At 64.4% G+C, this 451,814-nt stretch carries 426 protein-coding genes, 3 tRNA genes, 4 pseudogenes and 1 riboswitch (2 of these 434 cut by a window edge); of the genes and pseudogenes, 226 read left to right on the forward strand and 207 right to left on the reverse strand.

Annotated elements, in window-relative coordinates; all coding sequences use genetic code 11:
* A protein-coding gene (locus tag NLN62_RS25900) for a hypothetical protein (protein WP_254110683.1) crosses the window boundary here: on the forward strand, positions 1–16 show its end. It extends 575 nt beyond the left edge of the window; 16 of the gene's 591 nt are visible here — the last part of the coding sequence; its start codon lies off the left edge, out of view; its stop codon occupies positions 14–16.
* A 324-nt stretch (positions 17–340) separates the two neighbouring features.
* On the opposite strand, the gene NLN62_RS25905 is transcribed toward NLN62_RS25900, so the two are convergent.
* From NLN62_RS25905 to NLN62_RS25930, 6 genes are all read right to left on the reverse strand, one after another.
* The gene (locus tag NLN62_RS25905) at positions 341–1,429 is read right to left on the reverse strand and encodes a TRAP transporter substrate-binding protein (protein ID WP_027522176.1); all 1,089 of its coding nucleotides are present in this window, start codon (positions 1,427–1,429) and stop codon (positions 341–343) included.
* 183 nt (positions 1,430–1,612) lie between these two features.
* Positions 1,613–2,923, reverse strand: a complete 1,311-nt coding sequence (locus tag NLN62_RS25910) for an NAD(P)H-dependent oxidoreductase (protein WP_254110684.1) — start codon at positions 2,921–2,923, stop codon at positions 1,613–1,615.
* 156 nt (positions 2,924–3,079) lie between these two features.
* The gene (locus NLN62_RS25915; protein ID WP_254110685.1) at positions 3,080–3,880 is read right to left on the reverse strand and encodes a phytanoyl-CoA dioxygenase family protein; all 801 of its coding nucleotides are present in this window, start codon (positions 3,878–3,880) and stop codon (positions 3,080–3,082) included.
* 140 nt (positions 3,881–4,020) lie between these two features.
* On the reverse strand, positions 4,021–4,695 hold the full coding sequence (locus NLN62_RS25920; RefSeq protein WP_254110686.1) for a GntR family transcriptional regulator: 675 nt from the start codon (positions 4,693–4,695) through the stop codon (positions 4,021–4,023).
* Between the two features lie 158 nt (positions 4,696–4,853).
* The gene (locus NLN62_RS25925) at positions 4,854–6,107 is read right to left on the reverse strand and encodes a M20/M25/M40 family metallo-hydrolase (RefSeq protein WP_254110687.1); all 1,254 of its coding nucleotides are present in this window, start codon (positions 6,105–6,107) and stop codon (positions 4,854–4,856) included.
* Positions 6,108–6,201: 94 nt separating this feature from the next.
* Positions 6,202–7,059 (reverse strand): sigma-70 family RNA polymerase sigma factor, encoded by an 858-nt coding sequence (locus NLN62_RS25930; RefSeq protein WP_027522181.1) that lies wholly within the window; start codon positions 7,057–7,059, stop codon positions 6,202–6,204.
* A gap of 121 nt (positions 7,060–7,180) precedes the next feature.
* On the opposite strand from NLN62_RS25930, the gene NLN62_RS25935 reads away from it, so the two are divergent.
* Positions 7,181–7,636: a carboxymuconolactone decarboxylase family protein gene (locus NLN62_RS25935; RefSeq protein ID WP_035661913.1), complete on the forward strand. Its 456-nt coding sequence runs from the start codon at positions 7,181–7,183 to the stop codon at positions 7,634–7,636.
* A 184-nt stretch (positions 7,637–7,820) separates the two neighbouring features.
* Here the strand turns inward: NLN62_RS25935 and NLN62_RS25940 are convergent, their stop codons facing one another.
* Together NLN62_RS25940 and NLN62_RS25945 are read right to left on the reverse strand one after the other, a co-directional pair.
* Entirely contained in the window at positions 7,821–8,633 is an 813-nt protein-coding gene (locus tag NLN62_RS25940) for an alpha/beta fold hydrolase (protein ID WP_254110688.1), read from the reverse strand.
* Positions 8,634–8,635: 2 nt separating this feature from the next.
* Positions 8,636–9,454, reverse strand: coding sequence for an alpha/beta fold hydrolase (locus NLN62_RS25945; protein ID WP_027522184.1), 819 nt, complete (start codon positions 9,452–9,454; stop codon positions 8,636–8,638).
* Positions 9,455–9,592: 138 nt separating this feature from the next.
* Between NLN62_RS25945 and NLN62_RS25950 the strand changes: the two genes are divergently transcribed.
* Positions 9,593–10,135 (forward strand): methylated-DNA--[protein]-cysteine S-methyltransferase, encoded by a 543-nt coding sequence (locus NLN62_RS25950; RefSeq protein ID WP_254110689.1) that lies wholly within the window; start codon positions 9,593–9,595, stop codon positions 10,133–10,135.
* 144 nt (positions 10,136–10,279) lie between these two features.
* Here the strand turns inward: NLN62_RS25950 and NLN62_RS25955 are convergent, their stop codons facing one another.
* The 5 genes from NLN62_RS25955 to NLN62_RS25975 form a co-directional block, all read right to left on the reverse strand.
* Positions 10,280–11,149 carry an MBL fold metallo-hydrolase gene (locus tag NLN62_RS25955; protein WP_254110690.1) on the reverse strand — a complete coding sequence of 290 codons (870 nt, stop codon included), beginning with the start codon at positions 11,147–11,149 and terminating at the stop codon, positions 10,280–10,282.
* Between the two features lie 17 nt (positions 11,150–11,166).
* A complete protein-coding gene (locus tag NLN62_RS25960; protein ID WP_027522187.1) occupies positions 11,167–12,360 on the reverse strand; it encodes a serine hydrolase in 1,194 nt (397 codons plus the stop codon).
* Between the two features lie 23 nt (positions 12,361–12,383).
* A complete protein-coding gene (locus tag NLN62_RS25965) occupies positions 12,384–12,995 on the reverse strand; it encodes a glutathione S-transferase family protein (RefSeq protein ID WP_254110691.1) in 612 nt (203 codons plus the stop codon).
* A gap of 141 nt (positions 12,996–13,136) precedes the next feature.
* On the reverse strand, positions 13,137–13,979 hold the full coding sequence (locus NLN62_RS25970; RefSeq protein WP_027522189.1) for a fumarylacetoacetate hydrolase family protein: 843 nt from the start codon (positions 13,977–13,979) through the stop codon (positions 13,137–13,139).
* A 224-nt stretch (positions 13,980–14,203) separates the two neighbouring features.
* On the reverse strand, positions 14,204–15,055 hold the full coding sequence (locus tag NLN62_RS25975; RefSeq protein ID WP_254110692.1) for an MBL fold metallo-hydrolase: 852 nt from the start codon (positions 15,053–15,055) through the stop codon (positions 14,204–14,206).
* Between the two features lie 110 nt (positions 15,056–15,165).
* Between NLN62_RS25975 and NLN62_RS25980 the strand changes: the two genes are divergently transcribed.
* Positions 15,166–15,642, forward strand: a complete 477-nt coding sequence (locus tag NLN62_RS25980; protein WP_027522191.1) for a DUF3775 domain-containing protein — start codon at positions 15,166–15,168, stop codon at positions 15,640–15,642.
* Positions 15,643–15,803: 161 nt separating this feature from the next.
* On the opposite strand, the gene NLN62_RS25985 is transcribed toward NLN62_RS25980, so the two are convergent.
* Positions 15,804–16,586, reverse strand: a complete 783-nt coding sequence (locus NLN62_RS25985; protein ID WP_254110693.1) for an SDR family oxidoreductase — start codon at positions 16,584–16,586, stop codon at positions 15,804–15,806.
* 122 nt (positions 16,587–16,708) lie between these two features.
* Entirely contained in the window at positions 16,709–17,221 is a 513-nt protein-coding gene (locus tag NLN62_RS25990) for a CvpA family protein (protein ID WP_254110694.1), read from the reverse strand.
* Between the two features lie 109 nt (positions 17,222–17,330).
* On the opposite strand from NLN62_RS25990, the gene NLN62_RS25995 reads away from it, so the two are divergent.
* Positions 17,331–18,092 carry an SDR family oxidoreductase gene (locus NLN62_RS25995; protein WP_254110695.1) on the forward strand — a complete coding sequence of 254 codons (762 nt, stop codon included), beginning with the start codon at positions 17,331–17,333 and terminating at the stop codon, positions 18,090–18,092.
* Positions 18,093–18,265: 173 nt separating this feature from the next.
* On the opposite strand, the gene NLN62_RS26000 is transcribed toward NLN62_RS25995, so the two are convergent.
* The gene (locus tag NLN62_RS26000; protein WP_254110697.1) at positions 18,266–19,864 is read right to left on the reverse strand and encodes a GMC family oxidoreductase; all 1,599 of its coding nucleotides are present in this window, start codon (positions 19,862–19,864) and stop codon (positions 18,266–18,268) included.
* A gap of 543 nt (positions 19,865–20,407) precedes the next feature.
* Between NLN62_RS26000 and NLN62_RS26005 the strand changes: the two genes are divergently transcribed.
* Positions 20,408–20,484 (forward strand) — tRNA-Met (locus tag NLN62_RS26005).
* A gap of 95 nt (positions 20,485–20,579) precedes the next feature.
* Here NLN62_RS26005 and NLN62_RS26010 read toward each other — a convergent pair.
* Positions 20,580–21,686 carry an NAD(P)/FAD-dependent oxidoreductase gene (locus NLN62_RS26010; protein ID WP_254110698.1) on the reverse strand — a complete coding sequence of 369 codons (1,107 nt, stop codon included), beginning with the start codon at positions 21,684–21,686 and terminating at the stop codon, positions 20,580–20,582.
* Positions 21,687–21,692: 6 nt separating this feature from the next.
* Positions 21,693–23,657 (reverse strand): CTQ-dependent glycine oxidase GoxA, encoded by a 1,965-nt coding sequence (goxA, locus tag NLN62_RS26015; RefSeq protein ID WP_254110700.1) that lies wholly within the window; start codon positions 23,655–23,657, stop codon positions 21,693–21,695.
* 390 nt (positions 23,658–24,047) lie between these two features.
* Between goxA and NLN62_RS26020 the strand changes: the two genes are divergently transcribed.
* From NLN62_RS26020 to NLN62_RS26065, 10 genes are all read left to right on the forward strand, one after another.
* Positions 24,048–24,413, forward strand: coding sequence for a hypothetical protein (locus NLN62_RS26020; protein WP_245287986.1), 366 nt, complete (start codon positions 24,048–24,050; stop codon positions 24,411–24,413).
* A gap of 325 nt (positions 24,414–24,738) precedes the next feature.
* Positions 24,739–26,817 carry a glycosyl hydrolase 108 family protein gene (locus NLN62_RS26025; RefSeq protein ID WP_254110702.1) on the forward strand — a complete coding sequence of 693 codons (2,079 nt, stop codon included), beginning with the start codon at positions 24,739–24,741 and terminating at the stop codon, positions 26,815–26,817.
* Positions 26,818–26,889: 72 nt separating this feature from the next.
* On the forward strand, positions 26,890–28,437 hold the full coding sequence (locus NLN62_RS26030) for a glycoside hydrolase domain-containing protein (RefSeq protein ID WP_254110704.1): 1,548 nt from the start codon (positions 26,890–26,892) through the stop codon (positions 28,435–28,437).
* A gap of 143 nt (positions 28,438–28,580) precedes the next feature.
* On the forward strand, positions 28,581–29,549 hold the full coding sequence (locus tag NLN62_RS26035) for an AraC family transcriptional regulator (protein WP_027522199.1): 969 nt from the start codon (positions 28,581–28,583) through the stop codon (positions 29,547–29,549).
* A gap of 187 nt (positions 29,550–29,736) precedes the next feature.
* Complete coding sequence (locus tag NLN62_RS26040) at positions 29,737–32,268, forward strand: autotransporter domain-containing protein (RefSeq protein WP_254110706.1); 2,532 nt, start codon at positions 29,737–29,739, stop codon at positions 32,266–32,268.
* A gap of 258 nt (positions 32,269–32,526) precedes the next feature.
* Positions 32,527–33,279 (forward strand): hypothetical protein, encoded by a 753-nt coding sequence (locus tag NLN62_RS26045; RefSeq protein ID WP_254110708.1) that lies wholly within the window; start codon positions 32,527–32,529, stop codon positions 33,277–33,279.
* Positions 33,194–34,882, forward strand: a complete 1,689-nt coding sequence (locus tag NLN62_RS26050; protein ID WP_254110710.1) for an autotransporter outer membrane beta-barrel domain-containing protein — start codon at positions 33,194–33,196, stop codon at positions 34,880–34,882. The genes NLN62_RS26045 and NLN62_RS26050 overlap by 86 nt, the downstream gene beginning before the upstream one ends.
* Before the next feature lie 43 nt (positions 34,883–34,925).
* Entirely contained in the window at positions 34,926–35,240 is a 315-nt protein-coding gene (locus NLN62_RS26055; protein ID WP_254110712.1) for an autotransporter domain-containing protein, read from the forward strand.
* 101 nt (positions 35,241–35,341) lie between these two features.
* Entirely contained in the window at positions 35,342–37,834 is a 2,493-nt protein-coding gene (locus NLN62_RS26060; RefSeq protein ID WP_254110714.1) for an autotransporter domain-containing protein, read from the forward strand.
* 113 nt (positions 37,835–37,947) lie between these two features.
* Entirely contained in the window at positions 37,948–38,175 is a 228-nt protein-coding gene (locus NLN62_RS26065; protein WP_027522204.1) for a hypothetical protein, read from the forward strand.
* A 42-nt stretch (positions 38,176–38,217) separates the two neighbouring features.
* Here NLN62_RS26065 and NLN62_RS26070 read toward each other — a convergent pair whose 3' ends face one another.
* On the reverse strand, positions 38,218–39,201 hold the full coding sequence (locus tag NLN62_RS26070) for an AraC family transcriptional regulator (RefSeq protein ID WP_254110716.1): 984 nt from the start codon (positions 39,199–39,201) through the stop codon (positions 38,218–38,220).
* 339 nt (positions 39,202–39,540) lie between these two features.
* Here NLN62_RS26070 and NLN62_RS26075 point away from each other — a divergent pair, with 339 nt between their 5' ends.
* A complete protein-coding gene (locus NLN62_RS26075; RefSeq protein WP_254110718.1) occupies positions 39,541–40,524 on the forward strand; it encodes an AraC family transcriptional regulator in 984 nt (327 codons plus the stop codon).
* A gap of 150 nt (positions 40,525–40,674) precedes the next feature.
* Here the strand turns inward: NLN62_RS26075 and NLN62_RS26080 are convergent, their stop codons facing one another.
* Entirely contained in the window at positions 40,675–41,907 is a 1,233-nt protein-coding gene (locus NLN62_RS26080; protein ID WP_156944192.1) for a lytic murein transglycosylase, read from the reverse strand.
* A gap of 8 nt (positions 41,908–41,915) precedes the next feature.
* Positions 41,916–42,302, reverse strand: a complete 387-nt coding sequence (locus NLN62_RS26085; protein WP_027522207.1) for an MAPEG family protein — start codon at positions 42,300–42,302, stop codon at positions 41,916–41,918.
* A 251-nt stretch (positions 42,303–42,553) separates the two neighbouring features.
* Here NLN62_RS26085 and NLN62_RS26090 point away from each other — a divergent pair, with 251 nt between their 5' ends.
* From NLN62_RS26090 to NLN62_RS26100, 3 genes are all read left to right on the forward strand, one after another.
* Positions 42,554–43,777: an OpgC domain-containing protein gene (locus tag NLN62_RS26090; protein ID WP_254110720.1), complete on the forward strand. Its 1,224-nt coding sequence runs from the start codon at positions 42,554–42,556 to the stop codon at positions 43,775–43,777.
* Positions 43,778–43,834: 57 nt separating this feature from the next.
* On the forward strand, positions 43,835–44,323 hold the full coding sequence (locus NLN62_RS26095; protein ID WP_254110722.1) for a DUF2059 domain-containing protein: 489 nt from the start codon (positions 43,835–43,837) through the stop codon (positions 44,321–44,323).
* 164 nt (positions 44,324–44,487) lie between these two features.
* The gene (locus tag NLN62_RS26100; RefSeq protein WP_254110724.1) at positions 44,488–46,101 is read left to right on the forward strand and encodes an acyl-CoA synthetase; all 1,614 of its coding nucleotides are present in this window, start codon (positions 44,488–44,490) and stop codon (positions 46,099–46,101) included.
* Positions 46,102–46,145: 44 nt separating this feature from the next.
* On the opposite strand, the gene NLN62_RS26105 is transcribed toward NLN62_RS26100, so the two are convergent.
* On the reverse strand, positions 46,146–47,348 hold the full coding sequence (locus NLN62_RS26105; RefSeq protein WP_254110726.1) for an MFS transporter: 1,203 nt from the start codon (positions 47,346–47,348) through the stop codon (positions 46,146–46,148).
* 173 nt (positions 47,349–47,521) lie between these two features.
* On the opposite strand from NLN62_RS26105, the gene NLN62_RS26110 reads away from it, so the two are divergent.
* Entirely contained in the window at positions 47,522–48,322 is an 801-nt protein-coding gene (locus tag NLN62_RS26110) for an MBL fold metallo-hydrolase (RefSeq protein ID WP_254110728.1), read from the forward strand.
* A 10-nt stretch (positions 48,323–48,332) separates the two neighbouring features.
* On the opposite strand, the gene NLN62_RS26115 is transcribed toward NLN62_RS26110, so the two are convergent.
* Positions 48,333–49,472, reverse strand: coding sequence for an OpgC domain-containing protein (locus NLN62_RS26115; RefSeq protein ID WP_254110730.1), 1,140 nt, complete (start codon positions 49,470–49,472; stop codon positions 48,333–48,335).
* Between the two features lie 267 nt (positions 49,473–49,739).
* Here NLN62_RS26115 and htpG point away from each other — a divergent pair, with 267 nt between their 5' ends.
* Complete coding sequence (gene htpG, locus NLN62_RS26120) at positions 49,740–51,608, forward strand: molecular chaperone HtpG (protein ID WP_254110732.1); 1,869 nt, start codon at positions 49,740–49,742, stop codon at positions 51,606–51,608.
* Positions 51,609–51,743: 135 nt separating this feature from the next.
* Here htpG and NLN62_RS26125 read toward each other — a convergent pair whose 3' ends face one another.
* Positions 51,744–54,884, reverse strand: coding sequence for a multidrug efflux RND transporter permease subunit (locus tag NLN62_RS26125; protein WP_254110733.1), 3,141 nt, complete (start codon positions 54,882–54,884; stop codon positions 51,744–51,746).
* 392 nt (positions 54,885–55,276) lie between these two features.
* On the opposite strand from NLN62_RS26125, the gene NLN62_RS26130 reads away from it, so the two are divergent.
* A complete protein-coding gene (locus NLN62_RS26130) occupies positions 55,277–55,549 on the forward strand; it encodes a DUF3551 domain-containing protein (protein ID WP_254110735.1) in 273 nt (90 codons plus the stop codon).
* A gap of 47 nt (positions 55,550–55,596) precedes the next feature.
* Here NLN62_RS26130 and NLN62_RS26135 read toward each other — a convergent pair whose 3' ends face one another.
* Both NLN62_RS26135 and NLN62_RS26140 read right to left on the reverse strand, forming a co-directional pair.
* Positions 55,597–56,010, reverse strand: a complete 414-nt coding sequence (locus tag NLN62_RS26135) for a hypothetical protein (RefSeq protein WP_254110737.1) — start codon at positions 56,008–56,010, stop codon at positions 55,597–55,599.
* A 102-nt stretch (positions 56,011–56,112) separates the two neighbouring features.
* Positions 56,113–57,093: a tripartite tricarboxylate transporter substrate binding protein gene (locus NLN62_RS26140; RefSeq protein WP_254110739.1), complete on the reverse strand. Its 981-nt coding sequence runs from the start codon at positions 57,091–57,093 to the stop codon at positions 56,113–56,115.
* Between the two features lie 227 nt (positions 57,094–57,320).
* Between NLN62_RS26140 and NLN62_RS26145 the strand changes: the two genes are divergently transcribed.
* The 5 genes from NLN62_RS26145 (at position 57,321) to NLN62_RS26165 (ending at position 62,256) form a co-directional block, all read left to right on the forward strand.
* Positions 57,321–59,132 carry a long-chain-acyl-CoA synthetase gene (locus tag NLN62_RS26145; protein ID WP_254113708.1) on the forward strand — a complete coding sequence of 604 codons (1,812 nt, stop codon included), beginning with the start codon at positions 57,321–57,323 and terminating at the stop codon, positions 59,130–59,132.
* Between the two features lie 412 nt (positions 59,133–59,544).
* Positions 59,545–59,790 carry an acyl carrier protein gene (locus NLN62_RS26150; protein WP_027522219.1) on the forward strand — a complete coding sequence of 82 codons (246 nt, stop codon included), beginning with the start codon at positions 59,545–59,547 and terminating at the stop codon, positions 59,788–59,790.
* Positions 59,777–61,162, forward strand: a complete 1,386-nt coding sequence (locus NLN62_RS26155; protein WP_254110740.1) for a class I adenylate-forming enzyme family protein — start codon at positions 59,777–59,779, stop codon at positions 61,160–61,162. The genes NLN62_RS26150 and NLN62_RS26155 overlap by 14 nt, the downstream gene beginning before the upstream one ends.
* On the forward strand, positions 61,155–61,877 hold the full coding sequence (locus NLN62_RS26160) for an SDR family NAD(P)-dependent oxidoreductase (RefSeq protein ID WP_027522221.1): 723 nt from the start codon (positions 61,155–61,157) through the stop codon (positions 61,875–61,877). Before NLN62_RS26155 ends, NLN62_RS26160 begins: the two co-directional genes overlap by 8 nt.
* Before the next feature lie 184 nt (positions 61,878–62,061).
* A complete protein-coding gene (locus tag NLN62_RS26165) occupies positions 62,062–62,256 on the forward strand; it encodes a hypothetical protein (RefSeq protein WP_027522222.1) in 195 nt (64 codons plus the stop codon).
* A gap of 18 nt (positions 62,257–62,274) precedes the next feature.
* Here NLN62_RS26165 and NLN62_RS26170 read toward each other — a convergent pair whose 3' ends face one another.
* Positions 62,275–62,652 (reverse strand): hypothetical protein, encoded by a 378-nt coding sequence (locus NLN62_RS26170; RefSeq protein ID WP_027522223.1) that lies wholly within the window; start codon positions 62,650–62,652, stop codon positions 62,275–62,277.
* A 225-nt stretch (positions 62,653–62,877) separates the two neighbouring features.
* On the opposite strand from NLN62_RS26170, the gene NLN62_RS26175 reads away from it, so the two are divergent.
* On the forward strand, positions 62,878–64,020 hold the full coding sequence (locus tag NLN62_RS26175; RefSeq protein WP_254110742.1) for a DUF3095 domain-containing protein: 1,143 nt from the start codon (positions 62,878–62,880) through the stop codon (positions 64,018–64,020).
* Positions 64,021–64,186: 166 nt separating this feature from the next.
* Here the strand turns inward: NLN62_RS26175 and NLN62_RS26180 are convergent, their stop codons facing one another.
* The 3 genes from NLN62_RS26180 to NLN62_RS26190 form a co-directional block, all read right to left on the reverse strand.
* Complete coding sequence (locus tag NLN62_RS26180; protein ID WP_027522225.1) at positions 64,187–64,627, reverse strand: DUF2147 domain-containing protein; 441 nt, start codon at positions 64,625–64,627, stop codon at positions 64,187–64,189.
* 79 nt (positions 64,628–64,706) lie between these two features.
* Positions 64,707–66,092 (reverse strand): MATE family efflux transporter, encoded by a 1,386-nt coding sequence (locus NLN62_RS26185; protein WP_027522226.1) that lies wholly within the window; start codon positions 66,090–66,092, stop codon positions 64,707–64,709.
* Positions 66,093–66,173: 81 nt separating this feature from the next.
* On the reverse strand, positions 66,174–66,701 hold the full coding sequence (locus tag NLN62_RS26190; RefSeq protein WP_027522227.1) for a GNAT family N-acetyltransferase: 528 nt from the start codon (positions 66,699–66,701) through the stop codon (positions 66,174–66,176).
* Positions 66,702–66,948: 247 nt separating this feature from the next.
* Here NLN62_RS26190 and NLN62_RS26195 point away from each other — a divergent pair, with 247 nt between their 5' ends.
* The 11 genes from NLN62_RS26195 (at position 66,949) to NLN62_RS26245 (ending at position 75,291) form a co-directional block, all read left to right on the forward strand.
* A complete protein-coding gene (locus tag NLN62_RS26195) occupies positions 66,949–67,545 on the forward strand; it encodes a superoxide dismutase (protein ID WP_027522228.1) in 597 nt (198 codons plus the stop codon).
* Between the two features lie 264 nt (positions 67,546–67,809).
* The gene (locus tag NLN62_RS26200) at positions 67,810–68,421 is read left to right on the forward strand and encodes a permease (protein WP_027522229.1); all 612 of its coding nucleotides are present in this window, start codon (positions 67,810–67,812) and stop codon (positions 68,419–68,421) included.
* The gene (locus NLN62_RS26205) at positions 68,418–68,918 is read left to right on the forward strand and encodes a hypothetical protein (protein WP_027522230.1); all 501 of its coding nucleotides are present in this window, start codon (positions 68,418–68,420) and stop codon (positions 68,916–68,918) included. Before NLN62_RS26200 ends, NLN62_RS26205 begins: the two co-directional genes overlap by 4 nt.
* 150 nt (positions 68,919–69,068) lie before the next feature.
* Positions 69,069–69,293, forward strand: a complete 225-nt coding sequence (locus NLN62_RS26210) for a hypothetical protein (protein WP_027522231.1) — start codon at positions 69,069–69,071, stop codon at positions 69,291–69,293.
* Positions 69,294–69,295: 2 nt separating this feature from the next.
* Complete coding sequence (locus NLN62_RS26215) at positions 69,296–70,051, forward strand: metal ABC transporter ATP-binding protein (protein ID WP_027522232.1); 756 nt, start codon at positions 69,296–69,298, stop codon at positions 70,049–70,051.
* A 6-nt stretch (positions 70,052–70,057) separates the two neighbouring features.
* Positions 70,058–70,924 (forward strand): metal ABC transporter permease, encoded by an 867-nt coding sequence (locus NLN62_RS26220; RefSeq protein ID WP_027522233.1) that lies wholly within the window; start codon positions 70,058–70,060, stop codon positions 70,922–70,924.
* Positions 70,924–71,793: a metal ABC transporter substrate-binding protein gene (locus NLN62_RS26225; protein WP_027522234.1), complete on the forward strand. Its 870-nt coding sequence runs from the start codon at positions 70,924–70,926 to the stop codon at positions 71,791–71,793. Before NLN62_RS26220 ends, NLN62_RS26225 begins: the two co-directional genes overlap by 1 nt.
* 54 nt (positions 71,794–71,847) lie before the next feature.
* The gene (locus NLN62_RS26230) at positions 71,848–72,900 is read left to right on the forward strand and encodes a GTP-binding protein (RefSeq protein WP_027522235.1); all 1,053 of its coding nucleotides are present in this window, start codon (positions 71,848–71,850) and stop codon (positions 72,898–72,900) included.
* A complete protein-coding gene (locus NLN62_RS26235) occupies positions 72,900–73,919 on the forward strand; it encodes a WD40 repeat domain-containing protein (RefSeq protein WP_027522236.1) in 1,020 nt (339 codons plus the stop codon). Before NLN62_RS26230 ends, NLN62_RS26235 begins: the two co-directional genes overlap by 1 nt.
* Before the next feature lie 213 nt (positions 73,920–74,132).
* Entirely contained in the window at positions 74,133–74,849 is a 717-nt protein-coding gene (locus tag NLN62_RS26240; protein ID WP_027522237.1) for an MgtC/SapB family protein, read from the forward strand.
* A gap of 94 nt (positions 74,850–74,943) precedes the next feature.
* Positions 74,944–75,291 carry a hypothetical protein gene (locus NLN62_RS26245; RefSeq protein ID WP_254110744.1) on the forward strand — a complete coding sequence of 116 codons (348 nt, stop codon included), beginning with the start codon at positions 74,944–74,946 and terminating at the stop codon, positions 75,289–75,291.
* 234 nt (positions 75,292–75,525) lie between these two features.
* On the opposite strand, the gene NLN62_RS26250 is transcribed toward NLN62_RS26245, so the two are convergent.
* The 5 genes from NLN62_RS26250 to NLN62_RS26270 all read right to left on the reverse strand — a co-directional run bounded on the left by NLN62_RS26250 (position 75,526) and on the right by NLN62_RS26270 (position 80,456).
* Positions 75,526–76,968 carry a homospermidine synthase gene (locus NLN62_RS26250; protein ID WP_027522239.1) on the reverse strand — a complete coding sequence of 481 codons (1,443 nt, stop codon included), beginning with the start codon at positions 76,966–76,968 and terminating at the stop codon, positions 75,526–75,528.
* Positions 76,969–77,015: 47 nt separating this feature from the next.
* Complete coding sequence (locus tag NLN62_RS26255) at positions 77,016–77,405, reverse strand: RidA family protein (protein ID WP_027522240.1); 390 nt, start codon at positions 77,403–77,405, stop codon at positions 77,016–77,018.
* 278 nt (positions 77,406–77,683) lie between these two features.
* Complete coding sequence (locus tag NLN62_RS26260; RefSeq protein WP_254110746.1) at positions 77,684–78,268, reverse strand: GNAT family N-acetyltransferase; 585 nt, start codon at positions 78,266–78,268, stop codon at positions 77,684–77,686.
* A gap of 130 nt (positions 78,269–78,398) precedes the next feature.
* Positions 78,399–79,541, reverse strand: coding sequence for a type III PLP-dependent enzyme (locus tag NLN62_RS26265; protein ID WP_027522242.1), 1,143 nt, complete (start codon positions 79,539–79,541; stop codon positions 78,399–78,401).
* A gap of 660 nt (positions 79,542–80,201) precedes the next feature.
* The gene (locus NLN62_RS26270) at positions 80,202–80,456 is read right to left on the reverse strand and encodes a hypothetical protein (protein WP_027522243.1); all 255 of its coding nucleotides are present in this window, start codon (positions 80,454–80,456) and stop codon (positions 80,202–80,204) included.
* A gap of 138 nt (positions 80,457–80,594) precedes the next feature.
* On the opposite strand from NLN62_RS26270, the gene NLN62_RS26275 reads away from it, so the two are divergent.
* Genes NLN62_RS26275 through NLN62_RS26285 form a run of 3 tightly spaced genes read left to right on the forward strand, consistent with a single transcriptional unit; the run spans position 80,595 to position 84,435 of the window.
* Complete coding sequence (locus NLN62_RS26275) at positions 80,595–82,685, forward strand: M3 family metallopeptidase (protein WP_254110748.1); 2,091 nt, start codon at positions 80,595–80,597, stop codon at positions 82,683–82,685.
* Complete coding sequence (locus NLN62_RS26280) at positions 82,685–83,323, forward strand: DUF1007 family protein (RefSeq protein ID WP_027522245.1); 639 nt, start codon at positions 82,685–82,687, stop codon at positions 83,321–83,323. The genes NLN62_RS26275 and NLN62_RS26280 overlap by 1 nt, the downstream gene beginning before the upstream one ends.
* Positions 83,314–84,435, forward strand: coding sequence for a nickel/cobalt transporter (locus NLN62_RS26285; protein WP_254110750.1), 1,122 nt, complete (start codon positions 83,314–83,316; stop codon positions 84,433–84,435). The genes NLN62_RS26280 and NLN62_RS26285 overlap by 10 nt, the downstream gene beginning before the upstream one ends.
* 184 nt (positions 84,436–84,619) lie before the next feature.
* On the opposite strand, the gene NLN62_RS26290 is transcribed toward NLN62_RS26285, so the two are convergent.
* Complete coding sequence (locus tag NLN62_RS26290; protein ID WP_027522247.1) at positions 84,620–85,018, reverse strand: MAPEG family protein; 399 nt, start codon at positions 85,016–85,018, stop codon at positions 84,620–84,622.
* Positions 85,019–85,103: 85 nt separating this feature from the next.
* Here NLN62_RS26290 and hemH point away from each other — a divergent pair, with 85 nt between their 5' ends.
* The 4 genes from hemH (at position 85,104) to NLN62_RS26310 (ending at position 88,790) form a co-directional block, all read left to right on the forward strand.
* Positions 85,104–86,141, forward strand: a complete 1,038-nt coding sequence (hemH, locus tag NLN62_RS26295; protein ID WP_254110751.1) for a ferrochelatase — start codon at positions 85,104–85,106, stop codon at positions 86,139–86,141.
* Between the two features lie 10 nt (positions 86,142–86,151).
* The gene (locus NLN62_RS26300) at positions 86,152–87,132 is read left to right on the forward strand and encodes an ABC transporter substrate-binding protein (RefSeq protein WP_254110752.1); all 981 of its coding nucleotides are present in this window, start codon (positions 86,152–86,154) and stop codon (positions 87,130–87,132) included.
* A gap of 195 nt (positions 87,133–87,327) precedes the next feature.
* Positions 87,328–88,326 (forward strand): SPFH domain-containing protein, encoded by a 999-nt coding sequence (locus NLN62_RS26305; RefSeq protein ID WP_027522250.1) that lies wholly within the window; start codon positions 87,328–87,330, stop codon positions 88,324–88,326.
* Between the two features lie 20 nt (positions 88,327–88,346).
* The gene (locus NLN62_RS26310; protein WP_027522251.1) at positions 88,347–88,790 is read left to right on the forward strand and encodes an NfeD family protein; all 444 of its coding nucleotides are present in this window, start codon (positions 88,347–88,349) and stop codon (positions 88,788–88,790) included.
* A gap of 185 nt (positions 88,791–88,975) precedes the next feature.
* Here NLN62_RS26310 and NLN62_RS26315 read toward each other — a convergent pair whose 3' ends face one another.
* Positions 88,976–89,296 (reverse strand): helix-turn-helix domain-containing protein, encoded by a 321-nt coding sequence (locus NLN62_RS26315; RefSeq protein ID WP_254110753.1) that lies wholly within the window; start codon positions 89,294–89,296, stop codon positions 88,976–88,978.
* 70 nt (positions 89,297–89,366) lie between these two features.
* Between NLN62_RS26315 and NLN62_RS26320 the strand changes: the two genes are divergently transcribed.
* Positions 89,367–89,921, forward strand: a complete 555-nt coding sequence (locus tag NLN62_RS26320) for a carboxymuconolactone decarboxylase family protein (protein WP_254110755.1) — start codon at positions 89,367–89,369, stop codon at positions 89,919–89,921.
* Between the two features lie 210 nt (positions 89,922–90,131).
* On the opposite strand, the gene NLN62_RS26325 is transcribed toward NLN62_RS26320, so the two are convergent.
* Positions 90,132–91,139 carry an SIS domain-containing protein gene (locus tag NLN62_RS26325; protein WP_254110757.1) on the reverse strand — a complete coding sequence of 336 codons (1,008 nt, stop codon included), beginning with the start codon at positions 91,137–91,139 and terminating at the stop codon, positions 90,132–90,134.
* A 200-nt stretch (positions 91,140–91,339) separates the two neighbouring features.
* On the opposite strand from NLN62_RS26325, the gene NLN62_RS26330 reads away from it, so the two are divergent.
* Positions 91,340–93,088, forward strand: a complete 1,749-nt coding sequence (locus tag NLN62_RS26330) for an outer membrane beta-barrel protein (protein ID WP_027522255.1) — start codon at positions 91,340–91,342, stop codon at positions 93,086–93,088.
* A 204-nt stretch (positions 93,089–93,292) separates the two neighbouring features.
* On the opposite strand, the gene NLN62_RS26335 is transcribed toward NLN62_RS26330, so the two are convergent.
* Both NLN62_RS26335 and gltB read right to left on the reverse strand, forming a co-directional pair.
* Positions 93,293–94,744 (reverse strand): glutamate synthase subunit beta, encoded by a 1,452-nt coding sequence (locus NLN62_RS26335; protein ID WP_027522256.1) that lies wholly within the window; start codon positions 94,742–94,744, stop codon positions 93,293–93,295.
* A 150-nt stretch (positions 94,745–94,894) separates the two neighbouring features.
* The gene (gltB, locus tag NLN62_RS26340; RefSeq protein ID WP_027522257.1) at positions 94,895–99,631 is read right to left on the reverse strand and encodes a glutamate synthase large subunit; all 4,737 of its coding nucleotides are present in this window, start codon (positions 99,629–99,631) and stop codon (positions 94,895–94,897) included.
* Between the two features lie 492 nt (positions 99,632–100,123).
* On the opposite strand from gltB, the gene NLN62_RS26345 reads away from it, so the two are divergent.
* On the forward strand, positions 100,124–100,906 hold the full coding sequence (locus NLN62_RS26345; protein ID WP_254110759.1) for a hypothetical protein: 783 nt from the start codon (positions 100,124–100,126) through the stop codon (positions 100,904–100,906).
* 161 nt (positions 100,907–101,067) lie between these two features.
* Here NLN62_RS26345 and NLN62_RS26350 read toward each other — a convergent pair whose 3' ends face one another.
* Both NLN62_RS26350 and NLN62_RS26355 read right to left on the reverse strand, forming a co-directional pair.
* Positions 101,068–101,838 (reverse strand): alpha/beta fold hydrolase, encoded by a 771-nt coding sequence (locus NLN62_RS26350; RefSeq protein ID WP_254110761.1) that lies wholly within the window; start codon positions 101,836–101,838, stop codon positions 101,068–101,070.
* 163 nt (positions 101,839–102,001) lie between these two features.
* Entirely contained in the window at positions 102,002–102,466 is a 465-nt protein-coding gene (locus tag NLN62_RS26355) for an Hsp20 family protein (protein WP_254110763.1), read from the reverse strand.
* Positions 102,467–102,673: 207 nt separating this feature from the next.
* Between NLN62_RS26355 and NLN62_RS26360 the strand changes: the two genes are divergently transcribed.
* Entirely contained in the window at positions 102,674–103,621 is a 948-nt protein-coding gene (locus tag NLN62_RS26360) for an alpha/beta fold hydrolase (protein ID WP_027522261.1), read from the forward strand.
* A gap of 54 nt (positions 103,622–103,675) precedes the next feature.
* Here NLN62_RS26360 and NLN62_RS26365 read toward each other — a convergent pair whose 3' ends face one another.
* Both NLN62_RS26365 and NLN62_RS26370 read right to left on the reverse strand, forming a co-directional pair.
* The gene (locus tag NLN62_RS26365; RefSeq protein ID WP_254110765.1) at positions 103,676–106,483 is read right to left on the reverse strand and encodes a cytochrome c; all 2,808 of its coding nucleotides are present in this window, start codon (positions 106,481–106,483) and stop codon (positions 103,676–103,678) included.
* Between the two features lie 188 nt (positions 106,484–106,671).
* On the reverse strand, positions 106,672–108,468 hold the full coding sequence (locus NLN62_RS26370) for a tetratricopeptide repeat protein (RefSeq protein ID WP_027522263.1): 1,797 nt from the start codon (positions 108,466–108,468) through the stop codon (positions 106,672–106,674).
* Between the two features lie 220 nt (positions 108,469–108,688).
* On the opposite strand from NLN62_RS26370, the gene NLN62_RS26375 reads away from it, so the two are divergent.
* A complete protein-coding gene (locus NLN62_RS26375; protein WP_027522264.1) occupies positions 108,689–109,324 on the forward strand; it encodes a LysE family translocator in 636 nt (211 codons plus the stop codon).
* Here NLN62_RS26375 and NLN62_RS26380 read toward each other — a convergent pair.
* Positions 109,321–110,073 carry a sulfite exporter TauE/SafE family protein gene (locus NLN62_RS26380; protein WP_027522265.1) on the reverse strand — a complete coding sequence of 251 codons (753 nt, stop codon included), beginning with the start codon at positions 110,071–110,073 and terminating at the stop codon, positions 109,321–109,323. The two genes, NLN62_RS26375 and NLN62_RS26380, sit on opposite strands and share 4 nt — an antisense overlap.
* Positions 110,074–110,166: 93 nt before the next feature.
* Here NLN62_RS26380 and NLN62_RS26385 point away from each other — a divergent pair, with 93 nt between their 5' ends.
* Entirely contained in the window at positions 110,167–111,060 is an 894-nt protein-coding gene (locus NLN62_RS26385) for a LysR substrate-binding domain-containing protein (protein WP_254110767.1), read from the forward strand.
* Between the two features lie 6 nt (positions 111,061–111,066).
* Positions 111,067–111,714 carry a glutathione S-transferase family protein gene (locus NLN62_RS26390; protein WP_254110768.1) on the forward strand — a complete coding sequence of 216 codons (648 nt, stop codon included), beginning with the start codon at positions 111,067–111,069 and terminating at the stop codon, positions 111,712–111,714.
* 122 nt (positions 111,715–111,836) lie between these two features.
* Here the strand turns inward: NLN62_RS26390 and NLN62_RS26395 are convergent, their stop codons facing one another.
* The 3 genes from NLN62_RS26395 to NLN62_RS26405 all read right to left on the reverse strand — a co-directional run bounded on the left by NLN62_RS26395 (position 111,837) and on the right by NLN62_RS26405 (position 115,060).
* Positions 111,837–112,814: a tripartite tricarboxylate transporter substrate binding protein gene (locus tag NLN62_RS26395; protein ID WP_254110770.1), complete on the reverse strand. Its 978-nt coding sequence runs from the start codon at positions 112,812–112,814 to the stop codon at positions 111,837–111,839.
* A gap of 20 nt (positions 112,815–112,834) precedes the next feature.
* Entirely contained in the window at positions 112,835–113,617 is a 783-nt protein-coding gene (hisN, locus tag NLN62_RS26400) for a histidinol-phosphatase (RefSeq protein ID WP_254110772.1), read from the reverse strand.
* A 552-nt stretch (positions 113,618–114,169) separates the two neighbouring features.
* Positions 114,170–115,060 (reverse strand): N-formylglutamate amidohydrolase, encoded by an 891-nt coding sequence (locus NLN62_RS26405; protein ID WP_027522270.1) that lies wholly within the window; start codon positions 115,058–115,060, stop codon positions 114,170–114,172.
* Positions 115,061–115,374: 314 nt separating this feature from the next.
* On the opposite strand from NLN62_RS26405, the gene cpdR reads away from it, so the two are divergent.
* From cpdR to NLN62_RS26425, 4 genes are all read left to right on the forward strand, one after another.
* A complete protein-coding gene (cpdR, locus tag NLN62_RS26410) occupies positions 115,375–115,734 on the forward strand; it encodes a cell cycle two-component system response regulator CpdR (RefSeq protein ID WP_027522271.1) in 360 nt (119 codons plus the stop codon).
* A 73-nt stretch (positions 115,735–115,807) separates the two neighbouring features.
* Positions 115,808–115,882 (forward strand) — tRNA-Val (locus tag NLN62_RS26415).
* A 147-nt stretch (positions 115,883–116,029) separates the two neighbouring features.
* Entirely contained in the window at positions 116,030–116,245 is a 216-nt protein-coding gene (locus NLN62_RS26420) for a DUF2945 domain-containing protein (protein WP_254110774.1), read from the forward strand.
* A gap of 129 nt (positions 116,246–116,374) precedes the next feature.
* Entirely contained in the window at positions 116,375–116,845 is a 471-nt protein-coding gene (locus NLN62_RS26425; protein WP_027524954.1) for an L-2-amino-thiazoline-4-carboxylic acid hydrolase, read from the forward strand.
* Here NLN62_RS26425 and NLN62_RS26430 read toward each other — a convergent pair whose 3' ends face one another.
* Positions 116,846–117,022, reverse strand: a complete 177-nt coding sequence (locus NLN62_RS26430; RefSeq protein ID WP_198031827.1) for a hypothetical protein — start codon at positions 117,020–117,022, stop codon at positions 116,846–116,848. It lies immediately after the preceding gene.
* A 192-nt stretch (positions 117,023–117,214) separates the two neighbouring features.
* On the opposite strand from NLN62_RS26430, the gene NLN62_RS26435 reads away from it, so the two are divergent.
* Positions 117,215–117,457 carry a hypothetical protein gene (locus NLN62_RS26435; protein WP_254110776.1) on the forward strand — a complete coding sequence of 81 codons (243 nt, stop codon included), beginning with the start codon at positions 117,215–117,217 and terminating at the stop codon, positions 117,455–117,457.
* 36 nt (positions 117,458–117,493) lie between these two features.
* Here the strand turns inward: NLN62_RS26435 and NLN62_RS26440 are convergent, their stop codons facing one another.
* The 4 genes from NLN62_RS26440 to NLN62_RS26455 form a co-directional block, all read right to left on the reverse strand.
* The gene (locus NLN62_RS26440) at positions 117,494–118,159 is read right to left on the reverse strand and encodes an HAD hydrolase-like protein (RefSeq protein ID WP_254110777.1); all 666 of its coding nucleotides are present in this window, start codon (positions 118,157–118,159) and stop codon (positions 117,494–117,496) included.
* A 34-nt stretch (positions 118,160–118,193) separates the two neighbouring features.
* Positions 118,194–118,787, reverse strand: coding sequence for a DUF1349 domain-containing protein (locus NLN62_RS26445; protein WP_254110779.1), 594 nt, complete (start codon positions 118,785–118,787; stop codon positions 118,194–118,196).
* Positions 118,788–118,953: 166 nt separating this feature from the next.
* The gene (locus NLN62_RS26450; protein WP_254110781.1) at positions 118,954–121,488 is read right to left on the reverse strand and encodes an MASE1 domain-containing protein; all 2,535 of its coding nucleotides are present in this window, start codon (positions 121,486–121,488) and stop codon (positions 118,954–118,956) included.
* A 319-nt stretch (positions 121,489–121,807) separates the two neighbouring features.
* Positions 121,808–122,899 (reverse strand): enolase C-terminal domain-like protein, encoded by a 1,092-nt coding sequence (locus tag NLN62_RS26455; protein WP_254110783.1) that lies wholly within the window; start codon positions 122,897–122,899, stop codon positions 121,808–121,810.
* A 191-nt stretch (positions 122,900–123,090) separates the two neighbouring features.
* Here NLN62_RS26455 and NLN62_RS26460 point away from each other — a divergent pair, with 191 nt between their 5' ends.
* Positions 123,091–124,653: an adenylate/guanylate cyclase domain-containing protein gene (locus NLN62_RS26460; RefSeq protein ID WP_254110785.1), complete on the forward strand. Its 1,563-nt coding sequence runs from the start codon at positions 123,091–123,093 to the stop codon at positions 124,651–124,653.
* Positions 124,654–124,659: 6 nt separating this feature from the next.
* On the opposite strand, the gene NLN62_RS26465 is transcribed toward NLN62_RS26460, so the two are convergent.
* The 4 genes from NLN62_RS26465 to NLN62_RS26480 all read right to left on the reverse strand — a co-directional run bounded on the left by NLN62_RS26465 (position 124,660) and on the right by NLN62_RS26480 (position 127,960).
* Positions 124,660–125,880, reverse strand: a complete 1,221-nt coding sequence (locus tag NLN62_RS26465; protein WP_254110787.1) for an ABC transporter substrate-binding protein — start codon at positions 125,878–125,880, stop codon at positions 124,660–124,662.
* A gap of 147 nt (positions 125,881–126,027) precedes the next feature.
* Positions 126,028–126,957, reverse strand: coding sequence for an alpha/beta hydrolase (locus NLN62_RS26470; protein ID WP_254110789.1), 930 nt, complete (start codon positions 126,955–126,957; stop codon positions 126,028–126,030).
* A 102-nt stretch (positions 126,958–127,059) separates the two neighbouring features.
* On the reverse strand, positions 127,060–127,548 hold the full coding sequence (locus NLN62_RS26475; RefSeq protein WP_254110791.1) for a hypothetical protein: 489 nt from the start codon (positions 127,546–127,548) through the stop codon (positions 127,060–127,062).
* A 1-nt stretch (position 127,549) separates the two neighbouring features.
* Positions 127,550–127,960, reverse strand: a complete 411-nt coding sequence (locus tag NLN62_RS26480) for a DUF3606 domain-containing protein (RefSeq protein ID WP_027524964.1) — start codon at positions 127,958–127,960, stop codon at positions 127,550–127,552.
* Positions 127,961–128,132: 172 nt separating this feature from the next.
* Between NLN62_RS26480 and NLN62_RS26485 the strand changes: the two genes are divergently transcribed.
* The gene (locus NLN62_RS26485; protein WP_198031828.1) at positions 128,133–128,279 is read left to right on the forward strand and encodes a hypothetical protein; all 147 of its coding nucleotides are present in this window, start codon (positions 128,133–128,135) and stop codon (positions 128,277–128,279) included.
* A 6-nt stretch (positions 128,280–128,285) separates the two neighbouring features.
* Here NLN62_RS26485 and NLN62_RS26490 read toward each other — a convergent pair whose 3' ends face one another.
* From NLN62_RS26490 to NLN62_RS26500, 3 genes are read right to left on the reverse strand one after another with little or no spacing between them, the layout of a single operon-like run.
* Positions 128,286–129,872 (reverse strand): ATP-binding protein, encoded by a 1,587-nt coding sequence (locus NLN62_RS26490; protein WP_254110793.1) that lies wholly within the window; start codon positions 129,870–129,872, stop codon positions 128,286–128,288.
* The gene (locus tag NLN62_RS26495; RefSeq protein WP_027524966.1) at positions 129,869–130,573 is read right to left on the reverse strand and encodes a response regulator transcription factor; all 705 of its coding nucleotides are present in this window, start codon (positions 130,571–130,573) and stop codon (positions 129,869–129,871) included. Before NLN62_RS26495 ends, NLN62_RS26490 begins: the two co-directional genes overlap by 4 nt.
* A gap of 16 nt (positions 130,574–130,589) precedes the next feature.
* A complete protein-coding gene (locus NLN62_RS26500) occupies positions 130,590–132,089 on the reverse strand; it encodes a DUF4173 domain-containing protein (RefSeq protein ID WP_254110795.1) in 1,500 nt (499 codons plus the stop codon).
* 187 nt (positions 132,090–132,276) lie between these two features.
* Here NLN62_RS26500 and NLN62_RS26505 point away from each other — a divergent pair, with 187 nt between their 5' ends.
* Positions 132,277–133,575, forward strand: a complete 1,299-nt coding sequence (locus NLN62_RS26505) for a glycoside hydrolase family 3 N-terminal domain-containing protein (protein WP_254110796.1) — start codon at positions 132,277–132,279, stop codon at positions 133,573–133,575.
* Positions 133,576–133,686: 111 nt separating this feature from the next.
* On the opposite strand, the gene hydA is transcribed toward NLN62_RS26505, so the two are convergent.
* Entirely contained in the window at positions 133,687–135,141 is a 1,455-nt protein-coding gene (gene hydA, locus NLN62_RS26510; RefSeq protein WP_027524968.1) for a dihydropyrimidinase, read from the reverse strand.
* Between the two features lie 327 nt (positions 135,142–135,468).
* Between hydA and NLN62_RS26515 the strand changes: the two genes are divergently transcribed.
* The gene (locus tag NLN62_RS26515; protein WP_027524969.1) at positions 135,469–135,675 is read left to right on the forward strand and encodes a hypothetical protein; all 207 of its coding nucleotides are present in this window, start codon (positions 135,469–135,471) and stop codon (positions 135,673–135,675) included.
* Between the two features lie 10 nt (positions 135,676–135,685).
* Here NLN62_RS26515 and NLN62_RS26520 read toward each other — a convergent pair whose 3' ends face one another.
* Entirely contained in the window at positions 135,686–136,537 is an 852-nt protein-coding gene (locus tag NLN62_RS26520; RefSeq protein WP_254110797.1) for an SDR family oxidoreductase, read from the reverse strand.
* A gap of 197 nt (positions 136,538–136,734) precedes the next feature.
* On the opposite strand from NLN62_RS26520, the gene NLN62_RS26525 reads away from it, so the two are divergent.
* Positions 136,735–138,231, forward strand: a complete 1,497-nt coding sequence (locus NLN62_RS26525) for an aldehyde dehydrogenase family protein (protein WP_027524970.1) — start codon at positions 136,735–136,737, stop codon at positions 138,229–138,231.
* Positions 138,232–138,351: 120 nt separating this feature from the next.
* Here the strand turns inward: NLN62_RS26525 and NLN62_RS26530 are convergent.
* A pseudogene (locus NLN62_RS26530) lies at positions 138,352–139,671 on the reverse strand (IS1182 family transposase); the annotation flags it as partial.
* Between the two features lie 132 nt (positions 139,672–139,803).
* On the opposite strand from NLN62_RS26530, the gene NLN62_RS26535 reads away from it, so the two are divergent.
* Together NLN62_RS26535 and NLN62_RS26540 are read left to right on the forward strand one after the other, a co-directional pair.
* On the forward strand, positions 139,804–140,931 hold the full coding sequence (locus NLN62_RS26535; RefSeq protein WP_254110798.1) for an alkene reductase: 1,128 nt from the start codon (positions 139,804–139,806) through the stop codon (positions 140,929–140,931).
* A gap of 223 nt (positions 140,932–141,154) precedes the next feature.
* Positions 141,155–141,661, forward strand: a complete 507-nt coding sequence (locus NLN62_RS26540) for a GFA family protein (protein ID WP_254110800.1) — start codon at positions 141,155–141,157, stop codon at positions 141,659–141,661.
* Here the strand turns inward: NLN62_RS26540 and NLN62_RS26545 are convergent.
* Positions 141,615–142,055, reverse strand: a complete 441-nt coding sequence (locus NLN62_RS26545) for a TfoX/Sxy family protein (protein ID WP_254110802.1) — start codon at positions 142,053–142,055, stop codon at positions 141,615–141,617. The two genes, NLN62_RS26540 and NLN62_RS26545, sit on opposite strands and share 47 nt — an antisense overlap.
* Positions 142,056–142,206: 151 nt before the next feature.
* Here NLN62_RS26545 and NLN62_RS26550 point away from each other — a divergent pair, with 151 nt between their 5' ends.
* Positions 142,207–143,868 carry a thiamine pyrophosphate-binding protein gene (locus tag NLN62_RS26550; RefSeq protein ID WP_254110804.1) on the forward strand — a complete coding sequence of 554 codons (1,662 nt, stop codon included), beginning with the start codon at positions 142,207–142,209 and terminating at the stop codon, positions 143,866–143,868.
* Positions 143,869–144,060: 192 nt separating this feature from the next.
* Here NLN62_RS26550 and NLN62_RS26555 read toward each other — a convergent pair whose 3' ends face one another.
* Entirely contained in the window at positions 144,061–145,440 is a 1,380-nt protein-coding gene (locus NLN62_RS26555) for an LLM class flavin-dependent oxidoreductase (RefSeq protein WP_254110806.1), read from the reverse strand.
* Positions 145,441–145,663: 223 nt separating this feature from the next.
* On the opposite strand from NLN62_RS26555, the gene NLN62_RS26560 reads away from it, so the two are divergent.
* The 6 genes from NLN62_RS26560 (at position 145,664) to NLN62_RS26585 (ending at position 151,368) form a co-directional block, all read left to right on the forward strand.
* Positions 145,664–147,049, forward strand: coding sequence for a M20 family metallopeptidase (locus NLN62_RS26560; RefSeq protein WP_254110808.1), 1,386 nt, complete (start codon positions 145,664–145,666; stop codon positions 147,047–147,049).
* 81 nt (positions 147,050–147,130) lie between these two features.
* A complete protein-coding gene (locus NLN62_RS26565; RefSeq protein ID WP_254110816.1) occupies positions 147,131–148,042 on the forward strand; it encodes an amino acid ABC transporter substrate-binding protein in 912 nt (303 codons plus the stop codon).
* A gap of 113 nt (positions 148,043–148,155) precedes the next feature.
* Complete coding sequence (locus tag NLN62_RS26570) at positions 148,156–148,887, forward strand: amino acid ABC transporter permease (RefSeq protein ID WP_027524978.1); 732 nt, start codon at positions 148,156–148,158, stop codon at positions 148,885–148,887.
* Positions 148,888–148,889: 2 nt separating this feature from the next.
* Positions 148,890–149,582, forward strand: coding sequence for an amino acid ABC transporter permease (locus NLN62_RS26575; protein WP_027524979.1), 693 nt, complete (start codon positions 148,890–148,892; stop codon positions 149,580–149,582).
* A gap of 8 nt (positions 149,583–149,590) precedes the next feature.
* Positions 149,591–150,322 carry an amino acid ABC transporter ATP-binding protein gene (locus NLN62_RS26580; protein ID WP_027524980.1) on the forward strand — a complete coding sequence of 244 codons (732 nt, stop codon included), beginning with the start codon at positions 149,591–149,593 and terminating at the stop codon, positions 150,320–150,322.
* Positions 150,323–150,507: 185 nt separating this feature from the next.
* Positions 150,508–151,368, forward strand: coding sequence for a D-amino-acid transaminase (locus NLN62_RS26585; protein ID WP_027524981.1), 861 nt, complete (start codon positions 150,508–150,510; stop codon positions 151,366–151,368).
* 211 nt (positions 151,369–151,579) lie between these two features.
* Here NLN62_RS26585 and NLN62_RS26590 read toward each other — a convergent pair whose 3' ends face one another.
* From NLN62_RS26590 to NLN62_RS26600, 3 genes are all read right to left on the reverse strand, one after another.
* Positions 151,580–152,041 (reverse strand): carboxymuconolactone decarboxylase family protein, encoded by a 462-nt coding sequence (locus tag NLN62_RS26590; RefSeq protein WP_027524982.1) that lies wholly within the window; start codon positions 152,039–152,041, stop codon positions 151,580–151,582.
* 34 nt (positions 152,042–152,075) lie between these two features.
* Positions 152,076–153,692, reverse strand: coding sequence for an MDR family MFS transporter (locus NLN62_RS26595; protein WP_027524983.1), 1,617 nt, complete (start codon positions 153,690–153,692; stop codon positions 152,076–152,078).
* Between the two features lie 108 nt (positions 153,693–153,800).
* A complete protein-coding gene (locus NLN62_RS26600) occupies positions 153,801–154,952 on the reverse strand; it encodes an HlyD family secretion protein (RefSeq protein WP_254110819.1) in 1,152 nt (383 codons plus the stop codon).
* Positions 154,953–155,094: 142 nt separating this feature from the next.
* Here NLN62_RS26600 and NLN62_RS26605 point away from each other — a divergent pair, with 142 nt between their 5' ends.
* Positions 155,095–156,003, forward strand: a complete 909-nt coding sequence (locus NLN62_RS26605; protein WP_027524985.1) for a LysR family transcriptional regulator — start codon at positions 155,095–155,097, stop codon at positions 156,001–156,003.
* 50 nt (positions 156,004–156,053) lie between these two features.
* On the opposite strand, the gene NLN62_RS26610 is transcribed toward NLN62_RS26605, so the two are convergent.
* Entirely contained in the window at positions 156,054–159,503 is a 3,450-nt protein-coding gene (locus NLN62_RS26610) for an indolepyruvate ferredoxin oxidoreductase family protein (protein ID WP_254110821.1), read from the reverse strand.
* A gap of 154 nt (positions 159,504–159,657) precedes the next feature.
* On the opposite strand from NLN62_RS26610, the gene NLN62_RS26615 reads away from it, so the two are divergent.
* The gene (locus tag NLN62_RS26615) at positions 159,658–160,113 is read left to right on the forward strand and encodes an Lrp/AsnC family transcriptional regulator (RefSeq protein ID WP_027524987.1); all 456 of its coding nucleotides are present in this window, start codon (positions 159,658–159,660) and stop codon (positions 160,111–160,113) included.
* A 103-nt stretch (positions 160,114–160,216) separates the two neighbouring features.
* On the opposite strand, the gene NLN62_RS26620 is transcribed toward NLN62_RS26615, so the two are convergent.
* Positions 160,217–161,584, reverse strand: coding sequence for an LLM class flavin-dependent oxidoreductase (locus NLN62_RS26620; protein ID WP_254110823.1), 1,368 nt, complete (start codon positions 161,582–161,584; stop codon positions 160,217–160,219).
* A gap of 21 nt (positions 161,585–161,605) precedes the next feature.
* Positions 161,606–162,652 carry an Ldh family oxidoreductase gene (locus NLN62_RS26625; RefSeq protein ID WP_254110825.1) on the reverse strand — a complete coding sequence of 349 codons (1,047 nt, stop codon included), beginning with the start codon at positions 162,650–162,652 and terminating at the stop codon, positions 161,606–161,608.
* Between the two features lie 305 nt (positions 162,653–162,957).
* Here NLN62_RS26625 and NLN62_RS26630 point away from each other — a divergent pair, with 305 nt between their 5' ends.
* Positions 162,958–167,061, forward strand: a complete 4,104-nt coding sequence (locus NLN62_RS26630; protein ID WP_254110827.1) for a GAF domain-containing protein — start codon at positions 162,958–162,960, stop codon at positions 167,059–167,061.
* Here the strand turns inward: NLN62_RS26630 and NLN62_RS26635 are convergent.
* The 4 genes from NLN62_RS26635 to NLN62_RS26650 form a co-directional block, all read right to left on the reverse strand.
* The gene (locus tag NLN62_RS26635) at positions 167,035–167,376 is read right to left on the reverse strand and encodes a hypothetical protein (protein WP_027524991.1); all 342 of its coding nucleotides are present in this window, start codon (positions 167,374–167,376) and stop codon (positions 167,035–167,037) included. The genes NLN62_RS26630 and NLN62_RS26635 overlap by 27 nt on opposite strands.
* Positions 167,377–167,649: 273 nt before the next feature.
* The gene (locus NLN62_RS26640; RefSeq protein WP_027524992.1) at positions 167,650–168,456 is read right to left on the reverse strand and encodes a WecB/TagA/CpsF family glycosyltransferase; all 807 of its coding nucleotides are present in this window, start codon (positions 168,454–168,456) and stop codon (positions 167,650–167,652) included.
* Positions 168,449–170,734, reverse strand: a complete 2,286-nt coding sequence (locus tag NLN62_RS26645; RefSeq protein WP_254110828.1) for an exopolysaccharide transport family protein — start codon at positions 170,732–170,734, stop codon at positions 168,449–168,451. The genes NLN62_RS26640 and NLN62_RS26645 overlap by 8 nt, the downstream gene beginning before the upstream one ends.
* A 321-nt stretch (positions 170,735–171,055) precedes the next feature.
* Positions 171,056–171,862 (reverse strand): bifunctional 2-polyprenyl-6-hydroxyphenol methylase/3-demethylubiquinol 3-O-methyltransferase UbiG, encoded by an 807-nt coding sequence (locus NLN62_RS26650; RefSeq protein ID WP_254110829.1) that lies wholly within the window; start codon positions 171,860–171,862, stop codon positions 171,056–171,058.
* Between the two features lie 423 nt (positions 171,863–172,285).
* On the opposite strand from NLN62_RS26650, the gene NLN62_RS26655 reads away from it, so the two are divergent.
* The gene (locus tag NLN62_RS26655) at positions 172,286–173,314 is read left to right on the forward strand and encodes a glycosyltransferase family 2 protein (protein WP_254110831.1); all 1,029 of its coding nucleotides are present in this window, start codon (positions 172,286–172,288) and stop codon (positions 173,312–173,314) included.
* A 3-nt stretch (positions 173,315–173,317) separates the two neighbouring features.
* On the opposite strand, the gene NLN62_RS26660 is transcribed toward NLN62_RS26655, so the two are convergent.
* Positions 173,318–174,307 carry a glycosyltransferase gene (locus NLN62_RS26660; protein ID WP_371933026.1) on the reverse strand — a complete coding sequence of 330 codons (990 nt, stop codon included), beginning with the start codon at positions 174,305–174,307 and terminating at the stop codon, positions 173,318–173,320.
* Positions 174,308–174,551: 244 nt separating this feature from the next.
* Between NLN62_RS26660 and NLN62_RS26665 the strand changes: the two genes are divergently transcribed.
* Together NLN62_RS26665 and NLN62_RS26670 are read left to right on the forward strand one after the other, a co-directional pair.
* The gene (locus tag NLN62_RS26665; protein WP_027524997.1) at positions 174,552–175,898 is read left to right on the forward strand and encodes an O-antigen ligase; all 1,347 of its coding nucleotides are present in this window, start codon (positions 174,552–174,554) and stop codon (positions 175,896–175,898) included.
* Positions 175,899–176,073: 175 nt separating this feature from the next.
* On the forward strand, positions 176,074–177,219 hold the full coding sequence (locus tag NLN62_RS26670) for a GNAT family N-acetyltransferase (RefSeq protein ID WP_254110832.1): 1,146 nt from the start codon (positions 176,074–176,076) through the stop codon (positions 177,217–177,219).
* 11 nt (positions 177,220–177,230) lie between these two features.
* On the opposite strand, the gene NLN62_RS53015 is transcribed toward NLN62_RS26670, so the two are convergent.
* From NLN62_RS53015 to NLN62_RS26685, 4 genes and pseudogenes are all read right to left on the reverse strand, one after another.
* Positions 177,231–177,365 carry a hypothetical protein gene (locus NLN62_RS53015; protein WP_256575965.1) on the reverse strand — a complete coding sequence of 45 codons (135 nt, stop codon included), beginning with the start codon at positions 177,363–177,365 and terminating at the stop codon, positions 177,231–177,233.
* Positions 177,366–177,427: 62 nt separating this feature from the next.
* Positions 177,428–178,027, reverse strand: coding sequence for an NAD(P)H:quinone oxidoreductase (wrbA, locus tag NLN62_RS26675; RefSeq protein WP_254110834.1), 600 nt, complete (start codon positions 178,025–178,027; stop codon positions 177,428–177,430).
* A 204-nt stretch (positions 178,028–178,231) separates the two neighbouring features.
* Positions 178,232–178,930 carry a pirin family protein gene (locus NLN62_RS26680; protein ID WP_254110836.1) on the reverse strand — a complete coding sequence of 233 codons (699 nt, stop codon included), beginning with the start codon at positions 178,928–178,930 and terminating at the stop codon, positions 178,232–178,234.
* Between the two features lie 37 nt (positions 178,931–178,967).
* A pseudogene (locus NLN62_RS26685) lies at positions 178,968–179,719 on the reverse strand (SDR family NAD(P)-dependent oxidoreductase).
* Between the two features lie 119 nt (positions 179,720–179,838).
* Between NLN62_RS26685 and NLN62_RS26690 the strand changes: the two are divergent.
* Positions 179,839–180,774 (forward strand): LysR family transcriptional regulator, encoded by a 936-nt coding sequence (locus NLN62_RS26690; RefSeq protein ID WP_027525002.1) that lies wholly within the window; start codon positions 179,839–179,841, stop codon positions 180,772–180,774.
* Positions 180,775–180,904: 130 nt separating this feature from the next.
* Here the strand turns inward: NLN62_RS26690 and NLN62_RS26695 are convergent, their stop codons facing one another.
* Positions 180,905–181,162 carry a hypothetical protein gene (locus NLN62_RS26695; RefSeq protein ID WP_254113714.1) on the reverse strand — a complete coding sequence of 86 codons (258 nt, stop codon included), beginning with the start codon at positions 181,160–181,162 and terminating at the stop codon, positions 180,905–180,907.
* Between the two features lie 191 nt (positions 181,163–181,353).
* On the opposite strand from NLN62_RS26695, the gene NLN62_RS26700 reads away from it, so the two are divergent.
* Positions 181,354–182,340 (forward strand): tripartite tricarboxylate transporter substrate binding protein, encoded by a 987-nt coding sequence (locus NLN62_RS26700; RefSeq protein ID WP_254110838.1) that lies wholly within the window; start codon positions 181,354–181,356, stop codon positions 182,338–182,340.
* A gap of 96 nt (positions 182,341–182,436) precedes the next feature.
* On the forward strand, positions 182,437–182,787 hold the full coding sequence (locus NLN62_RS26705) for a hypothetical protein (protein ID WP_254110840.1): 351 nt from the start codon (positions 182,437–182,439) through the stop codon (positions 182,785–182,787).
* A gap of 22 nt (positions 182,788–182,809) precedes the next feature.
* Here the strand turns inward: NLN62_RS26705 and NLN62_RS26710 are convergent, their stop codons facing one another.
* From NLN62_RS26710 to NLN62_RS26720, 3 genes are read right to left on the reverse strand one after another with little or no spacing between them, the layout of a single operon-like run.
* Positions 182,810–183,277 (reverse strand): YbaK/EbsC family protein, encoded by a 468-nt coding sequence (locus NLN62_RS26710; RefSeq protein WP_254110842.1) that lies wholly within the window; start codon positions 183,275–183,277, stop codon positions 182,810–182,812.
* On the reverse strand, positions 183,274–184,014 hold the full coding sequence (locus NLN62_RS26715; protein WP_027525007.1) for a haloacid dehalogenase type II: 741 nt from the start codon (positions 184,012–184,014) through the stop codon (positions 183,274–183,276). Before NLN62_RS26715 ends, NLN62_RS26710 begins: the two co-directional genes overlap by 4 nt.
* Before the next feature lie 13 nt (positions 184,015–184,027).
* On the reverse strand, positions 184,028–184,912 hold the full coding sequence (locus NLN62_RS26720; protein WP_027525008.1) for an amidohydrolase family protein: 885 nt from the start codon (positions 184,910–184,912) through the stop codon (positions 184,028–184,030).
* Positions 184,913–185,229: 317 nt separating this feature from the next.
* Between NLN62_RS26720 and ykgO the strand changes: the two genes are divergently transcribed.
* The 3 genes from ykgO (at position 185,230) to NLN62_RS26735 (ending at position 186,495) form a co-directional block, all read left to right on the forward strand.
* Positions 185,230–185,355: a type B 50S ribosomal protein L36 gene (ykgO, locus tag NLN62_RS26725; protein ID WP_006611362.1), complete on the forward strand. Its 126-nt coding sequence runs from the start codon at positions 185,230–185,232 to the stop codon at positions 185,353–185,355.
* 104 nt (positions 185,356–185,459) lie between these two features.
* The gene (locus tag NLN62_RS26730) at positions 185,460–186,101 is read left to right on the forward strand and encodes a tetratricopeptide repeat protein (protein ID WP_254110844.1); all 642 of its coding nucleotides are present in this window, start codon (positions 185,460–185,462) and stop codon (positions 186,099–186,101) included.
* Between the two features lie 133 nt (positions 186,102–186,234).
* A complete protein-coding gene (locus tag NLN62_RS26735) occupies positions 186,235–186,495 on the forward strand; it encodes a hypothetical protein (protein WP_027525010.1) in 261 nt (86 codons plus the stop codon).
* Positions 186,496–186,628: 133 nt separating this feature from the next.
* Here NLN62_RS26735 and NLN62_RS26740 read toward each other — a convergent pair whose 3' ends face one another.
* On the reverse strand, positions 186,629–186,811 hold the full coding sequence (locus NLN62_RS26740; RefSeq protein WP_027525011.1) for a hypothetical protein: 183 nt from the start codon (positions 186,809–186,811) through the stop codon (positions 186,629–186,631).
* 329 nt (positions 186,812–187,140) lie between these two features.
* Between NLN62_RS26740 and NLN62_RS26745 the strand changes: the two genes are divergently transcribed.
* Positions 187,141–188,097, forward strand: a complete 957-nt coding sequence (locus tag NLN62_RS26745; protein ID WP_027525012.1) for an alpha/beta fold hydrolase — start codon at positions 187,141–187,143, stop codon at positions 188,095–188,097.
* A gap of 36 nt (positions 188,098–188,133) precedes the next feature.
* Here NLN62_RS26745 and cycA read toward each other — a convergent pair whose 3' ends face one another.
* A complete protein-coding gene (cycA, locus tag NLN62_RS26750) occupies positions 188,134–188,544 on the reverse strand; it encodes a cytochrome c-550 CycA (protein ID WP_027525013.1) in 411 nt (136 codons plus the stop codon).
* 229 nt (positions 188,545–188,773) lie between these two features.
* Here cycA and NLN62_RS26755 point away from each other — a divergent pair, with 229 nt between their 5' ends.
* Complete coding sequence (locus NLN62_RS26755; RefSeq protein ID WP_027525014.1) at positions 188,774–190,267, forward strand: FAD-linked oxidase C-terminal domain-containing protein; 1,494 nt, start codon at positions 188,774–188,776, stop codon at positions 190,265–190,267.
* A gap of 28 nt (positions 190,268–190,295) precedes the next feature.
* A complete protein-coding gene (locus NLN62_RS26760) occupies positions 190,296–191,459 on the forward strand; it encodes an acyltransferase (protein ID WP_254110846.1) in 1,164 nt (387 codons plus the stop codon).
* Here the strand turns inward: NLN62_RS26760 and NLN62_RS26765 are convergent.
* Positions 191,452–191,763: a hypothetical protein gene (locus NLN62_RS26765; protein ID WP_254110848.1), complete on the reverse strand. Its 312-nt coding sequence runs from the start codon at positions 191,761–191,763 to the stop codon at positions 191,452–191,454. The two genes, NLN62_RS26760 and NLN62_RS26765, sit on opposite strands and share 8 nt — an antisense overlap.
* 106 nt (positions 191,764–191,869) lie before the next feature.
* Here NLN62_RS26765 and NLN62_RS26770 point away from each other — a divergent pair, with 106 nt between their 5' ends.
* Positions 191,870–193,150, forward strand: coding sequence for an HlyD family efflux transporter periplasmic adaptor subunit (locus tag NLN62_RS26770; protein WP_245288101.1), 1,281 nt, complete (start codon positions 191,870–191,872; stop codon positions 193,148–193,150).
* Between the two features lie 13 nt (positions 193,151–193,163).
* Complete coding sequence (locus tag NLN62_RS26775) at positions 193,164–195,353, forward strand: glycosyltransferase family 2 protein (RefSeq protein WP_254110850.1); 2,190 nt, start codon at positions 193,164–193,166, stop codon at positions 195,351–195,353.
* A 269-nt stretch (positions 195,354–195,622) separates the two neighbouring features.
* Here the strand turns inward: NLN62_RS26775 and NLN62_RS26780 are convergent, their stop codons facing one another.
* Entirely contained in the window at positions 195,623–195,961 is a 339-nt protein-coding gene (locus NLN62_RS26780) for a putative quinol monooxygenase (RefSeq protein WP_254110851.1), read from the reverse strand.
* 270 nt (positions 195,962–196,231) lie between these two features.
* On the opposite strand from NLN62_RS26780, the gene NLN62_RS26785 reads away from it, so the two are divergent.
* The 4 genes from NLN62_RS26785 (at position 196,232) to NLN62_RS26800 (ending at position 200,626) form a co-directional block, all read left to right on the forward strand.
* A complete protein-coding gene (locus tag NLN62_RS26785) occupies positions 196,232–197,467 on the forward strand; it encodes an FAD-binding protein (RefSeq protein ID WP_027525019.1) in 1,236 nt (411 codons plus the stop codon).
* Positions 197,464–198,777: a glycolate oxidase subunit GlcF gene (gene glcF, locus NLN62_RS26790; RefSeq protein ID WP_027525020.1), complete on the forward strand. Its 1,314-nt coding sequence runs from the start codon at positions 197,464–197,466 to the stop codon at positions 198,775–198,777. The genes NLN62_RS26785 and glcF overlap by 4 nt, the downstream gene beginning before the upstream one ends.
* Positions 198,778–198,867: 90 nt before the next feature.
* Complete coding sequence (locus NLN62_RS26795) at positions 198,868–199,233, forward strand: hypothetical protein (protein WP_035663387.1); 366 nt, start codon at positions 198,868–198,870, stop codon at positions 199,231–199,233.
* Positions 199,234–199,615: 382 nt separating this feature from the next.
* Positions 199,616–200,626, forward strand: a complete 1,011-nt coding sequence (locus tag NLN62_RS26800; protein WP_027525021.1) for a TorF family putative porin — start codon at positions 199,616–199,618, stop codon at positions 200,624–200,626.
* A 319-nt stretch (positions 200,627–200,945) separates the two neighbouring features.
* Here the strand turns inward: NLN62_RS26800 and NLN62_RS26805 are convergent, their stop codons facing one another.
* Positions 200,946–202,709 carry an ABC transporter ATP-binding protein/permease gene (locus NLN62_RS26805; protein ID WP_027525022.1) on the reverse strand — a complete coding sequence of 588 codons (1,764 nt, stop codon included), beginning with the start codon at positions 202,707–202,709 and terminating at the stop codon, positions 200,946–200,948.
* A 296-nt stretch (positions 202,710–203,005) separates the two neighbouring features.
* Between NLN62_RS26805 and NLN62_RS26810 the strand changes: the two genes are divergently transcribed.
* Both NLN62_RS26810 and NLN62_RS26815 read left to right on the forward strand, forming a co-directional pair.
* Positions 203,006–204,670, forward strand: coding sequence for an L-lactate permease (locus tag NLN62_RS26810; protein WP_254110852.1), 1,665 nt, complete (start codon positions 203,006–203,008; stop codon positions 204,668–204,670).
* Between the two features lie 133 nt (positions 204,671–204,803).
* Positions 204,804–205,202 carry an META domain-containing protein gene (locus NLN62_RS26815; protein ID WP_027525024.1) on the forward strand — a complete coding sequence of 133 codons (399 nt, stop codon included), beginning with the start codon at positions 204,804–204,806 and terminating at the stop codon, positions 205,200–205,202.
* 131 nt (positions 205,203–205,333) lie between these two features.
* On the opposite strand, the gene NLN62_RS26820 is transcribed toward NLN62_RS26815, so the two are convergent.
* The 3 genes from NLN62_RS26820 to groES form a co-directional block, all read right to left on the reverse strand.
* Positions 205,334–206,545: a hypothetical protein gene (locus NLN62_RS26820; RefSeq protein WP_254110854.1), complete on the reverse strand. Its 1,212-nt coding sequence runs from the start codon at positions 206,543–206,545 to the stop codon at positions 205,334–205,336.
* A gap of 241 nt (positions 206,546–206,786) precedes the next feature.
* The gene (gene groL, locus NLN62_RS26825) at positions 206,787–208,418 is read right to left on the reverse strand and encodes a chaperonin GroEL (protein ID WP_254110856.1); all 1,632 of its coding nucleotides are present in this window, start codon (positions 208,416–208,418) and stop codon (positions 206,787–206,789) included.
* Positions 208,419–208,606: 188 nt separating this feature from the next.
* Positions 208,607–208,903 (reverse strand): co-chaperone GroES, encoded by a 297-nt coding sequence (gene groES / locus NLN62_RS26830; RefSeq protein ID WP_027525027.1) that lies wholly within the window; start codon positions 208,901–208,903, stop codon positions 208,607–208,609.
* Between the two features lie 341 nt (positions 208,904–209,244).
* Between groES and NLN62_RS26835 the strand changes: the two genes are divergently transcribed.
* Positions 209,245–209,766, forward strand: coding sequence for a hypothetical protein (locus tag NLN62_RS26835; protein ID WP_027525028.1), 522 nt, complete (start codon positions 209,245–209,247; stop codon positions 209,764–209,766).
* Positions 209,767–209,927: 161 nt separating this feature from the next.
* On the opposite strand, the gene NLN62_RS26840 is transcribed toward NLN62_RS26835, so the two are convergent.
* On the reverse strand, positions 209,928–210,701 hold the full coding sequence (locus NLN62_RS26840; RefSeq protein WP_027525029.1) for a protein phosphatase CheZ: 774 nt from the start codon (positions 210,699–210,701) through the stop codon (positions 209,928–209,930).
* Between the two features lie 312 nt (positions 210,702–211,013).
* On the opposite strand from NLN62_RS26840, the gene NLN62_RS26845 reads away from it, so the two are divergent.
* Positions 211,014–211,814: a L,D-transpeptidase gene (locus NLN62_RS26845; RefSeq protein ID WP_027525030.1), complete on the forward strand. Its 801-nt coding sequence runs from the start codon at positions 211,014–211,016 to the stop codon at positions 211,812–211,814.
* 71 nt (positions 211,815–211,885) lie between these two features.
* On the opposite strand, the gene NLN62_RS26850 is transcribed toward NLN62_RS26845, so the two are convergent.
* The 6 genes from NLN62_RS26850 to NLN62_RS26875 all read right to left on the reverse strand — a co-directional run bounded on the left by NLN62_RS26850 (position 211,886) and on the right by NLN62_RS26875 (position 217,827).
* Positions 211,886–212,692: a DUF2076 domain-containing protein gene (locus tag NLN62_RS26850; protein ID WP_027525031.1), complete on the reverse strand. Its 807-nt coding sequence runs from the start codon at positions 212,690–212,692 to the stop codon at positions 211,886–211,888.
* A gap of 124 nt (positions 212,693–212,816) precedes the next feature.
* Positions 212,817–213,665, reverse strand: a complete 849-nt coding sequence (locus NLN62_RS26855) for a ChbG/HpnK family deacetylase (RefSeq protein WP_254110858.1) — start codon at positions 213,663–213,665, stop codon at positions 212,817–212,819.
* Positions 213,662–214,708, reverse strand: coding sequence for a glycosyltransferase family 2 protein (locus NLN62_RS26860; RefSeq protein WP_027525033.1), 1,047 nt, complete (start codon positions 214,706–214,708; stop codon positions 213,662–213,664). Before NLN62_RS26860 ends, NLN62_RS26855 begins: the two co-directional genes overlap by 4 nt.
* A 120-nt stretch (positions 214,709–214,828) precedes the next feature.
* On the reverse strand, positions 214,829–215,806 hold the full coding sequence (hisG, locus tag NLN62_RS26865) for an ATP phosphoribosyltransferase (protein WP_254110860.1): 978 nt from the start codon (positions 215,804–215,806) through the stop codon (positions 214,829–214,831).
* On the reverse strand, positions 215,803–216,957 hold the full coding sequence (locus tag NLN62_RS26870) for an ATP phosphoribosyltransferase regulatory subunit (RefSeq protein WP_254110862.1): 1,155 nt from the start codon (positions 216,955–216,957) through the stop codon (positions 215,803–215,805). Before NLN62_RS26870 ends, hisG begins: the two co-directional genes overlap by 4 nt.
* A gap of 114 nt (positions 216,958–217,071) precedes the next feature.
* Positions 217,072–217,827, reverse strand: a complete 756-nt coding sequence (locus tag NLN62_RS26875) for a 16S rRNA (uracil(1498)-N(3))-methyltransferase (protein WP_254110863.1) — start codon at positions 217,825–217,827, stop codon at positions 217,072–217,074.
* A 211-nt stretch (positions 217,828–218,038) separates the two neighbouring features.
* On the opposite strand from NLN62_RS26875, the gene NLN62_RS26880 reads away from it, so the two are divergent.
* The 3 genes from NLN62_RS26880 to NLN62_RS26890 all read left to right on the forward strand — a co-directional run bounded on the left by NLN62_RS26880 (position 218,039) and on the right by NLN62_RS26890 (position 222,146).
* Entirely contained in the window at positions 218,039–218,704 is a 666-nt protein-coding gene (locus tag NLN62_RS26880; protein ID WP_254113716.1) for a hypothetical protein, read from the forward strand.
* On the forward strand, positions 218,701–219,630 hold the full coding sequence (gene ubiA, locus NLN62_RS26885; RefSeq protein WP_254110865.1) for a 4-hydroxybenzoate octaprenyltransferase: 930 nt from the start codon (positions 218,701–218,703) through the stop codon (positions 219,628–219,630). Before NLN62_RS26880 ends, ubiA begins: the two co-directional genes overlap by 4 nt.
* A gap of 308 nt (positions 219,631–219,938) precedes the next feature.
* Entirely contained in the window at positions 219,939–222,146 is a 2,208-nt protein-coding gene (locus NLN62_RS26890) for an outer membrane protein (RefSeq protein ID WP_254110867.1), read from the forward strand.
* 78 nt (positions 222,147–222,224) lie between these two features.
* Here the strand turns inward: NLN62_RS26890 and NLN62_RS26895 are convergent, their stop codons facing one another.
* A complete protein-coding gene (locus tag NLN62_RS26895; RefSeq protein ID WP_254110869.1) occupies positions 222,225–222,743 on the reverse strand; it encodes a DUF6101 family protein in 519 nt (172 codons plus the stop codon).
* Positions 222,744–223,021: 278 nt separating this feature from the next.
* Between NLN62_RS26895 and NLN62_RS26900 the strand changes: the two genes are divergently transcribed.
* The 7 genes from NLN62_RS26900 (at position 223,022) to NLN62_RS26930 (ending at position 229,027) form a co-directional block, all read left to right on the forward strand.
* Positions 223,022–224,419 (forward strand): TldD/PmbA family protein, encoded by a 1,398-nt coding sequence (locus NLN62_RS26900; protein ID WP_254110871.1) that lies wholly within the window; start codon positions 223,022–223,024, stop codon positions 224,417–224,419.
* Positions 224,406–225,224, forward strand: coding sequence for a 3'(2'),5'-bisphosphate nucleotidase CysQ (locus NLN62_RS26905; RefSeq protein ID WP_027525043.1), 819 nt, complete (start codon positions 224,406–224,408; stop codon positions 225,222–225,224). The genes NLN62_RS26900 and NLN62_RS26905 overlap by 14 nt, the downstream gene beginning before the upstream one ends.
* 59 nt (positions 225,225–225,283) lie before the next feature.
* Complete coding sequence (locus NLN62_RS26910; protein ID WP_027525044.1) at positions 225,284–225,532, forward strand: DUF4170 domain-containing protein; 249 nt, start codon at positions 225,284–225,286, stop codon at positions 225,530–225,532.
* On the forward strand, positions 225,529–226,242 hold the full coding sequence (locus tag NLN62_RS26915; protein WP_254110873.1) for a lysophospholipid acyltransferase family protein: 714 nt from the start codon (positions 225,529–225,531) through the stop codon (positions 226,240–226,242). The genes NLN62_RS26910 and NLN62_RS26915 overlap by 4 nt, the downstream gene beginning before the upstream one ends.
* The gene (locus tag NLN62_RS26920; protein WP_254110875.1) at positions 226,205–227,539 is read left to right on the forward strand and encodes a 3-deoxy-D-manno-octulosonic acid transferase; all 1,335 of its coding nucleotides are present in this window, start codon (positions 226,205–226,207) and stop codon (positions 227,537–227,539) included. Before NLN62_RS26915 ends, NLN62_RS26920 begins: the two co-directional genes overlap by 38 nt.
* A complete protein-coding gene (gene lpxK / locus NLN62_RS26925) occupies positions 227,532–228,548 on the forward strand; it encodes a tetraacyldisaccharide 4'-kinase (protein WP_027525047.1) in 1,017 nt (338 codons plus the stop codon). Before NLN62_RS26920 ends, lpxK begins: the two co-directional genes overlap by 8 nt.
* Positions 228,549–228,709: 161 nt before the next feature.
* A complete protein-coding gene (locus NLN62_RS26930; protein ID WP_254110877.1) occupies positions 228,710–229,027 on the forward strand; it encodes a hypothetical protein in 318 nt (105 codons plus the stop codon).
* 16 nt (positions 229,028–229,043) lie between these two features.
* Here NLN62_RS26930 and NLN62_RS26935 read toward each other — a convergent pair whose 3' ends face one another.
* Positions 229,044–229,271, reverse strand: a complete 228-nt coding sequence (locus NLN62_RS26935) for a DUF2093 domain-containing protein (RefSeq protein WP_027525049.1) — start codon at positions 229,269–229,271, stop codon at positions 229,044–229,046.
* Between the two features lie 184 nt (positions 229,272–229,455).
* Between NLN62_RS26935 and NLN62_RS26940 the strand changes: the two genes are divergently transcribed.
* Complete coding sequence (locus tag NLN62_RS26940) at positions 229,456–230,286, forward strand: dienelactone hydrolase family protein (protein WP_254110879.1); 831 nt, start codon at positions 229,456–229,458, stop codon at positions 230,284–230,286.
* Between the two features lie 218 nt (positions 230,287–230,504).
* Positions 230,505–230,654 (forward strand): hypothetical protein, encoded by a 150-nt coding sequence (locus NLN62_RS26945; protein WP_156944520.1) that lies wholly within the window; start codon positions 230,505–230,507, stop codon positions 230,652–230,654.
* 229 nt (positions 230,655–230,883) lie between these two features.
* Here the strand turns inward: NLN62_RS26945 and xseA are convergent, their stop codons facing one another.
* Positions 230,884–232,497 carry an exodeoxyribonuclease VII large subunit gene (xseA, locus tag NLN62_RS26950; protein ID WP_254113719.1) on the reverse strand — a complete coding sequence of 538 codons (1,614 nt, stop codon included), beginning with the start codon at positions 232,495–232,497 and terminating at the stop codon, positions 230,884–230,886.
* A 139-nt stretch (positions 232,498–232,636) separates the two neighbouring features.
* Here xseA and NLN62_RS26955 point away from each other — a divergent pair, with 139 nt between their 5' ends.
* The 5 genes from NLN62_RS26955 to NLN62_RS26975 all read left to right on the forward strand — a co-directional run bounded on the left by NLN62_RS26955 (position 232,637) and on the right by NLN62_RS26975 (position 236,962).
* Positions 232,637–233,647, forward strand: coding sequence for an alpha/beta hydrolase (locus NLN62_RS26955; protein WP_254110881.1), 1,011 nt, complete (start codon positions 232,637–232,639; stop codon positions 233,645–233,647).
* Positions 233,644–234,195, forward strand: coding sequence for a hypothetical protein (locus NLN62_RS26960; RefSeq protein WP_254110884.1), 552 nt, complete (start codon positions 233,644–233,646; stop codon positions 234,193–234,195). Before NLN62_RS26955 ends, NLN62_RS26960 begins: the two co-directional genes overlap by 4 nt.
* A gap of 4 nt (positions 234,196–234,199) precedes the next feature.
* On the forward strand, positions 234,200–234,499 hold the full coding sequence (locus tag NLN62_RS26965) for a transcriptional regulator (RefSeq protein ID WP_027523040.1): 300 nt from the start codon (positions 234,200–234,202) through the stop codon (positions 234,497–234,499).
* 125 nt (positions 234,500–234,624) lie between these two features.
* Positions 234,625–235,908, forward strand: coding sequence for a phosphoribosylamine--glycine ligase (gene purD / locus NLN62_RS26970; protein ID WP_254110886.1), 1,284 nt, complete (start codon positions 234,625–234,627; stop codon positions 235,906–235,908).
* Between the two features lie 151 nt (positions 235,909–236,059).
* Positions 236,060–236,962: an alpha/beta fold hydrolase gene (locus tag NLN62_RS26975; RefSeq protein WP_254110887.1), complete on the forward strand. Its 903-nt coding sequence runs from the start codon at positions 236,060–236,062 to the stop codon at positions 236,960–236,962.
* A gap of 126 nt (positions 236,963–237,088) precedes the next feature.
* On the opposite strand, the gene NLN62_RS26980 is transcribed toward NLN62_RS26975, so the two are convergent.
* Positions 237,089–237,547: a nucleoside deaminase gene (locus tag NLN62_RS26980; RefSeq protein ID WP_035662390.1), complete on the reverse strand. Its 459-nt coding sequence runs from the start codon at positions 237,545–237,547 to the stop codon at positions 237,089–237,091.
* Positions 237,548–237,666: 119 nt separating this feature from the next.
* On the opposite strand from NLN62_RS26980, the gene NLN62_RS26985 reads away from it, so the two are divergent.
* On the forward strand, positions 237,667–239,586 hold the full coding sequence (locus tag NLN62_RS26985; protein ID WP_027523044.1) for a pseudouridine synthase: 1,920 nt from the start codon (positions 237,667–237,669) through the stop codon (positions 239,584–239,586).
* Positions 239,587–240,141, forward strand: a complete 555-nt coding sequence (rsmD, locus tag NLN62_RS26990) for a 16S rRNA (guanine(966)-N(2))-methyltransferase RsmD (RefSeq protein WP_027523045.1) — start codon at positions 239,587–239,589, stop codon at positions 240,139–240,141.
* A gap of 35 nt (positions 240,142–240,176) precedes the next feature.
* On the opposite strand, the gene mutL is transcribed toward rsmD, so the two are convergent.
* The gene (gene mutL, locus NLN62_RS26995; protein ID WP_027523046.1) at positions 240,177–241,988 is read right to left on the reverse strand and encodes a DNA mismatch repair endonuclease MutL; all 1,812 of its coding nucleotides are present in this window, start codon (positions 241,986–241,988) and stop codon (positions 240,177–240,179) included.
* Positions 241,989–242,307: 319 nt separating this feature from the next.
* Here mutL and NLN62_RS27000 point away from each other — a divergent pair, with 319 nt between their 5' ends.
* The gene (locus NLN62_RS27000; protein ID WP_027523047.1) at positions 242,308–242,616 is read left to right on the forward strand and encodes a hypothetical protein; all 309 of its coding nucleotides are present in this window, start codon (positions 242,308–242,310) and stop codon (positions 242,614–242,616) included.
* A gap of 209 nt (positions 242,617–242,825) precedes the next feature.
* On the opposite strand, the gene arfB is transcribed toward NLN62_RS27000, so the two are convergent.
* From arfB to NLN62_RS27035, 7 genes are all read right to left on the reverse strand, one after another.
* On the reverse strand, positions 242,826–243,242 hold the full coding sequence (arfB, locus tag NLN62_RS27005; protein WP_027523048.1) for an alternative ribosome rescue aminoacyl-tRNA hydrolase ArfB: 417 nt from the start codon (positions 243,240–243,242) through the stop codon (positions 242,826–242,828).
* Between the two features lie 116 nt (positions 243,243–243,358).
* Positions 243,359–244,732, reverse strand: coding sequence for a M16 family metallopeptidase (locus tag NLN62_RS27010; protein ID WP_371933027.1), 1,374 nt, complete (start codon positions 244,730–244,732; stop codon positions 243,359–243,361).
* Entirely contained in the window at positions 244,729–246,120 is a 1,392-nt protein-coding gene (locus tag NLN62_RS27015; protein WP_254110888.1) for a pitrilysin family protein, read from the reverse strand. The genes NLN62_RS27010 and NLN62_RS27015 overlap by 4 nt, the downstream gene beginning before the upstream one ends.
* A 196-nt stretch (positions 246,121–246,316) precedes the next feature.
* Positions 246,317–247,054 (reverse strand): hypothetical protein, encoded by a 738-nt coding sequence (locus NLN62_RS27020; RefSeq protein WP_027523051.1) that lies wholly within the window; start codon positions 247,052–247,054, stop codon positions 246,317–246,319.
* A gap of 96 nt (positions 247,055–247,150) precedes the next feature.
* The gene (gene lspA, locus NLN62_RS27025; protein ID WP_254110890.1) at positions 247,151–247,645 is read right to left on the reverse strand and encodes a signal peptidase II; all 495 of its coding nucleotides are present in this window, start codon (positions 247,643–247,645) and stop codon (positions 247,151–247,153) included.
* Between the two features lie 120 nt (positions 247,646–247,765).
* Complete coding sequence (gene ileS / locus NLN62_RS27030) at positions 247,766–250,801, reverse strand: isoleucine--tRNA ligase (RefSeq protein WP_254110893.1); 3,036 nt, start codon at positions 250,799–250,801, stop codon at positions 247,766–247,768.
* A gap of 200 nt (positions 250,802–251,001) precedes the next feature.
* Entirely contained in the window at positions 251,002–251,973 is a 972-nt protein-coding gene (locus tag NLN62_RS27035) for a bifunctional riboflavin kinase/FAD synthetase (RefSeq protein WP_254110895.1), read from the reverse strand.
* A gap of 227 nt (positions 251,974–252,200) precedes the next feature.
* Here NLN62_RS27035 and NLN62_RS27040 point away from each other — a divergent pair, with 227 nt between their 5' ends.
* A complete protein-coding gene (locus NLN62_RS27040) occupies positions 252,201–252,596 on the forward strand; it encodes a response regulator (RefSeq protein WP_027523055.1) in 396 nt (131 codons plus the stop codon).
* Between the two features lie 154 nt (positions 252,597–252,750).
* Here NLN62_RS27040 and NLN62_RS27045 read toward each other — a convergent pair whose 3' ends face one another.
* The 3 genes from NLN62_RS27045 to NLN62_RS27055 form a co-directional block, all read right to left on the reverse strand.
* On the reverse strand, positions 252,751–253,605 hold the full coding sequence (locus tag NLN62_RS27045) for a TIGR01459 family HAD-type hydrolase (protein ID WP_254110897.1): 855 nt from the start codon (positions 253,603–253,605) through the stop codon (positions 252,751–252,753).
* A 15-nt stretch (positions 253,606–253,620) separates the two neighbouring features.
* Positions 253,621–255,051 (reverse strand): EAL domain-containing protein, encoded by a 1,431-nt coding sequence (locus NLN62_RS27050; RefSeq protein WP_027523057.1) that lies wholly within the window; start codon positions 255,049–255,051, stop codon positions 253,621–253,623.
* A 141-nt stretch (positions 255,052–255,192) separates the two neighbouring features.
* A complete protein-coding gene (locus NLN62_RS27055; RefSeq protein ID WP_027523058.1) occupies positions 255,193–256,749 on the reverse strand; it encodes a winged helix-turn-helix domain-containing protein in 1,557 nt (518 codons plus the stop codon).
* 114 nt (positions 256,750–256,863) lie between these two features.
* On the opposite strand from NLN62_RS27055, the gene NLN62_RS27060 reads away from it, so the two are divergent.
* The gene (locus tag NLN62_RS27060) at positions 256,864–257,706 is read left to right on the forward strand and encodes a class I SAM-dependent methyltransferase (RefSeq protein ID WP_027523059.1); all 843 of its coding nucleotides are present in this window, start codon (positions 256,864–256,866) and stop codon (positions 257,704–257,706) included.
* Positions 257,707–257,862: 156 nt separating this feature from the next.
* On the opposite strand, the gene NLN62_RS27065 is transcribed toward NLN62_RS27060, so the two are convergent.
* The 7 genes from NLN62_RS27065 to uvrC all read right to left on the reverse strand — a co-directional run bounded on the left by NLN62_RS27065 (position 257,863) and on the right by uvrC (position 264,121).
* Complete coding sequence (locus tag NLN62_RS27065; RefSeq protein WP_254110899.1) at positions 257,863–258,993, reverse strand: YihY/virulence factor BrkB family protein; 1,131 nt, start codon at positions 258,991–258,993, stop codon at positions 257,863–257,865.
* Entirely contained in the window at positions 258,990–259,577 is a 588-nt protein-coding gene (locus tag NLN62_RS27070; protein ID WP_027523061.1) for a phage holin family protein, read from the reverse strand. The genes NLN62_RS27065 and NLN62_RS27070 overlap by 4 nt, the downstream gene beginning before the upstream one ends.
* Positions 259,578–259,660: 83 nt before the next feature.
* Positions 259,661–260,620, reverse strand: a complete 960-nt coding sequence (gene prmB, locus NLN62_RS27075; RefSeq protein WP_027523062.1) for a 50S ribosomal protein L3 N(5)-glutamine methyltransferase — start codon at positions 260,618–260,620, stop codon at positions 259,661–259,663.
* Entirely contained in the window at positions 260,620–261,087 is a 468-nt protein-coding gene (locus NLN62_RS27080) for a molybdenum cofactor biosynthesis protein MoaE (protein ID WP_027523063.1), read from the reverse strand. Before NLN62_RS27080 ends, prmB begins: the two co-directional genes overlap by 1 nt.
* A gap of 10 nt (positions 261,088–261,097) precedes the next feature.
* Positions 261,098–261,349 carry a molybdopterin converting factor subunit 1 gene (gene moaD, locus NLN62_RS27085; protein ID WP_027523064.1) on the reverse strand — a complete coding sequence of 84 codons (252 nt, stop codon included), beginning with the start codon at positions 261,347–261,349 and terminating at the stop codon, positions 261,098–261,100.
* Positions 261,346–261,963 carry a CDP-diacylglycerol--glycerol-3-phosphate 3-phosphatidyltransferase gene (pgsA, locus tag NLN62_RS27090; RefSeq protein ID WP_027523065.1) on the reverse strand — a complete coding sequence of 206 codons (618 nt, stop codon included), beginning with the start codon at positions 261,961–261,963 and terminating at the stop codon, positions 261,346–261,348. The genes moaD and pgsA overlap by 4 nt, the downstream gene beginning before the upstream one ends.
* Before the next feature lie 97 nt (positions 261,964–262,060).
* Positions 262,061–264,121: an excinuclease ABC subunit UvrC gene (gene uvrC / locus NLN62_RS27095; RefSeq protein WP_027523066.1), complete on the reverse strand. Its 2,061-nt coding sequence runs from the start codon at positions 264,119–264,121 to the stop codon at positions 262,061–262,063.
* A gap of 253 nt (positions 264,122–264,374) precedes the next feature.
* On the opposite strand from uvrC, the gene NLN62_RS27100 reads away from it, so the two are divergent.
* Entirely contained in the window at positions 264,375–264,998 is a 624-nt protein-coding gene (locus tag NLN62_RS27100) for an outer membrane protein (protein WP_027523067.1), read from the forward strand.
* Between the two features lie 72 nt (positions 264,999–265,070).
* On the opposite strand, the gene NLN62_RS27105 is transcribed toward NLN62_RS27100, so the two are convergent.
* The 4 genes from NLN62_RS27105 to NLN62_RS27120 all read right to left on the reverse strand — a co-directional run bounded on the left by NLN62_RS27105 (position 265,071) and on the right by NLN62_RS27120 (position 267,846).
* Positions 265,071–265,286: a cold-shock protein gene (locus NLN62_RS27105; RefSeq protein ID WP_027523068.1), complete on the reverse strand. Its 216-nt coding sequence runs from the start codon at positions 265,284–265,286 to the stop codon at positions 265,071–265,073.
* A 250-nt stretch (positions 265,287–265,536) separates the two neighbouring features.
* A complete protein-coding gene (locus NLN62_RS27110; protein WP_027523069.1) occupies positions 265,537–266,397 on the reverse strand; it encodes a 23S rRNA (adenine(2030)-N(6))-methyltransferase RlmJ in 861 nt (286 codons plus the stop codon).
* A gap of 184 nt (positions 266,398–266,581) precedes the next feature.
* Positions 266,582–267,274 (reverse strand): ribonuclease T2, encoded by a 693-nt coding sequence (locus tag NLN62_RS27115; protein ID WP_027523070.1) that lies wholly within the window; start codon positions 267,272–267,274, stop codon positions 266,582–266,584.
* Positions 267,275–267,378: 104 nt separating this feature from the next.
* Positions 267,379–267,846, reverse strand: coding sequence for a hypothetical protein (locus NLN62_RS27120; RefSeq protein WP_027523071.1), 468 nt, complete (start codon positions 267,844–267,846; stop codon positions 267,379–267,381).
* 181 nt (positions 267,847–268,027) lie between these two features.
* Between NLN62_RS27120 and NLN62_RS27125 the strand changes: the two genes are divergently transcribed.
* On the forward strand, positions 268,028–268,333 hold the full coding sequence (locus NLN62_RS27125) for a hypothetical protein (RefSeq protein ID WP_027523072.1): 306 nt from the start codon (positions 268,028–268,030) through the stop codon (positions 268,331–268,333).
* A 39-nt stretch (positions 268,334–268,372) separates the two neighbouring features.
* Positions 268,373–268,909, forward strand: coding sequence for a DUF3617 family protein (locus NLN62_RS27130; protein WP_254110901.1), 537 nt, complete (start codon positions 268,373–268,375; stop codon positions 268,907–268,909).
* 60 nt (positions 268,910–268,969) lie between these two features.
* On the opposite strand, the gene NLN62_RS27135 is transcribed toward NLN62_RS27130, so the two are convergent.
* The 3 genes from NLN62_RS27135 to NLN62_RS27145 are packed head-to-tail and all read right to left on the reverse strand — an operon-like array spanning position 268,970 to position 271,645.
* Positions 268,970–270,358 (reverse strand): ATP-binding protein, encoded by a 1,389-nt coding sequence (locus tag NLN62_RS27135; protein WP_027523074.1) that lies wholly within the window; start codon positions 270,356–270,358, stop codon positions 268,970–268,972.
* A 19-nt stretch (positions 270,359–270,377) separates the two neighbouring features.
* A complete protein-coding gene (locus tag NLN62_RS27140) occupies positions 270,378–271,106 on the reverse strand; it encodes a response regulator (RefSeq protein ID WP_254110903.1) in 729 nt (242 codons plus the stop codon).
* Positions 271,103–271,645 (reverse strand): MarR family winged helix-turn-helix transcriptional regulator, encoded by a 543-nt coding sequence (locus tag NLN62_RS27145; RefSeq protein WP_027523076.1) that lies wholly within the window; start codon positions 271,643–271,645, stop codon positions 271,103–271,105. The genes NLN62_RS27140 and NLN62_RS27145 overlap by 4 nt, the downstream gene beginning before the upstream one ends.
* Positions 271,646–271,989: 344 nt before the next feature.
* Here NLN62_RS27145 and NLN62_RS27150 point away from each other — a divergent pair, with 344 nt between their 5' ends.
* The 6 genes from NLN62_RS27150 (at position 271,990) to NLN62_RS27175 (ending at position 277,371) form a co-directional block, all read left to right on the forward strand.
* Entirely contained in the window at positions 271,990–273,072 is a 1,083-nt protein-coding gene (locus NLN62_RS27150) for a branched-chain amino acid aminotransferase (protein WP_254110905.1), read from the forward strand.
* Between the two features lie 124 nt (positions 273,073–273,196).
* The gene (locus tag NLN62_RS27155) at positions 273,197–274,087 is read left to right on the forward strand and encodes a branched-chain amino acid aminotransferase (RefSeq protein ID WP_371933028.1); all 891 of its coding nucleotides are present in this window, start codon (positions 273,197–273,199) and stop codon (positions 274,085–274,087) included.
* A 208-nt stretch (positions 274,088–274,295) separates the two neighbouring features.
* Complete coding sequence (locus NLN62_RS27160) at positions 274,296–274,823, forward strand: YegJ family protein (protein WP_254110907.1); 528 nt, start codon at positions 274,296–274,298, stop codon at positions 274,821–274,823.
* Between the two features lie 317 nt (positions 274,824–275,140).
* Positions 275,141–276,520 (forward strand): histidine--tRNA ligase, encoded by a 1,380-nt coding sequence (gene hisS / locus NLN62_RS27165; protein ID WP_371933139.1) that lies wholly within the window; start codon positions 275,141–275,143, stop codon positions 276,518–276,520.
* Between the two features lie 67 nt (positions 276,521–276,587).
* Complete coding sequence (locus NLN62_RS27170; RefSeq protein ID WP_084801445.1) at positions 276,588–276,842, forward strand: tautomerase family protein; 255 nt, start codon at positions 276,588–276,590, stop codon at positions 276,840–276,842.
* A gap of 133 nt (positions 276,843–276,975) precedes the next feature.
* Complete coding sequence (locus NLN62_RS27175) at positions 276,976–277,371, forward strand: thioesterase family protein (RefSeq protein WP_254110911.1); 396 nt, start codon at positions 276,976–276,978, stop codon at positions 277,369–277,371.
* Between the two features lie 125 nt (positions 277,372–277,496).
* Here NLN62_RS27175 and proC read toward each other — a convergent pair whose 3' ends face one another.
* Entirely contained in the window at positions 277,497–278,333 is an 837-nt protein-coding gene (gene proC / locus NLN62_RS27180; protein WP_371933029.1) for a pyrroline-5-carboxylate reductase, read from the reverse strand.
* Between the two features lie 205 nt (positions 278,334–278,538).
* The gene (locus tag NLN62_RS27185) at positions 278,539–279,039 is read right to left on the reverse strand and encodes a YbjN domain-containing protein (RefSeq protein ID WP_027523082.1); all 501 of its coding nucleotides are present in this window, start codon (positions 279,037–279,039) and stop codon (positions 278,539–278,541) included.
* Between the two features lie 401 nt (positions 279,040–279,440).
* Positions 279,441–279,591, forward strand: a riboswitch (FMN riboswitch).
* Between the two features lie 77 nt (positions 279,592–279,668).
* On the opposite strand from NLN62_RS27185, the gene NLN62_RS27190 reads away from it, so the two are divergent.
* The 9 genes from NLN62_RS27190 to NLN62_RS27230 all read left to right on the forward strand — a co-directional run bounded on the left by NLN62_RS27190 (position 279,669) and on the right by NLN62_RS27230 (position 289,150).
* Entirely contained in the window at positions 279,669–280,247 is a 579-nt protein-coding gene (locus NLN62_RS27190) for a 6,7-dimethyl-8-ribityllumazine synthase (RefSeq protein ID WP_254110913.1), read from the forward strand.
* A gap of 101 nt (positions 280,248–280,348) precedes the next feature.
* Positions 280,349–281,551: an MHYT domain-containing protein gene (locus NLN62_RS27195; RefSeq protein ID WP_254110914.1), complete on the forward strand. Its 1,203-nt coding sequence runs from the start codon at positions 280,349–280,351 to the stop codon at positions 281,549–281,551.
* A gap of 320 nt (positions 281,552–281,871) precedes the next feature.
* Positions 281,872–282,735, forward strand: coding sequence for a xanthine dehydrogenase family protein subunit M (locus tag NLN62_RS27200; RefSeq protein ID WP_254113731.1), 864 nt, complete (start codon positions 281,872–281,874; stop codon positions 282,733–282,735).
* Positions 282,736–282,746: 11 nt separating this feature from the next.
* The gene (locus NLN62_RS27205; RefSeq protein WP_027523086.1) at positions 282,747–283,247 is read left to right on the forward strand and encodes a (2Fe-2S)-binding protein; all 501 of its coding nucleotides are present in this window, start codon (positions 282,747–282,749) and stop codon (positions 283,245–283,247) included.
* Complete coding sequence (locus NLN62_RS27210) at positions 283,244–285,664, forward strand: aerobic carbon-monoxide dehydrogenase large subunit (RefSeq protein WP_027523087.1); 2,421 nt, start codon at positions 283,244–283,246, stop codon at positions 285,662–285,664. The genes NLN62_RS27205 and NLN62_RS27210 overlap by 4 nt, the downstream gene beginning before the upstream one ends.
* Before the next feature lie 100 nt (positions 285,665–285,764).
* Positions 285,765–286,631, forward strand: coding sequence for a MoxR family ATPase (locus NLN62_RS27215; protein ID WP_027523088.1), 867 nt, complete (start codon positions 285,765–285,767; stop codon positions 286,629–286,631).
* Positions 286,628–287,830 (forward strand): VWA domain-containing protein, encoded by a 1,203-nt coding sequence (locus tag NLN62_RS27220; protein WP_027523089.1) that lies wholly within the window; start codon positions 286,628–286,630, stop codon positions 287,828–287,830. The genes NLN62_RS27215 and NLN62_RS27220 overlap by 4 nt, the downstream gene beginning before the upstream one ends.
* Positions 287,831–287,841: 11 nt before the next feature.
* Positions 287,842–288,729, forward strand: a complete 888-nt coding sequence (locus NLN62_RS27225) for an XdhC family protein (protein ID WP_254110915.1) — start codon at positions 287,842–287,844, stop codon at positions 288,727–288,729.
* Entirely contained in the window at positions 288,689–289,150 is a 462-nt protein-coding gene (locus tag NLN62_RS27230; RefSeq protein WP_027523090.1) for a carbon monoxide dehydrogenase subunit G, read from the forward strand. The genes NLN62_RS27225 and NLN62_RS27230 overlap by 41 nt, the downstream gene beginning before the upstream one ends.
* Before the next feature lies 1 nt (position 289,151).
* Here NLN62_RS27230 and NLN62_RS27235 read toward each other — a convergent pair whose 3' ends face one another.
* The gene (locus NLN62_RS27235; protein WP_027523091.1) at positions 289,152–289,724 is read right to left on the reverse strand and encodes a DUF1700 domain-containing protein; all 573 of its coding nucleotides are present in this window, start codon (positions 289,722–289,724) and stop codon (positions 289,152–289,154) included.
* Positions 289,721–290,050: a PadR family transcriptional regulator gene (locus NLN62_RS27240; RefSeq protein WP_027523092.1), complete on the reverse strand. Its 330-nt coding sequence runs from the start codon at positions 290,048–290,050 to the stop codon at positions 289,721–289,723. Before NLN62_RS27240 ends, NLN62_RS27235 begins: the two co-directional genes overlap by 4 nt.
* 113 nt (positions 290,051–290,163) lie before the next feature.
* Between NLN62_RS27240 and NLN62_RS27245 the strand changes: the two genes are divergently transcribed.
* Positions 290,164–291,258, forward strand: coding sequence for a serine hydrolase (locus tag NLN62_RS27245; RefSeq protein WP_051389748.1), 1,095 nt, complete (start codon positions 290,164–290,166; stop codon positions 291,256–291,258).
* Positions 291,259–291,317: 59 nt separating this feature from the next.
* Positions 291,318–292,292 carry a dienelactone hydrolase family protein gene (locus NLN62_RS27250; RefSeq protein ID WP_027523094.1) on the forward strand — a complete coding sequence of 325 codons (975 nt, stop codon included), beginning with the start codon at positions 291,318–291,320 and terminating at the stop codon, positions 292,290–292,292.
* Positions 292,293–292,347: 55 nt separating this feature from the next.
* Here the strand turns inward: NLN62_RS27250 and NLN62_RS27255 are convergent, their stop codons facing one another.
* The 8 genes from NLN62_RS27255 to NLN62_RS27290 form a co-directional block, all read right to left on the reverse strand.
* On the reverse strand, positions 292,348–293,382 hold the full coding sequence (locus NLN62_RS27255) for an ATP-grasp domain-containing protein (protein ID WP_027523095.1): 1,035 nt from the start codon (positions 293,380–293,382) through the stop codon (positions 292,348–292,350).
* Positions 293,379–294,407, reverse strand: a complete 1,029-nt coding sequence (locus NLN62_RS27260; protein WP_027523096.1) for a putative zinc-binding metallopeptidase — start codon at positions 294,405–294,407, stop codon at positions 293,379–293,381. The genes NLN62_RS27255 and NLN62_RS27260 overlap by 4 nt, the downstream gene beginning before the upstream one ends.
* Before the next feature lie 215 nt (positions 294,408–294,622).
* Positions 294,623–295,576 carry a ribose-phosphate pyrophosphokinase gene (locus NLN62_RS27265; RefSeq protein ID WP_027523097.1) on the reverse strand — a complete coding sequence of 318 codons (954 nt, stop codon included), beginning with the start codon at positions 295,574–295,576 and terminating at the stop codon, positions 294,623–294,625.
* 191 nt (positions 295,577–295,767) lie between these two features.
* The gene (locus tag NLN62_RS27270; RefSeq protein ID WP_027523098.1) at positions 295,768–296,382 is read right to left on the reverse strand and encodes a hypothetical protein; all 615 of its coding nucleotides are present in this window, start codon (positions 296,380–296,382) and stop codon (positions 295,768–295,770) included.
* A gap of 184 nt (positions 296,383–296,566) precedes the next feature.
* Entirely contained in the window at positions 296,567–297,334 is a 768-nt protein-coding gene (pgeF, locus tag NLN62_RS27275) for a peptidoglycan editing factor PgeF (RefSeq protein WP_027523099.1), read from the reverse strand.
* On the reverse strand, positions 297,331–298,452 hold the full coding sequence (locus NLN62_RS27280) for a class I SAM-dependent methyltransferase (RefSeq protein WP_027523100.1): 1,122 nt from the start codon (positions 298,450–298,452) through the stop codon (positions 297,331–297,333). The genes pgeF and NLN62_RS27280 overlap by 4 nt, the downstream gene beginning before the upstream one ends.
* A 21-nt stretch (positions 298,453–298,473) precedes the next feature.
* Positions 298,474–299,316: a prolipoprotein diacylglyceryl transferase gene (lgt, locus tag NLN62_RS27285; RefSeq protein ID WP_027523101.1), complete on the reverse strand. Its 843-nt coding sequence runs from the start codon at positions 299,314–299,316 to the stop codon at positions 298,474–298,476.
* 12 nt (positions 299,317–299,328) lie between these two features.
* Positions 299,329–300,060: a dienelactone hydrolase family protein gene (locus tag NLN62_RS27290; RefSeq protein ID WP_027523102.1), complete on the reverse strand. Its 732-nt coding sequence runs from the start codon at positions 300,058–300,060 to the stop codon at positions 299,329–299,331.
* A 173-nt stretch (positions 300,061–300,233) separates the two neighbouring features.
* Between NLN62_RS27290 and NLN62_RS27295 the strand changes: the two genes are divergently transcribed.
* The 4 genes from NLN62_RS27295 (at position 300,234) to ychF (ending at position 303,324) form a co-directional block, all read left to right on the forward strand.
* The gene (locus NLN62_RS27295; RefSeq protein ID WP_027523103.1) at positions 300,234–300,500 is read left to right on the forward strand and encodes an accessory factor UbiK family protein; all 267 of its coding nucleotides are present in this window, start codon (positions 300,234–300,236) and stop codon (positions 300,498–300,500) included.
* Between the two features lie 213 nt (positions 300,501–300,713).
* Positions 300,714–301,439, forward strand: coding sequence for a 50S ribosomal protein L25/general stress protein Ctc (locus NLN62_RS27300; RefSeq protein WP_027523104.1), 726 nt, complete (start codon positions 300,714–300,716; stop codon positions 301,437–301,439).
* Between the two features lie 60 nt (positions 301,440–301,499).
* Positions 301,500–302,105, forward strand: a complete 606-nt coding sequence (gene pth / locus NLN62_RS27305; RefSeq protein ID WP_027523105.1) for an aminoacyl-tRNA hydrolase — start codon at positions 301,500–301,502, stop codon at positions 302,103–302,105.
* Between the two features lie 121 nt (positions 302,106–302,226).
* Complete coding sequence (gene ychF / locus NLN62_RS27310) at positions 302,227–303,324, forward strand: redox-regulated ATPase YchF (protein WP_027523106.1); 1,098 nt, start codon at positions 302,227–302,229, stop codon at positions 303,322–303,324.
* A 114-nt stretch (positions 303,325–303,438) separates the two neighbouring features.
* On the opposite strand, the gene NLN62_RS27315 is transcribed toward ychF, so the two are convergent.
* Entirely contained in the window at positions 303,439–303,732 is a 294-nt protein-coding gene (locus NLN62_RS27315; protein WP_027523107.1) for a DUF4282 domain-containing protein, read from the reverse strand.
* Positions 303,733–303,887: 155 nt separating this feature from the next.
* Here NLN62_RS27315 and NLN62_RS27320 point away from each other — a divergent pair, with 155 nt between their 5' ends.
* The 3 genes from NLN62_RS27320 to NLN62_RS27330 all read left to right on the forward strand — a co-directional run bounded on the left by NLN62_RS27320 (position 303,888) and on the right by NLN62_RS27330 (position 305,163).
* Entirely contained in the window at positions 303,888–304,340 is a 453-nt protein-coding gene (locus tag NLN62_RS27320; protein WP_027523108.1) for a MaoC family dehydratase, read from the forward strand.
* A complete protein-coding gene (locus NLN62_RS27325; protein WP_027523109.1) occupies positions 304,340–304,822 on the forward strand; it encodes a MaoC family dehydratase in 483 nt (160 codons plus the stop codon). Before NLN62_RS27320 ends, NLN62_RS27325 begins: the two co-directional genes overlap by 1 nt.
* A 194-nt stretch (positions 304,823–305,016) precedes the next feature.
* Positions 305,017–305,163, forward strand: coding sequence for a hypothetical protein (locus NLN62_RS27330; RefSeq protein WP_027523110.1), 147 nt, complete (start codon positions 305,017–305,019; stop codon positions 305,161–305,163).
* A gap of 42 nt (positions 305,164–305,205) precedes the next feature.
* Here NLN62_RS27330 and NLN62_RS27335 read toward each other — a convergent pair whose 3' ends face one another.
* The 6 genes from NLN62_RS27335 to NLN62_RS27360 all read right to left on the reverse strand — a co-directional run bounded on the left by NLN62_RS27335 (position 305,206) and on the right by NLN62_RS27360 (position 309,116).
* On the reverse strand, positions 305,206–305,343 hold the full coding sequence (locus tag NLN62_RS27335; RefSeq protein WP_198031757.1) for a hypothetical protein: 138 nt from the start codon (positions 305,341–305,343) through the stop codon (positions 305,206–305,208).
* 320 nt (positions 305,344–305,663) lie between these two features.
* Complete coding sequence (locus NLN62_RS27340; RefSeq protein ID WP_027523111.1) at positions 305,664–306,080, reverse strand: hypothetical protein; 417 nt, start codon at positions 306,078–306,080, stop codon at positions 305,664–305,666.
* 279 nt (positions 306,081–306,359) lie between these two features.
* On the reverse strand, positions 306,360–307,268 hold the full coding sequence (locus NLN62_RS27345; RefSeq protein WP_254110917.1) for a hypothetical protein: 909 nt from the start codon (positions 307,266–307,268) through the stop codon (positions 306,360–306,362).
* 270 nt (positions 307,269–307,538) lie between these two features.
* On the reverse strand, positions 307,539–307,970 hold the full coding sequence (locus NLN62_RS27350; protein ID WP_254110919.1) for a nuclear transport factor 2 family protein: 432 nt from the start codon (positions 307,968–307,970) through the stop codon (positions 307,539–307,541).
* Between the two features lie 181 nt (positions 307,971–308,151).
* The gene (locus NLN62_RS27355; RefSeq protein ID WP_027523114.1) at positions 308,152–308,418 is read right to left on the reverse strand and encodes a hypothetical protein; all 267 of its coding nucleotides are present in this window, start codon (positions 308,416–308,418) and stop codon (positions 308,152–308,154) included.
* A gap of 248 nt (positions 308,419–308,666) precedes the next feature.
* Complete coding sequence (locus tag NLN62_RS27360) at positions 308,667–309,116, reverse strand: nuclear transport factor 2 family protein (protein ID WP_254110921.1); 450 nt, start codon at positions 309,114–309,116, stop codon at positions 308,667–308,669.
* A gap of 299 nt (positions 309,117–309,415) precedes the next feature.
* On the opposite strand from NLN62_RS27360, the gene NLN62_RS27365 reads away from it, so the two are divergent.
* The gene (locus NLN62_RS27365; protein WP_254110923.1) at positions 309,416–309,802 is read left to right on the forward strand and encodes a hypothetical protein; all 387 of its coding nucleotides are present in this window, start codon (positions 309,416–309,418) and stop codon (positions 309,800–309,802) included.
* Positions 309,803–309,986: 184 nt separating this feature from the next.
* Here the strand turns inward: NLN62_RS27365 and NLN62_RS27370 are convergent, their stop codons facing one another.
* From NLN62_RS27370 to NLN62_RS27390, 5 genes are all read right to left on the reverse strand, one after another.
* The gene (locus NLN62_RS27370) at positions 309,987–310,688 is read right to left on the reverse strand and encodes a hypothetical protein (protein ID WP_254110925.1); all 702 of its coding nucleotides are present in this window, start codon (positions 310,686–310,688) and stop codon (positions 309,987–309,989) included.
* A gap of 284 nt (positions 310,689–310,972) precedes the next feature.
* On the reverse strand, positions 310,973–313,870 hold the full coding sequence (gene uvrB, locus NLN62_RS27375) for an excinuclease ABC subunit UvrB (protein WP_254110926.1): 2,898 nt from the start codon (positions 313,868–313,870) through the stop codon (positions 310,973–310,975).
* Between the two features lie 87 nt (positions 313,871–313,957).
* Complete coding sequence (locus tag NLN62_RS27380; protein WP_254110928.1) at positions 313,958–314,188, reverse strand: hypothetical protein; 231 nt, start codon at positions 314,186–314,188, stop codon at positions 313,958–313,960.
* Positions 314,189–314,235: 47 nt separating this feature from the next.
* Entirely contained in the window at positions 314,236–314,466 is a 231-nt protein-coding gene (locus tag NLN62_RS27385; protein WP_027523120.1) for a hypothetical protein, read from the reverse strand.
* A 92-nt stretch (positions 314,467–314,558) separates the two neighbouring features.
* Positions 314,559–315,473 (reverse strand): LysR substrate-binding domain-containing protein, encoded by a 915-nt coding sequence (locus NLN62_RS27390; RefSeq protein WP_254110930.1) that lies wholly within the window; start codon positions 315,471–315,473, stop codon positions 314,559–314,561.
* A 297-nt stretch (positions 315,474–315,770) separates the two neighbouring features.
* On the opposite strand from NLN62_RS27390, the gene NLN62_RS27395 reads away from it, so the two are divergent.
* The 4 genes from NLN62_RS27395 to NLN62_RS27410 all read left to right on the forward strand — a co-directional run bounded on the left by NLN62_RS27395 (position 315,771) and on the right by NLN62_RS27410 (position 318,608).
* The gene (locus tag NLN62_RS27395) at positions 315,771–316,550 is read left to right on the forward strand and encodes a sulfite exporter TauE/SafE family protein (RefSeq protein WP_254110932.1); all 780 of its coding nucleotides are present in this window, start codon (positions 315,771–315,773) and stop codon (positions 316,548–316,550) included.
* Complete coding sequence (locus NLN62_RS27400) at positions 316,547–316,777, forward strand: hypothetical protein (RefSeq protein WP_027523123.1); 231 nt, start codon at positions 316,547–316,549, stop codon at positions 316,775–316,777. The genes NLN62_RS27395 and NLN62_RS27400 overlap by 4 nt, the downstream gene beginning before the upstream one ends.
* A 45-nt stretch (positions 316,778–316,822) precedes the next feature.
* Positions 316,823–317,803 carry a hypothetical protein gene (locus tag NLN62_RS27405; protein ID WP_027523124.1) on the forward strand — a complete coding sequence of 327 codons (981 nt, stop codon included), beginning with the start codon at positions 316,823–316,825 and terminating at the stop codon, positions 317,801–317,803.
* A 109-nt stretch (positions 317,804–317,912) separates the two neighbouring features.
* The gene (locus NLN62_RS27410) at positions 317,913–318,608 is read left to right on the forward strand and encodes a glutathione S-transferase family protein (protein ID WP_254110934.1); all 696 of its coding nucleotides are present in this window, start codon (positions 317,913–317,915) and stop codon (positions 318,606–318,608) included.
* Between the two features lie 12 nt (positions 318,609–318,620).
* Here the strand turns inward: NLN62_RS27410 and NLN62_RS27415 are convergent, their stop codons facing one another.
* The 3 genes from NLN62_RS27415 to NLN62_RS27425 are packed head-to-tail and all read right to left on the reverse strand — an operon-like array spanning position 318,621 to position 319,697.
* Positions 318,621–319,103, reverse strand: coding sequence for a hypothetical protein (locus NLN62_RS27415; RefSeq protein WP_254110936.1), 483 nt, complete (start codon positions 319,101–319,103; stop codon positions 318,621–318,623).
* Positions 319,100–319,336 carry a hypothetical protein gene (locus tag NLN62_RS27420; protein ID WP_254110938.1) on the reverse strand — a complete coding sequence of 79 codons (237 nt, stop codon included), beginning with the start codon at positions 319,334–319,336 and terminating at the stop codon, positions 319,100–319,102. Before NLN62_RS27420 ends, NLN62_RS27415 begins: the two co-directional genes overlap by 4 nt.
* The gene (locus NLN62_RS27425) at positions 319,320–319,697 is read right to left on the reverse strand and encodes a hypothetical protein (protein ID WP_254110939.1); all 378 of its coding nucleotides are present in this window, start codon (positions 319,695–319,697) and stop codon (positions 319,320–319,322) included. The genes NLN62_RS27420 and NLN62_RS27425 overlap by 17 nt, the downstream gene beginning before the upstream one ends.
* Positions 319,698–320,131: 434 nt before the next feature.
* Here NLN62_RS27425 and NLN62_RS27435 point away from each other — a divergent pair, with 434 nt between their 5' ends.
* The 4 genes from NLN62_RS27435 (at position 320,132) to NLN62_RS27450 (ending at position 323,775) form a co-directional block, all read left to right on the forward strand.
* Positions 320,132–321,742, forward strand: coding sequence for a DUF1800 domain-containing protein (locus NLN62_RS27435; RefSeq protein ID WP_254110942.1), 1,611 nt, complete (start codon positions 320,132–320,134; stop codon positions 321,740–321,742).
* Positions 321,739–322,959, forward strand: a complete 1,221-nt coding sequence (locus NLN62_RS27440; protein WP_254110944.1) for a DUF1501 domain-containing protein — start codon at positions 321,739–321,741, stop codon at positions 322,957–322,959. The genes NLN62_RS27435 and NLN62_RS27440 overlap by 4 nt, the downstream gene beginning before the upstream one ends.
* 64 nt (positions 322,960–323,023) lie before the next feature.
* Positions 323,024–323,395, forward strand: a complete 372-nt coding sequence (locus tag NLN62_RS27445; RefSeq protein ID WP_254110946.1) for an endonuclease domain-containing protein — start codon at positions 323,024–323,026, stop codon at positions 323,393–323,395.
* Between the two features lie 56 nt (positions 323,396–323,451).
* Entirely contained in the window at positions 323,452–323,775 is a 324-nt protein-coding gene (locus tag NLN62_RS27450; RefSeq protein WP_027523131.1) for an antibiotic biosynthesis monooxygenase, read from the forward strand.
* A gap of 147 nt (positions 323,776–323,922) precedes the next feature.
* On the opposite strand, the gene NLN62_RS27455 is transcribed toward NLN62_RS27450, so the two are convergent.
* From NLN62_RS27455 to NLN62_RS27480, 6 genes are all read right to left on the reverse strand, one after another.
* Entirely contained in the window at positions 323,923–324,864 is a 942-nt protein-coding gene (locus NLN62_RS27455; RefSeq protein ID WP_254110948.1) for an aldo/keto reductase, read from the reverse strand.
* Between the two features lie 253 nt (positions 324,865–325,117).
* A complete protein-coding gene (locus NLN62_RS27460) occupies positions 325,118–325,573 on the reverse strand; it encodes a GNAT family N-acetyltransferase (protein WP_027523133.1) in 456 nt (151 codons plus the stop codon).
* Positions 325,574–325,657: 84 nt separating this feature from the next.
* Complete coding sequence (locus NLN62_RS27465; RefSeq protein WP_254110950.1) at positions 325,658–326,470, reverse strand: PAS-domain containing protein; 813 nt, start codon at positions 326,468–326,470, stop codon at positions 325,658–325,660.
* Between the two features lie 178 nt (positions 326,471–326,648).
* Complete coding sequence (locus NLN62_RS27470; protein ID WP_198031758.1) at positions 326,649–326,795, reverse strand: hypothetical protein; 147 nt, start codon at positions 326,793–326,795, stop codon at positions 326,649–326,651.
* 76 nt (positions 326,796–326,871) lie between these two features.
* Positions 326,872–327,048: a hypothetical protein gene (locus NLN62_RS27475; RefSeq protein WP_254110952.1), complete on the reverse strand. Its 177-nt coding sequence runs from the start codon at positions 327,046–327,048 to the stop codon at positions 326,872–326,874.
* Between the two features lie 146 nt (positions 327,049–327,194).
* A complete protein-coding gene (locus NLN62_RS27480; RefSeq protein WP_027523135.1) occupies positions 327,195–327,845 on the reverse strand; it encodes a glutathione S-transferase family protein in 651 nt (216 codons plus the stop codon).
* Between the two features lie 547 nt (positions 327,846–328,392).
* On the opposite strand from NLN62_RS27480, the gene NLN62_RS27485 reads away from it, so the two are divergent.
* From NLN62_RS27485 to NLN62_RS27515, 7 genes are all read left to right on the forward strand, one after another.
* Positions 328,393–329,595, forward strand: coding sequence for a pyridoxal phosphate-dependent aminotransferase (locus NLN62_RS27485; RefSeq protein WP_027523137.1), 1,203 nt, complete (start codon positions 328,393–328,395; stop codon positions 329,593–329,595).
* Between the two features lie 413 nt (positions 329,596–330,008).
* Positions 330,009–330,488: a DUF992 domain-containing protein gene (locus tag NLN62_RS27490; RefSeq protein WP_027523138.1), complete on the forward strand. Its 480-nt coding sequence runs from the start codon at positions 330,009–330,011 to the stop codon at positions 330,486–330,488.
* Positions 330,489–330,616: 128 nt separating this feature from the next.
* Entirely contained in the window at positions 330,617–332,665 is a 2,049-nt protein-coding gene (locus tag NLN62_RS27495) for an elongation factor G (RefSeq protein ID WP_027523139.1), read from the forward strand.
* Positions 332,666–332,889: 224 nt separating this feature from the next.
* Complete coding sequence (locus NLN62_RS27500) at positions 332,890–333,723, forward strand: shikimate dehydrogenase (protein WP_027523140.1); 834 nt, start codon at positions 332,890–332,892, stop codon at positions 333,721–333,723.
* A gap of 56 nt (positions 333,724–333,779) precedes the next feature.
* Complete coding sequence (locus tag NLN62_RS27505) at positions 333,780–334,406, forward strand: hypothetical protein (protein ID WP_027523141.1); 627 nt, start codon at positions 333,780–333,782, stop codon at positions 334,404–334,406.
* A gap of 119 nt (positions 334,407–334,525) precedes the next feature.
* Positions 334,526–335,185 carry a hypothetical protein gene (locus tag NLN62_RS27510; RefSeq protein ID WP_156944304.1) on the forward strand — a complete coding sequence of 220 codons (660 nt, stop codon included), beginning with the start codon at positions 334,526–334,528 and terminating at the stop codon, positions 335,183–335,185.
* Between the two features lie 316 nt (positions 335,186–335,501).
* Positions 335,502–337,046: a L,D-transpeptidase gene (locus tag NLN62_RS27515; RefSeq protein ID WP_027523143.1), complete on the forward strand. Its 1,545-nt coding sequence runs from the start codon at positions 335,502–335,504 to the stop codon at positions 337,044–337,046.
* A 27-nt stretch (positions 337,047–337,073) separates the two neighbouring features.
* Here NLN62_RS27515 and NLN62_RS27520 read toward each other — a convergent pair whose 3' ends face one another.
* On the reverse strand, positions 337,074–338,210 hold the full coding sequence (locus NLN62_RS27520; protein ID WP_027523144.1) for an alpha-hydroxy acid oxidase: 1,137 nt from the start codon (positions 338,208–338,210) through the stop codon (positions 337,074–337,076).
* Positions 338,211–338,300: 90 nt separating this feature from the next.
* Between NLN62_RS27520 and NLN62_RS27525 the strand changes: the two genes are divergently transcribed.
* The 12 genes from NLN62_RS27525 to NLN62_RS27580 all read left to right on the forward strand — a co-directional run bounded on the left by NLN62_RS27525 (position 338,301) and on the right by NLN62_RS27580 (position 349,441).
* A complete protein-coding gene (locus tag NLN62_RS27525; protein WP_198031760.1) occupies positions 338,301–338,468 on the forward strand; it encodes a hypothetical protein in 168 nt (55 codons plus the stop codon).
* Positions 338,469–338,694: 226 nt separating this feature from the next.
* A complete protein-coding gene (gene glmM / locus NLN62_RS27530) occupies positions 338,695–340,038 on the forward strand; it encodes a phosphoglucosamine mutase (protein WP_027523145.1) in 1,344 nt (447 codons plus the stop codon).
* A gap of 151 nt (positions 340,039–340,189) precedes the next feature.
* A complete protein-coding gene (locus NLN62_RS27535; RefSeq protein WP_027523146.1) occupies positions 340,190–341,443 on the forward strand; it encodes an MFS transporter in 1,254 nt (417 codons plus the stop codon).
* Positions 341,444–341,669: 226 nt separating this feature from the next.
* Entirely contained in the window at positions 341,670–342,497 is an 828-nt protein-coding gene (locus tag NLN62_RS27540) for an outer membrane protein (RefSeq protein ID WP_254110954.1), read from the forward strand.
* Positions 342,498–342,667: 170 nt separating this feature from the next.
* The gene (locus NLN62_RS27545; RefSeq protein ID WP_254110956.1) at positions 342,668–343,492 is read left to right on the forward strand and encodes an outer membrane protein; all 825 of its coding nucleotides are present in this window, start codon (positions 342,668–342,670) and stop codon (positions 343,490–343,492) included.
* Between the two features lie 73 nt (positions 343,493–343,565).
* Positions 343,566–344,156, forward strand: coding sequence for a glutathione S-transferase family protein (locus NLN62_RS27550; RefSeq protein WP_254110958.1), 591 nt, complete (start codon positions 343,566–343,568; stop codon positions 344,154–344,156).
* Positions 344,157–344,170: 14 nt separating this feature from the next.
* Positions 344,171–344,638 carry a GNAT family N-acetyltransferase gene (locus NLN62_RS27555; protein ID WP_027523150.1) on the forward strand — a complete coding sequence of 156 codons (468 nt, stop codon included), beginning with the start codon at positions 344,171–344,173 and terminating at the stop codon, positions 344,636–344,638.
* 90 nt (positions 344,639–344,728) lie between these two features.
* On the forward strand, positions 344,729–344,995 hold the full coding sequence (locus tag NLN62_RS27560) for a hypothetical protein (RefSeq protein WP_254110960.1): 267 nt from the start codon (positions 344,729–344,731) through the stop codon (positions 344,993–344,995).
* Positions 344,996–345,074: 79 nt separating this feature from the next.
* On the forward strand, positions 345,075–346,247 hold the full coding sequence (locus tag NLN62_RS27565; protein ID WP_027523152.1) for a phosphoserine transaminase: 1,173 nt from the start codon (positions 345,075–345,077) through the stop codon (positions 346,245–346,247).
* 221 nt (positions 346,248–346,468) lie between these two features.
* Positions 346,469–348,058, forward strand: coding sequence for a phosphoglycerate dehydrogenase (serA, locus tag NLN62_RS27570; protein ID WP_027523153.1), 1,590 nt, complete (start codon positions 346,469–346,471; stop codon positions 348,056–348,058).
* Complete coding sequence (locus NLN62_RS27575; protein WP_254110962.1) at positions 348,058–348,279, forward strand: hypothetical protein; 222 nt, start codon at positions 348,058–348,060, stop codon at positions 348,277–348,279. The genes serA and NLN62_RS27575 overlap by 1 nt, the downstream gene beginning before the upstream one ends.
* Positions 348,272–349,441 carry an acetyl-CoA C-acyltransferase gene (locus NLN62_RS27580; protein WP_027523154.1) on the forward strand — a complete coding sequence of 390 codons (1,170 nt, stop codon included), beginning with the start codon at positions 348,272–348,274 and terminating at the stop codon, positions 349,439–349,441. Before NLN62_RS27575 ends, NLN62_RS27580 begins: the two co-directional genes overlap by 8 nt.
* Here NLN62_RS27580 and NLN62_RS27585 read toward each other — a convergent pair whose 3' ends face one another.
* A complete protein-coding gene (locus NLN62_RS27585) occupies positions 349,442–350,512 on the reverse strand; it encodes an AraC family transcriptional regulator (protein WP_254110964.1) in 1,071 nt (356 codons plus the stop codon).
* Between the two features lie 203 nt (positions 350,513–350,715).
* On the opposite strand from NLN62_RS27585, the gene NLN62_RS27590 reads away from it, so the two are divergent.
* Positions 350,716–351,345 (forward strand): response regulator transcription factor, encoded by a 630-nt coding sequence (locus tag NLN62_RS27590; protein WP_027523156.1) that lies wholly within the window; start codon positions 350,716–350,718, stop codon positions 351,343–351,345.
* A 170-nt stretch (positions 351,346–351,515) separates the two neighbouring features.
* Positions 351,516–353,204 (forward strand): mucoidy inhibitor MuiA family protein, encoded by a 1,689-nt coding sequence (locus NLN62_RS27595; protein WP_254110966.1) that lies wholly within the window; start codon positions 351,516–351,518, stop codon positions 353,202–353,204.
* Positions 353,205–353,364: 160 nt separating this feature from the next.
* Here NLN62_RS27595 and NLN62_RS27600 read toward each other — a convergent pair whose 3' ends face one another.
* Complete coding sequence (locus tag NLN62_RS27600) at positions 353,365–354,720, reverse strand: esterase-like activity of phytase family protein (RefSeq protein ID WP_254110968.1); 1,356 nt, start codon at positions 354,718–354,720, stop codon at positions 353,365–353,367.
* A gap of 146 nt (positions 354,721–354,866) precedes the next feature.
* Positions 354,867–355,910, reverse strand: coding sequence for a C-terminal binding protein (locus NLN62_RS27605; RefSeq protein ID WP_254110969.1), 1,044 nt, complete (start codon positions 355,908–355,910; stop codon positions 354,867–354,869).
* 260 nt (positions 355,911–356,170) lie between these two features.
* Between NLN62_RS27605 and NLN62_RS27610 the strand changes: the two genes are divergently transcribed.
* On the forward strand, positions 356,171–357,856 hold the full coding sequence (locus NLN62_RS27610; protein WP_027523162.1) for a methyl-accepting chemotaxis protein: 1,686 nt from the start codon (positions 356,171–356,173) through the stop codon (positions 357,854–357,856).
* Between the two features lie 149 nt (positions 357,857–358,005).
* On the opposite strand, the gene NLN62_RS27615 is transcribed toward NLN62_RS27610, so the two are convergent.
* The 3 genes and pseudogenes from NLN62_RS27615 to NLN62_RS27625 all read right to left on the reverse strand — a co-directional run.
* Positions 358,006–358,941: a DMT family transporter gene (locus NLN62_RS27615; RefSeq protein ID WP_254110971.1), complete on the reverse strand. Its 936-nt coding sequence runs from the start codon at positions 358,939–358,941 to the stop codon at positions 358,006–358,008.
* 348 nt (positions 358,942–359,289) lie between these two features.
* Positions 359,290–360,222 carry a DMT family transporter gene (locus NLN62_RS27620; protein ID WP_254110973.1) on the reverse strand — a complete coding sequence of 311 codons (933 nt, stop codon included), beginning with the start codon at positions 360,220–360,222 and terminating at the stop codon, positions 359,290–359,292.
* Positions 360,223–360,589: 367 nt separating this feature from the next.
* Positions 360,590–361,542 (reverse strand): annotated as a pseudogene (locus NLN62_RS27625) (cation-transporting P-type ATPase); the annotation flags it as partial.
* Between the two features lie 316 nt (positions 361,543–361,858).
* Here NLN62_RS27625 and NLN62_RS27630 point away from each other — a divergent pair.
* The gene (locus NLN62_RS27630; RefSeq protein ID WP_027523167.1) at positions 361,859–363,151 is read left to right on the forward strand and encodes an adenylosuccinate synthase; all 1,293 of its coding nucleotides are present in this window, start codon (positions 361,859–361,861) and stop codon (positions 363,149–363,151) included.
* A gap of 37 nt (positions 363,152–363,188) precedes the next feature.
* A complete protein-coding gene (locus NLN62_RS27635; RefSeq protein ID WP_254110975.1) occupies positions 363,189–364,802 on the forward strand; it encodes a hypothetical protein in 1,614 nt (537 codons plus the stop codon).
* Positions 364,803–364,868: 66 nt separating this feature from the next.
* Here the strand turns inward: NLN62_RS27635 and NLN62_RS27640 are convergent, their stop codons facing one another.
* The 4 genes from NLN62_RS27640 to NLN62_RS27655 all read right to left on the reverse strand — a co-directional run bounded on the left by NLN62_RS27640 (position 364,869) and on the right by NLN62_RS27655 (position 367,283).
* Positions 364,869–366,149 carry a hypothetical protein gene (locus NLN62_RS27640; protein WP_254110977.1) on the reverse strand — a complete coding sequence of 427 codons (1,281 nt, stop codon included), beginning with the start codon at positions 366,147–366,149 and terminating at the stop codon, positions 364,869–364,871.
* 86 nt (positions 366,150–366,235) lie between these two features.
* Positions 366,236–366,508, reverse strand: a complete 273-nt coding sequence (locus NLN62_RS27645; RefSeq protein ID WP_035662401.1) for a hypothetical protein — start codon at positions 366,506–366,508, stop codon at positions 366,236–366,238.
* Between the two features lie 253 nt (positions 366,509–366,761).
* Positions 366,762–366,968: a hypothetical protein gene (locus NLN62_RS27650; RefSeq protein WP_027523171.1), complete on the reverse strand. Its 207-nt coding sequence runs from the start codon at positions 366,966–366,968 to the stop codon at positions 366,762–366,764.
* Positions 366,969–367,040: 72 nt separating this feature from the next.
* The gene (locus NLN62_RS27655) at positions 367,041–367,283 is read right to left on the reverse strand and encodes a hypothetical protein (RefSeq protein ID WP_035662404.1); all 243 of its coding nucleotides are present in this window, start codon (positions 367,281–367,283) and stop codon (positions 367,041–367,043) included.
* Positions 367,284–367,433: 150 nt separating this feature from the next.
* Here NLN62_RS27655 and NLN62_RS27660 point away from each other — a divergent pair, with 150 nt between their 5' ends.
* Entirely contained in the window at positions 367,434–367,859 is a 426-nt protein-coding gene (locus tag NLN62_RS27660; RefSeq protein ID WP_254110979.1) for a DUF5413 family protein, read from the forward strand.
* A 78-nt stretch (positions 367,860–367,937) separates the two neighbouring features.
* The gene (locus tag NLN62_RS27665; RefSeq protein ID WP_027523174.1) at positions 367,938–368,489 is read left to right on the forward strand and encodes a DUF4112 domain-containing protein; all 552 of its coding nucleotides are present in this window, start codon (positions 367,938–367,940) and stop codon (positions 368,487–368,489) included.
* A 211-nt stretch (positions 368,490–368,700) separates the two neighbouring features.
* Here NLN62_RS27665 and NLN62_RS27670 read toward each other — a convergent pair whose 3' ends face one another.
* From NLN62_RS27670 to msrA, 4 genes are all read right to left on the reverse strand, one after another.
* Entirely contained in the window at positions 368,701–368,988 is a 288-nt protein-coding gene (locus NLN62_RS27670; RefSeq protein WP_027523175.1) for a hypothetical protein, read from the reverse strand.
* A 204-nt stretch (positions 368,989–369,192) separates the two neighbouring features.
* Entirely contained in the window at positions 369,193–369,357 is a 165-nt protein-coding gene (locus NLN62_RS27675; protein WP_080586674.1) for a DUF3309 family protein, read from the reverse strand.
* A 104-nt stretch (positions 369,358–369,461) separates the two neighbouring features.
* Positions 369,462–369,881, reverse strand: a complete 420-nt coding sequence (msrB, locus tag NLN62_RS27680) for a peptide-methionine (R)-S-oxide reductase MsrB (RefSeq protein WP_027523176.1) — start codon at positions 369,879–369,881, stop codon at positions 369,462–369,464.
* Positions 369,882–369,895: 14 nt separating this feature from the next.
* Positions 369,896–370,606, reverse strand: coding sequence for a peptide-methionine (S)-S-oxide reductase MsrA (gene msrA, locus NLN62_RS27685; RefSeq protein ID WP_254110981.1), 711 nt, complete (start codon positions 370,604–370,606; stop codon positions 369,896–369,898).
* 246 nt (positions 370,607–370,852) lie between these two features.
* On the opposite strand from msrA, the gene NLN62_RS27690 reads away from it, so the two are divergent.
* The gene (locus NLN62_RS27690) at positions 370,853–372,538 is read left to right on the forward strand and encodes a caspase family protein (RefSeq protein ID WP_254110983.1); all 1,686 of its coding nucleotides are present in this window, start codon (positions 370,853–370,855) and stop codon (positions 372,536–372,538) included.
* Between the two features lie 102 nt (positions 372,539–372,640).
* Here NLN62_RS27690 and NLN62_RS27695 read toward each other — a convergent pair.
* The 8 genes and pseudogenes from NLN62_RS27695 to napE all read right to left on the reverse strand — a co-directional run.
* Positions 372,641–372,850: pseudogene (locus NLN62_RS27695) on the reverse strand (ATP-binding domain-containing protein); the annotation flags it as partial.
* Between the two features lie 73 nt (positions 372,851–372,923).
* Positions 372,924–373,907, reverse strand: a complete 984-nt coding sequence (locus NLN62_RS27700) for an ABC transporter substrate-binding protein (protein ID WP_254110985.1) — start codon at positions 373,905–373,907, stop codon at positions 372,924–372,926.
* A gap of 162 nt (positions 373,908–374,069) precedes the next feature.
* Positions 374,070–375,185 carry an ATP-dependent RecD-like DNA helicase gene (locus NLN62_RS27705; protein WP_254110986.1) on the reverse strand — a complete coding sequence of 372 codons (1,116 nt, stop codon included), beginning with the start codon at positions 375,183–375,185 and terminating at the stop codon, positions 374,070–374,072.
* Between the two features lie 165 nt (positions 375,186–375,350).
* Positions 375,351–376,016: a NapC/NirT family cytochrome c gene (locus NLN62_RS27710; RefSeq protein WP_027523180.1), complete on the reverse strand. Its 666-nt coding sequence runs from the start codon at positions 376,014–376,016 to the stop codon at positions 375,351–375,353.
* Positions 376,013–376,483: a nitrate reductase cytochrome c-type subunit gene (locus tag NLN62_RS27715; RefSeq protein WP_027523181.1), complete on the reverse strand. Its 471-nt coding sequence runs from the start codon at positions 376,481–376,483 to the stop codon at positions 376,013–376,015. The genes NLN62_RS27710 and NLN62_RS27715 overlap by 4 nt, the downstream gene beginning before the upstream one ends.
* Positions 376,484–376,485: 2 nt before the next feature.
* The gene (gene napA / locus NLN62_RS27720) at positions 376,486–378,990 is read right to left on the reverse strand and encodes a nitrate reductase catalytic subunit NapA (RefSeq protein ID WP_254110988.1); all 2,505 of its coding nucleotides are present in this window, start codon (positions 378,988–378,990) and stop codon (positions 376,486–376,488) included.
* Between the two features lie 30 nt (positions 378,991–379,020).
* A complete protein-coding gene (locus tag NLN62_RS27725) occupies positions 379,021–379,335 on the reverse strand; it encodes a chaperone NapD (protein WP_027523183.1) in 315 nt (104 codons plus the stop codon).
* 25 nt (positions 379,336–379,360) lie between these two features.
* Positions 379,361–379,543: a periplasmic nitrate reductase, NapE protein gene (gene napE, locus NLN62_RS27730; RefSeq protein WP_027523184.1), complete on the reverse strand. Its 183-nt coding sequence runs from the start codon at positions 379,541–379,543 to the stop codon at positions 379,361–379,363.
* A gap of 322 nt (positions 379,544–379,865) precedes the next feature.
* Between napE and NLN62_RS27735 the strand changes: the two genes are divergently transcribed.
* From NLN62_RS27735 to NLN62_RS27780, 11 genes are all read left to right on the forward strand, one after another.
* On the forward strand, positions 379,866–381,071 hold the full coding sequence (locus NLN62_RS27735; RefSeq protein WP_027523185.1) for an LLM class flavin-dependent oxidoreductase: 1,206 nt from the start codon (positions 379,866–379,868) through the stop codon (positions 381,069–381,071).
* Positions 381,072–381,312: 241 nt separating this feature from the next.
* Positions 381,313–382,104 carry a helix-turn-helix transcriptional regulator gene (locus NLN62_RS27740; protein ID WP_027523186.1) on the forward strand — a complete coding sequence of 264 codons (792 nt, stop codon included), beginning with the start codon at positions 381,313–381,315 and terminating at the stop codon, positions 382,102–382,104.
* 87 nt (positions 382,105–382,191) lie between these two features.
* Positions 382,192–383,361 carry a cytochrome P450 gene (locus NLN62_RS27745; protein WP_027523187.1) on the forward strand — a complete coding sequence of 390 codons (1,170 nt, stop codon included), beginning with the start codon at positions 382,192–382,194 and terminating at the stop codon, positions 383,359–383,361.
* Between the two features lie 9 nt (positions 383,362–383,370).
* Entirely contained in the window at positions 383,371–383,865 is a 495-nt protein-coding gene (locus NLN62_RS27750) for a hypothetical protein (RefSeq protein ID WP_051389751.1), read from the forward strand.
* 221 nt (positions 383,866–384,086) lie between these two features.
* Positions 384,087–385,037, forward strand: coding sequence for a sulfonate ABC transporter substrate-binding protein (locus NLN62_RS27755; protein ID WP_254110990.1), 951 nt, complete (start codon positions 384,087–384,089; stop codon positions 385,035–385,037).
* Between the two features lie 2 nt (positions 385,038–385,039).
* Positions 385,040–385,162: a hypothetical protein gene (locus NLN62_RS53020; RefSeq protein ID WP_256575968.1), complete on the forward strand. Its 123-nt coding sequence runs from the start codon at positions 385,040–385,042 to the stop codon at positions 385,160–385,162.
* Positions 385,163–385,184: 22 nt separating this feature from the next.
* Complete coding sequence (gene ssuD, locus NLN62_RS27760) at positions 385,185–386,360, forward strand: FMNH2-dependent alkanesulfonate monooxygenase (protein ID WP_254110992.1); 1,176 nt, start codon at positions 385,185–385,187, stop codon at positions 386,358–386,360.
* A complete protein-coding gene (gene ssuC, locus NLN62_RS27765; protein WP_254110994.1) occupies positions 386,357–387,163 on the forward strand; it encodes an aliphatic sulfonate ABC transporter permease SsuC in 807 nt (268 codons plus the stop codon). The genes ssuD and ssuC overlap by 4 nt, the downstream gene beginning before the upstream one ends.
* Positions 387,164–387,170: 7 nt before the next feature.
* A complete protein-coding gene (locus NLN62_RS27770; RefSeq protein ID WP_027523192.1) occupies positions 387,171–387,995 on the forward strand; it encodes an ATP-binding cassette domain-containing protein in 825 nt (274 codons plus the stop codon).
* Between the two features lie 32 nt (positions 387,996–388,027).
* Positions 388,028–388,609 (forward strand): flavin reductase family protein, encoded by a 582-nt coding sequence (locus tag NLN62_RS27775; RefSeq protein WP_027523193.1) that lies wholly within the window; start codon positions 388,028–388,030, stop codon positions 388,607–388,609.
* Between the two features lie 88 nt (positions 388,610–388,697).
* Entirely contained in the window at positions 388,698–388,853 is a 156-nt protein-coding gene (locus NLN62_RS27780) for a hypothetical protein (protein WP_027523194.1), read from the forward strand.
* A 103-nt stretch (positions 388,854–388,956) separates the two neighbouring features.
* Here the strand turns inward: NLN62_RS27780 and NLN62_RS27785 are convergent, their stop codons facing one another.
* From NLN62_RS27785 to NLN62_RS27835, 11 genes are all read right to left on the reverse strand, one after another.
* Positions 388,957–390,105: a M20 family metallopeptidase gene (locus NLN62_RS27785; protein ID WP_027523195.1), complete on the reverse strand. Its 1,149-nt coding sequence runs from the start codon at positions 390,103–390,105 to the stop codon at positions 388,957–388,959.
* Between the two features lie 116 nt (positions 390,106–390,221).
* Complete coding sequence (locus NLN62_RS27790) at positions 390,222–391,310, reverse strand: hypothetical protein (RefSeq protein ID WP_051389753.1); 1,089 nt, start codon at positions 391,308–391,310, stop codon at positions 390,222–390,224.
* A gap of 2 nt (positions 391,311–391,312) precedes the next feature.
* Positions 391,313–392,005 carry a hypothetical protein gene (locus NLN62_RS27795; RefSeq protein ID WP_027523196.1) on the reverse strand — a complete coding sequence of 231 codons (693 nt, stop codon included), beginning with the start codon at positions 392,003–392,005 and terminating at the stop codon, positions 391,313–391,315.
* A gap of 352 nt (positions 392,006–392,357) precedes the next feature.
* The gene (locus NLN62_RS27800) at positions 392,358–393,743 is read right to left on the reverse strand and encodes a sigma-54-dependent Fis family transcriptional regulator (protein ID WP_027523197.1); all 1,386 of its coding nucleotides are present in this window, start codon (positions 393,741–393,743) and stop codon (positions 392,358–392,360) included.
* A 108-nt stretch (positions 393,744–393,851) separates the two neighbouring features.
* Entirely contained in the window at positions 393,852–394,202 is a 351-nt protein-coding gene (gene fliN, locus NLN62_RS27805; protein WP_027523198.1) for a flagellar motor switch protein FliN, read from the reverse strand.
* A 3-nt stretch (positions 394,203–394,205) separates the two neighbouring features.
* A complete protein-coding gene (locus NLN62_RS27810) occupies positions 394,206–394,826 on the reverse strand; it encodes a FliH/SctL family protein (protein WP_027523199.1) in 621 nt (206 codons plus the stop codon).
* Positions 394,826–395,920, reverse strand: a complete 1,095-nt coding sequence (gene fliG / locus NLN62_RS27815) for a flagellar motor switch protein FliG (protein ID WP_027523200.1) — start codon at positions 395,918–395,920, stop codon at positions 394,826–394,828. Before fliG ends, NLN62_RS27810 begins: the two co-directional genes overlap by 1 nt.
* 17 nt (positions 395,921–395,937) lie before the next feature.
* Positions 395,938–397,563, reverse strand: a complete 1,626-nt coding sequence (gene fliF, locus NLN62_RS27820) for a flagellar basal-body MS-ring/collar protein FliF (RefSeq protein ID WP_027523201.1) — start codon at positions 397,561–397,563, stop codon at positions 395,938–395,940.
* A 179-nt stretch (positions 397,564–397,742) separates the two neighbouring features.
* On the reverse strand, positions 397,743–398,018 hold the full coding sequence (locus tag NLN62_RS27825; protein ID WP_002714638.1) for a DUF1153 domain-containing protein: 276 nt from the start codon (positions 398,016–398,018) through the stop codon (positions 397,743–397,745).
* 374 nt (positions 398,019–398,392) lie between these two features.
* Entirely contained in the window at positions 398,393–399,103 is a 711-nt protein-coding gene (locus NLN62_RS27830) for a flagellar hook assembly protein FlgD (protein WP_027523202.1), read from the reverse strand.
* 12 nt (positions 399,104–399,115) lie between these two features.
* On the reverse strand, positions 399,116–400,723 hold the full coding sequence (locus tag NLN62_RS27835) for a flagellar hook-length control protein FliK (RefSeq protein ID WP_371933030.1): 1,608 nt from the start codon (positions 400,721–400,723) through the stop codon (positions 399,116–399,118).
* Between the two features lie 373 nt (positions 400,724–401,096).
* On the opposite strand from NLN62_RS27835, the gene mnmA reads away from it, so the two are divergent.
* The 3 genes from mnmA to NLN62_RS27850 all read left to right on the forward strand — a co-directional run bounded on the left by mnmA (position 401,097) and on the right by NLN62_RS27850 (position 403,434).
* Entirely contained in the window at positions 401,097–402,278 is a 1,182-nt protein-coding gene (mnmA, locus tag NLN62_RS27840; RefSeq protein WP_027523204.1) for a tRNA 2-thiouridine(34) synthase MnmA, read from the forward strand.
* Positions 402,279–402,384: 106 nt separating this feature from the next.
* Complete coding sequence (locus tag NLN62_RS27845; protein WP_027523205.1) at positions 402,385–403,023, forward strand: class I SAM-dependent methyltransferase; 639 nt, start codon at positions 402,385–402,387, stop codon at positions 403,021–403,023.
* Between the two features lie 45 nt (positions 403,024–403,068).
* Positions 403,069–403,434: a hypothetical protein gene (locus tag NLN62_RS27850; protein WP_027523206.1), complete on the forward strand. Its 366-nt coding sequence runs from the start codon at positions 403,069–403,071 to the stop codon at positions 403,432–403,434.
* 167 nt (positions 403,435–403,601) lie between these two features.
* Here the strand turns inward: NLN62_RS27850 and NLN62_RS27855 are convergent.
* Both NLN62_RS27855 and NLN62_RS27860 read right to left on the reverse strand, forming a co-directional pair.
* Positions 403,602–403,678, reverse strand: a tRNA-Met gene (locus NLN62_RS27855).
* A 488-nt stretch (positions 403,679–404,166) separates the two neighbouring features.
* The gene (locus NLN62_RS27860) at positions 404,167–405,057 is read right to left on the reverse strand and encodes a LysR substrate-binding domain-containing protein (RefSeq protein ID WP_027523207.1); all 891 of its coding nucleotides are present in this window, start codon (positions 405,055–405,057) and stop codon (positions 404,167–404,169) included.
* A 111-nt stretch (positions 405,058–405,168) separates the two neighbouring features.
* On the opposite strand from NLN62_RS27860, the gene NLN62_RS27865 reads away from it, so the two are divergent.
* The 9 genes from NLN62_RS27865 (at position 405,169) to NLN62_RS53600 (ending at position 414,573) form a co-directional block, all read left to right on the forward strand.
* On the forward strand, positions 405,169–405,918 hold the full coding sequence (locus tag NLN62_RS27865) for an SDR family NAD(P)-dependent oxidoreductase (protein ID WP_027523208.1): 750 nt from the start codon (positions 405,169–405,171) through the stop codon (positions 405,916–405,918).
* A 17-nt stretch (positions 405,919–405,935) separates the two neighbouring features.
* The gene (locus NLN62_RS27870; RefSeq protein ID WP_027523209.1) at positions 405,936–406,784 is read left to right on the forward strand and encodes a transketolase; all 849 of its coding nucleotides are present in this window, start codon (positions 405,936–405,938) and stop codon (positions 406,782–406,784) included.
* A 59-nt stretch (positions 406,785–406,843) separates the two neighbouring features.
* Positions 406,844–407,797: a transketolase family protein gene (locus NLN62_RS27875; protein ID WP_254113734.1), complete on the forward strand. Its 954-nt coding sequence runs from the start codon at positions 406,844–406,846 to the stop codon at positions 407,795–407,797.
* 51 nt (positions 407,798–407,848) lie between these two features.
* On the forward strand, positions 407,849–408,874 hold the full coding sequence (locus NLN62_RS27880) for a TRAP transporter substrate-binding protein (protein ID WP_027523211.1): 1,026 nt from the start codon (positions 407,849–407,851) through the stop codon (positions 408,872–408,874).
* On the forward strand, positions 408,871–410,739 hold the full coding sequence (locus NLN62_RS27885; protein ID WP_027523212.1) for a TRAP transporter large permease subunit: 1,869 nt from the start codon (positions 408,871–408,873) through the stop codon (positions 410,737–410,739). Before NLN62_RS27880 ends, NLN62_RS27885 begins: the two co-directional genes overlap by 4 nt.
* A gap of 132 nt (positions 410,740–410,871) precedes the next feature.
* On the forward strand, positions 410,872–412,827 hold the full coding sequence (gene tkt / locus NLN62_RS27890) for a transketolase (RefSeq protein ID WP_254110998.1): 1,956 nt from the start codon (positions 410,872–410,874) through the stop codon (positions 412,825–412,827).
* A gap of 74 nt (positions 412,828–412,901) precedes the next feature.
* Positions 412,902–413,888 (forward strand): D-2-hydroxyacid dehydrogenase, encoded by a 987-nt coding sequence (locus tag NLN62_RS27895; protein ID WP_254111000.1) that lies wholly within the window; start codon positions 412,902–412,904, stop codon positions 413,886–413,888.
* 178 nt (positions 413,889–414,066) lie between these two features.
* The gene (locus NLN62_RS53595) at positions 414,067–414,354 is read left to right on the forward strand and encodes a hypothetical protein (protein ID WP_371933031.1); all 288 of its coding nucleotides are present in this window, start codon (positions 414,067–414,069) and stop codon (positions 414,352–414,354) included.
* Positions 414,355–414,381: 27 nt separating this feature from the next.
* On the forward strand, positions 414,382–414,573 hold the full coding sequence (locus NLN62_RS53600) for a hypothetical protein (protein WP_371933032.1): 192 nt from the start codon (positions 414,382–414,384) through the stop codon (positions 414,571–414,573).
* Between the two features lie 5 nt (positions 414,574–414,578).
* On the opposite strand, the gene NLN62_RS27905 is transcribed toward NLN62_RS53600, so the two are convergent.
* Positions 414,579–415,991: a sensor histidine kinase gene (locus NLN62_RS27905; RefSeq protein WP_254111001.1), complete on the reverse strand. Its 1,413-nt coding sequence runs from the start codon at positions 415,989–415,991 to the stop codon at positions 414,579–414,581.
* On the reverse strand, positions 415,988–416,653 hold the full coding sequence (locus NLN62_RS27910) for a response regulator transcription factor (protein WP_027523216.1): 666 nt from the start codon (positions 416,651–416,653) through the stop codon (positions 415,988–415,990). The genes NLN62_RS27905 and NLN62_RS27910 overlap by 4 nt, the downstream gene beginning before the upstream one ends.
* An 88-nt stretch (positions 416,654–416,741) precedes the next feature.
* On the opposite strand from NLN62_RS27910, the gene NLN62_RS27915 reads away from it, so the two are divergent.
* The 16 genes from NLN62_RS27915 (at position 416,742) to NLN62_RS27990 (ending at position 437,686) form a co-directional block, all read left to right on the forward strand.
* Entirely contained in the window at positions 416,742–417,836 is a 1,095-nt protein-coding gene (locus NLN62_RS27915; protein ID WP_027523217.1) for an ABC transporter substrate-binding protein, read from the forward strand.
* Between the two features lie 161 nt (positions 417,837–417,997).
* Positions 417,998–419,401 carry a 2-hydroxycarboxylate transporter family protein gene (locus NLN62_RS27920; protein ID WP_254111003.1) on the forward strand — a complete coding sequence of 468 codons (1,404 nt, stop codon included), beginning with the start codon at positions 417,998–418,000 and terminating at the stop codon, positions 419,399–419,401.
* A 61-nt stretch (positions 419,402–419,462) separates the two neighbouring features.
* Positions 419,463–422,159: an aconitate hydratase AcnA gene (gene acnA, locus NLN62_RS27925; protein ID WP_254111005.1), complete on the forward strand. Its 2,697-nt coding sequence runs from the start codon at positions 419,463–419,465 to the stop codon at positions 422,157–422,159.
* A gap of 43 nt (positions 422,160–422,202) precedes the next feature.
* Entirely contained in the window at positions 422,203–423,228 is a 1,026-nt protein-coding gene (locus tag NLN62_RS27930) for an isocitrate/isopropylmalate dehydrogenase family protein (protein ID WP_027523220.1), read from the forward strand.
* A gap of 323 nt (positions 423,229–423,551) precedes the next feature.
* Positions 423,552–425,204 (forward strand): acetolactate synthase large subunit, encoded by a 1,653-nt coding sequence (locus NLN62_RS27935; RefSeq protein WP_027523221.1) that lies wholly within the window; start codon positions 423,552–423,554, stop codon positions 425,202–425,204.
* A gap of 10 nt (positions 425,205–425,214) precedes the next feature.
* Entirely contained in the window at positions 425,215–426,600 is a 1,386-nt protein-coding gene (locus NLN62_RS27940; protein WP_027523222.1) for an aldehyde dehydrogenase family protein, read from the forward strand.
* A gap of 38 nt (positions 426,601–426,638) precedes the next feature.
* The gene (locus NLN62_RS27945) at positions 426,639–427,829 is read left to right on the forward strand and encodes an iron-containing alcohol dehydrogenase (protein ID WP_156944312.1); all 1,191 of its coding nucleotides are present in this window, start codon (positions 426,639–426,641) and stop codon (positions 427,827–427,829) included.
* A complete protein-coding gene (locus NLN62_RS27950) occupies positions 427,822–428,484 on the forward strand; it encodes a poly(R)-hydroxyalkanoic acid synthase subunit PhaE (protein WP_027523224.1) in 663 nt (220 codons plus the stop codon). The genes NLN62_RS27945 and NLN62_RS27950 overlap by 8 nt, the downstream gene beginning before the upstream one ends.
* Positions 428,481–429,572, forward strand: coding sequence for a class III poly(R)-hydroxyalkanoic acid synthase subunit PhaC (gene phaC, locus NLN62_RS27955; protein WP_254111007.1), 1,092 nt, complete (start codon positions 428,481–428,483; stop codon positions 429,570–429,572). The genes NLN62_RS27950 and phaC overlap by 4 nt, the downstream gene beginning before the upstream one ends.
* 4 nt (positions 429,573–429,576) lie before the next feature.
* Positions 429,577–431,532, forward strand: a complete 1,956-nt coding sequence (locus NLN62_RS27960; protein WP_254111009.1) for an acyl CoA:acetate/3-ketoacid CoA transferase — start codon at positions 429,577–429,579, stop codon at positions 431,530–431,532.
* 19 nt (positions 431,533–431,551) lie between these two features.
* The gene (phaP, locus tag NLN62_RS27965) at positions 431,552–431,965 is read left to right on the forward strand and encodes a TIGR01841 family phasin (RefSeq protein ID WP_027523227.1); all 414 of its coding nucleotides are present in this window, start codon (positions 431,552–431,554) and stop codon (positions 431,963–431,965) included.
* A 92-nt stretch (positions 431,966–432,057) separates the two neighbouring features.
* Positions 432,058–433,008: an alpha/beta fold hydrolase gene (locus NLN62_RS27970; protein ID WP_254111010.1), complete on the forward strand. Its 951-nt coding sequence runs from the start codon at positions 432,058–432,060 to the stop codon at positions 433,006–433,008.
* Positions 433,001–434,974 carry an acetate--CoA ligase gene (acs, locus tag NLN62_RS27975; RefSeq protein WP_254111012.1) on the forward strand — a complete coding sequence of 658 codons (1,974 nt, stop codon included), beginning with the start codon at positions 433,001–433,003 and terminating at the stop codon, positions 434,972–434,974. Before NLN62_RS27970 ends, acs begins: the two co-directional genes overlap by 8 nt.
* A gap of 27 nt (positions 434,975–435,001) precedes the next feature.
* Positions 435,002–435,634, forward strand: coding sequence for an adenylate kinase (locus NLN62_RS27980; RefSeq protein WP_254111020.1), 633 nt, complete (start codon positions 435,002–435,004; stop codon positions 435,632–435,634).
* Between the two features lie 649 nt (positions 435,635–436,283).
* Positions 436,284–437,216, forward strand: a complete 933-nt coding sequence (locus tag NLN62_RS27985) for a dihydrodipicolinate synthase family protein (RefSeq protein WP_027527164.1) — start codon at positions 436,284–436,286, stop codon at positions 437,214–437,216.
* Positions 437,217–437,368: 152 nt separating this feature from the next.
* Positions 437,369–437,686 carry a beta-propeller fold lactonase family protein gene (locus NLN62_RS27990; RefSeq protein WP_198031912.1) on the forward strand — a complete coding sequence of 106 codons (318 nt, stop codon included), beginning with the start codon at positions 437,369–437,371 and terminating at the stop codon, positions 437,684–437,686.
* Between the two features lie 81 nt (positions 437,687–437,767).
* Here NLN62_RS27990 and NLN62_RS27995 read toward each other — a convergent pair whose 3' ends face one another.
* Positions 437,768–438,937: a hypothetical protein gene (locus tag NLN62_RS27995; RefSeq protein ID WP_254111021.1), complete on the reverse strand. Its 1,170-nt coding sequence runs from the start codon at positions 438,935–438,937 to the stop codon at positions 437,768–437,770.
* 150 nt (positions 438,938–439,087) lie between these two features.
* The gene (locus tag NLN62_RS28000) at positions 439,088–439,432 is read right to left on the reverse strand and encodes a RidA family protein (RefSeq protein ID WP_027527167.1); all 345 of its coding nucleotides are present in this window, start codon (positions 439,430–439,432) and stop codon (positions 439,088–439,090) included.
* A gap of 92 nt (positions 439,433–439,524) precedes the next feature.
* On the opposite strand from NLN62_RS28000, the gene NLN62_RS28005 reads away from it, so the two are divergent.
* Entirely contained in the window at positions 439,525–440,487 is a 963-nt protein-coding gene (locus NLN62_RS28005) for an amidohydrolase (protein WP_254111023.1), read from the forward strand.
* Here the strand turns inward: NLN62_RS28005 and NLN62_RS28010 are convergent.
* Genes NLN62_RS28010 through NLN62_RS28025 form a run of 4 tightly spaced genes read right to left on the reverse strand, consistent with a single transcriptional unit; the run spans position 440,434 to position 444,944 of the window.
* Positions 440,434–441,408, reverse strand: a complete 975-nt coding sequence (locus NLN62_RS28010; RefSeq protein WP_254111025.1) for an ABC transporter permease — start codon at positions 441,406–441,408, stop codon at positions 440,434–440,436. The genes NLN62_RS28005 and NLN62_RS28010 overlap by 54 nt on opposite strands.
* Positions 441,405–442,367, reverse strand: a complete 963-nt coding sequence (locus NLN62_RS28015; protein WP_254111027.1) for an ABC transporter permease — start codon at positions 442,365–442,367, stop codon at positions 441,405–441,407. Before NLN62_RS28015 ends, NLN62_RS28010 begins: the two co-directional genes overlap by 4 nt.
* Complete coding sequence (locus NLN62_RS28020; RefSeq protein WP_254111029.1) at positions 442,364–443,869, reverse strand: sugar ABC transporter ATP-binding protein; 1,506 nt, start codon at positions 443,867–443,869, stop codon at positions 442,364–442,366. Before NLN62_RS28020 ends, NLN62_RS28015 begins: the two co-directional genes overlap by 4 nt.
* A gap of 25 nt (positions 443,870–443,894) precedes the next feature.
* A complete protein-coding gene (locus NLN62_RS28025; protein ID WP_156944772.1) occupies positions 443,895–444,944 on the reverse strand; it encodes an ABC transporter substrate-binding protein in 1,050 nt (349 codons plus the stop codon).
* A 513-nt stretch (positions 444,945–445,457) separates the two neighbouring features.
* On the opposite strand from NLN62_RS28025, the gene NLN62_RS28030 reads away from it, so the two are divergent.
* A complete protein-coding gene (locus tag NLN62_RS28030) occupies positions 445,458–445,604 on the forward strand; it encodes a hypothetical protein (RefSeq protein WP_156944773.1) in 147 nt (48 codons plus the stop codon).
* A gap of 157 nt (positions 445,605–445,761) precedes the next feature.
* Complete coding sequence (locus NLN62_RS28035; protein ID WP_027527173.1) at positions 445,762–446,649, forward strand: LysR family transcriptional regulator; 888 nt, start codon at positions 445,762–445,764, stop codon at positions 446,647–446,649.
* 18 nt (positions 446,650–446,667) lie between these two features.
* Here the strand turns inward: NLN62_RS28035 and NLN62_RS28040 are convergent, their stop codons facing one another.
* Positions 446,668–448,458: a peptide ABC transporter substrate-binding protein gene (locus NLN62_RS28040; RefSeq protein WP_027527174.1), complete on the reverse strand. Its 1,791-nt coding sequence runs from the start codon at positions 448,456–448,458 to the stop codon at positions 446,668–446,670.
* A 333-nt stretch (positions 448,459–448,791) separates the two neighbouring features.
* Between NLN62_RS28040 and NLN62_RS28045 the strand changes: the two genes are divergently transcribed.
* On the forward strand, positions 448,792–451,113 hold the full coding sequence (locus NLN62_RS28045) for a molybdopterin guanine dinucleotide-containing S/N-oxide reductase (RefSeq protein ID WP_027527175.1): 2,322 nt from the start codon (positions 448,792–448,794) through the stop codon (positions 451,111–451,113).
* 111 nt (positions 451,114–451,224) lie between these two features.
* On the opposite strand, the gene NLN62_RS28050 is transcribed toward NLN62_RS28045, so the two are convergent.
* Positions 451,225–451,814, reverse strand: the 3' end of a protein-coding gene (locus tag NLN62_RS28050; protein ID WP_027527176.1) for an aminotransferase class V-fold PLP-dependent enzyme. Its footprint extends 730 nt past the window's final position; only the last 590 of its 1,320 coding nucleotides appear in the window; its start codon lies off the right edge, out of view — the gene reads right to left on this strand; it ends in the stop codon at positions 451,225–451,227.

Here is a 451,814-nt window from a genome sequence, read left to right on the forward strand (position 1 = left end):
CGACGATCAGAACTGAGTTGGGTGTCGAATAGCGTGCTATCGAGGCTCGCACGCCACCGACCACATTCTCCACCGTCATGCCCCGCCACCGGGTCTCGCCTTCGGCGAGCCCGATGACAGGCTCCGGCGGGGCATCCAGTACTCCGCGGCGGCGCGGTGAGAGCGAGCTCTCCAACGAAGGCCTCTGGAATACTGGATCGTCCGCTTTCGCGGGCGATGACGAGTACAGTATGGCTAGACCGGCCGCACCGCTTAGCGAATGGTTCCTTGCAGCACATACAAAAAGCCCCGGAGACATCTCCGGGGCTTTCGTCGTTTCAGAGCATGTGAATCACCGACGCTACGTCCGCGTCCGCATCCGCATCATGAAGCTGTCGAAGCTCAGCTCAGCGACCTGCATCCAGGCCAGCGATTCGTTGCGGTAGGCCGACAGGCTCGAATACATTTTGCCGAAATGCGGATTGCTCTTGGAGAGATCGGCGTAGATCTCGTTCGCAGCACCGTAGCATCCCTCCAGCACTTCCTGCGGGAACGGCTTCAGAATCGCGCCGGCCACGAGCAGGCGTTTCAGTGCCGGCGGGTTGACCGCGTCGTATTTGCCGGTGACCCAGGTGAAGGTGTCGCGCGAGGCGCTTTCGACCGCGGCCTGATAGTGCTTCGGCAGCGCGTTCCACTTGTCGAGGTTCATGACGTTGTGGCCCTGGCCGGTGCCTTCCCACCAGCCGGGATAGTAGTAGAATTTCGCGACCTTGACGAAGCCGAGCTTCTCGTCGTCATAGGGGCCGACCCATTCCGCAGCATCGATGGTGCCCTTCTCGAGCGCCGGATAGATGTCGCCGCCCGCGATCTGCTGCGGCACGCCGCCGACCTTGGCGATGATCGTGCCCGCGAAACCGCCGACGCGGAATTTCAACCCTTGCAGATCGGCCATCGACTTGATCTCCTTCCGGAACCAGCCGCCCATCTGGGCGCCGGTCGAGCCGGTCGGGATGCCGATCGCATTGTGCTCCTTCAGCAGATTGTTGAGCAGGTCCTGGCCGCCGCCCCACAACAGCCAGGAGATGTGCTGGCGCGTGTTGAGCCCGAACGGCAGCGAGGTGCCGAACGTGAACGCAGGGTTCTTGCCCCAGTAGTAGTAGAGCGCCGTGTTGCCGATCTCGACTGTGCCGTTCGACACGGCGTCGAGCACCTGGAGGCCCGGGACGATTTCGCCGGCGGCGAAGGGTTGGATCTGGAAGTGATTGTCGGTGATCTCGGCGACGCGCTTGCAGAAATATTCGCAGCCGCCATAGAGCGTATCGAGCGCCTTCGGCCAGCTTGCCGCCAGCCGCCACCTCACGTCCGGCATCGACTGTGCGATGGCCGGCGCAGCAATCGTGCTCGCGGCAAGGCCAAGACCGCCCGCCGTCAGAAACTTACGACGTTCCATGCGTTTCCCCTCTGTTGTAGTCGAATGCTCGACGAGGGATCGCGACCTTGTTGTCGCTTGTTGTTCGCCGGCAGCCGACGCTTCTTTTTGTCCGAACTCTGTCAGGCCCGGATCGCAGTCAGGATGACGAAAGGGAAACCGCAAATCAAGGCCGCCGCCCTCAGCCGTTCGACGTGTGGTTGATCAATGCTGCGCTGCGAACGCAGCCTCCATGGCCTTGCGGATCCTGACCGTCTCGTTATTGGCGTCGAATTCGACGTCGCTCCAGCGCACCACCTGGCCATGCGCGACGTCTTGTCTCAGCTTGACCCTGTGGGCAAGGCCGATCGGCAGCGCGCCGATCTTCAGGCTGCTTGCTGCCGGCATCAGCTTGCCCCACACGGCATAGCCGCCTTCCCCGTCAAGCATCTCGCCCCCGCGAAGATTGCGCTTGGCGACCGCCGCGACGTCGCCGCGGAAGCCTGTCGCTTGACCAGTGGGCTCGCCGCGCAGCGCCGCCGACAGGATCGAGATGTTCAGTTCCAGTCCGATCAGATGATAGGGCTTGTACATTGCGGCATAACGGCCGCTCGCGTCGGTCTTCAGGCCGTACTGCCTGAAGCAATCCGCGGCGTAATCGTTCGGCGCCTCCAGCACGACATAGACGCCCCAGCGCAAATCGCGAAACACCGGTCGGCCGTCACGCTCGAGCGATGACACAACTTCGACCACGCCTGATCGCTCCAATGCACCACCCTTGTCGCGCGGTCGCATGATGTGCGGGAGGTCGTCGACGCCGCATGGGGGAAACAGCAGCCCATCCGTCGGTACATCGAGCGTGCAGGCATTGGCGATCGCCGCCATCTCGATCGCCGACTTGGTGCCGTCGAGAAAGGAATTGAACATCTGCGGATTCATCCCGGCCGACTGCGCGTCGCCCGCAGTGAGGCCGTAATGCTGCCAGACGCCATCGGGCGTTACGTCGTGATAGGACGGCAGGTATTTGGTGCCCTTGCCGGCCGCGACCACACGAAAGCCGGTAGCGCGCGCCCAGTCGACCATCTCGGCCGTCAGCGCCGGCTGATCGCCATAGGCGAGCGAGTAGACGACACCCGCTTTTCGCGCTTCCTGTGCCAGCAGTGGGCCCGCCAGCACGTCGGCTTCGACATTGACCATCACGATGTGCTTGCCGGCCGCGATCGCCGCACGCGCGTGGCGGATGCCGACGGCGGGATTGCCGGTCGCCTCGACCACGACGTCGATCGGGCCATTCATCGCGCGCACGCCGTCATCGGTGAAGCTGGTCGCCGCGATGCGTTCGGCGTCCCAACCCACCGTCCGGCACGCCTCGCGCGCACGGTCGCGGTCGAGATCGACGATGACGGGCACCTCCAGCCCCGGCACATGCGGCACCTGCGACAGGAACATCGAGCCGAACTTGCCGGCGCCGATCAGCGCCACGCGCACCGGCTTGCCGGCGGCAGCGCGGACCTGGAGGAGGGAGAAGAGGTTCATGTTGCTATCCGATCAAGTATCGTGTCCCGGACGCGGTGCAGCGTGAAACGCTGCTCCGCAGAGCCGGGACCCAGAAAGAGAAGTGCGAGTGGCATGGGCCCCGGCTCAGCAGCGCACCGCTTGCGCGCTGCGCTGCGTCCGGGGCTCGAGACCTATCTATTCCGCCGCCTGCCGCGGCGCACGTGCGAGCCGCAGCAGCGCGTCGTCGTCGACCGTCCTGATCGGCGCAAAATCGCGGTGCGCGATGTACTCCGGCCGCGTCGGCTTGCGGATGTAGTTCGAGACCGCGTTCAGCGTCAGGTACACGATCTTGCGCGGGTAGGGCGTGATGTTGCCGCTCGAGCCGTGCACGAGATTGCCGTGGAACATCAGCATGCCTCCTGGCTTGCCGGTCGGCGCGACGATGCCGCCCTGCTTGACGAGGCGCGTCACGGTTTCCTCGTCCAGCGTCCACAGCGGATAGGAGGTGGTTGCAAGATCGTGCGAGGCCTCCAAGTCGCCGGCATTCTGGCTGCGCGGCACCAGCATCAGGGGACCGTTGATCGGCATCACCTCGTCGAGGAAGATCGCGATGTTCATCGCGCGCGGCTCGGGCATGCCGTCGTCGCGCTTCCAGGTGCCGTAGTCCTGGTGCCACTGCCAGACGTCGCCGGTGAAAGCCGACTTCGCGTTGATCTTGAACTGGTGCATGTAGACGGGCTCGCCGAACACCTGCTCGACCGGCTCGATCATGCGCGGATGCCTGCCAAGCACACCGAAAGCCTGGTTGTAGAGATGCGCGGCGAAGGCCGTGCGCGGCGCGCCGCTCTTCTCGCGCCAAACCTCGGGTCGGTCAGCGTCGTAGATGCCGACCGCCTCGCGCGCGAGGAAATCGACCTCCTCTTGGGCAAACAGCTCGGGGAGGAACAGCCAGCCCTCGCGATGGAAGAACTCCGATTGCTCCTGGCTCAGTTTCATGGGTGCATCCTCCGTTGATTATTATTGTTGTCATTCCGGGGCACGCGAAGCGTGAACCCGGAATCTCGAGATTCCCCGTTGCGCAATTGCGCATCTGAGGTCTGGTCCTTCGGACCATCCCGGAATGACGGCGCGAATTGCTACGCGGCTTCCTCCGTCGCTCTCAATCTCTCCTCGGTCATTCGTCCGGCCGTCTGCGCATGCGCAAGCGCGGCGCGCTCCGCCGCTTTGGCTTCACCGGCCAGAATGTGTCCGGCAATCGTCGCGTGCTCGGCCCAGGCGCTCTCGCGATAGTCGAGCTCGGACAGCACGATCGCCATCGAGCGGCGCATATGCGGCCATTGTGGCGCGATCGTCTCCTCGATCACGGGATTGCCGGCGAGGTGATAGATCGCGCGGTGAAACTCGACATCGAGCGCGGTCAGCTCGTTCAACGACGTCTTGCGGTTGATGGCGCGTCCGGCGCGCAACGCGGCCGCAAGTCGCTCGCGTCCCGCGGCATCGCGCGCGATCCGTTCAGCGGCGAGCCGCGCCGCCAGCGCATCAATGGCGCTGCGCACCTCGTAGAGCTGGCGAATGCGCGTGGGGTCGAGCTGAGTGACTTCGAATCCGCGCCGGCCGCTCTCGGCAACCAGTCCCTGCCGATGCAACAGATGCAGCGCATGCGACACCGGCTGGCGCGACACGCCGAGCTTGTCAGCCAGTTCGTTCTGTCGGATGCGTTGACCGGGCTGCAAGGTGCGATCCGTGATCGCCTCCAGGATGCGCGCATAGACCTGGTCGATCAGATTGGGCAGCGGGTCGAGCGGGATCACGCCGGCGGCTCCTTTCGGAATACGGAATTCCGTATGCGAAACTATCGCGGGAGGAGCGGGGGCGTCAAGCGGGCCGTAGATCATCATTTCTGGCGGGACTAATCTATTGAAGATACTTGACTTTTTATCCCTCCCACAGGCGGGGTGGGGTGAAGCCGCTATTTCTTCCCCTGCTCGATCAGCATGCGCGTCATCAGATAGAGCCGCGGCACGATCGAATTGGTGTCGATGTACTCGTCGCGGGCGTGATAGCCGAAGCCGGCAAGGCCAAAGCTTTCGACCACGACCGCCTTGCCACTGCGATTGGCATAGCCGGCGTCGGTCCCCCCACCCGTCATCTCGGCGATGTCGAGCTTGCGACCGAGCTCCGCGTAGATCGCCGGTCCCTCCTGTGCGAGCGCGCGGCCGCGCTCGCCGGCAACGAAGGGCGGACGTCCCGGCACGATCGACACCGTCGTCTCGGTGTCGGGCACAAGCTTGTTCTTGATCTTCTCGTCGAGCGCGGCCTGGAGCTTGGCAATGCCGTCGGAAACGGTGAGGCGGATGTCGGCGCCGGCCTCGGCATCTTCCGGAATCTGGTTGCGCACGGTGCCGGCCTTCGACGTCGTCCAGTTGAGCTGCGTGCCGGGGATGGATTTCGCGACATCCTGGGTTTGCAGCAGCTGGTGCGAAAGCTCGATCAGCGCGTTACGGCCGCGGTCCGGCGCCGCGCCGGCATGCGAGGCGCGTCCCTTCACCTTGATCGTTCCAGTCGCGGTGCCGCTGGCACCCAGCAGCAGTGAATCGTTCTGCGCCGGCGGCGAGGCGGCCGTCGGCTCGCACGACAGCACCACGTCATGCTGATCGGCGAGCTCTGAGATGAATTCGCCCGAGCCGATCGAGCCGACCTCCTCGTCCGGATTGAGGGAGACCGTGAGCGTGGCGTAGTCGCGCCAGCCTGTGTCTTTCAGGATCTTGAGCGTGTGCAGGATCACGGCGATGCCGCCCTTGTCATCGGCAATGCCGGGTCCGAAGATCTTGGTGCCATCGGCATGGTACGGCTCAGTCGCGAGAATGCCGCGCTGATACACCGTATCCATATGCCCGATCAGCATCAGCTTGCGCTTGCCGGTGCCCTCGAAGGTGCCGACGACGATATCGGCGCCGGCGCCTGCCGTGGTCTTCTGCCGCCGCGTCGTCGCGCCCAGCGCTTTCAACCGCGCTTCGGTGAAGTCCGCCATCTTCGCGAGCCCCTCGACATCGCTGCTGCCGCTCTCGATCATCACCATATCGTGCAGCGTCTCGATCAGCGGCGCCTTTTCCTGCTCGGCGGCGGCCTTCAGCTTCTCGTCGGCGGCCGCGAGCGCCGTGGCGTTGGCGCTCACAAGGACGAGCAGGGATACGGCGAGGAGGGGAACGAGGCGGAATGTCATCGAGCTGTCCTTCTGCGTCTCGCGCGCCGGCACTGCGCGCGATTGCCAATCAGCTTAGCATCGCCGCCGCATCGACTCCAAGACGCGTGGCGCCCTACTTCTCCAGCACCTCCACGTCCAATGCGCCGATCGCTTCTGGATTGGCGATCGCCTCGATCCCGGCGATCCTGTCGCCTTTGAAAGTGACGCGCAGCGCGATCCGCAAATGCCCACCGAGGATGACGGCAACACCCATTTTGCCATCGACGAGTGCGGGCCGTGCAGCCTGGGCGCGTCCCCTAAACGTCTCGGCGACAGCCGTGGCGCCGCGGATCTCCGGCAGCGAGCCGAGTCGCACCGCGGCCTCATCGGCGCGCACGACGACGTCGGGATCGAGCACGGCGAGCAGTCCCTCGAAATTACCCTCGCGCGAGGCGGCCAGAAACGCATCGACGATCGTCCGCTGCCGGGAAAAATCCGCATCCGGCACCGGCGCGCCCTGCACACGGCGCCTGGCGCGGCTCGCGAGCTGGCGCGATGCATCCACCGAGCGACCGACGATCGGCGCGATCTCCTCGAAGGGAACGGCGAACATGTCATGCAGCACGAAGGCGAGCCGCTCTGCCGGTTGCAGCGTCTCCAGCACCACGAGGAGCGCGGCGCCGACGGAATCGGCCATCTCGGCCTCGCGCTCACGCGCATCGTCGACCGGCTCCGGCACGTCCGGGCCGATCGGATCCTCGCGGCGCGATTTGCGTGCGCGGAGCATGTCGAGGCAGATGCGCGCAACCACGGTGGTCAGCCAGCCCCGCAAATTCGCGACATCCGAGGTGTCGCTGCGGCTGAGCCGCAGCCAGGTCTCCTGCACGGCGTCGTCGACCTCGCCGCGCGTGCCCAGCATCCGGTAAGCGACGCTGCGCAAATGGTCCCGATTGGCCTCGAATTGCCGGGCTAGAAAATTTTCTTCAGTCATCGGTCACATTCCCTGGTCGTGGTCCGTCATGCCCATGACGAGATAAATTCGGTCGATGTGACCGGATCCGTCGAAATTCCTCTCGCCGGAACTTCCGGCTTCGAAATGGAGACACGACATGATGCACGCACGTATGAATCATCCGGTCATGGTCCTGCCTGAGGCCATGAAGGCGATGCAGGCGCTGAACGAGGTGAACAAGCAGGGATTGCCGGAAAAACTCCTGGAACTCGTGCACCTGCGCGCCAGCCAGATCAATGGCTGCAGCGTCTGTGTCGATATGCATCCCAAGCTCGCCCGCAAGGCTGGCGAGACCGATGAGCGGCTGTTCGCGGTCTCGGCCTGGCGCGATACGCCCTATTTCACCGAAGCAGAGCGCGCCGCGCTGGCACTCACTGAGGCGGTCACGCGTCTTGCGGATCGGGCAGACCCCGTTCCGGACGCGATCTGGAACGAGGCTGCCAAGCATTTCGACGAGCGCGAGCTTGCGACCCTGATCCTCTCGATCGCCACGATCAATGTCTGGAACCGCCTGAACGCGACGATCAAGATGCCGGTCGGCGTGTGGAAGGTGTAGCGAGGCGAGCACTGGTCTTCCTTCTCCCCTTGCGGGAGAAGGTGGCGCGAAGCGCCGGATGAGGGGTTACATCCGCGAATTCACTTTAAGAGATGTATGCGCGGAGCGAGACCCCTCACCCGTCTCGCCGCCGCGTTCCGCGCCGTCGATCCACCCTCTCCCGCAAGGGGAGAGGGGAAGAGAACTACCCCTCCAAGAACTCGCTCACCACCTTGCCATACTCGTGCGGCGCCTGTTCGAACATCCAGTGGCCGGCATTCGCGATCACCGCCGTCTTCGCGCCGGCGATGTGCTCGGCCAGCACGCGCCAGATCACCGACAGGCTGCCGGTCGTCGCGCCGCCGCCGATCAGTAGCGTCGGCGTCGTGATCGCCTGCGCGTCGGCCAGCATGTAGGGCTTGCGCTGCTCGTTGAGCTGGCCGAGGAAGGTGACGACGTTGTCGCGCAGTTGCTGTTTCGCGGCCGCCGGCACGCGCCGCCAGGTGCCGTCGCCCTCGATGCCCTCATAGAAATTCCGGAGCGCGCCTTCGACGTCGCCGGCATGGATCATCTCGACCGAGAGCGCCGTGCGCGCGGCGAGCGGTGGATGGGCGGGCATGTCTGCCGGGACTGGCAGGCTTGCATCGAGATCGCCGCCGGGCTCGGCGAGCACCAGCTTGCGCAACAGGTCAGGCCGCGCCTGCGCCACGCGAAACGCGATGTGCCCGCCGCGCGAATGCCCCATCAGATCGCCCGACGCGTGCCCGATTCTTTCGATGAAGCCGATGACGTCGGCGACATGCTGGGCCATCTTGTAGTCCTCGCCGGCGCCGTTCCAGTGCTCGGGAAAGAAATGCCGCAGGCTGACCGCGATCACGCGATGCCTTTTCGAGAGCGGGCCGAGCACCGAATACCAGGTGCGGAAATCGCCGAGCGTGCCGTGCACGCAGACCAGCGGCAAGCCTTCTCCGACCTCGAGATAGGCCATGTCGTATCCGTTGACGTGAACAGTCTGCATGATCAGCCCGCCAGAAAATCCAGCACCACGTCCGAATATTTTTGTGGCGCCTGCTCGAACATCGGATGCGTCGTGTTCGCGATGATCGCCGTCCTGGAGTAGGGCACATGCGCTGCGAGCGCGTGCAGCACTTTCGGCAGCAGGCCTTTGGTCCGGGCACCGAGGATGAACAGCGTCGGCATCAGAATCGACTCCGCATCGGCCTTTGAAAATGGCGGGCGGTTATCCCTGACCTGGCCGATCAGAGTATACGCGTTGTCGCGCAGATTCTGCTTCACCATCGCCGGCAGCCGCGGCCAGGTGCCGGGTCCCTCCAGCGTATCCACGAACACGGCGAGGCCGCCATCGACGTCGCCGGCCGCGATCTTCTCCGCGGAGGCCGTGAAACGCGCCAGCAGCGGCGAGGGACCGCCGGTGTAATCCGGATCAAGGCTCGCATCGAGTTCGCCGCCGGGCTCGGCGAGAATCAGCCGGCGCAGCAGATCCGGCCGCGCCTGCGCGACACGAAAGCAGATGTGCCCACCGCGGGAATGGCCCATCAGGTCGACGGGACCGGTATCGAGCTTCTCGATGAAGGCGATGACGTCGTCGACATGCTGCGCAATGGAATAGGTGTCGCCGACACCGTCCCATTGCGCCGGGAAGAAGTGCCGCAGGCTGACGCAGATCAGCCGGTGCCGCTGCGACAGCGGTCCGAGCACGCTGCCCCAGACCCGGAAATCGTTGAGCGAACCGTGCACGCAGACTAGCGGCGGTCCCGCCCTGGCTTCGCCCACGTCGAGATAGGGCATATCATATCCGTTGACGTGAAGGCTCTGCATGAAGGCTCTCGAAAGGCGCGGGGAACTCCTGTGCAAGATTCCCGGAAACCGGGTGGATCGCAACTATTTCCAAGCCTACATTTCGCGGGAAGATCACAAGCGGGGGCCTGCGACGAGGAAGAGCCCAGGAACCTAGTCATGACTGACCAGCATTTCGTCCTGTTCGAGACCAAAATCGGCCTGTGTGCCATCGCCTGGGGCCCGCGCGGCATCAACGGCGTGCAACTGCCGATGGGCGGCGAGGACAAGATCCGCACCCGCATCCACCAGCGTCACGCTGATGCCAGCGAGGCCCAGCCGACGGCCGAGGTGAAGCAGGCGATCGACCGCATCGTCAAGCTGCTCGATGGCGAGCCGGATGATCTCACCGACATTCCGCTCGATCTCGATGGTGTTCCCGACTTCAACCGCGGCGTCTACGAGATCGCCCGCACCATCCCGCCCGGCAAGACCATGACCTATGGTGATATCGCCAAGCGACTCGGCGGTGTCGAATTGTCGCGCGAGGTCGGCCAGGCGCTCGGCCGCAACCCGTGCCCGATCGTCGTCCCCTGCCACCGCGTGCTCGCCGCCGGCAACAAGCCCGGCGGCTTCTCCGCCAATGGCGGCGTGGTGACGAAGCTGAAAATGCTCGAGATCGAAGGCGCGCGGGTCAACCACACGCCGAGCTTGTTTGATTGAGGTCTGCCGCTTGCGCAGAACTGGTAGGGTGGGTTAGCCCTGCGGCTGCGCGAAGCGCAGTCCGCTAGGCGTAACCCACCAATTTTGGCGCCGCGAGAGAAGAGGTGGGTTACGCTTCGCTAACCCACCCTACGGCATCGCGCCTCACACCGCCGCGCAGACGAACGCGTTGCCCTTGCGGCGGATCTTGCCGCTCGACGGCGAGGGAAAATGCGCCGTGCAGCACAGCGTATCGGTGTCGCAATAGCGCTCCAGGAAGCTGCGCCGGGTCTTCGCCGCCTGCGCCTGGTCGACGTCGAACTTGATCGACAGCTCCGGATAGAGCGTCTGCAGCGGCGAGTGCATGAGATCGCCGGAGAACACGGCGTCGTCCTTGCCGCGGCCGAATGTGAAGGCGACGTGGCCGGGCGTGTGGCCCGGCGTCGGCAGGATGCGAACATGATCGCCGATCTGATGGTCGTTGCTGACCAGCTCATGGCGTTTGGCTTCGACCACCGGCAGCACGCTGTCGACGAAAGGCGGCACGGGCGCCTTCGCGTTCTGCTCGGACCAGTAGTCGAACTCCTGCCTGGCGAACAGATAGCGCGCCTTGGGGAAGGTCGGCACCCAGCGGCCGTTCTCCAACCGCGTATTCCAGCCGACGTGATCGACATGCAGATGCGTGCACATCACGAAGTCGATGTCATCGACCGAGACACCGGCGTCGCCCAGCGCACGCAAATACGTATCGTCGGTCTTCATGTGCCAGGCCGGCCGCTGCGGGCGTGGCTTGTCGTTGCCGACGCAGCTATCGATCAGGATGGTGTGATGCGGCGTCTTCACCACATAGGACTGGAAGCACAGCATCAGCACATCGTTGTCGTCGAGCGCTTTCGCCTGCTTCATCCAGGCGCGGTTCTCGGCCAGCACCTCGGCCGTGAGTCCCGGCAGCATTTCCAGCGCAGGAACGAACGAGGTTTCCTGCTCGATAACGCGATGGATGGTGAGATCGCCGACCGAGAATGTGAGGCTCATGCTAGCTTCTCCTGGTATCAATGCGCGTCGCGCACGGATGGAATGACGATATTGGAAAGGATGTCGATCGCCGCCAGGCCTTCCTTCGGCTGACCGTACTGCGCAGCAGTGGTCATCATGACGAGATCAAGCTCGGGCACGATGAAAATGCGTTGCCCGCCCCAGCCAAACGCGCCGACCCACTTGATTTCCTTGTAGCCGGCGAGCGAGCGACCCATCCACCATTGATAGCCGTAGAACAGCGTACTGCCAAAATAGCCGATCGCCTGGAAGCGCGGCGCGATCGATTGCGCGATCCACTCTGCCGAGACGATCTGCTGGCCGTTCCACTGCCCGCGATTGAGCACGAGCTGGCCGACCTTCGCCGCATCGCGCGGCCGTAGGCGGAGGCCGGCGGCAGCTGCGACCTTGCCGTTCTTCGGATAGGCCTTCCACTCGAGGTCGGTGACGCCGAGCGGCTGAAACAGCGCCTCGCGCGCGAAAGCTTCCAGCGGCTTTCCCGAGACGCGCTCGATGATGTTGCCGAGTAGATCGGTCCCGCCACCATTGTAGGTCCACAGCGTATCCGGTGGCGCGGCGACAGGTCGTGACAGCACATAGCCGATCGGATCCGGCTCGAAGCCGAGATGCGGCTCGTCGTTCTTGGGATCGGTCCAGGCCCGCGCCTCGTCCCATTTGATGCCGGAGGACATCGTGAGCAGATGGCGTAGCGTGATGGTTTCCCACCCGGCCTGCTTCTCGGCCTGGTAGTCGGGGAAAAATTTCAGCACGGGCTCATCGGCGCTGGCGATCAGCTTGCGGTCGATAGCGATGCCAACCAGTAGCGACGTCACGCTCTTTGATGCTGAGCGCATGTCGTGCTTGGTGGTGGCCGTGAACTCGTGTTGGCCTTCCGGCTGTCCCCAGGGTTGGTCGTAGCCTGGAAAATATTGCTCGAAGACGAGCTTGCCGTGACGCGCGACGACGACCGAATGGACTGCGGTAGCCCGTTGCTCGAGCCGCGCGGCGATGCCGCAGAGCAGCGTGCCATCCATGCCGACGCTGTCGGGCGACGCGGTCACCCAGCCATCGTCGATCGACGATGGCGAACCGCAGGCAAGGTTTCTTTGTTCAGGCGCCATGCCGTCAGCTCGCACATGACTCGCTGAGACGATCAACGCGAGCGCGAGGCTCGCGCCGAGAATTGTGAGGCGGGGAGAACGGTCGCGCATCGTCATTCGCCCCGCATGTCTTGTTACGCCGGCGGCGGCACCGAGATCTTCACGGAGGGCCGCTCCAGCATCTTCTGATGGAAAGCGTCGAGCTTCGGATAGGCCTTGCGCCAGCCGCAGTCGGCGAAACGGAAGTCGGCATAGCCGAGCACGCAGACGAGGCCGATCTGCGAGATGTCGAACGGACCGTTCAGGACTTCGGGGCGGTTCTCGAACCGCGCCATGCCGGTCCAGGCCCGGTTCCAGTGGTCGTCCGACCATGCCTGCCATTGCAGGCCCTGCGGCCGCACCATCCTCTCGTAGCGGCACAGCAGCATGGAATCGAGCATGCCGTTGATCAGCGAATGATCGGTCTTGGCCGACCAGCGGCGCGGGCCGTAATCCGGGATCAGATTGCCGCCGGCGAGCTCGTTGAGATATTCGACGATGACGTAGGAATCGAGGATCACCTCGCCATTGTCGGTGATCAGCACTGGCAGCTTCTTCAGCGGCGTGATGCGCGAATAGTCCTCATTCGCCTGCCCCGGCGCGACGGTTGCGGGGACGAACTCGATCTTGTCGACGAGCCCAAGCTCGATCGCGGCGATGCGCACCTTGCGCGCGAAGGGCGAGGCCTGGGAGAAGGTGAGTTTCATTTCAATGTCCTAGGGCGGATGCGGCAGTTCAAGTTCGTCATTACGAGCGAAGCAATCCAGATTGTCTCCGCGGAAATAGTCTGGATTGCTTCGTCGCTTTGCTCCTCGCAATGACGGTGTGGCAGCGGTCGAGACCGTTGCCTACGCCGCGACGATCTCCTGGCGCTGCTCGCCGAGGCCTTCGATGCCGAGCGCGACGACGTCGCCGACATTGAGGTAGGTCGGCGGCTTCATGCCCATGCCGACGCCGGGCGGCGTGCCGGTCGTGATGATGTCGCCGGGCAGCAGCGTCATGAACTGCGAGACATAGGAGACGCACTTGGCCATGGTGAAGATCATGGTCGCGGTCGAGCCGGTCTGGCGGCGCTGGCCGTTGACGTCGAGCCACATCGACAGGTTCTGCACGTCCTTGATCTCGTCCTTGGTGGCGAGCCACGGTCCGAGCGGACCGAACGTGTCATGCGACTTGCCCTTGGTCCACTGACCCAGGCGCTCGGTCTGGAAGTGGCGCTCGGAGACGTCGTTGCAGACGCAATAGCCGGCGACGTAATTGAGCGCGTCGGCTTCAGAGACGTATTTGGCGCGGGTACCGATGATCGCGGCAATCTCGACCTCCCAGTCGAGCTTGGTCGAGCCGCGCGGCTTCTCGACCGGATCGTTCGGGCCGGAAAGCGCGGTGTTGGCCTTCATGAAGATGATCGGCTCAGTCGGGATCGCGGCGCCGGTCTCCTTGGCGTGGTCGCTGTAGTTGAGGCCGATCGCGACGAATTTCGAGATCCCGGTGACGGGGGCGCCGAACCGCGACTTGCCCGCGACGGCCGGCAGCGAGGCCGGATCGAGCGCTGCGAGCTTCTTCAGGGACTCCGGCGAATAGGCCTCGCCGGTCAGGTCCTTCACATGGGCCGAGAGGTCGCGCAGCTGGCCGGATTTGTCGATCAGCCCGGGCTTTTCTGCACCTTTTTCACCATAACGAACAAGCTTCATTCTCGTCTCTCCCTGGGATGGACTGGTCGGTTAAATAGCTTCATGGAACAGGGCGGCGGGAATTTCAACCGCCTATGGGCCCGTGCATTGCAGCCCTCTCAATTCGGATGATCGCAGGGTGGGTTAGCGAAGCGTGACCCACCTCTTTCGCTTTGCGCTGAGGCAGACAATGGTGGGTTACGGCTAGCGGACTGCGCTTCGCGCAGCCGCGGGGCTAACCCACCCTACGATTGTAACGCCACGAACTTGAACGCGTCTCCGTCGCGCTTGATGTGTCCGCCGGAGAAATGCCCGCCGATCACCAGCGTCGCGGTATCGGCGAAACGCGAGAACAAATCGCGCCGCGTCCTGGCTGATTGTTGCGGGTCGGAATCCACCGTCGAACACCAGTCGAGATGCGCCATCTGGCAGGGGTGGTGGGCGGCATCGCCGGCGAGCAACGCCTGCTCGCCGCCGGAGCGGATCAGGACGCTCATGTGGCCCGGGCTGTGGCCGGGAGTCGGGATCATGCTGATCTCCTCGCACAGCCGGTGGTCGCTCGGGATCAGCTCAGCAAGGCCGGCGTCCACGATGGGTTTCACGGAATCGGTGAACACGGCCGCCTTGTCCGGTTCGGTCGAGTGGTCGCGCCAATACTCGTATTCCGTTCTGCCGAAAACGTAGCCGGCGTTCGGGAAACTCGGCACCCATTGGCCGCCATCGAGCCTCGTGTTCCAGCCGACATGATCGACATGGAGATGCGTGCACAGCACCGTATCGATGCTATCTGGCGCAAAGCCCGCCGTCGTCATCATCTCCAGAAACGGCGTGTTGCGGTTGTTCCAGGTCGGGACGTTGCGGCCCTGCTTGTCGTTGCCGAGGCCGGTGTCGACGACGATGCGGCGCGACGGCGTCTCTACCACCAGCGAATGGATCGACATCTTCAGCCGGCCCTGCTCGGTGGCGAAATGCGGGATCAGCCAGGGCAGTTTTCGGATTTCCTCATTGCTTGCCAGCGGCAGGATGAAGCGCGTCGAGCCGACCGTCTCCATTTCCACGAATTTGGTGATCCTGACCTGGCCTACCGTCCACTGCATCCGGCGCGTCCTCTTGTTCTGGTTGGAGCGGACATTGCGGGTTTCCGCCAGCCGCCGCAATGGATCATCCGCTGTGATGCGGCGTTATCGGGGGAACCCAGGAGGGAGCCATGCCGGAGCTAGCGATTTCCGCCGAGAAAGTCGCCTTCTTGATCGAGAAGGCGCGCGAGTACGACGTCAAGGAGACCGACTCCGATCCGGACTCGGGGTCAAATCCAACGGATGACGATGCGATCGACGTGCTGCAGGACAACGGCTCCGATCCGGTCGGCCGCGAGATTACAAGCTTCATTGCCGCCCTGAACGAGGACGAGCAGATCGATCTCGTCGCGTTGATGTGGCTCGGGCGTGGCGATGGTGGACCGGACGATTGGGAGGATCTACGTGCCCGTGCCGTCGAGGCGCGCACCGAGTATCAAAATCCCCGGCGAGAAACCGCACACTATCTCTTGGGTGAGCCGATGCTGGGCGATCTGCTCGCCGATGGCCTCGACGCGTTCGGCGTCGACTGGACCGACGAGCGCTCGAGCGCGGATTCGTCAGGCTTCAGCGAGCGCGACGAGGACGAGCCGACGAAGCGGCGGTGATCGAAGTCCCTTCTCCCCTTGTGGGAGAAGGTGGCGCGAAGCGCCGGATGAGGGGTTGTCTCCGCGAACTCACATGATGCAGTCTGACTCGTGGAGAGAGACCCCTCACCCGCCTCGCTTCGCGAGGCACCCTCTCCCACAAGGGGAGAGGGCAAGAGAGCCTACATCGTCCCGGGGAACGCACCGCCGTCGAGCAAGATGTTCTGCCCGGTGATGAAGCCGGCCTTGGCGCCGCATAGGAAGGCGCAGGCGTAGCCGAACTCGCCGGGATCGCCGAAGCGGCCGGCGGGATTGAGCTTTGCGCGCTCGGCCAGAAGCTGCTCCGGCGTGATGCCGCGCTTGTCGGCTTCGGCCTTCGCCGTGCCGCGCAGGCGATCGGTCTCGAAGGGGCCCGGCAGCAGGGCGTTGATGGTGACGTTGTTGATCACCGTCTTGCGCGAGAGGCCGGCGACGAAGCCGGTAAGGCCGGCGCGTGCGCCGTTGGAGAGGCCCAGGATCTCGATCGGCGCCTTCACGGCGGCCGAAGTGATGTTGACGATGCGGCCGAACTTGCGCGCCATCATGCCGTCGACCGTCGCCTTGATCAGCTCGATCGGGGTCAGCATGTTGGCATCGATCGCCTTGATCCAGTCGTCGCGGGTCCAGTTGCGGAAATCGCCGGGCGGCGGGCCGCCGGCATTGTTGATCAGGATGTCCGGATCGGGGCAGGCCTTCAGCACGGCCTCGCGCCCGGCCGGCGTCGTGATGTCGCCGACGATCTCGGTGACGGTGACGGCCGGATTGGCCTTCCGGATCTCCTCGGCCGTTGCCTTCAGCGCGTCAGCGCCGCGCGCGGTCAGCGTGACATGCACGCCCTCGTTGGCGAGCGCCATGGCGCAGGCGCGCCCGAGGCCCTTGCTCGATGCGCAGACGATGGCGCGGCGACCTTTGATCCCAAGATCCACTGTTTCACTCCGTAATGTCAGGCAGGTTTGGAGGCGCCACTTTAGCCAACCTCACTCCCGTTGATAAGGTACGGGCTGTTGCCAAAATGCATGGCGCGCCCGCGGAAGAAGGTCTCGCCGCGTCAGATGGGCCGCTCCCTCTTGATGCGATCGATGGCGGCCGCGGCTTCAGGCGGCAGGGACTTGAATCCCATCTGTCCGGCAGCGGAGAACAGCGGGCGCAATTGCGAGCCGACGAGGAACGGCGGCTGCCGGTTGGCAGGCACTAATTGATCGAAGACCAGGACCAGCGTTGTCGCGACGAGGCCGACCCGCACGGCTCCGAGCGCTGCGCCGCCTATGCGGTCTCCGAGCCCGGCTTCGCCGACTGCATCGTCCAGCGCGGCGCGGCCGAGATGTCCAAGCGCCATGCCGGTTGCGACGAAAACGCCGAAGAACAACACCCAGCCCTGAAGCAGAGGCGAAGCGCTCTCACCGACCACGTGGGGTGCGATGAGCGACACCATCCAGATGGAGATCGGTGCAGCCAGGAGATAGGCCAGGATGGTCATCGCACTGCGCAGCAGACCGGTCCTGAAGCCGAATCCTATCGCCACAGCCAGCGCTGCATAGACTGCGAGATCGAAACTGTTCATGAACTGCGCCCTGCCTGCATGGAACGAGTGAACGGCAAACCCATCATTCCGGTTTCAGATCACTAAAATCGTCTGTATCTATGCGGGGGGCACACCCTGGAACCTTGCTATGTCAGACGTATTCGACGTCAGTAAAGAAACCATCCTTATTACCGGCGCGAGCCAGGGCCTGGGGCGCCAGTTTGCGCGCGTGCTCGCCGCGCACGGCGCCGCCGTCGTGCTCGCCGCGCGCCAGACGAACAAGCTCAAGGCGCTCGAAGCGGAGATTCGCGGCAAGGGCGGCCGCGCTGCGGCGATCGCGCTCGATGTCACCGATACGGGGTCGATCGCCAAATCGGTCGATGCCGCGGAGGCGGCGCTCGGTCCCATCACCGTGCTGATCAACAATGCGGGGATCGCGATCGAGAAGCTCGCGACCGAGCAGACGGAAGCGGACTGGGATGCCGTGGTCGGCGCCAATCTCAAGGGCGCCTATTTCCTTAGCATCGAGCTGGCGCGACGAATGATCGCACGCAAGCAGTCAGGCAATATCGTCAACATCGCCTCCGTGCTCGGCACCGGCGTGTTGAAAGCGGTCTCGCCTTACGCCATCTCCAAGGCCGGCTTGATCCAGGCGACGAGAGCGATGGCGCTGGAGCTTGCGGGGCAAAACATCCGCGTCAACGCGCTGGCGCCGGGCTATATCGACACCGAGATGAACCACGATTTCTGGTCGACGCCGGCAGGCGAGCGCCTGGCCAAGCGCATCCCCCAGCGCCGCGTCGGCGCCGAGTCCGATCTCGACGGAGCGATCCTGCTGCTGGCCTCAAAGGCCTCGCGCTACATGACGGGCAGCGTGGTGACGGTGGACGGCGGGTTTCTGCTGAGTTGATTCTTCTTCGCCTCCCTTCACCCGGATTGCATCGAAGATGCAATCCGGGTGAAGGGGAACCTCCGCGAGCCGTCTGTTGTTGTGATCGCGGAAGCAGCCCCTCACCCCAACCCTCCCAGCGCGAGCGAAGCTCGTCGCGCCCCCGTAAGAACGGGGAGAGGGAGAGCAGTTCGTCACCGCATCTCCGCCCTGATCATATCCGCGGCCTTCTCGCCGATCATGATGGTCGGTGCGTTGGTGTTGCCGCCGATCAGCGTCGGCATGATCGAGGCGTCGACGACGCGCAGGGCCTCGAGGCCATGCAGCCTGAGCTTTGGATCGACCACGGCGAGCGGATCGGTGCCCATCTTGCAGGTGCCGACGGGGTGATAAACTGTGTCCACGCGGGCGCGCAGAATGTTGCGGATGTCGTCGTCGGTGCGCACGTCGGCGGTGAAGACATCCTTCTGCTGGAGCGCGCGCAGCGCCGGCGCCTCCATCAGGCGCCGCGTGGTCTTGAAGCCCGCGACCATGCTCTCGAGATCTTCTTCCTCGCCGAGAAAATTCGGATCGATCAGCGGGGCCTGCTTCGCATCACTGCTTGCGAGCGACACGCTGCCGCGGCTCTTCGGCCTGAGCAGGCAGACATGGCAGGAGAAACCGGTGCCGCCGTGGCGCTTGCGGCCGTGGTCGTCGACCATGGCCATGCCGAAATGCAGCTGGATGTCGGGGATGTCGAGATCGGGCCGCGTCTTCAGGAAGCCGCCGCATTCGGCGAAGTTGGAGGTGAGGGGACCGCGCCGCTCCTTGCGATATTGCAGGATGGCGCGGATCAGCCGCGGCATGCCCTTCAGCGAGATGCCGGCAAAATTCGGGTTGTCGGACATGTAGCCGAAGATGAAGTCAGGATGGTCCTGAAGGTTCTGGCCGACGCCCGGTAAATGATGCACGTTCGCGATGCCGTGCTCACGAAGCGCGGCTGCATCGCCGACGCCTGACAGCATGAGCAGGTGAGGCGACTGGAACGCTCCGGCAGCCAAAATCACCTCGCGTCGCGCGCGCAGCTGCTTCAGCTCCTTGCCCTGCCGATATTCGACGCCGACAGCACGCTTGCCCTCGAACAGGATCCGCATCGCATGCGCCCCTGTCTCGACGCGCAAATTCGCGCGCCGGTTCATGTGGGGATGAACATAGGCACGCGCCGCGCTCCAGCGCTCGCCGTTCTTCTGCGTCACCTGGTAGATGCCGAGGCCTTCATGATCGTCGGCGTTGAAATCCTCGCGGATGCGGAATTGCGCTTCCCGCGCGGCCTGCAAGAAGGTCTGCTGAACCGGATTGCCGGAGCGCAAGCGATTGACCGCGAGCGGGCCGCCCTTGCCGTGATACTCGCCGCCGAAATCGGCGTTGTCTTCCGAGCGTTTGAAATAGGGCAGCACGTCGGCATAGGCCCAGCCGGTGTTGCCGAGCGAGGCCCAGTGGTTGTAGTCCCAGCGGTGGCCGCGGATATAGACCATGGCGTTGATCGCGGAGGAGCCGCCGAGCCCCTTGCCGCGCGGCTGATAGCCGATGCGGCCGTTCAGCCCCTTCTGCGGCACGGTGTTGAAGGCCCAGTTGTTGACGGTGCCTGCCACCATCAGCACCAGCGCGCCGGGCGTGGTGACGACCCAGTTGTCGCAACGGCCGCCGGCATCGAGCAGCGCGACCGAGGTCTGCCCGTCCTCTGAGAGCCGTCCCGCCACCGCGCAGCCGCCTGAGCCCGCGCCCACGACGACGAAATCGAATGTGTCAGTCATTGTTGTTCCCCCTGCAGTTTTCTTTTTCTTGTCATTCCGGGGCGATGCGAAGCATCGAGCTATGATGCGAAATTGCGCATCTGAGAATCCATTCATCCGCGTCACGTGTTGCGAAATGGATTCCGGGCGCGCGCTACGCGTGCCCCGGAATGACGATGCGGGCCTCAGCTTGCTGAAGGCCCTAAAGCCCGATTCGCCCGACTGGCGCCGCTGCCGGAGGCGCCGACGACGCCCATCGGCTGGTTGACATGGCGTTTCCCCGTTATCTTGTTGCCACAGGCTGGCCCTTTGCGGAACTTATGGCAAGTGCTGGCTTTTTCGGCCCGTTACGGGTGCATTTGGCCTGTCATAAAGTCGAAAAAAACGTCCCGCCGGGCCTTTCCAAAGCGGACGGCGGTTGATACATAGCCCTCGCACCCGACGGGCTTTGCCTCGGGGTTGCCTTCCAAGGAAGCCTTTGGGACGCGAAAGCAAGCCACGCCACGCGCGCTGGTCCGCATTCACCGTCTCAGGTCGTCTTCGGGGGGCGTTGCAAAAGTTTAACGCGGGGTGGAGCAGCCCGGTAGCTCGTCAGGCTCATAACCTGAAGGTCATAGGTTCAAATCCTATCCCCGCAACCAAGTTCGGACTTTGCCGGTTCCGATGTGAAAATGGCCCGCTTGGAAAGCGGGCCATTTTTGTTTTGACCGACAGGCGGCTTGGAGCGTGCCGTTAGTTACGCCTCGAGGTCAGACGAGATGGTCTCAAGCGAAATGTCGTTGCGTCGCTGCCAGAAGGGCGCGTCGGGAAAGCGACGTTCGGATGCATACATTGCGCGCTGCGTGGCCAGGTAGGATGCGATCCCCTCCAGAAACTGTCGCTCGTAGCGCCGGGATGCCGTTGTGTCCCCCGCCAGCGCACCGGCTACACTCTCGGCAGCCTGAATGCCGCTCCACAGCGCGATAGCAAGGCCATTCGCTCCCAGCGGATCGAGCGCAGTCGCGGCATCGCCCGCCCGGACAATGCGATGGTCGATCATCCCTGACATGGTGGTGGTGCTCGCCGGCGCGAACTTGAGCTGCGCGCACGCAGCCACGTCGATCCCCAGGCTCGTCACGCGTGCCGAGATCGCATGAGTGTGCGAAACCATGTCGGCCCACAAGGTCATGTCCTTGCGCAGGCCCGCCGGGAGCAAGTCCGAATCCGTAAAGAAGCAGAGCAGGATGCGGCCACCTGGCAGCATGGACATGTACCACCATCCCGCCGCCACAGCCTCGACAAGCGTCGCCGGCACGGCTTCGACATCTTGCTCGAGCTCGAAAATGCCATAGCAGGCCACGAGCTTGTCCAGACGGCGAAGCGGCGCTTCGCCCCCGGATGTGACCGAGGCGCGGCCGGAGCAATCGATCACGAACTCGGCTTCGATCGAGGAGCCATCGGCAAGATCGACAACGACGTGGTCCGGCGCCCGCGAGAGCCGTCGGGCCCCGGCGCATTGCCGCACGAGGCCGTCGGCGTCGAGTGTCCGGGCCATGCGGGTCTCTAACCGCTGCCGGTCGATATGCCAGCCCGACGCTCCCTCCTGGTGAAACGCATCCCGCCGCAACGTGGCGCTGCCCCACACCGAATAGCGCCCCTGAGAGGCGATCGCAGTCTCCGCGTCGAGCAAGCCAAGCCAGCCGAGACTCTCGAGATGGGGAGAGGCGCGAAATGAAAGCGTTTCGCCGCGATTGGCGACGTCATGACCGGGCGCAATGAGAAGCGGACGGCATCCCCGCCTGAGCAGGGTGCGGGCACAGGCCATCCCTGCCATTCCCGCGCCCAGGATCGCGACCTGGTGCATGCGCGCCTAGGTGCGGTCTTTGATCGCGGAAAGATCCAGTGTGCCGCGCTGCACTTCGACGAAGACGTCCTTGGGAATGCCCGGGACGTCCTTCGGTCCGGCGCGGCGCACGACGACACCCATTTGCGTCCATAGCGCGATCATTCGCCGCAATCCGTCGGTGTAGCTGGCCTCGACATGCAGGCCTGTGCCGGCCGCACCGCGCGACCAGGCAACCCGCGCGTGATAGAAGCGCAGCCGCTCTTCCGCCGAGAGGTCCGCGCGCATCATCTGCTTGTAGAAACCTTCCGGCAGGACGTCGACCGGAAGCAGCGCAGGCCACCACACCGGTGTCGGGAAACCGTCGGCCGTCAGCACGGACTGGCAGCTGAATGCATCGCCCTGCCAGGGAACGCCCATCCATCGCGTGAGATCGCCCGGCGCCTGCGGCCCCACCGGTGCGCCATCGTTCTTCCGATCGGGATGACCGGCGAAGACATTCTGCGGGTTGAGCTGCAATCCGACATCCTGCACGAGGCTCTTCCGCGTCGAGATCGCGATGCGGAAGGGGAGCGGAGTTTCCGTCGTGGACCGATACAGCGCGGCATGGCGGATCGGCCATGTGATCTCGACGCCCGGATGGAATGCACCACCCGAGCAGGCATCCAATGCCGCACGCGTGAGCGCCTCCGGCCGGAGCGACAATGGCATGTCGTCGAGCTTCTCGACCGCGTTGGCGGCCGCGTCGTTGAGGTCGTCGGTGAACTCGCCTTTGGCCCAGCGGATCAGGATCTGGTACTGGGTCGGCGTCAGCGTGAGCCAGCCGGTCGGGCTTCCCGGGAAGTTGACGCCATCCCCGAGCATCGGAGGCAGCGCGTCGGAGCGCCGGTCTTCGCCGCCGGGCTTGCGGAAGGCGGCCAGAACCTTTTCGCGCGCGGGACGCGCTTTCTCCGCGGGGTCCGCAAGCGACTGGACGACGGCGGGATCGGACAGGTCGTCGAGATCGGTCCAGGCCTTGCTGAGATAGGATGCCTGTACGATCCATTGCATCATGCCGGCGCGCCGCAGGATCGGAAGCACGTCCCGGCGGAACGACACCGCAGCGGACAGTGGCTTCAGGTGTCCGGACGCGATCATCGCTTCCCGTGCCGCGTCGTAGAGGCTGACGATCGGCTCGATCTGCGGCGCGAATTTCGGACCGCAGCAGACCACCCAGGCCGGCTCGCAGGCCATGTCCGTGCCGCCGAGGCGGACGCTGGCCTTCACCCAGCCGTCACACCAGTCGTCATGCCACCCGTCATTGTTGGTGAAGTCGCGCACCGGATTCTGCGGCAGGGCAGAATTGGAGATGCCGTCGGCAGGAAAAACCAAGAGCCGCCCGGCCTCGTCGGTGCGCAGATGACCGAGCGTCACCGGCATCGTCTTCCAGAACTTACCCGCCATGCGATAGGCCGCGTCACGGCCGTCGGCGTTCTTCGAAGCACCGTCGATCCGGACGGGACCGGCGTCGATCACCAGCATTTCTTCGCGGTGGGCCGGCTCGATGGCGGCATTGCGCAACGCGCCGGGAATGCCCGGCGCATTGTCGCCGCCGTCCATTGCGTTCGAATAGCCGTACCAGGCCGCCTTGCTGTTCGCCACATAAACGGTCCATCGCAGGCCGTCAGCCTCGCCGAGCTCGCGCACGACGCGTCCCTGATCGTCATAGCCGTACACGCGAAAGCGCTGGACCTGCTTCTTGATGCGGCTCGGTCCCTGCTTGAATCCGCCCGCAGGCTCGTTCATCAGGCCCGGCACTTCAGGCGCGAGGAACCATTCATCGCCATTGCCGACGCGCGAAAAGCCGATCGCCGGGAAAATCGCCGCGCGCACGATGGCTGTTCCGGCAGGCGCCTGCGCCTGCGCCAGCGCCGGCAACACGGCCGCCCTGAAAAGCGCAGGCGCTGCAAAACCGACGGCGGATGCGCTGATCAGGAAGTCACGGCGTTTCATGAGCGAATGTCTCCGGTTGATGACCCACGAAGATTCATGGAGCGATCACTAGGTAGAAATCTTTAACGCGTGGTTGTCTCGCGTTGCAGCTCTCCAAAGAAGCAACCTTGGGTGCCTTCCGTCGCGCACCAGAGCTTTCTTGTTGCCGAATGTTGCTGGCGGCCCCGCCCGCCAAGAGCAGTCACCTATCGGACATCTTTAGGACACTCATTTTTTGGAGTACCCAGCCGTATCGAAAACCAATGGCGCAGGGAGTACGGAGCGTTGGTACGAATTGGCTGTTACAGGCGGCAGATAGGAGCGGCGGTCCTTGGCTGTCTGCTGCTGGCATCGTCGCATGCGAGCGCAACAATCGATGGTCTTGCCGGGACCTGGTCCGGGAACGGTTCCATGAAGCTCTCGGAAGGGGGCCGCGAACGAATTCGCTGCAAGGCAAGCTACGTGGTCAAGAAGCCCGAAAAATCCATGAACTTCGAGCTGAAATGCGCGAGCGATGCCTACAAGATGCTGCTGTCCGCCCAGATTGAGCAGGACGGCTCCACGATTTCGGGCAACTGGTTTGAAAGCGAGTATCGCCAGGGCGGCAAGATCACCGGGAAGAGCTCGGATGGACTTGTCGAAGCAAGGATCGAAGGCAACACCGTCGCCGCTTTCGTGACCATTCGAACCAAGGCCAACCATCAGTCCTTCGCGCTGGAATCGCCGGGCGCCTGGGCCTCCGAAGTTTCCGTCGAGCTGGACCGGGTCAGCAACTGAACTGGGAGCCGTCGCGCGCCCGCTGCTCCCGGTGTTGATCGCGGGATGCCTTACCCCACCACCTGCGCCTCGCGTCCCCCTGTGCGGGGAACGTGCACGACCCCGCACGCCGTCGCCCCGGACGTTTTGCCGCAAGTGATCCAGTTCACACCTGCTGTGACGGTCCTTGCTGTACCCTAAGGTTGCATTTGTAGAACGCCCATTTCGAGCAAGGCCTTAAGTCGCACGGGCTGGATTGCCCACGCGGCGCGCAGTTTTTTAAACGAGCGCATCCCCTGTCTCGGGTCCGTGCCGTGGCTGACGAGCAGGCGATGGAGGGGGCAGCATGAGCGAATCGACCGCCCAGCAGCGCGTAAACTGGAAGACCTTCGAGTGCAACCAGCACGCGATGGTCCGCATCTCCTTCGGTCCCGACGAGATCCTCGTCGCGCCCCCGACGGCTGACGCCTGGCAGGCGCTGGCGATGGTGCTAGCGGCCAATGGCTACAACATCAGGACGACCGATACCGACAGCTACAATTGCCGCGCCATTACCGGCGGCAGCGAGAAAAGCCTGCACGCCTACGGCATTGCACTCGACGTCAACTGGACGACGAACCCGTACAAGGAGACCTCGGACCAGCGCAAGGTCCGCTTTTCCGACCAACCGACGCAGGATCTGCGCGCCCAGGACGTCAAGCGAAACCTTGCCGACACCGACATGACCCAGGCCATGATCGACGATGTGCTTGCGATCAGGACGGTCAACAAGAAGCGGGTGTTCGAGTGGGGCGGCAACTGGATCAACATCAAGGACACCATGCATTTCGAGATCGACGTGAAACCCGACGATCTCGCGACGGGCATCGACTGGAGCTCCGTGAAGGGGCTAGTCAATGGCCGGCCGGTGCCAGGACGGCTGATGGAAACGCGCGGCGGCGGGACGCCCCTGCAAGGCGACATCGCACTCGGAAACTTCGAGAAGGTGCACGCCCTGATCGAGAAATGGGAGGGCGGCTACACCAATCATCCGCGCGATCCCGGCGGGCCGACCAACATGGGCATTACGCAGAAGGACCTGTCGGCCTGGCGGCACGCGCCGGTCACCGCCGATGACGTGCGAAACCTCACGCGGGACGAAGCGCTGCAGATCTTCCGCGCCAACTACTGGACGCCGGTGCATGGCGACGAGATCCCGCTGCCGGCCGCCCAGGTCGTCTACAACACGGCCGTGCTGAGCGGGACGACGCGCGGCATCCGTTTGCTGCAGCAGACGCTGGCCCGTGGGCAGAATGGGCTCGCTCTGGACGGACACATGAATTCGCCCACCATAGATGCCTGCCTTGCCGCCGATCAGAAAATGCTCGTCGAGGACTATTGCTCGGCTTACGAATCCTATCTGCGCAGCCTTCCCATCTTCGACACGTTCGGCCGCGGCTGGCTCAACCGGCTCACTGAGATCCGGCAGACCGCGCTCGGATGGGCGGAAGCGCCAGAGGTCGGTCTGGACGTCGTGCCGCAGCGGGAGCTGCAGACGACGCCCGTCCTGGGAGCAACCGAACTCAGGTTCGGCGACAAGGGCGCGCTGGTCGAGGGCCTGCAGCGCAAGCTGACGGAGCTTGGCTATCCGCTGGGCGAGATCGACGGCCAGTTCGGCACGTTGACGCGCGAGGCGCTGCTGGCGTTCCAGGCCGACAACAACGTTTCTCCGACCGGCGTCCTCGATCCTGCCACCCAGGTCGCGTTCGCCCGGCCGCAGCCGCGACCGCTGTCGCGCGATCGCCTCTCAGCGACATCAGACGATCTGCGGACGAGCGGCTCGCAGACGATCAAGGCCGCTGATAACACCAAGATCGCCGCCTGGATCTCCTCGATCCTCGGCGCGCTCGGCATCGGCAACAGCGCCGCGGTCCAGGTGATCAACAACAACGTTGCGACGCCCCCGGCGCCTAATCTTTCCCAATTCCTGGCGGAAGTGCAGAAGCTGTTGACGTCACCGCAGCTGCGTGCCGATCCGGCGAACACCCAGCAGGTGCTCGATGCCGCCAAGCAGCTGCAGAATTTCAACGTCAAGCAGCTGCTGTCGCCTGAAAATATCCAGATCCTCGACAATCTCCGCGGGCTGATCCCCGCCAATGTTATCAGCTCAAATCCGGCACTCGCCAATTTCTTTCAGATCGTCGACGGCGCGCGCGGGTTCACCCAGTTCCATACCATCTTCGACGCCTTGCCCGGGATGTTCGCCAACGACTCGACGCTTCAGCTCCTGTCGAAGGGACTGTCGGCCGTGGCGGGCAGCGTGATCCCGGGCTTCGGCGGATCGCTGGCGACGCTCGCGATTGGCCTTGCCGCCAACTACTTCAGCAATCGCGTCATTGAGGCCCGCACGCGCGACCACGTCACGGGCGCCAACACGAACCGATGACCATGAACGACACTCACCCAGACCCTCATGTGTCGGCCGTAACGGCCAATCCGTCCAACTCGGGGGCGAGCCATGATCATTGACACCAACATGCGGACAACTCCGCGTCTGGCGAGCCTCAGGCAGAGCGGCGTCGATACCATCATCCGCTATTATTGCCGCAACACGCGGCAGGCCGAAAAACGGCTGACGCCCGACGAAGCCGCCGCCATCATTCGTGCGGGGCTGAGGCTTGCCGTCGTCTACCAGGGCGCCGGCGATTCCGCAGCATCGTTCTCGCAGGATGCGGGTGCCCAGGACGGCGCCTACGCGCGCGATTATGCGGCGAACGTCATAAGTCAACCCTCCGGTTCAGCGATTTACTTCGCCGTTGACTATGACGCCTCCGACGCGGACATCCGCACGCGCATCGTTCCGTATTTTCGTGCGGTTCGGCAGGCCCTGACGGGCGGGGCGGGCGGCGCCAGCTATCAGGTCGGGGTCTATGGCAGCGGCGCAGTGTGCCAGGCGTTGCTGCAGGCCGGACTGGTGTCGTTCACCTGGGTCGCCCAGTCGGGCGGTTTCAACGGCACCGCCGCCTCCCTGCGCTCCGGGCAATGGAATCTGCGTCAGCGCCTGCCTTCGACGCTATGCGGCCTGAGCGTCGACCAGAATGACTCCAATCCGCAAAGGCCGCAGTTCGGGGCGTTCGATCATCTCACGGCGGGCGCGCCAGCATTCGAAACCACCGGCGTGGCGGGCAATTACGCACCGCTGTCATCGATCAGCGCGACGTTCGTGCAGCAGCAACTGCAGCGTCTCAACTACCCACCGGGTGCGATCGACGGCGACTACGGGCCGCTGACGCGCGCGGCGCTGCTCGCGTTCCAGGCCGACAACAATCTGCCGCTGACAGGAGTGGCGGATGCTGCGACCGCCGCTGCATTCGAGACCGCGCGTCCGCGTGCGCTCGATCCCGCGCGCGTGCGGGCGACGGCCGACGATCTGCGCGAGATGGGCTCTCAGACCGTCAAGCAGGCGGACCATACCAAGACAGCAGGGTGGATCGCGTCGATCCTCGGTGTGCTCGGCATCGGCAACAGCGGCATCGTCGAGATGGCGAATTCGGCAGGCGCGCCGGTTACGCCCGCGCCAACCGGACAATTGCCGCAAGGCTTGTTCAAGTTTCTGGGCGACCTGCAGGTATTCCTGTCGTCGGGACAGCCGGCCGACAAGCTCGAGCCGATCAAGGAAGGCCTCCGCCAGCTACAAGCCGTCGACCTGAAGAACCTGATCACCCCGGAAAACGCCAATGTGCTGCAGCAGCTGAAGGTGCTGATTCCGCCGGACGTGCTCACGAAGAACCCTGACCTCACCAAGGTCCTCCAGCTGGCCGACGTCGCGCGCCAGGCCAGGCCGCAATTGCAGACGGTGTTCGACATGCTGCCCAGCTTCTTCACCGATGGCACCGCCTTGCAGGTCCTGGCGAAGGGCGCGGCCGTGGCTGCATCGTCGATGATTCCCGGTTTTGGCGGCAGCCTCGCCGCGCTCGGCATCGGCCTTGCCGCCAACTATTTCGGCAACAAGATCATCCAGGCTCGCGTCGCGGATCACCAGACCGGCGCCAACAGGAGGCTGTAGCGGTGGTCGCGGGACGCGACACCGCGACAACACGCTCTCCGGAGACGATTTTGTCTTGAGTCCGCACCGGAGTTCCGTCGAGTCCGAGCCGGGCCGTTCACTCGCTCTTATGATGCCGCGCATCGAGGGAGCGAGGAGAACGTTTGTCGCATCTTAAGTTTTCGACCGATGCCTTCGCCGACAACGACAAGATCGAGGCGTGGCGCGAGGTGTTCGGCCGCTCGGTCGTCAAGATGGAGATGGACCCGGCGCGGGGCGAGCCCTTCCGCAGCGAAGCGCAAATTCATGCCCTGCCCGGTGTCACCATGGCTTCGATCAGCAGCTCCGCCAATCGGGTGATGCGCACGCCGAGCCTGGTTGCGGACGGCAGCGACGATTTCGTCTTTGCCCTGATGACCCATGGCGAGGCGACGATCAGCCAGCGTGGGCGCGAGGTGGTTTTTCGCAAGGGCGAAGCGGTGCTCTGGTCCAATGCTTCGGTTGGAAGCTGCGACTACGCGATGCCGATCGATTTCGTGGCGCTCGTCGTTCCGCGCGTGCTGATCCCTGTTGCCGATGTCGACGACGCCTTGATGCGCCCGTTGCCGGCGGATCTGGCGCCGATGCGTCTTCTCCGTAACTATCTCGCGCTTCTACAGGAAGGGCACCTTGAGGCCTCGACACCGCACCTCAGGGCGGCGTGCGCTACTCATTTGCAGGATCTGGTTGGGTTGGCGGTAGGCGCGACGCGCGAAGCGGCAGATATCGCCAGCGGACGCGGCGTTCGCGCGGCGCGCCTCAAGGCGCTCAAAGCGGATATCACCGCGAATATCATGCAGCGCGACCTCTCCGCGGAAACGCTCGCTCTGCGGCATGGCATTTCGCCGGCCTACATCCGCAAGCTGTTCGACAATGACGGCACCAGCCTCAGCCATTTCGTTCTGATGCAACGGCTGAGCCGCGCCTATCGCATGCTGGTCGATCCCACCTTCGTCGATCGGCAGATCAGCGTCATCGCCTTCGAATGCGGCTTCGGCGACCTGTCCTATTTCAACCGATCCTTTCGCCGCTACTACGGCGCGACGCCGTCGGACATCCGAACGCGGCCGGCGCGCAACGGCTTCGTCCCTTGACGCCCCAGTCCGTGTGGTCGTTCCGCAACACACGCCGCGAACCCGGCGATGTGTAGCGCGCAAGCCTAGTCGTTGTTCGATCCGGTCCAAGCCCGCCTGCGTGTTGCCGACTATCGTTCTTGCGGAACACCAATTCGCCGGATTCGCCAAACGCTTCCACCAACAAGTTCGCCCGAGAGTCTGCATAATGATCAACTTCGCTTGCGCCAAATCCATTCGACCCGACGGCCTCCGTGGCGTGTTGCCGGCATTCGCCGCCACGGTACGACTCGGGCGCGTCCCGACGTTCGCCGCTCCGTTCCTGTTATCGGCGGCCGCAATGGTCGCGATCCCCGCAAGGCCGGCGTTCGCCGCCTGCGTGCAGTCGGGCAGCACCGTGAGCTGTGACGGCGCGAGCACCACCGGCTTCGGTACCGGCGTTGAAAACAACCTGACCGTGACGGTCCAGTCGAACGCCTCGATCACGATCGGCCCGGCGCAGCCCGCGATCAACGTCGCCGACGGCAACACCGTGCTCAACAGCGGGAGCATCACGATCGGCGACTTCAGCGCGGGCATGCAGGGCGTAAGCAACAACACCTTCACCAATGCCGGCACGATAACGATTGGCTCCACCTCGTGGGGGATGGTCGGGTTCACCGACAACAACGTCCTCACCAATACCGGCACGATCACCTCCACGGGGGTCAACACCATCGGCATCTACGCTGCAGGCACCGGCAACACGGTGAGCAATTCCGGCGCCATCACCCTGACCGGCGCTCTCTCGACCGGCATCTGGGCCAGCGATATCAATACCATCCTGAACTCCGGCACCATCACGGTCGGCGGCAGCAACGGCGCCCACAGTGCCGGTGTCATCCTGACGATGAACAACAATTTTACCAACACCGGCTCGATCACGGCCGCAGGGACGAGCAGCACAGGTGTCTTGGTTGCGGGTGACGGGAACAGCGTGACCAACAGCGGGACGATCGTCGCAACCGGCACCCACGGCTTCGGGGTCCGCATTGACGGCAACGGCAATACGCTCGTCAACACCGGCACCATCAAGGGGGGCTCGAATGGCCATTCGCTGTTCTCCCCCGGGACCACCGGCAACGTCATCACCAACAACGGCACACTCGACGGCGCCATGTTCTTCCTGGGCGCCGGCACCAGCAACAGCTTGACCAACAACGGGCTGATCACCATCACCGATGCGGCGATGGTGCTTGGGCAAGGCAACATCGCGTTCGGCGGCGCGTTCACGCAGACGGCGCAGGGCACGCTGGCGCTCCGCGTCGACAATGCGGGCAACAGCGATGGCCTGCTTGCCAATTCCGCCCAGCTCGGCGGCACCTTGCGTGCGGTGTTGCAGCCCGGCCTGTATGGCTCGTCGACCACCTATACGAACGTCGTGCAGAGCGGCACTTCGGTTGCTGGGCAATTTTCGAGCGTCATCTCGTCCTCGGCCTTCTTCACGGCGGCTGCGACCTACAGCACCAACTCCGTCGACCTGACCCTGACGCGTCAGGGGTTCGGCGCGGTTGCGGGTGAAACGGCCAACCAGCGTGCGGTCGGCAATGCGCTCGAGGCCGGCTATTCGCCGTCGCTCACGGGCGCCACCGCGACGTTCTATTCGCAGCTCCTCCAGGCCGGCTCGGTCCGCGTGCTCGACCAGCTTTCGGGCGAGGGCACCAGCGGCACCCAGAACACCGCCTTTGCCGCCGGCAGCATGTTCGGCCGGACCATGGACGACCAGATGGACGCGTGGCGCACCGGTCATCGCGGCGAGGCCGCAGGCAGCGGCGCGCTCGGCTACGCCTCGGAGCGGCCGGTCACCTCGGTCTTCAACGCGCTGAAGGCGCCGCCGCTGGTCGAGCCGCAATGGCACGCCTGGGCGTCGGGCTTCGGCGCCGGTCAGTCGCTGTCGGGCGATGCGGCGGTCGGCAGCGCAAGCTTCAGCGACCGCGTCGCGGGCGGCTCGATCGGCGTCGATCATCTCCTCAATCCGGACCTGCTGGTCGGCATCGCCGCCGGCGGCTCCAGTGCGACCTTCAGCGTCGACGATCGTGCCACCTCGGGCAGGCTCGATGGCGCCCATGTCGGCGGCTATGCGATGCAGCGGTTCGGCGCTGCTTACGTCTCGGCGCAACTCGCCTACAGCCACTTCAACAACTCCACCACGCGCACCATCACCGGCATCGGCGCGGACGAGATCGCCAAGGGATCGTTCGGCAGCGACCAACTCGGCGGGCGCCTGGAGATCGGCCGCACCTATGATTTCAGTCAGGTGTCAGTGACGCCGTTCGCGGCCGTGCAGGCCGCGCGGCTGTGGCAGGCGGCCTATACCGAAACCAGCACCGCCGGGACCGCGCCGGGCGTCCTCGGATTGAGCTACACCTCGCGCTTCGTCTCCTCGCTGCCGGTGTTCCTCGGCACCAAGTTCGACGGCCGCTTCAATGTCGGCAACGGCATGATGTGGATGCCGTTCGCCAACGTGGCCTGGGTGCACGAATTCTCGCCGACCCGCGACGTCACGGCATCGTTGATCACGTTGCAGGCCCCGGCGTTCACCGTCGAAGGCGCGCGCGCGGCGTCCGACGCCGGTCGGATCGAACTCGGCTCCCGCCTGGCCTTGAACCACTCGACGGAATTGTCGGGACGTTTCACCGGCGAGTTCTCCAGGGTCGGCCAGAGCTATGCCGGCATGGGCGCGCTCAAGGTGAGCTGGTGAGCATGGAGAGACGGGTACTCGGCGTCGCCTGTGGCGGCCAGTTCGCGAGAAGCGCGACCGACCAGAGCGTGAAGGGCACGTTTGCGGTGAGGTTCTGATGAGGATCGGTGAGGGCAACCACCGGCGATGCGGCCTCCACCAATCCAAACGACGAATTTGCTCCCGGGACGACTGTGCGCGCTCCGGCCAATTTTGCCATCCGACGGCTGCTTCGGCCGCAAGACTTGGGAATGACCGATGAGAACGAGAAACGACGCGATGCAGATCAAGACGGTGTACCTGACGAAGCCGAACTCCGGGCAGTGGGCTGGGCGATCTTTGACGCTAGCCGCTTCTTTTTCTCTCACGGTGGCCGCTGCGGTCACAATCTCGACCGGCCCAGTCGCAGCCGCCTGCGTGCAGTCCGGCAGCACCGTGAGCTGTGACGGCGCGAGCACCACCGGCTTCGGTACCGGCGTTGAAAACAACCTGACCGTGACGGTCCAGTCGAACGCCTCGATCACGGTCGGCCCGGCGCAGCCCGCGATCTACGTCGCCGACGGCAACACCGTGCTCAACAGCGGCAGCATCACGAGCGTGGGCTTCACGGGCATGGAGGGCCTCAACAACAACACCTTCACCAACGCCGGCACGATAGCGATAGGCTCCAACTCATGGGCGATGGCCGCGTTAGGCACCAACAACGTCTTCACCAATACCGGTACGATCACCTCCACGGGGGTCAGCGCCATCGGCATCGGACGGCATCAGGGCCACCAACACCGATACTATCGTGAACTCCGGCACTATCACGGTCGGAGGCAGCAACGGCGCCAACAGTATCGGGCTCTTCTTGGCGTCGAACAACAACCTTACCAACACCGGCTCGATCACGGCCGCCGGGATGAGCAGCATAGGTGTCCTAGTTGGGGCCAGCGGCAATACCGTGACCAACAGCGGCGCCATCAAGGGGGGCTCGAACGGCTATTCGCTGTTCTCCCCCGGGTCCATCGGCAACGTCGTCACCAATAACGGCACGCTCGACGGCGCCATTTTCTTCCTGGGCCCCGGCACCAGCAACAGCTTGACCAACAACGGGCTGATCACCATCACCGATGCGGCGACGGCGCTTGGGCAAGGCAACATCCTCTTCGGCGGCGCGTTCACGCAGACGGCGCAGGGCACGCTGGCGCTCCGCGTCGACAGTGCGGGCAACAGCGACGGTCTGCTTGCCAATTCCGCCCAGCTCGGCGGCACCTTGCGTGCGGTGGTGCAGGCGGGGCTCTACCAGACGACGACGACCTATGCCGGCGTCGTGCAGAGCTCAGGCCCCGTGACCGGGCAGTTCGCGAGCGTCACCGCATCGTCGGTCTTCTTCACCGCCGCCGCGACCTACAACGCCAGCTCCGTCGACCTGACCCTGACGCGTCAGGGATTCGGCGCGGTGGCCGGCGAAACCGCGAACCAGCGCGCGGTCGGCAACGCGCTCGAGGCCGGCTATTCGCTGTCGCTCACGGGCGCCGCCGCGACGCTCTATTCGCAGCTCCTCCCTGCCGGTTCGTTGGGCGTGCTCGACAAGCTCTCGGGTGAGGGCACCAGCGGCACCCAGAACACTGCCTTTGCCGCCGGCAGCATGTTCGGCCAGACCATGGACGTCCAGATGGACGCGTGGCGCACCGGCCACCGCGGCGACGTTACGGGCGCCGGTGCGCTCGGCTACGCCGCGGAATCGCCGACGACCTCGGCCTTCAACGCGCTGAAGGCGCCGCCGCTTGCTCAGCCGCAATGGAATGCCTGGGCGTCTGGCTTCGGCGCCGGCCAGTCGCTCTCGGGCAATGCGACGGTTGGCAGTGCAGGCTTCAGCGACCGCGTCGCGGGTGGCTCCATCGGGGTCGATCATCTCCTCAATCCCGACCTGCTGGTCGGCATCGCCGCCGGCGGCTCGAGTGCGACCTTCAGCGTCGATGATCGTGCCACCTCGGGCAGGCTCGACGGCGCCCATGTCGGCGCCTATGCGATGCAGCGCTTCGGCGCGACTTACGTCTCGGCGCAGCTCGCCTACAGCCACTTCAACAACGCCACCACGCGCACCATCACCGGCATCGGGGCTGATGAGACCGCCAAGGGCTCGTTCGGCAGTGATCAGCTCGGCGGGCGGCTCGAGATCGGGCGCACCTACGACTTCACGCCCGTCTCGGTGACGCCATATGCGGCGATTCAGGCCGCGCAACTTTGGCAGGCTGCCTACACCGAAACCAGCGTCACCGGCACCGGCCCCGGCGTGCTTGGCCTGAGCTACGCCTCGCGCACTGTCTCCTCGCTGCCGGTGTTCCTCGGCACCAAGTTCGACGGCCGCTTCAATGTCGGCAACGGCATGATGTGGATGCCATTCGCAAAGGTAGCCTGGGTGCACGAATTCTCTCCGACCCGCGACGTCACGGCATCGTTGATCACCTTGCAGGCCCCGGCGTTCACTGTCGAAGGCGCGCGCGCGGCATCCGATGCTGGCCGGGTCGAAGTCGGCTCGCGCCTCGCCCTCAACCACTGGTCGGAACTGTCCGCACGTTTCACCGGCGAGTTTTCGAGCGCAGGCCAGAGCTACGCCGGCATGGGCGCGCTCAAGGTGAGCTGGTGAGCATGGAGAGACGGGTACGCAACTGCAGCGATAGGGGGTGGTCGTGTTGTTTCCTACTGAACGAGAGCTCGAATTTCTCACCAGCCTGAAAAGGAGTTGGCGGAGTCTATATCGGGAGGAGTGCGCACGTATCACCGCGTGCGGGACGCTGGGCTGGCGCCACGCTACGCCGCTGTCGACCGTCGCCTTCCAAGGCGGCTCCGACTTCAACGTTGCCGGCGTGCCGATCGCGCGCGAAGCCGCGCTCGTCGAAGCCGGGCTCGATCTCGCCATCACCCCGACCGCGACGTTCGGGGGCGCCTTCGCGGGGAGAGCGACCGGCCAGAGCGTCAAGGGCACATTTGCGATCAGGTTCTGATTCGGATCGGTGAGGGCGTCAATCAGGACCGTTTGCTGGCGACGGCCGCTTCGGCGGCGAGTGGGGGGAAATTGATGAAATCGAGAAGTGACGCGGCGCGGATGAAGACTGAGCAACTGCCGGCATTCATCGCCAAAGCGCGATCTGAGCGCGTCCCAACGCTCGCCTCTTTGTTGTTGCTGTCAGCAGCCGTAACGGTCGCGATCCCCGCAAGGCAGGCGGTCGCCGCCTGTGTGCAGTCGGGCAGCACCGTCACCTGTGATGGCGCGAGCAGCACCGGATTCGGCACGGGCACCGAGAACAGTCTGGCGCTGACAGTCCAGCCGACCGCCTCGATCACGGTGGGCAACGGACAGACGGCGATCAATCTCGGCAGCGGCAACACCGCGATCAACAGTGGCACCATCGCCGTTGGCGACGGTAGTCTCGGCATGCAGGGTTTAGACAACAACAACTTTACCAACACCGGTACGATGACGGTGGGTGCCGGCTCTACCGCCATGTTCGCGCTCGGAAATAACAACGCTCTTTCCAATACGGGGATGATCAACGCGACGGCGCAAGGCGCCACCGGTATCGGGGACGCCGGGAGTGGCAATACGATCACCAATTCCGGCACCATCACGCTCGCCGGAGTAGGATCATACGGCATTGTCACGAACGGCGGTGACATCATCCAGAATTCGGGTGTCATCACGGTAGGCAGCAACACCGGCTCCAACGCGACGGGGATCGCCCTGCAGACCGACGACACGCTCATCAATACGGGCACCATCACCGCGCTCGGCAAGGATGGACTCGGCGTCACCGTCTGGAACGTTGGTACGACGGTGACGAACAATGGCACGATCTATGCGTCCGGCACGAACGGAACCGCGGTGGATATTGAGGGCATCAACGATATCATCACCAACAACGGTACGATCAGGGGCGGTCGGAACGGCTATTCGCTGCTCTCCCTCGGCACGACCGGCGCCACCATCACCAATAACGGCACGCTGGACGGACAGCTTTTTCTCCTGGGCGGTGGTGGCGTCAGCCTGACCAATTCCGGGTTGATCACGATCAGCGACCCGGGAACGCCGCTCATACCGGCCATCTTCTACGTCGGCGGCACGTTTACCCAGACCGCACAGGGCACGCTGACGCTGCGCGTCGACAATGCAGGCCTTCGTGACGGGCTCTTGACCGACGGCCAGGTCAAGCTCGACGGCACCTTGCGTGCGGTGCTCCAGCCGGGGCTCTATCAGTCGTCGACCACCTACACCGACGTGGTCCAGACCATCACCTCGGTCACCGGCCAGTTTGCCAGCGTCACCTCGTCGTCGGTCTTCTTCACCGCAGCCGCGACCTACAACGCCGCCTCCGTCGACCTGACCCTGACCCGCCAGGCCTTCGGCGCGGTCGCGGGCGAGACCGCCAACCAGCGTGCGGTGGGCAATGCGCTCGAAGCCGGCTATTCGCCAGCACTGACGGGCGCGGCCGCGACGCTCTATTCACAACTGCTCCCGGCCGGCTCGGTGAGGGTGCTCGACCAGCTCTCGGGCGAGGGCACCAGCGGCACCCAGAACACCGCCTTCGCCGCCGGCTCCCTGTTCGGCCAGACCATGGACGGCCAGATGGACGCGTGGCGCACCGGTCATCGCGGCGAGGCCGCAGGTAGCGGCGCGCTCGGCTACGCCGCGGAACGGCCGGTGACCTCGGCGTTCAACGCGCTGAAGGCGCCGCCGCTTGCGCAGCCACAATGGAATGTCTGGGCGTCGGGCTTCGGCGCCGGCCGGTCGCTCACCGGCGACGCAACGGCTGGTATCGCGGGCTTTCGCGATCGCGCCGCGGGCGGTGCGGCTGGCGTCGATCATCTGTTTGGTCCCGACCGCCTGGTCGGCATCGCCGTCGGTGGCTCCAGCGCGACGTTCAACGTCGACGATCGCGCCACCTCCGGCCGGGTCGATGGCGCCCATGTCGGCGGCTATGCGATGCAGAAATTCGGCGCGACTTACGTCTCGGCACAACTCGCCTACAGCCATTTCAACAACGCCACCACGCGGACCATCACCGGCATTGGTGCCGACGAGATCGCCAAGGGCTCGTTCGGCAGCGACCAGCTCGGCGGACGGCTCGAGATCGGCCGCACCTATGACTTCAGCCGCGTGTCGGTCACGCCATTCGCAGCCGTGCAGGCCGCGCGTCTCTGGCAGGCGGCCTATACCGAAACCAGCACCGCCGGGACCGGAACGGGCGTCCTCGGCTTGAGTTACGCGTCGCACAACGTCTCCTCGCTGCCGGTCTTCCTCGGCACCAAGTTCGACGGCCGCTTCAACGTCGGCAACGGCATGGTCTGGATGCCGTTCGCAAACGTGGCCTGGGTGCACGAGTTCTCGCCGACCCGCGACGTCACGGCGTCGCTGATCGCGGTGCCGACCCCGGCGTTCACCGTTGAAGGTGCGCGCGCGGCGTCCGACGCCGGCCGGGTCGAAGTCGGCTCGCGCCTTCCCCTCAGCCACTGGTCCGAACTGTCCGCCCGCTTCACCGGCGAATTTGCGAAGGGCAGCCAGAGCTACGCCGGCACGGGATCGCTGAAAGTGAGCTGGTAAGCGGCGTCCGCGTCCGGGCACTCGTGGAGAGACGATGGCGCCTCTAGCGAGCGCCAAGTCTATCGCAGTGGTTGTGATGCTGGAGGCCCCCTTTCACAAGGGCAGGGGCCACCGTGTTTAGAACCTTTCGGATTGCTGCCGCGGCGCTCGCTTTCGCGGCGGTCGTCGGCAGCAATATTCTTGCGGAACTCATGAACAACTATCTCGCGTGCAGCCTCGGCCTTGTCGCCTCATTCATCGTCTGGCGACGAGTCGAGCTCAGCTTCATGAACCGCGCCCATCGCGAGATGGCCCGCCTCCACGGTGCCGACTGGAACGACAAGGACAGTGAGCGACTTTAAGGCCGGCACGCGCAGATCATCGCCGGCGCGGAGGCAACACCCTCAGGAGGTCTCTCGGCTGCGCCGCGTCTCGCCCCGTATTTCCGACGGGGACGCGCCGTAAGCGCGGCGGAAGGTTCGGTTGAAGTAGGAGAGATCGTTGAAGCCGGTATCGCGGGCGATGCTGCTGACCGGGCGATCGATGAAGCGGCGATCGGTCAGCATCCGATACGCTGCAGTTAGCCGATGGGTGAGGACGAATTCAGTGAATGTCGTTCCCTCGGTCTCGAACAGCTTGCGAACATAGACGGTGGAGATGCCGGTGTCGGCAGCCACCGTGCTCAGCGTCAAATCGCGCCGGCCGATGTCAGCGACGATCCGCTGCTTGATGCTTCGCAGCCGCGCGGCCGCCACTCCACGCGTCTGCGCCACCTCCGCGCCTTCTGTTCCGGCGCCCAGCATGAGCGCGCTGAGATCGATCAGGTGGAGCCCGACTGAGCGGCGCGCCTCCGGAGATGCAAGCGCAATATCCTCCCTGAGGATCCCGGCGTAGCCGAGAAACAATCTCAGCTGGGGGCTTGCTCGATCGATCGGCTTGCCTACGGCGTCGTCGAGATTCGGAACCAACGGTGCGATCAGGGATCGGCTGATCCGCAGGTGGACGATACTGGTCGCGGTATGGCCGATCCCGGTCCCGGCGAACCCGTTCGACGTCAGTGCAGCTTCTCCCGCTCGCAGTGTGGCCTCGTGACCGTTCTGCCGATAGGTGGCGACGCCGCTTTGGACGAACACGAGCACCGGATCGTCGTTGTCGATCATGCTCGCGGTATGGCGGCAGGTCATCGCAGACATCTGCGACGTTGTGATCGAGAGCCCCGGTAAGGCGCGCAGATTCATCTCCACGTCGAACGGCACCTCCTTCAGCGGGTCCATCTCCAGCTTCAGGACGTTGCGACCAAACAGCTCGCAAAAGGCTTCGGTGCGTTCGCGGTCGGCAAATGAGCGACTGGATATGGTGATCTGGTCGAATTCGGCGGCGCTGGCCAAGACGGCCTCCAGGTTACGCGAATACTGGCGCACCCTTGTCGCACGAAAGCCGGAGCATGTTCAAATGCCATGGAGATCGATTCTACCATCGCGGCTGCTCGCTGCGCACGGGGGGCAGCGTAGCTCGAGAGGCTAGGACTTAACGATACTCGACTGGGACCAAACGCTATTCGCCGTCTGCTTCGCAGCGGCCGGCGCGAACAAACCTGCGCTGCGCGCTGATTTCAATGGCAATTTCGAACCGGCCGCAACATAGTCGCGACCAATCGCCGCGCAGAATAATCGGGGCGGACATCCGCTGCGAGCGGCATTCGGTATTCATTCAACATCGAAATCCACATGCAGAACTGCGACACCAACGATCTCTCGATCATGGACTTCTCGACCGACGCGTTCCCGGAGCGCGACCGACAGGAGGCCTTTTGCGAGAGCGTCGCCCGTTCGCTGCTCAAGCTGGACGTCAGTCCGCTCCACGATCTGCCGCTCGCCGCGACCATGTCATTCCGTGCGCTGCCGGGGCTCGGCCTCTCGACAGGTCGGCTGTCGCCGATCCACTGCCGTCATCTGTCCGCTCAAACGGACAACGACGATTTCGTGCTGGTGGTGAGCTGGACAGGTGGGTGCAGCGTGCTGCAGGGGAATCAGGAAACGGAGCTCCACAACGGGCAGGCGACGTTGACGGCCAACGGTGTGCGTGGTGAAGTTTGGAGCGCGAGCTCAACAGCGTCCGATTATCTGAATTTGCGGCTGTCGCGCAGTTTGCTCGAACCCCGGCTTTCCGATTTCAGCACGGCCCTGGCGCGGCCGATCGGCGCGGATACCCCGGCCTTGCGCTTGTTGCTCGGATACTGCCGCATCCTGAACGACGAGAAGGCGCGCTTCACGGCGGAACTCGGTAGCGCGGTCGCCACGCATATTCACGACCTCGTCGCGCTGGCAGTCGGCGCGAGCCGGGACGGCACGGAAATCGCCCGGCGCGGTGTCGCAGCCGCGAGGCTGCATGCCGTCAAGGCCGACATTCGCGCGCATCTCGCCGATCCTAAGCTGTCGGTTGCGGTCGTAGCCGCCCGTCACCGCGTGACGCCGCGTTACATCCACCGGCTGTTCGAACTCGACGGCACGACGTTTTCCGAGTTCGCCCTGACGCTGCGGCTGACGCACGCCGACGGGATGTTGCGCGACGCTCGCTTTCTGGATCGCACGATCAGCACGATCGCCTTCGACTGCGGATTTAGCGACCTGTCCTACTTCAATCGGACCTTCAAGCGCTTCTACAGCGCCACGCCGTCGGACATTCGCCGAACGGTGCGGTGGACAGAGTGACGCCGGCACTTCAATCGACTTCCACACATTCAATCATCGGCGATGATGCAATATTGCCCTTGATCTGCCCGACGCGTCAAGCGATTTCGTAAAATCCGTATCTCCTCACGCCGGCGGCCGTTCTACTTTGCATGGGGTTGTTTTCGACATTTAGTTTTGAGCCGGTCTTGCCCCGCGCAGGCTGGCGAGCAGGTCTTGCGACGGCCAGCAATCGACGGTCAGGCCCGCGCGCTGCTGGTACTGTCCGATCGCCCGCCTTGTGACCGTGCCCAGCCGGCCATCGATCGCATCGGAATAATAGCCGCCTCTAGCGAGCTGCGTCTGGATCGCTGCGACCTCGCTGTTGCGCAGGGGTTTGAGCTTGGCCCAGGGCTTTTCGAACGGGGCGCCGCCCGCGATGAGGTCGGCGAGATGCCCGACGAACAGTGCATAGACGTCGGACTGGTTGTAGCTGCGGATCGCCTGGAAGTTGGCGAAGGCGAGGAAGGCCGGACCGTAAACGCCGGCAGGCATGACCAGTTGCGCCTGGTCTTGCAGCATGCCGGTGGCGACGGCGGCATCGGTGGCCGGCGTGACGCCGAGCTTCAGCCAGGCTTGGAGCGGCCGCTTGATGTCGGGCGAACTCTCCACGCAGCTTACCGTCTCCGGCAGACGAACCTCGAAACCCCATCGCTTGCCGCGCTGCCAGCCATAGTCGCGAAGCTGCTTGGCACCCGAGGCGAGCGCGTCGGGGATCGAGCGCTCGAGATCGATCTTGCCGTCGCCGTCGCCGTCGGCCGCGAATTTGAGGAAATCCGACGGCTCGAACTGGGTGTGGCCCATCGCCCCCGTATAGGAGCCCTTCGCATCCATGCTGATGGTGCCCTGCTGGACGAGATCGAGCGCGATCAGGAGCTCGCTCCGGAACAGGTCCTTGCGACGGCCGAGATAGGCCTGCGTCACCAGCGCCTGGAACACGGGATGGCGCTGCACTTCAGTGCCGTAATCGGTCTCGCGGCCCCAGATCGCAATGACGACGTTGCCGGGGACGCCGTAGTCGGCCTCGATGCGCGCGAGCAGGCTGCGGTAGGTCTGGAAATGCCGCGCGCCTGTGCTGGCCAGCCCTGTGAGCTGTTGCCGGGGCAGGTAGTCCGCCGGCAGCTTCACGAATTCGGCCTGCTCCTTCACGGGGCGGCCGGGGATGACGAGATCCGGCAGATTAAGGTCGAGCTGGACATTGGTCGCGCGGTCGAACACCGCCTGCCTCACGCCGCGCGCCTTCGCCTCCTGCCAGAGCTGCGCGCGCCACGCGTCGAAGGCGGGGTCGGCGCGAGCCTCCAGCGCCTGCATCAGCACGACGAGCGCGATTGTCCCTGGGATCAATGTGCGCTGCAAAATGTCCACGAGGCCTCTCACGCGACCACCAGTCCCACCGCCAGCGCCAAGCCGCAGAGATAGGTAAACAATGCGCCGGCAAAGCGTGCCGGGTTGGGCCGGTTGAGCGACTTGCCCCACAACAGCCCGGCGGCAAGGGAAAAGCGCGCGATCGTCGCCACCACGATCGTCACGATGATCCAGCTAGGGGCCGGCCGCGTTGCGAACCAGAGAAACATCGCCGCGAAGAACGGCGCGTATTCGGCCGTGTTGGCATGCGCCCGCACCGCGCGGTGAATGGGGTCGGTGGGGCCGAGATCATGGCCGATGCTCCGCCTGAACCTGCCGCGCAGGATCGAGACATAAAACCCGAGGCCAAACAGCAGCAGCCCGAGCAAGGCGGTACAGATGATAGCGATGTTCATTGCGTGTATCCCCCAAAGAATTGAGCCGGAAGAAGATCAGATCACGGCGCCGCGGGAAAGCCCGGCCGGCCGATCCGATCGCCCCTCTCCCTGACAAACCTCCTTTTCCGCGGTGCCGATGTCCGCTACCCTTAGCTGCTAGCCACCGGGTTAGGTGGCGTAGCCGCGTCAATTTCAGCATTGATTGATTTGGGCGGCCTATCTGCCGCGAGACTGTGCTTAAGACTGTCCTTGGAAAACGGGGCGGAGCCATGATCAACCGGGATTCGGCAGCTCTCTTGTCTCCGATCGAGCGCGACCTGCGGCTCGATCTCTTCCGCGGCATCGGCCTGTGGATGATCTTCCTCGATCACATCCCGCACGACGTCGTGTCGTGGCTGACCTTGCGCAATTACGGCTTCAGCGACGCCGCCGAGTTCTTCGTCTTCATCTCCGGCTATCTCGTCGGCTGGATCTACGCGCCGATCGTGCGCGGCGGCTTCTTCCTTGCGGCACTCAAGCGTCTCTGGAAACGCACGGCCGAACTGTACGTCGCCCACATCATGCTGTTCCTGCTGTTCACCGCCCAGATCGCGCGCACCGCGCGGCGGTTCGACAACCCGATGTATGAGCACGAGTTCAATGTGTTCAATTTCCTGGCGCATCCGGACGAGCTGATCGGCCAGGCGATCCTGTTGAAGTACAAGCCGGTCAATCTCGACGTGCTGCCGCTCTACATCACGCTGGTGTTCGCCTCGCCCTTCATCGTGTGGTGCCTCGTGCGACGTCCGAACCTCACGCTGCTGGCATCCGTGGTGCTCTACGTGCTGTCGCGCTGGTTCGACTGGAACGTCGCGTCCTATCCGCCCGGTACGACCTGGTACTTCAATCCCTTCTGCTGGCAGCTGATGTTCGTGTTCGCGGCCTGGTGCGGTTCCGGCGAGGTGGACAAGATCGCGAAATGGGTGTGGTCGAAGTCCGTGATGGGTCTCGCGGCCGCCTGGATCGCGTTTGCGTTCCTGATCGTGATGACCTGGCACGTTCACACGCTCGAGGCGATGATCCCGAAGTGGATGATCAAGGCGATCTACCCGATCGACAAGACCGACCTCGACATGCTGCGCTTCACGCACTTCCTGGCGCTGGCGATCTGGGTCACGCAGCTCGTGCCGCGCCACTGGAAGGCGCTTCACACGAAATGGCTGCGCCCGGTCATCCTGTGCGGGCAGCACTCGCTGCCGATCTTCTGCCTCGGCGTGTTCCTGTCGTTCTCCGCGCACTGGATCCTGACCCAATATACCAAGGGCGTGTGGGAGCAGCTCGCCGTCTCCTTCGCCGGCATCGCTATCATGATCGGCGTTGGCTGGCTGTTCGACCGGGCGAAACAAATTCCGGACCTGTTCGTGGACGTGATCGAGGTCGAGGACGAGGAGCCCGAGCCGGTGCCCGATCTCGACAAGAAAGCCACCGTGGTTGCGGCCAGCGCCGGCAGTTGAGAGGCCATCACGGCGTGCCTTGCCGAATTCTCATGGCGACATCTCATGGAGAGGTTCATGTCGAGAGGCTGGTTGACGATCGCGGGCACCTTGCTGTTCCTCACTTGCACCGCAGCTGCGCAGGCGCCGTCGCCCGAGGCGATGACCGCGGCGCGCAAGCTCGTGACCACCATGAAGCTGGCGGAGCAATACCGCGCGCTCCTGCCGCAGCTCCTGCTCAAGCTGCGGCCCGTTCTGTCGCAGGACAGGCCGGAGATCGAGCGCGACTTCGACGCCGTGACGGCGACGAGCTCGGACATCTACGCGCCGTTCGTCGACCAGATGATCGATCAGATCGCCGCCGTCTATGCCACCACCTTCACGGTGGACGAGCTGCGCCAGATCGAGGCCTTCTACGCCCAGCCGGCGGGGCGGAAGCTCTTGGAGAAATCGGATGCACTTACGCAGGCGAGCGCGCTGATCGCCCAGGACGTCACCCGCAAGGCCGCCGACGAATTGAAGCAGCGCCTGACCGAGGCTCTGCGCCAGAAGGGGCACAAGCTCTGAGCCTGCCGTGGAGGCTCAATCGCGCGAAAACGACTTGCGTTAAGGCGTCAGGACGGCCCGCAATGCTCGATGCGCGCCCGTCTGCGCGAAATTGACCGGAAACGCCGTTGAAATTATAGCTTCCCCTCAAGACCGAACGAACAACAGAACGACGGGAGGCAAACGTGACCGACGACATCGCAGCGACAATCTCCAAAGCGCGCGAGCATTCCATCGCCGATCTCCTGCGTCGCTCCGCTGGCCGTGAACCGCACAAGCCCGCTCTTTCCTGCGGCAGCGTGACGTGGAGCTTTGCCGAGCTGGACGCGATCTGCAACCGCCTGGCGCGCGGGCTCGATGGCCTCGGCGTCAGGAAGGGCGATCGTCTGGCGGTGTTGTCGCGCAATTCCCACGCCTTTGCCGCGCTGCGCTTTGCGGTAGCGCGGATCGGCGCGGTGCTGGTGCCGATCAACTTCATGCTCAATCCGGACGAGATCAATTTCATTCTGAGGAATTCGGGCGCAAAGGTGCTTGCGACCGGCCCGGATTTCGTCGAGCCCGCGCGCGCCGCAAGTGCCAGGGATTGCGCGGTGGAGAAGCTGATCTGGCTGCCGGGCGAGGATCCGGCGTCACCGCCCGCGGGGCTCACCACGTTCGACGATCTCCTGGATTCCGACGGTTCCTTCTATGAGGCCTCCGTCGATGCCCGCGATCTTGCCCAGATCATCTACACCAGCGGCACGGAATCGCTGCCCAAGGGCGCGATGCTGACCCATGAAGCCGTGATGTGGCAGTATGTGAGCTGCATCATCGATGGTGGCATGAGCGCTCATGACAACGTGCTGCACGCGCTGCCGCTCTATCATTGCGCCCAGCTCGATGTCTTCCTGGGCCCGCAGATCTATCTCGGCGCCTCCGGCGTGATCACGGGCAAGCCGACCGCCGACAACATCCTGGCGCTGATCGCGGCTCACGGGATTACCGCCTTTTTCGCACCGCCGACGATCTGGATCGCGATGCTGCGCTCGCCCCATTTCGACAAGACCGATCTGTCCAGCTTGCAAAAGGGCTATTACGGCGCCTCGATCATGCCGGTGGAGGTGCTGCTCGAATTGCAGCGCCGCCTGCCGAACGTCAAATTCTGGAATTTCTACGGCCAGACCGAGATCGCGCCGCTCGCCACCGTGCTGCAGCCCGAAGATCAGCTGCGCAAGGCCGGCTCGGCCGGCAAGCCGACGATCAATGTCGAGACGCGCGTGGTCAACACGGCGATGGAAAATGTCGGGGTTGGTGAGGTCGGCGAGATCGTGCACCGCTCGCCGCATCTTCTGTCCGGCTATTACAACGACCCCGTGAAGACCGCAGCGGCATTTTCCGGCGGCTGGTTTCATTCCGGCGACCTCGCGACCGTCGATGCCGAGGGCTACATCACCGTCGTCGACCGCGTAAAGGACATGATCAAGACCGGCGGCGAGAACGTCGCGAGCCGCGAGGTCGAGGAGATGGTCTACCGCATTCCCGCGGTGTCGGAGGTCGCGGTGGTCGGGCTGCCCGATCCGCGCTGGATCGAGGCGGTCACCGCGATCATCGTGGTCAAGACCGGCGAGACGCTGGACGAAGAGACGGTCATCAAGCATTGCGCGGGCTCGATGGCGCATTTCAAGGTGCCCAAGCGCGTCGTGTTCGTCGACAGCCTGCCGAAGAATCCGAGCGGCAAGCTGCTCAAGCGCGAGCTGCGCCAGCGCTTCGTCGGCGGCAACACGCTCGACAAGGCTATCCAGAAGAATTTCGGGACGTAGTTCGTCGCGGCCCCGTAAGAACGGGGAGAGGGAAGAGAAAAAGCTCAATACTTCTTCATGGCCGCGCCGAACGCCAGCCACAGCGCCGTCGACGCCAGCCCGAAGCCGCCGAGCAGGAGGAAGGTCGGGCCGTAGCCGATCCATTCTGCGATCCAGCCGCCGAGCGCAGGGCTGAGGCTAGCGCCGACGCCCTGCACGGTGATGACGGCGCCCTGACCGAGATTGATGCGGCCGGTGCCGTTGAGCGAGCGCGCGACCACGCCGGGCACGGCGACGGTCTGCAATCCCGTGCCGATGCCGTCGAGCAACTGCACCGGCACCACGCCCCACCATCCCGTGAGGAAGAAGGCGAGCACGCCGCGGATGGGCAGGAACATGAAGGAGACCAGGACCACCGGCCAGTAGTTGCGCTTGCTCGCGACCTTCATGGCGATCAGCGACGTCGCGACCATCACGCCTTGCGCGATCACCACGGTGGTTGCGACGAAGCTCGGCCCGTTGGCCTGGTCTTCGGCGACGGCGGCAAGGCCATAGAGCGGCACGATCGCGGCATTGCCGAGATGGAAGATGGCGAGCGCCAGCGCCAGCACGAGCAGCGGTTTGTGCCTGAGTAGCATCGTCATCGCATCCGGCGGAGCCTTGGAGTCGTCCTCCTTGCTGCCGCGCGCGACACGGTCGTCGATCGATTTCGCCGGGATCATCAGCACGCAGGCGATCGCGATGGCGCCGAATGCCGCCGCCAGCACGAACACGGAGACATAGCCGTAGCTGTAGCCGAGCCAGCCCGACAGCGCCGCGCCGACCATGTTGCCGGCATGGTTGAACGCCTGGTTGCGGCCGTTCAGCGCATTGAAGCCCTTCTGCTTGGCGATGCCGAGCGTGATGCCGGTCACCGCCGGCACGATGGCGGCGCTCGCCAGCGACTGCGCGACTTGCGAGAACGTCACCGCCCAGAAATTCTGCGAGATCAGGATGATCGCGGAGGCGAGGACGACGCAGACGCCGGGGATCACCACCCAAAGGCGCTTGTTGCGGCTGGCGTCGATGAAGCCGCCGACCGGCGTCGTGATCAGCATGCCCGCGACGTTGCCGATGGTCATGGCGGTGCCGATCAGCCCGCTCGCCCAGCCGCGATCCTGGAGGAACACGCCGATGAACGGTCCGATGCCCGACTGCATGTCGGCCATGAAGAAGTTGAGCGCGAAGAGGGGCCAGAGACGGGGTGAGGAGGGGGACCGCGATGTCATCGATACGTCAAGCGTGGTCTCAGCCGAATTCGTGTTGGCGGGGTTGCCTTAATCTTGTGTGGACCAAAACGTAACGGATGGTGATCCCGTTGGTTCCAGCCGCTCTTGCGGAGGAGCGATCTGCACGTCACATCTTTAGTCGTTGCTGACGGATGTCTTTCCTGGAGTACGCCATGCCACTCTGGACCTGCGAAACCTGCGGCGCGCAATTTCCCTCGAGCGAAAAGCCGCCAACGTCATGTCCGATCTGCGAGGACGAGCGCCAGTTCGTGAACTGGAAAGGGCAAACCTTCCTATCCTGCGAGGCGCTGGCGCGGCGTTGCCGCGTGGTGTGGCGGGACGATCTCGGCCTGACCGGCCTGTCGCTCGAGCCGAGCTTTGCCATCGGTCAGCGGGCGCTGCTCGTTCCGGACGGCAGCGCCTTCGTGATGTGGGACTGCGTTCCGCTCGCAACCGCTGAAGCGATCGCGCATGTCAGATCGCTCGGCGGGCTGAAGGCGATCGCGATCTCGCATCCGCACTACTATGGCGCGCTCGCCGATTGGAGCGAAGCCTTCAGCGCGCCCGTTTATCTCCATGCCGACGACCGCCAATGGGTGACGCGGCCGCATCGCGCCATCGAACACTGGAGCGGCGATAGTCACCGGCTCTCGGATGGCATCACCCTGTTGCGCAGCGGCGGCCATTTCGCCGGCGCCACGATTCTGCACTGGACGCGTGTTGCCGACGGCAAGGGTGCGCTGCTCACCGGCGACATCGCGCAGGTGACGATGGACCGCCGCTTCGTCAGCTTCATGTATTCCTATCCGAACTACACGCCGCTGAACGCGGTTGCGGTGCGGCGGATTGCGGCCTCCGTGGCGCCGCTCGCCTTCGATCGCATCTACGGCGCCTGGTGGGGCCGCAATATCGCCGACGGCGCCAAGGCAGCATTCGATGCGTCGGTGGCGCGCTATCTCGCCGCCATCGCCTGACGAACGTCGCCTAGGCCCGCTGCCGCAGGGCTGCGGGCAGGTCCTGCCGCCTGGACCAGGAGATGTAGTAGGCCACAGCCGCGATTGCCGCGAGGCCCAACAGGCTGACCAGGACCTGCATTGCGACGAGATTGGGTCCCGTGATCAGGATGAGGTGCGCGGCAAAGGATAGGAACACGCTGACGCAGAATACCGCGAGCCATTCCTCGCCGCTCCGGATCACCGATTGCAGCGACTTCCATTGCAACGCCGGATGATCTGCCGGCACCAGATACGTCGCGAGGAAGGCCAGCGCTAGGAAATGCAGCACGCGATGCGGCGCGAGGTTTTCCTTGTCGGGCGCGAAGATGTCGAGCACGGCATCCGGCAGATAGGCGGAGAGCGCCGGCGAATGCCGCGCCAGCGTGACCGCCATCGCGAACACCAGATAAGCGCCTGCCAGCGCGCGCAGCCAGGACATGCCGTGCAGCGCGCGGGCAGGCGCGCCGGTCACCGCGAACCAGCCGCCCAGCACCATCAGCATCTGCCAGCAGAACGGATTGAAGGTCCATTCGCTGTCCGGAGAGATCCTGAACGTCCAGCCGAAATACCTCGCCGCGAAGTACACCGCGATCGATGCGAGCAGCGTCAGCTGCGGGCGGCGGAGCAGGCCCCACAGCGCCAGCGGAAAGAACGCCATGAGGGGGATCATCAATTGCAGCAGGTCGAGGTTGAGCGGCTCTTCCTGGAGCACTAGCCCGCGCACCAGGATGCGCAGGGGATGCTCGAGAATGCCCGAGATATTGTACTCGTGGATGATCTCCGGCGCGGTCGATTGCGAGGCGACGTAGGCGATGGCGTCGATATAGATCACGAACAGCACGACGTAGGCCGCATAGAGCCGCCAGACGCGACCGAAGATGCGGGTTGCCGCGACGACGAAGCCGCGCTCCAGCGCGATCTTGCCGTGGATGATCGTGACGCCATAGCCTACCACGAACACGAACAGGTCGGCGGCGCCGCTGAAGCCGAAATTGCGCAAGGTCAGCAGATTCGCAACATTGTTCGGAACGTGGTCGAGGAAGATCGACCAGTTGGCAATCCCGAGCGTGAGATAAAGCCTGGCATCGTGGGTATGTGCGGCGAGGGCCGCCTTGACGGACGGTTTCATTAAAAATTATCAGTTGGAATCAGGGGCGACGCTTGTAACGGCTAGCATTGCACGATCCGAGTAGCGTTTCCGTGAACGGAGATGGTCTTTACCCTCTTCCTTTGTGGGGGAGGGTGCCTCGCGAAGTGAGGTCATCCGCCTTGACTTCGGCAGGGCGCCTTTCCTCACAAGGGGAGAAGGAGGAAATGCCCCATCACAACCTCTTGATCTGCCGCGCCCGTGCGCTATATCCCGGTTTTCCTCATCCAGTTTCGATCGGGTAAACGCATGACGACGTCAGATACGGCTGTGCATTCGCAGCCCTTCCAGGCCGAGGTGTCCGAGCTCCTGCACCTGATGGTGCACTCCGTCTACTCAGAGACCGACATCTTCCTGCGCGAGCTCATTTCCAACGCGTCGGATGCCTGCGACAAGCTCCGCTATGAGGCGATCGAGACCCCGGCGCTGCTCGGCGAGGGCGATGCCCCCAAGATCCGCATCATCCCCAACAAGCAGGACGGCACGCTGACCATCGCCGACAACGGCATCGGCATGGAGCGGCAGGAACTGATCGACCATCTCGGCACAATCGCCCGTTCGGGCACCAAGGCTTTCGTGGCGAAGCTCAAGGAGGCCAAGGATGGGCTTGGCCTGATCGGCCAGTTCGGTGTCGGCTTCTATTCCGCCTTCATGGTTGCGGACAGGATCCTCGTCGTCAGCCGCAGGGCCGGCGAGAGCGACGTCTGGACCTGGAGCTCGTCGGGCGGCTCCGGTTTCGAGATCGCGCACGCGGGCGAGGAAGATGCCGCGCGCGTGACGCGTGGCACCGAGATTGTGCTGCACCTGAAGGAAGATGCGAAGAAATATCTGGAAGACTACGAGATCCAGCGCATCGTCTCCGCCTATTCCGACAACATCCTCTTTCCCATCGAGCTCGTGCCGGCAGAAGGCGAGCCGCGCCAGATCAATTCGGCGAGCGCGCTGTGGCAGCGGTCGAAATCGGAGCTTTCGGCTGACGACTACAAGAAGGCCTATCAGCAGATCGCCACCGCCTTCGATGATCCCGCGATGACGCTGCACTACCGCGCCGAGGGCCGCTATTCCTACGCCGTGCTCCTGTTCGCACCGTCGACGAAACCGTTCGACCTGTTCGAGCCGTCGCGCAAGGGCAGGGTCAAGCTTTATGTCCGGCGCGTCTTCATCACCGACGACGCCGATCTGTTGCCGGGGTACTTGCGCTTCATCCGCGGCGTCGTCGACAGCGAGGACCTGCCGCTCAACATTTCGCGCGAGATGCTGCAAAACAACCCGCAGCTCGCGCAGATCCGCAAGGCGGTCGCCACCCGCGTCGTCTCGGAGCTCGAAAGCCTCGCCGAGAAGGACGCGGAGAACTTTGCGAAGATCTGGGAGGCCTTCGGCGCGGTGCTGAAGGAAGGCATCTACGAGGACTTCGAGCGCCGCGAGAAGCTTTTGGCGCTGTCGCGCTTCACGACGACCTCGGGCGAGAAGCGCTCGCTGAAGGACGTCGTCGCCGACTTCAAGCCGAACCAGACCGAGATCTATTATCTCGTCGGCGACAGCATCGAGCGGCTGAAGTCCAGTCCGCGCCTGGAGGCGGCGGCTGCGCGCGGCCTCGAGGTGCTGCTGCTCACCGATCCAGTCGATGCCTTCTGGACCTCGATGCCGATGTCGTTCGACGGTAAGCCGCTGAAGTCGCTGGGCCAGGGCGATCTCAATCTCGACCTGATCCCGCGCGTCGACGAGGAGACGAAGGAGGAGCCGGCCGCTGATGAAGCCGCCACCATCGCGCTGATCAAGGGCTCCCTCAACGAGCGCGTGAGCGACGTGAAGGCCTCGACGCGTCTCACCAGCTCCGCATCCTGCCTCGTCGCCGACAGCCAAGGTCCGAGCCGCGAGCTCGAGCGCATCCTGGCGCAGCAGAACCGCGGCGAGCGCTCGAGGCCAATCCTCGAGGTCAATCTGCGCCATCCGCTGGTGACAGCAATCACCAGGGCGCCGGCCGGTTCGACGGTGATCGATGATCTCTGCCTGCTGTTGCTGGAGCAGGCCCAGATCCTCGACGGCGAATTGCCGGAAGACCCGTCAGCCTTCGCCGCAAGGCTGAACCGCCTGGTGCTAAAGGGGCTGGGTGGGTAGGCGAAGCAAGCTGCTCCCACAAGACACGTCATTGCGAGGAGCGAAGCGACGAAGCAATCCAGGCTGCCTCCGCGGAGGCGATCCTGGATTCCTTTGCTGCGCTCGCAATGACGAAGACTGTGGCGTCGTCCTCGCTCACTCCGCCGCGTCCTTCTGCTCGTCCCTCTCGGCGTCTGCCTGCGGCTTCGGCTTCTTCGCCATCCAGCGTGAGAGCAAATTGGAGAAGCGGTCGAGATAGAGATAGACGACCGGCGTCGTGAACAGCGTGAGTGCCTGGCTGACCAGGAGGCCGCCGACCATGGCATAGCCGAGCGGCTGGCGGATCTCCGCGCCGGTGCCGGTTCCGAGCATCAAGGGCACGCCGCCGAGCAGCGCCGCCATCGTCGTCATCATGATCGGGCGGAAGCGCAGCACCGCCGCCTGGCGGATCGACTGCTCCGGCGTCAGATGCTGCTCGCGCTCCGCGGCGATCGCGAAATCCACCATCATGATGCCGTTCTTCTTGACGATGCCGATCAGGAGGATGATTCCGATCAAGGCGATCAGGCTGAAGTCGAAGCCGAAGATCATCAGGATGGCGATTGCGCCGACGCCGGCCGAGGGCAGCGTGGAGAGAATGGTCAAGGGATGGATGTAGCTCTCGTAGAGCACGCCCAGGATCAGGTAGACCACGACGAGCGCGGCCAAGATCAGCAGCGGCACGGTGCCGAGCGATTGCTGGAACGCTTGCGCGGTGCCCTGGAAGCTCGTTGCCAGCGTCGGCGGCGCGCGCATCTCGCTGACGGTTTGCGAGACCGCGTCGGTCGCCTGCCCGAGCGCGACGTCCTCGGCGAGGTTGAAGCTGATCGTCACCGCCGGAAACTGGCCCTGATGGGCGATCGCGAGCGGCCGCACCGGCACATTGGTCCAGCTACAAAAGACTGAAAGCGGCACCTGCTCGCCCGTCAGCGGCGACCGGATGTAGAGCTTGTCGAGCGTATCCAGCTTGCCCTGCAGCTCCGGCGTGATCTCGAGGATCACGTGATAGCTGTTGGTCTGGGTGAAATATTGCGTGACCTGGCGCTGGCCGAATGCGTCATAGAGCGTGTCGTCGATCAGCTGCGGCTGGATCCCGTAGCGCGCGGCGGTATCGCGATTGATGGTGAGCTGAAGCGTCGTGCCTTCGGTTTGCTGGTCGGTCGCGACGTCGCGAAGCTGCGGCAGCGTTTTCATCGCGTCCAGGATCCTTGGGGCCCATGCGTTCAGCTCGGCGAGATTGGCGTCCTGGAGCGTGAACTCGAACTGGGTGCGCGTCGCACGGCCGCCGAGCCGCACGTCCTGCGAGGCCTGCATATAGAGGCGGGCGCCCTCGACCTCCGCAAGCTTCGGCCGCAGTCGCGCGATGATCTGCTGCGCGTTGACATCGCGCTCGTCCCGCGGCTTCAACGTGATGTACATGCGCCCGGAATTCAGCGCGGTGCCGCCGCCGCCGATGAACATCGCGATCGAATCGACGGCGGGATCGGCCTGCACGATCGCGTTGAGCTCCTCCTGCCGCCGCTTCATCTCCGTGAACGAGATGTCCTGCGGCATCTCGGAGACTGCGGTCAGGAAGCCGTTGTCCTGCTGCGGGAAGAATCCCTTCGGGATCAGGATGAAGAGGTAGACCGACAGTGCGACCGTCGCGAAGAAGATGCAGAGCGTGATGAAGCTGTGCTTGAGCGCGACGTCGAGCCCGCGCTCATAGGCGCCGAGCAGGCGCTCGAACATCCGCTCGCTCCACTGATAGACCCGGCCATGCCGCGCCTCGTGATCGGCGCGCAGGAAGCGCGAAGCCATCATTGGGGTGAGCGTCAGCGACACCATCAGCGAGACGAAGATCGCCATTGCCAGCGTCACGGCGAACTCGCGGAACAGCCGGCCGATGATGCCGCCCATGAGCAGCAGGGGGATCAGCACGGCGATGAGCGAGATGCTGATCGAGACGATGGTGAACCCGATCTCCGCCGCTCCCTTGTAGGCGGCAGCCAGCGGTCGCTCGCCCTGCTCGACGTAGCGGGTGATGTTCTCGAGCATCACGATCGCATCGTCCACCACGAATCCGACCGCGATCGTCAGCGCCATCAGGGAGAGATTGTCCAACGAATAGCCGAACACCCACATCAGCGAGCAGGCGCCCAGCAGTGCCAGCGGCACGGTCACGGCCGGGATGATCGTGGCCCAGAAGCTGCGCAGGAAGAGAAAGATCACCATCACCACCAGCGCAATGGTGATCAGGAGCGTGATCTGCACATCCTCGACCGCTGCGCGGATGGTGGTGGTACGATCGCTGATGATCTTGATGGCGATCGCCGGCGGGATCGCCGCCACCAGCCGCGGCAATTGCGCCTTGATGCGGTCGACGGTGTCGATGACATTGGCGCCGGGCTGCTTGAAGATGACGAGAAACACGCCGCGCTTGCCGTCGGCCCACGCCGCCGTCTTCATGTCCTCAGGACCGGCCACCGCCTCGCCGATGTCGCGGACCCGCAAGGGAGCGCCATTGCGATAGGCAATGATCACATCCTGCCAGGCCGCGGCTTCGAGCAGCTGGTCGTTGGCGTAGATGGTGTAGGCGCGCCGCGTGCCGTCAATGTTTCCCTTCGGACTGTCGGTGGTGGTGATCGCGATCTGGCCGCGCACGTCCTCCAGCGACAGGCCCTTGGCGACGAGTTTTGCCGGGTCGACCTGGATCCGCACCGACGGCTTCTGCTGTCCTCCGACGAAGACCTGCGCCACCCCGGAGATCTGGCTGATCTGCTGGGCAAGCTGGGCGTCGGTGCGGTCGCTGACGGTGGTCAGCGGCAGCGTGTCCGACGTCGCCGACAGGATCATGATCGGCGAATCCGCCGGGTTGACCTTGCGATAGGTCGGGGGCGAAGGCAGGTTCTTCGGCAATTGGCCGCTCGCCGCGTTGATCGCGGCCTGAACATCGTTGGCGGCGGCGTCGATCTGGCGGTTGAGATCGAACTGGATGGTGATCGAGGCCGAGCCTAGTGAACTCGTCGATGTCATCTGTGCGATGCCGGGGATCTGCGCGAGCTGGCGCTCGAGCGGCTGCGCCACCGAGGAGGCCATCGTCTCGGGGCTGCCGCCGGGGAGCGATGCGGAAAGCTGGATGGTCGGAAAGTCGACCTGCGGCAGCGGTGCAACCGGCAGCAGTGGATAAGCCACCAGGCCGACGAACAGGATACCCGCCATCAGCAGCGAGGTGCCGATCGGGTAACGAATGAACAGAGACGAGAAGCTCTCTTGCATGCCCTGAAACCATCGACTGGCCAGCGCATCTTCTCCTCGCGAAAAGCGGAGTCGCGCCCGAGAGCCCGAGCGCGAATGTGCGTTTCCTTCAGCCCATATGTTGATCGCCCCGAGCCATCGGCGGTTCGGGGGCCGGCGTTGTGAGAACAAGATTAGTCCCTTCGCGCCGGCTTGCGAATGGAATCCTGCGAGGGATCATGCGACCTTTGTCGAACAGGGGCGACCTGCAGATATGCGCTTTCTGCAGGTCAAGAGAGGTCAGCTTGTCTGCTCTTTCGAACGTGCGTCACAAGCGGGAGAGGTATGTTCCGGGACGGTCGCCTCCGCCGCCGCGTTGTGCCATATCGAACCGGCGCGACGCCCGTCGTCGTCGCCGATTCGAGGAATTTCCGATGCGCAAAGCACTCCTGACCGTCATCGCGATCGCCACTCTGCAGGCTGCGACGCCTGCCAGTGCCCAGCGCTACGACCCGCGCTATCCGGTGTGCATGCACGTCTACACGGGAGGCTTCCGCGGCGGCGGCAGCGACTGGTTCGACTGCTCGTTCACGTCGCTGGCGCAGTGCCGCGCCACGGCCTCGGGCCTTTCCGCGTCCTGCGACCTCAATCCCTACTACGCCTACGACCAGCCGCAGCCGCGCCGGCGCTATAGGCAGGCTTACTAGCGCCATCATCGGCGCGCCCGAGCGCCGCAATGTGTGCGGCGCAGCGTTCACCGCTCGCCCGGCCACCATTCCGAGCGCGGGTCGCGCACGGAGATCTTCGTGGTGCGTAGCGCCACGAGATGGCTGCGCTTGTAGGGAAATCCCGACAGTTCCGAGCATTGCCGGCAGCGCATGTAACGTTCGAGCTCGTGGATCGGTGTCGACTTCCGGCGCCTGATGATGTCGAGCGCCACGGTCTGGTGCGTCTCGCAGGCGAGGCACTTCACCTCGAGATAGCAATATCCGGCGTTCAGCGCGTCGCCCAGCGTCGGGGATGGCTGCGCCGGCCCCTGAAACGACAGCATCCGCTTGTTCCAGGCCTCGCAGGCGAGGCGGTCGGCCTCTTTCCGTGCCGCCGCCGCCCGCTCCGCCGCCGCGCGAACGGATGCGCCGTAGATTCGCTCGCGAGATTTGTTGCCCATGGCGCGAGACAATGCGCGCGCAGGAGAGGCAAGGGCAAGCCGCTAGGGATTGCGGGTGTGGATGCTGCGGACGCAAGCCGCTGTTGCGCGCGGCTGCCGCCGTTACTCCTTCTTCACCCCCGACAGCTGCACCACCTTGCGCCAGCGCGCGGTCTCCTCCGTCAGCATGTTGCCGAACTCGCCCGCATTGCCGTGCAGCACCATCGCGCCGAGCTCGGCGATGCGGCTCCTGATCTCGCTGTCGGACAGCGCCGCGTCGATCTCGCGGTTCAAGAGATCGATGATCTCGCGCGGCGTATCCTGCGGCGCGCCGACGCCGTAGAAGGACGACGTCTCGTAATCCGGCAGCGTATCCGCGATCGGCGGCACGTCGGGCAGGATGTCGGAGCGTTCGCGCGTCGTGACGCCGAGTGCGCGCAGCTTGCCGGCCCGCACCAGCTCGAAGGACGAGGTGACGTTGTCGAACATGCCGTGCACCTGGCCGCTCATCACGTCGGTCAATCCGGGCGCGGAGCCGCGATAAGGCACGTGGGTGAACTGCACGCGGGCAAGCGCCTTGAACAATTCGCCGGACAGATGCAGCGAGGTGCCGATGCCGGAGGAAGCGATCGAGAGCATGCCCGGATTTGCCCGAGCGTAGAGGATGAAGTCCGAAACGGTTCGCACCGGCAGATCGTTATTGACGACCAGCACCAGCGGAATACGCGCCACGCCCGCAACCGGTGCGATGGACTTGGCGAAATCATAGGGCAGTGCCGGATCGAAGGACGCGTTGATCGCGTTCGCGGTCGACGTCAGCAGCAGCGTGTAGCCATCAGGTGCCGAGGCAATCACCGCCTGCGTGCCGATATTGCTGCCTGCCCCGGGCTTGTTCTCGACCACGAAGGTCTGGCCGAGCCGCTCGGACAGGCGCTGGCAGAGCAGCCGCGACAGCACGTCGGTCGCGCCGCCGGGCGCGTAAGGAACCACCCATTTCACGCTGCGCGAGGGATAGGAGGGATTGCCGAGGGCAAATGCGCGAGGGGCGGCGAGGCTTGCAGCGGCACAGGCGGCCGCGCTGAGAAAGTTGCGTTTGGTGATCATTATTATTGCCTCAATGCGAGGAAACTACCGGTGCGAACCACAGCTCGCCCGCACGCCTGAAATCGATATCGCAAGAATTGCTCCTCGCCGCACGCCGTTCCCGCCGGCTTGGTAAAGGATGACTAGAGTTAATCGCGGACTAACCGCGTTTTACCTTGTCTCTTAACACCTGGTCAGGGGCTCGCGGTTTATAGCTACCTCGACGGACGAGCGACCAGCCGAAAGACATCAAAAACATGAACACCGGCGTCATCGAGCAGGCGAAACCTTCGCGCGCGCCTTCGGCCTCAAAGATCTGGCTGAAGGCGATCGAGCTCACCGCGCGCATCGAGACGCTGCCGGGCCGGCTGTTCGCCGATGTCGTCGAGGATTGGGCGAGGCGCCAGCCGGACCGCGCGGCGCTCGTCACGGACGACGAAACGATCAGCTACGATCAGCTCGCAAAACGCATCAACCGCTATGCGCGCTGGGCGCGCTCGGTCGGCCTCGCGAAGGGCGACACCGTCGGTATAATCATGCCGAATGGTGTCGACTATGTCGCCGCCTGGCTCGGCATCAGCCGGATCGCCGTCGTCGCCCTGATCAACACCAGGCTGATCGGGCAATCGCTCGCGCATTGCATCGATGTCGCAAAGCCGTCCCACCTCATCGTCGCGCACGATCTCACCGAGGCGCTTGCGGATGCCAGGCCGCACCTGAATTCGGCGGCAAAGATCTGGACCCATGGCGATGCGCGCAGCGAGCGCTCGATCGATGTGGCGCTGGCCGCGCTCGACGACGGCCCGCTCTCGCAGGACGAGCACGGCGACGTCACGATCAATGATCGCGCGCTGCTGATCTATACCTCGGGCACCACGGGCCTGCCGAAGGCCGCCAGCATCAGCCATCGCCGTATCCTCAACTGGGGTTTTTGGTTCGCAGGGTTGACCGGTGCGACGCCGCAGGACCGGCTCTATGACTGCCTGCCGCTGTTTCATTCCGTCGGCGGTATCGTCGCGCCCTGCAGCATGCTTGCCGCCGGCGGCTCGGTGGTGATCGCGGAGAAATTCTCGGCGACGAATTTCTGGCCCGACATCGTCCGCCACGACTGCACGCTGTTCCAGTATATCGGCGAGCTCTGCCGCTACCTCCTGAAGTCGCCGCCGTCGGAATACGAGAACCGGCACCGCCTGCGGCTCGTCTGCGGCAACGGCCTGCGCGGCGACATCTGGGAGGATTTCCAGGCGCGCTTCGCGCTCCCCCGTATCCTCGAATTCTACGCGGCGACCGAAGGTAATTTCTCGCTGTTCAACGTCGAGGGCAGGCCGGGTGCGATCGGCCGCATTCCGCCGCTGCTCGCGCATCGTTTCCCGGCGGCGATCGTCAAGCTCGATCCTGATGCCGGCGTACCCTTGCGCAATGCCGACGGCCTCTGTGTCGCCTGCGCACGCGGCGAGGCGGGCGAAGCCATCGGCCGCATCGGCTCCGCCGATGAAGGCGGAGGCCGTTTCGAGGGCTATACCGACGCCGGCGAGACAGAGAAGAAGATCTTGCGAAATGTCTTCGCTCACGGCGATGCCTGGTTCCGCACCGGCGACCTGATGCAGCTCGACGACAAGGGCTTCTTTCATTTCGTCGACCGCATCGGCGACACATTCCGCTGGAAGGGCGAAAACGTCGCGACGTCAGAGGTCAACGACGCCGTGCGTGATTGCACCGGCGTGGTCGACGCAACGACCTACGGCGTCAGCATTCCCGGCACTGACGGCCGTGCCGGCATGAGCGCGATTGTGGTCAACGAGGGCTTTGATCTCGCCGCACTCGCGGGCCATCTCGCCGCGCGTCTGCCTCCTTATGCCCGTCCCGTCTTCATCCGCATCTCGCACGAGCTCGATGCGACCGAGACCTTCAAGCAGAAAAAGAGCCAGCTCGCGCACGAAGGGTTTGATCCCGGCGCGATCGCCGATCCGCTTTACGTGATGGAACCGAAGTTGGGGGCCTACATTGCGCTGGAACAGCAGGTTCATGCGCAGATCGTCGACGGATCGATCAGGCTCTAACGTATGAATGAATATGCCTCCACGCTAATAGTGCGCTCCCTCCCCCCTTGCGGCCCCTTGCGGGGGAGGGTCAGGGAGAACGGTAGCCCCGGGGAGGATGCCAGACGCCTGCGGATCGCCGGCAATAGAGCGCTCGCGCGCCTACACCGAGGGAGCGTGCCGTGTGGCACCTCCCTCCCTGCCGCTCCACCGCAAGGGGGGAGGGAATGAGAGAAGGTGCTCACCTCATGTCGGTCACTGCAAAATTGACAGCGGACTTCGACGCTGGAATCTGCAAAAACAGAGATAGGTCCAATTTTATCTGAATTGTCCAAGAAGCCATTTACTTCTGTCCGGTAAACCACGGAGCAACGGGAGGCGGGCACTCCGCCGAAGACGACCAAACGACAACAAACACGAAGCGAGCGCAGCCATGTCGGTAAGGTTAAAGGTCACTGAAGCGATCAAGCAGATTGCCAGGGAGCAGCACGTCACGCTGCCGGAGCTGACGGACGACCTGTCGCTGCATGAGACGGGTTTCGACTCGCTCGCCTTCGCAATCCTGGTCGCGCGCCTCGAGGACGAGATCGGCGTCGATCCCTTCACGATTTCCGAGGACGCTGCCTTCCCCGCGACCGTCGGCGATTTCGTGCGGGCCTACGAAAATGTCCCCGCGTGAGATCCTTGCACTCCGCGACTATCTCGGCGCGGAGCTGAAGGGACGGACGCTGTCGGATGCGCATCATCTGGCGTCGCTGACCGACGTGCTGTCGCAGACGGTCCTGGGCGGTCGTCTCGGCGAGTTGTCCGGCCGGTCGGTGCTGCTGAAACTGTCGGACCAGCTCAAATCCGGCCTTGCCATGATCGAGATCGACGGCATCGCCCGTCGCATGCTCTTGTGCCCGCCGGATCTCAATCCCGCGTATCTCGATGCGCTGATTGCGGACGCGGAGATCGACGCTGTCGTGACCGACGAGCCGGAATTCTGGAAAGACAGCGCGATCCCGCTCGTCGTGATCGCGCAACTGCAGCTCACGCCGGCCGCGCCTGCGAAGACCGAGTGCGCAACCGAATGGCTGATGCTGACCTCGGGCACCTCTGGCGTGCCGAAGATCGCAGCGCATACGCTGGAAGCGCTGACCGGCGCGATCCGGGCCGAGGCGCCTGCGCGCGGTCCCGCGCCGGTCTGGGCTACTTTCTACGACATCCGCCGCTATGGCGGCCTCCAGATTTTCCTGCGCGGGATCCTTTCCGGCGGCTCGATGGTGCTGTCGGACGCACATGAGGTCCTCGCGGACCATGTCGCGCGGCTGAACGCGCGCGGTGTCTCGCACATTTCCGGCACGCCCTCGCATTGGCGCAAGCTCCTGATGAGCGGTTCGGTCGCGCAATTTGCGCCGCGCTATGTCCGCCTCTCCGGCGAGATCGCCGACCAGGCCGTGCTCGACGGCCTGAAGGCGGCATTCCCCGGCTCCTCGATCGGCCATGCCTATGCCTCGACGGAGGCCGGCGTCGGCTTTGCCGTCAATGACGGGCTCGAAGGTTTCCCCGCCGATTATATCGGCGTGAACCCAAACGGCGTCGAGATGAAGATCGTCGACGGCTCGCTGCGCATCAGGTCGAAGCGCACCGCGCACGCCTATATCGGCCGCAATGCCGGCAAGCTCGCCGAGGATGACGGCTTCGTCGACACCGGTGACATGATCGAGCTGCGCGGTGACCGCTATCATTTCGTCGGCCGCCGCGGCGGCATCATCAATATCGGCGGGCTGAAGGTTCATCCCGAGGAGATCGAGGCGGTCATCAACCGTCATCCGGACGTGCGGATGTCGCGCGCGAAATCGCGGAAGAGCCCGATCACCGGCGGCATCGTCGTGGCCGACGTGATCCTTGCCGACGGCACCGATCCGGCGCGGGCGAAGGAAATCCGCGAGCAGATCCTGGACCAGTGCCGGGCGCAGCTTGCCTCACACAAGGTGCCGGCGGTGATCCGCTTCGTCGAGACGCTCGACGTCACTCCGGCCGGAAAGCTGGCGCGCACCGATGCATAACGTCCTCATCACCGGCGGCAGCCGTGGCATTGGCCTTGCGATCGCGACGCGGCTCGTGGGCGCCGGTTACAACGTGATCGCGGTGGCGCGGCGCGAGACCGAGGAACTCGCGGCCGCGGTGCGCACGTCGGAGAAGCGTCTGCATTTCCGTGCCTGCGACCTCGCGGTGATCGACGCGATCCCGGCTTTCGCAAAGCTGGTGCGCGACGAGTTCGGTACGATCTATGGCCTCGTCAACAATGCCGGCCTCGGCACCGAGGGGCTACTCGCGACCATGCACAATTCCGAGATCGAGGCACTGGTGCAGCTCAACGTGCTGTCGCCGATCATCCTCACCAAATATATCGCGCGGCACATGATGGCGGATGGCGCAGGCCGCATCATCAACATCTCCTCGATCATCGCCTCCACGGGCTATAACGGCCTGTCGGTCTATGGCGCGACAAAGGCGGCGGCGACCGGTTTCACGAAATCGCTGGCGCGCGAGGTCGGCAAGCTCGGCATCACCGTGAATGCGATCGCGCCCGGCTTCATCGACACCGAGCTGACGCATAATCTCTCCGACGAAGGCCGCAAGCGCATCGCCGGGCGCAGCGCGCTGCGCCGCTTGCCGGAGACTGACGACGTCGCGCGGATGGTCGAGTATCTGCTCGGCGAGGGCGGACGCAACGTCACGGGAACGGTGTTCACGATCGATGCTGGAAATACCGCTTAGAGCATGATCCGGAAAAGTGTGCAGCGGTTTTCCGAAAGATCATGCTCAAACTAGAATAGGGAACTTTCAGCGCCACAATTGAGTTGATCGGGCTCAATTTCATTTCCGCGCATTTGGTTCTAAGATGCCCCGCAATCGGTTGTGTTACGTCAATCGATCTGCCCTAATCGACAGGGAGCAGTGCATGACCGCATCGAACCTTCCGCGGGTGTCAGCGCAGTCATCTCAAGCAAGAGAGAGCGTCAGTAACTGCAAGCCGATGTCGCATCAGAATTCCGGCGATCACGGCTACGAAATGTATCCGCAGCAATTTGTCCGGCTTGTCGGCTGCCATGATGTGCACGCGCCCTCGGCGGCGGAGAAGGAGAAGCTGCACTAGCGCTTTTGTGCGCTCGTCTCAGCCCTTGCGCTTCGGCAGATCGATCCGTTCATTTGAAAATTCCGGCGGGCCTTCGGTGAGGCGGCGAATGCGCCGTTCGCGCTCCTCTGCCGGCAATGCGGGGTCGAGCAATTGATCGAGCTGCCTCGCCGCGCGCTCCTCGATCTCGATGTGATCGCGCGTGATCGTGCCGTGGACGATGGGGACCGCGCCCGCAGCCTTCAGGCCGAGCATAACCAGCTGGCAGATCGCATCCGAGCGCGCGATCTGGTGGACCTCGGCCCAGGCATCGACTGCGGCGGTCAGGTCTTCCGACATTCGCACCGCGCTGACGGCATCGAGCCCCGTACGCCTGCGCACGGGAGCTGCGGAATCCTTCTTGCCGGTATCAGCCACCCTGATCGTCCCGTGAGCAAGCCTTCAGACGTTTTAATTGTAAGCGCTCCCGGCGGCAGCCGGTTTGATGCCGGTCAATGACAGCCTGCGGCATTGCAGCGCGGTCCCGGCTTGTTGTCCGGCCCCGTTTCAGCCAATGATCGCCAGGGCTCGTCATCGGCGAACCCGGATCAATTCTGCAACGTATCTCCTCTTCGAAGCTCACCAGCCATCCGGCCTCAGGCGATGACAGCAGGCGTCCCCTTCTACGGCAGCATCTCCGTCTTCCGCGGCTTTACCAGCCTGATGGATCCCTCCCTCTATTCACCGCTGCCGGATGACTGGACCATCGGGGTGGCCGACATCGTCGATTCCACCAAGGCGATTGCGGCGCAGCGCTACAAGGCGGTCAACATGGCCGGTGCTGCGGTGATCGCCGCCGTCACCAACGCGCTGGAGGGCAGGGAATTCCCCTTCGTGTTCGGAGGAGACGGCGCGAGCTTTGCGGTTGCGCCCGGCGACCTCGATCGTGCCCGCGACGCGCTGGCGGCAACGGCGACCTGGGTCAGGCAGGATCTCGATCTGAAGATGCGCGTCGCGCTGGTGCCGGTCAGCGCGATCCGCAGCGTAGGCCTGGACGTGCGCGTCGCGCGCTTCGGGCCGTCGGCCAACCTGTCCTATGCGATGTTCTCCGGCGGAGGTTTGGGGTGGGCCGAAGCCGCGATGAAGCGCGGCGAGTTCGCCGTTGCCGAGGCGCCCGACGGGACGCAGCCAGATCTGTCCGGCCTGTCCTGTCGGTTCGAGGAGATGCCGGCCTCGCGCGGGCTCATCCTGTCCGTGCTGGTGGTGCCGGCGCGCGGTGCCGATCCGTCTGCCTTCCGCAAGGTGATCGAGGACGTCCTCCATCTCGTCGAGCGCAGTCCAGATGCGGGGCGGCCGGTGCCGCCGCAGGGCCCGCCGCTGAAATGGCCGCCGCAGGGGCTCGACTATGAGGCGCGTGCGAGGCGCGGCGGCTCGCTGCTCAAGCGCCGCATCAGCGTGCTGGCCTATACACTGTTCGCCTATTTGATCGTGCGCTTCGACATCAAGGTCGGCGGCTTCGTGCCCAAAACCTATACGCGGCAGGTCGTCGAGAACTCGGACTTCCGCAAATATGACGACGGCCTGCGCATGATCCTCGACTGCACGCCGGAGCTCGAGCGCGACCTGAGCGATCGGCTTGCAGCGGCGGCGAAGAGCGGCATCGTGCGCTACGGCCTGCACCGGCAGGATGCGGCAATGATGACCTGCTTCACGCCCTCGGCGCTGCGGAGCGACCACGTCCACTTCATCGACGGCGCGCGCGGCGGCTATGCGTCGGCGGCAACGGCGTTGAAGGCGACGGCGTGACGCCATTCTCGTACCCCGGACGCAGCGCAGCACCGAAAGCGCGTTCACGCGCGTCTTCGACGCGCTATGGTGATGCGCTGCAGGGCCGGGGCCCATAAGCATGTGGGTCCCGGCTCTGCGCAGCGTCACTGCGTGCCGCAGTGCTTCCGGGACATGAGAGATCAGCTCAGCGGCCCACGCGCGTCCAGGTCTCGCCGCCGCACAAGGCACCGACACAGCCTTCGACGCGGAGCGTATCAGTGCCGGTGACGGAGATATTGCTCGCATACATGCTGCCGTCATCAGCGTTGTAGATCTGCCCCGACCATTTGTTGGGACCGGTGGCCTGCATGCCGTTGAATAGCGGCAAGCCGATCAGCGGGCGCCTGGCGAGCGCGGGATTTGGATTCTTGCTGTCGCTCGCGGGCTGGCCGGTTGCGGTGTCGTAGGGCTCCTTCAGCCAGACGATGACGCCGCAGATGCCGCCGCCACATTTGCTGACCTTGACGCGCGCGTCGCCCGCCTGCGTCAGCCAGGTCCCGCTCGCATCCGCGCTCTGCGCGCGTGCCGAGGGCGCACCGAACAGCGCAGCAGAGAGAACGATGAAAACAGCGAATCTGCAAATCATGAGAAGCCCCGAAAATGGAGGCGTCTCCATAGCAGCAAATCGCCATCATGCAACGCGCGGCTGCATCACATTCCTGCGTTCATTTGCCCCAGCGCGCAAGGGCAACGGACGTTGCGGTGGACAGTCCGAATACCGTCATGGCGCCGCCGATCAGGGCGAACAGCGTCCAGGCGGGCGCCTGGGCAGCCGTGAGCGCGACGCCGCCGACGGCAACGATCAGGAGTCGCGCGGTTGACGCAAGCACCGGGCCTCCGACACGCGCGGCACCTTGCGAGGAGAAATACAGCGAAACGCCGACGCCGAAGAACACGAAGGCCGGCCCCGCCCAGTGGAAATAGCTGTGCGCAGCGGCGGTGACGCCGGCATCGCGGGTGAAGAGCGAGACCCAGATCGCCGGATCGAGCGCGACGGTCACGCCGATCAGCCCGACTGTGAGGCCCGCGGCTGCGGCCGCCGTCCACGCGACGCGCCGCGCGCGCTGCAACTGTCCGGCGCCGATCGCCATGCCGACCATCGGCACCGAGGCAATGCCGAAGGCGAAGGTGATCGGGATCAGCAAGAATTCCAGTCGTGAGCCGATGCCATAGCCAGCGAGCATCTCGGTGCCGAAGCTTGCGAGAATTTTCGTGAAGATCAGGATTGTGAGCACAGTCTGCAGCGGCGACAGGCAGGCCACCGCGCCGACCTTGAGGATGTCGAGGAACATGCCGCGCTCGAACCGGAATGCGCCAAAATTCAGCGGCAGGCGGCTGAGACCCGCGAGCAGATACCAGACGAAGAAAATGGCCGCGAGCATGAAGGCGATGAGCTGGCCGGAGGCAACGCCGCGCATACCGAGTTGCGGCACGCCGAACAGGCCGAGCCCCAGCGTGCCGCCGACCACGACCTGCACCAGGCTGGTGCCGATCAGCGTCATCGAGGGCAGGCGCATGTCGCCGGTGCCGCGGATCACGGATGCGAGCGTGTTGACCAGCCAGATCGCGATCGCGCCGGAAAACAGCACCTGCGAATAATTGCAGGCTTCTTCGAGGACATTGCCGCCTCCGCCGAGCAGCGTGAAGAAGCTGCGGCCGAAGACCAGCATCATCACGGTGAAGAACAGCCCGCCGCAAATGCCGATGATGGCGGCGTGCACCGCCAGTATCGCGGCGCGATCCCGGTCGCCCGCGCCGAGCGCCCGGCTGATCGCAGACGACACGCCGCCACCCATCGCGCCCGCGCTCATCATCTGCGTCAGCATCGCGAAGGGAAACACCAGCGCGATCGCGGCGAGCGGAATCGTGCCGAGCCGGCCGATATAGGAGGTCTCGGCGATCGCAACCAGTGTGCTGCCGACCATCGCGATCATGTTGGGGATCGCCAGCCGCAACAGTGTCGGCAGGATCGGCGCGGTCAAAAGGCTGGCTATGGGCGACGTCATCGGGGCACGCGACGGTGCGGCGTCTATGGGGGCGTCGATCGTCATGCGTCACCGGACGAAATTAAATGATGGTCAACATACTACAAGGCAGGCATCGTCCGCGCCAGCCCTCCGTTCACGCAGGGCTCACCACGGCAGGCCGCATAGGTCGATGGTGCCCAGGCGCGGCGCGCGGACGATGTCGAAGACGAACGGCGCCGTGCAGTCGAAGCGGATCCGTCCCTCCGGCTGCTCGCAATAGACATCGCCGGTGAAAGGATGCCAGTTACGAGCCTGGTAGAACGCGAAATTATGTGGCTCGCAGAACAGGAGCGCGAAGCGGACTGCCTCGTTGGCGCGCATGGTGTGAATAGCGGCATCGATTGCGAGCGTCGCGTAGCCGCGTCCACGGCAGTCCTCGCGAGTCACGACGCCGCCGATGCCGCCAATATGGACCTTGCGGCCGTTCCAGGTGATGGTGCGGAAGTAGATGCCTACATGACAGGCAAGCCCACCCTCGGGCGCCTCGATCAACACGCGAAGCTCGGTATTGGCCCATTTGATGTGGCCCCAGGGCCGCTTCTCTACGGCATCGCGCGGCCAGACTGCCTTGAACAGCGGATCGGCGATCGGCCACGAGGCGTCGCCGTTCAAGATGTCGATCTCGATGCTCATGGGTCCGCCTTTGCTAACTCCGCGCGAGGATGCATTCGTTCTCTCTTAAACGCTTCAAAGGCAATGATATTTTACGCCCCGTCCACGAGCCTGGTTGCGGGCCTGATCTTGTGCGTGAGTTTGGGCAATGAGGCCATGCCGTCGCATCAGGCGTTTTCGCAAATTCTAAGGTATTTAACGGCGCAGGAACCTTCTATAAGGGGTGACCGTTAGAACACGTTCCCCACCCAGTTGCGGACAACAAGCCATGACCTTTACGCTCCCCCCTCTCCCTTACGCCTATGACGCCCTCGGCCAGTACATGTCGAAGGAAACGCTGGAATATCACCACGACAAGCATCATCAGGCCTATGTCACCAACGGCAACAACGCGCTCAAGGGGACCGAATGGGAAGGCAAGTCCCTTGAGGAGATCGTGAAGGGCTCCTTCGGGAAGAACCCGGCGGTCTTCAACAATGCCGGCCAGCACTACAACCACATCCACTTCTGGAGCTGGATGAAGCCCAATGGCGGCGGCACCAAGCTGCCCGGCAAGCTCGAGAAGAAGATCAATGAGGACCTCGGCGGCTTCGACAAGTTCAAGGCGGACTTCCAGGCCGCCGGCGTCGGCCAGTTCGGCTCCGGCTGGTGCTGGCTCCAGGTCAAGAACGGCAAGCTCGAGATCTCCAAGACGGCGAACGGCGAGAATCCGCTGGTGCATGGCGCCACGCCGATCCTCGGCTGCGACGTCTGGGAGCACTCCTACTACATCGACTACCGCAACCGCCGCCCCGACTATCTGAAGGCTTTCGTCGAGAACCTCGTGAACTGGGAATACGTGGAGTCGCTGTTCGACAAGGCGTGAGATAGCAACTCGTGTCATTCCGGGGCGATGCGCAGCATCGAACCCGGAATCTCGAGATTCCGGGTTCGCACTTCGTGCCCCCTGAATGACAGAAACAACGAAAGGGCGGTCGCGTCTTGCGACCGCCTTTTTGCTGCGCGGAATTTGCCTCCGCCTCGCATAGCCCTGCGCGGGGCGCGCATCGCCCCCGCCATCACTGTGTTTGCATCGCGTCAGTGGCGCCCTTAAGCAGAACGGGCATCCCCTCGATCCGACCCGAGCCCGTTGTCAGAACCTTTCCCGAACAATCCGGCGCCTGCCGAGGACGCAGAGTCCGAGCCGCGGCCGGGGCGCATCCGCAAGCCGATCGGCTGGTCGACCATCATCATCGCGGTGCTCGTGGCGGTGAGCGCGGCGCTGGTCTGGCGGCGTGACGGCACCGAAGGCGTCCTCGACATTCTCACTCACGATCTCTCGCTGTTTGGCGGCATCCTGCCGCGCGTGCTCGCCGGCTGCCTGCTCGGGGCCTTCATCTCGGAGATCCTGCCGCACGAGAAGGTGTCGCGCTCGCTCGGGCCGAACTCCGGCCTGATGGGCCTTTTGATGGGCACCGCCTTCGGCGCGATCCTGCCGGGCGGGCCGTTTACCGCCTATCCGGTGGCGAGCGCGCTGCTCGCGGTCGGTGCCGATTTCGGCGCCACCATCGCCATGGTCGTGAGCTGGACCCTAATCGGCTATGGCCGGGCGGTCGCCTGGGAAATCCCCATCATGGGCACGGATTTCACGCTGTGGCGGATCGTGATCTCGCTGCCGCTGCCGGTGCTCGCCGGCGCGCTCGGTCGCTTCGTCTATGTCCGGCTCTATCCGAAGCGTGATGCAGAGGACGACGAGACGTGAGCGCCGCACTCCTCATCGATATCCTGTTGTGGGGCTCGGTGCTCGGCGTCGGCCTGCTCGCCTTCCGCCGTGGCAAACCCGTGTTCAAGGCCTCGCTGCGCGAGGGGTCGATGGATTTCATCAACATCGTGCCGCGGATCGCGCTGGGCGTGATCGGCTCCGGCTACATCGCCGCGATCATCCCGCAGGAGGTGATTACCGGCTGGCTCGGCCCCGATAGCGGTTGGCTCGGGGTGGCCACCGCTGTGGTCGCCGGCGCTGCCACGCCCGGCGGCCCCGTGATCGGCTTCTCCATCGGCACAGTGGCGCTGAAGTCCGGCGGCGGCGTGCCGCAGGTGGTCGCCTATGTCGTCGCCTGGGCGCTGTTCGCCTTCCAGCGGGTGATCCTGTGGGAAATCCCCTTCATGCCGGCCCGTTTCGTCTGGTTCCGCTGCGCCGTCTCGGTGCCTTTCCCGTTCGTGGCGGCGGCCATCGCCATGGTGATCGGCAAGCCGTGAGAGGACTTGAACGTTTTGGGACGTCATTCCGGGGCGATGCGAAGCATCGAGCCCGGAATCTCGAGATTCCGGGTTCGGCTCTTTGAGCCGCCCCGGAATGACAGCATTCCGGGCGTGGACAGGGGTAATGTTATAATATAACGTTCCCGGATGGTCCCCGCCGCGTCCCACGCCCATCATCACGACCATTCCCATGACCACGCCCATGCCCATGGGCATGACCATACGCACGCCCACGTCCACGATCCCCTGGCGCCGCACCCGGCCCAGGCCGCGCCCTGGTCGATCCTGCGCATGACCATGGCGGGCCGCCTGGCAGCGGCGCTTGCCGTCTGCGCGGTGCTCTGGGGCATGGTCTTTCTGGCGATGAGGTGACCATGGCGGCGCTCGGTTTCCACAATGTCACCCTCGGCTATGACCGGCACCCGGCGGTCCATCACCTCAAGGGCGAGATCGTGCCTGGGGCGCTGGTCGCGGTGATCGGCCCGAACGGCGCCGGCAAGTCGACGCTGCTGCGCGGCATCGTTGGCATCCTGAAGCCCCTCGCAGGCAGCATTCATCTCGGCGGGATCGATCAGCGCGATATCGCCTATCTGCCGCAGACCGCCGACATCGACCGCAGCTTCCCGATCTCGGTGTTCGATTTCGTCGGCACGGGCCTGTGGCGTGGGATCGGCCTGTTCGGCGGCATCGGCAAAGCGGCGCGCGAGAGGATCCTGCGCGCGATCGCCGCCGTCGGGCTGAACGGTTTTGAGAATCGCCCGATCGGCACGCTCTCCGGCGGGCAGATGCAGCGCGTGCTGTTCGCGCGCGTGCTGCTCCAGGATGCTGCGCTCATCGTGCTCGATGAGCCCTTCAACGCGATCGACAGCAAGACCACGGCCGATCTGCTCGCCCTGGTGACGCGCTGGCATGGCGAGGGCCGCACCGTGCTCGCCGCGCTCCACGACATGGAGATGGTGCGGGCGCACTTCCCGCAAACGCTGTTGCTCGCGCGCGGTCCGGTGGCCTGGGGCGCGACCGCCGAGGTGCTGACGGCGGAGAACCTCATGGTCGCGATGCGGATGTGCGAAGCGTTCGACGACAGCGCGGCGGCCTGCGCCGACGATGACGAGCGCTCGCAGGCGGCATGACGCACGATGTATGACGCGCTGATCGGCCCCTTCACCGAATTCGAATTCATGCGGCGCGCGCTCGCTGCCGTGATCGCGCTTTCGCTTGCGGGCGCGCCGATCGGCGTATTCCTGATGCTGCGGCGGATGAGCCTCGTCGGCGATGCCATGGCGCATGCGATCCTCCCCGGTGCCGCGATCGGCTTCCTGCTCTCCGGCCTCAATCTGTTCGCGATGACTGCCGGCGGCCTGATCGCAGGCTTTGCGGTCGCCATCCTCGCCGGCGTCGTCGCGCGCTCGACGGGCCTGAAGGAGGACGCCTCGCTCGCGACCTTTTATCTGGCTTCGCTCGCGCTGGGCGTCACCATCGTCTCGATCAAGGGCACCAATATCGACCTCTTGCACGTGCTGTTCGGCAACATCCTCGCCATGGACGACCAGACGCTGCTGGTCGTCGCCTTCAATGCCACGGTCACGCTGCTCGTGCTCGCGGTGATCTACCGCCCGCTGGTGATCGAGAGCGTCGACCCGCTGTTCCTGCGCACCGTGAGCCGTGCCGGGGGACCAGCGCATCTCGCTTTCCTCGCCCTCGTCGTCATCAACCTCGTCAATGGCTTTCAGGCGCTCGGCACCCTGCTTGCGGTCGGCCTGATGATCATGCCCGCCGGCATCGCGCGGTTCTGGTCGCGCGATCTCACCGCGATGATCTCTATCGCCGTCATCGCAGCAGGGGTCTCGGGCTATGCCGGGCTCGTGCTGTCGTTCCAGACGCGGATACCCTCAGGGCCGGCGATCATCCTGGTGGCGACCGCGTTCTACGTCGTCTCCGTGCTGTTCGGCAGCGTCGGCGGCCTGGTCCGGCAGATGTTTCCCGGCCGGCATCTGGAGGCGTGATGCGCCGCTTCCTGCTCCTCGTCGTTGCATCCCTCTTGATCACCTCACCGCTTCAAGCGGCGGAGCGGCTCAATGTGGTCGCGAGCTTCTCGATCCTCGCCGATTTTGCCCGCAATATCGGCGGCGATCGCATCAACCTCACCACGCTGGTCGGCGCCGACAGCGACGTCCATGTCTACACGCCGGCGCCGGGGGATGCGAAGCGGATCGCGGACGCGAAACTCGTCATCGTCAACGGGCTTGGTCTCGAGGGCTGGCTGCCGCGGCTGGTGCAGTCCTCGGGCAGCAAGGCGACCGTCGTGACGGCGAGCGCCGGCATCGCGCCGCTCAAGCTCGGCTCGGATTCCGATCCGCATGCCTGGCAATCGATCCCCAACGCGAAAGCCTATGTGACCAACATCGCCGCCGCGCTGGCCGCGGCCGCGCCTGAGGATGCGGAAGTTTTCCGTAGGCAAGCCAAGGCCTATCTGGAAAAGCTCGAAACGCTCGACCGCGAGGTGCGCGAGGCCATCGCAAAAATTCCCCCCGAGCGGCGCAAGGTGATCTCGACCCACGATGCCTTCGGCTATTTCGCTGCCGAATACGGTATCCAGTTCATCGCTCCGCTCGGCGTCTCCACCGAAACCGAGCCCAGCGCCCGCGATATCGCCGGCATCATCGGGCAGATCCGGGCCCAAAAAATCCCGGCCGTGTTCCTCGAAAATATCAGCGACGACCGGCTGATCCGTCGGATCGCCGCGGAGACCGGCTCCAAGGTCGGCGGGACCCTGATTTCCGACGGTTTGACGGGCGAAAAGGGGTCCGCCCCCACTTACATTGACATGGTCAGGCACAATATAAAGGCCCTGACCAGCGCGCTTGACCACTAGGGCAGGGGCCACCCCGCCTCGCGTCGCGCGAAAAAGCCCGATGTCGGAGTAGTTATGTCTGAAGTGACCTCCCCCAAGATTCCCGTGACCGTGCTGACCGGCTATCTCGGGGCCGGCAAGACCACGCTTTTGAACCGCATTTTGTCGGAGAACCACGGCAAGAAATACGCCGTCATCGTCAACGAATTCGGCGAGATCGGCATCGACAACGACCTCATCATCGGCGCCGATGAGGAAGTGTTCGAGATGAACAATGGCTGCATCTGCTGCACCGTGCGCGGCGACCTCGTGCGCATCATGGACGGCCTGATGAAGCGCAAGGGCAAGTTCGACGCCATCATCGTCGAGACCACGGGTCTTGCGGACCCTGCGCCGGTCGCCCAGACCTTCTTCGTCGACGAGGACGTGCAGAAGAACGCGCGTCTCGATGCGGTCGTGACGGTGGCCGATGCCAAATGGCTGTCCGACCGGTTGAAGGACGCGCCCGAGGCCAAGAACCAGATCGCGTTTGCCGACGTCATCGTGTTGAACAAGACCGACCTCGTCTCCAAGGGTGAGCTCGCCGAGGTCGAGGCCCGCATCCGCGGCATCAACCCCTATGCGAAGCTGCACCGCACCGAGCGCTGCTCGGTAGCCTTGGCTGACGTGCTCGACCGCGGCGCCTTCGACCTCGACCGCATTCTCGATATCGAGCCGGACTTTCTGGAGGCCGATGATCATGACCACGACCATGATCATCACCACCATCACGGCCACGACCATCATCACCACCATGATCACGGCCATGGCCTGAAGCACTATCACGACGAGGAGATGCAGTCGCTTGCGCTCAAGACCGACAAGCCGCTCGATCCCAACGTGTTCATGCCCTGGCTGCAGAACCTCGTGCAGGTGGAGGGTCAGAAGATCCTGCGCTCCAAGGGCATCCTCGCCTTCCACAACGATGACGACCGCTACGTCTTCCAGGGCGTCCACATGATGCTGGAGGGCAACCACCAGCGGAAGTGGAAGGAGGGCGAGCCGCGCGAGAGTCGTCTCGTCTTCATCGGTCGCGAATTGCCGGAACAGGCGATCCGCGAGGGTTTCGAGAGCTGCATCGTCTCGTGATGAAAGAGTTTACGCCAGCTCCCGATTCACCCTCGATCGTCTCGGTCACCGACCGCGTCAAGCCGGTCGCGCTCGGGATGGCCGTGACGTCGGTGCATTTTCTTGGCCCGCGCGCCGCCTTCGTCGGCGGCGAGGAGAACGTCGCATTAGTCGACGCGAGCGGTGAAATCAATATGGTCGCCGTCCACGGCGGTGGCATTCTGTCCACGGCCAGCGATGGCAAGCGCCTCATTATGGGTGGCGACGACGGCAAGGTCGTCTCGCTCGACGGCAAGGGCGAGGTGACGCTGCTCGCGACCGATCCCAAGCGGCGCTGGATCGATGCGGTGGCGCTGCATCCCGACGGCGCCTTCGCCTGGTCGGCCGGCAAGTTCGCCTTCGTCAAGAGCGGCAAGCTAGAGGAGAAGTCGATCGAGGTGCCCTCGACCGTCGGCGGCCTTGCATTTGCGCCGAAGGGCCTGCGACTTGCCATCGCGCATTACAACGGCGCGACGCTGTGGTTTCCGAACATGGCGGGATCTGCCGAATTCCTGCCCTGGGCCGGCTCGCATCTCGCCGTCACCTTCAGCCCGGACAACAAGTTTCTGGTCACCGCGATGCACGAGCCTGCGCTGCATGGCTGGCGGCTCGCCGATAACAGGCATATGCGCATGACCGGCTATCCCGGCCGCGTCCGCTCGATGTCCTGGAGCGCCGGCGGCAAGGCACTGGCGACGTCGGGCGCCGATACCGTGATCCTGTGGCCGTTCGCGAGCAAGGACGGCCCGATGGGCAAGGAGCCCGCGATGCTCGCGCCCCTGCAGGCGCGCGTTTCGGTCGTCGCCTGTCATCCGAAGAACGACATCTTTGCCGCCGGCTACAGCGACGGCACCGTGCTGATGGTGCGGCTGGAGGACGGCGCGGAGATTCTGGTCCGCCGCAACGGCACCGCGCCGGTCGCGGCGCTCGCCTGGAACGCCAAAGGTACGCTGCTTGCATTCGCCGACGAGACCGGCGATGGAGGGCTGCTCGAGCTTTGAGTGGGATGGGTCTTGGCGAAATCGACGCCGCGGCTCGCTTCACCTCTCCCGCTTGCGGGAGAGGTCGCGCCGAAGGCGCGGGTGAGGGCTCTCTCCGCATCGGGGTTCTCGATTGCGGTGACACCCTCACCCCAACCCTCTCCCGCAAGCGGGAGAGGGAGCGCACCTGCTTCTTGGCGCGCAGCTAGACCACGTTTACCGCCGCGAGGGGCCATGCGGTTTCTGACGACCTTCCAGCTTGCTGACTTCCTCGACACGCTGATCAGCCTGTTCACGGCCTTCGTGCTGGGAACGCTGATCGGTGCCGAGCGGCAATATCGCCAGCGCACCGCGGGCCTGCGCACCAACGTGCTGGTTGCAGTCGGTGCCGCTGCGTTCGTCGACCTCGCCATGCACCTGACCGGCGCCGACGGCGCGGTCCGCGTGATCTCCTACGTCGTCTCCGGCATCGGCTTCCTCGGCGCCGGTGTCATCATGAAGCAGGGCATGGACGTGCGCGGGCTGAACACCGCGGCGACGCTCTGGGCCTCGGCCGCCGTCGGCTCCTGCGCCGGCGCCGACCTGGTCGCGCAGGCCGTCGCACTCACGGTGTTCATCATCGCGGGCAACACGCTGCTGCGCCCCCTGGTAAACGCGATCAACCGCATCCCGCTGAACGAGAAGGCACTGGAGGCGACCTACTACTTCAAGGTCGCGGTCACGACGGAAGCCTTGCCCGACATGCGCGACCGCATCGTCGACAAGCTCGAAGCTGCGAAATATCCCGTGGCGGATGTCGAGGTCGCCGAGATCGGCGACGACATCCTGGAAATCGTCGCAAAGCTGGTCGCGACCGCCGTCGATCCGAACGAGCTGAACGCCGTGGCGGTCGACATGCAGCGCCAGTCCGGCGTCCGGCACGCCACCTGGGAAGTCAGCACGACGGACTGAACGCGGTGCTTCCACAGGTTCCCTGCGGCGACATCGCGCGGAACTGCGGTCGGGCCATTTCGTTGATACTGCGAACGAATTCGCGGGTAGCGTTATGGCCGGCAAGCAAGACAAGCTCAGATTTCACCGGGATCTTTTGATCGCCTGTTTCCTGTTCGGGGCGGGCGTCCTGATCTCCGGCCTGTCGCTGGCGCAGATCCGGGCCGAGAGCCGGATGCAGACCGCCCAGGCCACGCCGCCGCTGCAGGGTACGCCGACGCCGGATGATCACAGCAGGACGCCTGCGCAATCAAAGCCGGGCGGCGAGCGCCCCACCACCCCGGCGCCCGAGCCCGCGCACCCGGATCCGCAGACTCAGGGTGCCGCCAAGCCGGTGTTGCCACAGGCGCCAGCCGAGAAGATCGCCCCGCCGATCAAGGAGCCGCCGCTCAAGGAGAAGTAGTAGGCGTTATCCACGTCCTCGGTGTCATCACCCGCGAAGGCGGGCATCCAGTATTCCAGAGACAGCAAGAGGATACGGAGAGGCCGCGGCGTACTGGATGCCCCGCCTTCGCGAGGGCATGACAGCGTGTTGGGGGCAGAACAGGCCCAGCCAGCCGTCACCGGCTACTTTGCATGGGGTTGTTTTCGACATTTTTGATGCCCCGCCTTGGCAGGGCATCACGCTGGCGCGCCGTCAGCGCACCAGAATATTCCGGAACTGCCAGGGATCGCTCGTATCGATGTCTTCCGGAAACAGTCCCGGACGATCCGTCAGCGGCGTCCAGTCGGTGTAGAAACCCTTCACCGGGCCGAGATACGGCATCTGGATTTCCAGCAGACGATCGAAATCCATCTCGTCGGCTTCGACGATGCCTTCGTTCGGGTTTTCCAGCGCCCACACCATGCCGCCGAGCACGGCGGAGGTCACTTGCAGGCCGGTGGCGTTCTGATACGGCGCGAGTTTGCGGGTCTCTTCGATGGAGAGCTGCGAGCCGTACCAGTAGGCATTGTTGTCATGGCCGAACAGCAGCACGCCGAGTTCGTCGATGCCATCGACGATTTCATTCTCGTCGAGGATGTGGTGCTTTTCCTGCATCTTCGCGGCGCGGCCGAACATTTCATGCAGCGACAGCACGGCATCGTCGGCCGGATGATAGGCATAGTGGCAGGTCGGCCGATAGATCGCCGTGCCCGATGCGTCACGCACCGTGAAGTAATCGGAGATCGAGATCGATTCGTTGTGGGTGACGAGGAAGCCATACTGCGCGCCGCGGGTCGGGCACCAGGTGCGCACGCGCGTGTTGGCGCCGGGCTGCATCAGATAGATGGCGGCGCCGCAGCCGGCTTCGTGGGTACGCGCATTCTCGGGCATCCATTTTTCGTGGGTGCCCCAACCGAGTTCGGACGGCTGCACGCCTTCCGACAGGAAGCCTTCCACCGACCAGGTGTTGACGAAGACATCAGGCTCTTTCGGCGACTTGGAGCGCTGGGTGTCGCGTTCGGCGATGTGGATGCCCTTGACGCCAGCCTGCCGCATCAAGTCCGCCCATTCGGCTTTGGTCTTCGGCTTGGGGGCATTGAGCTTCAGGTCGGCGGCGACATTGAGTAGCGCCTGCTTGACGAAAAACGAGACCATGCCGGGATTGGCGCCACAGCAGGAGATGGCCGTCGTCGAGCGCGCGGCGCGCGCCTTCTTGGCGGCCAGCGTCACTTCGCGAAGGGCGTAGTTGGAGCGCGCTTCGGGACCCTTCGAGGCATCGAAATAGAAGCCGAGCCAGGGCTCGTTGACGGTGTCGATATAGAGAGCGCCGAGTTCGTTGCAGAGCTCCATGATGTCGGTCGAGCCGGTATCGACCGAGAGATTGACGCAAAAGCCCTGGCCGCCGCCTTCAGTGAGCAGCGGGGTCAGCAAGTCGCGATAATTGTCCTTGGTCACGCCCTTCTGGATGAACCTGACATTGTGCTTCTCGCAATGTGCCTTGCGGCCCTCGTCCTTGGGATCGATCACGGTGATGCGCGACTTGTCGTAATCGAGGTGCCGCTCGATCATCGGCAACGTGCCTTTGCCGATGGAGCCGAAGCCGACCATGACGATGGGACCGGTAATCTTCGCGTAGATCTGCGAGGGGGGGCTCATGGGATGGTTTCTCCGGAACGTGCTGGCGGACAAAGGGTGAGGGTGGATCAGGCGCTGCGGCGCTTGGCGGTCACTTCGATCTCGACCTTCATCTCGGGCTTGTAGAGCGCCGAGACGGCGAGAAGCGTGGCGGCCGGGCGGATGTCGCCGAGGACTTCCCCGCAGACGGCGAAATGGGCATCGGCATCCTTGATGTCGGTGAGGTAGTAGGTCACGCGGACGATGTCGGCCATCTCGAATCCGCCCTCCTTTAGGGCGGCCTCGATGGTCTTGAAGCAGTTGCGTGACTGGCTCGTGACATCTGATGGCATCGTCATGGTCGTGTAGTCGTAGCCGGTGGTTCCGGCGACGAAGGCGAACTCGCCGTCGATCACGGCGCGGCTGTAGCCGGCGGTCTTCTCGAAAGGCGAGCCGGTGGAAATCAGGCGACGGGACATCTGTTCGACCTCGACTGAAGGGGTGTGTTTCGCGGGGTTAAAGGGCCTTTCGAGGCCCTGCGCAACCCCCGAGAAGGCGGTGAAGGGAGCTCAGCGGGACTGCTGCGTCGTAGCTTGCGACGGCGGCGGCGAGCCGCTCCACCGCCGCACCAGGATGTCCCTGGCGATCATGATCGCGATCAGGACGAACAGCACCGATGTGATCAGGCTGCGCAGGCGCGGGCGGGCATCGCCGCTGGATGCGGCCGGGGTCTCTTCGCCATGATGGACGTCCCCTTTTAGGCCGCGTGCGCGTGCAGACGCGCTGCCCGCCGTTTGGGCAGCGTTGCGCCGGTCGGAACGATCATCCCGGCCGCGTCGTCCAGTGCGCCCGCCTGGAATTCGAGGCCGAGCAGCCGCTCGCGCTCGAACGGGCCGGGCAGCGAGAGCGCGCCGGTCTCCTCGGCCGAGAAGCCGAAGCGGGCGTAATACGGGGCATCGCCGAGCAGGATCACGGCGGCATGCCCGCGCGCCCGGGCGGCGGCCAGCGCTTGATGCATCAGCGCGGCGCCGATCCCGAGCTCGCGGCAGGCAGGATCGACCGCGAGCGGTCCGAGGACCAGAGCGGGCCTGCCTCCGGCGCTGACGTGCCACAGCCGCACGGTTCCCACGAGCTTCCCCTCGCGCATCGCCGACAGGGCAAGGCCTGCGGCAGGTGCACGTCCGTCGCGCAGGCGCTGGCAGGTGCGGCCGTGGCGGTTCTCGCCAAAGCAGGCATCGAGCAGCGCTTCACGCATCGCAACGTCGGCAGCACGCTCCGCACGGATCGCGAACGGAGCGGCTTTCGAGGTGAGGGCGACCTGTGGCTTCCGAAGAGCAGTCATGACACGTCAGTCCTCGCTTGGAGCCGCGGACATGCGTCCACGAGCACAGCGTCGTCAGAAATCGCAATATCAGGGGAGGGAGCCGGCACAAGCCGGCCCCCGGTTCATCAGGCCTCGAAAACGAGGCGGATCAGATGTGATACGTCTTCAGCGGCGGGATGCCGTTGAACGCCACCGACGAGTAGGTCGACGTATAGGCCCCGGTCCCTTCGATCAGCACCTTGTCGCCGATCTCGAGCGTCACCGGGAGCGGATACGGGCTCTTCTCGTACAGCACGTCGGCGGAATCGCAGGTCGGGCCTGCGAGCACGCACGGCGTCATGTCCGCCCCGTCATGCGGAGTGCGGATGGCGTAGCGGATCGACTCGTCCATGGTCTCGGCGAGACCGCCGAACTTGCCAATGTCGAGATAGACCCAGCGCACCTCGTCCTCGTCGCTCTTCTTCGAGATGAGCACGACCTCGGATTCGATCACCCCGGCGTTGCCCACCATGCCGCGGCCCGGCTCGATGATGGTCTCGGGGATCTGGTTGCCGAAGTGCTTGCGCAGCGCGCGGAAGATCGACCGGCCGTAGGTCACCACCGGTGGCACGTCCTTCAGGTACTTGGTCGGGAAGCCCCCGCCCATGTTGACCATCGAGAGGTTGATGCCGCGCTCGGCGCAGTCGCGGAACACCTGCGAGGCCATCGCCAGCGCACGGTCCCACGCCTTCACCTTGCGCTGCTGCGAGCCGACATGGAAGGAGATGCCGCACGGCTCCAGGCCCAGACGCTTGGCGAGGTCGAGCACCTCGACCGCCATCTCCGGGTCGCAGCCGAACTTGCGCGACAGCGGCCACTCGGCGCCGGCGCAGTCATAGAGGATGCGGCAGAACACCTTCGCAGCTGGGGCGGCACGGGCGACCTTCTCCACCTCGGCAGCGCAATCGACCGCGAACAGCCGAATGCCGAGCGCGAAGGCGCGCGCGATGTCGCGCTCCTTCTTGATCGTGTTGCCGAAAGAGATGCGGTCGGGCGTCGCACCCGCGGCCAGCGCCATCTCGATCTCGGCGACGGTTGCGGTGTCGAAGCAGGAGCCCATGGACGCCAGCAGCGCCAGCACTTCCGGCGCGGGGTTCGCCTTGACGGCATAGAACACGCGGCTGTCGGGCAGCGCCTTGGCAAAGCTCTGGTAATTGTCGCGCACGACCTCGAGGTCGACGACGAGGCACGGCTCGGTGTCGAGGCCCTCGCTGCGGCGGTTGCGCAGGAAATCCCTGATGCGATCGGTCATAGCACCCTCCAAACGGCCCCAGCGACGGAGCCCGTTCAAAATGTTCTCGGACAGGGGTGCTTTGGCGCTGCCGCACGATGGAGACGCGACAGGGCCGAGAACCCGAGACCGAATTGTGCTGCCGTGGATTGGTTGGGAATTTTCCCGCCCGCTCACCTGGCAATGAAGGACAAGCCTTTTCAGTAGCCCGCGCCGGCGTTGGAATGCCGGTAGAGACCAAAAAAGCCCGATCCGTCGTTGCTTTAAGTCGCGTCCCCCGTTGAGAACGAGGTGCGCCGGTTCGCCTCCGGCTGCCAGTCACGGTTGCAAAGAGCAAAGTCACCTTCGACTAGGCATCTCTTTGAGAGAGATGCTGGACACTCCGGGTTTGCTTCAGTCTTCCGACTTCTGCACTTCCGAAGAGCCCCTCGGCTTCTTCACCCCTTGGCGGCTGTCCGGCCTCTTGTCCGGATACCTACCGACTGACACACGACCACAGGCACGTGCGAAATTGGGCAAGAACGCACATAAGCGTTTTGACTCTGCTTCGCAAGAAATTTTTTAGGCTGAGAGCAGAATTGCCTAACGACTGCTTGCGCTGTGATGCGCGAGCGACGCTGAAGATGAACGGCTGTTAAGTTTGCGCGCGCTGCGAAGCGTGTCGTGCTCGCGCGCGTCGCCTCACGCGCGCTTCGTGAACGGCTCGACGCGTTGAGCCGCGCGGATGAACGCGGTCATGACGAGCACGCCGAGTGCGAACAGCACGGCCTGCACGATGTGCGCGCCGGTGTCGTCGAGCCCGAACAGAATTGCGAGCGCCCAGCCGCCGGCAAACGCCGCGCCGAACACCTCGGCGCCGATCAGGATGGCGGCGCTGATGACAGTGATGACGCTCGGCCAGACGATCCGGCGGGAGGAGGAGGCAGGCGCGTTCATGAGCTTTAGATCCGTGGTCTTTGAGGGCCGCAATCTCCCCGAAAAGGGGCCCGGGAGCAAGGCCAAATGGCGCAAAAAAGCCCCATCGCGTGCTATAGCTGGCTGCAACAAACCCAGCTCAAAAAAACGGGACAAGTCATGTCAGAACCCAGCGAAAATACCGGCGCCGCGCCGGCCGAGACGAACCCGCTTCTGAAGGCCTGGGTGACGCCATTCGCAACCCCGCCGTTTGACGAGATCAGCCCGGAGCACTTCCTACCGGCCTTCGAGCAGGCCTTCGCCGATCACTCCGCGGAGATCGCGGCGATCGTCCATGATCCGGCAGCCCCCGACTTCGCCAACACCATCACGGCGCTCGAGCGCTCCGGCAAGCTGCTCAACAAGGTCTCGGCCGTGTTCTACGACCTCGTCTCCGCGCACTCCAATCCGGCGATCCTGGAGATCGACAAGGAGGTCTCCTTGCGGATGGCGCGGCACTGGAATCCGATCATGATGAACGCGGTGCTGTTCGGCCGCATCGCCCAGCTCCACGAGAATCGCACCAGCCTCAATCTGACGCCGGAGCAGCTTCGCTTGCTCGAGCGCACCTACACCCGCTTCCACCGCGCCGGCGCCGGCCTCTCCGAAGAGGCCAAGGCGCGCATGGCCGAGATCAACGAGAAGCTCGCCCAGCTCGGCACCAGCTTCAGCCATCATCTGCTCGGTGACGAGCAGGAGTGGTTCATGGAGCTCGGCGAGGACGACCGCCAGGGCCTGCCCGAGAGCTTCGTCGCGGCCGCCAAGGCTGCGGCAGAAGATCGCGGCATGGCCGGCAAGGCCATCGTCACCCTGTCGCGCTCCTCGGTCGAGCCATTCCTGAAGGGCTCGGCGCGGCGCGACCTGCGCGAGAAGGTCTACAAGGCCTTCACCGCGCGAGGCGACAATGGCAACGCCAACGACAACAACGAGACCATCGTCGAGATCCTGAAGCTGCGCGAGGAGAGCGCCAATCTCCTGGGCTATCCGACCTTCGCCGCCTACCGGCTCGAGGATTCGATGGCCAAGACGCCGGACGCGGTGCGGGGCCTGTTGGAGCGGGTCTGGAAGCCCGCGCGGGCGCGCGCGCTCGCCGATCGCGACGAGATGCAGGCGCTGATCACGACCGAGGGCGGTAATTTCCAGCTCGCGCCCTGGGACTGGCGGTACTACGCCGAAAAGCTGCGCCTCCAGCGCGCCAATTTCGACGACGCCGCGATCAAGCCATTCTTGACGCTCGATCACATGATCGCGGCGGCCTTCGACTGCGCCACGCGCCTGTTCGGCATCACCTTCGAGGAGCGCAAGGATGTCCCGGCCTGGCACCCGGACGTCCGCGTCTGGGAGGTGAAGGACCGGGACGGCAAGCACAAGGCGCTGTTCTATGGTGACTACTACGCCCGGCCATCAAAGCGCTCCGGTGCCTGGATGACGTCGCTGCGCGACCAGCAGAAGCTCGACGTCGAGACCGCGCCGCTCGTCATCAATGTCTGCAACTTCGCCAAGGGAGCCGGCGGGGAGCCCTCGCTGCTGTCGCCCGACGATGCGCGCACCCTGTTCCACGAATTCGGCCACGGCCTGCACGGCATGCTCTCCAACGTGACCTATCCGTCGCTGTCGGGCACCTCCGTGTTCACCGACTTCGTCGAGCTGCCCTCCCAGCTCTATGAGCACTGGCAGGAGCGGCCGGAGGTGCTGCAACAGTTCGCCCGCCACTATCAGACCGGCGAGCCGCTGCCCGACGACCTGCTCCAGCGCTTCCTCGCGGCGCGCAAGTTCAACCAGGGCTTTGCCACCGTCGAATTCGTCTCCTCGGCACTTCTCGACCTCGAATTCCACACCCAGCCGGCGGCGGCCGCGCAGGACGTGCGCGCCTTCGAGAGACAAGAGCTCGAGAAGATCGGCATGCCCGGGGAGATCGCGATGCGGCACCGGCCCACGCAATTTGGCCACATCTTCTCCGGCGACCACTATGCTGCCGGCTATTACAGTTACATGTGGTCGGAGGTGATGGACGCTGACGCCTTCGGCGCCTTCGAGGAGGCCGGCAACATCTTCGATCCGGCGGTGGCAAAGCGCCTGCACGACGACATCTACTCCACCGGTGGATCGGTCGATCCGGAAGCCGCCTACGAGGCCTTCCGTGGCCGGCCGCCCGAGCCGGATGCGCTGCTGCGCCGGCGCGGCCTGCTCGACGCCGCGCAGGCGGCCTGATGGGCATGCGCGCCCTGTTCGGATGGCTGCTCGCCGCTGGCCTCTCGCTTGCGGCGGGGGTGGCGCAGGCGCATCCGCACGTCTGGATCACCGCGACCAGCGAGTTGATCTACGCGCCCGACGGCTCGATCACCGGTGTCCGCCACGCCTGGACTTTCGACGACATGTTCTCGGCCTATGCGACCCAGGGGCTCGAGGGCAAGACCAAGGGCAGCTACACGCGCGAGGAGCTGGCTCCGCTTGCCCAGACCAATGTCGAGTCGCTGAAGGAATATGCCTACTTCACCTTCGCCAAGGCCGACGGCAAGAAGGAGCGCTTCAATGAGCCGGTCGACTATTTCCTCGACTACAGGGACACCGTGCTGACCCTGCACTTCACGCTGCCGCTGAAGACGCCGCTGAAGCCGAAACAGCTCGTGCTGGAGGTGTTCGACCGCTCCTTCTTCATCGACTTCCAGATGGCCAAGGACAACCCGGTCAGGCTGGTCGGCGCGCCCGCCGGCTGCCAGATGAAGCTGGAGCGGCCGAATGACGGCACCGCGAGCGCCCAGAAGCTCAACGAGCAGACCTTCATGAACGGCGAAAACTCGAACTTCGGCATGATGTTCGCCAACAAGATCACCGTGGATTGCCCGTGACCTCTTTCCTTCGTTCTCCGCTTGCGCGTGCACTCGGCACCGGCGCGGCCGTCCTTGTCGCGGTCTGGGCCGTCGATGCAGCGCTTCATGATCTCTTCGCGCAAAACCCCTTCGGCGGGCCGCGCCCCGCGCCCGAGCCGGAGGCCGGCGGTATCATCGGCTGGCTGCTGGCCAAGCAGTCGGAATTTTACCGCGAGATGTCTGCAACTATCCGCGCCGCGAAATCCGACGGCTCGGCGGTGTGGACGCTGCTCGCGATCTCCTTTGCCTACGGCATCTTCCATGCCGCCGGTCCCGGCCACGGCAAGGCGGTGATCTCGTCCTACCTCGTCGCCAACCAGGAAACGGCGCGGCGTGGCATCGTGTTGTCCTTTGCCTCGGCGCTGATGCAGTCGCTGGTCGCGGTCCTCATCGTCGGCATCGCGGCCTGGGCGCTGAACGCGACCGCCAAGACCATGTGCAGCGCCGAGAAGGTGATCGAGATTGCCAGCTACGCCCTGATCGCGGCGTTTGGGCTCCGCCTCGTCTGGGTCAAGGGCGGCGCCCTCATCCGCGCACTCCAGGCCTCTCAGCCGGTGCCCGCGATAGCCGGCGTGCCGCATCACCACGATCATCACGGCCACCATCACAATCATCATGACGAGCATGGTCATGGTCACGACCACCATGACCATCACCACCACGGCCACGCGCATGCCCATGCCCACGACCATGTCCATGACGAGCATTGCGGCCACTCCCATGGCCCCACGCCGGGCGAGCTTGCCGGCCCCGGCGGCTGGCGGCGTGGCCTCGCGGCAATCCTCACCGTCGGCATCCGCCCCTGCTCGGGCGCGATCCTGGTGCTGGTGTTCGCGCTCGCCCAGGGACTGTTCTGGGCCGGCATCGCCGCGACCTTCCTGATGGGGCTCGGCACCGCGATCACGGTTGCGACCATCGCGGTCATCGCCGTCTCCGCCAAGGACGTCGCCCGGCGCCTGAGCGCCGGCCGCGACGGCGGCGGCGCGCTCTTCATGCGCGGCATCGAATTCGCGGCTGCCGGCCTGGTGTTGCTGTTCGGCGCAGGCCTGCTGCTGGGCTACCTCGCGGCCGAACGCACGACGTGTTTTTGAGATGCGCTCTTTTTCCCTCTCCCCTTCTTGTGGGAGAGGGTGGCTCGGCGCTGCGAAGCAGCGGCGAGACGGGTGAGGGGTCTCTCTCCACGCATGAATCACTCAACCTGAACGCGCGGAGACAATCCCTCATCCGGCGCCTCGCGCCACCCTCTCCCGCAAGGGGAGAAGGGAAGAAAGAACCTCACACCGGCAGAAACCGCTTCAAGGCGGGCATGAAGAAGATCGCGACGTTGATCGCAAAACCGATGCTCCAGAGGATCGAGCGCAGCGTCGGGCGGTTGCCGAGATAGGTGAAGACGTAGGCGACCCGCACGATCAGGAAGAGCGCGGCGAGCTCATCGACCAGGCGCTGCGGGGAATCGCGGAATTCGGCGAGCAGCACGGCAATGGCGAAGAACGGGAAGGTCTCGATGCCGTTCTGGTGCGCGCCCAGCGCGCGCTGCGAAATGGCATCCTCATAGAAGGCCGGGTCGCGCGGTTTCGAATTGTCGAAGCGACCGAACCTGATCCATTTGATCGAGGCGATCGTCGCAAGATAGAGCAGCAGCGCTCCAAATATGCACCATTCCGCGAGCGTCATGGTTCCTTCCCCCTGCACCCCCGAAACCCTAGCGAAGTCGGCCCAATCTTGACAAGTTCGGCCCAACGCGCGAACCCGTTGGGCCATGACGCGCGTTCTCCCGATCGACACATCGAAGGCCACCGCAGCTCCGGCCGCTTCGCGTGTCGGCGTGCTGCTCGTCAATCTCGGAACGCCCGACACCGCGGATGCCCCGGGCGTGCGCGTCTACCTCAAGGAATTCCTGAGCGATCCCCGCGTCATCGAGGACCAGGGCCTGGTCTGGCAGTTCGTGCTGAACGGCATCATCCTGCGCAGCCGGCCGCGCAGCAAGGCGCTCGACTATCAGAAGATCTGGAACACCGAGAAGAACGAGTCGCCGCTCAAGACCATTACCCGCTCGCAGGCCGACAAGCTCGCCGCCGCACTCGCCGACCGCGCGCATGTCGTGGTGGACTGGGCGATGCGCTACGGCAACCCGTCGATCAAGTCCGGCATCGATGAGCTGGTCGCGCAAGGCTGCGACCGGATCCTGGCGGTGCCGCTCTATCCGCAATATTCGGCCTCGACCTCGGCCACCGTCTGCGACGAGGTGTTTCGCGTGCTCGCCCGTCTGCGCGCGCAGCCGACGCTGCGGGTGACGCCGCCTTACTACGAGGACGAGGCCTATATCGAGGCGCTCGCGACCTCGATCGAGGCGAGCCTGGCGAGCTTGCCGTTCAAGCCGGAGCTGATCGTCGCCTCCTTCCACGGCATGCCGAAATCCTATGTCGACAAGGGCGATCCCTACGAGAGCCACTGCATGGCCACGACCGAGGCGCTGCGCCGCCGGCTCGGCTTGGACGCCTCAAAGCTGCTGCTCACCTTCCAGTCGCGCTTCGGTAATGACGAGTGGCTTCAGCCCTATACGGACGCGACCATGAAGCGCCTGGCGCAGCAAGGCGTGCGCCGCATCGCGGTGGTGACGCCGGGCTTTGCCGCCGACTGCCTGGAGACGCTGGAGGAGATCGCGCAGGAGAATGCCGAGATCTTCAAGCACAGCGGCGGCGAGGCGTTTGCCGCGATCCCCTGCCTCAACGACAGCGAGCCCGGCATGGACGTGATCCGCACCCTGGTGCTGCGCGAGCTGCAGGGCTGGATTTGAGGAGCGCCCCATGAAGCGGCGCGAGGTTCTGGCATTTCTCGGCGGTGCCGCGCTGCTGCCGTTGCCTGCAGTCGCGCAGACGGCGCCGGCCGCGATGCGCCGGCTCGGCGTGCTCTCGGTGACGGCAGCCGATGACGCGATCGGGCAGATGCGCGCGACGATCCTGGTCGATGCGCTCGCAACGCTTGGCTGGAAGGATCAGGACAATCTGCGGATCGACTGGCGCAGTGGCGGCGGCGATCGGGCGCTGATCGCGCGGCAGGCCGGCGAGCTGCTTGCGCTCAATCCCGACATCCTGCTCGCCATCGGCACGCCGTCGGTCGAGGAGTTGCGCAAGCGTGCCGCGGCAACGCCGATCGTGTTCGCCGTCGTCACGGATCCCGTTGGCCAGGGTTTTGTCAAAGCCCTGTCGCATCCGGGCGGCAACATCACCGGCTTCACCGACTATGACGGGCCGATGGCCGGCAAATGGCTGGAGATGCTGACGCAGATCACGCCGAAAGTCTCCCGCATCGCCGTGGTCTACAATCCATCCACGGCGCCTTTCGCCGGCCTCATGCTGCCCGCGATCGAACAGGCGGCCCGCTCGCTCGGCGTGTCGGTCGACCCAGTGCCGGTCCATGATGCGGCCTCGATCGCGGCGCTCGCGGCCCGCAAGGGCGAAGGCCTGCTCGTCCTGCCCGATTTCTTCACGCTGGCGAATCGCGCGCGCCTCCAGGCGGCGGTCGCCGAGGCACGCATCCCTGCGGTCTACTGGAGCCGGACCTTCGTCGATGAGGGCGGCCTGATGTCCTACAGCACCGATAGCGCCGAGCAGGTGCGGCGCGCCGCCGCCTATATCGACCGCATATTGAAGGGCGCAAGACCTGCCGATCTTCCGGTGCAAAACCCCACCAAATTCGAGCTTGCGATCAACCTGCGGACCGCACGAACGCTCGGCGTCACCATCCCGCCTGCGATGCTTGCAATCGCCGACGAGGTCATCGAGTAGCAGGCGCATCCGCTAGGGTGGCCCGGCCGCCTTTCAAGAGCCTCGCCGCCAATACTTAATGGCCGTCGTTCCGGCTTCGTGCGTCTTGTGAAATGATCGCCGCAGGCCGACGTAAAGAGTGCCGCTGAACCGGTCGGGACGGGAATCCGACCAATGAACGGCGCGGGAAACGCCTTTTCCCGCCTTGGAGGACCTATGAGCGGTTTCGATATTTTTGCTATTGCACTGGTGTTTCTCGTCATCGTCACGCTGCTTGCCGGTGTGAAGACGGTGCCTCAGGGCTACGACTGGACCATCGAGCGGTTCGGCAAATACACCCAGACGCTGTCGCCCGGGCTCAACCTGATCGTGCCCTATTTCGATCGCGTCGGGCGCAAGATGAACATGATGGAGCAGGTGATCGACATTCCCGAGCAGGAGGTGATCACCAAGGACAACGCGACGGTGAGCGTGGACGGCGTTGCCTTCTACCAGGTGTTTGATGCTGCGAAGGCGAGCTACGAGGTCGCCAACCTCAACAACGCGATCACGGTCCTGACCATGACCAACATCCGCTCGGTGATGGGCTCGATGGATCTCGACCAGGTGCTGTCGCATCGCGACGAAATAAACGAGCGCCTGCTGCGTGTCGTCGACGCCGCGGTCTCGCCCTGGGGCGTCAAGGTCAACCGCATCGAGATCAAGGACATCGTGCCGCCGGCCGATCTCGTCGAGGCCATGGGCCGGCAGATGAAGGCCGAGCGCGTCAAGCGCGCCGACATTCTGGCCGCCGAAGGCCAGCGGCAGTCCGAGATCCTGCGCGCCGAGGGCGCCAAGCAGGGCCAGATCCTGCAGGCTGAAGGCCGCCGGGAGGCCGCATTCCGCGACGCCGAAGCGCGCGAGCGCCTCGCGGAGGCCGAGGCCAAGGCGACGCTGATGGTGTCGGAGGCGATCGCCAAGGGCGACGTCGCCTCATTGAACTATTTTATCGCCGACAAATATATCAAGGCGTTCGGGCAATTTGCGGAGGCCCCGAACCAGAAGATCATCATGCTGCCGATGGAAGCCGTGAGCCTGCTTGGCTCGCTGGCCGGCATCGGCGAGATCGCCAAGGCGACCTTCGGCGAGAGCGCGGCGTCCGCATCCGCCGCCGCCCGCCGCGGCTCGGTGCCGCCGGCGGGAAGCTCGCCGCCGGTAGTGCCGCCGCAGCAATAAGATAACCCAGAGGTCGTGTCATGACCGACATGTTCGTCACCCTCGGCACCTGGAACTGGCTGATCTTCGGCTTCATCCTGATGGCGCTGGAGGTATTCGCGCCGGGCGTGTTCCTGTTCTGGCTCGGGCTCGCTGCGCTGCTGGTCGGGCTGGTCTCGTTCGTCGCCCATCCCGCCTGGCAGGCGCAGCTCGTGATGTTCGCGCTGTTCGCCGCCGCCGCAGTCCCGCTATGGCGGCGCCTCGCGCGCGGCAGGATCGACACCAGCGCGAGCCCGCACCTCAACAAGCGCACCGAGGCGCTTCTGGGCCGCGAGTTCACGTTGGAGAAGCCGATCATCGATGGAAGCGGCACCGTGCGCATCGGCGACACCGTCTGGCGCGTCGCCGGCCCCGATACACCAGCCGGCACGCGGGTGAAGGTGGTGCAGGTCGACGGCGCGAACCTGACGGTGGCAGCGGCGTAGCTCCTCTTACCCTCCTCCCTTGCGGGGGAGGGTGGATCGCCGCGGAGCGGCGAGACGGGTGAGGGGTCTCTCTCCGCGTGTGCTTCTCGCGATCGAGTTTGTGGATGCAACCCCTCATCCGGCGCTTCGCGCGACCTTCTCCCACAAGGGGCGAAGGGAGGTTGAGGCGCGCGGCTGTTCGAATTCTACTTCCTCCACCTTTCCGCAAACCGGTGCAGCGGCATGAAGGTCTCGCACAATTCCCGCCCGAGCGGCGTCAGGCTGTAGCCGCCGGCATCTCCGAGCTCCACGAAGCCCGCCTCGCGCAACTCCGTGAGCCGGGCTTGTAGCACCGTGGGGGATGCCTCGTCACAGGCGCTGCGGAGCGCGCGGGAGGTGAGGGGGGCGCCGCGCAATTCCCAGAGGATCCGCAGACTCCAGCGTTTCCCCAAGAGGTCCAGCAGGGCCATGATCGGCCGGCCCGTGCGCGAGCCGCGTACGCTGCGTTGCCCTGCCTGTCTCGCCATGTCGCCCCCTTGCGCGTTGCTACGGATAGTGTAGCGTATCGCTACAATTATTGTAGCAGAGGGATCGGCCATGTCACAGACGATGTCGCGCATCGCGCCGCTGGATCCGCCTTATCCGCCCGAGATCGATGAGCAGTTCAACCGCATCATGCGCGGCGCGCCACCCCTGATGCTGTTCCGGGTGATGGCCGGATACAAGCGCGCCTGGGACAAGTTCCGCGCCGGCAGCCTCCTGGACCCGGGGCCGCTGTCGTTGCGCGAGCGCGAGATCGTCATCGACCGCACCTGCGCGCTGAACACATGCGAATATGAATGGGGCGTGCATGTCGCGATCTTCGCGGGAGCTGCGGGTCTCACGGATGAACAGGTCCGCGCCACCGCTCATGGCGAGGCGACTTCAGCCTGCTGGTCTACGGCCGAGCAGGCGCTGATCGCGGCCGTCGATGCCTTGCATCACCGCGCAACGCTTGATGACGTGGAGTTTGCCGCGCTCGCAGCGCATTACGACGACGCCCAGATTTTGGAGATCATGATGCTGTGCGGGGTCTATCGGACGGTGTCGTATCTGGCGAACGGGCTGAGATTGCCGCTGGAGGAGAAGGCGGCGCGATTTCCGGCGAACTAAGCGTCTCAGAATCTCTCCGCGGTGACAGTCTGGATTGCTTCGCTGCGCTCGCAATGACGGAGAGGAGGCAGGCAGTGCGCGCCCTACATCCTCCGTGTCATTTCGCGGCGCGCCTCTTGGCGCGAGCCCCGAATCCATTTCGCCACGGGTCACGCGGATGAATGGATCCGGCTCATCGCTGCGCGATGCCCCGGGATGACGAGAGTTGGCTTAAGCCACGCCGGCCCGCAACAGATCGTGCAGGTGCACGATGCCGACCGGCTTGCTCGCTTCGGCCACGATCAGCGTCGTGATCTTGCGCGTGTTCAGCACCTCAATCATCTCGGTCGCGAGCATGGAGGGCGGCACGGTCTTCGGCTGCTTCGTCATGATGTCGTCGACCGTCGCGGTCAGCAGATCCGGCCGCATGTGCCGGCGCAAATCGCCGTCGGTGATGATGCCGGCGATCTCGCCCGTACTGCTCACGATGCAGACGCACCCCAAACCCTTGGCCGACATCTCGACCACCGCCTCCGACATCTTTGTGCCGACCGGCTTCACGGGGATCTCCGCGCCGGTGCGCATGTAGTCGCGAACGAATTTCAGCATCGCGCCGAGCTTTCCGCCGGGGTGGAAATGCGCGAACTCCAGCGCCGTGAAGCCGCGGCCTTCGAGCAGCGCGATCGCGATGGCATCGCCGATCGCGGCCTGCATCAACGTCGAGGTGGTCGGCGCCAGATTGTGCGGGCAGGCTTCGCGCGCCTTGGGCAGCTCGATCACGATATCGGCGGCCTGTCCGAGCGCGGAGCCTGCGTTCGACGTCACCGCGATCATGGGAATCGCAAAGCGCGCCGAGTAATTCACGAGGTTCTTCATCTCCGGCTGCTCGCCGGACCAGGACAGCGCCATGATGACGTCGTCGGTGGTGATCATGCCGAGGTCGCCATGGCCGGCTTCGGCGGCGTGGACGAAGAAGGCGGGCGTGCCGGTCGAGGCGAGCGTCGCTGCGATCTTGCGCGCCATGTGCCCGGACTTGCCGAGCCCGGTGACGACGACGCGCCCCTTGGCGTTGCGGATCTTGTCGATCGCCGCTGTGAAGCTCGCCCCTAGCGGCCCCTTCAGCGCGGTTGCGAGCGCGCCGATGCCGCCGCTCTCCGTCTCCAGCGTGCGCAGCGCGGATTCGATGTCGGAGGAGGCGGGGCCGGATGATGGGGTCATCAGCGGTTTCGAGCTCGGCATGTTTTGATCCAGGGAAGAGGGGCAAACCCGGTTTGCGCGTGGCCGCTTGCTTAGCACGGCCGCGGCGGGGAGGCGACGTGAGGAGGTCCGCCCTCAACGGGTCATTAACCATAATTGTTTTAACTCCATTAACGATGGTTCCCGCGTCCCCCGCGGAAGCCGTCGCGGAAGTGTCGGAATTCGTTGGAGTTTTTTCCATCGTGGGGTCGCCTCCAGGCAGGAGCCGGAGCAAGCGCGCGCACGTCTTGCGCGCCGTCTTGCCATGCCTTGCGCTGACCATGCTGGAGCGCGCGCCCGCCGCCGCCCAGAGCCTCACACCGGACCTCTTCAATCCGAACCGCGGCGGCTTCGTCTCGCCGGACACGCTCCCCACGCGGCGCACGGCCACGACGACGTTCGCGCAGCCCCCGTCGGATGGCTTGCCGGCGCTGCCCGATCCCGGCGCCGATCCGCGCAAGAGCAAGGACACACCGGCGCCCTCGCGCGTCGGCCAGGTGCCGACCTATGGCCTGCCCGCCGCCAATGGCTCTGGCGCCTCGGGCTATGACTCGCTCAATCGCAAGCGGCAGCAGCCAAAGCTTTATCCGGGGCAGCCGAAGCCGAAACGCGCGCCCGGTCCCGGCACCCCGGCTCCGGCCGCGACGTCCGCACCAGGCATCGGCCTGCCGCGCATCGCGCCGCCGCCGTCGGAGACCGCCAACAAGACGCCGGTGCCGGCGGCGATGGCCGGCACCGTGCCCGGCCAGCCGCTGCGCCGGCGCCTCAAGCTCGACGATGATCCCTTCGGCCCCGTCGGCGATTATGCCGGCAGCTTCCTGATCAAGGGCGCGCTCGAGCTCTCCGGCGGCTATGACACCAATCCGGCGCGCCTCAACAAGCCGATCGGCTCGCCGCTCTATGTCGTGGCACACGAGCTCGTCGTGATGTCCGACTGGGAGCGCCACGCGCTGGTCGCGGACCTGCGCGGATCCTTCACCGGCTATGGCAACCAGTTGCCTGCGACGATCGACGGCGTCGCCTCGCCCGCGCCCGTCGAGATCAACCGCCCGGATTTCACCGGCCACATCGACGGCCGCATCGACGTCGACCGCGATCTCAGGCTGACTTCGGAGCTCCGCCTGCGGCTTGCCACCGACAATCCCGGTAGCCCGAACATCCAGGCGGGACTTCAGAGATATCCGATCTACGCCACCTACGGCACGACACTCGGCGTCGACCAGACCTTCAATCGTTTCGAGGTCGCCGCCGGTGCCACGGTCGACCGCACGGCGTACACCAACTCCAAGCTCACCGACGGCACGGTTTCCAGCAACGACGACCGCGACTTCAACCAGTATGGTGGTGTGGGGCGCTTCTCCTACGATCTCAAGCCGGGCCTGAAGCCATTCCTGGAGATCGAGGGCGACACCCGCGTGCACGACCAGGCTGCCGACCGCAATGGCTATTTGCGCGATTCAAACGGTGGCTACGCCAAGGTCGGCACGTCCTTCGAGTTCTCGCGCATCCTCACCGGCGAAATCTCGATCGGCTACGCCGCGCGCAACTATGTCGATCCAAGGCTCAGCCAGCTCAGCGGCTTCCTGACCACGGGCTCGCTGGTCTGGAACGCGAGCGGACTGACCACCGTGAGATTCAATTCCGACACTCAGATCCAGGAGACGACGCTTGTGGGCTCCCCGGGCATCCTGGTGCGCACTTACGCCGTTGAAGTCGATCACGACTTCCGTCGTTGGCTGACCGGCATCGGCAAGTTCACCTACGGCACGTATGACTACCAGGAGAATGTGCGTAAGGACAAAACGTACTCGATCGAAGGCGATCTCATCTACAAGCTCAACCGCAACCTCTGGGTCAAAGGTACCCTGCGCCACGACATCCTGAATTCGAACGTCCCGCTGTCGAGCTCGCAGGCGACCGTGGTGATGCTGGGGGTGAGGTTGCAGAATTGACGTGAAGGAAGAGTGATTGTATTGGCGGACACGTGCCCGCTACGCACTCCGCCGTCATGCCTCGCCAAGGCAGGGTATCCAGTACGCCGCGGCTGATCCGTATACGTTTGACGTCTCTGGAATACCGGATCGCCCGCTCCAGTGCGCAATTGCGCACAAGGCGGGCGATGACAGTCTCACATGTGGCAGCCAGCTCGCGAAAACTTATCGCGGCAAATCCGTCTTCCCCATCAGGAACGTGTCGATCGACCGCGCGCAGAGGCGTCCCTCGCGGATCGCCCACACCACCAGCGACTGGCCGCGGCGCATGTCGCCGGCGGAGAACACGTTGGGGCGCGAGGTCTGGTAGTCGAGCGTGTTCGCCTTGACGTTGCCGCGCGGGTCGAGGTCGACCGAGAGCAGCTTCAAGAGGCCCTCGTGCACGGGGTGCACGAAACCCATGGCGAGCAGCACGAGCTCGGCATCGAGCTCGAATTCGGTGCCGGCCATCGGCTTGAACTTGTCGTCGACGCGCACGCAGTGCAGCTTCTTGACCTTGCCGTTCTCGCCGGAAAACTTCTGCGTCAGCACGGCATATTCGCGGATTGCGCCTTCAGCTTGGCTCGAGGACGTCCGCATCTTGAGCGGCCAGTTCGGCCAGGTCAGGCCCTTGTTCTCGCGCTCGGGCGGCGCCGGCATGATCTCGAGCTGGGTCACGGACTTGGCGCCCTGGCGCAGCGAGGTGCCGATGCAGTCGCTGCCGGTATCGCCGCCGCCGATGACGACGACATGCTTGCCGCCGGCGAGGATGTCGGTGACGCCGTTCAAAGGCTCCTCGGAGTTGCGGCGGTTCTGCTGCGGCAGGAAGTCCATCGCGTATTGGATGCCGTCGAGGTCGCGGCCAGGGATCGGCAGGTCGCGCGGCGCTTCCGCACCGCCGGTCAGCGCGATGGCGTCGTACTCGTTGAGCATCTCGCGCGGATCGACGTTGCCGGCGGCACCGACATGGCTGTTGTAGTGGAAGGTGACGCCCTCCGCCTCCATCTGCGCGACGCGGCGGTCGATGATGTCCTTTTCCATCTTGAAGTCGGGAATGCCATAACGCAGAAGGCCGCCGGCCTTGGCGTACTTCTCGTAGAGATGCACGTCATGACCGGCGCGTGCCAACTGCTGTGCGCAGGCCATGCCGGCCGGACCCGAGCCGATCACCGCGACCTTCTTGCCGGTCTTCTCGGTGTTGATCTCCGGCTTCAGCCAGCCGTTCTCCCAGGCGCGGTCAACGATCGCGCACTCGATGGTCTTGATGGTGACCGGGTTGTCGTCGATGTTGAGCGTGCAGGAGGCTTCGCACGGCGCCGGGCAGATGCGGCCGGTGAACTCCGGGAAATTGTTGGTCGAATGCAGGTTGCGCGAAGCCTCTTCCCAGTTGCCCTGGTAGACGAGGTCGTTGAAGTCGGGGATCTGGTTGTTGACCGGACAGCCGGGCGTGCCCGGCGCGACCGAACCGGTGCCGTGGCAATAGGGAATGCCGCAATTCATGCAGCGCGCGGCCTGGTCGCGCGTTTCCTTCTCCGAGAGCGGAACGACGAATTCCTTGAAATGCTTCAAGCGCTCGGCGACCGGGGTGTACTTGCGATCATACCGTTCGATTTCGAGAAAGCCCGTGATCTTGCCCATTAAACCCGTAGTCCCTGCCGCTTCGTTTTTCATTTCGAACCCCATTCCTGAGGAACGCGGAATACGCGTCTCGAAGGATGACGGCCCGGATGGAGGCCTCATGGTTCGAGACGGCGCTTTCGCGCCGCCTCTGCCCACGAGGGGTTAGACTTACGCGCCGATCGCGATTTTCGGCTCGGCGTCCGCGTTGGCCTGCATTTCGCGCAGTGCACGCCGGTACTCGACCGGCATCACCTTGCGGAATTTGGGCAGCCATTCCTTCCAGTTCGCGAGGATCTCGATCGCGCGCCTGGAGCCGGTCGCCTTTTCATGGCGCGAGATCAGGACGTGCAAGCGCTCGACGTCGGAATCGAGCAGGTTCTCGAACACGTCGACCCGGCCATGCGCCTCGAGATCACCGGAGTGGTTGTAGGTGCCGGCGTTGATCAGTTCCTCCGACAGCACCGGCTCGAGCTCGACCATCGAGAGATTGCAGAGCTTGTCGAAATCGCCGGCCTCGTCGAGCACATAGGCGATGCCGCCGGACATGCCGGCCGCGAAGTTGCGCCCGGTCTTGCCGAGCACGACCACGATGCCGCCAGTCATGTATTCGCAGCAATGATCGCCCGCGCCCTCGACCACCGCCACGGCGCCCGAATTGCGCACGGCAAAACGTTCGCCGGCGATGCCGCGGAAGTAGCACTCGCCTTCGATCGCGCCGTACATCACGGTGTTGCCGACGATGATGCTCTCTTCCGGCACGATACCGCCGTTGCGCGGCGGCTTGACGATGATCTTGCCGCCCGACAGGCCCTTACCGACATAGTCGTTGCCTTCACCCTCGAGCTCGAAGGTGACGCCGTGGGCGAGCCACGCGCCAAAGGCCTGGCCGGCGGTGCCCTTGAGGCTGACATGGATCGTGTCGTGCGGCAGCCCCGCATGGCCATAGATCTTGGCCACCGCGCCCGACAGCATCGCGCCGGCGGAACGATCGGTGTTGTTGATCTCGGCCTCGATCTTCACGGGCGCGCCGCGGTCGAGCGCGGGCGTCGCGTTCTCGATCAGCTTGCGATCGAGCACGGCCTCCAGATGATGGTTCTGGCGCTCCGAGTGATAGATCTTCTGGCCCTTCTCTTCCTTCTGCTTGACGAACAGCTTCGAGAAGTCGAGGCCCTTGGCTTTCCAATGCGCGACCAGGCGGGTCTGGTCGAGCATCTGGGTCTGGCCGACCATCTCGTTGAAGTTGCGGAAGCCGAGGCTCGCCATGATCTCGCGAACCTCTTCGGCGACGAAGAAGAAGTAGTTGATCACGTGCTCGGGCTGGCCGGTGAAGCGCTTGCGCAGGACGGGGTCTTGCGTGGCGACCCCGACCGGGCAGGTGTTGAGATGGCACTTGCGCATCATGATGCAGCCGGCCGCAATCAGCGGCGCGGTCGCAAAGCCGAACTCGTCGGCGCCGAGTAGCGCACCGATCACGACGTCACGTCCGGTGCGGAAGCCGCCGTCGACCTGGACCGCGATGCGGCTGCGCAGCCGCTCGCGCACCAGCGTCTGGTGGGTTTCGGCGAGGCCGATCTCCCAGGGCGAGCCTGCATGCTTGATCGAGGTCAGCGGCGATGCACCAGTGCCGCCCTCGAAGCCCGCGATGGTGACATGGTCGGCGCGCGCCTTGGCAACGCCCGCGGCCACCGTGCCGACGCCGATCTCCGAGACGAGCTTGACCGAGACGTCGCCCGTCGGGTTAACGTTCTTGAGGTCGTAGATGAGCTGCGCCAGGTCCTCGATCGAGTAGATGTCATGGTGCGGCGGCGGCGAGATCAGGCCGACGCCCGGCGTCGAATGCCGGACTTTTGCGATCGTCGCGTCGACCTTGTGGCCGGGCAACTGGCCGCCTTCGCCGGGCTTGGCGCCCTGCGCCATCTTGATCTGCATCATGTCGGAGTTGACGAGATATTCCGTCGTCACGCCGAACCGGCCCGAGGCGACCTGCTTGATCGCCGAGCGCATGCTGTCGCCGTTCGGCAGCGGCTTGAAGCGGTCAGCTTCTTCGCCGCCTTCGCCGGTGTTCGACTTGCCGCCGATCCGGTTCATGGCGATCGCAAGCGTCGTATGCGCCTCACGCGAGATCGAGCCGAAGCTCATTGCACCCGTGGCGAAACGCCTGACAATGTCCTTGGCCGGCTCGACCTGGTCGAGCGGCACGGGCTTGCGCTTCTCTTCTTCCGCGCTCTTGATCCGGAACAGGCCGCGCAGCGTCAACAGGCGCTCCGACTGCTCGTTGAGGATCTTCGCGAAGGCGCGATAGCGCTCCTGCGAATTGCCGCGGGCGGCGTGCTGGAGCAGCGACACCGATTCGGCCGTCCACGCGTGGTCCTCGCCGCGGGTGCGGTAGGCATATTCGCCGCCGACATCGAGCGCGGTCTTGTAGACCAGCGCCTCGCCGAACGCGTCGGCATGGCGGCGCACGGCCTCTTCCGCGATCTCGGCCAGACCCACGCCCTCGATGCGGGTGTGGGTGCCGGCGAAGAACTTGGACACGAAGTCCGCCTTCAGACCGACCGCGTCAAAGATCTGCGCGCCGCAATAGGACTGGTAGGTCGAGATGCCCATCTTGGACATCACCTTCAGCAGGCCCTTGCCGATCGACTTGATGTAGCGCTTGACGATCTCGTAGTCGTCGAGCGGGCCGGGCAGGCGGTCCTTCATCGCGATGATGGTCTCGAACGCGAGGTAGGGATTGATCGCCTCCGCGCCGTAACCGGCAAGGCAGGCGAAGTGATGCACCTCGCGCGGCTCGCCGGATTCGACGACGAGGCCGACCGAGGTGCGCAGGCCGGTGCGGATCAGATGATGATGCACGGCGGCGCAGGCCAGCAGCGAGGGGATCGGCACGCGGTCCGTGCCGACCATGCGGTCGGACAGGATGATGATGTTGACGCCTTCGCGCACCGCGGCTTCCGCACGCGCGCAGAGTTCGTCGAGCACCTGGTCCATGCCGGCCGCGCCGAGGCCGGCATGGAAGGTGGTGTCGAGCGTGCGCGACTTGAAGTGGGTATCGCCGAGATCGGCAATCGAGCGGATCTTTTCGAGATCCGCGTCGGTCAGGATCGGCTGGCGCACTTCGAGGCGCTTGGTGGTGGCGAGGCCCTGCAGATCGAACAAGTTCGGCCGCGGTCCGATGATCGAGACCAGGCTCATCACCAGCTCCTCGCGGATCGGGTCGATCGGCGGGTTAGTGACCTGCGCAAAGTTCTGCTTGAAGTAGGTGAACAGCGGCTTGGGCTTGGCAGACAGCGCCGAGACCGGCGTGTCGTTGCCCATCGAGCCCGTGGCTTCCTCGCCGGTGGAGGCCATCGGCGTCATCAGGATCGTGATGTCTTCCTGGCTGTAGCCGAACGCCTGCTGCCGGTCGAGCAGCGACAGGTTCGAGCGCACGCCGGTGGTCGGCGCCTTCGGCAGCTCCTCCAGCACGATCTGGGTGCGGTCAAGCCACTCCTTGTAGGGATGGCTCTTGGCAAGCTCAGCCTTGATCTCGTCGTCGGGAATGAGGCGACCCTGGTCGAGGTCGACCAGCAGCATCTTGCCCGGCTGGAGCCGCCACTTGGTGACGATCTGGTCCTCCGGAATCTTCAAGACGCCCATTTCGGACGCCATCACGATGCGGTCGTCCTTGGTCACGAGATAGCGCGCGGGCCGCAGGCCGTTGCGGTCGAGCGTGGCGCCGATCTGGCGGCCGTCGGTGAAGGCGATCGCGGCCGGGCCGTCCCACGGCTCCATCAGGGCGGCGTGATATTCGTAGAAGGCGCGGCGCTTCTCATCCATCAGGGGATTGCCGGCCCACGCCTCCGGAATCATCATCATGACGGCATGCGGCAGCGAGTAACCGCCCTGCACCAGGAATTCGAGCGCGTTGTCGAAGCAGGCGGTGTCGCTCTGCCCTTCATAGGAGATCGGCCAGAGGCGGCTGATGTCCTTGCCGTAGAGCTCGGAGCTCACGGAAGCCTGACGCGCCGCCATCCAGTTGACGTTGCCGCGCAGCGTGTTGATCTCGCCGTTATGCGCGATCATCCGGTAGGGATGCGCCAGTGACCAGGTCGGGAAGGTGTTGGTCGAGAAGCGCTGGTGCACGAGCGCGAGCGCGCTCTCGAAATCTTTCTCGTGCAGGTCGGGATAGTACTTGCCGAGCTGGTCGGCGAGGAACATGCCCTTGTAGATCACGGTGCGGCAGGACATCGAGCAGGGGTAATAGCCCGCGAGGCCGCGGTCGCGGCGCTGGTAAATCGCCTGCGAGATCGACTTGCGCAGGATGTAGAGCCGGCGCTCGAACTCCTCGTCGGTCTTGGCGGCGCCGTTGCGGCCGATGAAGACCTGCATGTGGTTCGGCTCGGTCGGCTTCACGGTGACACCGAGCGAGGAGTTGTCGGTCGGCACGTCGCGCCAGCCGAGCAGCTTCAACCCTTCGGCCTTGATCTGATCGGTGATGATGCTCTTGATGACGTTGCGCCAGGCGCTGTCGCGCGGCATGAACAGCGCGCCGATGGCGTATTCACCCGGAGCGGGCAGCGAGAAGCCGAGCTCCTTGGCCTTGCGGGTGAAGAAGGCGTGCGGGATCTGCACGAGGATGCCGGCACCGTCGCCGAAGCGCGGATCGGCGCCGACCGCGCCGCGATGCTCGAGGTTGCAGAGGATGCTGAGCGCGTCCGAGACGATCTGGTGCGACTTCTTGCCCTTGATGTTGGCGATAAAGCCGACGCCGCAGGAATCCTTTTCCAGGGTCGGATCGTACAGGCCTTCGGCCGGCGGGCGGTACGTGTGCTTTTCAAGCGGACGATCAGTCGTTTTCGAGGCGACCGTCGCCGACAGCTCTTCTGCCACGATGTTTGCGCGCTCGAATTGCGACCCGTTCATTGTTCCGTCCTCTTCATGCGGCAAGCTGTCTCACCGCCATCTTCGGCGCACCTTGGGCGTACCGCGGCACCCGCTCTTTGGGCCACCGCTCGTCCGTTGCGAGCCGCATTTTCTTAAATTCAGGCCTGGGCGTTCCACGTCCCCGAGAACGGCTTTAGCCTGCAACTTCTTGGCGCTCGAGAGCGCCGCTTTGCGTTGCAATCCCTGTGCCGGGATCACAAGCGGAATTAAGACAGCTTTCCTGTCCTAACCATCACCTTGCCAAAATTTTGTCTAGCACACAAGCACGCAAAAGTCCCGATTCCCAAGGTGTCAATCACGCGCTTTCCCGCATCAGGTCCGCCCCGGATTTAAGGCAAACGCGCCGCGATCCGGCCCTGAGGGCGTCGGAATCCCGGGGGAAGCTTCGGATCAGCCCTTCGAAAGGCGCGCCATGGCTGAACAAGCGAAAGAGCGCATGCCGTCCGCGGGCCTGACAGGAGCGTTTCGACCATGAAGTTGTTCACAGGATGGGTGGCTGCCGCCGCGTGCGTGCTGGCGGTATCTGCTGCCGACGCGCAGGTGCTGGGGAACGGAGGGCTCCGCGGGCCCGCCACTACCGTCTCGGATTTCGACGGGCCCTATGGCCCGCCGGAGGCGCCGCCGCCGTCGCGTGCCTATGGTTACGGCTATGAGTACGAGCGCCCGCCCGTCCCGGCGCTGCTGCCGGCAACCGAGGTCTACGCCGTGCTGCGTGAAAACGGCTTCTCGCCGTTGGGCATCCCGCGCCTGCGTGGGCTGGTCTACACCATCGCCGTGATCGACCGCCGCGGCGACGACGGCCGGCTTGTGATCGACGCCCGTGACGGGCGGATTTTGCGCTTCATGCCGGCCTTCGGCCCCGGCTTCGGCATGGGGCCGGCCTATGACGAAGGTGCGGTAGCACCTTACGGGCCGCAGGGCGCGCTGCCGCCGCCGACTGTGATCCGCAGCGCCGCGCCGCGGCCACCGGCTCCGATCCCGCATGTCGCAAGCCGCACCGTTCCGATTCCGAAGGCCGCCCCGCTACGCGGCGAGACTCCGGTGGCCGCCGCCAAGCCGGCAGCATCCGAGCCCGCGTCGCAGCAGGTTCAGGCGCCCCGGGCTCGGGCCGAAGCCTCGCAGCAGGCCGCAGCCGTGCAGGCCAAGCCCAGCGAGGCCGCGCCGCAAGCAAGCGCGCCGACAGTCGGCCAGACCAAGCCCGTCCCGACCATCTTGCCGACCCAGGACATGCCGGCCGCGCAGGGATTGGAGTAGGCGACGAGGCGCGCAGTTGAACGGTCGCTTGATGCGAAAACTGCGCGCCACACTCACGGCTTCGTCCCGGACTTCGCCGGGACGACTTGGGGGGAGAACCGAGCGAGACGAAAGGCGCCAGGAAAATCCTGGCGCCTTTTGCGTTCAATCGCGTTGCGCACTCAGCTCTGCCCGTATCCGGCCGCTTGCAGGATCAGATTCGCCACCTCCTTCGGACGCGACACCAGCGACAGGTGGCCGGCGTCGAGTTCGACGGTGGTCGCGTGCATGCGCTTGGCGAGGAAACGTTGCAGGTCGGGGTTGATGGTGTCGTCGTTCTTCGACACCGCATACCAGCTCGGCTTCGCATGCCACGCGGCGTCCGTCGTGCGGCCGGCGAAGATCGAGGCCGCCGTCGGCCACTGCACGGCGTAGAGCTCCTTGGCCTTCTCCGGCGTAACGCCGTTGGCAAAATATTTCAGGAACGCGTCCCCGGAGAGTTTTGTGAAGCCGTCGCGCTCGACGATGCCGGCGCGCACCGGGCCGGTCGGGAATTGCTTCGACAGCGCCACGAAATCCTCGTTCGAATCCGGCGCTCGCGCGGCGATGTAGACGAGCCCGGTCACCTTTGGATCGGTGCCGACCTGGCTGATCACGGTGCCGCCCCAGGAATGCGCGACCAGAACCGTCGGGCCGTCCTGTTCGGCCAGCGCGCGCTCTGTGGCCTCGACGGATTCGGAGAGCGACGTAAGCGGGTTCTGCACGGCCGTGACATGCAATCCTGCCGCCTGCAAGATCGGGATGACCTCGGACCAGCTCGAACCATCAGCCCAGGCGCCATGCACCAGCACGACATTCTTCGCCTTCACCGGCGCCGTCGATTGCGCGTAGGCGAGGGTGATGGGCGCGGCCAGCAAGCTCGCTGCGACTAACAGGGTACGCCAAACTTTCATGGTCGATCTCCGTCTGTCTTGTTCGATGCCAGGAAGGACGGACTGCGCCGCAGCCTCGTTACGCCTCTTCACCGCTCTGTGATGCAGTGCAAACAGGACAAACAAAAACGCCCCGGGGCACCGGGGCGTTTTCGCAACTTGGAAGTCGAATGTGATGGACGCCTTAGGCGGCGGCCTTCTCGCCCTCGATCACCTGCGTGGCCTGCGCGCTGGTGTTGATCGCGATCTGGCGCGGCTTCTTGGCCTCGGGAATTTCGCGCACGAGGTCGACATGGAGCAGACCGTTCTCGAGCGAGGCGTCCTTCACCTGCACGAAATCGGCAAGCTGGAAGGCGCGCTCGAAGGCGCGTGCGGCGATACCGCGATAGAGCACTTCGGACTTGCTGTTCTCATTGGCGACTTTCTCGCCCTTGATCGTCAGCGTGTTTTCCTTCGCGACGATGGACAGCTCGTCCTTGGAGAAGCCGGAGACCGCAACCGTGATGCGGTAGGCGTTCTCGCCAGTGCGCTCGATGTTGTAGGGGGGATAGCCGGGGCTGCCGTCCGAGGTCGTCTGGTCGAGCAGGTTGAAGAGACGGTCGAAGCCGACGGTGGAGCGATAGAAGGGAGTCAGGTCGTAGGTACGCATGGTTAGTCCTCCATTGAGCGACTGATCTGGTAACCCGCCCGCCAATCGGGCCGGGCTTTAGTCTGTGTGCAGCCTGATGCTCGGGTTCCCGAAGCACTGGTAGCGGCCTGCACGAAAATGATATGGGTGGGGTGAAACAGCGTTCAAGAGGGCGATAGCAGCGCCTTTTCGGCGCTCCCGCCCCTTGATTCCTGGCATTTCCTGCCCATGACGCTGGTCTCGATTCCCGCCAATCCCGTTCCCGAAAACGTCGTCAGCGGCACCATCAAGACGCCCGACGGCGCCGAGCTGCGCTTTGCGCGCTGGGCGCCGCCTGCGGGGCGCAAGGGCACGGTCTGCGTCTTCACCGGCCGTAGCGAGCAGATCGAAAAATACTTCGAGACGGTGCGGGATCTGCGCGATCGCGGCTTTGCGGTGGCGATGATCGACTGGCGCGGGCAGGGCCATTCCTCCCGCCGCCTGCGCGATCCACGCAAGGGCTATGTACGGTCCTTCTCCGACTTCGAGATCGACGTCGAGACCTTCGTCCAGCAGGTGGTGCTGCCGGATTGTCCGCCACCCTTCTTCGCGCTCGCCCATTCCATGGGCGGCGCCGTGATGCTCAGGGTTGCACATTCGGGCAAGCGCTGGTTCGACCGCATGGTGCTGTCGGCGCCGATGATCGATCTGCCGGGCCGCGCCACCTCGTTTCCGTCGCGGGCCTTGCTCAGGACAATGCGGCTGCTCGGGCAGGGTGGCCGCTACATTCCCGGCGGCAACGACCGCATCACCGGCATGGATCCCTTCATCAACAATCCCCTGACCAGCGATCCCGTGCGCTACGCGCGCAATGCCGCCCTCCTCGAGGAGGATCCGACGCTCGGCCTTGCCTCGCCAACGGTCGCCTGGGCCGACACCGCGTGCCGTGCGATGCACACCTTTAAGGGCATGTCTTATCCGTCCGAGATCCGCCAGCCGATCCTGATGCTGGCGGCCTCCAACGACAGCATCGTTTCCACCGCCGCGATCGAGGAGTTCGCCTATCACTTGCGCGCCGGCTCTCACCTCGTGATCGCCGGTGCAAAGCACGAGATCCTCCAGGAGCAGGACCGTTACCGCTCCCAGTTCTGGGCGGCCTTCGATGCCTTCGTCCCCGGCACGCCGCTGTTCGGGTGAGGGGCGGGCGGTACGCTCCCACGTCCCGCTTGGGGGGCGAGGGAAGAAGGCGCGCTACAGCGTCTTCAGATACTCGATCAGGTCGTAGCGCTCTTGCTCTTTGAGCACGCGGCCGATGGTGCCGTCCTTGCCGGGACCCGGCGTGCCATCGAACGAGTGGCCGGCATTGCTGTTGCCGAACAGCTCGGTGCCGTCAGACGCTCGCGTCGAGAAGCGCGACTGCCCGGTCTTGCAGCTCTCGCCGTCGACGACCGCGAATCCGACCTGTTTCGGATCGTAGTCGCGACCACCACCCATGCAGAACGATTTGGGGCGCTCGGCCGCGGGGCTCAGCATCCAGTAGAGCGAGGGCACCGATCCGTTGTGCAGGTAAGGCGCGGTGGCCCAGACGCCGTTGAGTGGGCGCGCGCGATACCAGGGCGGCGGCTCCTTTTTATCGGGCGGCTGCGGACCGGGGTTCGGGCAGTTCTTGCGCGTACCCCACCAGGCCTCCTGAACCTTCGGGTCGATCTTCGCATCGTCCATCGCCTTGCGGCTGACGATGTCGACGAGCACCATCAGGCCGAGCGAGTACGGCATATCGGTCGAAGAGACATCCGGCAGGTTGCAGCTCCACCAGGCATTGAGTTTCTGCGTGGGATCGAGCTTGAGAAAGCCCGGCACCTGAACCGTTCGCGTCGCCAGCACACTGGCCTGAGCGGGATCGGTCCCCATGCCTTTGACGCCTTTCTGGACCTCGTTCAGGAATTTGTCGCTGCCGATGGTCTCCCAGCGCGTCGGGGTCCAAATGCTCTGGTCCGGAAATTCGGCGTCGAACACGGGATCGTTGACCGGCCCGAGATGGCACTCGGCGCAGATCTGCGCGTAGAGCTTACGGCCGTTCTTGACGCGGTCACCATCGATCTTCCAGGCATCATCGCCGAAGATGTCCGACGGCCATTTCGGTGATGTCAGTCCCGAGAGCTGCTTTTTCGGATAGGGCGCCGACCCCTTCAGCAGATCCTCGATCCAGTTTAGATTCCTGATGTCCATCGACGAGCGGAACAGCGTGTCCTTGGGTGTATTGTCGGACAGATTGAGCAGCGCGGTCACGCCGAGCGCCTCGCCGGCGTTGCGGATCAGCGGTTGTTCGATGGAAGCGTCATATTGCGCGAATTTGAGCCAGGGCACGGTCCAGATCGGCGGGAAGCTGACCGGCGCGTCCTTGGCATGGAGATTCTTCTCGAAGCCGCTGAGGCCGCTGAGCGCCATGTCCTGGGAGAAGACCTGGTTGCCGATGCGGTTGAGCGCGTCGAGACGGCCGTATCCTTCCTCCGTGTCCTGCTGCTGCTCTTCCCGCTTCGTCTTCTCGTTGAACCTCGTCTTGCCGTCGATGGTCTTCTTGTAGGTCTTCTCCCAGTCGATCAGGAACGTGCTGATCGCACGCAGCTTCTGCTTCAGCGCATCGCGATCCGCATCGCTGGCGGAGGGTCCGAGCACACGGTCGGCGAAGCGCGTAAAGCGGCCCGGCACGAGGAGCGTGTAGGCGATCGACAGGCCGGTCGTGATCTCGAGCTTCCTCAGGTCGGTCATCGCCGGGCCGCCGTCGAAGCGGATGTCGATGCCTTTGTAGTGGATCTGGCCAGTGTGGCAGGCGGCGCAGGTCAGGCCGATCCGGTCCTCACCGATTTGGCCGGTCGTGGGATCGGGCACACCGGTCATGCGCGCAAAGCCGACGGGCAGGCCGTCGACGTTTTCAGCCTGGGTGCCCCAGTCAACCGGGGGATCCCAAAGCCGCGCCGGCACCGGCTTCGTCTTGTCGTAGACGTTGGCATAGCCGAACCGGCGCAGCGTGGTGTCGTCGGTGTTGATCGTCTGTGGGCTGGGGATGAAGCCGAAGCGCTGCAGATGGTCGCTGTCATGCAGCATCCCGGGTTTTGCGAAAAAATGAAGCCGCGGCTGCTCCAGCGCCATGAACCAGCGATAGGGCACCGGGAAGGTCGCGGTGCCCTGGCTTGCGTGATGAAACCAGTGTCGGTCCTCGAGCGCCCAGTTTTGCTCGAGCCAGTACGCGGCCCGGGGTTCGACGTGCTCCGGCAATGGCGGCGCCACCAGGTCCCCGAGGATGCCGGGCAGCATCGGCTGGAATTGATCGGGAAAACGCAGCGCCACGACGCCAAAGACGAGGAGCGCGGCGACGAGTCCGCCGGCAACGCGGAATATGAGCGAGGGCGGCGTGACCGGCTGGCTGACGACCCGCTGGGTGATCCTGTCAGGAAATTTGCGCTCGTTGAACAATGTCCTCACCTCGGCCACGCTGAGATAGCGGTCGTCACCCTGACCCTTGCCCATGATCTTGAGCAGGATCGGCCATTCGAACTTCATCAGGATCGGGTAGTACCAGCGCGATTGATTGCCGGCGCGCTTGAGATTGTCGTCCATGAAGGTCTGGATTTGCGAGGCGTTGAGCCCAGTCTCGGTGCCGCCGTCGGGATCGGCGAAGGTGCTGCCGAAACTGGCGAGCCGCGCGATCTCGTCCTCGTTGACGCTCCCGTCGACGCCGAGGATGCGCGAGCCGGCACCGAGCTTGTCGAGCGGGCCGCCGCGCAGCCTATTGAGCTGCGCGCCCCAGAAGATGCTTTGCAGGATGTGGCAGGCGCCGTTGGCGATCAGTGCAACGCCTCGGACCTGGATGCGGGCCGAGGTCTTCTTCAGCCCGGTCTCGCCGCTCGCATTCGCGATCGTTTGCGATAGCGTGCGGAGCGGGACGGTCCCGCCATCGACAAAGCCTTCGCCAACGAGGCCGCGCAGGAACGGACAGGGATTGTTCGGCGAGACCTGGATCGAGGGGTCGAAGGGGGGCTTCGAAGCGGAGTCATGCATGGCCCAAAATCCTGAAAATAGCGAATCGTGAAAAGCAGACGCGCCGATAGAGCGCGGAAAATCCTAACAAAGATAAAGCGCTGGACCGGCAGCTTATGCTACTACAGCGTGCAACGAAGTGTGGCCGAATTCGCTGTCCTGTCAACAGAAGCGCGCGTGACGGCGCCGCCCTGTTGCGGTTTGCGCTCTTAGGAATCGGCGGCGCGTTTGACGTCGCTCTGGACGAGGCTGAGCTTGACGAGCGGGACGCCCGCCTTCAGGAGCCCTTCGCGGTAATGGGCGAGGTCCGAAGCCTGCTTCCAGTGAAAATTCCTCAGGTGCCGCTCGACCGTCAGGCTCGGGTAGTTGCTCATCAGCACCTCGGCCGCCTCAGTGGCTTCTTCGGCCCGTCCGAGCTGCGCCAGTGCCGCGGCGCGGATCGCGAGCGCCTGCATGTGGTTCGGATTGATGTAGAGCTGCTCCCGCGCCCACGACAACGTCGCGTCGTATTGGCCCAGCATATAATGGCTGAACGCGTTCAGCGCCGCCCATTGGTAGCGCGGATCGCTGTTGCCGCGCTGCGCCGCCATCGAGAACAGCTCGATCGCCTGGCGATGCTCGCCGATGACGAAGTGGCAGATGCCGAGCACGCCGCGCGCGCCCATGTCGTAGGGGTTGAGCGCGACCGCGCGCTTGGCGGCGTCCATCGCGGCCTCGTAATGCCCGTCCTGCGCATGAACCCAGGACAGGATCGAGAATGCGAAAGAGGAGCGCGGGTCGAGCCGGACACTGGTCTCGGCCAGATGCATCGCCGCGACCCACATCTCGCGCGAGCCCTTGACCCAGCCGAACTGGATGCTCTGGAGCTGGATCGTGGCGAGATAGGCATGCGCGATCGAAAGCTTGGGATCGAGCGAGATCGCTTCCTTGAACAGCGCGATGGCGGTGTCGAAGTCCTCCTTGGTCTGCCGGTAGTAGTGTGACAGCCCCTTCAGGAAGCGGTCCCAGGCGGTGACATCGTTGGTCTGGCGCGCCGGAGCGGAGGCTTCCGCACGGAAAATTTCGGTCGCGATCGCAGCCGACAGGTTGGTCGTGATCTCGTCCTGCATGGCGAAGAGGTCGCCGATGTCGCGGTCGTAGCGGCCGGTCCAGAGCTGCTCGCCGGTCTCCGGCGCGATCAGCTCGGCCGTGACGCGGATCTTGCTGCCGGCGCGCCGCACCGAACCCTGGATCAGGTAGGTCGCGTCGATCTCGCGCGCGATCAGCCGGGTCGAGAGGTTCCTGCCCTTGAAGGCGAAGGTCGAGTTGCGGCTGAGCACGCGATAGAAGGATTGCAGGGCCAGCGCGTGAATCAGATCCTCGGTGAGGCCGTCGGAGAAATATTCGTCGCCGGCGTCGCTCAAATTGGCAAAGGGCAGCACGCCCACGATAGCGGTGCGATATTGCTGCGGCAGCGCCGAGACCTCTTTGGTCTGCGCCACCTGAGCGGACGTGCCGTCCGGCGTCCAGGTGAAGACGCCGATCGGCTCCTTGATGTTCTTGAAGCGGTGCGTCCCGGCATTGGCCAGCGGCATGTTGAGGTGCTTGCCGGCCTCGCCAAAGGCCTTGGCCGAGATTGCGAACCCGCCGGGGCTCGCCACCGATTCGAGGCGGACGGCGATGTTGACGTCGTCGCCGAACACCTCGTCCTCGTCGGCGATGATGTCGCCCATGTGGATCCCGAGTCGGAATTGCATGGCGCGGTCGGCGGGCAGGTGGTCGTTGCGCTCCGCCATCAGGAGCTGCATCGCGATCGCGGCTTCGGTCGCGCCGACGATGCTGGGGAATTCCAGCAGGAAGCCGTCGCCGGTGTTCTTCACGACGCGGCCGCCATGATTGAGGATAATGGGATGGATCGCACTGCGATGGGCCTTGAAGGCGGCATGGGTGCCGGCCTCGTCAGTGCCCATCATGCGCGAATAGCCGGCGACGTCGGCGCAGACGATGGCGGCCAGGCGTCTCTCCATATTCTCGCGGGCTCCAAGGGATCGGGAACCGGCCACCGGCGTGACGGTCTTCCGCGAATCCGTGCATTTCCAGAACCTACCCCTTATAGAGCACGCGCAGGCAAGCGGAAGTATGATCCGCATTGCAATTTCGTTGCAAATCCTAGGCAAATCCGGTGGTGGACGCAGCTCGCCGAACCGACTAAGCCGGCCGCTTGGGTGGCCTTCAGGGACGCGAGACATGCTCGGCATTCACGAACTCTGGCTCTTCGTCCTGTCGGGCGTGGCCCTCAACATCACGCCGGGACCGGATACGGTCTATGTCATCGGCCGCAGCATGCAATTGGGCTGGCGCGGCGGCGCCGCGGCGGCGTTCGGCATCAGTTGCGGCTGCTTATTCCACGTCACGGGCGCGGCAATCGGTCTCTCCGCACTGCTGATGGCCTCGTCCACCGCGTTTTCGGTCGTGAAGCTGGTGGGTGCTGCCTATCTCGTGCTGACCGGTTTGCAGATGCTGTGGTCGCGGCCGGTGCTCGCGGGTTCCCTGACGGGCGAGGATGGGCGGACGCCGCTGCGGCGAGTCTTCCTCCAGGGCGTCTTCACCAACGCGCTCAATCCCAAGGTCGCGCTGTTCTTCCTGGCCTTCCTGCCGCAATTCGTCGCAGTCGATGCCCCGCACAAGCCGCTCGCCTTCCTGACGCTCGGCCTGATCTTCATCTGCACGGGCACTTTGTGGTCGCTGTTCCTGGCGGCGTTTGCCGCGAAGGCTGCGCTGCGGCTCCGGCGGTCCGACGGAATCATCGCCTGGATCAACCGCGCGCTCGGCGGGCTCTTCGTCTATCTCGGCTTCCGCGTTGCGATGCTGGAAGCGCGCTAAATAAACTCTTTCAGCAGCGCGCTGCCGGCGAGGTAGAGTCCGAGCAGGACCATCGCGATCAAAAACCAGCGGCGAAACGTCTCGGCCGGCATCTTCGAGCGCAGCGACTGGCCGATGAACATGCCGGCAAAGGCGCAGGCCATGGCGACGATGCCCGGCACGGCGTTGGCTGGTGTCAGTAGTCCGCCCGCGGTGAGGTTGAAGGCGAGCGCGAGCGTTGCGACCGTGAAGAACACGCCGAGCGCCTGCACCAACTCGTCCTTCTCCATGCCGATCGCCTGCATGAACGGCATCGATGGAATCACCTGCACGCCAGTCGAGGCCGAGATCACGCCGGTGACGACGCCGACGGCGCCGCCGACCCATTTCTCGTTCCTTGGCGCGACACGAAACTGGAACTTGTTCAGCCCGACGATCGCGTAGATCACCAGCAGCAGGCCGAGCACCACAGAGCCGTAGCGCGCATAGGGGCCGGTCAGCGCGCCGGCATTGAGCCAGCTCCCGATCACGGTGCCGAGCATCAGCGGCCACAGCCGGCGGAGGATGTCGAGCAAATGAGGGCCGACGAAAGTCTGCCAGATGTTGGTGATGATTGCCGGCACGATGACGATGGCGATCGCCCGGCCCGGCGCCATGGTCACTGCGAGCAGGCCCATCGACACGGTTGGCAGGCCGAGCCCGATCACGCCCTTGACGAATCCGGCAGTCAGGAAGACGGCGGCAATGAGAATGATGAGCGGGTCGATCATGCCGGCCACATTGACCGATCGGTGGAGAAGGCACAATCTGGAGGTTACGGAGACAGCCTTCGCCTAGGACGAAGGCTAAAGGAGATTTGTCCCGTGCGATTCGACCTTGTTGACCTCCAGCTCTTCATCGCGGTGGCGGACCAGCGCAGCATCACCCGCGGCGCCGAGCGCTCGCATCTGGCGCTGGCCTCCGCAAGCGCACGGATCAAGGGCCTGGAGGACGCGTTCGGCGTAGCGCTTCTGAAGCGCGGACGGCGCGGCGTGGAATTGACCGCCGCGGGCGAAAGCCTGCTCGATCATGCGCGGCTCGTCATCCACCAGGTCGAGGCAATGCGCGGCGATCTCGCGGGCTTTGCCAGCGGCGTGCGTGCGAGCGTGCTGTTGCTCGCCAACACGTCGGGGCTGTCGGAGCACCTGCCGCGGGCGCTCGCAACTTTCCTGCGCGAGCATCCCGACATCAACGTCGACGTGGAGGAGCGCGAGAGCGCCGATATCGCGACCGCGATCGCGAGCGGCGCTGCCGATCTCGGCTTCGCCGCCGAGCACGCTTTGCCCGACAGCATCGAGCGATTCCTGTTCAGCGAGGACCGGCTAACCCTCGTGGCCGCCCGGCGCAGCGAGCTCGGTAGTCGCCGCCAGATCGATTTCCAGGAAGTGGCGGATCGCGATTTCGTCGGCCTGACGGCATCGACCGCGTTGCAGGTTCATATCGCGCGGCATGCGGCGAAGCTCGGCGCGCGTCTGCGCGTCCGTGCCCGCTTGCGCGATTTCGATGCGATCTGCCAGATGGTCGCGGCCGATGTCGGGGTCGCCGTCGTTCCGGAGACTGCGGCGAAGCGCTGCGCGCGATCGATGCCGATCGTGGCGATCCGGATCCGCGACAGCTGGGCCAATCGGAGGTTGACGATCTGCGCCCGAAGCTTCAAGGCATTGCCTCGCCCGGCCAAGCAACTGGTCGAGTACCTTCGCGCCGCAGTTCAGAGGTGAGACCATATGTTGAAGGTGTGGGGACGACGCAGCTCGTTCAATGTGCAGAAAGTGATGTGGCTGATCGGCGAACTCGATCTCGCCCACGAGCACATCAATGCCGGCGGCTCCTTTGGCGGCCTCGATGCGCTGGAATTTCTGGCGATGAATCCGCACGGCCGTGTTCCGGTCATCGATGATGGCGGGACGATCGTCTGGGAATCGCATGCCATCCTTCGCTATCTCGCGGCGCGCCACGGGGCGGAACGCTTTTGGTCGGAGGATCCGGCTGTGCGGGCGCGCGTCGACGGCTGGATGGACTGGTCGCAGACTGCGCTACAGCCGGATTTTCTCAACGGCGTGTTCTGGGGTTTCTTCCGCACGCCCGAGGACCAGCGCAATTGGCCGGCAATCCGCGCAGCCCTTGCGCGCTGCGTGCAGCATTTCACCAAGCTGGAACGGCTCCTCGAACAGCGATCGTTCCTGCTCGGTGCGGAGTTGTCGCTTGCCGACATCACGGCCGGCACGTCGCTCTACCGCTATTTCGAACTGGAGATCGAGCGCTCCGCGCTGCCGGCGGTCGAGCGCTGGTACCGCACACTGCAGGAGCGGGCGGCGTTTCGCACGCATGTGATGATTCCGTTTGGGGAATTGCGCGGCCGTCTCGCCTATTAGAGCATGATCCGGAAAAGTGTGAAGCGGTTTTCCCTCGCGACAAACGCGGAACGCGTTTTGCGCGGAGATCATGCTAAAACAATAAGCTAAAGCGCGATGACTATTCACATCGCGCTTTAGCGTCACTTCGCCGTCTCGACGCCGGCGTCCTTGATCACCTTGGCCCATTTCGCGGTCTCGTCCGCGATGAATGTGCGGAAATGCTCGGGGCTATCGCCGATCAGCGTCGCGCCTTGGGCGGCGAGCTTCTCCTTCACCGCTGCATCAGTCATCGCTTGCGTTGCGAGGCGGTGCAGCTTGTCGACGATCTCTTTCGGCGTGCCCTTCGGCGCCACCATGCCGTACCAGTTCTCGATCCGCAGGTCCGGAAAACCCGCTTCTGCCGTGGTCGGCACCTCGGGCGCGGTGGGCGCGCGGTCGGGCGAGCCGACGGCGATGGGTTTCAAGGCGCCTGCCTTGATCTGCGGCAGCAGCACGGGGAGATCGAGGAAGGTCATTTGCACCTGCTGGCCCAGGAGATCGTTCACCGCGGGCGCCGCGCCGCGATAGGGCACGTGGACGATGTCCATTTTCGCCGTCAGCTTGAACAATTCGCCGGCAAGATGCGGCAGGCTGCCGGGCCCAGAGGAGGCGAAGTTGAGCTTGCCCGCTTGAGCCTTCGCGAGCGCGACCAGCTCACTCATGTTCTGCGCCGGCACGTTGGTGGCGACGACCAGCATCTCCGGCACGGTTGCGACCAGCGTGACCGGCGTCAGGTCGGCGAGCGTGTCATAGGCGACCTTCTCCATGCTCGGGCTGATCGCGAGCGCGCCCGCGCTGGAGATCGCGATGGTGTAGCCGTCGGGAGCGGCCTTTGCGGCGGCGTCGGTGCCGAGTACGCCGCCCTGGCCGCCGCGATTGTCGATCACGACCGGTTGGCCACAGATTTCAGACATGCGCTGGCCGATCACGCGGGCGATGATGTCGTTGGGGCCGCCGGCCGGGAACGGAACGATCAGCTTGATCGGCTTGGCGGGGAAATCCTCGGCCATCGCCAGCGACGGCAGGAGCAGCAGCAATCCCAATAGCAATTGAGAGAGAAGCCTGCGTGAGACGGTCATGCAAGCCTCCGCTCGCTTTGTTATTGGTTGAGGAGTTTTAGCGCTTCTTCGTGCACGCGGGGATCACCGGCGGCGATGATACGGCCGCCGCCTTGCGCCGGCTTGCCTTCCCAGGTGGTGACGATGCCGCCGGCACCGGTGACGATCGGGATCAGCGCAGCGATGTCGTAAGGCTTCAGTTCGGTCTCGACCACGAGGTCGACGTGGCCGGCGGCCAGCATGCAATAGGAGTAGCAGTCGCCGCCATAGCGCGACAGCCGCGCGCCCTTTTCGATGCGGCCGAAGGTGACGCGGTCGCGCTCGTTCATCAGAAGCGGGCTCGTGGTGTAGGTCGTAGCCTCTGCAAGCGAGGCGCAGCGGCGGACCTGCAGGCGGCGCTCGCCGGAGGGACCTTTATAATTGGCCGAGCCGTTGTCGCCGGAAAACCGCTCGCCGATGAAGGGCTGGTGCATCATGCCGAACACCGGCGCGCCCCTGTACAAGAGTGCGATCAGCGTGCCCCAGATCGGAAAGCCGCCGATGAAGGATTTCGTGCCGTCGATCGGGTCGAGCACCCAGACGTAGTCGGCGTCCTCACGCTCATTGCCGAATTCCTCGCCGACGATGCCGTGCTGGGGGAAATTGGCCTTGATCAGCCGCCGCATCACCGCCTCCGCGGCGCGGTCGGCCTCGGTGACGGGATCGAAATCCTTGGTCTTGCTCTTGTCGTCGATGGACAGGGAGGTGCGGAAGAACGGCAAAATGGTTTCGCCGGAGGCGGTGGCAAGCCGTCCGATGAAGGCTGAGAAATCGATCACCGTCACAGGCCTGTCCCTTGAACCCGAAAGCCAAACGAATGCTGGCTATTGCCTAGCTCAAATCGAGAGGCTCGGGCAGCGCTGTCTTGAATTGCACCCTGGTATTTTGGATGCAGTCGCCCGGTCGCCCTGTCGAGCCATCCGCTGGCCAAATATCGATCACGGGCTTGAGAGCTTAGTTCCGGGCCTGCCTCGTTGGTATGCAAACGATAATCAACCCATTGAAATTCCTTATCAAAGAAACTGAATCCGGGTTTCTGCGGAGACATTGGAGCCCTGTGTTTTTTGCATGGGAAACGGCTCAAAAGCCCTTGCACTTTGTGCAGCGCAGTCGCATATTGTTGCGGTGCGGTAGCGCCTCGCGTTACCGCTGCCCTCCTTGGGCGTTTCCTCCCTAGACTTGGGCCGCTTGCTCATAACAAGCGGCCCTTTTTTCTTGCCCGCATTCTGCGTCCATCACTTTCGTTTCGATGCGCGCATGAACGCGAAGCGAAAATCGGATCGCGTGTTGATGTGGCCGCCGTCGCGACCTGCGATAGGCGCGAAAAATATTGCCGCTTATTCGGCCGCAGCCTGGAACGGGCCGAGATCGCCGAACGGAATGGTCGTGGCGAGCACGTCCGACAGTATAGCGAAATCTGCCGCGACCTGGTCGAAGCGCGGGCCGCGCTCGCGCCGGCGCTCGTCCATATAGATCGCGCGGTTGAGCTCGAGCTGCACCGCATGCAGGCCGCTCGCCGGATTGCCGTAGTGCTCGGTGATGAAGCCGCCGGCATAGGGCTTGTTGCGGCCGACCGAATAGCCGAGCCCGCTCAATGTCTCCTCGACCCGGTCGGGAAGCAGCGGCGTGCAGCTCGTGCCGTAGCGGTCGCCGATCACGACGTCGGGCCGGCGCGGCTCGTCTCTGCTGACGCCGACCGAGGGCATGGAGTGGCAGTCGACCACCATCACGGTGCCGAACATCTGGTGCACCTTGTTGATCAGGCGCCTCAGCGCGCGGTGATACGGCTTGTAGAGCGTCTCGATTCGCGCCAGCGCGTCGTCGACCGCGATCCGCTCGCGATAGATCTCCTGGCCATCGCCGACGACGCGCGGGATGGTGCCGAGCCCGCCGGCAACGCGCATCGAGCGGGTATTGGCAAAGCTCGGCAGCCGGCCGGAGAACATCCGCGGGTCGAGCTCGTAGGGCTCTCTGTTCACGTCGACATAGGAGCGCGGGAAATTGACGCGCACGACCGGAAAGCCGCGCGCGCTCAAGTGCCCGATCAGCTCGTCCATGAAGGAATCTTCCGAGCGGCGGAGCGTCGGCAGGTCGATGCGCGAGGCCGCCAAAAAATCGTCCGGATAGATCGAGCCGGAATGGGGCGAGTTGAAGATGATCGGCGCCCGCCACTCGATGGGCTCGATAATCTCGAACGGTGGCGACGAGTCGCCGTCAAACCGGGTCATCTTGGTCAGTTTCGTCCCTCTATATCCGCGACAATCCGGATTGGACTCGAACAGGCCGGCAAAGCGAGGCTCTTATGTGCGGTCATTGTCAGGAATCGCAACCATTCTGCCAAGTGAAAAGTACGGGTGCCGCGCTGGAACGTGTCTTAACCGTGAAGCATCGCGTGTGCGGGGCCCGATTGATTCGTGCCCCATTCCGGTTCACAAAGAGCATGCCGTGTGCGGCCGAGGGACGCATTTTTCACCTGAAATTTACCCTCTGTCGGGCTTAGTGAAGTCCAGTGTGTACCCCCGGGGATTCGACGTTTCCTGCCATGACAAAAATCCTGCTCGCCGAAGACGACAACGACATGCGCCGCTTCCTGGTCAAGGCGCTGGAAAACGCCGGCTTTCAGGTCTCCTCCCACGACAACGGCATGTCGGCCTATCAACGGCTGCGGGAAGAGCCGTTCGAGATGCTGCTGACCGATATCGTGATGCCAGAGATGGACGGCATCGAACTCGCCCGCCGGGCCTCGGAACTCGACCCCGACATCAAGATCATGTTCATCACCGGTTTCGCCGCCGTGGCCCTGAACTCGGATTCGGAGGCCCCCAAGAACGCCAAGGTCCTGTCCAAACCGGTTCATTTGCGGGAATTGGTGAGCGAAGTGAACAAGATGCTGGCGGCCTAAATCGGTCGCCTTCCGTCCTTGCGCGCGCTCCCCTGAGCCGTTATAGGGACCCCACCCGACTTTTGGACATCTAGGGCACGTAGCTCAGCGGGAGAGCACTACCTTGACATGGTAGGGGTCACAGGTTCGATCCCTGTCGTGCCCACCACGCTTCGCCTTCGGCTTCGCGTGGCACAGCCAAAACTCATCCGCGAAGCGTGTCCGGCCTAGCTGGAGCGAAGCGAAAGCGGAAACGCACCTGTCGTTATTGGATGGGACCGCGGAACCGCCAGACAAGGCCCGGCATTGGTTCGCCATGCCGAAAACCTTCAAGACGGGCGATCACGTGAGCTGGAATTCCGAGGCCGGCCGGGTGCGCGGTCATATCCAGCGCGTGCACCGGAAGGATGTGATCTACAAGGGCTACGTCCATCACGCGAGCCCGGACGATCCGCAATACGAGATCAGGAGCGACAAGACCGATCACGTCGCTCTCCACAAGGGCCGGGCGCTGCGGCTGTTGCGGAGCTGATGGCGCGCATTCTTGCCTGTCGCCCGGAAGCGAAGTCCGGGGGCCTATCCTCCGGCACGTTTTCCCCGATTGCGCTGCGCTCCATCCTGGCTAGGCTCGCTATTCCTTCATCTCCGACGCGAGGCCGCCATGAGCGTTTCCGTCATTGAGCAGGCAAAAATCCAGGCGCAGGTCCTGATCCCCCTCGTCAAGGCGCTCCAGATGGAACTGGGCGAAGCGCGTGCGAACGCGCTGGTGCGCAACACGCTCGGCGATCTCTATCGCCGCTACGGCGAGGAATTCTGGCGGGCGAAGAACGAGCCGGATCTCGGCAAGGCCGTGTCGTCCGCTTTCAGGACCTACGCCCGCGACCACGCGCTCGAGCTCGAAATCATCGAGCAGTCACACGATGCGTTCGCCTTCGACGTGAGGCGATGCGCCTATGCGGAATTCTATCACGCGCTCGGCGAGCCCGAGTTGGGCTTCCTCCTCGTCTGCACCGCGGATTTTGCGACCGCGGAGGGTTTCGGCCCCGACATCAGCCTCACGCGCACGCAGACCATCATGCAGGGCGCCGGTCATTGCGACTTTCGCTACCGGCGAACGCGCGAGACAGACTAGCTAAGCCACCTCGTCCGTCCGGTGCCTGATGGGGATATTCTGCTCCACGGCCTTTGCGAGCACCGTGCCGGTCGTGCGGCCAAGCTCCTTTGCAATCATCGTCACAGGCATCGTGCCGGCGAGCGTTTTAAGTTTCTTGATGTCTTCCTCGTTCCACGACTTCTTCCAGCTCGGCATCGTCCCCAATCCCGCTCATCATTTGCTCCCCCGACTCGCCCGTGCACATTATGGTAGAAGCTGATATGGAATGCATCTGATGTGGCTGCCGCGGGGTGTTCGTCCGATGACACAGGGTGTTTCGTCAGTGCGCGACAGTCTGGCACAAACTGCACTTGTCATTTTTCCACGATGTGCGCCGGCGAGCGATCGATGAAGACGACATGTGTTGCGATGGCGATGCTGGCGCTGATCGCGTCGGGCGCTCAGGCGCGGATCATCGACTGGCAAGCCGAGCTCGAGCGCTGCCGCGCGTTGCGCGAGAACGTGGCACCGCTGCTGCTGGCCGGCGAGGGAACATCCGGCGTCGCGCGCTCAGGCCGGGCCGCCCGCCGCTGCATGTGGATCGAGCACAGGGCGGCGCGCAAGGGCATTATGGGGGCAGATACGCGGTAGCGCTTGGGCTGTTTCCGCCGTGCGGCCGAACGGAGGCTATCCGTTCAACATCGATAAGACCAGGCGCGCGAGATCGGAAGTCCGTTCCACCAACCGGCTGGCGCCGGCCGCTTCAAGCTCGTCTCGGCTGCCATATCCCCAAAGAACGCCAAGACAGCGCATGTTGACCGCGCGTGCCCCGACGATGTCATGCCGGCGATCGCCGACCATCAGGCCGTGCGAAGCATGGACATCCTGTTCAGACAAGATATGGGCGAGCAGCTCAGGCTTGTGATCCAGTTTGCCGCCGGGCACCGAGCCATAGATGCCGTCGAAATACGCGGCCAGTTTCAGGTTCTCCAGGATGCGCCGGGCAAACACTTCGCGCTTCGATGTCGCAAGGTACAGTCGCAATCCGGCTTGCCGCATGTCCTGGAGCGCGACGCCAATTCCGGGATAAGGCTCGCTTCCGAGCAGGCCGCTTTCGCCGTAGTGCTGACGATAGGCCGCCACGGCTTGATCGATCCGGTCGTCTCCGCGTGCCCCTAACAAAGCCTGCAGCATCTCTTCGAGCGGAGGCCCGATGGCGCCCTTGATGTCGAGCGCTTCGCCGGGCTCGTGTCCGAGCGCGCGAAGTGTGGCTATGCAGCTTGCGAAGATGCCCGGCTGCGAATCAACGAGCGTTCCGTCGAGATCCAGGAGTACGTAGCGGGCTGGGGTCATACTTTGAAATCCTGCTCCCACGATGGGCCGGCCCTCAGGTGAGATCGTGGAGATCCTTGCCGAGCGGTGGTGTCAGCTGGAAGGTCGAGAAAGCGACCTCCAACCCGGCCCGCTCGGGCGTGCAGGCCATCGGTCCCACCAGGTAGGAGTTCGCCCTTGGAAATGGCGCCAGACGCATCAGGGGCCAAAGCTTGCCATCGGCCGAAACCTGGAGGCGAACGACGCCGTTCGCGACGGTTGCGCGCAGGCGGAAGTCACGGGCATCCTGCTCATAGGGCGCGGTCGCCCAATCGGATCGCCCGTTGGTCAGCACGCTCGCAAGCATGGCGCGTCCGTCTGAAAACTCGATGCCGGCCTTGACCCAATGCTCCGCGTCGATGCGGACCATGATGCCCGCCTGGTCGTAGAGTGCCTCGAAGTCGGCCCGCACATGCAACTCGGCAGTGAACGCCTCGCCGGTGGGGAAGCCCAGGAAATGCCCGCTGTCGCGATTGAAGCCGTAGTGGGTTTCCCGCCAGAAATCGGTGGCGTTGTCAGTGACGAGCCGGAGGCTGTCGCCCTGCGCAGTCCATCGTTCCGGTTCATTCAGCCAGACACCATCGCTTCTGCGAAAGATTGGATCGCTCATGTTGAACCTCGATCGGTGGGTCCCGCCAGTCTTGTGCGATCTCCCGCGCGCACGAGTCACTGCACGGCATTTGTAAATTGCGGCGTGAAGAGGGCAGCCGAGCTGCTGAACTGCTTGCGCCATCGCTGCGCGGGCGTTACCGAGCATGCCTTCAACGGTGCGGCTGTCAACTTCTGCGCAAGGCGTCAGTTGTGCTTGACGCCAAAGACAAGCCGGATGATTTCATTGATCTCGGCGGCGCAATCTCCTGGATGAAATCTCTTAGTGCCTCGGTATCGAACGGCTTACGCAGTATTCTTAAATTTGGAGGAGCTGCCTTTGCCGCGTCGCTGTACCCGGTCGTAAGGGCTATTGGCAAGTTCGGATAACGCGACCGAATTTCTCTCGCGAGCCCGACGCCATCGATGGTGCCCGGCATGACGATATCGCTGAAGACGAGATCGATCGTTGTGCCGGCTTCGAGCAGTTCTAATGCCGATTCGGCCGAATCTCGGTAGATGGTCTCATAGCCCAGATGCTCGAACAGAGAGGACGTCACATCCGCCACATCAGCGCTGTCGTCGACAACGAGAACGGTCTGACGCTGCGAATGCCGTGATTTTTCTTTGGCCGCGGAGAGCTCCTTGTTGGTGATTTGCTCGTCTGCACGTGACGGCAAATAGACTGTAATCGTTGTTCCTCGTCCGACCTTGCTGTCTGCCGTCACCGTTCCGCCGGCCTGGTGTGCAAAACCATAAACTTGCGACAAACCGAGCCCGGTTCCTTTGCCGACCTCTTTGGTTGTGAAAAAGGGATCAAACATCTTGGACAAAAGATTGGGTGGAATACCAGTACCCGTATCGCTAAACGCTATCGCATAGAAGGCCTCTCCCGGTCCACTATCGCCAATCGTTCGATCTGCGGTCACGGCATTTACAGACAACGTGAACGTACCGCCATTTGGCATTGCGTCGCGCGCGTTGACGGCGATGTTAACAATCGCAAGTTCTAGTTCGGCGAGGTCCACCCTAACCGGCGAAACATCCTCGCCAATGTTTTCGTTGTAAACAATGTTCCCGCGCAATGAGCTCTCAATCATCGTGCGCATGTTCTTTATGGAAGCATTCAAATCAACGACCGTCGGGCTAAGATGCTGATGACGAGAGAATGTCAGCAATTGGCGCGTGAGACTCTCTCCGCGTTTGGCCGCGGTCTGTATGGCTTCGATTGCTTTTGGTAATTTTGGATCGAGCAGGCGAGCAAAGATCTGGGCACTGCCTCCAATGATCATCAATAGATTGTTGAAGTCGTGTGCAATCCCGCCGGTCAGTTTGCCGATTGCCTCCATTTTCTGCGACATCGCGAGCTGTTCGCGCGCTTGAAACAGTTTTTCCTCCGCGTCGCGTCGTTCGGTTGCATCCCGGAGTATATTGATAAACCCGATCAGATTTCCTGCTTCGTCAACGCTTGCGGACACCGAGCCGGTGACGAAAAACGGCGTGCCATTTTTCCTGATCCGCCAACCTTCAAGTTCGTGCTTGCCTTCCTGGATTGCCGACTCCAGCGCGCGGGTCGGCGAGCCGGCGCGGCGTTCATCCGGTCGATAAAATATCCCAAAATGCTTGCCGATAATTTCTTCTGGGGTATAGCCGATAATTTTTTGCGCGGTGCTGTTCCAACTTGTAACGTGCCCCTCCTTATCAAGGGCAAATATTGCGTAGTCGACGACGCCCTCGATAAGAATTTGGAAGTGGCGTCTAACGCTGTCGAGAGCCAAACTTTTCCGCTCAATCTGACGGCTCAGTTGGTCCTGAAGGGAAAGCAAATGGGCTTCAGTGCCCTGGCGCGTCGCAATTGCTGCGGCCAAAGCAAGGGGCGGCACTGATACGCAAATCGAAAGCACGAATAACGCCAAGAGCGATCCATCCAGATCCGTCTTCGGAAACGGATCGTTACCCGCCGAGAAGCCCCACACGGCCATTCCGAGGAAAATGAGTGCGGCCGTAGCCACGCCGTGTCGATTCCCGCGCAAGCCAGCCCACATCAGGGGCAGCAAAACCAGAAAGCCTAGAAGGCTCCGATACGGCAGAGGCACATTGAGGTCGCTGCTGACGAGGTTGCCGCCGATGAGCGGGCTGTAAGCAATGATCGCGATGATGCTAACGAGAGCAGAGACCGCGATCGATTCCAATAGATACCGCTTCGAAGAACTACGTAGACGCTCCATCCCCCAGAGCACGGCGACCGGCACAATCACCAAGGTCCCCGCCGCGTCTGCAAGCCACCAGGTTAACCAGGTGACGACAGAATCAGAGATAATCAATGTGTTGGCGAGAATGAATCCTGCGACAACGATGGTTGAGCTAATCACCGTGGTCGGCACAAAGGAAAAAATTGCAAATTTTGCGATACCAGAGGGAGTGCTGAACGTCTGGCGACCATTCGACCAGCGACTAATCAGCCATGTCCCGGCAAACGCAGCGAGGAGAGGGCCGATCCCGACGGAGCCAGACTCCAGGAGCGACCGGTCGGCGATGAGATAAGGAGTAACAGACCCCACCAAAATCGCGGGCCAAATCCGGTAGCCGCGCAGCAGGACCAGTGCGAGTGCAAACCCAGTAGGTGGCCACAATGGTGTCGCGACGGGGTTTATCGTGGGGAGTAGCAGCGCAGACTCGGCAAGACCAATGTAAATCGTGGCGACTACTAAAAGCTCGACCAAGTAAGACGCAGCACCCAGAGTGCTACCAAAAGCGAAAATCCCGGCTTTGCCAAACCTTGGCCTCTCCATCACAAGCCTTTTGCGGTGGGCGCCTCAAATTGCGGTGGCGGGACCTGGCCGTGGTCCAATGTCACCCAAAAGAGGCGGTCGCAGTTCCACTGCGTCGACGACCCTGCCAAGCACTCAATGCAGTTTTGACCAAAGCATGGCGGCACGATGGTTCAGGGGGCGCTTGGCAACTTTCGGAACTCGAGTTTTGGAACTCGAGGTCCTCGGGCAGCACCATTGACCTAATGACGGAGAGGCAAGCTAAACAAACTCAAGTGGCCAAGTATTTCCTCACTACTGCCTCATCCCACGCGATCCCGTTGCCGGGCTCCTCGCTCGGCAGCGCAAAGCCGTCCTTGATGATCAGCCGCGTCGCCAGCACGGCGTCGGCCCAGTCGACATATTCCAGCCAATGCGCCGTCGGCGTGACGCAGAGCAGCTGCGCGCTCACCTCCGAGAACAGGTGGGTCGACATCTCGATGCCGGCGGCCTGCGCAAGAGAGGCGGCGCGCAGCCAGCCGGTGACGCCGCCGATGCGCTGCACGTCGGGCATGACGAAGTCACAGGCCTCGGCGGAAAGCGCGGATTGCATCGCAAAGGCGCTGTCGAAATTCTCGCCGATCTGGACCGGGGTGCGGAGCGCGTCCGCAACGCGGGCGCAGCCGGCATAGTCGTCATGGCGGATCGGCTCCTCGATCCAGAGCAGGCCCTCGTCGTCGAGCATTTCGCCGCGGCGGATCGCTTCCGCCACGGTGAGCGCCTGGTTGTAGTCGCACATCAGCGTCACCTGGTCGCCGACCGCCTTGCGCACCGCGCGCACGACGTTGAGGTCGTCCCGCGCCTCGGGGCGGCCAACGCGGATCTTTGCAGCATGAAAGCCTTCGGCAAGCAGTTTTTGCGCCTCGTCCACGACCGCACCGGCCGGCATGATGCCGAGCCCCTTCGAGTTGTAGGCGCGCACCGGCTTCGGTGCGCCGCCGAGCAGGCGCGCGAGCGGCAGGCCCTTGGCGCGGGCGAGCGCGTCCCAGGCCGCCATGTCGATGCCGGATTGCGCCAGGCGTTGCAGTCCGGCGAGCCCAAGCAGCGTGAAACGCTGGGTCAGCTTGCGCTCGATCTCGAACGGCAAGAGCTCGTCGCCGGCGATCATCTCGGCCATCTCGCCGACCATCGCCGTCAGCGGCTTCAAGGCGGCCGGCGTGATCGAGAACAGATAGGCGTGGCCCCGCACCCCCTGGTCGGTCTCGCAGTCGATCAGCACCAGCGGCGCCCTGGCGACCGCGCCGGTCGAAGTCTGCAGTGGCAGGTTCATCGGCACGATCACCGGGCGCGCGACAAAGCGCCTGATACGGATGGTCTCGGTCATGGCCACTGGCTCCCGATCGATCAATGCAGGTTGATGCCGATCTTAAACATTCGTCATGAAACGAAAAGGCGCCTGCCGCGACCACCATAAAATGGGGTTGCGCTGGCCTGCGTTTACGGGCTCTGTGCCGCCCCATGTTGCGTCGCGGACGCCGGATATCGCGACAAGAATGCACAGAACGGAGCCACAGAGTGAAACAAGCGATCTCCGAAGAGCAGCGCAAGAACGGCATCTTGACCGGCGTGGTGATCGCCTTCCTCTTGCTCGCCCTGCCGCTCGCGGTGTGGCTCGACCTGACCGATCTCAGCAAGGCAGCCCTGCGCCGGCAGGCCGCCGACCTCAATTCGGTGATCACGAGCGTGCGCAGCTACTACGCCAGCAACGTGGTCGGGCGGATCCTCGCCAATCCCAACGGCACCACCAAGGTCGTGCACAATTACGAATCCGTGCCCGGAGCCATCCCGATCCCGGCGACGCTGTCGCTCGAGCTCGGGCGCGTGATCGGCGCCCAGCAGGAGAACATCACCTACCGCTTCGTCTCCGACTTCCCGTTCCAGAATCGCGCCCCGCACCAGCTCGACAAGTTCGAGAAGGATGCGCTGGAAGCCCTCCGCGCGGACCCCGAGAAGAAGATCGTCGAGACCGAGACCTCGCTATTCTCCGACAAGGTCCGGTTGGTGGCTCCCGTGACGATGGGCCCGGCCTGCGTGAGCTGCCACAACAGCCATCCCGAGAGCCCGAAGAAGGACTGGAAGGTCGGCGACATCAGGGGCATTCAGGAGGTGATCATCGCTCAGCCGATCGCGGCGAACATCTTTTCGTTCAAGTTCCTGCTCGCCTATCTCTTCATCGCGGCCGGCAGCGGGCTCTCCTTTCTCTCCATGCAGCGCCGCCAGGCCAACCACATCAAGTCGATGAACAAGGAGCTCGAATCCGCCAACGACTTCCTCGCCTCGCTCTCGATGAAGATCTCGCGCTACATCCCGCCGCAGGTCTACAAGAGCATCTTCAGCGGACAGAAGGACGTCACCATCCACACCGAGCGCAAGAAGCTCACCATCTTCTTCTCCGACATCCAGAACTTCACCGCGACCGCCGAGCGGCTCCAGCCGGAGCTCCTGACCCAGCTCCTCAACGAATATTTCACCGAGATGTCGGCGATCGCGCATGAACATGGCGGCACGATCGACAAGTTCATCGGCGATGCCATGCTGATCTTCTTCGGCGATCCCGAGACCAAGGGTGACCGCGCCGACGCGCAGGCTTGCCTGCGCATGGCCTGGCGCATGCAGCAGCGGCTTGCCGAGCTGAATGCCAAATGGCGCGCCTCCGGCATCGAACAGCCGTTCAAATCGCGCATGGGCATCAATTCCGGCTATTGCAACGTCGGAAATTTCGGCAGCAGCGACCGCATGGACTACACGATCATCGGCGCCGAGGCGAACCTCGCCGCGCGCCTGCAATCGATCGCCGAGCCCGGCGGCATCGTGCTGAGCTACGAGACCTTCGCGCTGGTCAGCGACGTTGTCACGGCGCACGCGCTGCCGGCCATCACCATGAAGGGCATCAGCCGCGAGGTCATTCCGTATTCGGTCGATGCGCTGAGTGATGGGGGAGCCGCAAAGAGCGGTGTCATTACCGAGCGCGTTCCGGGCCTGGAGCTCTATCTCGATCCAACGGTCGTGAAATCGGGCGATGCCGCGCGGGTGCGCTCGCTCCTGGAGAATGCGCTGGCCTCACTCAAGCCTGCGTGAGGCCGGTCAGCGCTTCAGCCCTTCCGTGAACGCGGTCTCGATCACGTCGCCGAACGACTGCCAGGTGCGGCCGTCGAACTGTTCGAGCCGCATCTGCTTGATCGGCACGTAATTGTCCGGCCGCGTGTTCATCCTGATGCCGGGCAGCGCGACCGAGGGCTGAAAGTCCCGGAGCGAGGCGGCCTGCTGCATCACGTGCTCGCGGGACAGATCGTCACCGCATTGCTTCAGCACCTGCGTGAGCGCTTCCGCCGCTGCATAGCCATAGAGCGCGGCGCTGTTGTTCTGGCTTTCCGGGGGGTTGTACTTGTCCATGAAGGTGAGCCAGTCCTTCATGCCAGGGTCGTCCTTCCAGGCAGGGTCGCTCGGGTCCTTGAGGAATGCCGCCGAGATCACGCCGGCCGAATTCTCTATTCCTGCCGGGATCAGCGCATTGGCGATCGAGGCCGCAGCATCATTCAGGATGAACACCGGATGCCAGTTGAAGCCGGCCGCCAACTTGATCACGCGGGCCGCGGTGCTCGGCACGCCGGCAAAGACGAACACCTCGGCGCCGGATTGCTTCAGCACCGAGAGGTGTGTGTCGAGATGCTCGTCGGCGATGTCGAAGGCGATATCGACGACGACGAAGCGATTGAGGTCGCCCAATCCTTCCTCGATACCCTTGAACAGGTCGCGCCCGAACTGGTCATTCTGCCAGAGCACGACGATCTTGCGCCGGGGATAATAGGCCTGGATGTAGTTGGCGTAGATGCGCCCTTCCGCCTTGTACGAAGGCTGCCAACCCATGGTCCAGGGAAACGCCCTGGGCCGGCTCAGCTCCTCGTCGCCGGACGCGACAAAGAGCTGCGGGATCTTCCGCTCGTTGAGATACCATCGCGTGGCAAGATTGCCGGGCGTGCCGAACGAACCGAACATCAACAGCACCTCGTCCTTCTCGACCAGCCCACGGGTCAGCTCCAGCGCGGTCGCAGGATCGGAATTGTCGTCGCGGGTGATGAAGCGGACCTTGCGGCCGTTGATCCCACCTTGCTCGTTGACCATGTCGAAATAGGCGGCTTCCGCCTTGCCGATCGCACCGAATTCCGAAAGCGGGCCCGAATAGGGCATGACGTTGCCGATGCGAATCTCGGAGACGGTCGCCGAGTCCTCTCGCTGCTGCGACATGGCGCCCAGCGAGGCGACGGCGAGCACCAACGCGAACAGCATCCTGCCGGTCACACGCATGTTCGACACCTCGACGTTGGACCCCTGCGTGGAGGTCGGCGCAATCGGCATCAAGAGCGGTTGATCTAGGTCAAGGGTTTGTCATTCCTGTGTCCCGAGCGCTGCCACCCAAGCGGCAGCGGTGCTGACACGTCGAAAGCCGGCCGGCTACGGCAATCCGCGCGCCTCGAGCTGGTGGACCAGCAGCAGCGTCGGCTCGGCGAGGCTGTCGGCGGAGCCGTCGAGCCCGAATACCGAGGCGATGCCATCGCGGGTGTGCAGGATGGTCGTGCGCGGGCAGTGGCCGGCGCCGCAGAGTGCCTGCCTCAAGGCTTCGCCCTGCGTCACCAGGCCTGCGGGATCGACCGCAGCCCAGGCCAGCACGATCGGTTCTTCGACCTTGAGGATGCCGGGGAAGGCGGAGCGCTCGTCATATTGGGCTGCATCAGAGCCGAAATAGGCCCTCTCGCTGGCACTCGCGTCCTTGCCCGCGCGATAAATGCCGGAGATCAGCACGACGCCGGCGACGTCGGTGTCGGTGCCCTGCAATTCCGGATGCGCGAGCAGGCTCGCGACGTGGAAGGCGCCGGCGGCGTAGCCGACCGCGACGATCTCGCGGGCATCGCCATTGAAGAGATCGACGTTCTGGTGGATCCAGGACAGGGCAGCCGCGACGTCGCGCGCGCCGGAAGGCCAGGACGCTGCCGGCGCAAGGCGGTAGTTCACGCGCACGCCGACCATGCCGTTGCGCGCGGCAAAGCACATCGCCTCATCCTGGAACTCGCGCGCCGTGTCGGGTGCGGCGCTGTCGCCGGTGAAGCTGTCGCCGGCCACGAACAGCAGGATCGGCTGCGGCGTTGTTGCCTTGGTCTCGCTGGTCGCGACGTCAAGGAAATTCTGCTCGCTGTCGCCATAGCGCAGGCTCCGCGAGAACGCGACCTGATCGCACAGCCGGGCCGTGCCTCCGGCGGACGTGTCGGTGTCGGTGAGGCCTGTGCGCACCAGATCGGACGGCGGTTGCAGCCGGGCGGGAAAAAGCCCGTGTGCGGAGGCGGTCGTGATAGTCAGCAAAAGGAAAAATGCGAGATAGTTCTTCATTGTTATGTGCCGTGCTGAGCGCTCAAGCGCCGGCTCGCGTTCCGGCCTGGCCCGTCAATCAGCCCCTTATTGATTGCCGTTGGGGCGATTTGACGGCGCGCACTAATTCCCGGGCTGGAACGTGCAGCTCGCGCCGCTGCCGTCCTTCTGGCGGATGGCGTTCGGATCGATCGTGCAGCTCAGTTTCGACAGGCTCTCGAAGTTCGATCCCGCCGCGCCGTCCGCCGGCACGCCGGCGAGCGCCTCGGTGGCATAGATTTCGTTGGCCGTGGATCCGTTCACGGTCTTGACCTTCTTGCCGAAAGTCACCTCGCAGTTGCGCACGGTGATGTCGACATTGCCGGTGCGGCAGACGATCCGGTCGGCGGTCACGGCGATCGGCTTCTTGTAGGGAATGTCACTGTTGGTCGCGAACAGCATCGCGATCGCCTTCTTCTCGCCGGAGGCCAGGATGGGTGATAGCGGCGCGATGACGCCTGCGAGCGCCAGCGCGGTCGAGCCCGAGATCGTCGAGGCGGTATCGGCGGCCTGCGCGACCGATGCGCCGCCCAACGCGAGCGACGCCGCAAGGATCAGCTTCCTGAACTTCATCTCAGGCCGCCTTCCTGCGCTTTGACGCCTTCTTCGCAGCTCTTCTTTTCTTGACCGCCTTCTTCTTCGCGGCTTTCTGGCCGGCGAGATAGGCCTCGACCTTCTTCGAGGAGTGGCCGGCTGCCGCCACTGCCGCCTTCAATTTGGCGGGCGTGATCTTGAACTTCTTGGACCAGTAGCGGACCTCGTAGGGCTCGCTGAGCGCGATCCGCATCTTGTCGCCGGCGCGGTGCTTCTGGAGCTTGATGTAGACTTCGACCTTCTTGGCGGAGTGGCCGACCTTCTTGACGGCGTATTTCAGCTTGGCTGGCGTGACCTTGAACTTCTTCGACCAGTAGGCGACCTCGTAGCGCTCGCCGAGTGCGATCAGGGCACGATCGGCCCCGCCCCGTTTGGACTTGTTGTCGGCCATGCGTCCCTCCTGCCGCGGAAATGCGCCCGCGCAGTCTAGCACGCTACCGGTGGTAGGAAAGCAGTCCTGCTACGCGCCGTGGGACGCGTGCGGCTCCTCGCATTTCCGTGATGGAACCAAATCACCCTTCGCGCGACTTAATAAGACAAGCACAAAAACGTGCGAGGCTGTCATGGCAGAGCATTGGAAGCACACCGCCGATCCGCGCGAGATCATGCGGGCGACCGGTCATCCCGAGCTGGAATATGCCGCGGGCTGGACTATTGCGGGCCTGGTCACGATCGGCACCATTGTCGCCGCCTGGGTGTTCGCAATCTGAGGCGGCCTAAGCCGCGGGAAACTGGAGCTCGAAAGCCGCGCCTTCGTCGGTCGGCTTCAGTTCGATCGAGCCGCCATGGCTCGCCATCACCGCGCGCGCAATCGCAAGCCCCATTCCGGTACCGCCCGACTCCCGTCGGGTGGTGAAGAAGGCATCAAAGATCCTGTCGCGGTTCGGCGCCGAGATCGGCTCACCGTCATTGCTCACCGTCAGCCGCACCGTCGTGCGCTCGTCGACCGCTTCCAGCCTGATATGTCTGGCGCGATGCCGCATCGCATTATCGGCGAGGTGCGACAGCACGATCATCGCCTTCTCGCCGGACATGCCGATTGACCGGTCGAGGCTGCCCGTCGCGGAGATGGTGCCGGCCGGAAAACGGCTTTTGAGGTCGCCGATGACGGGTCCCAGCTCGGTGCGCTCGTTCTGCGGCAGGCTTTCGGCTCGCGCCAGCTCACGCAGCCGCTGCGCCATCGCCTCCAGCCGCTCGGCATCGGAGAGGATATTGGCGACGAACGTCTTCTGCTCGGCCGGGGTCAGGCTGTCGGGCTTGCCTTGCAGCGAATCCTGCAACAGCTCGGCCGCGCCCTTAATCGAGGTCAGCGGCGATTTCAGCTCATGGGTCAGGTGCGCCGAGAACGTTGCGATGTAATCCGATCGCCGCGCAAGCTGCTCGGCCATGCCAAGGAAGCTGTGCGAGAGCTGGGCGAATTCGCGCGTGCCGTAGTGTTTCAGCGGCCGGAATGCCTCGCGGTCGCCGCGGCCGATCCGGGCCGCGCGGTCGATCAACTCGCGCATCGGCAGCGTGATGGTCCGGGAGAACACGAGGCCGATCGCGATCGTGCCGAGGATGACAGCGAGCCCCGCCAGGATGAACTTGCCGCGCTCCTGGTAGAGAAGGTCGAAGATGTTGCTCGGCGTGCGCGTTGCATAGACCACGCCGGCGACGCGGTTGTTGACGATGACGGGCATTGCCGAGAACACATGCACGCCGAGGCCGCGGCTGAAGGAATAGATCGGCGGCGGCGGCTTGTCCGGCACGCGGTTGCGCAGCGTGGCCCGGTATTGTCCGTGCAATGCCTCAGCGACTTCCTCGATATGGGCGAGCGACTGCCCCACCTCCTGGCGGCCCGCAATCACCACGCCGTTGGGATCGAGGATCCGAAAGCCGGCGAGCGTCACCTTCTGCGTGTCGCGGATGATCGGCGTCAGCCTGGCCCCGATCTCGGCATAGGCCTGATCCGCCGGCCGTGTCGCGGGCATCGCGTCAGGCCGCCGCCGCAACAGATCGTTTGCGGTCAGGTCGAGCGCGGGACGGATCGGCGTGAACTGGTCGCCGGGATCGGGCAGGACGCCGGGCGCCACCTCGGGGCCGAGCGCGATGCCGCCGTCGAGCCGTGCCAAAACCTCCTGCGCATAGATCGTCGCGATCACCCGGCTCTGCGCGATCAGCTCGGCCTGGGTCTGGCGGATGAGCTGGTTGTCGTAGAGGCGGAAGAAGAACAGTCCGACCAGCGGCAGCACGGCGACCGTCGCCAGCACCGCAAAGATCACGAGCCCGAGCGAGGGCCGCCACTTGTCGGGCGCGGAGCTCATGCCTCTTTCTCGCAGCGCCCGAGCTTGAAGCCGACACCGTGAATGGTCTCGATCACGCTGTCGCAGCTCTGCGCCGCAAGCTTGGCGCGGATGTTGCGGATGTGGCTGTCGATGGTGCGGTCGGAGACGTGGATGTTGAGCTGATAGGCTGCCCGCATCAATTGCTCGCGGCTATAGACCGAGGTCGGCCGCGTCAGGAACGCACGCAGGATGCCGAACTCGATCGCGGTCAGCTTAAGCGGGACGCCCGCAAAGGACGCGACATGCTGCTCGGGATCGACCAGGAGGCCGCCTTGCGAGAGCGCGACCGAGCCTGTCTTGGCGTCGCCGTTACGGGGGCTCAGTCGTCGCAGGATGACATTGACGCGCGCAACCAGCTCGCGCGGGCTGAACGGCTTCGTCACATAGTCATCGCCGCCGATCTCGAGGCCGAGCACACGGTCGATCTCCTCGTCGCGCGCGGACAAGAACAGGATCGGCACGTCGGAGGATTTACGCACTTCGCGGCAGACCTCGAGCCCGTCGAATTCGGGCATGCCGATGTCGAGCACGATCAGGTCGGGCTTGTCGGCGGCAAAGCGGCTGAGCGCCTCCTTGCCGTCGCGCGCCTCGATCACGTCCATGCCGGCCTTCTTCAGCGCCACGCGGATGACTTCGCGAATGTGGCCTTCGTCGTCGACGATGAGAATGCGATACGCCAAAGATGTCTCCGCGTCCTCAACCCGCCGCCTGGCTCTTCGCCCGCGCGTCCAGCCGGCGCTGCAGGCGCCAGCTCCGGAAGCTCCAGGCGCGCCAGGACCCGATGTCCTGGCGTTGCAGTTCTACAAGCCGGTCGCGGCGCGACACAAGGCAGGTCTCGTCGGCCCTGTTCCGGATTTGGATGACCTTGTCGATCGCAGGTAGCGCCTGCGGTCCGAGCGTGAGCAGGTAGTTGGTGTCGATCTGCACGCCCTTCCCCGACATTTCCTGGCTGTGGCTCAGATTGTAGTCGGCGATGATGGCATCGAAGTTCACGAGCGCGCAGGCATAGAGCACGATCGTTAACGCGGTCAGATTGACGCCGATCAGCCACTGGTTGGAGCGGTCGAGCACGATGCGGGCGAGGATCAGGACGAGCCCGAGCGCCACCAGTCCCATCCAGATGAAGGCCGCGATGCGCCAATAGGTCAGGAGATAGATGTCGACATAGAGGTCGAGCCGGAGAATGGAGGAGAGGACCAGAAGCACGTTCTGTCCGACCCAGAGATAGACCAGCGACCGGATCACCGTCGATTTCTCGGCCGGACCTCCCGGCCGCATCGCGGCGAGCACGAAACCGGCTGCGAGCAGCGCGGTGGCGATCAGCGGATAGGCTCCGCGATGGGCGTAGGCCGCGTAAGTAACGCCAGCTGGCAGCGCGGCATGGCCCCAGAGATAAATGGCATCGAGGATCGATTGCGCCGCGAACAGCAGATTGAACAGGATCAGCGCGCGCAGGATCGTGGGCGCGCCGAGCAGCTCGATACGGTCGGTGGGAGCGGCCGGCTCCTGTTCGGCCGGCTCGGCAGCCGCCGCCGCAGCGTGGCTCCTGCGCCGCCACTGCACATGGATGAACGGCCAGACCAGCGCGACGATCAGCGTCCAGAACAGGATCCGCCAGATGCTGAGATGGTCGAGGATGAGCTTTGGATTGAGCAGATCGACCCATTGCTCGATCAAGGGATTAGCGGCCGTGAACAGTGCGATGAAGACGATGCCGAGAACGGCGGGGACGAACCAGACCGCGATGCCGCGTGTAAAACCGGTGAGATCGAAGATCTGGAGCACGTCGCGGAAGATTCTGAACGGGCCGAACAGAAACAGATTGCGCAATGCGCGGGCGCGGTCGGCGAATGCGGTGGTATCCGGATTGGTCGCAAGCAGCAGGCCGATTGCAAATGCCATGACGAGGAGCAGGACCGAAAGCAGAGAGACCTCCTCGATGACGGGCACGAGGCCCACGATCACGATGATGCCGCCGAGCGCCGCGCGTCGGAGGTCCAGCGTCGCATGGTTGGCAAGCCAGGATGCGCAGGCGAGGCTGACAGCAAAGATGGCGAGCGAGATGCCGACCCGCTTGTCGTAGAACAGCCAGTCGGCGAGGGCAACGAGCGCCAGCGCCATCGCAAGCCTGGCCGGAACGGCTGATCTCTGGATCGGGCGGATGTCGGAGGTGGCGACTGATGCCGGGCTTGTCATCTCGAAGACCTTCTCATGGATAGTGACGGCATGAGCTTGAACGGGCGATGTGCAGATGTCGGGAATGCGCTCTGCACGTCTTCAGGTGTTTCGTGCAGTTTTCGTGCAGGCGCGGTTTCACCACTCGCGCTGCGCAAAGCGCTTTGATAGGTGCGGAGCATCCTTTGCTTCGCGGATGTCGTCTCCCATGCAATTCACGCGTCGTATCGGCCTGATCCTTCTCTGGCTGGCCCCGCTCGCTCTCGCCTTCGCTGCGGCGAACAAGAACGATCCCTATCTGGTCGTGCTGCGTGGCGCGGGAAACATTGCGCTCGTCGTTCTGAGCATCGCGATCGCCATCGTCCTCTTTCGCCGCGGGCATTGGCAGCGAGCTCCCGGCAGGCTGCTCGTCGTGCTCTGGTGCCTGCCGCCGCTCCTGATGTCAGCCGCGCATCTGAAGTTCGAGCTGCGCAGGCATGAGGTCCTGCACGCAAGCCGTGCGGCGGTACGCCAGCTCGGACCGCATTTCATCGTCGGTTATTCGTCGTTTCCCGAGGTCGCGCACCTGGCCGAGCAGGGCCTGATCGGCGGCATCTACATCACCCGGCACAACATCAGGCGCAGGACAGTTGATGAACTCCGGATCGAGATTGCGGCCCTCCAGGACAAGCGGCGCGCGGCGGGCCTGCCGCCGTTGATCGTGACGGCCGACCAGGAGGGCGGCATCGTCGGCCATCTCTCGCCGCCCCTGACGAAGGTGCCGGCGCTGGCAACGCTGGCCGAGCTTCCGCCCGAGGCGCGCAAGGCCAAGGCGGAGGAGTTCGGCCGCACGCATGGGCGCGAGCTGGCGGCGCTCGGCGTCAATCTCAACCTCGCGCCGGTGCTCGATCTGAAGCCTCCCGTCCGGCGCAACCGGCTCGATTTCCATACCCTGATCGGCCAGCGCGCCATCGCCAGCGATCCCGCCGTGGTCGGCGAGATTGCGGGCGCCTATGTGCAGGGTTTGGAGGCGTCAGGCGTCGGCGCGACGCTGAAGCACTTCCCGGGCATCGGCCGCGTGCGCACCGACACGCATCATTTCGCAGCCAATCTCGACACGCCGGTCGAGGAGCTGGAAGCCTCCGACTGGCGTCCCTTCAAGGAGGTACTCGCGCAGTCGCGCGCGGCGCTCATGGTCGGCCATGTCACGCTGACCGCAGTCGATCCTGATCGCGCCGCCTCGCATTCAAGGCGCGTTGTCCAGGGCATCCTCCGTGACAAATGGAATTACCAGGGTGTCGTCATGACCGATGACCTCGTGATGGGCGCGATCTACCAGCACGACGTCTGCAAGGCTGTGGTCGAGGCGATGAACGCCGGCGTCGATCTCCTGCTCGTCGCCTATGACGGCGCGCAGTTTTACCGGGTCTTTGATTGCGCGCTGGATGGGGCGCGACAGGGCAGGCTCGACGCAGCGATGCTGCGTGCCAGCGAAGGCCGGATCGGAAAAGCGTTTCCGGGAGATTAGGTCCGCGAACGCGGCATGATCAGTGCTGCATTTCCGCAACATGTCCCCACAAAACTCAACCTGAATCAGGTGTCACCCTGTCGCATCAACCGATTTCCTGCCAGAAAGCATTTACGGCGTGACTGCGCCCCGCGTCACCGCGCGCGGTGCGGTCAGCTCCTTCCAGGTCGAATTGGCGACATGCACCGGCGAGAACGCTGGCCGTTCGATATAGCGGCCGTCGCCTGCTTCGGCGCGCAGGTTGCCGTTCTTCCAGACGATCCGGCCGCGTGAGATCGTCGCGGCCGGTCCGCCCGTACATTCGAATCCCTCGAAGACGTTATAGTCGATGCGGCTCATCTGCCGCTTCGCGCTGATCGTCTTGGTTGCCTTGGGGTCCCACACGACGAGGTCGGCATCCGAGCCGACGGCGACAGCGCCCTTGCGCGGGTAGATGTTGAGGATGCGGGCGATATTGGCCGAGGTCACCGCGACGAACTCCTCCTTCGTCAACCGCCCGGTCGTAACACCCGCGGTCCACAGCAGGGCCAGGCGGTCTTCGAGTCCGCCGGTGCCGTTGGGGATCTTGCGGAAGTCCTCGAGTCCGAACCGTTTCTGCTCGGTCGTGAAGGCGCAGTGGTCGGTCGCGACCACCTGGAGCGAGCCGGATTGCAGGCCGGCCCACAGGCTGTCCTGGTGCGACTTGTCGCGGAACGGCGGCGACATCACGCGCTGCGCGGAATGATCCCAGTCCTTGCTGGCATATTCGCCGGCATCCAGCAGCAGATGCTGGATCAACGGCTCGCCATAGACGCGTTTTCCCGCCGCGCGCGCCCGTGCGATCGCCTCGTGCGCTTCGCGGCAACTGGTGTGGACGATGTAGACCGGCGTTCCCGTCATGTCGGCGATCATGATGGCGCGGTTGGTGGCTTCACCCTCCACCTCCGGCGGCCGCGAATAGGCATGGCCTTCGGGGCCGGTGATGCCGCGCGCAATCAACGCCTCCTGCATCAGCGCGACGACGTCGCCGTTCTCCGCGTGCACCACTGGCATGGCCCCGAGATGGGCGCAGCGCGCGAACGAGTTATAGAGCTCGTCGTCGTTCACCATCAGTGCGCCCTTGTAGGCCATGAAGTGCTTGAAGGTATTGATGCCGTAGGTTTTGACCACGGTCTCCATCTCGTCGAAAATCTGCTTCGACCATGACGTCACCGCCATGTGGAAGCCGTAGTCGCTTGCCGCCTTCTCGGATTTGTGCCGCCACTCCTGATAGGCCGCGAGCATCGACTGGCCGGGATCTGGCAGGCAGAAATCCACCACCATGGTGGTGCCGCCGGTCAGCGCCGCCTTCGTGCCGGACTCGAAATCATCGGCCGTGACCGTGCCCATGAACGGCATTTCGAGATGGGTGTGCGGATCGATGCCGCCCGGCATCACGAAGCAGCCCCCGGCGTCGATCATTTCAGTACCCGCCGGCGCATCGACCGATGCGCCAACCGCGACGATGGTGTCTCCGTCGACCAGCACGTCCGCACGGCGCGAATGATCATGATTGACGACGGTGCCACCGCGAATGAGGAGGGGCATAGGGGACTCCGGGGAAGAAGAAGGGTTGGATGCTGTGGGAAGGTAAGCCCAGGGAACGCAATGCAATAGACGAAATTTTAGTCAATCGCTGGAGCGTTCTTGAGCGTGGTGGTTCCTGGGGAACGCGTGTTGCGTGTGCGAAGGCACATCTCGGGCGTGGTCGCGGTGGAGCGCCGCGAGGAGCTACAGAAGGCGCGTAGGTCGCGGAAACCTTCCGGTGCATGCCGAAGACAGCTATGTGATAGTTGAGCTTTGAACCGGCTTTGCCGATTGTGATTTCGACGCGGGTGCGATAAGGCTCGCCCGCATTCATGGCGGAGATGAGCTTTGTCGAAACAATCCTTGCGCGAGGAGGCCGAGCGCCTGATCCGCGAGACGATGGAAAAGAAGAACATCGTCGTCAAGCAGGGCACGACCCGCATCGAGACGCTCTGCGGCAAGTGCGGCGCGCCGAACCGGGTCCAGGCCCCCAAGGGCCAGACCCGCGTCAAGTTCGCCTGCAAGCAATGCGGACACCAGCAAGAGACGCTGTAGGCGGCCTCGCCTAGTTGCCCTTCACGAACTGCGCAAACGCATCCGCATAGTCCGGATGCCAGCGCGACAGCGGCGGCCGGTTCTCGACGATGTCACCGGCGGCCCACAACATGCGCTTTTCATCGAGTTCGCGCGGCACGTCGTTGTCAGGGCAGAGGATGTAGAAGTCGCCGGCCTCGAGCCGCGCCATCATGAAATCGACCGTTTGTTCCGGCGTCCAGGCGCCGGCGGGCTTCTCGGTGCGGCCGCGCGCGGTGAGGCCGGTGAAGACGAAGCCGGGGATCAAGAGGTGCGCCGTGATGCGGCAATCCCTGGTGTTTCGCAGTTCGTGCTGGAGCGCCTCGGTGAACGCCTTCACGCCGGCCTTCGAGACGTTGTAGGCGGGATCGCCCGGCGGCGTGGTGATGCCCTGCTTCGACCCGGTGTTGATGATGAGGCCGGCCTTGCCGCGCGCGATCATGCTGGGTGCAAAGATGCGTGCACCGTTGATGATGCCCCACATGTTGACGTCGATGATGCGCTGCCAGGTGTCAGGCTCGCCGAACATCGTGCTGCCCGGCTGGATGCCGGCATTGTTCATCAGCACGTCCGTTCCGCCGAAGCGGTTCTGCACGGCGGCTTCCAGTTCCGTCAGGCTCTGCGGCCGGCTGGCATCGACAACGGCAGTCATCACATGATCGCTGCCGCCGGGCGCGATCGATGACAGTTTTGTTTCGGCCTGCGTCAGCCGTACGGAATCGACGTCGGCGATGCAGACCTTCATCCCGAGCCTTGCAAACTGTTCCGCGGCGGCGAGTCCGATGCCGGCTGCACCACCCGTTATCACGGCAACGTTATTGGCTGACAGGGCAGGGTGCGGCATGGGGATACTCCGGATCACGGCGCGCGGGGTGAGAAGGCTCGACCTATAGCACGGCAATCTTGCGACCATGCACAAGTCGGCATGGGAGGTCTTCGTTCCGCACCGGCTTTACGCCCATCCGACACCGCTGTATTTTCGCTGACCTAACGATCCCGCCCAGATCGAACCCAATCAAGTCAGTCAGAGGGAGTGCAGCCATGGCTGTGTCGCAAGCTATTCCGATCACGCGCCATCCGTTCGCCAACGGGTCCTACAAGCAGATGCTGATCGACGGCAGATGGGTCGATGCGGCCTCGGGCAAGCGCTTCGAGACCCGTAACCCCGCGACCGGCGAACTGCTCGCAACTGTCGCCGAGGGCGACAAGGAAGACATCGATCGCGCGGTTGCGGCCGCGCGCCGCGCTTTCGAGGGGGCGTGGAGCAAGGTCAAGCCGTTCGAGCGACAGAACCTGCTGCTCAAGCTCGCCGATCTCATCGAGAAGAATTTTGACGAATTGGCGCAGCTCGATACGCTCGACATGGGTGCGCCCGTCAGCCGCACCCGCTCCTACAAGCTGCGCGTGCTCGGCATGCTCCGCTACTATGCAGGGCAGACGACCGCGATCCATGGCGAGACCATCGAGAACTCGCTGCCCGGCGAGATCTTCTCCTACACGCTGAAGGAGCCGGTCGGCGTCGTCGGCGCCATCATCCCATGGAACGGCCCGTTCACCGCGACGATCTGGAAGATCGGACCTGCGATCGCGACCGGCTGCACCGTGGTGCTGAAGCCCGCGGAGGAAGCGCCGCTGACCTCGCTGCGCATCGCCGAACTCGCGCTGGAAGCCGGCGTGCCGCCCGGCGTCATCAACGTCGTGCCGGGCTATGGCGAGACCGCGGGAGCCGCGCTCGCCTCGCACCACGACGTCGACAAGGTCGCCTTCACCGGCTCGCACGTCACGGGTCAGTCGATCATTCGTGCTTCGGCCGGCAATCTGAAGCGCGTTTCGCTCGAGCTCGGCGGCAAGTCGCCGGACATCGTGTTTGCCGATGCTGATCTCGACGCTGCCGTGCCGGGCGCTGCGATGGCGGTGTTCGCCAATTCCGGACAGATTTGCAGCGCCGGCACGCGGCTGTTCGTCGAGCAGGCGATCTATGACGAGTTCGTCGGCCGCGTCGCGGAGTTCGGCAAGAAGCTGCAAGTCGGCAACGGCCTTGATCCCAACACTCAGATCGGCCCGCTCGTCTCCGAACAGCAGCTCGAGCGCGTCACCGGCTATCTCGATGTCGGCCAGAAGGAAGGCGCGAAGGCGCTCGCCGGCGGCGGCCGCGTGACCGAAGGCGCGCTCGCCAAGGGCTACTTCGTTTCGCCGACTGTGTTCGCGGGCGTCCAGGACAACATGCGCATCGCGCAGGAGGAGATCTTCGGTCCCGTGATCTCCGCGATCGCGTTCAAGGACATGGACGAGCTCGTCAAGCGTGCCAATGCGACGATGTTCGGCCTCGGCTCGGGCCTGTGGACCCGCGACGTCAGCAAGGCGCATCACGTAGCCAAGTCGCTGCGCGCCGGCTCGGTGTGGGTCAACTGCTACCAGGCGATGGACCCGGCGGTGCCCTTCGGCGGCTACAAGATGAGCGGCTATGGCCGCGAATCCGGCAAGCAGCACGTCGAGGAATATCTCAACGTGAAGGCCGTCTGGATCAAGACGGCGTAGCGATCACTGCTGTCCCGCATCTCGCGGGACGGAAAATTCTCTTTCTAGGAGCCCGTCCAGATAGCTTTCTGGTTGGCGCATTTTGACACGAAATCCCGCTGATGCGGGCCTTGCGAGGTTAGCGAGCTTCACGAGGTTGTGGGCGGTGCAGATCATCGCCCATTCGGCACGCACGTTTGCCAGGCCCCGCAACAGGAACTGGCGGAAGCCGCGTGCCTGCTTGATCTGTCCGAACACCGCCTCCACGATCTGCTTTCTTAGCCGGTAGGGGGTGTCGAAGCCGCCATCGGCAATCTTTTTTCTCATCGCCTGTGTCAGCGGTCCGCCGACCTTGCCGTTGTCGGCGGTGGGGCGCTTGGCGCGTCCGATGGCGATGTAGCCGTCGATCCCGCGCTGCTCGAGGCTCGCAAGATTGGCCTCGCTCAGATAGCCGCTGTCGGCGGAAGCTTGTTGTGGCTTGTGGCCGAGATTGGCTTGGATGCCATCGACCAGCGGCACCAGTTGGCCATGGTCGCTCGTGCTCGGCGTCAGCCCGTGTGCAACGATGATCTGCGCTTTGCCATCGACGGCCGCCTGCGCGTTATAACCCTGGATGAAGCCGTCCTTGGTTTTGAGAATGCGGCTTTCAGGATCGGTGAAGTTGCGCTGTGCCTTTGCGGCAGGCTCGTCGGATGGCGGCGCGGCGGGCTTGCCGGTCTTCTTGCGCCCCTCAGCTTCGCGGCTCTTCTGCTTCTCGGCCTCGATGCGACGCTGCTCGTCGGCCGCGGCCTTGGCCTCCGCCTCCAGTTCAGCCTTGGCCGCAACGATCCTGGCGATCCGCTTCTGCTTGTCGGCGACCCAGTCGGGCAGTTCGTCGCCACGTTTGGTGCCGTGCAGCTTGTCGTCTTCGGCATCCGCGGCCTCGGCGGCGGCCAGCCAGCGATCGACCTCGGCCTGCAGTTCGGCTTGGCGCTTCTTCATGTGCCCATAGCTCATCGCCTTGTGTTTGGACGCATTCGCCCTGATCTTGGTGCCATCGAGCGCGACATGCCCAAGCCGTACCAGCCCAGCCTTCTCGGCGAGCTTCAACACCTGCACGAATAACCCGGCCAGCTGGTTGAGGTGCCGCTTGCGGAACTCGCAGATGGTGCGGAAGTCCGGCGCATCGAGGGCTGCGATCATCATGAAGTCGGTGCGCTCGATGCACGCCTTGGCGATGCGCCGGGAGGAGTAGATGCCGCTCGCATAGCCGTTGAGCAGCAGCGACACCATCAGGCGCGGATCGAACGGCGGCTGGCCGAGTGCACTCGTGTAGCTGCTGCTAATCTCAGTGAGGTCGAGGCTCTCCCGCACCAGTTCCACGATGAACCGTGACAAGTGGTCCCTTGGTACGAAATCCTGCACGCTGGGCGGCAGAAGCTGCGGCTGATCAATCTTCCAGAGGCGAAAATACTTGCTCATCGCCGCCAATAGAATCAGACCCCCATCCAATTGAACAGGGACTACTCGGACAGGCTCCTAGGGGCGGCACCTTTTCCGGTTGCCGCCCCTCGCTATATGATCCGTATCCTTCCATAGCCATTTGGGGCCAGCATGAAATTCCCGGCGTTGTTTCAACCGTTGCAGGTCGGTCCGTACAAGCCTGCGCATCGTGTCGCGATGGCGCCGTTGACGCGCATGCGGGCCGAGCGCGAGAGCTTTGCGCCACGGTCGCTCAACGCTGAATATTACGGCCAGCGTGCGACGAAAGGCGGCCTCATCATCGCCGAGGCTTCGCCGGTGCTCTCGCACGGCCGCGGCAATCCCGCTACGCCCGGCATCTATTCGGACGCGCAGGTGGCGGGCTGGCGCGAGGTGGTCGATGCCGTGCATGCCAAGGGCGGCATCATCTTCCTTCAACTCTGGCATGTCGGTCGCGTCTCGCACTCGTCCTTCCATGGCGGCGAGCTGCCGGTTGCGCCCTCCGCGATTCCGATCAGGGCCGAGGGCATGAAGGCGATGACCGCCGATGGCAAGATCGCCGATTATGAGACGCCGCGCGCGCTCGAAACCGAAGATGTCAAGAGCATCGTCGAGGCGTTCCGGCAGGCTGCGAAGAACGCGCTCGCCGCGGGCTTCGACGGCGTCGAGATCCACGGCGCCAACGGCTATCTGCTCGAGCAGTTCTTGCAGTCGCGCAGCAATCAGCGCACCGACCAGTATGGCGGCTCGATCGAGAACCGCGCGCGCCTGCTGCTCGAGGTCACGCAGGCCGCTATCGACGTCTGGGGCGCGAACCGTGTCGGCGTGCGGCTGTCGCCCTACGGCATCGCCAATGATTCCGGTGAGCCGGATCCGATGCCGCTCTACACGCATGTCGTGAAGGCGTTCGACAAGCTTGGCCTCGCCTATCTTCATGTCATCGAGCCCCGTTCCAGCGGCGCCGGCCGCGCCGACGTCAACTGGCAGAACGTGCCGTCGGCCATGGTGCTGTTCCGACCGCTCTATAGCGGCGTCCTGATCGCTGCCGGCGGCTTCACCGGCGAAACGGCGAATGCCGCGATCGCCGACGGCAACGCCGACATCGTCGCATTCGGTCGCATCTTCATCTCCAACCCCGATCTGCCGCGCCGCCTCCAGCACGACTATCCGATCACACCCTACAACCGCGCGACGTTCTACGGCGGCGAAGAGAAGGGGTACACGGATTATCCCGCGTATGATGAGCTGACGCCGGCATGACGCCGCCTTAGCCCGGATGGAGCGCAGCGAAATCCGGGTCTTCACCCAGCGTATCGGGCCCCCCGGATTACGCTTCGCTCCATCCGGGGTACGGTCTACATTTGACTTTTCCGACGGAAACCCCAATCTCCCTCATTGCGAGCGCAGCGAAGCAATCCAGAGTCTTTCCGCGGCTGCATCCTGGATTGCTTCGCTGCGCTCGCAAGGACGATGAGGAAGCACCATGGCCAAAGCCGCAGTCGCCGCAGGAACTGCCACCGGGCAATGCCTGTGCGGCAAGGTCACCTTCGAGATCGACGTGCCGGCGCGCTGGGCATGGCATGATCACTCAGCATCCAGCCGCCGCGCGCATGGCGCGGCCTATGCGACCTACGTCGGAAGCTGGAAGAAGCGTTTTCGCATCACGTCGGGAAAGAGCACGATGACCCGCTATGAGGACAAGGCGACCAAGACCGCGCGCAGCTTCTGCTCCCAGTGCGGCACGCCGATCGCTTATGAGCGCCCGCGCGGCCCGCACATGGTCAACATCCCCCGCGCACTCTTCAACGAGCGCACCGGCCGCCAGCCACTCTATCACATCGCGATCGAAGAGCTGCAGGAATGGGCCTATACCGGCGAGCCGCTGGTGCCGCTGAAAGGTTTCCCGGGCGTGGTCTGGCAGCGCTCGAAAAAGAAGAACCGCGCTAGCGGCGAGGACCCTTTTGAGCTCGGCCGCGAGGAGGGGCTTTAGCCTTTGCGGCGCCCTTGGATTTGGCTGTAGCAGCCTTCCTTGGCGCCACTGTGCGTCCTGCGGTCTTTGCCGGCATCGCGGCGACGAACTCGAGCCCGCGCTTGATCCATTTCTTCAACTCGGCTTCGGTCTGGTAGCCCTCTGGCGCGACGCGCACGAAGCCGCTCATGATGCGCCCGCGCATTTCCATCGGGCTCGTGTACGGCTCCTGCAGCATGCGCGCATGCGCCTCCGGGCCGACGCGGATCAGCATCCCGCCGCGCCCGCTCACGGTGCAGCACATGGTGTTGTTCACCATGAAGCAGAGGCCGCCCATCATCTTCTTTTCCGCCAAGTAGCGCTGGCCCGCCAGCAATTTGCGCACGCGCGCGGCGGTGTTCTCGTCATAGGCCATCGTGTCCCCCTGTGCAGGTTTACGCCCGGGCATGCTCCCAGCTTACGCGCATCTGCGCAACGCAGCCATGACTGCGCTTCCTTGCGCCGTGCTCGCGACTTCGGCCATCATGCGCGCCCCTTCGGCAACGTCCGCGAGATCAGGAGGAAACATGAAGAACCGCATCACCGGCCGCTCCGCCTTTCTTGCGCTGCTGAGGGATGAAGGCATCACGCATCTGTTCGGCAATCCCGGCACCACCGAATTGCCGATCATGCATGCGCTGAAGGACCATCCCGATCTCACCTATGTGATGGCGATGCAGGAAAGCCTGGTGGTCGCGATCGCCGACGGCTTTAGCCGGTCCTCCGGACAACTCGTCGCCTGCAACGTCCATGTCGCGCCCGGGCTCGGCAATGCGATGGGCTCGCTCTACAACGCGCAGTTCACGGGCACGCCGATGATCTTGACCGCGGGCCAGCAGGAGCAGGGCCACGGCCTGATGGAGCCGGTGCTCTATGGTCCGCTGGTGCGGATGGCCGAGCCGCTCGTGAAATGGGCGGTGGAGGTGACGCGCCTCGAGGATCTGCCGCGCATCGTGCGCCGCGCCGCCAAGGTCGCGACCACGCCGCCTACGGGGCCGGTGTTTATTTCGTTGCCGGGCGATATCCTCAATAGCGAAGCCGGCATTGATCTTGGCCGCTCCACCCGCATCGATGCGCGCACAAGGCCGTCTGATGAGGCGTTGAAGGCATTCGCCGCACGGCTCCTCAAGGCCGAACATCCGGTCATCGTCACGATGGACGAGGTGGTCAAGAGCGACGCGCTGAAGGAAGCCGCCGAGCTCGCGGAGCTCTTGGGCGCTGCCGCCTATCAATCCTCCACGGCCTATGGCGCGCACTTCCTCTCGGAAAGCCCGAGCTTCATGGGCACGCTGGCGCGCGTACAGAAGGCCGCGCGCGATACGCTTGCGCCTTACGATCTGCTCATCGCGCTGGGCGGCGATCCGTTGCGGATGTCGGTCCATAGCGAGGTGGCCCCGCTGCCGGATGGACTTCCTATCGTGCAGGTTGGCCTGGTCGATTGGGAGATCGCCAAGAACTTTGGCGCGGAGATCGCGCTCAAGGCTGACGTGAAGGAAACGCTGCGCGCGCTGGTTCCGGCGCTCAAGGAAATGGGCGGCGCCGCGCTGGAGCGGCACGCCAGGGAACGTCTCGCCGAGCTCGCGCCGAAGAACTGGAACGCGCGCCGCGCGGCGCTGGTCGAGCAGATCACGAAGGCGAGGGACCGCACGCCGATCGACCCTGACTGGCTGACGCTGCAAATGGTCGAGGCGATGCCCGACAACGCCATTCTCGTCGACGAGGGCCTCACCTCCGGCCGCCAGATCGCGAGCCTGCGCCCACACCGCGACCGCTACGGCTATCACGGCCTCGCCTCAGGCGGCATCGGCTGGGGCCTGCCGGCCTCGGTCGGCGTCAGCCTGGCCAACCCCACGCGGCCGGTGGTCTGCTTCTCCGGCGATGGCAGCGCGATGTACTCGATCCAGTCGCTATGGACCGCTGCCCACCACAAGCTGCCGCTGACGATCGTCATCGCCAACAATGGCGGCTACCACATCATCAAGCAGCGCCTGCTCGCCTTCCACGGCGATGACAATTATGTCGGCATGGATTTCGTCGACCCGCCGGTGGATTTTGCCGGGATCGCGCGGTCACTGGGATGCGAGGCGATCAAGGTGAGTGATCCCACGGAATTGAAGGCAACCTTCGCATCCATCTTCAATCGCCCGGGCACAAAGCTCATCGAAGTGGTGGTGGACGGGAAGGTGTGAGGCAGTATGCCTATGCCTCCTCAACGTCGTCCTGGCGAAGGCCAGGACCCATACCGCGTGATCTCTGTAATGGGCACGATGCTAGTTGCCCTTGTCTTCGCCAAACTTCTCCCTGGGGTAATGGGTCCTGGCTTTCGCCAGGACGACATCGAGACCAAAATCTGAAAAACAACCCCATGCAAAGTAACCGGTCTAGTCCTTCCGCCCCACCCGATAGCCCGCCGCCGGGTGCGGCGCGGTGAGCCGGGCGCGGCCGGGGCCGAACAGCTTTTCCCGCAGCGTGCCCTTGGCATAGTCCGCCTTGTAGCGGCTGCGCCGGGTCAGCTCCGGCACCAACATGTCGGCGATATCCTCGAAATCGCCGGGCGAGATCGCAAACGCCACGTTCAGCCCGTCGACGTCGGTCGCCTCGAACCATTCCTCGATCCTGTCCGCGACCATCTCCGGCGTTCCCACCACGACCGGCCCGGCGCCGCCGACGCCGACATGCTCGATCACGTCGCGCACGGTCCAGACGCGGTCGGGATCGGCGCGGGTGACGTTGTCCATCGCGCTGCGGCCGGCATCGTTCTGCACGTGACGCACCTGCTGGTCGAGCTCGTAGCCGGAGAAATCGACGCCGGTCCAACCGGACATCAAGGCAAGTGCGCCTTCGGGGCTGATGTGGCGGCGGTAGTCGGCGTATTTCTCCTTCGCTTCGGCCTCGGTCCGCCCGAGGATCAGCGTCATCATCGAGAACATCAGGATCTCGGCCGGGTTGCGCCCAAGCTCGGCCGCTGCCTGACGGATGGCAGCAACGCGCGGCGCGATCACTCTTGCCGACGGCCCCGACATGAACACGCATTCGGCGTGCTGGGCCGCGAACTGCCGCCCGCGCGGCGAGGTGCCGGCCTGATACAGCACGGGCGTGCGTTGCGGCGACGGCTCGCTCAGATGGATGGTATTGTTGAGGCGGAAGTTCCTGCCCTCATGCGTGACGCGATGCACCTTTGCGGGGTCGGTGAAAATGCCGCGCGCGCGGTCACGCAGCACGGCCTCATCCTCCCAGCTTCCTTCCCAGAGCTTGTAGACCACCTCCATATATTCATCCGCGATGTCGTAGCGATCGTCATGCGCGGTCTGCTTGTCCTTGCCGGCGCCGCGCGCGGCGCTGTCGAGATAGCCGGTGACGACGTTCCAGCCAATCCGCCCTTCGGTCAGATGATCGAGCGTCGACATCCGCCGCGCGAAGGGATAGGGCGGCTCGAAGGAGAGGTTGGAGGTGACGCCAAAACCGAGATTCTGCGTCACCGCTGCCATTGCGGAGAGCAGCAGCAGCGGCTCGTTCGACGGCGTCTGCGCCGCGTTGCGCAATGCGGCATCGGGGCTGTTGCCATAGACGTCATAGACGCCGAGCACGTCGGCAAGGAACAATCCGTCGAAGCGGCCGCGCTCCAGCGTCTTCGCCAGATCGAGCCAATAGGGCAGGCGGTTGTATTCGGCGGTGCGGTCGCGCGGATGGGTCCACAGGCCCGGCGATTGATGCGCGACGCAATTCATCGCAAATGCGTTGAGCCGAATTTCTTTTGCCATGCTTGTCCCTCGGCGCCACTATCCTCGGGCACGTCTCGATGCTATCGGTGCCCGACAGTTGGCCAAGTTCTTGCATTCGGCCTGCCCTTGGCAAGGCCAAATTCAAGAAGCTCCCGGTCGTTGGCAAGAGTCAATTGAAGAGTCAATTGCCAACCCCCGCCACTTCCGAAAGACGGCGTATCCCGCTACGCTTGTTCCAAATCCAGGCTTGAAAAAGAACGAAATGACCAGAGCTGATGCCATCGCCCGCGCAGTTGAGGATTTTTCATCCGGCGCGTTCCTTGCAGAGCTCGACCGCCGCGTCGCCTATCGTACCGAGAGCCAGAGCGCCTCGCGCGGCACCGAGCTGCGTGCCTATCTGGAACAGGAGATGCGGCCCGCCTTTGCAGCGCTCGACTTCGAGAGCCGGCTGGTGGAATCGCCGAGCGGCAAGGCGCCGTTCCTGATTGCCGAGCATATCGAGAGCGCGTCCGCGCCGACCGTTCTGATCTATGGCCATGGCGACGTCGTCGACGGCATGGAGGGCGAGTGGCGCGACAATCGCGATCCCTGGCGCACGACGACATCGGGTAATCGCGTCTATGGCCGCGGCACCGCCGACAACAAGGGCCAGCACAGCATCAATCTCGCGGCTTTGCGCGCAGTGCGCGCGGCGCGCGGCGGCAAGCTCGGCTTCAATGCCAAGTTCATCGTCGAGATGGGCGAGGAGATCGGCTCGCCCGATCTCGGCAAGGTCTGCGATCTCAATCGCGAGGCGCTGAAGGCTGATCTGTTCATGGCCTCCGACGGGCCGCGCCTCTCGGCTGATCGCCCGACGCTGTTCCTCGGCTGCCGTGGCGGCATCCGCATCCATCTCGACGTCAATTTGCGCGATGGCGGACATCATTCCGGCAATTGGGGCGGCGTACTCGCCAACCCCGCAACGATCCTGGTGAATGCGATTTCCACGCTGGTCGACGGTCACGGCCGCCTTCAGCTCGATGCGCTGAAGCCGCCGCGCCTCACCAACCAGATCCGCAGCTTCCTTGCCGATGTCAAAGTCGAGCCGACCGAAGACGAGCCGGCGCTCGCGCAAGATTGGGGCGAGGACGGACTGTCGGCAGCGGAACGGCTCTTCGCCTGGAACACGCTCGAGGTGCTGGCGATGTCGTCGGGCAATATCGAGAAGCCCGCGAACGCGATCCCGGGCCATGCCAATGCGGTGCTGCAATTGCGCTTCGTTGTCGGCACCAGGATCGACGGCCTCATTGAGGCGATCCGCGCGCATCTCGTCGCAAAGGGATTTCCGATGGTCGAGGTGCGGGCGGCGCAAAGCTTTGTCGCCTCACGCACCGATTTCGACAGCCCCTGGATCAAATGGGCCGCGGACTCCGTGCAAACGACCACCGGCAAGGCGCCCGCGATCCTGCCGAATTTCGGCGGCTCGCTGCCGAACGACGTGTTCTCCGAGATTCTTGGCCTTCCGACGATCTGGGTGCCGCATTCCTATCCCGGCTGTTCCCAGCATGCGCCAAATGAGCACATCCTGCTGCCATTGACCGAGGAGGCGCTGACCGTCATGGCAGGCCTGTTCTGGGACCTCGGGGAGCTACCGCGTCCGCTCGGCTAGGTGAAGGGCTCCGAAAGTCACATTCTAATCCGGCCCGATTTATGCAAGCATCTGGCCGCCATTCCATAAGGGGAGAAAAAAGTGAAACATTTCCGTAACTTCGGCCTCGTGCTCGCCGCCAGCTTGGTCGCGAGCCAGGCCAGTGCCGAGGAGTTGACCGGCACGCTCAAGAACATCAAGGACACTGGCGCGATCACGCTCGGCTTCCGCGACTCCTCGATCCCGTTCTCCTATCTCGACGACAACCAGAAGCCCGTCGGGTTCGCGATGGACATCTGCTACAAGATCGTCGACGCCGTGAAGAAGGAGCTCAAGCTCGACAAGCTGGAGGTCAAGCTCAACCCGGTGACCTCGGCGACCCGTATCCCGCTGATGGCCAATGGCACCATCGACCTCGAATGCGGCTCGACCACCAACAATGCCGAGCGGCAGAAGCAGGTCGCCTTCACCAACACCCACTTCCTGACTGCCAGCCGCTACGTGTTCAAGAAGTCGAGCGGCCTCAAGTCGATCGATGACCTGAAGGGCAAGACGGTGGTCTCGACCGCCGGCACCACCAACATCAAGCAGCTCACCGAAGCCAACGTCGCGAAGGGCCTCGGCGCCAACATCATTCCGGCCAAGGACCATGCCGAGGCCTTCCTGATGGTGGAAACCGATCGCGCCGTCGCCTTCGTGATGGACGACATCCTGCTTGCGAGCCTCGTCGCCGGCTCGAAGAGCCCAGCCGACTATGTGATCTCCAAGGACGCGTTCTCCAAGCCCGAGCCCTATGGCATCATGCTGCGCAAGGACGACGCCGCCTTCAAGAAGGTGGTCGATGCGGCGACCGCCGCGGTCTACACCAGCGGCGAAGGCGAGAAGATCTACAACAAGTGGTTCACGGACAAGATCCCGCCGAAGGGCCTGAACCTCAACACGCCGATCTCGGCCGAATTGAAGAACGAGTTTGCCAAGCCGACCGACTCGCCGAACCCGGACGACTATAAGTAAGCTTCGATCCCTGGGATCAGGAGTATTGTCCGGCCATTCTGGAGAGGGGAATGGCCGGACATTTGCATAGACGATAGCAGTATCTGTGATTGTCGCGTTCGCGCGGGGGACTCGTGAACTACAATTGGAACTGGAAGATCTTCTTCGAGCCGAACCCGATGGGCACCGGCACCTATCTCGACATGCTGTTGTCGGGACTGCTGCTGACGCTCGAGACCGCGGCGCTGGCCTGGATCATCGCGCTGATCACCGGCTCGATCGTCGGCGTCATGCGCACGCTGCCGTCGAAAGGCGCCTACTGGTTCGGCTTTTGCTGGGTCGAGTTCTTCCGCAACATGCCGCTCTTGGTGCAGCTCTTCCTGTGGTTCTTCGTGCTGCCGGAATTGCTGCCGAGCGCTGCCGGCCTGTGGCTGAAGAAGTTGCCATACGCGCCGTTCTGGACCGCGGCGATCGGCGTCGGCCTGTTCATGTCGGCGCGCGTCGCCGTGCAATTGCAGGCCGGCATCGGCTCGCTGCCGCGCGGGCAGAAGATGGCGGCGACCGCGCTGGGGCTAACGACCGTGCAGGGCTATCGCTACGTGCTGTTGCCGATGGCGTTCCGCATCATCCTGCCGCCGCTGACCTCCGAGTTTCTCAACACCATCAAGAACACCGCGGTGGCCATCACCATCGGCCTGCTGGAACTGACCGGGCAGGCGCGCTCGATGCAGGAATTCTCGTTCCAGGTGTTCGAGGCCTTCACCGCCGCGACCATCCTCTATCTCCTCGTCAACGCCGTCGTCGTGACCGCAATGCGCTTCCTCGAGCGCTGGGTCGCGATCCCCGGCTACATCACGGGGAAATAGCGATGCTCGGCAATTTCGATTTCGACGTCATCCGCCGCGCGCTGCCCTATCTGTTCTATGAGGGCATGACGTTCACGCTGATGCTCACGGCGCTCGCCGCGCTCGGCGGCCTGATCTTCGGCACGGCGATCGCATTGATGCGGCTGTCCGGCTACAAGCTGCTCGGCCGCATCGCCGCTCTCTATGTCGACTTCATGCGCTCGCTGCCGCTGGTGCTCGTCATCTTCTGGTTCTACTTCCTGGTGCCCTATATCGGGCAGTGGCTGACCGGCGCGCCGCGGCCGATCAAGGTCGGCGCGTTCGCCTCCTCGCTCATCACCTTCATCATGTTCGAGGCGGCCTACTTCTCCGAGATCATGCGCGCCGGCATCCAGTCGATCTCGCGCGGGCAGCCGGCGGCGGCAAGTGCGCTCGGCCTGACCTACGCGCAGACCATGCGCTACGTCGTGCTGCCTCAGGCGTTCCGCAACATGCTGCCGGTGCTGATCACGCAAACCATCGTGCTGTTCCAGGACACCTCGCTGGTCTACGTGCTGTCCATCACGGATTTCCTCGGAGCGGCGAGCAAGGTCGCGCAGCGCGACGGGCGTCTCGTCGAGATGTACCTGTTCGCCGCCGTCGTCTACTTCACCATCTCCTGTATCGCGTCCTTTGGCGTTCGCCGCTTGCAGTCGCGCATCGCCATCATCCGCTAGAGCCCGTCATGATCGAGATAAGTCACGTCGACAAATGGTACAGCGCCTCGTTCCAGGTGCTGAAGGATTGCACCACCAACGTCGCCAAGGGCGAGGTGGTGGTCGTGTGCGGCCCTTCGGGCTCGGGCAAGTCCACCCTGATCAAATGCGTCAATGCGCTGGAGCCCTTCCAGAAGGGCGATATCACGGTCGACGGCACCAAGGTCAACGATCCAAAGACCGATCTGCCAAAGCTCCGCTCGCGCGTCGGAATGGTCTTCCAGCACTTCGAGCTGTTCCCGCATCTCAAGATCATCGACAATCTCTGCCTTGCGCAGGAGAAGGTGCTGGGGCGGGCTCACGACAAGTCGATGGCCAAGGGCATGCAGCTTCTTGAGCGCGTCGGGTTAAAGGAGCAGGCGCAGAAGTTTCCGGCGCAGCTCTCCGGCGGCCAGCAGCAGCGCGTCGCCATCGCGCGTGCGTTGGCGATGGATCCCATTGCCATGCTATTCGACGAGCCGACCTCCGCCCTCGACCCCGAGATGATCAGCGAGGTGCTGGACGTCATGGTTGACCTCGCCCGCGAAGGCATGACCATGATGGTCGTCACCCACGAAATGGGCTTTGCCCGCAAGGTCGCCAACCGCGTGATCTTCATGGACCGCGGCGAGATCGTCGAGGATGCCCCGAAAGACGACTTCTTCGGCAAGCCAAGAAGCGACCGCGCACAGAAGTTCTTGTCGAAGATATTGTCCCACTAACTCCCATCGTCATTCCGGGATGCGCCGAAGGCGCAGGCCCGGAATCCATAACCCCGAGCGGTGGTTATGGATTCCGGGCTCCTTCGCCGCGCGAATGCCCCGGAATGACGAGTTGAGGGTTTCGTGACATCAACAAATTTCGTATACGAGCAGGCAATTCCCGCATTCCCGACAGGAGACCTGCCTTGGACTCGATCGCTTACGTCAACGGCTCTTTCGTCCCGCTTTCGGACGCCAAAGTCTCGGTCCTCGATCGCGGCTTCCTGTTCGCCGACGGCATCTACGAGGTCTCGGCCGTGCTGGACGGCAAGCTGGTTGACAATGCCTCGCATCTGGCGCGCCTCGAACGCTCCGTCGGCGAGATCAAGCTGAAACTGCCGGAGACGGTCGAGCGCATCACCGAGCTGCAGAAGGAGCTCATCGCGCGCAACAAGCTTGCCAATGGTCTCGTCTATCTCCAGGTGACGCGCGGCGCCGACACGGCGCGCGACTTTCCTTTCCCCAAGGGCGAGGTCAAGCCGACGCTGGTCATGTTTACTTCCGAGAAGGACATCATCAACGCGGCCTCGGCCAAGACCGGCATCAATGTCATCACGGTACCCGACATCCGCTGGGAACGGCGCGACATCAAGAGCGTGGCGCTGCTGGCGCAGGTCTTGGCGAAGCAGGCTGCAGCCGAAGCCGGCGCCGGCGAAGCCTGGATGCTCGAAGACGGTCTTGTCACCGAGGGTGGCTCGTCATCGGCGTTCATCCTGACGCAAAACGACGTCATCGTGACGCGGCAAAATTCGAATGCCATCCTGCCGGGCTGCACCCGCAAGGCCGTGCTCGCGCTTGCCGCGGAACGCCAGCTCCGTATCGAGGAGCGCGCCTTCACGGTCACTGAGGCGCTCGCCGCCAAGGAGGCCTTCATCACCAGCGCATCCTCGTTCGTGCAGCCGGTGGTCGCGATCGACGGCAAGCAGGTCGGCAGCGGCAAGCCCGGCCCGATGGCGACGCGGCTGCGCGAGATCTACGTGGAATTCGCGAAGGCGACGGGGGTGTAGGCTAGTAGCCTCACCGCGAACGTCGAGAGTATCGACGACGCCACATGGCGCTCCGCTGTCATCGCCCGGCTTGACCGGGCGATCCAGTACGCCGCGGCAGTTGTTATGAACTTCGCTGCCTCTGGAATACTGGATGCCCCGCCTTCGCGGGGCATGACAGTTGAGAATGTGGAAGCGGTGCATCACACAGTCGATGGCAGCGGGCGCCCCGTCACGCCACCGACGCCTTCACCTTCACGGGATGAAGCGCACGGAACGAGATCGCGAGCCGGTTCCAGGCATTGATGGTCGCGATCAGCATGGTCAGGTTGACCGTTTCCTCCTCGGAGAATTGCGCGCGGACCTGCTCGTAGACGTCGTCGGGCGCGTGCGTTTCCGAGATCAGCGTCACCGACTCCGTCCAGGCCAGCGCCACGCGTTCGCGATCGGTGTAGAGCGGAGATTCGCGCCAGGCGTTGAGCAGGTAGATGCGCTGTTCGGTCTCGCCGCGCTTGCGCGCATCCTCGGTGTGCATGTTGATGCAAAAGGCGCAGCCGTTGATCTGGGAGGCGCGGATCTTGACGAGCTCGATCAGCGATTTCTCCAGGCCCGTCGACTGGATGTGGGTCTCCAGCGCGGTCAGCGCCTTGATGGTGTCGGGGGCAGCCTGGTAGAAATTCATGCGGGGCTTCATGGTGGTTCTCCTTTTGTTTGGTTAACTCGGGTGGTCAGTGGGCTCCGCCCGCCGAAACATGGCCGGGCTTCTTCAGGAAGAGGGACGCGATCAGCGCGACGATCAGCGCCGCGCCGAGCAGATAGAAGGTGTCGCTGAAGGCGAGGATGAAGGCCTGCTTCTGCACGACATGGCCGATCGCGACATAGGCGCGGTGCGCCGCATCGGTGCGATCGACGACGCCGTGATTGACGAAATACTGGGTCAGCTGCTCCAGCCGCGTGCGGGTCGCCTGCTCGAAGACCGAGACGGACTGCATCAGCACGTTGGAGTGATATTGCTCGCGCTTGGTGAGCACGGTCTGCAACAGCGCGATGCCGACGGCGCCGCCGAGATTGCGGGTCATGTTGAACAGGCCGGATGCGGAGCCCGCGTTCTCCGGCTCGATGCCGGCAGTTGCGACCGCCGACAACGGTGCCATCACCAGGGCCTGACCGATCGCACGCACCACGTTGGGCCAAAGAAGCTGATCGGCGGCATAGTCGTTGGTCATGTAGATGTTCATGAAGTTGGAGGCCGCGAACAGAACGAATCCGACGCCAATCACGATCCGAGCGTCGAAGCGTTGCATCAGGCGCGGCACCAGCGGGATCAGCACGAGCTGCGGCAGTCCGGTCCACGCCAGCACCATGCCGATCTGCTCGGCATTATAGCCCTGGATGCGCGCCAAATACTGCGGCAGGATGAACACGGAACCGTAGAGCGCGACGCCGAGCAGGAAGTTCGCAAGAACGCCGAAGCCGAAATTGCGGCGGACCAGGAGACGCAGATTGAGCAGAGGCTTCTCGACGGTCAGCTCAATGATCAGGAACGCGGTCAGCGCAACCGCGGCGATGACGGAGAGCTTGACGATGAAGGGCGAGCCGAACCAGTCGTCCTTGTTACCTTCCTCCAGCACGGTTTGAAGCGCAGAGAGACCGATCGCCATGGTGATGATGCCGGCCCAGTCGCCGTCGCGCAGCAGCGCGAGCTTCATCGGCTTTGGTTCCAGCGCATACCAGAGCATGCCGACCATGATCGCGCCGGGCACAAGGTTGATGTAGAAGATGTACTGCCAGCCGAGGTTCTCGGTGAGATAGCCGCCGATGGTCGGGCCGATCGCGGGGGCAAAGGTCGCCGACAGCGCGAACAGCGCAAGGCCCACCGGCTGCTTGGCGCGCGGCAGCAGCGTGATGATGAGCGTGAACGCCATCGGGATCAGCACGCCGCCGGTAAAGCCTTGCACGGCGCGCAGCACGATCATCTGCGGCAGGTCCTGCGCCAGCGCGCAGGCCGCGGAGAGAACCAGGAACAGGATCGCGTTGGTCAGAAGATAAATGCGGATCGAGAACACCTGTGCAAGCCATCCCGAAAGCGGGATCACCACGATCTCTGCGATCAGATAGGAGGTCGAGATCCAGCCGCCATCGTCGATGCCGGCGCCGATCGCGCCCTGGATGTCCGCAAGCGAGGCGTTGACGATCTGGATGTTCAGCACGGCCATGAAGGCGCCGAGCGTTGCACCGATTACGGCGATCCAGGTCTTTACGGAAACCGCAGGCGTGGCGGGCGCAGCCGGAGCGGAAATGGCTGCGGTCGAAGCGGCGGTGAGGGTTGGTTGGAGCGTGCTCATGGAAGCCTCGTCTGGAGACAGGATGCATTAGGCGGATGATTTCGATAATCGTGGAAATTTTGGAAGGATCATCCGGCAGAATTTGATAATCCGGCCGGACCGGCGTCCTCAGCCACCGTTCGCGCGCGCGGTGTTGTCAGCGATGCGCTTGCCCGTACCACGCTCGGCCAGCACGGCCTGCTTGGTGTTCACGGTCGGAACCGCCGACATGCCGGGGCGCAACAGGCCGCTCAGGCTGTGGTCGTCGAGCACGATCTTCACCGGCACGCGCTGCACGATCTTGGTGAAGTTGCCCGTGGCGTTGTCCGGCGGCAGCAGCGCGAATTCGAGCCCGCTCGCCGGCGACAGGCTGTCGACATGACCGCGCAGGGTCTGATTGCGGAAACTGTCGATATGCAGTTCCACCGGCTGGCCGGCGCGCACATGCGTGAGTTGCGTCTCCTTGAAGTTGGCGACGACATAGACCGCATCGAGCGGCACCACCGCCATCAATTGCGTGCCGGCCTGCACGAGCTGGCCGACCCGCAGTGAACGAGCACCGACCGTGCCGTCCACTGGCGCGGTGATTTCGGTGTAGGAGAGATTCAGCGAGGCCTGCTCGGCGACGGCGCGGGCGCGCTCGAGCTGTGCCACGGCCTTGGCGCGCTCGGTGGTGAGCACGTCGACCTTGCGCTGCGCGGCCAAAAGGCCAGACTTCGCGTGCTGCGATTGCGCGTCGCTGGCGCGGAGCGCGGCGTCGGTCTGCTGTGCGCGCTGAATCGTGCCGGAGCCCGACTTCATCAGCTCGTCGTAGCGCGCACGTTCCTCCTGCGCGAATGTCAGATTGGCCTCGGCCGCGGAAACGTCGGCCGTGCTCTGTTCGATGATGGGCTGCTGCAGCGCGATCTGCGCATCGAGATTGCGAACCGAAGCCTCGCCGGCGGCAACGTCGGCGCGGGCCTGGTCGAGCGCCGCCCTGAAATCGCGGTCGTCGATCCGGGCCAGGATCTGCCCCGCTTTCACCTTCTCGTTGTCGCCGACCAGCACCTGGGCGATGTAGCCGGAGACCTTTGGCGCGATGATCGTGGAATCAGCCTTCACATAGGCGTCATCGGTGGATTCGAGATAGCGCCCGGTGGTCAGGTAGCCGTAGCCGAAGTCCGCAGCAGCCGCGGCGCCGAGTACCAGGGCCAACCCGATGGCGACCCGCTTGATCGCCAAGCGCGAAGGACGAATCCCGATTTTTGTATTGCGTTCAGTGACATAAGCGGCGTTCGACATGGCATCCTCACGAGATTTCCAGGCGCCCCCTTTGCGACAGGACGCATCTTGTGACGGTAAGATGCGCTGTCCTGCCCGTTGTGATAATCCCCGAAGAACTGGAAGCATTATCCAGCGGCAGCGGATAATCGGAGCCTCGATCATGGACCGCTTCACCAGTCTCACTGCCTTCGTCCGGGTGGTTGAAAACGGCGGGTTCTCCGCCGCCGCCCGTCGCCTCAACATGTCGACGACCATGGTGAGCAACCACGTCCAGGCGCTGGAGGACCGGCTCGGCGTGCGCCTACTCAACCGGACGACGCGGAAGGTGAGCCTCACCGAAATCGGTCAGGCCTATTACGACCGTTCGACGCAGATCCTCGCCGACCTCGAACAGGCCGATGACATCGCCGGCGCGTTGCAATCGACGCCGCGCGGCACGCTGCGCATCCATATCGCCACCCACATGGTGCCGTTCGTCGCGCCGGTGGTGGCCGAATTCCTGTCGACCTATCCGGAGGTGAAGGTCGACTTGCGCATGGGCGAAGCCAATGTCGATCTGATCGCAGAGGGGTTTGATCTGGCGCTGCGCATGACGTCGCCGCCGGATTCGAGCCTGATCGTTCGGAGCCTTGCGACCTGGCGGCACGTGCTGTGCTGCTCACACGCCTATATCGAGGCGCGCGGGCGCGTGCAGCAACTCGAGGAGCTTGCGGACCATAATTGCGTGCGCCATCTGAACTATCCCTTCGAGGAATGGCGCTTTCTCGATCGCAAGGGAAACCCGGCATCGGTCCGCGTATCCGGCACTCTCGTGACCAACAGCGGTGAAGCCTTGCGCACCGTCGCGCTGCAAGGCGCCGGCATTTGCCTGGCCGCGGGTTTCCTGGTGCACGATGACCTCGAAGCCGGCCGCCTGGTTCGCCTGCTGCCGGAATACCGGCCGATCGAGCTGTCGATGAACGCGGTCTATCCGCATCGCCATCATCTGTCGGCGAAAGTCAGGACCTTCATCGACATGCTCGTGCACCACAGCGCCGAGCAGCAGAAGCTGATCAACCCCTACGCCTGAGAGTCCACGCGCCGATCACTTCGGCGCCGGCAGCTTCGCTGCCGCCGCGGTCAACCGTAGCTCAGCATTTTTTGCGATGGTGAGGCAGGCAGGTTCGCCAGCAGAGTCTCCACCTCGGCCTTGACCTTTACGATCGCGGCATCCTTCACCGGGCCGTAGCCGCGGATATCCATCGGCGCCTTGGCGATGGCGACGATGTCCGACAACGTGTCGGCATCGAGGCGGGCGAGCATCGTCTCGATCAATCCCTCGTACCAGGTGATCAGCTCGCGCTCCGCGCGGCGCTCAGCCGCGTAGCCGAACGGATCGAACGGCGTGCCGCGCAGGCCCTTCAGCCGAGCGAGCACGGAGAGTGGCATCTGGATCCACTGCCCGAAGGCGCGCTTGCGCGGCCGGCCGCGCGCGTCGCGTCGTGCGGAGAGGATAGGCGGCGCGAGATGATAATTGATCCTGAAATCGCCGTCGAACTCGCGCTTCAGCGTGTCGAGAAAGCCGCTCTGCATATGCAGGCGCGCCACCTCGTATTCGTCCTTGTAGGCCATCAGCTTGAACAGGGACCGCGCGACCGCGTCGGTCAGCGCCGCGTTGCCGAATCTGGATTCGGCACCGTGTACCTTCGCGATCATCGCCCGATAGCGCGCCGCATAGGCCGCGTCCTGATAGGCAGTCAGGAATTCGGCACGTCGGTCGATCATTTGATCGAGCGTCTCGGCGACGGGAGTGCCCTCGGGCTTGGGGAGAAGATCCGGATCGGCCGCGGCGATCCGGCCCCAGGCGAAGGCCTGCTTGTTGCGCTCGACCGCGACGCCGTTGAGCTCGATTGCGCGCAGCAGCGCCTGCAGCGAGACCGGCACGAGGCCCTGCTGCCAGGCAAAGCCGAGCATGATGATGTTGGCATAGACGGCATCGCCGAGCAGGCGCTCGGCCAGGGCGTTTGCGTTAATGGTGTCGAGATTGCCGTCGCCGATCACCTGGCGGATCGCGCGCAGGCGGGCGGGCGAGGCGAGATCGGCGTCGCGGAAGCGCACGACGTCGCCGGTCGGCATCTCCGCCGTGTTGATCGCGGCGCGCGTGCCCCGGTGATAAGTGCCGGAGGCTTTTGGCGAGGAGCTGACGACGAGATCGCAGCCGATCAGCGCGTCGGCGGCGCCCTGATCGATGCGGACCTGATGCAGCGCCTCCGGGCTCGCGGCGAGACGGATGTAGCTCAGCACGGGTCCGAATTTCTGTGCAAAGCCGGTGAAATCCAGCACCGAGACGCCGCGGCGTTCGAGATGCGCAGCCATGCCGATCAGCGCGCCGACGGTAATCACGCCGGTGCCGCCGACGCCGGTGACCAGGAGATCATAGGGCCGCTCGAGCGTTGCTGGGGCGGGCAGGGGAAGCGCGGCGGCGTGGCCCACGGCGTCGATGTCGCTCGCCGTTTTCTTGCGGCGCGTGGCGCCTTCGACGGTCACAAAACTGGGGCAGAAGCCGTTGAGGCAGGAAAAATCCTTGTTGCAGGCCGACAGGTTGATCTGGCGCTTGCGACCGAACGGCGTCTCCTTCGGCTCGACGCTCAGGCAGTTGGACTCGACCGAGCAATCGCCGCAGCCCTCGCAGACGAGATCGTTGATATAGGCAAAGCGCTTCGGATCCGTCATCTGCCCGCGCTTGCGCCGGCGGCGCTTCTCGGTGGCGCAGGTCTGCTGATAGATCAGCACGGAGACTCCCAGGACCTCGCGCAACTCGCGCTGCACGGCGTCCATCTCCTCGCGCGGATGGATGGTCACGCCGCTGGGCAGGTCGGTGGAGGAAAATTGCGCGGGATCGTCCGACACCAGCGCGATGCGCGAAACGCCCTCGGCGCGGACGCTGTGCGCGATCGCGTGCACGCTGACGGGGCCGTCGACCGGCTGGCCGCCGGTCATCGCCACCGCGTCATTGAACAGGATCTTGTAGGTGATGTTGGCTCTCGCGGCGATCGCCTGCCGGATCGCCATCGAGCCGGAGTGATAGTAAGTGCCTTCGCCGAGATTCTGGAATACGTGCTTGTGGCCGGTGAACCTTGACGAGGCCGCCCAGTTCACGCCTTCGCCGCCCATCTGGATCAACGACGAGGTCTCGCGGTCCATCCAGCTTGCCATGAAATGGCAGCCGATGCCGGCCAGCGCCTTGGAGCCTTCGGGGACTTTTGTGGACGTGTTGTGCGGGCAGCCTGAACAGAAATAGGGCGTGCGCGTTGCGCCGCTGACGGTGATCACGCGCTGCGCCTCCGGCGACAGCGCGGCAGCGCGTGCACCGAGGTTCAGCCCAGGAAACATCGGGTCGAGCCGCAGCGCCAGAACGCCCGCGAGCGCGCGCGGCGACAATTCGCCGATCCAGGAGATCAGCCGCGCCCCTCGCTCATCGTGCTTGCCGACCATGCGCTCCGGCTTTGCGCCGGGATAGTCGTAAAAATACTCCTTGAACTGGCTCTCGATGATGCCACGCTTTTCCTCGACGACTAGGATCTCGCGCTTGCCTTTCACGAACTCCATCGCGTCATGCAGCGCCAGCGGCCAGACCATGCCGACCTTGTAGATGTCGATGCCGATGCTGCGGCAGGCGGCCTCATCGAGGCCCATCAGCCGCAGTGCCTCCATCAAATCGAGATGCGCCTTGCCGGTGGTGACGATACCGTAGGTCGCGTGCGGGATGTCGTAGATGTGCCGGTCGATCGGGTTGGCCTTTGCAAAGGCGTAGACCGCGTGCTTCTTCGCCTCCAGCCGCTCCTCGATCTGCGGTCCCGGCAGATCCGGCCAGCGATAGTGCAGGCCGCCCGGCGGCGGCGTGAAGTCCGGCGTGCGGAAGTCGCGCGGCGGACGCAACGCGACGGAGGCGCCGGATTCCACGATCTCCGAGATCGCCTTGAAGCCGACCCACATGCCGGAGAAGCGGCTCAGCGCGTAGCCATATTCGCCGAACTCCAGATATTCGCTGACGCTTGCCGGATGCAGCGTCGGCATGAACCAGCTCATGAAGGCGACGTCGGACTGGTGCGGCATCGAGGAGGAGACGCAGCCATGATCATCGCCGGCGACCACCAGCACGCCGCCATGCGGCGAGGAGCCGTAGGCATTGCCGTGCTTGAGCGCGTCGCCGGAGCGATCGACGCCGGGACCCTTGCCGTACCAGAGCCCGAACACACCCTGCACCTCGCGCTCGCTTTGCGTCTCGACCTGCTGCGAGCCGAGCACGGCGGTCGCGGCGAGATCTTCGTTCACCGCGGGCAGAAACTCGATGCGATCTCTCTTCAGGCGATCCTCGATACGCCACAGCTCGAGGTCGACGCCGCCGAGCGGCGAGCCGCGATAGCCGGAGATGAAGCCGGCGGTGCTGAGCCCCGCGGCGCGATCGCGCCGGGCCTGATCGAGCGCGATGCGGACGATCGCCTGCGTGCCAGTGAGGAAGACCTGGCCGTCCTCGCGGTCGTAGCGGTCGGAGAGCTCGTAAGCATCGAGTGATGAAATGGCGTCCATGGTGGACCTCGCGCGGCGTCCCTGCCGGATAGGCGAAGGTTAGTCCCTGATGGCTGGTAGGTCTTACCTATTCATCCTGAATGGGAGCGCTAATTGGTATATTTTTGCGATCTTGGCCCAAGTCTGGTAGAATTATCCGGATTGAGGTGCCTCCATGATCGAAGAGCAGGACTCGCAGATTCTCGCCCATCTCCAGAAGGATGGCCGCGCCACCAACCAGCAGCTGGCCGATCAAGTCGGCATGTCGACCTCGGCGTGCTGGCGCCGGGTGCGCGCGCTGGAGGAGTCCGGAATCATCCAGGGCTATGCGGCGCTGGTCGCGCGCGAGCGGGCGGGGTTTACAATGTCGGCGGTCCTGCATGTCTCACTGGAGCGGCACGATGCCAAATTCGTCGATGAGTTCGTGTCGCGGGTGACGAAGCGTCGCGAGGTGCTGGAGTGCTTTGCGACCACGGGCGATGCCGACTATCACCTGCGCGTCGTGGTGCAGGACATGGCGGCCTACAACAAATTCCTCGACGAGTTCATGTTCCGGATTCCCGGCATCCGCTACGTCCGCAGCAACGTGATCCTGAAGGAGATCAAGACCGGAGTCGCGCTGCCGTTTTGAGTGCGCTGCCGTAGGGTGGGCAAAGGCGCTCTCGCGCCGTGCCCACCATCTCTCCGATTATGAACAGTGGTGGGCACGCTTCGCTTTGCCCAGCCTACGAAATCTATTCCGCGGCCACGCGCGGCTGAGTCTTCCACGCGCCGGCGGCCGGCCGCTTCAGCCCGAGATTGTCCCGCAGCGTCTTGCCGCGATAATCCTTCTGGAACAGCCCGCGCCGCTGCAACTCCGGCACGACGTGGCGGACGAAGTCCGCATAGGAGCCCGGGACGCAAGTCGCGGCGATGACAAAGCCGTCGCAGCCGCGCTCGACGAACATCTCCTCGAACCTGTCGGCGATCTCCTTCGGTCCGCCGACCATTGCATCCTGCACCCCGCCGCGGCCGGAGAAGGTGACGAAGTCGCGCGCGGTCGGATTGCTCTTGCCGGACAGTTTCAGCACGCCGTCGCGAATGCCGAGGATGCCCTGCATGCTCTTCAGCTCGTCGGTCGTGAGCGGCTCGTCGAGACCCTTGGAGGCGAAATCATAGTTGAGGGCTTCCGCGAGCAGCGACAGCGCGTCGATCTGGAGCGGCAGCTCGTTGATCAGCGCCATCTTGTCTTCGGCTTCTGCCCTGGTCGCGCCGCAGACCGGCGTGGTCAGGTTGCAAAGGAACATCGCGTCAGGATCGCGTCCGGCTTGGGCGGCTTCATTCCGCACGGCGGCGCAGCCTTCCTTGGCGCTTGCGAGATTGCGCGCAGCGGTAAAGATCACCTCGCCCCAGCGCCCGGCAAAGCGCTGCCCGCGGCCGGAGGCGCCGGCCTGGATGATCACGGGATGGCCCTGGTCCGAGCGCGGCACGGTGAACGGCCCGCGCGACTTGAAGAACGGCCCCTTGTGATCGAGCCGCTTCACCCTCGCGGGATCGGCAAAGCGGCCGCTCGCCTTGTCCATGATCAGCGCGCCGTCTTCCCAAGTGTCCCAATGGCCGAGCACGACCTCCATGAACTCGTCGGCGCGGTCGTAGCGAGCGTCGTGCTCGGGATGGGAGTCCCTGCCCATGTTGAGCGCCTCGCCGTCATTGAGCGAGGTGACGACGTTCCAGCCCGCGCGCCCGCCCGACATCAGGTCGAGCGTCGCAAAGCGCCGCGCGACGTCGAACGGCTCGTAGTAGGTGGTCGAGCAGGTCGCGCCCAATCCGAGCCTGTCGGTGACCATGCCCATGGTGGTCAGCACGATCAGCGGATCCATCTTCACGCAGCGAATGCCATATTCGACGGTGTGCGCGTGATCGTTGCCGTAGCGGTCCGGCATCGCCAGGCGGTCGTCGAAGAACGCCATATGGAATTTGCCGGCCTCCAGGATCTTCGCGATTTCCTGGTAATAATCGGCCGACATCGAATCGTCGCGCGAGTCCGGATGCCGCCACGAACTCGGCAGATTGGTGCAGTTCTGCGCCTGGAGGAAGCCGACCAGTACCATCTGCCGCGTCATGCTGCTTCTCTCCGTTTTCCGTCAGGCGAGGTCGAGCTCGAGCTTGTAGTCGCGCGCCAGCGCGCACAGCGTCTCCCAGGTCGCGTCCTCGACCGCGATGCCGTCGCGTAGTCGTTCGATTTCGCGCAGATGCTCGACCTCGCCAGGATAGAATACCCCGCGGCTTCCTTCCGACGGCGGAGTCGACTTCAGGTAACGCGCGAACTCGGCGACCTCGCGCTTGAAATCCTTCAGGGGGCGAAACGCGACGACGTTGAACACCGCCATGAAGCATCCGTCATTGTGCCGGCCGGTCGGCTCGACACCGAAGCCGAGACCGGTGAGCAGGCCGCAGAGCACCTCGACCATGGCGGCGAGGCCACTGCCCTTGTAGCCCTCGCTGCCGCCGAGCGGCAGCAGCGCGCCGCCTTTGCGATACTGCGTAGGGTCGGTGGTGTGCCGCCCTTCGGCGTCGATGATCCATCCCGTGGGGATCGCTTCGCCGCGGGCGACCGCGAGCTGGATCTTTCCGGCGGCGACTGCCGAAGTCGCCATGTCCAGATAGAACGGCGCCTCCAGATCGGACGGCACCGCGATTGCGATCGGGTTGGTGCCGAGCCGCGCCTCGCGGCCGCCGAACGGCGCCACATGTTTTGGCGAGCGGCCGGAGTCCGCCGTCGCAATCCCGATCATGCCTTCGCGCATCGCCATCAGCGGATAGGCGGCGAGCCGGCCGACATGGCTCTGCCGGAATACGGTGCAGGCGGCGACGTTGGCGGCTTTCGCCTTCTCGATCGTGAGCGCCATCGCCTTGGCGTTGACGTGGAAGCCGAAACCCCAGTGGCCGTCGATGACGGTCGTGGTCGGCGTCTCCTGCACGATCGTCCATTGGACGCCGGGCACGATGTGGCCGGCCTTGATGCGGTCGATATAGGTCGGGATGGCGATCACGCCGTGGGAATCGTGGCCGGCGAGGTTCGCGTTGACGCAACCGGTCGCGACCGCGTCGGCTTCCTCGTCGGACGCTCCGGCTGCCCGAAGCAGCGCGGCGCTGACGCGCGTGAGGCGGTCGGCCTTGACGATCGGCATGGCGTTCCCTCGATGCCCGCCCTTGGCGGGCGTTGGTTGTTGAGGGCCATGGTCTCAAAGCGCAGGCGCGATATCAATCTCCCGTAAACCAAATCAGGGCTGCAAATCCGTAAAGGAGCCGTGCGCGGATGCCGCTGCTGGTGCGAAAGGCCGCCTCCACCGTAGTTTTGCGAATGGTTTTGCGCCACTCGTTCGCAGCTCGTTCACTTTGATTGCGGGTTTGCGGGAGGCAATAACGACCACTTAGGCGGTCGGCGCCGATAAAGTCCCGGGAAAAATGGCAGGAATGCCCGGGAGTTGAGACCTTGCAGACGACCCTCGCGCGCACGTTTGCTGCGTTGAGTGCCATCAACGAAGCCATCCTGTATGCGAAATCGCCCGAGGAGCTGTACCAGAAGGTCTGCGACGCCGGGTTTTCGAGCGGTGACTTTTTGGCGGTCTCGGTGTTCCTGGTCGAGCCGGATGGCCGGCGGCTGCGCTTTGCGGCCGGCTGCGGCGAGGACGTTGCCCGGCTGCGGTCCATCAACATCACCATCGAGGAAGGCACGCCGGAAGGATCAGGCGTCGGCGGCGAGGCGTTCCGCACGCAGCGGCTGTGCATCAGCAATGATTTCCTGAACGATCCGCGTTCGCTGGCCTGGCGCGATGGCGTCATGAAGGCGGGCGTCGGTGCGGCCGCGGCGCTGCCGCTGATCTGCAATGGGAAGAGCATCGGCGTGCTGTTCGTCACCCGCAGCGAGGCCGGATCGCTCGACGAGCAGATGGTCTCGCTGTTCACGCGCATGTCGTCCAACATCTCCTATGCGCTCGAAAATCTCGAGCGCGAAACGGCACGTGTCAGCGGCGAAAAGGCGATGCGTCGGCTGAACCGCATGTTCAGCGCCATCAGCGCGACCAACGAAGCCATCCTGCGCGCCAAGACCGAGCTCGAGCTGTACCAGCTCGTCTGTGACGCCTCCGTGCACAGTGCCAAGTCGATTGCGACCATCGTCCTGCTCCGTGAGCAGGGTTCGCACTGGTTGAAGCCGGTGGCCGGAACGGGCGAGAATCTCGAACTGGTCACCCAGGCCAGCTACTCGATCGATCCCGACAATCCATTCGGCCGCGGCATTTCCGGTGAAGTGTTCCGGACACAGAGGCCGGTCGTCGAGGACGACCTAGCCAGCCGCACCAAGGGAACGCCGTGGGAGCAGGCCAACATCAATACTGGCGTCGCGGCTTGCGTGGCCGCGCCGCTGATCAAGCGCGGCGACAGCGTCGGGGTGCTGCTGTTCTTCATCAGTCGGTCCTGGGCGAAGGACCAGGAGATCGTCGGCCTGCTGCTGCGCATGGCGGAGAACGTTTCCTTCGCGCTCGAGAATTTCGGTCGTGAGGCGGACAAGGCACGGATCGCCCAGGAGGAGGAGCGGCTGGCACGGATGTACGCCGCGCTCAGCGCCACCAATGAGGCGATTTTGCGCGCGCGATCGCGTGCCGAACTGTTCGATCTGGTCTGCGAAGCCACGGTACAAGGTGCAAAATTCGCCTCGACCACGATCTTTCTGGCCGATCTTGACGCCGAACTGCTCCGTGTCGCGTCGAGCTATGGGCCGCATGCGGAAGATTTGCGCAACTACACTTTCGCCCTCACCGACGCAGTGCCGGAGGGACGAGGGCTGACCGGAACCGCCTTCCGGACCCGCCAGACCTATATTAGCAACGACCTGCTGGCCGACCAGCGCATCAAGCCATGGCACGAAAGCGCGCGTCGCGCCGGCATACATTCTTCAGCGGCCTTGCCGCTGTTCAACGGCAGACGGGTCGAAGGTGTCTTCCTCTTCAATGCCGTGGAGCGCGATACATTCACTCCGGAGTTCGTCGAATTGCTCCAGCGGTTGCAGGCGAACGTCGCCTTTGCGCTGGAGAACTTCGACCGCGCGGAGGAGAAAGCTCGGGCCGACAGGCAGCGCCACAGGCTGGGCGGCATGTTCGAGGCGCTGTGCGCGACCAACGAAGCCATCATGCGCGCCAAGACGCGCGAGGAGCTGTTCGAGGTCGCCTGCCAGGCTGCCGTCCTCGGCGGGATGTTCGCCTCGACCACCATCGCGATCATGGATCCGAAGTGCGAATCCGTCCGCGTCGTCGCGGCGAAGGGACGCAAGCACGAGCGAATGCTCGGTCGCAGCTGCGTCATCTCCGTCGATCATCCCGAAGGCAGCGGCCTGATCGGCACGTCGGTGCGGACCCGGCGGCCCTGCGTGATGAACGACTATCTGAACGATCCGCGCTCCGAGCATTGGCGCACCCAGGCGAACGAGGACGGTACCCGTGCGGCGGCGAGCTTCCCGCTGCTGCGCGCAGGTCGCGAGCCAATCGGCATCCTGCTGTTCCTCGCGCCCGAGGAAGATACCTTCACGCCCGACCTCGTCGAGCTGCTGGAGCGCCTCGCGGAAAACGTCTCCTTCGCGCTCGCCAATTTCGACCGCGCCGAAGAGAAGGCTCGTACCGAGGAGCAGAAGGAGCGCCTGACGCTCATGTTCGCGGCGCTGAGCGCGACCAACGAAGCGATCATGCGGGCGAAGTCCCGGGCCGAATTGTACGAGCTGGTCTGCCAAGCGGCGGTGCTCGGCGGCAAGTTCACCTCGACCACCATCGCGCTCGCCAGTGCCGACAGCGACCAGCTCGAGATTGTGGCGACCGCCGGACCATCCTCCGAGACGACGCGGAACGTCAGGCTGTCCATCGACGCCGCGCGCCCCGAAGGCCGTGGCATGAGCGGAACGGCGTTCCGCACCCGGCAGCCCTGCATCAGCAACGACTATCTGAACGACGACCGGGTCGCCGCTTTCCATGCCATCGTTCGCAACGACCGGGCACGGTCGGGTGCCGCATTCCCGCTGATCGCACACGATCAGGCCGTCGGCGTCATGATCTACATGTCGACCGAGCACGCGGCGTTCACCGGCGAGTTCGTCGAGCTGCTCCAGCGCCTCGCCGACAACGTCTCCTTCGCGATGGAGAATTTCGATCGCGCCGACGAGAAGAACAAGGCCGACGAGCGCATCGAATATCTCGCGTCCCATGACAGCCTGACCAACCTGCCGAACCGCGAGACGTTCAACGGGCTCTTGCGCGCGGCGATCGATACGGCGCTGCGCCACGAACATCGGTTTGCGCTGCTGTTCATCGACCTGGACCGGTTCAAGGTCATCAACGATTCGCTCGGCCATGAGGCGGGCGACCTGCTCCTGCTCGAAGTCGCCGATCGGCTGCGCAGCGCGCTGCGGGCGAGCGACGTGGTAGCTCGGCTGGGCGGTGACGAGTTCGTGGTCATTCTCGACCAGTGCGGCGAGATCGACGACGTCCAGCGCATTGCAACCGGGCTCCTGACGGCCCTCGCGCAGCCGATGGAGCTTGCCGGGCACGAGTGTCACACCACGGCCTCGATCGGCATCGCGATGTATCCGGCCAACGGAGCCGACGCGCAGACGCTGACCAAGAATGCCGACATGGCGATGTACCTCGCCAAGGAAGACGGCAAGAACGGCTATCGCTTCTTCTCCAAGGAGGTGAAGACGCAGTCGATCGAGCGGCTGTCGCTGGAAAGCGCGCTGCGCCGGGCGCTGGAGCGCGAGCAGTTCGCACTGAACTACCAACCCAAGGTGGACATCGAGACCGGCCAGATCACCGGCGTCGAGGCGCTGCTCCGCTGGACGCATCCCGAACTCGGCAGCATATCGCCGGCACAGTTCATTCCGCTCGCCGAGGAGACCGGCCTGATCGTTCCGATCGGCCGTTGGGTGCTGAAGGAGGCCTGCGCGCAGGCCATGGCCTGGCAGCGCCGCGGGCTGCTGCCGCTGTCGATGGCGGTGAACCTGTCACCGCGGCAGTTCGCCGACGAGCATCTGTTGCAGGATGTCGACGAGGCGCTCGCGGCGAGCGGCATGTCGCCCGTGCTGCTCCAGCTCGAAGTCACCGAGAGCATGATGATGCGCAACGTCGGGCGCGCGTTGAAGGTGCTCGACGCGATCCAGAGCCGCGGCATTCGCCTTGCCATCGACGACTTCGGCACCGGCTATTCATCGATGTCGCTGATGAAGCACTTCCCCATCGACACCATCAAGATCGACCGCTCCTTCGTGCGAGATCTGCCGCATGACAGTGAGGACCAGGCGATCGCGCAGGCGATCATCAGTATGGGCAAGGCGCTCGGTATGACGGTGGTCGCCGAGGGCGTCGAGAACGCCGAGCAGGAGGCGTTTCTGCGGACCCATGGCTGCGACGAGATGCAGGGCTACCTGATCGCAAAGCCGCTGCCGGCGCGGCAGATGGCCGAGCTGCTGCGACCTACGGCGCCGCCGCTCCAGCCCGAGCAGGGCGCAGGTGACGAGGCGGAGATCACATCACGGCTGAAACGCGCTGTCGTCTGACGGCAGCGGGTGCAACTCGCGAATGGCGTGATCATCACCCTCGGACTTACTTGGAAAATCCTGGGGCCCCGTCAGCGACGTCTGCTCAACGAACAGCGCGAGGATCGCACGCGCGCCGTCGGCGAAGCTCGCGCTTTCGTGCAAGCCAAGCTCGCAACACAATGTGCCGCTCATCGGCTCATGGTCGTCGACCACCGCCATGGCGGGCCCCCACCACCAGGCCGGCGCCGGCGAGCGCTCGCCCTCGGGCACGGCGTGCCAGCGGGCGAACTCGTCCATCACGCGCTCGAACTCCAGGCGGTGAGCCTGATGCATTGCTTCGGTGCTCCCTGTCCCGCGCCCGAAAACAGGCCGATCAGTTAAGAACTTGGTGACGGCCTTGACGCGGTGAGAAAATCCGCTCGCGCAAATCCTGGCGAGCCATTCAGGCCGACCTCATCGTCGGCCACGCGAAAAAAACAGGCGACTGGGCATTTGCCGGCGCCGACCGCGTTGGAGTGTTCTAGCCGCCAAGGCTGCCGCCTGGCAAGGCGCGGAGTCTACAGATGCCTAACGCGAGTTTAGCAGAAGCCTCGTCGTGCGGCTACGCTAGCGGTTGAACGGCCGATTGCGGCTGAACAAGAGATAGAGCGCGCGAGGATTGGTGGTCAGATAGCGCCAGAACAGGCGCCGCGGCTCGAGCAGGGTGCGCCAGGCCCATTCCAGCCCGATCGTCCGCATCCATTTCGGCGCGCGGCTCCGGCTGCCGGACAGGAAATTGAACAGGCCGCCCGCGGTCTTGATGATCCCGACATTGGTGAGGTGTGGCGTGTACTCCTCGACGAAGGCCTGCTCGAAGGGAACGCCGAGTGCGACCCAGAGATAATCCGGCGCGAGCATGTTGATCTCGTCGACCTTGGCTCGCAGCGCATCGCCACGGAGATAACCGTGACTGTGTCCGACGATCTTGAGGTTCGGATACATCTTCTGAACCTTGGCGACCGCAGCAGCGTTTTCGGCCTCGCTGGCGCCCAGCATGTAGAACGTCCGGCCGGCGGCCTCGGCCTTGCGGGCGACGACATGGAAGAGATCGGTGGTCGCGACGCGCTCGGGCAGCGGGAACCAGGATTGCAGCTTGGAAGCCGCGACCAGCGGCTGGCCGTCGGCATTGATCAGGTCGGCGGAGCGGAACAGGCGCTCGGTTTGCGGCTCGGTCGAGCAGCGCGCCAGCACTTCACCGTTGGCGGAGGTCAGATAGAGCGGGCGGCCGACGCGATGACGCGGGTCGGTCGCCTCGATCATGAAATCGGCGGTCGCTTCCAGGTCGAGTGCGGCCATGCGAAGACCACCGACGGTGATCCGTGGGACCTCGGCCGTTGCGGTGCGTCCGACCTGATTGACGCGGCGCTCAAGCATATTGTTTGTCTCGCTGGCGCGATTGGGTCGCGGGATTGAGCTCGTTGAGGATGACACCGACGAGCTTGCGCTCGGCAGCGCCAAGCGCGGTGAGGATGTCTTCCATGGCTTCGTTGATGTCGAGGTGAGTGGGCAGCACGGCCACCAGCGCGTCGGCTGCATCGAGCAGCTTGCGGTCGGCGGCGTTGAGCGGCATCGCCGGCCCATCGAGAATCACGAGATCGGTGCCGCCTGCGGAACGTGCCTGCACCACAGCCTTGCGGATGGCCTCGGCGGCCTTGCCGGCATCGCCGTCGGCGACGGGCAGCACAGAAATGCCGTTCGCGGTCTTGATCTCGCGCGAGGCCTTGTTGCCGATCGAGAGCCAGCCGAAGCGGCCCGGCTCGCTCTTGCCGGGGCGGCTAATCTTGCTGGAGAGCTGGTGGGCCTGGTGATCGGTGTCGATCATCAGCACGCGCGTGCCGTCGCGAGCGGCAGCGAGCACGAAGTTCAGCGCGGCGACGCTGCGGTCGGCCGTCGCCCCGGCGCCGACGATCGCAATCACCGGCATGGTCTTGCCTGCCGCATGCCGCGTCGCCGTGGCGCGCATATCGCGCATCGCGTTGATGAGCGTCGTCAGCGGAAATCCAGGACGGAGGGTCGGCCAGCCCAGCCGGGTGAGATCGACCGTATTGCCGACGGCGAGGATGGCGCCGAGCGTGCGCATGACGTCGGCTTCCTGGAGGCGTGCGATCAGCGGCTTTTCGACCAGCGTCAGCGGCGGCGCCTGTGGCGCGGAGGCGTCGTCGACCGGTGCCTTGGGAGCCTCCGGGACTACCGTGCGCTCGCGGCGGGTCGGCTCCGGCTCCATTGCGCCGGCGGATAGTTGCCTGACGGCGACGAACCAGCCGGCGGCGGCGAGCGAGCCGAACAGGAAGCCGATCATGGCGAACAGGCTCATCGCCGGCGGGAACGAGCGCCGCTGCGGCACAGTGGCCTCGCCGATCACGCGGGCCGCCGATGTGTTCAGGCTTTCCTGCTCCTCCGTCTCGCGCGAGCGCTTCAGGAATGATTGATAGACATCGCGGCTGGCTTCCGCCTCGCGCTCGAGCTCGCGCAGACGCACCGCGGCCTGGCTGAGCTGCACGCTCTGCCGTTTCTGCGTCTCCAGCGCCCGGTTCAGCGACGCCTCGTAGTCGCGTGCGCGCGTCAGGTCGTTCTTGGCAGCCTGCGCGAAGCGGTCGATCTCCTCGTTGATGGTGCGCTTGAGATCCTCGACCTGCTTCTCGGTCTGGCGCAGCGCCGGATGCCGCGGCCCGAGCTCGGCGGCCTGCTCCGCGTATTTCTTGCGCGCATCGGCATATTGAGCGCGCAAATTCGCGATGGTCGGCGATTGCAGGGCTTCCGGAATGGCACCGGCATCGGTCGCGGTGCGCCGGCTCGCCTCGATCTGGTCGTAGCGCGCCTGCGCGTCCAGTGTCGCCGCGCGCGCCGCGGCAAGCCGCTGGTTGCTGGCGGAAAGCTGCTGGTCGCTGATGAGCGTGTCCTGGGTGCCGACGAAATTGTTCTGCGCCTTGTAGGTCGCCAGCGCCGTCTCGGCCGTACGCAGCCGCTCGCGCAGCTCCTTCAGCCGGCCGGACAGGTCGTTGGTGGCGCGCCGCGCCGCCAAAGCCTGCGAGTTGCGCGACTCCGCGAGATAGACGTTGGTCAGCGTGTTGGCGAGCATCGCCGCCTTCGCCGGATCGGTCGACCAGACCTCGACGTCGACGATGAAGCTCTTCTCGGTCTTGCGGATCGTGATGCGCCGATTCAGCGCCTCCAGGGCGCCAAGCTGAACTTCCTTCTTGTCGTCCGCGGAGGGAGCGCGGCCCTGGAGACCGATCAGGCCAAGCAGCGACGACATCAGGCTCCCGCCGTCGCCGCCACCGAACTCGGGGTCCTTCTCGAGATTGGCCTGCTGGATGACCTGGAGGAGGACGCTGTTGGAGGTGATCAGGCGCGCCTGGCTCTCCACCACCATGGACATGCCGGAAACGTCCTGCGCGCGCGGCGTCAGCTCGCGGTCGACGAGTTGCAGCTCGCGCGGATCGACATAGAGCTGGGCGGTTGCGGTGTAGCGCGGCGTCAGGCTCTTGCCGACGGCGACCGCGAGGCTCGCGCCGATCAGACCGGCGGCTGCGATTGCAGCCTTGCGCCGCCAGAGCAGATGGACGAGCTCGAGCACGTTGAAGCCGGCCGATGGCGCGGGTTGCCCGACCGCTCGCTTCGATCGCTCTATCGGCTGGTCATAGTCAAGCATGATCCCCAGCTTTCACTCCAACTGCCGCAGGCTGAGGGGCTACTCTTCGGGTTACGCGCTGCGCCCCGGATATAGGCGCTGAACAAACGCAGCAGGGAAAATTAACCATACTCATTGAGGGACTATTCACCGAAATGGCAAACAAAGCGTTTAAGCGCATGTCAGCGCGCGGCGCGTCGTTGTGACGCTTCAACCGCCGCAGTCCCCCGGAGATTAACGGTTCGTTACCGCGCACGCGGTGGAGCGTGCACGTGTCCGACGGCGCGGCGTCGCGGGCAGGGCCCGCGTGTCGGATATCGTAGCGCGCCGTCGTCATGGTCGTCAGCGTTTTCGCAGGATGACGTGATAGTCGCCGCGTCGCACGTCGGTGCCGCGCGGCAGCATGAAATTCAGCGCCGCTACGCCGGCATCGACGAGAGCGGCGAACAGCGGCTTGCGCTTGCGCATCTCGGGATAGCGCGGGCTTTCGACCTCGCGGCGGTAGATCGTCTCGAGCCCGTGCGCATCCGCAAATGCTTCGAGATTGGGAAGCGTCACCAGCGGGTGGAAGAAGGTCGGGAACGGCGCTTCGCCCGGCTCGCCTGCATTCTTGATGCCGCGGACATGGCGGTAGAACCAGACGTGGAACCAGTGCGGCGAATATTTGGTGACGACGCCGGACAGCGAGCGCGGATTGGGCGCGCCGATCAGGATCATCCCGCCGCGCCTCAACGCCTCGCAGAAATTCTTCAGCGCGGCCTCGACGTCGGGCAGATGCTCGATCACGTTGTAGCAGATGACGAGATCGACACTCTCCGGCTTGAAGCGGTAGGTCTGGACGTCGCCGAGGATCGCTTCCTGGGCATAGTCGTTGTTGCGGATCTGGTCCTCGTCGATATCGACGACGGTGACGTGGCCGCGGTTGAGGATCTCCAGCGGCAGGAAGCTGCTGGAGCCGCCGCCGGCCTCGTAGATCGCGAGCTGACGTGGCGGCAGCTCGCGGCGCAGGACGTCGTGAACGGCGAGCAGGCTGTCGCGCGCCTCGCCCGAGACGAGGTCGAGCAGTGCCTTTGTGTGTGCCGGCGGAGTTCTGGCGCTCGCATCAATGCGGGTCGTAGTCGCGAAATCGATCGTGGCTTGTTTATTCATGTTCTTCAATCGCGCGGGTTCGTTTCAAATTACAGGGAATCTCTCGCACGCTCGAAGAGCAAATTCGATGCCGCCGGAGCGCGATTGGTTGCGGTGCTTACGGTTGAGTTAATGCGAGGGTCCGTTAACTACGGCATCGTCCGCATCGTACCGCGGCTGCGCGCTGGTTCGAAAATTGCAGAAGCACCTCGATGCAAATTCGCAAGGAAAAACCGTGAAAGCGGCGATGTGGATGACGATGAGCTTGCAGGCGAGGCTGGATCCCTCGGTTTACGCACTTGCACCGCGCGCAACGGCGTCATTCGGCATGAGGCAACGTTCCGCGGGACAGCGCCATATTGGGACATCTGTGTTTCGCAGCAAGCTTGCTGTGCCGTCCTGGAGCAGGGGTTTTTCAACACATCTCGGCCATTCAACGATATCATGACCCTGATCCCGACCGAGCTGTCCACGAGCCGCATCACCGACGCCGTGCGCGACCCCAACCGGGAGATTGCCGCGAGTTCGCGCGTTCTCGACCTGTCGGTCGGCACCGTCGTCTGCATTCCCTGCTTTCGCCGGCCGCAGCATTTGCGGCTGACGCTGGAATCGCTGGCGGGCCAGCGCACGCCGCGCTCCTTCGCCGTGGTCATGGTGGAGAACGACGCCACGCGGCGCGAGAGTGCGCCGGTCGCCGCCGAGTACCTGGATGCCGGGAAACTCCAGGGCATCTGCCTGGTCGAGAAGCGGCAGGGCAATTGTCAGGCAATCAACGCAGCCTTCGAGACCGCGCAGGTGTTGTTTCCGCTAGCCACCCGCTTCCTGATGATCGACGACGACGAGATCGCCTCGCCCGACTGGCTCGAGCTGATGGTTCGTACTGCGGAAGCGACCGGCGCGGACGTGGTCGGCGGTCCGGTGCTGCCGCTCTTCGACGACGACAGCAAGCCGTGGCTCGCGCGCCATCCCGCTTTCTGTCCGGCCTATGATTACAGCGGCGCGGTGCCGCTGATCTATGGCTGCGGCAATTGCCTGATCACGCGTTCGGTGTTCGACCGGCTCGGCACTCCGGCCTTCGACCTCCGATTCAATTTCCTCGGCGGCGGCGACTGCGATTTCTTCGTGCGGTGCCGGAACGCCGGCATGACATTCCACTGGACCGCGGAAGCCGTAATCACCGAGACCGTGCCGCATGGCCGGACCAGCCTCGTCTGGATCGCAAAGCGTGGCCTGCGCATCGGCGCGATCAACTATCGGGTGCAGTTCAAGGCGGCAAAGACTGCGGCGGCGCGAACGCGTGTCTTTACGGCGATGCTGGGAAGACTGCCGCTGTCGCTGGTCCGCGCGGCGCGCTTGTCGTTCACGACCAAAGCCGTCGTCGCGATGCATCCCGTGATGGTCGCGTTCGGCAGCGCGCTCGCAGCCTTCGGCATCGAACAGCGGCCGTATGAGGCCTCGAAGATCGTCTCCTGAAGCCTAGATACCGAAGCGGGCGAGAACGAGCTTCGCGAGCGATCGCGGCAGCGCGGTGAGCGACCGCTGCCCGACCATGCGCATATAGCTCAGGGCATCGCCATAGCGTCCGAAGCGGACGGCCTGGGTCGCCGCATAGGTGATAAGATGGATCTCGGCCGCCTGCCGCAGGCCCGGCCGGCTCTCCGGCGCGAGCTTGCCGAGGATCAACTCGTCGGCAAAGATGCGCTCTACTGCCGGAAAGAAGTCGCGCGGCGAGCGCGCGGCAGCGTTCATGGTGTTGGCAGTGTGGAGGCGATAGTCGAGCAGCAGCGCAGGCACGAACTGGAAGTCGCCGATCGCGGCCAGACGGCACCAGCAATGCCAGTCCTCGCAAAACTTGAGCCGCTCGTCGAACCCGCCCGACGTCCGGAACGCGTCAGCGCGCACCAGCATGATGCCGCCATTGACGATGAAGTTGCCGCGCGCGAGCCGCGCGAGCACATCGCCTGACGGCTTCTTGCGTCCTTGCAGGAGGTCGCGCCGGCCGATCGGCCGTCCATCACTGTCGATCAGATCGTAGTCGCCATAGACGAGGACGGCGGCGGGCGCGGCCTTCGCGGCCGCGACCAGCGTGGCTACTGCGCCGGAGCGTAGACGATCGTCGGCGTCGAGGAACAGCAGCCAATCTCCGTGTGCGGTGCGTGCGCCGAGATTTCGCGCCGCCGAGACGCCCGTGAGCTCGTTCGCGACCAGGTGCAGCCGGCTGTCGCGGATGGATCTGACGATCGCTACGGTGTCGTCGCTCGAGCCGTCGTCGATGACAATGACTTCGCCGACATCCGCGCTTTGCGCGAGCGCGCTGTCGATCGTCTCGCGGATATAGGCGGCGGCGTTCTTGGCGGGAATGACGATGGAGACGAAGCTGGCCGAACGTGCAGTGCGATTGGCGCGCTCCTCGGCGGGCGACGGCTCGCCCAGCGGAGGGTCAAGGATGGCGCCGGTGGTGGTCAATTTGACGCCTCGTCGTCTGGAGCTGCGTTTTTAATGGTTCGTTAACCAGGCCGCATATGGGCCCCGGCGCCGCACGATGGCGGCTTGGGTCGCCACTGATGATAGCCAGATAAGGGTCAAAGCTTTGCAGCAAAGGGCGCTCAAAGCCGGCTTTTGCATATTAGCGTTAAACCCCCGACCCGAGGCGTGTCCGGCAAGCCGGCTGGTTGACGAAAGGTTAGCACGGGTCAGTTAAGGGTGACCGATGGATCGCAGTGCGGCTGACATGACTGGCGTTGGGGCCCGGCCGCTCGGTCAGGGCCTGCGCGCATTCGTCGCCGGGCTCAACGTCCTCGAGGCCGCGCGCTGCGTCCTTGCCGTTGCGGCGCTGCTGCTGGTGCTGGTGACGCTGGAACCGTTCCCGGATTTGCGCAATGCCGACCTCGCCACCGCCGCCTCGGGCCGGATGGCGCTGTCCTATATCGCCTTTGCGGGGCTCGCCGCCGCTGCCGTGCTCTTGACGTTCGCGCAAGACGCGCCGTCGCTTAAGACCCTCGTGACGCCGCTGCATCTCTGTTTCGTCGGCTGGATGCTGATCAATATCGTCTTCTCGGAGAACCGCGGCGTGTCCGCGCAGCGTTTCGTGCTGACGGCGAGCGTGTCCGCGCTCGCCATCCTGCTGCCGCTGCTGCCGCCGACGCAGAAGAGCTTCAACCGGTGCCTCGGGCTCGCCGCCCTCGTGCTGCTCGCTTTGTGCTATCTCGGCGTCATGCTGGCGCCGCAGCTCTCGATCCACACCGCGGCCGATATCACCGAGCCGCAGCTTGCCGGCGACTGGCGCGGCACTTTCGGCCACAAGAACGTCGCCTCGCCGGTGATGAGCTGCCTCGTCTATCTCGGCATCTATCTCACCGCCGTCGGCTCCTTGGTGATGGGACCCGTCATCGCAGCGCTTGCCGGCATCTTCCTGATCTTCACCGGCGGTAAGACCTCGTCGGTGCTGTGTCTCGTGATCTACGTGCTGGCCTCGGTCGTTTACCTTACCCGCAGCCTCTGGCTGAAGCGGCTGATCTGCCTCGCGCCGCTGATCGTGATGAACCTGCTCACCGTCGGCAGCGTCGCAAGCCCTACACTGGCGTCGATCACCCGGGCCCTCCCGGTCGATCCCACCTTCACCGGCCGCAGCGACATCTGGGAGTTTGCGCTCACCGCGGTGGCCGAGAAGCCGATCCTCGGCCATGGCTACGCGGCGTTCTGGGACGACGTCACCGAGCGGCAGACCGCAAAAGGCGCCGAATGGGCGGTGTCTGCGGCGCATAGCCACAACAGCTATCTCGATCTCGCCGTCACCATCGGCCTGCCCGGCCTTTTGCTCGTGATCCTGATTTTCGTCTTCACCCCGCTCAACAATTTCCAGGCGGCGCAGCGCGGCAGTCGCAGCGGCGCGCTGGCAAAGCTCTTCCTGACGATCTGGCTGTTCGGCCTGTATTACGGGACGACCGAGACGTTCCTGCTCGACCGGCAGAATCCAACCTGGTTCATGTTCGTGCTCGCGGCCGCCGGCCTGCACTTTCTTGCCAGGTTCCAATGCGTGGACAAGGCGGAGTCCTGAGCCGCCGACGGCTTGTCGCAGGGCGACGAGGCTCCGTACGTCTCAGATCGGGACACGAGCCGTTCTGCGTGGGAGCGCGACGGTATCAGCTTAACGATAAGCAGCGACGTAACTTGTGGTTGGCGACAAAACGCTATTCATCTGGAAACGTTCAGCAACTGTGTGCCCAGGGCGGATGGCGTTTCTCAGCGTCGAGCAATTAGACGGTCGGGTGACCAGCGCGTCCGGAATCGCGATCGATTTCGTGCGCGACTGGAAGCAGGCCGCGTCGCGCCTGGGTGCGGGCCATCGCACGGCATTCCAGCATGGTGACTGGCTCGCCGCCTGGTACGACGCGTTCCGTAACGTCTCTCCGCTGATCGCCGTGATCTCGGATGACGCGAACGGCGGCGCCATCGCGCTGGTGCCGATGATCAGCCGCAGCAAGGGCGGCGTACGCATCGTCGAGTTCGCCGATCTCGGCGCGTCCGACAACAACGCGCCGATTCTGGCGCCAGGCGCCGCATGCGATGCGGCCGGCGCGCGCGCCATCGGCGATGCGCTGGTCACTGGCTTGCGCGCGTTGCCGGATCGCTTCGATCTGTTGCGGTTGCAGAAGATGCCGGCCTATGTGGGCGGCAAGCCGAACCCGCTCGTGTCGCTCGGTCGCGTCGGATCCTGCTCGCTCAACGGCAATCTGGTGCTGACGGGCGACGATTATTCGGACTACCGCACCTCGATCAAGCGCATGCAACTGCCTCGCTGCTGGCGCGTCTTCAGCCGTCACGCCGGCGCGCGTTTCGAGATCGCGACCGATGTCGATCATGCGCTGATGTTACTCGATGCGATGGACGTCCAGCAGCAGCGGCGCATGAAGCAGCTCGGGCGAAAATTTGTTCTCAGCGACGAGACTCACGCGAAATTCTATCGCGACGTGGTCCGGCAGGGCGTTGCCGAAGGCTATGCGATCGTCTCTGCGCTGGTGTGCGACGAGGGCATCATCGCGACCTCGCTGGGGTTGAGATACGGCGCGACCTACTATCTGCTGCGCATCAGCAATGCCGGTAGGCCGTGGTCGGCCTGCTCGCCGGGTCTGCTCGTGACCGAGCGGACGATGGCGGCCTTGCACCAGCAGGGCGTACGCCGTTTCGATCTCAGCATCGGCAATCACGACTACAAGCGTCGCTTCTGCGCCGTGCCGCTCCCGCTGACAGACGTCAGCGTCGCGTTGTCCTGGCGCGGCGTGCCCTATGCGCTGCGCGATCATGCAGCCCAGGGCCTGCGCCGCCATCCGCGGCTAGCCGCTCTTGCGAACCGCGCGATGGGCAACGCTGCGCGCTAGCCGGGCGCGCTTCACTGTCCCGTGCATTCGGCGCAATGAAGCCGGCCGCGCGCGGCTCGGAAAAGGCCGCGGCAATACCAGCGCCGGGCGAGTGCCTGGACGGGCTTGCGGATAATCTGCGCCATCAGAAGAATTTCGAAGGCCATGCGTTGCTCCTGCACGCTGAGATGGGGCGGCATCCGCAAAAGAGAACGCCGCCCCGAACGCATCAGCCATGCAGCTTGTTCGCGGTCTCCGCGATCACACGTCCTTGATAGCGCGCGCCGGCGAGCTCGTTGGCGCTGGGTTGGCGGCTGCCGTCGCCGCCGGTGATCGTGGTGGCGCCGTAGGGCGCGCCTCCCGTCACTTCGTCCAGCTTCATCTGACCGGCAAAACCGTAATTCAGGCCGACCACGACCATGCCGAAATGCAGGAGGTTGGTGATGATCGAGAACAACGTGGTCTCCTGGCCGCCATGCTGGGTCGCGGTCGAGGAGAAGGCGCCGCCGACCTTGCCATGCAGCGCGCCCTTGGCCCAGAGCCCGCCGGCCTGGTCCAGAAAGTTCGCCATCTGCGAGGACATCCGACCGAAGCGGGTGCCGGTGCCGACGATGATCGCGTCGTAATTCGCGAGGTCCTCGACCTTGGCGACCGGAGCAGCCTGGTCGAGCTTGTAATAGGAGGCCTTGGCGACCTCGGCCGGCACGAGCTCGGGCACGCGCTTGATATCGACGGTGGCGCCTGCCTCGCGCGCGCCTACGGCAACTGCGTTGGCCATCGCTTCGATGTGGCCGTAGGCCGAATAATAGAGGACGAGAACTTTAGCCATGGGTGGTCTCCGTTGTGATCGATGTTGAAAGAAATGCTGGGCCGTCATGCCCGGGCAAAAGCGCGAAGCGCGTCTTCGCGCCAGAAGTCCCGGGCATCGACGTACTTGTTTTCCGTGCAGAGAGGCGTGGATGGCCGGGACATAGGCGAGCGGAAGCGACACCGTCCTACGGACGGCTATGCCCGGCCATGACGGAGAGCGTTGTTACGCCGCGTCGACCAGCACCAGCTCGGAGTCTTCGAGCGCCGTGATCTTCAGGCTCTCCTCGTCGCGAATGGCGGCGCCATCGCGGGCATTGATGCGTAGGCCGTTGATCTCGACTGCGCCGGCGGCCGGCACGAGATAGAGGTGACGCGAGCCTTGCGGCTCGTACTCCGCGCTCTCGCCTGCCTTCAGCGTAGTCGCGAGCACCCGCGCATTGGCGCGGATCGGCAGCGCCTCCTTGTCAGCCTGAAAGCCGCTGGCGATGGTAACGAGCTTGCCGTTGCGGTTTGCCTTCGGAAACGGCTTTGAGCCCCAGGTCGGCTGGCCGCCGCGCCCGACCGGCTCGATCCAGATCTGGAAGATCTTGGTCTTCGTCGGCTCGAGATTGTACTCGGAGTGGCGGATGCCGCTTCCCGCGCTCATCACCTGCACGTCGCCGGCTTCAGTGCGGCCCTTGTTGCCAAGGCTGTCCTGATGGGTGATCGCGCCTTCGCGCACATAGGTGATGATTTCCATGTTGGCGTGGGGATGAGCGGGAAAGCCGGTGTTCGGCGCGATCTCGTCATCGTTCCAGACGCGCAGTGCGCCGTGGCCCATGTTTTCGGGATCGTAATGGCCAGCGAAGGAGAAATGATGCTTCGCCTTGAGCCAGCCGTGATCGGCGCCGCCGAGCTTTGCGAAAGGTCTGAGTTCGATCATGTTCGTGATTCCTTGCTTGAATTTGTCTAGGTCCGGATCACGCGCCGAAGCCGCCATCGACGTTGAGCACGGTGCCGGTAACGAAGGAAGCTTCCGGGCTCGCCAGGAAGACGACGCCGGCTGCGACTTCCTCGGGCTGGCCGAAGCGCTGCAGCGCGTGCTGCTTGCGCTGGGTCTCGGCGAACTCGCCGCCGTCCTTCGGATTCATGTCGGTGTCGATCGAGCCGGGCTGCACCACGTTGACGGTGATGCCCCGCGGACCGAGATCGCGGGCCGCGCCCTTGGTGTAGCCGACCACTGCGGCCTTGGTGGCGACGTAGTCGGCAAGACCGGGGAACGAGGCGCGGTCGGCGAGCATCGAGCCGACGGTGACGATGCGGCCGCCTTCACCCATCAATTGCGAAGCGGTGCGGATCGCCGCGATCACGCCGTGCACGTTGACGGCATCTAGGCGCGCCAGTGCCGCGGTGTCGGCCTTGGGATCGTCGATGGCGCCGCCGGCGGCGACGCCGGCATTATTGACGAGGATGTCGAGACGGCCGAATTCCCTGGCGACGTCGTTGACAAGCTTTTCGACGTCGCCGACCGAGGCCTGGTCGGCCTTGAAGGCACGCGCCTTCACGCCCTTGGTCTTCAGTTCGGCGACCACGGCTTCGGCCTTGTCGGGCGAAGCGACGTAGCTGATGGCGACGTCGGCACCTTCATGGCGAGAGCGCGGGCGGAGGCCGCGCCGATGCCGCGCGAGCCGCCGGTGACGAGAGCAACCTTTCCTGAGAGCTTCTTGATCATTGGATTTCTCCATTCCCTGAATGTCTGATGACCCCTTGGATATGCTGTCACCTGTGGTATAGAAATAGAAACTGTCGAAACGAATTGTTTCCATAAACGTCACTGACGGGCTGGCACCCATGGCAAAACTTCCGGATTTCGAGGCGCTCGCGATCTTCGCAAAAGTCGTGGAATTACGGTCATTTGCAGCCGCGGCCGGCGAGCTTGCGATGTCGAAGGCGACCGTCTCCAAGGCGGTGACGCGGCTCGAGGAGCGGCTTGGTGCGCGGCTGTTCAATCGCACCTCGCGCCGGCTCGCGCTGACAGACGCCGGCCACAAGCTCGCCGAACGGGCGACGCGTTTGCTGGCCGATGGCGAGGCGGCGGAGAACGAGGCGCTGGCCCAGTCCGTCGCGCCGCGTGGGCTGGTGCGGCTCGCCGTGCCCATGACCTTCGGCGTGAAGGCGGTCGCGCCCTTGCTGCCGGAGTTCTTCCAGACCTATCCGGAGGTCTCGGTCGATCTGCACCTGAGCGATGCCACCATCGATCTGATCGGTGAGGGCTTTGATGCCGCGCTGCGCATCGCGCGGCTGCCGGATTCCTCGCTGATCGCGCGGCGGCTCTTCACCATGCCGCGCTACACGGTCGCCGCGCCGTCGTATCTCAAGCGCCACGGCCGGCCGACGCATCCGATGCATCTCGCCGAGCACAAATGCTTCAGCTACGCCTATCTCTCCACGCCCAACATCTGGCACTACACCAACAGTGCGGGCGAGCAGGCGAGCGTTCGTCCCGCAGGGCAGTTGCGCGTCAACAATGGCGAGGCGGTAATGCCGGCGCTGCTCGCCGGGCTCGGCATTGCCGATCTTCCCGAGTTCATCGTCGGTGAGGCCATCGCATCCGGCGAGGTAGAGGTGATCCTGAAGGACTGGAAGCAGGCCGAAGGCGCCGTGCATCTCGTCACCCCACCCGGCGGCCCGCGCCCCGCGCGCGTCGAGGTGCTTGCCGAGTTTCTCGCGGCAAAATTGCCGGGCACATGCAGGCGGCAGACGAAGAAGCGCGCGAAGGTGGGCTAGCTGGTAGAGAGAGTACGCTGCTCCCATAACCTCGTCATTGCGAGCGCAGCGAAGCAATCCAGTGTCTTTCCGCGGTGGGGTTCTGGATTGCTTCGCTGCGCTCGCAATGACGTTGTGGAAGTAGGTGGAGCTAGGACAACTTCATCCCATCCCTGACAACCACGCGCAGATTCGGTTTCAGCGTTTCTTCCAGCTGCGCCTTCAGCTCATGCACTCGCGGATCGCTCGAGCGCGCGGTGCAGGCTGAATATTGATTGACTGATAGCACCAGCGCGCGCCGTGCCTCCGGCGTTCGCGTCAGATCCGGCTTTGCAAGCCGCAGCACAATGTCGGCGAGATTCACCAGCATCTCGTCCAGTGCGCCATCGATCGTGCCAATCTCGTTCATCCCGTGGTCTCCCGCGAATTCAATCACGCGCGGCGGGATCCGTTCCTGCGCTTTGAGATGCAGGGATAACAGTTCGCAAATGTTGCCATCGCTTGGCACCAAATGCACAGATGCGGCACGGTGGTACCTTCGTTCGTGCGCGTCGTCGCGCTACTCTGCTGGAAACAACAAAGACGGGGGAGGGGCTGATTATGAACCGACGCGATCTCTTGCGTGCCGCGGCGCTTGCGCCGCTTGCACAAACAGCGCTGACGCGCGCCGCCTTCGCGCAAAGCTATCCCTCGCGCAACATCACCATGATCGTGCCGTTTCCGGCCGGCGGCCAGGCCGATCTTGCGGCGCGTCCCGTCGCGATGGCGCTGGAGCGCATCCTCGGCAAGTCGGTCATCGTCGACAATCGTGCCGGTGGCGCCGGCGGATCGATCGGCAATGCAGCTGCCGCGCGCGCCGAGCCGGATGGTTACACGCTTCTGATGACATTGTCCTCGCTCGCGGTGCTGCCGGAAGCGGACCGGCTGTTCAACCGGCCGGCCGCCTATGAGGTCTCGCAGTTCACGCCGATCGCGCGCGTGCTTGCCGATCCGACGCTGCTCGCAGTGCCGGCGTCGGCGCCGTGGAAGACCGTGCAGGAATTCGTCGACGACGCGAAGAAGCATCCCGGGCAGATCACCTACGGCTCGTCGGGGCCTTACGGCACGCTGCACGTTGCGATGGAGATGTTTGCCGTCAGCGCCGACATCAAGCTGCTGCATGTGCCATTCCGCGGCGCAGGTCCCGCACTGACCGCGATCCTCAGTGGTACCGTGCAGGCGATCGCGGCGGCGCCCGGCACGCTGAAGCCGCAGGTCGACGACGGCAAGCTGCGCGTTCTCGGCAATTGCGGCGCGCAACGCATCGCAAGCTTCCCCGACGTGCCGACTTTCCAGGAGCTCGGCTACAAGGACGTCGAGATGTATATCTGGGCAGGCCTGTTCGGGCAGAGCGCGCTTCCGGCACCGATCGTCGGCCGTTTGCGCGAGGCGATGGGGCAGGTGATGAAGAGCCCGGATGTCCTCAAGACATTCGAAGCCGCGGGCAGTCTCGTCGCCTATCAGGACGCGCCGGAGTTTTCGCAGTTCGTCGCGACCGACAGCGCGCGGCTGATCGCGGCGGTCAGGAAGATCGGCAGGGTGGAATAGGTTCCGTTGCTGCTTTCACATTTTGTTGTTGGTCCAGAACCTTCGCGCGCCTCATTGATTGAGGAGCGTTTGAGAGAAAATGAGAAGGATCGGGACATGCGAACAGGGCCGATTGCGCTCGGTGTGGCGCTTGCGATCGGCGGTACGGTCGCCGCGAGCGCCGTCTCTGCCGAGGAATATCGCGGCACCATGGAACAACAGATGGCCTGCACGCCGGATGTCTGGCGCCTGTGCAGCGACCAGATCCCCGACGTGAACCGCATCGTCGCCTGCCTGCGGCAGAACACGCCGCAGCTTTCGAGCGGATGCCGCGCAGTGTTCGAAGCCAACAACCAGGCGCCGCCGCCGCAAGTGCCGCGTGGCAGGACCGCGCCGCCGCGCTACAACAACGTGCCGCCGGCTCCTGCGGCGCCCCTGCCGCGGCCTTATTACGATGACGACTACTAGCGCGTCTGACGAATAGCGCGGCTTAAGGTCGGTGCTCGCAGACGTCGACCCATTCGGCACTGACCAGCTCGGCCATCCGGTCGGGTGCGATGCGCACCGCGCTGTGGGTTGAGCCCGCGGCCGGCACCACGATGTCGAATGCCTTCAGCGACACGTCGCAATAGATCGGCAGCGGTGCCTTCAGCCCGAACGGGCAGACGCCGCCGACCTCGTGGCCGGTGATGTCGGCGACCTCTTCGAGCCCCAGCATCTTCGGCTTGCCGCCGAACTGCGCCTTCACCTTCTTGTTGTCCATGCGCGAGGTGCCGCTCGCGACGATCAGGATGACGCGCTCGCCGATCCGCAAGGACAGCGTCTTGGCGATGCGGCCGGGCTCGACGCCATAGGCCTCGGCGGCAAGCGGCACCGTCGCGGAGCTGATCGGCGATTCGATGACGGTGATGTCGGGAGCTTTCTCGGCGAAGAAGTCGCGAACGGATTGAATGCTCATAGGCGGGTGGCAATCTCGGGCAGTTCGGAAAGTGAGCGGACGCGGTGATCCGGCGCAAGGCCCAGCTCGTCGATCTGGGTCCGGATCGCCTTGAACATCGTCAGCGGTGCCACGAGATCGCTCTCGACGCAAGCCAGTGCCATGGCTTCCGGTGTCACCCGCTCGATCCAGGCGACGTTCAGTCCGAACGCCTTGGCGCCCGCGACGTCCCACGGATTTGAGGAGATGAACAGCACCTCGTCGGGCCGCGTGCCGAGCACCTCGCCGATCAGCGCATAGGCTTGCGGGCTCGGCTTGAAGACCTTCTTCGCATCGACGCTGATCGTGGCATCGAGCAGATGATCAAGGCCCGAATTGTGTACGAGCGCATTGAGCATGTCCGGGCTGCCATTGGAGAGGATGGCCAGTTTTCGCGGCTTCAGCGCTGCAAGCGCGTCGGCCGCATCCGGATAGAGGTCGAGATGCAGATATTTCTCGGTCACGCGCTCGAACGCCTCGCGCTCGTAAGCGAGCCCAAGCACACGCAGCGTATAGGCGAGCGAGTCGCGCGTGACTGCGGCGAAATCCTGGTAGCGCCCCATCAGTGAGCGCAACCAGGTGTATTCGAGCTGCTTGATCCGCCAGACTTGCGTGATGATCTCGCCGTAGCCCGGGAACGCATCTTCGGTGATCTCCGCGACCGACTGGATGTCGTAGAGCGTTCCGTAGGCGTCGAAGACGACGGCTTTGATCGTCACGCTGACCTCTTGGCTAGATCCCCAACAGCTTGCGCGCGTTGGCCTTGAGCACTTTCGGCCGGATCTCGTCGCGGATGTCGATCTTGGCGAAATCGGCCAGCCACCGGTCCGGTGTGATCACCGGCCAGTCCGAGCCGAACAGCATCTTATCCTGAAGGATCGAGTTGATATAGCGCACCAGGATCGGTGGGAAGTATTTCGGCGACCAGCCGGACAGGTCGATATAGACGTTGGGCTTGTGGGTCGCGACCGACAGCGCCTCCTCCTGCCAGGGGAAGGACGGGTGGGCGAGGATGATCTTGAGGTCGGGGAAATCCGCCGCCACGTCATCCATGTACATCGGGTTGGAATATTTCAGCCGCATGCCCATGCCGCCGGGCATGCCTGAGCCGACGCCGGTTTGGCCGGTGTGGAACAGCGCGATCGCGCCGCCATTGTTGATCTCTTCGTAGAGCGGGTATGCCATTCGGTCGTTGGCGTAGAAGCCCTGCATGGTCGGGTGGAATTTGAAGCCGCGGACGCCGTATTCCTCGATCAGCTTGCGCGCCTCGCGCGCGCCCAGCTTGCCCTTGTGCGGGTCGATCGAGACGAAGGGAATGAGGACGTCGAGATGCTCGGAGGCGACCTCGAGCATCTCGTAATTGTTGTAGCGGCGGAAGCCGGTCTCGCGCTCGGCATCGACCGGGAAGATCACGGCGGCGATGTTCTTGGAGCGGTAGTACGCCGCGGTCTCCGGCACGGTCGGCGGATGCTTGTTCGGCGACTTGAAGTATTCCGCCATCTGCGCCTGGAAATCGTCATAGCCGTCGTCGGGGTGGCAGCCGCAGGGTTCCTCGGCGTGGGTGTGGATGTCGATCGCGACGACGTCGTCGATATTGGGCAGCTTCAGCTTGGGCATTGGTTTCCTCCCGACGGGTTGCCAAATTGATTATATCATATAACGAATTTGGCAAGGCTCGGCCGAAACGAGCCGCAGCCGGCAAATTGGACAGATCGGGCCGATCCGGCCGCTTTCCTACTTTGCATGGGGTTGTTTTCAAGAATTTGGTGGTTCGGAACGGGGCAGTTAACATTGACATCACCTCCTCCCATGCCTTAAGAACCGCCCCGTCCCGGGCGGTCGGTCCGCCAGCGGGAAAAATCTCATTTTGCCACATTCGCGCGTGCCGAAACGGTAGTGCCGAACACGGCCTTTCGAACGTTCAGGATTCTGCCATGAAGGTCCGTAACTCGCTGAAATCGCTGCGCGGTCGCCACCGTGCCAACCGCCTGGTCCGCCGCAAGGGCCGGGTCTATGTGATCAACAAGGTGCAGCGCCGCTTCAAGGCTCGTCAGGGCTGAGTTCCCTGCCGAGGGCCTTCGCGCCCCCGCAAGACCACGGTCTCACACGACTTTGACGCCGTCCTTGCTATGCAAGGGCGGCTTTGCGCGTTTACACTTTCACCATGGCAGTGAGATTCTTGTCCGCGCATTTCCTCCGTCTGGCCGCCTTGCTGGTCGCGCTGACGGTCGTCACCCCCGCTTTCGCGCAGGATGATCCAACCGGTCCGCCCGTGAAGCAGAAGAAGCTTCCCGAGGCGCCGGCCAAGCTGCCCAAGGTCGACCGCACCAAGAATCTCGATTTCCTGTTCGGTGCGCTGAAGGCCGCGCCCGATGATGTCAGCGCCAAGCATGTCGAGGCGCGGATCTGGGCGATCTGGCTGCAGACCCCCAGCGATACGGCGGCACTGCTGATGACACGGGCCAAGGCGGCCGTGGACGCTCAGAAGGTCGACGTCGCGATCAAGCTGCTCGATGCCGTCATCAAGCTCCGCCCCGACTATGTCGAGGCCTGGAACCGGCGCGCCACGCTCTATTACATGCAGAACGATTACGGCCGGTCGCTCGCTGACATTCGCGAGGTGTTGATCCGGGAGCCGCGCCATTTCGGCGCACTCGCAGGTCTCGGCATGATCATGCAGGAGATCGGCGACGAGAAGCGCGCGCTCGATGCCTATCGCAAGGCGCTCGCCATCAACCCGCACCTCGATAAGATCCCGGATCAGGTCAAGTCTCTGACCGAGAAGGTCGAAGGGCGGGATATCTAGCCTCAACTCGATGTTGTTTTGAGCGACTGCGGAGCGCGGCCGTTAACCACGCGTCGAGCAGCCTCGCGGCGAGGGGATGTTTTTCCCACGCCGCCGGGATTAGCTGCACGGCAGCTACAATCGGAGCTGTGCGATGAAACGCGTGATCCTTGCGGGGGTGTTGTTGCTGGCGTCCGCAACGGCCTGTCTTGCTGACGGACTGTTCTGGGTGGTGGGCAACCGTGCCACCGGCAAATGCGAGATCGTGACCAGCAATCCCGTCATCATCGGCGACATCTGGTTCGGCGACGGTCCCTACAAGTCCAGGGCCGACGCCAAGCTTGCGAGGTCGACGATCCGTGCCTGTCCGAGGCCCGACCCCGACGAAGACAAGGACGGCGGCAACGCGGACTAGGTTCGCTAGACCATGATCCGGAAAGTGTGAAGCGGGTTTTCCCTCACGACAAACGCGGAACGCGTTTGCGCGAAGATCATGCTCGAACAATAACCTGAAGCGCGATGACGATTCACCCCAATCTCATCGCGCTTTAGTGCAGGATGTGGTCGCCGCGTTCGACGATGCTCCGGTCCGCGGCAGCGGCATAGAGTTTTGCAAGCTCGGCTTCGAGATGCTCGTTGATCAGGAGCAGCGCGCGTACCGCGCCGCGCAGATCACCACTGCAGCTCGCAACGATCTCGTCGATCGCAGCATCTTTTGATCGCAGACTCATCGAAAAAACCTCCAATCCAAAACAGAACAATCTGCCGGTCTTTCCCGCGTTCCTGTGGATTGCGTGGAGGATCGGCGCCCACCCGCGCTTAAGAGGTGGAACCGACCGTGGCGATTATATGGACGTGGCGATGACGGCCGCATGAACTGTCGCGGTTGGCCGCATGCTTTCAGGCGGCCATTGATTTTATTGATATTTTCCAAAGTTGAATTCTATTGATATCCACAGGCCGGGACCGTCAGCGGGACCCAAAGCCCGCGCCCCGAAAAGAAACCGCCGGACCTTGAGACCGTAACTGCCATGTGCCCTGGATCGCCCGGACCATCTCCATGATCGTAGTTTTCGTCGTGACGGCGCTCGTTGCGCTTGTCGCCGTCACGCTGGCCGGTGTTTGGGCCGTCGAGCGCGCCTTCCCGCCAAAGGGCGAGATGATCGAGGTCGCCGGTGCAACGCTGCACGTCGTCGATCTCGGCCCACGCGATGCTGCCTTGCCGATCGTCATGCTGCATGGCGCGAGCTCGAATCTGGAGGTGATGCGGCGTCCGCTCGGCGACCTTCTCGCCGAAAAGCATCGCGTGATCCTGATCGATCGTCCCGGCCATGGCTGGAGCACGCGGGCGCGGCTTAAGGATTCGACGGCCGAGGTGCAGGCGCGGATGGTCGACGAGGCGCTTGCCAGGCTCGGCATCGATCGCGCGGTCTTCGTGGTGCATTCCTGGAGCGGGGCACTCGGTGCGCGGCTTGCGCTCGATCATGCCGATCGTGTCGCAGGTCTCGTCATGCTGGCACCGGTTACCCATCCCTGGCGCGGCGGCGTCGGGCGCTACAATGAGATCATCGCAACGCCCGTGATCGGCCCGCTGCTCGCCTACACCATCACGCTGCCGCTCGGCTATTTGCTTGCAACGCCCGGCGCGCGGAACGTCTTCCTGCCGCAGATGATGCCGGACGGCTTCGTGCAGCATTCCGCGACGCCGCTGCTGCTCCGCCCGCGCGAGTTCATCGCCAATGCCTATGATCTGGTGACGCTGAAGGCGTCGGTGGCCGCGCAAGTCGCGCGCTATGGCGAGATTTCAGTGCCGACCGTGATCATCGCCGGCGAGCCCGACAAAACGGTGTCCACCAATATCCACGCCCGCCCGTTCGCCGCGACCGTGCCGAATGCGAAGCTGATCGTGCGGCCCGATCTCGGCCACATGGTGCAGAATGCGGTGCCGGACCTGGTAAGGACCGAGATCGAGGCGCTGATCGCCGCGATCACGTCCGAGAAGGCGGCCGCCGATTAGCGGCCGCCAAATCTGGCTGCGTTATGCCTCGTCCCGCTACTGCTTGATCTTCCCGTCCTTGTCGAACTGGGAGACGAAGGCCCAGAGATCGTTGATCTCCTTCTCGTTCTTGATGCCGGCGAACGCCATCTTGGTGCCGGGGATCTTGGCCTTCGGATCCTTGATGTATTCCTTGAACACCGCCTCGCCCCAGGTGATGCCGGAATTCTTGTTGGCGTCCGAATAGCTGTAGTCCGGCGCGGTGCCGGACTTGCGGCCGTCGAGGCCGTTGAGCTCCGGTCCGACCTTGTTCTTCGCGCCTTCGCCGATTGCGTGGCAGGCCAGGCACTTGTTGAACGACGTCTTGCCGGCTGCGGCGTCCTGAGCCATCGCTTTGGAAGATATGGCGTTGGATGCTGCGGCAGTCATGGCGAGGGCAACCAGCGCGCCGAAAGTCAGTTTTGTCATAGGATGCTCTTCGTCTCTTCCCGGGGTCAGATTGAGTGTCGTGGTTTTGGCAGGTCCGGTGCAGGTGGACAAGCCGCGAAAGATTGACAGGTTTCGCGATAGCAGACTTGCCCCAGAGAGAACTTGCGCTGCAACAAAGCAATGCGACCTTCGGAGGACCTACCCAAAGACAGCAAGACATGATTGATTTGGCGGGACAATTTTCTCCGTCGGACGAAGGTTTCGTAACATGGCCATCATGATGCCCGCATCCGACCAGGCGGTGCTGGCGCGTCGCAGCGAGATCGTCGCCGCCTTGCGCGCGATCGTTCCCGGTGAAGGTGTGATCGACAATGCCGCCGAGATGCGGGTCTATGAGTCCGACGGGCTGACCGCCTACCGGCAGCCGCCGATGGTCGTGGTGCTTCCCGACACCACCGAGCAGGTCTCGCTTGTCCTGAAATATTGTGCCGAGCACGGTATCAAGGTGGTGCCGCGCGGCTCCGGCACCTCGCTGTCGGGCGGCGCGCTGCCGCTGGAAGACGGCGTGCTCTTGGGGCTGGGCAAGTTCAAGCGCATCCGCGAGATCGATTTCGACAACCGCGTCGTCGTCACGGAGCCCGGCGTCACCAACCTCGCAATCAGCCAGGCGGTCGCGCATGCGGGCTTCTACTACGCGCCCGATCCCTCGTCGCAGATTGCCTGCTCGATCGGCGGCAACGTCGCGGAAAATTCCGGCGGCGTGCACTGCCTGAAATACGGCATGACCACCAACAACGTGCTCGGCTGCGAGATCGTGCTGATGAGCGGCGAGGTCTTGCGCATCGGCGGCAAGGCGGCGGAGAATCCGGGCTACGACCTGATGGGCGTCATCACGGGCTCGGAAGGCCTGCTCGGCGTCATCACCGAGATCACGGTGCGCATCCTGCAAAAGCCGGAGACGGCGCGCGCGCTGATGGTCGGGTTTGCGCAAGTCGAGGCGGCCGGCGAATGCGTGGCGCGGATCATCGGCGCCGGCATCATCCCCGGCGGCATGGAGATGATGGACAAGCCCGCGATCCACGCCGCGGAAGCCTTCGTCCATGCCGGCTATCCACTCGACGTGGAAGCGCTCCTGATCATCGAGCTCGACGGTCCCGGCGTCGAGGTCGACGAGCTGATCAAGCGCGTCGAGACCATCGCGCAGGGCTGCGGCTCGACCACCTGCCAGATCTCGACTTCGGAAGCCGAGCGCAACCTGTTCTGGGCCGGCCGCAAGGCGGCGTTCCCCGCCGTGGGGCGCATCTCGCCCGACTATCTCTGCATGGACGGGACGATTCCGCGCGGCGCGCTGCCGAAGGCGCTGGCCCGCATCCGCGAGCTCTCGGAAAAGTACCGGCTCGGCTGCGCCAACGTGTTCCACGCTGGCGACGGCAATCTGCATCCCCTCATTCTCTACGATGCCAACAAGCCCGGCGAGATCGAGCGCGCCGAGGCGTTCGGCGCCGACATCCTGCGCGCCTGCGTCGAGTTCGGCGGCGTGCTCACCGGCGAGCACGGCGTCGGCATCGAGAAGCGCGATCTGATGGGTGACATGTTCACCGAGATCGACCTCAACCAGCAGCAGCGACTGAAATGCGCCTTCGACGCGCAGGGCCTGCTCAATCCCGGAAAGGTGTTCCCGACGCTGCACCGCTGCGCCGAACTCGGCCGCATGCATGTGCATGCGGGCAAGCTGGCGTTTCCGGACATTCCGCGGTTCTGAGGCCCGGCATGTCGGTCCAGGTGGCGGCATGACGGATATTCCGGTAGGCACGGCAACGACTGCAGCTGCGGGGGCGCACGCCCGGCCGCGGCTCCTGTTCATCGACAACATCCGCTGGTCGATGATCCTGCTCGTGCTGAGCATGCACGCGGCCGACACCTACAGCCCGTTCGGCAATTGGTACTATGTCGATCGGCAGGCAACCGGCTTTGGCACGGCACTGTTCTTCGGCATCTACCAGAGCTTCCTCCAGGCCTTCTTCATGGCGGTGCTGTTCTTCATCGCCGGTTATTTCGCCGCCGCATCCTGCGACCGGAAGGGATTTCTGACTTTCGCTCGCGACCGCTTCGTCCGGCTGGGCCTGCCGACCCTGCTCTACATGTTCGTGATCGGCCCGCTCACGCAGTACTTCCTGTCACGGACCTGGGGACGTGGTGGCTTCGGCCATCAGTGGCTGGTTCATCTCGGAGATGGCGAGGGGCTGTCCGAGACGGGTCCGATGTGGTTCTGCGCCGTCCTGCTCCTGTTCTCGCTTGCCTACGGCCTGATCCGCCTGTCGGGCTGGCAAGAGCGGACGGTCGCGCTACGTTGGCCGATGGTCATCGCCTTCGTGGTGGTCATGGCGGGGGCCACCTTTGCCGTGCGTATCGCCGTGCAGGCCGGCACCTCGGTGCTCAATGTTCACCCCGGCGACCTGCCGCAATATCTCCTGATGTTTGCCGCCGGGGCCTATGGCTATCGCGGCAATTGGATGGCGGGACTTGCCGAGCGCTCCTGTGTGCGCTGGGGAGCGCTGGCGCTCACGCTCTCCGTTCCGCTGTTCGCGACACTGGTGCTGTTTGGCGGCGGCCTCGAGGGCGAGACTGCACTCTATTCTGGCGGCTTCAATCTCGTCAGTGCCGGGAAGTGCCTGTGGGAGGCGCTCGTCTGTGTGGGCATGGGCCTCCTCATGCTGGCCGTCTATCGCCGCCGTTTCGACGTGCAGGGGCCGGTCGCCAAATGGCTCTCGGACAACGCGTTCGGCGTCTACCTGATCCACCCGCCGATCCTGATCGGCTTCGCCATGCTCCTGCACGGGCTACCGCTCTTCGCACTCACGAAGGCGCTCCTGCTGACGATGCTGGCAGCGGTCGGCAGCTTCGCCGTCTCCGCGCTGATCCTGCGGAAGTCGCCGCTGCGCGCGATCATCTAGGCGCGCGCACCGTGCGAGGAGATTCTGACATCAGCGGCTGAGATGCGCTTTCGACGCGCAGGACCTGCTCCTGCACCGCTGCGCCGAGCGTGGTCGCATGCACGTACATGCCGGCAGGCTGGCGTTCCCGTATCTTCCGCGATTTTGAGTGGCGAGAGTCCATCTCGATCTCCTTTTCCGGGACCGTACTCTTCCGGTTTTGACAGCGCTCAATCCAATGTGGTGAAAGCTCGGGAGACATTCTCTCAGTTGCGAATGCGGATTCGTCGATGCGGCAACCCTCGTTGCCAAGGTTGTCGGTCACTCCGTGCCTCAGGACGCAGTTCGCAAAAAGCTAAGGGCCTCGGCGAACAGCCGTGAAACGTTCGTCGGCTCAGACTCGGCGATCAAGGCGCATTGGAGATCCAGTCGTGTTTCGCTTGCAGATCGAACGTTTCATTCGTAGCCGGATTGTGCGCCGCGCGCTGGCGCTCGGGATCATTGCCCTGAGCGGATGGGCGCTGTTGCCGTACGTGACCTATCGAATCGCTCCCTCCGCATTCGTCAATGCCGAACTCGTGCGGGTGACGGCGCCGATCGCGGGTCAGCTCTCGGCCGATCTTCCGCGCAAAGGTGAGTATTTCCAGCGCGCCCGGTTGCTGCCGCTGGTGGAGGCGCGTTCGCCGGATCGACGGCACCTCATGGACCTCGATCAGCAGCTGGCCGTGTCCAGCAAGCGCGCCGAGCTCGCGCGTCGGCAATTGGAGGAAATCGCCGAGCTCGATCGCAAGCTCGGCGAGCGCAGCGAGGTCTATCGTTTCGGAGTGGTCGCGCGCCTTCGCCACGAGATCGGCGAAACGGAAGCTGAAAAGGGCGGCTGCCTCGCCGAAGCCCGGCAACGCAACGACGTCGCGGGCCGGATGGAGAGGCTCGTCAGGCTCGGCATCAGCTCGCAGATCCGCTCCGCCGAGGCGCAGGCTTCGCAGGAAGCGACCACAACGCGGTGCCAGATGGCCGATGAACGCCTCCAGCGCCTCAAGACCGAACTGGAGTCGGCCGAGAAGGGCATCTATCTTCGTGGCGATGCCAATGACGTGCCCTATTCCCAGCAACAGCGCGAGCGGCTTGTTCTCCGCCGCCAGGAACTCGAGACAGAGCTGCTGCAAAACAGCTCACGTTCGGCGCAGCTCGCCGGCGAAGTCGCAGAGGAACGTGCGCGACTTGAGCGTCTCGATCATTACGATCTGACCTTGCCCGCAGCTCACGTGGTCTGGTCGGTCGCAGCCAGTCCCGGCTCGATGGTTACGGAAGGGCAACCGGTATTCGATTTTGCAGACTGCGAGCACCGATTCATCGCGGTCGAACTACCCGAGCGCGATTTCGAGAAAATCAAGGCCGGAGAGGCGGCCGCCGTTCGCCTGATTGGCGGCCGGGAGTGGAAGACAGGCCAGGTCCGGCAAGTCCGCGGTTCGGCAGCGCACGCCGATGATCGGCTGCTGGCGGCGCGGGTGCCGCGACCCGATCCGGGCAGTATTACCGTCGAAATATCGCTTCCGCGCGATGAGACGTCGGCCGACCGCAGTGGCTCCTGCGATATCGGGCGGTTAGCCGAGGTGCGCTTCGAGCGGAGAGCCGACGGCCTGCTTCGATTGGTCAGCGGGAAGCTGAAATGGCTGACCGCGGGCCTCGAGCCTGACCAGCCATTCCTTTGAACGACTGATCGCCGTGCACGCCACAACCCTGCCGCTCTTTCAGTTGTTCGCACCGACGCTGTGCCTGTTCGCGGTGATGTACTTCCTGGCTCCGACCTTGCCGCTTGGTCGCGCCTGGGCGCGCGTTGCGATCTTTGTCACGGTCTGGCTCGTCGTTGCCCGTTACCTCGAATGGCGCATCTTCGCCACGGTGCTGCCGGCAAGCGGCGAGTGGTACGAGGTTGGCTGGATATGGTTCTGTCTCTTCGTCGAGCTCTTGACCTTCACTGACCAGTTTATTCTCTACCTGACGTTCCTTCGCAGAACCGATCGCCGCGGCGAAGCCGATCAGCACGAACGTCGACTGCGTGGTCTGCCGAACGACGCGCTGCCCTCGGTCGATGTCTTCATTCCCACCTACGACGAGCCACTCGAGGTGCTGGAGAAGACCATCACGGGTGCACTGTGCCTGGATTATCCAAACTTCCAGGTCTGGGTTCTGGATGACGGCCGCAGGCCCTGGCTCAGGCAACTCTGCGAGCACAAGGGTGCAGGCTACCTCACGCGCGCCGACCAAGCCAATGCCAAGGCCGGCAATATCAATCACGCGCTGACGAAATCGAATGGCGAGTTTTTCGTGATCTTCGATGCGGACTTCGTTCCGCAGCGCAATTTCCTCATGCGCACGATTGGCTTCTTTGCCGATCCAAGGATCGGGATCGTTCAGATCCCTCACACCTTCTACAACGAGGATCCGATGCAGGCGAATCTCGGCCTGCACAGGGGATTGCCGGACGAGCAGCGGTTCTTCTTCGATTCCATCATGCCGGCCCGCGACGGCTGGGATGGTGCCTTCTGTTGCGGTTCCAACTCCGTCACGCGTCGTGCGGCGCTGCGCTCCGTGGGCGATGCGTTGCCGACCCAGTCCATCACAGAAGACATTCTGCTGACGATGGTGCTGCTGCGCAAAGGGTATATCACACGGTATCTCAGCGAACCGCTTGCGATTGGATTGGCGCCGGAAAGCCTCACAGCCTTCTTCGTGCAAAGGAAACGGTGGGCCCGTGGTGCAATCCAGACCTTGTATCTCGGCGACGGCCCCCTTGGCCCTGGTCTAAGCTTGATGCATCGGCTGCTGTTCTTTCCGACCCATTGGCTCTCGATGGGCCTGCGGGCGCTGATGGTCGTGGTGGTTCCCATCGTGTTCATGTGGACTGGCATCACGCCCGTCATCGACGTTACGCCAGAGTCAGTCTTCTACTATCTGTTCCCCGCGATCCTGGCGCTGAACGGAGGCATCTCCTGCTTTGCGCCACACGAACATTTCCCGCTCGCCGCCCAGGTCTCGGCGACTATCCAGAGCTTCAAGCTTCTCCCGGTTGTGCTCGCGACGCTGCTCAAGCCGAAAGGACATGTGTTCAAGGTAACCCCTAAGGGGACTGCCGCGCGGCGCCTGAGCTACGCCAGCGAAATATTCTGGCCGGCGGCAATCCTCATGGCGCTGACGGTTGTCGGACTTGTCCTGAACACGATCCCCGAATGGCGGGTGATCGATCACCCGGCTGCATTGCCGATGGTCGCCTTCTGGTCCGTGGTCAACGTTGTGGTGCTCTTTTTCGTTTGCATGACCTCTCTCCAGGCGCGCATGCCGCGGGGCGAGGAACGCTTCGTGATCGACGAGCCGATCTTGATCAGGACCGCGACCGGGGAGCGGCTGTCTGGTCGGGTCAAGGATGTCTCTTTGTCCGGCGCCGGCATTCTTCTCGATTGCGATGCCAACTCTCTTCCTGGCCGTGGAGCATCGCTGCACGTCCATGTCGCACAAGTAGGCTGGATCGACGCGAGCGTCATGCAGCAAAGGGGACAATTCGTCGGGGTGCAGTTCGCCTTGCCACCGTCGCTCGAGCGGGACCTGCTGATCCGGAAGCTGTTTACCGGTGCCTTTCTGAGGAAAAACAATGCCGTCGCCTGTTCGGTGAACAGGGCGATGCTCAAGAACATCTGGCTCATGCACACGCCGTTGCCGAGCCTGATCGCAGGCGGCGCGAAACCGGTGCCGCCGGCCGAGCGCCTGCCGGCAGAGAGTCTGGTCATTCGACCCCGACCGCCGGCCGACGATTGGGGACGTCTTGCCGGAGTTCGAAGCGTGCATCCGACAGGTTTCGCCGAACCCGGGATGGGCCGAGTGGCCGGCACGGTGCTCGAGGCCATCGAGCTGACTTGATGCTGTGACCGTTCCCTGCTGTCCGAACGTGCAGGGGTTCCGGGGGAGGAAGCCTCTCTTGACTGATCACCGCAGCGATCTTCGCCAAAGCGGGCGCAATCGCCTTGTGATGTCAGGGCAAGTGATCGCGTGGACCGGCTCGATACGGGCTTGAAGGGCAACTTGAGCACGGTGCGATTGGGGCGCGACAGACGCCCTCCGCGCGATCAACTCGCGGGGCGCCGCTGTTCGATCCCGTGCCGAAATGCGGCGCCCCGAACCTCGCGCGCTCACATCAGCGCGTATTGCTTGCGTTCGCGCTTCGCCAACAGTGGCAGCGCCTGGCCTGCGATGTGGGCCTTGAAATGCGCGCTCTCCTGGTGCGCCTTGAACGCCGCCTCGTCGCGGAACAGCTCATAGAACAGGAACTGCGCCGGATCGTCGGTCGCGCGGCTGATCAGGAACAGTTTGACGCCGGGCTCGCTTTGCGCAGCGGGGAGAAAGTCGCGCAGGATCCCGGCAATCGTGTCGGCCTGCCCCTCCTTGGCTTCCCATTGCGCCACGACCAGAAGGCCGCCGCCGCGGGTCGCTTCGCCGATCGCTCGCTCGTTCATTGCTGGCTGGTTCATGTTGGAACTCCTTGTTTTGCAAGCTCCCGGTCGCACGCGTCATTTTGCGACACTGCGAGGGGACAATTCGACAGATAGCGAAATTTGTACGGAGATGATTCGATATAGACCGAAGTAAGGATGCTGCGCGGAATGGCCGGGCAAGCTGCTTTTCGCGGGTCGGGAGCAGGAGCGTCGTCACCTGCCGCAACGCGTCGAGGCCCGAACTGCCTCGCGACCTCGCCATGCCAAATTTGATTTCCGACGCGAATTTCGCTACCGCCTCTTCCCGTGGATACGCTCAAGGTCAGAGACGCCAAAGACGTCGAAGAGGTGGTGCGCGCGGCAATTGCCAATGAGCAGCCGCTCGAGATCATCGGCCATGGCACGAGGCGCAGCATCGGCCATGTGATGGCGACCAACGCCGTGCTCGACGTCTCCGCGCTGAACGCGGTCACTTCCTATGAGCCCAACGAGCTGATCATCACGCTCCAGGCCGGCGCACCGCTGGCTGACGTGCTGTCGCTGATCGATGCCAAGAACCAGCAATTCGCCTTCGAGCCGATGAACACTGCGCCCCTGCTGGGGACGCCCGGGCTCGGCACCATCGGCGGCATGATCGCGGCGGGTCTCGCCGGGCCGCGCCGCATCAAGGCCGGCGGTGCCCGCGACCATCTGCTCGGCGCGCACGCCGTCTCCGGCTTCGGCGACAGTTTCAAGACCGGCGGCAAGGTGGTGAAGAACGTCACCGGCTACGATCTCTGCAAGCTGCTCGCCGGTTCCTGGGGCACGCTCTCGGTCATGACCGAGGTGACGCTGAAGGTCATGCCGAAGCCGGAGAGCGAGCGGACGCTGCTGCTGCGGGGGCTGGACGATGCGACCGCCAACAAGGCCATGACCGCGGCGCTCGGCTCGCCCTTCGACGTATCGGGCGGGGCGCATCTGCCGAAATCCGCTTTCCGGGAGAGAACCGAAGGGCTCGGCGACATCGCCACTCAGGGCGAGGCACTCACCGTGCTGCGGCTGGAGGGCATCACCGCCTCGGCCACCCACCGCGCCGTTTCGCTGCGCGAGGCGCTCGCGCCATTCGGAACCGCCTCCATCGTGGAGGATGCCGCCTCGGCCGCATTGTGGACTGCGATCCGGGACGTGCTGCCGTTCGCGGCCGATGGCGCGCTTGGCGCCTGGCCCGTGTGGCGGATCGTCTGTCCGCCGGCCTCTGGCGCCGCGGTTGGCCGGCAGCTCGCGCGGGACACCGGCGGCGACGTGATCTACGACTGGGGCGGCGGGCTGATCTGGGCGGCGATGCCGCCGAAGGGCGATGCGCAAGCCGCCATCGTGCGCCAGCGCGCGGAGGCCGTCGGCGGGCACGCCATGCTGGTCCGGGCGCCCGAAGTGGTGCGGCGCAATGTGGACGTGTTCCATCCGCAAGCGCCTGGTGTGGCCGCGCTCAGCGAGCGGGTTCGCGTCAGCTTCGATCCGAAGACCATCCTCAATCGCGGGCGCTTGATGCGGGGCGAGGCATGAAGACCGAATTCTCGCTCACCCAGCTCGCCGATCCCGACATCGCGGAAGCCGACAAGATCCTGCGCGCCTGCGTGCATTGCGGCTTCTGCACCGCGACCTGTCCGACCTACGTGCTGCTCGGCGACGAGCTCGATAGCCCGCGCGGCCGCATCTACCTGATCAAGGAGATGCTGGAGAAGGACCAGGCGCCGACCTCAGAGGTCGTCAAGCATGTCGACCGCTGCCTGTCCTGCCTTGCCTGCATGACCACGTGCCCGTCCGGGGTGAACTACATGCACCTCGTCGACCAGGCCCGGGTCCGGATCGAACAGCGTTACGAGCGGCCGCTTGCCGAGCGGCTGCTGCGCACCGTGCTGGCGTTCGTCCTGCCCGACCCGCAGCGCTTTCGCGTCAGCATGTCGCTGGCGCGGCTTGCCCGGCCGTTCACGGCTTTGCTGCCGACGCCGCGGCCGTCGGCCACCCCTGGCCTCACGCAGCGGATCAAGGCGATGCTGGCGCTTGCGCCGGACCGGCTGCCGGCGCCAGGGCCCGCTGCTGGCAGCGTCTTTGCGCCGCTCGGCAAGCGCCGGGGGCGGGTCGCCCTGCTCCAGGGCTGCGCCCAGCAGGTGCTGGCGCCGCGGATCAACCAGGCTGCCATCAACCTCCTGACCCGCCACGGCATCGAGGTCGTGCTGGTCCGGGACGAACAATGCTGCGGCGCTCTGACCCATCACCTCGGTCGTGACGACGACGCGCTCGCGCGGGCGCGGGCGAACGTCGCGGCCTGGCGTCGCGAGGCGGCAAAGGATGGTCTCGATGCCATCCTGGTGACGACGTCCGGCTGCGGCACGGTCATCAAGGACTACGGCTATCTCCTGCGTGAGGACCGCGACTTCGCGAGCGATGCGGCCAATGTCTCCGCGCTCGCCAAGGACATCACGGAGTATGTCGCGGGCCTTGCGCTTCAGCCGTTGAGGCGACACGACGACATCGTCGTCGCCTATCATTCGGCTTGTTCACTGCAGCACGGGCAGAAAATCACTGCGCTTCCGAAAGAATTGCTTTCCAAGAACGGATTCGTGGTGAAAGATATCCCCGAGAGCCATTTGTGTTGCGGTTCGGCGGGGACCTACAACATTCTCCAGCCCGACCTTGCGGGCAGGTTGCGCGATCGCAAGGTCGCCAACATCGCGAGCGTCAAGCCGGACATGATTGCCGCAGGCAATATCGGCTGCATGGTGCAGATTGCCAGCGGCACATCAGTGCCGGTCGTGCACACGATTGAGCTTCTCGATTGGGCGACGGGCGGTGCGCAGCCGGCATTGAACTAGTCGAATTAAGCTAGCCGACTGCGCCGCGCCCGGAGGTGGACGACTGAAGGCCCGATCGACCATTGGTTCGGCGGCAACAGGAGGATCACGATGGCGAAAGCGAAGAAGAAGAAAAGCAAGAAGGCCAAAAAGGCCAAGAAGGCCGTAGCGGCGAAGAAGAAGACCGCGAAGAAGGCCGGCAAGAAGAAATCGGCCAAGAGGTCGGCGAAGAAATCCGCCAAGAAGGTAGCGAAGAAATCGGCAAAGAAGGCCGCACCGAAGAAGGCAGCCAAGACGGCCGCAAAGAAATCCGCGAAGAAGGCGGCTCCCAAGAAGAGCGCGAAGAAGGCGGCGCCGGCCCCCAAGCCAGCGGCCCCCGTGGAAGCTCCCGCTCCCGAGCCCGCACCGGAGGCGAGCTGGGCGACCCCGTCGTCCACCGGCGACAGCTCGTCGGCTTCGGCCGAAGGGCAGGGCTAGCTCCCACTTTCGTCCTCCAAGACGATCAGCAATCCGGAAGGCCGCGGCGGCGACGCTGCGGCCTTTTTGCATCGACCGAAGCCGAGCCGAATCGCCGGGAAGCCTATTCGTGGCGGCCAAGCCTCAGCTGGGCAATCTCCCCGTAGCATCACGGACGTCAGGTGCACTCGGGTGCGAATAATTGTGTTCGAGATGCAACACACGCCGACAACCTTTCGCGAAATCGCCATAACGCCCAAAAAGTCGGCAGATGCTCGTGTTTTTTGCTTCACCGGCCGATCTCCACGCTCCAGATTGCGGCGGTTACGAGTTTTCAGTCAGGGTCGCATGCCCCGGGGGGCGCCGGGATCGGACTGGCCTTAAGAAGGTGATGGGGAACGAAATGAAAAAAGTGGCTTTGTTGGCAACGGCGCTGGCAATGGTGACGGGTTCGGCTCTGGCGGCAGACATGCCGGTGAAGGCTGTGAAGGCTCCTCCGCCGCCCGCCTTTGACCCCTGGGATGTCGCCTTCGGCGGCGGCATCATGAGCGACTACATCTTCCGCGGCATCACCCAGTCGAACCACAAGCCGTCGGTCACGGCCTATTTCGAGCCGCGCTACAACGTCACCAAGGACCTGCAGCTCTATGTCGGCGTGTCCGGTGAGAGCATCTCCTTCCCGAACCGCGCCGCGGCCGAGATCGACGTCTACGGCGGTATCCGCCCGACCTTCGGCGCATTCGCCTTCGACATCGGCGTCTGGGGCTACCTGTATCCGGGTGGCAGCTGCTTCTTCGGCGCGCCCGGCATCGACTTCGCCGGCAACTTCCAGGGCGCCGAGTGCGCCTCGCAGGCCCTGATCAATGGCAACGTCATCAAGAAGGACCTGAGCTTCTTCGAAGTCTACGGCAAGATGACCTACACGGTGAACGATAACTGGGCGTTCGGCGTCACCGAGTACTACACCCCGAGCTACCTGAACTCGGGCGCCTGGGGCAACTACACCTCGATCACCGGCAAGTACACCGCGCCCAGCACCATCTTCGGCTCGAGCGGCGTCGGCATGTACGTGTCGGGTGAGTTCGGCCGTCAGTGGCTCGGCACCTCCGACAGCTTCTACGGTGTGGCTGCGTTCCCGAACGGCATCAAATATGCCGACTACAACACCTGGAACGTCGGCATCGGCTTCACCTACAAGGTGTTCACGCTGGACCTGCGCTACTCCGACACCAACCTCTCCAAGGGTGACTGTAACGCCTTCACCAGCGACTTCTCGGCCCGCGGCAACATCACCGCCTCCTCCGGTACCTTCGTGACCCCGATCAATCCGTCGGGCGTCGGCTCCAACTGGTGCGGTGCTGCCGGTATCGCCAAGCTGTCGTTCGACCTGACGGCGATGACCAACCTGAAGTAAGTTCTATCCCGAGACTGACTGAAAGGGCGGCGGGGCAACCTGCCGCCCTTTTGCTTTTGGGGGGAACGTGATGGGGAGAGGGGGGCATCACCGCTTCAACAAAGTTCGGTGTCGTCCCGCCTAGTGCGCAATTGCGCACGGGGGCGGGGACCCCTACCCGCGGGCTGCCGCTGTGGCGCGAGATATGGGTTACCAATCTTCGCCAAACACGACCCTGGGATCATGGGTCCCGGGCTCGCGCTTCGCGCGCCCCGGGACGACAGATATTCTGCCCTCTCCCGCAAGCGGAAGAGGGAGCGCAGCGTCACTGTCGATGCGATCAGCGCGCCTCGCTCGGCTCCGCCCGGGCTGGTGCGCCGGCGCCGCCGAGCAGGTGGATCTCGCCGTCCTGGACCAGCCTGACATTGCGGGTGTGGAAGGCATCGAGCGTCGAGCGGTGGCCGATCGACACGATCGTGGTCGATGGCAGCCTCTCCTCCATGAGCCGGTAGAGCAGGGCCTCGGACGGCTCGTCGAGCGAGGCGGTCGCCTCGTCGAGGAACAGGTAATCCGGCGCATGCAGCAGTGCGCGGGCAACCCCCAGGCGTTGCTGCTCGCCGAGCGACAGCGTCCTGTTCCAGTGCGCTTCCTCGTCGAGCTGCTCGGACAGCCTCGGCATGCCGACCGCTCTCAGCGCCTCCTTGATCTTGTCCGGCGCGATCGTGCCGTGCTCGGCCGGGTAGATCACGGCGTCGCCGAGCGGGCCAATGGGGAAATACGGCCGCTGCGGTAGCATCATCAGGCTGGACTTCCCGGGGATGGCGATCTTGCCGGTGCCGAACGGCCAGATCCCGGCGATGGCGCGGAACAGCGTCGACTTGCCCGAGCCCGACGGTCCGGTCACCAGCACGCGCTCGGGGTGCTGGATCGCAAAGGCGTTGGCTGCGACCAGCGGTTTGCCGTTGGGAAGCTTCACCAGCAGCTGCTCGAGCGCGATGGCCTCGCTGCCCGTGGATGGCGTGACGCCGATGGTGGGCTCGTGCGCGGGAAGATGGGCGGCCGAGCTGACCGACATCTCGAAACCGTCGAGGCGGGCCACCACCGCGCGCCATTCGGCGAGCGAGCGGTAGGTCGTCACGAAGAACGACAGCGCGCGCTGCACGCTCGAGAAGGCCGAGCCGGTCTGCATCATGTCGCCGAGCTGGATCTTCTTGGCGAAATAGGCCGGCGCCACCAGCACGTAGGGAAAGATCACAGCGGCCTGCTGATAGCTCGCCGTGAACGCGGTAAGGCGCTTGGTGCGGCTCATGATTGCGTACCAGTTGCCAACCACGAAGCCGAAGCGGTGCAACAGGCGGCCGCGCTCGGCGCTCTCTCCCTTCAGCAGCGCGATCTGCTCCGAGTTCTCGCGCACCCGCACTAGGTTGAAACGGAAGTCGGCTTCATAGCGCTGCTGCTCGAAATTGAGGTTGACCAGCGGCATGCCGATCCAGTGCGTCAGTGCGGTGCCGAGGATGGCATAGAGCAGCGCGCCCCACACCAGATAGCCGGGGATCGCGAAATCGAGCCCGGAGATATGCAGCGGCGCGGCGTTGGAGAGGCCCCACAGGATGATCACGAAGGAGAACAGCGTCACGATCGAGGAGAGCAGGCCGATGCTGATGCTGAGCGTCTGCTCGACGAAGGTCTTGACGTCCTCGGTGATGCGCTGGTCGGGGTTGTCAGCGGCATCGCCCTTGAGCTGCATGCGGTAGTGCGTGGCGCCCTCGAGCCATTCGCCGAGATAGTGACGCGTCAGCCATTGCCGCCAGCGGATCTGGAGCCACTGGTTGAGATAGAGCTGGTAGACCGCGAGCGCGACGAAAGCCGAGGCGAGGCCGATGAAGATCCAGATCTCGCGCACGAAGGTGTCGAGATCATAGGCCTGGAGCGCACTGTAGAAGCGGTTCTGCCACTGGTTCACGAGCACGTCGATTGCGACCAGCGCCAGCTCGATTGCGATGACGGCGGCGAGCAGGCCGCGGCCGGCCCATTTGTCCTCGGACCGGAAGTAGGGCATGGCGATTCGCCAAACGGTCGCGAGCGTCGCGCGGATGTTCTTCACAGATAGGGGTCTCCTGCGGGGTAGGCGCAAGCGCCTGATGCAACGGCGTAAATAAGCGCGCTTAGACTAAAGTTGCAAATCCGGCGATTTGCGTTGTCCGGGCCGGCGATCCTAGCATGGGCACAACGGCCGCGGGGTGGGGGCCGCCGGGACTTCGCGAGCTTGTGAGCGGATGGGAACCGCCGCATTTCGCGACATGACCGCTTCAGGATGAAAAGTTATCGCGCCCCACGTCAAGCAGGTTCGGCTGTCCACGCTGGTCGCCCTGCCACACCAACGCGTGGGGGAGAAAGACCATGTGGAATCAAGTCTACGACCCGCTCAACAACGTGGTGTTGTCGACCATCGCGGCAGCCGTACCCGTCGTTACCCTTCTAGTCCTGATCGCAAGCGGTCGCGTCAAGGCGCATATCGCTGCGGTGATTGCCGTGATCGTGACCAATCTGATCACCATCATGATCTTCAGGATGCCGGTGAACATGTCGGCCCGCGCCTCTGTGCTCGGTATCGTCACCGGCTTCTTCCCGATCGGATGGATCGTCCTCAACGTTATCTTCCTCTACCAGGTGACGGTCACGACCGGACGCTTCGAACTGTTGAAGCGCGCGGTCGGCGGCGTCACCGAGGACCGGCGCCTGCAGCTGCTGCTGGTCGCGTTCTCGTTCGGCGCCTTCTTCGAAGGCGCTTCGGGCTTCGGCACGCCGGTCGCGATCACCGGCGCCGTGCTGATCGGTCTCGGCTTCTCGCCGCTCGCCGCCTCTGGCCTGTCGCTGATCGCCAACACCGCGCCGGTCGCCTATGGCGCGCTCGGCACGCCGATCCAGGGCCTTGCCTCCGTCACCGGGCTTGATCCCTATATCCTCGGTGCGATGGTCGGACGGCAATTGCCGTTCTTCTCGCTGATCGTGCCGTTCTGGGTGGTCTGGGCCTTCGCGGGCTGGCGCGGCATGAAGGATGTGTGGCCGGCGATCCTGGTCACCGGCGTGTCCTTCGCAATCCCGCAATTCGTGATCTCCAACTACATCAATCCCTGGATCGTCGACATCGGGGCGTCGCTGATCTCGATGGGCGCGCTGATCCTGTTCCTGAAGGTGTGGCAACCGAAGCAGCTCTGGCTGTCGCCGGCGCTGCGCGGCCGCGATGTATCAGTGTCGGAAATGGGCAAGACCGCACCGCTCGACAAGACGCCGCTAACGCAGGCCGAGCTGTGGAGCGCGCTGTTGCCGTGGATCATCGTCTGTATCGTGATGCTGATCTGGGGCAGTGGCTGGTTCAAGACCTGGGCGAACGGGATATTCACCTGGAACTACGCCGTTCCCGAGCTGCACCAGATGATCAACAAGATGCCGCCGGTGGCGGCGAAGCCGACGCCGGAAGGCGCGGTGTTCGCGTTCACCTACCTGTCCTTCACCGGCACGGGCATGCTGATCGCGGCGATCATCTCCGGCTTCCTGATGGGGGTCGGGCCGGGTCGCTTGCTGGTCGAATATGGCCGCACGATCCGGCTGTGCGCGATCTCGCTGATCACGATCTCGGCGATGCTGGCGATCGGCACGCTGACCCGCCTCTCCGGTGTCGACGCCACGCTCGGTCTCGCCTTCGCGGCAACCGGCGTGCTCTATCCCTTCTTCGGCACGCTGCTCGGCTGGTTGGGCGTGGCGTTGACGGGATCGGACACCGCATCGAACATCCTGTTCGGCAACCTCCAGAAGATCACGTCCCAGCAGATCGGCCTGTCACCGATCCTGATGGCGGCGGCGAACTCCTCCGGCGGCGTGATGGGCAAGATGATCGACGCGCAATCGATCGTGGTCGCCTCCACCGCCACGCGGTGGTACGGCCATGAAGGCACTATCCTGCGCTTCGTGTTCTGGCATTCGATCGTGCTGGCCTGCTTGGTCGGCGTGCTGGTGACGCTCCAGGCCTATGTCTGGCCGTTCACGGAGCTTGTGTTGAAGTAGCGCCGCGAATCTGGTGGCAAGGAAAATCCCCGCGGGAGCGATCCCGCGGGGATTTTGCGCGTGCGGCGAACCTTCTCAACGTCGTCTCCGTCTTATAGAAGGTGCGGCGGTTCAAGGACGGTCGAGAGGTCTCATGGTTTCGGTCAAGCAGATGGTGTGCGCGGCTGCCGCGGTGGTGCTGATGGCGGGCGCGGCCCATGCCGAGGAAGGCTTTCCCTTCGGGACCGAGATGACGCTCGAGGCCCTGCCGCAGCCTGGTTCGAAGCGCATTCCCAACATCGAGATCGGCGACAATGGCGAGGTGGTGCTGGAACTCTGGTGCAAGGGCGGCAAGGGCCAGTTCTCGGTCGCCGGCAACACCGTGATCTTCGTTCCCGGCCAGATCCAGGATCGTTCCTGCCCGCCAGCCAAAGCCCAGGCCGATGACGACCTCGTCGCGGCGCTCGCCAGTGTCGAGACCTGGAAGCGCCAGGGCGACTTTCTCACGCTGATCGGCCCGAAGCCGCTGCGTTTCAGGACGAACGGGAATTAAACCAACTCGCTGTCGTGCCCCGGCTCGACCGGGGCACCCAGTACGCCGCGGCCCATCGACTCAATCACGACCGCCTCGGCGTACTGAATCGCCCGGTCAAGCCGGGCGATGACCAAGCGTTGGCGTGCGGACTATTTCCACACCGACTTGTCGGCGTCCCAGCGCTGGCCCTTCAGCTCCTTCGCCAGCGCCTCGATCGCGCCGTTGTCGTCGGTCTGATCGCCCTCTTCGTCCGCGCTCGCTTCATCCGACAGATTGAGCTTGGCTCCGGTGCTCTCGTCGGCCGTGGTGATGGCGGGGCTGCCGACCCAGAGCAGGAGGCGGTCGCTGCTGCCGGGCTTGTCGGTCGAGACGAGGCCAGCGACTTCGATCGTGTCGGTGAGCTCGAGCGCCGGGAAATCCTGGTTCGGCCGCTTCAAGAGGACCTTGAGCTTGCCGGTGACGGGGTTGAAGCTTTGCGAGACGGTTTTTGCCGCCAGCGTGCGCGCCAGCACGTTTGCGACGGTGCCGGCGAGCCGGTCCCGGCTGATCTTGTCGCCGTCGCGCCAGTCGGCGGCGGAGAAGCGGATGGTGCGGTCCATCTCCATCATGCCGGCAGTCCAGCCTGCCGCGGTAACGCCCGGCATCGCCTTGAACTTGGCGAGCAGTGCGCTCGCCCGCTCCGGGTCGACCGACATGTTGATGGTCTGCTCGCCGGCGCGCAGCGCGTCGCAGCCGACGGACAGGCTTGCCAGCGTCACCTCGACATCCTGGCCCTTCAGGCTCTTCAGGAAGTCGGTCGCCGCCTCTAACTTGACCTTGACCGCGATCGCCTCCGGCGAGACCTCGGTGAAATCCTTCGGCTGTGGCGTGATGCCGTCGTCCGAGGTCTGGTTGTCCAGAAACTCCTTCTCGCTGAGGTCGGAATTGTCGGGGGAGGCGACCTCGGTCACGTTGCCGCCGATCGAGATCTGGCCGCGGAATTCGAAGGTGTCGTTGGTCTGCTTGCGCGTCAGCTTGACGGTGACCGGCGCCTTGTCGCCGAGGCTCTGGGTCGTGCCCGACAGGAGCTGGCCGGCGACCGTGAGGTTGACGACGAAGCGGTCCTTGCGGTCGGAATTTTTCGCGGCCGGGTAGCAGACGTCCAGCACGGCCGAGGTGACCGTCTTGCCCTGGCGGGTCTCCTTCAGGATGACGTCGGCATTGCCATCCATCAGCCCGTCGATCGAGGTGAAATAGCGCGTCTCGGTTCCGCCGGGCGCCGTGGCCTTTGGCGACAGCTTCATCTGGGCGGACGCGACGTCAGGCGAAACTGCAAGCAGTGCCGCCAAAAAACCAATCGAGCAGAACGAAAGCGCGCGCATCGATGAAACCCTCAGAGATGGAGCATGATCCGGAAAAGTGTGAAGCGGTTTTCCGAAAAGATCATGCTCAAACAATAGCCTAAAGCGCGATGACGATTCATCCCGATCAGCGCTTTAGAATCGGCGCCACCGTAGTGGGTTTTGGCCGGCGGTTGAATCGGAAAGCGCCGGATATGGTCGGCAAAAAAGAAGGCCGCCCGGAGGCGGCCTTCGCGTCATTTTTTGGCTGGTTGCGACGGGCTCAGAAGCCCATGCCGCCGCCGCCGGCCGGCATCGCCGGCGCTGCTTCCTTCTTCGGCAGCTCGGCGACCATCGCTTCGGTGGTCACCAGCAGGCCGGCCACGGAGGAGGCGTCCTGCAGCGCGGTGCGGACCACCTTGGCGGGGTCGATGATGCCCTTCTCGACCAGGTCGACATACTGCTCGGTCTGAGCGTCGAAGCCGAAGGTCTCGGACTTGTTCTCCAGGATCTTGCCGACGACGACCGAGCCTTCGAGGCCGGCGTTCTCGGAGATCTGGCGGACCGGAGCTTCCAGCGCCTTCAGCACGATGTTGATGCCGGCCTGCACGTCGGCATTGGCGTTGGTGAGACGGCCGACCGCCTTCTTGGCGCGGAGCAGCGCGACGCCGCCGCCCGGGACGATGCCTTCCTGCACGGCTGCGCGGGTGGCGTTGAGCGCGTCCTCGACGCGGTCCTTCTTCTCCTTGACCTCGATCTCGGTCGCGCCGCCGACGCGGATCACCGCGACGCCGCCGGCGAGCTTGGCCAGACGCTCCTGCAGCTTCTCACGATCGTAGTCCGAGGTGGTCTCCTCGATCTGGGCCTTGATCTGGCCGACGCGGGCCTCGATGTCCGGCTTCTTGCCGGCGCCGTTGACGATCGTGGTGTTCTCCTTGTCGATCACGACCTTCTTGGCGCGACCGAGCATCTTCACCGTGACGTTCTCGAGCTTGATGCCGAGCTCTTCGGAGATCAGCTGGCCGCCGGTGAGGATCGCGAGATCCTCGAGCATGGCCTTGCGGCGATCACCGAAGCCCGGCGCCTTGACGGCCGCGACCTTGAGGCCGCCGCGCAGGCGGTTGACGACCAGGGTGGCCAGCGCCTCGCCCTCGACGTCCTCGGCGACGATCACGAGCGGCTTGCCGGACTGCACCACGGCTTCCAGCACCGGCAGCATGGCCTGCAGGCCCGAGAGCTTCTTCTCGTGCAGGAGGATGTAGGCGTCCTCGAGCTCGGCGGTCATCTTCTCGGCGTTGGTCACGAAGTAGGGCGACAGATAGCCGCGGTCGAACTTCATGCCCTCGACGATGTCGACTTCGGTGTCGAGCGACTTGTTCTCCTCGACGGTGATGACACCCTCGTTGCCGACCTTCTGCATCGCCTGCGCGATCATCTTGCCGATGGCGGCATCGCCGTTGGCCGAGATGGTGCCGACCTGGGCGACCTCGGACGAGGCGGCGACCGGCTTGGCGCGCTTCTCGATGTTCTTGATGACAGCCGCAACCGCGGTGTCGATACCGCGCTTGAGGTCCATCGGGTTCATGCCGGCGGCAACCGCCTTGGCGCCTTCGCGCACGATGGCCTGGGCCAGCACGGTCGCGGTCGTGGTGCCGTCGCCGGCGAGGTCGTTGGTCTTGGAGGCGACCTCACGGACCATCTGGGCGCCCATGTTCTCGAACTTGTCCTCGAGCTCGATCTCCTTGGCGACGGTGACGCCGTCCTTGGTGATGCGGGGCGCGCCGAAGCTCTTCTCGATGACGACGTTGCGGCCCTTCGGGCCGAGCGTCACCTTGACGGCGTTGGCGAGAATGTCGACGCCGCGCAGCATGCGTTCGCGCGCGTCTCCGGAAAACTTGACGTCTTTGGCGGCCATTTTTTGCTCCTGGAAACCTAAACTGGATGGGAGCCGCACGTTCCCGTCGTCATTGCCGGATGGAGGCCCGGCAATCCATCGTCTTGCGAGGAAGGATGGATGCCCGGGTCATCTGACGCGAAGACGCGCTTCGCGCTTCTGCCCGGGCATGACAATGGTGCGTGCGGCGGGGTTGGGGGCGGTCGGCCTTAGGCCAGGACGCCCATGATGTCCGACTCCTTCATGATCAGGAGATCTTCATTGTCGATCTTGACCTCGGTGCCCGACCACTTGCCGAACAGCACGCGGTCGCCGACCTTGAGGTCGATCGGGATCAGCTTGCCCGCCTCGTCGCGGCCGCCGGGGCCGACGGCGACGATCTCGCCCTGGGACGGCTTCTCCTTGGCGGTGTCGGGAATGATGATGCCGCCCTTGGTCTTTTCCTCGGCATCGATACGTTTGACCACGACACGGTCATGCAGCGGACGAAATTTGGACTTAGCCATGACGTTTCCCTTTGGAAGCTCGCTTCGGAAGCAGCGGAAGTAGGTGAGGGGCCTGCGCCCCCGTCCGACCTCTGGATCGAATGCCAGGATCGAACGGCGCGCTTTAGCAATCGGGCTTCCCGAGTGCTAATAGTGCGCCCGGAAATATGGCTTGGCCGCGATCCTGTCAAGCAAAGGTGGTTAAGCCATTGGTGAGACGGATATAGGATGTTGACGATCGAAACGAATTGGGGACGCTGGCGTAATCTACGACGTCATTGCCCCGACAGCGGTTTTGCGCTTGGCTGCAGGAGGGGGCTGCCAGGCTCGTGTTTGGGGGGCGCTTTGCTCGGGGGAATGCCATGATCAGTTCAGCTCACGCGCGGACGGTTGCCAAGCTGGGCGCCGCCGCAGCCTTGGCGCTGCTGCTGGGTGCATGTGGCGGCGGTATGAGCCTGCCGTCGTTCTCGTCGTCCTCGCCGGCGCCGGAGGCCGAGCCGGGCACCGGGCCGGAGATGCCGGCCTCGATCCGCGCCGACGAGATCGTCGGCCGCTGGGGCCTTGCCTCGTTCCAGAACCCGGCTGACCGCGCCCGCACCGAGGCTGCGGCCCGCGCCCAGTGCAAGAATCCCTATGTGATCGGCGCCGGCTCGAGCGGCGGCGTGATCATGCATCTGGCCGACCAGGCGACGCCGCAGGAGCTGCGGCTGAAGGGTTCACCGAGCGGCAAGAACTATATCGGACCGGCCGGCCCGACCCCCAGCGAGCAGGACCGCGAGATCGTCTCCTTCGACGGCCGCGTCATGGTCACCCGCTTCATCGACAAGGACGCCGCCACCCGCTACGGCAACATGGTCTACGTCCGCTGCGCGCCGAGGGCGTAAGCGAGACCTAGCCACTCGTCATTGCGAGGGGCAAAGCGACGAAGCAATCCAGACTGCCGCCGCGGAAGCCGCTCTGGATTGCTTCGCTTCGCTCCCAATGACGGCCAAACAAAAACGCCGGCTTCCCGCCGGCGTTTTGTTTCTCTTCGTGTTCCGTCCGTTCAGTCGAACAGGGCGTCGATGTCGTCCTGCGAGGCGTGGCCGACGTCGCCGGCGAGCTTCGGGCCGTTGAGGAGCTTGGCGTCCTCGTCGCGGGTGTCGATGATCGGCTGCGCGTGGGCCTTGATCGCGTCGACGCCACCCCAGATCTCCATCATCGCATTGATGTGCTGCTCGATGAACTTCATCGTGCCCATCACCTTGTTGATGCGCTGACCGGTCAGGTCCTGGAAGTTGCAGGCCTCGAAGATCGAGATGACGCGTTCCTGGATGTCGTCGGCGAGCCGCTTCTGCTGGTCGACCGAATCCACCTTGGAGAGCGCGCTCGCGGCCTGGTCGATCGACTCGGCCGCTTCGAGGATCTGCTGGGTCGCCTGCTCGGTGCCGCCGACCACCGCGCCGAGCTCGCCATTGACCTTGGCCATTTCGCCGCCGTCGAAGCTCTTGCCGTGCAGCGTCGCGATCTCGCGCTTGGTGCGATCGATGGCGTCATGAATGAGGTCGAGCTCGACCTTCAGTTTCTCGCACTGCTCGATTTGGGCGCGGTAGGTCTCCAGCATCGCGCGCGTGTCGGCGACTTCCTGCGCGACGACGGCCTCGGTCGAGGGCGGCGCGGCGTTCGCGGCCTGGCTGTTGCGCGCCATTTGCGCGCGGATCGCGCGCAGCTCGGCCATGATCTCGCTGTGCATCGGAGCGGTCTCGTCAATCATCTCGGAAATAGGCATCTCGCCGACGATAGCTTCCTCGGCGCGAAAACGTTTGCGATGAACAGCCATATTGAAACTCCCCCCACCTCACTCACGCGGCCTTTGTAGACAGAAGGGATTTAACACGACGTTCACGGCGGGAACTGCTTTGCGATTGCGGGCAATTCGCGTGCTCACCGTCGATTAACCATGCGTGTCAGCCGTTCACCGAAAATAAACGCTAGCGGACAAAAGGCGCAGGCGTTCGCGACGTGGTGAATCAAGACGCCGTTTCCGTTTACCAAACCAAACGGCTTTTGATTTTAAGTGGGCCGCATCGCGAAGGGCAGGTCTGCGCCCGCCGCGATGAACGCACCAGACGAAACAGTACAGAGTACGTCGATGTTCAAGAAAATGTCTGTCGCGCTGCTCGGCAGCGCCTGCTCCTTTATCGCCGGCGCCGATCGCGCCGCCGCCTTCGACAACACCGTGCCATCCGATCCGCCCGCCGTACTCTATACGCCCCGGGTGCCGCCGCAGCCGGTGCGCGTCGCCTCCAATGCCAACATGGGCGGCGGCTTCATCGAATTCCTGTTCGGCGGCGAGGAGCGCGGCCAGCGCTATTATCCGCAGCAGCAGCCGACGTATCAGCAGCAGCCGGCCTATTACGACCAGCGCCGTTTGCCGCCGATGGGCGAGCCGCAGATGCAGGGCGCAGTGCCGCAGCAGGAGGCCGTCGATCCGCGCTCGCGACCCTTTGATCCGAGGTTCGAGAAGCAGTTCGTCGCGTACGAGGGCAAGGAGGGCGCCGGCACGATCGTCGTCGATACGCCCAACAAGTTCCTCTATCTGGTCGAGGGCAACGGCAGGGCACTGCGCTACGGCATCGGCGTCGGCCGTCCCGGCTTCACCTGGTCGGGCGTGAAGGCGATCACGGCCAAGCGCGAATGGCCGGACTGGACGCCGCCGGCGGAAATGATCGCACGCCGTCCCGACCTGCCGCGGCACATGGAAGGCGGCCCTGAAAATCCGCTCGGTGCGCGCGCGATGTATCTGGGCTCTTCGCTGTATCGCATCCACGGCTCCAACGAGCCCTGGACCATCGGCACCAACGTTTCCTCCGGCTGCATCCGCATGCGCAACGAGGACGTCATCGACCTCTACGGCCGCGTCAATGTCGGCACCAGGGTCGTGGTGATGTGAACGCGGCGAGAGCCGCGAAACGAAAACGGCCGCCGGAAGGGCGGCCGTTTTGCATTTGAGGGTGATGCTGCTTACGCGTAATCGCTGCCGCCGTCGTCACCGCCGTCGAAATCGCTGTCGTCGGCCATGTCGATGTTTTCGGTATCGTCATAGTCCTGCTGATCGTCGTTCCGATCGTTCGACGCCTGGTCGAGGAAGCCCTGGTGGGACTCATCGCGGCCGCGGTTGGAGCCGATGTCGTTGACGCCGGCGTCGCGCGCGAGCGAGCCGCCGGACTGGTCGCTGCCGCCCCACGGGCTGCCGCCACCGCGCTCGGTCGTGGTGTCGCCAAAAGCCTGATGCGATCCGCCCATCCCGCCCATCATGTTGCGGATGCCGGAGAGCAGCATCGAGCCGCCGACGACGCCGGCTGCAGCTGCGGCCGCCGTGCCGAGGAAGGAGCCGCCGCCACCGCCGAAGGGCGGGGCGCCATAACCCTGCTGCTGTGCATAAGGCGGCTGGCCGTAGCCGGGCGGTTGCGCCTGCTGCATTGTCTGGCCGGAGTTCCAGACCGGCCGCTGGTCACGCGGCGGCACGTTCGGCACCGAGCCGCGCGATTGGCTGCCGCCGAACAGGGTATCGCGCATGGAATCGAGGAAGCCGCCGGATTGAGCCGGTTCGGGGGTATGGCTCGCCTCCAGTTCCTGGATGCGGGCATTGGCACGCTTCAGAGCCTCGTCCTGCAAAAGCACGGTCTGGACCAGCGCATACATGGCGTTGGGCGCCTTGTTCAGGCCGTCATTGATGGCGGCGATCGCGTTCGGATCGCGCGGTGCATTCTCAAGCTTGGAAAGCCGGTCGAAAAGCTCGTCGACGAGCTGGCGTTCTTGCGGCGTCATGATCGATCTCCCTTGCGCAAACCAAGCGCGCCGAAGATGTAGGGTTCCATTGTGGCGCCAACAGTGGGGTGCGGATTAAATTTCCGTATGCGACAAGCTGCCCGGTCCCTTGCGCCCGGCGGTTTCACGCTAATGTCACGTTGTTCGCGGCCAGGAGCTGAGGGAAGGCCTCGCTCGCGAGATATGTGTGCTCGCGCTCGCGGACATCAGTCATCGGATCGAGGCTACGCAGGGTGTCGTCGACGAAGCCGGGATGGCACATCACGAGTCCGCCGTCCGGCAGGCCCGCGATGAACTCGGCCATCAGCTTGCCGAAATCGGCCTCGTCCCGCATGAAGTCATAGGCGCCTGCGAAGGCAGGATTGAAGGCGAGGCTGGCCTGCCGCGCGCGGCGGCGGAATTGTGCGCTCAGGACATCCAGCACCAGCGCCTTCGGCGAGGCGAGCCGCTGCCTCAGCGGCAGTTCGCGGCCGCCCTGGCGCACCCAGGCATTTGGCGCGGCCTCGCTGACGGCGGCGACGAAGGCGTCGCGCACCTGCGGATAGAGCTGCACATGCTGATGACCGTCGACGAAATCAGGCGCGCGGCCGAACGCCTGCGCGAAGGCCGCAAGCTGCGCCTTCACCTCTGCGTAAATGATCTCGCGGTCGAGCCGCCGCATCAGTCCCGCACGCAGCAGCTTTGGAAAGGCTAAGAACATGTCGCCTTCGAGCGGACGGAAATGCATGGTCAGCGGGCGGAACGGCGCCGACAGCGTGACATGCAATCCGATCGCGCAGCGCGGGCTGTTTGTCCGGGATGCCTCTAGCGCGTCGACCTCGCCGCGGCCGATCGCAGGTCCCGGCATCATCACCGACGTCGCATTGAGACGGCCGCGTTCGATGAGGTCGCGGATTGCGCGGTTGACGCCCGCGCTGATCCCGTAATCGTCGGCGCAGAGCCAGATACGCCGCGGCTTTGCCGCTTCGTTCATTCCGCTGCCGTCCGGCTCGGGGCCTGGTCGGCCTTGTCAGTCTCGACAAGCTTCTCGCTGTGCTCGGCGACGAAGTAGATCGGCCGCGCTTTCAGCTCGGACAGGATCTTGCCGATATATTCTCCGACGATGCCGATCATGATGAGCTGCACGCCGCCGATCGTCATCAGGCCGACGACGAGCGAGGGATAGCCGGGCACCTGCTTGCCGGTGGTCCAGACTTCCCAGAGGATGGACAGACCGAACAGGAAGGCGCCGCCCGCGAGCACCACGCCGAGCAGGCTGGCAAAACGCAAGGGGGCCACCGAGAAGGAGGTCAGGCCCTCGATCGAGAGGCCGAGCAGCCGCGCCGCGTTGAAGGTGGTCACGCCATGGGCGCGTGCCGCGGGCTCGTAGTCGACGCGGATCTGGCGGAAGCCGATCCAGCTCGCCAGCCCCTTGAAGAAGCGGTTGCGCTCGGGCAATTGCCGCAGCGCTGCGACCGCGCGCGGCGAGAGCAGGCGGAAGTCGCCGGCGTCTTCGGGGATCTTCTGCCGCGCCCCCCAATTGATCAGCGCGTAGAAGCCGTGCACGGCGAGCCGCCGCAGGAACGGCTCGTTGTCGCGATGCGCCTTGGCGGTATAGACGACGTCGTAGCCGTCATCGATCCAGTGCCCGACGAGCTGTTCCACCAGCGCCGGCGGGTGCTGGCCGTCGCCGTCCATGAACATCACGGCACCGCGCCTTGCGTGGTCGAGGCCGGCCATCAGCGCGGCCTCCTTGCCGAAATTGCGCGACAGCGACACCACCTGCACGTCGATCGCATCGGCCGGCAGCGCGCGGGCGATCGCAAGCGTCGAATCCGCGCTGCCGTCGTCGACATAGACGACCTCGCAGGCGAGGCGATAGCGGTCCCGCAGCGTCCTGGCGAGATCGCAGAGCCGCTGGTGCAGCGAGGCAAGCCCCGCCGCTTCGTTATAGACCGGCACGACAATCGACAGCCCTTTGGCCGCGGCGCTCGTCGCGGTGGTGGTCAGGGCGGAAACGTCAGAGCCCAGCGTCATCGATCAAGGTTCCAGAAGCACTCAAAATTCGTTCGAACAGCATATGGTAGCTGTCGTTACCTGTCGCTACGCTGAACGCGCCATGCGGATGCCCCGGAGATTCCCCAGAGTTCTTGCGCCTCACCGCCGCAGGAACGCTTCGAGCTTGGCGAACAGCGGGTTCTCCCGGTCGAAGACGTAGTCGAGCGAGACCACCGAGACCGTCTCGGCGCCATGATCGCGCAGGAAGCTCGCCAGCGCATAGAGTTTTGCGGGCGGGCAGTGCAGCGTCAACATGCCCGACGAGGTCGGGCCGCCGAACGGCGCCTCCACGCCGAAATTCCGGTGCGCCTCGCTCAGCAATGCCGCATCGCACTGCCGGAAGCGGGTGCGGACCTCGCGGTATTGGTTTGCCCGCGCCCGGGCCGCGATGTGATCGAGGATCACGCGCGCCGTCTCGCGCGCCTCCGGCGACCAGTCGGCGTCCCTGGAGGCGACCAGATTGGCCTGGCTGCGCAGGATGACACCGTCGTCGAGGATCTTCAGGCCGTTGGCGGCGAGCGTGGCGCCGGTCGTGGTGATGTCGACGATCAGCTCGGCGGTGCCGGCCGCGGGCGCGCCTTCGGTCGCGCCGGTGCTCTCGACGATCCGGTAGTCGACGATGCCGTGGCTCGAAAAGAAGGCCCGCGTGAGATTGATGAATTTGGTCGCGACCCGCATCCGCCGGTGGTGCTGCTCGCGAAAACCGGTGGTGACGTCGTCGAGATCGGCCATGGTGCGGACATCGATCCAGGCCTGCGGCACGGCAACGACTACATCGGCGTAACCGAAGCCCAGCCCTTCGATCAGCAGGACGCGACCATCAGCGTCCGGAATGCTGTCCCGCACGAGATCCTCGCCGGTGACGCCGAGATGCACCGTGCCACGGGCCAGCTGCGAGGCGATCTCGCTCGCGGAGAGATAGGCGATCTCGACATTGTCGAGCCCGACGATCGTGCCGCGATAATCGCGCGCACCGCCGGCCTTGGACAGCTTGAGTCCGGCACGCGCGAAGAAGGCTTCGGCGTTTTCCTGCAGGCGGCCCTTGGACGGAACGGCCAGAACGAACGGCGCGCTCATGACTTAAGCTCCTTGCGGCCGATCTTGGCGAGCGCATCGACCCAGACCGAGAAGCCGACTGCAGGAATCGGCATCTGCGATCCGAGCTGGGTCATCAGGCCGTCATAGCGGCCGCCTGCAACCAGCGGCTCGACGCCGTTGCCCCTGTGATGCACTTCGAACTCGAAGCCGGTGTAGTAGTCGAGACCGCGCCCGAACGAGGTCGAGAAGCGCGTCTCCTTCACGTCGATGCCGCGCGCGGCCATGAAGCCGACGCGGTTCTCGAACAGGTCGATCGCCGCCGAAATATCCAGCCTGGTATCCGCCGCGAGCGCACGCAGCTCGGCAACCGCCTGATCGGGATTGCCCGCGATCGACAGGAAGCGCTTGAGCACGGTCAGCGCCTCGCGCGGCAGGGCGCCGCTCTTCAGGGTGGATTGCTCGAGGAAGCGGTCGGCGATTTCGGCCGTGGTGCGGCCCCCGACATTGGTGGTGCCTGCAATCGACATCAGGTCGGTGACGAGCGCGAGCGCCGCCTTGCGGTCGGAGCCTGCGAGCGCCGCCAGCACGCCCTCATACTCGTTGCGGGCGGTGGCGGTTGCGATCGAGAGTCGTTCCAGATCCTGCTCGAGGCTGATCTTGCGGTTGAAATCCTTGATCAGCCGGCGCCGCCAGACCGGGAACAGGTCGAGCGCGTCGATCACGGCATTGAACAGCGCCACGTCGCCGGTGCGGATCTCGACGTCGCGGACGCCGAAGGCCGCGGTCGCCTGCAGGGCCAGTGCCAGCATCTCGGCGTCGGCCGCAGCGCGGTCCTGGCGGCCGAAGGATTCGATGCCGGCTTGCAGGAACTCGCTCGGACGGCCGCTCCGGTAACGAAACACCGGGCCGAGATAGCTGAAGCCCGCGGGCTCGCCGGCGCGCCCCGAGGCGAGGTAGTCGCGGGCCACGGGAATGGTCAGGTCCGGGCGCAGGCAGAGCTCTTCACCAGTCGCATCGGTGGTCAGGTAGAGGCTCTTGCGGATGTCCTCGCCGGAGAGGTCGAGGAACGGCTCGGCCGGCTGGAGAATCGCGGGCTCGGCGTGGACGTAACCGGCCTGCGCGAACGACAACAGCAGCGTATCCGCCCAGGCGGCGGAGCCGGCAGCATTTGAGGTGGCAGTCGCGGTCATAGCGAGGTCCGGTTTCCCGGTGAAACCGGGGTAAGGGGAGGTCAGTTGGCGCAGCCCCTTAGCATGGCCCGATGACGGTTTCGACCTCCAATGGACCAATGGCTTAATGGTCACCTAGCCCGGCTGGCCGCCCCAATCGCCGAGTACGGACTGGACCAGCGCAAGGGCCGCTACCGCCGCCGTGTCGGCCCGCAGGATCCGCGGACCCAGAGCCAGGCGCAGGATATGGGGCTGGCGCAGGAGCAGGGCGCGCTCCTCCTCGGCAAAGCCGCCCTCGGGACCGATCAGCACGTCGATGCCCTGCGCCGCATCGCGCGCCGCTTTCAGGGCCTCGATCGGGCTTTCGGTCTCCGCCGCCTCGTCGCAAAACACCAGGAGCCGCTGCGCGGCGCGCTGGCTGAGAAAGCGCTCCAGCGGAACCGGATCGGCCACGATTGCAAGGCTCAGGATGCCGCATTGCTCGGCCGCTTCGATGGCATTGGCGCGCATCCGCTCGCCATTGACGCGTGATGCCTGGGTGAAGCGGGTCAGCACCGGCTGAAGGGTCGAGGCGCCCATCTCCACCGCCTTCTGGACGACGTAATCCAGCCGTGCGTGCTTGAGCGGCGCGAAGACGTAGACGAGGTCGGGCAGTCCGTCCTGCGCGCGGGTCTGCTTGAGGATCACCAGGGCATCGGGGCGCTTGCGGCCCTCGATAGCGGCCTGCCATTCGCCGTCGCGGCCGTTGAACGCCAGGATGGCATCGCCGGCACCAAGCCGCAGCACGTTGCCGAGATAGTTGCTCTGGTCACGGTCGAGCGCGACCTTGGTGTCCTGGATAAGGTCGGCCTCGACGAACAGGCGGGGGGCGCGGAAGTCGTGGGAAGGCATGCGTTCAGGGTCCGGTTTGCGGCCGTTCTTAACCGAAAGCGGGGATTTAGGGGTAAATATTGCCCCTCGCGTGCTTCCCCGCGCCGCGCTCTTGCCCTATTCGACGGGTTGTTAAGGGCCGGCAGGAATCGTAAAAGCGCGAAAATGCCGGTTGCGCTTCAAATTGGGAAGGCGCCGCCCCCCTGTGGATCCTGCCGGAGATACAGCCTTGATGATCCGTCGCTTGATGGTTCCGATCACTGCCGCCTTGGTGGCGATGGGCGCGGCCAGCGTCCAGGCGCAGAGCGCGTTCCCCGCGCCGCTGCCCGGCCAGGCTGCGGCCCCCGCGAACGATTCCGCCTTTCCGCCGGTCAACGGCCGCGCGCCGGTCGCCAGCATCGGGGCGCCACCGCCGCAGGCTTCGTTCCCGACCAACGGTGCCCCGCCGGTCGGCGGCGGCTTCAGCGCCGCGCCGCCGAGCGCGCCCAGCGCCGGCGCCGAGCAGTGCATGAAGGCGTTCATGGCGCTGCGGGACGAGACGGAGAAGCGCGGCAAGCTGATCAAGGCCGCAAGCGATCGCCATGCGCCGCCGGATGAGGCCTGCGGCCTGATCCGCAATTTCGTCCAGGCCGAAGTGAAAATGATGAAATATGTCGAGACCAATTCCGCCAAGTGCGGAATTCCTCCGCAGATCAACGAGCAGTTGAAGGCCGGGCACAAGAACAGCGAGGGCATGCAGAACAAGGTCTGCCAGGTGGCGCAGCAGATGAAGCAGCGCGGGCCGGCCGGCCCGTCCCTGAGCGATGTGGTGGGCTCCGGGTCGGCGCCCGAAGTCAATGTCGCCAAGAAGGGCGGCAACACCTTCGACACGCTCAACGGCAACGTCCTGAGCCGATGAGTGATGCGTCCCGCGTTGCCGATTCCACCGGCAACTGGGTCGATACGCTCGCGCCCCGATGGGCGCAGCCCTACTTACGGCTGTCCCGCTACGATCGTCCGATCGGCTCATGGCTGCTGTTGATGCCGTGCTGGTGGTCGGCGGCACTCGCAGCCGGCATGGCGCGCGACATCCGTCATCTGCCGCTCACGGTCGTCCTGTTCTTCGTCGGTGCCTTCGTCATGCGCGGCGCGGGCTGCGCCTGGAACGACATCACCGACCGCGACCTCGATGCCAGGGTCGAGCGCACGCGCTCGCGGCCGCTGCCAGCAGGGCAAATCACCGTGAAGCAGGCGCTGGCCTTCCTGGTCGCTCAGGCGCTGGTCGGCCTCGCCGTACTGCTCCAGTTCAATCGCTTTGCGGTCATGACCGGCATCGCCTCGCTCGTGATCGTCGCCATCTATCCCTTCATGAAGCGCGTCACCTGGTGGCCGCAGGTCTTCCTCGGTCTCGCTTTCTCCTGGGGCGCGCTGATGGGCTTTGCCGTCACCTTCGCGCGCGTCGATCTGACGGCGCTCGTGCTCTATGCCGGTTCGATCGCCTGGGTGATCGGCTACGACACGATCTATGCGCATCAGGACGCCGAGGACGACGCGCTGATCGGCGTCAAGTCCACCGCGCGCCTGTTCGGCGCGCACACGCATCAGGCGCTGATCATGTTCTACGGGCTCGCGGTGATGCTGATCGGTGTCGCGCTCGCCTCCGCTGACGTGCACTGGCCGGCCTGGCTCGGGCTTGCCGCTTTCGCCGCGCACCTGGCCTGGCAGATTACGCGGCTGAACATCAGCGACGGAGCGCTCTGCCTGCGCCTGTTCAAGTCGAACAAGCACGCGGGATTGCTGCTGTTTGCGGGGCTGCTCGCGGATGCAGTGATGCGCGCTTCGTAGGGTGGGCAAAGGCGCGCTTGCGCCGTGCCCACCATCTTTCGTCTGCTTATGGTAAGCCCATCTTTAAAATTGTGGCGTGCCCGCGCGCGCGAGGAAGTGTTTGATTGCGATGCAATTTTCAACGGTTGGCCTTTGAGCGACGTGGGTGGCGACGCCATGACTGTCGTTTGAGGCCGGCACGAATGACGCTGTGATCCGATTGCATCTCCATGGCTGTGTCTGAGCGGCAATAGTCTGGGTGGAGAGAGTGCCGTATCAGCATACTTGCTATTGGGCTGATTTGGCTCCGACGATTTGGAAGTATTGCCATGAGAACCACCCTCGCAGCCGCGGCTGCTCTTTTCGCCACCACGGTGGCAGGCTCTGCGGCGGATCTCGCCCCGGTCTACACCAAGGCTCCGGCGGCAGTTTACAGTTGGACGGGCTTCTACATCGGCGGCAATCTCGGTGGCGGCATGGCTTCGTCGCACTTCGACGATCCCGACTTTTATGCTGCATCCGTGACACCCGCGCGCGGCTTTTTCACCGGTGGCGCGCAGATCGGCTACAATTATCAATTCGGTCGCGGCTTGGTCGGCATCGAAGCCGACGTGAACGGCAACAGCGACTTCAAGGGAACGGTCCTCGGCGGCGATTGGAGTCGCGCTATGACTGTCACCACCAAGGCCGATGTCAGCGGAACGATCCGGGCCCGCGCCGGTCTCGTTATCGACAACGCTCTGGTTTACGCGACTGGCGGCGCCGCTTGGGCCGATGTCAAGCAAACCGGGATCGAGTTCAATAATGTGGCTGCCAGCCCGACCTTCGGTGCTCCGACAGGATTGACCGCCAACCGTAGTGGCGTGCTGTGGGGCGGCGTGATTGGCGCGGGCGTTGAGTACGCCCTGAGCCCGAACTGGATAGTTGGCGGCGAATTCCTGCACACGGTGTACCAGGACCGTGGCGCCAACATTGTAACTGCTGCTGGTGCCAGTGGATGCGCTGCAACCCGCCCCACGGCCAATTGCGTCATCCGCGACCAGCTCACCACAGACGTTGCACGTGTCAGGCTCAGCTACAAATTCGGCGATCCCGTCCCGGTCTCGACCGATGCCTATGCCGGCGCCGGCCCGCGCTATGCAAAGGCTCCGGCAATGGCTTCGGTCTATAGCTGGACGGGCTTCTACATCGGCGGCAACGCCGGCGGCGGCATGGCCTCGTCCCGCTTCGATGATCCCTGCTACTATTGCTCGTCCACGATGCCCACGGGCGGCTTTTTCACCGGCGGTGGGCAGATCGGCTACAATTACCAGTTCGGGAGCGGCCTGGTCGGCATCGAAGCCGACGTGAACGGCAACAGCGACTTCAAGAGCTACGTCATTGGCGGCGCCTGGACGCGAGCAATGTCTGTCGCCAGCAAGGCCGATGTCAGCGGAACGATCCGGGCCCGCAGCGGTGTCGTGATCGACAACGCCCTGGTTTACGTGACCGGCGGCGCCGCCTGGGCGAACGTCGATCAGACGGGTACCGAATTCAACAACGTTACGACCAGCTCGACCTTTGGCGCCCCCACCGGCATCACCGCCAATCGTAGCGGCACGCTCTGGGGCGGCGTGATCGGCGCAGGTGTTGAGTTCGCGGTGGGCTCGAACTGGATCGTTGGCGCCGAATACCTTCACACCGTCTATGAAGATCGTGACGCGAACATCATCCTTGCCAATGGCACCAGCGCTTGTGGCAGTAGCCTCGCGGCCAATTGCGTCGTCCGCAATCAGCTAACGACCGACGTTGCGCGCGCCAGGGTCAGCTACAAGTTCGGGGACCAGGCACCGGTCTCAGTGAAGGCGGCGCCGGTGGCTGCGCTCTACAACTGGACGGGCCTCTACATCGGCGGCAACGCTGGCGGTGGAATGGCGAGGTCGCACTTCGATGATCCCTGCAATTATTGCTCCACCGCGACGCCCACGAGCGGCTTCTTCACCGGCGGCGCGCAAATCGGCTTCAACTATCAGTTCGGCAGAGGTCTGGTCGGTATCGAAGCTGATGTGAACGGTAACAGCAGGTTTAAAGAGTCGGTTATCGGTGGTGATGACACCTTCGCCATGACCGTTGGAGCCAAGGCAGATGTCAGCGGAACGATCCGGGCCCGCGCCGGCGTGGTGGTCAACAATGCCTTGGCCTACGTGACCGGCGGCGCGGCCTGGGCCGACGTCAAGCAGACCGGGACCGAATTTTGCAACTCGACGGGGGGCTGCGGCGGTGGGCTTGGTTCCGGTGCTCTCACGGGAGTTACGGCCAACCGCAGCGGGGTGCTCTGGGGCGGCGTGATCGGCGCGGGTGTGGAGTACGCCTTGAATCCGAACTGGATTGTTGGTGGTGAATTCCTGCACACGATGTATCAGGATCGTGACGCAAACCTCGTTCTCGCCAATGGCGGAAATGTTTGTACCCCCTATCCGGCAAGCAATTGCGTCGTCCACAATCATCTGACGACCGACGTCGCGCGGCTCAGGGTCAGCTACAAGTTCGGACAATAACGCGGCTGCGCGACGATGTTTTAAGGGCCGTCCCTAGGGGCGGCCCTTTTCGTTGATCTGCTGCACCCAGGCTAGGGCTCAGTTCCTTGCGATGATCTCGCGTTCGCCGCGATGAACGGTAAGTTCCCGGGCGACACCGGTGCGCCGGCGCATCAGGAATTTCGGACGGCGGTCGCGGATCGCGTTGCGGCGGCGGCGCCGCGGCGCCGGATCGCGTTTGGCTTCGTCCAGCTGGGGCAGGGCGAAGATTTCGCTCCACATCGTCCACGCCGTCGCGATCTCATCAGTGTCGGCACTGACGAGAAGCGGAACGGCAAGCGAGGGATCGCGATGCACGAGGACGAGCATTTGCGTGTCGTCGATGCCGCGCAGCGCGATACCGGTGAAATCGCTGACGCGGACGTTGACGGCCATCTGCATGCCGCGCACGGCACGCCGCAGCACGACGCGTTCGCGATGAAGCTCGATCTGCCTGACATGGCCGTCGGCGCGCGGATCATGCGCATCGAAACGGACCGGCAGAGAAAGAGGGTCGAGCCGCAAGGAGCGGCTCGACCCGGCGGGATTGGCCCCGCTTGTTGCTGTTTGACGCCTCACGGCTCTTAGTCTCCCCGCCGGGATTATGTTCCCGGTCGATGCGAGGACCTTAGCGCGAGGCTTTACGGAAACGGCTTAAAAAGGCTGGTTAAGGAGGCGTCACCGCCCGGCATGATTGACAAGACCTTGGCACGCATGATTGACGGAACGTTGCGCAGAAGCTGCGAATCTGAGCTTTTGGCGCCCTGAAAGTGCTTGAAGTCCGCTCCAATTGGGCACATCTGGTTGGCTTGGCCGCAACTGGCTTCGAAACCGCCAATCCCGACAGGATTTCGTTCGTGAACGCTTCACCATCCGCAAGCTCGACGCTTTCGTCCAAAGCCAACCGCGACCTGTTCGATCAGTCCGCGCTGTCAGATCTCGCGCAGCGGCTGGTCGAGGCCGCCAAACGCGCCGGCGCGGACGCGGCCGATGCCGTTGCCGTGCGCGGCATCTCGCAGGGCGTCGAGGTCCGCGACGGCCGCGTCGAGGAATCCGAGCGCTCCGAGGGCGATGATGTCGGCCTGCGCGTGCTTGTCGGCCAGCGCCAGGCGGTGGTTTCGACCAATGATGTCAGCGGCGATGCCGTGACCAAGCTTGCGGAACGCGCGGTTGCGATGGCGAAGGTCGCCCCATCAGACAAATATGTCGGGCTCGCCGATCCCGCGCTGCTGGCGCGCGACTTCCCGGATCTCGATCTGCTCGATCCCGACGTGCCCGCCACCGCGGAGCTCGAGCGGCGCGCGCTGGAAGCTGAAGCCGCCGCGCTCGCCGTGAAGGGCGTGACGAAATCCGGCGGCGCGTCGGCCTCCGCCGGCATCGGCGGCATGGTGCTGGTGACGAGCACCGGTTTCCACGGCTCTTACCTGCGCTCCAGCCAGGGCATCTCGGCGACCGCGATTACCGGCGAGGGTACCAGCATGGAGCGCGACTACGATTTCACCTCAGCGCCGCATGCCGCGGATCTGTTGTCGCCGGAAACGGTCGGCCGTTCCGCGGGCGAGCGCACCGTGGCGCGCTTCAATCCGCGCAAGGTCGAGACCTGCAAGGTGCCCGTCGTGTTCGATCCGCGCGTCGCGGGCTCGCTGGTCGGCCATCTCGTCGGCGCCATCAACGGCGCCTCGATCGCGCGCAAGACCAGCTTTTTGAAGGACAAGCTCGGCCAGCAGCTCTTTGCCGGGAACATCCGCATCATCGACGATCCCCTGCGCAAGCGCGGCCTGCGCTCGCAGACCTTCGACGCCGAAGGCGTCGCGGTGAAGCGCCAGGCGCTGGTCGACGAGGGCGTGCTGACGACGTGGCTGCTCGATTGCGCAACCGCGCGCGAGCTTGGGCTTCAGACCACCGGTCACGCCCATCGCGGCGTCTCCTCCTCGCCTTCGCCCGGGCCCTACAATCTGCATCTCGAAGCCGGAACCCCGACGCCGGCCGAGCTGATCTCCGACATCGCCCAGGGCTTCTACGTCACCGACCTGATCGGCTCCGGCGTCAATGGCGTCACCGGTGACTACAGCCGCGGCGCTTCGGGCTTCTGGATCGAGAACGGCAAGATGACCTATCCCGTCAGCGAGGTCACGATCGCGGGCCATCTGTTCGAGATCTTCAAGTCGATGCAGCCGGCCAACGATCTCCAGTTCCGCTACGGCATCAATGCGCCGACAGTGCGCATCGAGGGTTTGACGCTTGGCGGACGCTGACGCGAACACTTTGGACGACAATATCCTGACACGCGACGCGGCGCTGCTGAAGGATACGGTGCGGGAAGCAGGCCACCTCGCTCATGCGATGTTCCGCACCGAGCTGAAGAAGTGGATCAAGGGCGCATCCTCGCCGGTCTCCGAAGCCGACATCGCCGTCAACGATCTCCTCGAAGCGCGCCTGCGCGGCGCGACACCGGACTATGGCTGGCTCTCGGAGGAGAGCGCCGACGACGAGGTGCGGCTGAAGCGGCGCCTGGTCTGGGTCGTCGATCCCATCGACGGCACGCGCAACTATCTCAATGGCCATGACGACTGGTGCGTCAGCGTGGCGCTGGTCGAGAATGCATCGCCTGTTCTCGCCGCGGTCTTTGCGCCGACGACCGGTGAGTTCTTCTTCGCCGCGCGCGGACAGGGCACGACCTTGAACGACGTGCCGGTGCGGGCGACGAAAGGGGCCGAGCTCGATTTTTCCCGGGTTGCCGGACCGAAGCCGCTGATCGAGCGCCTCAAGCCGTCATTGGGCGAGATCACGCTGCATCCGCGAATCGGCTCGCTGGCGCTGCGTCTCTGCCGGGTCGCCCATGGCGCACTCGATGCGGCTTTTGCGGGGGGCAACAGCCATGACTGGGACCTTGCGGCGGCCGATTTGATCGTGCAGGAAGCGGATGGTAGGATGAGCGACCTCTCCGGAGATCCCCTCCTCTATAATCGCCGGGAAGTGGCGCACGGGGTGCTGGTGGCCGCGGGCCGCGATCGTCATGCAAACATTGTCGCGCATTTTCGAAAGCGCCCCTTGCCCTGAGCGCATCCGTTGTGCTTATCGATCACTGCTTGCCGGGCAGCCCGTTAGGAAGAGACCTCATGCCAGATAGTGCCCCGCAACAACTGCTCCATCTCGTCATCGGCGGCGAGCTCGTCGACCTCGAACACAACACGTTCAAGAACCTGGACGACGTCGAGATCGTCGGCCTCTATCCGAACTATGCGACCGCTCACGCCGCCTGGCGGGCCAAGGCGCAGAGCACGGTCGACAATGCGCAGATGCGCTATTTCATCGTCCATCTCCACCGGCTGCTCGACCCGGGTCAAGAACCGAAGCCGGCGCGTTGAAGAGACTGCTTCGCAATACGCTGCGAAGCAGCTTCGTTCAGCGTGCCGCCGGTTTCCTGGCGGCCGAATATCTGCGTCTGGTCTGGCTGACCAACAAGTTCACGTTCGATCCGCCCGACGTCTACGGCCAGGTCGAGCCGCGGATCCCGGCGATCTTCGCCTTCTGGCACGGCCAGCATTTCCTGACGCCGTTCATCAAGAACAAGGAGTCCTACCGGGCCAAGGTCCTGATCTCCCGGCATCGCGACGGCGAGTTCAACGCCATCGCGGTGGAGCGGCTCGGCATCGGCACCATCCGCGGCTCCGGCGACCATGGCGGCGCTTTCCACCGCAAAGGTGGCGTCGGGGCCTTCAGGGAAATGGTGCAGGCGCTCGAGGACAACTATAATGTGGCACTGACCGCCGATGTCCCGAAGCGCGCGCGCGTAGCCGGACTCGGCATCATCATGCTGGCACGGGAATCGGGGCGGCCGATCATGCCTTTCGCGATGGCGACCAGCCGCTTCATCCGGCTCAAGAACTGGGATCGTACCACCATCAATTTGCCATTTGGGCGAGGCGCATTGGTGGGCATCAAGGAAATCAACGTCCCGCCGGACGCCGACGCCGCCACCATGGAGGCGCTGCGGCAGGAGCTGGAGGAGACGTTGAACGAAGCGACCCGCCGCGCCTATGCCCAACTCGGCCGCCCGGAACCGGATCATGGCTAATTCGCTGCCGATGACGCTGCGGATGTACCAGCGGCTGTCGACCGGCCTGGTGCCGCTCGCGCCTGCGCTGATCAAGCGCCGGCTCAAGCAGGGCAAGGAGGACCCGGCCCGCGTCGGCGAGCGGCGCGGCCTCAGCGATGACGTGCGGCCGCACGGCCCGCTGGTTTGGATTCACGGCGCCAGCGTCGGCGAGGTGCTGGCCGCAGCCGCGCTCGTCCAGCGGCTGCGCGACCTCAATTTACGCATCCTGCTGACCTCAGGCACGGTGACCTCGGCCGCGGTGGTGGCAAAGCGCTTTCCGCCCGACGTCATCCATCAATACGTGCCGTATGATTCGCCGCGCTATGTCGCGCGCTTCCTCGACCACTGGCAGCCGTCGCTCGCTTTGTTCATCGAGTCCGATCTGTGGCCGAACCTGATCCTGGCGGGCGCCGCGCGGCGCGTGCCGATGGTCCTGATCAACGGGCGGATGTCGCCGCGCTCCTTCCCGCGCTGGCGGCGGGTGCAGGGCACGATCTCGGCGCTGCTCTCCAGGTTCGACATTTGCCTCGCGCAGTCGAAGACCGACGCCGAGCGCTTTGCCGCGCTCGGCAGCCAGAACGTCGCGACCACGGGCAATCTCAAGCTCGACGTGCCGGCCCCGCCCGCCGATCCCGCAAAACTCGAGCGGCTGATGGCGGTGACGCGGGGACGTCCCATCATCGTCGCGGCCTCGACCCACCCGGGCGAGGACGAGATGCTGATATCGGCGCATCGCACGCTCGCCGGCTTCTTCCCCGCGCTGCTGACAGTGATCGTGCCGCGTCATCCGGATCGCGGCTCGTCGATCGCGGGGTTGATCACGGCCTCGGGCCTGAAGCCGGGCCAGCGTTCGCGCGGGGAGCTGCCGACGGCTGCGACCGACGTCTATGTCGCCGACACCATGGGCGAGCTCGGCCTGTTCTACCGCCTGTCGCCGATCGTGTTCATGGGCGGATCGCTGATCCGGCATGGCGGCCAGAATCCGATCGAGGCGATCAAGCTCGGCGCCGCCATCGTCCACGGCCCGCATGTCTTCAACTTCACCGACGTCTATGAGGCGCTCGATCAAAGCGGTGGTGCGCGCGCAGCCGAGACGCAGGAGGCGCTGGTGAAGCAGCTCGGCCAGCTGCTCGCCGATCCTGCCGTGCGCGACAAGATGCAGCGCGCAGGCCATGGCGTGGTCGAGCGGCTCGGTGGCGCGCTGGATCGCACGCTCGTGGCCCTCGAGCCCTATCTGCTTCAGCTCCGGCTCGAGATGGGAGCCGCCAATGCGTGAGCCGGCCTTCTGGTACCGGCCACGTTCGTTCAAGTCGCATTTCTTACGGCCGCTCGGCGCGCTCTATGGCGCGGTCGCGGAGCGCCGCATGATGGGCAAAGGTTTCGATGCCGGCATTCCCGTGCTCTGCGTCGGCAACTATCATGTCGGCGGCGCCGGCAAGACGCCGACGGTGCTGGCGCTGACCAAATTGCTGCGCGCGCTCGGCGAAACTCCGGTCGTGCTGAGCCGCGGCTATGGCGGGCGCTTGCAGGGCCCCGTGATGGTCGACGCTGCAAGGCACGGCGCAGCCGATGTCGGCGACGAGCCGCTGATGATGGCGCGCGAGGTGCCGGTTGTCGTGGCGCGCGATCGCCTCAGTGGCGTCGCGCTTGCGAAATCGCAAAGCGCGACCGTGATCCTGATGGATGACGGCTTTCAGAATCCGCGCCTGTCGAAGGATGCATCGCTCATCGTGATCGACAGCGAACGCGGCATCGGCAACGGCAAGGTGTTTCCCGCAGGCCCGCTGCGCGCGCCGCTGCAAGTGCAGATGTCGCGCACCGACGCGCTTGTTCTGATCGGCGACGGTGAGGCTGCGGACGGCGTCGCCGCCGAGATCGCCGCGCACGGAAAACCGGTGCTGCGCGCGCGGTTGAAGCCGGAAGCTGCATCGGTGGCGCAGCTGTTCGGCAAACCGGTGCTTGCGTTTGCCGGCATCGGCGATCCCGAGCGCTTCTTTCGCAGCTTGCGCGCCTGCGGCATCGACGTCGCGCGCACGCGTCCCTTCGCCGATCATCACATGTTTTCGAAGGCCGAGATCGACGCGATGGTGGATGAAGCAAGACGCGAGCAGCTCACGCTCGTCACCACCGAGAAGGACCTCGCGCGTTTGCGCGGCATGGCGGGCCTTGCCGCCGACATCGTGCCGTTCGCCGTCACGCTCGAATTCGGCGACGCGCCAGGGCTGCGCCGTTTCGTCAACGACAGCCTGTTCAAGGCAAGAGAGAGCCGGTTCGGCGGACGATGATTTGTAGGGTGGGTTAGCCGAAGGCGTAACCCACCGCTTTTCCTGACGCGCGGAAAGCAAAGAGGTGGGTTACGCTTCGCTAACCCACCCTACGCAGCGCCCATTCAGGCGACGTTCATCGAATGCTTCCTATCGATGCAGGCTCGAACAGGAGTATTCGCGTGAAGCTGTCGTCCATCGCCGTTGCCGCCAGTCTCGTATGTCTGATCGTTGCGTCCGTGTCGGCGCAGACGTCATCGCCGCAGGCGGCTGCGCCGGGCAGCCAGACGAGCACGGTGCCGGTTCCCGCGACCAAGCGTGTCACGTGCCTTGCCACGACGCAGAGCCTGAAGGGCCAGGACAAGCGCGACCAGATGCAGCTTTGCATGGCGCAGGCGCGCCTCGACTGCCTCAAGCAGGCGATCGATCAGAAGGTCGTCGGCGAGCCCAGGAAGGATTTCGTGAAGAGCTGTGTGGGGATGGAAAGTGCGGAGCAGTAGATGCGGTCTGCGGGCGTCACTCCTGCGACTTCAGCGCGCGCGGAAAATGCCGTTGCAGCACGGCGGTCGGTTGGGCGTAGGCCTCTTGCAGGTCGACGCTCCAGTATTTCAGCTCGTCGAGCGGGATCCGCGTGTCGGTCACGGCGCAGCGCACATAGGTCCCCGGCGAGATCACGCGGAAATCGCCGTCCAGATATTGCACCTGCGCTTCGCCATGGCCCGAGGGGCCGAACTTGTTCAGCACGGTCGATCGTCTCCGTGGAAGCCCGCGTGAGGGGCGTGATGTCTGAATTTCGATCTAGCATAGATAGGGTCGCTTGTCCGCTCGTTAAACCCACCGATTTGTGATGTTTTGCGGGCATTTCCGCATGATAACTCTGCGGCGAAGGATCGTTGGTCCCGGTCCGCTCATGACCTGGCAGTCTCCGATGCGCCTTCTGTTCACCGTTCTCTTGGCAATGCTCCTGATGTCGGCCGCGCGCGCCGCGCCCGCGCCCGCGCCGCAGGCGATCGAGATTCCGCTTGGCTCGGGAACACTGCACGCGCAGCTCTACAAGCCTGACGGCGATGGCCCGTTTCCGACCGTGATCGCGCTGCATGGCTGCGGCGGCCTCGGTGGCCATTCCGATCCCGTGCTGCCGCGCTACCGCGACTGGTCCGAGCAACTGCTCAAGGCCGGCAATGCGGTGCTGTGGCCCGACAGCTACGGCTCGCGCGAGCTCGGGCCGCAATGCCGTGTCAAGGAAGTGCGCGTCAAGGCGCGGCGCGAGCGCGTTGCCGATATCGCGGCGGCGCGCGGCTGGCTGATGAAGCAGCCCTGGGTCGCGCGCGACCGCGTCAGCCTGATCGGTTGGGCCAATGGTGCCAGCGCGCTGCTCTGGGCCGTGCGCCCGCAAAACTCCGGCCGTGACGGGGCGCCGGATTTTCGCGCCGCGATCGCGTTCTATCCGGACTGCCGCATCTCGGCGGGGCTCGGCTGGAGCACGCGCGTGCCGACGCTGCTGCTGATCGGCGGCAAGGACGACATCTCCTCGCCGCCGGCCTGCCGCCAGATGGTGGACGGCGCCTATGGTCGCAGCGCGCTGGCGCGCATTGTGGTCTACCCCGGCGCCTATCACGATTTCGACCTCGCCAATCTCCCGCTGCACGCGCCGGCCACGAGCCCCGACGTGGCAACGCCCGATCGCGGCCATGTCGGCACCGACAACGAGGCCCGCGCGGATTCGCAGAAGCAGGTCGCGGAGTGGCTGGCAAGGTGAGGGAGCTGCGTAGGGGCTACACGCTACGCGCTGGTTCCCCAAGCGGGGCCGCCCGAGGAACAACGTCGTAGCGGACAGCTCCGCATCGACCACCGCCCTGCACAGGTCGTCATGGCCGACAGCGTAGAGCTACGGATTGCGCGCGACGTCGGTTTCAGCGCAAATCCTGCGGCAACCTGTCATAGTTCGACCATGATATCCGCTAAACGCCATTCATCATGATGAACCGCTTCTTCCTGTTCTCCTCCGCGCTGGTCGTCTTCACCATCGCGATCCTGCTGTTCGAGGCCCACGCCGGCGCGCCGCTGGTCACACCGGAACATTGCGGCTTCTGGACCACGATCGACGCGGGATTGTCCTGCCGGTAGGGCGCGGCTGCGCGCCCCAATCTGACAAGAGCAGCTTAAGGCGTGTGCTTGAGGCCGGCGCGATCCGCACTCTCTGTCGTCATCGCCCGGCTCGACCGGGCGATCCAGTATTCCAGAGACGGTGACGAATACGGAGAGGCCGCGGCGTACTGGATTCCGCTTTCGCGGGGAATGACAGCTGTGGGCGGGGAGGCACCGTTCACAGCAAAACCGAGCGACGCCGCCGTTCCTAAAACAAACTGCCCTGATCCACCGGCTTTGCCATCCGCTTCGGCGCCGGCTTCGCCTCGCGTGATGCCGCCTTGGGCTGCGCGCGTGCCTCAGGCGCCGGCCGATCCACATCCGCCGTCGCGCCGACCCGTCCATCCGCAAACTCGATCTCGACGCGCGCACCCGGCCCGATCGCAACCGCGGCATGTACGGGATGTCCGGCCTCATCGCGCACCAGCGCAAAGCCGCGTGCGAGCACGCCGCGATAGGACAGCGCGGAGAGCAGTTTTCCGCTGTTCTCGACGCGGGCATCGAGCCGCTGCAGCAGCGTCGTCAGCGCGCGGCTCGCGCGCTCGGAAAGGCGATGGGTGCGCTCGCGCTGGCGGGCGATCGTATTGCGCTGCGCCTGCGCATTGGAGAGCTTTGAGGCGCGTAAGCGAACCTCGAGCCCGGCAAAGCGGTCGCGCCGCCGTCGCAACAAGGATCGCGCGGACAGCCCAAGTCGCTCGCCGCACACCGTGAGGCGATGATCGGCCTGCGCGATCTGGCCGTGCAGCACCCGCAGCGTCAGCCGCGCGCTGGTCGCGGCGAAACGGCGGAAATGCGCATGGGTGTTGGCGTTGAGCCCGCGGGGCAGGGCGGCGCCCGCCGAATCCAGCCGCTGCCGCGGGATCGCCAGGAGATCGCTTGCCGCAGGCAATGCGCGCGCAGCGGCGCGCAGCTCGTTGCGGCGGCTCTCCTGGCCGCGCTGCCAGCAGGCGCGGGTACGCCGCGCGAGATCGGCGACCTCGACGAACAGATCGCTGCGCACCGGCACCGCCATCTCGGCGGCCGCCGTCGGCGTCGGCGCGCGCTTGTCGGCAGCGAAATCGATCAGCGTGATGTCGGTCTCGTGGCCGACTGCCGAGATCAGCGGGATCATGCTCTCGGCCGCTGCCCGCACCACGATCTCCTCGTTGAACGACCAGAGATCCTCCAGCGAACCGCCGCCGCGCGCCACGATCAAGACGTCGGGCCGCGGAATCTTGCCGCCCTCCGGCAGCGCATTGAAGCCGCGGATCGCGGCCGCGATCTGCTCGGCCGAGCCTTCGCCCTGCACCTTGACCGGCCACACCAGCACGCGGCGGGGAAAGCGGTCCTCGAGCCGATGCAGGATGTCGCGGATGACGGCGCCGGTTGGCGATGTCACGACGCCGATCACCTCCGGCAGCCAGGGCAGGATTTGCTTGCGCGCCTCGTCGAACAGGCCTTCGGCGGCAAGCTTCTTCTTGCGCTCCTCCATCAGCGCCATCAGCGCGCCGATGCCGGCCGGCTCCAGCGCCTCGATCACGATCTGGTATTTCGAGGAGCCGGGGTAGGTGGTGAGCTTGCCGGTCGCGATGACCTCGAGGCCCTCCTGCGGCTTGAAGCGCATCCGCCCGTGCACGCCCTTCCAGATCACCGCCTCGATCTTGGCGCTCTCGTCCTTGAGCGCGAAATAGCAATGCCCGGAGGAATGGGCGCCGCGAAAGCCGGAGATCTCGCCGCGGACCCGGACGTGGCCATAGGTATCCTCGACCGTCCGCTTCAGGGACAATGAGAGCTCGGAAACGGTGAATTCGGGTGTGTTGAGCAGGGGTTCCGCTGATGGCATCGGCAAACGATTCGGCATTTGGGGATCGAAACTCAAACTAGGGATTTTCGCATCCAAGCGCCAATCGGGTAATTGACTCAAAAGAGCACTCTGTAGTATAGAGTTCTCTATTGATGATGAGTCTAACGGAGCTTGAGCCATGGCGATCCGGTTGCTGCGAGGTGCTTTGAGCCTGCTGAAATGGGGCCTGTGTGCGGTTGGCGCCGTTGCGCTGCTGCTGACCGCGCTGATCGCGACTCCGCTGGAGCGGCCTGCCGAGATGCGCTCCGTCTCGGATTCCGCCAAGGGCATCGACTGGTCCACGCTTCCGTCGCTCGAGCGCTTCCAGGCCCGCGACGGCACCTGGCTCGGCTACCGGCATTACGCCCCGAAAGGGCGGGCGAGCGGTGGCGGCGTGGTTTTCATCCACGGCTCCTCCGGCTCAAGCGGCACCGTCAATCACGCGCTGACGGCGGCGTTCGCCGCGCGCGGGGTGGAGACCTGGGCGCTCGACATGCGCGGTCACGGCGCCTCCGGCACGCGCGGCGATATCGGCTATGTTGGCCAGCTCGAGGACGATCTCGTCGATTTCGTCGCACTCGTCCGCAAGACCGCGCCGGACCTGCCGCTCACTTTGATCGGTCATTCCGCCGGCGGCGGCTTCTCGCTGCGTGTTGCCGCGACGCCGATCATGCAGGACATGTTCGTGCGCACCGTGCTGCTCGCGCCCTATCTTGGCTATGACGCACCCACCAACAAGCCGAATTCCGGCGGCTGGGCCAATGCCGACCGGCCGCGCTTCTTCGGCCTCGCGGCATTGCGCAAGCTCGGCATCGATTGCTGCTCGCAGCTTCCGGTCCTCGCCTTCGCCGTGCCACCGAATTACGAGAAGATCCTCGTCTCCACCTATTCCGACCGCTTGATGCGCAACTTCGCCACCCGCGGCTATCGCGTCGATCTGCCCAATGTCACGCGCCCGATGACGATCTTCGGCGCCGCCGACGACGAGATAATGATTTCCGACAAATATGCGGAGGCCGTCCAGGCGGTGAAGCCGTCGGTCGACGTCAAGATGATCGAAGGCATCAACCACATGGGCATCGTCACCAATCCGAAGGCCGTCTCGGCGATCGCCGAAGACGTCGCAACGCGGGGAGCAGGGCAGTCATGATCGACAGCAAGCAGGCCTCCGAAGCGCTGGCCGAGATCGATGACATCGTCCAGCGCGTGCGGCAATCGCGCATCTACGATCTCGCCAGCCTGATGATGATCCTCTGGGGTGGTCTTGTATTCGCGGCGAACGTCGCAACCTATCTCTGGCCGCGCCAGGGCTATTACATCTGGTTTGCGGTCTATGTTTTCGGCATCGCTGGATCGTTTGTCGTCAGCGCGTCCAATAGAGCCAGGACAGGCGTCCGCACCTTCGATATCAGGGCGTTTATTGCTTTCCTACTGCTCGTTGCCTTCGGCTATTTTTGCGCGCTGGTGCTCGGGCACTTCACGCCGCGCCAACAGGGCGCATTCTGGACCATCTATTTCATGCTGTTCTACGCGCTGGCGGGCCTCTGGTTCGGCAACGCCTTCGTAGCGATCGGACTCGGCATCACCGCGCTGACGCTGATCGGCTATTTCTACATCGGCGAGGCCTTTCCGCTGTGGATGGCCTTCGTCAATGGCGGCGGGCTGATCCTCGGCGGCCTCTGGATGCGGCGGAGCTAGCGCCATGGCCGAGCTCGACGAGATCATCCACCAGCCGCTGCGCCTGAAGATCATGGCGGCGCTGAACGCGCTGCCGGCGGCGACGGGCCTTGAATTCTCCCGGCTCAAGAAGCTGACCGGCGCCACCGACGGCAATTTGGGCGCGCATATCGAAACGCTGGCCAAAGCTGGCTACGTCTCGGTGGAGAAAGCCTTCGTCGGCAAGAAGCCGCAGACCACCGTCACCGCGACCGCCTCGGGCCGCGGCGCATTCGCGCGGCATGTGGCGACGTTGCAGGAGATCATTGCGGGGAAGCAGGGTTAGCCATCCCGCCGTCATTCCGGGGCGCGCCCACTTGGGCGCGAGCCCGGAATGACTGCCGGCCCCCTTGAGGCCAGCGCGGATTCGTGCGACCGACGCGTCCAGCACACCCCCGTTTCGAGACTCGCATGCACATTCTCCTGCTCGGTTCCGGCGGCCGCGAACATGCCCTCGCATGGAAGATCGCGGCGTCTCCTCTGGTGACCAAATTCTGGTGCGCACCGGGCAACGCCGGGATCGCCCGCGAAGCTGAATGCATCGCGCTCGACGTCGCCGACCACGTCGCCGTGATCGACTTCTGCAAGACGAATGCGGTCGAGCTTGTCGTGGTCGGCCCGGAAACGCCGCTTGCGGCCGGCATCGTCGATGCTCTTGCAGCTGCCGGCATCAAGGCGTTCGGGCCGAGCAAGACGGCTGCCCAGCTGGAAAGCTCCAAGGGCTTTACCAAGGCGCTGTGCACCGAATTCGGCATTCCAACCGGCGCCTACAAGCGCTTCACCAAGCCTGAGGATGCGCTCGCCTATATCCATAGCCAGGGCGCGCCGATCGTGGTCAAGGCCGATGGCCTTGCCGCCGGCAAGGGCGTCGTGGTCGCCAAGACCATTCGCGAGGCCGAAGACGCCATCGCCATGATGTTCGACGGCGCCTTTGGCGAGGCCGGCGCCGAGGTCGTGATCGAGGAATTCCTGCCAGGCCGCGAGATCAGCTTCTTTGCGCTGTGCGACGGCGAGACGGCCATTCCGCTGGCCTCCGCCCAGGACCACAAGCGCGTGTTCGACCATGACGTCGGCCCGAACACCGGCGGCATGGGCGCCTATTCGCCGACGCCGCTGGTTACGCCGGCGATCCATGATGCGATCATGGCAAGGATCGTCCTGCCGACGGTCGCCGGCATGAAGCAGCGCGGCACGCCGTTCCGCGGCGTGCTCTATGCCGGGATCATGCTGACGACGCAGGGCCCAAAGCTGTTCGAGTTCAATGTCCGTTTCGGCGATCCCGAGTGCCAGGTGCTGATGCTGCGCATGATGTCGGACATCGTGCCGGCGCTCCTCGCCTCCTGCGACGGAGAGTTGAAGCATTTTGATCTGCGCTGGTATCCGGAATCCGCGCTCACGGTCGTGATGGCGGCGAAGGGTTACCCCGGCGACTACCAGAAGGGCACCCGCATCGACGGGCTCGACGAGGCCGCTGAGATCGACACCGTCGAGATCTTCCACGCCGGCACGGTGGCGAAGGACGGCGCGATCCTCGCCAATGGCGGCCGCGTGCTCAACGTCTGTGCACTCGGCAAGACCGTGACCGAGGCGCAGGCGCGCGCCTACCAGGCCGTCGACCGTATCAGCTGGCCGGACGGCTTTTGCCGCCGTGACATCGGCTGGCAGGCGGTGGAAGCGGAGAAGGCCAAGATCTGACTGTCGTTTTTCCGGCACGCGCGCATCGGACGCGCGCGTGCCGGCAACCGCCGTGCTACTTTGCATGGGGTTGTTTTCGTCATTTTGGTTAGGGGGCGCCGTGGCCGCTCGTTAAAGCGGGCCGGAAAAGACATTTGAGGGAAGGAAACTCATGTCCGATCTCGCCGACCTCTATCCCGGCTTTGCCTCCGAATGGATCAACACCTCTTCGGGCCGCATCTTTGCCCGCGTCGGCGGCAAGGGGCCGCCGCTCCTGCTGCTGCACGGCTTCTCCGAGACGCATGTGATGTGGCACCGCGTCGCGCCACAGCTTGCCGACCGCTTCACGCTGATCATCGCCGACCTGCCGGGCTATGGTTGGTCGGACATGCCGGGCAGCGATGCGGAGCATACGCCCTACAGCAAGCGCGCGATGGCGAACGCCATGGTCGAGGCGATGGAGCAACTCGGCCACGTGCACTTCGCGCTCGCCGGCCACGACCGCGGCGCGCGCGTGTCCTATCGCCTGGCGCTCGATCATCCCGGCCGGCTGTCGCGTCTTGCCGTGCTCGATATCCTGCCGACCTATGATTACTGGGAGCGCATGAACCGGCAGTATGCGCTGAAGATCTATCATTGGACCTTCCTGGCGCAGCCCGCGCCATTGCCGGAGACGCTGATCGCGAGCAACGGCGAGTTTTTCCTGCGCTTCAAGATGGCCAGCCAGACCAAGTCGAAGACGCTGGCTGCGATCGACAAGCGCGCGCTCGCGCACTACATCGTCCCGTTCCGCGACCCCGCCCGCGTGCATGCGATGTGCGAGGACTATCGTGCCGGTGCCTATTTCGACTACGAGCTCGACAAGGCGGATTTCGAGGCCGGCAAGAAGATCACGATCCCGATGCTCGCGCTCTGGGGCAACGCCGGCATCGCGCAGGCCGCCGCCACGCCGCTCGACACCTGGAAGCAATGGGCAACCAACGTCGAGGGCATGCCGGTGGACTCGGGGCACTTCCTGACTGAGGAAAACCCCGATGTCACCGCAAAGGCGCTGCGCGAGTTTTTCTCGGCTTGAGCCACACTGTCATCGCCCGGCTTGACCGGGCGATCCAGTACTCCGAGACGGTTGTGCTAGAATCGATAGGCCGCAGCGTACTGGAGCCCCGGTCGAGCCGGGGCATGACAGCGGTATGTGTGGCGCCTACCGCCGCTCGCGAAAGAACTCGCGCAAGAGCCGCGCCGCCTCGCTCTCGCCGACGGCCGAATAGACCTCTGGCGTATGGTGGCAGGTCGGGGAGGCGAAGAACCGCACCCCGGACTCGACCGCGCCGCCCTTGGGGTCGGCCGCGCCGTAATAGAGCCGCCTGACCCTTGCAAAGGAGATCGCGCCCGCACACATGGTGCAGGGCTCGAGCGTCACGTAGAGGTCGCAATCGACCAGCCGCTCGCTGCCGATCTTCCTGGCGGCTTCGCGCAGCGCGATGATCTCGGCATGGGCCGTGGGGTCGTGGTCGGTCAGCGTCCGGTTGGCGGCAGTCGCGATGACCTCGTAATTGCGCACCACGACGCATCCGATCGGAACTTCGCCCGATTTTCCGGCATTTTCGGCCGTTTTGAGCGCCAAATCCATGAAAGAAGGGGCTTTCATGCCTCGTATCATTGCCAGAAACCTGCTACTAGCTCCGCCTTCAGCAAGAGTGGATACCGATTTTGCCTGAGCATGCGGCTCGGAACGAGCGCGCACAATGCTTTCTGGCCACCCCCTAAGTGAGATTATTCATGCCCCGCGACAGCGACAAAGACAACGATTCCCGCGGCCGGCGTGATCGAGGCCCGTCCAAGGGCCGCACCGGCAAGCCGCGCGGCCCCGAGAAGAAGTTCGCCAAGCGCGGCTTTGCCGGCAAGGGCGATCGTGACGAGCGCCCCTCCCGCGGCGACCGCGACAGCCGGCCGTTCCGCCGCCGCGAGGATGGCGATGCACCGCGGCGCGACTATGGTGACCGGCCGCGCTTCAAGCGCGACGACCGCGGCCGCGAGGATCGCGGCGAGCGCAGCTTCAAGCCGCGTGGCGACCGTCCGTTCAAGCCGCGCGGAGATCGTCCGCAGTTCGACCGTGACGAGCGCGCGCCGCGCGGCGAGCGGTCCGAGCGGCGGTTCGAGGACCGGAAGTTTTCGCGCGGTGGCTCCGACCGGCCGCGCAAGGACTTTGGCCGCGACCGCGATTTCGAAGGCAAACGCAACTTCGAAGGCGGGGATCGCAAGCGCAGCTTTGGCGATCGCCCGCGCGACCGCGACGATCGTCCGCGCAAGTCTTTTGGCAAGAGTTTTGGCAAGGATTTTGGTGGCCGCGATCGCGGTGAGGAAAAGCCGTGGCGTCAGCGCGACGACCGGCGCGAGGGTGGCCGTGGCGAAGACCGTCCGCGCTTCTCGCGGCGGCGCGAGGAGGGCGGTGAGGATCGTCCGCGTTTCCAGCGCTCACGCGAGGAACGCTTTGGCGAAGACCGTCCCAAGTTTGGCCGGCCGCGCGACAAGCGGCCGGAGGGCCGCATGGACTGGCAGGAGCATCCGCGCAGCGAAGGCCGCTTCCGCGACCGGCCGCGCCGCGACAATGAGGACGACAGCCAGATCTTCACCAAGCGTCCGGCCTTCGGCGGCCGCGGCGCCTATCGCGAGCGCGATCGCGATCGCGATTTCGACCGGCGGCCGCGTCGTGAGGACGAGCCGAAGCCGAAGAAGGCCGGCGAGCGCATCGCCAAGGTGCTGGCGCGCGCTGGCCTGGCCTCGCGGCGCGATGCCGAGGAGATGGTCACGCAGGGCCGCGTCACCGTCAACGGCCGCGTCATCAACTCGCCGGCGCTCGACGTGACGCAGAATGACGTCGTCGCCGTCGACGGCAAGCCGTTGCCGCCGCGCGAGCGCACGCGGCTGTTCCTCTATCACAAGCCGCGCGGGCTGATGACGACGCATGACGACCCCGAGGGTCGTCCGACCGTGTTCGACAACCTGCCGGAAGGCCTGCCGCGGCTGATCAGCGTCGGCCGGCTCGACTTCAACACTGAAGGTCTCTTGCTGCTTACCAACGATGGTGGCCTCGCGCGCACCCTCGAATTGCCGGACACCGGCTGGCTGCGCCGCTACCGCGTCCGCGCCCATGGCGAGATCACGCAAGCGCAGCTCGATCAATTGAAGAACGGCATCGAGGTCGAGGGCGTCAAATACGGCCCGATCGACGCCACGCTCGAGCGCGACCAGGGCGCCAATGTCTGGCTGGTGTTCGCGATCCGCGAAGGCAAGAACCGCGAGGTGCGCAACGTCTGCGCCCATCTCGGGCTCGAGGTGAACCGGCTGATCCGCGTGTCCTACGGTCCGTTCCAGCTCGGCGAGGTTCCTGAAGGCCAGGTCGACGAGATCAAGTCACGCGTGCTGCGCGAACAGCTCGGTGACAAGGTGATCGAGAAGTCGGGCGCGCAGTTCGACGTGCCCTCGAAATCCGCCTCCCGCGACGACGATGCTCCGCGCGAGAAGCCGATGAAGCGCGCCGTGATCAACGACCGCAAGGGCCGCCGCGTGCTGGTGCAGCGCACCGGCAGCGAGGAGGCGCGCGAGCGCAACGAGATGGAAGCGAGCGGCTACGGCCCGCCGCGCCGTCCCAAGCGAGGCTATCACGGCAAGCGCGATCTCAGTCCGAAAGACGAGTAAATGCGCGTCGTCGGCGGACGATTGAAGGGGCGCAATCTCGCCGCGCCGTCCTCGCGCGACATCCGTCCCACGGCGGATCGTTTGCGCGAGTCCGTGTTCAACATCCTCGTGCACGCCTATGACGATCCGATCGAGGACGCGCGCGTGCTCGATCTCTTCGCCGGCACGGGCGCGCTCGGCATCGAGGCGGCCTCGCGCGGCGCGAAATTCACGCTGTTCGTCGACAACGGCGCCGAGGCGCGTGCGCTACTCCGCAACAATGTCGAGGCGCTGGGCCTGGGCGGTGTGACGAAGGTCTATCGTCGCGATGCGACGGACCTTGGGCCTGCGCATCCCGTCGAGCCGTTTTCGCTGGTGTTCCTCGATCCACCCTACGGCAAGGGTTTTGCCGAGCGGGCGCTCGCGAGCTTGCGCGACGGGGGCTGGCTCACGCCGGGGGCGCTGCTGGTGGTCGAAGAAGCGAAGGCCGCGCAGTTCACCGCGCCCGAAGGCTTCGAGGAACTGGAGCGGCGCGCCTATGACGACACGGAGTTCGTGTTTTTGAAGGCTCCGTAGGGTGGGTTAGTAACCCACCCTACAGCAGCGTCGGTTCACCTCCGCCCGAACAGCTTCTCGACATCCGCGAGCTTCAGCTCCACATATGTCGGCCGGCCGTGATTGCACTGGCCGGAGTTCGGCGTCTCCTCCATCTCGCGGAGCAGCGCGTTCATCTCCTCCGGCTTGAGCCGACGGCCTGCGCGCACCGAGCCGTGGCAGGCCATGGTGGCGGCGACGTGCATCAGGCGGCGCTCCAGCGGCAGCGCCTCGTCCCACTCGGCCATGTGCTCGGCGAGATCGCGCAACAATCCACCTGCGTCAGCCTTGCCGAGCAGCGACGGCGTCTCGCGCACTGCAACGGCACCCGGACCGAAGGATTCGATCGCGAGCCCGAACGAAGCCAGCTCGTCGCTTCGCGCTAGCAGCCGTTCCACCGTCGCCTCGTCCATCTCGACGATCTCGGGGATCAGGAGGATTTGCCGCTGCACGCCGTTCTTCGCCAGCGACGCCTTCAGCCGTTCATAGACGATACGCTCATGGGCGGCATGTTGATCGATGATGATGAGGCCGTCGCGGGTCTGCGACACGATGTAGGTCTCGTGGATCTGCGTGCGCGCCGCGCCGAGCGGACGGTCGACCAGATCGCCGACGGGCTGCGTCTCGATTCTCACATCCGCGGTCGGCGCGCCGACGTCGAAGGCGGCCTGCACGCGCTCCGCGAAAGCCGGCGCAGCGGTGCCCTCGAAGGACGGCAGCGGCGCCGTCGGGGCGGATGGCGACTGCCGCCAGTCCCAATTGCCCGGGCGCGGCGCGAACGCGGGGCGGAATGACGACAGCGCGCTGCCGCCGCTATTGGCGGCGGTGCGTCGTCCCTCGCGCGCAAGACCTTCCTTCAATCCGTGTACGATCAGCGCGCGCACGAGCCCGGCATTGCGGAACCGTACCTCGGTCTTGGCCGGGTGCACGTTGGCGTCGACCTCGCGCGGGTCGAGCGTGACGAACAGCGCCAGCACCGGATGGCGGTCGCGCGGCAGATAGTCGGAGTAGGCCGCGCGCACCGCCCCCAGGATCAGCTTGTCGCGCACGGGGCGTCCGTTGACGAAGAGATATTGCCCGAGCGCATTCGCCTTTGTCAGAGCGGGGGCAGCCGCGTAACCCGCGACGACGACGCCGTCGCGCTCGGCATGAACCTCGATCGCATGGCTGCGAAACTCCGCGCCCAAGATATCGCCGAGCCGCGTCAGCCGGCCGGCGGCGCCGGGCAGGGCAGCGGCCCAGGTCACCGGCGCGCGCTCCTCGCCGGCGAGCGTGAAGGCAATGTCGGGGCGCGCCATCGCCAACCGCCTGACCACTTCGCGAATGGCTTCCGCCTCGGTGCGGTCGGTCTTCAGGAATTTCAGCCGCGCCGGCGTCGCATAGAAGAGGTCGTTGACCTCGACGCGCGTGCCATGCGCCAGCGCTGCCGGCATGATCTCGGACTTCTCGCCGCCTTCGACCGACAGCGCCCAGGCATGCGGTTCGCTGGCGTGGCGCGTGGTGATCGAGAGCCGTGCAACCGAGCCGATCGAGGGCAGCGCCTCGCCGCGGAACCCGAGCGTGCGGATTTGCAGGAGATCCTCGTCATCGAGCTTGGACGTGGCGTGGCGTTCGACCGCGAGCGACAGGTCCCTCGCCGTCATGCCGCTGCCGTCGTCGGTGATGCCGATCCGCCGCCGGCCGCCGCCATCGGTGAAGACGTCGATGCGGCTCGCGCGGGCATCGATGGCGTTCTCGACCAGTTCCTTGACCACGCTCGCAGGCCGTTCCACCACCTCGCCCGCGGCGATGCGATTAACGATCTGTTCGGGAAGTTGGCGGACGGGCATGGGTTCACTCGGCGAAGAGACCCAGTCTAACGTCGCCCGGACGCAAATGCATGTGGAAGCTTGAGCTTCCCACATACCAAATATAGGACATTTCCAGCTTTGAGCTGCCAACACGAATGCGGCGCGCATTCGTGCGCTGCCGCATATGAGGAGCGCAATTCCGCGAAACGGCCGCGAAATCCCTCAACGATCACCACACCAGACGGTTTGCATCACGGGCGCGCCGTTCGCACTCTTACGCGATGAAATGGTCCAGTTCAGGCGAACGGTGCGTAGAATCACCGAACCGTTCATCGCGACAAAAATCCAGGAGAAGTGGATGAAGTTGGTGAAGACCTCCGTGATCGCATGCGCCCTCTCGGCTCTGATTGCGACACCCGTTCTCGCTCAAGGTGCGTCGACTGACGCCAAGACGCGCGGCACCGTGCAAAGCAAGCCCATGCAGGGCGGCGTGTCAGGCAGCGAAGATGAGGATTTGGGCGCGCAGCAGGGCGCTGCCGGCGACAAGGTAGGCATGAAGTCGACCAAGGGCACGAAGGGCACGGTCGGCGCCACCGGCAGCGCTGCGCATAAGGGGACGGTCGACAATTCCACGTCAGGCGGTGCTGCCGCCGGCAAGCGCTACTAGAGCATGATCCGGACCCGGAGGGCCGCGTTAGCGCAATGTGTGGAGCGGTTTTCCCTCGCGACAAACGCGGAACGCGTTTGCGCGGAGATCATGCTCAAACAACAACCTAAAGCGCGATGACGATTCATCCTAATCTCATCGCGCTTTAGCACCGAGATTCGAGACGGCAAATCTCCGGTCGCCAGCGGCCGGAGATTCTTTTCAACTGTTCAATCGTCGAAGCCGCCGCCGCGCCTGGCCTTGATGTCGCCGCGGCGCTTCTTGCTGTCGAGCCGGCGCTGCTTGGAGGCGAAGGTCGGCCGCGTCGCGCGGCGCGGCGTCGGCCGCACCATGGCCTCGCGCAGGATCTCGAGCAGGCGGTCGATTGCGTCCTGGCGGTTGCGCTCCTGGGTGCGAAAACGCTGCGCCTGGATCACGATGACGCCGTCCTTGGTCATGCGTTGACCGGCAAGGCGCGCAAGGCGCAAGGCAGCGTCCTCCGGCAGGGTCAGCTTGCGCGTGTCGAAGCGCAGCTGCGCCGAGGTCGCGACCTTGTTGACATTCTGTCCGCCCGGGCCGGAGGCGCGGACGAAGCCGATCTCGATGTCGTCTTCGTCGATGACGAGATCGCGGGAAATCCGCAGCATGATGGCACCTTCGTGATGCCTCGACCTATCCCGGGCACCCTCATTTGGCAATGCTGCATCATGGAAAATGCGAATGGCCGGGGCAAGCCCGGCCATTCATTGCGGAGATCGCAACTTCAGTTCGACTTCGGCGCGGGCGCTGCGGCGGGCTGCGCGGCCGCTTGGGGCGCGCGGCCGACGATGACGGTCAGGAGGCCCTGGCCCCATAGCCGCTTCGCGGCCTGCTTGGCGTCGTCCAGCGTCACGGCATCGACGATGGCATTGCGCTTCTCGATATAGTCGATCGGAAGCTTGTCCTGCTGATACTGCAGCAGCGCCTGCGCGAGCTTGGAAGAGGTATCGAGCGCCAGCATCTGCGAGCCCTTGAGATAAGACTTCGCCTCGTCGAGCTCCTTCTGCGTCGGTCCCTCCTCGGCGATGCGGCGCACCTCCCTCTCGACTGCGTCGATGGTGTCGCCGGCGCGGTCCGCCCGCGTGCCGGTGCTGCCGATGAACACGGCCGAATGCTCCATCCACAGCAGCGCTTCAAACACCGAATAGGCGAGCCCTCGCTTCTCGCGCACCTCGCGATAGAGCCGGGACGACAGTCCGCCGCCGCCCAGGATGTGGTTGACGACGTAGGCGGCCATGAAGTTCGGATCGCTGCGCTTCACGCCGGGGCCGCCAAAGGTGATCACGGTCTGCGGCACGTCGAGTGGCACGAAGGCGCGCTGCGGCGGTGCGGCTGGCTGGACGTCGGGGACCTGTGTGAGGTTCGCCTTGGCCGGCAGGCTGCCAAACGTCCAGTCGAGCAGCTTGCCGAGGGTTGCCGGGTCGACGTCGCCGACGACCGCGACCTTCAGCGTGTCCCTGGCCAGCACGCGGCCGACATAATCCTTCATGTCGGCGACCGTGATGGTCGGCACGCTTTCCAGCGTCCCGCTGGTCGGCCGGCCGTAGGGATGATCGCCGAAGGCGATCTCGGAAAGTTTACGGCTGGCGAGCGCGGTCGGATTGGTGGTGTCGCGGCGCAGGCCCGAGATGACCTGGGAACGGATACGCTCGACGTCGGCGGTGTCGAAATGCGGCGAGGTCAGCGCCATCCGCAACAGGTCGAAAGCCTCGTCCTTGTTGTCGCGGAGCATGCGCAGGCTGCCGCGGAAGGTGTCGCGGTTGGCGTTGAAGGAGAGCTCGATGGCGCGGCGGTCGAGCCGCTCGTGGAAGGTCTTGGAATCGAGATCGCCGGAGCCTTCGTCGAGGAGGTCGCCGACGAGATTGGCGACACCAGGCTTGTCCTTGGGGTCCTGCGACGCGCCGCCGGCAAACGAATACTCCATCGCGATCAGTGGCACGGTCGCGTCCTGCACGAACCAGGCTTCGATGCCGCCGGGCGAGGTCAGGTGCTGGATCTTGGCCGCGGCCTGTGACGGAGAGATGGACACCAGAGAGAGCGTCACCGAGGTGACGACGCAGAGCGCGATGCCCCGCACGCGGAGGAAGGAATAGGTCACGAACGCTTCTCCTCGCGCTTGGCGGTGGTGGTGTCCTTGATCAGGTAGCCGGTGACTGAGCGCTTCTTCTCGAGCCACTTTTGCGCGGCGGCGCGCACCTGTTCGGCGGTGACGGCGCGGATGCGATCGGGCCAGCTGCGGATGTCCTCGATGGACAGGCCCGTGGTCAGCGCGCCGCCATACCAGCTCGCCAGCACGGCCTGATTGTCCTGGGCATAGATCGCCTGCGCGATGAGCTGGGTCTTGACCCGCTCGAGATCCTCGGCGCGGATCGGATTTTGCACGATGTCGGCGATCACGCCGTCGATCACCTGCTCGACCTCCGCGAAGCTGACGCCCTGCTTGGGCGAGGCCGCGATCGAGAACTGGCTTGGGTCGAGCGAGGTGCTCGAATAGCTGGCGCTGGCGGAGACCGCGAGCGGCTTGTCGACGACGAGCGCGCGGTAGAGATAGGAGTTGCTGCCGCTGCCCATCAGTTGCGCGAGCACGTCGAGCGCAGCGCTCTCGCCGGCCGCCGCCGTGGTTGCCGACGGCGCGAGGTAATAGCGGCGCAGGCCGGGCTGCTCGACGCGCGGATCGGACAGCGTGACGGTGCGCGGAGCAGCCGGCTCCGGCTCCTGCGGACGGATGCGTTGCGCGGGGATCGCGGGCTGTGCCGGGATCGGGCCGAAATTGCGCTCGACCAGCGGGCGCACGTCGGCGACCTCGACGTCGCCGGCGATCACCAGGATCGCGTTGTTCGGCGCATAGAAGCGCCGGTAGAACGCCAGCGCATCCTCGCGATTGAGCTTCTCGATCTCCTGGTGCCAGCCGATTATCGGCCGGCCGTAGGGATGGTTGAGATAGAGCGCGGCCATGACCTGCTCGTTCAGCCGTGCCTCGGGACTGTTGGCAACGCGCATGTTGTATTCCTCGAGCACGACGTCGCGCTCGGGCAGCACGTTCTCGTCCTTGAGCACGAGTCCCGTCATGCGATCGGCTTCGAACTCCATCATGGTCGGCAGCTGCTCGCGCGGCACGCGCTGATAGTAGTTGGTGTAATCGACCGAGGTGGAGGCGTTCTCGTTGCCGCCGACGCGCAGCACGGTCTGTGAGAATTCGCCGACCGGATGTTTCTCCGTGCCCTTGAACATCAGGTGCTCGAGGAAATGGGCGAGCCCCGATTTGCCGGGCGTCTCGTCGGCCGAGCCGACCTTGTACCAGATCATCTCCGTGACCACGGGCGTGCGGTGGTCGGGAATCACCACGACCTGGAGTCCGTTACCGAGCGTGAAGCTGCTGGGTGGTGCGGATGTTACCGTTGTCTGGGCAGATGCGCCGCCGGTTGAAAGAGCACACGTGGAGAGCAACGCGGCGAGGAGGCAGGCAGCCGATCGGTATGAGGACATCACAATCCTTGTGAAAGCCCGGACCCAAATGCCCGGGTGCAAAAGCACGGCATGCTACACCGTGCGACCTAGCGCTTTGCGTCACGAAGCAGAGAACGCCGTCATCGTGAAGTTAAAGATAAGTCATGTGCTGCATCCGGCCTACACCGGACGATTGCGGCAGTTCCTCAATGAGCACGAAAGGCCGGCAGGAGCGCTATTGCTCTTTTTCCTTGCCGCTCTGCACGTCGTAATACGTCTTCTTGGTTTTGTCCGGCCCCCCGGAACCATAGGCGTAATTCGGCGAGGGCGTCTGGTAACCGGGCGGCGGCTCGGTCAGGGATCCCCGCGGCGGCTCAGACTTGAATTCCGCGGCTTCGTTGCTGTCGCCCTTGAAGAGTTTGAACAGGCCGCCGGTGTAGCCGAGCTGGGCCGGACTCAGGGTCGGATTGTTCTGAGTAGGCTGGCCCGGCTCGTTGCTGGTGGTGCGAGTAGGGCCGTTCGTCTTGGCCGCGTTCATCTCGGCTGGCGTCAGCGGCCGGGCGGCTTCCCATGGCTGCTGGAATTTGGTGCCGGATTTCTTTCTTGCGGCAGCAAGCTCCTTGCGGCGCCTTTCGTCGGGGTCCTTGGGCCAGTTTGGCGCGGCCGCCTCGGCAGACGACGCAGGCGGAGGCAGGTCGAGCTTCGGAGGCACTACCAGCGGCGAACGTTCGCGGTATTCGATGCCGGGCTTCTCCAAGCTGCGGCCGCCCTGGGCGCCGAGGCCGGACATCAGATTGTCGATGAGTTTTTCCTCGAAGGTCCGGTCGTCTTCTTCGTCGTCATCGCCGGCGCGGGCCGCGCCGGCCGCCATCACGAGACCGATGCCGAGTGCGACGGAAGTAAGCTTCAGCGAGCGCAACAGCCCGTGCATCGAGCTTCGCATCATCCAACCTTTCGGCTCGCTTTCGCGCATCGCTGTACCTGTTCTGTTTCGTAATCGATCGCCGCGCCCTGCGCGGGCCTGCCCTCGCAAGCAAGGTTCCACCGTCCGGGCCCGTATCGGCCGGGATCAGGGCGCTTTTGCGGCGGGTACCCCCAGGAAGGAATCATACAATAGGGCCGCAACCCCAGCAACGATGGCCACGTCGGCGAGGTTAAACACGTACCAATTGTAGGTATTTCCGGCGATTTCGACGTGAAACAGCGCGAAATCGAACACGGCGCCATAGGCCAGACGGTCGATGGCATTGCCGATGGCGCCGCCGATGATCAGCCCCAGCGCCACCGTTGCCAGCCGGGTCTGCGCGCGGGTCATCCAGACTGCCAGCAGGACCACCGCGACGGCCTTGACCGCCATCAGCGCGATCTGCCCGGCCGCGCCTTCGGTCTGCAGCCAGCCATAGCTGATGCCCTTGTTCCAGGCCGGCGTGAGGTCGAAGAAAGACGTCAACCTCAGCCCGCCGCGACGGTTGAGGTCGAACACGTTGAGCAGCCAGAGCTTCGAGGCCTGGTCCAGCACGAGCGAAATCACGGCAGACAGAACGCCGGCGCGGAGAGGGGTCATGGTGCTGCGGCCCCAAACTCCGCCGTCGTCCCGGCGAAGGCCGGGACACATAACCCCAGGCGGAAGTTGGTTGAAAGACTCGTGGTCATCAGCCTTCGCGATCGTGGTTGGCAACTAAGATCAAATGCCCACCCCCAACGCCTTCCACTCGCGCAGCGCCGTGGCATCGCGCGGGGTGACGTCGGGATACTCCGCATCCTCGCCGACAGTCGGCAGGATCTTCCAGGAGCGGGCGCATTTGGTGCCCTGCGCCTTCTCGACCACGACGGCAACGCCGGGAACGGCATCGAGACGGAACGCAGCCGCCGGCGCCTCTCCCTCGCGCACCTCGTAATTCGAGGTGATGCAGACCTCGGCGAGATCGACGTCGAACAGCGTCATCATCGTGTTCCGGTCGGCGATATAGATCACCGGTGATGCCTCGAGCGACGAGCCGATGTTCTTGGCCGCGCGCTCGAGTTCGAGCGCACCGGTGACGACGCGGCGCACGTTGCGGATGATCTCCCATTTCGCGGCGAGCTTGTCGTCGCGCAAGTTTTCGAGACCTTCGGGGAACAGCGTCAGATGCACCGAGGGCTCGGCATCCGGCCGGTACATCCGCCACGCCTCCTCGGCGGTGAAGCTCAGCACCGGCGCCAGCCATTTCAGGATCGCGTTGCAGAGCATATCGATCGTGGTCAGCGCCGCCTTGCGCGTCAGCGAGGACGGCGGATCGCAATAGAGCGTATCCTTGCGGATATCGAAATAGAACGCCGAGAGTTCGCTGTTCAGGAACGCGGACAGGATTGCGACCACGCTCTTGAAGTCGAACGTCTCATAGGCCCTGCGGATCAATTCGGCGCGGAGCGCGAGCTCGTGCAGCATCAGCCGCTCGAGCTCGGGCATCTCGGCGGGCGCGACCGCGTCGGCCGGCTTGTAGTGATGTAGCGTGCCGAGCATCCAGCGCACGGTGTTGCGCAGCTTGCGGTAGGTCTCGACCGTGTTCTTCAGGATCTCGGGCCCGATGCGCTGGTCGTCGGTGTAGTCGCAGGACGCGACCCAGAGCCGGAGGATGTCGGCGCCGGATTCCTTGATAACGGCCTGCGGCTCGATGGTGTTGCCGAGCGACTTCGACATCTTGCGGCCGTCCTCGGCTTGGGTGAAGCCGTGGGTCAGCACGATGTCATAGGGCGCGCGTCCGCGCGTGCCGCAACTTTCCAGCAGCGAGGAATGGAACCAGCCGCGATGCTGGTCCGAGCCCTCCAGATACATCACTGTGTCCGTGCCGCCGTCGACCTTGCGCTTGATGCCGGCGAGGCCGGGGAAATGCACGGGGTCTTCCAGCACGAAGGCGTGGGTCGAGCCTGAATCGAACCAGACGTCGAGGATGTCGTCGACCTTCTTCCAGTCCTCATTGGCGCGGCTTCCGAGGAAGCGCTCGCGGGCGCCGTCCATGTACCAGGCGTCGGCGCCTTCCTTCTCGAAGGCGTCGCCAATGCGCGTGTTGACCGCCTCGTCCTGAAGGATCTCGGCCGAGCCGTCCCCCTTCTCGCGTACGAACACGGCAATCGGCACGCCCCAGGCACGCTGGCGCGAGATCACCCAGTCGGGGCGCGCCTCGATCATGCCGTTGATGCGGTTCTCGCCCGACGGCGGCACCCATTGCGTCACCGAGATCGCCTGCAGCGCGCGGGCGCGCAGCGTATCGCCGCCCTTCGCCTTGCCGCCTGCCGCAATGTCCGTAGCCCCGGGCCTGCCCGGCGCGTCCACAATAGGTTTGTCCATCGCGATGAACCATTGCGGCGTGTTGCGGAAGATCACCGGCTTCTTGGAGCGCCAGGAATGCGGATATTGGTGCTTCAGCCGGCCGCGCGCGAGCAGCTTGCCGGCGTCGACCAGCGCCTTGATCACGGCGTCGTTGGCGTCGCCCTTCTCGCCCTTGTCGTTGATGACGCGCTTGCCGGCAAAGCCCGGTGCGTGGTCGGTGTAGGCGCCATTCTCGTCGACGGTGTAGGGGATCGCGGTCGGGATGCCGCGCGCATCCAGCTCGCGCGTATTCGCCGTCCAGACGTCAAAATCCTCGCGGCCGTGGCTCGGCGCGGTGTGCACGAAGCCGGTGCCGGTGTCGTCGGTGACGTGATCGCCGGGCAGGAGCGGCACGGTGAAGCCGTAGCCGCCGCCAAGGCCCTTCAGCGGATGCGCGCATTCGATCGCGTCCATGGTGTCGCCGGGGATGTCGCGGACCTTCTCGTAAGAAGTCACGCGCGCCTGCTTGAACACCTCTCCAGTCAGCGCGTCCGCAAGGATCAGGAGATCGCCGGTCTTGGCCCAATTGTCGCTAGGGGCGTCCGTGACTTTATAGAGGCCGTAGGCGATCTTGGGCGAGAACGAGATGGCGCGGTTGCCGGGCAGCGTCCAGGGCGTGGTGGTCCAGATCACGACGCTCGCGGAGGCAAGCGCGCCATGCGCGGGCGAGGTGACCGGGAATTTCACCCAGACCATGTCCGAGGTGTAGTCCTCATATTCGACCTCGGCCTCGGCAAGCGCGGTCTTCTCGACCACGCTCCACATCACCGGCTTGGAGCCGCGATAGAGCGTGCCGTTGGCGGCGAACTTCATCAGTTCACGCGCGATCTGGGCTTCCGCCGGATAGCTCATGGTGGCGTAGGGATGGGCCCAGTCACCGATCACGCCGAGACGCTTGAACTCCTCGCGCTGCACGTTGAGCCAGTGCGTCGCATAGGCGCGGCACTCCCGGCGGAAGTCGACCATCGCCGCAGAGTCGCGGAAATCGGGCTTCTGCTTGCCCTTCTTGCGGTAGTGCTCCTCCTCGACCTTCCACTCGATCGGCAGGCCGTGGCAGTCCCAGCCGGGCACATAGTTTGAATCGAAGCCGAGCATCTGCTGGCTCTTGGTGACGAGATCCTTGAGGATCTTGTTCAGCGCCGTGCCGATGTGGATGTTGCCGTTGGCGTAGGGCGGGCCGTCATGCAGCACGAATTTGTCGCGGCCCTTGGCGCTCTCGCGCAGCTTCTCGTAGAGGCCGATCTCGTACCAGCGCTTGAGGATCTCCGGCTCGCGCTGCGGCAGGCCGGCGCGCATCGGGAATTCCGTCTGCGGCAGGAACAGGGTTTTGGAATAGTCTTTGGCTTCGGACTTTTGCGGCTTTTCGGACATGAATGATCTGGCTCGGAAGGGCGCGGAAGGAATGCGATCACGATCGCGGGGCGAAACGCGGAAATCCCGGTCTTGCGCCGAGCCAAAGCTCAGACGGAAGCCGGGCCGCTAATCCTTATGATGCGCCGCGCAAACATGGGCTCTCCTTAGCAGCCGGGCGGCCAAATCGCAAAGGGCCGGGGGGGGGGCGTTTTGGGGCCTCAGTCGACGCTTCCCAGCTTCGGGAAGGCGTTAGGGGCGGCTGCCAGCAGGACCCTCGCGCGGGCGGAATCCTCGTCCATCTGGCGGATCAGCGGCTCGATGCCGTCGAACTTCAGTTCCTCGCGAATGAAGCCGATGAACGCGCAATCGAGTTCTTGCCCGTAGAGGTCGCCCTTGAAGTCGAACAGGAAGATTTCGAGCAGCGGCGCGCCATTATCGAATGTCGGGCGCCGGCCGAAGCTTGCAACCCCCTCCAGCCGCTCCGCCCCGCGGCCGACCCGGACCGCGTAGATGCCGTGCTTGAGGGCGCAATTGGCGTCGAGGCGGATATTGGCGGTGGGATAGCCGAGGTCGCGGCCGCGCTTCTCGCCGTGGATGACCTCGCCGGTCACGAACCAGGGCGCGCCCAGCATGGTCGTGGCCTCAATGAGCTGGCCTTCGGCGAGCGCGGTGCGGATCGCGCTGGAGGAGACCGGCCGCTCGTCGATATCGACATGCGGCTGGACGTCGACCTCGATACCCAGCCGGGGCGCCTCATTGACGAGCAGGCTCGGCGAGCCGACCCGGCCTTTGCCGAAATGAAAGTCGTAGCCGACCGCGATCCCGCTGACCCCGAGCCGGCCGATCAGGTCATGGTGAATGAAATCTTGTGCTGATGTCCCGGCGCGGGTCTTGTCGAAGGTCATGACCACGGCTCCGGCAAGCCCGGTGCCGGCCAGAAGCCGCAACTTGGCCCGCTCATCCGTGAGGCGGAATTGCGGGGTATTGGGGCTGAAAAACCGCCGCGGATGCGGCTCGAAAGTGAGCGCAAAAGCAGGCCGGTTATGCGTCCGGCCCATCTCCAGTGCAGCCGCAATCACCGCCCGATGGCCGAGATGAACACCGTCGAAATTGCCCATGGCGACCACGGCACCCCTCGGGATCGCGTGAGCCGGCGTGGAATCGCGGATAACGATAAAATGCGGAGCCATCAGGGGAATTCTCTGGGGGGCGGGTCGGCCCGAAACCGTGACGTGACGCGCCAGGCGAAGTCAAGCGGGGGATGTGGCCGCATTGTCCGGCATTTCCGGGCTTTCCGGCCAGAGCCAATTAACGCGCTGTTTAACGCCTTGGTGCTAGTCCTTTGACATGGAACTGCGGGGCGTCGGGCCCGGCAGTTCGATCGTTAATATTTCCTGTTGCGTTTGGGGGAGTCGAGATGGCGGTTGATTTGTCGATGTCGGTTCTGGTGGTTGATGACTACAGCACCATGATCCGTATCATTCGGAATCTGCTGAAGCAGCTTGGCTTCGATAATATCGACGACGCCAGCGACGGCTCGGCGGCGCTGAACAAGATGCGCGGCAAGAAGTACGGGCTCGTGATTTCCGACTGGAACATGGAGCCGATGACGGGCTACGACCTCCTGCGCGAAGTGCGGGCCGATCCCAACCTCGCGACCACGCCCTTCATCATGATCACGGCGGAATCCAAGACCGAGAACGTGATCGCGGCCAAGAAGGCCGGCGTGAACAACTATATCGTCAAGCCGTTCAACGCGGCGACGCTGAAGACCAAGATCGAGGCGGTCTTCCCGGACATGGCGAGCGCGTAAGCGCTCCATCTCCCATCACGGAGAGATTTGGATGCCCGGGCTCGTCCCGGGCATTTATTTTTTGTCGTCATTCCGGGGGCCCGAAGGGCGAACCCGGAATCTCGAGATTCCGGGTTCGGTGCTGGCGCACTGCCCCGGAATGACGGTCATGCATTTACCACTTCAATTCGCGCATCAGCGCCTTCGGCGGGTGGCCGAACAGCTCCAGCACCGAGACCGGATCGAGTTGGTCGAGGCCCTCGAACTCCTCGGAATGGATACCGCGGGTGACGAACAGGCAGTCGATGCCGAACTCGCGCGCGCCGGTTAAGTCGGTGCGCACGGAATCGCCGATCGCCAGCACCTTCCTGCGATCGATCTGGTGGCCCTGACGCTCGCCGGCGAGGGCCATCGCGCGCTCGTAGATCGGCCGGTGCGGCTTGCCGTAGAAGATCACCTCGCCGCCGAGCTCGCGGTAGAGCTCGGCGATGGCGCCGGCGCAATAGATCAGCCGGTCGCCGCGCTCGACCACGATATCGGGGTTGGCGCAGACCAGCGTGAGCTTGCGCTCGCGCGCCTTTAGCATCATGCCGCGATAATCTTCCGCCGACTCGGTCTCGTCGTCATAGAGGCCGGTGCAGACGATGTAGTCGGCCTCCTCCAGCGGCGCGAGCACCGCGTCGAGCCCGCGATGGATCGAGCCGTCGCGCTCGGGGCCGAGCCAGAACATCTTGCGGCCGGGATGATCGGCGACATAGAGCCGCGTCAGATCGCCCGAGGAGACGATGGCGTCATAGGTCTCGTCGGCAACGCCAAGCTTGCGCAATTGCCGCTGGACCGAATCCGCCGGTCGCGGCGCGTTGGTGATCAGGACGACCGTACCGCCCTGCTGCCGGAAATTGTGCAGCGCCTCGCAGGCTTCGGGGAAGGACTCGAGGCCGTTATGGACCACGCCCCAGATGTCGCTGAGCACGACGTCCACGCCCGCGACCAGCTCACGCAGGCTCTCGACGAAATGCAGCGTGGTCATGGCACGGACGGCCGGTCAGATGCGGCGCGCGAGCGCTGCATTGCCGGTGATGCGCTGTGGCGGCGGCGCGGAAGCCGTTTCGCCTGAGCTGGACGGGACGGAGCCATTGGATACCTGTTGCTGCGCCTGGTCCGGCGCGGCTCCGGCGGTAGCAGATGCACCTTCCGGCCGCAATGGCCGGGGTGGGGCGAACAGGAACCCCTGGCCGAACCGCACATCGTAGTCGAGCAAGTCGACCACCGCGCGCTCGCCCTCGATCCGCTCGGCGATGAGGTCGATGCCGAAGCGGCCGAGCAGGTCGGACAGGTCGGACGGATGGATGTCAGAGGTCGAGGCCTGTTTGGGATCGAGCAGCAGCGCAGCCGGCACCTTGATGAAGCGCACGCCGCGGTCGGCGAGCTCGCGCGGTTCGATGCGCAGGTCCGTGACGTGGTCGATCGAGAAGCGGAAGCCGCGCTGGGCGAGCGCCGCCAGATTCTCGGTCTCGGCGGGGCCGAGATTGCGGAACGTCGACTGCTTGAATTCGAGCACCAGCGAGGGCGCGAGCGCCCGGTTGGCCTCGAGGAAGTCGAGGCATTGCGCAAAGGTGGTGGAATTGCCGAGCGTGGAGGCCGCAACGTTGCAGAACACGCCGACGTCCTTGTTGCGCACCATCAACCGGCGCAGCACTTGCACACAACGCAGCATCACAATGTTGTCGATGCGCCCGATGAGCCCCGAGGCCTCTGCGATGCTGATGAACTCCTCGGCGGCGATGAGCTGGTCGCGCCCGTCGCGCACCCGGGTCACCGCCTCGTAGAAGCGGACCTTGCGCTGCGGCAGCGTCACCATCGGCTGGAGAAAGATGTCGATGCGGTTCTCGTCGATCGCGCTGCGCAGCGTCGCGAGCAGTTGCGCCTGGTTGCGGGCACCGGCGGTGGCGACGGGAGCGCTCGGGGGTGCCGGCGGAACCGGCGGCGGCGCGGCCGGCCGGGGCTCCGGTGCTGCCAAAAGTTCATGCGCCGTCTCGGCTTCCGGCTGCGCAGCGGGCGCTGGCGCGTCCGTCGCCAGCAGGTCCTCATGCGTCGCCAGGGTGGCGGCGAGCTCCTTGACCAGGCCGCCGAGCTCGTTGATCTCGCCGACCACCGACTGGATGCGGTCCGCGTTGGTGGAATTGGCCGACGCGACGCGTCCCTCGACCGCTGCGAGCCGGCGGCCGAATTCGGCGACCTGGCGGGCGAGATCGGCGGTGCCGCGCGACAGATCGGCGATCTGGTTGCCGACGTCGCTGCGGTCGCGCAGGCGCATCGAGACCGCGTTGTACAGGATCAGGAAGGTCAGCGCCGTCAATGCCACGATCGCGGATTCGGTTCCGCTGATGCCGGCCACCGAATGAAGGACGAGGCCGAGCGAGGCTGCGACCAGCACCATGCAGATGGCGATGAAGATCGTCGAGATGCGAATCATGCCGCGCGCTACGCCCTCTAGTGCTGACTGCCCCACCCGGGAAAACACGGGCACGTCTCTGGCACGCTCTTGTTAAACGCCCCCGAGCGAGGGTGACCTTAACATCATTGTTGATTCGCGGGGATAGGGCGTCGTCGCGCGCTAGGTGAGACCGGCGCGGCGAAAGCCTTCCAGGTAGCGGTCGCGGTCGGTCGCGAGCTTGATCGGCATGAACTCGGCGATCCAGGCGAGCGAGACGTTCGGCTGGGCCCGGCGCAGCTCCTGCAAAGCGGAGCGGGCAAGGTCCGCACGGCCGGCCATGCCGGCCGCCGAGGTCAGCACCCTGTGCGCGCCGACGAAATCGCTGCGCTGTCGCAAGGCCTCGTGCGCGAGCCGGATCGCCTCCTCATAATCGCCGCCGAGGAAGCGGGCATAGGCCTTGATGCCGAAATAGACCGGCGCATAGGGGTCGCGCGGGCTGAGACGGATGGCACGGCGCGCCGCCTCGTCAGCATCCTGCCAGCGGCCGCAATAGCTGAGCGCCAGCCCATAATAGCCCTGCGCCAGCGCGTAGCTCGGATTGAGCCGTAGCGCAGTCTCGAATTCGGCGAGCGAATCCTCGAAATGGCGCGCGAACAGATGGACGTGGCCGAGCGCATTATGGGCCCAGGGATCCTCGTCGTCGGCCCGGATCGCGGCGAGCGCGGCGCGCTCGGCGATCGGCATTGCGGCGGCCATGTCCATCCAGCCCATATGAGCGGTGAACATGTAGCTGGTTCCAAGCAGGCCCAGCGCCTTGCCGTAATTCGGGTCGAGCGCGATGGCCTTCTCCAGCAAGGCCTGCGCGACCACATGGTCCTGTCGCGTCACGCGCCAGTAATGGGCGAGCGCCCGCATCACCAGGTCCCACGCATCCATGCTGTCGGGCGGCTTGCGCTGGGCGCGAAAATTTTCTGCCGCATAGAGCTGCGGCTCGATCGCGGCGACGATGGCTTCGGTGATCTCGTCCTGTACCGCGAACACGTCGGCGAGCTCGCGATCGTAACGTTCCGCCCAGAGATGGCTGCCGGTCGCGACGTCGTTGAGCTGCGCGGTGATGCGTACGCGGTCGCCGCCCTTGCGCACGCTTCCTTCGACGACGTAGCGGACGCCGAGTTCGTCTGCGACCTCCCGCAGATGAACCGTCCGCCCCTTGTAGATGAATGAGGAGTTGCGCGCGATCACGAAGAACCAACGCAGCTTCGACAGCGCCGTGATGATGTCTTCGCTGATGCCGTCGGAAAAATACTCCTGCTCCGCATCGCCGCTCATGTTGGTGAAGGGCAGCACGGCGATTGCCGGCCGGTCGGGCAGCGGCTGGGCGGACGGTTGCTTCCGCGCGTCCGGCGTTGCCGACGGGTCAGCTTTGCTCGTTTCGACGACGTCGCCGACGAAGCGCACGCCCTTGCGCGCCACGGTGCGGATCAGCCGTTGTTCCTCGCCGGTGTCGTTGATCGCGCGCCGTGCTGCGTTGATGCGGCTTGCGAGCGTGGAGTCCGAGACGACGCGCCCGTTCCACACCGCATCGAGCAGATTGTCGCGCGTCACCACGCGGTCGCGGTTGCGGATCAAATGGATCAACAGATCGAATACCTGCGGCTCGAGCGCGACGAGGTGATCTGCGCGCCGCAATTCGCGGCGCTCGGGATCCAGCGAAAAATCCTCGAACTGGAACGCCACGCCCGGCTCCCGCTCAGAAATCAAGGCGCTCTCAACGTAAAATAACGGCGCTCTCAAAGCCAGTCACGGGCCTGCGCTCTATCGTCCCGGCATCTTCAACCGGAGGAAATTTTCATGTCGACTTCCGCAGCACTCAGCAAGCCCGCCGACGCCCAGCCGGACCTCGCCGCGCTCAAGCAGCGCCAGCACGGCGCCTGGTCGTCCGGCGACTATGCCGTGGTCGGCACGACCTTGCAGATCGTCGGCGAGCAGATTTGCGAGGCGCTCGACCTGCGTGCCGGCAGCAAGGTGCTCGACGTCGCCGCCGGCAACGGCAATGCCACGCTCGCTGCGGCGCGGCGCTGGTGCGATGTGACCTCGACCGACTACGTGCCGGCGTTGCTCGAACGCGGCCGCGAGCGCGCAGCGGCCGAGCACCTCACCATCTCGTTCCGTGAGGCGGACGCCGAGGCGCTGCCGTTCCCGGACGCCTCCTTCGACGTGGTGATTTCGACCTTTGGCGTGATGTTCACGCCCAATCAGGACAAGGCGGCCTCCGAGCTTGCGCGAGTGTGCAGGGCCGGCGGCAAGGTCGGGCTCGCCAACTGGACGCCGCAGGGCTTTATCGGGCAGCTCTTCAAGACACTCGGCAAGCACCTGCCGCCGCCGGCCGGGGTGAAATCGCCGGCTCTGTGGGGCACAAAGGCCCGGCTCGAGGAGATGTTCGGCGGCCAGGCATCGGAGATTGTCGCCGAGCCCCGAATGTTCGTGTTCCGTTACCGCTCGCCCGAGCACTGGCTCGACGTTTTCAAGTCGTTCTACGGTCCGATGCTGAAAGCCTTTGCCGCGCTCGACGATAATGGCCAAGCGGAACTGCGCCGCGATCTCTTGAGCCTCGTCGGCGAGTTCAACCATGCCGATGACGGCACGGTGGTCGTGCACAGCGAGTATCTGGAGGCGGTGATCACGAAGCGCTAAGCGCGGAAAAGATTGGATCAGGCCGGAGCATATCCGGCCTGATCACGCGATCGGACTAAAGCGCGATGAGATCAGGATGAATCGTCATCGCGCTTTAGGTTGTTGTTTGCGCATGATCTTTCCGGAAAACCGCTTCGCACTTTTCCGGATCATGCTTTAGGATGGCGCGGCTGCGCCGACCGTATCGGCCGAGACGGCTTCCCTGCTGCCGAGCGGCCTGGGCTTGCCCGTGGTGGTGTCCCGCAAGGTCTGCCGCTCGATCTCCGAGTTCAGCTCGGCCCCGAACATGACGACGATGGCGGACATCCACATCCACATCATCAAACCGATCGCTGCTCCCAGCGAGCCGTAGGTGGCGCTGTAATTGCCGAATTCCGAGAGATACCAGGAGAGCAGCGCCGAGCCGGCGATCCACAGGACGGAGGCAGTCACCGCGCCGATGCTGAGCCATTCCCAGCGCGCGGCGTCGCGGCTGGGCGCGAAGCGGTAGAGGATGGCGAGCGCGACCAGCAGGATGACGAACAGCAGCGGCCATCGCGCCAGCGCGACGATCAGCTTGCTCTCCGGGGCGAGCCCGAGATGGTTCAGCGCGAGCGGGAAGGCGACGACTGTGCCGACCATCAGCAGGAGCGCGGCGATGCCGCCGACGGTGAAAGCCAGCGACACCAGATTGAGCCGGATGAAGCTGCGCTTCTCGCGCTCCTCATAGGCGACGTTGAGCGCGTCGATGATGGATTTGACGCCGGCATTGGCGCTCCAGATCGCCAGCACGAGACCGAACAGGAAGGTGGCGCCAAGCGCCGTGTTGCCCTTCGACACCACCCGCCCGATCTGGTCCTCGATGATCTGGAACGTACCCTCGGGCAGCATCATCGCGAGCGTCTGGAGGTTGGCGCTGATCGTCGAGGGGTTGGCGAACAGGCCGTAAGACGAGACGAGCGCGGTGACGGCGGGAAAAATCGCAAGCAGTCCGAAGAAGACCACGCCGCCCGCGGTTGCGAGCAGTCGATCCTCGTCGATGCGCTGGTAGGTGCGCCAGAGAATGTCCTTCCAGCCGGCGAAGGGAATCCTGAAAGGGCTTCCGGACCGGCGGCCATGGCCGCCCTGCAAGGCGGCACGAGAGGGACTGGTTTCGGGCGAGTTGCCTTCCGCGTTGCGGCGGTCCTCGACGTTGGCTGATCGCGGCGAGATGTAGCCCTGAAAGTAGCGTTCCGCCGTCAGCACCAACACCGTCGTGGCGGCGACGAGCAGCCAATCGTCGAGCTGCTCGCGCCGCGGTGTCATCATGCGTCCAATCGACGGTTGTGGCGCCTCCGGCGCGCCGCGGTTAAACCCAACAGCCCGATGGCTGCGAGCATCAGGCCAAGCTGCACCGAGCGGTTGCCCCGGGCCGGCGAACCGCCGTTGCGATGCCCCTTTTCGCCCGGCGCGAGCGGCACCAGCGGGATCGTGGTCGCGACCTCCTTCACGGCCTCCTTGACCGTTCCACGCGGAATCCGGGGCGTGGCGATCGCAACCCGCAGCCGGCTGGCGAGCGGCACGACCGCTTTGGGCCGGCGTTTCACCTGGGCCATTGCGACGGCGGCACAGATCGCCGCCAGCACCAGAAGCACGGCGCCGGCGGCGCCGAAGGCCCAGAACATTCCATAGGTGAGCTCGACCCAGCGGAACAGCGCCATCAGTCCGACGAAAAAGGCGGCGATGACGAACAGGCCCGCGACGGCGAACAGCCCGGCGGCGACCGCATACGACGTCGCCTTGCCGGTGGCCTGGCTGGTGCGGTCGCGCACATACGACCGGGCGGCGCGCCTGAGGTGGTGGAGCTTGAGCGCCATTCCGACGCGCAGCAATTCGCCCGATGGCGCAAGCATGCGAACAATCCTCCAGTGGCCGAGGCTTACGGCATTATCGTGATGAACGTGGAGGCGTTTGACTTGTTCCGGAGGATGCGAATTCAGCCGAGATCCGCGGCCGCGATCCAGAACACCTCGCCCTCGGAATCCTCGGTGTCGAGCCAGAGCAGCGGCAGTTCGGGGAACGCCTCATCGATCCGCTCGCGGCCGCGGCCGATCTCGCACAGCAGTCCGCCCTCGGGCGTGAGGTAGCGAGGTGCGTCTTGCAGGATGCGGCGCACGACATCGAGCCCGTCGGCGCCGCCATCGAAGGCGAGCTTCGGTTCTGCGCGGCATTCCGGCGGCAGTGACGCCATCCCTTCGGCATCGACATAAGGCGGGTTGGAGATGATCAGGTCGTAGCGCGCGTTGCCGAGCACCGCGAACAGGTCGCCGCGATGGAGCGTGACGCGGTCTTCGAGACCGTAGTCGGCGACATTACGCGCGGCAACCTCGATCGCGCCTTTGGAGATGTCGACAGCATCCACCTCGGCATTCGGGAAATGCAGTGCGGCGAGGATCGCAAGGCAGCCGGAGCCCGTGCAGAGATCGAGCACGCGCTCGACGGCAATCGGATCGTCGATCAGCGAGCCGGCCTCGCCGTCACCGCCGAAATGCGAATCCAGGAGCTCGCCGATGAAGGAACGCGGCACAATCACGCGCTCGTCGACGTAGAAGGGCAGGCCGCGCATGTAGATCTTGTTGACGAGATAGGCGGCCGGCTTGCGTGTGGTGACGCGCGCGTTGATCAGCGCAAGGAGGGTCTTGCCTTCCGCCGCGGTGACGCGGGCATTGGCAAAGGGTTCGAACTGCTCGGGATTGAGATGCAGCGCCTCGCAGACAAGGAAGGCAGCTTCCGCCACCGGATCGGTGGTGCCATGCGCGAAGGCAAGCCTGGTTTCGACGAACCGGCTCACCGCATAGCGGACGAAATCGAGCAGCGTCACGAGCTCGCCGGCTGCGACCTTCGCAAGCTTTGGTGCGGCGCGGCCGCGCGTGGTCTTCTTGGACGCTTTTGCCATCAGGATCTGGTCCAGCGTGCGGCGGCCTGGTCGTCGCGGGTATTAGCCTCGACCCAGCCGGTGCCGGCTGCGCTCTCTTCCTTCTTCCAGAACGGCGCGCTGGTTTTCAGGTAGTCCATCAGGAATTCGGCGGCCTGGAACGCCGCCTGGCGATGCTGCGAGGCAGTCACCACCAGCACGATGTTTTCGCCGGGCGTGATCCGGCCGACGCGATGGATCACAGTGACGCCGTCGAGCGGCCAGCGCGAGATGGCCTCGTCGACGTGGCGTTTGATCTCCTCTTCGGCCATGCCCGGATAGTGTTCGAGCTTCAGCGCCGAAATCTTCGCGCTGTCCTCGTCGCCGCGGCAGATCCCGGAGAAGCTTACGACCGCGCCGATGTCGGTGCGACCGTTCGTCAGCGCAGCGATCTCGCGCGCGACGTCGAAATCGTCTTGCTGGATGCGGATGGTGACAGGGCCGGTCATGCGCGCGACGCTAGCCGCCGGTCATCGGCGGGAAGAACGCGATCTCGCGGGCGCCGGCGATCGCCGCATTCGGCTTGACGTGGGCGTGGTCGATCGCGGCACGGATCACCTTCGGCTTCTCGAACGCATAGGCGTAGGCCTCGCTCCGGCCGGACAGCCAGGCGATCAGCTCCTCGATCGTCCGCACGCTCGCCGGCGGCTCGATCGTCTCCTCCGCCTTGCCGATGCGCTCGCGCACCCAGGCGAAATATTTCACCTTCATCCCTCATCCTCCTTGATGAGGTGATGGATGCCGGCGCGGAAATAGTCATAGCCGGTGTACATGGTGAGCAGCGCCGACGCCCACAGCAAGAGCAGGCCGATCTGGGTCACCACCGGCACCACCTGGTCGCCGGCCTCGCCCGCGAGCAGGAAGCCGATCGCAACGAGCTGGACCGTCGTCTTCCACTTCGCAAGCTTGGTCACGGGCACGCTGACGCGCAGCGCCGCCAGATATTCGCGCAGGCCCGACACCAGGATCTCGCGGCACAGGATCACGATGGCAGCCCACAGCGACCAGCCGTGGATGATGCCGTCGGCCGCCAGCATCAGAAGGCACGAGGCGACCAGGAGCTTGTCGGCGATCGGGTCGAGCATCCGGCCGAAGGCTGACTGCTGGTTCCAGATCCGCGCATAATAGCCGTCGAGGTAATCCGTCACCCCCGCCGCGATGAAGATGGCAACCGCCACCCAGCGCAGCCACAGCGGCCCGTCCAGGATCGACTGGGCGTAGATGCATCCGACCACGACCGGGATCGCGGCGATCCGGCCATAGGTCAGGATGTTCGGGAGGGACATCGCGCGGCTGTTCGTCCCTCGTGTCGTGGCGATGTTCATCCGTTCTACCAATACCGCTGCAGCCTGAAGGTCAACCGTCCCACTCCCCAAATAGGGTGCGGGATGCGACGCCCATATGACCACGGCCCCCTTTAGTTCATCCCGGCTGGGGATGGAAATATTCGAAAATCTTGCGGGCGCTTTCCGCGCTCACCCCCGGAACCTTGCCGAGATCGGCGATCGACGCCCGCTCGATCTCCTTCAAGGTTCCGAAATGATGCAGCAAGGCACGTTTGCGTGACGGGCCGATGCCCGGGATCTCCTGCAAACCGGCCTCGCGGATGTCCTTCTTGCGCAGCTTGCGGTGCGAGCCGATGACGAACCGGTGGGCCTCGTCCCGCAACCTCTGAATGAAATAAAGCACGGGATCGCGCGGTTCGAGCTTGATCGCCTCGCGGTCCGGCATGAACAGGGTCTCGCGCCCGGCGTCGCGGTCCGGCCCCTTGGCGACCGACATCAGCGACACCTGGGTCAGCCCGAGGCTCTCGAAAATCTCCCTGATAGCGTTGAGCTGGCCGCGGCCGCCGTCGATGATCACGAGGTCGGGCCATTGTGGGAAGTCGTCGTCCCTGGCCTTCGCAGTCTCCTCGGGCGGACTGAGCAGCCGCTTGAAGCGGCGCTGCAAGACTTCCCGCATCATCGCATAGTCGTCCCCGGGCGTGAGCCCTTCCGACTTGATGTTGAATTTGCGGTACTGGTTCTTCACGAAGCCGTCGGGCCCCGCGACGATCATGGCGCCGACCGCATTGGTGCCCTGGATATGGCTGTTGTCGTAGACCTCGATGCGCTTCGGCGGATGGGGCAGGGTAAGGGTCGCGGCCATCGCTTCCAGCAGGCGGCCCTGCGTCGCGGTGTCCGCGAGCTTCCGTCCCAGCGCTTCCCGCGCGTTGGTCAGGGCATGGGTGACGAGCTCCTTCTTCTCGCCGCGCTTCGGCGTGGAAACCTCGACCTTGTGGCCGGCCTTGATTGACAGCGCGTTGGCAAGCAGCTCGCTTTCCTCGATCTCATGCGAGAGCAGGATGATCTTCGGCGGTGGCTTGTCGTCGTAGAACTGGGCGAGGAACGAGCCCAGCACCTCTTCCGGCGTGAACGTCTTCTCTGCCCGCGGAAAATAGGCGCGGTTGCCCCAGTTCTGCCCGGTGCGGAAGAAGAACACCTCGACGCAGGAGAAACCGCCCTCCTGGTGGATCGCAAACACGTCGGCTTCTTCCACGGTGCGCGGATTGATGCCCTGTTGCGACTGGATCGCCGACAGTGCGGCGAGACGGTCGCGATAGAGCGCGGCGCGCTCGAATTCGAGCTCGCCCGAGGCCTTCTCCATCTCGCCCGCAAGCTCCTGCTTCACGGCGTGGCTCTTGCCGGAGAGGAAGTCGGTCGCTTCCCGCACCAGCGTCGCATAGCCCGGGAAGTCGATCTCGCGGGTGCAGGGGCCGGCACAGCGGCGGATCTGGTGCAACAGGCAGGGCCGCGTGCGGCTCTCGAAAAACGAATCGGTGCAGGAGCGGATCAAGAAGGCGCGCTGCAAGGCAGTGATAGTGCGGTTGACGGCGCCGGCGGAAGCGAACGGGCCGAAATAGCGCCCGGGCCGGGTCTGCGCGCCGCGATGCTTGAGGATCTGCGGCGCCCAATGGTCGCCGGTGATCAGGATGTAGGGAAACGACTTGTCGTCGCGCAGCTGCACGTTAAAGCGCGGCCGGAGCTGCTTGATGAGGTTGGCCTCGAGCAGCAGCGCCTCGGTCTCGGTCGTGGTCGAGACGATCTCGACCGAGACCGTCGCCGCGATCATGCGCAGGATGCGCGCCGGCTGCTGCGCGCCCACGCGCGCGTAGTTGGAGAGGCGCTTTTTGACGTTCTTGGCCTTGCCGACATAGAGCACGTCGTTGTTCGCATTGAGCATGCGGTAGACGCCCGCCGAAGTGGGGGCGAGCCGTACCGCGCGCTCGATCGCGTCATGTCCGGTCGCAAGCGGACCTTCGCCGACCGCGCCAGTCTCTTCCAGGATATCCGGGAGCCGCGCCTCATCCTCGTCATCGCTGCCATTCGTCACGGGATCGACGTCGGGCGGCGTCAGCTCCTGCGGCGGGGCGTCCGGCGCTGCGCCGCGCCGCACCTTTCGCGCGCGTGCAGTGTCCGGGGTGTCGGAGGAATCGTGATCCATAGTGCGAATTTAGGCGCTGGGCGTGCCGATTTGAAGTTTCACCGGGCTGGCTGAGCGGACCGCGCGCGGTGTTCCCGGTAACGCTTCCTTAAGACTGTTAAGCGGGCGGTAACCGCGCTTAACAACCCTTTAACTTAAAACTCTCGATAAATCCTACGCGAAAAGTTCTTGGTTCCGTAACCATGCGGCTTTGCCTTGCGCGACTGCGCATGCAGACCGCGATGGCCTTGCGGCAGTTGCGTTGGAGTGTGTGATGAAGGGGCTCGTTATGGGCGCTGCGGCTCTGGTTGCCGCCGGCTGGAGCGCTTCGGCAGAGGCCGCCGATCTCAATTACGGACGGCAAGCAGCCTATACCGTCAACCAGCCGCTCAATGCCTATAGCTGGGCCGGTCCCTATCTCGGCGCCAATCTCGGCTATGAATGGGGCTCGGTGAGCAACAATCCCGCCAATCCGGCCGGCTTCGTCGGCGGCATCCAGGCCGGCTACAACTTCCAGAACGGCCCGTGGGTGTTCGGCGTGGAAGGCGATATCCAGGCGGCCGGCGCCGACGATACGTTCGCGCCGTGGAAGTTTTCCAATCCCTGGTTCGGAACGTTGCGCGGTCGCGCCGGCTACGCCTTCAACAACATCCTGTTCTACGGCACCGCCGGTCTTGCATTCGGCGAGTTGCGTGCGGAGACTTTTGGCTGGACGGAGTCGCACACCACGGTGGGCTGGACTGCAGGTGTCGGCGCCGAGTTCGGCATCGCGCAGAACTGGAGCGCCAAGATCGAATATCTCTTCCTCGATCTGTCTTCGAGCCAGTTCGCGATCACCGGCGTGTCGAACGGCTATAGCGCCAGCGTGGTGCGTGCAGGCGTGAACTATCACTTCTGATAGCTAAAGAAGAAAATACCGGACCTAAACCTCCCGGCCTCGCGGCCGGGACTTTTTTGCGTCAGGCTTCGCCTAAGAGAGGATCACCAGGTTGACCGCCTTGGGTCCCTTGCCCTTCTTGTCCGGCTCGACTTCGAAAGTGATACGCTGTCCTTCGGTGAGGTCCTTCAGTCCCGCCCGCTCCACCGCCGTGATGTGAACGAAGACGTCGCGACCGCCATCGTCCGGCTTGATGAAGCCGTAACCGCGCTCGCCGTTGAAAAATTTAACCGTGCCCGTCATGGCCATCGGGACTCCTCCCCCGCATTGCTCCTCCGCCGTGATGCAGACTCGCACCTCGGCATGACCGGACATACGAGCCCGGGAGCTGGCCACCCTTGGACGGACGTGTCAGTCCGCCTGGATCCTTCTGAGGCCTTCACTCCGCCGCAACCATTCGCGGAAGCGGAACGCAAAGCCAGTCACGGGACACAGCATAATACGGTTCTTTGCAGATTGACTACCGTTCATGCATAGTTTTCCCAATAGGTGTACTACTTTAGGGCTTCGGTACCTCCAGGCGGAAACGGGCCGCGCCGCCCTGGCCGAGCGGCTTTTCGAGCTCCGGCAGGATGGTCTTGAGCTCGCCCTGCAGCGTAAAGGGTGGGTTGACGATCAAAAGCCCCGTCGTGACGAGTGGTGCGTCGGTACTTTGCGGTGCGACGCTGAATTCGAGCCGTAGGCATTTCCCCTGAGGCTTGGCTGCGGCTGCAGCCCGCGCCACAGCTTGCGCGAGCGCGTCGGTGGCGCGCCTGGATTTGACGGGATACCAGATCACATAGATGCCGGTCGGCCACTTGGCGTACGCTTCGGAGAAGGCCTCACCGAGACGCTCGAACTCGTCCTTGGCCTCGAAGGGCGGGTCGATCAGCACCAGACCGCGCCGCTCCTTCGGCGGCACGAAAGCCGGCAGCGCAACCCAGCCGTCAAGATCGACCACGCGCGCCTGCGTGTCGCGACGCAGCACATCGATCAGCGCCTTGCGCGCCTTCGGCTCGAGCTCGCAGGCGACGAGGCGGTCCTGCGGCCGCAACAGGCCACGCGCGATCAGCGGCGATCCGGGATAGGCCTTCAATTCGCCGCGCGGATTGAAGGCGCGGACGATGTCGAGATAGGGCTTTGTGAGTGCGGCGACCTCGTTGGACAGACGTGCCTGCATGACGCGGGCGATGCCGGTCAGCCACTCGCCGCCGCGCCGCGCCTCGTCGCCTTCGAGATCGTAGAGGCCGGCGCCGGCATGAGTGTCGATGACGCGGAATGCGGCTGGCTTGTCCTGGAGATAGGTCAGGATGCGCGCCAGCACGATGTGCTTGATGACATCGGCGAAGTTGCCGGCGTGAAAGGCGTGGCGGTAGTTCATGTCGGACAGTTACGACATCGCGCGATGAAAGTAACGGTTGTCATTCCGGGACGATGCGACGGGACCGCAAGCGCGGCCCGGAGCATCGAACTATGGTGCGCAATTGCGCACCTGAGAATCCCGAGATTCCGGGTCTGGTGCTGACGCTCCATCCCGGAATGACGGAGAGAGTGTGCGGCTGAGGCTAACCGCCGCGGATCGGCGGCATCGTCACCTGGTCGCGGCGGCAGGCGCGGCGGTCGAGCTCCTCGCAGGAGCGGAATTGCAGGTCCTTGTTCAGGCAGATGCGCACCTCCGACAGCCGCGTCCGGTTGCACGTCACTGAAACGGCCGAGCTGCTCAGCCCCGGATTGGCCTTGATGAAGGCCTCCTCGACATCGGCGGGCGCCACGGTCTTGGCCTGCGACAGATCGAGATATTCGGCCGGAATCTTGATGACGGCGCGCGCTTTCCGGATGGTCTCGAAATAATTGCGGTCCGACAGGCCCGAGCAGGTGCCGTGCTTGTCCCATTCGTTGAAGATCAGCCCCGGCGCCGGCATCAGGTCGAGCATGGAAGAGACGATGTTGCGGTTCAGCCGCGGCGCCGGCCGCTGGCAGTACTCCGGAAAGCCGTTCTCATATTGCGGCCACAGCCCGTGCACCACGAAGGCGTAGGGCCGTCCGCCGCACTGGATCTGGGAGCGGCCGCCGCGCTCGGCTGCCTCCTCGCAGAACGACGGCGACCAGGACAGCGACAGCACATAGAAATCGAATTCGCCGGGCGCATTCTGCCGCCTGTCCTGCGCCATTGCACTGCCGGCCAGCGCGACAAGGCCGGCGGTGAGCGCGAGGGAGATCAGAAAACGGGACAGGGAATGCAATCTGGAATGAAACATGACGACGCCCTTCAACTAGACTGTGCAAGAGAGCCTAGCAGGCGACGAGAACATTTCAAGAACAAAATGGACGACGCCCGCCTTGGCGCGACGATTCGCCCGAATCAGGGTTTTGCCGCCCGGCAGGCGGGATTGTACGCCCAGTTGCGGTCGAGACCGACCACGCACCATTCGACGCCCTGGCCGAAGCCGGCAAAGCCGCCGTCCTCGAGGATCGAGAAATGCACCCTGCGCACCTTGCCGTCGCTGAGCATGGCCTCGCCCGTGCAGTAGCGGCGCGGAATGTTGTCGGACTGCCAGGGCCGGAAGGCGGTCTCGTGGACCCCCGCGAAGCCCGTGATCTTCAACGACGAATTCCAGAACGAGCTTTCTTTCTCCCAGAACTGGGTGGCGATCGTCGGCAGTGCCTTGTCGCAATCCGCGACGCGGCCGTCATAGCGGGGGCCATCGAGCCAGAAGTTCAGCTCCAGCGGATTGGCGGCCTTGGCCTCGGTCAGCGACAGCGCCCCCAGGACGAGGCCGAATACCGCGGCAAAGCGGAGCGATTTCAGGGAGGTGACGAGGTCGCGCATGGGCAATCCAGGAGGCATGGTTGCAAGCAACGGACCGTGCCGCGAAGGTGGGGAGAGGTCAAGTGCAGCCGGGCAACACTCGCTGACGAGTTGCACGCAACGTCGCGCTTGGCAGGCCTTCCGTTCTTTTCAGCACGTCCGCGGCGCCGTAGACTGGCGCCAGCCAAAGGGAGTGACGGGAATGCGAATCATTGCGGCCGCGAGCCTTCTTGCCAGCCTGGTTGTCTCGGGACTGCTGGCGGGTGCGCCGGCGCGCGCCGACATCCTTCCGGTGCCGCCCGTCAAGGGCAACGACACCGGCGGCATCATCGCCTATTCAATGGCGACGCAGGTCGATGCGCGGCAGATCGCAGTCGACCACTGCGCCCGTTACGGCAAGGTGGTGAAATTCCTCGCCGTGCAGCCCTATGACGGCGGCTACATCTCGTTCTCCTGCCGCTGGGTGCCGTATGGCGCGGCCGAGCAGCCGCTGCGCACGCTGTACTGATCCCCTTCAGACCGCAAGCTGTGACCGGGAGTTGGGCGCATGACGCGACGGCCTGTTGTTTTCTGCGCTAGCCTGCTTGTGCTCGCGATGTCGGCGACGACGGCTGCGCATGCGGTGGATCTGCCGGTGCGCAAGGCCGGCCTCTGGGAGATGAAGATGCTTCGCTCCGGCGGGCCGATGCCGGAGATGACCATGCAGCACTGCACCGACGAGAACGTCGACAAGGAGATGAACAACAACGTCTCCCCGATGGCGAAGCAGATCTGCACCAAGCAGGACATCCAGAAGACCGCGACCGGTTACGTCAGCGATTCCGTCTGCAACGTTGCCGGCACCATCACGACCTCGCATGCCGAGATCACCGGCGACTTCAACACCGCCTATACGGTGAAGAGCACCGCGCACATCCAGGGCGGCGTTGCCGGAGCTGCGGGGCACGACGCAACCACGACGATCGAGGCCAAGTGGCTCGGCCCGTGCAAGGCGGACCAGAAGCCCGGCGACATCGTGATGCCCGGCGGCTTCAAGATGAACGTCAAGGACGCGGCGAAGCTGAAGGATCTGCTGCCGAAGTAGGGTGGTAGCCGCACGGGTAGTGCACTCTCTCGCCCCGCAAGCGGCGCGAGGTACGAAATGCTACACCGGTATCCGCACCGATGCCCGCAGGCCGCCCATCGGGCTGTCGCCGAGCGTGATGTCGCCGCCATGCGAGCGCGCGATGTCGCGGGCGATCGCAAGGCCGAGGCCGGTGCCGCCTTCGTCCTGGTTGCGGGCGTCGTCCAGGCGTAGAAACGGCTTGAACACTTCCTCGCGCAGATGCGTGGGGATGCCGGGCCCGTCGTCGTCGATGGTGACCGTCAGGTAGCGGTGATCGCGCTGGCCGGTGATGGCGATCGTCTTGCCGTAGCGTGCCGCGTTGGTGACGAGGTTGGCGAGACAGCGTTTGAACGAGGCCGGCTTCACCGTCACCACGGGCAGTCCGTTGAACGCGACAGTCGCGGTGTGGCCGTGGCGCTCGGCGTCACTGCGTAATTCCTCGAGCGCCTGCGCCATGTCGGTCGGCTGCGACTGCTCGCCGGAATCGCCGCGCGCGAAGGCGAGGTAGTCCTCGAGCATCATCGACATCTCGTCGACGTCCTTGCGCATGCCCTCGAGCTCGGGATTGTCGCCGATCAGCGCCAGCTCGAGCTTGAAGCGGGTCAGGATGGTGCGCAGATCGTGGCTGACGCCGGCCAGCATCGCGGTGCGCTGCTCGATCGAGCGCTCGACGCGCGACTTCATCTCCAGGAACGCCATTGCGGCGCGGCGAACTTCGCGCGCACCGCGCGGGCGGAAGTTCGGCGCATCGCGGCCCTTGCCAAAGCTTTCCGCGGCGTCCGCTAGCTTGAGGATCGGCTTGATCTGGTTGCGCAGGAACAGCACTGCGACGATCAGCAGGATCGAGGAGGTGCCGACCATCCAGAACAGGAAGATCTCCGAGTTCGAGGCATAGGCGGCGCTGCGCTGCGCGAACACGCGCATGATGGCGTCGTCGAGCTGGATGCGGATCTCGACCACGTTGGAGCGGCCGACCGTGTCGATCCAGAACGGGCGCCCGATCTGGCGGCCGAGCTGCACCGAGAGCGTCTGGTCGAGCAGCGAGAAGAACGGCTTCGGCCCTGGCTGCGGCATGTCGCCGGCGGGCAGGAAGTCGACCACCAGGCCAAGGCGCTGCTGCGCGATGCGCCTGATCTGGTCGCGGTCCTTGTCTTGCGGATAACCCTTGTAGACGTCGATCAGCGCGGCGATGTCCTGCACCACCGCAGCCGAAAGACGCCGCGTCACCGTGTTCCAGTGCCGCTCCATGAACACGAAGGCGACGACCGATTGCAGCACCACCATCGGCACGATCATGATCAACAGCGCGCGGGCATAGAGGCCGGTCGGCATCCAGCCTTTGAACGCATTGCCCATCCAGCCATTGACGGCGGAGACGCGGTCGGCGGCGCTCCTCAGCAGCGTCAGGCCGGTGTCGATCGTACTCATCGCGCCCGCTTCATCCGGTCTATGGCGAGGCCACCAGCCGGTAGCCGATGCCGCGTACCGCCTGGAGGAACAGGGGATTGGCGGGGTCGTTCTCGATCTTGCGCCGCAGGCGGTTGATCTGCACGTCGACGGCGCGCTCGTTGACGCTGCCGTTGCCGGTCAGCGCGGCGCGCGGCACGGTCTCGCCCTGGCTGTCTGCGAGGATGCGCAGCATCTCGCGCTCGCGGTCGGTCAGGTGGATGACCTCCTCGCCCTGGCGCAATTCGCCGCGATCGAGATGGAAGACGTAAGGACCGAACGCGATCTTCTCGATCGTGGTGACCTGAGGCGGGGCGGTACGCTTGAGAATGTTGTTGATACGCAGCGCAAGCTCGCGAGGCTCGAACGGCTTTGCCACGTAGTCGTCGGCGCCGATCTGCAGACCCTCGATACGGGCTTCCGCCTCGTGGCGCGCCGTCAGCATCACGATCGGCACCGAGGAGGATGTCCGGATGAAGCGGGCGAGGTCGAAGCCGGTCTCGCCGGGCATCATGACGTCGAGGATCAACAGATCGAAATGCAGACCCATGAGCTTGGCGCGGGCATCGCCCGCGCTGGCGGCGGTCGAAACGCGATAGCCCTCGGCGGCGAGAAAGCGCGACAGGAGATCGCGGATGCGGCGGTCGTCGTCGACGAGGAGGATATGTGGGGCGTCGTCGGCGGGCTCCACCGGCGGACGGGCGAGCGTGGCAGCGAGTGGCACGGTCACTCCTTTGTGGCTTGGTTGACGTTGGCGAAGATCGTCTCCAGCACCTTGTCGGGATCCTGGCGGTCGATCATGGCGCGCAGGAAGCGTTTCACGGTCTCGGCGTCCTGCGGGCCGATCTCGGCGAGCGCCCGGTTGATTCGCGTGGTCTGGAGCCCGGCGAGCTTCTGCACCAGCGCCTCGCCCTTCGGTGTCGCATAGAGCAGGCGCTGGCGGCGGTCGTTATCGCCGGTCTTCTGCACGATATAGCCCTCATCGAGCAACTGCTTGAGCACGCGCCCGAGCGACTGCTTGGTGATGCGCAGGACGTCCAGGAGGTCGGCGACCTTGAGGCCGGGATAGCGGTAGACGAAATGCATGACGCGGTGATGGGCCCGGCCGAAGCCGAACGCCTCAAGTTCCTGGTCGGGATCGCCGACGAAATCACGATAGGCGAAGAACAGGAGCTCGATGATATCCCAGCGCAAATTGCCCACATCGCTGGCTGCCGGCTTGGTCTCGGCGGCGTCGGGGGAGGGGTTTGCGAAATTTATGTCAGGCATATTGACGTATCTTGGGTTCAATGTTACAAAACGATCGACCCGGACGAAATTTTAGATCGCTTCGTTCGGGAATGATGTTGTCCAAAGCGGCCGGGGAAGTGCCGGACAGGCAGCGCCGGCCGGACCAGATCTACCGTGCGATTGTCGAGCGGCATATCGGCAAAACATACTGGACTTCCGCCCTCCGCAAAAGCATGTCCTGTCGCGACATGCTGGCCACGGGAAACCGGCCGTAACAAGGCTGGTCACGGTCGGGGGCCAGACCTGGTTAAATTATCAAGCCCGAAAGAGGCAGGCCGGCGCGTTTCCGCGCGCCGATTGCGACAGCGGGAGGCAAGGGAAAAATGAGTCTGAAATTCGAAATCCAGCCTGCCACCAATCCGACCTCCGAGACGGAGCGCACGGCAAAGCTTGAAAACCCTGGCTTCGGCCGGGTCTTCACCGATCACATGGCCGTGGTCCGCTACAGCCAGGCCAAGGGCGGTTGGCATGACGCGCATGTTGAAGCCCGCGCCAATTTCCAGCTCGATCCGGCCGGCGCCGTGCTGCATTACGCCCAGGAGATCTTCGAGGGCCTGAAGGCCTACAAGCGCGACGACGGCGGCGTGAACCTGTTCCGCCCCGACGCCAATGCACGGCGCTTCAAGAGTTCCGCCGAGCGCATGGCGATGGCGCCGCTGCCCGAGGACGTCTTCATCGAGGCGGTCGAACAGCTCGTGCGGATCGACCGCGCCTGGATGCCGGGCGGCGAGGGCAGTCTTTACCTGCGGCCCTTCATGATCGCCAACGAGGTCTTCCTCGGCGTGAAGCCGTCGGCGGAATACATCTTTGCCGTCATCGCTTCGCCGGTCGGCTCATATTTCAAGGGCGGCCCTGCACCTGTCTCGATCTGGGTGTCGGAGAACTACACGCGCGCGGCGGTCGGCGGCACCGGCGCCGTCAAGTGCGGCGGCAATTACGCTGCGAGCCTGCGCGCGCAGGCCGAGGCCATCGAGCACGGCTGCGACCAGGTCGTGTTCCTCGATGCGGTCGAGCGACGCTATGTCGAGGAGCTCGGCGGCATGAACATCTTCTTCGTGTTCGACGACGGCTCGCTGGTCACCCCGCCGCTCGGCACCATCTTGCCGGGCATCACCCGCGATTCCATCATCGCGCTGGCCAAGGATGCTGGCTCGGTGGTGCGCGAGGAGCCCTACTCGATCGACCAGTGGCGCAAGGATGCGGCCAGCGGCAAGCTTAAGGAAGCTTTCGCCTGCGGCACTGCCGCTGTCATCTCGCCGATCGGCAAGGTGTGCTCGGCGAGCGGCGACTTCCTCATTAGCGGCGGCGCAGCAGGCCCGGTCGCCATGGGGCTGCGCAAGCAGCTTGTCGACATCCAGTACGGCCGGACCAACGACCCGCACGACTGGATCAGAAAGGTGTTTTGACCTGCGGCGGCCTCGGGCCATCGCTTTCTCATCGTCTCCCTGATCGAGCACCGTCAGCACGCGTTCCGCCGGGACGCGTGCACGGGCGCGTGTGCGATGAACTCAACACCAGCGGGAGAAAATCATGGGAGTTTCATTCGATGAGATCGACGGCGTCATCTGGTATGACGGCAGGTTGGTGCAGTGGAAGGATGCCAACGTCCATCTGCTGACCCACGGCCTGCATTATGCGAGCTGCGTGTTCGAGGGCGAGCGCGCCTATGGCGGCAGGGTGTTCAGGACCACGGCGCATTCCGAGCGGCTGAAGGCGTCAGCCAACATCCTCGATTTCGAGATCCCGTTCTCGGTCGCGGAGATCGATGCAGCCAAACAGCTTGTCATCGACACGAACAATCTGCCGGATGCCTATCTGCGCCCGATCGCCTGGCGCGGCTCGGAGATGATGGGCGTCTCCGCCCCGAACAACACCATTCACCTCGCAATCGCCGCCTGGCAATGGCCGAGCTATTTCGATCGCGCCGCGAGGCTGAAGGGGATCCGCGTCGATCTCGCCGAGTATCGAAGGCCAGATCCGCGCACGATTCCGGCGCTCGCCAAGGCCAGTGGCCTCTACATGATCTGCACCATCTCAAAGCACAAGGCCGAGCGCAAAGGCTATGCGGATGCGATGATGCTGGATTGGGAGGGCCGCGTTGCCGAATGCACCGGCGCCAATATCTTCTTCGTCCGCGACGGCAAGCTTCACACCCCGATCGCCGACTGCTTCCTCGCCGGCATCACGCGCGCCACCGTGATCGACCTCGCGGGGCGCCGCGGTATCGAGGTGATCGAGCGGCGGATCATGCCGGAGGAGCTCGACGGCTTTGCCGAGTGCTTCATCACCGGCACCGCCGCCGAGGTGACGGCGGTCTCCGAGATCGCGGAGTGGAGGTTTGCGCCCGGCGCGATCTCGGAGCAGTTGATACGGGACTACGCGGCGGAAGTGCAACCCAAGGGCAAGCTTGCGGCGGCGTAAGGGGCTCTGGTGTCCCGGACGCGGCGCGGCACGGAGTGACGCGACGCTGAGCCGGGACCCATCGGAGCCGGATGGGCCCCGGATCAGCAGCGCACCACGCCGCAAAGGGCGGCGCGCTGCGCTGCATCTGGGGGACGCCGGCGTCATGAACGCACCCGCGCGATCGCGCGACAAAGCCGGAGACATCAAGGCATTTGGACGCGCGATCATGGCTCCCACGCTCCCCCAATCCCTGAAATGGGCAGTGCTCGCTGCCATCACCGGCATCACGGTCTTCGGCATTCTGACGATCGGCCCCACGCCGCAGGTCGGGGCCCAGGACCGCTCGCCGGTCATCGACGTCCGCACCGGCAATCCCGAGATGAACGCCGCGATCGCCCGCGCGCGTGGCACGCTGCCGACGTTCTGGGCCTCCTACGATGCGCCGAAAGCGACGGAGACCGGGCACTCCCTGAAGGTGCGCTTCCCGACAGGCGGCGACAGCGCCGAGCACATCTGGATGGCCGACGTGAAGAAGCTTCCCAACGGCACCTATTCCGGGCGCTTCGCCAACCGCCCGCGCGACCTGCCGGGCAAGCGGGAAGGCGACCTCGTCGAGTTCAGGGATGCCGACATTTCGGACTGGATGTTCATGCGCAACGACAAGATCGTCGGCGGCGAGACCATCAAGCCGCTCCTGAAATCCATGCCGAAGGCCGACGCCGACGCGCTGCGGGCGCGGATGGAGCAGCCGTAGGGCGCGACGCGGAGCACGCTCGATCTTCCCCTCGCCCCGCCTGCGGGGAGAGGGTGGGGTGAGGGGGAGTCTCCACGGGGGCGGTGGCAGTGAGACTCGCGGAGAGTCCCCCTCACCCGAAATTCCCGCTTGCAGCGTGAATTTCGACCTCTCCCCGCAAGCGGGGCGAGGTGAAGAACACGCCAGTTGCCGCATCGCGCGTCGGCTGGTAAACGCCGCGCATGGCCGAAAAACCCAAAAAACCCCAGAAACTGAAGGCGCGCCTGCCGCGCGGGCTGGAGGATCGCGATCCCGCCGCGATCAAGGCCACGCGCCAGATGGTCGAGAAGATCCGGGCCGTCTACGAGCTCTACGGATTCGAGTCGGTGGAAACGCCGGCCATGGAGTATACGGACGCGCTCGGAAAATTCCTGCCCGACCAGGACCGCCCGAACGAGGGCGTGTTCTCGTTCCAGGACGATGACGAGCAGTGGATCTCCTTGCGCTACGACCTGACCGCGCCGCTCGCGCGTTACGTCGCCGAGAATTTCGATGCGCTGCCAAAACCCTATCGCAGCTACCGCGCCGGCTACGTCTTCCGCAACGAGAAGCCCGGCCCCGGCCGCTTCCGCCAGTTCATGCAATTCGATGCCGACACGGTCGGCTCGGCGACGCCGGCGGCGGACGCCGAGATTTGCATGATGGCCGCGGACACGATGGAGGCGCTCGGCATCGCGCGTGGCTCCTACGTGGTGAAAGTGAACAACCGGAAAGTTCTCGATGGCGTGCGCGATGCGCTCGGCATCGCCGACGACGCCCAGTGGCTCACCGTCATGCGCGCGATCGACAAGCTCGACAGGCTTGGTCTTGCCGGTGTGCGACAACTCCTCGGCGAGGGTCGCAAGGACGAGTCCGGCGACTTCACCAAGGGCGCAGGACTAAAGGAGGACGACATCGCGCTTGTCATCTCCGCTATCGAACAGAATAGCGCGCCGCTTGACTCGCGACTGGCGGCCAGTGCCATCGGACAGCAGGGACGCGATGAACTCGACCAGATCGGCAAGCTCGTGTCGGCTGCCGGCTACGGCGAAGATCGCATCAAGATCGATCCTTCCGTCGTCCGCGGCCTCGAATACTACACCGGCCCCGTCTACGAGGTTGAACTCCTGCTCGACACCAAGGACGAGAAGGGCCGCCCGGTTCGCTTCGGCTCGGTCGGCGGCGGCGGGCGTTATGACGGCCTCGTCTCGCGCTTCCGCGGTGAGCCGGTGCCGGCGACAGGTTTTTCGATCGGCGTGTCGCGCTTGCAGGCCGCGCTGACGCTGCTCGGCAAGCTCGACACGCGGCCCGAATTCGGGCCCGTCGTCGTCACCGTGTTCGATCGCGACCGCGTCGCCGACTACCAGAAAATGGTCAGCGCCTTGCGCAGCGCGGGCATCCGCGCCGAGCTCTATCTTGGTAACCCCAAGAACATGGGCAACCAGCTCAAATATGCCGATCGCCGTAATTCGCCTTGCGTGATCATCCAGGGCTCGGATGAGAAGGCGCGCGGCGAGGTCCAGATCAAGGATCTGATCGAAGGCGCCAAGGCCGCGGCCGCGATCGCCTCCAACCAGGAATGGCGCGAGACGCGCCCGGCACAATTCTCGTGCGGCGAGGCTGATCTCGTCGCGAAGGTGCGCGAGGTGCTCGCGCGCCATGACGTGAGCTGGGGTTAGCTATTCGCGATAGCCGTCATGCCCGGGCTTGTCCCGGGCATCTGCGTCCTGTTTGATGCGAACGACCATGAATGGCCGGGATGTGCCCGGTCATCGCGAAAGCCGCAGGGAGAAGACGATGCCTGAGATCACCATCAGCATGGCCGAAGGCCGCACCGACGAACAGAAGGCCGGCATGATGCGCGACATCACGCAGGCGCTGGTGAAGAATCTCGGCGTCGACGCGGAAGCCGTCGTCATCCAGATCAACGAAGCTCCGCTTCGTCACAAGATGAAGGGCGGCAAGACCTTCGTGGAACGCGCGGCCGCGGCGAAGAAGTGACGCGTGAGCGTCATTCCGGGGCAGCCCGCAGGGCAAAACCCCAATGCGCAATTGCGCATTGGGGAATCTCGATCCCCAACCTCTGGATTCCGGGTCCGCGCTTCGCGCGTCCCGGAATGACGAACAAGGCATCATGGACGCACGCGAGTTCATCACGATCGGCATGAGCGCTGAGCGCACGCTGGTGGTGCCGGCGGAGCGCACGGTTGGGCATTTCGTGCCCGGCATGCCGATGGTCTATGCGACGCCGATGATGATCCTGGAGATGGAGATGACTGCGGGGGATGCTATCCGCGGTGCACTTCAGCCGGGCTGGGTCACGGTCGGCACCGAGGTCGATATCCGTCATCTCGCAGCAAGCCTCGTCGGCGCCACGGTGCGGACCACCGCGAAGGTGATCGCGGTCGAGCGCCGCGTGATCCGCTTCGAGGTCGAGGCGTTCGAGGGCGCGCGCAAGCTCGGCGAAGGCCGCCACGCCCGCGGCCTCGTCAATGTCGAGACGTTCAACAAGCGGTTGGGCGCAACGTAGAAGAAGCCGTAAAGCGGGGATGCCGTAGGGTGGGCAAAGGCGCTCTTGCGCCGTGCCCACCATCTCTCCACGTGTGCGACAGAAGTGGTGGGCACGCTTCGCTTTGCCCACCCTACGGCATCGAATTACTTGGCGAGCTCTTTCGATCGCTTCGTCGCTGCCGCAATCGCGCGGATCATCAGATCGCGCAGGCCCACCTCGTCCATCAGCACCTCGAGCGCCGCGGCGGTGGTGCCGCCGGGCGAAGTGACGTTCTGGCGCAGCGTGCTCGATGCGAGCTCCGAGCGGTGCAGGAGCTCGCCGGCCCCTGATACGGTCTCGCGCGCGAGCTTGGTTGCGAGTGCTTCCGGCAGACCTGCTTCCACGCCGGCGCGCGCGAGCTCTTCGGCGAGCAGGAAGACATAAGCGGGGCCGGAGCCGGACACGGCGGTGACAGCATCCATCAGGCCTTCATCCTCGACCCATTCGACCGAGCCGGTGGCGCGGAGCAGCGCGTCGGCGACTGCGCGCTGCTTGCCGCTGACATTGTTCGCGGCCACGGCAACCGTGATGCCGCGGCCGATCGCGGCCGGCGTGTTCGGCATCGCGCGCACGACGGCGCCGCCGCAGACTTCTTGCAGCGAGGCGATCGTGGTTCCCGCCATGATCGAGACCACCGAGGTGCCTGCAGACACATAGGGCTTCAGCTTCGCGCCGGCCTCGCGGAAGGATTGCGGCTTGACCGCGACGACAAGCGTCTCGACGCTGCCGGCGCTGGTCACATCCGGATTGAGCGCAACGCCTTTCGCAGCAAGCGCGCTGATCTCCGGCGACAGGTGCGGCTCGATCACCGCGACGCGGCGTGGATCGAGACCTTGCGCCAGCCAGCCGGTCAGCATCGCGCCGCCCATCTTGCCCGCGCCGGCAAGGAGAATGGTGCCGGTGATGTTTTGAAGAGTGCTGCTGTTGGCCACGGTGGTCACCACAAAATCCGCTGTCGTCCCGGCCTAGTGCACAATTGCGCACGGGGGCCGGGACCCCCGCGCGAGCGCTTGCGCTCGTCGCGCTACTACTGGCGGTTCTAGTGGATGAAGAGCTGAGCAACAAGCCGCGTGCCACAAGCGAGATCACGTGGTATGGGTCCCGGGCTCGCGCTGCGCGCGCCCCGGGACGACGAGGGGAGAGGCCTTACGCCTCACCGGCCGTGTCGAACATCGCCGCGTCCATCGCCTCGGTGGTCGACTTGCCCGCCCACACCACGAACTGGAACGCAGGGAAATAGCGCTCGCAGCCGTGGATGGCACCGGCGAGCATGGCCTCGCATTGCGCGGTCGAGGCGGTCAGTCCACCCGGCAGCACCAGGGCCTGGCGGTGCATGATCATGCCAGTGTGGGTCCACAGATCGAAGTGGCCGACCCACAACTGCTCGTTGATGGCGGCGACCAGCCGCTGCACCTCGGAGCGGCGTGCGACCGGAACCTTCATGTCGAACGCGCAGGCCAGATGCAGCGCCTCGATCTCGCCCATCCAGGTGAAGGAGAGCTGATAGTCGGTCCACTGTCCCTTCGAGACGATGGTGATCTCGTCGTCGCCGGAACGTTCGAACGCCCAATTGTTGCTGGCGGCGATGTCCTCCACCACCGAGAGCGGGTGGCTGCGGGAATCGATATTGCTTTCGAGCAGGGACATGCCGTCTCGACCTCTTGCCTTTTTGTTATCTTGATACGCACGCGGTTGGCCCGGCGCGCGCTCCCTTAACGTCGCTGACGGCGATCCCCTCGGATCGCGCGGGCCTTTCGAGGATCAACTGATGTGATTTGCGGAATCTGCGCAACTCCGTCGCGAGTCCGTCCACAAGGTCCGACAGGCTCGTCCACAGCTCATCTCGGTCACAATTATTAATTTGAGAACAAATCGGAATCGGATTGAGCAACTGGTGCGGCAATCGTTAATGCCGTCCCAAAATTCCGTTCCATGGGGCGCCGGACCGCCCCGGCAGCATGGGACCATGCGGTTTGGCGATGCCGAAGGCGCTTGCTGCGGCCGCCCGCCGGCGTCATATTTCATCCAGGTTGTTCATTCCGAGCAGCCGATGTTCTCAGGGCGGGGTGAAAGCCCCCACCGGCGGTAAGGGCCGTAAGGTCCAAGCCCGCGAGCGCCTTCCTCCGCAAAGGGGAAGGGTCAGCAGATTCGGTGCAACTCCGAAGCCGACGGTTAAAGTCCGGATGAAAGAGAACGGTCGGTGGCGGTCCGCATCGCGAGGATGCGGCCGTTTGTCGTTCCGTATGCCCTGATTCTGGTCCTTAAGAAGGAAAGCCATGAATCAGATGTTGCAAGACCCGCAAGTCGAAGCATCCCAGCTTCACCCCTCCCAAGAAACCAAACCTCCGCCGGTTCCACCCGAGCCGCCGGCGCACGAGCATCCCCGCTTCGCAAAGCCGCAGCGGGTCGCCTTCGTCGAGGCCTGCTGGCATCACGACGTCGTGCAGGAGGCGCGCTTTGCCTTCCTGAAGGAGGCCGAGGCGCGGCATCTCACCCATGTCGACGTGTTCCAGGTGCCGGGCTCGTTCGAGATCCCGCTGCACGCACAGATCCTCGCCAAGACGCGGCGCTACACCGCGATTGTCGCGGCCGGCCTCGTCGTCGACGGTGGCATCTACCGCCATGAGTTCGTCGCCGACACCGTGATCAAGGCGCTGATGGACGTGCAGCTGCGCACCGAGGTGCCGGTGTTCTCCGCCGTGCTGACGCCGCAGCAATTCCACGAGACCGAGGTGCACTACGATTTCTTCCGCAAGCACTTTGCGATCAAGGGCGTCGAGGTTGCCGAGGCCTGCGCCAACACGCTGCACGGACTGGAGCGGCTGCGCGGCCAGGTCGCGGCGGGGATCGTATAACCTTCGTCTCACAGGCCGCCGATTGTCTTTCCCGCCGCTGCGTTGATAAACTCGGCGGCGGGAGGGGACCGGTCCGTGGAGACGGACTGGCCGGCAAGATCATGTTCGAAGGACACGATCCCTATCTGGTCGCGCTCTCGGTGGCGATCGCGAGCCTGGGCGGCTATACCGGCTTTGCGCTTGCGGCGCGCATCCGCAACAAGCCGGGCGTCAGCAACCGCGTGCTGCTGGCGGGCGCGGCGGCATTTCTAGCCGTCGGCATCTGGACCATGCATTTCGTCGGCATGTTGGCGGCGCCGCTGCCGCCGGACACCGTCTATCTCGTGCTGCCCACCATCATCTCGTTCCTGATCTGCGCGCTGGTCGTCGGCATCTCCCTGTTCTTCGTATCGATCGGCGAGCCATCGCTGAAGCGGGTGGTGTCCTCGGCCGTGCTGCTCGGCGTCGGTATCAGCAGCATGCATTACGTCGGCATCCACGGCCTTTCCGGGCCGTTCACCATTGCGCATGACGGGTCAATGGTGCTGCTCTCGGTCGTGGTCGCGATCGTCACCGCCTATGGCGGCTTGCGTGCCTTCCTGGCGCAGCAGGAAGGTCTTCGCCTGATCGTAAGTTCGATCGCTTATGGGATTGCTGTGTCCGGCATGCACTACACGGCGATGCATGGCATGCATTTCATGCCGCTCACGGGTGAAGCGCATCAGCATCTCGGCGGCGGCCTTGCGGCGTCGCAGCAAATATTATCCATCGTCGTGGCCGTGCTGTGCTTCGTGATCGCCGCCGGTTTCCTGCTGTCGCTGGTGCCGGATCCGCGCCGGCAGACGCTGGTGCCGGCGATGGCCGACGACCCGACCGCGCCGCCAGTCGAGGCTGTTGCGCCGGCTCTAGCTGCGGCGTCACCACGGCCGGTGTCGGCGCCGCTCGGTGGCGTCGGTCAGCCGCCGCGCGCGGCGCCCGTCCCGCGCCTGCCGGTGGAAGGCGCCGACGGCACGCATTTCATCGACACGGCCGATGTCCGCAGCGTGCGTGCGGATGCCCACTACACGCGGGTGCATGACGGCACCCGCGAGCGCATGTGTCCGTGGTCGATCTCGGAGGCCGAGGCGCAGCTAGACCCCAGTCTCTTTCTCCGGGTGCACCGCAGCCACATCGTCTGCATCCCCCACGTCGCCCTCGTTCGCAGGGAGGGCGACGGCGCCGTGCTCGAGCTCGATGGCCCGTCCCCGCACCGTGTGCCCGTGAGCCGCAGCAAGATCGCCGAGGTGAAGGCGAGGCTGGGGCTGGCGTCGCGGCGGCACGCGTAGACCTTAGCCGACAGGACGGTGCGCTCCCTCTCCCGCTTGCGGGGGAGGGCTGGGATGGGGTGCTTCCGCAATCGAGATTCCGAATGTGGAGCGAGTTCCCACCCGCCGCGCTACGCGCGCCGACCTCCCCCGCAAGCGGGAGAGGTGCAGCGGAGGTCAGGTCCATAGGTCGCCCTCTCTGACGCAATTCGTGGGTTCCAGTCCGCATTTCGTGCGAAATTCCCCTCTTTGTGCCCCAACCATTGCAGCCCGCTCCGCTCAGGAAGACGGTCCCGCCCAACGTCCGCGCCACCGTGCGCAAGGACGATTGGGAGGAGACGATGATCCCCGGCGCATTCAGCTATCACCGGCCGGCAAGCGTTGCCGACGCCGTCAAACTGCTATCCGACCTCGGCGAGGACGCGCGGCCGCTGGCCGGCGGGCACAGCCTTGTGCCGATGATGAAGTTTCGGCTGGCGAGCCCCGCGCATCTGGTCGACCTCCACGGCATCGCCGGCCTCAAGGGCATCCGCCGCGACGGCGATAACCTCGTCATCGGCGCGATGACCACCCAGCATGATCTGCTCGCCTCAGAGGATGTCGCAAGATCAGTGCCGATCCTCCATGAGGCCGCGCTTTTGATCGCCGATCCGCAGGTGCGCTACCGCGGCACGATCGGCGGCAATGTCGCCAATGGCGATCCCGGCAACGACATGCCGGCGCTGATGCTGACGCTGGGCGCGACCTATCGCCTGGAAGGCGCGAATGGCGCCCGCGAGGTCCAGGCGGCCGATTTCTACCAGGGCGCCTATTTCACCGCGCTCGAGCCCGGCGAGATCCTCACCGCTGTCTCGGTTCCATTGCCCGCCGCGGGCCACGGCTACGCCTACGAAAAACTCAAGCGCAAGGTCGGCGATTACGCGACCGCCGCTGCAGCCGTCGTGCTCACCCTGGCGGGCGGCAAGGTCGCAAGCTGCGCGATCGGGCTCACCAATGTCCACGAGACGCCGCTGCTCGCGGCTGACGCCGCGAAAGCGGTGATCGGAACGAGCCTCGATGCGGCTGCGCTGAAGAACGCCGCGGCTGCGGCGCAAGCGATCATGTCGCCGGCGGCGGACGCTCGGGGGCCGGTCGAGTATCGCAAGCATGTCGGCGGCATCATGGTGGCGCGGGCGCTGCAACGCGCCGCGAGCCGCGCGCGCTAGGGGAGGGACGAATGGCAAAAACACATGTGGCAATGAAGGTGAACGGTGCCGAGGTCGAAGGCCTCGTCGAGCCGCGGACGCTGCTCGTGCATTTCATCCGCGAGAACCTCGGGATGACCGGCACCCATATCGGCTGCGAGACCACCCATTGCGGTGCCTGCACCATCGATATCGACGGCATGTCGGTGAAGTCCTGCACCATGTTCGCGGTGCAAGCGCAGGGAAGCGACATCACGACGGTCGAAGGCATGGCCAATGCCGACGGCTCGCTGTCGGCCTTGCAGGAAGGCTTTCGCATGATGCACGGCCTGCAATGCGGTTTCTGCACGCCCGGCATGATCGTGCGGGCGCATCGCTTGCTGAAGGAGAATCCTGCGCCATCCGAAGAGGAAATCCGCATCGGCATCTCCGGCAACATCTGCCGCTGCACCGGCTACCAGAACATCGTTAGGGCGATTCAATACGCCGCTGCCAAGCTCAACGGAATCGAATTCAAGGAGGCCGCGGAATGAACGACTTAACTCCCACGCGGGAACAACGCACGGCCGCACTCGAAGGCATGGGCTGCAAGCGCAAGCGCGTCGAGGACATCCGCTTCACCCAAGGCAAGGGCAACTATGTCGACGACGTCAAGCTGCCGGGCATGCTGCACGGCGACTTCGTCCGCTCGCCACACGCGCATGCGCGCGTCAAGTCGATCAACAGCGAGGAGGCGCTGAAGGTCCCCGGCGTGCTCGCGGTCATCACCGCCGAGACGCTGAAGACGGTCAACCTCGCCTGGATGCCGACGCTCGCCGGCGACGTGCAGATGGTTTTGGCCGACGGCAAGGTGCTGTTCCAGAACCAGGAGGTCGCCTTCGTGGTTGCGACCGACCGCTATGCCGCCGACGACGGTGTCAACAAGGTGGTTGTCGAGTATGAGCCGCTGCCGCCGCTGGTCGATCCCTTCAAGTCGATGGCGCCTGATGCGCCCGTCCTGCGCGAGGATCTCGCAGGCAAGACATCTGGCGCGCACGGTCCGCGCAAGCACCACAACCACATTTTCGAGTGGACGGTCGGTGACAAGGAATTGACCGACGCCGCCTTCAAGAAGGCGGAGGTCACGATCAAGGAGATGATCTCCTATCACCGCACCCATCCGTCGCCGCTGGAGACCTGCCAGTGCGTCTGCTCCTTTGACAAGATCAAGGGCGAATTGACGATCTGGGGCACCTTCCAGGCGCCGCACGTGATCCGCACCGTGGTGTCGCTGATCGCGAAGCTCCCGGAGCAGAAGATCCACGTGATCTCGCCCGATATCGGCGGCGGCTTCGGCAACAAGGTCGGCGCCTACCCCGGTTATATATGCGCGGCCGTGGCCTCCATCGTCACCGGCAAGCCGGTGAAATGGGTCGAGGACCGCATCGAGAACCTGACCGCGACCTCGTTTGCGCGCGACTATCACATGACGACCGAGATTGCCGCAAACAAGGACGGCAAGGTCACCGGCCTTCGCGTCCACGTGCTCGCCGATCACGGCGCGTTCGACGCCTGCGCCGATCCGTCGAAATGGCCGGCCGGCTTTTTCAATATCGTCACAGGATCCTACGACTTCCCGACCGCGCATCTCGCGGTCGACGGCGTCTACACCAACAAGGCGCCGGGCGGCGTCGCCTATCGCTGCTCGTTCCGCGTCACGGAAGCCGCCTACTGCATCGAGCGCGCCATGGACATCCTGGCGCAGAAGCTTGGCATGGATCCGGCCGAGCTACGGCTGAAGAACTTTATCAAGCCGGAGCAGTTTCCGTATCACTCGGCCCTGGGCTGGGAATACGACTCCGGTGACTACCATACCGCCATGCGCAAGATGATGGAGACGACCGGCTACGCCGCGCTCCGGAAGGAGCAGGCGGACAAGCGCGCGGCCTTCACGCGCGGCGAGACCCGCGAGATCATGGGCTTAGGCGTCTCCTTCTTCACCGAGATCGTCGGCGCCGGCCCGTCGAAGAACTGCGACATCCTCGGCATCGCAATGTTCGACTCCTGCGAGATCCGCATGCATCCGACCGGTGCCGGCATCGCGCGCATGGGAACGAAGAGCCAGGGCCAGGGCCACGAGACCACCTGGGCCCAGATCATCGCGACCGAGATCGGTATTCCCGCCGACAACATCCAGGTCGAGGAGGGCAACACCGACACCGCGCCTTATGGGCTCGGCACCTACGGATCGCGCTCGACGCCGGTGGCGGGTGCCGCGATCGCCATGGCGGCGCGCAAGATCAAGGCCAAGGCGCAGATGATCGCGGCCTACAAGCTCGAGGTCCACGAGGACGACCTCGAATGGGACATCGACGGCTTCCGGGTGAAGGGCCTGCCGGAAAAATTCATGTCGATGAAGGATATCTGCTGGGCGGCGTACAACTCGGTGCCGCCGGGCATGGAGCCGGGACTGGAGGCGGTCTCCTATTACGATCCGCCCAACATGACTTATCCCTTCGGTGCCTATCTCTGCGTGATGGACATCGACGTCGATACCGGCGTGTACAAGGTCCGGCGTTTCTATGCGCTCGACGATTGCGGCACCCGCATCAACCCGATGATCATCGAGGGCCAGGTGCATGGCGGCCTCACGGAGGCCTTCGCGATCGCGATGGGGCAGGAGATCCGCTACGACGACACCGGCAACGTCGTCACCGGCTCGTTCATGGACTTCTTCATGCCGACGGCAGTCGAGACGCCGCATTGGGAGACCGACTTCACCGTGACCCCGTCGCCGCATCACCCCATAGGCGCCAAGGGCGTCGGCGAGAGCCCGAATGTGGGCGGCGTGCCGGCGTTCTCCAATGCCGTCAATGACGCGTTCTCGTTCTTGGGGAGCACGCACATCCAGATGCCGCACGACTTCTGGCGCAACTGGACAGCGGCGAAGCAGCTGGGAGCGGTGGCATAGTGGAGTTGATCTCGTCATTCCGGGGCGCCCGAAGGGCGAGCCCGGAATCTCGAGATTCCGGGTTCGGCTCTTCGAGCCGCCCCGGAATGACGGAGGTAACATGAAAGGCCGTGACGAGATCGCGCAAGCGCTGGCTGCGTCGGGCTACATCGCCGACGCGGAGCTCGCGACCGCGATCTCGCTGATGCAATTATTGCGGCGTCCGCTGCTGCTGGAAGGCGAGGCGGGCGTCGGCAAGACGGAGGTGGCGAAGGCGCTTGCCAAAGTGCATGCGACCGAGCTGATCCGCCTGCAATGCTATGAGGGTCTCGACCAGTCCTCCGCACTCTATGAATGGAACTACCAGCGCCAACTGCTGGCAATCCAGGCGCATCGTGGCACTGACAGCATCGAGGACCAGATCTTCTCGGAAAAATACCTGCTGGAGCGCCCGTTGCTCGCTGCGATCCGCCGCGCGCAGGCTCCGGTGCTGCTGATCGACGAGATCGACCGCGCCGACGACGAGTTCGAGGCGTTTTTGCTGGAGCTGCTGTCCGACTTCCAGGTCTCGATCCCCGAGCTCGGCACCATTCCCGCGATCACCATCCCGCAGGTGGTGCTGACTTCGAACGGCACGCGCGAACTCTCCGACGCGCTGCGCCGGCGCTGCCTCTATCACTATGTCGACTATCCCGACGTCGATCGCGAGACGCGCATCATCCTGGCGCGGATCGCGGGCGCAAGCCCGTCCCTGTCGCTCCAGATCGCGCACATGGTCGAGGGCGTCCGCAAGGAGGAATTGCGGAAAGTGCCTGGTGTCGCGGAGACGCTGGACTGGGCGGCCGCGCTCGTCGGCCTCGACATAGGCGATCTCCACGATGCGCCCGAGACCGTGCACGAGACGCTGATCTGCCTGTTGAAGACGCATGAGGACCGCGCGCGCGTCACGCGTGAGGTGACGCAGCGCCTGCTCGGGAGGGTCGCATGAGCTGCTGCGGCGCGAGCCCCGAATTCGACGATCTCAACGAGGTCTCCCGACTTGTCTCCGCAAGGCTCGCGGCTTTCCTGCGCACATTGCGTGACGCCGGCTTCCGCGTCGGGCTCGCCGAGGGGCTGGATGCGGCGGCGCTGATGTCTGCGGGCTATGTCGCGCGTCCCGGCCTCCTGCGCTCGGCGTTTAAACATCTGTTTTCGGCGCGCAAGTCCGACTGGGACAAGTTCGACGGCCTGTTCGACGCATTCTGGCTCGGCAAGCGCTCGCGCTCGCGGACGGTCGGCTCGGCGCAAGGCGCGAACAGCCCGTCGCTCAAGAGCTTGCAGGAAGGGGCTATGGAGCAGGGCGGCAAGCAATCGCTCACCGACCAGATCCCGTCATCCGAAGATGCACCGGATGGGCGCGGCGGCGAGGGACGGATGGAAGGCGCCTCGCGCGCCGAGAATCTCGCCGAGGTCGATTTTCGCAAGCTCAGCGATCCCGACCAGATCGCACAGGCCCACGAAGCCGCGGCGCAGCTCGCAAAAGTGATGCGCACGCGGCTGACGCGGCGTGATCTCGCGCGAAGGCGCGGATACCGGCTCGATCTCCGCCGCACCATCCACCGCAACATCAGCCATGGCGGCGTGCCGATCAGCCTGGTGAAGCGGCAGCGCAAGGACAGGCCGCTGCGGCTTATCGTTCTGCTCGACGCGTCGGGCTCGATGAGCGCCTACACATCCGTGTTCCTGCGCTTCATCCACGGCGTGCTCGACGAATTCCACGAGGCCGAGGCGTTCCTGTTCCACACGCGCCTCGCCTACGTTTCCGATGCGCTGAAGGAGAAGGATGCCGGCCGCGCGCTCGACCGGCTCTCGATCATGGCGCAGGGCACCGGTGGCGGCACGAAGATCGGCGAGAGCCTGCAAAGCTTCAACCGTTGGCACGCGCAGCGCGTGATCCATTCGCGCAGTTGCGTGATGATCGTGTCCGACGGCTACGAGACCGGCGACGCCGTATTGCTCGGGCGGGAGATGGCGGCGCTGTCGCGGCGTTGCCGGCGCATCGTCTGGCTCAATCCGATGATGGCGTGGGCGGGCTACGCGCCGGAGGCGAGGGGCATCAAGGCTGTGCTGCCTCATGTCGATCTCTACGCGCCCGCCAATACGCTGCAAAGCCTGCACGCGCTCGAACCCTATCTGGCGAAGCTCTGACGGAGGCGCCAATGACAGCGAATGTCGAAGTGCTGGATCTGGTGGCGCAGCTGAAGGCCGCCGAGCGTGCCTTCGTGCTCGCCACCGTTGTGCGCACCGTGTCGGTCACAGCGGCCAAAGCTGGCGCAAAGGCGATCATCGCGGCCGACGGGCGCATCGTCGCGGGCTGGATTGGCGGCGGCTGCGCCCGGGGTGCGGTGCTGAAGGCGGCGCGCGAGGCGCTCGCCGATGGCGTGCCGCGCATGGTGTCGGTGCAGCCGGAGAATCTGCTCGCCGAGCTCGGCGTCGGCCCGGGTGAGAGCCGCGACGGCATCCGCTTTGCCAGCAACATGTGCCCGAGCAAGGGAACCATGGACATTTTCGTCGAGCCGGTGCTGCCGCATCCTTCGGTCGTCATTCTCGGCGCGAGCCCGGTTGCGCTGTCGCTCGCAGCCCAAGCCCGCACGCTAGGCTTTCACGTCACGCTGGCGGCGCCATCGGCCGATCTCGCCTCGCAGCCCGACGCCGACACGCTCATCGACGGCTACCGGTTGGGCGAATTGACTGAGGCAAAACGCTTCGTCGTGGTCTCGACGCAAGGCAAGGGTGACGAGGCCGCGCTGCGTGCCGCGGTCGCAACCGAAGCCGCCTATCACGCCTTCGTCGGCAGCCGCCGCAAGATGGCGGCGCTGCGCGCCAAGCTGATCGCGGAGGGCGTGGATGCCGTTGCGATCGATCGCGTCAAGGCGCCGGCCGGGCTCGATCTCGGCGCCATCACGCCGGAGGAGATCGCGATGTCGATCCTCGCCGAGATCACGCAAGCGCGCCGCCGCGGCCAGCGCGCCGCCACCTCGCTCACGGACAAGGAGAAGACCGACCATGCAGATGACCGACAGCCAGCGCATTCCCGCATCCCGTGACAAGGTCTGGGCAGCGCTCAACGATCCCGATGTGCTCAAGCAGTGCATCCCGGGCTGTCAGTCGCTCGAGGTCACCGGCCCGAACGAAATGACCGCGACCGTCGTCTTCAGGGTCGGCCCGGTGAAGGCAACCTTCGGCGGCAAGGTGACGCTCTCCGATCTTCAGCCACCGAACAGCTATCGCATTTCGGGTGAAGGCTCGGGCGGCGTCGCCGGCTTCGCCAAAGGCGGCGCAATGGTGCGGCTGGAGTCGGACGGTGCCGACAGCACCGTGCTGCACTATGATGTCGACGCGCAGATCGGCGGCAAGCTGGCCCAGCTCGGGGCGCGGTTGATCAACTCCACGGCAACGAAGCTCGCCGGAGAGTTCTTTGCGTCATTTGCCGAGGTTGTCAGCGCCAGGGCGGTGGCGGACACCTGACTCACGCGATCGGCTGCTCCGGCTTGAGCAGCCGGTAATGCAGCCGCGCGTAGCCGCCGAGCCACCTGACGGCAGCATTGAGTCCAAGCAGCAGCAATGCACCGAAACCTACGCCTGTCGTCACCAGCGTGATGCCCGCCAAAGCGCGCAAAATGAGCGCGACGATCCGTCCGTCACCTACATGCTTGTAGAGGCTGAGCAGCAATCCGATTCCGACGATCCCGAGGACGAGCATCACGAAGGCTATCACGAGCAGGATCAGCACGACCACCAGCAGCAACGGCAGCAGCAGGATGATATCGACCACGGCGAGGCCGCCGAGTGCCAGCAGCGCGGCCGTGGAGTTTTGCAGGGAATGATGATTTTCCCACCGGCGAAGCCCGGTCTCGGCGCGCAGCTCGCGCGCCAGTCGCCGCGGGTCGCCGAGCGCTTCCGCGACCTGCTCCTCGGGCCGGCCGGAGGCGCGGGCTTCATCGAAGTGGGCGGCGTAGTCGGCGAGGATGTCGTCGACATCGTCTCTGGGAAGTCCGGCGAGCCCGTCACCGAGGATGTGGAGGAAGTCGGCACGCTTCATCTGGTGTCTCCGAGCAACTCGTTGACGGCGTCCGCGAATGTGCGCCACTCGCGCTTCTGCGCGGTGAAGGCCGCGCGGCCCGCCGGCGTGAGCCGGTAGTATTTTCGCGGCGGCCCGCTGCTGGATTCGGCGAGGCGGGTGTCGACGAGTCCGTCATCCTGCATGCGTCGCATCAGTGGATAGATCGTGCCTTCGCCCATGCCGACGCTGGCCGCCAGTGTCGAGGCGATCTCATAGGCATAGCTCTCGCGGCGCGCGAGCAGAGCGAGCACGCAGAGTTCGAGCGCGCCCTTCTTGAGCTGAATTTGATTCGCGGAATCTGCCATTCCTCCACTTGACTACACTGCCTTGAAGTGAACTTATATAGCAAGGTACTGTGTATTACAAGGTACCTGTTAATATGCACCTCCAGGTGCGCGCTTTTATGGGAGACGCAGCCATGAGCCTTCTTGATCGTCGCCGCCTTCTCGCTGTCCTTGGCGCCGGCCTCGCTGCGCCGCGTACATTGCTTGCAGCCGCACCATCCGAAGCGATCGCGCAGCGGCTTGCGGACGCCGAACGCAACGGCAAGGTGTTCGGTCTACATGCGCTGCTCGTGAGCCAGGGCGGCAAGTTCGTGTTCGAGCATTACGGGCAGGGCGTGGACGTGGCCTGGGACCGGCTGCTCGATAATGTCGTGTTCGGGCCGGACGTAGCGCACGATCTGCGCTCGGTCTCCAAGAGCGTGGTCGGGCTCGCCTATGGTGTTGCGCTTGCGGCAGGCAAGGTCCCGCCGCCGGATGCCAAGCTCTACGGCCAGTTTCCGGAGTACGCCGATCTCGCCAGGCAGCCGGGCCGCGACAAGATCACGATCCATCACGTGCTCTCGATGACGCTCGGCTTCGACTGGGACGAGCTGACGATCCCCTATGGCGATCCGCGCAACAGCGAGATGGCAATGGAAGCCGCCGCCGACCGCTATCGCTTCATCCTCGAGCGTCCGATCGTTGGTGAGCGCGGCGTGAAGTGGACCTATTGTGGCGGCGCCACCGCGCTGCTCGGCCGCCTCATCGCCAAGGGCACTGGGGAAGCGTTGCCGGCCTATTGCCGCCGCGTGCTGTTCGATCCCATGGGCTTTGGTCCGTCCGACTGGAGCGTCGGCCGCGACGGCGAGCCGCGCGCCGCGTCGGGCCTGCGGCTCCTCCCGCGCGACCTCTTGAAGATCGGCCGGCTCATGCTCGCTGGCGGCACCTGGAACGGAACACCCATCGTTCCCGCCGACTGGGTCAAACGCGTCACGACGCCTGTGGTCCCGACCAGCAACATCCGCAGCTACGGCTATCACTGGTACATGGGCGATTATGCCCCCGGCACAACTCCACAGCCATTGCACTGGTTCGGCGGTGTCGGCTGGGGCGGCCAGTATCTCTTCGTCATTCCCGCGCGTGATCTCGTCATCGTGATCCATTGCGGGAATTACCGGCGGACCGGCGCCGAGCAGACCGCGGTCATGCGCACGCTCATGACCGAGATCGTGTTGCCGAACTTCGTGTAATTGCGAACGCGCAGAGTCAGACAGAAGGGGCTCTCATGCACCGGTTTTTATGCGTCCTCATGGCGATGGTCGTATTTGGAACAGCGGCTGCACATTGTCAGGCACCACAGGCCGGAACGACCACGATCACGTTTCAATCGTCTACCTACAGCGACTTTCGTCAGCTTCTGACGCGAGAGGCTCCGACCGGAACGGTTACTATCCGTGCGAATCTGGGCTTTCCGGATGAAGCCAGGGATCACTATCCCGCAATCATCGTCGTTCATACGATCAGCGGCTATCGCGATGCCAATGAAGGCTATGTCGTTGCTGAACTACGCAAGTCAGGTTTCGCCACCTTGACCTACGACAGCTTTGCCGCGCGCGGGACAACGGGGGCGGTTCTGTCGGGGACGCCGGCCTATCTGCCCGCCGGTGTGGCGGACGCTTACGCGGCGCTGCGGCGGCTGGCGAGCGAGCCCAGGATTGACGCCGATCGAATTGCCATTATGGGTTTCTCATATGGCGGTGAGATGGCTCATCTGACGGCCTTTGAGCGGCTTCGTTCGGCGCTGGATCCCGGACAAGGTCGCTTCGCCGCGCATGTTGCTTTCTATCCCGCCGGAAATTTCGGCGTAATCGCCGAAAGCGGTGCCTATACCGGGTCGCCGGTGCTGATGCTGCTTGGCGAGAAAGACGACAATCTTCCGGTGGCAAAGATCGAAAGCTATCTGGCCTACGCCCGGGCTGCCGGGAATCCGGCGCCGATTGAAACCGTCATCTACCGGGGAGCCTACCACGCATGGACCGTTCCCAGCCTGGTGACGTTGCACTTCTATCCTGACTACGTCAGCACAAAAAAATGTCCGCTCATCCTGCTCGGATCAAACGGACCTGCGTTCCTCATCGATGGTCAAGCAAAGGCGTTCGACCCGGGCTTCTTCGCGGCTTGCATGGGCGAGGCGCCCGGCTATTCGATGGTTTTCGATGCCGCTGTTCGGGAGCGATCGATCAGCGATGCAGTGCAGTTTCTTCGGCGAAAGCTCCAACCCTAGCGCGTGGGACGGTTGGCTGGGCAACGCGAACGATTCCGGACTCGCCCCGCAAGGATCAACCCAGGGATACGCCTGCCTTGGCACGACTTATCCCGAGAGTCAGGATGCGCTCCAGGAGATCCGGATATTTGAGCCCGTCGTGCTGAGCTGCCGTGGCGAACTCTTGGCTCTTCGCGATTTCGGGATTTGGGTTTGCTTCGATGAAATACGGCGTGCCGTCGGCGGAGAGACGAAAATCGATGCGCGCGTATCCGTCGAGTCCAAGCGCCCGATAGACGCGTTTCGCAGTTCGCTGAATGCGTGCGGTGACCTCGGGCGCCAGGTCTTTCGCTGGCCCGTCGACGATTCCGACGCGCTCCTGATAATCTGGATCGTGCTTGGCCTTCTCGGTGGCGATGTGCCGTGACCTGTGACCGCCCATGCTGCCGAATTTCAATTCCCAAACCGGTAAAACGCGCAGGCGGTTGTTGCCGAGCACGCCGACATAGAGCTCCCGTCCCTCGATAAACTGCTCGGCGATGGCGGCGGTCTCGCTCCGATCGTGGATGAAGGCGACCCGCTCGGCGAGCTTCTCGTCGGTATCGACGATCGATGCCTGAGAGATCCCGAAGGATCCATCCAGGTTGAGGCTCTTGACGATCAGCGGCAGCGCGAGGCGCGGTGGCCGTTTGACCTTGCGGCGCATCGGGAAAACGGCGAAGGCCGGCACCGCGATCCGGCGATGGTGCACCAGCGTCTTGGAAAGGTCCTTACCGCGCGCCAGGATCAGGCCGCGCGGGTTGCATCCGGTATAGGCGACCTTCATCAGCTCGAGATAGCTCGCGATGTGCTGGTCATATGCGACGTTGTAGTGGAACTCCTCCAGCAAGGTGAAAACCACGTGCGGCTTGAAGTCCTCGATCGCGTCGCGCACCGGCTTGATTTCCTCCTGCGCGCCGAGTGGACGAACGTCATGACCGGCCGCGCGCAGGGTGCTCACGACGTCGTATTCTGTTTTCCATTCATTGATCTGCTGCGCGGTGTATCCGTCGGTCGAGTCCGGAGGCACGAAATCCGGATGCATGAGCACGAGAATACGGAGGCGTCTCATAGCGCGATCCATTTGCGTCGTGATGGGCCGAACAGCGCGTGCATGGTCTTGGCGGTGACGAGCACGGTGAAGTCGAGAACGAGCTTCTGTTCAGGGCCAACGGCACGCAGATCTAGCTCGCGGCAGCGGGAGATCATGTCGTCAAGCACGGCGTCGAGCGTAAGCTGGTTCTCGCCGGTCCATCGCGCTACCAATTGCCTGATTTTTGCGCGGTGCCGCCTGATCAGGACCGAAGCCGGCTTTGACCGTTGATGCCGTGAGGCGGCGGAAAAGAGCCTTCGGAGGTCGCGGTCGTAGGTCTTCGGCGGCGTGAAGGCGTAGAACGCCTGCTTCTTCTTGTAGTGGTCCTCGAGCGTCTGGCTGAGCTGACTCAATGGATCGACGCGCTCCCGCGTCGTGATCGCCGGTCGCTGTCCCGCGATCTCGCCCATCAGCTCGTCGACATATTCGAGCTTCTTCAACGCCGGCCAACCGGCATATCGCGTCCGCCAGTTCGAACGCGGCCGCAGCCACACCGCAAAAGTTTCGGCGAAATCCTCGTCCGGATGGCTCTGCGCGTACCAGAGCCTAAGATGCTGGACGTAACGCCGGCTGGCGGGATTGGGTCGGTAGTAGCGCGGGTAGTGTTTCGATGAGGGACCGAACAGCTGCTGCCAACGCCGGCGCCGCTGCAGCTGGTAGCCGTGCTGCACGGCATGGCCGGCCTCGTGTCGGAGGATGGCCATGCATTCGCGCCAGGTTCCGCCCTCGACGTCGAACATCATTTTCTTCTCGAGCTTCATCAGCCGCGGATGTGCGAGATAGAACGGGACGGCGATGCCTGGCACATCTGCCGGGCTAAACCATTCGCTTGATATCCATGTGTGTGGCCGCAGCCGGATGCCCCGCTCTTCGAGTTCCTCGTGAAGCGTGCTGACACAATCCTCGAGCCAGGTGCCTTCGACCGTCACCCTCAAACTGCTCAGGCGTAGTTCGAGCAACTGCTCATCCGACAGCTTTTCCCAAGCAAATTTCCGGCGTGGCATCAGGCATCCAGAAGGCAGCGATGACTCGGTATCTGGATGATGTCACGGGCCGCTGCCCGCAACAACCCGCAGAGCTGCGAGGCGTGCTGCAGCGCGTCAGAGCGCGCCGATCATAGGGTGGGCAAAGCGAAGCGTGCCCACCGTTTGCGCCGCAAAGAAAAAGGTGGGCACGGCGCGTCGCGCCTTTACCCACCCTAGGGCACCGGGAATTTAAATCAGTCGAACAGGCTCGACACCGATTCTTCCGACGCCGTGCGCGCGATCGCATCCGAGATCAGGCTGGCGATCGGCAGCGCGCGGATGTTCGGCGCCTTGATCACCGCATCGGTCGGCAGGATCGAGTCGGTGATGACGAGCTCTTTCAGCCTCGAATTGGTGATACGGGCGGCGGCGCCGCCTGACAGGACGCCGTGAGTGATATAGGCATAGACGTCCTTGGCGCCCTTGGCGATCAGCGCATCGGCGGCGTTCACGAGCGTGCCGCCGGAATCGACGATGTCGTCGACCAGGATGCAGGTGTAGCCGGCAACGTCGCCGATCACGTTCATGACCTCGGACTCGCCGGGACGCTCGCGCCGCTTGTCGACGATCGCTAGCGGGGTGTTGATGCGCTTCGCAAGCCCACGCGCGCGCGCCACGCCGCCGACGTCGGGGGAGATCACCATCACCTTGGAGAGGTCGAACTTCTCCTTGATGTCGCGCACCATCAGCGGCGCAGCGTAGAGATTGTCAGTCGGAATGTCGAAGAAGCCCTGGATCTGGCCGGCATGCAGGTCGAGCGTCATGACGCGGTCGACGCCGGCCTGCGTGATCAGGTTGGCGACGAGCTTTGCAGAGATCGGAGTGCGCGATCCCGATTTACGATCCTGCCGCGCGTAGCCGAAATAGGGCAGCACCGCGGTGATGCGGCGCGCCGACGACCGGCGCAGCGCGTCGGTGATGATCAGGAGTTCCATCAGATGGTCGTTCGCGGGGAACGAGGTCGATTGGATGATGAAGGCGTCCGAGCCGCGGACGTTCTCCTGGATCTCGACGAAGATCTCCATGTCGGCGAAGCGCCGCACGACCGCTTTCGTCAGCGGCAGGTCCAGACCTTGCGCGATCGCTTGCGCGAGCGCCGGATTGGAATTGCCGGCAACCAGCTTGATTGAGCCGTTTTTGGCCGACATGGTCGCTTCCTCCCGCGCCTTGCTGGACACGACGTTCAACATCTCGGATACCCATGGAGCACGGTTTCGACGGGCGAGCAAATATCAGGCCCAAGGCCGCACTGGCAACCCGGGATGCTACGTTTTCCCTGCGAAAATCCTGAGTCGGGCCAACAGTTTGGCTGGGTATTGGGGCTGTGGTTTAGCGCTGGTTATCGCTCGGCATAGCCGAGTGCCGCAGCCGGCATGTCGGGCGCGGGCGAGCCGGGCATCACGCTTGCCACTGCCGGTCCCCGCAAGCCGGGAACGGAGCTCGGCGCATCCGGCGTTGCGTTGATCATGTTGGAAAGTCCGCTGAATCCGGCCTGCGCGATCTTCCGGAGGACCATGTCGTCGGCGGCCGACCAGGGGTCGCGGCCGCCCTTTCCGCCAGGTTCCTCACCGGACAGGCGCAGCGCCCGCTGCTGGTTGGCGTCATAGACGTCCCAGACCCAGGCGATCATGGTCTTGCCGCGGACGACCTGAGCCGAGAGATAGCTGCGCACACGGTAGGCAGCGGTGCCCTCGCGCGAGACCACCGTCAGGCTGCGCAGCTTCGATTCGCTGTCGAGCACGCCGACCATGCGGTCGAACACCTGCGGCGGCGGCCCATCGATCGATTCGAAGGCCACCGTCGTCCCGCTGCCGCCGCTCGGCGGCGCCATCGCATAGGAGTTGCTCGCCGCCCCGCCGCCGGCGCAGCCGCCAAGTGCGCACGATGCCGCCAGCAGCATGGCCACCAGCACGCGCGTGCCCGCGCGGCGCAAGAATGATGACGCTTCCCTCATTATGGAGGGCAGCGATATCGTTAAAATGCGTTAAGGTCTAGGGCAGGGGAGCCACAGTCCCAAATGCAGTCATTCCGGGGCTCGCGTAGCGAGAGCCCGGAATCTGGAGGTTGTGGCGCGAGATTCGTGGTTCGGCTCTTCGAGCCGCCCCGGAATGACGGAAATCAAAGTCTTGCTGTTGTGTTCACGCTTCGAGCGCGATCGCGTGGATGTGGCGGCCGTAGTCCGGCTCCTTGCGGTGCACGGAGCGGCGGTAGCTGAAGAAGCGCTCGTCGGCATAAGTGTCGAGGCCGAGGTCGTCGATCATCAGGATGCCGGCGGCCTCCAGTCGCATGCGGATGAAGCCGGCGAGATCGAACATCGCATGGCCCTCGCGCACGGATGGAATGAAGAACACCGCGTTATTCGCGTCCGCCTCGATGAAGCGCGCGACGAACTCGTTGCCGACCTCGTAGCTTTCCTGGCGGATCAGAGGGCCGATCGCGGCGATGATGCGGCCGCGCTCGGCGCCTAACTTTTCCATCGCCGAGATCGTGGACTCCAGCACACCCGTCAGCGCGCCCTTCCAGCCGGCATGTGCCCCGCCGATCACCCGCGCGTTCGGGTCGACGAACAGCACCGGCCCGCAATCCGCTGTGGAGACGCCGAGCGCAAGGCCGGGCGTGCGGGTGACGAGCGCATCGCCCTTCGGCCGCGGACCGCTTGGCCAGGCGCCGTCGGCGACGAGCACGTCGGGCGAGTGGATCTGGTGCAGGCTGATGAAACGCTCAGGCCGAACGCCAACATGCTCGGCCATGCGGCGGCGGTTTTCCGCGACGAGTGCCGGATCGTCATTGGAGCCGAGCCCGCCGTTGAGCGCGGCATAGATCCCGCTGGAGACGCCGCCCTCGCGGGTGAAGAAGGCGTGGCGCAGGCCGGGTACGGCCGAGAGCAGCGAGGAGCCGAGAGTCATGACGCGTCGTCGCCTTCTTCAACATGGTCGCTCAGGGCCGCGAGCGAGGTGAGCCGCGGCTCGGAGATGGCGAGCACCTTGAACATCGAGCCCATGCCGCCGCGGCCCGTATCGGTCAGTCGCTTCAGCGCTGTGGCGATGTCGGTGGCGACTTCTGGCGTCGCCTTCTGCATCAGTGCTGCCGCGCGAGTGTCGACGCCGAGGCGCTTCAAGAACTCGCCCTGCGTCACCGGTCCATGGACGCGGGCGCCAACGTCCTCGGCGGCACGCGACAGCGCCTGGAAGTCGACATGGGCGGTGACGTCGGCCTGGCCCGGCGCCTTCAGGGGATCGGCAAAGGTGTGGCGCGCGATCGCCTGGAAGGTATCGCCGGCATCGCTGCGCAAGTGGCCGTAATCGATGATCAGCGCCGCGCCGTCCTGGTCGCGCACGCGGCTTGCGAGCTTCATGATCTCGGCATCCGGCCGCCATTCGAACACCGCACCAACCGGCGCCGCCCGCACCAAAGGCGGCAGCAGCACGTCGAAACGCGGGGTCGGATCAGCGGCGGCGCCGAACTGGAGCTTGCCGTTCGCATCAATGTCGACGACGCGCTCGTGCCAGCCGTTTTCGCGCTTCACCATCTGGTGGATCGGCAGCACGTCGAAATACTCGTTGGTGAGGATGATCGAGGGGCCTTCGGGCACGTCGTCGATCGTGTCGTGCCAGCTGATGTTGCGCACACCCGACAGTGTCGCCTTCTGCCGCTCGCGCAGCACCGGATTGATTTCGACCATGTGGACCTGGAGTGCCTGGTAGAGCGGCGGCAGCACCCGCAGCGCGCGTAGCGCGTCCGCCATCATCGTGCCGCGGCCGGGGCCGAGCTCGATCAGCCGCAACAGCTGCGGCGAGCCCATCTGCTTCCACACCGATGCCGTCCACAGCCCCAGGAGCTCGCCGAACATCTGGCTGACTTCCGGCGCGGTGGTGAAGTCGCCTTCACGCCCGAGCGGATCGCGCGAGATGTAGTAGCCGTGACGCGGATGCATCAGGCACAGCTCCATGTACCTCCACACCGGCATGGGGCCGGAGGATTTGATCAGGGCCTTGATCTCGTTCAGCAGCGGCGAGTCGGTCACAGCCTGTCTTCTCGAAATGAATTAACGAATGGCCTCGAGCGGTTCGGGCGCACCGCGCCGCACTGCAAATACAATAAGTATGGCGCCGACGATAAGCATGGGGATCGACAACAGCATGCCCATGGTTAACCCGCCCCACAAAAATCCGAGTTGCGCGTCCGGCTCGCGAAAATGCTCGCCGATGATCCGGGTCAGGCCGTAGATCAGGATGAAGCTGCCGAGGATCATTCCCGGCCGCTTCAAGGCGCCGAAGCGGATCATCACGGCGAGCACGGTGAACAGCAGAATGCCTTCCATGCCGGCTTCATAGAGCTGGCTCGGATGGCGCGGGACGTTGCCGCCGGTTGGAAAGATCATTGCCCAGGGCAGGCTCGGATCGGCGGCGCGGCCCCACAGCTCGCCATTGATGAAATTGGCGAGCCGCCCCAGGAACAGGCCGATCGGCCCCACGGCGGTCGTGATGTCGCCGAGCGACAGGATCGAAATGCCGTTCCGGCGCGCAAACCACATCACCGCAACGACGCAGCCCAGGAAGCCGCCGTGGAAGGACATGCCGCCTTCCCACAATTTGAGAATCTCCGAGGGGTGCTCGATGAAGAAAGGCAGGTTGTAGAACAGCACGTAGCCGGTGCGGCCGCCTAGGATGATCCCGAGCGTAACCCAGAGGATGAAATCGTCGAGCTGGACCAGCGAGATCGGCGCGGGCCCGCTCCACAGCCTGTCGGTCTTGACCAGCGCGCGGGCGTAGATCCAGCCGATCACGATCCCGCCGATATAGGCGAGCGCATACCAGCGGATGGCGAACGGCCCGATTGCAATCGCGATCGGGTCGAAGGAGGGGAAGTTGATCAGAAGAAGCGGCATCGCGCCAAGGTTCTAGACAAGATTGCGGCGATAGAGCGCCAACAGGCGTTCCCAGTGCCGCTCGGCGGCGTCGCGGTGATAGACCGGGCGCTTGGGGAAGGCGAAGCCGTGATGGGTGCCGGGATAGATCTCGACCTCGGCCTTGGCGCCTTCCATGGCTGCCTTTACTTTGTCGATGATCTCCTGCGGCGCGTAGATGTCGGTCTCGGCGCAGGCGAAATAGAGCTCGGCTTTGGTCTTGCTCGCCGCGAGATGCGGGCTATTGGATTCCTCCGTCGCCAGATGCGTGCCGTAGATCGAGGCCGCAGCCTTCACACGATCGGCAAAATGCGTGGCGGCGTTGATGGCGTAACGGCCGCTCATGCAATAGCCGACGGTGCCGACCAGCCTGGTGTTGGCGGCCGCCTGGCCCTCGGCATAGGCGAGCAGGGCGCGCGTATCGTCCATGATCAGGGGAATGTTGATCGAGTTCATCAGCTCGTACATGCGCTTGCGCTCCGGCGCATTCGGGTCCGGTGGCACCGGTCCGATCTCCATCACGCCGGAGCGGTAATAGAGGTTCGGCAGCATCACGTAGTAGCCGGACGTACCGAGCCGGCGCGCCATGTCGCGCAGCTCCTCGCGGATCGCCGGCGCATCCATGTAGAAGATGATGACGGGAAACGGGCCGCCGCGCTCGGGATGGGTGATGAAGGTGGTGGTCGAGCCGTCCTTGGTCGGGATCTCGATCTGCTGGTCGATCATGGTCTCGTGCTTCGCTTTCTGATTCTTGTTATGCCCGGCCGATCAATACGATTGCAAGGAAACCAGGGCATGACAAGGACGGCTCAGGCGCGTATGGGCCCTTGATCGGCCCGGTCCGGATTGCCATTGTCTTCCCAAGCTCAAGGTTCGCGCAAAGGCATCCGGAGATCGCCATGACACAGACCACCAACCGGTTTTTCGACGAGATCGGACGCCTCATGAATGACGCCGCCGGTGCCGCCCAGGGCGTCAAGCGCGAGTTCGATACGGTGATGCGCACCCAGGCCGAGAAATTCCTGCGCGACATGGACCTCGTGAAGCGCGAGGAGTTCGAGGCGGTCAAGGATATGGCCCGCCTCGCCCGCGAGGAGAACGAGGCGCTGAAGGCCCGGATCGCGGCTCTGGAAACCAGGCTAGGCGGAACGCCGCCGTCCTCCTAGCAGGCGTCATTCCGGGTTCGCCCGCTGGCGCGATCGCCCGGAATGACGGCAAAACCGGTTCTGGCCGGATGCCCATTCTCCTTGTCATTTCCGCGGCTTCCGGCTAAAAGCCCGCCACGTCCGCGGCCCCCGCACCCCTGGAGGCTTGCTGCGGCGAAAACCATGGGCCGCGTTGCGGCCCATTAACTTTTGCAAAAACAAGGACTTAACGTTATGGCGACCGTCAAGGAATTGAAGGCGACCGCACGTCCGAAGAGCGGCAAGGGGGCCGCCCGGGCTGAGCGTCGCGCCGGGAGAGTGCCCGGAGTGATCTATGGCAACAACCAGCCCCCGCTCCCGATCTCGGTTGACGATCGCGAACTGCGCCAGCGCATCCTGGCCGGCCGGTTCCTCACCACCCTTGTCGACATCGACCTCGAGGGCAAGAAGCACCGCGTGATTCCGCGCGACTTCCACCTCGACCCGGTCAAGGATTTCCCGATCCATGTCGACTTCATGCGTCTCGGCGAAGGCGCCACCATCCGCATCAGCGTGCCACTGCATGTCGTGAAGGCGGAAGGCTCGCCCGGCGTGAAGCGCGGCGGCACGGTGAACATCGTCGCTCATGCGATCGAGCTCGAATGCGGTGTCGAGAACATCCCGCAGTTCATCGAGGCCGACGTCGGCTCGCTCGAGATCGGTCACTCCTTGCATCTGTCCGACGTCAAGCTGCCGACCGGCGTGAAGGCGCTGACGCGTGAGGACGCAACCCTCGTGACCATCGTGCCGCCCTCCGGCTACGCCGAAGAGCAGAAGGCGGCGGCTGCGGCTGCAGCCGGTGCTGCGGCTCCGGGTGCTGCGGCTGCGGCGGCTCCGGCGGCTGGCGCGGCAGCTCCCGCAGCGGGTGCTGCTCCGGCAGCGGCTGCCAAGGCTCCGGCCGGCGGCGACAAGAAGAAGTAATCTCTCACGGCGCTGGCGCGCGGTTTCTGACCGCGCGCCAGGCGAGGGGCGCGCCGCGTCATGCGACTCTTTGTTGGGCTCGGCAATCCCGGCGCGAGATACGCACGCAACCGGCACAATATCGGCTTCATGGCCGTCGACGAGATCGCGCGGCGTCATGCCTTTGCACCATGGCGCCGCAGATTTCAGGGCGAGACCTCCGAGGGCACGTTGGGGACCGAGCGCGTCATTCTGCTCAAGCCCACGACCTACATGAACGAGTCGGGCCGCAGCGTTCAGGAAACCTCCAGCTTCTTCAAGATCGCGCCCGGCGACGTCACAGTGTTCCAGGACGAGCTCGAGCTGCCGCCGGGCAAGGTGCGGGTGAAGATCGGCGGCGGCATCGCCGGCCATAATGGTCTGCGCTCGATCTCCGCGCATATCGGCAACGAGTATCGCCGGGTGCGGCTCGGCATCGGTCATCCCGGCGTCAAGGCGATGGTCCACAGCTATGTGCTGGCGGACTTCGCCAAGGCCGACGACGAATGGGTGACGACGCTCTGCGACGCCGTTGCCGAGCACGCTGCTCTGCTCGCCAAAGGCGCGGACGCGACCTTCGCCAACAAGGTGCATCTCGCCATGCAGGCGAAGGGATTTTTGACCAAGGACGACAACGGCAAAGAGTAGGGTGGGTTAGCCCCGCGGCTGCGCGAAGCGCAGTCCGCTCGGCGCAACCCACCATGTCACGGCAAAATGTTGGTGGGTTACGCTTCGCTAATCCACCCTACGCACTGCGTTAGAGGACACGATGGGATTCAAATGCGGGATTGTCGGGTTGCCCAATGTCGGCAAGTCGACCTTGTTCAATGCGCTGACGGAGACTGCTGCGGCGCAAGCGGCGAACTATCCGTTCTGCACCATCGAGCCGAATGTCGGTGAGGTCGCGGTGCCGGATCCGCGGCTGGAGAAGCTCGCCGCGATTGCCAAGTCAGGGCAGATCATCCCGACGCGATTGACCTTCGTCGATATCGCAGGGCTCGTGCGCGGCGCTTCCAAAGGCGAAGGCCTCGGCAACCAGTTTTTGGCCAACATCCGCGAGGTCGATGCGATCGCGCATGTCGTGCGCTGCTTTGAAGATTCCGACATTACCCATGTCGAGGGCAAGATCGCCCCGCTCGCCGACATCGAGACCATCGAGACCGAGTTGATGCTCGCCGACCTCGACAGCCTCGAGAAGCGCGTCGACAACCTCACCAAGAAGGCCAAGGGCAACGACAAGGACGCCAAGGAGCAGCTCGACCTCGTCAACCGCACGCTCGTGCTGCTGCGCGACGGCAAGCCCGCGCGCCTCGTCGAGCGCAAGGCTGAGGAAGAGCGCGCCTTCTCGATGCTCGGCCTCTTGTCGTCGAAGCCCGTGCTCTATGTCTGCAACGTCGAGGAAGGCTCGGCCGCCACCGGCAACGCTTTCTCCAAGGCAGTCGAGGAGCAGGCCGCGAAGGAGGACGCTGTCGCCGTCGTCATCTCCGCCAAAATCGAGTCCGAGATCGCGACGCTGTCAAGAGAAGAGCGCGTCGATTTCCTGGAGACGCTGGGGCTGGAAGAAGCCGGCCTCGATCGCCTGATCCGCGCCGGCTACCGGCTGCTCGATCTCATCACCTATTTCACGGTGGGACCGAAGGAGGCGCGCGCCTGGACCATCCATCGCGGCACCAAGGCGCCCGCGGCGGCCGGCGTCATCCACACCGATTTCGAGAAGGGTTTCATCCGCGCCGAGACCATCGCCTATGACGATTATGTCGCGCTGGGCGGCGAAGCCGGCGCCCGCGATGCCGGCAAGCTGCGCCTCGAGGGCAAGGACTACACCGTCGCCGACGGCGACGTGATGCATTTCAGGTTTAATACGTAAATTCTGTGGGACTCGTAGGGCGGGTTAGCGAAGCGTAACCCACCACTTCTCCCGCGGTGATGAAAGCGGTGGGTTACGCCTTCGGCTAACCCACCCTACGCATCTGCGCTTGCCTCAGCGCATCCCGCCCTGGTCGCGGATGGCGCCGAGATGCTCGTTGATGCGGAACACGATCAGGATGAACTCCGCGACAATGCGCGAGAACACGATGCCGACGATGACGCTCGCAATCGACGAGAGCACCACGAGAAAGCCGCCGAACGGGCTGATCGCCATCGCTGCGAGCCCAGAAAAGATGCCGGAGATGCCGAACAGGCAGATCAGCGCCATCACCAGCCAGTAGAAGGTCTTGATGATGGTCGGCGTGATGAAGCGGTCCCACTGAAACAGGTCGCTGAATGTGAACATCTCTCTCCCCCGGCAAATCGGGCCTGACCCGCGTCCATCCGACTCAGGGCAGGCAAGCCCTGCCGCATCGAATGTAGCACGAGCCATGCGGGCGGGCGGGTTGAGATTGCCGCAAAGTGCGGCCACAATCTGTCATCCCCGCTGATCTCACCAAGATGACCCTGACCTTCGAAGACTTTCCCACCGGCCGTTTCGGCACGTTCGGCCCGCGCCATGTCAGCCGCGACGAGATTTTGGCCTTTGCCGCTGAGTTCGATCCGCAGCCGATGCACCTCGACGAGGAAGCTGCCAGCAAGAGCATGCTCAAGGGCCTGTCCGGCTCGGGCTGGCATCTCTGCTCGCTGATGATGCGAATGATGGCCGACGGCTTCATCACCCGCGCAGCCTCGCTCGGCTCGCCCGGCGTCGACGAGGTGCGCTGGCTCTCTCCTTTAAGGCCCGGCGATGAACTGACTCTCGACGTCGACGTGTTGGAGGCGCGCGCCTCGAAGAGCCGGCCCGAACTCGGCATCGTCAAGTTCAAATGCACCGCCCGCAATTCGCGCGGCGAAGCGCTGTGCGAGATGACCTCCCCGATCCTGATCAAGCGGCGCGAAGGGCTCAAGTGATGCGGTTCTTCGAAGACATACCGATCGGCCTGCGCCGCGAGATCGGCTCCTACACGTTCACCGCAGAAGCCATCAAGACCTTCGCCGCGAAATTCGATCCGCAGCGTTTTCACCTCGACGAGGAAGAGGGCAAGAACTCGCTGTTCGGCGGGCTCGCCGCGTCCGGCTGGCATGTCGGCTCCGCCTGCATGAGCCTGCTCGTCGCTGATGGCCAGCGCCTTGCGAGGGAAGCTGCCGCACGTGGCGAGAAGATTGCGGTGTGGGGGCCGTCACCAGGGTTTCGCGACCTGCGCTGGATCAAGCCGGTGCTCGCAGGTGATGTGGTGAGCTTCGTCAGCGAAGTCACCGACAAGCGCGTCTCCGCCTCGCGCCCCGGCTGGGGCATCCTGCAAGGCATCACGACCGGTACCAACCAGCGCGGCGAACAGGTGTACGCGATCACCACGACCGCCTTTGTGCCGATGCGCGGGCAGGGCGGTTAGACCAGTTCCAATCTGAACGGCCAAAATGCGCGGCAAGTGTTGCCCGCGCGCTATGGACGGAATTGGCGCTCGCTGCCATAAGCCTCGCCATGCGGTTCGTCGCGAAGCATTTCGCGGAACCATTGATTTGCTAACCAATTGTGAACCTGTCGCTGTCTATTTGAACCAACGGGATAGGACAGGGAACGAGGACCATGGCAGACCGCGGCGCACTCAAGCTGGTCGGATTCATCTTCGCCACCGCGACGCTCGCGGTGATGCTGATTGCCGGCATGGTGGTGCGGGGCTATGCCGATGGCGGCTATACGCTCGAAGCCTCGACCGTCGCGGCGGATCGCTAACGGTTCATTAACCCATCATTCGCCGGCGCGAGGCGAGCCGTTTCATCGGCTGTAGACCAGCGCCAGAATCACAATCGCGACCACCAGCAGCCCGACAAAGCGGATCATGATCGTGCCGAACTGCGTCGGCGCAGGGCGCAGCGGGATGGGGTCCGTGGTCTCGGGCCGAATGCTTTCCATCTGAAACTGTCCCCTGCCAAGGCCCGAAAAAAAGGGGCCCGTGAATGCGGCGCTAGGCTTTGGTCGCGGCGGGACTGTGGAAAGTTCAAATCAAGATTTCGCGGGTGGGAGCTGCAAAGCTTGCCACATTCTCGGTCGTCATGCCCCGCGAAGGAGGGGCATCCAGTACGCCGAGGCCCATCCATATTCGTCGCCGCCTCTGGAATACTGGATCACCCGCCTTCGCGGGTGATGACGCCTGCAATGGGGACGCGCATCTCCCAAAATAAAACCGCCGCGCTCCCTTGGGAACGCGGCGGTCAAAGCGTTGTGGACTGCGATCAGCTGTTGCGCAGGCCGTCGGCGGCGCGCTTCCACTGCGCGACGTTGTCGGAGATCATGCGGGTCGACTTCATCGCGGCCTGGCTGAGCTGGGCGTAGCCGGATATCTCGCGCTGGACGCGCTGGCCTTCGGCATGCAGGAGATCGCGCAGGCTCTCGAGCTCGGAGATCAGGTTCTCGATTTCGGCGAGCGAAGTGCCGGCGACGCGCTGGATCAGCGAGTTGACGTTGGTGACGGTCGCTTCCGCCGACGCATCGAGCGCCGGCTCGCTGCCCGCGGCCGGACGGCGCAGATAGGCGATGTCGTTGCGCACGAAGTCGCGGATGCCGGCCTCGACTTCCGTGACCGCGGCGAGGTTGCTGTCGGCGACCTCGGTCTCAGTTGATTCAATCTTTTCCGAACGAATGGCGTTCATCGTTGTTCCCCTGTTCGCGTTGAGCGCAGCGCGAGTGTCCCCCGCACGACGACGTCTGTAAGGCGAAGGGCATCAGGGCGTCCGATTTTGACCGCATATGGGCGTAGATGCGGCAAGGATCGACCATTCGGCGGCTTTGCCGTGGCGGTGTTGTCGACCTCTCCCCGTTCTTACGGGGAGAGGGTTGGGGTGAGGGGCTGCTTCCGCAGATTCGGCGACAGTCGGACGCGCTCCGCGCGCATTCCGGCCTCTCCCCGCAGGCGGGGAGAGGCGAAGACCTCACCAGCTCTTCTTGAACCCGGCCGTCAGGCTCTTGTTCGTGGTGCCTTGCGCGGTCTCGCCGACGGAGCCGGAGACGGTGACGTTGTCGAACAGCTTCTGCTCGGCGCCGACCTTGCGCAGCCATTTGTCATCGGTGGTCGACATGGTCTGGCCGGCAATGAGGCTCGTGCCGGTCTCGCCGAAGGTGACCTTGGCGGACTGGTCGGTCTCGTAGTTGCGCGTGGTGCGGCCGGCAATGCCCGGGATCGGCGTCGTGCCTTGCTGGTTGATGCTGTACCCGTTCTGCAGCGTCAGGGAATGCTCGTCCGACAGCGGCACCGATTTGCTGAGCGAGGCGCCGAGCTTGCTGCTTTCGGCGCCGGGATCGACACGGGCTTCCACCGCGGTCTTGTCCCAGATCGAGCCCGCACCCGGCGCGGTCACCGTCGCCCAGGCGCTGCCGGAGGATTGCGGCACGCTGCCGCCATTGGCGGCCTTCTCGGCCAAAAGCTCGGACATCGTGGTGGGCTCGCGCGTCACCGTCATGTCGGCGCCGACCTGGGTGTCCCAGAACGGGGTGACCGATTGCTTCACCGTTACCGCCGATGTGCCGTTGGCGCGCCGGTCGTTCGACCAGTTCGGCCCGCCATTGGCGGTCGCCTGCGCGCGCTTCTTCGCCGCCATCAACTCGTTGAGCGTGGCGGCGTCGATATTGAGCTGGCTCCAGTCGAGCTTGTCGACGTCGATGCCCTTGAGCACGTCGGGATCGTTGACGTCGGCCGCTTCCTCGGCCTCCTCGGGCGCGGCTGCGGCCTGGTCGGGCTGCATCGGTACGATCTGCGCCGGTGCCACCGTCATGGACGCCAACACGAACACGGCCGCCAGCAGCGGCAGCCTGGTCCAGCTCAACCCTGTCGAGAATTCCATCGTCCTGCCCGCAAGCCCGGCGCATGATCGGGAAAACTGTGCGGGTTTTCCGGCTCGATCATGCGTTTCATTCCGCGTCCACGATGCGGAGATATCGTCGCAAAATTGTGGCGGCAAGGGGCGGGCGAAACGTCACATCACAGCGAAGACCAACGGGCCGCGCGCGCTAAGCGCGCGCCCGGCGACATGGGAAGCGACCCGGCGGGGTTGGCGGCCAGGTGCTCACGCGCACGTCATCGGGCCCGGGAATGACGGGACCCGTTGGTGCCCTCACCCCACCCGGCTCATCTTCGGCAGATGAATGGGACGGCCGAGCGCCTGCTCGACGAGATCAAAGGTGTCGATCAGCACGCGCATGTTGAGCAGCCTGCCGGCCTTGAACTGCGCCACCCGCAGCGAGATCGGCTTGTCCGAATCGAGCGCCGTGAGCGAATAGCGCAGCATGGACGAGGCGGAATCCACGCCCAGCATGATGGTCTCGCGGTCGAAGCGGCGGACGCGGAAATTGTCCGCGATCTGGCGGATGACGTCGAGCACGGCGTCCTTGCCCTGGCGGGCGCCGAGAAACGGAAACATGTCGATCGGGCCGTAGACCGCCCAGTCGACGTCCTCGTCGATCAGGGTCTCGAGATCCTCAAACTGCCGGTCGTTGATCGCGCCATGCAACGCGCGCGAGAAACGCCAGAGACTATGCTCTGTCATTTGGGTCGTTCCTGAAACTGGCTAGCAAAAAACGAAAACAACCCCATGCACAGTAGGCGCCGCGGGGTTGCTGAATTCGTTCGTACGCAAACAAATAAGCCTGGCACGCGAAAACGCAATTCACGTTTTCGCCATGCACAATTGAGTGCGCTTTGTGAAATTTACAATAGAACCCCGTAATTTACCGGTCGGTCCGGGGCACGGGTTCCCGCTGGACGGCGATCGCGTCGTCGCGCATCGCCAGCAGGCCGAACAGCACGCCGCCGGCGATCCCGCCGATCCCGGCCCCCAGGGGCATGAAGGTGAAGAACACCAGCATGCCGCTATAGCCCTCGAAATTCGTGGTCTTGAAGATTTCGACCCAGGCGAGCCCGGCTCCGATGCCCAGCGCAGCCCCGCCAAGCGACCCCAGAAACAGCCCCAAAAAGGCAAGCAACGCGATCTTCATAGGCCCGGACTCAAGTTGGCCGGCGTCCACAACGCCCCGAGATGGGTCGGGGGAGGGAAGAGCGAGGTTCAATTCTAACTCTCGCTTGCGGGAGGGTTGGGTGTTTTCATGAGCATGGGCCTCGGTGATCGAGCGACACTTCATCCACAGCGTCATTGCGAGCGAAGCGAAGCAATCCAGACTGTCTCCGCGGAGGGAGTCTGGATTGCGCAAGAGCTCCTCGCAATGACAAGGTGATAGAAGCCTTGCTACCCCTCCACCGGCTCCCCCACGATCAGCGGGCCGATCTCGCGCTCGAGCACCTGCTGCACCAGGTCGTAGGAATCGATGATCTCGCGGATCTCCGATACGAGCCCGTCGCGCAGCGAATAGAACACGGCCATGTCGACCTGCACGATGCGCTCGTTGGTCCGCTTCCTGAAGAAGGTGCGCAAGTACGTCGCGACCTGATCGCCCTCGGCGACGACGCGCGCCGGCTCGTGGCGGATCTCGGAATAGCGCGACCACACCGTCTGCCAGAGTTTTCGCAGCTCGGCCTTGCCGTGCCGCGGCACCATGTGCGGCAGCACGTCGATCGGTGCGTGAGTGAGGAAGTCGACGTCGTCGGTGCAGCACGCCAGCGCGGCATCGAGATCGCCGCGCGCAAAAGTCTCGAGGAGATGCAGCACGCGCTGTCTGTTCAAGCTCTCAACCGTCATGCTCCGCCGCCCCTCATTGGCCCGCACATAGCAAACGCTATCCTGGCCTGCCCGATCCCAGCAATCCGCAAAAACACCGGGGATTGCAGAGGTTTTGACGCGGCGGCGCAATACCCGGTTCATGGTATGCAACTGTACATTGTGTGACTATTTCCTGCACGGATTCGTGTGCGATAGGGCCATGGGGCAATGGCGCAGCAGGCTTGTCGATGGCGCGCGACGCCGGGCACGTGAGCCAGCTCACATCAGGCGACGCCGGCTGGGGTTAGTGTCACACGCGTGTCATCAGGGAAACGCGTATGGCTGTGACCGCCACTGCCCGGAAATCCCGCCTGCAAAACCTGCTCGAAGGTTTTGCGTTGACCGCGATTCTGCAAAGCTTTCCGACCTTTGCGGCCGCCGCGCTGATGCTCAAGCTCGTCGGCAACAAGGACCTCGTCGGCGACGCCGGCGTCGCCGTCTTCGTCGTCGGCGCATCGCTGGTCCGCGCGCTGCTCGCGGTGTCGCTGGGGCCGAAGCTGCCGACCCTGTTCCGGATGATCTACGAGCCAAAGTTCTTCGACGGCCATTTGTCGCTGTCGGACAAGATCACGGAGTGGCGCACGCAGCCCGCGGCCTCGCTGCAACTGCTGACGATCATGTTGATGCTGTCGGTGCTGGCCGTGGTGGTAGCGAGCGTCGGGTAGGGTACAATGCGATTGGATGCGGCCGCAAACAGCGTTGCAGGTGCGCTCCCTCTCCCACTTGCGGGAGAGGGCGGGGGAGAGGGTTTTTCCGCAATCAGGATTCTCTGAGTGGAGAGAGCCCCGCGCCGCTTTGCGCCGCGACCTCCCCCGCAAGCGGGAGAGGTAAGGCGAGTCCGTGGCTCAATCAGACCACGACGGTGGTTGGCGTCCGCAGCCATGCTTCGTGGGTGATCGCCACCATCGACGGCACGTCGATGATGCCGATGCTGCCCCAGGTGAACATGGCATAGCCGGGCTTGGTGCCGTCCACGCCCGATGGCACGGAGGCGTCGAGCTGATGCGCCAGCCAACTGATGGTGCCGTAGCCGCACAGGCTCACGCAATGATCCTCGTTGTTGTCCTGTGTGTAGCCGGTGGCGAACCAGCCGGTCTTGAAATTGTGCGCGCGGCAGGTGGTCTCGAGCTGGTCGGCGGCGACGCCGATCTTGACCGGCCCGTGATACAGCGCGCTCTTCAGCACCGCCGGGTTGGTCCAGTCGACCGTGCTCGCGTGGCCGTCATCATAGGAGTGGTCGCTCTGGCTGAAGCCTTCCTTCTGCATGGCCTTCAGCACGTTGATGAGCACCGCGCCCTCGTAGACGCCGTGGGCCTTGGCCCATTTCTCCACCTCGGCATCGCTGATGAAGATCTCCGGCTTGTGGCAGGCCTTGGCGAAGGCTTCTTCGGCGGTCACGCAGTCGCCATGGACGTCGTTGTGCCAGATCGAAAGCTTCTTGGGGAAGAACAGGTGATGGGCCGGGACGTGAGCCAGCGCCACATGCGGCATCGCCGCTGCCAGTTCGTGTCGCGGGCTCGGAATCGCACCACGTTTCACCGCCATTGCCATGTCTATCACTCCTCTAAAATGTCCACCCCGGCAATTCGTAATTGAAACGTGGAAATCGTCAGGTGAAGTAGGTCACACCGGCAAGCCGACTGGTCACACTCTGGCTTCACAAGCGTGTGTGCAAGCAGCGCATGCAAAGTGGAGACGATGTGTCGTTATCGGCTTGGCGCGGCAATGCGTGCGGGGAGGCGGCAATCTCTCGTCTTCATTCCGGGGCGCCGCAAAGCGGCGAGCCCGGAATCCATCGCGTCTCTTGCTTCTTGGGTAGAATGCGAGCGCCCAACCTACCTCTTCTTCCACCCACCCCTTCGCCCCGGCGCTCCTCCCGTCGACTTCGGCGCTGGCCCGAACTCCGGGCCCGACTGCCGCGAGTCGATGGGCTGGATGATCCGGCTCGTGCTGCCGAACGGCTTTGACGGCAGCGCGCGGCTCTCGCGATAAGGCAGCGACTCCGGGCCGTGCATCTCGTCGAGATGCGGCTTGTGGACCTTTGAGCCGCTGCTGCCGCTGGCCTTGATCGCGGAGCCCACCGTCCTCTTCTTCATGGCGCTGACCGGGAGGTTGGCGGCGTCGCCGTATTTCCTGGTGCCGGCATAGGCGCCGGCCTTGCCCTGCACTGTGCGCTGCTTCGCGGTGGGATCGTCGACCACCGCAAGCTCGGTGGCGCGCAGGCGCTTGACCTCGTCGCGCAGGCGCGCGGCCTCCTCGAAGTTCAGGTCGGCGGCGGCCTCGCGCATGCGGGTTTCGAGGTCAGCGAGCACGGCTTCAAAGTTGTGGCCGATCGAGATGACGTCGTCGGTCATGTCGTGGCCGCCGACCTCGACCAGCACGTGGTCGCGCTCGTAGACGGAGTTGAGGATGTCGCCGATCTGTTTCTTCACGCTCTCCGGCGTGATGCCGTTGGCGTTGTTGTACTCGACCTGCTTCTCGCGGCGGCGGTTGGTCTCGGCGATCGCGCGCTCCATCGAGCCGGTCATCTGGTCGGCATAGAGGATCACCTTGCCGTCGACGTTGCGCGCGGCGCGGCCGATGGTCTGTATCAGCGAGGTCTCGCTGCGCAGAAAACCTTCCTTGTCGGCGTCGAGGATCGCGACCAGTGCGCATTCGGGAATGTCGAGCCCCTCGCGCAAGAGGTTGATGCCGACCAGCGCGTCGAAGGCGCCGAGTCGCAAATCGCGGATGATCTCGATGCGCTCAATGGTATCGATATCCGAGTGCATGTAGCGCACGCGAATGCCCTGCTCGTGCAGATATTCGGTGAGGTCCTCCGCCATGCGCTTGGTCAGCACCGTGATCAGCGAGCGATAGCCGGCCTGCGCGGTGGCGCGGACCTCGCCGACGAGATCGTCCACCTGCGTGCGCGCCGGGCGGATGTCGACGGGCGGATCGATCAAGCCGGTGGGACGGATCACCTGCTCGACGAATACGCCGCCGCTCTCGTTGAGCTCCCAGCCCGAGGGCGTCGCCGAGACGGCGACCGTCTGCGGCCGCATCATGTCCCACTCCTCGAACCGCAAGGGGCGGTTGTCCATGCAGGAGGGCAGACGGAAGCCGTATTCGGCGAGCGTTGCCTTGCGGCGGAAGTCGCCGCGGAACATGGCGCCGATCTGCGGAATGGTGACGTGGCTCTCGTCGGCGAAGATCAGCGCGTTGTCGGGCACGTATTCGAACAGCGTCGGCGGCGGCTCGCCGGGACGGCGTCCGGTCAGGTACCGCGAATAGTTCTCGATGCCGGCGCAGCTTCCCGTCGCCTCCATCATCTCGAGATCGAAGGTGGTGCGCTGCTCCAGCCGCTGCGCTTCTAACAGGCGCCCCTGGTCGTGGAGCTGGTCGAGCCGCTGCTTCAGCTCGAACTTGATCGACTTGATTGCCTGCACCAGCGTCGGGCGCGGCGTCACATAATGCGAGTTGGCGTACATCTTGATGAATTCGAGCTCGTCCTGCTTGTGGCCGGTGAGCGGGTCGAACTCTTCGATGTTCTCGATGGTGTCGCCGAACAGGTTCACGCGCCAGGCGCGGTCCTCATAGTGCGCCGGGAAGATGTCGATCACATCACCTCGAACACGAAAAGTGCCGCGGGTGAAGTCGGCCTGCGTGCGCTTGTATTGCAGCGCGACGAGGTCGGCGATGAGCTGGCGCTGGTCGATGCGCTCGCCCTTCTTCAGCGCGAAGGTCATCGCGGTATAGGTCTCGACCGAACCGATACCGTAGATGCAGGACACCGAGGCGACGATGATAACGTCGTCGCGTTCGAGCAGCGCACGCGTCGCCGAATGGCGCATGCGATCGATCTGCTCGTTGATCGACGAATCCTTCTCGATATAGGTGTCGGTGCGCGGGACATAGGCTTCGGGCTGGTAATAGTCGTAATACGAGACGAAATATTCGACCGCGTTGTCGGGGAAGAAATTCTTGAACTCGCCATAGAGCTGGGCGGCGAGCGTCTTGTTCGGCGCCAGGATCAGGGCAGGGCGCTGCGTCGCCTCGATCACTTTGGCCATGGTGTAGGTCTTGCCCGAGCCGGTGACGCCGAGCAGCACCTGCGAGCGCTCGTTGCGCTCGACGCCCTCGACGAGCTCGGCGATCGCGGTCGGCTGATCGCCCTTGGGCTGGTATTCCGACTTGATCTCGAAGCGCACGCCGCCTTCGGACTTTTCCGGGCGCGGCGGCCGGTGCGGCGTCCACACCTTCATGGAGCCGTCGTCCTTGCGGAACTCCGGTCGTCCCTCGCGGATCAGCGTCTCCAGCGCGTCCGCGGTGGCCTTGACGCCAAGCGCCTCCATCTTGCTGCGCGGGGGACGCGCCAGGGCTTCCGCGTCATCCTCCTCCGTGGGCAGTCCGAGCTGACGGGCCAGTTCCGGATCGAGGAGCGGCACGGTCGCGGCGGTGCCGTAATTAGCCTGCGGCGCTTCCTCCAACCCCGCGGGGCGATCGGCCGGAAAATCCTTCGGCGTCGAGGCTCGTGCGCGATGTGCGGCGGCCTCGCCGCCGGCGCGGCGGTCGCGCGAATTGTCCGGCGGCGGCTGCAGCCCCGTGGACGAGCCGATGCCGCTCTCGCCGCGATTGATCGCGGGATTGAGCAGTTCGGCCAGTGCCGGCGCGATCGGCTGCACGTCGGGCCGATGTGCTTTGGATTTCGGGGTTTTGACGGATTTTTCGGGGGGAGCAGGTTTCTTCGCCATCCTCCGAATATGGGACGAGTCCGCCGCACAGGAAAGGGCGAATGCCCCTGCTCGGGTCAGCCTGCTGACAGCAGGTTGGCAGCAGGCTCACGCCGCCGGCAGCGAGCCGCCGTCTTCGCTCAGCGCTTGCGGTGGGACGATGTCGAGATGGATCCCGCCGCAATGGGTGCAGCGCATGGTCCAGTACTCGCAGCCGGCGCGGCCGCTGATCACCCGGAGCACGGCGAGCTCGCCGGCGCATTCCGGGCAGCTCGACAGCACGGATCGGTGACAGGATTGGGCCAGCGGTTGCGTCTCTTCGAACTCGATCTGCGACATGACTTCAGTCCTCGTTTCGCCAGCGCGCTGTGTCAAAAATATCCCGGTCAAAATCCCTCGTCGTCGTGCTCCGTCCGCCGGCGGAAGCGGTCGATATGGTGCTTGGCATCGGCGATCGCGGCTTCCGGATCGGGCCAGGCGAAACCGACCTCCATTGCCGGAAACAGCACGCCGTCGATGGCGAGAAGGCTTAAGTCGGCTCGCCGGATGCGGGCATGCCACAGGCCCTTGCCAGCCTCGAACGATTCGATGTCAAAGCCGTCGTAAAGCGTCGTCATTCGTAGTCCCCAATTTCTCGTTGGAGGGTTAGGAGACCACGTCCGCGCGAAAGCGCGTGTGAAGCCGTTCACACGGAGGCGGCTTTTTCGCCTCAGGCGCGCGCGGCGAGGCGCGCGCCCTTGCGTGGGCGCACGGCAGGTTCCGCGGCGGTGCGCATGATCCAGCGGCGGAACGCGGCAAAGTCGCGCTGCTCGGTCTGGAAGCTGCGATACACCAGATACCAGCGCATGCCCTTGGGCACCGAGAGGTCGAACGGTGCCACCAGCCGGCCGGCGGCGAGATCGTCGTCGATATAGGGGCGGATGCCCATCGCGATGCCGAGCCCGTCGACGGCGGCCTGCAAGGCCTGGCCGTAGAACTCGAACTCGGGTCCGCGCGCGGTGACGCGGCTGACATTCGCCGCCTTCAGCCAAAGCGGCCAGTCCTCCGGCGAATGCGCGACGCGGATCAGGCTCGGGCCCTTGAGGTCGGCCGGCCGCTTCAGGGATGTGGCCAGGCGAGGTACGCAGACCGGCGTGAGGTCGCCGGCGAACAGCGGCTCGGCGACCAGTCCCGGCCAGTCACCGGTGCCGAGCTTGATGCCGCAGCTCCAATCCTCGCCGAACGGCACCGCCGCGCCGCCGGTGGTGAAGCGCACCTCGATATCCGGCTCCTCGCTGCGGAACTCGGAAAGACGCGGGATCAGCCAGCGCATTGCAAAGGTGTGGCCGACGCCGATGGTGAGCACGCGCACGCTGGAGGGTGCCGTCACCTGCGCGGTGAGGCTTGCCAGCGCATCGAAGATCGGTGTCAGCCCGCTCTGATAGGCGCGGCCCGCTTGCGTCGGCACGAGCTTGTTGGCCTTGCGCTCGAACAGCGCGACGCCGAGGCGCTCCTCGAGCAGGTGCACCATGCGGCTGACCGCGGCGGCGGAGACGCTCAGCTCGACGCCTGCCGCGGCAAAGCTGCCGGTCCGCGCCGCCGCCTCGAATGCCTTGATGCCGTTGAGAAAGAGCAGCCGTCGCAAGCGCCGTACCCTCAGGAAAGCTGATGCCAGGCCAAGATAACTCAGTTTGCCTGAGTTCCACAAGCGAGGCACAAGAATTGAAGGCGATTTTCGCGACGCGTGCTGCACTTCACCTCGCCCCGTTCTTACGGGGAGAGGTCGATCGCGAAGCGATCGGGTGAGGGGAGTCTCCGCGAGTCCTTCTCGCGCCGAATTCGCGGAAGCAGCCCCTCACCCCACCCTCTCCTCGCGACAGCGGGGCAAGGGAGAACTAGCAATTTGCGTCCCTTACTCGCAGAGCCCAACGGAGATTTTCTCGTGACGCCCATCATGATCGCTGCCCTCGGATTACTGATGGTCGCCACGGCGTTCCTGTCGGGGCTGTTCGGCATGGCGGGCGGGCTGATCCTGATCGGCGTGCTGCTGGCGCTGATGCCGCTGCCGACCGCGATGGTGCTGCACGCGATCACGCAGATGGCCTCGAACGGCTGGCGCGCATTCCTGTGGCGGGCGCATATCCGCTGGCGGCCGGTGTTCGTCTATCTGATCGGCTGCGCGCTGGCCTTGGCGCTCTGGTCGATCACGCGCTACGTGCCGGACAAGCCGGTCGCGCTGCTCCTGCTCGGCGTGACGCCGTTCATGGCGCGGATGATGCCCTCAGGAATCAAGCCGAACCCGGACAGCATCTGGCAGGGCACGTTCTACGGCTCGATCTGCATGGGTTTGATGCTGATGACCGGCGTTTCGGGTCCATTGATGGACACCTTCTTCCTCGGCGGCAAGTTCGGCCGGCGCGAGATCGTGGCGACGAAAGCGACCTGCCAGGTCGCGAGCCATTTCACGAAGCTGCTTTATTTCGGCGGCATCATCGATCAGGCGGCGACGCTCGATCCGGTGCTCGCGGGGGTCGCGATCGCGGCCTCGATGCTCGGCACCTCGCTGGCTCGGCGCCTCCTTGAGGCGATGACCGACCAGCAATACCGCGTCTGGGCGACGCGGCTGATCACCACGATCGCCTGCTACTACATCGCCTATGGGAGCTGGCTTCTGGTCCGTACGCCCGTGATGGCGGCCTTTGAGAACGGAGGTGTGCAATGACTGACGGCGCAGACCCGCTGGTGCTCGATTTCGTCGAATGGATCGCGCGCGAGCCGCGCGCCTATGCCGAGGTGATTTCGACCTGGAAGACCTCCTGCCCGCGCCTGACGATCTGGGAAGACGCCGCCGACCGCGGCTATGTCGCGCGGGAGACGCTGCCCGGCATGGGCCTGATCATCGCAGTGACGGAGGACGGCGAGAAGTTGCTGCGCGCGAACGGACGGTAATTGAACCCATTCCCTCCACACCACCACCAAGGGCTGGAGGGACGCATGATACACCCGCAGTTTGACACCATCCGCCGTGCCGGGACGTTCGCCGCCGCGTTCGCCGCCCTCGCACTTCACACCGCCTGCGCCGCAGAGCCGCCCGAGCGTCCCTTCGATCCGCCGGTCGGCAGCCGCTGGATCATCGAAACCGAAACCAGCACCGACGAGGCCAGGGCGGAGGGCGGCACGCGGAATTCGCTGCTCAAGTCGCGTGCCGAGATGACCTTCGATGCGAAGGTCGCCGACGGTTTTCGCATCACCTATGTCCATCGCGGCACCACGGCGGAGGGCAACGATCCGACGCTGCCGCTGGTGCGTTCCGTCGCGAAGGCGCTCGACGATGTCCCGATCAAGGTCACCACCGATGTGCACGGCAGGCCGGTGCGTGTCGACAATCTCGATGAGGCCAAGGCCGCCGTGCGCAGGATGGCCGGCAGCCTCACTGAGCCGTACAAGGACAAGCCGCAGCTTGTCGCCCTGCTCAACCAGATCATGGCGGGCTTCGTTGAAGTTGACGCCGACAAGGCCGCGACCAGCTACGTCGAAGATTTGCCGCAACTGGCAAAAGCGCAGGTGACCGGCATGAAGCGGGGCGAGGTCAGGCGCTCGACCGATACGGTCGATAGTCCGCTCGGCGGCGGTGCGATGAAATCCAACGCCAGCTTCGAGCTGACCGAGGCGGATGCTGCCACCGGCAAGCGCACCTATGTCAACACCACCTCTTACGACGCCGCAGCGTTGAAGGAGTTCACGCAGTCGCTGATGAAGAAGCTGATGGCCGCCGCCGGCAACAGCGCGACGCCGCAGCAGATCGACGACATCGTCAAGCAGATGGTGCTCTCGCTCGACGAGCGCGCTGTGCTCGAGGTCGAGGACGGCATGACGCGCAAGATCACCGACAAGTCCGTGACCTCGGCGCGCGCGCTCGGCCGGAGCATGCAGAAGACCGAAGTCAGAACCATCACAGTGACGCCGGCGCAGTGAGTAAAGCGAAGCAAGAATTTCGCTGCCGCGGCAATCTGGATTGCTACTTCACTTGCGCTCCTTGCGGTGACGGTTACTCTCTCCGCTAATCACAGCAGCGGGGCCACTCATGTCACTCAAACTCTTCGAACTCGTCGGCACCGACGCCGGGCGGCCCTTCAGTCCGTATTGCTGGCGCACGCGCATGGCGCTTGCGCATAAGGGTCTCGCCGCCGACACGCTGCCCTGGCGCTTCACCGAGAAAGCCGCGATCACGGCGCACGGCTCGGAAAGGGTTCCGGTGCTGCTGCACGACGACAGGCCGGTCGTCGATTCCTGGACCATTGCCAACTATCTCGAAGACACCTTTCCCGATCGTCCGTCGCTGTTCGGCGGGGAGGGCGGCCGCGCCATGGCGCGGATGCTGAACGGATGGGGCGACATCGCGATCGTCGGCGGCATCTTTCCGTTGATCATCGCCGACATTCCGAAGAACCTGGCACAGGTCGATGCGGATTATTTCCGCCGGACGCGTGAAGCGCGCTTCGGCAGGCCGCTGGAGGAGATCATGGCGAGCCGCGACACCGCCGTCATTGCCTTCCGCAAATCGCTCGACATCATGCGTCTCGCCCTGAAGACGCAAGCCTTCCTCGGCGGCAGCGCGCCGAACTATGCCGACTACATCGTGTTCGGCGGATTCCAATGGGCGCGCGTGGTGAGCCCGTTCAAGCTGCTGGAGATTGACGATCCCGTCTACGCCTGGCGCGAAAAGCTGCTCGACGCGTTCGACGGCATGGCGCGCAACTCGCCGGGCCACCCGGTGTAGAGCCAGCGCCGGTCACCCCGCGCAGGCTTTCGCGATCACGCGCTCGTTCCTGACGACAGCTTCGACCATCTTGCGTGCGACGTTGTTCAGGTCCGACAGCTTCAGATAGCCTTGCGCATAGGCTTCCTGGGTCAGTCGATCGATGCGCTGGTCCTCTCCCGTCGACCATTGCCTGGCGATGTAGTCAGCGCCGGGCTTGCCGAATGTTTCGGGATAGCGCTCCATCTGGTTCTGGCGCTGATAGTAGTATTCGTTGAGGCCGCCGATGAACTGCTTGCGGCCGTCGTCTGTGCAGCGAGCCCCATAGGGACGTTCCAGCGCAGCGATTGCGTCGGCACGCTGGCTCACTCTGGCGTCAACCGAATATTTCTCGCTGCTGCCATACCCTGGACCGTCGCTTGCGGGTGCTTGCGGGGCCTTCGGATCCGGTGCAAACGCCCACGCCGCGACCTGCACAACGATGATCGCCCAGACGACGAACCAGATGCGGCTCATCTGGGGCTCGCTGTCATGCGCTGCCGCGGCAGGCATACGGGCGAGGGATCAGACCACAGGCCGGGGCCGGCGAATGCCAGTACGGCAAAACGGTTGTCCTCCGGGAAATCCTCCTTGACCACGCCCTTCTGCTCGAAGGCTTCCGCGAGCGCCGCCTTGACGCGCACGTCGAGCGACGTCGAATACGCCGCGTTGGCCTGGTCGCGCTTCTGTTCGCTACAGAACATACCCATGGCCGGGTTCGGGCAGTCGTAGATCTTCATGTAGCCGCGCGCATAGGCCGACGTGGCCGCGATCAAATTGGCCTTCCATCGTCCTGTTGCAAGGCGACATGGCGTAGGCGGTGCCGGCCTGCAAGGCGTCCATGCGCAGCGCGTCGAGCTTCGGGTCCTTGTCGCTCATTGCGGTGTGCTCCGCCTCCCACGCCTTGCGCTCATACGCTTTCGCGCTCTCGTCGCCGAATGTTGCGGTGAGCGTCGGCTTCAACTCGCCGATCGGCGAATAGGAGGTGGTGGGAAATCCACGCAATGCCCAGGAGACGCCGACGAAGGCGGTGACGAAGGCCATGCAGGTGAACAGGATGAAACGACTCATGCGGCGTACTCGAATTGACGTCGCACAACCTAGCCGTGTCTGGTTAAGAGATGCATGAAGCTGCGGGTTCCAGCCGACGAAGGTAAAGGGAGTTCTAAGGCGGCCACATCAGTTTTCGCGACCAGAATCCTTCGCCGTCTCACTGACTGCCTTGCGCAGACAATCGCGGCACAGGCAATCTTCGGCGTCGGTCGGCATCGGCAGCCGCGCCGTCTCCTCGGCGCACCAGCAAGAGCCCGAGAGTGCGCATGAAAACGCCGTGCCGCAGCGGGAACACACGATTTGACGCAAAGGTGCGGCGCGGGCGGTGAGGATTTCTTTCCGATTTGTCATCGTTGGCGCCGAAGCTTCGCTGACATTTTCATGCCGGGTTCATCATTGTCGGCGGTATAGTAGTCGGCGCGCATGCCGCAAGGAAGTGCAAGGACAGAACAATGGCCCGCGATTCGCAAGCCGCACTCGTTGCACTCAACCGGTTCGGTTTCGGCGCGCGCGGCGGTGCATCCGGCGATTTCATCAATGCGGCCTCCGACCCGCGCGGTTTCGTGAAGTCGGAGCTGGGCCGGCCGAATGGCGTGCTGCTGGAAGCGCCGGGCCTGCAATCGACGCCGCAACTCGGCCAGGCCGTGTTCGAATATCAGGCGCAGGTGAAAGCGGCGCGCGAGGCCGCCGCCAAGTCCGGCACGCCAGGTGAATCGAAACCTGGTGAAGCGAAACCAGGTGAAGGGCCGCCGCCGCAAACCCAGGGCGCGCCGCCGACGCCAGCCGATCAGAAGCCCGCAGCGCGCCGCAACCTGTCGCTCAACGCGGTTGCGATGGATATCGCCGGCCAGTCGCCGCAGATGAAGGCGTCTGATGCGGCGGCAAAACCCGCTGATGCCATGCAGCCCAATGCGGCGCCGCCCGCCGCAAAGCCTGCGCCGCAGCCGCTGAATGTGATCCAGAAGACGTTTCGCGCCGAGGCCTTGGCGCGGCTGCAACGCGCCACGCTCGCCGATTGCGGCTTCACCGAGCGCCTGGTTGCGTTCTGGTCCAACCATTTCTGCATCTCGGCAGCCAAGGGCGAGCTGGCGCGGATCTGGGCCGGCTCGTTCGAGCGCGAGGCGATCCGCCCCCATGTGCTCGGCCGTTTCGCCGACATGCTGAAGGCTGTCGAACAGCATCCGGCGATGCTGTTCTTCCTCGACAACCAGCAATCGCTGGGGCCGGATTCACGCGCGGGCCAGAATCGCAAGCGCGGGCTCAACGAAAATCTCGCGCGCGAGATCATGGAGCTGCATACGCTCGGCGTGAATGGCGGCTACACGCAGGAGGACGTCACCTCGCTCGCGCGCATCATCACGGGGTGGACTTTTGCGGGCCGGCAGGGCCGGTTGGGCGAGCCCGGCAATTTCGTGTTCAACGCCAATGCCCATCAGCCGGGACCGCAGGGGCTGCTCGGCAAGACCTATGACGCGGCGGGGCTCGCGCAGGGCGAAGCGGCGCTCGCCGATATCGCGCGCCATCCCTCGACCGCGAACTTCATCGCCACGAAGTTCGCCCGGCACTTCGTTGCGGACGATCCGCCGCCCGCGCTCGTGGCGCGCCTGCGCGACGTATTCACGAAGACCGACGGCGACCTCAAGGCGCTTGCGACGGCGCTCGTCGATTCCAACGAGGCGTGGACTGCGCCGCTGACCAAGATGCGCAGCCCTTACGAATTCCTGGTCGCGAGCGGCAGGCTGCTCGCGCGCGTGCCGGAAGATCCCGGACAATATCTCAATAGCCTCAATCTGCTCGGACAGCCGCTGTGGTCGCCGGCCGGGCCGAACGGATTTCCCGACACCAACGCCGCCTGGGCTGCGCCCGAGGGCATGAAGCTCCGCCTCGACATCGCCGTCCAGATCGGCTCGCGGCTCGGCAACAACATGGACCCGCTCGATCTGCTGGAATTTGCCGCGGCGGATGCGGCTTCGACCGAGACGCGGCGGACCATCGAGCGCGCGGAATCGCGCCAGCAGGCACTGGCGCTGCTCCTGATGTCGCCGGAACTGCAGAGGAGATGACGATGGATTGTGCCGAGAACCGGCTCCTCCCCTCGCGCCGCGCGCTACTGCTTGGCGGCGCCTCCTTCGCCGCCTGGGCCTACTTGCCGAAATTCGCGCGCGCGGCCGACGGTCGCGATCCCCGCCTGATCGTAGTGATCCTGCGCGGCGCGCTCGACGGCCTTGCGACCGTCGCGCCGGTCGGCGATCCCGATTATGCCGGCCTGCACGGCTCGATCGCGCTGACTCGCGACGGCGAGCACCCTGCACTCCTGCTGGATTCGTTCTTCGCGCTGCATCCGTCGATGCCGGAATTCGCGCGCATGTATCGCGACAAGCATGCCGCGGTCATCCACGCAGTGTCGACGCCCTACCGCGACCGCTCGCATTTCGACGGCCAGGACGTGCTCGAAAGCGGCTATGCGGGGCCCGGCCGCGTGCAGTCCGGCTGGCTCAATCGCGCGCTGGAAGCGCTGCCGCGCGGCGAGCGCGTCTCCAGCGGGCTCGCGGTTGGACCGACCACGCCGCTGGTGCTGCGCGGGGCTGCGCCAACCGTCGGCTGGGCGCCGGTCGCGCTGCCGCAGGCCGATGACGACACCGCGATGCGGCTCGTCGATCTCTATCGTCACCGCGATCCTGCGCTTGCATCCGCGCTGTCGCAAGGCTTGCAGCTCGAGAAGGCCGCAAGCGGCGACGACATGAAGCCGAAGGGAGGCAACGCGGTCGCGCAAATGCGCCTGGTCGCGAAGGGCGCCGCAAAATTGATGGCGGCCGATGATGGCCCGCGCATCGCCGCACTCGCGTTCGACGGCTGGGATACGCACGCCAACGAAGGCGGTGCGGTTGGGCGGCTCGCATTCCTGCTCGGCGGCCTCGACGGCGCGCTCGCCGAGTTCGAAAGCGGCCTGGGGGATCGCTGGCGCGACACGGTCGTGGTGGTCGCAACCGAATTCGGCCGTACCGCCCGCATCAACGGCTCGGACGGCACCGACCACGGCACGGGCACCATCGCGCTGCTCGCCGGCGGCGCCGTGAAAGGCGGCCGTGTGATCTCCGACTGGCCGGGACTGAAGCTCGCCAACCTCTATGAGGGCCGCGACCTCAAGCCGACGACCGACCTGCGCGCCGTGATCAAGGGCGTGCTGCAAGACCAGTTCGGCCTGAACGATCGCGTGCTCGCCGAGACCGTGTTCCCGGACAGCGCCAGCGCAAGACCGATGAGGGGGCTGGTTTCTTAACCTCTCCCCGCTCTTTCGCGGGGAGAGGTCGGATCGCGCAGCGATCCGGGTGAGGGGCAAGGCAATGCGTAGCAACGATCAGAAGTCCATCCGACTCGCACGTCGACTATGCGTCGATCAGACCGACGCAGAGACAGTCCTCTGGAATCGTATCCGCAACCGCCGCATGGACGGCAACAAGTTTGTGCGGCAAGAGCCGATCATCGGCTTCATCTGCGACTTCGTCTGCCGCGAGAAGCGGCTCATCATCGAAGTGGACGGCGGGCAGCACAATGAATCTGCAGCAGATGCCGTCCGAGATGAACGGCTGAGAGAGAAGGGCTACAAGATTCTTCGCTTCTGGAACAACGACGTCCTCGGCAATATCGACGGCGTTCTGCGTACAATTCAGACCGAACTTGCGGATGCAGCCCCTCACCCCACCCTCTCCCCGTAAGAACGGGGAGAGGGAGTGAGAGAGCCGAATTCCCCTTACGTCAGGAGAAATCAAAAATGTACATCGCCATGAATCGCTTCCGTGTCGCCAAGGGGTCGGAAAAGGCCTTCGAGCAGGTGTGGCTGTCACGCGACACGCATCTGGACAAGGTGCCGGGCTTCATCGAGTTTCATCTGCTGAGAGGGCCGGAAGCCGAGGATCACACGCTCTATGCCTCGCATACCGTGTGGGCGAATTATGCGGCGTTCGAGGCCTGGACCAAGTCGGAGGCGTTTCGCGCCGCGCATCACAAAGCCGGCGACAACAAGCCGCTCTATCTCGGCCATCCCCAGTTCGAAGGCTTTGAGGTGATGCAGACCGTGGGGCGCGGCGCGAAATAGAGCATGATCCGGAAAAGTGTGGAGCGGTTTTCCCTCGCGACAAACGCGGTACGCGTTTGCGCGGAGATCATGCTCAAACAACAACCTAAAGCGCGATGACGATTCAACCTAATCTCATCGCGCTTTAGCGCGCCGCGGTGCCAAGCGTCAGCCTTTGGTGATCCCGTCGATCTCGGCGAGCTCGTCCGTGCTGAGCTTCCAGGCGATCGCCTTGACGTTCTCCTCGACTTGCTCGACACGGGTGGCGCCTGCGATCACGCTCGCCACCTGCGGGCGCGCCGCCAGCCAGGAGAAGGCGAGCTCGACCATGGTATGGCCGCGCGCCTTGGCGAAGGCCTGGAGTTTCTCGACAATTTCCTCGTTGCGCGGCGTGACGTAGCGGTCGCGCAACGCCGGCGCCTTGGCAAAGCGCGTATCGGCAGGCGCCGCCGCGCCGCGCTGGTATTTTCCGGTCAGAAGACCGCTCGCCAGCGGGAAGAACGGCAGGAGGCCAAGCTTGTACTCCTGCGCGGCGGGCAGCAGATCCTTCTCGATGTCGCGCACCACGAGGCTGTATTCGTCCTGGCAAGAGATGAAGCGGCCGACGTTCATCGCACGCGCGGTGAACTCAGCCTCTGCGATACGCCAAGCCGGGAAGTTCGAATTGCCGATGTAGCGGACCTTGCCTTGGCGCACGAGATCGTCGAGCGCGCGCAGCGTCTCCTCCAGCGGCGTCAGCGGGTCGTAATCATGCTGCTGGTAGAGGTCGATATAGTCGGTCTTCAGCCGCTTCAGGCTCGCCTCGACGGCGCTCATGATGTAGCGGCGCGAGGCACCCTGCTTGGTGCCGTCGCTCGCCATGGGCTTGGAAAACTTGGTCGCAAGCACGATGTTCTTGCGGCGGTCACCGAGCACGTTGCCCAAGACCGTCTCCGAGCCGCCCATGCCGGCATAGATGTCGGCGGTGTCGAACAGGGTGATGCCGAGATCGAGCGCGCGGTGGATCACCTTGCGCGAGGTCTCCAGATCAGTGCGCTGGCCGAAATTGTTGCAGCCGATGCCGACGGCGGAGACGCGCAGGCCGGAGGCGCCGAGATTGCGGATTTCCATGAGAGGTCCTGTCAGAGGAACGTGCGGGCGAGGCCCCATTCTGACGGCCGTGCGCTCGACCAGCAAGGCGACGGCCGCGGTGCTGCCATGCGCACAAAAAAATGCGGCCCCGGTCAGACGCGGCGACTGACGGGGACCGCTTGGGCGCTTGATCGGTGACGGGGGGCCTGATCAGGCGCAAGCGGGAGCCTAGTCCCGCAATGTTACGTGCGGGTGACAGCCTCACTTATCCACAGGTTGCAAAATTCCCGGGTCAGAAGATCTTGCGATAGACGATGAAACCGGAGCGCTCCGCCACCTTGTCGTAGAGGCGCTGCGCGGTGAGGTTGGTCTCATGCGTCTGCCAGTAGACGCGGGGCGAGCCCGCGGCCTTCGCGCGCTCGTACACGGCGTAGATCAGCGCCGAGGCGACGCCCTGGCCGCGCGCGGCTTCCGCCGTGAACAGGTCCTGGAGATAGCAGGACGGCTCGATCGCCGTCGTGCTGCGGTGAAACAAATAATGCGTGAGGCCGAGCAACTGTCCGTCCTTGTCGGCGACCAGCGCATGCACGGGCTCATAGGCATCGAAGAAGCGCGCCCACGTCATGCGCGTGATCTCGCCCGCGAGCGCGGTCGTACCCGAGCGGCCGTAGAACGCGTTGTAACCGTCCCACAGCGGCAGCCATTGATCGTAATCTTGCTGGGTGACGGCCCGAATGGTGAGGGACATGAGAAAATTCCGCGATCGAGGAATGCGAGGCGAAAAGCCAGTACCTTCATTCATACGGGATGTTCGCCGCGCTGATCAATCGCGCTATTCAGCGACGCGCAAATAACGGATCAGGTTGCGGCCGGTGGGATCGCGCAGCGAGCGATAGTAATCGGCGCGCGATGGCGTATCGGTGTGGCGGACGAGGTCGGTCACCGGCGTGTAGCTCAGCATGCGCCCGCCATCGGGCAGCGCGGCGCAGACGAAGCGCAGCACCTCGCCATTGCGGAGCTTGATATTGATCGGCGTGGCGTCGCCGATCCTGACCATCTCCATGCGCTCGGCGATGAAGGCGCTCAGTTCGTCTTCCGGTAGCTCGAAGGCGCCCGTATCGCGGCCGTGATACATCAGCGCGATGAAGGGCGGCCGGCTCTCGGCCTTCTCGTCGGGCAGCGAGAAATAGTCGCGGAAGGCGCGGTTGATGAACTCGGCGCGGGTTTCTGCATCGAGCAAAACAATGCCGATATCGACCTGGTCGAGCGCCGCCGACAGGCGCGCCGCCGTGGCGTAGTGCCGGCGCTCCAGCGCAAAGGCGTCGAGCAGGCGCTCGCGCATCAGCCCGGTAATCCCTGCGGTGGCGGCTACCGTGATTGCCAGCAGGCCGAGCCGGACGAGATCGGTCGTGGTGTAGCCCGGCACGCCACCGTGATTGAGGAAGAACAGCGCCGTGCCTATCACCGCAACAGTCGCACTGACCATGGCGGAGGCGAAGCCGGAGAGCGAGCCGGCAAAGGCAACGATGCAGACGAACAGCGGTGCGGGTGCGGGGACGGGAAGATAACGATCGAGCAGGAGCGCCAGCAGCGCCGTCGCTGCCGTCAGCGCCGGACCGGGTATCGTACGCCGTCCGAACCGCATGGCCCTGTCTTGCTCCCTGACGAGCTAACGTGCGGAGATTGGCCGATCGTTGCATCGTTGCGGTGTGATTTCGCTTGCGATGCTTAAGGCGTAGCTGCGGCGGCGCGCAGAGCTTTCTGCGGATTTTAAGCCAAGTCGCCGCGTGTTTGACCGAGCGCGCTACGCTGGCGTGCGCGCCTCACGCCACCACCTGACCGTGCACGGCCGGAATGTTCAGCGTCGAGGAGCCCGTGTTCTTGCGCGTGCCGGCGAAAATCAACAGCGATGCCGCGACCAGGATGGCCGCGGTCAGGGTCGCTGCAACGATGATCACCGGTGACTTCATCAATGTCCTGTCGCGGTGCCGGTCTGCGCAGGCCGGCAACGAAAGTGCCGAGTGGTGGCCCGGGATGGAACGAGGGTCAGCCCGCAAGCCCCATCGCCATGGTCGCCCGGGTCGTCATTACCATCAGGGCGACGATCACGCACAGCGACAGCGCCGCGATCGCGAGTGATGCCGCGACGGCACCTGTCAGCCGGGAAGAGACGACGGGGGCAGGTCGGCCCTGAAAGCCGACCATGCCGGACGCCCGAGCCATGGTCTAAATCCTTCAACGCGCGAGCGAATCACCCGCGACGCAAACCAATGTCACAATTTCAACCGGCAACATTTGGGCAGCGATCGCGCCGAACATGGCGAGATCGTGGCAAAAGTTAACGTTGTGCCCGGTATTCTAAAGTCCGCTCAGGCGCTCGCGGCGATGCTCGCGGGATCGTCGACATCGGCCGGCCGCCAGTCCATCGACACGAAGCCGGGCGCCTGCTCGACCCGCTTCAGCCAGGCCCGGATCGCCGGGAAGGTCGAGAGGTCGAAGTCGCAGCGGTCGGCAAGATGGGTGTAGCCGTAGAGCGCGATGTCGGCGACGGTGAGCTGACGCGCAGCAAAATACTCGGCGGTCTTGAGGTGGTTTTCCATCACCTGGAGCGCGCCATAGCCACGCTCCATCCAGTCCTCCAGCGCGTGGGTCTGGAGGTCGCGGCCGCCCTTGACCAGCGACAACCAGAAATAGGCTGCGCCGATGTTGGGCTCGAGCGCGTGCTGCTCGAAGAACATCCATTGCAGCGCCTCGGCGCGGTCGATGCGTTGCTCGGGCGCGAGCGGCGTGCCGCCGGCCACGTACCAGAGGATGGCGTTGGACTCGGCGAGGTAGCGGTCGTCGCCGACCTCGAGCAGCGGCACCTGGCCGGAAGGATTCTTTGCAAGAAAATCCGGCGTGCGGCTCTCTCCGCGCAGAATGTCGATCTCGATTGCCTGGTAGGGCACGTTCAACAGCGCCAATGCAAGGCGGACCTTGTAGCTGTTGCCGGAGCGTTGCATCGAATAGAGCTTGTACATTCGAGAGGTTCTGATCCGGTGACGGGAAGATGCGCCGCTTGTTGCCCTGCAGCGCGGCTAAACAATGATGCCGTTGCGAATCCGCCGCAAGGGCCGCGTGCTAGAAAAACTTGAAATCGCTACTGCACTGCAACGCCGCAAAAAATCATTTCAACACGACAGAACAATTCGCATCACGCTTGCGTCAGACCGCGATCGCTGTACGCCGGCGATGACATGCCGGGATCGAATGGTTGCGTTATCAGCCGCGCAATCGATCCGGGATGCCTCGCATCGTCAAGTTGCACGGCCTTGCCGAAATGGCAGCTTGCAGTTCGGCAAAGAGCAAAATTGCTCGGAGGACAATTCTTGCCGGATATAAGCGATTCCGGCAGCAAAGTTTAGGAATATTGCCCAAATTCGGGGCCTCTCCGGCTCGGATCCGTAAACTTTTGCCGGATTGGGCCGAAGTTTCTTGCGGTGCAGCGGCACCCGTCCTAGGGTACATCCATTCCCACAATCAGAGTCGTGACGCCCAAGAGCTCACGACGCTCGCCAGGAGATGATGATGTCCTTCCTTGCCGCTGCGCTCGACCGTGTGAAGCCGTCCGCGACCATCGCGGTCACGGATAAAGCACGCGCGCTGAAAGCGGCGGGCCGCAACGTCATCGGCCTCGGCGCCGGCGAGCCCGACTTCGATACGCCCGCCAACATCAAGTTGGCCGCGATCCGCGCCATCGAAGCCGGCAAGACCAAGTACACCGCGGTCGACGGCATCCCCGAGCTGAAGGAAGCGATCATCGCGAAATTTCAGCGCGAGAACGGCGTCAGCTACAAGCCGAACCAGGTGATCGTCGGCACCGGCGGCAAGCAGGTGCTCTACAACGCGCTGATGGCGACCATCAATCCGGGCGACGAGGTGATTATCCCGGCGCCCTATTGGGTCAGCTATCCCGAGATGGTCGCGCTCGCCGGCGGCGAGCCGGTGCCGGTGGTCTGCACCGCCGCGGCCGGCTTCAAGCTCCAGGCCGAAGCGCTCGAGCGTGCGATCACGCCGAAGACCAAATGGGTCATCCTGTGCTCGCCGTCGAACCCGACCGGCGCGGCCTACACCAAGGCCGAGCTGAAGGCGCTCACCGACGTGCTGGTGAGGCATCCGCATGTCTGGGTGATGACCGACGACATGTACGAGCACCTCGTCTATGACGACTTCCAGTTCACCACCGTCGCGCAGGTCGAGCCGAAGCTCTACGAGCGCACGCTCACCGTGAACGGCGTCTCGAAAGCCTACTGCATGACCGGCTGGCGCATCGGCTATGCCGGCGGTCCGGCGCAGCTCATCAAGGCGATGTCGACCATCCAGTCGCAGTCGACCTCGAACCCGTGCTCGATCGCGCAGTGGGCCTCGGTGGAAGCGTTGAACGGTCCGCAGGATTTCATCCCCGCGAACAACAAGGTGTTCAAGGAGCGCCGCGACCTCGTCGTCTCCATGCTCAACCAGGCGAACGGCATCGAGTGCCCGCGCCCCGAGGGTGCGTTCTACGTCTATCCGTCCTGCGCCGGCACGATCGGCAAGACCGCGCCGTCGGGCAAGGTGATCGGAAACGACGAGGCGTTCGTCACTGAGCTCCTCGAGAGCGAAGGCGTCGCGGTCGTGCAGGGCTCGGCCTTCGGCCTCGGTCCGGCCTTCCGCATCTCCTACGCGACCAAGACCTCCGATCTCGAAGACGCCTGCAAACGCATCCAGCGCTTCTGCGGCAACCTGCGCTAAGCCTATCGCGACAAGAATAGAAAAGGCCCGCTTCGGCGGGCCTTTTTATGTGCTTCGAACGATAGGGCGAATGCTCGCATGCGAGTCGGATGGATCCTTGCTTGGGTCAGCATTGCGCCTTGCCCCTCACCCGGATTGCTTCGCAATCCGACCTCTCCCCGCTGAAGGGCGGGGAGAGATTAAGTCGCGCCCGATAGCGCGTTCTACTTATTCTCCACCGTAAGGGGCGCACGGTTCTCTCGCTCCCTCGCCCCGTTCTTACGGGGAGATGGTGGGGTGAGGGGCTCCCTCCGCGAATTCGGTTTTAGATGTGTCCGATCTGGAACCACCAAGATTATTGTGGCATAGACGCTTCGCGCGCCGCGGGTGCGGCGCCTTCTCTGCTCGCATCACATCATAGCCGGAGACCTTTCATGCGCCGTTCACTCCTCCTCGCCGGGCTTGCCGCGCTTGGCCTCGTCGCGTCTGTCACAGGTGCGAGCGCGCAGCAGCGGATGGTACGGGTCGGCGTGCTCGAATGCCGCGGCGGCGCCAGCATCGGCTTCGTGGTTGGATCAGTGACCAATCTCGGCTGCGTGCTGCGGGCCGAGGGCTTGCCCGAGGATCGCTACGTCGCGACCATTCGCAAAGTCGGTCTCGACCTCGGCATCACCCAGGAGACGGCGCTGGCGTGGGGTGTGTTCGCGCCGGTCGACCGCCTCGGGCCTGGCGACCTCTCGGGCAACTATGCCGGCGCGCAAGGCAGCGCGTCGGTCGGCGTCGGCTTAGGAGGCAACGTACTGGTCGGCGGCTCCAACAATTCGATCGCGCTTCAGCCGCTCAGCGTGCAGGGCCAGGTCGGACTCAACATCGCCGCGGGCCTCGAAAGCCTGGAACTGCGGCCGGGTCGCTAACAGTCAGACACGTTTCAGCGACGACGCACCGCAGCGACGTTTCGCGCTTGCCAAAACGAAGGGACCGGCAGAGCATCGACCTTTGCCGACCCAATCACGGGCCGAGCTCCACATGAAGGAGGCGGCGAATGGGACAAGACGTCAGAAGTCCCCGAGGTCCACGGTGCATTGCGCTTGTGGGCCCTTTCCAAAGCGGTAAAACCACTCTTCTCGAAGCGATTTTGGCACGAACGGGCGCGGTCCCGCGTGCCGGCAGCGTCGACGCCGGTACTTCGGTGGGCGACGCCACGCCAGAGGCCCGCCATCACAAGATGACTGTGGGCCTGACGGCTGCCACCACGAGTTTCATGGGGGACAGCTACACTTTCCTCGATTGTCCGGGTTCCGTTGAGTTCGCCCACGACATGCGCGCGGCGCTTCCCGCGGTCGACGCTGCGGTCGTGGTCTGCGAGGCCGACGAGAAGAAGCTGCCGCAGCTTCAGATCATCCTGCGCGAGCTGGAGGAGATGAAGATCCCGCGCTTCCTGTTTCTCAACAAGATCGATCGCGCCAACAAGCGCATCCGCGAGACGCTCGAGACATTGCAGCCGGCCTCCCGCGTGCCGCTGGTGCTGCGCCAGATTCCGATCTGGAATGGCGAGCTGATCGAGGGCTTCGTCGATCTCGCGCTCGAGCGCGCCTTCGTCTATCGCGAGCATAAGGCCTCAGAGGTCATCGCGCTCGAAGGCGGCAATCTCGACCGCGAGAAGGAAGCCCGCTTCTCGATGCTGGAGAAGCTCGCCGATCACGACGACGCGCTGATGGAGCAATTGCTCGAAGACATCCAGCCGCCGCGCGATTCCGTGTTCGACGATCTCTCTCGCGAGCTGCGCGAGGGCCTGATCTGCCCGGTGCTGCTCGGCGCCGCCGCACGCGAGAACGGCGTGCTCCGCCTGATGAAGGCGCTGCGCCATGAGGCGCCCGGCATCGCCGAGACCGCCAAGCGGCTTGGCGCGGCCGACAGCAAGGATGCGCTCGGCTACGTCTTCAAGACGCTGCATTCGCAGCATGGCGGAAAGCTGTCGCTGACGCGGCTGCTCGCCGGCCATCTCGACGACGGCGCCACGCTGCAATCTGCCTCGGGCGGCGCGGGGCGCATCTCCGGCATTCTTGCCGTCAACGGTGCCTATGATACCAAGCGCCCGTCGGCGGAGATCGGCGACACGATCGCGCTCGGCAAGCTCGATCCGATCAAGACCGGCGACACGATCTCGACCGGTAAGACCCAGCCGTCTCAGCTGATCGCGGTCGAGCCGACGCCGCCGGTGCTTGCGATATCGGTCGCGGCCACCGACCGCAAGGATGACGTCAAGCTCGGCCAGGCGCTCGCCCGGCTGCACGAGGAAGACCCCTCGCTCGTCATTGTGATGAACGCCCAGACCCACGATACCGTGCTGTGGGGGCAGGGCGAGATGCACTTGCGCGTTGCCAGCGAGCGGCTGCGTGACCGCTTCGGCGTCAACGTCAAGTCTCATCCGCCGGCGATCGGTTACCAGGAGACCATCCGCAAGCCGATCGTCCAGCGCGGCCGGCACAAGAAGCAGTCCGGCGGCCACGGCCAGTTCGGCGACGTGGTGCTCGACATCAAGCCGCTCGCGCGTGGAGAAGGGTTCAAGTTCGCCGAGAAGGTGGTCGGCGGCGCTGTGCCGCGCAACTACATCCCGGCGGTGGAGGAGGGCGTCGTCGACGGCCTGACGCGCGGCCCGCTCGGCTTCCCCGTCACCGACGTCGCGGTGACGCTGACCGACGGCTCCTATCACAGCGTCGATTCCTCCGATCTCGCGTTCCGCACGGCGGCGCGGATCGGGCTCAACGAGGGCCTGCCGCAATGCCAGCCGGTGCTGCTGGAGCCGATCCATGTCGTCGAGATCGTCTGCCCGACGGATGCGACCGCCAAGATCAACGCGATCTTATCGGCGCGGCGCGGCCAGATCCTCGGCTTCGACACCCGCGACGGCTGGAGCGGCTGGGACTGCGTGCGCGCCATGATGCCGGAGGCCGAGATCGGCGAGCTGATCGTCGAACTGCGCTCCGCAACCGCCGGCTCCGGCAGCTTCACCCGCCAGTTCGACCACATGGCCGAGGTGACGGGGCGCGCCGCCGACCAGATCATCGCCGCACATCGCGACGCGGCGTGATGGTGGCACTCACTTGACGGCCGGCCTCGAGGCCGGCCGTCAGCGTTCCTCTTTGCAAATCATTGGACTTGGTGCCCCCCTTCCTGGGCGCAAGTTTGCCGCAGGCGCCGCGCTGGCGCCCGCGCGCGACGCTCGCGTGCTTGACAGCGCGGGCCGGACGCGAAATGGATCGCCGGGAAACTCCCGGGAGGGACCGTTGCGAACCTGCGCCTTCGAGGAAAACCGTGTCTAAGACGCCCGTAGCCTGCCTGATCGGATGGCCGGCGGCGCATTCGCGCTCACCGCTGATCCATCGCTACTGGCTGCGCACGCTCGGCATCGAGGGCGGCTATGTGATCGAGGCGGTGCCGCCGGAGGATCTGCGCGACTTCGTGCTGCGGCTGTCGTTGCACGGTTTCGTTGGCGCCAACGTCACGATCCCGCACAAGGAAGACGTGCTCGCGCTCTCGACGCCGGATGCGCGCGCCAAGGCGATCGGTGCCGCCAACACGCTGTGGCTTGCGGGAAGTGAGCTGCGTTCGACCAACACCGACGTCGAAGGCTTCATCAACAATCTCGACGCCAGCGCACCGGGGTGGGACGCAGCCGAGGAGGCTCTGGTGCTCGGTGCCGGCGGCTCGTCGCGCGCGGTCGTGTTCGGCCTGCTCGAACGCGGCGTCAGTCGCGTCCATCTCGCCAACCGCACCATTGCGCGTGCCGAGGTGCTTGCAACGGCGTTCGGTTCGCGCGTGCAGCCCCTGGCCTGGGACGCAATCGGTGACGTGCTGCCGCGGGCAAGGCTGCTCGTCAACACGACCTCCCTCGGCATGCGCGGCCAGCCGGCGCTCGAACTCGACATCGCGCGCCTGCCGCAACAGGCGGTCGTTGCCGACCTCGTCTATGTTCCGCTGATCACGCCACTGCTTGCGGCCGCGCAGGCGCGCGGGCTGAAGACCGCCGACGGGCTCGGCATGCTCTTGCACCAAGCGGTGCGCGGGTTCGAGCTGTGGTTCGGCAAGCGGCCGCAGGTGACGGCGGAGTTGCGCGCGCTGGTCGAAACCGATCTCACAAAATCTTGAGAGAATAGGGCGCGGCCTCCGGGGTCCTGTCCTCGTGGGACAATTTGGAGACTGTCATGCCTGTTCAACGTGCAACTTTCACACGTCCGCTTGTCGCTGTCGCGATGGTGGGCCTATCCACGCTCTATGCCGTCGCGCAGCAGGCGCCTGTTCCGACGCGGGTGCGTGGAACGATCGAAAAAGTCGACGGCGATCTGCTGTCAGTGAAGTCGCGCAGCGGTGAGGACGTCAAGCTGCGTGTTGCTTCCGATCTTCGTGTAGCGGGGATCACCAAGATCGCACTCTCTGACATCAAGGTCGGCTCCTTCGTCGGCGCGACCACGGTGCCGGGACCGGACGGCGGCCAGAACGCCGTCGAAGTCCATGTCTTTCCGGAAAGCATGCGCGGCACCGGCGAAGGCTCGCGCCCCTGGGACCTAAAGCCGAACTCCAGCATGACCAATGCGACGGTCGCCGAGAGCGTGGTCGGCAATGACGGTCACACGCTGCTGGTCAAATACAAGGACGGCGAGAAGAAGGTGTTCGTCTCCTCGGAGACGCCGGTCGTCACCTACGTGCCCGGTGAGAAATCGGATCTGAAAGAGGGCGCCAAGATCATCGCCTTCGTCAAGCAGCTTGCGGACGGATCGTTCGAGACCAGCCGCGTCAGCGTCGGCCGCGATGGCCTGACGCCGCCGATGTGAGGCGCCCCCAATGCGCGCGTCGATTTTCGTGATCGCAACAAAGCGCAGGACAGCGGAATAGGGATCCAGCTCCGGGGTTGCGATGATTGACCGGCGCAACCGCCCTGGAGGGACAGGCCATGCAGGAACTGAACGCCTGGAGGCCACGCGTGCTCGTGGCCTCGCTCGCTACCATTGCCATTGTGTCTTCTATCATTCTGTCGTCTGCGATTCTGTCTTCGGTCGCGTCGGCGCAGCAGGCGCCGACGGTCCGTATCCGCGGGACCATCGAGACCGTCGATGGCAACATGCTCGGCATCAAGACCCGCGAAGGCAGCGACGTAGAGGTGCGCATGACCGACAACGTCGCCGTGTTCGCCGTCGTGAAGACCGCGCTGTCGGAGATCAGGGAGGGCTCCTATATCGGCGTCACCGGCATGCCCGAGCCCGACGGGTCGCAGCGGGCGATTGCCGTGCACATCTTCCCGGAGAACCAGCGCGGCGCGGCCGAAGGTTTCCGTCCCTGGGATGCGCGCGCCAATTCGACCATGACGAATGCGACAGTGGCCGAGACGGTCAAGGGCACCGACGGCCAGAACATCCTGCTCAAGTACAAGGACGGCGAGAAGAAGATCGTGGTGCCGCCGGACACGCCGATCGTCACCTTCGTCGCCAGCGATAAATCCGAGGTGAAGCCGGGCGCCAGGCTCATCATCTTCGGCGCGGCGAAGAAGGAGGACGGTTCGCTCGAAGCTGGCCGCGTCAACGTCGGCCGCGACGGGGTGACGCCGCCGATGTGACTGCCGGCGTCAATTTCCGGGGCGGCACGGCTCGTGTCCGGGTTCGGGCATCCGCGAGCCGTCTAAGCCGAACCACGCCCGGGTCGCCCGCAAGGCCGCGGGCGCGCCGGCAGCCTTGCGCGCTGCCCGGCCGGTCCATTTTGGCCCAAAGCGACCCTTCCGCCCGCGCGGGCCGTCGTATATCAGAGATTTGCCATCGAAGCTGCCGATAATGCTCGGGAGCCAATTGCGATGGCGACAGTTATTTAATCCGAAGATCGCAATCTGGCCTTAAGTCGACGCTGAGGGCAGGCGCCTGTTTCAACCGGGGTACGGCATGGCAAATCGATTGACGACGGCGCAATCCACTGTGGCGATGCGGCGTTGGCGGCCTGCCGGCCTTGTAACGATCGCGGCGATGGCCGCGCTGACGGCGCTGACCACCGACGCCGCCGCGGCGAAGCAGGCGCGCCCTGCTGCCGAAGCGGTTGCGCCGCGCGCGGCAGGCGAGCCGATCATGGCGATCGTGTCGATCAAGAGCCAGCAGGTCACTTTCTACGACGCTGACGGCTGGATCCTGCGCGCGCCGGTGTCGACCGGCACCACGGGACGCGAGACGCCGGCCGGCGTCTTTGCCGTCATCGAGAAGGACAAGGACCATCACTCGACCATGTATGACGATGCCTGGATGCCGAACATGCAGCGCATCACCTGGAACGGCATCGCGCTGCATGGCGGGCCGCTGCCCGGCTATGCGGCCTCGCACGGCTGCGTGCGGATGCCGTACGGCTTTGCGGAGGACCTGTTCGACAAGACGAACATCGGGATGCGGGTGATCATCTCGCCGAACGACGCCACCCCGGTCGATTTCTCTCATCCGGCCCTGTTCGTGCCGAAGAAGGAGGCGATTGCGGCGGCCCCGGCGCGGGCCGATACGCTCTCCCGCGAGGCCGAGGAGGCTATAAGGGTGGCCGACGAGACAAAGAAAATTGCCACGTCGACGGCACGCGAGGCCGCGTCGCTCCCGGCGTCGCTGCGCAATCTGGAACGGCTCAAGAAGAGCGCCGATGCCGAGCTCGCTTACGCCGACAAGGTGCTCGCCGCCGCCAAGACGGATCAGGCCAAGGCGAAGGCCGAGGATTTGAAGCAAAAAGCCGCCACCAAGGCCGCTGACGCGGCAACGCAGCTCGACACCGCCAAGGCGAACGCGCAGCCGAAGCGCGACGCCGCCGCTGCCGCCAAGGATGCCGCCAAGGCGGCGGCGACCAAAAAGGCCGACGCCGTCAAGGCGGCGACCGAGGCGAAACTCGCGCTCGAGCCGGTCTCGGTCTATATCAGCCGGTCGACGCAGAAGCTCTACGTGCGGCGCAATACGCATAAGCCCGCGCCGGACGGCGGCGGCGAGGTGTTCGATACGAGCATCGAGGTTCCCGTCTCGATCCGCAATCCTGAGCGGCCGATCGGCACTCATATTTTCACGGCGATGGCGAAGAGCGATTCAGGCCTGCGCTGGAGCGTCGTCACGATCGACAACGGCGACGACGCCAAGGACGCGCTCGACCGCATCACCATCCCGCAGGACGTGCTCGACCGTGTCGCGCCGACCGCAGTGCCGCGATCCTCGATCATCATCTCGGACGAGCCGCTGAGCAGCGAGACCAACTACCGCACCGAGTTCGTCGCGGTGCTGAACAACCAGCCACAGGGCGGGTTTATTACGCGCAAGCCGACGGCCCCCATGGCCGTTGCGAGTGGTGATGGTTGGGACAACAACGGCGGCTTCGGTTTCTTCTTCCAGCCGCGTGACCCGAACCCGCAACCCGTCAATCCGCGCCGGCGCGGCGGCGGCCAGTTCTGGCAGCCGCAACAGGGCTGGTGGTAAGACGCGGTACGTCAGGCGCGGGTGGTCCTAGACCGCGATGATGTGATCGTCGATCTCGTCGACCCTGTTGACGCCGCACAGACCCATCGTCGTCAGCAGCTCCTTCTGGATGATGTCGATCGCCTTGGCGACGCCGGCCTGGCCGCCGGCACCCAGCCCATAGGCATAGGCGCGGCCGATCATGCAGGATTTTGCGCCGAGCGCGAGCGCGCGCATCACGTCCTGGCCGGAGCGGATGCCGCCGTCGAACATGATCTCCATCTTGTCGCCGACCGCATCCGCGATCTCGGGAAGCACCTCGATCGACGACGGCGCGCCGTCGAGCTGCCGGCCGCCATGGTTGGAGACGACCAGGGCTTGCGCGCCGGTCTTTGCGGCCTCCTCGGCATCCTCGACGTCGAGGATGCCCTTGATGATGAGCTTGCCCGGCCAGATGCCGCGGACCCACTCGACGTCCTTCCAGTTCAGCGATGTGTCGAACTGCGAGGCGGTCCATTCCGCCAGGCGATTGAGATCCTCGGTGTTCTTCACGTGGCCGGCGATATTGCCGAAGGTGCGGCGCTTGCCGCGCAGCACGCCGGAGACCCAGGTCGGCTTGGTCGCGAAATCGATCAGCTTCGACAGCGACCACTCGGGCGGCACCGTCATGCCGTTCTTGATGTCGGCATGGCGCTGCCCGATCACCTGGAGATCGACGGTGAGCACCAGCGCGCTGCACTTGGCGGCAATCGCGCGCTGGATCAGATCCTTGATGAAGCCGCGATCCTTCATCACGTAGAGCTGGAACCAGAACGGCTTCTCGACATTGGCGGCGATATCCTCGATCGAGCAGATCGACATCGTCGACTGCGTGAACGGGATGCCCGCAGCCTGTGCGGCGCGGCAGGCGTGGATCTCGCCATCGCCGTGCTGCATGCCGAGCAGCCCGACCGGCGCGAGGATCAGGGGCATGGTCGAGGGTTCGCCGAGGATCGTGGTCGAGGTGTCTCGCTTGGAGACGTCGACCAGGATGCGCTGACGAAACTTGATCTGCTGGAGATCGTCGCGATTGGCGCGCAGCGTTTCCTCGGCATAGGAGCCGCGGTCGCAATAGTCGAAGAACGCTTTCGGCACGCGCTGTTTGTGCAGCGCACGTAGATCTTCGATGCAGGTGATATGCTTCATGACGTTCCCCGGCCCGTCCTTGCGTCAACGGAATTCGGGGTCATCTAGCATGGATGGGTGCACAGCCAAATCGTTTGCGAAGAGGCCGCCATGACCAGACCGCGATCCGCGCCGAAATCCACCAAGGCCGATGAGAAGCATCGCCTCGACGAGGCGCTCGAGGAAGGATTGGAGGAGACTTTTCCTGCCTCCGATCCCGTCAACGTCACTCAGCCCCCTCCGTCCCGCGGCGACCAGCACGTGAAGCGTTCCGATTAGGGGCAGGTTCCAGCCTCTCGAGGCCTCTCGGGCAAGAGTTCCAGTGTTAACAACAGGTTGTTAGGCCGGCGGCGGGCCGGGTTCCGTAACGATTAATTATATTTCTTGAAGCCATCTTAGCTGTGATGGCATTATAAGAACGCCAGCGAAATCAGGAATGGCGGAGCCGTGCACGGCATCCGGTAGTTGTTTTGGGGAATCCTGGTTGCCGCGTGGGGGACTCATTATGAGCCGCAAATATTTCGGGACCGATGGGATTCGAGGTCGTGCCAACGGACTGATCACACCGGAGCTCGCGCTCAAGGTCGGCCAGGCTGCCGGCCTTGCGTTTCAGCGCGGTGAGCATCGCCACCGGGTCGTGATCGGCAAGGACACGCGCCTGTCCGGCTACATGATCGAATATGCGATGGTCGCGGGCTTCACTTCTGTCGGCATGGACGTGCTGCTGGTCGGCCCGATGCCGACGCCGGCGGTCGCGATGCTGACCAAGTCGATGCGCGCCGATCTCGGCGTCATGATCTCGGCCTCGCACAATCTGTTCGAGGACAACGGCATCAAGCTGTTCGGCCCGCAGGGCTTCAAGCTGTCCGACGACGTCGAGAGGCAGATCGAGCAGCTGCTCGACGAGTCCCTCGACAAGAAGCTCGCACAAAGTGCGAGCCTGGGCCGCGCCCGCCGCATCGACGGCGTGCATGACCGCTACATCGAATTCGCCAAGCGCACGCTGCCGCGCGATCTGTCGCTCGACGGGCTGCGCGTCGTGGTCGATTGCGCCAATGGCGCCGCCTACAAGGTGGTGCCGGAAGCGCTGTGGGAGTTGGGCGCCGACGTCGTGCCGATCGGCGTCGAGCCAGACGGCTTCAACATCAACAAGGAATGCGGCTCGACCTCGCCGGAAGCGCTGTCGAAGAAGGTGCGCGAGATGCGCGCCGACATCGGCATTGCGCTCGACGGTGACGCCGACCGCGTCATCCTGGTCGATGAGCGCGGCCATATCGTCGATGGCGACCAGCTGCTCGCGGTGATCGCTCAGAGCTGGAAGGAAGACGGACGGCTGGCGCGGCCCGGCATCGTCGCGACCGTGATGTCCAATCTCGGGCTCGAACGTTTCCTGAAAGGGCAGGGGCTCGATCTCGTGCGCACGCCGGTCGGCGACCGATACGTGCTCGAGCAGATGCTGAGTGGCGGCTACAATCTTGGCGGCGAGCAGTCCGGTCACATCATCCTGTCCGACTACGCCACCACCGGCGACGGCTTCGTTGCAGCATTGCAGGTGCTGGCGGTGGTGCAGAAGCTGCGCCGTCCGGTCTCCGAAGTCTGCCATCGCTTCGATCCGCTGCCGCAGATCCTGAAGAACGTCCGCTACAAGAGCGGCAAGCCGCTCGACGACAGCGACGTGAAGTCGGCGATCTCCGACGGTGAGAAGCGGCTCAACGGCCATGGTCGGCTCCTGATCCGCTCCTCCGGCACCGAGCCCGTGATCCGCGTGATGGGCGAGGGCGAGGACCGCATCCTGGTCGAGGAAGTCGTCGACACCATCGTCTCCGCGCTCGGACAGGCTGCGGCCTGAGCTCAACGCCATTGGCGCACGCCCCCACCTCTCCCGATGGGAGAGGTGACCGAGTGCAGCCCAGCCATCGGCGATTGACAGTGGTCACCGCATCCCTGCCATCGTAGGGATCGGGTGCGGCGGTTCGCCGCGCCTGCCGGGAATCGATCCCTTGAACAAGCCTGTCGTCGCACCTGAGGAAACGCTGACCGAGCCCGTCGTCGTGGCCGAATTGGCGGCTGCGGCGCGCAAGCCCAGCGCAGGCCCGGCCTATGTCGTGCTTGCCGGCATCAGCTTCTCGCATTTCCTCAACGACACCATGCAGTCGTTGATCGCCTCGGTCTATCCGATCCTGAAGGACACCTACGCGCTCGACTTCGCGCAGATCGGCATGATCACGCTGGCCTTCCAGTTCACGGCCTCGCTGCTCCAGCCGGTGGTCGGGCACTACACCGACAAGAAGGCGCAGCCTTACTCGCTGTCGATCGGCATGGCCTCGACGTTCTTTGGCCTGCTGCTGCTCAGCGCCGCGCATCAGTACCTCATCATCCTGGTTGCGGCCGCGCTGGTTGGCCTCGGCTCGGCGGTGTTTCACCCGGAGTCGGCGCGCATCGCGCGGCTGGCCTCTGGCGGGCGCTACGGCTTTGCGCAATCGGTGTTTCAGCTCGGGGGCAGTTTCGGCACGTCGATGGGCCCGGTGCTGGCGGCGCTGATCGTGGTGCCGTTCGGGCAGGGCAGCATCGCCTGGTTCTCCTTGATCGCGTTCCTTGCGATTCTCATCCTCTGGCGCATCGGCCGTTGGTACGCGCCGCAAATCACGACGAAGAAGGAGAAGCCGATCCATGCGCAACCCGACGGGCCGAGCTCGCGGCGCGTCGCGATCGCGCTTCTGGTGCTGGTGGCGCTCCTATTCTCCAAGCAGCTCTACGTCTCGAGCCTGTCGAGCTACTACATCTTCTACCTGATCGACCGCTTCGGCGTGTCGACGCAGGCAGCGCAAATCTACCTCTTCATCTTCCTCGCAGCGAATGCGGTCGGGGCATTCCTCGGCGGACCGCTCGGCGATCGCTTCGGCCGCAAGATCGTGATCTGGATCTCGATCGTCGGCGCGCTGCCGTTCACGCTGGCGCTGCCCTATGCCGGACTCTATGCGAGCGCCGTGCTCACAGTGTTCATCGGGTTGATCATCTCCTCGACGACGTCCTCGATCATCGTGTTCGCGCAGGAGCTGGTGCCGCACCGCTTCGGAATGATCTCTGGCGTGTTCTTCGGCGTGGCCTTCGGCATCGGTGGCCTTGGCGCGGCCGTGCTTGGCAAGCTTGCCGACCACACCTCGATCGAGTTCGTCTATCAGATCTGCGCCTATCTGCCGGCGATCGGTCTGCTGGCCGTGTTCCTGCCAAAACTGCCGCAGCACGCGCGCTAACTCATCTCTTTCGCTGCGCCGCGCCTTCATACATCGTTAGCAATTGAGGTGCGCATGCGCCGCATTTTTGCAACGCTCTCGCCGCATGCGCGTGCATGGTGGGAAAAAATCAACCTTAAAAATTAGGGTTAAGTGGCGCTTAAGCATTTAGTGCCATCGTCCGCGCGTGAGTTTTCAGAAAGTGAGGCGTCCGTATTTTGCCTCACCGGCCAAAAGGACGAAGCCAATGCGTAGCGTTAAGTCTTTCCTTGCCGCGGGTGCGGCGACTTTTATCTCGTCGATGGCGTTCGCGGCCGACATGCCGATCGCAGCGCCCCCCATGTACGCGCCGGCACCGCCCGCCGACTTCGGAGGCTGGTATCTGCGCGGCGATATCGGCTTCAGCAACCAGCGCGTTGACCGGCTGAACAATGTGCTCGATGCCAACAATACTTCATCGGTGCAGAACCTCAGCTTCAACAACGCAGGAATCTTCGGGCTAGGCGCCGGCTACCGATTCAACAACTGGTTCCGTGCGGACGTGACCGGTGAGTACCGGGGCAATTCGCAATTCTACGGCACCGACCGCATCACTTATCTGGGCGGCGTCGGCACCGACACCTATCACGCGACCAAGAACGAATGGGTCGTTATGGCCAACGCCTATGTCGATCTCGGTACCTGGTGGTGCATCACGCCGTTCGTCGGCGCCGGCATCGGCACAGCGCGGGTTGCGATCAATGGCTTTACCGATACGAGCATCGCCAACAATGGCGCTGGTGCGCTGCCCGGTCTGGCATTTGGCGATAACGTCGCGAAGTGGAACTTTGCCTGGGCGGCGCATGCCGGTCTGGCCTACAAGGTTTCTCCGGCTTTCACGGTTGAGCTTGCCTATCGCTACCTCGATATGGGCGATGGCCTGACTGGCGACCTCAAGACATTCGATGGCACCAACAGCGTCTTCAATCCGACGACGTTCAAGCACATCACGTCGCACGATTTGAAGCTCGGCGTGCGCTGGAATCTCGACAGCCCGCCGGTCTACGCGCCGCCGCCGCTGGTCACCAAGGGCTGATCGCAGCCCTAATCGGTTAAGACGGGTTAACGGCGCGGGATCATCCCGCGCCGTTTTGCTTTGCGTAAAATTCATGGCCTGATCGTGCCGAAATCGTGCAACGCAACCATTGGTTAAGGTTAACGCGCCATGATCATCAGCGACAAGTTCGAGTTCGATGGAGCGTTGCGATGCGTAGGCTTTTGTGGGCGGCGGCGATGTGCGGCGTGGTGTCCGCCGCGCAGGCAGCCGATATGCCGGATCTCCCGATCCTGCGCGGCAGCCTGAGCGATGGCCTCAGCCGGACGAGCGTCAACTGGCAGGGCTTCTACATCGGCGGCCAGGGCGGCTACGGCTCTTCCGACGAGAATTTCAGCGGCTCGAACTCCACCATGCTCGCCGCGCTGCTCGACCACAACGTGATCCAGGAGATGGACGTCGCCAACTGGAATCTCGGGCTCGGCAAGAACTCGAGTCGCTCCGGCGGCTACGGGGTCTTCTTCGGATACAACGGACAATGGGAAGACGTCGTTCTGGGTCTTGAGGTCAGCTACCTGCACGGCTCGTTCGGCGGCTCGTCCAGCGCGTTCAAGGAGCTCGTCAGCGGCAGCGCGCTCTCCGACGGCAATTTCCACGACGTCGCCGTGGCGTCGTCCGCCTCGATCTCGATCAAGGACATGGCGACGTTCCGTGGCCGCGCCGCCTATGCCTGGGGCTGTTTCCTGCCCTACATGTTCGGCGGCTTCGCGCTCGGTAATGCCGACATCACGCGCTCGGTCACCGTCAATGACGCGATTGCCTCGTCACAGTTGGGGCCATTCACCGCACTAACGCCGCTGAGCGCGACGGACGCCGTGCACAACCACCTGATCTACGGCTATACGGGCGGCCTTGGCGTGGACATGACCCTCACGGGCGGTCTCTTCTTGCGCGCAGAGTGGGAATATATCCGCTTCACTTCCCAGGTCGATACCAGCATCAACACCGTCCGCGCCGGTCTCGGCTACAAGTTCTGACCGCAGCGCATGGCGCCGGTTGACAGGACCGCGCCGCCCTGATGCTTTTGTCGCTGCGATGGGAGCAGCGGCGATGAAGATCTACGGCGATACGAACTCCGGCAATTGCCTGAAGGTGAGGTGGGTCTGCGACAAGCTCGCGCTGCCCTATCGCTGGATCGAAATCAACACAAGCAAGGGCGAAACGCGCACGCCGCAATTCCTGGCGATGAACGGCGCCGGCCAGGTGCCGACCATTGCATTCGACGACGGCCGCACGCTGGCGCAGTCCAATGCGATCATCCGCTATCTTGCCCGAGATAGCGACCTCATTCCGCGCGATGGCTTTGCAGCGGCCAAGATGGATGAATGGCTGTTCTGGGAGCAGTACAGCCACGAGCCCTATGTCGCGGTGTGCCGCTTCCAGATGGTCTATCTCGGCAAGGACGCTTCCGAGCTCGACCCGGAGAAGGTCAAGCGCGGCTATGCGGCGCTCGACCGCATGGAGCAGCATCTGGCCACCAGCCGCTGCTTCGTCGGCGAGGCGATCTCGCTCGCCGACGTCTCGCTGCTGGCCTATACCCGCCTCGCCCATGAAGGCGGTTTTGATCTCGGCCGCCTTGTTGCGATCCGCCGGTGGATTGCCGAGACCGAGAGCTATCTTGGTCTTCCGCCGGCGCGCTGAGCTCGGAGCCCGTCATGACCGCCGACATCATTTCGATCCGCCGTGCCCGCCGCGAGGACGTTGCCGCGATCATCGCGATGCTCGCCGACGATCATCTCGGCCGCGCGCGTGAGCGCCTGGAGGAGCCGTTGCCGGAGTCCTATTTCAGGGCGTTCGATGCGGTCGACAAAAATCCCGGTCTGACGCTCGTGGTCGCGGTGGACGGCACGGGCAGGGTGGTCGGCAGCCTGCAACTCGCCATCCTGCCGGGCCTGAGCTCGCAAGGCGGTTCGCGTGGTCTCCTGGAGGACGTGCGCGTCGCCTCCGACTGCCGCAGCCGAGGCATCGGCGAGCAGCTCGTGCAATGGGCCGTCGCGGAGGCTCGCGCGAAGGGCTGTAACTTGGTCGAGCTGCTGACGCATCAGAGCCGCGTCGATGCGCAGCGCTTCTACAAACGGCTCGGATTCACCGCGAGCCATGTCGGCATGACTGTCCGCTTTTGACGCACCTTCCGCGCGGCCGTTGCATCGTCTGCAAAATCCGCCTGCGCATCCGTTTCGGTTAAGGGCTGATAAACTACCGGGCGTTCGTTCATGTTCGCCAGGGAACGATCGGTGCTAGGTTGCGTCTGGACACCGGGCTCGGTCGGTTCGGGGATTTCGATGACAAGCTATTCGTTCATCAAGGTCGGCAACGACTACGTCGTGCAGGCCGACGACAAATGCATTTTGAAGGTCGCCAGCCGGCGCCGGGCCGCGCAGCTGATCAGCGAGGCGACGGGCTTGCTGAATGCGGTGGAAGCTCCTGAGAGGGCGGCGGAAACGGCATCACTCCACCGTGAGACGCCCAAACTTCCTTGACGATTCTGCCCGTTTCCCGTATTAGCCGCCGCGGGACACCTCCCCCCAACGGGAGGCTTACTATCTGGAAGGGTAGATCATGACTGCAGCGAAGCCCGCTTCGCGGCCCCTCGTGCCGCATTTCTCCTCCGGCCCCTGTGCCAAGCGCCCCGGCTGGACCGCCCAAAATCTCAAAGACGCAGCTCTCGGCCGTTCGCATCGTGCGAAGATCGGCAAGACCAAGCTCAAGCTCGCGATCGATCTGACGCGCGAAGTGCTTGAAGTGCCGGCCGACTACCGCATCGGCATCGTTCCGGCCTCCGACACCGGCGCGGTCGAGATGGCGCTGTGGTCGCTGCTTGGCGCACGCCCCGTCACCACGCTCGCGTGGGAATCCTTCGGCGAAGGCTGGGTCAGCGACATCGTCAAGGAATTGAAGCTCAAGGATGTCACCAAGCTCAACGCGGCTTACGGTGAAATCCCGGATCTCTCCAAGGTCGATCAGAAGAGCGACGTCGTCTTCACCTGGAACGGCACCACCTCCGGTGTGCGCGTGCCGAACGCCGACTGGATCAGCGCGACCCGCGAAGGCCTGACCATTTGCGACGCCACCTCGGCAGCGTTCGCCCAAGCTCTCGATTGGCCCAAGCTCGACGTCGTCACCTTCTCCTGGCAGAAGGCGCTCGGCGGCGAGGCCGCGCACGGCATGCTGATCCTCTCGCCCCGCGCGGTGGAGCGTCTCGAGACCTACAAGCCGGCGTGGCCGTTGCCGAAGATTTTCCGCATGACCAAGGGCGGCAAGATCAACGAAGGCATTTTCGTCGGCGAGACCATCAACACGCCGTCGATGCTCTGCGTCGAGGACTATCTCGACGCGCTGAACTGGGCGAAGTCGATCGGCGGCCTGAAGGCGCTGATCGCGCGCGCCGACGCCAACACCAAGGTGCTCGCCGACTGGAAGGCGAAGACGCCGTGGATCGACTTCCTGGCAAAGGATGCTGCAATCCGCTCCAACACTTCGGTGTGCCTGAAGTTCACTGATCCTGCGATCACCTCGCTCTCGTCCGACGCGCAGGCCGAGTTCTGCAAGAAGCTGGTCGCGCAGGTCGAGAAGGAAGGCGCGGGCTTCGACTTCGCGTATTATCGCGACGCGCCCGTGGGTCTGCGCATCTGGTGCGGTGCCACGGTGGAAGCGAAGGATGTCGAGCTTCTGACCCAGTGGATCGACTGGGCCTTCGCCGAGACCAAGGCCGCGCTGCCGAAGGCGGCGTAAGATTCTTTCTTGGCCTCTCCCCGTCCCTACGGGGAGAGGCCGGATCGCGCAGCGATCCGGGTGAGGGGTTCTCTCCGCGAGCACCTCGCCTGTGGCGCCCCTCACCCCACCCTCTCCCCGTAAGAACGGGGAGAGGGAGAGTACGCAATCTCCGAGACGCTCTACCCATTCCGGCTCTCGCAGGCCGATCCTCCCTTAGCGACGGTGAAGGAAGCATTCCAATGTCCAAACCCAAAGTTCTCATTTCCGACGCGCTCTCTCCCGCCGCCGTGCAGATCTTTAGGGATCGCGGCGTCGAGGTCGACTTCCAGCCCAACCTCGGCAAGGACAAGGACAAGCTTGCCGAGATCATCGGCAATTATGACGGCCTTGCGATCCGTTCGGCGACGAAGGCGACCGCCAAGATCATCGAGAAGGCGACCAACCTCAAGGTGATCGGCCGCGCGGGGATCGGCGTCGACAACGTCGAGATCCCGGCGGCCACTGCCAAGGGCATCATCGTGATGAACACGCCGTTCGGCAATTCGATCACGACCGCCGAGCACGCCATCACCCTGATGCTGGCGCTGGCGCGCGAAATTCCGCAGGCCGACGCCTCCACCCAGTCCGGCAAGTGGGAGAAGAACCGCTTCATGGGCGTCGAGATCACTGGCAAGGTGTTAGGGGTGATCGGCTGCGGCAATATCGGCTCGATCGTCTGCGACCGCGCGCTTGGCCTGCGCATGAAGGTCGTCGCCTTCGATCCCTTCCTGTCGCCGGAGCGCGCCAAGGACATCGGCGTCGAGAAGGTCGATCTCGATGACCTGCTCAAGCGCGCCGACTTCATCACCCTGCACACCCCGCTCACCGAGAAGACCAAGAACATCATCGACACGGCCGCGATCGCCAAGATGAAGAAAGGCGTGCGCCTGATCAACTGCGCCCGCGGCGGCCTGGTCGATGAGCAGGCGGTGGTGGAAGCGCTGAACGCCAAGCACATTGCCGGCGCTGCCTTCGACGTATTCATCGAGGAGCCCGCGACCTCGAACGTGCTGTTCGGCCATCCCAACGTGATCTGCACGCCGCACCTCGGCGCCTCCACCACCGAGGCGCAGGAGAACGTCGCCCTGCAGGTCGCCGAGCAGATGTCGGACTATCTGTTGTCCGGCGCGATCTCCAACGCCATCAACTTCCCCTCGATCACCGCCGAAGAAGCGCCGAAGCTGAAGCCCTTCATCGCGCTCGCCGAGAAGCTCGGCTCGTTCGCCGGCCAGCTCACCGAGACCGGCATCTCGAAGGTCACGATCACCTATGAGGGTCATGTCGCCGAGATGAAGATCAAGGCGCTGACCTCCGCCGTGCTGTCGGGCCTGCTGCGGCCGATGCTGGGCGAGGTCAACGTCGTGTCCGCGCCTGTGGTCGCCAAGGAGCGCGGCATGGTGGTGGACGAAGTGACCCGCGCTGCGCAGAGCGACTATGAAAGCCTCATCACCGTGACGGTCGCAACCGAACGCCAGGAGCGCTCGGTCTCCGGCACCGTCTATCACGACGGCAAGCCGCGGCTGGTCGACATCAAGGGCATCCGCGTCGATGCCGAGTTCGGCAAGTCGATGATCTACGTCACCAATGAGGACAAGCCGGGCTTCATCGGCAAGTTCGCAAGCCTCCTCGGCGATGCCAAGATCAACATCGCGACCTTCCATCTCGGCCGTGTCGAGCAGGGCGGCGATGCCATTGCGCTCGTCGAGGTCGACGGTGCGGTGCCGGCGGATCTGCTCGCCAAGGTGCAGGCGCTGCCGCAGGTCAAGCAGGCGAAGGCGCTGACGTTCTGATGGGAAGTCATTCCGGGTTCGCGCTGCGCGCGCCCCGGAATGACAATCACGAGGAAACAGATATTCCGACCCGCGGAACAAACGCCGCCTCCGTCTCCGGAGGCGGCGTTTTTCTTATGCCCGCGCCGCCCTTTATCTTTCCTGCGACCGCCAAGTTTGTGTACCAATGGCGCAATAACGAGCATTCCAAGTCGTCCGAACAGGGAGAAAACAATGCGTGAAGCCGTCATCGTTTCCTATGCGCGCACGGGGCTGGCGAAGTCCGCTCGCGGCGGGTTCAACATCACCCCTCCGATGTCTCTCGCGGCCCACGCCATCCATCACGCGGTCGATCGCGCCGGCGTCGAGAAGGACTATGTCGAGGATTGCTATCTCGGCAATTGCGCCCACGGTGCGCCGAATATCGGCCGTCAGTCCGCGCTTCTCGCCGGTCTGCCCAAGTCGACGGCCGGCGTATCGGTGAACCGATTCTGCTCCTCGGGGCTCCAGACCATCGCGATGGCGGCCAACTCGATCCGCTCCGATGGCGCCGATTGCATCGTCGCCGGCGGTGTCGAGAGCATCTCGATTCCCGGCGGCGGCTCGCCGAAGGAATCGATCGATCCGGAACTGCTGAAGGTCGCGCCCGATATCTTCATGGCGATGATCGACACCGCCGATATCGTCGCCGAGCGCTACAAGCTCAGTCGCGAATATCAGGACGAGTTCTCGCTGGAATCGCAGCGGCGCATGGCGGCTGCCCAGCAGGCGAACAAGTTCAAGGACGAGATCGTCCCGATGAAGACCAGGATGAAGGTGGTCGACAAGCAGACCAAGGCCGAGTCGATCGTCGACTACGTCGTCGACCGCGACGAGTGCAACCGGCCGGAGACCACGATGGAAGGTCTCGCCAAGCTCGAGCCGGTCAAGGGGCCCGGCAAGTTCGTTACCGCCGGCAACGCCAGCCAGCTCTCCGATGGCGCTGCTGCCGTCGTGCTGATGGAAGCCAAGGACGCGGAGAAGCGTGGCCTTCAGCCGCTGGGCCGCTTCGTCGCCTGGGCGACCGCCGGCTGCGAGCCGGACGAGATGGGCATCGGTCCGGTCTTCGCGATCCCGAAGCTGTTGAAGCGTACCGGCCTGAAGATCGACGACATCGATCTCTGGGAGCTCAACGAAGCCTTCGCCAGCCAGTGCCTGTATTGCCGCGACAAGCTCGGCATCGACCCCACCAAGTACAACGTCAACGGCGGCTCGATCGCGATCGGCCATCCCTTCGGCATGACCGGCGCGCGTCTCACCGGTCACCTCTTGCAGGAAGGTCACCGCCGCAAGGCGAAGTGGGGCGTGGTGACGATGTGCATCGGCGGCGGCCAGGGCGGCGCAGGCCTGTTCGAGATCTACTAGCTAAGCCGACACCGCGGCACGCGACGACGAAGGCATGGCGCTCCCAAGCGCCATGCCTTTTTCCTGCGCCATCGCTGGCCGCTTGCCCTTGCGCCAGTCGGTGATGGTGCAGCCGAAGTGATGACGGAACCAGCGCGCCATGGCGCTTTGCGCGGAAAAGCCGAGCTGCTCGGCGATCGCCGAGAGCGGCCGGCCGGGTTCTTCGATCAGCCGGGTCACGAGCTCGACGCGCTGTGCGTCGAGGATCTCGGAAAAAGTGGTGCCGCATTCGGCAAGGTGCCGATGGATGGTGCGGCGGGTGCAGGCCAGATGCTCGGCTACGCGCTCGACCGTGCACTCGCCGCCTGGGAGCAGCGAGTGCACGACTTCGTCGACCTTCTCGTCCCAGCTCGCAGGCCGTGTATCGAGAGCCTCGATACGCTTGCGCAGATAGCTCGCGACCAGGGGATGCGCGCTCGGGATCCGGCGATCCATGTCATGGGCTGACAGCAGAAGCGCGTTGCTCGCGGCGCTGAAGGTCACCGGGCAGCCGAAGAACTCGCGATAGCGCTTGCGGTCGCGGGGCGGCGGATAGTGAAGGTGAACCTCCTGCGGCCGCCAGTCGCTGCCGAACAGCGAGTGGATGATGCGGTGGATGCTGCCGAGCGCCATGTCGATGGACTGGCGCGGCGCACGTGGGCGCCATCCACGCAGATGCATCGTGATGGTCACGATCTTCTTGTCGCGCGTGACGTCGAGCCGCATGCCCTCGTGATGGATATGGATGAAGCGCGACAGCGCCGCGATCGCATCGCCAATGGTGGCCTGCTCGCGAACGATCAGTCCGACCGGCCCGAGATTAGTCAGGCCGCCGAGCTCGGCGAGGCGCAAGCCGAAATCTTCGGCACCTGAAGCTTCTGCCGAGATTTCGAGCAGGCGGCGAAGACCGGCGACGGCGATACGAATGTCGGGCTTTTCAAGGCAGGTCAGCGGAAGCCTGACCTTGCGCATCATCTGCTTCGGATCGAGCCCGACCGACCGGGCGACCTCCGGATAGTAGGCAAGGCCTGCGCTGCGAATGAGATCGGTCATGCGAACCGCTCCTGCCAGCCATTCCTGCAGTTGTCCCGAAATGTAAAATTTCTGTCCCAATCAGTCAAATCCCGGAACCGGGCTGAACATACATATCGAAAACCGAAGCACCGGCGCGGATGCCGGTTCACGACGGCGCGGCAGGGCGATGCAGCCCCGACGCCGTCTCGGCCCATTTGACCAAGACATTGCTGAGCAGGATGATGCCGGGAAACACGCTTTCCAAGGGTGAGGTATTCGTCATCGATACTGACGCGTCCTCCCGCGAACAACTTTCTATGGCGCTCGAGCAGAAGGCCTATGAGGTCATCTGCTTCGCCGATGGTGCGTCTCTCTTGTCGGAGGCGAAGGTGCGCATGCCGGCCTGTGTCCTGCTCGAGATGCAGGCGCCGGATCAATCCGGCTTCGACGTGCTGAAGCGGCTGCGCGAGGAAAATTGCATGGCGCCGATCGTGGTGACGTCGGCCAATGGCAGCATTGCCATGGCGGTCGATGCCATCAAGTGCGGTGCGTCCGATTTCATCGAGAAGCCGTTCCAGAGCCATGAGATTGTCGACCGGATCGACGCCGCGATCGACGAATTCGCTCAGCCGGATTCGAACCGGCGGCGCTGGCTCGCCGGTTGCGAGCCACTCACTGGGCGCGAAGGCGAGGTCCTGGAGCACCTCGCGGCCGGCTACACCAATAAGGAGATCGCCCGGGTGATGCGCCTGAGCGCGCGGACGGTTGAAGGCTACCGCGCGAGCATCCTGAAAAAGGCCGGCGCGAAGAACGTCACGGATATGCTTCGCCGCATTTACGGCCAGGGTGAATCAAGGCTGAACCAAGGCTGAAGCGACGGCGCGGCCAGATGACGCGTTCCGCGGTCACCGGGCCGCCGCGCTGCCGCCGCACGGAAACCCCAATCGAACCGGTTCCTTCCCTGCCGCGTCTCACCACTTTGGCGAGGCGTTTATCGCCGCATCCGGCTGGCGGTGCGGCGCCATTGGCAGGAGGGAAATTCATGCGGACTATCGCGAAGAGTCTGGCGACGACGAGTCTGGTCCTGGTCACGGCGGCGATTGCGCTGCCGTCATGGGCGGCCGATCTGGATGCGACGTCGGCCATCGACGCCGTCACGGTCTATCCGGATGGCGCGAGCGTCACCCGCGTCATCACGCTGGACCTGCCGTCGGGTGACTCGACGCTGGTCGCAAAAGATTTTCCGCTCGGCCTCGACACCTCCTCCTTGCGGGTTGAGGGCGAGGCGGGTGCAAAGCTCACCATCGGCACCATCGACGCGCGGCCACCGCGCCAAGCGGCTCGCGTCAATCTGCCGGAGCTTGACAAGCGCATCGAGACCTTGAAGGACCAGCGCGCGGATTTGCAGGGCGCGATCGAGGCCGCCAACGCCCGGCGCAAGTTTGCCGAACGCTTTGCCGAGGCGTCCCCGGCCGGTATCGGCGAGAAGGGCGAGGCCCGGCCGGTTGCCGAGTGGCGCGCGGCCTTCTCTGCGGTAGCCGAGGAGATCGCCTCCGCCGACACCGCGATCCGCGATGCCATGCGAAAGCAGCGCGAGATCGATCGCCAGATCGCCCAGCTCGAAGCCGATCGCGCGGCCAAGCCGCCGAGCAAGCTGGAGGTGCGCGTCGACGTGGCCTCTGCGGCCGCGACCAAAGCGACGCTGCGGGTGACCTACAATGTGCGCAATGCGCGCTGGGCGCCGCTTTACGATGCCCGCCTCGACACCGGCACCCGGGATCACAAGCCGCAGCTCGAACTGGTGCGTCGCGCGGAAATCACACAGTCGACCGGCGAGGACTGGTCGAATGTCAGCCTCGGCGTCTCCACCGTTCGTGTCAGTCGCGGCGGCAGTGCGCCGGAGCTGAATTCGCTGGTCGTCCGCTATCCTCAGCCTGCGAAGCCGCTGGCGCTGGGGACGTCCGCGGATTTTTCGCGGTCCGCGTCCACGACCGCCTTCCAAGATAAATTGGAACAGCCTGCGCCAATGTCCAAAGTCGCTGAGCCGCTCGAACCGCGCCAGCGCGCCGAAGAGCAGCAGGCCAATGCCGAGATCGGCGATTTCCAGGCCGTCTATCAGATCGCAGGCCGCGTCAGCTTAGGGGCCAATGAAGGCGCCAAGAGCCTGCTGATCTCCAGCATGACGGTGACGCCGGACCTCGCGATCCGGGCCGCGCCGGTGGTGGATCCGACCGCCTATCTAGAAGCCTCGTTCAAGCTCTCCGACGACACCAACCTCTTGCCCGGCAAGGTCGCGATCTTCCGCGACGGCGTGTTCGTCGGCCGCAGCAAGTTCTCCACCGCCGCGCGGACTGAGGCGATCCGCCTCGGCTTCGGCGCCGACGACAAGATCAAGATCGAGCGTTCGGTGATCCGGCAGAACGAGGGCACGGCGGGCGTGATCTCTTCGTCAAAGACTGATACGCGCTCGTTCCGGACCACGGTACGCAATGGTCACGATTTCCCGATCCGGATCGCGATCGAGGATCAGCTTCCGATCAGCGAGAACGAGGACATCGCGGTCGAGATGCTGTCCGCGACCACGCCGCCCACGTCGACCAACCTGCGCGACAAGCGCGGCGTGCTGGAATGGGCGTTCGACGCCAAGCCCGGCGAAGTCAAGGAGATCAAGTTCGGCTGGCGCGTGCGCTGGCCCAAGGACAAGGGCATCGTTCTGGTGCCGGCGGGCTAGCTTTCTTCACCTCGCCCTGCACTCCATCGCTTGTCATGCCCCGCGAAAGCGGGGCATCCAGTACGCCGCAGCTTCTCCGTATCCCACAGATGTCACTGCGTACTGGATCGCCCGGCCAAGCCGGGCGATGACGACTGTGATTGCGGAGAGAGCCGCGCCCTCACTTCGCCTTCAGGAAGTCACCCACCTCGAGCAACACGAATTCATCATCGTCGGCCTTGTTCGGCTCGCGGCTGGAGGAGAACGGCAGGTTATTGTCGTTGCCGACGATGATGTGAGTTTCGTCGACCCGGTCGACGTTCTCGATGGTGAAGAACGGGAAGGTGAGGACGCCGTCATTGAGCGGCTTCCGCGCCTTCTTGTCTGGATCACGGATCTTCATCAGATCGATGTAGCCGATCTTGCGCACGGGCTTGCCGACATTGGCATCCGAGAGCTCGATCTTGTAGACGCGCTTGAATTTCGCGACGTCGGGAAAGCAGTTGTCGCCGCGCACGCCTTGCGGACATGCCTTGTCCGCGGTGCCTTCGCCGTTGTCGCGTTCGATGACGAGGCCGCTCGTCGGGTCGATCATGTTGAAGTCACCGATGGCGTTGCCGTTCTGCTCGAACACGAATTGCCAGTAGCGGCCGGTGAACTTCTCCGCTGCGACATCGAATTCGAGGATGCGGGAGGCTTCCTTGCCGTCGACCTTCTCCCAATCCTTCTTCTCGGCGTCCCAGAGCGGGCCTTCGAGAAGGCCGTACAAGAACTTGCCGTCCTTCGACGAGGCAAAGCCCTCAAAGCCCTTGGAGCGGCGCAGGTTGACGTTGGTGTAGCTCGCGCCCGGCGCACCAGGCGACTGCACCGCCCAATGATCCGGCGAGCGCACCGGCTTGCCATCGGCGATTGTCTCGAATACGACCAGAATCTTGCCGGTCTTGTCGGCCTTCAGGACGTAGGGGCCGAATTCGTCGCCGATCCAGAATGTGTCGCCGATGATCTGGAAACCTTCGGTGTCGAAGTCGGAGCCGGTGAGATAGCGCTTGTCGGTGTCCTCATGCACGATTCGGAACGGCACCTTTTTGTCGGGATCGTGCAGGAACACCGTCTCTTGCCGCTCGACCTTGCCGCTGGTCCAGTCGATCCTGTAGTGGTTCAGGTACAGCATCGAATCCGGCGAGTTGTAGCGCGAGCCCATGCCGTTGTCGGTGATGACCCAGAAGGTGCCGTCGCCCATCGACTTGATGCCGGAATGGCCTTGGAGCGGCTGCCCCTTGAACGGCAGCGACACGCCGGTCGCGCGCTCGGCGGACTTGCCCATCACGGTGCCGGGCGCATCGACGCGTTTTCCGGTCGTGTATTTGCCTGAGGTCTTGAGGTCGGCGGGCGCGTCCGCCGGTGCGTCGATGAAGGATTCGGCCGGCATCACCGCGTGCGCGGTCAGCGTTGCCGGGAATTCGCCCTCGTTCTGTGCGAGGGCGGCACCGGCGGTGAGAAGGATGGTGGCGATCGAGGTGAGAAAGGTCGCGCGCACGTGTGCGTCTCCTGTGAACGGACGGGCGCATGCCTTATGCTGTCGGCGTATTGCAGTTTTGTGAAATCGGGCCGAACACCGCAGGCGCGGGCTACTCCTTTACCGCGCGAACCGATCTCCAATTCATCCGAAGGCGCATCACAGGCTTAGCTGTTTGGACCGCGATCCATGCTGACGGGCTGCCAGCGTCGCAGCGCCGTGTGCTGCAGCACCGACGGATTGACGCAGCTTACCGGCCACATCCCCTGAAGCACCAGTGACAATTCGTAGCCCACGCGCCGCTTGCGCGCTTCGTCAAAGCGTGCCGAGGCCGAGGCGACATGGGCGGTCAGGGTCACGTTCTCCATGCCGAGCAGGGGATTGTTGTGCGAGGGCGGTTCCTTCTCCAGTACGTCGAGCGCGGCATGCGCGATCCAGCCTTCTTGCAAGGCCTTGATGAGACTTTCCTCGTCCACGGTGGCGCCGCGCCCGGTGTTGATGAAGACCGAGCCCTTCTTCATCTGTCGGAAATGCTTCTCGGTCAGCATGTGATGCACCTCGGGCCGGGCGGGCGCGTGCATCGAGACGAAGTCCGATTGCGACAGCACCTCGTTCAGCGTGGCCGGCATCACGCCGTGATCGTACATCAGCGTTTCCTGGATGAAGGGATCGTAGGCCATCATCCGCAGGCCGAAGGGTGCGGCGCGCTTGGCGACCGCGCGCGCGACACGGCCGAAGGAGATGAAGCCGAGCGTCTGTCCCATCAGTCGCGGAATCTTCAGAAGTGCCGGCCGGCCCTCGGCCCAGCGCCCGCTGCGCACCATCCGGTCCTGCTCGACCAGGCGGCGGAAGCCCGCAAGCAGCAACATCATGGCGTGGTCGGCAACCTCCTCGATGAAGGTATCGGGGATGTTGGTCACGGGAATGCCGCGGGCAGTTGCCGCCTTTACATCGACGCTGTCGACTCCGACGGAGCCGAGCGTGATCGCCTTGCAGTTTTCCAGCGCGTCGATGATGGTCTTGGTGATCGGGATGCCCTTGGCGTAGATCGCATCGGCCGTCCGGGCCGCGGCAATGAACTCTGTCTCGTTGGCCGGCGCTTCGACGATCTCCGCGTCGATCGGGTCGAGCGCCTCCCGCTCGAAGGAATAATCGCTTCCCGCCACCGTGAAGCTCGCGCCCTTCGGCGTCACCACCCTGAATTTCGGCATTTCCTGCTCCGATTTGGTTTGTCGGTTCTTGTTGTATGACCCTGCTTTTGCGCCGGATCGTTTCGTCTTTTACGCGAAATCGAGCGTGACGCGTACAATCGTCGGTTGTCGCAGATTGCGGTGTTGGCGGGTTTTTGCCTCCTCTGCGGGCTTCTACGGAGCCATCGTAACAAGTTGCTAATGGGTCCCACACTAAAAATTGATTCAAATTCGATCGACCCACCCGCGTGCCGTTTCCCCTTATCTGCCGGAGCCGCCTCGTGAAGTTGAGCAACCTGAAGATCGCCCCCAAGCTTGGCATCCTTGTCGGCGTCACCTTGTTCGGCCTCTGCATCTCCGGGGTTCTGGCCGGATATCTGATGAAGCGCGAGATGGTGAATGCGCGCATCGATCAGACCAAGGCGATCGTCGATTTGGCCCGCAACTATGCGACCACTTTGATGAAGCGGGTCAACGTCGGCGAGATGACGAAGGAGGCCGCGCTGGCCGAACTTCGCCGCTACGGCAACGCCATGACCTATGACAGGGGTTCCGGCTATCTGTTCGGCACGACCTATGACGGCATCACGCAGCTCGCGCCCGATCCGAAGCAGATCGGCATGAACCGCATGGACGTGGAGACGAACGGCCGCAAGCTGTCCAGGGAGCTGATGGACGGTGTCAAAGCCAACGGCGAGATCCTGCTGTTCTATGAATATGTGAAGCCCGGTCAGGAGAAGCCGATCCGCAAGCTCGGCTATGCCGTCGCGGTTCCCGGTTTCGACATGTATCTCGGCACCGGAGCCTATCTCGAGGATATCGACGAGAAGATGGGCCCGGTCTACTGGCTCCTCGGCCTGTCCATGCTCGGCATTGTCATCGTTGCAGGCAGCGTTGCCTGGCTGCTCGGCCGCAGCATCAGCCTGCCGCTGAACAGGCTCGGCACGCGCATGAACGAGCTCGCCGACGGCAAGCTCGAGGGCGACATCCCCGGCGTCGGTCGTGGCGACGAGGTCGGTGCGATGGCCTCGACCGTGCAGATATTCAAGGACAATGCGATCCGCATCCGGGATCTCGAAAAGACCGAGGCAGTTGCCAAGGAACGCGCCGTGGCGGAGCGCCGCAGCGCGATGGAAGGCATCGCCAGCGACTTCGAGCGCAGCGTGAACGGCATCGTGCGCTCGGTCTCCTCGGCTGCCGCCGGCATGCAGACCACGGCGCAGTCGATGACCGCGACCGCGAGCGATGCCAGCGCGCGGGCGGCCACCGTCGGTGCCGCCTCGCAAAAGGCGTCCGGCAATGTCGGCACGGTTGCGGCCGCCGCCGAAGAGCTGTCGAGCTCGGTCGCTGAAATCTCCCGCCAAGTGACGCGCTCCACGGAAGTTGCCAGCAAGGCGGTCAGCGACGCCGAGCGCACCAACACCACCGTGCAGGTGCTGTCCTCCGGCGCCGAGAAGATCGGCGAGGTCGTCAAGCTCATCCACTCGATCGCGGCGCAGACCAACCTGCTCGCGCTCAACGCCACCATCGAAGCGGCGCGCGCCGGCGAATCCGGTCGCGGCTTCGCGGTCGTCGCCTCCGAGGTCAAAGCGCTCGCCAACCAGACCGCGAAGGCCACCGAGGAAATCTCCGCCCAGGTCGCAGCGATGCAGACCTCGACCAGCGACGCGGTCGCCGCCATTGCTGGCATTACCCAGACGATCGCCGAGATGAGCGAGATTACCGCGGGCATCTCCGCGTCGATCGAGCAGCAGGGCGAGGCGACGCGCGAGATCGCCCGCAACATCCAGTCGGTCGCAGCCGGCTCCAGCGAGATCAACGCCCATATCGGCAGCGTGACCTCGGCGGCCAAGGCGACGGGTACGGCAGCCTCCGACGTCCTGTCGAACGCACGCGAGCTCGACAATCAGTCCGGCGCACTGCGAAGCGCCGTCGATGGCTTCCTCGCCAAGGTGCGGGCCGCGTGACATCCGCGATGATTTCGTAGGGTGGGCAAAGACGCGCAAGCGTCGTGCCCACCGCTTCTTTCGAGGCCTTGGATGCTTGATGGTGGGTACGCTTCGCTCTGCCCGCCCTACGAGAGCATCACAACTGGCCGTGATCCCTCAGCGCGGAATTATTTCGACGCCGAGCCCTGCCGCGATGCGATCACGACGCCGGCGAGCACCAGCGCGTAGCCGACGAGATGGAAGAGTTGCAGCCTTTCGCCGAGCAGGAGGATCGCCATCGCCGAGCCGAACACCGGCACCAGATGAAAGAACGGTGCGGCACGGTTCGGTCCGATCAGCGCCACGCCGCGATTGAAGAAGAGATAGGCGAGCGTCGAGGGGAAGATCAGGATGTAGGCGAATGTCGCCAACGTCGTCGCATCCAGCTTCAAGACGTTGCCCGCGGAGAACTCCCACACCGCGGCCGGCAGCAGCATCATCGCCCCGCAGCAGGTGGTGAAGGACAGGAAGGAGAGCTGATGGATTTTTGGCCGGCGCGGGATGAAGGCGGAATAGAGCCCGAACGCCACCAGCGAGGAGGCGAACATGATGTCGCCCCGGTTGAAGCTGATGCCGGCTAGCGCCGCGAGATCGCCGCGCAGGATGATGATGAGGACGCCGAGCACCGAGATCGCGATGCCGGCGAGCTGTGCGGCCGTCAGGCGGACGCCGAACAGCACCAGCGACCACAGCGCCACGAACAAGGGTCCGGCCGACTGGATCAGCAGCGCATTCAGCGCCTCCGTATATTGCAGGGCCCAGAACGAGATCGCGTTGTTGAAGGCGAAGCCGACCAGCGACAGGAACAGCATCAGCGGCAGATGCGCGCGCAATGCCTTCCAGTCGCGCCTGAGATGCGGCCACGAAAATGGCAGCAGGATGAGGAAGACGCCGAACCAGCGGATCGTGGTCAATGTGAGCGGCGGCACATGCGCGCCGACATGGCGCGCGAGCACGATGTTGCCGGCCCAGAACAGCGAGCTCAGGCTCAGCAGCAGATAGGGCTGGTTGTTGAGCCAGCCGGCCGGATTCGAGGCCGATGGCGCGGGCGAAGCGATCGTCATTGGTTTTCGTGAGGAACTTGCGCCGGATTACAGCCGCACCACAAGTCCCATCGCCGCAATGCTACAATGCAGTGGAGATCACGGAGGTGGCCTTGGCGGTTAATATGTTGAACATCGGCGCTTGATCTCACCCTCTCCTCTTGTGGGAGAGGGTGGCTCGCCGCGCAGCGGCGAGACGGGTGAGGGGTCTCTATCCGCCTGCGAATCTTTCGCGATTGAACTCGCGGAAGCAACCCCTCATCCGGCGCGATAGCCGAAGCTGCACTTCGGCGCTCTCTTAAGAACGGCGGCCGAAGGCCGCCTATGCCAACTTCTCACAAGGGGAGAAGGAAGAAAGAAAAGTCGAACTCAGCTCGCCTGCTTGCGCGAGGCCACGAATACGCCCGACAGTACCAGCGCAAAGCCGATGAAATGGAAGGCCTGCGGCAGTTCACCCAGGAAGATCATCGCCATGATCGAGCCGAACACCGGCACCACGTGGAAGAACGGCGCGGCGCGGTTGGCGCCGATCAGCGCAACGCCTCGGTTGAAGCAGAGATAGGCGAGCGTCGAGGGAAACACCGCGACATAAACCAGTGTCAGAATGTTCGGCAGATCGAGCTTCATCACGGGACGGGCCGACAACTCCCATATCTCCAGCGGCATAAGGCACGCCGCGCCGCAGCCGAAGGTGAAGGCAAGAAATGACAGGCCGTGGATCGCGGGCCGCTTCAACGTCAGCACCGAATAGAGCGCGAAGATCACCAGGGCGACCATGAAGATCAGGTCGCCCTTGTTGAACTCGATGTTGGAGAGTGTGGTGAGATCGCCATGCAAGAGGATGGTCAGCACGCCGCACAGCGAGAGCAAAACGCCCAAGGCCTGCATCGCCGTGAGCCGGACGCCCAGGATGATCAGCGACCACAGCGCCACGACCAGCGGGGCGGCCGATTGCAGCAGCAGCGTGTTCAGCGCCTGCGTATGCTCCAGCGCCCAATATTGCAGCGTGTTGAAGGCGCCGATGCCGGTGATCGACAGCACGATCATCAGGCCGAGCTTGCGGCGGATCGCCGGCCAGTCCTTGACCAGATGCGTCCAGGCAAACGGCAGCACCAAAAGGAAGGCGAAGAGCCAGCGCAGGAAGGACAGCGTCACCGGCGGGATGTGGCCGGCGGCAAGCCGACCGACAATGGCATTGCCGGCCCAGCACAGCGCGGTGATGCTGAGCAGGAGATAAGGCTGGTTGGCGATCCAGTGCCGGTCGGGTGCGGCAAGGCGCGTGGTCTGGTCGGCGGCGGACATTGTGATTGTTATGGCCCCGGTTCATGCGCCGGGGCGTCCGGCCCGGTGGTGCGCCCCGGGCCGGGTCATTCCCGGCCCGCTCACAGACACGGAAATCGACCTGATATCAATGGGGCCCGGCGCATCGCGTCCATGCGCGGCTTCGATGCGCGGGGAACCCTCGCTTCAACTCTTCCGCCCGGTGCGGATCCAAAGGTCAGGAAATCGAACACCGACGACAGGGGGCCCATGATCGCGGCGAAGCGCACCAGGCGCGACATGCTCCACACCTGCGGCTGCGCGGTTGCCTGCGCCGAGACGCGGTCAAAGGGAATGCCGAGCTCGGAGAGATCGTAGAGCAGGTTGTTGAGCAGGTGGCATCGTCGATCGTGCAGAGTTCGAGCACTGCCTCCGGCGCGCCCTTGACGATCAGCAGCGCGCCTTCGGGACCGCTCGCCAGCACCGATCCCAATCGCCGGGAGAAATCGAACGCCTGGCGGCCCGCGAGTGTCCAGCCTTGCGCGGCGCCCACGCAGCCGGCGACCAGCGCCGCATCGAGCGAGCCGCGGTCGCCGCCGAGCGAAGCCGCAATGGCACCGAGCTTTGCAGCGCGCGCATCCTCCTTGCCGTAGGCGTCGAGACTCTGCGCAAGCGTGATCTCGGCCGAGGTCAGCGTGCCCGTCTTGTCCGTGCACAGCACCGTCATGGCGCCGAGGTCGTGGATCGCCGCGAGGCGCTTGACGATCACCTTGCGGCGGGCCATGCGCCGCGCGACAAGGTCACCGTGGTGATCATCGGCAGCAGCTCCGGCGTCAGCCCGACCGCAAGTGCAACGGCAAACAGCAACGCCGTGCTGTCGATGATCAGCGCGTCCGCCGGGATGATGTCGCCGGCACGGATGCGCAGGATGTCGCCGGGCACGACCTGCTCGACGTCGATCTGGCAGAACGCGCCGTCGCGCTTGACCTCGGCCTTCAGCGCCACCGAGCGGCGGAGGATTTCGGCGGCCCGGACTGCATGTCCTTCCTGGATGGTGTCGAGCCCGATCGACAGCGTCAGGATCAGCACGATGATCAGCCCGCCGATGTCGTCGCCGGTCAGCATCGAGATGATGCCGGCGACCAGCAGGATCAGCGACAAGGGCTCGAAGAGCCGTCGCACGATCGCGCGCATCGCGCCCTCGATGCGCGGCAGCGCGTCGCTGTTCGGGCCGAAGCGGCTGAGTCGTTCGGTGGCATCATGCGTGGCCAGCTCCTGCAAGCCGCAGCCGAGCTGCCGGGCGAGCGCGTCGGCTGAAAGGCGCCAGAACTGGCTGGCCTGGTTTCCCGATGGTTCCGTCACGGCATGTCCGAAAGAGGCGTTATGGCCTGCAAAAGGTAAGGGGTGGAGGTGACAGCCATCCCTTAGGCAACCGGCGAACGGAGCGGTTGATGCGTATCAATTCAGCGGTTCCCGAGCTTGCCGGCGCGGTCCCGAACCTTTCCGGATTTTAAGGGGATATCAAAGGCTTGGATCGCGCTTTAGGCCTCGAAAAGGCCCCGTTCTTGCTTGCCTAGAGAGGCTGCTTCCGATATCCGGTTGGCTGCCTCGCATGCGAGCGGCCCCCGGCCGTGGATTGGCTGGGCGCATCTAAATCTTGCATAGGGAATACCCGCGAATGGCCAATGTTGTCGTCGTCGGCGCCCAGTGGGGCGACGAGGGAAAAGGCAAGATCGTCGACTGGTTGTCGGAGCAGGCCGACATCGTCGCGCGTTTCCAGGGCGGCCATAACGCCGGCCATACGCTGGTCATCAACGGCGAGACCTACAAGCTCGCGCTCCTGCCCTCCGGTGTGCTGCGATCGTCGAAACTGTCGGTGATAGGTAACGGCGTGGTGTTCGATCCGCAGGCCTTCCTCGACGAGGTTGCCAAGCTGCGCGGTCAGGGCGTCGCGGTCGGCCCGGAGAATTTGCGCGTGGCAGAGAACGTCACCCTGATCCTGCCATTGCATCGCGAACTCGACGCACTTCGCGAGAGTTCCAATTCGGCGACCGCGATTGGCACCACGCGCCGCGGCATCGGCCCCGCCTATGAGGACAAGGTCGGCCGTCGCGCGATCCGGCTGATGGACCTCGCCGACCTCGACACGCTCCCGCACAAGATCGACCGTCTGCTGGCGCATCACAACGCGCTGCGCCGCGGCCTCAATCTGGAGGAGTTCGACGCGGCCGCCATCCTGCGCGATCTGACCGCGCTGGCGCCGCAGCTCCTGCCCTATGCCGAGACGGTGTGGCGGCTGCTCGACATCAAGCGCCGCGAAGGCAAGCGTATCCTGTTCGAAGGTGCACAGGGCGCCCTCCTCGACGTCGACCATGGCACCTATCCTTACGTCACCTCGTCGAACACGGTGGCGGCGCAGGCCGCGACCGGAACCGGCCTCGGTCCGAACGGCGTCGGCTATGTGCTCGGCATCTGCAAGGCCTATACGACCCGGGTCGGCCAGGGGCCGTTTCCGACCGAGCTCACGAACGAGATTGGCGAGGAGATCGGCCGCCGTGGCCGCGAGTTCGGGGTCAATACTGGGCGCAAGCGTCGCTGCGGCTGGTTCGACGCCGTGTTGGTTCGCCAGACCGTGCGGACCTGCGGCATCAACGGGCTGGCGCTGACCAAGCTCGACATTCTCGACGGCTTCGAGTCGATCGAGGTCTGCACCGGCTATCGGCTGGACGGCAAGGAGATCGACCACCTGCCGGCCGGCGAGGGCGCGCAGGCCCGGGTCGAGCCGATCTACGAGACCATCGAAGGCTGGAAGGAGCCGACCGCAAATGCCCGCTCCTGGGCGGATCTGCCGGCCCAGGCGATCAAATATGTGCGCCGGATCGAGGAACTGGTGGGCTGCCCGGTCGCACTTCTTTCCACGAGCCCCGAACGTGAAGATACTATTCTGGTACAAAACCCGTTTGAGGCTTAACGATATCTTACCGGGACAGGCGCATAGTTGAGTTGAAATGGCTGATTACTATCCGCTAATCGCCCGTGCTATTGCCGCCCTGGACCCCAATGCTCCCGGCGAAAGCCGCCGCGCGCTCTATGAACGGGCGCGCACGGCGCTGATCGCGCAGCTCCGCAGCGTGCAGCCACCGCTCTCCGAATCCGAGATCACGCGCGAGCGCCTGTCGCTGGAAGAGGCCGTCCGCAAGGTCGAATCGGAAGCCGCCCAGCGCGCCCGCGAGGCCTCGCGCCCGGGCGGCGGCCCCCGCACCGGCGGCGGCAGTGGTGATGCCTTCCGTCGGGCCAGTGCCCGCGCCGCCGAGGGCGCTCTTCCCGTTGCGCCGCCTTCGGCCTCATCGCCCGCACCGCGCCCCGCGCGTCCCGCGGCGCCGCCGCCGTCGCGCAACGAGCGTCCCCCGCTTGGCGGGGACGATCTCGGAGACCGCGACGCCCAGCGCCAGTCGCGTCCTCCGCGCCCGCAGGCTCCGCCCCCGATGCCCGAGCCGCCGCCGGCGCCGCCTGCGGCGCGCGATCGCTCCACCTCGCGCCGTCCGCCGGAGGGCGCACCACCGCCGCAGGCGCCGGGCGTTCGCGGCTTTCGCGACATCACCGCGGATGCCGACGATCTCGGCCGGGCCGCAGCGCAAGCCAACCGCGCCGCGCGCCGCACCTACGCCAACGTGCCGTCGCCCTCGCCGGAGTTCGACCGGCTCGAGCCGAATCTGGAGAACCGCGGCGGGGAGCCGCCGGACGTTCCGTATTCCTATGACGAGTCGATCGAGGAAGCCGAGCGCTACGCGCCCCGGCCGTCCGCGCCGCGCCCGCACATCCCGGTCCTCGACCGCGACACCAAGAAGCGCCGCTCCGGCTCCACCTTCCCGTTCAAGAGCGCGATCGCCGTCGGCATCGTGCTGATTCTGGTCGGCGCCGGCATCCTCTGGGGCAAGCAGGCGGTGCAGACCGTGAGCGGCCTGTTCAAGCCATCCCAGACGCAGGTCGTCGCGCCGAAGGATACGTCGCAGCCGGCGCCGAAGCCGAAGATCCCGGATCGCGTCGGCCAGCCCTCGTCGACCGAGCAGCCGGCCGCGCCGGTGGCGCAGAAGGTCGTGCTCTATGACGAGGATCCGTCCGATCCCAAGGGCAAGCAATATGTCGGCACCGTGGTCTGGCGGACCGAGCCGATCAAGGCCTCGGGCAATCAGAAGGCCGACGTCGCCGTGCGCGCCGACATCGACATCCCCGACCGCAAGTTCAAGATGACGATGTCGTTCCGTCGCAACACGGATTCATCGCTGCCGGCGAGCCACACCGCAGAGCTGACCTTCATCCTGCCGCCGGACTTCCCCGGTGGCGGCGTCGCCAACGTGCCTGGCATCCTGATGAAGTCGAACGAGCAGGCGCGCGGCACGCCGCTCGCGGGCCTCGCAGTCAAGGTCACCGACGGCTTCTTCCTGGTCGGCCTCTCCAACGTCGATGCCGATCGCGCGCGCAACGTCCAGCTCCTGAAGGAGCGCTCCTGGTTCGACGTGCCGTTGGTCTACGCCAACCAGCGTCGCGCCATCATCGCCATCGAGAAGGGTCCCCCCGGCGAGCGCGCCTTCAACGACGCGTTCGCGGCGTGGGGGGAGTAGGGAACACTTCAACCCCTTTCGTCATTCCGGGTTCACGCTTCGCGCGCCCTCGAATGACCGCAGAACCTAGTGCCCCGTCCCGCCGATCTCCACCACGCCCACCTTGTTGACGAGGCTGTTGGCCAGCACCGGGTTGCCGTTGCGGTCGACGTCCATGTTGCGGACGATGTCACCGCCGCCGGGGATCACCCAGCTCTGGAATTTCTCGCTTGCGGGATCGAAGCGGACGATGGTGTTGGGTTTTGCGGCGGACTCGCTGTACCAGACTGCGCCCTTGGTGAAGACGATGCCGTAAGGCTGCGACTTCGGCCCGCTCGGTGAAGCCCATTCCTTCACCATGCCCGTTGTGGGATCGAGCCGGCCGAGAAAGCCGCGAGCGAAATCGACATACCAGATCGCATCGTCGGGGCCGACAGCGAGCCGCCGCGGGCGGGCGGCCGCATCCGGCAACAGGTACTCGCGGATCTCCATCGTCTTCGAATCGATGGTTGCGATCTTCGGTGCGCCGAACTCGACGAACCAGACGGCGTTCTTCGCATTCACCACGATGCCGTAGGGCCGCGCGTTCGCCGTCGGCGGCGTGACGAGCCTGATCTCGCCGCTCGTTGGATCAAGGCGCCCGACCTTGTTGCCGCCTTGCACGGTGAACCAGATGATGCCGTCATGGTCGAAGACGAGCGTATGCGGGTCCTTGGCCGATGCATCCGGCAGCCGGTACTCCCTGATGTCGCCGGTCTTCGGATCGAGCCTGCCGATCAGCCCGGCGAAATTGCCGGTGAACCAGATGTTGCCGTGCTTGTCCTCCTTCAGCCCGTGCGGACCGGTCTGCGGATTGAGCTTGTATTCGCGGATCGCGCCGCTGGCGGGATCGAGGCGGCCGAGCACGTTGGCGAGCTGGCCCGAGTACCACAGCGATCCGTCACGAGCGGCGAGCGGATCGTGCGGCCGCGAGCCTTCGGTGGCGACCGGCCACTCCTTGACGTCGATCTGCGTGTCGCCGGCGATCAGCGCTGCCGCCGGCCGTGGCCGTTCCGGAAAGCTCTTGATGAGATAGTCGGTGATCCCGGCGACCTCCTCCGGCGGGATCGGCGCGCCAAAATTCTGCATCATGCGGATCACGGTGTGCCAGCCTTCGGGCGTGTAGCCCGCCGTGAGCCGGCCGATGTCGTGGCAGGAGCCGCAGATGCCGACGACGGTGTTCTTGCCGGGGCCATCCGGAAAGTTGACGCCGGCCTGCTGGGCGGGCGCCGCGCAAGGCGCCAGTGCCAGCAAGGCGGCTGTGCTCGCCGGGATAAGGGATTGCCGCCAGCCGCCCGCGATCAGGATCCTCGCCCAAATCTTCGCCATGTCTGTTGCTCCAGCTCTCTTGGCCGGGCCTCAGCATAGCGTCGATCGCGACAGGACGCCGCTCAACTTGCAGTGCGCGCGAGGGATCAGTTCGCGGCAGCTTCCCGCTTGCGCGCGGCGGCGGCCTCGCGGTCCATCACGGCGCGGCAGCCCGGGCTGACATGATGCTTGTTGCGGACCATGCAGGCAGTGACCCGGGAGATGTAGGGGATTTCGCTGGCGCACAGCCGCATGGCGTCGCTGGTGCACATCTGTTGCGCCTCGGACGAGAAGGCGAGGCCGGGTGCGGCGTGAAGCACGGTGGCAGTTGCGGCAATGGCGGCGAAAGTGGCGATCTTCCCGATCCGGTAACTAGACATGTGAGATGCATCCCCAAGATTTTGGCGGTGTTGGCCGCTTGTGCATTGGAGGCGCCGCACGCGGCTTGCGCTGCCGCACGTCAGGTCCGACACGCGGGGAGATGCCCCCGGTGTGGTTGCTCGATTACGCTTGAGATTTCGAATCGAAAGTGCTGCGCCGCCCCGATTCGATTATGCGCGAATGCTGCGAAGCTTCAATGGTTCGTGTGAACGATTTCACGATTGTTGCGCGTTCGTCACGGCAACGCTTGCCTTACGCACGCGCCGAGGGCGCGTCAGCGAGAGCCGCGGCATGCTCCTCGATCGCCGTGACGCCTTTGGACGTCAGCTCGAACAGGTCTCCGTCCTTCATGACATAGCCTTCGATGATGAGCTCCTCGATCTCGCCATGGCGGTCGTCGGCGAAGGCGATGGACTGGCTGATGTCCCTGAGGATCGCGAGCTGTTCGTCGCGCAGCATCGTGGCATCTCCGTCTTAAGGCGCGACGAGGTCAGGATGAATCGTCATCGCGCTTAGGGCGCCGCAAGCGCCTTACATGCCGTGGCTCTCGAACACCTTGCGGCAGGAGCGCGAGAGCCTGGCCCGGTTCGCCTGGAGGCAGGACTGGACCGCCCCGTCATTGCCGAGATCCTTGCGGCACAGGCGCTCGGCGTCGCGCGAGCAGGCCTGCTGCTCTCCTGGGGTTCCAGCATGACCTTGCGCGAATGCCGGCGGGCTTGTGAGGCCGGATGCGGTGAGCGTAATCGTTGCCAGGAACAGGGTCATCCAACGCATGGCCAAATCCAATCTCCTGAAAGGGCAGACATGTGGTCCGTTCACAGAACCCGGCGGCCTGCCACTTGTTCCCCGGCCGCCCCGACCCGGCTATCCAAGCTTCTCAGGGCGCTGCTATAACGGGGCGGGTCTTGAGGTGAGGGGTAATTGATGAAACGCTATCTGGTTTTTGCGCTGGTGGGCCCGTTTGTCGGTGGTTTCCTGCTGCTGCTGACGACGACCTACCAGTCCGGCTATTGGGCCCAGACCAATTTGGGCGAGGTCGGCAAGCTGTTCGTGGTGTTCTTCAAGACCCTGCAATACAGCTATTTGTTCGGCTTCCTTCCCTCGCTGATGATCGGCGCGGTCGACGACATCCTGGTCCACATCAAGCGGATCGGGCCGGTGCTGCGGATGCTGCTGGTCGGCCTGTTCGCGTTCGTGCTCGCCGCTATCACCTATGGCTCGCGCGGGGCGGATTCCGGCGCGGTGCAATGGATCCTCTATGGCCTCGTCGGTTTCGTGCCGAGCGTGATTTCGTCCTGGCTCGTGCATAAATATGTCGAGGAGTCGCAACCGGCTCCGGCGCCAACCTGAGGGCAGGGGCGGCGATTGGGCGCGGCGCAGCAACCGAAGCGGCGCATGCGCGTTTGCCCAAGCGATGACGCTCAACGAATGACGATGTCTGACGACGATATTCTTGCAACGCGCCGTCCCCGCTCGGGGAGGACCTCGCGCGCGGCCTTCTCGGGCGATGAGGCGCGTGGGCCGATCATCGATCAGGACGGCCGCGAGATCCGTCCCGAGACGCTCGGAGAGGGCTTTCGCGAATTCGGCCAAGAGTTCGGCCAAGAATTTGGCCAAACCAATCCGTTCGGCAATCTGACGCGCGAGCAGCGGCTGGCGCGGCTCGAGGCGATCGCAAAGCTGCTCGACGTCGCCTTCATCCTGCCCGGCACCAATATCCGCTACGGCATCGACGGCCTGATCGGCTTGATCCCTGTCATCGGCGACATCATCACAACAGCGATCTCGCTGTGGCTGGTGCGCGAGGCCCGCGCGCTGGGCGCGCCCTGGTACATCACGGCGCGGATGCTCGGCAATGTCGCGGTCGACGGCGTGGTCGGCATGGTGCCGTTCGCAGGCGATGCCTTCGACGTCATGTTCCGCGCCAACATGCGCAACGTCCGCCTGTTGCGCCGCTGGCTGGACAAGCAGCCGCGCTAGAGCATGATCCGGACCGGAGCGCCGCGTTAGCGCAAAGTGTGGAGCGGTTTTCCCTCGCGACAAACGCGGTACGCGTTTGCGCGGAGATCATGCTCAAACAACAGCCTAAAGCGCGATGACGATTCATCCTGATCTCATTGCGCTTTAGACGCGAAAAGCGCGGTAACCTTTCGGCTACCGCGCTCATTGCGCATCGGAGGATGAGAAAAGCTTACGCCGCGTCGGCGTCGGTGTTCGCGGCCGGCTTGCGGCGGCGCGGCAGCGGGAACGCCTCGCTCTCATAGAGCGAGCGGATGCCATTCTGGTCGAAGCGAGCTTCTTCGACCTGGAGGTACGCGCCGTTCAGTGAGTCCGTCGGCAATTCCTCGATCGCAAAGCGCACGGCTTCGGCCGCGGTGCCGAACCGCCGATAGGTGAAGCCCGCACGCTTCTTCTTGCGGATCGCGGCGGGGAAAAGCTCGGCGGAGGTATTGAAGTTGAACGGACGCAGTGGACGCATGGTCAAAGACCTCGTGATCTTCTTCGGTTACAGGCGCGTGTGGGGTTTGTTGAGCGCGGGCCGCAATCGGGCGGCCATGGCATTTTCGCCCTCTAATATAGGCCGATTTGACGGAAATGCGACCCCTGCGAACGGAGATGATGAATCCACGCATGGCAGCCACGCAAAGGAAATAAGTTTAATAAATTCAATAGCTTGGATGGTTTACAGCTTGCCAAGAAGCAGCAGCACGATCAGCACCACCAGGACCACGCCGCCAATCCCCATGCCGGAATGGCCCATGCCATAGCCATAGCCGCCAAATCGGCCGGACATGCCGCCCAGGAGGTAGATAATCACCAGGATGATCAGGATGGTTCCGAGGGTCATGGCGTCCTCCCTGACGGTCCGCCGGAATGCGCCTCCGGCCGCACCGTCAGAAGAGAAAAGCACATCCGGCCGCCGGGTTCCATGCCGGAACCCGGCTCTTGCCATTATCTCGGCTTGAGCTTCAGCGCCGCCGAATTGATGCAGTAGCGCAGGCCCGTGGGCGCCGGGCCGTCGGCGAAGACATGGCCGAGATGGCCGCTGCAATTGGAGCACAGCACCTCGGTGCGGATCATGCCGTGGCTTGAGTCCGTTTCCTCGTCGATATGGCTCTCGACCGCCGGCTGGGTGAAGCTCGGCCAGCCGCAGCCGGAATCGAATTTGGCGTCGGACTCGAACAGCACGTTGCCGCAGCCGGCGCAAACGTAGGTGCCGGCGCGGTGGTCGTGCTCGTACTCGCCCGAGAAGGGACGCTCGGTCGCCTTTTCGCGGAGTACCGCATACTGCATCGGCGTGAGCTCGCGCCGCCACTGCTCCTCGCTCTTGGCGACCTTGGTTTCGTTCGTGGGTGTCTTGGTGTCGGGCATGGATCTCCCGTTCGTCAGTTGGTGGCCTTGCTGGCGCTGACCAGCGTCGGCTTCTCGATATAGTTATCCGCGAACAGCTTTTTCAGGTTCTCGACCTTCGGGATGTCGTTGTAGGCGATGTAGGGCTGGTTCGGATGCAACGTCAGATAATCCTGGTGATAGGCCTCCGCTGGATAGAACGCCTCCAGCGCGCCGACCTTGGTCACGATCGGCTTGCTGAAAACCTTGGCGGCATTGAGCTGCGCGATGTAGCCGTCCGCGATCTTCTTCTGCTCGTCGGAGGTGGTGAAGATCGCCGAGCGATATTGCGTGCCTGTGTCGGGGCCCTGGCGGTTGAGCTGGGTCGGATCGTGCACGACGGAGAAGAAGATCTGGAGGATCTTGCCGTAGGAGATCTTCTTCGGATCGTATTTGATCTCGACGGACTCTGCGTGGCCAGTCGTGCCCGACGAGACCGTGTGATAGTCGGCGCTCGCCTTGGTGCCGCCGGCATAGCCGGAGACCGCGTTGACGACGCCGGCGGTGTGCTGGAACACGCCCTGAACGCCCCAGAAGCAGCCGCCGGCCACGACCGCGGTCTGGATACCGCTTGTGGGCGCAGCGTCGACGGCGGGGGCAGGGATCACCACCGCATCTTCCGCAGCCCGCGAAGGCGCGGCGAAGGCCAGCGCCAGCGCGGCGGTGGCGGCGAGCAGAGGGAGGGAATGGAAGGCGGGTCGGCTCATGGCGGATCCTCGTTCGGTCGGTAGCGACAGTCTAGGGTGGTTGGGGCCGGGCGAACAGCCCGGCAGGCCGCCGCTTTCGGGCCTGCCCAAGATACGGGCGCGCGGGCCGGATGTTACGCGCTGGCAGACACGAGCCCGTGAAGAAGCCATGCTAGCGTCGCCGGAACGCGGAAAATCGGGCCGGGATGAACCCCTCTCTTGGATGACCGACATAGAATGAGTGGCGGTGGAGCTTGTTCGACGAAAATGTTGCGCGTCGTTTCCCTGATCCTTCTCATCCTGCTGTCATCTGCGCCGGCCGTCCTGGCCGACCCCCAGCTTGGCGATGATCTCGAGACCTGCCGCGAGCGCAAGATCGACCTGCCGACGCGGTTCACAGCCTGCGAAAACCTGCTCGGCTCGGACCGCGTGACCGGGAAGGACAAGTCCATCGCGCTGACCGTGCGGGGCTTCACGCTTCTGAACAAGCGCGACTTCGACCACGCCCTCGAAGCCTTCGCCGCGGCGCGCGACGCCGATCCCGACAACATGGTCGCGCTCGACGGCCAGGCCCAGGCCCATCAGCGCAAGGGCCAGGACGATCTGGCGATGGCCGACTACAACCTCGCCCTTCAGAAGCGCCCCAACTATGGCGGCGCCTATAATGACCGCGGCACGCTGTACTTGCGCAAGGGCGCGCTCCAGAGCGCGCTCGACGATTTCAATCTCGCCATCAAATACACGCCCAATCTGCTGGTCGGTCACACCAACCGCGCGCGGACGCGGACCTTCATGAAGAATTACGACGGCGCGCTCGCCGACTTTGCTGACGCGCAGAAGATCGATCCGAATGCGCTGCAAATTCCCAACCATCGCTGCGTCACCTTTGCCGCGATGCGGCGCTTCGACGAGGCGCTCGCCGATTGCAACAACGTCCTGGGGAAGCAGCCGAAGAACCAGTATGCGCTCGCCAACCGCGCTGATGCCTACCTCGCCAAGGGCGACCTCGATTCCGCGCTGAACGACTACAACGCCATCCTCGAGATGAATCCGAACAACGTCCGCGCCCATGCCGGCCGCGGCCAGGTGTTCGAGCGCAAGCAGGATCTCGCGCAGGCGCGCGCCGACTACCGCGCCGCCGCCTTTGCGCTCACCCCGTTCGACGAGATCGACGTCGCGATGGCGCGTACCGGCGCGCGGAGCCGCCTGGCCGTGCTCGAGCCCAAGACGCCTTCGACGCGCTCGACCCTGCGCCGTGTGGCGCTGGTGATCGGCAACGGCGCCTACCGCAACGTTCATGCGCTCTCCAATCCGCCGCGCGACGCCAAGCTGATCGCCAGCGCGCTACGCGACGTCGGCTTCCAGACCGTCACGATCTCGACTGATCTTTCCCGGGACCAGTTCTTCGAGACGCTTCGCAGCTTTGCGGCGGATGCGGAGAAGGCCGATTGGGCGGTGGTCTATTATGCCGGCCATGGCTTCGAGATCGGCGGCGTGAACTATCTGGTGCCGGTCGATGCAAGGCTCGCGGTCGACAAGGACGCGGAGACCGAAGCCGTGGCGCTGGAGCAGGTGATCGCGGCGGTCGGCGGCGCGCACAAGCTGCGACTCGTGATCCTCGATGCCTGTCGCGACAATCCCTTCGCGCCGACCATGCAGCACACGCTGGCGCTCAAGCTGGTCGACAAGGGTTTTTCCAACATCGAGCCCAGTGTGGGTTTCATGGTGGTCTACGCCGCCAAGCACGGTGAGACCGCGATGGATGGCGACGGCAACGACAGCCCGTTCGCGCTCGCGCTCGCGCGTGACGTGCGGCAGCCGAATGTGGAGGTCCGCAAGCTCTTCGACATCGTCCGTGACGACGTCTGGCTCCAGACCAAGCACTTGCAGCAACCCTTCACCTACGGCTCGCCGCCCGGCAGCGAGGATTTTTACTTCGTGGCGGGCAAATGAGGGATTTCGTAGGGTGGGCAAAGCGAAGCGTGCCCACCATTTCTCCGCGCATTTGGATGGATGGTGGGCACGGCGCTTCGCGCCTTTGCCCACCCTACAGCATCACACCACCACGCTGAGCCGCTTCGCCGCCCTTGTGATGCCGGTGTAGAGCCACCTGGCGCGGCTGTCCTGGAACGCAAAGCTCTCGTCGAACAGCACGACATCGTCCCATTGCGAGCCCTGCGACTTGTGCACGGTCAGCACGTAGCCGTAGTCGAACTCGTCATAGGGCTTGCGCTGCTCCCAGGCGATCTGCTCGCCCCCCTTGAACAACGTCCGCTATGCTCTCAATAGCGGAAGGAAAGCGGACGCTGCACGAGGTCAGATGGGCCAATAAGCGACGTCACTCGATCACCTCGTCCGCGTGGCCGAGCAGCATCGCAGGCATTTCGAGGCCGAGCGCTTTCGCGGTTTTGAGATTGATGATCAGCGCGAATCTGGTCTGCTGATAGAAAGGAATATCACCCGGATTGGCACCTCCAAGAATTTCAGCGGTGAGGCTGGCGAGGCGGCGAAAAGTGTCCTTCAGGTCGATTGAGTAAGCCATCAGCCCGCCAACATCGACATATTCGCGGAACGGATAAATTGCAGGAATCCGGCTTTTCGTAACCAATTCGACAATCACCTCGACATTGATGGTGTTCTCGGGTTCATCAGACACCATGAGCGCATCCGCTCGATCTTGTTCCATCGATCTGAAGACGCGCTGGTACTCTGCTTCGTTAAAAGCGCTCAGCATGGCCGAAGACAATGAAACGCCTGCCTGTTTGGCGGCTTCTCGCACTGTCGCGCCTCTTTGATCTTCCCAGAATGGTTGCGATGCAAGGTAGCCGACGGTGGACAGTTTCGGCATCGCCTCGACCAGCAAGCCCAAACGTTTTCCGATGATCTCCAATCCGCCAGCAATAGCAACGCCCGTGATGTTGCCACCCGGCCGCGCGATGCTTGCCGTAAGTCCCATTGCAATCGGATCGATGATCACCGTCACGAGCGGGATCGTGGTCGTCGCCATTTTGAAGTCCAGCGAGAGACGGCCGCCCGACACCACAATCAGGTCGGGATGCGTGTTGACGACATTGCGGGCCAACTCGGCATAGCGCGCTCGCCCTTCTCCTGAGTACCTGTCCACCCCGAGGTTTTGGCCTTCAACATAGCCATGGCGGTTTAGCTCTTCGAAAAAAGCGCGGTAGTTTGCGCTTGTTCGGCTACCGGTGCCCGCCGAACTAACGAAAGCGATCCGCTTCATCTTCGCAGGTTGCTGCGCACGCGCTGCGAGCGGCCAGGTAGCCGCAGTGCCAAGTGCGGCGACGAAATCGCGCCGTCTCATGTATCCCTCTCAGAGAAACCTCATCGACGCCTCAAGCATACACCTTGCGAAGAAGCAGCGGGTGAGAAAGGAAAGCCAACCGACCCTAGCCCCCTTGCGACCCAATGTCCGTTCGGGACGCATCCCTTGACCGTGGGTAGGAGGTCCTACGGCGGTGGAGCTTTACACCACCACGCTCAGCCGCTTCGCCGCCCTTGTGATGCCCGTGTACAGCCACCTGGCGCGGTTGTCCTGGAACGCAAAGCTCTCGTCGAACAGCACGACATCGTCCCATTGCGAGCCCTGCGACTTGTGCACGGTCAGCACGTAGCCGTAGTCGAACTCGTCATAGGGCTTGCGCTGCTCCCAGGCGATCTGCTCGACGCCGCCCTCGAAGCAATCCGCGCGCACCGAGACCTTCGTCACCTTGTGACCGAAGTCCTCGTCCGGCGACAGCCGCATGCTGAGGATCCGCGACTTCGAGCGCGAGGTGTTGCGCGACTTCACGCGCCACAGGCCGCCATTGAACAGGCCCTTCTTGCGGTTGTTGCGCAGGCACACCAGCTTGTCGCCGGCGACCGGAAACTGGTCTTCGATATTCTGGCGCTGGCGCACGCGCATGTTGTAGGCGCGGCGGGTGTTGTTGCGGCCGACCAGGATCTGGTCGGCGCTCATGACGCGGTCAGGATCGAGCTCCTTGCGCGAGACCACCTCGCTCTCGCCATAGCGGCCGATTTCGAGCTCCCGACCCTCGCGGATGTCCATCGACATCCGCACGATCGGATCGTCCTGCGCCTGGCGATGCACCTCGGTCAGCATCGCGTCGGGCTCGGTATTGGTGAAGAAGCCGCCGCCCTGGATCGGCGGCAACTGTGCGGGGTCTCCGAGCACGAGCAGCGGGCAGTCGAACGACATCAGGTCGCGGCCGAGTTCGGCATCGACCATCGAGCATTCGTCGATCACGATTAGCTTCGCCTTCGAGGCCGGCGCATCGTCCCACAGTTCGAAGCTCGGCTGCTCCTCGCCGGATTCACGGGCGCGGTAGATCAGCGAATGGATGGTGGAGGCGTTGTCGCAACCCTTGTTGCGCATGACGAGCGCCGCCTTGCCGGTGAAGGCGGCAAACTTCACCTCGCCGTCGACGCCGTCGGCGATATGCCGCGCCAGCGTCGTCTTGCCGGTTCCGGCAAAGCCGAACAGCCGGAAGATCGGCGGCGTGCCGTTACGGCCGGGCTTTGCCTTGAGCCAGTCGGCAACGGCGTTGAGGGCGGCATCCTGATGCGGGGTAAATGTCGGCATTTTCGTCTTGAGGGAGGGCGAAAATGATCGATTCGCCAGTCCCCAAAACTAACCATTCCCCCCGCCGGTTCAAGCCGCGGCGCATGATCCGGAAAAGTGCGCAGCGGTTTTCCGAAAAGATCATGCTCAAACAACAACTAAAGCGCGATGACATCGCGCTTTGCCCTATTGCCAGCCGGGAACGCCGCGCATGTCGGGCAGGTGGTGGGCGATGCCCTTATGGCAGTCGATGCAGGTTTTCTCGCCCGTGAACAGGAAGCGCTGATGCGCGACGGACGCCCGCGGCGACTGCTTGGTGATGTCCATGGAATCGGCACTGTGGCAGTTGCGGCATTCCAGCGAGTCATTGGCCTTGAAGCGCGCCCATTCATGCGCCGCGAGCTCGAGCCGGTGGTCGACGAATTTCTCGCGGGTGTCGATCGTGCCGAAAATCTTGCCCCAGACTTCCTTGGAGGCCTGCATCTTGCGCGCGATCTTGTCGGTCCAGTTGTGCGGGACGTGGCAGTCCGGGCAGGTCGCGCGCACGCCGGAGCGGTTGCTGAAGTGGATGGTCGACTTCAGCTCGGCGTAGACGTTGTCCTTCATCTCATGGCAGCCGGTACAGAACTTTTCCGTATTGGTCAGCTCCAGCGCGGTGTTGAAGCCGCCCCAGAAGATGACGCCGGCCACGAAGCCCGCGAGCACCAGCGTACCCAATGCGAATACCGTGCTCGGCCGCGTCAGCACGCCCCAGAGCTCGAGCGCGAAATCCCAGGTTCGGGCGAGAAAGCCGCGCCTGGTCTTCGGATCTGCATTGGGGTCTACATTGGGGTCTCCGGCGGTCGTCGTCATCGGCGGCCACCGGGGCTTGAACGCGAGAGCAGCGTGTCGATGTCGGTGAAGTCGTTGCTGACAGGCGGCGTGGCGGTGTTCTGCGGCACGTGGCATTCCGTGCAGAAGAAGCGCCGCGGCGAGATCGAGGCCAGGAACTGGCCGTCACGGTCCATGAAATGCGTGATCGAGACCATCGGCGCCTGTGATTCCGCCGTGCGCGAGCGCGCATGGCAGGACAGGCACTTGTTGCTGTTGAGGTCGATCTGGTAGCCGTCGATCGAATGCGGGATCACCGGCGGCTGCTCCGGATAGTTGCGCGACTCCCTTTCGGAGGTGTTGCGGTTCGGCAGCATCGGCGGAGCCGGCCCTTCGTCGTTGAGCGGGGTCGGCCCGCGCAGGCCCGAGGTCACCGTCTGCGCGGTCAGCGAACTCGCGCCCGCGGCAATAGCGAGCGCCAGAAGGACGATTCCGGATCGTTTCATCATGGTCACACCCGCTCGATGCGCACGGCGCATTTCTTGAAGTCGGTTTGCAGCGAGATCGGGTCGGTGGCGTCCAGCGTCACCTTGTTGATCAGCTTGGACTCGTCGAACCAGGGCACGAACACCAGCCCGCGCGGCGGCCGGTCGCGGCCCCGCGTCTCGACGCGAGCGCGGATGTAGCCGCGGCGGGACACGACCTTCACCTCGTCGCCGCGGCGCAGTTTTGCGTCCTGCGCGTCGTCGGGATGCATGAAGCAGACGGCCTCGGGGAACGCCTTGTAGAGCTCGGGCACGCGGCGCGTCATGGTGCCGGAATGCCAGTGCTCCAGCACGCGGCCGGTCGAGAGCCAGTACGGATAGTCATTGTCCGGCGATTCCGCCGCCGGCTCGAAAGGCAGCGCGAAGATGCGCGCCTTGCCGTCGGGGTAGCCGTAGAACTGCACGTCCGTGCCCTGCTTCACATAGGGATCGCTGCCTTCGCGGAAACGCCATTTGGTCTCCTGGCCGTTGACGACGGGCCAGCGCAGGCCACGCTCGCGGTGATAGCTTTCGAACGGCGCAAGGTCGTGACCATGGCCGCGGCCGAAGGCGGCATACTCCTCGAACAACCCCTTCTGCACGTAGAAGCCGAACGCCTTGGACTCGTCGTTGGCGTAGCCCTCCTCGATCTCCGAGGTCGGGAATTTGTCGACCTGCCCGTTCTTGTACAGCACGTCGAACAGCGTCTTGCCGCGATATTCCGGCTTCTTGGCGATCAGCTCTTCGGGCCAGACCTCCTCGATCTTGAAGCGTTTTGAAAACTCCATGAGCTGCCAGAGATCGGATTTGGATTCGCCGGGAGCCGAGACGAGCTGATGCCAGAATTGCGTGCGTCGCTCGGCGTTGCCATAGGCGCCTTCCTTCTCAACCCACATCGCCGTCGGCAGGATGAGGTCGGCCGCGAGCGCCGTCACGGTCGGGTAGGCATCCGAGACCACGATGAAATTGTCGGGGTTGCGGAAGCCCGGATAGGTTTCCTCGTTGATGTTGGGTCCCGCTTGCAGGTTGTTGTTGACCTGCACCCAATAGGCGTTGAGCAGGCCGTCTTTCAGCATCCGGCTCTGCAGCACGGCGTGATAGCCGGGCTTGTCGGGGATGGTGCCCTCGGGCAAGAGCCAGATGTGCTCTGTCTTGTCGCGATGCTCCTTGTTGGTGACGACCATGTCGGCCGGCAGGCGATGCGAGAAGGTGCCGACCTCGCGCGCGGTGCCGCAGGCTGATGGCTGGCCAGTCAGCGAGAACGGGCTGTTGCCCGGCGAGGCGATCTTTCCGGTCAAGAGATGGATGTTGTAGACGAGGTTGTTGCACCAGACACCGCGGGTGTGCTGGTTGAAGCCCATGGTCCAGAACGAGACCACCTTGGTCTTGGGATCGGCGTAGAGCTCGGCCAGCGCCTCCAGCCGGTTGAGCGGCACGCCGGACATTTTTGCCGCCTTCTCCAGCGTGTAGTCCGACACGAACTTTACGTATTCGTCGTAGGTCATGTCGGTGGAGTCGTTGGCCTTGGCCGCGCCGGTTGCCTTCTTCTGAAGCGGATGTTCGGGCCGCAGGCCGTAGCCGATGTCGGTCTGGCCGCGCTTGAACACGGTATGCGCTGCGACGAAATCCTTGCTGACGCGGCCGGTCTTGATGATGTGGTTGGCGATCGCGTTGAGGATGTAGAGGTCGGTCTGCGGCACGAACACCATGCCGATATCGGCAAGATCGAACGAGCGGTGCTCGAAGGTCGAGAGCACGGCGACGCGGACATGGGGTGCCGAGAGGCGGCGGTCGGTCAGCCGCGTCCACAGGATGGGGTGCATCTCCGCCATGTTGGAGCCCCACAGCACGAAGGCATCGGTGGCCTCGATGTCGTCATAGCAGCCGGCCGGTTCGTCGATGCCGAAGGTGCGCATCATGCCGGCGACCGCCGAGGCCATGCAGTGGCGCGCATTGGGATCGATATTGTTGGTGCGGAAGCCGGCCTTGAACAGCTTTGAGGCGGCATAGCCTTCCCAGATCGTCCACTGGCCGGAGCCGAACATGCCGACGCCGCTGGGCCCACGCTTCTTCAGCGTGTCCTTCCATTTCTCGGCCATGATGTCGAAGGCTTCGTCCCACGACACCGGCGTGAACTCGCCGTTCTTGTCATATTTGCCGCCTGTCTTGCGCAGCATCGGTTGCGTCAGGCGATCATGGCCGTACATGATCTTGGAGAGGAAGTAGCCCTTGACACAGTTGAGGCCGCGATTGACCTCGGCCTTGATGTCGCCGTGGGTAGCGACCACGCGGTTGTCCTTGGTCGCGACCATGACGGAGCAGCCGGTGCCGCAGAAGCGGCAGGCGGCCTTGTCCCATTTCAATTCGCTGCCGTCACGTTCGGTGACGAGGTTGGCGGCGAGCGCCGGTGCCGGCATGCCCGCGGCGGCGGCTGCGATCGCAGCGGCCTCCAGCTTCAGCATCTGGCGGCGGTCGATCTTCGGTGCGGTCATAACGGTTCTCCCGGCGTCAGCGACGCGGTCTCAAGCAGTTTCGATGGCGTGAAAGACCAGCGCCGCGGAATAGACGTGCGGCATGGACTGGATGTCGTTGAGCATGGTGCCGAGGCTGCCGGCATCCGGCGCCTCCACCACGACGACGAGCTTGCCGCGCGCATCGCGGCCGTGGATTTCGCAGCCGGGCAATGCCGTGATGTCGGCCTCGACCTCGGCGAGGCGCTCGGGGCGCGCCTGCACCAGAATGCTGGCGATCTCGCCTCCGGGCGGAGGCACGACGCGGTCGGCGCTGAGCACCCGGCCGGTGATCAATGCGCGGCGGTTGAGTTTGGCTAGGGCCATGATCTCGGTCTCTCGCTGCGGGGATTCAATGTGGGGGAGGCGGGCCGGGAGGGCCTGCGAACATCTGGTAGATCCACACGGCGAGCCCGTAGCTGCCGACCGTTCCGACCGCGAGTGCGGGCATCACAACCGCGGTCAGGAACAGGAATGCAAAGATCTCCATGCGCTTGCGGCGCACGCGCCCAGTCGTGTCGTCAGGGGCCGACATATTCGGTCTCTCTGAAATTTGGGAATTGGACGGCTTCCGGGCCGTTGCCTCGACGAACCATAGGTATCGGGCGGCAGATTGCCTTGATCTGAATCAACGGTTTGCGTCTGCGGGCACTTCGCCGCACGTCTGCGACGAGCGGGCCGGGAAGCTATCGGCTACTTTGCATCGGGTTGTTTTCGATATTTTGCGCTTTCGTGGGTCTTCTGCCTTCGCCTGCGTACGCTCAACAACGTCCCGTCCGGCGGAATTGGGCCGCCATGGACAGGGCCGCCTCGCTCAATAAAATGCCCGCAACAAAAACAATCTCGGGAGAGGCGTCATGAAGTTCGGCATCTTCTATGAGCTGCAATTGCCGCGTCCGTGGGGGGCGGGCGACGAGCTCCGGCTCTACCAGAATGCCCTGACGCAGATGGAACTCGCCGACCGACTTGACTACGACCACGCCTGGGTGGTCGAGCATCATTTCCTGGAGGAATATTCACACTCGCCATCGCCGGAATCCTTCCTCGCCGCCGCAAGCCAGCGCACCCAACGGATCCGGCTCGGCCACGGCATCCTCCAGCTCACCACCAACCATCCCGCGCGCGTCGCCGAGCGTGTCGCGGTGCTCGATCTGCTTTCGAACGGCCGCTGCGAGTTCGGCATGGGCGAGAGCGCCTCGATCACCGAGCTCGAGCCGTTCGGCCGCGACATGGAGACGAAGAAGGAGATCTTCGAGGAGGCGGTGCGCGCGATCTTCCCGATGTTTAGAGACGGCGGCAGCGAGCATCACGGCAAATATTTCGACATGCCCCTGCGCAATGTCGTGCCGAAGCCGGTGCAGAAGCCTCATCCGCCGCTCTGGATGGCCTGCTCGCAGCTTCCGACCATCGAGCGCGCCGGCCGCCACGGCTTTGGCGCGCTCGGCTTCCAGTTCGTCAGCGCGGACGCCGCGCACGCCTGGGTGCACGCCTATTACAACGCGATGACCAAGCGGCTGCACAAATTGGCAGACTACGAGATCAACCCCAACATGGCGCTGGTGTCGTTCTTCATGTGCGCGAAGACGGATGAGGAGGCACGCGCGCGGGCCGATGGCGCAACCTTCTTCCAGTTCGCCTTGCGCTTCTACGGCGCGTCGCAAAACCGCCAGCGGCCGGCGCCCGGCACCGTCAACATGTGGGACGAGTACAACAAATGGAAGCGAGATAATCCGGAAGCGCAGGAGGCCGCGCTGCGCGGCGGCCTGATCGGCTCGCCGGAAACCATCCGCAAAAAGCTGCGGCGTTTCCGCACCTCCCACATCGACCAGGTGATCCTGCTCAACCAGGCCGGCAAGAACAGCCACGAGCACATCTGCGAGTCGCTGGACCTCTTCGCGCGCGAGGTGATGCCGGAGTTCCAGAACGATCCGAAGCAGGAGGCCTGGAAGAAGGGCGTGATGAGCGGCGAGATCGAGCTCGAAGAAATCGACACGCAGGCCTTCACTGACCGCTACGGCAAGCTCGCCATCAACGTGCCGCCGGCGAAGGCGGTGGCGGTGTAGTAAGGTCGCCGCGCGCTGTTCGGCATGGGCCCCGGCTCAGCAGCACACCGCCGAAGTGACGCTGCGCTGCGTCCGGGGCACGAGACTATCCACGGACTCGCTACTTTCGTGTCCCGGACGCGGCGCAATGCGTAGCGTTGCGACGCAGAGCCGGGACCCATGAGGCAGCGGATGGCGGCGCCTTCCGGCGCGCCGCCGTTGCTGATAACCTCCGCCAAAAGATACTTGGCGGAGGAAAGCAATGCGGCCTCAGGCGATGCCCGCAAATCTTGCGGCTGGCGATGTCACGTCCGCGGTGCTCGCGATCGGCCGGCCCGATTTCCCTGATGTGCTGATCGACACCTTGCGCGGCCAGGCCGGCGTCGGCCATTGCATGGTGTTTGCGCTGACCCGAAGCGGCGGCGCATGCTGCCTGCTCGACGCCGGCAACATCCCGATCGGCGGCGATCTCGGCGCCGCCTATGCCGGGCAGTTCCACGAATCCGATCCGAACCGAGATGCATTGTTTGAGGGGCAGGAGAGGGCGGGGCCGATCATGCTGCCGGCCTTCGCACCGCGGATGTACGATGCGCGCTACCGAAAGATCTTCTTCCAGGACTCCGGCATCGTCGACAAGGTTGCGACCGCAATCTGGGTCGACGACACCTGTTTCTACGTCAACTTCTATCGCATCGCTGCGCAAGGCCGCTTCACCGACACTCAGCTCGACCGCTTGCAACACATTGCGCCGGCGATCGGCGCGAGCGTCGCGCGGCATTTCCAGCAAGCCACGACATCGACGCTGGAGCAGAATCTCGCCGCGTTGTTCGCAACCCGCGCGCCGCTCGCCGACCTCACCCGCCGTGAGCAGGAGGTCTGTCGCCGCATCCTGCTTGGTTTGAGCTCCGAGGCCATCTCGCAGGCGCTCGGCATCAGCCTGCATTCGACGCTGACCTATCGCAAGCGTGCCTATGAGAGGCTCGGCATCTCCTCGCAGAACGAGCTGTTCGCTATCGTGCTGCGGCTCCTCGCCGGCCCGCGCAGCCTGAACTGACGCCTGTCCCAATCGCTGGGGACAGACGCTGGCTCCGGACGGGGCTAGCTTGCACGCTGAGGAAACAAAGGCCTAAAGGAGCCAGGCTTGAGCACCGCGCCACGCATCGACATCGACCCGGTCTCGTTCTGGCAGGATCCTTATCCGATGCTTGCGAAGATGCGGAAGGAGGCGCCGATCGCCTTCGTGCCGCAACTCGGCTCGACGCTGCTCGCGAGCCGCGACGACATCTCGATCTCCGAGAAGCAGATCGACGTGTTCTCCTCGCACCAGCCCGAGGGGCTCATGAACAAGCTGATGGGCCACAACATGATGCGCAAGGACGGCGAGGCGCATCAGGTCGAGCGCCGCGCGCTGTTTCCCGCGGTTTCGCCCAGAACGGTGAAGGCGCACTGGACCGCGCAGTTCCAAGCTCATGCCGATCGCATCATCAATGGCATCGAGCCGGGCGCGCGGATCGATTTCATGCGCGATTTCGCGCTGCCGTTTTCGGGCGAATGCCTGAAGTCGATCACGGGCCTCACCAATATTGGCTTTGCGGAGATGGATGCCTGGTCGCAAGGAATGATCGACGGCATCGCGAACTATGCCGGTGATCCCGCCGTGGAAGCGCGCTGCCATGCGGCCACCGCCGGCATCGACGTCGCGATTGACGACATGCTGCCTGTCATGCAGAAAAATCCAGACCAGAGCCTGCTCGGCGTGATGCTGGCATCCGGCATGCCGATGCAGAGTGTGCGCGCCAACGTCAAGCTGGCGATCTCCGGTGGCCAGAACGAGCCGCGCAAGGCCATCGCCGGTACTGTCTGGGCGCTCCTCACCCATCCGGACCAGTTCGAGCTTGTCCGGCGCGGCGACGTGTCCTGGCTCCAGGCGTTCGAGGAATATGCGCGCTGGATTTCGCCGATCGGCATGTCGCCGCGGCGAATTGCAAAGCCGTGGGCCATCCGCGACGTCTCGTTCGAGACCAATGAGCGCGTGTTCCTGATGTTCGGCTCGGCCAATCGCGACGAGAGGCATTTTGACCGTGCCGATGAATTCGACGTGCGGCGCGACGTGTCGAAGAGCGTCGCCTTCGGTGCCGGCCCGCATTTCTGCGCCGGCGCCTGGGCCTCGCGCGCCATGATCGCCGACGTCGCCCTGCCGACGGTGTTCGCGAGGGCAAAGAACTTGCAGATCGCCGACGACGAGCCAGTGCGGATCGGCGGCTGGGCGTTCCGCGGCTTGCTCAATCTGCCGGTGAGGTGGGATGCTTGAACCGCAGGGTTGCTCGGCGACACAAACGACGTGTCCTATGAGTGCTCCACCAAATTGCTGCGGCAAACGGCTCTTCTGACCGGCGCCTTGGCGCTGCTTGCATCGTCGCTCGTTGTTCCTGCGCGCGCCGCGCGTCTGCCCTGGATTTCCGGCTGCTGGACCCAGACCTCGCCTTGGCCGAGGGCGCAAACGCCGCCAGGAAAGGAGTGGGGCACGCGCACCTGGTGCTTCAAGCGGCATGGCGTAATGGAGCGTTTTCATACCGCGTGCGACCGCGGCGGCTGCGACGGTTGGCAACAGGATGGGCGCTACCACTGGCGCCGGCCGATCATATCGTTCTCCGACGTCGATACGTTCGATGACGGCAAGCGCCGGGCGTCACCATGGCGCCGTTGTCCCGCCAAATTCCTCGCGCCGAACCGCATGGTGCTCGAGAATTGCTATGGCCCCTCCACTCCCTGGTCGCGCGGGCCTTACCTGGGCAGTAAACGCAGCGCTGAGTAGATGATTGCCCATCCGGGACTGCTTTGCCCGCAGCTTCACGTTCGCGTGCGGAAAATTTCTCTCTGCATTCGCTTTGGCAATTGAAAGATTAATCACGCGCATTGCCGCAAGCGCAGTGCGCGCGTCGCTATTTTTCCGGGCGTCTCGACAGCTTCCGTAAGGCGCACCATCATTCCCGCATCGCAATGAAATGCACGGCCGCGCGCGGTCGGGAGTTGGGAATGCAGCGTCGGGACTTCCTGAAATTCTCTCTTGGAACGGCAGCGCTGGCTGCGTTGTCCTCGCGTGCAAGCGCGCAAGGCACCGTGAAGGAAATTCGTGTCGGCTACCAGAAGAACGGCGTGCTCGTCATCACGCGCCAGCAGGCCGCGCTGGAAAAACATTTCGCGTCCCAGGGCATCGAGGTGAAATGGGTCGAGTTCTCGTCCGGCCCGCCGATGATGGAGGCGATGAATGTCGGCAGCGTCGACTACGGCGCGGTCGGCGATTCCCCGCCGGTGTTTGCCCAGGCCGCGGGCGCCGCGATCGTTTATGCGGCAGGCCAGCCCATCACCAACGGGCAGGGCATTTTGGTGCCCAAGGATTCACCAATCCAATCGATCGCGGAGCTGAAGGGCAAGCGCATTGGCTTCACCAAGGGTTCCAGCGCGCACAACATCGTGGTGCAGACGCTGGAGAAGGCTGGCCTCACCTATGCCGACATCACGCCGGTCTATCTGACGCCGCCGGACGCCGGCCCTGCCTTTGCCAATGGCAGCATCGATGCATGGGCGATCTGGGATCCGTATTTTGCGATCGGCGAGACCAAGCAGAACGGCCGCATCCTGATCAATGCGTGCGAGGTCACCAAGAGCAACTCCTTCTTTATCGCCAACCGCGATTTCGCGAAGAACCATGGCCCGATCCTCCAGCAGATCGTCGACGTGTCGACAGCGACGGCGCGCTGGGCCGAGCAGCACCGCGATGAGGTCGCCAAATCGCTGGCCGCGGTGACGGGCATTCCCCTCGACATCCAGACCATTGCGGCCAATCGCTCGGCCTTCGTCGTCGGTCCCGTCACCGAGGACATCATCGCGACCCAGCAGGGCGTCGCCGACCGCTTTCACAAGCTCGGCCTGATCCCGAGGCCGATCGCGATCCGAGACATCGTCTGGCGTAGCACGGCGACCTGATCGTGCCGACCGGTCTTCCGATTTCAAAGGGTTTGAACATGAGACGTATCGTTCCGCGTGTGATCGCGGCCATCGTGCTGTCGCTCGGCATCGTGGCGGCTGCTGTCGGAACGTCCTACGGCTAATCATCCGAACGTGAGACAATCAATGAGTCAACCCAAGAGCCCATCGAAGAGCAACATCCTCTGGTTCCTGCCGACCCACGGCGACGGCCGCTATCTCGGCACCGGCATCGGCGGCCGCGAGGTGAATTTCAACTACCTGCGCCAGATCGCGCAGGCGGCTGACCAGCTCGGCTACTACGGCGTGCTACTACCGACGGGACGGAGCTGCGAGGATTCCTGGATCGTGGCTTCCGCGGTTGCGCCCTTCACCGAGCGGCTGCGCTATCTCATGGCTGTCAGGCCCGGCCTGCAATCGCCAAGCGTCGCCGCGCGCATGACGGCCACGCTCGACCGCGTCACCAACGGCCGGTTGCTGGTGAACGTCGTCACCGGGGGCGACCCCGTCGAGAACAAGGGTGACGGCATATTCCTCGCCCATGATGAGCGCTACGAGGTCACCCGCGAGTTCCTCAACGTCTATAGCGACCTGCTTGCCGGCAAGACCGTGAATGTCGAGGGCAAGCACATCCGCATCGAAGACGGCAAGCTGCTGTTCCATCCAGTGCAGTCGCCGCGTCCGCCGCTCTATTTCGGCGGCTCGTCGGATGCCGGCATCGACGTCGCCGTCGATGCCGTCGACAAGTATCTCACCTGGGGCGAGCCGCCGGCGCAGGTCGCCGAGAAGATCGCCAAGGTGAAGGCGGTCGCGGCTCAGCGCGGGCGCAAGCTGTCCTTCGGCATCCGCCTGCATGTCATCGTCCGCGAGACAAATGAAGAGGCCTGGCAGGCTGCCAACGAGCTGATCAAGCATGTCAGCGACGAGACCATCGCGCTCGCGCAGAAGAACTTTGCGCGCATGGACTCGATCGGCCAGCAGCGCATGGCGCAGCTTCATGGCGGTCGCCGCGACAAGCTCGAGATCAGCCCGAACCTCTGGGCCGGTGTCGGCCTCGTGCGCGGCGGCGCGGGCACCGCGCTGGTCGGCGATCCTCAGACCGTCGCCGCGCGCATCAAGGAGTATCAGGACCTCGGAATCGATACCTTCATCCTGTCGGGCTATCCGCATCTCGAGGAAGCCTATCGCTTCGCCGAGCTGGTCTTCCCGCTGCTCTCGCTCGAGCTGCCGAGCAACGTGACGAAGCTTCACTTCAACGGCGGGCCGTTCGGCGAGACCGTCGGCAGCGATTTCCGTCCGCAGAAGCAGGTCTCGCAGTCATGAGCCTTATCGACAGCATTCCCCTTCGGCGCAGCTTCGGCCTGCCGCGCGCCGACGGCCTGATCCAGTGGATCGTGCCGCTCGTCATCATCGTGATCTGGCAGATCGCCAGCGTCATCGGTCTCGTGCCGACGCGCGTCTTGCCGGCACCGAGCGACGTCGCGCTCGCGGGCTGGAAGCTGCTGCTCTCCGGTGAGCTCGTCCGCAACATCTGGGTCAGCTTCTGGCGCGCCTCGATCGGCTTCCTCATCGGCGGCAGCATCGGCTTCGCCTTTGGTCTGGCCAACGGCCTCTCGCAGCTCTCCGCAAAGCTGACCGATACGACGCTTCAGATGGTGCGCAACGTGCCGCACCTGGCTCTGATCCCGCTTGTCATCCTCTGGTTCGGCATCGACGAGAGCGCAAAGCTGTTCTTGGTGGCGCTCGGCGTGTTCTTCCCGATCTATCTCAACACGCTGCACGGCATCCGCACAGTGGACCCGCAGCTCATCGAGATGGGCCGCATCTACGGCATGAGCGACGGCGAATTGTTCCGCCGGGTGATCTTTCCCGGCGCGCTGCCATCGATCTTCGTCGGCATCCGCTTCGCGCTCGGCATCATGTGGCTGACGCTGATCGTCGCCGAGACCATCGCGGCGTCCTCCGGCCTCGGCTACATGGCGATGCAGGCGCGCGAGTTCATGCTGATCGACGTCGTCGTGCTGTCGATCCTGATCTACGCCCTGCTCGGCAAGCTCGCCGACACCGCCTCGCGCCTGCTTGAGCGCCTGACGCTTGCCTGGCACCCCGCCTTCCAGAAACGTTGAGACAAAAATGCAGACAGCTCTCCTCCTTCCAGAAACCGAACGCAACGAGCGGGCTCGCATCACGCCGCAGGCCCGGCGCCGGCGCGAGGACCGGCCGGCACTTGGCTTGCCGCTCACGATCCGCAACTTGCGCAAGTCCTTCGGCGACAACGAGGTGCTGCGCGGCATCGACCTGCACATCCCCGCCGGCCAGTTCGTGGCGATCGTCGGTAAAAGTGGTTGTGGCAAGAGCACGCTGCTGCGGCTGATCGCCGGCCTCGACAAAATCGATGCCGGGGCCATCAGCTTTGGTGAGGCGGCGCGGCCCGAGGATATCAGGGTGATGTTCCAGGAGCCGCGGCTGTTGCCATGGGCGCGGGTGCTCTCGAATGTCGAGGTCGGTTTGGGGCGCGATCGCGCCTCACAGGATGCGCATCCGCGCGCCGAGCACGCGCTGACCGAGGTCGGGCTCGCCGACAAGCGCGACCAATGGCCCTCGGTGTTGTCGGGCGGCCAGAAGCAGCGCGTGGCACTGGCGCGCGCGCTCGTCAGCCAGCCCCGCGTGCTGGCCTTCGACGAGCCGCTGGGCGCGCTCGATGCCTTGACCCGCATCTCGATGCAGCGGCTGCTGGAGCGCGTCTGGCGCGACCAGGGGTTTACGGCGATCCTGGTGACGCACGACGTCGCGGAAGCCGTTGCGCTGGCCGATCGCGTGCTCGTGATCGAGGAAGGCCGCATCGCGCATGACGCCACGGTCAATGCCCCGCGGCCGCGCGAGCGCGGCTCGGTGGAGCTTGCGGGCCTCGAAGGCTCCATCCTGCGCCATCTTCTCTCGGCGGACGATCGTACCTAGATAATAGAGGCCCTGATTTCAGGGAGCATGCCATGAACGTGATTGCCCGCCATATCATGACCGACACCACGATCTCCGCCGCCGATTTCCGCGGCGCCATGCGCCATCTCACCGGCGGTGTCAGCGTCATCACGGCCGGGCGCGGCAGGGACATCACCGGCATGACGGTGACTTCGGTGACGTCGCTGTCGGTCGATCCGCCGACACTGCTCGTCAGCATCAACCGCGACGCCTCGTCTTTCCCGCTGATCAAGCGCCATGGTGCCTTCGGCGTGAACATCCTCAACGCCGACCAGCTCGACATCGCCGAGCGCTTCGCCGGCAAGGGCGGGCTGAAGGGCGCCGACCGTTTCGCCGGCAGTGACTGGGTGACTGCCGTCTCCGGCGTCCCGCTGCTTGCCGGCGCGCTGGCCGCGCTCGATTGCGAGGTCGAGGAGATCGTCGAGCGCCACTCGCATGGCATCGTCATTGGACGCGCGCGGGACATCCGGAGCTCGACCCGCAGCGCGGCGCTTGCCTATTGGCACGGACAGTACGTCGCGGTCGATCAGGATGAGGATGCGGCGAGGCTCGCCGAGGTCAGTGTTCCCGCGCGGGGCCGGCGCGTCATTTGACCGCCGGATGGCCTTCCGGGCTGGCCTTTTCGTTTCCCTCGATCTAGAAGCCCTGCCAGAGCCTCCCGGAGGAGGCGATGGAGCCGGCATGAAACGCGTTGCGACCTGGGCCTTCTACGCCGTCGGCGCGCTCGCGATTGCCTATCTCGCGCTCTACGCCTATGCGATGTTCACCGGCCGGCACATCGTGCCCGGCGACCCCATCCACATCTTCCGCAATCCCGACGCGCCGAGCTATTCTTGAGCAGGCGTAGGGTGGGTTAGCGAAGCGTAACCCACCACTTGCTTTCCGCGCGAAGAGAGAAGTGGTGGGTTACGCCTTCGGCTAACCCACCCTAGGAGAGCGTTCAACTCCGCAAGATCGCCAGCGCCAGCGCCTGCGCGCGGGGGACGATGCTGTCGAGCTCGAGATATTCCTCCGGCGTGTGCGCAAGCCCGCCGACCGGGCCGACGCCGCAGATCGTCGGCGTGCCGACGGCGGCGGTGAAGCCTGAATCGGCGCAGCCGCCGGAGAACTCGCCGGTGAGCGTGGTCAGCCCGACGTCGCGGGCGGCGCCCTGGTAACCCCAAAACAGCGTCTTCGACGCCTCGCTCTGAACCGCCGGCACGAACTCGCCCTTGATCGTCAGCGTGGCGCTCGTGCCGGGCACGTAAGAGGTGGCGACGATCTTCTCGATCGCGGCCATCACCGCCTCGCGATCCGCAGGCTCGACGTAACGCAGATCGATCTGGCCCTCGGCATGGGGCGCCGTCGTATTCACGGACTGTCCGCCCGCGATCAGCCCGACGTTCAGGGTGATCCCCTTGGACAGATCGGTCAGCGCGTGGATGTGGACGATCTTGTGCGCGAGCTCGCCGATCGCGCTCACGCCGGCCGCAAAATTCGCGCCGGAATGCGCGGCCTTGCCGGTGACGGCAAGGTGCATGAAGATGCCGCCCTTGCGGCTCGTGACCACGTTCCCGGTCGGCCGCCCCGGCTCGGAATTGTAGACGGCGCGCGCGGAACGTCCCTCGCGCTCGATCACCGGGCGCGAGGAGGGCGAGGCGATCTCCTCATCCGAGGTGATCAGGACCTTGATAGGGTGAGGGCTGCCGCCGAATTTGTGGAAGGCCGCGGCCACGAACACGTTCATCACGAGGCCGGCCTTCATGTCCGCGACCCCCGGGCCATAGGCGCGGCCGTCCAGAATCGTGAAGGGGCGTCGTTCGGCCTCGCCTTTGCCGAACACCGTGTCGCGATGTCCCATCAGCAGGATCGGCTTTTCGTTGCTGCCGGGCTTGGCCACGGTCGCATGAAGCGCGTCGCCATAGGTGCCGTTCGGCTCACGCCAGCTCGAAATGCCGTGCTCGGCAAAATGCCGCTCGAAGCGCGCGCCGACGGCGTCGACGCCTTCCTTGTCGTAGGATCCGGAATCGATGTTCACGACGTCGCGCAGCAGGTCGATCATCGCCTGCTTCTGCGACGCCAGCCAATCGGTGATTTTAGTCTCTGCCATTTGCGCTCCGCGAGTTTGTCTCGCGGCGCTTATACGGCGTATCGCATCCGCGACCTAGTCCCCGAACGGAGCCCGGCCTTGCAAGTCGGCCATGCCCCGCAAGCCAGAGCGCGAAGCTATTCCATCGACGGAGGAACAATCCTTTCCATGCGTGCCGAAGGTCGACCGGGGTTGGGCGCGGTCCAGCGAAATGCGTGAAACGCTGCATCGTCGGCCACGCTTCTTCCCACAATGGTCGTACCGTCAGCGCTAATTCCAGAGGCGTACGATTCCGCTCCTCCGGGGGTGTCGAGGTCGAGCATGCCGGCTTCGGCGGTCCAGCGAAAGGCATGCGCTTTCCCATCGGCGATCTCGGCATATCCCACCACCACCGAGCCATCCGCGCTCACCGCAAGCGCATTGGATTCCCTCCCGCCGAGCGTGCCCAGATCGACCATGCCTGTGCTGCGTGTCCAGCGAAAGGCGTGATAGCCGTCCCAGGGCGAGGTCATACTATTTCCAACGACCACCGATCCGTCTGCGCTTGTGTCGTGGGCGCTGGAAGTGGGGCCTCCGAGCGTTCCCAGATCGATCATGCCGGTATCGCTGGTCCAGCGAAAGGCGTGTTCATCCTGCTCGGGAGTGTGGCTCGACCCCACTACCACCGCGCCGTCGGCGCTTACACCGCGCGCGCTGGATTTGTGTCCTCCGAGCGTGCCGAGATCGACCATGCCGGTGCTGCTGGTCCAGCGGAATGCGTGGGAGATGTGGGACCTATCGTCGGAGGTATCGGGGATCTGGGCGGACCCGACCACGACCGAACCGTCCGCGCTGACACCAGTGGCGCTGGACGAAGGTCCTCCCAGGGTGCCGAGATCGGTCGTGCCGCCGCCACTGGCCCAGCGAAGGGCGTGAGAGGCTTTACGATCCGCCGCAACTTTCCCACTGCCAACGATCACCGAGCCGTCGCCATTCACGGCATTGGCTGACGTCAGCTCGTCGAAGCCGGTCAAGCCGGTAGCGCTGGTCCAGCGGAACGGGCGATGGCGAACGGTCCCCAACACGACCGAGCCGTCAGCGCTCACCGCATCGGCACTTGATTTCGTCGGACAAGGCTGGGCTTGCGTGCACGCGACATCAGCGCTGATATAGATGGCAGAGCCGATCGCAGCGACGACGGCTCCCCCCGCCGTCGCGATCAGCCATTTCCGAGATTTGACGATCACGTCTATTCGGCAAACGGTATCGTCTCGCTGCGCATGCGCGTTCCGGGCGGGTAGCCCTCATGGTCCTCGGTTGCCCAATAGGGCCCCAAGGCATAGCCCATATAGTCCCAGAACCGGTCCCACATCGGCGAGCGCACGCCGGCGCGATAGCCGTCCTGCTCGCTGAGGGCCTTGTCGCGCCAGCGCTGCGCGATCTCTCGTTTCACCAGCGCGAAAAACATCGTGTCGCCGTCGGTCGCATCGATGGAAAGCAGGACCCGGCCGCGGGAGCCGATGTGTTGCTCGAGCTCCTCGGTCGCTTGAGCATAGAGAGACCACACGGTCCTGCGATACGCGGAAGTCGTGTCCTCGTCAGAAAGGTCCGGGACCTCATCCTGCGTGATGAACGGCCCGAAGACGGCCTTGACTGCGGGCCGAAGAGCCGTGGGATCGATGACCCCGTCGTCACGCCAGCGGCCGAATATCTCGATGAGGTATTTGTCCTCGGCCGAAGAGATTTTATCCTGGTTGCGGAGCAGGACGACCGTTGCCAGAAAGCTTCGCGTGGTTGGCTCGTAGTCATCCCCTCCATAAAAGCCGACCGTCTCCTGGTCTTCCGGCGGATTGGCGATCCAGGCCTCCACTTGAGCCATGATCGCGGCATCATCCCCGGAGAAATCCCGGGCGAAGGAGAGAATGGGATTTTCGCGATTCATAAACCCTCGCATTGATAGTCGGTGTAGTCGATCTCAGCGGTGCAGCGGCTATCGCATGCTTGTATAGTCGCTGCTTCGACATCCGAGGTTCGGCATGGCAACCGTTGAGGATTACGGATCAGCATTCTCCCGAACGGTGCGCGAGCGCTGACCGTGCGGCGCACGTCGGTTCGAGACTGCCCGACGCGTCAAATCTTGCGGAGGCGCGAGGCGTTCGCTGCCGGCCATCGGCTACTTTGCATGGGGTTGTTTTCGATATTTTGCGTGGGGGCCTATGGCGAATGTGTTCGCCCGCAAAGAAAACGCCCGGGGGCAAGCCCCGGGCACTCCTGACCTCAGCACTTGTGCGGGGCTAAGCCCCCATCGCCGGCATGCGGGGATATTCGCCGGGCGTGCCGGCGGGCGGGATCGGGATGCCGCCGTCGGCATATTCGTTGAGCTTGTTGCGCAGCGTGCGGATCGAGATGCCGAGGATGTTGGCGGCGTGGGTCCGGTTGCCGAGGCAATGCTTCAGCGTCTCGAGGATCAAATCGCGCTCGACGTCGGCGACGGTGCGCCCCACCAGCGCCCGCGTCACCTGCTCCGCTGCCATCGTGGCGTGCGCTACCGCCGGCGCGGTCCTTGCGACGTCGAGGCGGTCGCCGTCCGGCGTGATGATGGCGTCAGCGCCGATCTCGTCGCCCTGCGCCATCAGCACCGCGCGGTGCATGGTGTTCTCGAGCTCGCGGACGTTGCCCTGCCAGCGGTTGGTCGAGAGCACTCGGCGCGCTTCCGCGGAAATGGGGCGCAGCGGGACGCCGTTGGCATCGGCATATTTCTTGACGAAATGCTGGGCGAGTTCGAGGATGTCGGCGGGACGCTCGCGCAGCGGCGGGATCTTCAGGTTCACGACGTTGAGGCGGAACAAGAGATCCTCGCGGAACGTGCCTTCGCGCACGGCTTCCGCCAGGTTGCGGTTCGAGGTCGCGATGATGCGGATGTCGACGGGGACGGGCTTGGTGCCGCCGACGCGGTCGATCACGCGCTCCTGGATCGCGCGGAGCAGTTTTGACTGCAGGCGGACGTCCATCTCGGAGATTTCGTCGAGCAGCAGCGTGCCGCCGGTCGCCTCCTCGAACTTGCCGATACGGCGGGCGACCGCGCCGGTGAACGCGCCCTTCTCGTGGCCGAACAGCTCGGATTCCAGGAGATGCTCGGGGATCGCGGCGCAATTGATGGAGATGAAGGGGCGTTTGGCGCGGGCCGAGCGTGTATGGACGTAGCGTGCCAGCACCTCCTTGCCGGTACCGGATTCGCCGGTGACCATCACCGAAGCGTCCGAGCCGGCGATCTGCTGGGCGAGCTTGACCACGCGCGCCATGGCGTCGTCGCGATAGATGAGTTCGCGGGAATCGTTGGCCACGGCGGCGAGCACCGCGGCGATCAGCTCCGGCTCCGGCGGCAGCGGGATGTATTCCTTGGCGCCGGCGTGGATCGCGGCGACCGCGGCGCGGGCGTCGTTGGTGATGCCGCAGGCGACGATCGGAGCGTGGATGTGCTCGGCTTCCAGCCGCATCACGAGATCGCGGATGTCGAGGGCGACGTCGACCAGCAGCAGGTCGGCGCCCTTGCCGCCGCGCAGCACGCGCATTGCCTGCTCGTGGTCCTCGGCGTGGGTCACGGTGGCGCCGTTCTCCATCGCGATCTTGGTGGCGGTGGTGAGCTGGCCCTTCAGTGTGCCAACGATGAGAAGCCGCATGTCAGTCTCCTGTCCGTCTGTTCGCGCTGCTGCGCGTCATTCCTTGCGCTAAAGCATGATCCGGAAAAGTGTGTAGCGGTTTTCCGAAGAGATCATGCTCAAAACAAATCAACTGCGTTCGGTCCTGATGATTTCGGTCATGGTCACGCCGAGCTTGTCCTCGACCAGCACCACCTCGCCGCGAGCGACGAGGCGGTTGTTGACGTAGATGTCGATGGCCTCGCCGACGCGCCGGTCGAGCTCGAGCACGGTGCCGGGACCGAGCTTCAACAGCTCGCCGACGTCCATCTTGGAGCGGCCGAGCACGGCGGAAACCTGCACCGGCACGTCGAACACCGCCTCGAGGTCGGCGGCGACGCGGGCCGCGTATTCGTCCTCGTTGTAGCCGACATCGGTGCCCGTCGGCGCCATCGGGCCGTTGAGATCGGGAAGCGGGACCTGCCCGTCGGTGTCGCTCATGGCTTAATTCCCCTTGCGGGACGCGAGATAGCGTCCGACGAGTTCGTCGATCTTGCCGAGAATGGCGCCGCGCTCGAGCACGACGCCGCCATCGGCCCATTCGATCCGGCAGTCGCCGGTTGCAATCTCCGGCTCGGCCAGGATCACCAGCCGGCCCTCGAACCCGCTCTGCTTGGCGAGCCGCTCGATCCGCTCGCGCGCGCTCTCGTAGAGCGCGTCGTTGATGCGGACGACCAGGTGCGGCGTCGCGACCAGGTGCGAGAAGCAGTCCTTGACCAGCGCGACGATCTCGCCGAGCGGCTCGGCGGCGATCAGGTCGGCGCACAGCTTGCGCGCCACCGCGACCGCGACGTCGACCGCCTCGGTCTCCATCCTGGCCTCGATATTGCCGATGCCCGACGCGATGCCCCTGACCGAGATGTTGATCTCCTCCATGGCGAGCGCGACCCGGCGGTCGCTCTCGGCCTTGGCCTCGCGCTGTCCGGCGTCGAAGCCGGCCTGGTAGGCGCGCGCCTCGGCGGCCGCGATCTTCTGCGCGACCTCGGCTGCACTCGCAGCCTTCTCGCGCGTCCGGTCGGGTGCGGAGAAGTCGTTGTCGAACAGGAATTTCGCGGGTGCCGCCATCAGTACACCAATTCGTCGTCAGCGCGGTTCTTGGTCAGCATGATCTCGCCCTTGGCGGCGAGGTCCTTGGCGAGGTTGACCAGCAGCGCCTGCGCCTCGTCGACATCGCGCAACCGGACCGGTCCCATCGCCGCCATATCGTCCTGCAGCATCTTGGCGGCGCGCGAAGACATGTTGCCGAAGAAGAAGTTGCGGACGTCCTCGTTCGCGCTCTTCAGCGCGACGGCGAGCTTGTCCTTGTCGACGTTGCGCATCAACGTCTGCGCGGAGCCGGAGTCCAGCTTGACGAGGTCGTCGAAGGTGAACATCAGGGCCTTGATGCGCTCGGCCGATTCCCGGTTCTCCTCTTCCAGCGAGGTGATGAAGCGGGTTTCGGTCTGGCGGTCGAAATTGTTGAAGATTTCCGCCATCACCTCGTGGGCATCGCGGCGGCGGGTCTGCGACAGGTTCGACATGAATTCGACGCGAAGCGTCTTCTCCACGCTCTCGATGACCTCCTTCTGCACCGCCTCCATCTTCAGCATGCGGTTGACGACGTCGAGCGCCAGCTCCTCGGGCAGGATGCCGAGGACGCGCGCGGCGTGCTCCGGCTTGAGCTTGGACAGCACCACCGCGATGGTCTGCGGGTACTCGTTCTTCAGATAGTTGGCGAGCACCTCTTCCTGCACGTTGGAGAGCTTCTCCCACATGTTGCGCCCCGCGGGGCCGCGGATCTCGTCCATGATGCCGTTGACGCGCTCGGGCGCCAGGTATTGCTGCAACAGTCGCTCGGTGGCGTCGAAATTACCCATCAGCGCGCCGGAAGCCGACATGCGCGAGACGAATTCGAGCAGCATGTCCTCGACCGTGTCGACCTCGACCGTGCCGAGGGTGGACATCTCCAGCGAGAGCTGGCGCACCTCCTCGTCGTCGAGCATCGACCAGATCTTGCCGCCATATTGTTCGCCGAGCGCCAGCATCAGGATTGCGGCGCGCTTCGGTCCTGCCAGCGGCTCGGACTTGCCGTCCTTGGCCCGGTTGCCGGCGCGCTGCCCGAGGGTCGAGATCACACTGGTGATGTCGTGCGAGTTGGCGTTTTGCAAGGAGGCGGCCATGTCAGTTCACTTCTCGATCATTTCGCGGGTTCGCTCAGCCATTGGCGGATGATGGCGACGGTTTCATTGGGGTTGCGCTCGGCGAGCTCACCGACGCGATGAACGGACTGGGCGTGGACCTGACCCTGGACGGTGGCGACGTCGATCGCGCTCGCCGTGGCGTTGCCGCTCGTGACCAGCGCGTGGCCGCCGCCCGAGGCGGAAGCGGATTCGTCGGTCAGCGCGGGCGCGCTCAGCGCGCTGGTCAAGGCCGCGACCTCGTCGGAGGCAAGGATTCGCTTCACCAGCGGCCGGATCACTATGAACATCACGACGAGGCCGAGCAGCATCATCACGCCGAGCTCGACGAAGTACATCACGTCGTCCTTGGTGAACTGGAGCATGCCGAGGAAGCCCGATGGTTCGGCGATCGGGGCGGTCGACGGCGCGTCGGCAAAGCGCAGGTTGACGACCTCGACCTGGTCGCCGCGCTTCTGGTCGAAGCCGATCGCCGAACGCACCAGCGTGGCGATGCGGTCGAGCTGCTCCTTGGTGCGGTCCTGATAGACCAGATCGCCCTTGTCGTTCTTGGAGTAGATGCCGTCGACCAGGACCGCGACCGAGATGCGGTTGACGCGGCCGGCCTCGGTCACCTCGGTCTTGGTGGTGCGGGAGATCTCGTAATTGTTGGTTTCTTCGGTCTTCTTGCTCTGGTCGCGGGCCGCGACCGCGGTGCCGCCCGATGAATTACCCGGTAGCTCGTTGTTGACGGTGACCTGGCCGTTGTTGTCGGCGGTGAGGCTGCTCTCTTCCCGGGTCTGGCTCGAGCGCAGCACGCGGCCTTCGGGATCGAATTTGTCGGAGGTCTGGGTGATCTTGTTGAAGTCGAAATCGGCGGAGAGCTGCACCCGGGCGCGGCCCGAGCCGACCACCGAGGAGACGATGTCCTCGACCTGCTTGCGCATCCGCTTCTCGAACGCGGTGCGGCGCTCGTCGCCGACGGCCTGCTCGGGATCGCTCGCCGCGCCATCGGCGAGCAACTGACCGGATTCGTCGACGATCGAGACGCGCTGCGGCTTCAACCCGTTGACGGCGGAGGCGACGAGATGGCGGATGGCGCGGATCTGCTGCGCCTCCAGCGAGCCGCGGACCCGCACCACGATCGAGGCCGATGGCTCGGGCGCCTCGCGCGAGAACAGCGGGCGCTCCGGCAGGACGAGGTGGACGCGGGCGGCCTGGATGCGGTCGATCGCGCGGATGGTGCGGGCGAGCTCGCCCTCCAGCGCGCGCAGATGATTGATGTTCTGGACGAAGCTGGTGGTGCCGAGCGCGTCCGACTTGTCGAACACCTCGTAGCCGATGCCGCCACCCTTGGGCATGCCGCCTTCGGCAAGCTTCATGCGCAGTCGCGTGACCTTGTCCTTGGGCACCATGATGATGCTGCCTTCATTGCGCAGCTCGAACTGGATGCCCTGACGTTCCAGGTCTTTGATAATGCTGGAGGAATCTTCGACGTTGAGGTCGGTGAACAGCGTCGTCATCTGCGGCGTGGTCACGCGCATGATGACAAAGGCAAAGAAGCCGATGAGTGCGGCGGTGACCGCGATCATCGCCCCGAACCGGGCGGCGCCGATACCTTTCAGGAAGTCCAACAGACCTTGCAAGCAATCGCCCCGCCAGATTCGGCCTGCAACCGGCAAGCCGACTGGGCAATTATTGCCTAGGTGATGGTTTCGATATGGTTAACGAAGATTAAGAGGTGGGACAAAAGTCGCGACATGAAAAAAATCGGCCTCGCAGAGCGAGGCCGATTTGCGTCAAACTTGGCGAATTTCCAGATCGCTTACTGGCGATACTGCTGGATGCGCGTGGTGCGCAGTCCGGCCAGACCATGCTGGTCAATGGAAAACTGCCAGGAGAGGAATTCGTCGACCGTCAGGGTGTAACGGCTGCAGGCTTCCTCGAGGGAGAGGAGGCCTCCTCGGACCGCGGCAACGACTTCAGCCTTGCGTCGGATGACCCAGCGTTTGGTCCCCGGTGCAGGCAGATCCGCGATCGTCAAAGGGCTGCCGTCCGGCCCGATGACGTATTTCACCCTCGGGCGATGGGGTTCTGTCATGGCGTACTCACAAACTCTCAACCACTGAACTCACGCCATAACCCTACGCCGGTCGGCTTAAAAATTGGCTAAGCCTAAGGCTTCAATACAATTCTCGTTGAAAATGGCTGGAACACGAGCGGCCCGGCGGGCGAGACGGGGGTCTCCAACCGGCCAAGCGGGGTAGAAGGTAAATACTTTACTAACTGGCGAGGCCTGCACGCGATGTCGCAAAGCCCCTCGACGTCGTCCTGGCGAAAGCCAGGACCCATTACCCCAGGGAGTAGTTCCTGCGAAGACTCGGGGTTACGCCTTCGCGTCAAAACGACTTTCGGTGGCTATGGGTCCTGGCTTTCGCCAGGACGACACTGAATTTGCTCCGGCAGCGCGCCGCTTTAATTGCTGCTGCTGACGATGCTCTTGACCTGGCTGACCGTGTAGGTGCTCCCGTCGATCGTCAGCAGGGGCGGCGACTGCGTCAGGTCGACTGAAGACACCGTGCCCTGAACCTGCGCGGCGACACCGACCGAATTCCCCGAGGCGTCCTTGCCGGTTGCGCTGATCGTGTATTTGCCGTCGGGCCACTGCGTGCCGTCATTGCCCTGGCCGTTCCAGGTGAACGGAATGTCGGAGCCGGCGCCGGCGGTGTACTTGCCGGTGAACACGGTCTGGCCGCTGGAGTTGGCGATCGAGATGTCGACTGTTGCGTTGGAGGGGACATTGAGGTGCCAGGTCGCCGACGAACTGGTCATCGTCGCGGTCGTGCCGTCGACCACCGCGGTCTTGCCGACGAAATTCAGCGCCTGGGTCGCCTGCGCGGTCTGCTGCATCGTCACCAGCGTGGAGAGCTCGGTGTTGGTCTTGAGCTGTTGCTCGACGCCGGCAAACTGCACGAGCTGCTGGGTGAACTGGTTGGTGTCGAGCGGATCGAGCGGGTTCTGGTTCTGGAGCTGCGTCGTGAGCAGCGTCAGGAAGGTCTGGAAATTACCCGCCAGCGTCGAGCCGGTGGTCGAGCTCAGGCTGGAGCTCGACGAGGACGACGAGGATGACGTCTGGGTCGTGCCCGAAACGACTGAAGGGGCAGTGGCGGCATTCGTGGTGGTCATGTCGAATACTCCTCACACTCTGATATCGACGCCGCTGCTCGATCCGAGCATGCGGCCGTAGCCGCGTCCCACGGGCGCGGCGGGAGCTGCGTCTTCGTCGCTGATGACCAGACGGCGGGAATTGCTGCCGTTGTCGTTGCCGTTGCTCGAGTTCTGCCCGGATGAATTCTGGTCGCGCAGGCTGAACGACAGGCCGTTGCTGCCTGTCTTGAGGCCCGCATCGTCGAGCGCGCGCTGCAACTGCGGCGCGTCCTGTCGCAGCATCGACAGCGTCTCCGGCTTCTCGACGGTGAGATGCGAGGTGACTTGGCCGTTGCGGTCGACGTTGATGCGCACGTCGATGCGACCGAGCTCGGCCGGATCGAGGCTGATGTCGAACCGGGTCTTGCCGGCGCGCGCGGCCGCGGCGATCTCGACCGGCACCCCGCTGATCGGCACGGCGGTGGCGGTCGCCGCGGTCGCGGTCAGCGTCGCCGTCGATGCGCCGGCGACCGAGGTCGTCGTGGTCTGCGGAGCCTGCACTGCGGCAGCGGCCTGGGCGCTGGTGTCCGTCGTGCTCGTCAGCGTCTGAGTTGCTGCCGTGTGGTCGTGCGTCGATACCGCGGCGGGCGCGGCCGGAGCGGTCTTGTCCGATACATCGGCCTTGGCCTCGGTCGTGTTGCCCTCGACCTGCGGCCTGGCGGCCTGCGGATGCACGGCCGCGTTCGGATTCGTGGCCATCGCCGCCTGGTTGGGCGTCGTGCCGGTCGTGCTCGTCTTGCTCGGATCCTGCCCGACGTTGGAAACGTCGGTGTTCTGTTGTGCCGTGGCGGCCGCCTTGAACGAGGTCTTGGGCGTCGCCTGGGCAACAGTGGCGGTCAGAGCGCCCTGGGCTTGTGGATCGGTTGGCGACGCGTCGGTTGTCGCGGCGGCGGCCGCATCCGTCAGCGCGGCTTTCGCGGCGGTGCCGGCATCGGCGGTCGCGGCGGTCTTGTCGCCGGTCGCGTCGGTCTTGACGGCCGGCGTAGCGATCTGCGCCGCGGTCGAGGCACTCGCGGCGATGCCGGCGGCTGCGATTGTCAGCGGTGAACTTGAATTGCTGGCAGCCTGGCTGGCGGCCGCGTTCGGATCGACCGGTAGGACCGGGGCCGCGACGACGATGGCATTCGGATCGGGCGTTGCAGTCGGTGCGGTGGTTGCCTGCGTGGGATCGGCCTGAATGGCGGTGGCCGGGCCGTCCGTGTCCTCGGTCTTGTCGCCCTTGCTGTCGTCGGATTTTTCGGCCGATTTCGTGCCGGAGGCGTCTGACTTGCCTTTGGTCTTGTCGGTCGCCTTGGTGGGGGCGGCCGGTGTATCGCTGGCGGCAGACGTCGAACTGTCGGTCGTATCGGTCGATTTGCTCTGCGACGACGGATCGGTCGAGGAGGTGTCACGCGTGCTCTTTTCGGTGGAGGACGACGATGACGTGCTGTCTGTGCGGCGTGGTGCCGGGTCCGAGGTCGTGCTCGGCGTGCTGCTGGCAGCCGCCGTGTTGCTGTCGACGAGCGCGCCGAACGGGTCGTTCGCCGTCGACCCCTGCGAGCGGGCAGGTTTCGGCGGCGCGGTCTGGACCGACACGCTTGCGGCTACATCTGACGTCACGCTGACCACGGACACGCCCCTTGCAATGAACTCGAGACAAGGGGTTAGCAAGGAGTGGGCCAGCCCGGCTAAGAGTGGCTTTATATAATAAAATCAAATGCTTGACGCATTCCGCGTGCCACGGTGAAGACCTCGGAAACACGGCCCATTTCTGCCTCCCGGCAAGAATTGCCCTAAGCGCGTGGCGAAAGTCTCCCCTGCGATTGCTTCACGGGAATACGGCCTATATTAAAGGGTAGCTCTCAGCCGCTTTCGACCGGGCAAGCCGACCTCGTGGAACTATTTCCGTTCCCTGAGACCGCCCCTTTCCCGACCGATCAACGCGGGGCCAGCGGAACACTTCTGCAGCAAGTCGCATTCAACAGCCGGAACCATGCGCAACAGTCTGGATCTCGAAGGCCGTCCGCAGGACACCAGGGTCGTCGTCGCCATGTCGGGCGGCGTGGACTCCTCGACGACGGCTGCGCTGCTGAAGGCCGAAGGTTACGACGTCGTCGGCATCACGCTGCAGCTCTATGACCACGGTGCGGCGACCCATCGCAAGGGTGCCTGCTGCGCCGGCCAGGACATCCACGACGCGCGCGACGTTGCCGCCAAGCTCGGCATTCCCCATTACGTACTCGACTACGAGGACCGCTTTCGCGAGTCCGTCATCGACAATTTTGCCGATAGCTACGCGCTCGGCGAGACGCCGGTGCCATGCATCGAGTGCAACCGCTCCGTCAAGTTCCGCGATCTCCTGAAGACCGCGCGCGAGCTCGGTGCGGTCGCGCTTGCCACCGGCCACTATGTCGCCTCGCGTGGCCTCGCCGACGGCTCCCGCGCGCTGGTCTGCGCTGCAGATAGCGAGCGCGACCAGAGCTATTTCCTGTTCGCGACCACGCGCGAGCAGCTCGACTACTTGCGCTTTCCCCTCGGCGACATGACCAAGCCCGAAACGCGCGAGCTCGCCCGCCGCTTTGGCCTCAACGTTGCGGACAAGCACGACAGCCAGGACATCTGCTTCGTGCCCACCGGGCGCTACACTGACATCATCACCCGGCTGCGTCCCAATGCGATGGAGCCCGGCGACATCGTCGACCTCGACGGCCGCGTCATCGGCCAGCATCACGGCATCGCCAATTTCACCGTCGGCCAGCGTCGCGGGCTCGGCATCGCCTCCGGCTCACCGCTCTACGTGGTGCGGCTCGAGGCCGCGACCCGCCGCGTCGTGGTCGGGCCGCGCGATGCGCTGAAGATGCACCGCATCGTGCTGCGCGACGTCAACTGGATCGGCAACGGCGATATCGATCGCGCCATCGGCGGCGGCCTCGAGATGTTCGTGCGCGTGCGCTCGACCCGCGCGCCGCAGCCGGCGTGGCTGCGCGGCGGCAACGGCCATTACGAGGTCGAACTCGTCGCCGGCGAAGAGGGCGTCTCGCCGGGACAGGCCTGCGTGTTCTACGATGCGCCCTCGGGGCAGGCGCGCGTGCTCGGCGGCGGCTTTATCCAGAGCGCGGCCGCGAAGGTCGCAAGCGATGCGGCGCGGCCGTTCGCGGAAGCGCTGCGCGGCTAGCGCATGATCCGGAAAAGTGTGCAGCGGTTTTCCCTCGCGACAAACGCGGAACGCGTTTGCGCGGAGATCATGCGCAACATAAGAATCTAATTACAGGGCAGGGGGCATGGCAGCAGATATCTCGCGTGCCGGGGTCGAGAAGGCCTATGGCCGCTGGGCGCCGGTTTACGATCTCGTGTTCGGCAAGGTGTTCGATGCGGGGCGCCAATCGACCATTGCGGAGGCCGACAAGATCGGCGGCCGCATTCTCGACGTCGGTGTCGGCACCGGCCTGTCGCTGTCGGATTATTCGCGCTCGACGAAAATCTGTGGCGTCGACATTTCCGAGCCGATGCTGCGCAAGGCGCAAGCGCGCGTGCGTGCGGAAAAGCTCGGCAATGTCGAGGTGCTCAGCGTGATGGATGCGAAGAACCTTGCATTCCACGACGGCTTCTTCGATGCGGTGGTCGCGCAATATGTCATCACCGCGGTGCCCGATCCCGAAGGTACGCTCGACGAGTTCGTGCGTGTGCTGAAACCGGGCGGCGAGCTGATCCTCGTCAATCACATCGGCGCCGAGAGCGGACCGCGAAAACTGTTCGAACTCGCTTTTGCACCGCTCGCGCGCAGGCTCGGCTGGCGCCCGGAGTTTCCCTGGGACCGCCTCGTCGACTGGCAGAAGCGCCACGGCGGCATCACGCTCGCCGAGCGGCGGCCGATGCCGCCGATGGGGCACTTCTCGCTGATCCGCTACCGCAAATCGTAATGTTCAGAGGCGGAACACGCGGCGCGGCCCGCGCGTTTTCCGTCCATGCGCACGAGATCGAAACTCATTCTCGCAAGCCTTTTGATCGCAGCCTCCGGGCCTGCGATCGCACAGGCTCCGCCCAGCCCGGCGACGCCGCCGCAGGCGACCGCGCCGCCGCCCCCGCAGCGCGCCAGCGACTGCACGCCGACCCAGACGGATCGCCCTCGCGGCACCGTGAAGCCCGATGGCCAGACCACCGGCCAGGCGAGGGAACCACTGGGCGACAAGCTCGCGCAATCCGACGGCGTCCTCTGCCCGCCCACAGGCGTCGACCCCGAAATGCGCGCGCCTGCGCCGGATGTCGGCAAGACCCCGATCATCCCGCCCCCCGGCAGCCCGGGCGGCGATCCCAATGTGAGGCCGAAGTAGGGCTCGTTTCTTCGCCTTTCCTCGCGCGCGAATTTCGGGTGAGGGTGTCACCGTCCACCCGAAAGGGCCATGGCAAGGCTTCCAGGTCTCGGTCGAAGACAAGCTTGCCGCGCTAATCGGCGGGGGCCCTCTGCGCAGGCCCACCACAATCAATAATGGGTCATACGTGGTAGCGGGGGAGGGACTCGAACCCCCGACCCCAGGATTATGATTCCCGTGCTCTAACCAGCTGAGCTACCCCGCCACAGGGCTCGCACGGCCGAAGCGGCCATCTCGCGAACGCGCGGCATATAAGGAAGGGGGCGGCGGGCTGTCAAGCAAAGCGGGTGCGTTGGTGGGTCGATTTCGTGACGGAATCTGGCCCCTTTGGCTCCGAACTCGTCTGCTCCTGGGCACTCCGAGGAGAGCGCTATGCACAGGGTCCGAAAATCGTCAATCGGGGAACCGCGATCGTCCTCTGCTCCCGAATGGCCGGCCATTGTCCCATCGCCGGCTTCGCGGTGGACGTTTTCTCCGTTGAGATCGTGTGCGATTCCCCGGGCGTTCGTCCTGCGCCGTGTGCCGTAAGCGCGGGCTCTTAACTAGCTTTGCGCACTGTCTGCAAGAATTCCGCTTAACCTTTTGCGGCGGGCGGCCGTGATGCATGGGGGGTGCGGTGATCAGGACGTTGGTGATCTGCGCCGGACTGTAATCCGACGGGCTGGCCGAATTCGAGCCTGGTGTCGTGAGCGCCTAATTCTTCGAGCGGCCTGAGAGGCCCAATTCCCCGGCGATCCATTTCGTGAACGTGCGGACCGATTGTCTGTGCTTCGCCTGCGGGGGGCAGACCAGATAGTGGCCCACATACGTCACATCTCGAGCGTGGCCGGCAAGGGGGGCGACCAATTGGCCGTTCGCGAGTTCGCGCTCGGCAAGCCGGGTGGATTCCAGGGTCACGCCAAGACCGTCGGTCGCTGCAGCTATAGCCATAAAGCTTCGGTCAAAACGAAATCCACCAGGGCTTGGTGCAGAAAGGCCGTTTGCGGCGAACCAGGCGTTCCAGCGGACGCGTTTCTGCTCGCTTTCGATAAGCGCCAGTTTCAAAAGATCCGCAGGCTCGCGGATCGTGCCCGCGAGGGAAGGCGCGCACATCGGGCGCACGGTCTCCTCGCCAAGCGGCAGCACCGACAATCCCTCTTGCCGCGGCGGCCCGTAGCAAATGTCGACATCGAACTCATCGTTGCGAAAATGCGGATAGTCGACGCCGGCGGCCAGCCGTACCTCCAGTTCAGGATGTTCCTCTATCAACCTTCGCAACCGCGGCATGAGCCACTGCGCCGCCATGCTCGGCGCACAGTGAAGCCGCAACAAGTTGGATGAGCGCGCGCTCGCGACCTCGAGGCCATGTCTTAGCTCGTCGAATCCACAGGAGACCCGGCGCAAGAGCGCATCGCCCGCCGGACTCAGCCGGACATTGCGTCCTTCCCGCTCAAAAAGCGTCGTTCCGATCTGATCTTCGAAGGTTCGGATCGCGTGGCTGACTGCACTCGGCGTCAGTGCCAATTCGGTCGCGGCCGCGCGAAATGATCCGGTGCGTGCAGCAGCCTCGAAAACTCTCAACGCTCCGAGAGGAAGCTTGGACATGCCACAGGTGAGCACAGTTCACCTATTAGTGCAAATTTCGCCTATTTTCGCGTCACACCGCCCCGACCATAGTCCGCCCCCAACAAACAAGCTCTCTCGGAGGAAACAAGTATGCTTCTTGCAGGCAAGACTGCGATCATTTCTGGCGCCGCTGGGGCGCGCGGCATCGGCTTCGCTACCGCAAAAACGTTCGCGCAAAATGGTGCGCGCGTTGCGATCCTCGACATCGACGGCAAGAGCGCGGCCGGCGCCGCAGCCGAGCTCGGCACGAACCATGTCGGCGTTGCCTGCGATGTGACCAACAAGGCCGACTGTGAGCGCGCCGTTGCCGACGTTCTCAAAGCGTTCGGCCAAATCGACATTCTGATCAACAATGCCGGCATCACCCAACCGGTCAAAGTGTGGGACATTTCGTCGGAGGATTGGAACCGCATTCAAGACGTCAATCTGCGCGGTGTGCTTTTTCTTTCGCAGGCGGTGATGCCGCATATGCGGAACCGCAAGTCCGGCGCGATTGCCTGCATGTCCTCCGTCTCCGCCCAGCGCGGTGGCGGCATTCTCGGCGGCGCGCATTATTCGGCAGCCAAGGCCGGCGTGCTCGGCCTTGCCAAGGCGATGGCGCGCGAGCTCGGCCCCGATGGAATCCGCGTCAATTGTGTTACGCCAGGTCTGATCCAGACCGACATCAACGCGGGCAAGATCTCCGACGAAAAGCGCAAGGAGATTATCGACGGCATCCCGCTTGGCAGGCTCGGCGTGCCGCAGGATGTTGCCAACATCTATCTCTTCCTGGCCTCCGATCTCTCCGCCTACACGACGGGCGCGGTGATCGACGTCAACGGCGGCATGCTCATCCACTAGGGCAGGGGAGGGAACTCATGGAAGATGCCGCTTCGCGCATCAACGAGCCCAGCCTTGCAGAGCGCGCGTATCGTATCCGCCGCAACGCGGTGCGGATGGGTGAAGTGCAGGGCCAAGGCTACATCGCGCAGGCCCTCGACATCGCCGACGTGCTGGCAGTGGCCTATTTCCACGCCATGCGCTACCGGCCCGAGGATCCTGCCTGGGAAAAGCGCGACCGTTTCCTGCTCTCGAATGGCCACTACGCCATCGCGCTCTACGCCGCACTGATCGAGGCCGGGATCGTTCCGGAAGCCGAGCTCGAGACCTACGGCTTCGACGACAGCCGGCTGCCGATGTCCGGCATGGCGAGCTACACGCCCGGCATGGAAATGTCGGGTGGCTCGCTCGGCCTCGGCTTGAGCATTGCCGTCGGCATGTGCCTGGGTCTGAAGCGAAAGGGCTCCGACAGCCGCGTCTACACGCTGTTTTCCGACGGCGAACTCGACGAGGGCTCCAAGTGGGAGGCGATGATGTCCGCCGCTCACTACAATCTCGACAATCTCATTGCGATCGTCGACGTGAACAACCAGCAGGCCGATGGGCCGTCCAAGCAGATGATGGGCTTTGAGCCGCTCGCGGACAAGATGCGTGCGTTCGGCTGGTTCGTGCAGCGCGTCGATGGCAACGATCTCAACGCGGTGGTTGCCGCGTTCGATGCGGCCAGGACGCACGAGGGCGCAAGGCCGCGCATGATTATCGCGGATACCCTGATGGGGAAGGGCATTCCATTCCTTGAGGCGCGCGAACGCAATCACTTCATGCGTGTGGATGCACACGAATGGAAGCTGGCGCTGGAAGCTCTCGACGAAGGGAGGCGTGCGTGAAGCCGGTCTCGAATACGACAAGTTCTACTGCTGCCAAACCGCGGCTGACCACCTCGGCGATGATCGCCTCGATCGCTGCCGAAGGGCAGCGGACGAAGCCGGCGCCGTTCGGCCATGCGCTGATCGAGGTCGCACGGCAGCGTCCCGACATCGTCGGGATGACCGCGGATCTCGGAAAATATACCGACCTTCACATCTTTGCGAAGGAATATCCCGACCGCTACTATCAGATGGGCATGGCCGAACAGCTCCTGTTCGGAGCTGCATCAGGCCTCGCAGCAGAAGGCTTCACGCCGTTCGTTACGACCTACGCGGTGTTCGCGTCTCGCCGGGCCTACGACTTTATTCATCAGACGATCGCGGAGGAAGACCGCAACGTCAAGATCGCCTGCGCGCTTCCTGGTCTTACCTCCGGCTACGGACCGAGCCACCAGGCCGCCGAGGATCTCGCGCTGCTTCGCGCGATGCCCAACATGACCGTGATCGATCCTTGCGACGCCCACGAGATCGAGCAGGCGGTGCCGGTGATCGCTGCCCACCAGGGGCCGGTTTATATGCGGCTGTTACGCGGACAGGTGCCGCTCGTGCTCGACGAGTACGGTTACAAGTTCGAGCTCGGCAAGGCAAAGCAGCTCCGTGATGGCGCCGACGTCCTCTTCATCTCCTCGGGCCTGCTCACCATGCGCGCGCTGGAAGCAGCAAAGCAGCTTGAGGCCGACCGCATCAGCGCCGCCGTGTTGCATGTCCCAACCATCAAGCCGCTCGATGTCGAAACGATCGTGGAGACCTGCCGCAAGCCGGGCCGGCTCGTTGTCGTTGCCGAAAATCACACCGTCATTGGCGGATTGGGTGAGGCGGTCGCGGCAGCCCTGATGCGAGCTCGCGTCCATCCTGCGTTCCATCATATCGGATTGCCGGACGAATTCCTCGCTGCGGGCGCGCTGCCGACGCTGCATGACCGTTATGGCATCTCGACGGAGGCGATCTGCGCGTCAGTCAAAAAATGGCGATGAAGGACCAACCTTCCGCAATACACATCACAAAACAACATTAGGGAGAACGAAATGACGAAGGAAACGAAGAAGGGCCTGACTCGCCGTGCGGTGTTGGCCGCCGGTGCCTCCATTCCGCTGGTGTCGATCCTGTCAAAGCGCGGTGATGCCGCGGAGTTCACTCTCAAATTCGCAACCGGACAGGACCCGTCCCACCCGGTCAACAAGCGTGCGCTCGAGGCCATCGATCGGATCAAGCAGGCGACCGGCGGGCGCGTTGAAATCAATCTGTTTCCCGCCAATCAGCTCGGCTCCGACATCGACCTTCTCGGTCAGATCCGCAATGGTGCCGTAGACTTCCTCAATATCGGTGCCTCGGTTCTCGCCACGCGGATTCCGACCGTCGGCATCGTCAACACGGGGTTTGCCTTCGCCTCTTACGACGATGTCTGGAAGGCGATGGACGGCGATCTCGGAAAGTTCGTCAAAGCCGAGATCGAGAACACCGGCACGCTTCAGGTGTGCAAATCCTGGGACAACGGGTTCCGCCAGCTCACATCCTCGACCCGCGAGATCAAGACACCCGATGACCTCAAAGGGTTCAAGATGCGGGTTCCGCCTGCTCCGATTCTCACCAACCTGTTCCAGGCGCTTGGTGCCGGCCCGACGCCGATCAACTTCAACGAAGTCTATTCCGCGTTGCAGACCAAGATCGTCGAAGGCCAGGAGAACCCTCTCGCGATCATCGCTACCGCCAAGCTCTACGAGGTGCAGAAGTATTGCAGCCTCACCAGCCACGTGTGGGACGCCTACATCGTTCTCGGTAATCCCCGGACGTTCTCACGCTTTTCGACCGATGTGCAGGAGATCGTCACACGCGAGCTGAACAAGGCGGGAGAAGACGAGCGAGCCGATATCGCGGCGCTTTCCAAGTCGTTGCGGTCGGACCTGACGGCCAAGGGTCTCAATTTTGTCGAGGTCGACCAAGCGGTGTTCCGGTCCGCACTTGCCAAGACCAAATTCTATTCGGACTGGCACGCAAAGTTCGGTGAGAAGGGGTGGACGATTCTCGAGCAGGCGGTTGGCAAGCTCGGATGAGTATCGCCCACGCCAAAAGCGCAGCGGTCGTCGCCACGGGACCGGCGCTGGCGTCCATACTGGACCGATGGCTTACGCTGATCACCGAGCCGCTGGCCGCTTTCGCAGTCACGGCCGAGATCGTTATCCTGCTCACAGGCGTCGTGTCGCGTTTCGTCTTTAACAATCCGCTGACATGGTCGGATGAGCTGGCGTCGATCACGTTCCTGTGGCTTGCAATGTTGGGCTCCGCCATTGCGCTCCGGCGTGGCCAGCATATGCGCATGACGGCACTGGTTGAGCGGACTTCGGGTGCGACACAGGAATTGCTCGAAGCAATGGCGACGGCTGCGCCCGCGCTCTTTCTCCTTCTGATCCTCGCGCCTTCGATCGATTTCGCAGAGGATCAGAGCTTCGCATGGACGCCCGCGCTCGGACTGAACGACAGCGTTCGCGCGGCGGCTGTGCCGACGGGCGTGGTGCTGATGCTGGCTGCCAGTCTCGTGCGCTGCATGCGGCTCGGAGTTCGCGAACTGTTGCTGGCAATTGCGGTTCTGGCGGCTCTGGCACTCTGTCTTTACTGCCTCGGTCCCTGGATCGTTGCGATCGGCAACTGGAATCTGTTGCTGTTCTTTGCACTGCTTCTGGGCGGAGGCGTTCTTGCGGGAGTGCCCATTGCCTACTGCTTCGGCCTTGCGACCGTCGCCTATCTCATGGTCGCGACCACGACGCCGCTGCAGGTGATCCCGGGGCGTATCGACGAAGGCGTGAGCTCGCTCATCCTGCTCGCGGTGCCGCTGTTCGTCCTGCTCGGCTATCTCATCGTGATGACGAAGATGGCGGCGGCCATGGTGAACTTTCTCGCCGCACTTGTCGGCCACGTGGAAGGCGGGCTCGCCTATGTGCTGCTCGGGGCCATGCTGCTGGTCTCGGGAATTTCCGGTGCCAAAACCGCTGATATGGCGGCCGTCGCACCCGTGCTCTTCCCAGGCATGAAGCGGCGGGGCATTCATGAGGGCGAACTGGTCTCACTGCTGGCGGCCTCCGGCGCCATGGCGGAAACAATCCCGCCGTCGATCGTGCTGATCATCATCGGTTCTGTGACCGGTGTGTCGATTGCCGCGCTCTTCACCGGTGGCATTCTGCCCGGCATCGTGCTCGCTCTTGCACTCGCCCTGGTCGCGCGGCGTCGGATGTCCGAAGGCGCCGGCACCGACCGCGGTGTGACATCATTGCGCGAGATTGGTCGCAGTTTCGTTATCGCAGCGCCCGCTTTGGCCCTGCCGATCGTCATCCGCGCTGCCGTGACGGAGGGCGTTGCGACAGCGACCGAAGTTGCCACGATCGGCATCGCCTACACTATCATCGTCGGAATCATCGTCTACCGCTCGTTCAACCTGCGTGAACTCTATCCCGCGCTGGTTGGAACGGCGGCACTGTCCGGCACCATTCTGTTCATCATTGGCACTGCGACCTGCATGTCCTGGGCGCTGACGCAGTCGAACTTCTCGCATACGCTGGCGACGGCGCTCGCGCATGCTCCCGGCGGATATTATGGCTTCCTCGTCGGTTCGATTGCGCTGTTCATCGTGCTCGGCAGCGTGCTCGAGGGCATCCCCGCCATGGTGCTGTTCGGGCCTCTGCTGTTTCCGGTCGCCAAGCAGCTTGGCGTGCACGAAGTGCATTATGCGATGGTTGTGATCCTGGCGATGGGGATTGGCCTTTTCGCACCGCCTTTCGGCCTTGGCTATTACGCAGCCTGCTCGATCGGGCAGGTCGATCCGAATGCCGGCCTCAAGCGCATCTGGAGCTATCTTGCTGCGCTGGTGGTTGGCCTCCTGGTCGTCGCTTTCGTTCCCTGGATTTCGACTGGATTCCTCCCGTGACGCGCCGGACGCGCGTTTGACCCGGCAGCCTCCGTTCGGCGGAGGCTGCGCCGAACTGGTATTTTTCCGATGTCCGTTCACTCTTCCGTTGCTTCACCTGTCGCGCAAGCGTCGGCCGATCTGGACACGCGGATGGCTGATGCCATTCGTTTCCTGTCGCTCGACGCCATCGAAAGGGCGTCCGACGGTCATCCCGGTGCGCCGCTCGGCTGCGCCGAGATTGCGACCGCGCTGTTCACGCAGCATATCAAGTGCAATCCGCTCGATCCGCTCTGGCCGGATCGCGACAGGTTCGTCCTGTCGAACGGTCACGGCTCGATGCTGATCTATGCGCTGCTGCATCTGTCGGGCTATGCCGCCTTTCCGATCGAAGAGATCAAGCGTTTCCGCGAGCTGGGCTCGCACACGCATGGCCACCCCGAACGAGCGCCCGAGCTCGGCATCGAGGTCACGACCGGTCCGCTCGGGCAGGGCATCGCCAATGCGGTCGGCATGGCAGTCGCGGAAGCCTGGCTCAATGCAACGTTTGGCGATGGAATCGCCAACCATCGCACCTACGCGATCGTCGGCGATGGCTGTCTCCAGGAAGGGATCGCCCACGAGGTGATTTCGCTGGCGGGCCATTTACGCCTTGGCAAGCTCTGCTTCCTTTGGGACGATAATCGGATGACCGATGACGGTCACACGGATTTCTCGATCTCGGAAGATGTCCGCGCGCGTTTCCGCATCGCCGGTTGGCATGTCATCGATGCAAACGGACACGATATCGACTCGGTTTCCGCGGCGTTGCTGCTCGCCAAGGAAGACCCGCGCCCGACGATGATCGCTTGCCGCACCACCATCGGCAAGGGCTTGCCGCGTCTGGAAGGCCAGCGCGGAGCCCACGGCGGTCGTGTGTTCGCGAGGGATCTGGAGGAAGCGCGTGTGGCCGCTGCTTGGACCGCCGGACCATTCGAGGTTCCAGGCGATGTTGCGGATGGCTGGAAGGCTGGCGTACTCGATCGCAACTTGCCGACATACGAGGCGTGGCGCGCGCGCGTCGCAGCGATGTCGCCGGAGAAGCGAACCCTGTTTGAGCGTGTGATGGCCGGCGATCTGCCAAGCGGCTGGATCGATACCCTCGCCGCATGGCGCCGCAAGGTCGCGGTCGAACGACCGAACCGCTCCACGAACGAGGCAACCGCCGACATCGTGGCGCAGCTCGCCGAAGCGATCCCCGAACTGATCGCAGGCGCACCGGATCTCGAAGGACCGACCGGCTGCAAGCGTTCGCTTCACGCTTTCACACCGGAGAATCCCGCCGGTCGATATGTCCACTATGGTATCCGCGAGCACGCCATGGGGGCCATGATGAACGGCATGGCCGCGCATGGCGGCGTGCTGCCGCTTGGCGCAACCTATCTGGTGTTCTCCGACTATATGCGGCCGGCGCTGCGAATGGCGGCGCTCATGGAATTGCCGGTCGTGACCATTTACAGCCACGACTCCATCGGCATCGGCAAGAACGGTCCGACTCATCAGCCGGTAGAGTATCTGGCGGCGCTGCGCGCAATGCCGAATATGGCGGTCTTTCGGCCGGCCGATCATGTCGAGGCCGCCGAATGCTGGGAACTCGCGCTGCAGCGCAAGCGCGGGCCGTCCTCAATGATCTGCTCCCGGCAGGCCTTGCCGCCGGTGCGTGACGACGATGGTTCGGTGAACCGCTCGGCACGCGGGGCCTATCTACTCGCTGAAGCAGAGGGCGCGCGGCGCGTTACTCTTCTCGCGACGGGCTCGGAGGTCCAGATCGCGCTGGCGGCGCGAACCATCTTGCAGGCAAAGGGAATGCCGACCTCGGTCGTTTCCATGCCGTGTTGGGAATTGTTCGAGGAGCAGGATGAAGCCTATCGCGAGAGCGTCCTCGGCAAGGGCATCCGGGTCGCGATTGAAGCAGCGGTGCGCTTGGGCTGGGACCGTTGGATTGGGGAGCGTGGCGGTTTCATCGGAATGTCGAGTTTCGGGGCGTCGGGCCCAGGCGACGAGCTCTTCAACCATTTTGGCATCACGGCCGAGAAGGCAGCTGAATTGGCATTGAGGTTGCTTCGCTAACCGCCAGCCGGCGCGGGAGCACGTAATCTCCGCGCGCAAGGCCGGCACATTCGACAACTGACCGTGAGACCAAGATGACCATATCGGAACCAGTGCGCGTTGTTTTTCTTGACCGGGACACGATGCCACCAGACGTTCACCTGCGGGAGCCGTCCTTTCCGCATGAATTGCGGGAGTATGGCGCGACTGCACCCAAGGACGTCGCCGCACGGATCGCGGACGCCCATATTGTGATCACCAACAAGGCGCCGGTGCGACGTGCCGAGCTGGAAGCGGCGCCGAACCTGCGCTTTATCGCCATTGCAGCGACCGGCTCGGATGTCGTCGACATCCGCGCGTGCGAAGATCGTGGCGTCGCCGTTTCCAATATTCGCGGCTATGCGGTGAACACGGTTCCGGAGCACATCTTCGCATTGATCTTCGCACTACGTCGCAGCCTGACCGCCTATCGCGATTCCGTTCGCAATGGCCGTTGGCATGAATCCGGCCAGTTCTGCTATTTCGACTTTCCCATCCGCGACCTGGCCGGATCGACGCTTGGCATCATCGGAGATGGGACGCTGGGCCGCTCCGTTGCTGACATAGGCCGCGCACTTGGAATGCGCGTGTTGTTCTCCACGTACAAAGGCGTGGAGGGCATGGGTCCGCTCTATACCCCGTTCGAAGAGGTCTTGCGGACATCCGACGTCATCACGTTGCACGCGCCGCTGATGCCGGCAACGCGCAACATGATCGCGGCATCCGAATTCGCGATGATGGAACGCCGTCCACTCCTGATCAACACCGCGCGCGGCGGCCTCGTCGACGAGGTCGCGCTTGGCGATGCACTCCGCTCCGGTCAGGTTTCCGGAGCGGGATTCGACGTCGCTACCGTCGAACCGCCCTCAAGCGATCATCCGCTGATGCAGTTGGTAGGAATGCCAAACTTCATCCTGACGCCGCACGTCGCATGGGCAAGCCGCGAGGCCGTACAGGCGCTTGCCGACCAGCTCGTGGACAATATCGAGGCCTTCTGGGGCGGCAAGCCGCGCAATCTCGTCACCGTGGTTCCACCGAAATGATTCCTCGCTGCGCGGTGCCCGCGCTTCCATGAATTCATCAACCCAAAGCGCGATAGTGATTCAATCCAAACTCATCGGGCTTGAGCTCAGAAGGCCGCGCAGCGACGCAAGCAGCGCCTGCGCCGGGTGAGGCAGCATCTGCCCTGTCGCGCGGATAACAGAGAAAGACAACGTCCGGGTGGTGGCGCGGGGCGGCGGTGCGGCCGGAGCCAACCAGGGTTCGGCGGCGCTGTTTGAAACCAGCGTAACAGCATTCCTATCGGACATCGAATGCCGGGAGGAAATCTTCGGCGCCTCGTCCGTGCTGGTGCGTTGCCGCAGCCAGGCCGACATCCGCTCTGTGCTGGAGCTGCTGGAGGGGCAACTGACGATCACGCTACAGCTCGATGACGCCGACCGCGACGATGCGCGCGCTCTCCCTCCGGTCATCGAACGGAGGGCCGGCCGAATCGTCGTCAAGGGTTAGCCGACCGGCGTCGAAGTCGCGCACGCGATGGTGCACGGCGGACCGTTTCCGGCGACGTCGGATTCGCGCACGACATCGGTCGGGACGCTCGCCATCCGCCGGTTCCTGCGGCCGGTCTGCTATCAGGATCTGCCCGTGGACCTTTTGCCTCCGGCGTTGCAAGACGGCAATCCGCTTCATGTCCCGCGACTGATCGATGGACGTTTGACGCTGGAGTGATCTGGTCAGGGCATTGGTCCTGCGGGGAAGCTCACTGTAACGGCCAGGCCGCAGCCGTCGACGTTGTCCGTCAGTTCGATCGCGCCGCGACCCTGTCGCAGCAAGGTCCGGACGATGGACAGCCCGAGCCCGGAACCAGTCGGACGACCGGCCGCCGGAACACGATAAAAGCGATCGAATACCCTTTCCCGATGCTCGGCAGCGATGCCGGGTCCGTTGTCGGCGATCTTCACTGCATATCCGTCACTGAGTGCGAGCACGCTGACGACGACTGACCCGCCTTCTCGGTTGTACCGGATCGCGTTGTCGATCAGGTTGGTCAGTATGTCGTGCAGTGTCGAGGAATCTACGCTGACGAGCGCGCATTCCACGGCGGTATCAAATGCCAGATCGACGTTCTTGACTGCCGCAAATGGCGCCATCATTCCAACTGCCTCGCTCGCGCTCGAAACGAGATTGGTCTGCGTGACATGAAAGCTGGGTTCTGTGACTGTGGCCTGTTCTGCGCGGGCCATCGCGATAAGCTGGGCGACCAGCCGATCGAGATGTTTGGTAGATCGTTCGATCTCGGCAATCGTATCGATATTGTCGGGCAAGTGTCCCGCATCACGTTGCAGCAGCGCCAAATGAACTCGCAGTGACGCAAGCGGCGTCTTCATCTGGTGCGACGCGTCGGCTATGAAATCACGGATCAGCTGGATCGCGGCCTCGAGCCGCGCGAAGAGCTCATTCATCGCCCGAACGGGCGGATGCGCCTCATAGGGAATGTTCTCGAGCTCCAGCCGACGGAGGCCCGTTCCGGTGCCGAATTGCCGGGCGTCGATCTCACGTCCGAGATCCACAAGCGGCGCAAGTCCGCGACGGACCGCGAACCAGCCCAGCGCGGCGGCGGTGGCGATGATGCCGATTTCCAGCGCGGCGAGAGCGAGGAGAAGCTCGCGCTTCGCCGCGGTTCGTGCTTTCGTCGTCTCCGCAACCTGAACCAGGACGGGCAGAGGCTTGCCATAGGTGGCCTGAGTCGTGGCCGCAATGCGCACCGACATATCCTTGTAGCGAGCGTCGAAATGCTTGATGGTGCCGAGCGGAATGGCGGTCGGATCCGCGCGCGGCAAGTCCTGGTAGCCCGTGACTGGCGTCTGCTCGTAAGAAACGCTGTAGTAGACGCTGTCGTTGGCCCGCGTTTCGAGCATTCCAAGAGCGACTTGTGGAAGATCGACGGAGATCTCCCCGTCTTCCACGGCGATCCGCTCGGCGATCGCTTTCACCGAGCCATCGAGTACACGGTCGTAGGCCGTTTCGATGGTCTGGTTGATGAGCACCAGGCCGGCAAGGCCAAGGGCCGCAGCCAACGCGCTAGTTGGAATGAGCAGGTTGAGCAGGAGTGCGCGGCGCAGCGACGGTGCGCGTTTCGGTGTCACCTATCCTCCATGAGATAGCCGAGACCTCGGACCGTCTTGATCATGGGGCCGTCGGGAGCGAGCTTCTGCCGCAACCGAGCGATGTAGAGTTCGATCGCGTTCGGAGCTACGGGCTCGTCGAAGCCGAAAACCTCGGAAATCAGCCGCTCCTTTCGCACGAGCCGACCCGCATGCGACATAAGGATCTCGAGCACGGTGACTTCGCGCCGGCGCAGAATCAATGGCTTGCCGGCCAGTGTCGCCGTCGCAGAAGAGGTCTCGAACATCAAGGCCCCGCATTTCAGGACCGGATCGAGACGACCCTTGCCGCGCCGCACCAATGCCTTGACCCGCGCCTCGAACTCGTCAAGGTCGAACGGCTTCGTGAGATAGTCGTCGGCCCCGAGGTTGAAGCATCTCACCTTGTCTTTGACCTCCCCAAGTGCGGTGAGAATCAGAATCGGCACTTCGCAGCCATTGTTGCGCAGCCTGCGAAGCACTTCCTGACCCGGCAAATCCGGCAGGCCCAGGTCGAGTATGATGAGCGAATACGCCTCGGATGGGGCAATCTCGATGGCTGCCGTACCGCTCGCTTCGTGATCGACGGCGACGCCGGCGTGTGTCAGGGCCTTCTTGAGGCCCTTTACCAGCGACAAGTCATCCTCGACGATCAGGATACGCAAGACGACGGACCTCAAGCAGGGTGGGGCGTTGCCAAGTGCGACAATGTAAGTTCAGATGTATCCCGAGGTCAAAGGTTGCGCACTATCCATGAGAACCCGCCAACACGCGTCGCCGCTCGACCGTCTGCTTGTCGGCCTCTGCGCGTCTGCGGTGTGCTTCCTATTGTGCGCCGCAGCTTTCGCCGAGAATGCCGACTCGGACGGAAAGGCTGGCGCCGGCGACACGCGAACTCGTCTGGTGGTCAAGGCGACCACGGATATCGCAGAGGCGACCGAGCTGGTTGCCGAGTTCATGAAGCTCAATCCCGAAGTTCGCGTTCAGTACTCCAAGATCTCGTCCACCGAGCTGTACGACGAGATCGCGAAGCCCTTTGGGCAGGCTGCCGCGGTCGATGTCGCCTGGAGCTCGGCCATGGATCTCCAGATCAAGCTCGCCAATGATGGGTACGCATCCGAATATCGCTCGACGGAGCTCGAGGGCATCCCCGATTGGGCCCGGTGGAAGGATCGCGCCTACGGCATTACGGCCGAGCCGGTGGTGATCGTCTTCAACAAGCGATTGCTTCGAGGCAGCCTGGTGCCGAAGGACCGCGCCGAACTGTTGCGCGTGCTGACGAATCATCCGGCGGTATTCCACGGGAAGATCGCGACCTACGATCCCGAGCTCAGCGGAACGGGCCTCCTGTTCTTGAGTCAGGATGTGCGCGTCACCGCCGACACATGGAAGCTGGTCGCAGCAATGGGGCAGTCGGGGGTCAAACTCTACACCTCGTCTGCAGCGATGATCGATCGGGTGAGCACCGGCGATCTCGTTCTGGCCTATAACGTTCTCGGCTCATACGCGCTGGAGCGCGCCAAGCACGAACCGGACCTTGGCGTCATATTTCCTGGCGACTACACGCTGCTGCTGTCGCGAATTGCGCTCATCCCGCGGTCTGCCGAGCAGCCGGAATTGGCCAGGCGCTTTGTCGACTTCCTGCTGTCTCGCACCGGACAGACCTTGCTGGCTCGACATTCCCTTGGATCGGTTCGTGACGACATGAAGCCGGCGATTCCGGGATTCGTGGGTGCCGAAAAAGCTCTTCGGCCGATAGCGTTGAGCATCGACCTGCTGACGTACCTGGACCAGGCAAAGCGTCGGCGCTTCCTCAGGGACTGGAAAGACGCGCTGCGCGAGCATTGAGCCCGCGGCCCTGTCGGCGTGACAGGTTGCTGACAGGTTCGGCGGCGTATCCTGCGCCCAACAAGAAGACACGGAAGACATTCGCGCCGCGCCCACGATTGTGGAGCGCGGGCCGACGTCTACTCCTTGCGAACATAAAAAACATTGGGAGGAATACGAGCATGTCAGCGCAGGACGCGGACGGTATCGTCCCGCATCGTGGGAGTATCACAGGGTCGGAAGATCGGAACTCGGCGAATGCCGGACGCCGATTCTGGCCGGAAGGTTGGTGGCGGCTGACGGACGTCCGGATTGGAATCATCCCGATCCCGATCTATCTTCTGCTCATCCTTCTCATCGGGGCGCTGGTCTATACGGGCGAGATCAAGTCGGACGGACCGACCATGATCGCCGTGCTCGTGCTCGGCGGCTTCACCTGTGCGGAGATCGGCAAGCGGTTGCCGGTGCTGCGCAGCATCGGGGCCGGCGCGATCTTCGCGACCTTCATTCCCTCCGCGCTGGCGTTCTACCATGTGATCCCGGCGCAGGTCGAAAAATCCATCATCGACTTCACCAAGTCGACCAACTTTCTCTATCTCTTCATCGCCTCGATCATCGTCGGCAGCATTTTTGCGATGGACCGCGAGGTGCTGATCCGCGGCTTCCTGAAGATCTTCGTGCCGCTCGTTATAGGCTCGATTGCGGCCGCGATCGTCGGCACCCTCGTCGGGACGGCGTTGGGGCTCGGTGCAAAACACACCTTTTTCTACGTCGTGGTGCCGATCATGGCGGGCGGCGTCGGCGAGGGCGCCATTCCACTATCGATCGGATATGCCGCGTTGACCGGCGTGCCGCAGGGCGAGGTGTTCGCGCAGGTGCTGCCGCCGGTGATGCTGGGCAGCCTGACCGCTATCCTGCTGTCCGGCGCGCTCAATTTCGTCGGCAAGAAATATCCGCATCTCACCGGCGAGGGCCGGTTGCAGCCGCATGGCGAGGATGACTTCGACGTCCATGCCGTGCACGAGGAAGGCGGCAAGGAGCAGGGCGTCGGCCATGTCGGCGTCAGCACGATCGCAGCCGCCGGACTGACCGCGATCACGCTCTATCTCCTCGGCGTGCTCTGCCATCACCTGTTCGGATTGCCGGCGCCGGTGGCGATGCTGTTCCTGGCGGTGCTCGCCAAGCTCAGCCGCGCCGTGTCGCCGGAGCTGCAGCAGGGCGGCATGGTGGTCTACGAATTCGTCCGCACCAACATGACCTATCCCTTGCTGTTCGCGATCGGCGTCGCGCTGACGCCCTGGGACAAGCTGGTCGCGGCATTTCATTTCGCCAACATCATCACCATCATGTCGACGGTGGTCACGATCATGGCGACCGGCTTCGCGGTCGGCAAGTTCATGAACATGTACCCGATCGAAACTGCGATCGTGAATGCCTGCCACAGCGGCCAGGGCGGCACAGGAGACGTCGCGATCCTCACCGCCGCCAACCGCATGCAGTTGATGCCGTTCGCGCAGATCGCGACCCGCATCGGCGGCGCGGTCACCGTCACCTTGGTGCTGATCATCATGGGCTATCTCAAGTGATGCATCCGGAGACCAAGACGATGCTCGCCCAAAACCATCCGCGTGAGAGGATCGTTTGCCCATGAGCAGTCTCGACAGCTTCAAATGCCGCAAGACGTTGACCGTCGGCGGGCAGACCTACACTTACGTCTCGCTGCCCGACGCCGAGAAGAACGGCCTTGCCGGCATCTCCCGCCTGCCGTTCTCGCTGAAAGTGCTGCTGGAGAACCTGCTGCGGTTCGAGGACGGCCGGTCGGTGACGCGCGCCAACATCGAGGCGCTGGCGCGCTGGACCGACGATCGCGGATCAGCCGGGGCCGAGATCGGCTTCCGTCCTGCCCGCGTGCTGATGCAGGATTTCACGGGCGTGCCTGCCGTGGTCGACCTCGCGGCGATGCGCGATGGCATGGCGAAGCTCGGCGGCGACCCGGCGCGGATCAATCCGTTGGTGCCGGTCGATCTCGTGATCGACCATTCCGTCGTGGTCGATCATTTCGGCAATTCACAAGCCCTTCACGACAATGTCGCCCGCGAATACGAGCAGAACGGCGAGCGCTACAATTTCCTGAAATGGGGGCAGGGTGCGTTTGCCAATTTCCGCGTAGTGCCCCCAGGTACTGGCATCTGCCACCAGGTCAATCTCGAATATCTGGCTCAGACGGTCTGGACCTCCGAGCGCGACGGCAAGACCTTCGCCTACCCGGACACGCTGGTCGGCACCGATAGCCACACCACCATGGCCAATGGCCTTGCCGTGCTCGGCTGGGGTGTCGGCGGCATCGAGGCCGAGGCCGCGATGCTCGGCCAGCCGCTGTCGATGCTGGTGCCGCAGGTAATAGGCTTCAAGCTGTCAGGCAAGCTGCGCGAGGGTGTGCTGGCAACCGATCTCGTGCTCACCGTCACCCAGATGCTGCGCAAGAAGGGCGTGGTCGGTAAGTTCGTGGAGTTCTACGGCCCCGGCCTCGACCACATGACGCTGGCCGACCGCGCCACCATCAGCAACATGGCGCCGGAATATGGCGCGACCTGCGGCTTCTTCCCGGTCGACCAGGAGACGCTGAACTATCTCAATCTTTCCGGCCGCTCCAGCGATCGCATCGCGCTCGTGGAAGCCTATGCCAAGGCGCAGGGCCTGTTTCGGACGAAGGGCATGCCGGATCCGATCTTTACCGATACGCTGGAGCTCACGCTCGATGACGTCGTGCCCTCGCTCGCCGGACCGAAGCGGCCCGAGGGCCGGCTTGGCCTGTCCGTCGCCAAGGCGAACTTCCTCACCGCGCTCGAGGGCGAGTATGGCAAGCTGGGCCAAGCCGAAAAGCAGTTCGCCGTCGAAGGCAAGGATTTCAAGCTCGGCCACGGCCATGTCGTCATCGCGGCGATCACCTCCTGCACCAATACCTCGAACCCGTCGGTGCTGATCGGCGCCGGGCTCTTGGCGCGCAATGCGATGCGCAAGGGCCTCACCGTGAAGCCCTGGGTCGAGACCTCGCTTGCGCCGGGCTCGCAGGTGGTGGCGGAATATCTTGCGAAGTCCGGGCTGCAGGCGGACCTGGACGCGCTCGGCTTCTATCTCGTGGGCTTCGGCTGCACGACCTGTATCGGCAATTCCGGGCCGCTGCCGGAAGAGATTTCCAAATCGATCAACGACAATGGCGTGGTCGGCGCCGCGGTGCTGTCGGGAAACCGCAATTTCGAAGGCCGAGTCTCGCCTGACGTGCAGGCGAACTATCTGGCCTCGCCGCCGCTCGTGGTGGCCTACGCGCTCGCAGGCTCCCTCCAGGTCGATCTCGTCAATGAGCCCCTGGGCAAGAGCCCGGACGGCGTGCCCGTTTACCTCGAGGACATCTGGCCGTCGAATGCCGAGATCGAGAAGTTCATCCGCGACAATGTCACGCGTGCGATGTTCGAGACCAAATACGCCGACGTGTTCGAGGGCGACGCCAACTGGAAGGCGGTCAAGGTCGCGACGGGCCTGACGTATCGCTGGAACATGTCGTCGACCTATGTGCAGAACCCGCCCTATTTCGAGGGTATCACCATGAAGCCCGCGCCGACCGGCGACATCGTCGGTGCGCGCATCCTCGGCCTGTTCGGCGACAAGATCACCACCGACCACATCTCGCCGGCGGGCTCGATCAAGGCCTCGTCGCCGGCAGGAGAATTCCTGCGCGGTCGCCAGGTCCGGCAGGAGGACTTCAATCAATACGGTACGCGGCGCGGCAACCACGAGGTGATGGTGCGCGGCACCTTCGCCAACATCCGGATCAAGAACTTTGCGGTGCAGGGTGAGGGGGGCGCCACGCCGGAAGGCGGCTGGGCCGTGCATCAGCCGTCCGGCGAGCGGATGTCGATCTTCGATGCGGCGATGCGCTACGAGCGTGAAAAGGTCCCGCTGGTCGTGTTCGCCGGTGTCGAATATGGCAATGGCTCCTCGCGCGACTGGGCAGCGAAGGGCACCAAGCTGCTTGGCGTCCGCGCCGTGATCGCGCAGAGCTTCGAGCGCATCCATCGCTCCAACCTGGTGGGCATGGGCATCCTGCCGTTCGTCTTTGATGAAGGCACGTCATGGAAGAGCCTCGGCCTGACCGGCGGCGAGCAGGTCTCGATCAACGGACTCACCGACATCACACCGGGCCAGCGCATCACCATCAACATCACGATGGCGGACGGCACGGTGAAGCAGGTCCCCCTGACCTGCCGCATCGATACGCTCGACGAGCTCAACTACTACAAGCACGGCGGCATTCTGCCCTATGTGCTGCGCCAGCTTGCGGCGTGACGTCGCCGATCTCTCAAGGCACGACTAAGACAGGGGAAACAAGATGTCAGGCAGAATTCCGGCGACGTTGATACCCGGTGACGGGATCGGTCCCGAGATCACGGCAGCGGTGACACGCATTCTCGATGCGCTGGGTTCGCCGTTCGAATGGGATGTGCAGCAGGGCGGCATGGCCGGGATCGAGAGCGCAGGCGATCCGCTGCCGGGAGCTCTGGTCGACAGCATCCGCCGCACCAAGCTTGCATTGAAGGGGCCGTTGACGACGCCGGTCGGTGGCGGCTTCCGTTCGGTCAACGTCCGCCTGCGCGAAGAGTTCGGGCTGTACGCCAATCTGCGTCCTGTGAAGACCATGGTGCCCGGCGGTCGCTACGAGGACATCGACCTCGTCCTGATCCGTGAGAATATCGAAGGCCTCTATGTGGCGTTCGAGCACTTCATCGCCGTCGGTGACGATCCGCACGCGGTCGCGATCTCCTCGGGCGTCAACACGCACGCTGAAGCGCGGCGCATCGTCCGCTTCGCATTCGAATATGCCATCGCCCACGGCCGCAAGAAGGTTACCGTGGTGCACAAGGCGAACGTATTGAAGGCGCTGACCGGGCTGTTCCTGCAGGCTGGTCGCGAGATCGCCAAGGAGTATGAGGGGCGGATCGCGATGGACGATCGCATCGTCGATGCCTGCGCCATGCAGCTCGTGATGAACCCGTGGCAGTTCGACGTCATCGTGACAACCAATCTGTTCGGCGACATCCTGTCCGACCAGATGTCCGGCCTCGTCGGCGGCCTCGGCATGGCGCCGGGCGCCAATATCGGCGAGAAGGCGGCTATCTTCGAGGCGGTGCACGGCTCGGCGCCCGACATCGCCGGCAAGGGGATTGCCAATCCGCTGGCGCTGCTGCTCGCGGCCGGGTTGATGCTCAAGCACGTCGGCAAGGACGATCTGACGACGCGGTTGCGGACGGCGATCGAGCAGACCCTGCAGGTCGACAATGTTCGCACTGCCGATCTCGGCGGCAAGGTGTCGACAGCGGATTTCGCGGGCGCGGTGATCAAGCGCCTGGCAACGTGATTCTGCAAAGGCTGGGAATGGAATGTGGTGAAGCACTCTGAGCTATTGATCGCGGCACGGGCGCATGAGGCGGCCGTTCGGATCGTTGGTGTGCCAGACAAGCACATTTCTGATCGGGTCATCAGGCGAAGTCAGGATTCCGGCCCGGCAGTCTCGCTATCTGAGACGGAAAGCCTTCGAGCTTCATGGCAGTCCACCTTGCAATTGGCAGGACCGTCGTCCCGCATCGTATAGTTCGGCAGGAAACAGGAACTGAAGCCGATGGAAGAGAAGCCTGGTGCGTTACGTGGTGCACCGCGGTGGTCGGCAACAAGGAGAGGAAGATGGTGAAGGGCTCTGACCTGTTGGTCGCAGCATTGGAACATGAGGGCGTCGACCGGATCTTCGGGGTGCCGGGCGAGGAAAATCTCGACGTCGTCGAGTCGCTCCGGAATTCGAGGATCCAGCTGATATTGACCCGCCACGAGCAGGCGGCGGCGTTCATGGCGGCGACGCATGGCCGGCTCACCGGCCGGCCCGGCGTTTGTATCTCGACGCTCGGTCCGGGCGCGCTGAACTTCTCGACCGGCGCGGCCTATGCCCATCTCGGCGCGATGCCGATGGTGTTGATCACCGGCCAGAAGGCGATCATGAGCAGCCGGCAGGCGCGCTTCCAGATCGTCGATGTGATCGCGTCGATGAAGCCGCTGACCAAGCTGTCGCGCCAGATCGTCAGCGCGTCCAGCATCCCGACGCTGGTGCGCGATGCCTTCCGCGTCGCGATGGAGGAGCGGCCGGGCCCGGTCCTGCTCGAACTGCCCGAGGATATCGCTGGCGACGAGGTCGAGCCGGTGTCGATGGTGCCGATCCACCCGATCGAAATTCCGGTGGCGCATCGCGCAGCCCTCGATCGTGCCGCCGAGATGATCCTGGCGGCGAAGAAGCCGCTGATCATGCTTGCTGCGGCCGCCAGCCGGCCACGTTCGACCTTCGGCATCGCCGGCTTCGTGCGGCGGACCGGGATTCCCTTCTTCACGACCCAGATGGGCAAGGGCACCGTGCCCGGCGGCACCAGCCTTTACATGGGCACGGCCGCGCTGTCCGAACGCGACTATGTGCATGAGGCTATCGACCAGGCCGATCTGATCATCGCCATCGGCCACGACACCGTGGAGAAGCCGCCCTTCATCATGGGCCCGAAGGGGCCGCAGGTGATCCATGTCAGCTATACGCCGGCGACAGTGGAGCAAGTCTATTTCCCGCATGCCGAGGTCGTCGGCGACGTCGGCCCGAGCCTCGAACTGCTGGCCGACCGGCTCGAAGGCCGGCTGCCGAACGCCAAGGCGCTGCTGCCGCTGCGCGAGGGCATCCTCGGCCGCATCGCCGATCGCGCCACGGAGAGCCGCTGGCCGGTGACGCCGCAGCGGCTGGTGCACGACATCCGTCAGGTCATTCCGGAGAACGGCATCGTCGCGCTCGACAACGGCATGTACAAGATCTGGTTCGCGCGCAACTACCGGACCTACGTCGCCAACACGCTGCTGCTCGACAATGCGCTCGCCACCATGGGCGCGGGCCTGCCGTCGGCGATGATGGCGGCGATGCTCTATCCGGACCGCCGCGTGATGGCGATCTGCGGCGACGGCGGCTTCATGATGAACAGCCAGGAGCTGGAGACCGCGGTGCGGCTCAAGCTCAATCTGGTGGTGCTGATCCTCAATGACGGCGCCTATGGCATGATCCGCTGGAAGCAGGCGGTCGATAGTTTCCCGGATTTCGGACTCACCTTCGGCAATCCGGACTTCGTCCGTTATGCGGAGTCCTACGGCGCCAAGGGCTCGCGCGTCACCTCGGTGGACGCGCTGCTGCCGACGCTGGAAGCGGCCTTCAAGGGCGGCGGCGTCCACCTCGTCGATGTTGCCATCGACTATTCCGAAAACACGCGCGTGCTGGTCGAGGAGCTGCGCAACCGCAAGCTCGGCGTCGAGCCGTCCTGACGAGAGAACGATGCTACAGGTAGTGCAGGCGTTCGACCGGGCCCCGTTCGCCGAGGTCCCGGTCGACGATGTCGATGCAATGGAAGCAAAGCTTGGGGCCGCGCTGCGTGTCCTCGGCGATCGTGACGGCTGGTTGGCGACGCATGCGCGCATCGCGGTGCTGCGGCGGGCTGCCGGTCTTCTGGACGGACGGCGGGACCATTTCGCGCGCCAGATCGCGCGCGAAGGCGGCAAGCCGCTCACGGATGCGATCATCGAGGTGACGCGCGCGATCGACGGCCTGCATTGCGCCGCCGACGAGCTCAGGACCTTTGCCGGCCGCGAAATTCCGATGGGGCTGACGGCGGCCTCCAGCCGGCGCTGGGCCTTCACGACGCGCGAGCCGATCGGCGTCGTGTTCGCGATCTCCGCGTTCAACCATCCGCTCAATTTGATCGTGCATCAGGTGGCGCCGGCGATCGCGGTCGGCTGTCCCGTCATCGCCAAGCCCGCGAGCGCGACGCCGCTGAGCTGCCGTGATTTCGTCGCGCTACTGCATGAGGCCGGCCTGCCGGAAGCCTGGTGCCAGACCTTCATCCCGCGCAGCTCGGCGCTCGCCGAGCAGCTGGCTTGCGATCCCCGCATCAGCTTCCTGAGCTTCATCGGCTCGGCCAGTGTCGGCTGGCGGCTGCACAGCAAGCTCGCGCACGGCACCCGTTCGGCGCTCGAGCATGGCGGCGTCGCACCCGCGATCGTCGATCGCAGCGCCGATCTCGATCGTATCATCGAGCCCTTGGTCAAGGGCGGCTTCTACCATGCCGGCCAGGTCTGCGTGTCGACCCAGCGCATCTTCGTGCACGAAGCCATCTTCAACGCCTTTACCGAGCGCCTGGTCGCCCGCGTTGCAAAGCTCCGGACGGGCGATCCGACCCTGCTGGAGACCGAGGTCGGGCCGTTGATCAATCCCAAGGAGGTCGACCGCATTACCGACTGGATCGGTGAGGCGGTCGCGGCCGGCGCGCAGCGGGTGATCGGCGGCGAGCGTCTGTCGGCCACCACGATGCAGCCGACGGTTCTGCTCGAGCCTCCGGCCGACGCAAGGGTGTCGCGTGAGGAGGTGTTCGGTCCGGCGGTCTGCGTCTATCGTTATGCGCAGCTGGACCAGGCGATCGCGCAGGCGAATTCGCTGCGCGTGCCGTTCCAGGCTTGCGTATTCAGCGAGGACATCGACGTCGCGCTGCGCGCCAGCGAGCGGCTCGATGCGTCGGCGGTCATGATCAACGACCCCACGACGTTTCGGACCGACTGGATGCCGTTCGCCGGACGGCGCGACGCCGGCTACGGCGTCGGCGGCATCCCGTACACCATGCGCGACATGACACAGGAAAAGATGGTGGTGCTGCATCGGCGGGCGTGAGGCCGGGCACCATTGAGAAGAAGAGGAGAGGGAACATGATCGGAAAATTCACCTTTCAATCGCCGTCGAACATTCTGTTCGAGCCGGGCGCCTCGCGGAAGATCGACGAACTGGTGGCCAGCTACGCCGCCAAGCGCGTCATGCTGGTGACCGACAAGGGCGTTCGCGGCGCGGGCCTGACCCGGGGCGCCGAAGCTTCGCTGGCCGAAGCCGGGATCGAGGTCAGCGTCTTCGACGACGTCGTCGCCGACCCGCCCTCGCATGTCGTTGAAGCGGCGGTCGCGGCCTGTCAGACCAACAAGATCGAACTCGTGCTGTCGATCGGCGGCGGCAGCGCGCTCGATACGGCCAAGCTTGTCGCCTATCTTGCCAAGACGCCGGATCGTCTCGATGACATCTATGGCGTCGGCCTTGCCAAGGGAAAGCGCCTGCCGCTGCTCCTGGTGCCGACCACGGCCGGCACCGGCTCCGAGGTGACGCCGATCGCCATCGTCACCACGCCGACCACCGAGAAGAAGGGCGTGGTCTCGCCGGTGCTGATTCCGGACTGGGCGATCCTCGATCCCGAATTGACGCTGGGCCTTCCGGCTGCCGTGACTGCTGCGACCGGCATCGACGCCATGGTGCATGCGATCGAGGCCTATACCAGCAAGGTCAAGAAGAACCCGATGTCCGACCAGCTCGCGCGCCAGGCGCTGGCGCTGTTGTCGGCGAATGTCCGGCGCGTCTGCGAGAATGGCAAAGACCTCGAGGCCCGCTCGGAGATGCTGCTGGGCTCGATGCTCGCTGGCATGGCCTTTGCCAATGCGCCGGTTGCGGCCGTCCACGCGCTCGCCTATCCGATCGGCGCGATCTTCCATGTGCCGCATGGCTTGTCGAATGCGCTCGTGCTGCGGCATGTGCTTGAGTTCAACCTGGCAGCGGCCGAGCCGCTCTATGCGGAGCTGGCCGAGATCGTGAGGCCGGGCCTGCGCGGCAGCCAGGCGGAGAAGGCGCAGGCCTTCATCGACGAGATGACCTCGATCGGTCGCGACTGCCGGGTGCCGGCGTCACTCGCCGACGTCGGGATTGGCCGCGACGATCTGAAGAAGCTCGCCGAGGATGCGATGAAGCAGACGCGCCTCCTGGTCAACAATCCCAGGGAGCTGACGCTGGACGATGCCTATGCGATCTACAGCGCCGCCTACGGCGACGGCAGCAACCGCTCCGTGCAGGCGTCCCATGGCTGAGGAGAGCCAGGCCAATCCGTTTGGGCCGATCGTCGCGCAATGGATGGAGTCCTGGCGCGCGATGGCCGGCGCCACCGCCGGGATCGGCGAGACCTGGTCGAACTCGATGCTGCCCTTCATCGTGAAGCGCGCCGCCGAGAGCGGCTTCGGCATGACTGCCGGCAATGACCTGGCTGAGGCCATCGAGCGGATGGCCAAAGGGCCGCGACTTGCCGACGTGCTGGATTTCGACCGCAAGCTCGCGCATCTGACGGCGGCCTGGAGCGACCTGCAAGGCAAGCTCGCGGCCTATCAGGTGGTGGCCGCAAAACCGTGGATGCGCGCGGCCCAGCAGTTCAGCGCAAGGCAACCGGATGGAAAGGCCAAGGACGCCGGCTGGCGCGAGCATCTCGGGGCCTGGAACGAGCTTGCCAATGAGGAACTGATCGCCAACCAGCGCACCGAGGAGTTTCTGGTCGCACAAAAGCAGCTGCTGCAGGCGGCGACCGAATACCGAGCGCGGCAATCCGAGATCGCCGACACTATCGCTGCCGTCCTGGGCATCCCGACCCAGCGCGACTTCGACGAGGTGACGCGCCAGCTCACCGAGCTCAGGCGTGAGGTGCGGGCGCTGGAGCGGCGCTTAGGTGAAGCGGGATCGCGGGGAGACGCATGAGCAGCGACCAGCCGAACGGGACCGGCCCGTTCGCCGAAATGACCGACAAGATGCTCAAGGCCGGTAAGCTCTTGTCGACCATCAGGGACGACGACGTCGATGTCGGCGCGACGCCGAAGACGCTCATCATGCGCCGCGACAAGGTCGAGCTGTTTCGCTACGCGCCCATCACCGAGCAGAAGGTCAGGACACCGGTGCTGCTGGCCTATGGCCTGATCGGCCGCTACACCATGGCGGACCTGCAGGAGGACCGCTCGCTGGTGCGCAGCTTGCTGGCGCAGGGGCTGGATCTCTGGCTGGTCGATTGGGGCCAGCCCAACCGTACCGAGCGCTGGCTGACGATTGACGATTACGTCGACGACTACATCCACGCTGCGGTGGAGCGGGTTTGCCGCGAGACCGGCCATGACCGCATCACGCTGCTCGGCATCTGCGAAGGCGGCGTGTTCACGACCTGCTATGCCGCGCTGCATCCGGACAAGGTCAAGGGCCTGGTGCTGACGATCACGCCGATCGATTTCCACGCCGACCGCGACGATCCAGACACCCATCACGGCTTCCTCAACCTCTGGACCCGCAGTCTCGAAAGATCGGACATCGACAAGCTCGTCGATACCTATGGCGGACTGCCCGGCGAGTTCATGAGCTCGGTGTTCTCCCTGATGACGCCGATGCGCTCGCTGACCAAGTACAATGTCGACCTGATCGACGTCGTCGACGACGAAGCGAAGCTGATGAACTTCTTGCGGATGGAGAAATGGCTTGCCGACCGGCCCGCCCATCCGGGCGAGGCCGCCAAGCAGTGGCTGAAGGACCTCTATCAGGACAACAAGCTGGTGAAGGGCGAGTTCGTCCTGTCGGGACGGCGCGTCGATCTTTCGAAGCTCACCGCGCCGGTGCTCAACGTGTTCGCGCTGAACGACCACATCATCCCGCCCACCTGTTCGCGCGCGCTCGGTGAGCATGTCGGCACGAAGGATTACTCGGAGATCGAGCTGCCCGGCGGCCATGTCGGCCTGTTCGTGTCGAGCAAGTCGCAGGGATCACTGAGCAAGGGCATTTCGGAGTGGCTGGCGGCGAGGGACTAGTGCGATGACCAAGGACAAGATCGTCTCTGCCGACGAGGCAGTCGCCATCATCCGCGATCGCGATACGGTCTGCACATCCGGCTTCGTCGGCATTGGGACGCCAGACGAGCTCTTGATCGCGCTGGAGAAGCGCTTTCGCGAGACCCGCCATCCGTCGGACCTGACGCTGATGTTTGCGGCCGCGCCCGGTGATGCTGCCGACCGCGGCCTCAATCGTCTTGCTCATGACGGTCTTCTCAAGCGCGTGGTCGGCGGCCATTGGGCGCTGGTGCCGAAGCTCGGCGAGCTCGCGCTGGCCAACCGGATCGAGGCCTACAATCTGCCGCTCGGCTGCATCTCCCATCTCTATCGCAACATCGCCGCGCGCGGTCCCGGCGTGATCTCCAAGGTCGGCCTGAGAACCTTCGTCGATCCGCGGCTGCAGGGCGGCAAGCTCAACGAGAACACCACCGAGGATCTCGTCGAGCTGATGCGGATCAATGGCGAGGAGTGGCTGCGCTATAGATCCTTTCCGATCAACGTGGCGCTGCTGCGCGGTACGACCGCTGATCCCGCCGGCAACATCACCATGGAACGCGAGGCCCTGACGCTCGACAACCTCGCCATGGCGATGGCCGCGAAGAATTCGCGCGGCTTCGTCATCGTGCAGGTCGAACGCATCGCGGCGAGCAACTCGCTCAACCCGCGCGAGGTGCAGATTCCCGGCATCCTGGTCGACTGCGTCGTCGTCGCCGACCCGACCAATCACGTCCAGACCTACGGCGCGACCTACAGCCACGCCTTCTCCGGCCGGCAGCGGGTGCCGATGGACCGCGTCAAGCCGCTCGAGCTCGACGAGCGCAAGATCATCGCCCGGCGCTGCGCCTTCGAGCTGCCACCCGGCGGCGTGGTCAATCTCGGTATCGGTATGCCCGAGGGCGTCGCCGCCGTTGCTGCCGAAGAGCACATGCTGAAATTCCTGACGCTGACCGCCGAGCCCGGCATCATCGGCGGCATGCCGCAGGGAGGGCTCAATTTCGGCACCGCGCTCAATCCGGACGCGGTGATCCACCAGAACCAGCAGTTCGACTTCTATGACGGCGGCGGGCTGGATCTGGCCTGTCTCGGCATGGCGCAGGTGGATGGTGCCGGCAACGTCAATGTCAGCCGCTTCGGCAAGCGCCTCGCCGGCGCCGGCGGCTTCATCAATATCTCGCAGAGCTCGAAGAAGCTGGTGTTCGCAGGCACCTTCACCAGCGGCGGCCTGAAGGTCGCGGTCGAGGACGGCGCGCTGCACATCCTGCGCGAAGGTTCCGCGAAGAAGTTCATTTCCGCGGTCGAGCAGATCACCTTCAGCGGCGATCATGCCGCCGAGACCGGCCAACCGGTGTTCTACGTCACCGAGCGCTGCGTGTTGCAGCGGACGCCGGTCGGCGTCGAACTGATCGAGGTGGCGCCCGGCATCGACATCGACCGCGATATTCTCGGCCAGATGGATTTCAAGCCGTTGGTCCGCAACGTGCGCCCGATGGACCCGAGGATCTTCCGTGAGGGGCCGATGGGGCTCGTCCACATGTTGCTCGGCCGGGGTCTCGCCGACCGCATCAGCTACGATTCCGAGCGCAACACGCTGTTCGTCAATTTCGAGGGGTTTGACGTCCGCACCGTCGAGGATGTCGATCTGGTCCGCCGCGAGGTCGAGCACGCCTGCCGCGCCGTCGGCAAGCCGGTGGCGCTGGTCGCAAACTACGACGGCTTCCATCTGGAGCCCACCGTCAGCGACACCTATTTCTCCATGATCGCCTATCTCGAGCAGCGCTATTACAGCTCGGCCTCGCGCTACACCACGAGCGCCTTCATGCGCCTGAAATTGGGCGAAGGGCTCGCTGAGCGTCACGTCGCCCCGCATATCTTCGAGACGCAGGCCGAGGCACAGCGCTTTGCACGTTCTCAAGCATCGATCGATCCATCGAACAGGTAGAATCTTCAAGGAGGGATGTATGACGACAGACGCCGACAAGATCGCCCAGGCCGTGAAAGAGCAGATGGAGAAACTCTCACAGACGTTCAAACTGCCCGATGTCGATGTTACGGCCTTGATTGAAAAGCAGCGAAACACGATCGATGCCCTTTCCAAGGCTGCCCAGCTATCGAACGAAACAGCGGCCGAGGTGTCGCGCCATCAGCTGGAGATTCTTCGGTCGGCATCGGAACACGTGACCTCGATGATGCGTGACATGAAGCTTTCCGGCGAGCAGGGGCGCGAGTTGGCGGCCAAGTCGTTCGAGGCGGCTCTAACCAGCGCTCGTGAGTTCGCCGAGATGACGGCGAAGTCCAACGCCGAAGTGTTCAACTTGATCAAACAGCGCATGACGGACAATTTCGAAGAGATGCGCAAGAATTGGAAATCGTAAAGGGAGGTCCTGACGAAGCGCAGATGTTGCTTACAGGTTGGCGGGGCAGTGCACGGCACGCGTTCGTGTCGTGGCTTGCCAGGAGAGGCAGGATGTTTGACGGATCGGAGGAGATGGCGTTGAGGGTTCGAGGGGACAGGCTGAAGCACCTTCAGCCTGATCGCGAGGACGTCGTGCAAGGCCTCTCGCCATCCGGCTTCCACCAGCTCGCCTACACCGATTGGGGCCCGCTCGACGACAAGCGGCCGATCATTTGCGTCCACGGGCTGACGCGGCAGGGGCGGGACTTCGACCATCTTGCGGAGCGGCTGGTCGCAGCCGGTCGGCGCGTGATCTGTCCGGACCTGCCGGGCCGCGGACGCAGCGGTTGGATCGGCAATCCCGACCACTATACGCTGCCGCAATACTGTGCCGATATGAACGCGTTGATCGCGCGTCTCGGTGTGTCCGAGGTGGATTGGGTCGGCACGTCGCTTGGCGGCTTGATCGGCATGATCATGGCCGGCTTCTCCGGCAGCATGGTACGCCGGCTCGTGATCAACGACATCGGCCCCTTCGTGTCTTCGACCGGGTTGCAACGGATCGGCCAGTACATCGGCAACATGCCGGCTCTGTTCAAGACGATCGAGGAGGCCGAGACGTATTTCCGAACGGTGCTGGCGCCTTACGGCAAGCTCGCGGATGAGCATTGGCGTCACCTGACCGAACATAGCGTTCGCTGGGATGACGGCCGGCAGCGCTATGCGCTGCTCTGCGATCCCGCTATCGCGAAGGGCTTCCGATTGCCATGGTTCGCGGCGTTGAACCTCTGGGACTATTGGGAGGCCATCAAGGTGCCCGTGCTGGTGCTACGCGGCAAACATTCGGACCTGCTGTCGTTCGATCTCGCGGCCGAGATGCGCAAGCGCAACCGGATGGCCAACGTCTTTCATTTTGACGATTGTGGACACGTCCCGCCATTGATGGCGTTCGAGCAGATCGACGTGGTGACGAAGTTTCTGCTCAGCAACACGATTTCCGGTTGGGGAGAGCGAAATGGATAGCAGCAAGCAGGGCGCATCGACCGGCGAGAAGATCTACGACGTGCCGGCAGAGTGGGCGAAGCGCGCCTGGGTCGACCAGGCCAAGTACAAGGACATGTACGCCCGCTCGATCTCGGACCCGAACGGCTTTTGGGCCGAGCAGGCCAAGCGCGTCAACTGGATGAAGGCGCCGACCAGAATCGAGAACGTCTCGTTCGCACCCGGCAACGTCTCCATCAAATGGTTCGAGGACGGCGTCCTCAACGTCGCCTGGAACTGCATCGACCGGCACCTCGCCAAGCGCGCCAACCAGACCGCGATCATCTGGGAGGGCGACGATCCCTCGCAGTCGAAGCACATCACCTACAAGGAGCTGCACGACGAGGTCTGCCGGATGGCCAACATCCTGCGCACCCGCAATGTCAAGAAAGGCGACCGCGTCACCATCTACCTGCCGATGATCCCCGAGGCCGCCTACGCGATGCTGGCCTGCGCGCGGATCGGCGCGATCCACTCGGTGGTGTTCGCCGGCTTCTCGCCCGACAGCCTCGCCCAGCGCATCAGCGACTGCAAATCCAAGGTGATCATCACCGCCGATGAAGGCCTGCGCGGCGGCAGGAAGGTGCCGCTGAAGGCCAATGTCGATGCGGCGCTCGCCAAGACCGAAGGCGTCGACTGGGTCGTCGTCGTCAAGCGCACCGGCGGCAAGGTCGACATGTCCCCGTCGCGTGACCTCTGGTACCACGACGCGGCCAAGATGGTGACGACGGACTGCCCGGCCGAGCACATGCATGCCGAGGATCCGCTGTTCATCCTCTACACCTCGGGCTCGACCGGCACGCCGAAGGGCGTGCTGCATACCTCGGGCGGCTATCTCGTCTATGCCGCGATGACGCACCAATACGTGTTCGACTATCACGACGGTGACGTCTACTGGTGCACCGCGGACGTCGGCTGGGTCACCGGCCACAGCTACATTCTGTACGGACCGCTGTGCAACGGCGCGACCACGCTGATGTTCGAAGGCGTGCCGAACTACCCCGATAATTCCAGGTTCTGGAACGTCATCGACAAGCACAAGGTCAACATCTTCTACACCGCGCCGACCGCGATCCGCGCCCTGATGCAGGGCGGCGACGAGCCGGTGAAGAAGGCCTCGCGCGCCTCGCTGCGCCTGCTCGGCTCGGTCGGCGAGCCGATCAATCCGGAAGCGTGGGAGTGGTATCACCGCGTCATCGGCGACGACCGCTGCCCGATCGTCGACACCTGGTGGCAGACCGAGACCGGCGGCATCCTGATCACGCCGCTGCCCGGCGCAACCAGGCTGAAGCCAGGCTCGGCGACGCTGCCGTTCTTCGGCGTGGTGCCGGAGATCGTCGATGCCGACGGCAAGGTGCTGGACGGCGAGACATCAGGCAATCTCTGCCTCACCCGCTCCTGGCCGGGCATGATGCGCACGGTCTATGGCGATCACGCCCGCTTCGAGCAGACCTACTTCTCGACCTACAAGGGCAAGTACTTTACCGGCGACGGCTGCCGGCGCGATGCCGACGGCTATTACTGGATCACCGGCCGCGTCGACGACGTCATCAACGTCTCCGGCCACCGCATGGGCACCGCCGAGGTCGAGAGCGCCTTGGTGGCGCATGAGAAGGTCTCGGAGGCCGCCGTGGTCGGCTTCCCGCACGACATCAAGGGCCAGGGCATCTACGCCTATGTCACCCTGATGGCCGGCGTCGAGCCGACCGAGGACCTGCGCAAGGAGCTCGTGACCTGGGTGCGCAAGGAGATCGGCCCGATCGCCTCGCCCGACCAGATCCAGTTCGCGCCCGGCCTGCCCAAGACGCGTTCCGGCAAGATCATGCGCCGCATCCTGCGCAAGATCGCCGAGGACGAGCCGGGCAGCCTGGGGGACACCTCGACGCTGGCCGATCCCGCCGTGGTCGACGACCTCGTCAAGAACCGCCAGAACCGCCGACAGGCGTGAAGCCGGTACGTCGGACACGATCGTGCGATGGAGGTGAGCATGAGAATCATTCTGTTGGGACCGCCTGGTGCGGGAAAGGGAACGCAGGCCGGCCGATTGGTCGAGAGGCTCGCTGTTCCCCATCTGTCGACCGGCGATATGTTACGCGCCGCGGTGCAAGCCGGGACGGACATCGGGAAGAAGGCGGCAGACATCATGGCGCGGGGCGAGCTGGTGCCAGATCAGCTTATCGTCGCGGTCGTCGTTGGACGCGTTTCGCAGGCCGACGCGCAGCGCGGCTTTGTCCTCGACGGGTTTCCTCGCACGATCGCTCAAGCCCAAGCATTCGACCAACATCTGCGCGGTATCAGCATTGAACTCGACCATGTGATCGAATTGAAGGTAGACGAAGCGGTCTTGCTGGATCGCATCATGACGCGCGCAAGCGAAGCGAGGCTAAGGGGAGAGGCGGTTCGCGCCGACGACAACAAGGAAGCGCTAAAGATCCGGCTTGATACCTATAACCAACAGACGGCGCCGTTGATCGAGTTTTACCGGTCGTTGAAGCTGCTGAGGAGCATCGATGGCCTCCAACCGGTCGATACCGTGACCAAAAGGCTATTCGAGGCGATCGGATCCAGCGCTTCTCAAGTGCACGTTAGCGCGGCCGGCAGCGCGTAGACGCCAGCTCATGGGTATGCGCCACAGCTCATTTTCGTATCTCACTTCGTGGGACTGCGGACGGCACGAACAGCCGGCGTGACTTGAGCTCAAAGAGCAACCGTGCGCAACATCGCCTCCAAAGAAGTATCGCGAGGAGGAGGCACACAATGCTTACGGCAGCATTCCTTGACTTGATCGACCGGGAGAGAACGTGATCGATCGCCCGTTCCGCGACGGGAGAAGCGCGCGGAATTCAACTTCCCTGCACTGACGACATCGCCGCTCCGCATTTCGAAACAACCGATCTCGGCGGGGCATGCGACGCATTCGAGCGCGGATTGGGCCGTGGTGCCTCGACGGGAGATGGTCTTTGCGGTGCGGGTACACCGCCAATCTTACCTCAGCGGCTTCCCACGGCTATGGCACCCGCCTCGAATTTGTCGGTGACGCGCTCTCAACCCAGCGTGTGAGCGCCGATGGCGCCGCGCGCGGGGTCGTATTTCTCGCTCGTCATCTCTCGTCCACTCGGACGTGACATAAGGACAAGGCACCTATCCAAGCGGAGTGATGCCGATTGCGCTGCTTAACGGCGTTCTGCCGTTGACCTTCCCCATCGACGCGCGCAACGTCGGCCTCTACGTGATTCCGCCATTTTAGGAGCTGGCTCGTGACCGCATCAATTCAAGGCATCATTCCCGTGATGCTGACACCCTTCACCGAAGCGGATGCCATCGACTTTCAGGGGCTCGAAAACCTCATTGAGTGGTACATAGCGAACGGCGCCGATGCGCTGTTCGCCGTGGCCCAGTCGAGCGAGATGCAGTTCCTGGGCCTCGAGGAGCGCGTTGAGCTGGCCCGTTTTGTCGCGCGAAAGGCAGCAGGCAGGCTGCCTGTCATCGCGTCCGGCCACATCAGCGAATCGCGCCAGGATCAGTTGACCGAGCTCACCTCGATCGCCGCCACCGGCGTCGACGGCCTGGTGTTGGTGACGAACCGTCTCGATCCAAAGCGCGAGGGCAGTGCCGCTTTCATGGATCACCTGCGGTGGTTGCTCGATCGCCTGCCGGCCGATCTGCCGCTCGGTCTTTACGAATGCCCCGCGCCGTTCCGCCGGCTCTTGTCCGACGACGAGCTGAGATTCTGCGCCGAGAGCGGACGGTTCGCGATTCTCAAGGACGTATCCTGTGATCTCGCCACCGTGCAACGCCGGGTGGCGCTGACGAAGAATTCAAAACTTGCCGTCGTGAACGCCAATGCGGCGATCGCCTTCGATGCGATGAAGGCCGGTTCGCGAGGCTTCACTGGTGTGTTCACGAACTTTCACCCGGACCTCTACAAGTGGCTCATGATACACCATTCCACCGAGCCGGCACTGGCGGACGATCTTTCCGTCTATCTCGCGCTCGCCGCGATGGCCGAGCCGATGGGCTATCCCAAGCTGGCGAAACTGTATCACCAGCGGCTCGGCACGTTCTCCTGCATCAGGAGCCGGGCTGTCGACTTCGACATCCATGAGCGCTTCTGGGCGCTCGACGCGCTGCTTGACAAGGTCATGCAGGGGCAGGCGAGCTTCCGCGCCAGGATTGCGGCGGCGTGCTGAGCATCGTCGCAGCCGCTGTCCGAAGGGAGCGCGAACGTGACCGTTGCAAACCTTGATCATGGCGGCAAGGCGGCTGTCGAAGGTGTTTTTCGAGTATATCGACGGCGCGGCCTTCAGCGAGGAGACCGGCAAAGGACGAAGCGAGACTGCCCGTGCAATTTGTCGGCCCGATCCACGTGCACCCAAATGGGCGGTTCGTTTATCTCGCCAACCGCTCGGACGGAACGGTCGAGTTCGCCGGCCGCAAGGTGCATGGAGACGGAGAGAATTCCGTTGCGGTCTTTTCGATCGATCCCGCAAGTGGCGAGCCGACGCTCATCCAGACGATCGATACGCAAACGTTCCATTGCAGAACATTCTCGATCCATCCAAGCGGCCGGATGCTTGTTACGGCAGCCGTGGTACCTCTCGACGTTCGCCAAGGCGACAATGTCCAGACCAGCCGGGTTGACCGTCTTTTCCGTTGGTGACGACGGCAAGCTGAGTTTTGTGCGAAAGTACGACGTTGAGGTCGGAAGCGACTGGATGTTCTGGTGCGGAATGGTGGCACTCTAGATCCGACCGATCCAGTCCAGCCGGGGCGCTGGGACGAGACCATAGTTGTAAAAGTTCAGCCCTTTGGCGCCTGCCTTCATGCAAGCGTCGGCCTGGCGTCTCAGGCCTTCGGCGCCGGTGACGTCATGCGGGAACACGCGGAGCCCGGCGCCAAGAAACTTTTCGTTCCCAAGCGCGGCTTTGCCTTGCGCCAAGGTCGCGGCACATTCATCCGGCGAACGTCCATAGACGCAAAGAATCGCCCCGTCGCAGACCTTGCCTATCGCCTCGAGATCGCAGCCTCCGAGCCAGCCGTTGGCAACATCAATCAAGACGACGCGAGTGTCCGCGTGCGCGCGTGCCTTCATTTCCGCGATGAGACTTGTCACCGGCTCCGTTCGCCAAAGCAGATACTCATAGAGCGCTGGAAATTGGCGGAAGCTGTCGAGACCGCTGCCGGGAAATTCCGGAAAGCGCGGTTGAGGGGTCTCGCGCTCGCACGCCTCGACGATCCATTGTGCGACCAGACGACGGGCGGCCTCGACATCGACGCCGGCTGCCCCGGCGCGGGCGCGACAGCTCTCGCAGAAGCAAAGCGACAAGAAAAAATCGTCCTCGGCCGTCAGGCCGACACCGTCTTTCTCGTGATGGAACTCATGGGCGAAGCCCATGAAGGACGGACTCTCGAGTTCGACCATGTCCGGGCGGTAGGCGTGAGTGACGTCCTCGACCAGGGCGCAGACATAGGCGCGCGCGTCGGGATTGGACGGGCAGAGACTATAATAGTTCGGATCGCCGAACGCATTGCGCGTCGTGACGCCTGGGTGAAGGAGACCAAGGCGCGTATTGTGCAGGCATACCGTCCAGCAACAGACTTTCAGGCCACCGGCGTCGCGACGACGCACGAGGTCACGCAAGACGTCCCCGCCTTGTGCGATGACCTCGGCAACCTTCGGTCGGACCGCCACCCCATCCCAACGCGACGGCGTCGGATGAAAGTAGATCGTTCCGTCTTCGGGAAAATAGGCCTTACGTACCGGGCTGCGCGGCTGAACGAAGCGGCCCGCATGGTAGGACGTCGCGAGACTCACGCTGTTCACGCCGGCGCGGTCGCGCAATTCGTCGATGACGCGATCGAAGCCAAGGTCCCGTATGTCCCAGGCGTAAGTCCACATTGAGCGATGCATCGGTGACCTTTCAGCGCCGAAGCGCTTTTTTGCAGAAATGGAGTTTGCGCGCGTCGGCACCGTCGACTGTCCGGGCTGAATGATCCTTCATCTTCGAGCCAGAATTGTCCGCTCTGCAATCTCGGGGACCGGAACAGGGCAAATCGCCACCTACAGCGCCGCGATGGCGGTTATCTCGATGCGCAGGTCGGGGTCGGCGAGCCGTGCCTCGACGCAGGCCCGAGCCGGCGGCTTCTCGGGATCGACCCAGGCGTCATAGACGCGGTTCATCACCTCGAAGTCGGTGATGTGCGGCAGGAAGACGTTCACCGCGACCAGTCTGGACTTGTTGGTTCCGGCTTCGGCGAGCAGAGCGTCGATCTTGGCGAGAACCTGGCGCGTTTGATCCGCGATGTCCGCCTTGCGATTGTCGGCGACCTGGCCGGCGATATGAACCGCGCCATTGTACGTCACCGCCTGCGCCATCCGTGGGCTGACCTTGTAGTGTTTCATCATTGCAGGCCCTTGCCATTGTGAGATCGAACGATTGGACGATATAGTCGAAGCAGGTGGCAGGCGGCGACGCCTTTCGTGGAGCCCGCGCGACATTGAGGTATGACGGCCCGATCATCGACGCGCATCATCACCTTTGGGACTTGAGCCTTGGTCGGCATCATTGGCTCGCGGTCAGAGCCGGTGAACGCGGCGGTCTCGGTGATCTTGCGTCGCTCAGGCGCGACTATCTGCCTGAGGACTATCGTCGCGATGCGGCGCGGCAAAACGTCGTGGGCAGCGTTCACGTGGAAGCCGGTTGGGCGAGCGATGACTGCCTCGGTGAGACGCGGTGGCTCGAAACGCTCGACAAGACGGACCGCGTTGCGGAGCGCTATGTCGTTCACGTTCCGCTGGCGAGCGCAAAAGCGCCGGCCTTGATCGAGGCGCAGGCACGCTTTTCGCGCGTGGTTGGCGTCCGCGATATCCTGAGTTGGAGCGAGGACCCCGCGCGCCGTTTCGCCGCTCGGGGCGATTGCATCGACGATCCGCAATGGCGATCCGGCCTTGCACGGCTGGAGGCTCACGCGCTTGCCTTCGATCTGATGGTCTTCCCCAATCAGCTTGCTCAGGCGGAAAGATTGGCGCGGGACTTTCCGAACCAGCTTTTCGTTCTCAACCATTGCGGCAGCCCGATCGACCGCGATCCCGACGGGATGTCGCGTTGGCGAAAGGCTCTCGCGAGCCTGGGCCGCGCGCCCAATGTATCGATCAAGATCTCCGATCTCGTGGCCTATGATCATCACTGGACGCTCGAAAGTCTGGCCGAAGTGGTGCTCCACTGCCTCGAATGTTTCGGCGTGGCACGGGCGATGTTCGCCAGCGATTTCCCGGTGGCGGGGCTCCACGCGTCGTTCGATGAGGTGTACGACGCCTTCAAGGCCATCGCCTCCCAGCTTTCTGCCGATGAGCAGAGGGCCCTGTTCTTTGCCAATGCGGCGCGTCTCTATCGGTTCGACGACCTCTCATCTTCGCCGCGACTCTCGCCCCGAGACCAGGAGCAGGGCGAGGATGAGTGATCCGAAGAGAATGCTTCGCCACCCCGGCGAGGCATTGACCACCGTGATGAGTGCTGTGATCGTCACGAGAAGAACGGCGCCGGGAATGGAGCCGGCATATGTGCCCGAACCACCGAGGATCGACGTGCCACCGAGCACGACCGCTGCGATTGACGAAAGAAGGTAGGGATCGCCGATCCCGACGTGACCCTGCCCGTTCATGCCGAGGAGGAGAAGACCCGTCATCCCGGCGGTCAGGCCACTGATCGCGTAAACAGCGACGGTCGTCGATCGAACATTGACGCCGGAGAGGGTGGCTGCAAGCGAATTAGCGCCGAGCGCGAAGACGCGCGCGCCGAATGGCGTCGCGTGTAGCGCGATGAGCGAAAGGGTCGACGCGACGGCCCAAACGAGGACGCCGGCAGGGACGCCGGTCGGCCGCGCGGAGCCGAGCCACTCCAGCAATGGACTCTGCGCTGAAACTGCGCTGCCGCCGGCAAGCAGGATCAAAAGACCCTGCAGAAAGGTCGCCATGGCCAGGGTCATGATCATGGGATGGGCGCGCAAGAGAGCGACGCCGATTCCGTTGAGGGCCCCGATCACGGTCGCAGCGGCCAGGGTTATGAGAGCTGCAAACGCACCACTCTCGTCGCCGGCAAATGAGACGAGAGGCACGCCGACGGCGCTGACCGTGATGATGGCGCCGACCGAAAGGTCGATGCCGCCTGCAATGACGACGAACGTCTGCCCAATAGCGGCAAGACCGACGACGGCGCCAAGCTCGACGAGATAGCGGAGATGGCCAAAGGCCCCGAAACCTGGCTTTGCGAAGGACGCGGCGATCCATAGGGCGGCGACGATCAGAACCGTCAGGAAAGGCCGGCTCATCAGCAGCGTGCGCCGTTGGAACTTTGGAAAGCGTACCGTCTCTGTCGATCTCATGGCGAACTCCTGCGCGCCGTAAATTCCGGCAGCGCGACGGCGCCGACGATGATCAGGCCTTGCGCGATGTAATGCGCGACCGGCGGGAAGCCGAGGAAATACATCACGTTGATCATGACGCTGAGGAGGAGGCTGCCGGCAACCGCGCCGCGCATCGCTCCGCGGCCGCCGAGAAAGCCCACGCCGCCGAGAACTGCCGCGGCAATCGAGTTGAGCGTGAATGCTTCGCCGATCACCGGATCGCCCGAGCCCGTTTGTGCGGCGACGAAGAGGCCCGCGCAGGTCGAAAGCAGCCCGCTGATGGCATAGGCAGCGATCCGTGCCGAGTCGACGGGCACGCCGGCGCGGTACGCGGCGACGGAATTTTCTCCGGCCGCGTAGAGGCTAAGGCCAAGGGGCGTGGCGAGATAGAGTTTCCAGAGGACGACGGCGAGGATGACGAGCAGTGCCGCCACAGGCGTCTCGCCGGCAAGCGAATCCGACAACCATGCGGGGATCGCGCCGCCCGGTCTTGGCAGGATCAGCAGGGCGGCGCCGCCAACTATGAATGAGGCAGCGAGCGTGACGACGATGGCGGGCAGGCCAAGACGCACGACGACTATTCCGCAAGCCGCGCCGGTGACGAGACCTGCGACCATCACCAAAGCCGCGCCACCGGCGACGCCGAGCGGGCCGGCCATCGTGGTCGCAGCGATGACCGCGCCCAGACTGACCATCGCGCCGATCGCCAGGCTGACGCCGCCGGCAAGCATGAGTATTGCTTGCGCCATCGAGACCAGCACGAGCGGCAGCCAGCTCTGCGAGAATTTCGCGACGCCGCTCACGCTGATGAGGCCGGGGAAGAGATAGGCGTAAAGGGCCAGAAACGCCGCTACGACGGTCAAAAGGCCTTTGACGCCTCGGTTGCGCTGTCGTTGCGCCGGCCAATACAGCCGCGGTGCACTTCCGGCCGCGCTCATGCTGCCGTCCTCATGAGGTCTGCGCCCATCGAGGCGGCCACGATGGCCTCTTCGCTCAGGGCCTCGCGTTCGATGGTGGCGACGATCCGCCCCTCGCGCATCACGGCGACGCGGTCGCAAAGATGAACGAGTTCGGGCGTATCGGAGCTTGAAAGCACGATCGCCTTGCCTTCGCCGGCGAGACGGCGCAGAAGCGCGTAGATTTCGCGCTTTGTTTCGACGTCAACGCCGCGCGTCGGATCGTTCAGCAACAGAACTTGCGGCTCGGCCGGCGTCCATTTCGCCAGCGCCACTTTCTGCTGGTTGCCACCGGACAACGCCTGCACTTGCCGCGTGAGATCGCCCTTGATCGTGAAGCGGTCGGCGAGCGCGCCGGCGAGCGCACGCTCTTTCGTTCGGTCGCGCAACGACAGCCCAAATGCGCGCGCGAAGCTTGGCAGCATGAGGTTCCAGCCGATGTTGTGAATGAGATGAAGGCCTTCGCGTTTGCGATCAGCCGGCACATAGGCAAGTCCCAGCGCGTTGGCCTTGCGAACCGACGAGGGAAGCTTCGCTCTGCCGTTGAACTCTGCGGTCCGCGCGGAGGCGGGCAGGGCGCCATAGAGACTGAGGAGCAAATCCTCTTGTCCTTGCCCGACCAATCCGCCGACGCCGAGAACCTCGCCGCGCCGGATCGAAATATCGATGTTGCGCAAGACGCCGGCGGAAAGACCCGAGACCGACACGATCGGATCCCGGTCGGTGGTCGGTGTCCAGGCGGGGAAGAGGTGGCCTGTGTCGCGGCCGACCATCAGTCGCACCAGATCCGCGGCCTCGACGCCCTCAATCGACCGGTCCGCGGTGACGACGCCGTCCTTGAGGACGGTGACGTGCTGGCACACCCGCATGATTTCGTTGAGTCGATGCGATATATAGAGAATGGCGACGTTCTTTGCGCAAAGGCGGTCGAGCAGGCTCGTCAGCGTCTCGACCTCGTGTGCGGACAAGGACGATGTCGGCTCATCGAGAATGAGAACGCGCGGCTCTCGAAACAAAGCCTTGGCGATCTCGACCATCTGGCGCCGGCCGAGCGGCAGGTCGCCAACCGGGGTCGCCAAATCCTCGTCGAGCCCGACGAGGTCCATCGCCGCCCGCGCGCGCCGGGCGAGGCAGCGATAGTCGATCAATCCATAGCGGCGCGGCAGTGCGCCAAGGCCGATGTTCTCGGCGATGGAGAGCTGGCTGGTGAGGCCGAGCTCCTGTTGCACTACTGCGACGCCCGCGCGATGCGCGTCGCGGGGATTGAGCCCGCGAAACGAGCGGCCGTCGATTTCCACGACGCCCTCGTCGGGGAGCAGAGCCCCCGACAGGATGTTGATCAGCGTCGACTTGCCCGCTCCGTTCTCGCCGAGCAGCGCGTGAATCCGGCCCGGATGAAGCGCGATGGACACGTCGCGCAGCACGGGATTTCCGAAGAACGACTTCGACACACCGCGTGCGGCAAGGGTCGGAGCAGGCGTCATCTTCGCGACCGTTCCCGGTTCTGGCCTATTTTTGAGCCAGAAGCTCGTCAAAGAGCTTCTGATCGTAAGGAGAGTAGATGTAGCCGTCAGCCGGGAAATCTTTCGCCTTGGCCAGATACTGGTCAATGTTCGAGTTATCGATGATCGGCAAAGGAATCTTGACGAAGGCGGGGACATCCTTGCCAGTCAACGCCTGCACGGCCGCGTAGGTCGCAAAAGCGCCGAGCCAATTGGGCTGCATCGTCGCCCAAGATTTGAGGCTCTTTGCCTTCCACAGTTCGAGGAATTGGCGCGCGTTCTCCCCCGTGATCGGAACCTGCTTGCGGCCTTGCTTGTCAAAGGCGAGAACCGCGCCAGCCGAGAGAGCGCCGCCGAGCGACAGGATTCCGTCGATCTCGGGATGGGCGAAGAGAAGGTTGGTCACCGCTTCCTGGGCCGGCGCGACGTTATAGGCGGTGTTCGTCTCGGCGAGGATGGTCACATTGGGGTTGGCCTTGAGCACCGGCTCGGCGCCCTTGCGGCGGTCATCGCTGACGGAGATGCCGGCCGGGCCGTTCAGTACGAGGATCTTGCCCTTGCCGCCGATCGCGTCGATGAGGAATTTCGCCGCGCTCGCGCCCCACTGCTCCGAATCCGTATTGATCTTGGCGGTGACCTGATCGGTGTCGACGAGGCTGTCGAAATTGATGACGGCGATGCCCTTGGCGCAGGCGTCGGCGATCACGCGGCCCGGCGCGGAAGACGAGCCGGCAATGAGGATGATCGCATCGACATTGGAATCGATCATCGACTGGATTTGCTGGATCTGGGTGTTGGCATCGCCCCGGGCATCAGTGACGACGAGTTTCGAGACGAGACCCTGCTTCTTGAGTTCGTCGACCTCTTTCTCGATCGTCCCCTGTGTCTCCTTCATCCAGGTCGGCACCGAATAGATATCGGCCCAACCGATTGTGAATGGCGGCTTGCGATCGCCCTTCATGCATTTGGCCGCGGCGGCGGCTTCGCTTGCCGTTCCGATCAGAGCGAATAGGCCAAGGCAAATGGCGCTAACCGCCGACAACGACGACTTCATCATCCTTCTCCCTCCAATGCGCGGCGCGCGGCGGCGCCTTCAAGGCCTGGCGCTGAGCGACGGATCGGCAGGGGCCTCCACAGGCCGATCGCAACGGCTTGCTCCTGATTCCACTATAATGGACATACTTTCATTATAGCGGACGTCGAAAAGCTAGCGTCGTTTTAGAAATCGCGCAAGAGACCGAATGCGTCGACGCTCCGAAATCGATGAGCTGCGAACTCGTCAATCTGATGCCGGCGGCCGGGATTCTCGAATGTGCCGACAAGGAGGGCCGCGTTTTTCTTGGCCGCAAATTGTACTTCCTTGGCCTTGCCTTCAGTCGCAGTTCGTCCTGAACCGCGAATGCCGGTCGTATCTCGATGAACTCGCCGAGACGGCGCGCGAGACGTCTCAGTTGTGCATGCTCGATGGCGACAAATACGCGAAGGCGCCAGGCCGTTTCGCATCAGCTCGGATGTTGGCGAGAGGATTCCGACTCTCTGAACCGCGTCGGGGCGCCTGCTGGTCTCGCTCATGAGCGACGAGAAGATCCTCTCCTTCATTCCAGAGGAGGACTTCGTTTTGTCGAGCGGCGTCAGGCTGGACCCGAGGGCTCTTCTTGCCGATGTTCACAAGGCCCGGGAGGACGGGTTTTTCTCGTCCGACACGGGCGTGGCGTAGCTTTTCCGCTGCTTCTGCGATCTCACGCAAGTTCGCCGGTCAGAAGCTGGGCGCGGCTGCTCCCCGCACTGAATGCTTGATCGCAGACGATACGCGGTACATAAAAATGCACATCAACGAACGGGATTGCGACTCTATTGTGCAGAAAGTGTAGGATATGGATTGGGAGCGGGTGAGAATATTCCTGGAAGTCGCGCGCGCAGGGCAGATGCTCAAAGCGTCAAAAAATCTGCGATTGAATCACGCGACGGTTGCGCGTCAGATAACCGCGCTGGAAAAGAGCCTGAAGGCGAAGCTGCTCGAACGACACACATCCGGCTGCTCGCTAACTGCCGCAGGGGAGGCCCTGGTCCAGGCGGCGGAGCGCGCGGAAAGCGAGTTTCTCAAGGTTGGCGCCAGCATCGGCGGCAGTGCAGACGCCGTCACCGGCACGGTGCGAGTTGGAGCACCCGATGGACTTGGCAACTACTTCCTGGCTGAGCATCTGGGCGCGTTGGCTGCGCGCCATCCGGGGCTGATCATTCAACTCGTGCCACTCCCGCGCACGTTCTCGCTTTCGCGTCGGGAGGCGGATATCGCGATCACACTCGACCGGCCGAAGCAGGGCCGGCTCATCTTGTCCAAGCTGACCGACTACACCCTGAGCGTATACGGCTCGGAGAGCTATCTCGAGCGCGAGGGGCCGATAAAGGCTCATTCCGATCTAGCCGGTCGTCTCTTCGTTACGCACATCGAGGACTTCGCTTATAGCCGGGCTCTCGACTATGCGTCCGTTCTCGGCCGGCTGATGTCTCGCCGCTACGAGTGCGGCAGCGTCATTGCCCAGATGGAGGCGGTCCGAACCGGGCACGGGATCGGCATTTTGCACGACTACGCTGCAAGGCGTTACCCGGAGCTGCGGCGCTTGCTTCCCGACGTCCGCTTCGTTCGAAGCTATTGGCTGACGTCACATCCTGACACGCACGGAACGCGCAGGGTTCAGGAAGTGCATCGGTTCATCGCCTCGTCGGTCAAGGCAGCCAGATCGTCCTTTGAGTTGGACTGATCGCGATGCCGGCCCGAGCTACGCACCGCGATACCAGCTCGCCAGATTCCAGGTCGTGACGTCCCAACCCGAGATGTCGGCCATGAGGTTGTTGACGCCTGCGCCGACGATGTTGCGCGAGAGCAGCGGCAGGAACACGTTGGCATCGCAGAAGGTTTCGTCGACCTTGATCAGTAATGCGGCGCGCTTGACCGGATCGAGCTCGTTCTGCGCGGCCTTGTAGGCCTTGTCGGCCTCTGGATCGGACCAGCGCGAGATGTTTCGGCCGAGCCATTTGTTCTCCTTGTTGGCGATCTCCCAGGAGACGCACTGGTTCAGGAACCGCTCCGGATCGGGCTGCGGCTGCGTCGTGTTGTACATCTCCATGTCGGCATAGAATTTCGAGTAGGTATCGGGATTGCCGACGTCCGACGAGAAGAACACCGATGCGACGACCGACTTGAGCTCGATCTCGATGCCGGCGCGCTGGCAGGCCTGCTTGATGATGGCCTGCGTCTTCTGGCGCGGGGCGTTGATCGAGGTCTGGAAAACGAATTTGAGCTTCTTGCCGTCCCTCTCGCGGATGCCGTCCGCGCCCCTTGTCCAACCGGCCTCGTCGAGGATCTTGTTCGCCTTGTCGACGTCGAACGCGTATTTGAGCTTGCCCGACTTGAACTGCGCAGGCTGGTTGACGAAGCTCGCCGTTGCGATGCCGCCGCGGCCGTAGATGAATTTCTCGATCGCCTCGCGATCGATCAGGAGGTTGATCGCCCGGCGAACGGCCGGATCGGACAGCGTCGGGTGCCTGGTCTTGACGCTGGAGCGCTCGCCGTCGACCTCGGTCCACGGGTCCGTCGTGTTGAGGATGATGAACTCGACGTTGCCGGAGGGCGTGACGTCGACCTTGCCCTTTCCGTTGGCCTCCATGCGCTTGAGGACCTCCTCCTCCACCAGGAGGTTCCAGGCATAGTCGTATTCGCCGGTCTGGAGCACGGCGCGCGCGGCGGAGACCGCGTCGCCGCCACCCTTGACTTCGAGCGTGTCGAAATGCGGCTGGTTCCTGACATGATAGTCGGGATTGCGTTCGGCCCGGATCATGTCGCCCGGCTTGAACTCGACGAACCTGTACGGGCCGGTGCCGATCGGCTTCAGATTGCCCGGTGCTTCGCGCGACTTCGCGCCGACATAGTCGCCGAAATGATGTTTTGGCAGGATCTGGCCGACCGAGCCGACGAAGGGATCGGCCCAGAACGGGGTCGGGCTCTTGAACTTCACCTTGACGGTGTGGTCGTCGATTTTCTCGACGGTGATGTCCTTGTAGGAACCCGTGGTGTACGCCGCGGTCGCGAGATCCGCGGCGTACGTCCAGGTGAAGACGACGTCGTCGGCGGTGAAGGGCTTGCCATCGTGCCATGTCACGCCCTGCTTCAGCTTCCAGGTCACGCTCATGCCGTCGGGCGCAAGGGCGCCGTTCTGCTTGCTCGGGACCTCGGCGGCGAGGCAGGGGATGAGGTTGCCCTCCTTGTCCCAGCCGGCGAGCGGCTCGAAGAAAATGCGCGAGGCGATCTGGTCCTTGGTGCCGAGCGCGAAATGCGGATTGAGCAGCGTCGGGGCCTGCCAGAGCAGGATTTTGAGCGGGCCGCCGCCGCCGGCCTTGGTCGGCTTGTATGGCAGCGTGGCGTCCGCCATCGCCACGTCGTTCCAGGCCAGGATCTGGCTCGCGACCGGCGCTGCGATCCCGATCGCAGCCAGTTTCTGGATGAACGAGCGACGAGATAGCGCGCCTTGCTTCACCTCCGCGATGAACCCGCGGATTTCGTTTTCGTTCATCGTCCACCTCTCAAAGAAGACTCGTCACCGACTGAAGCCCATCATGTTTCATCATAGCGGAGGCGGCAATGCCGACAAGGCAGGGAAAGCCTGCGGCGAAATGGCGTGTCTAAGCGTGAGATGCGAGTTCGAGGGTGCGCGACGTCGTCATTGCAATGACGACGCTGAGGCCGGATGCATGAAGGCTGTCGGCTGTGCAATCTGCGCGAGGCCCCTATGCTCTCGGTTCCCGACATCGCTAATCCGTTGCCCTTCACAGGCGCGTCTCATTATATTGCCTCGGTAATTGCGACCGGAGCAGCCTGCGCGGCGCTCCGCGATGAGGACCACGCGATGGATGACACGATTGGCTTCCCCGATCCCGGCCTCGACCTGTCGGACGGCTTCAAGCCGCACACCTCGCACTGGGGCGTGTTCTCGGCGCGGAACAGTGAAGCCGGGTTAGAGGTCAGGCATTATGCAGGCGATCCCGATCCCAACGGCATCATCGACAATTTTCCCGGCGCGCTCCGCCACCAGGCGCGCATCGCCCAGCCGGCGATCCGCCGCGGCTGGCTCGAGCGTGGGCCCGGCCCCGATGATCGCCGCGGCCGCGACGAATTCGTCTCCGTCAGCTGGGAGAAGGCGCTCGATCTTCTGGGGGACGAGCTGACGCGCATCCGCGACACGCGCGGCCCCTCGGCTGTGTTCGGCGGCTCCTACGGCTGGTCGAGCGCGGGCCGCTTTCATCACGCGCAGAGCCAGGTTCATCGCTTCCTCAACATCGCGATGGGCGGCTACGTGCGGTCGGTCAACACCTATTCCTCGGGCGCGTCCTCCGTGCTGCTGCCGCAGATCCTGGCGGGCTATGAAGACATCACCAAGCGCAACGTCACCTGGGAGCAGATCGCGACCGAGACCGATATCGTGCTGGCGTTCGGCGGCATGGCGCTGAAGAACTCGATGGTGGCTGGCGGCTCGATCAGCAAGCACGTCGAGCGCGGCGCCATGAGTGCTGCGCGCCGGCGCGGCTGCGAGTTTATCCTGGTCAGCCCGCTGCGTGACGATCTGCCAGTGGAGGCCGGCGCCGAATGGATGACGTGCGTGCCCGGCACCGACACCGCGCTGATGCTCGGCATCGTCCACTCGCTGGTGGCTGAGGGCCTGCATGATCAGGCTTTTCTCGATCGCTACACCGAAGGCTGGCCGGTCTTTTTGCGCTATCTGACCGGCGAGAGCGATGGGCAGGCCAAGAACGCCGAATGGGCCGCCGCGATCTGCGGCGTCGAGGCGAACACGATCCGCAAGCTGGCGCGGCGCCTTGCCGGGAAGAGGGCGCTCATCACCGTCTCCCATTCGCTGCAGCGTGCCGAGCATGGCGAGCAGCCGGTGTGGATGGGCATGGTGCTGGCGGCAGCGGTCGGCCAGATCGGCCTTGCCGGCGGCGGCTACGCCTATTCATTGGGGGCGATCGGCTATTACGGCCGCCGCGTCAACGACGCGCCGGGGCCGACGCTGGGGCAGGGCCGCAATGGTGTCGCCGATTTCATTCCGGTGGCGCGCATCGCCGACATGCTGCTCAACCCTGGAAGCACCTATCGCTACAATGGCGAGACGCGCACCTATCAGGATATCCGTCTCGTCTACTGGGCCGGTGGCAATCCCTTCCATCACCATCAGGACATCAACCGCCTGCGCAAGGCCTTCTCGAAGGTCGATACGCTGGTCGTGCACGAGCTCGCCTGGACCGCCACGGCGCGGCACGCTGACATCGTCCTGCCCTCGACGATGACGCTCGAGCGCGAGGACATCGGCTATTCCACCAACGATCCTCTGATGATCGCCATGCACCGGATCGCCGAGCCGTTTGGGCTCGCGCGTGACGACTACGAGATCTTTGCCGATCTTGCCGAACGGCTCGGCGCGCGCGAACCCTTCACGGAAGGACGCAACGCGCGGCAGTGGCTGGAACATCTCTATGAGCCGACCCGTGCTTCGCTCGGGGCGCGCGGTCTCGAGGCTCCGAGCTTCGAGGAATTTTGGCGACGCGGCAGCCTGGTCGTGCCGCAACAGCCCGATGACGGCGGCAGGCTGCGCCGCTTCCGCGAGGATCCCCTCGCTCATGCCCTACCGACGCCGAGCGGACGCATCGAGATCTTTTCGCAAAAGATCGCCGGCCACGGCGATGCGGATTGTCCGGGCCATCCGGTCTGGCTCGCGAAGACCGATGTACCAAAGCCCGGCTCGCCATGCTTCCTCGTCGCCAACCAGCCGGTGACGCGCCTGCACAGCCAGCTCGACTTCGGCGGCCATTCGGCGGCAGCAAAACATCGCGGCCGCGAGGTCGCGCGCATGAACCCGCGCGACGCTAGCGTTCGCGGCATCAAGGATGGCGACATCATCCGCCTGTTCAATGAGCGCGGCGCCTGTCTTGCCGCGGTGCATGTCACCGACGGCATAGCGCCCGGTGTCGTCCAGCTGCCGACCGGCGCGTGGTACGACCCGATGGATCCGGAGGACGACGCGCCGCTCTGCGTTCACGGCAATCCGAACGTGCTCACCCGCGACATCGGCACCTCGTCCTTTGCGCAGGGCTGCACCGGCCAGCTTACGACGGTCGAGGTGGAGCGCTTCACCGGCAACCTGCCTCCGATCCGCGCCTTCGATCCGATATAGCTTGTGTAGGATGGGTGGAGCGCAGCGAAACCCATCAGCTTCGTCGCCCGATAAAAGTTTGATGGGTTTCGCCTTCGCTCTACCCATCCTACGATCTTCGAAAGCGGTGCCTCAGCCCGCCTTCGTGCCCGTGATGATTGCGAGCGCCTCGACAAGGCGGTCGAGATCGGCCTCCGTGGTGTAGAGCGCCGGCGTCACGCGGATGCATTGCCCCTTGGCGACACCTGCGCGGCGCACTGTGTGCACCTTGAAGCCATCCCTGAGTTTTGCCACCACGGCGTCATTGTCGGCCTTGCTCGTCTTGCCGGCAAGGCGGAAGGAGGTGATGGCGCCGTAGGAGCCGGCCTCGTCCGGCGTCAGGATCTCGATATCCCTGAATGCGCGAACACGGCTCACCCAGTAGTCGCGCAAGTAGCGCAGGCGGGCCTGCTTGGCGGGTGCGCCGATCTCCTGGTGTAGCGAGACCGCCGTCGGCACCGTCAGCACGGTCGCGAAATTCACGGTGCCGGTGTGCACACGCGAGCGGATATCGGTTGCCGGATAATCCTCGTCGCCCATGTCGCGGTCGATGTCGGCGATGCGGTCTTTCCTGATGTAGAGGAAGCCGACGCCGAGCGGCGCGCCGATCCATTTGTGCAGGTTGAAGCCGACGAAATCGGCCTCGAGCTCACCGACTTTGAAGTCGAGCTGCCCCCAGGAAT

This window comes from Bradyrhizobium sp. CCGUVB23 (assembly GCF_024199885.1).
Lineage (GTDB): Bacteria > Pseudomonadota > Alphaproteobacteria > Rhizobiales > Xanthobacteraceae > Bradyrhizobium.

Excerpts from the sequence above, each read along its gene's own strand:
- NLN62_RS25905 (WP_027522176.1), bottom strand. The coding sequence starts at position 1,429 with ATGGAACGTCGTAAGTTTCTGACGGCGGGCGGTCTTGGCCTTGCCGCG.
- NLN62_RS25910 (WP_254110684.1), bottom strand. The coding sequence starts at position 2,923 with ATGAACCTCTTCTCCCTCCTCCAGGTCCGCGCTGCCGCCGGCAAGCCG.
- NLN62_RS25915 (WP_254110685.1), bottom strand. The coding sequence starts at position 3,880 with ATGAAACTGAGCCAGGAGCAATCGGAGTTCTTCCATCGCGAGGGCTGG.
- NLN62_RS25925 (WP_254110687.1), bottom strand. The coding sequence starts at position 6,107 with ATGACATTCCGCCTCGTTCCCCTCCTCGCCGTATCCCTGCTCGTCCTT.
- NLN62_RS25930 (WP_027522181.1), bottom strand. The coding sequence starts at position 7,059 with ATGACTGAAGAAAATTTTCTAGCCCGGCAATTCGAGGCCAATCGGGAC.
- NLN62_RS25935 (WP_035661913.1), top strand. The coding sequence starts at position 7,181 with ATGCACGCACGTATGAATCATCCGGTCATGGTCCTGCCTGAGGCCATG.
- NLN62_RS25940 (WP_254110688.1), bottom strand. The coding sequence starts at position 8,633 with ATGCAGACTGTTCACGTCAACGGATACGACATGGCCTATCTCGAGGTC.
- NLN62_RS25945 (WP_027522184.1), bottom strand. The coding sequence starts at position 9,454 with ATGCAGAGCCTTCACGTCAACGGATATGATATGCCCTATCTCGACGTG.
- NLN62_RS25950 (WP_254110689.1), top strand. The coding sequence starts at position 9,593 with ATGACTGACCAGCATTTCGTCCTGTTCGAGACCAAAATCGGCCTGTGT.
- NLN62_RS25955 (WP_254110690.1), bottom strand. The coding sequence starts at position 11,149 with ATGAGCCTCACATTCTCGGTCGGCGATCTCACCATCCATCGCGTTATC.
- NLN62_RS25960 (WP_027522187.1), bottom strand. The coding sequence starts at position 12,360 with ATGCGCGACCGTTCTCCCCGCCTCACAATTCTCGGCGCGAGCCTCGCG.
- NLN62_RS25965 (WP_254110691.1), bottom strand. The coding sequence starts at position 12,995 with ATGAAACTCACCTTCTCCCAGGCCTCGCCCTTCGCGCGCAAGGTGCGC.
- NLN62_RS25970 (WP_027522189.1), bottom strand. The coding sequence starts at position 13,979 with ATGAAGCTTGTTCGTTATGGTGAAAAAGGTGCAGAAAAGCCCGGGCTG.
- NLN62_RS25975 (WP_254110692.1), bottom strand. The coding sequence starts at position 15,055 with ATGCAGTGGACGGTAGGCCAGGTCAGGATCACCAAATTCGTGGAAATG.
- NLN62_RS25980 (WP_027522191.1), top strand. The coding sequence starts at position 15,166 with ATGCCGGAGCTAGCGATTTCCGCCGAGAAAGTCGCCTTCTTGATCGAG.
- NLN62_RS25990 (WP_254110694.1), bottom strand. The coding sequence starts at position 17,221 with ATGAACAGTTTCGATCTCGCAGTCTATGCAGCGCTGGCTGTGGCGATA.
- NLN62_RS25995 (WP_254110695.1), top strand. The coding sequence starts at position 17,331 with ATGTCAGACGTATTCGACGTCAGTAAAGAAACCATCCTTATTACCGGC.
- NLN62_RS26000 (WP_254110697.1), bottom strand. The coding sequence starts at position 19,864 with ATGACTGACACATTCGATTTCGTCGTCGTGGGCGCGGGCTCAGGCGGC.
- NLN62_RS26010 (WP_254110698.1), bottom strand. The coding sequence starts at position 21,686 with ATGCACCAGGTCGCGATCCTGGGCGCGGGAATGGCAGGGATGGCCTGT.
- goxA (WP_254110700.1), bottom strand. The coding sequence starts at position 23,657 with ATGAAACGCCGTGACTTCCTGATCAGCGCATCCGCCGTCGGTTTTGCA.
- NLN62_RS26020 (WP_245287986.1), top strand. The coding sequence starts at position 24,048 with ATGAAGCTCTCGGAAGGGGGCCGCGAACGAATTCGCTGCAAGGCAAGC.
- NLN62_RS26025 (WP_254110702.1), top strand. The coding sequence starts at position 24,739 with ATGAGCGAATCGACCGCCCAGCAGCGCGTAAACTGGAAGACCTTCGAG.
- NLN62_RS26030 (WP_254110704.1), top strand. The coding sequence starts at position 26,890 with ATGATCATTGACACCAACATGCGGACAACTCCGCGTCTGGCGAGCCTC.
- NLN62_RS26040 (WP_254110706.1), top strand. The coding sequence starts at position 29,737 with ATGATCAACTTCGCTTGCGCCAAATCCATTCGACCCGACGGCCTCCGT.
- NLN62_RS26045 (WP_254110708.1), top strand. The coding sequence starts at position 32,527 with ATGCAGATCAAGACGGTGTACCTGACGAAGCCGAACTCCGGGCAGTGG.
- NLN62_RS26060 (WP_254110714.1), top strand. The coding sequence starts at position 35,342 with ATGAAGACTGAGCAACTGCCGGCATTCATCGCCAAAGCGCGATCTGAG.
- NLN62_RS26075 (WP_254110718.1), top strand. The coding sequence starts at position 39,541 with ATGCAGAACTGCGACACCAACGATCTCTCGATCATGGACTTCTCGACC.
- NLN62_RS26085 (WP_027522207.1), bottom strand. The coding sequence starts at position 42,302 with ATGAACATCGCTATCATCTGTACCGCCTTGCTCGGGCTGCTGCTGTTT.
- NLN62_RS26090 (WP_254110720.1), top strand. The coding sequence starts at position 42,554 with ATGATCAACCGGGATTCGGCAGCTCTCTTGTCTCCGATCGAGCGCGAC.
- NLN62_RS26095 (WP_254110722.1), top strand. The coding sequence starts at position 43,835 with ATGTCGAGAGGCTGGTTGACGATCGCGGGCACCTTGCTGTTCCTCACT.
- NLN62_RS26105 (WP_254110726.1), bottom strand. The coding sequence starts at position 47,348 with ATGACATCGCGGTCCCCCTCCTCACCCCGTCTCTGGCCCCTCTTCGCG.
- NLN62_RS26110 (WP_254110728.1), top strand. The coding sequence starts at position 47,522 with ATGCCACTCTGGACCTGCGAAACCTGCGGCGCGCAATTTCCCTCGAGC.
- NLN62_RS26115 (WP_254110730.1), bottom strand. The coding sequence starts at position 49,472 with ATGAAACCGTCCGTCAAGGCGGCCCTCGCCGCACATACCCACGATGCC.
- htpG (WP_254110732.1), top strand. The coding sequence starts at position 49,740 with ATGACGACGTCAGATACGGCTGTGCATTCGCAGCCCTTCCAGGCCGAG.
- NLN62_RS26125 (WP_254110733.1), bottom strand. The coding sequence starts at position 54,884 with ATGCAAGAGAGCTTCTCGTCTCTGTTCATTCGTTACCCGATCGGCACC.
- NLN62_RS26130 (WP_254110735.1), top strand. The coding sequence starts at position 55,277 with ATGCGCAAAGCACTCCTGACCGTCATCGCGATCGCCACTCTGCAGGCT.
- NLN62_RS26135 (WP_254110737.1), bottom strand. The coding sequence starts at position 56,010 with ATGGGCAACAAATCTCGCGAGCGAATCTACGGCGCATCCGTTCGCGCG.
- NLN62_RS26140 (WP_254110739.1), bottom strand. The coding sequence starts at position 57,093 with ATGATCACCAAACGCAACTTTCTCAGCGCGGCCGCCTGTGCCGCTGCA.
- NLN62_RS26150 (WP_027522219.1), top strand. The coding sequence starts at position 59,545 with ATGTCGGTAAGGTTAAAGGTCACTGAAGCGATCAAGCAGATTGCCAGG.
- NLN62_RS26155 (WP_254110740.1), top strand. The coding sequence starts at position 59,777 with ATGTCCCCGCGTGAGATCCTTGCACTCCGCGACTATCTCGGCGCGGAG.
- NLN62_RS26160 (WP_027522221.1), top strand. The coding sequence starts at position 61,155 with ATGCATAACGTCCTCATCACCGGCGGCAGCCGTGGCATTGGCCTTGCG.
- NLN62_RS26165 (WP_027522222.1), top strand. The coding sequence starts at position 62,062 with ATGACCGCATCGAACCTTCCGCGGGTGTCAGCGCAGTCATCTCAAGCA.
- NLN62_RS26175 (WP_254110742.1), top strand. The coding sequence starts at position 62,878 with ATGACAGCAGGCGTCCCCTTCTACGGCAGCATCTCCGTCTTCCGCGGC.
- NLN62_RS26180 (WP_027522225.1), bottom strand. The coding sequence starts at position 64,627 with ATGATTTGCAGATTCGCTGTTTTCATCGTTCTCTCTGCTGCGCTGTTC.
- NLN62_RS26185 (WP_027522226.1), bottom strand. The coding sequence starts at position 66,092 with ATGACGATCGACGCCCCCATAGACGCCGCACCGTCGCGTGCCCCGATG.
- NLN62_RS26190 (WP_027522227.1), bottom strand. The coding sequence starts at position 66,701 with ATGAGCATCGAGATCGACATCTTGAACGGCGACGCCTCGTGGCCGATC.
- NLN62_RS26195 (WP_027522228.1), top strand. The coding sequence starts at position 66,949 with ATGACCTTTACGCTCCCCCCTCTCCCTTACGCCTATGACGCCCTCGGC.
- NLN62_RS26210 (WP_027522231.1), top strand. The coding sequence starts at position 69,069 with ATGGTCCCCGCCGCGTCCCACGCCCATCATCACGACCATTCCCATGAC.
- NLN62_RS26215 (WP_027522232.1), top strand. The coding sequence starts at position 69,296 with ATGGCGGCGCTCGGTTTCCACAATGTCACCCTCGGCTATGACCGGCAC.
- NLN62_RS26220 (WP_027522233.1), top strand. The coding sequence starts at position 70,058 with ATGTATGACGCGCTGATCGGCCCCTTCACCGAATTCGAATTCATGCGG.
- NLN62_RS26225 (WP_027522234.1), top strand. The coding sequence starts at position 70,924 with ATGCGCCGCTTCCTGCTCCTCGTCGTTGCATCCCTCTTGATCACCTCA.
- NLN62_RS26230 (WP_027522235.1), top strand. The coding sequence starts at position 71,848 with ATGTCTGAAGTGACCTCCCCCAAGATTCCCGTGACCGTGCTGACCGGC.
- NLN62_RS26235 (WP_027522236.1), top strand. The coding sequence starts at position 72,900 with ATGAAAGAGTTTACGCCAGCTCCCGATTCACCCTCGATCGTCTCGGTC.
- NLN62_RS26240 (WP_027522237.1), top strand. The coding sequence starts at position 74,133 with ATGCGGTTTCTGACGACCTTCCAGCTTGCTGACTTCCTCGACACGCTG.
- NLN62_RS26245 (WP_254110744.1), top strand. The coding sequence starts at position 74,944 with ATGGCCGGCAAGCAAGACAAGCTCAGATTTCACCGGGATCTTTTGATC.
- NLN62_RS26250 (WP_027522239.1), bottom strand. The coding sequence starts at position 76,968 with ATGAGCCCCCCCTCGCAGATCTACGCGAAGATTACCGGTCCCATCGTC.
- NLN62_RS26255 (WP_027522240.1), bottom strand. The coding sequence starts at position 77,405 with ATGTCCCGTCGCCTGATTTCCACCGGCTCGCCTTTCGAGAAGACCGCC.
- NLN62_RS26260 (WP_254110746.1), bottom strand. The coding sequence starts at position 78,268 with ATGACTGCTCTTCGGAAGCCACAGGTCGCCCTCACCTCGAAAGCCGCT.
- NLN62_RS26265 (WP_027522242.1), bottom strand. The coding sequence starts at position 79,541 with ATGACCGATCGCATCAGGGATTTCCTGCGCAACCGCCGCAGCGAGGGC.
- NLN62_RS26270 (WP_027522243.1), bottom strand. The coding sequence starts at position 80,456 with ATGAACGCGCCTGCCTCCTCCTCCCGCCGGATCGTCTGGCCGAGCGTC.
- NLN62_RS26275 (WP_254110748.1), top strand. The coding sequence starts at position 80,595 with ATGTCAGAACCCAGCGAAAATACCGGCGCCGCGCCGGCCGAGACGAAC.
- NLN62_RS26280 (WP_027522245.1), top strand. The coding sequence starts at position 82,685 with ATGGGCATGCGCGCCCTGTTCGGATGGCTGCTCGCCGCTGGCCTCTCG.
- NLN62_RS26290 (WP_027522247.1), bottom strand. The coding sequence starts at position 85,018 with ATGACGCTCGCGGAATGGTGCATATTTGGAGCGCTGCTGCTCTATCTT.
- hemH (WP_254110751.1), top strand. The coding sequence starts at position 85,104 with ATGACGCGCGTTCTCCCGATCGACACATCGAAGGCCACCGCAGCTCCG.
- NLN62_RS26300 (WP_254110752.1), top strand. The coding sequence starts at position 86,152 with ATGAAGCGGCGCGAGGTTCTGGCATTTCTCGGCGGTGCCGCGCTGCTG.
- NLN62_RS26305 (WP_027522250.1), top strand. The coding sequence starts at position 87,328 with ATGAGCGGTTTCGATATTTTTGCTATTGCACTGGTGTTTCTCGTCATC.
- NLN62_RS26310 (WP_027522251.1), top strand. The coding sequence starts at position 88,347 with ATGACCGACATGTTCGTCACCCTCGGCACCTGGAACTGGCTGATCTTC.
- NLN62_RS26315 (WP_254110753.1), bottom strand. The coding sequence starts at position 89,296 with ATGGCGAGACAGGCAGGGCAACGCAGCGTACGCGGCTCGCGCACGGGC.
- NLN62_RS26320 (WP_254110755.1), top strand. The coding sequence starts at position 89,367 with ATGTCACAGACGATGTCGCGCATCGCGCCGCTGGATCCGCCTTATCCG.
- NLN62_RS26325 (WP_254110757.1), bottom strand. The coding sequence starts at position 91,139 with ATGCCGAGCTCGAAACCGCTGATGACCCCATCATCCGGCCCCGCCTCC.
- NLN62_RS26335 (WP_027522256.1), bottom strand. The coding sequence starts at position 94,744 with ATGGGCAAGATCACGGGCTTTCTCGAAATCGAACGGTATGATCGCAAG.
- gltB (WP_027522257.1), bottom strand. The coding sequence starts at position 99,631 with ATGAACGGGTCGCAATTCGAGCGCGCAAACATCGTGGCAGAAGAGCTG.
- NLN62_RS26345 (WP_254110759.1), top strand. The coding sequence starts at position 100,124 with ATGAAGTTGTTCACAGGATGGGTGGCTGCCGCCGCGTGCGTGCTGGCG.
- NLN62_RS26350 (WP_254110761.1), bottom strand. The coding sequence starts at position 101,838 with ATGAAAGTTTGGCGTACCCTGTTAGTCGCAGCGAGCTTGCTGGCCGCG.
- NLN62_RS26355 (WP_254110763.1), bottom strand. The coding sequence starts at position 102,466 with ATGCGTACCTACGACCTGACTCCCTTCTATCGCTCCACCGTCGGCTTC.
- NLN62_RS26360 (WP_027522261.1), top strand. The coding sequence starts at position 102,674 with ATGACGCTGGTCTCGATTCCCGCCAATCCCGTTCCCGAAAACGTCGTC.
- NLN62_RS26365 (WP_254110765.1), bottom strand. The coding sequence starts at position 106,483 with ATGCATGACTCCGCTTCGAAGCCCCCCTTCGACCCCTCGATCCAGGTC.
- NLN62_RS26370 (WP_027522263.1), bottom strand. The coding sequence starts at position 108,468 with ATGGAGAGACGCCTGGCCGCCATCGTCTGCGCCGACGTCGCCGGCTAT.
- NLN62_RS26375 (WP_027522264.1), top strand. The coding sequence starts at position 108,689 with ATGCTCGGCATTCACGAACTCTGGCTCTTCGTCCTGTCGGGCGTGGCC.
- NLN62_RS26380 (WP_027522265.1), bottom strand. The coding sequence starts at position 110,073 with ATGATCGACCCGCTCATCATTCTCATTGCCGCCGTCTTCCTGACTGCC.
- NLN62_RS26390 (WP_254110768.1), top strand. The coding sequence starts at position 111,067 with ATGTTGAAGGTGTGGGGACGACGCAGCTCGTTCAATGTGCAGAAAGTG.
- NLN62_RS26395 (WP_254110770.1), bottom strand. The coding sequence starts at position 112,814 with ATGACCGTCTCACGCAGGCTTCTCTCTCAATTGCTATTGGGATTGCTG.
- NLN62_RS26405 (WP_027522270.1), bottom strand. The coding sequence starts at position 115,060 with ATGACCCGGTTTGACGGCGACTCGTCGCCACCGTTCGAGATTATCGAG.
- cpdR (WP_027522271.1), top strand. The coding sequence starts at position 115,375 with ATGACAAAAATCCTGCTCGCCGAAGACGACAACGACATGCGCCGCTTC.
- NLN62_RS26420 (WP_254110774.1), top strand. The coding sequence starts at position 116,030 with ATGCCGAAAACCTTCAAGACGGGCGATCACGTGAGCTGGAATTCCGAG.
- NLN62_RS26425 (WP_027524954.1), top strand. The coding sequence starts at position 116,375 with ATGAGCGTTTCCGTCATTGAGCAGGCAAAAATCCAGGCGCAGGTCCTG.
- NLN62_RS26430 (WP_198031827.1), bottom strand. The coding sequence starts at position 117,022 with ATGCCGAGCTGGAAGAAGTCGTGGAACGAGGAAGACATCAAGAAACTT.
- NLN62_RS26435 (WP_254110776.1), top strand. The coding sequence starts at position 117,215 with ATGAAGACGACATGTGTTGCGATGGCGATGCTGGCGCTGATCGCGTCG.
- NLN62_RS26440 (WP_254110777.1), bottom strand. The coding sequence starts at position 118,159 with ATGACCCCAGCCCGCTACGTACTCCTGGATCTCGACGGAACGCTCGTT.
- NLN62_RS26445 (WP_254110779.1), bottom strand. The coding sequence starts at position 118,787 with ATGAGCGATCCAATCTTTCGCAGAAGCGATGGTGTCTGGCTGAATGAA.
- NLN62_RS26455 (WP_254110783.1), bottom strand. The coding sequence starts at position 122,899 with ATGACCGAGACCATCCGTATCAGGCGCTTTGTCGCGCGCCCGGTGATC.
- NLN62_RS26465 (WP_254110787.1), bottom strand. The coding sequence starts at position 125,880 with ATGCGTGTGACCGGCAGGATGCTGTTCGCGTTGGTGCTCGCCGTCGCC.
- NLN62_RS26470 (WP_254110789.1), bottom strand. The coding sequence starts at position 126,957 with ATGAAGAACTATCTCGCATTTTTCCTTTTGCTGACTATCACGACCGCC.
- NLN62_RS26475 (WP_254110791.1), bottom strand. The coding sequence starts at position 127,548 with ATGAAGTTCAGGAAGCTGATCCTTGCGGCGTCGCTCGCGTTGGGCGGC.
- NLN62_RS26480 (WP_027524964.1), bottom strand. The coding sequence starts at position 127,960 with ATGGCCGACAACAAGTCCAAACGGGGCGGGGCCGATCGTGCCCTGATC.
- NLN62_RS26485 (WP_198031828.1), top strand. The coding sequence starts at position 128,133 with ATGGCAGAGCATTGGAAGCACACCGCCGATCCGCGCGAGATCATGCGG.
- NLN62_RS26490 (WP_254110793.1), bottom strand. The coding sequence starts at position 129,872 with ATGAGCTCCGCGCCCGACAAGTGGCGGCCCTCGCTCGGGCTCGTGATC.
- NLN62_RS26500 (WP_254110795.1), bottom strand. The coding sequence starts at position 132,089 with ATGACAAGCCCGGCATCAGTCGCCACCTCCGACATCCGCCCGATCCAG.
- NLN62_RS26505 (WP_254110796.1), top strand. The coding sequence starts at position 132,277 with ATGCAATTCACGCGTCGTATCGGCCTGATCCTTCTCTGGCTGGCCCCG.
- hydA (WP_027524968.1), bottom strand. The coding sequence starts at position 135,141 with ATGCCCCTCCTCATTCGCGGTGGCACCGTCGTCAATCATGATCATTCG.
- NLN62_RS26520 (WP_254110797.1), bottom strand. The coding sequence starts at position 136,537 with ATGCCGCACCCTGCCCTGTCAGCCAATAACGTTGCCGTGATAACGGGT.
- NLN62_RS26525 (WP_027524970.1), top strand. The coding sequence starts at position 136,735 with ATGGCTGTGTCGCAAGCTATTCCGATCACGCGCCATCCGTTCGCCAAC.
- NLN62_RS26535 (WP_254110798.1), top strand. The coding sequence starts at position 139,804 with ATGAAATTCCCGGCGTTGTTTCAACCGTTGCAGGTCGGTCCGTACAAG.
- NLN62_RS26540 (WP_254110800.1), top strand. The coding sequence starts at position 141,155 with ATGGCCAAAGCCGCAGTCGCCGCAGGAACTGCCACCGGGCAATGCCTG.
- NLN62_RS26545 (WP_254110802.1), bottom strand. The coding sequence starts at position 142,055 with ATGGCCTATGACGAGAACACCGCCGCGCGCGTGCGCAAATTGCTGGCG.
- NLN62_RS26550 (WP_254110804.1), top strand. The coding sequence starts at position 142,207 with ATGAAGAACCGCATCACCGGCCGCTCCGCCTTTCTTGCGCTGCTGAGG.
- NLN62_RS26555 (WP_254110806.1), bottom strand. The coding sequence starts at position 145,440 with ATGGCAAAAGAAATTCGGCTCAACGCATTTGCGATGAATTGCGTCGCG.
- NLN62_RS26560 (WP_254110808.1), top strand. The coding sequence starts at position 145,664 with ATGACCAGAGCTGATGCCATCGCCCGCGCAGTTGAGGATTTTTCATCC.
- NLN62_RS26575 (WP_027524979.1), top strand. The coding sequence starts at position 148,890 with ATGCTCGGCAATTTCGATTTCGACGTCATCCGCCGCGCGCTGCCCTAT.
- NLN62_RS26580 (WP_027524980.1), top strand. The coding sequence starts at position 149,591 with ATGATCGAGATAAGTCACGTCGACAAATGGTACAGCGCCTCGTTCCAG.
- NLN62_RS26590 (WP_027524982.1), bottom strand. The coding sequence starts at position 152,041 with ATGAAGCCCCGCATGAATTTCTACCAGGCTGCCCCCGACACCATCAAG.
- NLN62_RS26595 (WP_027524983.1), bottom strand. The coding sequence starts at position 153,692 with ATGAGCACGCTCCAACCAACCCTCACCGCCGCTTCGACCGCAGCCATT.
- NLN62_RS26600 (WP_254110819.1), bottom strand. The coding sequence starts at position 154,952 with ATGTCGAACGCCGCTTATGTCACTGAACGCAATACAAAAATCGGGATT.
- NLN62_RS26605 (WP_027524985.1), top strand. The coding sequence starts at position 155,095 with ATGGACCGCTTCACCAGTCTCACTGCCTTCGTCCGGGTGGTTGAAAAC.
- NLN62_RS26610 (WP_254110821.1), bottom strand. The coding sequence starts at position 159,503 with ATGGACGCCATTTCATCACTCGATGCTTACGAGCTCTCCGACCGCTAC.
- NLN62_RS26615 (WP_027524987.1), top strand. The coding sequence starts at position 159,658 with ATGATCGAAGAGCAGGACTCGCAGATTCTCGCCCATCTCCAGAAGGAT.
- NLN62_RS26620 (WP_254110823.1), bottom strand. The coding sequence starts at position 161,584 with ATGACGCGGCAGATGGTACTGGTCGGCTTCCTCCAGGCGCAGAACTGC.
- NLN62_RS26625 (WP_254110825.1), bottom strand. The coding sequence starts at position 162,652 with ATGCCGATCGTCAAGGCCGACCGCCTCACGCGCGTCAGCGCCGCGCTG.
- NLN62_RS26635 (WP_027524991.1), bottom strand. The coding sequence starts at position 167,376 with ATGCATCAGGCTCACCGCCTGGAGTTCGAGCGCGTGATGGACGAGTTC.
- NLN62_RS26640 (WP_027524992.1), bottom strand. The coding sequence starts at position 168,456 with ATGCTTGAGCGCCGCGTCAATCAGGTCGGACGCACCGCAACGGCCGAG.
- NLN62_RS26645 (WP_254110828.1), bottom strand. The coding sequence starts at position 170,734 with ATGCTTGACTATGACCAGCCGATAGAGCGATCGAAGCGAGCGGTCGGG.
- NLN62_RS26650 (WP_254110829.1), bottom strand. The coding sequence starts at position 171,862 with ATGAATAAACAAGCCACGATCGATTTCGCGACTACGACCCGCATTGAT.
- NLN62_RS26655 (WP_254110831.1), top strand. The coding sequence starts at position 172,286 with ATGACCCTGATCCCGACCGAGCTGTCCACGAGCCGCATCACCGACGCC.
- NLN62_RS26665 (WP_027524997.1), top strand. The coding sequence starts at position 174,552 with ATGGATCGCAGTGCGGCTGACATGACTGGCGTTGGGGCCCGGCCGCTC.
- NLN62_RS26670 (WP_254110832.1), top strand. The coding sequence starts at position 176,074 with ATGGCGTTTCTCAGCGTCGAGCAATTAGACGGTCGGGTGACCAGCGCG.
- NLN62_RS53015 (WP_256575965.1), bottom strand. The coding sequence starts at position 177,365 with ATGGCCTTCGAAATTCTTCTGATGGCGCAGATTATCCGCAAGCCCGTC.
- wrbA (WP_254110834.1), bottom strand. The coding sequence starts at position 178,027 with ATGGCTAAAGTTCTCGTCCTCTATTATTCGGCCTACGGCCACATCGAA.
- NLN62_RS26680 (WP_254110836.1), bottom strand. The coding sequence starts at position 178,930 with ATGATCGAACTCAGACCTTTCGCAAAGCTCGGCGGCGCCGATCACGGC.
- NLN62_RS26690 (WP_027525002.1), top strand. The coding sequence starts at position 179,839 with ATGGCAAAACTTCCGGATTTCGAGGCGCTCGCGATCTTCGCAAAAGTC.
- NLN62_RS26695 (WP_254113714.1), bottom strand. The coding sequence starts at position 181,162 with ATGAACGAGATTGGCACGATCGATGGCGCACTGGACGAGATGCTGGTG.
- NLN62_RS26700 (WP_254110838.1), top strand. The coding sequence starts at position 181,354 with ATGAACCGACGCGATCTCTTGCGTGCCGCGGCGCTTGCGCCGCTTGCA.
- NLN62_RS26705 (WP_254110840.1), top strand. The coding sequence starts at position 182,437 with ATGCGAACAGGGCCGATTGCGCTCGGTGTGGCGCTTGCGATCGGCGGT.
- NLN62_RS26710 (WP_254110842.1), bottom strand. The coding sequence starts at position 183,277 with ATGAGCATTCAATCCGTTCGCGACTTCTTCGCCGAGAAAGCTCCCGAC.
- NLN62_RS26720 (WP_027525008.1), bottom strand. The coding sequence starts at position 184,912 with ATGCCCAAGCTGAAGCTGCCCAATATCGACGACGTCGTCGCGATCGAC.
- ykgO (WP_006611362.1), top strand. The coding sequence starts at position 185,230 with ATGAAGGTCCGTAACTCGCTGAAATCGCTGCGCGGTCGCCACCGTGCC.
- NLN62_RS26730 (WP_254110844.1), top strand. The coding sequence starts at position 185,460 with ATGGCAGTGAGATTCTTGTCCGCGCATTTCCTCCGTCTGGCCGCCTTG.
- NLN62_RS26735 (WP_027525010.1), top strand. The coding sequence starts at position 186,235 with ATGAAACGCGTGATCCTTGCGGGGGTGTTGTTGCTGGCGTCCGCAACG.
- NLN62_RS26740 (WP_027525011.1), bottom strand. The coding sequence starts at position 186,811 with ATGAGTCTGCGATCAAAAGATGCTGCGATCGACGAGATCGTTGCGAGC.
- NLN62_RS26745 (WP_027525012.1), top strand. The coding sequence starts at position 187,141 with ATGATCGTAGTTTTCGTCGTGACGGCGCTCGTTGCGCTTGTCGCCGTC.
- cycA (WP_027525013.1), bottom strand. The coding sequence starts at position 188,544 with ATGACAAAACTGACTTTCGGCGCGCTGGTTGCCCTCGCCATGACTGCC.
- NLN62_RS26755 (WP_027525014.1), top strand. The coding sequence starts at position 188,774 with ATGGCCATCATGATGCCCGCATCCGACCAGGCGGTGCTGGCGCGTCGC.
- NLN62_RS26760 (WP_254110846.1), top strand. The coding sequence starts at position 190,296 with ATGACGGATATTCCGGTAGGCACGGCAACGACTGCAGCTGCGGGGGCG.
- NLN62_RS26780 (WP_254110851.1), bottom strand. The coding sequence starts at position 195,961 with ATGAACCAGCCAGCAATGAACGAGCGAGCGATCGGCGAAGCGACCCGC.
- glcF (WP_027525020.1), top strand. The coding sequence starts at position 197,464 with ATGAAGACCGAATTCTCGCTCACCCAGCTCGCCGATCCCGACATCGCG.
- NLN62_RS26795 (WP_035663387.1), top strand. The coding sequence starts at position 198,868 with ATGGCGAAAGCGAAGAAGAAGAAAAGCAAGAAGGCCAAAAAGGCCAAG.
- NLN62_RS26800 (WP_027525021.1), top strand. The coding sequence starts at position 199,616 with ATGAAAAAAGTGGCTTTGTTGGCAACGGCGCTGGCAATGGTGACGGGT.
- NLN62_RS26810 (WP_254110852.1), top strand. The coding sequence starts at position 203,006 with ATGTGGAATCAAGTCTACGACCCGCTCAACAACGTGGTGTTGTCGACC.
- NLN62_RS26815 (WP_027525024.1), top strand. The coding sequence starts at position 204,804 with ATGGTTTCGGTCAAGCAGATGGTGTGCGCGGCTGCCGCGGTGGTGCTG.
- NLN62_RS26820 (WP_254110854.1), bottom strand. The coding sequence starts at position 206,545 with ATGCGCGCGCTTTCGTTCTGCTCGATTGGTTTTTTGGCGGCACTGCTT.
- groL (WP_254110856.1), bottom strand. The coding sequence starts at position 208,418 with ATGGCCGCCAAAGACGTCAAGTTTTCCGGAGACGCGCGCGAACGCATG.
- groES (WP_027525027.1), bottom strand. The coding sequence starts at position 208,903 with ATGGCTAAGTCCAAATTTCGTCCGCTGCATGACCGTGTCGTGGTCAAA.
- NLN62_RS26835 (WP_027525028.1), top strand. The coding sequence starts at position 209,245 with ATGATCAGTTCAGCTCACGCGCGGACGGTTGCCAAGCTGGGCGCCGCC.
- NLN62_RS26840 (WP_027525029.1), bottom strand. The coding sequence starts at position 210,701 with ATGGCTGTTCATCGCAAACGTTTTCGCGCCGAGGAAGCTATCGTCGGC.
- NLN62_RS26845 (WP_027525030.1), top strand. The coding sequence starts at position 211,014 with ATGTTCAAGAAAATGTCTGTCGCGCTGCTCGGCAGCGCCTGCTCCTTT.
- NLN62_RS26850 (WP_027525031.1), bottom strand. The coding sequence starts at position 212,692 with ATGACGCCGCAAGAACGCCAGCTCGTCGACGAGCTTTTCGACCGGCTT.
- NLN62_RS26855 (WP_254110858.1), bottom strand. The coding sequence starts at position 213,665 with ATGAACGAAGCGGCAAAGCCGCGGCGTATCTGGCTCTGCGCCGACGAT.
- NLN62_RS26860 (WP_027525033.1), bottom strand. The coding sequence starts at position 214,708 with ATGACGCTGGGCTCTGACGTTTCCGCCCTGACCACCACCGCGACGAGC.
- hisG (WP_254110860.1), bottom strand. The coding sequence starts at position 215,806 with ATGAGCGCGCCGTTCGTTCTGGCCGTTCCGTCCAAGGGCCGCCTGCAG.
- NLN62_RS26870 (WP_254110862.1), bottom strand. The coding sequence starts at position 216,957 with ATGACCGCGACTGCCACCTCAAATGCTGCCGGCTCCGCCGCCTGGGCG.
- NLN62_RS26875 (WP_254110863.1), bottom strand. The coding sequence starts at position 217,827 with ATGCCTTCCCACGACTTCCGCGCCCCCCGCCTGTTCGTCGAGGCCGAC.
- NLN62_RS26880 (WP_254113716.1), top strand. The coding sequence starts at position 218,039 with ATGATCCGTCGCTTGATGGTTCCGATCACTGCCGCCTTGGTGGCGATG.
- ubiA (WP_254110865.1), top strand. The coding sequence starts at position 218,701 with ATGAGTGATGCGTCCCGCGTTGCCGATTCCACCGGCAACTGGGTCGAT.
- NLN62_RS26890 (WP_254110867.1), top strand. The coding sequence starts at position 219,939 with ATGAGAACCACCCTCGCAGCCGCGGCTGCTCTTTTCGCCACCACGGTG.
- NLN62_RS26910 (WP_027525044.1), top strand. The coding sequence starts at position 225,284 with ATGCCAGATAGTGCCCCGCAACAACTGCTCCATCTCGTCATCGGCGGC.
- NLN62_RS26920 (WP_254110875.1), top strand. The coding sequence starts at position 226,205 with ATGCCCAACTCGGCCGCCCGGAACCGGATCATGGCTAATTCGCTGCCG.
- lpxK (WP_027525047.1), top strand. The coding sequence starts at position 227,532 with ATGCGTGAGCCGGCCTTCTGGTACCGGCCACGTTCGTTCAAGTCGCAT.
- NLN62_RS26940 (WP_254110879.1), top strand. The coding sequence starts at position 229,456 with ATGCGCCTTCTGTTCACCGTTCTCTTGGCAATGCTCCTGATGTCGGCC.
- NLN62_RS26945 (WP_156944520.1), top strand. The coding sequence starts at position 230,505 with ATGATGAACCGCTTCTTCCTGTTCTCCTCCGCGCTGGTCGTCTTCACC.
- xseA (WP_254113719.1), bottom strand. The coding sequence starts at position 232,497 with ATGCCATCAGCGGAACCCCTGCTCAACACACCCGAATTCACCGTTTCC.
- NLN62_RS26955 (WP_254110881.1), top strand. The coding sequence starts at position 232,637 with ATGGCGATCCGGTTGCTGCGAGGTGCTTTGAGCCTGCTGAAATGGGGC.
- NLN62_RS26960 (WP_254110884.1), top strand. The coding sequence starts at position 233,644 with ATGATCGACAGCAAGCAGGCCTCCGAAGCGCTGGCCGAGATCGATGAC.
- NLN62_RS26965 (WP_027523040.1), top strand. The coding sequence starts at position 234,200 with ATGGCCGAGCTCGACGAGATCATCCACCAGCCGCTGCGCCTGAAGATC.
- purD (WP_254110886.1), top strand. The coding sequence starts at position 234,625 with ATGCACATTCTCCTGCTCGGTTCCGGCGGCCGCGAACATGCCCTCGCA.
- NLN62_RS26975 (WP_254110887.1), top strand. The coding sequence starts at position 236,060 with ATGTCCGATCTCGCCGACCTCTATCCCGGCTTTGCCTCCGAATGGATC.
- NLN62_RS26980 (WP_035662390.1), bottom strand. The coding sequence starts at position 237,547 with ATGATACGAGGCATGAAAGCCCCTTCTTTCATGGATTTGGCGCTCAAA.
- NLN62_RS26985 (WP_027523044.1), top strand. The coding sequence starts at position 237,667 with ATGCCCCGCGACAGCGACAAAGACAACGATTCCCGCGGCCGGCGTGAT.
- rsmD (WP_027523045.1), top strand. The coding sequence starts at position 239,587 with ATGCGCGTCGTCGGCGGACGATTGAAGGGGCGCAATCTCGCCGCGCCG.
- mutL (WP_027523046.1), bottom strand. The coding sequence starts at position 241,988 with ATGCCCGTCCGCCAACTTCCCGAACAGATCGTTAATCGCATCGCCGCG.
- NLN62_RS27000 (WP_027523047.1), top strand. The coding sequence starts at position 242,308 with ATGAAGTTGGTGAAGACCTCCGTGATCGCATGCGCCCTCTCGGCTCTG.
- arfB (WP_027523048.1), bottom strand. The coding sequence starts at position 243,242 with ATGCTGCGGATTTCCCGCGATCTCGTCATCGACGAAGACGACATCGAG.
- NLN62_RS27015 (WP_254110888.1), bottom strand. The coding sequence starts at position 246,120 with ATGTCCTCATACCGATCGGCTGCCTGCCTCCTCGCCGCGTTGCTCTCC.
- NLN62_RS27020 (WP_027523051.1), bottom strand. The coding sequence starts at position 247,054 with ATGCGCGAAAGCGAGCCGAAAGGTTGGATGATGCGAAGCTCGATGCAC.
- lspA (WP_254110890.1), bottom strand. The coding sequence starts at position 247,645 with ATGACCCCTCTCCGCGCCGGCGTTCTGTCTGCCGTGATTTCGCTCGTG.
- ileS (WP_254110893.1), bottom strand. The coding sequence starts at position 250,801 with ATGTCCGAAAAGCCGCAAAAGTCCGAAGCCAAAGACTATTCCAAAACC.
- NLN62_RS27035 (WP_254110895.1), bottom strand. The coding sequence starts at position 251,973 with ATGGCTCCGCATTTTATCGTTATCCGCGATTCCACGCCGGCTCACGCG.
- NLN62_RS27040 (WP_027523055.1), top strand. The coding sequence starts at position 252,201 with ATGGCGGTTGATTTGTCGATGTCGGTTCTGGTGGTTGATGACTACAGC.
- NLN62_RS27045 (WP_254110897.1), bottom strand. The coding sequence starts at position 253,605 with ATGACCACGCTGCATTTCGTCGAGAGCCTGCGTGAGCTGGTCGCGGGC.
- NLN62_RS27050 (WP_027523057.1), bottom strand. The coding sequence starts at position 255,051 with ATGATTCGCATCTCGACGATCTTCATCGCCATCTGCATGGTGCTGGTC.
- NLN62_RS27060 (WP_027523059.1), top strand. The coding sequence starts at position 256,864 with ATGTCGACTTCCGCAGCACTCAGCAAGCCCGCCGACGCCCAGCCGGAC.
- NLN62_RS27065 (WP_254110899.1), bottom strand. The coding sequence starts at position 258,993 with ATGATGACACCGCGGCGCGAGCAGCTCGACGATTGGCTGCTCGTCGCC.
- NLN62_RS27070 (WP_027523061.1), bottom strand. The coding sequence starts at position 259,577 with ATGCTTGCGCCATCGGGCGAATTGCTGCGCGTCGGAATGGCGCTCAAG.
- prmB (WP_027523062.1), bottom strand. The coding sequence starts at position 260,620 with ATGGCAAAAGCGTCCAAGAAGACCACGCGCGGCCGCGCCGCACCAAAG.
- NLN62_RS27080 (WP_027523063.1), bottom strand. The coding sequence starts at position 261,087 with ATGACCGGCCCTGTCACCATCCGCATCCAGCAAGACGATTTCGACGTC.
- moaD (WP_027523064.1), bottom strand. The coding sequence starts at position 261,349 with ATGAAGGTGAAATATTTCGCCTGGGTGCGCGAGCGCATCGGCAAGGCG.
- pgsA (WP_027523065.1), bottom strand. The coding sequence starts at position 261,963 with ATGAACATCGCCACGACACGAGGGACGAACAGCCGCGCGATGTCCCTC.
- uvrC (WP_027523066.1), bottom strand. The coding sequence starts at position 264,121 with ATGGATCACGATTCCTCCGACACCCCGGACACTGCACGCGCGCGAAAG.
- NLN62_RS27100 (WP_027523067.1), top strand. The coding sequence starts at position 264,375 with ATGAAGGGGCTCGTTATGGGCGCTGCGGCTCTGGTTGCCGCCGGCTGG.
- NLN62_RS27105 (WP_027523068.1), bottom strand. The coding sequence starts at position 265,286 with ATGGCCATGACGGGCACGGTTAAATTTTTCAACGGCGAGCGCGGTTAC.
- NLN62_RS27110 (WP_027523069.1), bottom strand. The coding sequence starts at position 266,397 with ATGAACTACCGCCACGCCTTTCACGCCGGCAACTTCGCCGATGTCATC.
- NLN62_RS27115 (WP_027523070.1), bottom strand. The coding sequence starts at position 267,274 with ATGTTTCATTCCAGATTGCATTCCCTGTCCCGTTTTCTGATCTCCCTC.
- NLN62_RS27120 (WP_027523071.1), bottom strand. The coding sequence starts at position 267,846 with ATGCGCGACCTCGTCACCTCCCTGAAATCGCTCCGCTTTGCCGCGGTA.
- NLN62_RS27125 (WP_027523072.1), top strand. The coding sequence starts at position 268,028 with ATGCGAATCATTGCGGCCGCGAGCCTTCTTGCCAGCCTGGTTGTCTCG.
- NLN62_RS27130 (WP_254110901.1), top strand. The coding sequence starts at position 268,373 with ATGACGCGACGGCCTGTTGTTTTCTGCGCTAGCCTGCTTGTGCTCGCG.
- NLN62_RS27135 (WP_027523074.1), bottom strand. The coding sequence starts at position 270,358 with ATGAGTACGATCGACACCGGCCTGACGCTGCTGAGGAGCGCCGCCGAC.
- NLN62_RS27145 (WP_027523076.1), bottom strand. The coding sequence starts at position 271,645 with ATGCCTGACATAAATTTCGCAAACCCCTCCCCCGACGCCGCCGAGACC.
- NLN62_RS27150 (WP_254110905.1), top strand. The coding sequence starts at position 271,990 with ATGAGTCTGAAATTCGAAATCCAGCCTGCCACCAATCCGACCTCCGAG.
- NLN62_RS27155 (WP_371933028.1), top strand. The coding sequence starts at position 273,197 with ATGGGAGTTTCATTCGATGAGATCGACGGCGTCATCTGGTATGACGGC.
- NLN62_RS27160 (WP_254110907.1), top strand. The coding sequence starts at position 274,296 with ATGGCTCCCACGCTCCCCCAATCCCTGAAATGGGCAGTGCTCGCTGCC.
- hisS (WP_371933139.1), top strand. The coding sequence starts at position 275,141 with ATGGTCGAGAAGATCCGGGCCGTCTACGAGCTCTACGGATTCGAGTCG.
- NLN62_RS27170 (WP_084801445.1), top strand. The coding sequence starts at position 276,588 with ATGAATGGCCGGGATGTGCCCGGTCATCGCGAAAGCCGCAGGGAGAAG.
- NLN62_RS27175 (WP_254110911.1), top strand. The coding sequence starts at position 276,976 with ATGGACGCACGCGAGTTCATCACGATCGGCATGAGCGCTGAGCGCACG.
- NLN62_RS27185 (WP_027523082.1), bottom strand. The coding sequence starts at position 279,039 with ATGTCCCTGCTCGAAAGCAATATCGATTCCCGCAGCCACCCGCTCTCG.
- NLN62_RS27190 (WP_254110913.1), top strand. The coding sequence starts at position 279,669 with ATGAATCAGATGTTGCAAGACCCGCAAGTCGAAGCATCCCAGCTTCAC.
- NLN62_RS27195 (WP_254110914.1), top strand. The coding sequence starts at position 280,349 with ATGTTCGAAGGACACGATCCCTATCTGGTCGCGCTCTCGGTGGCGATC.
- NLN62_RS27200 (WP_254113731.1), top strand. The coding sequence starts at position 281,872 with ATGATCCCCGGCGCATTCAGCTATCACCGGCCGGCAAGCGTTGCCGAC.
- NLN62_RS27205 (WP_027523086.1), top strand. The coding sequence starts at position 282,747 with ATGGCAAAAACACATGTGGCAATGAAGGTGAACGGTGCCGAGGTCGAA.
- NLN62_RS27210 (WP_027523087.1), top strand. The coding sequence starts at position 283,244 with ATGAACGACTTAACTCCCACGCGGGAACAACGCACGGCCGCACTCGAA.
- NLN62_RS27215 (WP_027523088.1), top strand. The coding sequence starts at position 285,765 with ATGAAAGGCCGTGACGAGATCGCGCAAGCGCTGGCTGCGTCGGGCTAC.
- NLN62_RS27220 (WP_027523089.1), top strand. The coding sequence starts at position 286,628 with ATGAGCTGCTGCGGCGCGAGCCCCGAATTCGACGATCTCAACGAGGTC.
- NLN62_RS27225 (WP_254110915.1), top strand. The coding sequence starts at position 287,842 with ATGACAGCGAATGTCGAAGTGCTGGATCTGGTGGCGCAGCTGAAGGCC.
- NLN62_RS27230 (WP_027523090.1), top strand. The coding sequence starts at position 288,689 with ATGCAGATGACCGACAGCCAGCGCATTCCCGCATCCCGTGACAAGGTC.
- NLN62_RS27235 (WP_027523091.1), bottom strand. The coding sequence starts at position 289,724 with ATGAAGCGTGCCGACTTCCTCCACATCCTCGGTGACGGGCTCGCCGGA.
- NLN62_RS27240 (WP_027523092.1), bottom strand. The coding sequence starts at position 290,050 with ATGGCAGATTCCGCGAATCAAATTCAGCTCAAGAAGGGCGCGCTCGAA.
- NLN62_RS27245 (WP_051389748.1), top strand. The coding sequence starts at position 290,164 with ATGAGCCTTCTTGATCGTCGCCGCCTTCTCGCTGTCCTTGGCGCCGGC.
- NLN62_RS27250 (WP_027523094.1), top strand. The coding sequence starts at position 291,318 with ATGGCGATGGTCGTATTTGGAACAGCGGCTGCACATTGTCAGGCACCA.
- NLN62_RS27255 (WP_027523095.1), bottom strand. The coding sequence starts at position 293,382 with ATGAGACGCCTCCGTATTCTCGTGCTCATGCATCCGGATTTCGTGCCT.
- NLN62_RS27260 (WP_027523096.1), bottom strand. The coding sequence starts at position 294,407 with ATGCCACGCCGGAAATTTGCTTGGGAAAAGCTGTCGGATGAGCAGTTG.
- NLN62_RS27265 (WP_027523097.1), bottom strand. The coding sequence starts at position 295,576 with ATGTCGGCCAAAAACGGCTCAATCAAGCTGGTTGCCGGCAATTCCAAT.
- NLN62_RS27270 (WP_027523098.1), bottom strand. The coding sequence starts at position 296,382 with ATGAGGGAAGCGTCATCATTCTTGCGCCGCGCGGGCACGCGCGTGCTG.
- pgeF (WP_027523099.1), bottom strand. The coding sequence starts at position 297,334 with ATGACTCTCGGCTCCTCGCTGCTCTCGGCCGTACCCGGCCTGCGCCAC.
- lgt (WP_027523101.1), bottom strand. The coding sequence starts at position 299,316 with ATGCCGCTTCTTCTGATCAACTTCCCCTCCTTCGACCCGATCGCGATT.
- NLN62_RS27290 (WP_027523102.1), bottom strand. The coding sequence starts at position 300,060 with ATGATCGACCAGCAGATCGAGATCCCGACCAAGGACGGCTCGACCACC.
- NLN62_RS27295 (WP_027523103.1), top strand. The coding sequence starts at position 300,234 with ATGACACAGACCACCAACCGGTTTTTCGACGAGATCGGACGCCTCATG.
- NLN62_RS27300 (WP_027523104.1), top strand. The coding sequence starts at position 300,714 with ATGGCGACCGTCAAGGAATTGAAGGCGACCGCACGTCCGAAGAGCGGC.
- pth (WP_027523105.1), top strand. The coding sequence starts at position 301,500 with ATGCGACTCTTTGTTGGGCTCGGCAATCCCGGCGCGAGATACGCACGC.
- ychF (WP_027523106.1), top strand. The coding sequence starts at position 302,227 with ATGGGATTCAAATGCGGGATTGTCGGGTTGCCCAATGTCGGCAAGTCG.
- NLN62_RS27315 (WP_027523107.1), bottom strand. The coding sequence starts at position 303,732 with ATGTTCACATTCAGCGACCTGTTTCAGTGGGACCGCTTCATCACGCCG.
- NLN62_RS27320 (WP_027523108.1), top strand. The coding sequence starts at position 303,888 with ATGACCCTGACCTTCGAAGACTTTCCCACCGGCCGTTTCGGCACGTTC.
- NLN62_RS27325 (WP_027523109.1), top strand. The coding sequence starts at position 304,340 with ATGCGGTTCTTCGAAGACATACCGATCGGCCTGCGCCGCGAGATCGGC.
- NLN62_RS27330 (WP_027523110.1), top strand. The coding sequence starts at position 305,017 with ATGGCAGACCGCGGCGCACTCAAGCTGGTCGGATTCATCTTCGCCACC.
- NLN62_RS27335 (WP_198031757.1), bottom strand. The coding sequence starts at position 305,343 with ATGGAAAGCATTCGGCCCGAGACCACGGACCCCATCCCGCTGCGCCCT.
- NLN62_RS27340 (WP_027523111.1), bottom strand. The coding sequence starts at position 306,080 with ATGAACGCCATTCGTTCGGAAAAGATTGAATCAACTGAGACCGAGGTC.
- NLN62_RS27345 (WP_254110917.1), bottom strand. The coding sequence starts at position 307,268 with ATGGAATTCTCGACAGGGTTGAGCTGGACCAGGCTGCCGCTGCTGGCG.
- NLN62_RS27350 (WP_254110919.1), bottom strand. The coding sequence starts at position 307,970 with ATGACAGAGCATAGTCTCTGGCGTTTCTCGCGCGCGTTGCATGGCGCG.
- NLN62_RS27355 (WP_027523114.1), bottom strand. The coding sequence starts at position 308,418 with ATGAAGATCGCGTTGCTTGCCTTTTTGGGGCTGTTTCTGGGGTCGCTT.
- NLN62_RS27360 (WP_254110921.1), bottom strand. The coding sequence starts at position 309,116 with ATGACGGTTGAGAGCTTGAACAGACAGCGCGTGCTGCATCTCCTCGAG.
- NLN62_RS27365 (WP_254110923.1), top strand. The coding sequence starts at position 309,416 with ATGGCTGTGACCGCCACTGCCCGGAAATCCCGCCTGCAAAACCTGCTC.
- NLN62_RS27370 (WP_254110925.1), bottom strand. The coding sequence starts at position 310,688 with ATGGCAATGGCGGTGAAACGTGGTGCGATTCCGAGCCCGCGACACGAA.
- uvrB (WP_254110926.1), bottom strand. The coding sequence starts at position 313,870 with ATGGCGAAGAAACCTGCTCCCCCCGAAAAATCCGTCAAAACCCCGAAA.
- NLN62_RS27380 (WP_254110928.1), bottom strand. The coding sequence starts at position 314,188 with ATGTCGCAGATCGAGTTCGAAGAGACGCAACCGCTGGCCCAATCCTGT.
- NLN62_RS27385 (WP_027523120.1), bottom strand. The coding sequence starts at position 314,466 with ATGACGACGCTTTACGACGGCTTTGACATCGAATCGTTCGAGGCTGGC.
- NLN62_RS27400 (WP_027523123.1), top strand. The coding sequence starts at position 316,547 with ATGACTGACGGCGCAGACCCGCTGGTGCTCGATTTCGTCGAATGGATC.
- NLN62_RS27405 (WP_027523124.1), top strand. The coding sequence starts at position 316,823 with ATGATACACCCGCAGTTTGACACCATCCGCCGTGCCGGGACGTTCGCC.
- NLN62_RS27410 (WP_254110934.1), top strand. The coding sequence starts at position 317,913 with ATGTCACTCAAACTCTTCGAACTCGTCGGCACCGACGCCGGGCGGCCC.
- NLN62_RS27415 (WP_254110936.1), bottom strand. The coding sequence starts at position 319,103 with ATGAGCCGCATCTGGTTCGTCGTCTGGGCGATCATCGTTGTGCAGGTC.
- NLN62_RS27420 (WP_254110938.1), bottom strand. The coding sequence starts at position 319,336 with ATGGGTATGTTCTGTAGCGAACAGAAGCGCGACCAGGCCAACGCGGCG.
- NLN62_RS27425 (WP_254110939.1), bottom strand. The coding sequence starts at position 319,697 with ATGAGTCGTTTCATCCTGTTCACCTGCATGGCCTTCGTCACCGCCTTC.
- NLN62_RS27435 (WP_254110942.1), top strand. The coding sequence starts at position 320,132 with ATGGCCCGCGATTCGCAAGCCGCACTCGTTGCACTCAACCGGTTCGGT.
- NLN62_RS27440 (WP_254110944.1), top strand. The coding sequence starts at position 321,739 with ATGACGATGGATTGTGCCGAGAACCGGCTCCTCCCCTCGCGCCGCGCG.
- NLN62_RS27445 (WP_254110946.1), top strand. The coding sequence starts at position 323,024 with ATGCGTAGCAACGATCAGAAGTCCATCCGACTCGCACGTCGACTATGC.
- NLN62_RS27450 (WP_027523131.1), top strand. The coding sequence starts at position 323,452 with ATGTACATCGCCATGAATCGCTTCCGTGTCGCCAAGGGGTCGGAAAAG.
- NLN62_RS27455 (WP_254110948.1), bottom strand. The coding sequence starts at position 324,864 with ATGGAAATCCGCAATCTCGGCGCCTCCGGCCTGCGCGTCTCCGCCGTC.
- NLN62_RS27460 (WP_027523133.1), bottom strand. The coding sequence starts at position 325,573 with ATGTCCCTCACCATTCGGGCCGTCACCCAGCAAGATTACGATCAATGG.
- NLN62_RS27465 (WP_254110950.1), bottom strand. The coding sequence starts at position 326,470 with ATGCGGTTCGGACGGCGTACGATACCCGGTCCGGCGCTGACGGCAGCG.
- NLN62_RS27470 (WP_198031758.1), bottom strand. The coding sequence starts at position 326,795 with ATGAAGTCACCGGTGATCATCGTTGCAGCGACCCTGACCGCGGCCATC.
- NLN62_RS27475 (WP_254110952.1), bottom strand. The coding sequence starts at position 327,048 with ATGGCTCGGGCGTCCGGCATGGTCGGCTTTCAGGGCCGACCTGCCCCC.
- NLN62_RS27480 (WP_027523135.1), bottom strand. The coding sequence starts at position 327,845 with ATGTACAAGCTCTATTCGATGCAACGCTCCGGCAACAGCTACAAGGTC.
- NLN62_RS27485 (WP_027523137.1), top strand. The coding sequence starts at position 328,393 with ATGTCCTTCCTTGCCGCTGCGCTCGACCGTGTGAAGCCGTCCGCGACC.
- NLN62_RS27490 (WP_027523138.1), top strand. The coding sequence starts at position 330,009 with ATGCGCCGTTCACTCCTCCTCGCCGGGCTTGCCGCGCTTGGCCTCGTC.
- NLN62_RS27495 (WP_027523139.1), top strand. The coding sequence starts at position 330,617 with ATGGGACAAGACGTCAGAAGTCCCCGAGGTCCACGGTGCATTGCGCTT.
- NLN62_RS27505 (WP_027523141.1), top strand. The coding sequence starts at position 333,780 with ATGCCTGTTCAACGTGCAACTTTCACACGTCCGCTTGTCGCTGTCGCG.
- NLN62_RS27510 (WP_156944304.1), top strand. The coding sequence starts at position 334,526 with ATGCAGGAACTGAACGCCTGGAGGCCACGCGTGCTCGTGGCCTCGCTC.
- NLN62_RS27515 (WP_027523143.1), top strand. The coding sequence starts at position 335,502 with ATGGCAAATCGATTGACGACGGCGCAATCCACTGTGGCGATGCGGCGT.
- NLN62_RS27520 (WP_027523144.1), bottom strand. The coding sequence starts at position 338,210 with ATGAAGCATATCACCTGCATCGAAGATCTACGTGCGCTGCACAAACAG.
- NLN62_RS27525 (WP_198031760.1), top strand. The coding sequence starts at position 338,301 with ATGACCAGACCGCGATCCGCGCCGAAATCCACCAAGGCCGATGAGAAG.
- glmM (WP_027523145.1), top strand. The coding sequence starts at position 338,695 with ATGAGCCGCAAATATTTCGGGACCGATGGGATTCGAGGTCGTGCCAAC.
- NLN62_RS27540 (WP_254110954.1), top strand. The coding sequence starts at position 341,670 with ATGCGTAGCGTTAAGTCTTTCCTTGCCGCGGGTGCGGCGACTTTTATC.
- NLN62_RS27545 (WP_254110956.1), top strand. The coding sequence starts at position 342,668 with ATGCGTAGGCTTTTGTGGGCGGCGGCGATGTGCGGCGTGGTGTCCGCC.
- NLN62_RS27550 (WP_254110958.1), top strand. The coding sequence starts at position 343,566 with ATGAAGATCTACGGCGATACGAACTCCGGCAATTGCCTGAAGGTGAGG.
- NLN62_RS27555 (WP_027523150.1), top strand. The coding sequence starts at position 344,171 with ATGACCGCCGACATCATTTCGATCCGCCGTGCCCGCCGCGAGGACGTT.
- NLN62_RS27560 (WP_254110960.1), top strand. The coding sequence starts at position 344,729 with ATGTTCGCCAGGGAACGATCGGTGCTAGGTTGCGTCTGGACACCGGGC.
- NLN62_RS27565 (WP_027523152.1), top strand. The coding sequence starts at position 345,075 with ATGACTGCAGCGAAGCCCGCTTCGCGGCCCCTCGTGCCGCATTTCTCC.
- serA (WP_027523153.1), top strand. The coding sequence starts at position 346,469 with ATGTCCAAACCCAAAGTTCTCATTTCCGACGCGCTCTCTCCCGCCGCC.
- NLN62_RS27575 (WP_254110962.1), top strand. The coding sequence starts at position 348,058 with ATGGGAAGTCATTCCGGGTTCGCGCTGCGCGCGCCCCGGAATGACAAT.
- NLN62_RS27580 (WP_027523154.1), top strand. The coding sequence starts at position 348,272 with ATGCGTGAAGCCGTCATCGTTTCCTATGCGCGCACGGGGCTGGCGAAG.
- NLN62_RS27585 (WP_254110964.1), bottom strand. The coding sequence starts at position 350,512 with ATGACCGATCTCATTCGCAGCGCAGGCCTTGCCTACTATCCGGAGGTC.
- NLN62_RS27590 (WP_027523156.1), top strand. The coding sequence starts at position 350,716 with ATGCCGGGAAACACGCTTTCCAAGGGTGAGGTATTCGTCATCGATACT.
- NLN62_RS27595 (WP_254110966.1), top strand. The coding sequence starts at position 351,516 with ATGCGGACTATCGCGAAGAGTCTGGCGACGACGAGTCTGGTCCTGGTC.
- NLN62_RS27605 (WP_254110969.1), bottom strand. The coding sequence starts at position 355,910 with ATGCCGAAATTCAGGGTGGTGACGCCGAAGGGCGCGAGCTTCACGGTG.
- NLN62_RS27615 (WP_254110971.1), bottom strand. The coding sequence starts at position 358,941 with ATGACGATCGCTTCGCCCGCGCCATCGGCCTCGAATCCGGCCGGCTGG.
- NLN62_RS27620 (WP_254110973.1), bottom strand. The coding sequence starts at position 360,222 with ATGTCCGCCGCCGACCAGACCACGCGCCTTGCCGCACCCGACCGGCAC.
- NLN62_RS27630 (WP_027523167.1), top strand. The coding sequence starts at position 361,859 with ATGGCCAATGTTGTCGTCGTCGGCGCCCAGTGGGGCGACGAGGGAAAA.
- NLN62_RS27635 (WP_254110975.1), top strand. The coding sequence starts at position 363,189 with ATGGCTGATTACTATCCGCTAATCGCCCGTGCTATTGCCGCCCTGGAC.
- NLN62_RS27640 (WP_254110977.1), bottom strand. The coding sequence starts at position 366,149 with ATGGCGAAGATTTGGGCGAGGATCCTGATCGCGGGCGGCTGGCGGCAA.
- NLN62_RS27645 (WP_035662401.1), bottom strand. The coding sequence starts at position 366,508 with ATGTCTAGTTACCGGATCGGGAAGATCGCCACTTTCGCCGCCATTGCC.
- NLN62_RS27650 (WP_027523171.1), bottom strand. The coding sequence starts at position 366,968 with ATGCTGCGCGACGAACAGCTCGCGATCCTCAGGGACATCAGCCAGTCC.
- NLN62_RS27655 (WP_035662404.1), bottom strand. The coding sequence starts at position 367,283 with ATGCGTTGGATGACCCTGTTCCTGGCAACGATTACGCTCACCGCATCC.
- NLN62_RS27660 (WP_254110979.1), top strand. The coding sequence starts at position 367,434 with ATGAAACGCTATCTGGTTTTTGCGCTGGTGGGCCCGTTTGTCGGTGGT.
- NLN62_RS27665 (WP_027523174.1), top strand. The coding sequence starts at position 367,938 with ATGACGATGTCTGACGACGATATTCTTGCAACGCGCCGTCCCCGCTCG.
- NLN62_RS27670 (WP_027523175.1), bottom strand. The coding sequence starts at position 368,988 with ATGCGTCCACTGCGTCCGTTCAACTTCAATACCTCCGCCGAGCTTTTC.
- NLN62_RS27675 (WP_080586674.1), bottom strand. The coding sequence starts at position 369,357 with ATGACCCTCGGAACCATCCTGATCATCCTGGTGATTATCTACCTCCTG.
- msrB (WP_027523176.1), bottom strand. The coding sequence starts at position 369,881 with ATGCCCGACACCAAGACACCCACGAACGAAACCAAGGTCGCCAAGAGC.
- msrA (WP_254110981.1), bottom strand. The coding sequence starts at position 370,606 with ATGAGCCGACCCGCCTTCCATTCCCTCCCTCTGCTCGCCGCCACCGCC.
- NLN62_RS27690 (WP_254110983.1), top strand. The coding sequence starts at position 370,853 with ATGTTGCGCGTCGTTTCCCTGATCCTTCTCATCCTGCTGTCATCTGCG.
- NLN62_RS27700 (WP_254110985.1), bottom strand. The coding sequence starts at position 373,907 with ATGAGACGGCGCGATTTCGTCGCCGCACTTGGCACTGCGGCTACCTGG.
- NLN62_RS27705 (WP_254110986.1), bottom strand. The coding sequence starts at position 375,185 with ATGCCGACATTTACCCCGCATCAGGATGCCGCCCTCAACGCCGTTGCC.
- NLN62_RS27710 (WP_027523180.1), bottom strand. The coding sequence starts at position 376,016 with ATGACGACGACCGCCGGAGACCCCAATGTAGACCCCAATGCAGATCCG.
- NLN62_RS27715 (WP_027523181.1), bottom strand. The coding sequence starts at position 376,483 with ATGATGAAACGATCCGGAATCGTCCTTCTGGCGCTCGCTATTGCCGCG.
- napA (WP_254110988.1), bottom strand. The coding sequence starts at position 378,990 with ATGACCGCACCGAAGATCGACCGCCGCCAGATGCTGAAGCTGGAGGCC.
- NLN62_RS27725 (WP_027523183.1), bottom strand. The coding sequence starts at position 379,335 with ATGGCCCTAGCCAAACTCAACCGCCGCGCATTGATCACCGGCCGGGTG.
- napE (WP_027523184.1), bottom strand. The coding sequence starts at position 379,543 with ATGTCGGCCCCTGACGACACGACTGGGCGCGTGCGCCGCAAGCGCATG.
- NLN62_RS27735 (WP_027523185.1), top strand. The coding sequence starts at position 379,866 with ATGAAGTTCGGCATCTTCTATGAGCTGCAATTGCCGCGTCCGTGGGGG.
- NLN62_RS27740 (WP_027523186.1), top strand. The coding sequence starts at position 381,313 with ATGCGGCCTCAGGCGATGCCCGCAAATCTTGCGGCTGGCGATGTCACG.
- NLN62_RS27755 (WP_254110990.1), top strand. The coding sequence starts at position 384,087 with ATGCAGCGTCGGGACTTCCTGAAATTCTCTCTTGGAACGGCAGCGCTG.
- ssuD (WP_254110992.1), top strand. The coding sequence starts at position 385,185 with ATGAGTCAACCCAAGAGCCCATCGAAGAGCAACATCCTCTGGTTCCTG.
- ssuC (WP_254110994.1), top strand. The coding sequence starts at position 386,357 with ATGAGCCTTATCGACAGCATTCCCCTTCGGCGCAGCTTCGGCCTGCCG.
- NLN62_RS27770 (WP_027523192.1), top strand. The coding sequence starts at position 387,171 with ATGCAGACAGCTCTCCTCCTTCCAGAAACCGAACGCAACGAGCGGGCT.
- NLN62_RS27775 (WP_027523193.1), top strand. The coding sequence starts at position 388,028 with ATGAACGTGATTGCCCGCCATATCATGACCGACACCACGATCTCCGCC.
- NLN62_RS27780 (WP_027523194.1), top strand. The coding sequence starts at position 388,698 with ATGAAACGCGTTGCGACCTGGGCCTTCTACGCCGTCGGCGCGCTCGCG.
- NLN62_RS27785 (WP_027523195.1), bottom strand. The coding sequence starts at position 390,105 with ATGGCAGAGACTAAAATCACCGATTGGCTGGCGTCGCAGAAGCAGGCG.
- NLN62_RS27795 (WP_027523196.1), bottom strand. The coding sequence starts at position 392,005 with ATGAATCGCGAAAATCCCATTCTCTCCTTCGCCCGGGATTTCTCCGGG.
- NLN62_RS27800 (WP_027523197.1), bottom strand. The coding sequence starts at position 393,743 with ATGCGGCTTCTCATCGTTGGCACACTGAAGGGCCAGCTCACCACCGCC.
- fliN (WP_027523198.1), bottom strand. The coding sequence starts at position 394,202 with ATGAGCGACACCGACGGGCAGGTCCCGCTTCCCGATCTCAACGGCCCG.
- NLN62_RS27810 (WP_027523199.1), bottom strand. The coding sequence starts at position 394,826 with ATGGCGGCACCCGCGAAATTCCTGTTCGACAACGACTTCTCCGCACCC.
- fliG (WP_027523200.1), bottom strand. The coding sequence starts at position 395,920 with ATGGCCGCCTCCTTGCAAAACGCCAACTCGCACGACATCACCAGTGTG.
- NLN62_RS27825 (WP_002714638.1), bottom strand. The coding sequence starts at position 398,018 with ATGACAGAACCCCATCGCCCGAGGGTGAAATACGTCATCGGGCCGGAC.
- NLN62_RS27830 (WP_027523202.1), bottom strand. The coding sequence starts at position 399,103 with ATGACCACCACGAATGCCGCCACTGCCCCTTCAGTCGTTTCGGGCACG.
- mnmA (WP_027523204.1), top strand. The coding sequence starts at position 401,097 with ATGCGCAACAGTCTGGATCTCGAAGGCCGTCCGCAGGACACCAGGGTC.
- NLN62_RS27845 (WP_027523205.1), top strand. The coding sequence starts at position 402,385 with ATGGCAGCAGATATCTCGCGTGCCGGGGTCGAGAAGGCCTATGGCCGC.
- NLN62_RS27850 (WP_027523206.1), top strand. The coding sequence starts at position 403,069 with ATGCGCACGAGATCGAAACTCATTCTCGCAAGCCTTTTGATCGCAGCC.
- NLN62_RS27860 (WP_027523207.1), bottom strand. The coding sequence starts at position 405,057 with ATGTCCAAGCTTCCTCTCGGAGCGTTGAGAGTTTTCGAGGCTGCTGCA.
- NLN62_RS27865 (WP_027523208.1), top strand. The coding sequence starts at position 405,169 with ATGCTTCTTGCAGGCAAGACTGCGATCATTTCTGGCGCCGCTGGGGCG.
- NLN62_RS27870 (WP_027523209.1), top strand. The coding sequence starts at position 405,936 with ATGGAAGATGCCGCTTCGCGCATCAACGAGCCCAGCCTTGCAGAGCGC.
- NLN62_RS27875 (WP_254113734.1), top strand. The coding sequence starts at position 406,844 with ATGATCGCCTCGATCGCTGCCGAAGGGCAGCGGACGAAGCCGGCGCCG.
- NLN62_RS27880 (WP_027523211.1), top strand. The coding sequence starts at position 407,849 with ATGACGAAGGAAACGAAGAAGGGCCTGACTCGCCGTGCGGTGTTGGCC.
- NLN62_RS27885 (WP_027523212.1), top strand. The coding sequence starts at position 408,871 with ATGAGTATCGCCCACGCCAAAAGCGCAGCGGTCGTCGCCACGGGACCG.
- tkt (WP_254110998.1), top strand. The coding sequence starts at position 410,872 with ATGGCTGATGCCATTCGTTTCCTGTCGCTCGACGCCATCGAAAGGGCG.
- NLN62_RS27895 (WP_254111000.1), top strand. The coding sequence starts at position 412,902 with ATGACCATATCGGAACCAGTGCGCGTTGTTTTTCTTGACCGGGACACG.
- NLN62_RS53600 (WP_371933032.1), top strand. The coding sequence starts at position 414,382 with ATGGTGCACGGCGGACCGTTTCCGGCGACGTCGGATTCGCGCACGACA.
- NLN62_RS27915 (WP_027523217.1), top strand. The coding sequence starts at position 416,742 with ATGAGAACCCGCCAACACGCGTCGCCGCTCGACCGTCTGCTTGTCGGC.
- NLN62_RS27920 (WP_254111003.1), top strand. The coding sequence starts at position 417,998 with ATGTCAGCGCAGGACGCGGACGGTATCGTCCCGCATCGTGGGAGTATC.
- acnA (WP_254111005.1), top strand. The coding sequence starts at position 419,463 with ATGAGCAGTCTCGACAGCTTCAAATGCCGCAAGACGTTGACCGTCGGC.
- NLN62_RS27930 (WP_027523220.1), top strand. The coding sequence starts at position 422,203 with ATGTCAGGCAGAATTCCGGCGACGTTGATACCCGGTGACGGGATCGGT.
- NLN62_RS27935 (WP_027523221.1), top strand. The coding sequence starts at position 423,552 with ATGGTGAAGGGCTCTGACCTGTTGGTCGCAGCATTGGAACATGAGGGC.
- NLN62_RS27940 (WP_027523222.1), top strand. The coding sequence starts at position 425,215 with ATGCTACAGGTAGTGCAGGCGTTCGACCGGGCCCCGTTCGCCGAGGTC.
- NLN62_RS27950 (WP_027523224.1), top strand. The coding sequence starts at position 427,822 with ATGGCTGAGGAGAGCCAGGCCAATCCGTTTGGGCCGATCGTCGCGCAA.
- phaC (WP_254111007.1), top strand. The coding sequence starts at position 428,481 with ATGAGCAGCGACCAGCCGAACGGGACCGGCCCGTTCGCCGAAATGACC.
- NLN62_RS27960 (WP_254111009.1), top strand. The coding sequence starts at position 429,577 with ATGACCAAGGACAAGATCGTCTCTGCCGACGAGGCAGTCGCCATCATC.
- phaP (WP_027523227.1), top strand. The coding sequence starts at position 431,552 with ATGACGACAGACGCCGACAAGATCGCCCAGGCCGTGAAAGAGCAGATG.
- NLN62_RS27970 (WP_254111010.1), top strand. The coding sequence starts at position 432,058 with ATGTTTGACGGATCGGAGGAGATGGCGTTGAGGGTTCGAGGGGACAGG.
- acs (WP_254111012.1), top strand. The coding sequence starts at position 433,001 with ATGGATAGCAGCAAGCAGGGCGCATCGACCGGCGAGAAGATCTACGAC.
- NLN62_RS27980 (WP_254111020.1), top strand. The coding sequence starts at position 435,002 with ATGGAGGTGAGCATGAGAATCATTCTGTTGGGACCGCCTGGTGCGGGA.
- NLN62_RS27995 (WP_254111021.1), bottom strand. The coding sequence starts at position 438,937 with ATGCATCGCTCAATGTGGACTTACGCCTGGGACATACGGGACCTTGGC.
- NLN62_RS28000 (WP_027527167.1), bottom strand. The coding sequence starts at position 439,432 with ATGATGAAACACTACAAGGTCAGCCCACGGATGGCGCAGGCGGTGACG.
- NLN62_RS28010 (WP_254111025.1), bottom strand. The coding sequence starts at position 441,408 with ATGAGATCGACAGAGACGGTACGCTTTCCAAAGTTCCAACGGCGCACG.
- NLN62_RS28015 (WP_254111027.1), bottom strand. The coding sequence starts at position 442,367 with ATGAGCGCGGCCGGAAGTGCACCGCGGCTGTATTGGCCGGCGCAACGA.
- NLN62_RS28020 (WP_254111029.1), bottom strand. The coding sequence starts at position 443,869 with ATGACGCCTGCTCCGACCCTTGCCGCACGCGGTGTGTCGAAGTCGTTC.
- NLN62_RS28025 (WP_156944772.1), bottom strand. The coding sequence starts at position 444,944 with ATGATGAAGTCGTCGTTGTCGGCGGTTAGCGCCATTTGCCTTGGCCTA.
- NLN62_RS28030 (WP_156944773.1), top strand. The coding sequence starts at position 445,458 with ATGAGCGACGAGAAGATCCTCTCCTTCATTCCAGAGGAGGACTTCGTT.
- NLN62_RS28035 (WP_027527173.1), top strand. The coding sequence starts at position 445,762 with ATGGATTGGGAGCGGGTGAGAATATTCCTGGAAGTCGCGCGCGCAGGG.
- NLN62_RS28040 (WP_027527174.1), bottom strand. The coding sequence starts at position 448,458 with ATGAACGAAAACGAAATCCGCGGGTTCATCGCGGAGGTGAAGCAAGGC.
- NLN62_RS28045 (WP_027527175.1), top strand. The coding sequence starts at position 448,792 with ATGGATGACACGATTGGCTTCCCCGATCCCGGCCTCGACCTGTCGGAC.